We start from the raw sequence: 461,373 nt of genomic DNA, 5'->3' as shown, positions 1-461,373 counted from the left end.
GTTGATGGCAGCGTCGATAGCACTGCTGTACTTCTCTTGAAGCACCTCGATAACCTCCTGATCGCTAGACTTAGGGGAGATGACATCACGGAGGGGGCCATTGCTAAAGATGACAGCGAGCGACCCTGAGGGCTCGAGCTCTTTGTAAGCCTTTACGAAAGTTCCGACGAAGTCATTACTGCCCTCCTTAGCGGCCTTGTCTATAGCCTCGATGAAGGCTGGCGACTGGTTATGTCCTGAGAGGTTGCGCAGGAGATCACGTCCGTTGACCTTGAGGACGACGTTCATACCGCCCTTGAGGTCTAGTCCGAGGCCTATCTGCTGGTTGCGGGCTTTCTTGAGCGTGTAGCCAAACCACACCTTCTCGTTGGCCATTGAGTCGAGGTACGCTTTGCCATCCTCGCCCGCTGCGGTCATCGCCAGTGCCTTCTGATCATAGTGCCTTACCACAGGGGTAAAGGAGATGTAGAAAGCGCAGATGATCGTCAGTAGAGAGGCGAAGAGGATCACAAATCCTTTGTTCTGCATGAGTATATTTGATATATCGTTATTATTTCACGTAGTCTAGATTGCCACAAAGTTACGCTAAAATATACTATTGACAAACAGATACCCCTCCGATCGTCCAAAAAACTACTCGGCGCCACACTGCGAAAGCGCCCAAACGTGGCTATGGGATAACAAAAATAGGACGGCACCTAAGCACCGTCCTATTCATTACAGAGCGGAAAACGAGGCTCGAACTCGCGACCCTCAGCTTGGGAAGCTGATGCTCTACCAACTGAGCTATTTCCGCATATCACCCTCCTCGGATTGTGAAGGCAAAGGTACAATAATTTTTCAAACCAACGTCCGAGACGAATAACATTTGTAGGGACGCACGATCTGTGCGCCCCTACGGAGATCGGGGTTACAGCGTTTGATGAGTAGAATTGTCGTGCTGACGTAGCTTGCGTAGGGGCGGACCTGCGTGTCCGCCCGCAGAATAGACTGCGCTCAGGTGAGGACGGGCGGACACACAGGTCCGCCCCTACGGAGATCGGGGTTACAGCGTTTGATGAGTAGAATTGTCGTGCTGACGTAGCTTGTGTAGGGGCGGACCTGCGTGTCCGCCCGCAGAATAGACTGCGCTCAGGTGAGGACGGGCGGACACACAGGTCCGCCCCTACGGTGGGAGCTTCCACCCCGCCGAGCGGTTCACCCGAAGAGAAGTCGACCGAGCTTCCGAAACGAGAAAAAACTTCGCATTTTGCTTGCATTTGAACTTAGAAAGCAGCGGGTTACTCGGCTCGTGCGTCCCTACGTGGATATTCGTTTAGGAGTCGGCTCGTTGTGTCGACGGCAGCCCTTTGCGTTTTTAGGACTGACGGTAGCGCTATCGACGTGCGTACTGCGAGCGACCGAGCGAGTAGACGTCTCCTCCGAGACTGTCTACGGCTACGATGACGGGGAGCTCCTCGACACGTAGCTTGCGGATCGCTTCGGGTCCTAAGTCGTCGAAGGCGATCACCTCGGCCTCCTTGACGCACTTGCCCATCAGGGCGGCGGCTCCACCGATGGCGGCAAAGTAAACGCCTTTGTACTGCTTGATCGCATCAACGACCTCTGGGCTACGCAAGCCCTTGCCGATCATCACACGCAGGCCGTGGGCTATGAGCGTCGGCGAATAGGCATCCATACGTCCTCCCGTAGTGGGACCGACGGAGCCAATAGGCTGTCCAGGCTTAGCGGGGCAAGGACCCGCATAGTAAACGACTTGCCCAGCGAAGTCGAAGGGCATCTCCTCGCCTCGCTCTAGCATCTCGACAAGACGCAGATGCGCTGCGTCACGTGCTGTATAGATAGTCCCCGAGATGTAGCACATATCTCCCGCTCTGAGCGGAGTAATCATCTCTGTCGTAAAGGGGGCTCTGAGTATCTTCTTCTCTTCCATGTCTCTATATATTTATAGTACACCCTCTGCGTGACGTGTGGCGTGGCAACTGATATTGACCGCTACGGGTAGGCCTGCGATGTGTGTTGCACCCGTATTGATGGCGACGGCTAAGGCGGTGGTGTCTCCACCGAAGCCCGCTGGGCCGATGCCCATCTTATTGATCTCTTGGAGTAGCTCCTCCTCAATCTCAGCCACGGCGGGATCGGGATGACGCTCACCGATAGGACGTAGTAGGGCGCGCTTAGCTAGCTCCGCAGAGCGCTCCATCGTGCCACCGATACCGATGCCGACGATGATCGGTGGACAGGGGTTGCCCCCAGCGTGGGAGATGGTGTCGAGGATAAACTGCTTGATGCCGGCTACCCCTTGACTGGGGGTGAGCATCGAGAGTGCACTCTTATTTTCACTGCCGAAGCCCTTGGGAGCTACGGTGATGTGCATTTGGTCACCGGGCACGATGCGGTAGTGGATGACAGCGGGTGTGTTGTCTCCCGTATTGTGTCGATGTATCGGGTCACTCACGACGGACTTGCGCAGGTAGCCGTGGGTGTAGCCTCTGCGGACGCCCTCGTTGATGGCGTCTTCGATCAGATCACCCTCGACGTGCAGATCCTGTCCCATGTCGACGAAGATGACGGTCATACCCGTATCTTGACACATAGGGGCACGCTCACTGCGCGCGATGTGGACGTTTTCGATGATGGTACTAAGTACGTTTCGTGCTAGAGGCGAGCGATCTCGCTCTGCGCCCTGCTGCATGGCAGCCTCGATGTCGGGCGATAGATTGACACAAGCCTCTATGCAAAGTTTCTCCACCAAGTCTGTGATGGCTGTAGAGGATATTGTACGCATATATTAAGTGTGTAAGTAAACTGTCTTGTTAAGTAGTTATGGACGAATGAGTTTGCAGCTGTATCGCTCACCTGCTCCGGTAAGATGTACGATGTAAACGCCAGATTGCAGCGCATAGTCGGCAAGGGATAGTGATGAGTGTGCACTCGCTAGCGGAAGCGACAAGATGCGCTGCCCAGCAGCACTATAGAGCTCTACCTCTGCTGCGGCATTCCCAGCCAACCATGAGTCTGGCAGTAGGAGGTAGAGACGCTCTCCGATGAGCATCACACGTGGCTCGTCTGCAGACTCTAGGTCAGATGTACCGCCCGCCTTGAGCTTACCCAAGACGATGGGGTCTATCCAGTAGTGACCTAAGTAAGGTGCACGCCCAGCCTTTGCAGGCTCCCAGTTAGAGCCGACGAGGCGCCACGCATAGGGGGTGGCGTGTGGCTGCGCTTTGCTCATGAGCAGTGGTGCTGACAGGGGCTTGCCCTCACTCCCCTCTAGTGCTATGTAGTAGGAGCCTGCGGGGAGTGTCAGCGACTCACCATCTTTTGCGGGGAAGAAGGCTTGGAAGGCATCTGAGAGTGTTCGCATCTGTGGACTTTGTCCCGAGTCATTTAGCAGTAGATACGTAGGCTTCGGTAGCGTCTGCTCGTAGAGCTTCTCACCAGGCTTGCCCCCCTTGTCGCCATATATAGTGAGGGTCACGGGCGTCCACTCCTGTATGGCCCCCATGACCAGTACCGAGCCTAGGTACTGCACAGATGTGTCGATGTCGTAGCGCACCGCGATACCCTCGACAGTTGCATCAGGGGTGCTAATGGCCACACTGTCACGCATCAGACTGTAGAGCTGATGTGAGAGGCGTACGGGAGGCATCGTGGCAAAAGGATCTAGTCCCCCCCAAGGAAGTCTGATCACTCGTTGGTGCGAGGTGAGGCTTCAGACACTTATCATCAGGGTAGCCCGTGAAAACCTCGCTTAGAGCGTAGTAATAGTCATTGTACGGAGTAGAGCAGTAGGAGTTGCCACCCGAGAGAGCCCCGATGAGACGATGATCTCTGTCGAAGAGACCCGATCCTGAGGAGCCTCCGGCAGTTGTCCCGACATCCCACTCCTTGATATGTAGGTGCGAATTGACCCATCGTACAGGCACCGATGCTATATCGTAACTCTCTAGAGCGGGCTTATCGTTCGAGCGATTGTAGCGTCGTACGGAGGCCTTCGGATGATGGATGCCGATGACTGGCGCGGGGAAGTCACGCTCAGCATTCCACCCTGCCAGGTAGGGCTTGTAGCTGGGCGGTATAGCACATTGTCCCTGTGGTACATCTGGTCTGACGCCTGTGATACGAAGCAGGCACATGTCATGCTCCTCATTATAGGCGACCAGCTCGGCACCCGCTAGCGTTTGCTCCTCGATGCCATTGATGAGAGGATCGCCTGTGGGACTAAAGTAGTTGAAGTAAAAAACAGACTGCTCTGCACTCTGACGTACATAGTCGAGGTCTCTGTACTGATAGCTAGCATTGAGGCAGTGGGCTGCGGTCAAGACGAGAGCCTCTCCATCTTGGCGGCTGTTGTTGATCAACGTGCCTGACGAGAAGTAGCGTCCCCGCACCACTAACAGGAGTTCGCTACGAGCGATGCGCTCCACCTCTGGGTGCCGCACCGTCGCCTCAGCGCACTCAAGTCCCTTCACGACAAACCAGGGAGAACCTGGTCCTTGATGACCTCCGACTGCAGGTGGTAGCTCCTCCCCTACGGCAGTGAGCAGAGCGGTCGTAACGGTCGACAATCGCCACGGGAGATCTCTGCGCTTGCCACTGGCGGGATAGAAGTAGACTATGAGTCGCTCGCCATAAAGTGGAGCCGTGGTAAGGCTATGAGACGAGACATTGTTTGCCTCGGTAAAAGCGCCTCGCACATCGCCCTCTTCATTCGTTATAAGGAGCATATCGCCACGACTCAGTTGATACTGATCAAAGTAGAGTGTATTCCAGCCTGCCTCCTCAAGCTGCAGCACACCCTGCCAAGCACGCTCGCCCGAAGCGGTCGTGATCCAGTCGCCCCACAGCTGGCTCTCGGGCAGCTGACAGTACTCTATCGCCGGCAGCTCCAAGAGTCGTAGCCCCGAGGAAGTCGTCTCCTCTTGCTGTCGGAGTGTGCTAGTAGGCTGCGTGCGAGAGGTCGCTTGTAGCTGGTAAGCCTCTAGAGTATTGCGCAGTGTGGTATGACGCTCCCCTAGATCCGTCACTATGGTAGCGGGGAGAGGCGTCGAGAGCTGAGCCACCGCAGGCAAAGCCAGTAGGAGCGCGATGAGCGAGAGACACGCGCACCTGCCGTAGGAGAGCAAACCTGTGCAAGAGCGAGTCCTAAACCGACGCAAAGCTCCCGTCACTAGAGGCGTATCGAGTCTATTCATAGGGATAGTCCGAAAGATATTCTCTCAAAGGTACGAATAAACTCGAACAGCAGAAAAACAGTCCCCCGCATCTCCTACACAAAGACGCCCCCGCCACCACCTATCGTGATGATTGGAGCGTCTTGGATATCGGCAGCAACGTCTCTCTAGTAGACCTTCTTGTCTTTACAATAGCTGGGAAACGTCACGCCGAAGATCACATCGATGAGCTTGCGTATGGAGAAGGCTTTTAGACCGTTCGATTAGAAGCGATAGCCTAGGCCTACGTAGAAGTTCATATTGTTGACCTTTACCTCATCAAAAGCGGAGGTATTGAGTAGGCCATACTCGAAGCCTAGGTTGACCCCAAACTGACGATACTCAAAGGCTGCCTGCAGTCCGAGACCAAGGTCGAAGGGCTTGAGGACCTTAGGATCTGTCTTGTAGGGATTGTTTTCACCCTTGTTGACTGCATCATCAGCAGCCTTGGCCATCTCTCTAGCAGCATCAGCTATCTTACCTTCGCCAGTTACCGAGGTCTTCTGAGAGACCTTCCCTAGGAATCCGTAAGAGAACCAAGGACCAGCCTGGATAGAGACCGCCATATCGGGAGCGACAGCTACACGATATCCTACATGTACGGGGACCTCTACGTTGTGTAGCCATGTAGAGGAGACGACCTTCATAGCGTAGTCAGTCATCTTAGGCAGCTCGACCGTAGCCTTAGTACCACGGCTGAGGAAGTAGAGACCCGGATTGATGTAGAAGCCATCTGATATGGCGAACTCGACACCAGCACCGACACGATAGCCGGTGAGTATGTCTCCATCATTCGTTTCTCCATTCGCCTTGCCAGTCATGTTGGAGAAGTTAGCGCCAGCCTCCACCTTGATCGTGGGGCGCATCTGAGCTGTCGCGAGCGTAGTAGCTGCGAGCAGCGTGATGAGTGATAGAATTACCTTCTTCATAGTAAATAGGGTTTATGTGATACAGAAGGGCGACCTGCCCATAAGTGAGTAGGTCGCCCCATCAGCTTCGTTAGAGAAGTCGATTTAGGTCGCTCTGATTAGAAGCGATAGCCTAGACCTACGTAGAAGTTCATGTTGTTGACCTTCACGTTCTCGACATTAGAGGTGTTGAGTAGACCATACTCGAAGCCTAGGTTGACACCAAACTGACGATACTCGAAGGCAGCCTGCATACCGACACCTAGGTCAAAGGGCTTGAGGCTCTGCTTAACAGCTTTGCCATCCTTGTATGGGTTGTTGTCACCCTTGTTGAGCTCGTCAACGATCTTCTTTGCAGCATCAGCAGCGAGACCCTCTCCGGTTGCCTTGTAAACTCTCTTACCGAGGAATCCGTAAGAGAACCAAGGACCAGCCTGGATAGAGACCGCCATGTCGGGAGCGATACCTGCGCGATATCCTACGTGTACAGGGACCTCGACGTTGTGTAGCCAAAGAGTTGCATCAGCCTTAGCACCTAGCAGCTCTATACCCTCGCTCTTAGCACCACGGCTGAGGAAGTACAGACCTGGGTTAACGTAGAAGCCTTCAGCAAAGCCAAACTCAGCGCCAACACCTACACGGTAGCCGATCATCATCTTGCCATCGGTTGACTTGTCGTTGACCTTGGTCGTCTGGTTAGCGAAGTTAGCACCAGCCTCCACCTTGATCGTGGGGCGCATCTGAGCTGTAGCTAGCGTTGTAGCTGCGAGCAGCGTGACGAGTGATAGAATTACTTTCTTCATTGTTAGTTGATTATGAAATTGTTAATTAGATATGAGTCGGTCTAAAGGTACTCCCTCTTGCAGTCGCCTAAATACGCTTATTTAGCCGTGTGGAAGTGCCTTCCGATGGCAAATATACAGAAAAACGATTACAGCGCAAGTTACAGCCTAGATTCGTAGATCTCCCTCGGGGAGTATTTACTGTACTACGTCCCTAGCGGGAGCGTCGTACTAGAGTCCTCGGGGACGATAACACAATCTTACTTGACGACGAGTCGCTGTGATGCGCTCTCGGTGACTACGAGATAGGTCCCGTCGCTTAGAGCGGTGAGGTCTATCTGTAGGCTGCCTGAACGGTCAGCACGTAGGCGTGTGATCAGCTGTCCCTCTAGCGTGTAGAGTGCTACGGTAGCCTTAGGTACTAGACCTGCGACGATCGCATACTCCTTAGCTGGGTTAGGATAGACTGAGAGCGTAGCCGCGGTGGCTGCATCAAGCCCTGTGTGATCGACGAACTCAGCAACGACTGTCACATCCTCAGTGACCGTAAAGGTCATATCCTTGAGGATATCTTTACCGTTGGCTGTGAGCTTGGTGAGCTCGCACTTATCGTTAGCACCCTTAGCTACGACCGTGAGCTTAGTCCCCTCGGGTACAGCCTTGAGGTCTACCTTCTCCTGGATAGAGATGGTGCCGTGCTCGTTGCTTTGCAGCGTGACGACGTAGTTCTTCTGTAGCTTGGTAAAGGTTGCCTTGACCTCGGTATCTTCTTTCATCTCAAAGGACTTGGTAGCTAGGATGTCCTCGGATCCAGCCGTAAGCGCTGTGAGCTCGTAGCCGATCTCGGGTGTAGCCTCGATGGTTACGATCGTCCCTTGAGCCACATGCGTTAAGTCTGTGATCTCGGAGCCATCAGCTTTGGCAATGATTTTACCACCTTCTGAAGGGGTGAGTGTCAATTCGAAAGTCTTGGGCTCGGGGTTTAGATCCTTAAAGACCGCCTCTACTATGAGGTCCTCCTCGACTCTGCAACTATAGTCGAGTGGTCTGTCGGCGTTGAGTGGTAGCTCATCGCCATTGACGATCCACTTCTCCAGCTTATAGCCATCGCTGGGCTTGGCGGTTATGTAGAGCCCTGTGTACTCAACAATCTGCTCCCCAGATTGCAAGGTGACTAGCCGACTGTTTTCGTCAAAGTAGACGGCTGTTAGGGTGCCTCCCTCTGTAGGTGTGGCAAAGAAAGTTACCGTGTACATATCGCTTTCTACAGCTTGCTGCAGAGACCTCTGCTGACCGTAGAGCTGCGTCACGGCAAGAGCTAAGAGGCATAGCCAGATGGGTAGTAATCTTTTCATCGTATGGTAGATAGGTTTAGTTAGTATGTGCGACCATTGGGCGGTCAAGCGTCTTAATAAATAATCGGACTCCCTCAGCTCAAGGTCTGACGAACATCGGCTGAGGGAGTCCCTCCCTGTACATCAATCGTGCGCAGGTATGAGTGGCTGCTCAGTGCGCCTCACATATAGGCTAGCGCATTACCTTGGTTACCTCACCGCCTATGGTGAGTAGGTAGCTACCTGCGGGAAGCTCTGCAACTGATAGCTGCAGACTACCCATGAGGTCTGTACGTGCGCGCTGCAAGAGCATGCCGCCTGCTGTGTAGAGAGCGACCTCTGCATGAGGAGCTGCGTATATGATCTCGATGTAGTCTCTCGTGAGTTGTAGCTGGTAGCTCTTAGCCGTGGCGATGCGCTCATTGGCTAGTGGGTTCTTGCCACTGTTTTCATAGCCTTTGTAGTCATAGACGAGCCACGACTTATTGTTGGCAATCTTCACATCGGCACTGTTGACTTGGTTTTCCTCACCATTGTCCGCTGAATTGATCGCATAGAGCTCACCACGCTCCCCAGCACTTCTCGCGGGCAGGCTCTCGAAGAGTTGCTTCATAGCTTGTGCGTTGATCGCGTTCTTGTAGCAGAATATCTCTTTGAGTGCAGGGCAGGGGTTGAGGTCGAGAGCTGTCAGCAGATTCTCTCGGCAGTCGAGGGTCTCTAGGCGTGAAAGACCTTCGAGAGAGAGAGTCGTGAGTTGGTTCTCAGCGACATCTAGCTCAGTGATCTGAGTGCAGTCTGAGAGACCCTTGATCTCGGATAGGCTGTTGCGCTCTAGACTTACCTCCTTTAGTTTGGTTAGCCCTGTCAGGTCTACCGTCGTCATGTGATTGCCCGGGAGCCAAGCGGTCTCTAGCTCGGTACAATCAGAGAGGTCGAGTGCGGGGAGCTCACTACCGGCGCAATTGATGAAGGTGAGCTCGGAGCAGCCCTTGACATTGATAGAGGTCATCGTATTGTGCAGGGCAAACAGTCTGACGAGCTTAGGACTCTGAGAGGCATCGATGTCGTACACGCGACCGCCGTTTTCGGAGCTATCGATCGTATGTACGAGTCCGATGATGCGGATCATACCCCGCTTGGACTGGTACTTCTCAATAGATGGTACGCCACTTGGGATGACTTTCTCCAGGATGACGCCCTCATCGGTCTCTACCTTAACCTTGCTGTCTGAAGCAAAGCCTGCGAGTCCTAGGTAGACGTCCTTGTCCGGCTTGACTCTTATGGTGATACAAGGATCTGTAGTTTGGCTCTTTTGACCAGGGATATCTATCTTCCAGCCTTTATCGATAGCGATGTAGCCAGCAGCTGCCTCAGCACCAGCATTGCCAGAGACTTTGATAGTACCTTCGGCTGTCGGGAGGGCTGTATAGATCTTATTGAGCGCCTCGGCATCGAGCTGATTGCTCTGTAAGTATAGCGTCCTCAGAGCGGGCAGTGATCCTAGCGTGAGCGATGTGAGCTGATTGCCATCGAGCTCTAGGTCGTTGAGGAGCGGACACTCCCCAAGTGTGACCTGTGCGATCTGATTGTTGGGTACTCTCAGTCTTTTGAGCTTAGCCAGGGAGAGAGTTTCCTCACCGAGCGTGGTGAGCTTATTGCCCTTGGCATAAAACTCGGTGATAGATGCTGGGAGAGCGATCTGCTCTAAGGCACAATTGTCGGCTCGTATGGAGCTGAGACTAGTGAGTGTAGAGACCTCGAGCGAAGTCAGAGCGGGATTGTCTGAGACGATCAGCGTCCTAAGCGTATTTAAGCCAGATAGATCTAAGGTCGCTAACTGATTTAGCTTGACATTGAGTGTGGAGATAGAGGTGAGCCCATGCACATTGAGGCTAGTCAGATGGTTGTTTTGCAGATTGAGACTCTCTATCGCTGGAGTCTTAGAGAGATCTAGCGTGGTGAGCTCGTTGTCCGCTAGGGAGAGCATACCCATGGATGGTGCATCGATAGTGATCGCTGTGATCTTGGCTCCTGTCGCTAGGAAGGAGAGACAATCCCCATAAATCTTGATTTCCTCGCCAGCTTTTTGCCCCTTGACCATCGTGGCGGTGGGGGAGACCAGTGTGCCGTCACCCCAGTCTATCTGGATGGGCGTAGTGCCTCCGATGATTGTAAAGGAATAGTTCGTCCCGATCTCTCCTGATGTGGTGAGTCGTATCGTCGGCTCACTAGCATCTCTCAGGGTGCTGATAGGAGCCGGCTGTCTCTCGAGCGCATGGCTCATCGATGGACAGCAAAGGATCAAAAGTAGTAGGAGTAGAGGTGTAATTCTTTTTCTCATAGTAGATTGTGTTGGGATTAAAGAGATGTGATTTGTAGCACTGGGGTTATGAACGACTTTGTGTCTGATTTATGCGAGATCCTATCGTGGGAGCCGAAGATCTTCGTGAGAAATAATATCGGAGACTGTCGCACGCAACAATCTCCGATAGTTCTTTGTGGGGAGCCACGGGAGGAAGATCGAGGCTTCCTCCGTGGCTATCCGAAAGTAAGTTAACTATGATGTATACTCAGTCAGTATGACTCGTAAGAGAGATGACGAACTGACTATGCACGTAGTTTTACAGAGTCGTTAGTGCTTGATGACGAGTCGCTGTGATGCGCTCTCGGTGACTACGAGATAGGTGCCGTCGCTTAGAGCGGTCAGGTCTATCTGTAGGCTGCCTGAGCGGTCAGCACGTAGACGCGTGATCAGCTGTCCCTCGAGCGTGTAGAGTGCTACGGTAGCCTCAGGTGCTAGACCTGCGACGATCGCATACTCCTTAGCTGGGTTAGGATAGAGTGAGAGCGTAGCCGTGGTGGCTGCCTCAAGCCCTGTGTGATCGACGAACTCAGCAACGACTGTCATATCCTCAGTGACCGTAAAGGTCATATCCTTGAGGATATCTTTACCGTTGGCTGTGAGCTTGGTGAGCTCGCACTTATCGTTAGCACCCTTAGCTACGACCGTGAGCTTAGTACCCTCGGGTACAGCCTTGAGGTCTACCTTCTCCTGGATAGAGATGGTGCCGTGCTCGTTGCTTTGCAGCGTGACGACGTAGTTCTTCTGTAGCTTGGTAAAGGTTGCCTTGACCTCGGTAGCTCCCTTCATCTCAAAGGACTTGGTAGCTAGGATATCCTCGGATCCAGCCGTAAGCGCTGTGAGCTCGTAGCCGGTCTCGGGTGTAGCCTCGATGGTTACCTTAGTACCCTCGGTGACGTTGTCACCAGACTTTAGCTCCTTGTCACCAACCTTAGCTGCGAGGCTACCGCCCTTGGTAGCTGTGAGGGTGAGCGGATATACCTTCTTGAAGACTACCTTGAGGTCAAGGTCAGCCTTGAGCTGATGCTCGTATACCGTAGGATTGCTAGGTGTGACATCCTCATCGTTGGCTATCCAGCTTACGATCTTATAGCCATCGTTAGCCTTTGCTGTGAAGGTGAGATAGGTCTCATCACCAGTGAACTTGGCACCGGTTTCGAAGGGGACCTCCTCCTCCTTGTCATTGTCATAGTAAGTAGCCGTGACGGTACCACCCTCGGTAGGATCAGCTGCAAAGGTTACCGTGTGCTCCTCAACAGGAGTTGAACCCTTGAAGATGGCGACTACGTTGAGATCCCCAGTGAGCTCGGTAGCGTACTGCTCTGGGTTGGTAAAGTCCACGGGAGCGTCTAGACCATTGACGGTAAACTTCTCGAACTCATAGCCAGCGTATGCCTCAGCTTTGAAGGTTACATATTTGCCTTCAGGCACCTTGTTGCCAGAAACTATATCAACGTTACTGAAGCCTTCGGCGTAAGTTGCTGTGACGATACCGCACTCAAAAGGATCAGCTGCGAAGGTGACGGTGTAGCCGTCGTTGGTATCGTCAGCCTTCTTGAAGTATACCTGAACGTCAGAGTTCTTTTGGATGGCCATCGATAGCATATTGTCGTTGCCAGCGAAGGTATCCTCCTTGCCGTTGACAGTCCACTTCTCTACCGTGTATCCTGGATCAGCTTCTGCCTGGAAGAACAAGTTTGTAGCATAGTCTACCTCGTCCCCACTATTTACAGTGTAGGGATCTCCAGTTGCTGGATAAGCTAAGACGGATAGCTTACCACCTTCGGTAGCTACACCGTAGGTGAGTGTCACCTTGCTAGGTGCAGGCGTATTCTGCTTGAAGACAGCCTCTACCGTAAGGTCTGCATGGATGGTGTGAATATACTGATTAGGAGTGGAATCATCGAGAGGTTGCTCCTCGCCATCAACAATCCACTTTTCTAGCTCATAGCCTTCGTTAGCCTTTGCTGTGAAGGTGAGCCAGCTAGACTCTTTAACTCGATCACCAGAATTGAAGGGGACTAGTGTATACCCTTCTCCAAAGTAGGTAGCTGTCACGACACCACCCTCGTTAGGTGTGGCGAAGAAGGTGACTAAGTGTCCCTCAGTCGCTGCGCCCTCCTTGAAGTGTGCCTTGATATCGTTGGTACCCTCTACGACTGTGTACTCGATGGTCGTCTGCCCGGGGAAGAGCTCCTCACCATTGATCGTCCATCCAGATACAGAGTAACCCGTGCTAGGTGTAGCGACGAACTGAAGCGTATTGCCGATAGCAATCGAGTCACCACTGGCAATGGGTGTATTGTCTAGCTTGTCTGTACAAGCGAGTGCACCCTCGCCATCGTATGTAAAGGTGACGACAGCCTTAGGAGCTGTAGTCGATACGAAGTTGGCAACGATCGTGTTGGCCTTGTCTGGTCGGACATAGTAGGAGATATCTGTCTGACCAGCGAGTGTGTCTACACTGTTGATGGTCCAGTTAAGTAGCTTAGCACCAGCATCAGCCGTAGCGGTGAAGCGGAGTGAGGTGTCCTCCTGGATAGAGTCTCCAGAGTTTATCTGATCACCCCAATATCCTATCTTACCAGTTACGGAGCCAGCTCCAGTTGCAGAGAAGGTGACAGGTAGCACAGCTAGCTTCTTAAAGATAGCCTTGAAGGCGACATCCGCCGTTACTACGTAGTCGTAGATCTTACTCGTCTCATACGCAGTACTGCGTACGCCATCGATCTCCCAATAGTCAAAGGCGTAACCATCTTCCTTGTAAGCGTAGATTGAGATCTTGCTACCGTCGGGTACGATGCCCCCTGAGGTGACATTTTCCCAGTAGCTGTCCTTGACGTCTACTCTACCTCCCTCAGCAGGAGAGGCTTCAAACGTGACAACGCGAGGAGTAAACTGATTGAACTCAACATAGAGTGTGTCCTCTGAATAGAAGGAGTGTGAGAACTCTTTCTTACCATTGTAGAACTCATCGCTCTTACCATTGACACTCCAGCTCTTTACCATATAGAGGGAGTCAGGTACTGCTGTGAAGTCGATGCTTGAACCCTTTGCGATGGGGTAGCCATCCTTGACAGGAACTTGCGTATAGTAAGGACTGTACAAGCTCATTTTGCCTGTAACCTTACCGCCATCACTAGAGGAGAAGTGTACTGGAATAGTCTCTGTATCAGCTCCTGCGGCAAAGTGTGCGACGATGGTGTTGTCACCCTCTTTAACCTTATAGATGAGAGGACTCTCCTTGCCGATAGTGTCTCCTGCGAGCGTCCAGCCGACGAGATGATACCCCTCGCTAGGCTTAGCTAATAGGATCACTTGAGACTCTTCGTAGAGCTTTTCACCAGAAGCGACCTCTGCGAAGGTGGCATTGTAACTACTGCTTTCTTTCTTAAAGCCTACGACCTCTCCATTTGCCTCTGCGGAGAAGTTGATGGTCAGCTGGTCTTTCATGCGCGCAAAGAGCTTGACATGGGTCTTGTCCATGATCTTATACTCTATAGACGAGCCATTAGCACTTTGCGGATAGAGTGATCCGTTGATCTCCCAGTGGTCGAGCTTGTAAGCATCCTCAAAGCGAGGAGTAAAGGTAACAGCTGAGCCACGCTTGACAGAGTCCCCTGAGTTGATGGGACTCCAATTAAAGTACGCCTCTAGTGTTGCGCCTTCTGTAGCCTCGTAGGTGAGCTGGTCATAGACAGGATCAATGACCTCTACGCTCAGCGTAGTCTCGGCAATAACCGTGTAGACGACTTCCTTCTTGCCGTAGCTATCGTTGTCCTTTTTACCATTGATGGTCCAGTGACCTACGTCTTTGTCTCCCTTGGGCGACACCTCAAAGGAGACACGTGTACCTGCTGGCACCATGTCTCCATCCTTGACGTCTGTATTGCCCCACCCAGATGTGGCAAGGTAAGAGGCTTTTATACTTCCCTCTCCGACGACGGAGAAATGAACCGCATAGCCGTCAGCAGGGGCTGTCTTGAAGTGCGCAACTACATTGAGCGGCGCTTGTAGGTTCTCTGTAGGAAGGGTGTAGTCGGTGAGGTCGTTTCGCTCACCATTGACCTCCCAGTAGTCTAGCTGGTAGCCTTCATTGGCCTCTGCGTAGAAGTTGACATCTAGTCCGGCAGAGACATTTTGACCTGACGTGATGGTTTCCCACGGAGAGACAACGGTCGCTCTGATCGTGCCTCCCTCCATAGCGCTGAAGGTCACGGGGTAGGTCTTCTGACCGTAGACCCGTGGCACTGCAAACGCTAAGAAGCATAGCAGAATGGGTAATAGTCTTTTCATAGCTTGTACTAAGTTTAGTGTATAAATAAGTTTCTTGCGTAGTGTAGGCATCCTATCTTCGATTACTGCTACCGTCCTGCTGCATCTCACTACGCTACGACTGATCGCCTCGTAATCAAATGCAGGAGAATGCTTAAAGTGTCGCCGACAACCTGCCTTCACAAGGGCGAAATTAAGCAATCTTTTAATAAAAAACAAGCCCTCTCGACTTTGCTTCAAACTTTATGTCTGAAAAGGGGCAAAGTCGAGGGGGCTTACGACAGTCTGTCGCGATAACTAGAGGAGGAGTCTCTCGCACCAGTCTGCGCTGAGGAGTAGATAGACCCCTTGTGGCAGTAGGCTCGTGGGAATCTCTGCATATCCTGTGCCGTCGCTCTCGGCGCTGGCGACAGAGATGCCACTCATGGAGCATAGCTCTATATGAATGCCAGGGGCAAGCTCTGAGAGCTCGATGCCCTGCTCTGTGACGACGATATGTGGGCGGGGTGCGACACTACTATATGTAGGTGTCGTGCCGACATGGCTGCCAGCATAGGGATTGCGTCCTTCGTTTTCACCACCGAGCCAGTCGTAGATATCCCAAGCACGCTGATTGGCTAGCGCTACATCCTCTGGAGCGCACTTGTTTTGCTCTGTAGGGCTGGTGCTGTCTAGCAGATAGATACGAGCCTTGTTGGTGACTTGACGCTGTGGCAGTCGCTCGATGAGCTTGTGGATAGTCTCACTCGACAAGCGATTGTTGTAGAGATAGACACGGTTGATAAGTGCTGAGGTACCGCTTGGGAGCGTTACAGACTCTAGCGCATTGTCTGTCGCAGAGAGCATCAAGAGCTTCTCATTGCTACTGACATCTAGCTGGGTCAGCTGGTTAAAATCTAGTGAGAGCAGATTGAGACTACTCATCCCTGCGATGTCTAGCTCAGTGATCTGATTATGATGCGCATAGAGAGCAGCTAGGGCTTTGCTAGCAGCGGTCAGATCGAGTTTAGTCAACTTATTGCTGGAGAGATCTAGATAAGATATCTCCCCATGGATGGTAATCTGCTCTCTCGAGGAGATCGTAAAGGAGTTGTACCGATACTGAACGTACTCATAGCGCTCGCCTGGATCGCAGACTCCATTGTTATTGAGGTCTATCCATACGTTTTCGGCACCCGCGGGAGACTCGATCAGGACCTTTAGCTTATCGCCTACCGCAGCATCGGTGGCGATGACGATCTGAGCATTGCCAGCATACGGCGCAGTCTGCGTCTGCGCAGCTCCTGAGAGAGCTGAGCAGAGCAGAAAGGTGGATAATAAGAGAGGTAGTCGCTTCATATCCTTTAGTTGTCTCATCGGTTAATGCTTGACGACGAAGCGAGCAGCCCCACCTTGATGCTGTAGTAGGTAGCCACCCTCAGAATAAGTGGAGAGGTCTACAGAGACCGTGCCTTGGAGATCAGCCTCGATCGTTGCGAGGCGTACACCTGAGAGGGTGTAGATGGAGATCTGCTCCTGTGGCATCAGACCTGTGACGGTGAGTAGCTGATCAGCGACGGTCGGGAAGAGCTTGACCTGTGCGCTATCCTCTATCGGGTTGATGCTTAGGGGATCCTTGAAGAAGACCTCTACTAGAGTCTCCTCTCTGACTACGATGGTCATCTCATTGCCATCGACCTCTAGGAGCTCGTGGTTGCAGTAGACACGATCTACGACATAGCCCTCGTCGGGGGTCATCGTGAGCTTTAGCTCAGTACGCTCAGGGATTGCAGTCAGATCGTCAGCACCTGTGAGCTGAGCCTTACCATGCTTTGCTACCTCTAGCGTGACTGGATAAAGAGCAGCACCTGCATAGGGGGATACGGTCGATGTCGACTCACTATTGCCAAAGACCTCCCACCCCTTATCTGTTGCGATCTTAACATCCGAGACGAGACAGATGTTGCGCTCCTGAGCATTGTCCGTAGTGATCAGCTCGATCTTAGGAGCACGGAAGTAGGACGACTTCTTAGCCTCTGGGAGGGAGTTCATAAAGGCTGTCATAGCGGCACCCTTGATGAAGTTGTTGTAAAGCGTGACGGACTGCAGGTTCTTGCACTCAGGGAGGGTTATCTCCTGTAGCTTATTATTCCTCAGGTCGATGGTCTCTACAGAAGGATTGGATGCTGTAAAGGTTGAGAGCTGATTATTGCTCAAGATCAAGTAGGTGAGTGCCGTTGCCTCGGAAAGGTCTATCTGCTCTATGGCGCAGTTGCCAGCTTCGAGATTCCTTAGCGCTGTATTACCTGCGAGGGTTAGCTTGCGTAGGTTACTGTTTTGGTTACAGTTGACCTCTGTCAGATAGCTGAGCCCGGAGAGGTCTATCTCCTCTACGGAGGTGTTTGGAGCGATCAGCTCCTCGAGCTTGGTACAGCCGGAGAGGTCGAGTTTCTGAACTTTTGTAGAGCCACAAGTGAGGAACGTGAGCTCACTATTTGCTTTTAAGTCGATGGCAGTTATTGGGTTTGCGTTGCAGTCGAACTGATACAGCTCGGGGCAGTTACTCAGATCGATGCTCGTGATGTCGTTGTTGTAGCATATAAAGGTCTTCAGCTTGACCGACTTGCTCAGATCGATCTCGGTAAGGTAGTTACCCGGGCAGGTGAGCTCTTCGAGCGTAGGGCATCCTGTGACATCGAGAGAGTAGATACTGTCCTGTCCTATGGTACAGAGCGTGATGTTTGTACCAGTGATCGTTAGTTCAGGCTGCTTGACAGAGAGCTGGTAGTTGACAGATCCGTCCCACATGGGAGATCCTCCACTCTCCATGCCAGAGGCCCCCTCGACCTTGGGCGTGCCATCGCACTTGATAGAGATGTTAAAGCGATCCGTGGGCTTCATATGAGTCGTCAGCTTAATAACGCTCTCCTGACCATACATCGGGAGAGAAAAGAGTGCTAAGAGACATAGCAGAGTGGGTAGCAGTTTTTTCATAGTTTATGTTATACTGTTTATGAAGATGTAAAAGAGGGCTCCAGTGTGTGCCGCTAGAAACCGCCGAAAGGCGAAGTTAGCCAATTTGATGCTAAAAAGCAAATGTAAGTCTCTGTGCTAGACAAGGATTAGTAGGTGACGCCAGAAGTCCTAGGGACACTAGTAGCCCCAGGGCTGACACATTATATACAATGGACTCATCGACCTCTCTACTCCTCGCTTGTCGCTCATGTGCAGCGCCTGATAGAGCGATTATGATGCATCAGCCCTAGCGGGATAAATTCAACGCTGGTTCGCTACAATAATTTAGAGCTGGCTACATATCAAAACGGCACTGTGTCGGGGAAAAGTGATCTCCACGTGGATATTTCGAAATCTCCACGTGGAGATTTTTTCTTTCCCACGTGGGGAAGAAAAAATTCCTCGGAGGAATCAAATGAAACTTCGGAGGAAATGAATGACGCTCACGTGGAAAACAAAAAATATCCACGTGGAGATTTGAGATTTTCCACGTGGATATTCGAGAAAGGAGGGAATCGGACGAATTTCCCCGTAAAGATATGTAAACAGGGATTAGAGGTTAGAGATTAGAGATTAGGACGGACACATTATATATAGTACCCTCATCTAAGCCTAGCTTGTGGCTCATATCTAGCTCCTGAAAGAGCGATTATAAGGCGTCAGCCCTGCTAGTAGCCCCAGTCTCTCTAGTCACTAACCTCTTTTTTCGTACCTTTGGAGAGCATTAAGTAACTATGGTCGCTCCGAGACGACCTTTCCTTCACTCTATCTCATTCTATCTCATGACTAGAAGAAATTTATTTCGTAGCCTCGTGGCTCTCATTTTATCCACATTCGCTCTGCCTATGACTGCACAGCAAGGGTCCAAGCAAATGACCCCAGAGATGCTGCTCACGATGCCTCGTGTAGGGAGCTATGCGCTAGCCCCTGATGGTAAGCAGGTCATCTACAACGTATCTCAGCCCTCTATCAAGGACAACAACAGCCGCACCTCTATCTACCTCATCAATAGCGATGGCTCTGGTCGTACCGAGCTAACCGCTCCCTCGGCTGGTAGCGAGTACACACCACGCTGGAGCCGTGACGGCAAGCAGATATACTTCATGCGTGGCACGGACCAGGGCATGCAGCTCTTCGCACGCACCCTTAGCGATGGGGTAGAGCGTCAGCTCACGGCTATCGACGGGGGAATCGTCGACTATCTCTTCTCGCCAGATGAGACGACACTGCTCTATGTCCAGGATATCAAGGCACGACCCGTCGTCACGGACGTCTATCCTGATCTAGACAAGGCTGACGCACGTATCATCGAGGATCTCATGTACAAGCATTGGGACGAGTGGGTCTCGACGATGCCACACCCCTTCATCGCAAAGGTTACGGCACAGCCCATCACTAAGGGTCTAGACCTACTCGAGGGTGAACCGTATGAGGCTCCTATGCGTCCCTTCAACGGCATCGAGGATATAGCTTTCAGCCCCGATGGCAACCTCATCGCTTACGCTTGTCGCAAGAAGACGGGACTAGAGTACAGTCTCTCGACCAATAGTGATATATACCTATATAATGTATCTACTGGTGAGACGACCAACGTCAGTGAGGGCATCATGGGTTACGATACGCACCCTGTCTTCAGTCCCGATGGTCGCTCACTCATCTGGATCGGTATGGAGCACGACGGCTATGAGTCAGACCTACAGGTGATGTATCTCTACGACTTGGCAAAGAAGCAGTACCGTCCCCTCACGGCCGACTTTGAGTACAATATCGCCAACCCCACCTGGAGTGCCGACAGTAAGACCATCTACTTCATCACTTGCCGAGAGGCACTGACACACCTCTACAGCTATCAGCTAGCTAATGGCAAGATCAAGCAGATCACCGACGGACAGTACGACTACACAGGCTTTGATATGAATGCCGAGGGCGTCTGCGTCGCTTCTCGCCAGTCCATGACCTATCCTACGGAGCTCTATATGGTCAATCTGAAGAACGGCAAGGCTACCGCACTAACTGAGGAGGACAAGCCGATCATGAGTCAGCTAGGCGACCTAACTTGCGAAAAGCGCTGGATGCCTACGACCGACGGCGGTAAGATGCTCACATGGGTACTCTACCCACCACACTTTGATAAGAGCAAGCAGTACCCCTCCATCCTTTACTGTCAGGGAGGTCCGCAAAGCACCATAAGCCAGTTCTGGTCCTATCGCTGGAACCCCCGCATCATGGCTGAGCAGGGCTACATCGTCATCCTGCCCAACCGCCACGGCGTGCCAGGCTTTGGTAAGGCGTGGAACGAGCAGATCAGTGGCGACTATAGCGGTCAGAACATCCGCGACTACCTCACCGCCGCAGACCTGATGAAGCAAGAGCCCTTCATCGCACCAGATCGTATGGGCGCTGTGGGCGCTAGCTACGGTGGGTACTCCGTCTACTACCTAGCTGGTGTACACGAGGGTCGCTTCGCAGCCTTCATCGCACATGCGGGTATCTTCAACCTCGAGGCTCAGTATCTAGAGACCGAGGAGAAGTGGTTTGCCAATTGGGATATGGGCGGTGCTCCTTGGGAAAAGGACAACGCTACCGCTCAGCGCACCTTTGCCAATTCACCGCACAAGCTGGTCGACAAGTGGGATACGCCTATCCTGATCATTCACGGTGAGTATGACTTCCGCATACTTGCCTCGCAAGGTATGATGGCCTTTGACGCCGCTAAGATGCGTGGTATACCTACGAAGATGCTACTCTTCCCCGAGGAGACGCACTGGGTCCTCAAGCCTCAGAATGCACTCCTATGGCAGCGCACCTTTTTTGACTGGCTCGATCGTTGGCTCAAGAAGTAAGAGACCGTGATAGATACACTCGTATTTGATTTCGGAGGCGTCTTAGTGGATCTCCAACCGGAGGTGTCGCTAAGACGCTTTCGCGAGCTAGGCGTTCAGGACATCGACGAGATGCTCAATCCGTACCGACAGCTCGGCGTCTTTCACGACCTCGAGATGGGACTCGTGGGGCGCGAGGAGTTTGTCGCACGCCTTAATGAGCATGCCGGCACAGACCTAACCGATGAGCAGATCAATGAGGCGATCCTGCTCTTCCTCAAGGGGGTACCTCAGTACAAGTTTGACTGCCTAGAGCAGCTCCGTAAGAAGTACAAGATCTACATCTTGTCGAATACCAATCCCTACATCATGGCGTATGCCCATAGTCCACACTTCCTCCCCGCTACGGGGCGCACGCTGAGCGACTATGTGGACAAGGTTTATGCCTCCTGCGAGATGCAGACGATGAAGCCTGACCGAGCTATCTACGAGCAGATGATAGCCGACAGCGGCATGGTGCCCGAGCGTACGCTCTTCATCGATGACAGCACCGCCAACCTTGAGGCCGCTGCAGCACTGGGTCTGCAGACACTCCTAGCGGTCAATGCCACCGACTGGCGCCCCGCCCTAGCGGCTCGTCTGCAGCACGATTAGACCTCGCAGATGCTCGTCGCGCTCCCTCGGGTAGTCTGATTACTCCGCAGCCTCCGCTCTTTCTGCAGAGCTGATACGCTATAACTTGGTGCTACAGAATGATAGCCACGTAGGAAATCTTAAATTCCCACGTGGCTATTTTTTATTCTCCACGTAGGAGCGAATCATTTCCTCCGAAGTTTCATTTGATTCCTCCGAAGTTTTATTTCGTCCCTACGTAAGCATTTTTCATTTGCCACGTGGAGATTTGAGATTTTCCACGTGGATATTCGATAAAGGAGGGAATCGGAGGAATTGCCCCGTAAAGATATGTAAATAAAGAGTAGAGGTTAAAAGTTAGAGATTAGGGGGGAGAAGTTAGAAATTAGAGATTAAAGGGCAGGGTGGACACCTTATTATATATAGTGAGCTCAACCTCCCTCGGGAGACTGTTGCAAAAGTCAACAGTCTCATTAGACGAGTAACAATGTGTAGGGACGCTCGGCTAGTGTCTAGCGGGAGGGCGTCTGTTGTGGTCAAGCGATACGTATGGTCAATCTACGAAACCTAGAGATTGAGGTTGGACGACCGCTTGCGGTCGGACGCTTCGTAGCCCCCAGTCGGAGGGGCAAAGCCCCGAACGACTGCGGGGTCAGGAGTGCCACACGAAGCAAGCGACCTCCCCGGAGTGGGAGGTCGGACTGTGACTGTAAGCTTCGCCTAGTCCGACCCACAAGGGGTCGATCGTTTACCACGTTCGCCTGTCCATCGGTCGTTCGGGGCTGTGCCCCTCCGACCGACGGCTACGATGCGTCGGACCTCTAGCGAGGTCCTTTTCCGCAAGAAAGGTGTCGGAGAGATTAGAGGTCAGAGAGAATTGTGTGGCGAAATGTGCGGACGCACGAAAGTGTCTAGCGGGAGGGCGTCTGTCGTGGTCAAGCGATACGTATGGTCGATCTACGAAACCTAGAGATTGAGGTTGGACGACCGCTTGCGGTCGGACGCTTCGTAGCCCCCAGTCGGAGGGGCAAAGCCCCGAACGACTGCGGGGTCAGGAGTGCCACACGAAGCAAGCGACCTCCCCGGAGTGGGAGGTCGGACTGTGACTGTAAGCTTCGCCTAGTCCGACCCACAAGGGGTCGATCGTTTACCACGTTCGCCTGTCCATCGGTCGTTCGGGGCTGTGCCCCTCCGACCGACGGCTACGATGCGTCGGACCTCTTGCGAGGTCCTTTTTATCAGAGCTATCTGAGGTATCAGACGAGTAACCTTTGTAGGGACGCACGGTCCGTGCGTCCGTCCCCGTTAAAGCCCTGACACTATAACTCTTGACACAACGGACGCACGAGCCGTGCGTCCCTACACCGGTTACACGTGTCGCTGTGACACAACGGAGGTTGTCTCCTTTGACACAACGGACGCATGAGCCGTGCGTCCCTACAACTGTTACTCGTCTAACCTCTGATCTCTAACTTCTAATCTCTACGCTCGCTTGTCAGGTCAAAAAGTTTTTGTACCTTTGTCCCCGCTATGCCTACTATAGGTGATTGTGATGTGCGACATATCGTGATCTACAACATATTATGGCAGGGTAGCACGAGAATCATATTTGTAAATCAAGAATTAAGTAAACGAGAAGTTAATGCCTACTATCCAACAGTTAGTAAGAAAGGGACGAGAGACCTTTGAGGAAAAAGGTAAGTCTCCAGCCTTAGGTTCATGCCCACAGCGTCGTGGCGTCTGTGTCCGCGTTTACACAACCACTCCTAAGAAGCCTAACTCGGCTATGCGTAAAGTGGCTCGTGTACGTCTGACCAACGGCAAGGAGGTTAATGCCTACATCCCTGGAGAGGGTCACAACCTTCAGGAGCATAGTATCGTCTTGGTGCGTGGCGGTCGTGTCAAGGACCTGCCTGGTGTACGCTACCATATCGTGCGTGGCGCACTCGATACTGCTGGTGTCGACGGACGTCGCCAGCGTCGCTCTAAGTACGGAGCTAAGCGTCCTAAGGCGAAGTAAACTAGTCGCCTAGATTGAGATGCCGTGGCGAGGTGCTGGATGGCCTGCTGTCCCCCTCGACCTATTACTCCCCCTAGTGGGCGAGTATACTATATATAGGTACATCAGCGAGTACCTCTCCCCACAGAAAAATCTATCGACACTCCTCGTAGCAGTGTACCCGAGCTCCTTAAAGAGTCGCGCACATCTAGCACGGGAGTGCAATCTAAATCTAGTAACCACATTTGTTCCCGTGGTTCTATTTGGATAAGCTAATCCTTGACCCCAAGGATAGGTTGAGTAAATGCTCCAGAGGGAGCGTTGAAGACAACAAATCATGATGATGGCAACCCAAATAAGACGACGAGACAATAGTATAATATCACGAAATAATGAGAAAGGCTAAGCCTAAGAAGAGGCAGGTACTGCCCGATCCCGTATTTGGAGATCGTCAGGTCACAAAGTTTGTGAACCACCTCATGTATGATGGCAAGAAGAGTCTTGCATATAGCATCTTCTACAGAGCCCTTGATATCGTCAAGGATAAGATGTCGCAAGAGGAGAAGAGCGCCCTAGAGATCTGGAAGGCAGCTCTCGATAATGTAACCCCTCACGTAGAGGTCAAGTCTCGTCGTATCGGAGGAGCAACCTTCCAAGTGCCGACAGAGATACGTCCAGAGCGTAGGGAGTCTATCTCCATGAAGAATCTGATCATCTTCGCTCGTAAGCGTGGTGGTAAGACCATGGCTGACAAACTTGCAGCAGAGATCATGGATGCCTACAATAGTCAGGGTGGTGCGTTCAAGCGTAAGGAGGACGTACATCGTATGGCTGAGGCTAACCGTGCCTTCGCACACTTCCGCTTCTAACCTACACTAACCATAAAATCTATGTCTGCAATTCATTCTAAGCTCGAGCAAACTCGTAATATCGGCATCATGGCGCACATTGATGCTGGTAAGACGACGACCTCTGAGCGTATTCTCTTCTACACCGGACTAACACACAAGATCGGAGAGGTACACGATGGTGCCGCTACGATGGACTGGATGGCGCAGGAGCAGGAGCGTGGTATCACGATCACCTCTGCTGCTACCACGACCTTCTGGACCTATGGCGATAAGAAGTACAAGATCAACCTGATCGACACCCCAGGACACGTTGACTTTACGGTCGAGGTAGAGCGTTCGCTCCGTATCCTAGATGGTGCTGTGGCTACTTTTTGTGCCGTGGGCGGTGTACAGCCTCAGAGTGAGACTGTATGGCGTCAGGCGGATAAGTATAAGGTGCCACGCATCGCATACATTAACAAGATGGACCGCTCGGGCGCAAACTTCTACGAGGTACAGCGCCAGATGGTCGACATGCTCGGAGCTAAGGCTTGTCCTATCCAGATCCCAGTCGGGGAGGAAGACTCCTTCAAGGGAGTTATAGACTTGATAACCATGAAGGCTATCATCTGGCACGACGAGACCATGGGCGCCGAGTATGAGATCGATGAGATCCCAGACGATCTCCGCGCCGATGCTGAGGAGTGGAGAGATAAGCTCCTAGAGACGCTTGCTGAGACTGACGAGACTCTCATGGAGAAGTACTTTGATGATCCCTCTACGATCACAGAGGACGAGATCCGTACAGCTATCCGTACGGCTACACTAGCGATGGAGATCTTCCCAATGCTATGTGGCTCTTCATTTAAGAATAAGGGCGTACAGACACTCCTAGATGCCGTCTGTGCTTATCTGCCTAGTCCTGTAGATACACCAGAGGTGGTAGGTCATGCACTAGACTCTGACAAGGAAGAGGTGCGTGAGGTCGATCCCGATGCACCTATGAGTGCACTCGCCTTCAAGATCGCTACCGACCCCTTCGTAGGTCGTCTCTGCTTCTTCCGCGTGTACAGTGGTCACATTGACGCTGGTAGCTACGTCTTTAACTCACGCTCTGGCAAGAAGGAGCGTATCTCACGTCTCTTCCAGATGCACTCTAACCACCAGAACCCGATGGAGACTATCGGTACGGGTGATATCGGTGCAGGCGTAGGCTTTAAGGATATTCGTACGGGAGACACACTCTGTGATGAGAATGCACCACTCGTACTGGAGTCTATCGACTTCCCTGATCCTGTGATCGGTATCGCTGTGGAGCCTAAGACGCAGAAGGATATGGATCGTCTCGGTGTCGGACTGGCTAAGCTCGCTGAGGAGGATCCAACGTTTGTTGTCAAGACCAACGAGGAGACGGGTCAGACCGTCATCAGCGGTATGGGTGAGCTACACCTAGACATCATTATAGACCGTCTGAAGCGCGAGTTCAAGGTCGAGTGCAACCAGGGTCAGCCACAGGTGGCTTACAAGGAGGCTGTTACTCAGACTGTCGATCTGCGCGAGGTATACAAGAAGCAGTCAGGTGGTCGTGGTAAGTTCGCTGATATCATCATCAAGTTTGGACCCGCCGATGAGGACTTCGATGGCACCCTACAATTTGTTGATGAGGTCAAGGGCGGTAACATCCCGAAGGAGTTTATCCCCTCTGTCCAGAAGGGCTTTGAGAAGGCTATGAAGAGTGGTGTCCTCGCAGGCTATCCTCTAGATAGGCTCAAGGTGACACTGGTAGATGGTTCTTTCCACCCCGTAGACTCAGATCAGCTCTCTTTTGAGGTGGCAGCTATGATGGCCTTTAAGGAGGCTTCTGAAAAGGCTAGCCCCGTCCTCATGGAGCCTATCATGCAGCTTGAGGTGGTAACACCCGAGGAGAACATGGGTGACGTGATCGGCGACCTCAATAAGCGCCGTGGTCAGGTCGAGGGCTCAGAGGTCAACCGCTCAGGAGCTCAGGTTATCAAGGCTAAGGTGCCCCTAAGCGAGATGTTTGGCTACGTAACCGCCCTACGTACGATCACGAGTGGTCGTGCCTCAAGTACGATGAGCTTCTCACACTACGCAGAGGTCTCCTCGTCAATAGCTAAGAAGATCCTTGAGGAACTCAATGGTCGCGTTGATTTGATAAAGTAATAATCTCACAATATAGTAATGAGCCAAAAGATCAGAATCAAGCTGAGGTCATACGACCACATGCTCGTAGACAAGTCTGCCGAGAAGATCGTCACGGCCGTACAGAATACTAATGCGCTGGTCAGTGGTCCTATACCACTGCCCACGCATAAGCGTATCTTTACGGTGAACCGCTCCACCTTCGTCAATAAGAAGAGTCGTGAGCAGTTTGAGCTAAATGCTCACAAGCGTCTGATCGACATCTACAACGCCTCAGCACCTACGATTGATGCGCTGATGAAGCTGGAGATGCCCAGTGGCGTAGATATCGAAATTAAGTATTAACCAGAGTAATCAACTACAGAAATGCCAGGATTATTAGGAAAGAAAATCGGAATGACTTCCGTATTCAGTGCCGAGGGCGTCAACGTGCCATGCACTGTCATCGAAGTAGGTCCTTGTGTAGTGACTCAAGTAAAAACGGCTGACCGTGATGGGTATGAAGCGATCCAGCTGGGCTTTCAGGATGCTAAAGACAAGCATACGACACGCCCTCTGCAGGGACACTTCAAAGCAGCCGGAGTGACTAACAAGCGCCACTTGGCCGAGTTCATGGGCTTTGGATCGGATTACAAGCTCGGTGATGAGATCACCGTGGAGCTCTTCAACGATACCCACTATGTGGACGTACACGGGACGAGCAAGGGTAAAGGATTCCAAGGCGTAGTCAAGCGTCACGGATTCGGCGGTGTCGGTCAGTCGACACACGGTCAGGATGACCGTCTACGCGCTCCCGGTTCGGTCGGTGCCTGCTCTTACCCCGCAAAGGTCTTCAAGGGTACACGCATGGCTGGACAGCTAGGTAACAAGCGCGTCACGGTACAAAACCTCGAGGTGATCAAAGTAATGCCCGAGCACAACATCCTCGTACTCAAGGGTAGTGTGCCTGGAGCTAAGGGTTCAATCATAGCAATAGAGAAGTAATGGAACTATCAATCTACAATATACAAGGTGAAGATACGGGACGTAAGATAGCCTTGGAGAGCTCCGTCTTTGGTATAGAGCCCAATGATCACGCTATCTATCTAACCGTCAAGCAGTACCGCGCTAATCAGCGTCAGGGTACGCACAAAACCAAGGAGCGTAGCGAGATGAGTGGATCTACACGCAAGCTATTCCGCCAGAAAGGTACGGGTGGCGCTCGCCGTGGTGATATCAACTCTAACATCCTACGTGGTGGTGCTCGCGTCTTCGGACCTCGTCCACGTAGCTACAGCTTCAAGCTCAATAAGAAGCTCCGTCAGCTAGCACGTCGCAGTGCGCTCACCTACAAGGCTCAGGACAACCAGATCATGGTACTGGATCAGCTCTCCTTTGAGGCACCCAAGACCAAGTCTTTTGTGAGTATGGCAAAGGCACTCAACGTAGATGGACAGAAGACTCTCTACGTAGTCTCACAGATAGAGGATACCGTAGCACTCAGTGCTCGCAATATCCCTGGTGTCAGCATCGTACGTGCTCAAGATCTCAATACTTATTGTGTGCTGGATTGTCGCAAGATAGTCTTCACAGAGGATGCTCTAGCACAGGTCAATGAGATGTTTTAAGTCGAAACACACTAGTAGAGCATTGATATGGGAATCATAATCAAACCAATAATCTCAGAGAAGATGACAGCAATCACTGAGAGCAATCCGCAGCGCTACGCCTTTTTAGTAGCTCCTACTGCCAACAAGATTGAGATACGTAATGCTGTCGAGAAGATGTACAACGTCAAGGTCGATAGTGTCAACACCTGTCGCTACGATGGTAAGCGCTCTAGTCGCTATACCAAGTCAGGTGTCATCACGGGTCGTAAGCCAGCCTTCAAAAAGGCTTTCATAACGCTCCAGGGTGAGGATACAATCGATTTCTTTAGCAATATATAAGCAATGGGAATCCGTAAATTAAAGCCCGCAACGCCGGGGCAAAGACACAAAACTATTGGTGCATTTGACGCCATCACTGCCAGTGCACCAGAGAAGTCTCTTGTAGTTGGAGCTCGTAAATCGGGTGGCCGTAACAATACTGGTAAGATGACCATACGCAACGTAGGCGGTGGTCACAAACGTAAGTATCGTATCATCGACTTCAAGAGAACGAAGGATGGCATCCCCGCTACAGTCAAGAGTATCGAGTATGATCCAAACAGATCATCTCGCATCGCACTCCTATACTATGCCGATGGAGCTAAGAACTATATCATCGCTCCTAACGGACTGACTGTAGGCCAGCAAGTGATGTCAGGTGAAAATGCTACACCTGAGGTAGGTAACGCACTACCACTAGCTAAGGTACCTGTCGGTATGATCGTGCACAACATAGAGCTACGCCCTGGTCAGGGTGGTAAGCTGGTACGTAGTGCGGGTGCCTTCGCACAGCTGGTAGCTCGTGAAGATAATTATGTCGTACTACGTATGCCTAGTGGAGAGACTCGCCGTATCCTCGCTGCATGCAAAGCTACGATAGGTAGTGTCGGTAACTCCGATCACGCACTCGAGAGATCAGGCAAGGCTGGTCGTACGCGCTGGCTAGGTCGCAGACCTCGTGTACGTGGTGTCGCTATGAACCCTGTCGATCACCCAATGGGTGGTGGTGAGGGACGCGCCTCCGGAGGTCACCCACGCTCACGTACGGGTCTATACTCTAAGGGTCTTAAGACGAGAGCTCCTAAGAAGCACTCCTCTAAGTACATCATCGAGAGAGCCGCTAAGCGTAAGAAGTAATCATTGTATCATTTAAGCAAGAACTAAACACATGAGTCGTTCACTTAAGAAAGGGCCATTTATCAGCGTCAAGCTCGAAAAGAAAGTTTTGGCTATGAATGAAAGTGGCAAGAAATCAGTCATCAAGACTTGGTCTCGCGCCTCAATGATTTCTCCAGACTTCGTGGGACATACGATCGCCGTACACAATGGCAAGAGTTTTATACCTGTATTTATTACAGAGAATATGGTGGGTCACAAGCTCGGAGAGTTCGCTCCTACGCGTACCTTCCGTGGTCACTCTGGCAATCGCTAGTTAGCACCCTGTAATAAATCGAATCAAAGTAATTATCACACATGAGTGCCAATAATCAAGATACAATAGAGACGACCGCTCAGGAGACTGTGACACAGCCCGCCGTAGCTAAGCTACGCAACGTGCCCACATCTCCTCGTAAGATGCGTCTAGTCGTCGACAACATAAGAGGCATGGAGGTAGAGCGCGCGATGGCTACCTTGAGATTTAGCTCTCGCCGGGTAGCTGCTCAGCGTGTAGAGCAGCTCATACGTAGCGCCGTCTCTAACTGGGAGCAGCTCAACGGCCGCAAGGCTGACGAGGGTGAGCTCTACGTCTCCAAGATTTATGTAGACGAGGGAGTCACACTCAAGCGTCTACGCCCAGCTCCACAAGGCCGTGGCTACAGAATCCGCAAGCGTTCGAATCACATCACCGTGTGGGTCGATCAAATAGTTAATAACGTAGCTAAGTAACTGACATGGGACAGAAAATTAATCCAATAGCAAACAGACTCGGCTACATACGTGGTTGGGACTCTAACTGGTATGGTGGTCGTAACTATGGCGATACACTAGTAGAAGATGACCGTATCAGAAAGTACCTACACACAAGACTGTCAGGTGCCCTCGTGAGCCGAATCATCATAGAGCGAGCTCTCAAGGTCATCACCATAACGATATGCACGGCTCGTCCAGGTATGATCGTCGGAAAGGGCGGTCAAAACGTGGAGAACCTCAAAGCAGAGCTTAAGAAGGTCACTAAGGCTGACAACATACAGATCAACATCTACGAGGTGCGCAAGCCTGAGGTTGATGCCGTCATCGTGGCCAATGATATAGCACGCAAGCTAGAGGGCCGTATGTCATACCGACGTACCGTCAAGATGGCTATCGCAAACGCTATGCGCGCTGGTGCTGAGGGTATCAAGATACAGCTCTCTGGTCGTCTCAATAACGCTGAGATGGCTCGCTCCGAGCTATACAAGGAGGGACGTACTCCTCTACACACACTACGTGCTGACATCGACTATGCTCAGACTGGAGCTCTCACCAAGGTAGGTATGATAGGAGTCAAGGTCTGGATCATGAACGGCGAGGTATACGAGCGCCGCGATCTAGCTCCTGATCTCTCTCAGCCACGCCGTCAGGGCGGACGCCGAGGTGGTGACTCTCGTGGTGAGCGTCGTGGATTCCGTCGTGGAGGACGCAATAGATCTAATCGCTAATCAAAGACCACAGCTATGTTACAACCTAAGAAGACTAAATTTAGAAGGCAACAAAAGGGCCGCATGAAGGGCAATGCACAGCGTGGCAACCAGCTCGCATTTGGTTCTTTTGGTATCAAGAGCCTAGAGAGTAAGTGGATCACTGGCCGTCAGATAGAGGCCGCTCGTATCGCTGTAACGCGTTACATGCAGCGTCAAGGACAGGTCTGGTGCCGTATCTTCCCCGACAAGCCAATCACAGCAAAGCCTGCTGAGGTGCGAATGGGTAAAGGTAAAGGTAATCCCGAGGGATTCGTCGCTCCTGTGACTCCCGGTCGTATGCTCTTTGAAGTAGAGGGCGTACCCTACGAAGTCGCAAAGGAGGCTCTACGTCTGGCTGCTCAGAAGCTACCAGTCACGACGAAGTTTGTCGTACGTCGAGACTTCGACGCTGCTAACCCTAATGTTTAATCCGCTAGACCTTATACAGCTATGCAGATAAGCGAAATCAAAGAGCTCACAACGGAGGAGATCCGTGAGCGCATAGAGGCTGAGCAGGCTTCATACCAGCAGAAGAGAATAGACCACTATGTCTCTCCATCTGAGAATCCTGCAGCTTTTAAAGAGCAGCGTCGCACGATCGCTCGTCTCAAGACTGTCCTCGCTGAGCGAGAGACAAATAACTAACCCTGCAGAATAGACTTATATTCACATGGAAAGAAATCATAGAAAAGAGCGCATCGGGATCGTCACCAGCAACAAGATGGACAAGACCATCACCGTAGCCTCACGCTTCAAAGAGAAGCACCCTATATATGGTAAGTTCGTCAGCAAGACTAAAAAGTACTATGCACATGACGAGAAGAATGAAACAAACATCGGTGACCGTGTTCGCATCATGGAGACACGCCCTCTGAGCCGCACCAAGCGTTGGAGACTCACCGAGATTATAGAAAGAGCGAAGTAAACTATGATACAGCAAGAATCAAGACTCAATGTAGCAGACAATAGTGGTGCTCGCGAGGTACTCTGTATCCGTGTACTCGGTGGCACCCGCCGCCGCTATGCTTCGGTCGGAGATGTCATCGTGGTGACTGTCAAGAGTGTCATCCCCTCTAGCGATATGAAGAAGGGAACTGTCGCTAAGGCTCTCATCGTAAGAACAAAAAAGGAGATACGTCGTACAGACGGCTCCTACATCCGCTTTGATGACAACGCCTGCGTACTACTCACCCCCAATGGCGAGCTACGTGGTACACGTATCTTCGGCCCAGTAGCTCGTGAGCTACGTGCCGTCAATATGAAGGTCGTGTCTCTAGCTCCTGAGGTCCTTTAACTTATAGAGAGAATAGAGATGAGCAAGTTTCATATCAAGAAAGGCGACATCGTCATGGTAAATGCTGGCGACGACAAGGGCAAGACGGGACGTGTCCTCAAGGTACTTGTCAAGAAGCAGCGTGCGATCGTCGAGGGACTTAACATGGTATCTAAGCATACCAAGCCCAATGCACAGAACCCCCAGGGAGCTATTCTCAGCATGGAGGCTCCAATACATATATCTAACCTGAATGTGCTAGATCCTCAGTCTGGCAAGGGAACGCGTATAGGACGTCGCCGTGATGACAACGGTAAGCTAGTACGCTTCGCTAAGAAGTCAGGAGAAGTAATTAAGTAACTATGGCACTGACAGTAAATCTTAAGAAGCAATACAACGAGCAGATCGCTCCCGATCTGATGAAGCACTTTGCCTACAAGAGTAGCATGCAGGTGCCTCGCCTAGAGAAGATCGTCATCAATCAAGGCTTGGGCATGGCTACAGGTGACAAGAAGATCATCGACGTCGCAATCGATGAGCTCACACAGATCACCGGACAGAAGGCAGTAGCAACATACTCACGCAAGGATATATCCAACTTCAAGCTACGTAAGCAGATGCCTATCGGTGTCATGGTTACACTGCGTGGTGACCGTATGTACGAGTTCCTCGAGCGTCTCGTACGTGTCGCACTCCCACGTATCCGTGACTTCAAGGGTATCAACTCTAAGATGGATGGTCGTGGTAACTATACCCTAGGTATCTCAGAGCAGATCATCTTCCCTGAGATCAACCTCGATAGTATCACGAAAATACTAGGGATGAACATCACTTTTGTAACCTCAGCTCCTACCGATGAGGAGGGCTTCGAGCTACTCAAGCAATTTGGACTTCCCTTCCGTACTACTAATAAGTAAGATACATATAGGTTTATGGCAAAAGAATCAATGAAGGCCCGTGAGGCCAAGCGCCAGAAGCTCGTTCAGAAGTATGCGAAGCGTCGTGCTGAGCTCAAAGCTGCTGGAGACTACGAGTCCCTGCAGAAGCTACAGACACTCCCACGCAACTCTTCTTCTGTACGTCTGCACAACCGCTGCAAGATCACGGGACGTCCCAAGGGTTATATGAGACAGTTTGGCATCAGCCGTATCCAATTCCGCGAGATGGCTTCCGCCGGTCTTATCCCAGGGGTGAAGAAAGCCAGCTGGTAATAGATCTCTCGTCGACACCCACATACACGAGGACAAAAAATCTCATAGACAGATGCAAATCGTCTATAGAGAGTTCTAAGGCTCAGATATACTAAGCTGAGAGCGAGTTAGAGCGCTATTCACTGCCTATACGATAGCTGTGATATGCTCTCGACAGACTCCAAAAGTTTTCATAGTATCTAGACTATTTGTATCTTTGCCTAGAATTGTCCTCTCATATATCCCCTCTACACAGAGGGAGTGTATGAGTTGCTCGCACTCTTAAGAGTGAGAGCGTGGGGCGATGACTGATAGCGAATCAATTAAATATTGTCTGGGGTAGCCTGTCCCTTACAGCTCTCGACCTCGGTACGCGTGGCTCTTACTACACAATGATCACCACCCTTATACTCAAGGAGTGGAGGTCTTAAAGATAGAAGAGTGGACGATGCCTCAGGAAGGAGCTTTGAGCCAGTCAGGAACCCTCCAGATCAATTTAATCTTAATACACAATGACAGATCCAATAGCAGATTATCTCACCCGATTGCGCAATGCAATCAAAGCGGGTCACCGTGTGGTAGAAATCCCAGCTAGCAACATCAAGAAGGACATCACTAAGATCCTCTTTGACAAGGGCTACATCCTCAACTACATGTTTGAGGAGGAGGGATGCAAAGGAACCATCAAGGTCGCCCTCAAGTATGACCTCTCGAACAAGGTCAATGCAATCAAATGCCTCAAGCGTGTCTCACGCCCAGGCTTACGTAAGTATGTAGGCTACAAAGATATGCCTCGCGTACTCAATGGACTAGGTATCGCCATCCTATCTACATCTCACGGTGTCATGACAGACAAAGAGGCTCGTGAGCTCAAGATCGGTGGTGAGGTACTATGTTATGTATATTAATCCTCCTTATAGCAAAGCAATATGTCTAGAATAGGTAAACTACCCATAGCTATACCACAGGGCGTGACCGTCTCTCAGGAGGATCACTACGTAACAGTAAAGGGCCCCAAGGGTGAGCTCAAGCAATATATAGATCCTCGTATCGAGGTCTCAGTCGAGGACGGAGAGATCACACTCACACGTCACTCTGATGAGCGTCAGGAGCGCTCGCTACACGGTCTCTACCGTCAGCTAATCCACAACATGGTGATGGGTGTACACGAAGAGTTCACCCAGACGCTCGAATTAATAGGTGTCGGTTACCGCGCTACCAATCAGGGGCAGATCCTAGAGCTCTCACTAGGCTTCACGCACGCCATCTATCTCGTACTCCCAGACGAGATCAAGATCGAGACGCAGATGGTACGTAATCAGACCCCTAAGATCATCCTAAAGTCTTGCGACAAGCAGCTACTAGGACAGGTCTGTGCTAAGATTCGTTCATTCCGCAAGCCAGAGCCTTACAAGGGCAAGGGTGTTCGCTTCCTCGGTGAGGAGGTACGCCGCAAGTCTGGTAAGACGGCTGGTAAGTAAGTCGTATCCACTATCTAAGTAAAGAGTCATATGAACAAGAAAGCACAAAGAAGAAAGCACATCAAGACACGTGTGCGTGGCAAGATAAGTGGTACACCCCAGAGACCACGTCTGTCTGTGTTCAGAAGCAATAAGCAGATCTACGCACAGGTCATCGACGATATAGAAGGACGTACCCTAGCGAGTGCCTCCTCACTCAAGATGGAGACCTCTGGTACTAAGAAAGAGGTAGCCGCTCAGGTAGGACAGGAGATAGCTCGTGTAGCTCTTGCTGCCGGCATTGATACGGTAGTTTTCGATCGTAATGGATATCTCTATCATGGTCGCGTCAAGGAGCTAGCAGATGCAGCTCGTACAGGAGGTCTTAAATTCTAAATCATAGAGCACATCATGGCAATAGCAACAAATAGAGTCACAGCTACCAATGATCTAGATCTTAAGGATCGCCTAGTAGCTATCAATCGAGTAACTAAGGTCACGAAAGGTGGTCGCACCTTTACCTTTGCTGCGATTGTTGTCGTCGGTAACGAGGATGGCGTCGTAGGATATGGTATGGGGCGTGCCAGCGAAGTGCCTGCAGCCATCGCCAAGGGCGTAGAGGCTGCTAAGAAGAATCTTATACGCGTACCCATCCACAACGGGACCATACCTCATGAGCAGATCGGTCGCTTCGGAGGTGCTCGCATCTTGCTACGCCCCGCCTCTGCCGGTTCGGGCGTTATCGCAGGTGGTGCTATGCGTGCGGTACTAGACAGTGTAGGTGTTACAGACGTCTTGGCAAAGAGCCAGGGATCGACGAACCCCCACAACCTCGTCAAGGCTACCATCGCAGCACTTGCTGAGCTACGTAGCCCCTTGATGGTTGCTCAGAGCAGAGGCATCTCTGTAGAGCGCGTGTTTAAAGGATAATCACCTAGACAAGTAAAGAGTATTATGGCAAAAATCAAAATCGAGCAAGTCCGTAGTCGCATACGGTGCAACAAGTCTCAGAAGCGCACCCTCGACGGTCTAGGTCTTCGCAAGATGCACCAGGTTGTAGAGCATGAGGATACCCCTCAGATCAGGGGTATGGTGGCCAAAGTACACCACTTGGTTCAGGTCGTAGAGTAATAAAATATAGACAGATAATAGCAATGGACTTATCTACACTTAAGCCAGCCGAGGGCTCTGTCAAGTCTCGTCGTCGTATCGGTCGTGGTCAGGGTTCTGGCCGTGGTGGTACGTCTACACGTGGACACAAGGGAGCCAAGTCTCGCTCTGGATACAAGCATAAAGTTGGATTTGAGGGTGGTCAGATGCCTATACAGCGTCGTCTACCTAAGTTTGGCTTCAACAACATCAATAGGGTAGACTATCGTCCTGTGAACCTAGCAGCTCTCGAGCACTTGGCACAGGATACCACATTCTTCCCTAATCAAGCAGAGACAGCCGTCATCACCAAGGATATACTAGTCGCTGCTGGTCTAGCCTCTCGTAATGATTTAGTAAAGATCCTAGCACAGGGTGAGCTGACGCGACCCATACAGGTCGAGGCGGATGCTTACTCAGCTCGTGCCAAGGAGCTCATCGAGGCTCAGGGAGGATCGATACAATAAGATAAGCTGATATGCGGTTAGTAGATACAATTAAGAATATATGGAAGATCGAGGATCTGCGTAAGCGGATTCTCATCACGATCCTGTATGTGGTCATATACCGACTAGGTAGCTTCGTCGTATTGCCTGGAGTCAACCCCGATACGCTGACCAGTCTAGCCAGCCAGACCAGTGAAGGTCTGATGGCTTTGCTCAACATGTTTTCGGGAGGAGCCTTCTCCAATGCTTCGATATTTGCTCTAGGTATCATGCCTTACATCTCGGCAAGTATCGTCATGCAGCTGGCAGCGATCATCATCCCCTCTATGCAGAAGATGCAGCGAGAGGGTGAGAGCGGACGACGCAAGATCAATCAATGGACACGCTACCTGACGGTGCTGATCCTATTGATTCAGGCTCCTGCCTATCTGTTGAATCTAGACATGCAGCTACGCGCTGCTGGAGCGTCGCTACCTTCGGGCTTCATGTATCGTGTATTTGCTACCGTCATACTAGCTGCGGGCAGTATGTTTGTCCTTTGGCTCGGTGAGCGTATTACAGACAAGGGTGTAGGCAATGGTATCTCATTCATCATTCTTATCGGTATTATTGCTCGTCTGCCTCATGCCCTGATAGCGGAGTTTAACTATCGTCTCATCAGTTCATCGGGTGGTCTTGTAGCATTTCTTGCTGAGATCGTATTCCTACTGTTCGTTACAGCAGGGGCTATCCTACTGGTACAGGGTACACGCAAAGTCCCCGTGCAGTATGCCAAGCGTGTAGTGGGTAATAAGCAGTATGGTGGCGCACGTCAGTATATCCCTCTCAAGGTGAATGCAGCCAACGTGATGCCTATCATCTTCGCTCAGGCGATCATGTTTATACCTATCTCATTGGCTAGCTACTTCACAGGAGGTGATGGTACGCCTTCACGCTTTATCCAAGTATTGTCTGACAATACAAGCTTTTGGTATAACTTCATCTTTGCTACGTTGATCATCCTTTTCACCTATTTCTATACGGCGATAACGATCAACCCCACACAGATGGCCGATGACCTCAAGCGCAACAATGGATTTATCCCAGGCGTCAAGCCAGGGCGTAGCACGCGAGACTATCTCGATGGTATTATGGATCGTATCACACTGCCTGGAGCACTCTTCCTCGCACTTGTTGCTATCATGCCAGCCTTTGCTCAGATACTGGGTATCAGCTCGGCGTTTGCACAGTTCTTTGGAGGTACGTCACTGCTCATCCTCGTAGGTGTTGTCCTAGATACGCTACAGCAAGTCGAGAGTCACCTCTTGATGCGTCACTACGATGGTCTGCTCAAGAGTGGACGTATCAAGGGACGTACGGGTTCCGTATCAGCATATTGATATTTCACTGGTAGTGTTGGTTTCATTTGATTTAGTTAGATAGATGATTTACCTAAAGACATCTGAGGAGATAGAGCTGATGCGTGTGGCCAATCGACTCGTCGGAGAGACCTTGGGAGAGGTGGCAAAGCACATCGCTCCTGGGATTACCACAAAGCAGCTAGACACGATCGCCTATACGTTTATATGTGATCATGGAGCTACTCCTGCGTTCTTAGGTTATGGAGGTTTCCCAGCCAGCATCTGTACCTCGATCAATGATCACGTGGTGCATGGCATCCCTTCGGATCGAGAGATCCTGCATGAGGGAGACATCATCTCTGTAGATTGTGGTACGCATATCAACGGCTTTACAGGAGACAGTGCTTATACTTTTGCGGTAGGAGAGATCGATCCCGAGGTGGAGCGTCTGCTGACGGTCACTCGAGACTCTCTCTATCTAGGGATCAAGCAAGCTGTCGAAGGTCATTATGTCGGGCACATCGGAGCGGCAGTCCAGCGTCACTGTGAGGCACAGGGCTATGGTATCGTTCGTGAGCTCGTGGGACATGGTATCGGGCATGAGATGCACGAAGATCCCAACGTCCCCAACTACGGTCATCCAGGATTTGGTCCCAAGCTACGAGCAGGTATGTGTATCTGTATCGAGCCTATGGTGACGATGGGACGGCGCAAGATCGTCTTCGAGTCAGATGGATGGACTGTCCGCACACACGATGGCAAGCCCGCAGCGCACTTCGAGCACTGTATAGCTATCATGCCCGATGGGCAAGCTCCGCAGATCTTATCTACATACGAGTATATCAAAGAAGCTTTAGGCACACGAGAGTTTTAATATGGCTAAACAAACTGCTATTGAACAGGATGGAGTCGTCTTGGAGGCATTGAGCAATGCCATGTTCAAGGTGCAGCTCCAGAATGGGCATATCATCACGGCACACATATCGGGCAAGATGCGTATGCACTTCATCCGTATACTGCCAGGAGACAAAGTCAAGGTAGAGATGTCTCCATACGACCTCACACGTGGTCGTATCTCCTATAGATACAAGTAACCAAGTCATAGCGACAATCAGAATAAGAGCATACTATGAAAGTTAGAGCATCAATCAAAAAGCGATCAGAAGACTGCAAGATCGTCAGACGCAAAGGACGTCTGTACATCATCAATAAGAAGAATCCTAAGTTCAAGCAGCGTCAAGGATGAGCTTAGGGATGAAGCTCCGCACATCATCTAGAGTGACGGAGAGTCAGCTTATCACGCAACAAACATCACACAGTATATAGAGTATGGCAATAAGAATCGTCGGCGTCGATCTGCCGCAAAACAAGAGAGGTGAGATAGCCTTGACCTATATATATGGTATAGGTCGTAGCAGTGCTGCTCGCATCTTGGATGCTGCAGGAGTCGATCGCAACATCAAGGTCCAGGATTGGACAGATGACCAAGCTGCTGCTATTCGTGAGCAGATCTCCAGTGGCTACAAAGTCGAGGGTGATCTACGTAGCGAGACACAGCTCAACATCAAGCGTCTCATGGACATCGGCTGTTACCGAGGCATCAGGCATCGTTTAGGACTCCCCCTACGTGGACAGAGTACTAAGAATAATGCCCGTACACGTAAGGGTAAGCGCAAGACAGTCGCTGGTAAGAAGAAGGCAACTAAGTAATAGAACCACCTTATGGCAAAGAAAACCGTAACAAAAAAGAGAGCAGTCAAGGTCGATGCCCAGGGGCAGGCGCACATACACTCTTCTTTCAATAACATCATCATCACCCTCACCAATAGTGAAGGGCAGGTCATCAGTTGGTCCTCAGCTGGTAAGATGGGATTCCGTAGCTCTAAGAAGAACACCCCCTATGCCGCTCAGCTCGCAGCTCAAGACTGCGCTAAGACAGCATTTGATCTAGGGCTACGCAAGGTCAAGGCCTATGTCAAGGGACCCGGCAATGGTCGCGAGTCTGCTATCCGTACCATCCATGGTGCGGGTATCGAGGTGACAGAGATCGTCGACGTCACGCCACTGCCACACAACGGATGTCGTCCTCCTAAGAGACGTAAGGTCTAGTTGCTACAAGATAGAGATCACAGCTACCTATAGAGCGCTTGCACCCACCTTGTAGAGCTAGCGTAGAGAGTCCACATTAGGCTCTGCTCCTGCTTATCTACGGATAGACTGCACAGTCAGTCTTTGGTGCAGGTCGCACATAGCAAGCTTCACAGATAGGTCTTAGCTCAGACATAGACTCAAGATAGTGAATCTGTAAGTCGACAGACGTAGTGTGAGATTGATGCGGTTGCTCATTTACTTTCCCTCTTATTCTAATCGCATCGCGGCTGCTCTATATGCGCCGTCACTTCTAGACTTACTACTCGAGATATGATCCCAGCATCGACCACAACACAGCAAAGGGAGGCACTGCGTCCCTTGAGCATTCTGTAGAGCAGATATATGGTGTAGCATTAAAAATGAAATAGAACAATGGCAAGATATATTGGTCCTAAGTCCAAGATCGCACGAAAGTTTGGTGAGCCCATCTTTGGTGCAGACAAAGTCCTGAGCAAGAAGAGCTATCCCCCAGGTCAGCACGGCAATAGTCGTCGTCGCAAGCAGAGCGAGTATGCGCTCCAGCTCCGCGAGAAGCAGATGGCAAAGTACACCTATGGGGTCCTAGAGCGTCAGTTTCGCAATCTCTTTGAGAAGGCACAGCGCTCCTCAGGCATCACAGGTGAGGTGCTATTACAACTCCTCGAGTCTCGTCTAGACAATGTTGTATTCCGTCTAGGCATAGCTCCCACGCGTGCTGCTGCACGTCAGCTCGTCTCTCACCGTCACATCGTAGTTGATGGTGAGGTGGTCAACATCCCCTCCTACACGCTTAAGCCCGGACAGATCATCGGTGTACGTGAGCGTGACAAGTCCATGGAGGTCATCGCAGACTCTCTCGCTGGATATAATCATAGCAAGTATCCATGGCTAGAGTGGGATGGACGTACTTACAGTGGTAAGCTCCTCAACGTACCTACACGTGAAGAGATCCCCGAGCCCATCAAGGAGCAGCTTATCGTCGAATTGTATTCTAAGTAACCCTCTAACTCTATGGCAATATTAGCATTTCAACAACCTGACAGCGTTCTCATGCTGGACGCTTCGGATCACTACGCCAAGTTTGAATTTAAGCCTCTAGAGCCAGGCTATGCTATGACTATTGGCAACGCCTTGCGGCGCATCCTCCTCTCATCGCTAGAGGGGTATGCAATAGCTTCTATCCGTATCGAAGGTGTAGAGCATGAATTTGCTACTATTCCAGGGGTGTTGGAAGATGTAACCCATATCATACTCAACCTCAAGCAGATCAGATTCAAGGCTGCCGTAGAGGATCCTCAAGAGGAGACCATCACGCTCCATGTCACAGGTCGTAACACCTTTCAGGCTGGTGACCTCAATCAGGTCTTAACGAGCTACAAGGTGCAGAACCCCGACTTGGTCATTTGCAATCTTGCTGAGGACGCTGACTTCACTATAGAGCTACGCATCAATAAGGGACGTGGCTACGTCGTCTCCGAGGAGAACCGTCGTGAGGATGACCCCGTCAATACCCTCCCCATTGATGGTATCTACACCCCGATCCGTAAGGTCAATCAGACCACAGAGGCATATCGTGTAGATCAGCGTACAGACTACGAGAAGCTTGTCTTAGAGATTGAGACTGATGGCACGATCCACCCACGTGAGGCACTGCGTCAGGCTGCGACGATCTTGATCTCGCACTTCGCACTCTTCACGGACAAAGAGTTTGAGGTCGAGCTCCCCGAGGAGGAGCCTGATCAGCTCTTAGACAATCAGACGATGAAGGTTCGCACGCAATTGATGACAGACCTAGCGACGACAGATCTCTCTGTCCGTGCGCTCAACTGCCTCAAGGCTGCGGGCATCTCCACGATTGCAGACCTGCTGAGTAGAGATCGCGACGAGCTCTTGAAGATCAAGAACTTCGGCAAGAAGTCGCTCGTGGAGATCGAGCAATTCTTAGCAGATCAGGATCTAGACTTTGATATGGATCTCACACCCTATAGATTAGATAACGATTAATCCCTCTTATGAGACACAATAAGAAATTCAACCATCTAGGCCGCTCCAAGGCACATCGTGAGGCTATGCTTGCCAATATGGCTAGCTCGCTCATCATGCACAAGCGGATCAATACGACAGTGGCCAAGGCTAAGGAACTGCGTAAGTTTGTCGAGCCTATCATCACTGCGGCAAAAAACGACACCACCGCATCTCGTCGTCTAGCCTTCAGCTACCTGCGTGACAAGGAGGCCGTCAAGGAGCTCTATGGCGCCGTCGTCGTCAAGGTCGGCGATCGCCCTGGAGGTTATACACGCATTCTACGCACGGGTCTACGTCTTGGAGACAATGCCTCTATGTGCATTATCGAGCTTGTAGACTTCAACGACAATATAGCTAAGAGTGCCTCTGCTCCTAAGAGTGAGGGCAAGAAGCGTACACGTCGTTCACGTCGTGGTGGAGGCGCTGCTAAGGAAGCTGCCCAGCAGGAAGCTCCAGCTACAGAGGAGACAGCGCAAGAGTAGTAGCTCACGAGGAGCATTGACGAGACATGGCTTATATAGTCTGTCACTTTATGTGACAAGGGGCTATCTTAGCGCGTGAGTGAGGGCTGATAAAGTCTCTTCCTCTCGTCTTAGCTCAGAGTAATAATAAGAAAGGGAGTGTCGAGCATTGGCTCGACACTCCCTTTACTCTTTTCCCGACGTGCTACACTTAAGTCTTCTGCATGTCGTCACTTATCCCCTTACCTTCGCTAGATTTCGCGAATCAAGTAGAGACTGTTGCATAAAGGCGAATCGCTGTGTTGCTTTCGGGTTTCGGCTTCGGTCACATACGGAGGTATGCTCCTTTCAGACCTCACCCTCAGCGCCTTGCGCTTCATCCTTTCTGCAAAGTCTAGACAATCTTGCAAGCAAGATGGTGAGACTGTTGACTTTTGCAACAGTCTCAAGTAGCCTGAAGCAACGAGCGTCCTATACCGGGTCGCTCGTGAGATTTGCGAAATTGAGGTAGTTCTTAGCTTTGGGGTGATTGCATAGCCCTCTTTGAGATATGAAAAAGAGGGGGGAGATATGAACAAGAGAAGGCTCCACTGCTTACATAAGCAGTGGAGCCTTCTCTTGGTATGACGGGCATGTTATACATCTGTGGTGAAAGTCCACACGGGGCGCAGTTGCCAACGAACCCCATAGCGACTTGCAAGTTTCAAGGGGTGACCCTTGGGAGAGAAGAAGCAATAGCGAATTCGTGGCCTGACGAACAGAAACCTAATACTAAGGCGTATCAAGTGGACAAGCTGGCCAAGGACAGTGAAGTTCCAAAAGGCAACCGTAACCTTGATGCGTAAATTAGGCAGGTAAACGATGAAAGATGTATGACTTATCCCGCGAGGCCTCGGCAGTCCTATAGGATAGTAACAACGAATGTCGAGGAGTCAGCAGAGGTCGAAGTAGCCGTTCTCGCGCAGAACAAGGCGAAGGACCGAATAATTCGTAACGTCAATCAAGAATGTATGTTCCGATGTACATTGCTGACGAGTGGCAACGGTCAAAACGTCAATGCGATCGACCACATAGAGCTAAACAGGTATCCATCGGAAGCGGAAATTAAGAAAGACGGAAGATGAAGCTAATCAAACATGATTAGAAAGTCTTTGAAAACGAATTAAACCGCCGTATGCCGAACGGCACGTACGGTGGTGTGAGAGGGAAGGAAACGAAAGTAGGTCAGAAAACTTTCGTTTCCCGACCTACTCGATTTTTGCTGTCTTCTGACTGTGATCAGACAGCTCTATCAGATAGGCAGACTAGTCAGCGAATAGTCTTACTGACCTATCTTGTGTTGTGTAGAGCGGACTTAGATAGACTGACGTGGTGTCAAATGATAGAGCCCAAGCCGTATACTCTTCCTCTCCAGCGGTGCTAGACCAGAAGAAGCCGTTGTCCCCTTGCCAGTGAGGCTTGCCATAGGAGAATGATCCTGAGGCTGGCAATATACGGACTATGTCGGACTCCGTATTGCTCTCCCAGAACTCTGGCTTAGCTATATCCTCAATCCTTATATTGTTTTCTTTGCCATATAAGGGACGAGCCGTGATCTTGAGGACTCGTTTGTCGTTGAGAAGTGTCGATTCATACCGCCAAGCAGAGACATACTTAGTCCCCTTGAAGCGTAGCGCATGAGCCTTATTGCTACTTACGCTACCACCACGGTAGTCATTAGTTGAGCTGATGGTATCACCCTTGATTACAACTGTCTCGTACACATCATTGTGCCTAAAGGGTGCTGTAAACGATAGATAGTCGTCGCCACTCGCAGCTACGGGTAGTATTGCCATCCACTCCTCTTTGCTGGGGAGGTGGTACTTCTTGCCTGCTATGGTTATGTTAGTGAACTTCTTTACAGCGTCCTCATAGGAGAAGTAACCACTCACATCGAGGGCTTGTGTCGTGACGAAGTCTGTTCCCTCAGCATTGACGTTGTATTCAGTGAGGTATGCCAGAGGCAGCGTGACGGCTTGATTGACAGAGAGCGTGGTGAACTCGACCTTGGTGAGGGGACCCCACTCATTGTCACCATTCTTTGCCATGGCTAGGGCGTAATAAGTGGTGCCGGGCTTGAGCTTAGGCCAAGTCCATGTATAGGGCTCACTGTGGTAGGGTAAAGACATATTGTCGGGTGTCTCCTGTAGGTACTTGATCATATCAGCCTCGTTGTACAGAGATTTCTCGACGATTGTCTCACGATAGGAGGAGGTGTTTTCGTCAGGTGTGTTTACGACAGTCGCCTCCGTCTTGGTTATATCCTTGACTTCGATGCTCACATGCGCTGTTGCGGAGGTACCCTTCTTTTGGGTCGTCACGGTAAACTTCTGCACGTCAGAGTACTGTCCATCTTTATCGATGAGGACTACATAAACTGTATAGCTAGTTCCAGGCTTGAACTCCGTCATCACGCTCTCCTGAACGCCCTCGTGAGGCTTGTGGGTGTTAAAGTCTGCACCAAACTGCACGATGTAGTGCTTCAAGTCGGGGACGCGCATCATCTGCATCATCTGGTCTAGTGTGGGATCGTCTGTCTCAATATTGAGGAAGAAGTATCCAGAGACATCCCCATTAGGTGTGAGCGTTGCAGTGTAGCCGGTCTGTGTGATGTTTGAGAAGTCGACCTTGATCTGTGGATTTCCAGCGAGCTCGCCATTGGGGACGGTGAATTCGACGCGCTTGACGTTGCCAGCACAGCCGATCTCGTCGTATGGGAGGAAGAGCGCTGTATAGGTGTAGCCTCTCTGTAGGCCTGATAGGTCGTACTCCTTGTCACCCTCTACATCAAAGACTTGCACGCCCATACGAGCTGCCATCTCTGGAGTAAAGAGTCGTAGGCACTGCATATCGTCCATATTGGCGATCATAAAGCTCTCAGGGATGATCACCTGGATGCGTCGTACGTTGCTCCCTACGGAGCCCACCTTAAGCTTCATCCAGCCTGTTTGACCGTTTTCGTGTGGTGTGACGGTGGGGTTGAGCGTGAGGTCTACCTCGTCTGAGAGGAACTTGATGCTATCGATATGCTCTATGCGGTAGGGCAGTACCTCACCGCTCTTGGAGTAGATGAGCATGCGCTCGTTGCTTTGAGCCAAGGCGAGCGAGGGGAGAAGGGCTAGTAGCCCAGCTAAAACAATGTGTAGTAGTTGCTTCTTCATCGAATGGTTATTTTGAGTGTGTTGTGTACGTTTGTGGTAGCGATGTATAGTCCATGAGGCCATTGGGAGGCATCTAGGATACAGGTCGCAGATGTGATGGGGTACTGAGCTAGGAGCTGCCCCTCGGTGGTGTAGATGTAGAGCGTCTCATCGCTAGAGGTGAAGCCCTCGATGTGGATCTCTCGTCCTACCGTGTAGTAGCTCAGAGTTGCTGCTGGAGCTTGGAGTGGCGATACGATGTGGGTCGTGTTTTCCTTGCGATCCTGGGCAAAGAAGAGCTTGTTGATGTCGCTCATCGACACCATTTCGGGTGTGAAGTGCTGGTTAGCATCGTTGCGCTCTATCTTGATAGCGCCAGATGTGAAGGTAATCTTGCTGATCTTGGTCAGATCGTAGCATAGCTCGTTGCTCTCGTTGGTCTTGACTACCAGTGTCGTGGGGAGGGTCTGAGCGGCCACCACTTGGGGTAGTAACAAGAGCCAGAGCAAGGGCACGAGTGCGAGTCCTTTTAGTACTCTTTTCATAGATGATTGTGAATTGGGTTTATTGTATGTGCTTGGAGAGAGGATCACTTGAGTGATCACGCTTATGGCTCTCTTAGATTTGGCAAATATAGTGTTTTTTTAGAGATCTGGTGTCGCATCTCAATTCCGTAAAGCCCACAAGTAACCCTGTGCTAATTTTTATTTTGAGATGCTGGGAGGGAACCGCACTGATATGTGATAAACAGGATCTCTTAGGCTCCGATACGATTTCCCTTTAGAAGGGGTAGATATCCACGTGGAAATTCTCAAATCTCCACGTGGAGAAAAAAAAATCCCCACGTAGGCGAGAAATGAAACTTCGGAGGAATCAAATGAAACTTCGGAGGAATCGTTTCGTCCCCACGTGGAAAATAAAAAATATCCACGTGAGTATTAGAGATTTCTCACGTGGATATTTGTGCGTTAGGCTAACGAAAGCCTTACAGTATCGAAGCGCCTGTGGCGATCACCGTCTACTTAGCGTAGCGATTGGCAGCCGTATACGCTTTGTGTGTCTAGCTCCTCCTCGATACGTAGTAGCTGGTTGTACTTGGCGATGCGGTCGGTGCGGCTCAGCGAGCCTGTCTTGATCTGCCCTGCATTGGTGGCTACGGCGATGTCTGCGATGGTGGTATCCTCGGTCTCGCCTGAGCGGTGCGATACGACCGCTGTGAAGCCGTGACGATGTGCCATGTCGATGGCGTCGAGCGTCTCGGTGAGCGTACCGATCTGGTTGACCTTGATCAGGATGGAGTTAGCACAGTGCTCCTTGATACCTCGGCTGAGGTACGCTACATTGGTCACAAAGAGGTCGTCGCCGACGAGCTGCAGGCGGTTGCCTAGCTTCTCGGTGAGCAGACGCCAACCCTCCCAGTCGTTTTCGTCCATACCATCCTCGATGCTATCGATGGGGTACTTGCTGACGAGTGTCTCTAGATAAGCAACTTGCTCGGCTGGAGTGCGTTGCTGACCCTTCTCGCCCTCAAACTTGGCGTAGTTGTAGACGCCCTCGTGGTAGAACTCGCTGGCAGCACAGTCTAGAGCGATGGTTATGTCGCTGCCGGGCTTGTAACCGGCCTGATGGATCGCCTCGAGGATACTATTGAGCGCATCCTCTACGCCATCTAGCTTAGGAGCGAAGCCACCCTCGTCACCTACGGCAGTGCTGAGTCCACGGTCGTGGAGCACCTTCTTAAGTGCGTGAAATGTCTCGGCACCCATGCGTAGTGCCTCGCTAAAGCTCTTGGCACCGATGGGACGGATCATAAACTCCTGAAAGGCGATGGGAGCATCGCTATGTGCGCCACCGTTGATGATGTTCATCATCGGCACGGGAAGTGTGTGTGCGTTGACGCCACCGATGTAGCGGTAGAGTGGTATGGCTAGTTCGTCAGCAGCCGCCTTAGCGACAGCTAGCGAGACGCCTAGGATGGCATTAGCACCGAGTACACTCTTGGTCTCTGTGCCGTCTAGGTCTATCATCTTCTGGTCTATCTCACGCTGCTCGAGCGCGCTCATGCCGAAGAGAGCAGGAGCGATCACTTCGTTGACGTTTTCGACCGCTTTGCGGACGCCCTTACCGAGGTAACGGCTCTTGTCACCGTCACGTAGTTCGAGTGCTTCGTGTTCCCCTGTAGAGGCTCCACTGGGCACAGCGGCACGCCCCATGGCTCCGCTATCTAGGATGACCTCTACCTCCACTGTTGGATTGCCGCGCGAGTCTAGGACCTCGCGCCCTTTGATGTCTACTATCTGCATATGTGTAGATGCTTTTGTGTGATTCTTAATAACCTTCTTAATCGAAGCAAAGGTAGTAAATCTACCTGAGGTGACAAGCGATAGAGTCCTCGATGTGTAACGATGATACGTGTAACCATTTGTAGGGACGCACGGCTCGTGCGTCCGTCCCCGTTAATGGTTACAATGTTCCGATTACACGCCTCGCTGTACTACAACGGACGCTCAGACCGAGCGTCCCTACAGCGAGTTACTCGTCTCGTCCTTAGTGTATCTTTTTTCGTATCTTTGGGGCTACGAAATATTAACTTAATAGAACGAGATACATATGGAGATACCTTTTTCCGAGGCGTACCGCATTAAGATGGTTGAGCCGATACACAAGAGCACGCGCGAGCAGCGTGAGCAGTGGATTAAGCAAGCACACTACAACCTATTCAGTCTCAAGTCGTCACAAGTCTTTATCGATGTCCTGACGGACTCAGGTACGGGCGCTATGAGCGACCGTCAGTGGTCGGGCATGATGCTTGGTGATGAGAGCTATGCCGGGGCTTCCTCTTTCCAAAACCTCAAGGATGCTGTCGAGAAGATCTGCACCTTCCCACTCGTGATCCCGACGCACCAGGGTCGTGCTGCTGAGAATGTGCTTTACTCAGCTACACTCAAGGAGGGCGACATCGTACCGGGTAACTCGCACTTTGACACGACAAAGGGGCATATCGAGTTTCGCAAGGCTGTAGCCGTCGACTGCACGATCGATGCAGCGAGCAACACGGAGCTAGAGCTACCCTTCAAGGGTGAGATGGATCTGAACAAGCTGGAGGATTGCTTCAAGAAGTATCCCAAGGAGCAGATCCCTATGTGCGTCCTGACGGTGACCAACAACACGGCTGGCGGTCAGCCTGTCTCTATGAAGAATGTACGTGAGACGAGTGAGCTGTGCCACAAGTACGGCATACCGCTACAGATCGATGGTGCTCGCTTTGCTGAGAATGCTTACTTCATCAAGATGCGTGAGGAGGGCTATGCGGACAAGTCGATCAAGGAGATCGTCCGTGAGATGCTCAGCTACGCTGACATCATGACCATGTCTAGCAAGAAGGACGCTGTGGTCAACATGGGTGGCTTCCTCGCTATGCGTGACGAGGAGCTCTATCACAAGTGCTCTATGTACGCTGTGATGAATGAGGGCTTCCTGACCTACGGCGGTATGAACGGTCGTGATATGAACGCGCTCGCTATTGGTCTGGATGAGAACACGGAGTTTGACATGCTCGACACGCGTATCCGTCAGGTGGCTTACCTCGGTAGCAAGCTAGACGAGTACGGCGTACCCTATCAGCGTCCTGCTGGTGGACACGCTATCTTCCTCGATGCGAAGAAGATTCTGACGCACGTTCCCAAGGAGCAGTTTATCGCTCAGACGCTCGGCATCGAGCTGTACCTAGAGGCTGGCATCCGTGGTGTCGAGATCGGCTCTATCCTAGCAGACCGTGATCCTAAGACGGGCGAGAACCGCTATCCAAAGCTGGAGCTACTCCGCCTTGCTATACCACGTCGTACCTACACGAACAACCACATGGACGTCATCGCAGCTGCCTGCAAGAATGTCTATGACCGTCGTGAGTCGATCACCCGTGGCTACGTCATCACCCGTGAGCTGCCTGTGCTACGTCACTTCACGGTAGAGCTAGAGCCTGCCAAGTAAGCACGCTACGTAGCGGTACATATAATATATAGAGTCCCCTAGAGGTAAGAGCCGTGCTCAGAACCCTCTAGGGGACTCTATCGTGTGACGATATGTAAGGACGCACGAAAGTGTCGAGTCGGAGGGCGTCCGTCCCCGTCAAAACGAGACGAGTAACGATGATACGTGTAACCCTTTGTAGGGACGCACGGCTCGTGCGTCCGTTGTATCAAAGGTTACAGCGTTGTGATTTTAACGAGGACGGACGCACGAGCCGTGCGTCCCTACAAAGGGTTATTCGTCTCGATATCCTACAGTCGACAGGCTCCATTTTCGTATCTTTGTGGCAACCTACTAGACTATGAAAGATCAGTACCCCTCCCAATGGCTCGAGCGCGCCGTAGATCAGCTCTCCCTACTCCCTGGCATAGGGCGCAAGACTGCGATGCGGATGGCGCTGCACTTGCTTCGTCAGCCGCCCTCCTATGCGCAGCATCTCGGGGAGGCGATCATAGACCTTCGCCAGAAGATCTGCTACTGCGAGCGGTGCCACTGCATCAGCGACAGCCCGCTATGCGACATATGCTCCGATCCACAGCGGGATCAGAGCGTCGTCTGCGTCGTCGAGCAGGTGAAGGATGTCCTAACCATCGAGCAGACGCACCGCTACAAAGGACTGTACCACGTCTTGGGCGGAATCATCTCTCCGATAGACGGCATCACACCAAACGATCTAGAGATCGAGTCGCTCTACGAGCGTGTTCAGGAGGAGCCTATCCGTGAGGTGATCCTCGCTATACGCTCGACCCTAGAGGGCGACACGACCAACTACTATATATACAAGCGCCTGGAATCTACGGGCGTGCTGGTTTCGCTCATCGCACGAGGTATCTCGATCGGTGATGAGATCGAGTATGCTGACGAGGTGACGCTCGGGAGCGCTATCGCGAATCGTACCCCCTTTGACCAAGTGAAGTAACACCGCCTATGACACGCAACAATACAGAGCTAGAGATAGAGCAGCTGCGGACGACCATCGAGCAACACAACCGCGCTTACTACCTAGACAATGCTCCGACCATAAGCGATGCCGACTACGATGCGCTGATGCAGCGACTCCTGACGTTGGAGGCAGAGCACCCTGAGTTGGCTGACCCGACCTCACCATCCCTACGTGTGGGGCGGGATCGAAACGATGCTTTCGTTCAGGTGGCGCACGAGCGACCGATGCTTTCACTCTCAAACACCTACAACTACGACGAGATCGCTGAGATCTGCGAGCGTACCGACACGCTTCTAGCTACGGACGATGTGCCGTGGGTGGCGGAGATGAAGTATGACGGCTCCTCCATATCGCTGATCTACGAGGAGGGCGTGCTGGTGCGTGCCGTGACGCGAGGCGACGGGACGCTCGGAGATGACGTGACGGTCAATGTGCGGACGATTCAGTCGGTGCCGCTACGTCTGCGTCCAGTTGCGGGGCATCCCGACTACACGATGGGGCGCATCGAGGTGCGGGGCGAAGTGCTACTGCCCTTTAAGGAGTTCGAAAGGCTCAATGGGGAGCGTACGGCTGAGGGTGAAGCGCCATTTGCCAATCCGCGCAATGCGGCGGCGGGTACGCTTAAGACGCTCAATAGTCGTGTCGTAGCGCAGCGCCGTCTGCTCTGCATCTGCTACTACCTCTATGCGCTGGACGATGAGACTCGTCTGCCGGATAGTTACTATGAGCGCATGAAGCTCCTTGAGGAGATGGGCTTTAACACGGGCGTTGCGCCATTTAAGAGTAGCGACCTGTCGGCACTATACCATTACATAGATGAGTGGGACGTGCAGCGGGGCGATCTGCCCTACGCCACGGACGGTATCGTCCTCAAGGTGGACAGTCTCACACAGCAACGCACGCTCGGCAATACGGCAAAGTCGCCACGCTGGGCTTTTGCCTACAAGTATCAGCCGGAGAATGCGCGTGCAGAGCTTCTCTCGGTGGACTATCAAGTGGGGCGCTCAGGCGTCGTCACACCGGTGGCCAATGTGGAGCCGGTCCTCATCTCGGGGACCGTGGTGCGTCGCGCCACGCTGCACAACGAGGAGTTCATCAAGAGCCTCGACCTGCATTACCATGACTACGTATACATAGAGAAGGGTGGCGAGATCATCCCTAAGATCACCGCTGTGGAGACTAGTCTCAGACGACCCGAGTCGGAGCCTGTACGACTGCCTGAGCTCTGTCCCGCTTGTGGCGCCCCGCTCCAGCAGATCGATGGCTCGGTGGGCTACTACTGCGTCAACAGCTACGCCTGCCCGCCACAGATCATGGGGCGTATCGAGCACTACTGCACACGACGAGCTGCCGATATCAACGTGGGGCCTGAGACGATCGACTCGCTCTTTGACAGACATCTTATCGAAAACATCGACGACCTCTACAAGCTCACGGCTAGCGACTTGGCGCAGCTACCGAACTTTAAGGAGAAGTCGATCAACAACCTCCTCGCCAGTATCGAGCAGTCGAAGAGTCGACCCTTCGCGCGTCTGCTCTACGGCATCGGGATCCGCTATGTCGGCGAGGGGACGGCGAAGACGCTAGCACGACACTTCCAAAGCATCGACCGACTAGCTCAGGCGACCGACTACGAGCTGCAAGCCCTGCCCGATGTGGGACCGAAGATCGCCGAGCAGGTCGTTTACTTCTTCTCTCTGGAGCGTAATCAGCAGTTGATCGCAGAGCTACAGCGCTGTGGCGTAATCCTTGAGGAGCGTAGCGAGGAGACGACCGATGCGCCTCAGTCCAACCTCTTAGAAGGCGAGCGAATCGTTATCTCAGGGAGCTTCACCCAGCACAGCCGTGATGAGTACAAGCAGCTCATCGAGCAGCATGGCGGTGTCAACGTGGGGAGCATCTCAGGCCGTACGACCTTCGTCCTGATGGGCAGCGATATGGGACCCTCGAAGCGTGCCAAAGCGGAGCAGCTCGGCATCCCGCTCGTTACGGAGGAGGAGTTCTTAGCTCGTCTTAACTCTTAGTCGTTCGTCAAGTGCTGTTTGTGTGATATGAGCTGGAGTGCGTACTATCGGAGCTGTCGGGTGCATTACGGACCTTTGTTGCGGCTGGGGCTGCCCGTGATCATCGGACAGGTGGGGCTGATCCTCGTGGGCTTTGCGGACAATGTGATGGTGAGTCACCACAGTCTAGACGAGCTGGCGGCTGCTTCTTTTGTCAATAACTTTCTCAATCTATCGATCATCTTCGGGATGGGCTTCTCCTATGGTCTGACACCACTGGTGGCGACCAATAAGGAGTGGGGACGCTCGGATCAAGTGGCTCACTACCTAGGGCATAGCTTCCTGCTCAACCTCTTGATCGCCCTCCTAATCGGCGGGGGACTGCTGCTCCTCGAGGGGAGTCTAGATCTGTTCAATCTACCCGATGAGCTACACGCCTTAGCCTTACCTTACTATCGTATCCAGATCGTGGGCTTTATGGTGGTCATGCTCTTCAATACGTTCAAGCAGTACACCGAGGGGATGGGAGATACGCAGATCCCAATGTATATCACCCTAGCGGGGAATGTGCTAAACATCGGGCTCAACTACCTCCTCATCTATGGTAACGGGGGCTTCCCCGAATGGGGCTTGTATGGAGCTGGCATTGCAACGCTCATCAGCCGTATAGCGATGCTGCTAGCGATCGTTGCTGTGACCGCTCTGCTACCGCGCTACCGTGAGATCCTAGAGCGGTTGCGACGGCTGTGCTGGTCATGGCGTAAGGGACTGGTGCCCCTATTGCGACTCGGCACGCCCGTAGCGCTGCAGATGGGTATGGAGGCTGCGTCCTTTTCCGTAGCTGTCATCTTGGTAGCTCGGATCGGCACCTCAGCTTTGGCTGCGCATCAGATCATTGCGACGGTTAGTACGCTCGGCTTTATGGTCTACTACGGCATCGGCGCAGCTACAGCGATACGTAGTAGTACACTCCTAGCACAAGGAGAGCGACGAGAGACCCGTCGTGTGGCCAGTGCGGGCGTCTACCTCTGTCTCTTTGTGGCAGCTGTTATGATGCCGCTCTTGGTCCTATTTCGTGAACCCATCGTGCGCCTCTTCAATGCCGATCTCTCGGTCGCTGAGGCTACTTACCTGGCGCTCATCCCGCTCTGCCTCTACCAGATAGGGGATGCGCTACAGATCATCTATGCCAATGCGCTCAGAGGGATCAGTCGTGTGGCGATACTGGCCCCCGCGGCTGCACTGTGCCACTTGATTGTGGCGCCAGCTATGGCATGGCTCTTTGGTTTTAATATCGGGCTGCATGGGGCTCCATTGCAATTGATGGGTATCTGGTTTGCCTTCCCTGTTAGTCTGACGCTCTTGGGGCTCATCCTCAGGTACTCATTCCGAAGGGCCACTAGATAGCAGGCGACTTCGCAAGTAGCAATATATGACGAGAGGGGTAGACTCTGTACGGAGTCTACCCCTCTTTTGTGGTTGACACACATCGCGAGAGTGATAGCTCTCCCGAAGGCATCGATGTGAGTAGCTAGTGCTTACTTCTTCTTGTTGATGTCTAGAGCTGTGCTAGGCTTAAACTTGATAGACTTGCTAGCCTTGATCTGGATCGTTTTGCCTGACTGTGGGTTGATACCCTTGCGAGCAGCACGCTCAGAAACGTAGAATGAGCCAAAGCCTACAAGTGTGAGGCGCTCACCCTTCTTCATCTCCTCGTGGATGGTCTCTACCATAGCCTCATAGACAGCCTTTGTGTCCTTCTGAGTTAGCTGAGCCTTATCGGCAACCGTCTTGATGAAATCTGTTTTGTTCATAGGTAAACTTGTTTATGATTAGTTATAAGATTCTTCTCATGTGATCACTCCTAAGAGTCGTCTAAACAACTTACGGAGCGGTACTTGGCAATCAACCGATACCGTTCACGCTTCAAAGATAGTGGTTTTTTTGTTCTCTGCAACTATTTTGGGAAAAAATCGCTCAATAAGCTCTTGCTGAGAGCTATTTTGTGGCTTAATCGGGGGATATCGTTCGTTTTTGCTTGACTCAGATCGACACGCTCCACACCTCTTTTGAGTAGCCGATAGTACCTTCGTGGGGAGAAACTGGAAATTCTCACGTGGCAAATTAGAAATCCTCACGTGAGAAAAAAACTTTTCCTACCGAGGAAAGGAAAAATTCTTCGGACTTTTCATTTCATTCCTCCGAAGTTTCATTTCGTCTCTACGTGGAGAATATTTTTTTCTCACGTGGAGATTTGGGATTTGCCACGTGGAGATCGATCCGTACTCTAGATGCACGCCGTCAGATACATTAGTTCGTTCGTCTACCAAGTCTAGAACTTTTTGTACATTTGTAGCAGAACCAGCGCAGCTTAAGACCGTTCAGACCTAAGAAGCTACGACAGACTTATCAACATAAAATCAACCAATACAGCTATGGCAGACAATAAGAAACTTTATCGCTCTCGTGAAGCGTGGATAGGAGGCGTATGCGGTGGCATCGCTGACTACTTCGGATGGGATCCGACGATCGTACGACTCATCTATCTATTGATCACATTCACAACAGCGTTTGCGGGCATTCCTATCTATATCCTTTTGTGGATTTTCGTGCCGCTGAAGCCGTTCCGCAATAACTATTAAAGATCTTTGGCATATAGCACTATGAGTTACCCATTACTACATGAGCTACTCGACTTGGTCGAGAGGTACGAAGAGTTCCGTGGGAATGCTGAGCAGTCAATGAGCAACTTTTTGCGCTTTGCCGATCAGTCCCTTGAGCAGCAGACAAGCTCCGAGGAGTCAGAGAAGAGCATGCGTAGTCATGCCTTCCTCAATGCGATGATAGCCCGGGATATAAGCTTCGTCTACCGCTATATGCGTTGCCTCGTACGTAAAGCAATTAAAGGCACTCCTCTACAGACCATCGATGAGTACTCCTATCTCATCACACTTATGGCAAAAGGGGAGATGACCAAGACCGAGCTCAACAACTACAATGTAGTCGAAAAGACCTCTGGTAGTGAGATCATCCGTCGTCTACTCAAGGGAGGGTTGATCTCGCAGACACGCAATCTACAGGATAGGCGCAGCCTACTCCTCAACATCACACCCAAGGGTCGGGAGGTGGTCAAGGAGCTACTACCTCGCATGCAGCAGAGTAGTGATATACTCCTACGAGATCTCTCGTGGGATCAGAAGGTCTTCCTTCACTCGCTCCACGAGCAGCTATACCAGAGCAATCATCCACTCTTTATCGCAGAGCGAGATACGGATCTGCCTGGGCTCCTTGAGAAGCTCTCTATCGACCATCGCGCCCGCTAGCTACTAGGCTCTCCTTCTCTTCTCTAGCTTCTAAACTCTAACCTCTAAAGCCCTCTAACCTGACCATGAACCATATAAGTGATTTGCTCAAGCTCTTTGCTACCACTTATCGGCACAAGACCCTCCTACGCTATATGGATCGGACGCCCGAGGAGCAATGGCATGAGTGGAGTGGGGAGCAGCTAGATGAGCAGATTATGCTGGCGGCGCAAGCACTCGTACGGGCTGGTGTACAGCCTGGCGACCGAGTGGCACTCTACTCACAAAACATGATGGAGGGTATCATCACCGAGCTGGGCTTGATGGCGATACGTGCCGTATGCGTACCGCTCTATGCTACTTGCTCGCCTGAGCAGGTAGCCTACATCACGGAGCATGCAGGGGCCAAGCTGATCCTCGTAGGGGAGCAGTTTCAGTACAACAATGTCTACCCACTCCTAGCGACCCACCCCACGCTACGCCAGTTGGTCATCCTAGATGAGCGGGTGGTGCGTGATCCTGCGGACGACCGGAGTGAGTACTTTGAGACTTTCCTCTCGATGGGTGATGCGATGCCCTACGAGACAGAGGTGCGGGCGCAGCTAGGTGCTGGCACGCCCGACGAGACGGCCGTCATCATCTACACTTCAGGTACCACCGGCACACCCAAGGGGGTGCAGATCACCCATCGCATGATCCTGACACAGGTGGAGCGACACCAGCAACTCTTCCCGACACTAAACGATCACGACGTATCGGTCAACTTCCTCCCGCTGAGCCATGTCTTCGAGAAGCTCTGGGTCTACTTCTGCCTTGCCACAGCTATCAAAGTGGTCGTCGTGACCAATCCTAAGCGCATCATGGAGTTGATGCCACAGATACGTCCCACCGTGATGTGCAATGTGCCCCGATACTGGGAGAAAGTCTATCAAGGCGTACAAGAGCACATCGAGCGGTCGAAGCCTATGATGCAGCGCATCTATCAGAAGGCTCTACGTGTGGGACATAAGTACCATATCGACTACCGCATCCATGGTCGTAAAGCTCCTTTGGGGCTACGCCTATCCAATGCGGTCTACCGCTACACTGTATTCTACATCCTCAAGCGTGTCCTAGGACTGGAGCGAGGACGTTTCTTCCCGACCGCGGGAGCCCCGCTCTCGAATGAGATCAACGAGTTCTTGCAGTCGGCCGGCTTTAACATCGTCGTCGGCTATGGGCTCTCCGAGTCCTCAGCAACAGTCTCCTGCTATCTACCAGGGCGCTATGTCATAGGCTCCGTCGGGGAGGTACTCCCAGGTGTAGAGGTACGCATAGATCCCGAGACGCAAGAGATACAGCTACGTGGCGATACCATCACGCCTGGCTACTACCACAATGATGAGGCAAATGCAGCCGCCTTTACCGATGACGGGTGGTTCCGTACGGGAGATGCGGGACGGCTGGAGGAACGTACCCTCTACTTCACCGAGCGGATCAAAGAGCTATACAAGACGAGCAATGGTAAGTACATAGCTCCGCAGCAGATAGAGTCCCTCCTGAGCAGCAGTCCGCTCATCGAGCAGTGCGCTGTGGTGGCCGATGAGCGCAAGTTTGTCGCAGCGCTGATCTATCCTAACTACGAGCAGCTACGTCGTCGGCTCCGTGAGCGTGGGCAGGAGGCTCTGGCCGACCTCCCCACAGAGGCTCTGGCGCAGCGTAGCGAGGTGTGCGACTTGCTCCTGAGCCATATAGAGCCGCTGCAGGCTCACTTGGCAGGCTTTGAGAAGGTTAAGCGCATCGCACTACTTGCCGAGCCATTCTCCGTCGAGGCGGGTACACTCACTCCGACGCTCAAGCTGAAGCGCAAAGCGATCCTCGAGCAGTACGCCGAGCTGATCGAAAAGCTGTACCTTTGACCTCCCATTTCATACAATAAATCAAAGAGCGCACGCCACACCATCGTGGCGTACGCTCTCTAGATAACCAAATATATTATGATAACACAGGACCAACTAGCAGAGCTGTTGGAGCGCACGAAGGCGCTGGGGAGGTATCTTTGACATCGACCAGCGACGTGTCCAACTAGAAGAAGAGGAGCTCCGGACACAAGCTCCAGACTTTTGGGATGATGTGCCACGAGCCCAGCAGCAGATGCGGCGTGTGGGCGAGATACGCTCATGGATCGAGGCTTTTGAGGCTGTCGATGCCGCTACGCAGGAGGTGGCTCTAGCGTATGACTTTTACAAAGAGGAGGCCATCGAAGAGCAAGATGTGGACGATGCCTATGCACGTGCCATCAAGCTAGTCGAAGACCTCGAGCTACGCAACATGCTGAGCGCTGAGGAGGATCGCCTAGGGGCTGTCCTCAAGATCAATGCGGGTGCTGGTGGTACCGAGAGCCAGGACTGGGCCTCGATGCTGGTGCGTATGTACCAGCGCTGGGCAGAGCGGTCGGGCTACAAGGTGACCATCACCAACTGGCAGGACGGCGACGATGCCGGCATTAAGACGGTCACCATGCAGATCGAGGGCGAGCTGGCCTACGGCTTCCTCAAGAGTGAAAATGGCGTGCACAGACTCGTACGTGTTTCTCCCTATAATGCACAGGGTAAGCGAATGACTTCGTTTGCCTCGGTCTTCGTCGTACCTCTCGTGGACGACTCGATAGAGGTCGAGGTGAACCCCGGCTTGCTCTCGTGGGATACCTTCCGCTCGAGTGGGGCTGGTGGGCAAAATGTCAACAAGGTGGAGACGGGCGTACGCCTCCACTACCAGTATACCGACCCCGACACGGGCGAGACGGAGGAGATCGTAATCGAAAACACTGAGACGCGCTCCCAGATGGACAATCGTGAGAACGCCCTGCGCCTCTTGCGCTCGCAGCTCTACGACAAGGAGCTGGAGCGTCGTCGTGCTGCCCAGAGTGAGGTAGAGGCGAACAAGAAGAAGATCGAGTGGGGCTCTCAGATACGTAGTTACGTCTTTGATGATCGTCGTGTCAAGGATCACCGTACGGGTTATCAGACTTCTGATGTCAACGGGGTCATGGATGGCGATCTAGATGCTTTTATCAAGGCTTACCTGATGCAGACGGGAGCTGGTACGACTAATGAGTAAGTGACCCGCTATGATCGTCTGCATCGCTGAGAAACCATCCGTAGCGCGTGACATAGCTAAGATACTTGGAGCCACTGAGGCTCGCTCGGGCTATATCGAGGGCAATGGCTATGCGGTCACCTGGACCTATGGTCACCTCTGCACGCTCAAGGAGCCGGAGGACTACCAGACCAGCTGGCAGGGGTGGCGACTAGCTTCGCTGCCGATGATCCCAGAGCGCTTCGGCATCAAGCTGATTCACGAGGAGCACATCGAGCGGCAGTTTGCCATTATCCAAGGACTGGTCTCGCAAGCTGAGCGAGTCATCAACTGCGGTGATGCGGGCCAAGAGGGAGAGCTGATACAGCGCTGGGTACTCCAACTAGCGGGCTGCACCTGCCCGGTGGAGCGTCTATGGATCTCCTCGCTGACGGATCAGTCGATACGCGAGGGCTTTGCCAATTTGCGCCCCAGCAAAGAGCTAGACACGCTCTACTACGCCGGCTTAGCACGTGCCATCGGTGACTGGCTCCTAGGGATCAACGGGACACGTCTCTACACCCTCACAGATCGCTATGGCAGTCGGCAGCGAGGCGTGCGCTCGGTAGGTCGTGTGCAGACGCCGACACTAGCGCTGGTCGTCGATAGACAGGCGGAGATCGAGAGCTTCGTACCGGTCACTACCTACGAGATGCAGACCACTTACCGAGGGACGCTCTTTAAGGCAGATACAACGCAAGAGGTCGAGGTAACCTTTGCGGAGCGGCAGCAGGTCGAGGAGCTGATCGAGCGTATCGCAAAGGAGCCGCTTGTCGTGCAGACGGTCGAGCAGAAGAAGTCGACGGAGTATCCGCCACGACTCTTCGACCTTACCTCCCTACAGGTGGAGGCGAATAAAAAGTATGGCTACACGGCTGAGCAGACGCTCCGACTCATACAGTCTCTCTATGAGAAGAAGGTGACCACCTACCCACGTGTCGACACCACCTTCCTACCCGAAGATCAATACCCCAAGGTGGGGGAGACGCTCCAAGGCATCGCGCGACATGCGGCTCTAGGGGGCTTCATCGCACCGCTACTGAGTAGTGGTAAGCCGTTGAAGAAGAGCAAGAAGGTCTTTGACAATAAGAAGATCACGGACCACCATGCGATCATTCCGACAGGACAGCTGAGCAGTGGACTCACGCCCGATGAGGAGCAGATCTACCTCCTCGTAGCACTGCGCTACATAGCAGCCTTTTACCCAGATGCTAAGGTCTCGACGACTACCGTACGTGCTACCGTCGAGGAGTACCCGCTACGCGCCTCGGGCAAGACGATCCTCGTGGAGGGGTGGCGTGAAGTGCTCAAGCCAGACAGTGGTAAGGAAGGGGACGATACGACGGAGGGAGACAAGGAAAAGGAGCAGACACTACCCACCTTTAAGGAGGGCGAGTCGGGTCCTCACGAGCCGACGATCCGTGAGAGCACCTCTACGCCACCACGCTACTATACCGAGGCGACGCTCCTACGTGCTATGGAAACAGCGGGCAAGGGCGTCGAGGACGAGGAACTACGAGATGCGCTTAAGATGAACGGCATCGGTCGTCCCTCCACACGAGCAGCCATCATTGAGACGCTCTTCAAGCGGGGCTACATAGTCCGTGAGGGCAAATCGCTACGCGCCACACCTGCGGGTATACAGTTGATCGAGTCGATACAAGACCCGCTGCTCAAGAGTGCTGAGCTGACAGGTCGCTGGGAGCTCAAGCTGCGACAGATAGAGAGTCGGGAGTACGATCCGGGACAGTTTCTCAACGAACTCAAAGCGCAGGTCTCCACGCTCGTCACTGAGGTACGTGGCTTCTAGCTAAAGTCACTAGGGCTACGAGTGGCACTAGACTCCCGAGAGAAAATCTTCTAACCTCTAATCTCTAACTTCTAAAGTCTAATCTCTAACGAGGTATCTACTTATTCCGTATCTTTGTAGCAATGTCGTGAATATCGTATGAAACAACTCTCCAACTCCCTACTCACGCTGCTCCTCCTCGGCTCCTTAGCATGGACTCCGATGAGACTGTCGGCTCAAGAGACCTCTACGTCACGCTCTGCGAATGACTTTACCACTACTATGGCGGTGATGGGGAGCGTACTGAGCAATGTGCGCAACTTCTTTGTTGACACAGTCGACCTGACCACGCTCTACGACGGAGCGCTCACCTATATGCTGCAGCAGTTGGATCCCTACACGGTTTACTTCAACGAGGAGGAGACCAAAGCTTTTGAGGAGAGTACGACGGGACTATACGGCGGTATCGGTGCGATCCTACGACAGCATCAAGACTCAGTCGTCATCATTGGTTCGCTCATGCAGGGCAAAGCGGCCGACAAGGCGGGGCTACGCCCAGCAGACATCATATGGCGGATCAATGGCAAGGACTTCTCCCACACGAAGGTGGTCGATGTGCGCAATGAGCTACGTGGTGAGCCGGGTACGCCTATCACGCTTGTGGTGCGCCGTCCGGGCTATGCGCAGGACTCGCTGACGGTCACCTTCGATCGTGAGCGCATCGACCTGAACCCCATATCTTATGCGGAGCTCCTCGCTGATCGTGTGGGCTTTATCTCCGTAAATACCTTCTCCACGACTACTAGTCAAGAGTTTCTCAAAGCTTATGACCGCTTACAGAAGGAGGCTGGTGGCAAGCTGAACGGGCTAGTCATTGACCTCCGCGACAATGGTGGCGGACTGATGGAGCAAGCGATACAGCTGGTCAATCTATTTATTCCCAAGGGGCAACCGGTGGTCTCGCTCAAGGGACGCTATCCACAGCAGAGTAACAGCTACAAGACGACTAAAGATCCTCTCGACACAGAGCTCCCACTCGTCGTGCTGATCAACGAGGGCTCTGCCTCCGCCTCGGAGATCGTGGCGGGTGCTTTGCAGGACTATGATCGTGCAGTGATCGTGGGACGCAAGAGCTTTGGCAAGGGGTTGGTACAGGGGACGCTTGAGCTACCCGATGGCGGACTGCTCAAGCTGACGACTGCGCGCTACTACATACCTAGTGGACGATCGATACAGAAGCTCTCTTACAATCACCGTGGAGGCGCCAAGCAGGTCAATGAGACTGACTCGCTCGGTACACCCTACACGACTACGGGCGGACGTACCGTCTATGCCGCCGGAGGCATCATGCCTGACATTGTTTGCCCGTCAGACTCGATCCCTTCGTTGCTAGGCACCTTGCTCTTTGACGCGATCACCTATGACTTTGTTACCGACTACCTACTAACGCACAAAGCTCCCGAGCGGAGTACACTCAGGAGCTTCGATCTAGGAGATGAGGCTTATGCAGCCTATCAGAAGAAGGTGATAGATAGTGGATTTACCTTCAAGTCTATGGCTGACGAACTGGTCAAAAAGGTAGAAGAGGCGCTCAAAGGGGAGCAGCGCTACGATGAGGTATCGGGCGAGTTTGCCGCTTTTCAGAAATGTCTAAAGGCTGATACGCCTCGGCTGATGAAGACCTACGAGAGCTTCATTCGTGATTATCTCAATATGGAGATCCTCTCACGTTACTACTACGACGAGGGTCGACTTGAATACTATATGACGCGAGACAAAGTGGCACAGCGCGCCGTGTCGCTCCTCGGGGATTTGACTACTTATCACCAGTTACTCAAGGGTAAGTAGCATCCCCGCTGCACACTTTAGAAGCTTCTTGTGACGCACGCATCTTATTATACTACATACTCTCTACATCACATCAAGTAAAAAGCTTATTGTACAATGAATTGGTTTGAAAACTTATTTGTCGGCACGGGGATAGCGCACTCTGTCTTCCTGATAGCCCTAGTCATCGCCGTGGGGATGCTCCTAGGACGCATCAAGATCGGCAAGATCTCCCTAGGGGTTACGCTGGTGCTCTTCGTGGGGATCTTCTTTGGCGCTCTAGGGATGCAGATTGACCCAGGAGTCCTACACTTTATCAAGGAGTTTGGACTGATCCTCTTTATCTATGCCGTCGGTCTACAGGTAGGTCCAGGCTTCTTCCCTTCACTCAAGAAGGGTGGACTGAAGCTCAACCTACTAGCCGTCCTAGTCGTCATGCTCGGTGTGGGCGTAACCATCGTCATCAAGTACCTCTCGGATCTGCCCATGTCAACCATGGTGGGTATCCTCTCGGGAGCTGTGACGAATACGCCTGGTCTAGGTGCTGCTGAGCAGACTTACACAGACATCATGGGTACGTCCGACCCCTCCATAGCGATGGGTTATGCGGTTGCTTACCCACTGGGCGTGATCGGCATCATCCTCTCGATGATGGTCGTACGCGCCGTCTTACGGGTTAATATACGCAAGGAGGAGCAGGACTTCATCTCTCAAGATGATGCCTTGGAGCATACGGCTCGTTCAGCGTCCTTTGTCGTGGTAAACCCCGCTATCTTTGGCAAGTCCATCATGGAGCTACTATCGAGCTACTTCGAGCATGGCGATATTGTCGTCTCACGGCACTACAATCATGAGACACAAGAGATCACGGTAGCTACCGGTAGCACCATCCTACACGAGCATGACCGTGTCTTCGTCATCGGTCAGCCTCATGAGCTGGATCATACGGAGGCGATCTTCGGACAACGCATCGACATAGACCGTAAGAAGTGGATCCCCACCGGGTCAAACCTCATCAGCAACAAGTACACGATCACCAAGAAAACGCTCAATGGTAAGCGTCTCGGTGAGCTACAGCTACGTCAGATCTATGGTGTCAACGTAACCCGCGTGACCCGTGCTGGGGTGGATCTCGTAGCACATCCTAGTATGCGCCTACAGATGGGCGACCAGATACGTGTCGTAGGCTCAGACGCTTCTGTCAACAAGGTGCGTGAGCTGGTCGGTGACTCGCAGAAGCATCTCAACGAGCCGAACCTGATCGGTATCTTCATCGGTATCGCACTCGGTGTGCTCCTCGGCTCTATTCCCTTTATCTTCCCCGGCATTCCTCAGCCTGTCAAGCTAGGTCTAGCAGGCGGTCCACTCATCGTAGCGATCCTACTGAGCAACTTCGGACCTAAGTTTGGTATCGTGACTTATACGACACAAAGCGCCAACCTCATGATCCGCGAGATCGGTATTGCGCTGTTCCTCACTTGTGTCGGCATAGGTGCTGGCGATGGCTTCGTTGATACTATTGTAAATGGAGGCTATCACTGGGTCGGCTACGGCTTTATCATCACCATCATACCGATGCTGATCGTCGGAATCCTCGGCAAGAAGGTCTTTAAGGTCAACTATCTCACCCTCTCAGGAGTGATGGCCGGTAGTATGACCGATCCCCCTGCACTCGCTTACGCCAACGGACTCACCGAGGAGGATGCGCCCGCCGTGGGCTATGCAACGGTCTACCCACTGACGATGTTCCTCCGTGTCTTGACGGCGCAGATGCTCATCATATTTTTCGTAAGCTAAGAACCAAATAACCAATTAAATTATGGCAAGTCGTAAAAACCTAAAGCATGCAATACACTCAGAGGTCGAGGAGATGCTCTTTGATCTATCTATCCTTTACTCTGTAGCTCCCGAAGAGCGTGAGTACGCTATCGAGCAGATCATTATGAAGGTGATCGATGCCGAGAGAGACTTCATCGCACGCATCTCACACACCGATGGCAAGGGCGAGCGCAAGCTCGTACGCAACTACTACAACAAGCTCCGTGAGGAGTACATGCACTTTGTCAACGAGGTCGAGGGTGAGGTTAGCAAGCTCTGCGATGAACTTCTAGTCCCCGAGGCTTAGTCTACCGCATGAAGCTAGCACGTCTCATACTGCGTTGGTGTGGTTGGCAGCTCCTTGAGCCAGCCACTTATCCACGCCAGAGCGTCATCTGTGTAGCTCCCCATACAAGCAATATGGACTTCATATGGGGCAAGCTATACTACAAAGCGGTGGGACAGAGAGCGCACTTCTTGATGAAAAAAGAGCTCTTTGTCCCACCACTCGGGTGGATCTTTAAGGCAATGGGAGGCATCCCGATAGATCGTAGTCGCAAGGGCAATACGGTCGAGCAGGTCGTAGATCGCTTTCGAGCTAAGGACGACTTTGCGGTGGCGATCACGCCTGAGGGCTCGCGTAAAGCTCGGGATAGGTGGAAGACCGGCTTCTACCACATCGCCGAGGAGGCGGGTGTACCCATACAGCTGGCGGTCATAGACTACAAGCAGAAGCGGGTCGGTATCTTCGAGCAGTTTGTCCCGACGGGAGACCTCGACAAGGATATACGCTACATAAGGAGTAAGTACCACGCTGACCAGGCGAAGAAGCCACACCTCTTTGCCGAGTCATAAGGAGTCCCCAATATGGAGCACGAAGCATTACAAGTCCTCCTCGCACAGCGTCCCATCGTCTGGACAGATCCCGAGGCAAACCTTCGCCTCATGGCGGAGGACATACGCACGGCTGCTGAGAAGGGGGCGCACTTAGTCGTCTTCCCCGAGGTAATGCTCACGGGCTTCAACCTCAAGGTGACTCAGTCGGCTCGTCCCTGGCAGGGAACTGAACTGGAGCGTCTGCGTACCTTGGCACAGGAGCATCAGATAGCGATCGCCTCCTCAGCCTTCGTCTGGGACGACGAGACGCAGCCTACACGCTACTACAACCGCGCCTACATCATGCTCCCCGATGGAGCGCTCTATGCGCAGGACAAGCGGCACCTCTTCTCCATAGCTGGCGAAGACCGCCGACTCACGCCAGGCGACGGCTACGACATCATTACCTATCGTGGCTGGCGCATACGACTGATCACCTGCTACGACCTACGTTTCCCCGTCTGGTGTCGCAACCGCACCCATACAGACGGCTCGCTCGACTACGACCTGCTGCTCGTCGTCGCCAACTGGCCTCGTCCTCGCATCACCGCTTGGCGCGCACTCCTACAAGCTCGAGCCATCGAGAATGTCGCCTACGTCATCGGCGTCAACCGCATCGGCTCCGACCCCTTTGGCACCGACTACTCAGGCGAAAGCTTAGCCTACGACTACCTCGGACGACCGATCTGCGAGGTGGAGCCATACGCAGACCAACTCTTGCGCACCACGCTAGAGCGGGAGCCTCTGGAAGCTTTTCGGCAGAAGTTCCCCGTATGGAGAGACAGCGACCTCTTTACCATCCACTCCTAAGCTCCCTGTTCTTACTTATGAGCTCTCTTATAGTCTCCTCACGCAAACAGATCCTACGTCTCCTCCCGCTCCTACTCCTGCTCCCCCTCTTGGTCAGTTGTCACAAGGCAGGTCAGCAAGAGACCGCAGATCAAGCGCCACGCGTCGTCTCGCTTGTCCCCTCCGTAACCGATCAGCTCTACGACCTCGCGTGTGATTCGCTCCTCGTCGGCTGCACCTCTTACTGCACCGAAGCGATTGCCGACAGCGTCCCTGTCGTAGGCTCTGCCATACAGACCAACCTAGAGCTACTCATCGCGCAGCATCCGACGATCGTCTTTGCGTCGGACTTCACCGCTCCGCAGACCATCTCTTCACTGGAGAACGCCGGCATCGAGGTCGTTCAGTTCACTAACCCCGCCAGTTACGACGCCATACAGGAGCAGTATCGCCAGATTGCCAAGCTAGTCGGAGTGAGCGCTCGTGCCGAGTCTCAGCTCACAGAGATTAACCAGCGCGTCGACTGGCTCAAGCAGCTCAATGCGACACGCCCCTGGCATCCACGCGCCTTCATGCAGATAGCTTTTGACCCGCTCTTTGGTGCCTCCACCTCGACCTATATGAATGACCTAATCACCTTCAGCGGTTGTACGAACATCGTCACCGTGGCGGGCAATGGTCAGCTCAGTCTGGAGTATGTTGTAGAGCAAGACCCCGAGGTGCTCTTCCTGATCACCAATCATGGCAGCGAGAGCGGATCAGAAGAGTCGTGGCACAAGCTGCGCTCCGTCGCTGCTGTACAGCAAGGCAATTATTGCCCGCTTCCAGGAGAAGTCGTCAGCCAGCCCACGCCACAGCACTTTGTCGAGACACTGCAGCTGATGACCGACTACCTTAGTGAGTAAAAGCTGCTTCCCCATGCCTCACAGACCGACTCTCGCGAAGTCCTACTGGACGCTCCCATTGATGGTGCTGCTGCTCCTCGTCGTCGCCATCTTATCGCTACATGTCGGGGTGCATCCCATCTCTCTCTGGCAACTCTCGGAGATACTCTCTGACCCCACCTCGGTCGAGTATACCATCTTAATGCAGCTACGTCTGCCACGCATCATCAACGCCATCTCCATCGGTGGCGGGCTAAGCCTCTGCGGAGCTATCCTGCAGGGGCTTTTTCGCAATCCGCTCGTCGAGCCGTACACCCTCGGCATCTCAGGCGGTGCTTCGCTCGGTGTCACGCTCGCCATAGTCTTAGGCTTGTCCTCCGCCTTCCTGACGCTCCCCGCCTTCGGCTTCATCGGAGCCTTGGTTACCATCTTACTCGTCTATGCCAATAGCTACCAGCGCCACGGACTAAGCGTACAGCGCATGCTCCTCGTCGGTGTGATGGTCAGTTTCATGGCATCGTCAGGCGTCATGCTCCTCCTCTCTGTGGCGCGTGCCGAGCAACTCTCTCGCATCATCTTCTGGACGATGGGATCGCTACAAGAGAGCAAGCCGTTCATCGTCTGGGGCATGCTCCTCTTCACCCTGCTCCTCCTAGGAACGAGCTACCTCTTCGTGCAGTCGCTCAATGCGCTCCGTCTAGGCGAACTCAAAGCGCAGCAACTAGGCATCGACACCCGACGGGTCGTGCTGTGGCTCTTCGTACTCAGTTCGCTGCTAACCAGTGCCTGCGTCTCCGTGGCTGGCGTCATCGGCTTCGTCGGGCTAGTCATCCCACAGGCGACACGCATCCTCCTCGGCAATGACTACCGCGTCCTCCTCGTCGGCAGCTTTGTCAATGGTGGCATCTTCCTCATCCTCTGCGACATGTTGGCACGCACCATTCTTTCGCCTATCGAGCTGCCGATAGGCGTCATCACCGGCTTGATCGGCGGCGTCGCCTTCCTCCACCTCATTCACCGCACCAGACGCTCGCACCAGATATGACCAGTCAGACGATCTTACGTGCCGAGCAGCTCATCTGTGGCTATGGGCGCAAAGCGGTCATCGGGCCCCTCGACCTCACCATAGCTCGTGGCTCCCTGACCGCCATCATCGGGCCTAATGGGGCTGGCAAAAGCACCTGCTTCAAGACCCTCACAGGTGCCCTCCCCCCGCTCTCTGGAAAGGTAAGCCTGCTCGACAAGCCCCTTGCCCACTACTCCCTCCGTGAGCGTGCTCGCCTCGTCTCGATGGTCAATCAGCAGATCACCCCTCAGCCGCTAAGGGTCTACGACTACGTCCTTATGGGGCGACTGCCCTACTTCAAGCGCTTCCAGATCGGTTACAGCGAGGAGGACCACGCACGTTGCTCCCAATACATCGAGCGCACAGGCATCGCACGACTAGCCGACAAGCGTCTCGATGAACTTAGCGGTGGCGAACAGCAGATGGTCGCCATAGCACAAGCACTCACGCAGGAGCCGCAGCTCCTGCTCCTCGACGAGCCCATCTCGCACCTAGACATCGGCTACACGAGCGAGATCATGCAGCTCCTCGAGACGCTCCACACCGAGGGACTGACGATCCTAATGATCCTCCACGACATCAACGTAGCCTCCGAATACTGCGAGGAGCTCATCCTCTTCGGTCCCGAAGGTCTGCTGGCGCACGGCACACCCCAGATGGTTATCACCGCAGCGCACCTCCAGGCGGCCTACCACACCAGCGTCTTCGTGCAGCCTGCCCCTGACTCCGGCCGTCCCTACATCTACCCCCAGCGTCGCTAGCCAGACGCTCTCGCATCGTCCGTCTATAGCGACACCGCTAGCAAGCTCTCACCGATACGCTGTATCTCCTCTTGTATCTGCTCCATACGCTCTCTCGATGGCGTCTTGCGCCCACTGATATACTGCGCAAAGAGACTCTGCGAGATGCCTAGCCTGCGGGCTACGGCAGATGCGTTTAGCTCGGGGTTTGCCTGGAAGAATCGGTATAAGCTGGTGAACTCCCTCGTATCGAAGAAACCCTCAAAGCTTAAGTCCTCGTTAATGCTATCCCAGTGAATGCCCTCTGCGCTAACCTCGTATGCCTCCCGCTCTTCGGGCGTAGCATACCTTAGTCGGGGGTAGTCGGCAAAGTTTGCAGACCTCAGATTACCCTCCTTGTCCTCGACCCATATAGCGGTCGGAGTCGTCCATACTCGTTTAATTTCTCTCATATCGTCTGTCGCTATTGAAGTAAATGAGCCACTGCTCGATGATATGCGCCCTATTCTCCACAACAATCTGCTCCAATAGTCTCAACTCGTGAGCCTTGACACCACTACTAGACACTAGGACCACCGTGGGGAAGAGGTCAAACTTTGCTCTACTGTTACCCTTGATGGCGTGAACGTGTATCGGCTCGTGGTCGTTTGAGTAAAACATAAAGCGGTACCCATATAGCGTGAAGATTGTCGGCATTTCTTTGTCGTTTGCTACTGCAAAGATAGGTAATAGTTTTATTACCTGCAAGCGGTCAGAGCTGTGGCGGTGCGGCTGGCTATCATTTCATCCATCTTACATCGGCTAGGGGTGTGGGGTCGACCAGTCTCGTCTAGGCATAACCTCCAATACGCCTGAAATATTGGTGCCAATAGGGTGGAACTAGAGTGCTAACCCCTGTTGGTACTGCAGTTTCTTACCTAGGGAACTCTAGTTTCTCACCTATGAAACTACAGTTTCTTCCGTATGGCACTACAGTTCCTTTCGTAGGAAACTGTTGGCGGGTACGCTACGACAGAGTTAATCCCTTAGATTTCGGTATCTTTGTACGGCAACTTAGCAGAGGTAGATGTCACAATGATGGCTTGACACCTCACTATCAAGAGCAGAACAACACAATTTATCTATACAAATACCACTCTATGACACAAGAATCATTCATTCGCCTAGATGGCAAGACCACTGCGACTGAGATCAAGAAGGAGATCGCTCAAGAGGTCCAGCAGATGGTCGCTGCGGGGCAACGTCCGCCCAGTCTGGGTGCTATCATCGTGGGACATGATGGAGCCAGCGAAACCTACATAGCGAGCAAGATCAAGGCTTGCGAAGAGGTCGGCTTTATCTCTCTGACGAAGCGCTTTGACGAGTCCATCACGCAGGAGGAGCTCATCGCAGAGATCGAGCAGCTCAACAAAGATCCCGAGGTAGATGGCTTTATCGTCCAGCTGCCACTGCCGAAGCATATTGACGAGCAGGCGGTCATTCACGCAGTAGACTACCGCAAGGATGTGGACGGCTTCCACCCGATCAACGTGGGACTCCTCAGCCTTGGCGAGCCGTGCCTCGTGCCTGCCACGCCTAAGGGGGTCATCGAGCTGCTCAAGCACTACAACATTAGCACGGAGGGCAAGCATGTGGTGGTCCTCGGACGAAGCAACATCGTGGGCAAACCGATCGCTCAGCTCTTCCTCCAGAAGGGTGCGCAGGGCAATGCGACCGTAACGATCTGCCACAGCCGCACGAAAGACATTGCCTCCATCTGCCGTCAAGCTGACATCGTGGTCGCGGCTATTGGTATCCCGCTTTTTGTCAAGAAGGAGATGGTCAAGGAGGGTGCCATCGTCATCGACGTGGGCATCACACGTGTGCCCGACGCAACGAAGAAGAGCGGCTCTCGTATCGTGGGCGACGTCGACTTTGACGAGGTAGCTCCGCTCTGCTCCTACATCACGCCTGTGCCAGGCGGTGTAGGTCCTATGACGATCATCACGCTGATGCGCAATACGATCCTGGCTCGCCAGCTACGCCAGAAGTAATCTATCCCTATGTCCCTCCTCGATCTCTGGCACGATCACCCGCGTATCGTAGAGCTTCGCCAAGCCCTACAGCAGGATCATTGTGTAGAGCTCGAGGGGGTGACCGCTTCGGCGCCCGCCTTTATCCTCGCCACCTTGGCGCGTGAGCACCCTTATCTGGTGATTGCCGAGGATGCCGATAGTGCGGGCTATATGCTGGGCGACCTAGAGGCTCTAGGGGTCAAAGCTTACTACTACCCCTCAGCCTTCAATAGACACATTAAATATGGTCAGCGAGAGCCAGCGCAGGAGGTGCTGCGTGCCGAACTGCTCGCCAGCCTTGCTGCGGGCGATACACCGCTGATCGTCTCTTACCCCGAAGCTCTTGCCGAGGCGATACCCTCCCAGCAGGAGGTCGCCCAGAGCTGCTTCACGCTTAGCGTGGGTGATGTGATCTCTCGTGACACGCTGCGAGAGCGACTACTCGAGGAGGGCTTCGAAGAGGTGGACTACGTTTACAGCCCTGGACAAGTGGTCTACCGTGGTAGTCTCGTGGACATCTTCTCCTATGGTAGCACCTATCCTTATCGCATTGACTTCTTTGACGATGAGATCGATAGCATACGCCGCTTTGACATTGAGAGCCAGCTCTCTGTGGATCAGTGTGAGCGTGCTGAGATAGCCCCCGCACTACAGGTCAAAGGCGATGCCACTGGCAGAGAGACCTCGCTCTTGTCGCTTCTATCTCCTGACTACCAACTCTGGATCAGTCGCTACGAGTCGCTCGCTGAGCAGTGGAGAGCACTCTACGATGCGGAGCTAGCGGTGGAGTACGAAGGTGCTTTTGCCACGCAGGAGGAGATGCGAGCTCTACTACTTCCCCCTGACAAACTCTCGGCTGAGGTAAAGCAGCGCACGAAGATCCTAGCCACCCCGACGAAGGGGCTCTCTTTCGTTGACCAGCGGATTACCTTTGCTACCAAGCCACAGCTACTGATCCATCGACACTTTGACCTATTGGTTGAGGAGCTGCAAGTACGCAAGCGGGGCTTCTTCAAGAGCTTCTTCCTCTCCGAGTCGTCCGCACAGGCGCAACGTCTCAAGGAGATTCTCATCGAGCGCGAAGCCGAGGAGCTACTCCCCGAGTGGGTGCCACTAGTCGTCCACGAGGGTTTTGAGGATAAAGACTTGGACGTCTTGCTCCTGACCGATCATCAGGTCTTCGACCGCTACCACCACTACCAGCTCAAGAGTGACCGCATACGCAATGCCGATGCGGCTATCTCGCTCAAGGAGCTACACGCCATCTCGCCTGGCGACTACATCGTCCACAGCGACCATGGTGTAGGACAGTTTGACGGGCTCCTCACCACGGAGGTAGACGGCAAGCCACGTGAGGTGGTCAAGCTGGTCTACCAAAACAAAGATGTGCTCCTTGTGAGCATCCACAGCCTGCACAAGCTCTCGAAGTACCAAGCGCAAGAGGAGGGCGAGCCACAGCTCAGCAAACTAGGCACGGGTGCCTGGACAAAGCTCAAAGAGCGTGCAAAGACCAAGATCAAGTCAATCGCTCGTGACCTCATTGCGCTCTATGCAGCGCGCAAGGAGCAGCCGGGCTTTGCCTTTTCGCCCGATAGCTACCTGCAGCACGAGATGGAGGCTTCCTTTGCTTATGAGGAGACGCCCGACCAACTGAAAGCGATCGAGCAGATCAAGGCGGACATGGAGAGTAACCGTCCGATGGATCGATTGGTCTGCGGTGACGTGGGCTTTGGCAAGACGGAGGTGGCGGTACGAGCGGCCTTCAAGGCGGTCGCCGACAGCAAGCAGGTGGCGGTCTTGGTGCCGACGACGATCCTAGCTTACCAGCACTACCAGACCTTTAGCCAGCGACTCGAGGGATTGCCCTGCCGTATCGAGTACCTCTCAAGAGCTAAGAGCGACAAGCAGTCTAAAGCGATCCTAAAGGATCTAGCGGACGGACGAGTAGACATATTAATAGGTACGCACCGACTACTGGGCAAGGGGGTCACCTTCAAGTCGCTCGGACTGCTCATCATAGACGAGGAGCAGAAGTTTGGTGTCAAAGCTAAGGAGCAGCTTCGTAAGCTACAGGTCAACGTAGATACGCTCACGCTCTCGGCAACACCGATACCCCGCACCCTACAGTTCTCCCTAATGGGCGCTCGTGATCTCTCCAACATCAATACGCCTCCGCGCAATCGTCAGCCGGTCACGACACGACTCATTCGCTGGTCGCAAGAGACCATTGCCGATGCCATTGGTTACGAGTTAGCACGCCACGGACAGGTCTTCTTTGTGCACAACCGCATCGAGTCGATCCACGGCGTGGCGGGACAGATCGAGGAGTGCGTCCCCGGCATTCGCATTGCGATTGCTCACGGGCGCTTGACCCCGAGCGAGACGGAGCAGATACTCCTAGACTTTGCCGAGCGCAAGTACGACCTGCTCCTAGCCACGACGATCATCGAGAACGGCATCGACATGCCCAATGTCAATACGATCCTCATCAACTCCGCTCATCGCTACGGACTGAGCGACCTGCACCAGCTCCGTGGCCGTGTGGGGCGAGGTAGTCAGCGGGCTTACTGTTATCTGATCACTCCTCCCCTAGGCACCCTCACGGAGGCTGCCGCACGACGTGTTAAGGCGATCGAGAGCTTCTCCGACCTAGGTAGCGGTATGCGCATCGCTCTGCAGGATCTAGACATACGAGGTGCCGGCAACATATTAGGTACAGAGCAAAGTGGCTTCATCGCTGACCTAGGCTTCGAGACTTACCGCAAAGTCTTTGAGGAGGCAGTGCGGGAGGTCAAACAAGAGGACTTTGCGGCGCTCTTTGCCGCTCAGACGGAGCAGCAGGCTGAGCTAGGCAATGCGCTCACCGACACCACGATCGATACTGACCTCGACCTCTCCCTACCTCACGAATACATACCGCAAGACAGCGAGCGCATCTTGCTCTACCGTGAACTGGACGAGCTGGAGAGCGACCGCGAACTAAAAGATTTTGCCGATCGCCTGCGAGATCGCTTTGGCGCACTGCCACCGCAAACCAAAAGCCTGCTTATGGTACCGCGTCTGCGACGACTAGCCAGCCACCTCGGCATCGTCAAGGTGTCGCTGCGTCGTGAGCAGATGATCCTCTTCCTCCCGCCAAGTGGCTCGGCATACTATCAGAGCAAAGCCTTCGACATACTCCTCAAGAGCGTGGCTAGCTACGGCAAAGAGTGCGAAGTGCGCGAGTCCCGTGAGGGGCATCGCAGCGTCAAGTGGCATCATGTCACCTCCGTCTACCAAGCCGACAAAATCCTCTCGACGCTCTACAAAGCCCTCTTCGCCCGCCCCGACAAATAAATCAATAAGTCATGTATGTAGGTAACTACACAGCTCTGTATTATCACATTGTATTCTCAACGAAGGGGAGAAAGCCTTTACTCACCCCTAATGTCCAGCCGAGACTATACGCCTATCTACAACATTGCTCGAAGTCTAAGAGTCACTCCATAATCAAGGTAAATGGCATGAGCGATCATATCCACATACTATTGATTGCTTACTCAGGGGACTTTGTCATCTCCAACTTCGTAAGAGAGATAAAGAAGTCCACAAACAAGTTTCTCAATACTGCGATGGGTATGAATGGCTCTTTTGCTTGGCAAGATGGGTACTTTGTTAGTACGGTTAGCAAGCGAGATGTTGCAGCTATATGCAGGTACATTGAAATGCAGCAAGAACATCACCGCAAGTTTGATATTGCACAAGAACTAGAGCTCATCTTCAGACTAAATGAAGATGAGCTCTGATAGGCGTTAGCTTCCACGAGGGGAGGTCAGACTGGGGCTGTAGTCCTTCGCCTAGTCCGACCCACAAGGGGTCGATCTTCTAGCACGTCCGCCTTTCCATCGGTCGTTCGGGGCTGTGACCCCTCCGACCGACGGCTACGATGCGTCGGACCTCTCACGAGGTCCTTTTTTATAAGCGCAATCGAATGGATTAGGCGAGTAGCCTTTGTAGGGGCGCACAGATAGTGTCGAGTCGGAGGGCGTCCATTGTCGAACCAGCCGACGTATAACCGGTGTAGGAAACGCACGGAAGTGTCGAGTCGGAGGGCGTCCATTGTCGAACCAGCCGACGTATAACCAGTGTAGGAATGCACAGATAGTGTCGAGTCAGAGGGCGTCTGTTGTCGAACCAGCCGACGTATAACCAGTGTAGGAATGCACAGATAGTGTCGAGTCAGAGGGCGTCTGTTGTCGAACCAGCCGACGTATAACCAGTGTAGGAAACGCACGGAAGTGTCGAGTCGGAGGGCGTCTGTTGTCGAACCAGCCAACGTATAACCAGTGTAGGAACGCACAGATAGTGTCGAGTCAGAGGGCGTTCATTGTCGAACTAGCTGACGTATAACCGGTGTAGGAAACGCACGAAAGTGTCGAGTCGGAGGGCGTCCATTGTCAAACCAGCCGACGTATAACCAGTGTAGGAACGCACAGATAGTGTCGAGTCGGAGGGCGTCCATTGTCGAACCAGCCGACGTATAACCAGTGTAGGAACGCACAGATAGTGTCGAGTCGGAGGACGGTCGTGATGTCAAAGATTACAGCGTCCGTGATTTAACTGGGACGGACGCCCTCCCACTAGATACTCACCATGCGTTCCTACAATAGTTACTCGTCGGTGCATCCTAACAACAATTACACGTCCAGACCTCTTTACGGAGAGCTAACGACTGCTTGCGGTCGGACGTTTCGTAGCCGTCGGTCGGAGGGGCAAAAGCCCCGAACGACCGATGGTTAGGTGAACGTGCTAGAAGATCGACCCCTTGTGGGTCGGACTAGCCGAGTGGGTGTCAAGATATTTGTCGTTACTCGTCACGCCTCACCCGTCGAATCGTTACCGGTCAAAAGGTTACTCGAGACTTTTGCGGAAGCTCTGGGAGGGAGCTAGGAGAGGCGCTCGAGCCAGACGGGGAGGTCGGCGAGGTGGGTAGCGAGCGGGGAGGAGGAGACGGAGGAGAGGGGATTGTCGGCGAAGATACCGTAGAGTGCTGTCCCTGAGCCGGACATGGCGGCGTAGAGGGCTCCGTGGTGGTAGAGCGTGTCTCGCAGAGCGGCTAGCTCAGGATAGTGCGCGAAGACGACGGACTCGAAGTCGTTGATGATCAGCTCTCGCCACTGCGCTATCGGTTGCTCCAGTAGTGCTGCAAGCTTGCCCTCCGCCTCGGGGTGGCGTGTCACCTGTCGGTACGCTTCGGCGGTACTCATGCCGATGGAAGGCTTGACGACGAGGAGCCATTTGCCGAGGAGTGCGGACGGCATCGTGAGCGGCGTGAGTACCTCGCCACGACCTGTGACCAGCACGGAGCGGGACTGAATGAAGAAGGGGCAGTCGCTGCCGAGCTCTCCAGCCAACGTCTCTAGCTCTGCCGTGGAGAGCCCTAAGCGACACAGGTCGTTGATCGCTAGGAGCGTGTAGGCGGCATCGGCCGAGCCACCACCGAGACCAGCTTCTGTCGGGATCTGCTTCTCGAGCTTGAGCTGTAGCGGAGGTATCTCTGGGTGTTGCGCTCTGAGTAGCTGCACCGCTTTGTAGATCAGATTGCGCTCGATGGGCAGTTCTCCCGCTAGACCGGCGATTTCGTACGAGTCGTACGACTCCTTCGTAGCTTCTGCAGCTATCTCTACCGTGAGCTGGTCTGCCCAGCCAATGGGGAGCATACAGCTCTCGATGTCGTGGTAGCCGTCGGGGCGACGACGCAGGATGCGCAGCCCGAGGTTAATCTTAGCGTGTGGGTGTAGGATCATATCGTGGTCACTCATTCGATTACTTATTCTTATATAGGTGTACCCCGTCGGTGCGGTAGCGGTCGTCTGTCTCGAGGAGCTGCTGCAGGATCGGGAGCAAAGCTTTCTGCTTAATCCCGAGCCTCTTAGCCAAAGTCTGCAAGGTAAGCGAAGGCGCCTCCAATTGCTCTAGAAAAGTCTTGAGTCGCGTCTCTAGAGCCTCCTCACTACGCTGGGAGCGCGCCTTACGAGCTAGACAAAGGTCACAGCGTCCGCACGGCTCAGCCAGCTCCTCACCGAAGTAGTGCAGGAGCATCGCCTGTCGGCATCCCTGCTGACCATCTAGGTATGCGATCGTGGCGGCGAGCCGCTTGGTCATAGCCTCTTTGCGCAGCTCGTACACCTCTGGGGGGATGAGAAAGTGATGCTTGCGCTCCCGCCGTGTGTAGAAGAGGATACGGGGCAAACGCTTTCGCGGGATATAGTGAATGATCTCTCGCTGGCTCATCCTGACTAGGCTGTCGTAGACCTCTTCTCCCGTCAGGTGCGTCTGTATGGAGAGGGTACGCTCGTCGATGAAGACGTAATCGGCAAAGAGTCCCGAGTAGTTTCTCAAGACAGCTCGTAGCACTTTGTCATCTTGGGCGGACAAGCCTCGGATGTAGTATAGCTCCTCTCTAGAGACCTCTACGATCAGTCGTGAGCGTGCCTCATCGAGGAGCAGCTCCCAGGCACCCGCCAGCTCGAGGATATGCAAGGCACTCAAGCTACGTGTCGGGTGCAGATGCTCCGTGCGTACAAACGCCTCTAGATCTATCTCATAGCTGCGCTCCATGCCCTCGCCGAGACCTATCCCTAGGTAGCTGTAGAGGGTATCGTAGATGTCTCGAATGTATGCTTTGTCGGGAAATTCGTTTTGCACCCGCTGCTGGAGCATACCACGATCTCGGCGCTCATATAGCACCACGGCAAAAGCGCGCAGCCCGTCACGCCCCGCACGCCCCGCCTCTTGGAAGTATTCCTCTAGAGCTATGGGCATACTCCAGTGCACCACGAGACGCACATCGGGCTTGTCGATGCCCATGCCGAAAGCATTTGTGCAAACCATCACACGCACCTCTCCTGCCATCCAAGCGTTTTGCTTGATCTCTCGCTCGGCATGCGTCAGCCCCGCATGGTAGTAGTGTGCCGATACGCCCGTCTCCTGTAGCATCTCAGCCAGCTCTTGCGTCTTCTTGCGATTGCGACAGTAGACGATCGCGCTACCAGTCGTCGAGGAGAGGATATGGAGGAGCTCCGTCGCCTTGTCTGTCGTAGGACGTACGATATACTGCAGGTTGTCCCGTGCGAAAGAACTACTGATGACATGCGGCTCACGAAAGCTCAGACGAGCCATCACATCGGCGACCACCTCAGGCGTGGCGGTCGCTGTGAGTGCTAGCAGGGGCACAGTAGGGTAGTAGCGACGTATCTCTGCAATCTTCAGATAGCTAGGGCGGAAGTCGTAACCCCACTGCGAGATACAGTGACACTCGTCCACCACGATCAACTGTATCGGTAGTTCGGGTAGACAGGCGAGAAAGAGTGGTGAGCTCAGTCGCTCAGGGGAAAGGTAAAGAAATTTGCACCCACCATACAGACAATTGTCCAAGGCACGATGGATCTCCTTGTACTCCATGCCTGAGTGAATAGCCACGGCAGACATACCCCGCTTGTTGAGGCCATCTACCTGATCCTTCATGAGAGCAATGAGCGGCGTGACAACGAGCGTCAGCCCGTCGTGGAGCATCGTCGGTACCTGAAAGGTAATACTCTTACCCCCACCCGTAGGTAGCAGCCCGAGCGTGTCTCGCCCCGCCAAGACGCTGTCGATGATCTCCGCCTGCTTGAGACGAAAAGCGGGGTAGCCCCAATAGCGATGGAGTACCTCTAGCGGGGTCTGCTCGTCGTCCGCAGAGGCGGTCTGCGGCGTCTCTGGTCTGTCGGTCGCCTGCTGAGGGGGCTCCTCACCTAGTTGCTCACGCTCGGTCTCCGTTCTCGGATCGGTCGCAGCATCACTCCACAAGTCAGCCTGCTCCTCGAGGAGCAAGTCCCAGTCGACAGCTTCGCTACGCCCAGAGGAGTTGCCTGCTGCCTCATCGCTGGGAGGCAAAGAGGTCCTCTCCAGGTCGTTGTGGCTTGACATCCTTGATCAGTAACTGTAGGGAGACAATTCCGTTAAAGTGGTTCTCATCTATTTGGTAGACAAGGGCAAAGGGTGCAATTGCTCTTCCTGCCGAAGACTTCTTCATAAAGCGGAAGGCGGGTGCTTGGTTGAAGGCTATCCCTGGGCAATGCTTCTTGGATCCCAGTGTAGGTATAGCGTCTACCTTAAAGTGCTCGCTATTGCGTCCCACAGCTCTGCTAGCCCCTCCGTCATAGAGTTGCTGTGTCACAAAGAGCGGCGGGTAGTTGTCCGGTCCATACGGAGCAAAGCGCTGTATCGTCGTGTAGAGTCTCTGCGTCACCTCACGAAGCTCTATCTCGGCATCGATCTCTATCGGTGTGGACTGTGCTCGATCACTAGTTGTCACGGCATTGACTCCCTGTATGTAAGCGCGGAAGTCGGGTAGCTTGTCCGGCAAGAGTGTCAACCCAGCAGCATAGGTGTGCCCACCGAAGTTTAGGAGCAGATCTCTAGCCTCCTCGATGATGCTGTAGATGTCTATCCCGCCGACACTTCGCGCCGAGCCCACGATCCGGTCGCTCGTGCCAGTCAGCACGATCGTCGGTCTATTGGTATACTCCGCCACACGAGAGGCAACGATTCCTATGACCCCCTTGTGCCAGTCAGGCTGGTAGAGGACTACGATGGGCTGATGTGCCAGCTCAGGATTGACTTGTAGGAGCTGCATAGCCTCGTCGGTCGTAGAGCGGTCTAGCTCGCGACGACGCACGTTGTACTCATCGATCAGCTCGCTCATGCGGGCTGTCGTCTTAGCATCATTGCTCAGGAGCAGATCGACCGCCTCGCGGCCATTCATCATACGTCCCGAGGCGTTGATCCTCGGCCCGATCTTGTAGATGATGTCGGACATCGTGATCTTACGCCCTTCGAGACCACAAGTCTTGATGATCCCCTTGAGCCCCATCGAGGGATTGCGATTGAGCTGACGGAGTCCATAGTGCGCCAAGATTCTATTTTCATCCATCACAGAGACCAGATCAGCTGCAATACTCACAGCGACCAGGTCTAGGAGCTTAAAGAGCGAAGCCGAGGGGAACCCATTATTCATCCCAAAGGCCTGCATAAACTTAAACGCGACGCCACACCCACAGAGCTCCTCAAAGGGGTAGTGACAGTCTGGTCGCTTAGGGTCTAGGACGGCCGCGGCATCGGGCAGCTGGTCGTCAGGGTGGTGGTGATCGCAGATGATAAAGTCTATCCCCAACGTCTTAGCATAGGCTATCTCGTTGATAGCCTTGATGCCACAATCCACCACGATGATCAGCGTCGCGCCTATCTCATGGGCATGATCCACGCCCCGATAGGATACGCCGTAGCCCTCATCGTCCCGTCCTGGGATATAGTAGCTCAGCAGGTGCTCGCTGCACCCCGCCGAGCGGAGGTACTTATAGATTAGTGATACTGCTGTAGTGCCATCTACATCGTAGTCGCCGTATATCATGATATGCTCCTTGCGTCCTAGCGCCTTGTTGAGACGCTTGACCGCCAGATCCATATCTTGCATCAGAAAGGGGTCGTGCAGATCCTCTAGCGATGGGTGAAAGAATCGCTGTGCATCTGCTTCTGTACGTATACCGCGACGATAGAGTAGGCGTCCCGCCACAGCGGGTATTCTCAAGGCATGCGCCAGTTGAGAGCCACCCACCTCCTCCTCTCGGGTGAAGGGAGTGTATTGCCATTCGTTCGTCATTATATTGTTTTATTTTTTTTGTCATAGGGAGAGTGGGTAGGCTAGGAGCAGACCAAGGCTCCTGACCTGCTATGTGTGCGGTCTGGACAACCTGGGTAGAAAACGATTTACAGCTCATTACTAGCGCATTATATTGTAAGCACCTAGGGCGAAGCTTGCGACAAGGTCGCACCTCCGCATTTTAGGCTCTGTAAATGTACAAAATAATCTTGAGATAGAGTACGCCGTCGCCACACATTTCAGGAGAGTCGCATTAGATTGTTGAAGTCTTTACCACACCCTCGAAGACGAAAGAGAGTTTTTAGAACTTCAGCCCCCTGGGGAGGTCGTCATGCGGGGCGTACCCCTCATATTCCTCAGTCGTTCGGTCTGAACCATCCGACTAGGGGCTATGACCCGTCCGACCGCTTGCGGTCGTCCCTCGCCGTGATATCTGTTTGATACCGCAAGGCATCACAGACGTCTATCCTACAGCGATATTTTTTACTACCTTTGGTGGGCAATCGAGTTTAGAGCGATATATGTTTTACGAATTAATCAAAGAGGCCAGCGATGCGTGGTGGGCACAGCCCGACTGTCCTTGTCAGCCATTTCTACAGTACATCTTGGAGCGGGGCAAGCTACGTGATGCGCAGATAGAGGCTATACGCCACTACCTTTATCTCAAAGTGGTACATGACAGTAAGCCTCTATATCAGATATTTACCGAGCACACCTTCGGCACCCTCACCGACGAAGATATCAGTCAGAGTGGTTGCTACTCACTCTATAGAGAGGAAAATATCCCGCTACACAATCTCGCCTACTATGCCAAGGTGCTTAGCTCAAAGGAAGAAGCTCTCCCACAGCAGTTCAAACAGATCTTAGCAAAGCATCACCAAGAGATAGACGCCTCGCAGGCACTCCGCAACATCTTTTATGGTATTGACTACGCCGACTATCTCTTTAGTTTACCAATGGGAGCGGGCAAAACCTTCCTGATGGCCTGCTTTATCTACATAGACCTATACTTCTCGCATATAGAGCCAGAGAATGGAGCCTTCGCTCAGAACTTTCTCATCCTTATACCCTCTGGTCTCAAGTCCTCCATTATGCCTAGTCTCAAGAGCATACAGGAGTTTGACCCATCATGGATACTACCGCCTGAGGTAGCGCAGCAGATAGCACGAGAGGTCAAGTTTGAGGTGCTAGACGAGAGTCGCTCTGCAAGCAAAAGCAATCGCACTAAAAACCAAAACGCTCAGAAGATCAATGCCCACGCACCACTCAATACTCTCCGTGGACTCGTTGCTATCACCAATGCGGAGAAGCTTATCGACAGACTAGATAAGCTAGACAAGCTAGGAGAGAAAGACCCTAGTCTTTTGACTCCAGAAGATATTGCACAAATACGCAACGACAATGAGTTACGCCAGATCATCGCTCAGATACCACACCTATCACTCCTCATTGATGAGGTTCACCACGCCTCTGATAGCGAGATCAAGCTCCGACAGATCGTCACCCACTGGGCCGCCGAGGGGCAGATAACTACCGTTCTTGGGTTTTCGGGGACCCCCTATCTGAGTCGAGCCGAGGAGATCACCATCTATCAGTCTGAGTCTGTCAAGCTCAAGACGATCTCCAATATTGTCTACCACTTTCCCCTGATTGAGGGAGTAGGCAACTTCCTCAAGTCACCTCAGATCAAGTATGCCGACCAGGGAGGAGAGGAGATCATACGACAGGGGGTGCAAGAGTTTATAAAGCTGTACCGAGACACCACATATAGTGATGGTACCTCTGCCAAGCTAGCCATCTATTGTGGCAAGATCGATACGCTCGAAACCGAAGTATGCCCTCTCGTCTCTGAGCTGGTTACTGCCGCTGGTTGGAGTCCAGCAAAGACAATCCTCAAGTACCACAGAGGAAATAAGAACTATCCACAGCCCGATGATGCCGAGTATCAGTTTAGCTCCCTAGACACTCCTATGTCTTCATATAGGATCATACTCCTCGTACAGATCGGCAAGGAGGGATGGGACTGTCGCAGCCTCACCTCTGTCATCTTACCACATCGAGGAGCGTGTCCTCGCAATATGGTGCTACAGACCAGCTGTCGCTGTCTCCGAGAGGTAACCGATGCTACAATCGAGACTGCTCTCGTCTGGATGAATCGTGATAATGCTAAGACCCTTAACTCACAGCTCAAAGAGCAGCAACGCACCGACATAGACCAGCTCAACAAGCGACGCCCTAACTCTCGATTCATCGAACGTTATCGATACAGTCGTCTCAAGGAGACTCAGCTCACGGACCCTATCCGATACTATCAGCTACGCATCAAGTATCAGCTAGAGGTGATCTGTGAGGAGCTACACACTCAGGATCGACTAGAGTCTAATGAGATACAGATCCCGAGCGACAAGACACTCATCACCGTACAGAGTATCACGGGAGCGATCATAGACAAGGGCTCCACCCTCGCTTCGCTACAGACTGGTGAGACGACACTACCCATCACCTTCAGAGCTTGGATAGGGAAGATACAGAAGGAGAGCTTTGGCACCCTTACTTATAGCGATCTAATAGCGTATGAGGAGTCGCTGCGTAGTCTCTTTCACAAGATTACGATACAGCAAGAGGGCGAAGGCACTTATCTCTCGCCACGCTATGACCAGCAGGCGATAAGAAGCGAGGTGCGCAAAGCTTTTATTCCGCAGCGCACGCTCCAAAGCTCCGAAGAGGTGGTCCCCGAGACAGCACACCTACTACGTGTAGAGCATCTCTCTTCACCTATCACAGTACCTGATACAGCTAGGTACTACCCCACAGTCGAAGAGGTAGACTCCATCATCGCCTTCGACAGAGGAGAGCAACGTAAGACCCTCAGCAAAGGGGTGCGAGCTGCCATTGAGGCGCTCAAGGCAAACAAAGCGCCACAGAGCTTGATCGATAATCTTCAGAATAGCCCCGACAGCCTGGAGACACCACACAACCTAGGTGCTACCCATAGCTACCACTACCTGCCGTACCACTTTGACAGCCAACTAGAGGAAGACATATTCAAAGATACGCTCCTCCCGATGGCGCAGCGACATCAACTAGAGGTCTACTTCAATGGTGACGACCTACTGACCGAGTTTGCTATCAACTGCTACACCAAGCGCAGCACCACAGGAGAGCCGACGGGTGGTGCATGGCGGTACATCGGTCGCTACTACCCCGACTTTCTCATGATACAGCGTGACGAGGCAAAAGCAATCTGCAAGATCCTCATCATCGAGACCAAGGGTGCTGGCTTCGCGTCACTCTTTCAGGACAAGCAAGCATTTGTCACCGACTACTTCCTACAGCTCAACAACAAGGCGCTCAGCGATACAACAGACTCCTATGAGATGGACTTCCTATACCTTGAGGAGCAGAGAGACCGAGAGCAGATGGATATCCTCGTGGAGCAGAAGATAAAAGAGTTCTTCCGATCGTAGACCTCATGGGTACAGATAATTATATCTCGCTTTATTATCACCTCGTCTTCTCAACGAAGGAGCGGAAGCCGTCTATCCGCCCTGACATACAGGAGCGCCTATATGCCTACATACAGGCTTGTACCAAAGCTGGTTCCTACTCTGTTATAAATGTAAATGGGATGACGGATCATATCCACATCTTACTGGTTGCTTATTCAGGAGAGTTTGTTGTCTCACACTTTGTCCGAGAGATCAAGAAGTCGACCAATAAGTTCCTAAATACAAAGGTAAGCGCACGTGGATCTTTTGCTTGGCAAGAGGGGTACTTTGCGAGTACAGTAAGCCGTAGGGATGTTGTAGCTGTCAGCTCCTATATTGATAGGCAAAAAGAGCATCACGGCAAGCTTGGCTTTGAGAAGGAGTTAACAATGATATTTGGATTAGATGCAGCTCAAGACGAATCATACTCGTAAGTCCGACCTCCCACGAGGGGAGGTCGTTATGGGGGGCGTACCCATCGGTTCCCCCAGTCGTTCGGGCTATGCCCTCCGACTGGGGGCTAGGATCCGTCCGACCGCGCTGCGGTCGTTCCTCGCTAAGCCTAAGAGCGAAACGTCATTGTCATCTATTGTGACCTCCGCAGGAGATGACACGAAGGATCCATATTGCAGATACACGTCGTTTGTGACCTCCGCAGGAGGTCAGACGAATCCTAGCCCCCAGTCGGAGGGCGCAGCCCGAACGACTGGGGGTGCAAGACGTCGCCCATGGATCGACCCCTTGTGGGTCGGACTAAAAACAGAGTTTGAATACCTCACCATTTAATACCTTATCCCGACTATGGCTATCAAATATATACCTTACACTCCCAACGTACTAGAGGGACAAGCCGTCCTGGACAATTTCACCCGCACGCAGCGCATACTGCGTTATCGTGATAGCGACCTCATCTACGAGCGTACGCAGCGTGGTATGCCTCTCTACGATGTGATGCAGACAGAGCTGCTAGGCGAAGACCCGCATAGCGACAACCTTATCTTGCGTGGCGAGTGCGTCTCCGCCTGTGCTTACCTCAAGGATCAAGGCATCGAGGTAGATCTGGTCTACATCGATCCTCCCTTCGCCAGTGGTGCCGACTATGCCAAGAAGGTCTACCTGCGTCGCAACCCCAAGGTAGCAGAGGCTGTCGCCAAGGCTGAGAAAGAGCTAGACAATGAGGAGCTACGTGCCTTTGAGGAGACTATGTATGGTGACGTGTGGGACAAGGAGCTATACCTCAACTGGATGTACGAAAACCTCCTCGCCATCAAGAGTGTTATGAGTCCGACCGCCTCTATTTACGTACACCTCGACTGGCACATCGGACACTACGTCAAGATCCTTATGGACGAGATATTCGGAGAGGAGAACTTTCGCAATGAGATTATTTGGTGCTATAAAGAAAGAGAGTCATCCAAACGATATTATAACCGCAAACATGACTGCATATACTTCTATACAAGATCCGACGATTATGTCTTTAATTATCGTGCGATTTGGGAGGAGTATTCCCCTGTAACGCTTAAGAAGTTTAAGTTCCTTGATCAAAACGGTGAGCCTTATAGACTTCGATACAAAGATGGAAGAAACGATCCAACAGAGGAAAGCGAAAACACTTATCGCCAATATTTAAAAGACGCAGAAGGTACACTCCCTAGAGATTGGTTTGAACTAGCGATCGTAAATCAAGCTGCAACAGAAAGAGTTGAGTATGCAACACAAAAACCAGAAGCTTTACTAGATCGTTTCATCAAGGCTAGTAGTGATGAGGGGATGCTGGTGGCAGACTTCTTTGGGGGCAGTGGGGTCACGGCGGCTGTCGCGACCAAGCTGGGGCGACGATTTATACACTCCGATGTCGGGGTCAACAGCATACAGACCACTCGTGACAGACTGCGTAAGATACCCGGTGCCACGGCACAGATACTCGAGATACAAGATGGGGTGAGCCTATACCGCAACCCACAGCAGACGATGACCAAGCTTCGCGAGCTGATTCCAGGTCTTCGCAACGAAGATGCTCTAGACAAGATGTGGGAGGGTAGCATCCTCGACAGCAAGGAGGGTATGATCCCCGTCTACCTGCCCAACCTTATGGACTCCACGACACGACTCCTAGACATTCCCCTGATGAATCGTATCCTCAAGGAGGCTTTCCCCGATTTACCTGATACGGTCTCGAAGGTCATCATCTACTACATTGATATGATAGATCGAGAGGAGCTAGAGACATTCATCAAGAGTGAGAATACCTACCCCATAGCAGTAGAGCTACGTGATCTCAAGGTGGTTCTAGACAATGTCACCCTAGAGGATGAGATGGTCTGGCACATAGAGTGCAACAATGGCTCGTTGGTAGATCAGATTGTGATCGACAGCTTTCACAGTGATCGTGTAGAGCGGAAGATCACCGAATACAACGAGCGTCTCCTGCAGCAGCCGATCTATAGTAAGAGACGCCCCACGCCTATCACTCTGAGTGAAGAGGGGCTGGAGCAAATTGAGTACCTAAGCCTAGACTGCACCCATAGCGATGGACCGTGGCACAGCGACACCGAGCTCATCATTGACAAGTTGGGGCAGGTAACACTCGATGGCACAGATACCAGAGAGCTATGGGATGGCTCTATAGCTTACCCTAGTAGCGGTAAGCGCCCGCTACGCATCAAGGTGCGCAACATCTGTGGTGATGAGACGATCTTCGCCTTGTCACAAGAGTAACCACCTGAGCTCAATTCCCACGTAGGAATTTCCAAATAGCTCACTGAGAAACAAAAAATCTCCACGTGGGCGAGAAGTGAAACTTCGGAAGAATCAAACGATACGTCCGAGGAAATGATTCTCGCCTACGTGGAGATTTTTTGTTTCTTCCGTGGCCAATAAAAAATAGCCACGTGGGAATAGACTTCCTGTCGTGACTATCATAAAGAGACTGTTGCATAAAGGCGAATCGCTGTGTTGCTTTCTGGATTCGGCTTCGGTCACATACGGATGTATGCTCCCTTCAGACCTCACCCTCAGCGCCTTGCGCTTCATCCTTTCTGCAAAGTCTAGACAATCTTGCAAGCAAGATTGTGAGACTGTTGACTTTTGCAACAGTCTCATAAAAGGCTATCGGATGGAGCCACAGCCTCTAGAGATATAAGGACTTAGCCTCCGTGGCTCTGTATGGCTGAGTAGGCCTGCTGGAGTAGCTTGAGGGTGTCGCGTGCTGCCTCCTGCTGGGCGCGCTTCTTGCTACTGCCTGCGCCGCGCCCTACGGGCTTGCCATCGATCCAAACGCTGTAGATGAAGTGATCGTGCGGTGCCATCTCGTGCTCCTCGAGGCGGAACTCGTGAGAGAGGTGATGCTTCTGAACCCACTCAATCAGTTCGCTCTTATAGTTCTGAATGCTCGCCACCGTGTGAGCCTGCATGTCGCGATAGGTGGGGAGGATAAAGTCCCGGACGAACTCTTGCGTACGGGCGTAGCCCTGATCGAGGTAGATGGCGCCGATGAGTGCCTCTACGGTATTGCCGTAGATGTCTACCGAGTTGTCTAAGGCGCTTGGCACCATGATGATATAACGCTCCAGATGGAGGCGTCGCCCCACCTCGTTATTGACGGGACGGCTCACGAGCGAACTCTTGCACTTGCTTAGCTCGCCTTCGTCCCATGTGGGGTGGAGCTGATAAAGGTAGGTGCAGATAGAGGCTTCGAGGACTGCATCACCGAGGAACTCGAGCCGCTCATTATTGAGTTTCTCTCCTTCCTCTCCGACGATAGAGCAGGAGCGGTGACGCATAGCTAGGAGGTAGAGGTCTGTGCGGACCGGCACGATACCTATCCGATCGAAGAGGGTCGTCAGATTGGGTGTGCGCTGTGAGTTGTCTCCACGCAAGTTGCTCCACCAGTGCTGCCAGCGCTCGCTGAGCTCCTGGAGCCACATTCTGGTTCGAGAGAGTCTGATCAAACTCATAGCACTACCTCTCTAGGAGCCTCAAAAGAGCGACACCCCTTCACGCGTGTCTGCTCTAACGAGCGGATGCAGACAGGCGTGAGGAAGTGTCGCTGATAGATTGTCATAGGCTCTATGCGATGCGATCTACGTATAGTGAGTGCGCGCTTATCGAACCTTCTTGAAGATGACGCAAGCGTTGTGACCTCCGAAGCCGAAGGTATTGCTCATGGCTACGTTGACGGTGCGCTTTTGTGCCTTGTCAAAGGTGAAGTTGAGCTTGTAGTCTATCTGGTCGTCTTCATCTCCTGGCTCATGATTGATGGTCGGTGTGACGACATCTTCCTGGATGGACTTGACGATAGCCATAGCCTCTAGGGCTCCCGTAGCACCGAGCAGGTGTCCTGTCATAGACTTCGAGGAGCTGATGTTGAGGTCGTACGCTTTGTCGCCCCAGACGCTTTGGATCGCTTTGACCTCTGAGGCATCACCGACGGGTGTAGAGGTGCCGTGAACGTTGATATAGTCTACATCTTCGGGCTTCATACCAGCATCCTCTAAGGCACGGGTCATGACGAGCTTGGCTCCTAGTCCCTCGGGGTGGCTAGCGGTCAGGTGATAGGCATCGGCTGAGAGTCCGAAGCCGGCGAACTCTGCATAGATCTTAGCCCCACGAGCTACTGCATGCTCATACTCCTCAAGTATGAGGATCGCAGCTCCCTCGCCTAGTACAAAGCCGTCACGGCTCGCACTGAAGGGGCGAGAGGCGGTCTCGGGTGAGTCATTGCGTGTGGAGAGTGCATGCATTGCGTTGAAGCCGCCGATACCAGCGACCGTCACAGCAGCCTCGCTACCACCGGCGACCATCATCTTCGCCTTGCCTAGACGTATCATGATAGCGGCATCGATGATTGCATTGGTTGAGGAGGCACAAGCTGAGGCGACACTGTAGTTGGGTCCGTGGAAGCCGTACTCGATCGATACGAGTCCAGCAGCGATGTCGGAGATCATCTTCGGGATGAAGAAGGGGTTGAAGCGGGGCCCCCGCTCGGGATCATACTGCATGATCTCCTCCTGGAAGGTCTCTAGTCCTCCGATACCTGCGCTGATGATGACGCCGACCTCGTTCTTGTCGACATGCTCTAGGTCTACAGCAGAGTCTGCGATCGCCTCTTTTGTCGCTACCAGTGCGAGCTGTGTATATCGATCATAGCGGCGTACCTCCTTGCGGTCGAAGTGCTCTTCTGGATTAAAGCCTTTGACCTCACAGGCGAACTGGGTCTTGAACTTGGAGGCATCAAACTGTGTGATGGGAGCTGCTCCACTCTTACCGGCTAGCATGTTTTGCCAAGTGGTAGGAGCATCATTGCCAATGGGGGTGATGGCACCTAGGCCAGTCACGACTACTCTGTTAAATTGCATAGGCTATATCAAAGTCAAGCGTCAAGGATATGAGGAGTCTGCTGCTATGAGCAGCAGGTTCTAGCGGTGTAAACTGAATGTGGGGAAATGCACAAGGGCAAGCCCAGCACCCACGCTGGGAGATCTGAGACTTGCCCTCGGGCTCTGTATGTGCTACAGAGGATCTAGGTGGTCGCATAGCTATGCGACGAGACCTCTGTATCGTATGGTGAGGAGAGCACTCTGTCTACTCCTCGGGATGGCTTATGCTAGCTGCTTCTCGATGTAGTCGATAGCGTCGCCAACGGTCTTGATACCCTCAGCCTCCTCGTCGGGGATGGTCATATCAAACTCCTTCTCGAAGGCCATCATCAGCTCGACAGTGTCGAGTGAGTCAGCACCAAGATCGGTGGTGAAGTTTGCCTCACGAGTTACCTCTGAGAGCTCGACGTTGAGTTTGTCTGCTATTAGGTCTTTGACCTTGCTTTCTACTTCTGCGTTCATTGCTTAATAGGTTTATTTGATGAATAATTGATTAGTCATACTGGATCGGTAAGCCTCGGTGCAGACCGCTTGGCGCTGAGGCGTATCGTGTCCGCAGATTTAGCTGTACCTTTGTACACAAGAGACGTGAGAGCGTGCGAATGCCACTGCATTTTGCACACATGCGCCCCTTATGTGCAACAAATGTACGAATAAAAATGGAAACCATAGCTATCTTCGCCTCAGGCAATGGAACAAATGCGGAGGCTCTTGTTCACTACCTGGCTCATATCGACGACATTTCTGTCGCGCTTATAGCAACTGACAACCCCCACGCTGGAGTCCTCAAGCGTGCTGAGAGACTGGGCATACCGTCCCTCACCTTCCAGCGCAAGGAGATGCGAGACCCCGCTTTTGCTAAGCAACTTCGGGAGCAGTATCGGGTGACGGCTATTGTCCTGGCGGGCTTCCTGGGTTTGGTGCCAGAGAGCTTGCTGCGCACTTTCCCGCAGCGTATCCTCAACATTCACCCGGGGCTGCTGCCCGACTATGGAGGCAAGGGGATGTATGGCGATCGCGTCCATGAGCGTGTACTAGAGGATCATTGCTCCGTGAGCGGCATCACGATCCACCTCATCGACGACCAGTTCGATCGTGGCTCGACGCTCTGCGAGGTGCGTCTAGCGGTTCATCCCGATGACACGGTCGATACGCTCGCTGAGCGCATTCATCGTCTGGAGCATACTTACTACCCCGTGGTCGTCGCTGACTACCTCACACGTCCCGACCTCCCGCCACTCGTCTAGCGTAGCTAAATGAGACTGTTGACTTTTGCAATAGTCTCTTAATGATAGAGGGGACCCGATCGCACGGTAGCGGTCGAGTCCCCTCTCTATATATATGTCGTGTTCGATAGTTTAATCCTCTGAAGGCTGTTCGAGTGCGCGCTGCGCTTTGAGCTCCTTAAACTTCGCTTGCATGGTCGGATTCTTGTAGGTGAGCTTGCGAATGGTGAGCCCCTCCGCCTTGTCGTTGGCTAGGCGTAGGTTGTTTTCGCTACCGATGAGATGCTCCTTGATCTTCTGCAGATGCTTGATCGAACTGTCGATCTCTTCGATTGCCTTCTGAAACTTCTCACTCGCTAGGCGGAAGTTGCGTCCGAACTTGTCCTTGAACTCCTCTATATCCTCCTCAAAGTGTGTGATATCGATGGACTGTTGCTGCGCCTCGAAGAGCTGCTTGCGTATGTCGAGGCTCTTGCGTGAGGTGGAGACGAGGAGCGTGATCAGCGGTACGAAGAACTGGGGCCGGATCACATACATCTTCTCGTAGCGGTGTGACTTATCGACGATGCCACCATTGTAGAGCTCGTTGTCTGGCTCTAGGAGCGACACGAGGACGGCATACTCGCACCCTTTCTTGCGCCGATCCTCGTCGAGCTTCTTGAGAAAGTCTTCGTTGCGATGCTTCGTGGAGGTCGTGTCGGCTTCGTTTTTCATCTCAAACATGATGGAGATGTACTCTAGCTCATTACCCTCGGCATAGTCACGAAAGACAAAGTCTCCTTTGGTGCCACCGACCACATCGTTGTCCTTCTCAAAGTAAGCGTGGGGGTAGAAGGATCTCAGCTTCTGCTCAAACTCTAAGGCACAGTGCTGCTCGAGTGTCTCGCCGAGCATCTTGGTGGACATGCGGGTCTTGAGGTCTTTGTAGAAGTCTACCTCTCGCTCCAGCATCTTCTTCTCTAGCTCGTGCTGCTCTTGCAGTTGCTTGACTTCCAGCTGAGCCTCTTTGCTTTGTAGCGCCACCTGAGCTTGCAGAGCAGTGATCTCCTGCTCCTTGGCTTGTAGTGTCTTCTGGCTCTCGGCCTGCACCTTCAGGCGCTCATTATCTCGCAAGCTCTCCTGCTGCGCTAGCTGAGCGTGCAGCTCGGTGATCGTCTGCTCTTTGTTGGCCAGAGCCAGCTGCAGATCCGCTTGGCTCTTCTCGCCCATGGCGTCGAGCTTGCTCTGCAGCTGAACCAGCTGAGTGTCTCGCTGGGAGAGCTGCTCCTTGAGCGTCGCCTCGGCCTGCGCTACAGCTAGCTGCTGCGCCTGTCGGCTCTGCTCCTCTACAAGTGCCACGCGCTCTGCGAGTGCCTTGTCAAAGGCCTGACCACGCACCTGCTCTAGCAGCTGCGCATAGCCACGCTCATCAATACTAAACGGCTGATGGCAATTCGGACAAACCAATTCGTGCATAGGGGGAATTAGAGATTAGAGGTTAGAAGTTAGAGAGTAGAAGTTAGAGAGTCATCCGACCCGCCTCTCTCTACTTGAGACTGTTGCAAAAGTCAACAGTCTCACAATCTTGCTTGCAAGATTGTCTAGACTTTACAGAAAGGATGAAGCGCAAGGCGCTGAGGGTGAGGTCTGAAGGGAGCATACCTCCGTATGTGACCGAAGCCGAATCCCGAAAGCAACACAGCGATTCGCCTTTATGCAACAGTCTCCTACTTGCAAATATACATCTTCTCAGTCTAAGGCGGTGTAGAGAGCTTGGGCTAGTCAGCTCTTGACATACACTAATAAAACAAGATAAGCGTAGGAGCTGTGCGGCTCACTACGCTTATCTGTTCTTACTCTAAACCAATATCTGTATATATCGGAGAGCGGAAGACGGGACTCGAACCCGCGACCCCAACCTTGGCAAGGTTGTGCTCTACCAACTGAGCTACTTCCGCATTTCGGACACCCACTCTCTAATAATCCTCTCGTATATATTATGAGTACACAAACTCAAAACTTATAAGAGCCGTCGCTCTTCCTAACCACCGAGAGGTGCTAAAGGGCGCCCTGCCGATTTGTGAGTACAAAGGTACGAAAACTTTTTGAATCTGCAATAGCTTTGGAGGATTTATTTTTCGAATGTCCTCTTTCGGCTAATTTTTACCAGTACCTTCGGCTGGACGCGCTGCTTAGAACTTCGTCGTGTGACGGATGCCAAGGTCAGCGATGAGCTTACGATAACGCTCGATATCCTTCTTAGCGAGATAGTCTAGCAGACGACGACGCTTACCTACGAGCATCTTCAGGCTACGTGAGGTAGAGAAGTCCTTCTTGTTGTCCTTGAGGTGCTCCGTGAGGTGCTGAATACGATAAGTAAAGAGAGCTACCTGGCTCTCGACACTGCCTGTGTCCTGTGCTGAGGCTCCGTACTGTGCGAAGATCTCTTGCTTCTTGGTACTGTCTAGGTACATCTTGTTTATGAGGTTATTTGTGAGACATTCATATCATCCTCGCCACTCAATGCCCCACCTCAATGGGGCGACAATGAGTACGACGATGTATTTCGCCTGCAAAGGTACGAATAATATTTTATCTCGCAAGCCTACCCTACACAACAAAGGGTCACTCGATCACCACGATGAGCGTGGCGAGCGTGGGGCAGTTGTCATAAACAAACTTAGCGTGCGAACTGGCATTGCGGACGCACATGTGCGAGCGGGGCGTCGTGCCGAGCGATGGACTGTACTCAACGATCTTGCCCTTAGGATTGTTTACGGGGACACCATGTATATAGGCTCCGCAAGTGAAGCGACTAGCCCACGGCGCAAAGCCTGCGATGCGACTAGACCCGTCACTGGTGTAAAACATCTTCGGCTTCTTCTGCTGCAGGAGGAAGATGCCTAGAGGCGTCTCCTTAGCGTGGGGCGGCTTGTGACGCCCCGTCGTGGCGGGGTTGATGCTCCGCACGAGGTAGTGCGCTGGCGACTGACGCTCCAGCACGACGATGTGCTGGTTCTTGCGATCTACTACGACCACGTGAGAGAAGGTGACATCGGGCTTCAACAGCTGAACGTAGCGCCGTGGCACATACCACTCCGCCTCGGGAGACTCGACTCTGCCTTGCCAAAACTTGCTGCCCAAGGTGTCGGTCATCGCTATGAGCGTCCCATCGCGACCATAAAGCTCTGGCGTGAGGGTGTCCGAGGGGGCATAGAGTGGCACAGACTGATAGCGCTCCACACCGAGCGAGTCTGAGACTAGCTTGTAGCTATCGCGAGACCACGCTTTGGTCAGTGGCGCCTCGCCATTTGCGTTCTTATAGTTTTGCAGTACGCCCCACTGCTGTGGCTCTGCTTGTAGCTGCTCGATGCGTAGGAGCTGCGCTTGTATCTTATCCCACTGTATGGTGCGCGTCTTCTCCTTATATTCATAGGAGTCCTCGAGCGTATACTTATCAAAGGTTAGCTCCCGGTCGATGACAATCTGATCTGCCGTAAGCTCGGGCTGAGGCTCAGCCACGACCGTGTCTGCTATTGCGATCGTATCCGTAGGTGTCACCTCGGCACTGCTTTCAGTGGAGGGCTGGCAAGCCAGCAAGAGCGTGAGGGCGAGTGGTAGGAAGGTCATAATGTTTTTCATAAGAGATGTAAGTTACTTGGAGTTGCTGACTCCCTTGAGCTGTGGCAAGTGCCAGTGATAGTGCGCAGCGAGGATGCGGATCAGAATGATCAAGCCCGCTGACACAAGCTGTGCGTAGACTATATCTATAGGTATGAAGCGGAGCATCAGGGTGTATACGATGCCTCCGATGATACAGGCCAAAGCGTAGATATCTTGGCGACAGATGAGGGGCGTCTCGTTGAGGATAATGTCTCGCAGCAACCCTCCGAAGGAGCCGGTCACGGTACCCATGATGACCGCCACCCAACTGGGGAAGCCCATGGCGAGCGTCTTGTCGACGCCGACCACCACAAAGAGTCCCAGCCCGATAGCGTCAAAGACAAAGACCGTCGGAGCTGTGCGGATGACGATCTTTCGGAAGATATATACGTAGAGGAGCGCCACAAAGGTGATGATCATGTAGGAGGGTTGCAGCATCCAGAAGGGCGTCACTCCTAGGAATAGATCTCGTAGCGTACCTCCGCCTACAGCCGTCGTGACTCCCAGCACGTAAGCTCCAAACCAGTCCATCTGCTTGGTCGACGCTAGGCGTATGCCAGAGATAGCGAAGGCGAAGGTCCCGATGAAGTCTAGAATCCTCGTCACCGTAATCTCAGACCATACGAGAGCTGAGAGATCGAAGCCTAATATCTGATCCAACATCTGTCCGCTAAATATTCAACCTCTAATGCTTAGCTCTTGAGGTGAGGAGTGAGCGCACATTGTCTATTAAGAGACGCACGGCAACGGAGTTAAAGCCGCCCTCCGGGATGATCAGGTCGGCGTAGCGCCGTGAAGGCTCGACAAACTCCTGATGCATCGGCTTGACCGTCGTGAGGTACTGCTCGATGACCGAGTCCACACTGCGTCCTCGCTCCTTGACATCGCGCTGTATGCGACGCGCTAGGCGCACATCATCGTCTGTCTGAACGTAGATCTTGACATCCATCAGATCACGCAGCTCTTCATTCTCAAAGATCAAGATCCCGTCGATGATCAGTACACAAGGCGGATCGATGGTGACCGTCTCGGGGATGCGGTTGTGATTGACAAAAGAGTAGACAGGGCGCTCCACGCTGTGCCCCTCACAAAGCTGGCTAATCTGCTCGCACATCAGCTTCGTGTCGAAGGCATCGGGATGATCATAGTTGAGCTTAGCACGCTGCTCCAGAGGCAGCTCATCGTGCGCCTTGTAATAGTAGTCGTGACTGAGGACTACGACATCCTCATCGACAAAGGTCTCCTGCAGACGGCGCACCAGGGTGCTCTTGCCCGAGGCAGTGCCGCCCGCTACGCCTATGATGATCGGTTTGTGCTTCATAGCTTCAGCGAAATAGTCTTATGGGTTTACTATAAATAGGTATCTCCGCGCAGCGCAGCGCTCCATAGTCTCTAGTAGGGAGTCGTACGAAGCTTCCGCTAGCGACACTTCTAGTCGAGTCCCCAGGGGAAAAGCCTCTACATCTGCGCTTAGCTCGGCAAGCGTCAGCGATATGGTCTGCGGTGCGGGTAGCGTGGTATGCGAAGCTCTCTTTTTGCGACGACAAAGCGCTAAGCGACGCTGTAGATTGATGGCAGCAAGTACGAGTGGCGTGGTCACATGTCGACTCCACCAATTCTCCCCCTGATGCTTGAGATAGAAGAGGCGCATCGCTCCGTAGAAGTTCTCTTCGTAGCGCACCCTGTCGACCGCCTGCTCCGACTCGCCCTTGTAGTGGAGCACTGGTGTCGGGAGGTAGTAGTTGTGGTAACCCGCCTGCTCTATTGTGTAGCAGAGATCTATGTCCTCGCCATACATGAAGTAGCGCTCGTCTAGTCCGCCCACCGCTAGGTATAGTGACCGTCGCATCATCAGGAAAGCACCCGTCAGCACCGGCACCTGCTGCACCTCATCAGGCGAGAGATGCCCCTGGTAGTAACCATTGAGCCACGCAGAGTGAGGAGCCATGCGGTAGAGACGTGTGAAGCGGCAGAAGCTATGCCACAGCGTAGGCACGCCCCGCTTACACTCGGGGTGCATCACGCCAGACTGATTAATGAGTCGAGGACCCACGGCACCAGCATCGGGATGGGTCTGGAGAAAAGTCAAGCAGTAGGCGAGTGTCGACTCACCCACCAGCGTATCGGGGTTGAGTAGTAGGAGATAGTCGCCATGCGCCTCGGCGATCGCTTGGTTGTTGCCACGGGCAAAGCCTCCGTTCGTAGCACTCTCTAGTAGCTTGACCCTAGGCTCCGCACCAAAGGCTGTGCGGAGACGAGTCATCGAGTCATCGCCCGAGGCATTGTCCAGCACGATCACCTCTACCTCTCCGTCCAGCCGACGACAACTAGCCAGCACCGAGCGAACCGCCTCGATGGTCAGCTGCGGCACCTTGTAGTTGACTAGAACGACCGAGAGGAGCATAGGGCTTCCCTTTTTATGCTAGGCAGAGACCGTGATGAGGTAGTAGTTCTTCTTACCTCGCTGCACGATCAGATACTTGCCAGCGATCAGGTCATCGGTGGTGACCACACAATCTTGGTCAGCGACCTTCTCCTTGTTGAGGCTAATGCCGTTCGAAGCGATCAGCTTGCGCAGCTCGCCCTTGGACTTAAAGATCGGTGCATGCTCTACCAGTAGATCTAGCAGCTTCACACCGTCTGCCTGCTCTAGGAGCGTCCGGCCGACGTTGTAGTTTGGTACGCCTGCCATCACCTCCTTGAGTAGCTCCTCCGACATCTGACGTAGCTGGTCGTGCGTGTTATTGCCAAAGAGTATCTGCCCAGCCGACATGCTCTGCTCATAATCCTCACGTCCGTGAACCATGACCGTGAGCTGCTCGGCGAGCGTATGCTGGAGTAGGCGCTCATGCGGTGCCTGACGATGACGCTCTATGAGCGAGTCGATCTCCTCCAAGGGGATGCTGGTAAAGATCTTGACAAAGCGCTCGGCGTCCTCGTCGGAGACATTGAGCCAGAACTGACAGAAGGTGTAGGGTGACGTGTAGCGACGATCTAGCCAGACGTTGCCTTGCTCTGTCTTGCCAAACTTCGTGCCGTCAGCCTTCTTGATCAGTGGGCAGGTCACGCCAAAGGCTTCACCACCCTCGATGCGGCGTATCAGCTCCGTGCCAGTTGTGATATTACCCCACTGATCAGAGCCACCCATCTGCACACGGCAGCCGTACTCACGGTAGAGGTGCAGGTAGTCGTAGCCCTGGAGGAGCTGGTAGGAGAACTCGGTGAAGGAGAGTCCCGCCTCGGCATTCGCCTCAAGGCGTCGCTTGACGCTATCCTTCGCCATCATATAGTTCACCGTGATATGCTTACCGATGTCTCGGATGAAGTTGAGGAAGCTGTAGTCCTTCATCCAGTCGTAGTTGTTCAGTAGTAGTGCCTTATTGGGAGCGTCAGACTCAAAGTCGAGGAAGTGCCCCAGCTGTCGACCGATGCACTCCTGATTGTGTCGGAGCGTATCCATATCTAGTAGGTTGCGCTCTTGGGACTTCATCGAGGGGTCGCCGATCATACCGGTAGCACCACCCAGTAGAGCTATAGGTCTGTGTCCAGCACGCTGCAAGTGTCGTAGCATCATCACGCCGACGAGGTGACCGATGTGGAGCGAGTCAGCCGTCGGGTCAAAGCCCACGTAGGCCGTTGTCAGGTGCTCCGTGAGTTGCTCTTCGGTGCCTGGCATGATGTTATGAATCATCCCACGCGCCTTCAGTTCGCTAATCAGTGAGGAGTGGCTCATAGTTATTCATTTGTATTACTTAGGTTACAAAGGTACGAATTATTACTAGCTAATAGACGTTTCCTCCCTTGGAACTAAAAAGTTCCTCCGTTGGAACTAAAAAATTCCTCCGTTGGAATTAAAGAGTTCCTCCCTTGGAACTAAAAAGTTCCAAGAGGGAAACTTCTTTTGGAACTCGTATGTATAAGTAGTAGAGTATGATACGGCTAACGAGGAGGGCGACTCCTACTCAGCCACTCTCCCAAACTCTCTAGACGACAACGGGCGGACTCACTACATGGTGAGCCCGCCCGTACTATTGTGTTGTCGATGTTATATCGCTCGGTCTAGCACTATCGCTTTAGGCGTCGTGCCAGTGGAGCCGATGCTCTGTTGAAGTCCTCGATAGGACTGAAGCTGATATTTGTAATACCAGTCACAGCACCATCATCGATCTGCACCATCACACCCTCCTGCTCGTTGACATAAGTAGGTAGGAGTATGGTCCTCTTAGGATCATATACGAAGCCTCGACGCTCTAGGCGATCCACAATCATAGGTGAGTGTAGTGCTCTGAGGTCGGTACAGACAACGAGTGCAGCGCCATAGAGTGGGTCGGTGTCAGAGGGTAGCAAGATGATCGTCGGGAAGTACTTACAGCGTGTCTGTACTGCTGGGAAGGGCATATCGTCGGCCAGCATATCAACGACAGCTGCCGTGTAGTCCTGGTTAGCGTATTCCTTCATGACAGTCGCTAACGTGTCTCTATCGAAGCCAAAGAGAGGCATCGGGAAGTCCACCTCTTCATAAGGCATCTTGTCGTCAAGGTTCTCAACATAGTATTGAATCCCAGGGCGGAAGGTTGCCTTAGCCGTCTCGTCCTTAGGGATATTCATATCGATGTGAGCGACGAGCTTGAGCGCCTTGTCGTAGTAAAGAGAGTTGCCCTCCTTATCTTGTAGACCTGAAGGTCTAAAGCCTTGTGCCGTCAGGTAGGCATCGATCTGCTCAGGCGTGGGGCGATGAAGTGTGTCGCAAGAGACCTTGCTCTCCTCGAGGAAGTGGTTTGTCTCAAGATCAAGCCAGTAGGTGGTCTGTGTGTACACCTCGTGTCCCGTCTTGAACTTGTAGACGCCCTTGTCAGGCTTGCTCGCCTCTGCATCGTAAGTGTGACCCATACGAGCCTCAAAGAGCTGAACCATCTCTAGGGTAGCCCCGTAGGGTAGGAGAGGCATCCAGATACCGGTAGTCTGATCCTGAAGGGGATCGACACGTAGCCAGTTGGTCTTCTTGTTGTCGTTGCTAGCCCACCAGAAGATCGGCTCAGTCTGCTCACCATCCACGAGGACGACTGAGGAGACACGGCTACCGCGCGGTGCGCTGATGTAGATCTCTTCCGAAGCCTTGGCGGTGCGGAGGTCGCTCTTGACGAAGCCATTGTTGAGCAGATACTCCTGGATAAACTGCTTGGCACTCTCTTGCGAAGCAAACTGTACACGAGCTACCTGATAGTGACTGCTCTTGTCAAAGTAGTAAACGATCTCTCGTACTGCCGAGGTATCTTGAGGCGTAGCGGTCAGGGTCATCAGCTCGTCTGTGCGCTTGACCTTGTTACCGCGTCCCTCCTCGATCTGAGTCACCTCATCGAGGGTGATGCCGTAACGCTCTATGGGAAGTAGCCACTGTGAGATCTTTTCAGGCTCTCTTGGCGTGTCACCACCTGTGATCGGATTATCCCAGTCACAACTAGTGAGGGTGAGTGCTCCTGCTATGAGGAGCAGGAGGATTGATGTGATTCTTTTCATAGGGGAAATGGTTTATAGTTAAACTGTTTAGTGTATATGTTTGCTGAGCACGCATCATCTGCGTAGTGTGTTGATGGCAGCGATGAAGAGTATCTTACCCGTCTCGGGGTGTACGATAGAAGCAAAGAATGGCCTGTCGAAAGCGATGCTACGAGTCTCAAGCGGATCACCTATACCAGGCTCCACGACCCCTATAACCGTTGCAGCGGCTCCCTCGACGCCTTTCTCATCCCACTGGAGTGTCGCTTGGTGGTATAGGCGGTTCTGTCGACCCGACTGCTCGGCTAGAAACTTCGGGTCAAACATACGGCTGAGCTCTGTGAGAGGAACTCCTAGCGTCTTGCATAGTCCTAGCTCCATCAGCTCTGGCGTCAGGTCTAGCGTGGGGATCCCAGCGTTCAAGCGGGGCAGTCGTATGTCTAGTGCGTAGCGCTTGCCAGCGGTGGTGAATCTGCGTAGCTCTTCAGTTGTCGGTAGGCTCTGGGAGAGCGGTAGCGTACGATCTTTCGGTAAGATGAGCAGCATACGAAATGGTGTCTTACCATACTTTTGCAACTCCTCACTAGCTTGTAGACCAACCGAAAGCGCCTCAAAGCGATCATCGGCGAAGTAGTCGATGGAGGTGTCATTGTGGATAGACATCATCATAGCCGGCTCCTCCTCGCCAGCGCCATTGGTGAACTTACCCGCTTGGGTCTGCTCTTCGCTCGTCTCCCATTGCCACGCTGCTGCAAAGAATGCGGTATTGACTAGGAAGGCAAGCGGGTCTTGCTCCCCAGCATGACTGGGGTCTAGCATGCGTTGTATCTTGCCGTAGGTCTTGCGACTGATCCAAGCATTGACCGCCTCATAAGAGGCTGGATCGCTGAGGTCGAGTGTCGCTGTCGGAGCTCCAAAGAAGTCAAAGAGTTGCCGTGGATAGGACTTGATCAAGTGACTTTGATACTTTGAGGAGACCCAAAAGCTATTGGACGGGAAGTAGCAGGCGTACTCATCCGCACTACACATCACCGCGTTGAGCTGCTGATAATATCTTGCTACAGTGGCAAGGCTCTGTGTAGCGGGTAGCTTCAGTACCGATCTGTACTCATCGAAAGCTTCGTCCGACAGACCCACCGCATTCATCCCGAGGGCCGTCTCGATAGAGATCGGTGAGAGCACGAGGTTAGCACTGGAAGCCCGATTCTCCAGAAGAGCCCCAAAGAGCTTAAGGCTAAAGGCATTGCCAGCCTCTACCAGTGGCATGCTCTCTGCGGGCAGAGAGGCATGAGACATGTTAGGGGTCTTAGGCATAGGCGTACCGGCTACGGGAGCCTTGCCGCCAACTAAGAAAGTGATAGGACCCTCCTTGGGGTCTCGCAGCTCCTCGTCGCAAGCGCTCAGTGTGACAAGTGCCACCGCCAGCGTTAGGATTAAGCCAAAAGTCGAATTATACTTCATAGGTTATACTAGTTTACTTATTAGTTGTTGCGAACAAGCCCCCCAGCACTGTCGGGGGGGGGCTTGTCGCATTTATAGCGTTAGCAGCCTTACTTGGAGACTACCACCTTGAGCGTGAGGATGGCTCCGTCTGCGCTCTCGGCATGTACGAGGTAACTACCCACTGGTAGCTCAGGTAGCGCATAGTGCGTGCCACCACTGGTAGCGTGCAGGATCATCTCACCCTGTAGGCTGTAGAGCGTGATCTGTGCCAGAGGAGTCTCTGAGACGATCGCTCTCTGGTCAGCGTCGTAGTAGATGCTCGTAACCCCCACCGTCGTAGGTGCGAGGATAGCAGTCTCGTTCGTGACGATCCAGCCGTTGCTCTGTGCTGGTGTGATATCAGCCTCGGCGGTGCCTGGGTTGTCGCTGATGTTGAGCTGCTTAGCCCACTCGCGATTGTTGTCATGTACCTCCACCTCAGAGACGTTGGGGAGTGCCTTGATCAAACTATTGAGTGCTGTGGCAGGTAGCATATTGCTCTGCAAGAATAGTCCCTGTAGCCCAGCATAGTTGGAGATCTTAAGCTCGCTGATCTGGTTGTGATCGCAGTAAAGCATCTGCACCGACTTCTGAGCCGAGAGATCGAGCTGCGTGAGCTTGTTGCGGCTACACTTGAGCCAGACGACCGACGGATTGTGCGAGAGGTCTAGCTTGGTCAGCTCATTGCCTGAGCAGGTGAGCCAGAAGAGGTTCTTCTGATGCTGTACATCTAGCTCTGTGAGCTTGTTGTCGTCGATCAAGATGGTGTTCAGCAGAGGCGACTGTGAGAGGTCGATCGCAGGGATCTGATTGCCCGCACAGCGCAGGTTCATAAGACCCTTGAGTGGCGTGACGTCTAGGCTAGAGAGCTTATTCTCCGACAGGTTGAGCCACTTGACGAGCGGCGTCACCGTCAGGTCGATAGCTGTCAGCTCATTGTCCTGTAGGTATAGGCTCGTCAGCTGAGGCAGCGCTGCGAGGTCTATCGTAGCAAACTTATTGCTAAAGAGCGTCAGATCCGTGATGATCGTCTTCGGGTCGAAGGTGATCTTAGAGAGCTTGTTGCCTGGAGCGTAGACCTTCGAGAGGTTAGGCAGCTCGGTGAGTGTGAGCTCGGTGAGCTCGTTGTAGGCACAGTTTAGCTCAGCAAGATCGTTGATGCCCGTCAAGTCTAGTGTCGCGATGCGGTTGCTGTCGCAGTCGATCGTGTTGAGCGGAGCGGTCTTAGGCAGTAGTATCTCCGTGATCGCATTGTTAAAGCACTTGAAGCTCGAGAGACTGCTCATCTGTGAGAGGTCGAGCTGGCCAGGGATAGCGTTGCGACTGATGTCGAAGGCACGCATATTGGTGCACTGCGAGATGTTGAGCGGCTTGGAGATAAGGTTCTCCGAGCAGTAGACACCTGTGAGAGACTCATTGTGCGTCAGGTCTAGCTCAGAGAGCTTGTTGTTGCTACAAGAGAGCTTAGAGAGCTTAGACGCATGGGTCACATCGAGAGCCGTGAGCCCGATATTGTCCGCTAGGAGGATGAGGATATCATCACCATAGATCTTGATCGTGTTGTCAAGAGGCTTGTTGGAGACGTTTTTAGCGCCTTCGTACTCGACCTTGTTGCCATCGCCCCAGTCAATGAAGAACTTCGTCCCCTTAGGGCCACCCGTGCCTATCTTGATCTCCCGCTCCGTACTCTCCACGGTCATGACGATCGCAGCGGTCTCCTCAATAGGAGTCACAGCCTTGGCGATAGCCCCCGGATTGACAGAGAGCTCCTGTATGCGGGTGTCTCCATAGATGTCGATCGTGTTATTGTACTCAGAGGAGGTACCTGTACCGATGAGAGACGAAGTGGTCAGCAGGTGCCAGTCACTAGTGGCTAGCTCCTCAGCCTTAGTCGCATCTTTAGTATAGCCCGCAAAGGTTGTCGGCTTGACAAAGTGCTTGCTAGAAGTGTCTACTCCAGAGATAGAGTTGAGCGCCTTAGTGCCAGCAGGCAGCAGCAGGTCGGGAGTGGTCTCAGCAGCGTTATTGGCCACGCACTGAGCTATCGTGTTGTGGGCAAAGGTGCCGTCGGCCGTCATCACGACACCGCCACCCTTGAAGCCTGTACAGTTATAGATCAGGTTGCCTACGAGCGTGCTCGTGCCGAGCGTCCATACGGCACCCCCTCCACGATTTGCCATCGTAGGATCAGTATAGATAGGATCATCGGCAAAGCAATTATATAGGATATTGTTTTCGATCGTTGAGGCGCTAGCATAGATAGCACCGCCACGCATCGACTTACAGTCATATACCTTATTATATTGTAGCGTCGCATCCTCAGCGTAGATAGCACCACCCGAAGCGGCATAGCTATTGGTGATCTCGCAAGCTCTGACCGTAGAGCCAATAGCACTGATAGCTCCGCCCTGATCTAATGCGATACAACCATCGAAGGTGGAGTGCTCTACTGTACCCTGCTCGATATAGACACCAGCACCAGCGGCTACTCCGTTTGGCATAGAGATCATACTCTTGGAGAAAGCGCAATTCTTGACCAGCGCCTTACCATCACCCTTTAGTATCGCAACGGCACCGCCTAGGAAAGGCCATGTAGATGTCATGGTCTCTGCGCCAGTGTAAGCGTAATGCTCGGTGATGTTGCAGTTGAGTAGAGCTACATTGCCCGAGGCGTAGAGAGCTCCACCACAAGCCTTGACTTTCTGCTCATTAGCATTGGCACCCTTGAGCGTAAAGCCCTCGATCGTGGTGCGCTCGGCAAAGGGCGTAGCACTGTAAAGGACGTGGTTGTAGTTACCCTCATGGCCTGTGATCTCCCACTCCTGGCGTACCATAGAGCCAGCGCCCTCGATACGTGTCCAGACATCAGGGACATCATCATCGGCAGAGAGGATCGTCTCATTGGTGCTATAGCAGTTACCGATCATCTCAGTAGCAGTGCGGTCGTCACGACTAGTCTCGTCGCCCGCAAATCCACCATAGAGAGACACACCCTCCTTGAGTATAAACGCGTAAGAGCGATTTTTAGAAGTCTTGATGAGCTTGGTAGGGCGATAAGTCCCCTTAGCCACCCACACCTCGTCACCAGCGGAAGAAGCATCGATCATAGCTTGCAGATCGCTCGAGGCATTGCTCCAGGAGCTACCATCACCGCTACCAGTCGTAGAGACGTAGCGAATGGTCGCTTGCTGGGGCGTCGTGCCAGGCTCGGGATCACCGTTTCTGACGCAGTAGACCATCGCCTTCCAGCCTGGTGAGTTGGATCCGTTGAAGAGCGCTACCGACAGGCAGCCATCCGCAGCGGTGGAGGTGACCGTAAAGCGTGGATTGGCCGGAGTCCCCTTGACAGTCATGATCGGGTCTACATCCTTGGGCCAGTCGTAGTAATAGTATCCTTCTTCGTCGGGACCATTCCATAGGGTGATAGCTCCATTGTAGAAGCGCAATTCGTCAAACTCTCCTATCTCCATCTCCTCAAAGACGATGGTGATGTGAGAATTAGAGTTGACTGGCTTGAACTGTACGATAGTCATGGAGTAGTTGCCCCTCATGCCCTTCTCAGGGCCACCATCGTCGTAGTAGGGGCGTGGTAGACCAGCCTCGACGGTGTAGTCAAAGACTGGACCTTCGCTGCCAGAGTGGAAGATTTGCCCCCCTTGCTTCTCCTGAGCCGTCACCCCAAGGGTGGCTAGGAGGTAGAGGAAGAGAAGAGGTAGTAGTCGCTTCATAGGATAATTTGATTAGTGTTTGTCTGTGCCGAGCGACCAGCATCGAGCGTTCATGAGCGCTCTCGCTGCTGGTCTCTGGACAAATGTACTTATATTTTTCTTTATTGCGGCCCGATAAGAGTTTTTAGCGGAAGAAGAGCTTCTTGTTTCCCTTCAGCACTTCGAATAAAAATCCGTCGAGGTTGTTATTCTCGATTGAAGATGTCAAATTAAAGAACGAATTTGACAACAGCGATTCGAGTTTTTGCTCTACCTTTGCACCAGGATCTAGAGATATCTACTTATCTCAATGAAATCCCACACCACGTACACCGCAGAAATAACGACTAATTCAGTGAACCTAGCTCTTGTATATCCTATCTGAATCTGATACACACCCATACGCTTTATCTATCTTATGATGCATCATTACCATACCACACAGAGGGCGCTCCTAGCCCTCCTCACAGGTTTCCTACTACTCCTCCTGCCCGCTCAGGGAGAGGCGCAGAAGGTAGCTGGCAAAGTCAATCTCCTCTATGGAGCTACCACGGCACCCAATATTGCAGCCGAGTTTAGGCTTGGCAAGCAGTTCACACTAGAGGTAGGTGGCGGTGGAAGCCTGTGGTCATTCGATGAGGACACACGCTACAAGCATTGGCTGCTCCAGCCCGAGCTACGCTGGTGGGCTTGTGACGTCTTCAATGGGCACTTCCTAGGACTGCACCTCCATACGGGACAGTTTAATGTAGGGGGCATCAACATTCCCGTCGGGAGATTCAAGGCTTTCAATAACCATCGCTTCCAGGGATACTTCTACGGAGCTGGTCTATCCTATGGTTATCAGTGGATACTCAGCAAGCATTGGAACGTAGAGACCTCCATAGGAGGTGGCTATGCACGTATACATTATGAGAAGTTCCCTTGTGCTACTTGTGGCACCAAGGAGGCCGAGGGGACATACAACTATTGGGGTGTGACACGTGCCACGATGTCGCTCATATATCTCTTTTAAATTAGACGAACAGCTTGACTTATGAACAAGATCAAATACGCACTAGTGGCTATATCACTACTACTGACACTCCCAGCTGCTCTCAAGGCTCAGAGTCCTTATATCCATCAGATCTCTGTAGATCATCTAGAGGTGAGCAAAGCGACAGACATCGTGACTGTACAGATGGAGATCGTCCTCGATGGACTCAATCTCCGCTCCAACGATCTCTTACGTATTTCACCCGCCCTGCGTATGAAGGATAGTGGTGAGGTCGTGGAGCTACTACCCCCAGTACAGATCGAGGGACGTAAGCGTAGCATCGTACAGGAGCGCAAAGCTTCTACGGGTATCCGTGACGAGTGGGACACGGAGGCGCTACAGTCACTCCGCCGTAAGAATGGTACCGCACAGCGAGTCACCTATAGCTACACCATTCCCCGTAAGGAGTGGATGAGTCAGACCGATCTACTCCTCGTGGAGCGTGTCTATGGCTGCGCTGACTGCTTCAAGCTCGAGGAGACACAGGTACTCCGTACCCCTTTCCTCACAGATCCCTACCAGCCTAATTATCAGCTCTCTTATATTGTTCCTAAGGTAGAGCCTGTCAAGGCTCGTGCCGACAAGCATACTGCGGTACTTAACTTCCGCTGTGACAAGCATGACCTAGACCCCAACTACAAGAGCAATGGTCAGATACTCTCTGAGGTGCGTAAGGTGATGGATGAGATCACTGGAGACGAAAACATTAAGGTCACGCAACTCTCTATCGTCGGATACGCCTCTCCCGAGGGTAGCTTCAACCACAATAAGGCACTTGCAGAGCGTCGCTCGAACTCCTTCGCACAGTACCTAGCTCAGCGCTACCACTTGCCTACTAATCAGCTACATGTTTCAGGATATGGTGAGGACTGGGTCAAGACGCGTGAGGTCATTGAGGCATCCTCTATACAGGACAAGGATGAGATCCTTCGCATCATTGACGAGGTAGCCAATCCTGATGCTCGTGATGCGCATCTCAAGCGTCTCTCCCGTGGCGAGACTTATCAGATCATGCTGCGTGACTACTACCCGCAGATACGTCGTACGGAGTACACGGTCGCTTATGAGGTCAAGGCGTTTGACGTCGCCGAGGCACGTGAAGTCATCAAGGTCAATCCACGCCTGCTCAGCCTCAACGAGATGTATCTCGTCGCTAAGAGCTATCCAGCCAATTCGCCCGAGTTCAAGCAGGTCTTTGACATAGCCACGCGTATGTATCCCGATGAGCCTGTAGCTATCATCAATGCTAGCGCCTCTGACATCGAGGCGGGTAGCTATCAGGTCGCCATAGATCGTCTGAGCAAGCTACAGCACGATCCTAGTGCACTCAACAACATAGGTATTGCCTACAGTAAGCTAGGCAACTACGAGCAGGCTAAGAGTTACCTTGAGCAAGCCAAGGCTCAGGGAAGTCAAGAGGCTGCAGCTAATCTAGTCGAACTAGAGAAGCTACTACAAAGCTTGTAACCCCCTCCCATAATAGAAGACAAACTTCAATCCAAAGCACTTAAACAGTACTTCATAATAACAATTTAATCAACTAACAATGATGAAACTAAGAATGAGAACAGCGCTTCTTGCCTCTGCGGCACTCCTGCTTGGGCTAGCAAGCTGCAAGAGTGACAAGCAAGAGGCTGCACTCCAAAACGGTGAGTGCGACACCTACGTAGGTGTCTCTGTCCGCTTCCCAGCACCTGAGACTCGTGATCTCCCTGGAGACTACAACAAGCTAGATGGTGAGTGGCAGGGTCGTGACAAGATCGAGAAGATCAAGGTATACGTAGCCACTACCTCTGGTTCTAATACCACGATCAGCTCAGATCAATTCACGGAGACTGCTTTCAACGGCATCAACAACGGTATCCTCGCTCCTAACCTCGCTGTAGAGGCTAAGTCTGGTGACAAGGTAAAGATCTACGTCGTCATCAACGATAAGAACAACAAGGTCACGAACATCTTGGATGCTAAGGCTGCCGATGGAGCTACGTTTGACGCAGAGTTCAAGAAGGCTGTCGCTACCGTTGCTGCTATCGCTGATGTCGCTAAGTACGAGTCTGAGAAGGATATCGTCCTGATGACTAATGAGACCGCTCCTACGGACGTAACGATCGCACCAAACATCAGCAAGGAAGACGCTATCGGTGGTAAGGCTAACCGTGTCGAGGTACGTGTATCACGTGTTGTATCTCGTGCTATCGTCACTGTAGACGATGAGGCTGTCAAGACGATCGACGTCAAGCGTACTTTCACAGATGCTGAGGGGCACCCGACAGAGTCAAAGACCGCAACAGCTACCATCAAGGATGTTAAGTATCAGGTGACTGGTAGCGCACTTCAGTTCAACGTCCTAGAGGATCGCACGAACTGGAAGGTCGCAGCTCCTGTCTATGACTTTGTTCCAGCTACCACTGTTACTACTTGGGCTGCTCTAGGCACAGAAGCTGCTGGTAAGATCCTACCCTCAGATGCTGGTGGTTACCAAGATGCTCTCGTCAAGGAAAACAATGAGCTAGCTAATGTCAAGGCTGCTCTAGGTGCAGAGACGTTTAGCAAGTTTGTCCTCCCTGTCACACACGATGCCGCAAACTATCGCAAGGGTAACACGACTATGTTTGAGATCAAGGCTACCTTCACCGTAGACAAGATCGATGGTGCTACTCCTGCAGGCACGACTCCTACGACGGTATACCTAGGTCTATCTGATGGTAAGTTCTACTCTACCAAGGAGAGAGCTGAGGCTATGAATAATACTCTAGGCGCAGGCGCCTCGTACGAGAAGAAGCAGAGCACCACAGAGTACAAGAACGGTGAGATGTACTACTACATCTGGCTGAATCCAAACGTCGCTTACAACGATACAACCGAAAAGATCTCTATGTCACCTACGGTACGTAATCAGGTCTACCATGCACACATCACTGGCTTCGGTGAGATGGGTGTATCTGACAAGGATAAGATCAACCCCGGTGAGGAGCTCGAGACGAAGAAAACGCACCTCTCAGTACAGCTGCGCGTACTCCCCTGGACGATCCACAGCTATACGGTAAATCTTGTCAACCGTTACTAATCAATCGACCCAGCATCTATCCAAATAGAGGCTGAGTAGATCGCACAACGACTACAGGGGGCGCTAGGCTCCCTCTCACTGAGGCGTCGAGTCCCCCTGTAGTCTTTTTCTTATCACTTGTATCAAACATCAGAGCTATGAATAGGGTTCACCATATTATACTTCCCTTACTCACTCTCCTAGCACTCACCACCTCTTGTAGCAAGATCATCTATGAGGATCTAGAGGAGTGCCCCCAGGGTGTGTACATCAGTTTTTACAATCAGACTCCCTGTATGGAGGCACCAGAGACAGTGGGTGAGGTAAATGGGCTGTATGTCTTCGCCTTTGACCTAAACGATGTGCTAGTCACAGTCAAGAAGGTGACAGGATGGGTGGATCTGACTGAAGCTTACAAGGTCGAGCTACCACCTGTCGAGAAGGGACAGTACTCCTTCATCGCATGGGGAGGTGTAGCAGACCAATACTTCACTTTTGAAAACTTCGTAGAGGGCGTGACGACCAAAAAAGATGTCATGCTACGTCTACGTGCCGAGAATGATAAAGCCATCAGTCTCGGAGAGCATAAAGTGTGGCAAGGAGAGAGTCGCGTCGTCTCTCTACCAGACCGCAAGGAGTACGGTACCGTATTTGACGAGGTCGCTATCAATATGCTTGAGGTGACCAACCGTATCAATATCACGCTGAGACTCCACAAGAGCGTACAGGATCGCTACAACATCGACGACTTTGACATATTGGCCTACTCGGCCGACGGCACCTACCTCATCAATAGGCGGATGCCTCTAGACAATCCTACCCTCAACTATCCAGGCGTAGAGCTATACAGAGACAAGGTCGCTAGGACCCTCTCCTTTACACTTATGGAGCTCAAGACGGGCTACCACAACCTCTTACGCCTATACAATAAGAAAGAGAAGAAGGACTTCCTCGAGCAGGACCTCCTCGGTAAGGTCATACTAGAGAACCCCAACGTAAATCTAGAGTGTACCCACGACTTCGACATAGTCCTAGAGCTCGAAGATAAATGTAAGGATTGTCCAGGCAATAACTTGGTGATCAACATCTTCATCAACAACTATCAGATTCACTCCTTTGCAGTCAATCTGACCAATAGATACTAAGGGTATACCACTCCCCTCGAACTATCCATCACTTCCCTAACACAAATATAGCTCTCTGCTTATTATGTCTCGCAATACATTATACATCACACTTCTAGCTCTCATCTGTAGCATGCTACTATCCGTATCGTGCCAGCGGATGAATGGAGGAGCTGTGCCTGACGATGATCCTAGTCGGATTACCTGTCTGCGCTTTTCGATGGCTGGGATAGAACTCCCGAACGCTTCTCTGCGTGAGCAGGGCAACAATCCCTCCATACAGTCTGACCCTGAGGACTACGAAGACTATGTAGGCGAGCTAGCAGTTTTGATCTATAAGGTGGGCGCTGCAGATAATCAGAGTATGCTCGTCAAGAGCCACTTCACGACGGAGCAATCTTTCCTTATGGAGCTACAGCCCGAGGAGGGGGCTAAGTATCACTTTTGCTTTGTAGCAAACTACCCTGAGAGCTGGAAGAATACACTGGAGGGCTTGCAAACTTATGCCGCCCTGAAGACGACACTACAGCATCTAGAGAGTTTCAAAAGCCGTGACACAGGCACGCCACTCTACAATGGGGCTGTCATGAATGGTACAGAGAAGAGTCTCTTCCCCATGGCGCGTATCTATGAGAACCAAACCATCCCCATGGGTGGAAGCGTGACCGTACCCAAGCCCTTTACTCCGACAACGGTAGCTACAGATCCGCTCACTCCTGTCAGCAATTGGCCTGACGGTCACGAGACTGGCACGACACAGCAGACCGTTAACTTGGTTCGCTCCTCAGCAAAGGTCAGCCTCAACCTCACGGGTGATGGAGTCAGTAAGATCAAGAGCATCAAGATCTGCAATGTAGCTACGCAGCACTCATTTATGGAAAATAAAGCCTCAGGGGCAGCAACTGCAGAGCTAACAGATAAGCCCTTTAATGGTAGTGGCTCCATCACGGGCAATAGCTTCAAGACGAAGATATACGTCCCTGAGCGACTCCTCGGGAAGGCTTCCGCTACACTGGGATGGGATAAGGTTAACAACACACCCATAGGGAAGCCTTGCTATATAGAGATCACGATGCAGAGTGGAGTCGTACACAAGATTCCCGTCATCGCCAACACGACTCCAGGGTCCGAGTATACCTACCTAGATGTTGCTACGGGCAATGACCCAAGCAATCAAGCCGACTACACTATCATACGCAACCACCACTATCAGTACGATATCCGTGTGCCAGCTGATGGTAAGTATTTAGTCATAGACTTTAAGGTCAAGCCCTGGACGCTGATTGCGTCTGAGATGGAGTTCACGCACCCCAAGTATACGTGCACGCTCAAGCTCGTCGATACTTTAACCAATGAGGAAACACCCGTGACCGATATCTCTCAGGAGGTGCTGCTCCCAAGTAATAAGGTCGTTGAGGTAACCTTTAATATCACCAAGCCCGTAGGCGCTATCTGGTCAGCCTCCATCACGAACGGACTGAACTTCCTCTTTACGGGCACGACCTACGATCAGGTAGAGCCTGAGATCGTCAGTGGTTCCTCAAAGATCTACACCTTTAGGATCAAGCCCCGACAAGAGTTTACCACTGAGCCATTCTACACTCAGTTTTACATCACAGTCGACGGCAAAGAGCTGAACCTAGATCCTACTAGGGCTATAGATAGCTATATGAATGAAGGTGGCTCAGAGCGGTGGCGTATCAAACAAGTAATGTACTAAGAATCGCAATGACAATGTTTCGATATAATATCCAGACCCGTGTACGCATAGTCCTCTGTGCCGTGCTCGCCCTCGTGGGCATCAGTGTGGCATTCACCAGTTGCGTCAGCGAGCGAACCGATGATTTGCACATCTCTGAGGAGGATGGCAAGCTCCTCGAGCTCACGCTCATACCGCGTACTGAGCAGACGACCACGGCCACGCTCCGTAGCCACGTAGGCGAGGAGCCGGGCGACAAGGAGAATGGTCTCCACGGAGGCGCCCTGCTTAATGAGAACAAGATCGACAACATAGAGCTCTTTGTCTTTGACCCAGCGGCAGGTGATCAGCTCGTTGGGCGCTACACCCCATCCAAGCAGGAGGCACTCCCTGGGGGCGGGATCGGCAGTCGTGCTACCTTTATTATCCCGAAGGATGACCTTCCTAAGCTTGAAGGCAAGCAGCTAGACTATATCTCAGTGGTCAATGTCCGCGAGCCTATCACAGGTGTCACAACGAAGACAGCTCTCTACGAGTTAATGCAGGACGACCAGAACAAGCTCAACCCAGCTCCCGAAAGTGGCAAGATAGCCCCGCAGGATAAGTTCCTCATGGATGGAGTGCTCCGGGCGACTGTCAACTGGGGTAATGAAGTACCCAGTACCAATCTAGGGACGATTGATCTCTATCGTGCGGCTGCCAAGATCCGACTGAGGATTGACCATATCGATGTCAAGAATCGTCAGAACGGCATCGAGACACCGTTCGAGGTCAAGCCAGGCTCCAATCCCGAAGTTTGTCTGATACACTACACGGAGAAGACTAAAGTCGTACGAAGCGCCACCTCACCATATCAAACCAAGGCTAACGAGTGGCACAACTCCGCCTATCGTCCTATGGTTGAGACCGACTTCTCTGCTCTAGGATATACGAGTAGCAAGGGAGATGGCAAGTTTTACGGCACAGTGCCTTTTTACGCTTACGAGCATGATTGGCGTACCGTATCGACGAATGAGACCTATCTACGTCTCAAGCTCACGCTGCGTCCCCAAGGAGCCGCAGAGACAGACCCTTGGGTTGATTACTACTACCGTATACCCGTGAACTATCGCAAGGCTCTCGGCGAGGTCACCGACGATATGCTTCACAAGCTCGAGCGCAACCACCTCTATGACGTCCTCACCTCCATAGAGGTGCTAGGTAGTCTCAACGAAGACACCCCCGTAGACATAACTGCTGCTATAGCCATCAAGCCGTGGAATCTGATCGAGTCGGTCGATGGTGATCTCCTCGACGCTCAGTACCTAGAGGTGTATGACAAGAGCCCCATCATGGCCGCAACTGACAAAGTAAAGGTTCCCTATGCCTCCAGTCTGCCCGTAGAGATTAAGATAGATAGTGTTTGGTACGAGTATTACGATATGCGTGGCGTACACTATCGTCGTGAATTTAGCAAGACGGAATCCAATCTCTACAAGATCAACGGGTCTAAAACGTGGGTCTCTAAACAGACCAATGCTAAGCCTTGGGATGGTATCGTGATAACGCCCTCCGTGAATTACCTTTCCAATGGAGACATCACGATCCAGCACCCAGTACCAGTCAATTATATCCCGTATCACATCAAGTTTACAGTCAAGCAAAAAGGCGGTACCCTAAGCCAAGTAGTGCGCGTCTTGCAGTACCCCCATAGATATGTCTCGGGTACACGCTCTGGACGCTTTAGCAACGGCAAAGAGGCTTTGGTAGATGCGGATGGTCGTGTTATCCAGTCGCCCGTCTATGCAGACTTTAGATTCCAAACCTTATATGGATCCTTTAGTAGGTATCCAGGTGATACAAAATTATCACCTCAGATCAACGAGATAAACTTCAAGATCACGACTGTGGTCCCTCGAGATGGTGAGTTTATCGGCTCTCCTGTGGATCCTGCTACGGGCAAGACGAAGACCGATCCTGCTTCCAATAAGCTCATCTCTCCTCAGTTCATCATCGCCAGCCAGTTCGGTATGAGTACAACTACCTATCAACGTCCAAAAGATGTACCATCTGCGTCCACTACTCTTCCAAGAAAATTGTCATTTGCTTTTTCAGCTGGAGCGCCAGGTTATGGACCTTTGTCTACAAACTTTTGGGGAGCTCAAAGTCCTTATTTGAACGTATCTTACAATAGTTATCTATATCAGAATTCAGATGGTCTATGGGCTAAAAACCAGAATATAGCATGTAACTATTGGGATGCAGAGACTCGATGCAAGGAATACTTTGAAGGTGAATATGGTACTGATGGCACCTATGTAGAGTATTATGTAGACACAAATGACAATTGGGCTTCGCGTCGCATTCGCAAAACATTCAAGCATCAAGGCCGATGGCGTATTCCCACCTCTGCTGAGATGAAGATTATTGACCGTATGCAAGGAGATGCGAACACAGAGATTCGGGGCTTGCTCTTTGGCTCCTACTATTGGGTCGCAGAAGAGGGTATGGTCTATGGTTTCAAAGAGCATGCTGTCGTTACATTCGCAGAGGCACTCCAAGGACTCGCAGCTGAAGGAAAACCTCAGTCCATTGATGGTGCCCCTAATATATATGTTCGCCCCATCTTTGACACTTATATGTATGAAGAAGATAAGTAATCCACTCCTTATGAAGCGAAGAGTATATCTTTATTATATAGCCCTGCCACTGCTCCTGCTACTCGCAGGGTGCGTCCGAGAGCCTATGGGCGGTCTGCTCATACCCGAGGGCAAGGTGGGCGACTCGATCACACTGACCCTAGGGCTACATGCGGATGATTTGCGTGAACTAGCGCTCAGAAGTGATGCCATCAATGACAATGAGGTTGAGAAGATCACCTCGCTACGCATACTGGTCTTCAACGAGCATCAAGAGTTTCTCTACTCGACAGATGCTGTGCTAGGAGCTCCCGCCTCAGCTGATGCTTTAAGTGATGACGCCTTCCTACCTGATGGCAAGAAAGGGACCATAACTAAGATCAAGCACTTTACAGCGACCTTCATACAGAGTGACAAGCCCCGATACCTACACTTTATAGCTAATTACGACTGGTCAGGACAGAAGCAGGATTACTTCCTCGTGGGTAACTCGGCAGGAGCGATCATACCAAACTTGACGACTAGGATTGAGGTAGCCGATGGTAATAATCCGACCAAGGCTTTTGATCCTATGTGGGCTCAGGTGAGGTTGACTAAGTTAGACGGTCAGTCGCTACAAGGCAAGGTGATCAAGCTCCTACGCTGTCACGCCAAGGTCACGGTAACCAATGCAGCCCCAGAAAAGGATGGCTTCGAGCTAACAGGCTTTGCCGCTTGCAACGTGCATCGCAGTGGTACCGTAGCCCCCTTTGTGATGGACAACTATTCTTTCGTCTTTCCCTATGCACCGACCAAGGCGACGATACCTCCCGATGTAGAGACCATCTTAAATAACGACTCAACGCATATCGTCCCCGCAAATACGGAGTTCAAGATTTTCGAGCATCAAAACGATGGAGACAAGAGGGTTTTCCTCATTATCCGTGGTAAGAAGAAGCTCAAGAGTGGGTCCACTGAGACTCGCTACTACAAGGTCGACTTCGTTGCCAAGCGAACGGCAGACAATGCAGGGACGGATCGCGTCCTCCCGATCATACGCAACAATCACTACAAGGTGACTATCACGGCGGTCAATTCGGACGGCTATGCTACGATGGCTGAGGCGATAGCAGCTCCTGCACACAACAATATATTCTCTTCGATCGAGCTACAGGAGTTCACGCAGGTGTCCGATGAGATGTTTACGCTCAAGACCGATCCAGTCCAGATACTGATCGTACATCCTGGCACATACAACTTCAACACCCAGTTTGCCATCACCAATAGCGACTATCGCTTCAAGCCTTATGGGGGTGGTACGGGAGTAGGCTCTGGTGCCAAGTATCTCAGATATTACAAGCGGTGGAGTGATCATGACGCTTACATGGGAGCTCTGAAACAGCAAGAGATCACTGCTAGGAGTGGAGACAATGACCACTTTAGCGTAGAGGTGAAGAAGATCCCCTCCGATGCTATCGAGCACTACTCCATTGAGGTGGCAGCACTACGTACTTACGATCCTCTCCATAATCCTGGAGAGTCAGGATTTACCCCACAGTACACCTATCAGAAGACGGATGGTACGGAGCCCTCGGGAGCTACCACGCCTCTGATACGTAATGTGGAGATTACCATACGCAAGCCACTACTCTTCAATACGGATCTAGTGGATGATCCTAAGAGTAGCAATGTAGAAGATCGACTCTTGGAGTTTGATCTGTACAGCAATCTACCCACAAGCGTTTTCCCCTTTGAGGTACTCATCGAGGCGCCAGATCTCTCTCCAAGAAACAATGGATCGATGGAAAATATAACCATTGTCAAGCGAGGCTCCAAGATCTACTACCGCTATATAGTCAAGGCCGACTCTTACACGAGCCACAATGGGCGCGTCAGTATCCCTATGGTAGTCAATGACGCTTCTAAAGACTTTGAGCATACGATCACCCTCTCTGCGCCTTATTACGAGACGGAGAAGATCTATCCGAAAAGTTCGAAGGTTCTATCTAAGCTCCTCAACTTCTACTTTAAGGTGCCAGGCACCTCTAGTACCCGGAGAGTGATGCCCAGCACCAGTCAGTTCGTAGAGACGGGGAGTAAGATTCCCAGTGGCGTATACCGTATCGAGCCTACAGCCTCTGATGGACAGTTTAAACTGATCTATGATAAGACCAAGGCTCCAGCGAATCTAGATCAGAAGCTAACGCTAGAAAGTGTTTATCAGGTTTCGTCAGACTATGGCTATATCTCTTTCACCGTTAGAGCGACCAAGACTCTGAGACAGTGGGTTAATCAAGATCAGCATGACTTCACGGCCACGAGCGTAAAGATCAAAGGGGTGCTCCTCCACTACCGTAATGGTGTTTACTATCGGCGTCCTACTACCCCCTATAATCCATTTTGGAATATATACAACGAAGCAACAAGATCTTACGTCAATATATCTAACCTAGTAAATATCGACGCTACGCCTATCAACCAATCGGATATCCCTTACCCGTTCTATGTGGATATCCCAGAGAGTGTCTTCAAGCCGACGATGTCTTTCCTTACGGTTAACTATACTGGTTATTACAATACTTCCGTTCCCTATGACTGGGAGTCGCTGATGAACACAACCCGTATTGCGTGGTACGTTCCGTAGGAGTCATAACCCTAGTAAATTTCTAAAAACAGTCGGTCGGTACGCAGCAAAGTGTGCCGACCGACTGCGTTTGTAGCGATAGGAGACTGTTGCAAAAGTCAACAGTCTCATAGGGCATCCCTGCAGGTTGCTACACATCTCGCTTTGGCTGGAACGGACAAGTTGATACACGTCAGGGGGTGTCGGATCACTTCGTTTTTGGTACCTTTGTGGAGACGACCGAGGTGACAAAAATATAGCGAAGCGCTTCTGTCGGCAAAACTTTTATACTTACCTTTTTATCTACTGGACTGATTATGTCACAGAGTACACAAGATGAGTCGTACCTCTTTTTGGTACGCGCCTATGGCGTGCAGGAGCTCGCCGTCCGTTACTTCCCCGATGTCTTACCCGCTAGTGCTACGCGCCATCTGACCCGCTTGATATGTGGTGATGGCGAGCTACTAAACCAGCTCACACAGATAGGCTATAAGCGAGGCTGTCGTATCTACACCCCCGCTATGGTGCATCTGATCGTGCGTTACTTAGGTCTACCGCAGCACTATATTTTTGCGGAGGATTGACTTTGCGCGGAGCCCTACGCCCCTCCATATGAGCGTAGCGGCTCCGATTATAATGAGCAAGCCACCTATGAGCAAGCCGAGACACAGCCCATGGGCGATACGACCTGTGGGCTGACGCTCCGTCACGGTCTGTTGCTGCCGAAGGCTCTGCTGCTGCGTGGCACGCTCTAGTGCCCGACGTTGCTGCCCTACGCTATCTCGCTCCTGGACGACCCGTCGTCGAGCATGTAGGTAGCGTACTGCGGGACGCTCTGGCCACGTCATGCCCAGCAGCGAGTCGCCCGTGACGAGCTGGATGTCGCTCTGTGGTATGATCGTGTCTAGGAGGAGCAGTTCCCACTCCTCTAGTGAGCTATCACGTCTATGCTGCGTAGCCTCACGCACCGCCAGCTCGCTACGCTGCTGTGACTGCTCTTGCGACTCCGCATGGGTGCGTTGTCGCCGGCTACCACAGCTCAGTAGGAGACAGGCGGTGAGGATGAGTGCTGTGAGTCGTCTCTTACTGCTCCGCATGATACTTGTACTTATAGTCCAGCCCGAGGAGCGCCCCGGCGAAGGTCATCACCTCACCAAAGGCAACGAGCACGGAGCTGTCTATGACTCCCAGTGGAGGGACTGTAAAGCCCGCCACGAGGAGCCCGATGCCTGAGACCGTGAGGAGTATCGCTAGGCGAAGCTGCTTACGCCCTTGGGGTCTTATCGTTTGTGCCATAGGGATAGATACTCTTTGAATGCATCGAAACAGGGACACGCTTTTAACCATTCGTGCGGCTCTATGACGCCGTTGTGGTTTAGGTCGGGACTGAGGTCTCTATGTCCTACGATCTGTGCGTTAGGGTGTATAGCCACGAGTGTCTGTAGCAGCTTGAGCATGGCGGCCCGCTGCTCGGGAGTACGTGTGTCCCAGGGGGTGCCATCGGGTCTTAGACCTCCCTCGTAGCATACGCCTAGGCTGCATCGGTTGTATCCGATGGTGTGCGCTCCGGGCATGGAGGGCGGTCTCATCGATTCGATCACACCAGCGCGTGTGATGTAGAAGTGGTAGCCAGCCATGGCAAAGCCTCTGGCACGATGGTCTTGGTCTAGCTGCCAGGCACTGTAAGTCATATTGCTGCGTGTGGCGCTGCAATGGACGATGATATATTTGATGTCGTTTGGTTTCATAATAGGGATTAGAGATTAGAGGTTAGAGATTAGAGGCGACCGCTTGCGGTCGGACGCTTCGTAGCCCCCAGTCGGAGGGGCGACGCCCCGAACGACTGCGGGGGCAGAGGAGCCAGACGAAATGAGCGACCTCCCCTGTGTGGGAGGTCGGACTGAAGCTGTAGCCCTTGTCTAGTCCGACCCACAAGGGGTCGATCTTCTACCACGTTCGCCTATCCATCGGTCGTTCGGGGCTGTAGCCCCTCCGACCGACGGCTACGATGCGTCGGACCTCTCACGAGGTCCCTTTTTTATAAGCGCAGTCGGAGGGGGGGAGAGGTTAGAGGTTAGAGATTAGAAGTTAGAGGTTAGAGGTTAGATGTTAGAGGGGATCGGAGGTGCTAGTGGTACTAGTGATGCTAGTGGCTCTAGTGTCTCTAACCTCTAACTTCTAACATCTAATTTCTAATCTCTAACCTCTAAATTCTAGGAACTACACTCCGATATGCTCTTCGTCTTGGTTCGATCCGCCGCCGGTCTCTTTGCCTGGGGTCGGTTTGCTCGGATCCGCACCCTCGCCTGAGGGCTTGCTGGGCTTCTTCTCCGTCTCCGTGGCCAGGCTAGAGAGATCTGCCTTGAGGTAGCTCGCATTGCTCATCTTGTGACGTATCTGCGCGCCAGGGACAAATATGACCCTATTGCCATGGATCATCTCACGCTTGAACTCTTCGGGCTTGTCGCAAGACTTGCTGCGTAGCGTCGTTCTAAAGCGGCCTAGATCGCCTAGCTCTACGATACGTCCATTGGCTAGCTCTATGGAGAGCAGCATAGAGACCGTATTCATGACGCTGAGGACGTCACCGACAGAGATTGCCGAGATCTGTGAGACCATCTGAGCGATGTCTGCTTGCGAGGTGACCCCGTCATACTTAGCCTGGGCGTAGTACTTACTCTCCATAGAGCCCGGGGTTACACCTTTTCGATTGATTTGCTGGATAGCATACTTGATTGCCATAGTAGATTGATTTTTATTGAGTTGATAAAATTTGAATTGTCTTCCTGAGAGGCTGTCGTAGCTACGCTAGAGATCTCCTATATATAATAGGTGTCGTGGAGCCTGCCGGCGATAGCTCCGAGAGACGACGATTGGTGTCGTGATCCCTACTACTGATAGGAGCTGTAGAGCCTAAATTTTCTCTACCTGCTGGATCTCTATAACGAGCGTGCGGCTGTATCTCTGAGGAGACGATGCAAAGGTACGACACCGGGCGAGGGGTCCCTGCTGTCAAGATCGCCGAGCGTACCTCTCGGGGGCTAAGAGGATCGCAGACTCTCCGTAAGGTATCGAGCGAGGCGCTAATCACTAGAGCCATTAGACGCCCTAGTACTACTAGAGTCAATCCCTCCTCTCAGGTCCACTCCACCAGTCTCAGGATAAGCTATAGCTTGCTTGTAATGAGGTTTGCCGAGTCTACGGGTCACAAAGAGGTGTGCGTCCTGTGGTGAATTTTTGCTATCTTGGTCTCCCGTTAGGGCGTGTATGACCGCAGAATCGTGACTGATGCACGACATGACTCCCCTATACTTAAGCTATTAACTCAAACTAGATAAGCAGTGAGACGAAGATTACTACTCTGTGCTGTCGTCCTTGGGACGACCTTGATGATGCCTATGAAGGCGCAGCGCCTCACACCTCCTGTACCGTACTATAAGACGGGTTTTGAGGAGATGGAGGCGCAGACATTTGTGGATGATACGGTGGAGATCGAAGGGGTGCGCTGGCGCATCGTCAATGGTCGCATCGTCGATGACCCTAAGGCTAATATACCCTTTGGCAAGAAAGCGCTCGAGCTGACGGCGGGTTACGTAGGTGACGAGCCTGCGATGATCGAAGCGTTAGATCCGATCCGTGGGACGCAGGTCTCTGTCTCTTATATGCAGGGGTGGACGGACGCCTTGGTCTCCAATGCGGGCAAGAGTTGGTTCGCTCAGGAGTCTTTCGACGGGGGGAAGAACTGGATGGAGAAGGAGCTCATCTTTGACGCCACAACGATCTCGACAGATCTGTATGAGCGGATTGATCCTGATGCTGACTCCTTTCGCTTTAGGATCGTCTTTAAAGATCCAGACAAGACTAAGGGTGTGGGGTGGCGTATCATGCTGGACAATATAGCCTTCTACAATACGGGCGAGGGGGCTCCCATGCGCACGCCTTGGAGTGTCTACCCGGCAGACATCCGAAATGGCTTTGAGACGGCACAGAGTACGCTCTCTTACCATATCCTGACCTTCGGTGATGACTGGATCATGGGCGATCCCCAATCAGAGCCAGGCTTCTTCACCTCTTACATCGAGGCGCGTCTCGACGACCAGCCCGCTACGCAGCACTGGCGTCTCAACTCGGTCGACTCGCTGATTACTTATAGCGACTTGCAGCCTGGCGTGCATACCATAGGGCTACGCTTTATGGACATAGCTACGGGGCAGCCTTACCCAGAGCTAGAGGAGCATGTGACCTACTTCACCGTTCGGGAGTCTACGCCACTGCACTCGCTGAAGGAGCTACTACAAGCTCCCGTGGGAGGCTTTTACGAGGTAACCTTTGATAAGAAGACTCTGGTCAATATGGCGGTGCCTATGACGCCCGAGAAGTGGCTCTGGGACGGCGAGAAGGGGATTATGATGTTTGATCCTCGACTACATGACCCGATCTATGGTAATCCGCCCGAGAAGGCGCTCCTCGCTAAGCGTATCGTGGGGCAGCTGGTGGAGCGTGACCACAACCTATACTTTCAGGTAGATGCCCCTAGCACGCTGGAGGTGGTGGATCATCCCTTTACGTTTGACAATCGCACGACCAAGAGCATCCAGGATCTGCTAGACAATGCGGACTACAATATGTATGCCCCTGTCTCGATACAGAATGTGAGGATCAAGCCACGCACGGACTCGAAGGTGCCATTTCGCTTTGGAGCTCTAGATGATATCATCATCACAGACAGCACGGGGGTGTCGATGAAGATGCAAAACTTCTTCCCCTTCCTCTTCCTAGCCAATAAGGAGGTCGACCCCTCTGGAGACTTGACAGTCTTTGGTATGATGGCGAAACATCGTACTACGGGAGAGCCTGTGCTATGGCCACTCTTTGCGCTCAACTATCAGTCGACTGCCAATGAGCCTGTCCTCGCCTCTCCGAGCGACCTGCGCGTAGCTACCGAGGAGGGTGTGACCCGCTTTACAGCAGAGCAGCCGGTCAGCCTATACGTATGGGATATGTCTGGGACGCAGCTCTACGCCTCGACTGTTACCGCTACGGAGCATGTCGTCTCTGTCGAGGGGACTGTCCTAGTGGCTGCGACCTTTGAAGATGGTCGTGTGTGGATTCAGAAGCTGTACCTATAAATAAGTGGTGCTATGAAGAAGCTTCTCTACATATCTCTAGTCCTAGGCTGTTGTCTAGGACTACCCCTCAGCGTTATGGCGCAGGAGCGTCTCCAGAACGGGCAGGTGGATACGAGCTTTCGCCCCATACTAGACTCCAACCCGCAGGCGGTCATCCCCCTAGCGGACGGCAAGATCGTGGTCGCTGGCACCTTCGAGCATGTGGGCGGACGAGATGTGGCGGGTGTCATGCGGCTTAATGCGGACGGCTCGGCTGACGATACCTTCAACGTAGGCGGTACGGGTGTCGATGGCGTGGTGACAAATATTGCTCTGCAGTCTGACGGCAAGATCCTCGTCATCGGTGTTTTCACCACTTACAATGGTACTCCCGTGGGGCAGATCATACGTCTCAACGAGGACGGTTCGCTGGATACGACCTTTAAGAATGACAATACCCTCCAGCTAGATGCTTCTGCCTATGAGGGGAAGTACGAGTGGGATCTGCAGCCAAACAAACTACTGGTCTCGCCTGATGACTCCTTCTATGTCTTGGGCGGCTTCAACAGGGTCAATGAGCGGTTTGCCCCGCTGATAGCGCGCTTTACGGCTGCGGGCATGCATGACGAGAGCTACCTCCCGACGGCTCATGAGATCTACTTCAAGAGTGCGCCCTATGTGGACGCTGCACTGCTACTCCCCTCGGGTGATATTTACTTCGGAGGTATGATCAATGGGTATAACGGCTCTTCGCTCAATAAGAAGATCTTTCACATTGATGCTGATGGTCAGTATGACGAGAGCTTTGCGAGACCTAAGTTTGACTTTGGAGGGCCACGAGCCTTAGCTATGAAGGGAGCTGACACGCTTCTCGTGGCGGGCTCATTCTATGAGTCTTTCGGCCGGAGGACGCCTCTGATGATAGCGCTACATCTCGACGGGACTCCCATAGAGGGGTTTACGGCGTACGACTTTTCCACTCCCGATGCGGAGGATATGATCAATGGCTTGATCGTGACCGATCGCTACATCTTCATAGGTGGTGGAGATATCCAAATGCCTAAGCGGAGCTTTGTGTATGCTCTAGATAAGTCGGGAGCAGCGCTGACGACGGACTTTGACTTTGGCTCGGGTCCTAATCGGATTGTCTCAGGACTGACCTACGATCCTGCGGGGTGGCTCTACGTGAGTGGCTTCTTTACTGAGTTTGGTGGGGCTAGCACGAGGTACTTCGCACGCTGTAAGGTGGGTGGGAGCGACCTGCACGTCGAGACCCCAAGCTGCGCTATGCCAGCCGTGCGTGTAGCTGTCGGCGAGAGGAGCTTCTCGCTGCACAATCTGGAGGGGTCTGCGGAGGTATCGCTCTACAGTAGCGAAGGCGTCCTCTGTGCCTCTTACCCCAGTGTAGCTGAGGGGGAGTCGATCTCGTATGAGCTGCCCGAGGGTCTCTACCTGATGGTTGTCAAGCAGACTAGAGGGCGACAACAGCTCAAGGTGCAGCTGTAGCGACCAGCCCTAATGACACCACCGAGCCTCTGTATTGTGAAGGTAGCAGTTGCTATCCGAGACTGTTGCAAAAGTCAACAGTCTCTATCCACAAGACAGAGGCTCTGTGGCTATACGGCCTAAATGAGTACCTTTGCGGTGAAGATTGTCACGAGGGGTCGTAGCACCCTCCACATTAGCATACAAGACTATGACACAGTTCAAGACGACGCACCTCTATGCGCTGCTGACCTTTATCTTTCTGGCATTGGTTATCACGCTGCTCTCGCCACACGATGAGGAGACATTTCAGTATCAAGTGGTGGAGGGTAGGCCGTGGATGGGTGAGGAGCTCCTGGTGGCGCCTTTTACCTTCCCTATCTACAAGTCAGACGAGATGATACAGCGGGAGCGTGATAGTGTGCGCCAGACGATCCTGCCTTACTATCAGATCGATACGATCACCGGAAGTAAGATGCTACGTAAGTGGGACGATGACTGGAGCGCTAAGTGGAGCCGTGAGGTCACGGACGAAGCTTACTACTTCTACATGCACAACTACCTCAAGGAACTCTATCGTAACGGAATCATAGAGGAGGAGATAGCCTCTAAGCTCAGGCAGGAGGATGTGCTGGAGGTCAAGCTCCTAAGCGCTGATCAGGTGAGCCGTCTGACGCCAGCGACGCTCTTCTCGACACCCATGGAGGCGTATCAGCAAGCTACCGAGAGGGTGCCCCAGGGGATGAGTAAGTCGATCGTCCGAAAGTTTGACCCCAGCAAGTATATCGAGGTCAATGTCTATCCTAACGAGGCTAAGACGCAGCAGGTGATCGATGATGAGCTGCGTAATCTCTCTAAGTCTATGGGGGTGGTCCAAAAGGGGGAGCGCATCATCGGTAAGGGCGAGATCGTGAGTCCTCATCAGTACGACATCTTGCAGTCGCTGCGTCGCGTCACAGAGGAGCAGCGGGATAGTAACCTGCGACAGGTATTGCCGATGAGTGTGGGGACTTTCTTGATTATAGCTTCGCTGCTGGTGGGGTTGTGGTTCTTCCTCTTCTACTACCGGCCGAAGATTGTCAAGGAGTACAAGAACACGCTCTTCCTATCGCTGCTGATCCTCATCTATGCGATCTTGACGATCATCTTCGCGCGCATGGACCTGGGAGCATGGGTCTATGCGATCCCCTTTGTGTCGGTGGCGATACTGGTGCGTACCTTCTTCGAGTCTCGTACGGCGGTCTACGTCTTTCTCACGACGGTGCTGATCTGTGCGCTCTATGTGCCTTTTCCACTGGAGTTTGTCGTGATACAGTTTGTCGCTGGTATGGTGGCGGTCTTTAGCCTTCGATCGCTCTCCTCACGAGCACAGATCATCCGTGCCACCTTCCTCATCTTCGTCATATACAATGTGATGACCTGTAGCTACTCGCTGATGACGGGAGGGGCGCTGGGGAGTAATGACTTGAGCAATCTGCTCTACTTCTCGTTCAACCTGATCTTCAACATGTTTAGCTACCTGCTCATCTACCTCATCGAGAGAAGTTTCGGCTATGTCTCGAACATAACGCTCGTGGAGCTGAGCGACGTCAACCGACCTCTGCCACGGCAGCTCTCGGAGCAGGCTCCTGGCACCTTCCAGCACTCGATGCAGGTGGCACTCCTGGCGAGCGAGGCGGCTACCGCTATCGGTGCAGATGCTCGTCTCGTACGTGCTGGAGCCGTCTACCACGACATAGGCAAAATGCGCAATGCTGCATACTTTACGGAGAATCAGGGCGCGATCAATCCGCACGACCAACTCACCCCCACGGAAAGCGCTGCTGTCATCATCAAGCATGTGACCGACGGACTGGCTATGGCGCAAAAGCACAACCTCCCGCAGGCGATCCAAGACTTCATCCGTATGCACCATGGACGAGGCATGACGAAGTACTTCTACACCCAGTATTGCAACGAGCATCCTGACGAAACGGTCGATGTGGACAAGTTTACCTATCCAGGTCCTAACCCGAATACTAAGGAGACTGGTATCCTGATGCTGGCAGACGCTATCGAGGCAAGTAGCCGCAGCCTCAAGGATCTGAGCAAGGAAACCCTCATAGCACATGTCAATAAGATCATTGATTCGATCGTCGCTGATGGTCTGCTCAACGATACGCCTCTGACCTTTAGGGATATCCAGACGATCAAGGATGTTTTTGCTGAGAAGCTCGCCACGATCTATCACTCACGTATTGCCTACCCCGAGCTCAAGCGATGACACTCTACCTAGTAGGCTATATGAGTGCTGGCAAAAGCACTGTGGGGCGTATGCTGGCGGAGCTCCTCGGCTATGAGTTTGTAGATACTGACATTTACATCGAGAGTCGCTTCCGTCAGCGGGTGTCAGACCTCTTTCGGCTGCATGGCGAGGAGTACTTTCGCCAGAAAGAGCGGATGATCCTAGAGGAGATCGCCGGGCTCCCCGATGCGGTCATCGCCACAGGCGGTGGGCTGCCTGTATACCACGACAATATGGATATACTCCTAGAGAGTGGCACGGTGCTTTACCTGCGTTATAGCAGTGAGGTGCTAGCTCAGCGACTGGAGCTCACCAAGCGCACCCGTCCCTCTGTGGCACACCTCTCGGGCGATGAGCTGCGACAACATATCGAGGAGTCCATGCGTCTGCGTGATCCTATCTACAGCCGCGCGCATCGGATCATCGATATGGAGGCTCTCGCCAAGCAGGGTATCTCCTCAGAGACGAAGATAGCACACTGGATCGCCCAGCAATTAGCCGCTGCCGAGTGAGGCTCCTCGCCGACACTTGCGAAGAGCCTTCTCCCTAAGGGCTGCTTTTTGAGGTGCTGGAAGAAATTTAGACTGACGTATTCTAATCGACGGAGACTATAAAACAAAATATCCACGTGGAGATTTTCGATTCTCCACGTGGATATTTTTTATTCTCCACGCTTTCTAAGTTCATATGCAAGTAAAATGCGAAGTTTTTTCTCGTTTCGGAAGTTCGGTCGACTTCTCTTCGGGTGAACCGCTCGGGGGGGTGGAAGTTTCCACCGTAGGGGCGGACCTGTGTGTCCGCCCGTCCTCACCTGAGCGCAGTCTATTCTGCGGGCGGACACGCAGGTCCGCCCCTACACAAGCTACGTCAGCACGACAATTCCACTCATCAAACGCTGTAACCCCGATCTCCGTAGGAACGCACGGTCGTGCGTCCGTCGTAGCACGGCTAGACGAGTAGCGATCTGGGGGATCTAAGGCTAAACGAATAGTTTCTTACCTATGAAACTGGAGTTTCCTACCTATGAAACTGGAGTGCCATACGCATGAAACTGGAGTGCCAACAGGAGTTGGCACTAGAGTTTCACCTAGGTGGCACTGGGGTCTAACGGACTTTTAGCCCTTTGCTGCCGACACGCACCAGAGAAAACGAACGTAGGGACGAAACGATTCCTCCGAAGTTTCATTTGATTCCTCCGAAGTTTTATTTCGTTCCTCCGTAGGCATTTTTTATTATCCACGTGGAGATTTGAGAATTTCCACGTGGGGATTTTTCCTTTCTAAAGGGAAATCCTATCGGGCCTAAGAGATCCTGACGATCATAGGTCAGTGCGGTCCCCCTCCCGAGTACCTCAAAATAGGAATAAGCTTTTGAGCCGGGAAGTTCTCAAGGCAGGGTGAGATGTCGCTCATTTTAGTACCTTTGTACCTATGAATGTGGATCTACAGCAGGTGATGCAACGCTTTGGTATCGTGGGACGCAATCCGAGCTTCCTACGAGCTATCGAGACGGCCGTACAGGTCGCCCCGACAGATCTATCTGTGCTGGTGACTGGCGAGAGCGGTGTCGGCAAGGAGTTCTTCCCCAAGATCATACACGCCTACAGTCTCCGCAAGCATCAAGGCTATGTGGCGGTCAATTGTGGAGCTATCCCTGAGGGTACGATCGACTCTGAGCTCTTCGGGCACCGCAAGGGTTCCTTCACGGGTGCTATCTCTGACCGCAAGGGTTACTTTGAGGAGGCGGACGGTGGCACGATCTTCCTCGATGAGGTGGGGGAGCTACCGCTGGCTACGCAGGCTCGTCTGCTCCGTGTCTTGGAGTCGGGAGAGTTTATCCCTGTAGGTGCCAGCAAGCCTCTCAAGACCGATGTGCGGGTGGTCGCTGCGACCAATGTCAATATACAGGAGGCGATAGCTCGTGGCCGCTTTCGCGAAGACCTCTACTATCGTCTCAGCACGGTGCCGATCGTGGTGCCTCCGCTACGTAAGCGGCAGGAGGATATAGTCCTGCTCTTCAAGCTCTTTGCTTCGCTTAGCGCGGAGAAGAACCAGATCCCGATGCTCGAGATCACGCCCGAAGCTGAGGAGCTATTGCGACGCTACCCGTGGCCAGGCAACATACGCGAGCTGCGCAACGTGACAGACCGCATCAGCATCTTAGAGTATGACCGTCATCTGACGGCTGAAGACCTTCGCGGCTATCTGCCTGAGAGGAGCCCTGAGCTGAGCACCTCGCTGGTCCCCGTGGGACATCAGTCGGATGAGCGTAGCTTTGCCAATGAGCGGGAGATACTTTACCAGGTGCTTTTTGATATGAAGCGAGACATTACCTCGCTCAAGCAGACCATCGCCACCATGCGTCAGGAGCCTCACTATGAGCCGATCCATACGACGCTTGTGCCTACCGATATGGAGCCTATGCACACAGAGGCCGAGGAGGTGACCGAGCCAGATCCAGAGTCTTACCCAGAGTCTCACCCAGAGCCTTACAAGCAGCTTGCAGAGACCCCTGCAGAGCAGCCGCTCCTACCTGACAGACCGATGACTATCGATGAGGCTGAGCGCATACTGATCATGCGTGCCTTGGAGCGACATGGGGGCAATAAAACAGAAGCTGCTGAGGAGCTCAACATCTCTCCACGCACACTATATCGTAAACTGCGCAGCTATGGCGAGGAGTAGGTTACTATATATAATGAGACTGTTGCAAAAGTCAACAGTCTCACAATCTTGCTTGCAAGATTGTCTAGACTTTGCAGAAAGGATGAAGCGCAAGGCGCTGAGGGTGAGGTCTGAAGGGAGCATACCTCCGTATGTGACCGAAGCCGAATCCCGAAAGCAACACAGCGATTCGCCTTTATGCAACAGTCTCATAATAGGTGTCGTGATGCTCCTACTGATGGGGACGAGCTGCTCGATCAAGTATAAGTTCAATGGAGCCACCATCGACTACACGCGTATCAAGACGGTGACGATCGAAGACTTTCCCAATCAGGCTCCTCTGGTCTATCCGCCCCTGTCGCAGATGTTTTCGGAGCGCCTGCGGGAGCAGTTCCGACGCAATACGCGTCTCGAGTCCGTCGACGCCAATGGGGATCTGATCCTCGAGGGTGCTATCGTGGGGTATGAGCTCACTCCTATGGCGATGCAGGAGGATGCACTCTCAGCGATGACACGCTTTACGATCACGGTCCGCGTCTCTTACACCAATACGGTGGAGGAGAAAAAGAGCTTCTCGGGGCGCACTTTTACAGCCTCGCAAGAGTTTGACAGCAACAACCTCTTCTCAGACATTCAGGAGGGGCTAGCTAATGAGCTGATCGATGATCTGGTCAAGCAGATCTTTAACGCCACTGTAGAGGACTGGTAGTGAAGACGATGACGCTAGACGAGCTGAATAGGCTGACGGCTCACCCTGAGGAGCTTAATCGCCACACGCTCTCGCCACTGGCAGAGCTCGTGGAGACCTATCCCTATGCGCAGAGCATCGTGATGCTCTACCTACTCAATCTATCGATCCTCGGCGATCTGCGCTACGAAGCGGAGCTGCAGCGCTGGGCTCCTCACCTGCCTAGTCGCGAGAAGCTCTACCTGCTAGCTCGGCTGCACATGCCGCTAGCAGACTTGACACCGGTGCTGGCTCACGACCCGTCAGACTCCTTTGCCCTCGTGGATCAGTACTTGCGCAAGGTGGCTGAGCGTGAGGGACCGCTCTCGAACGATCTAGAGTACGATACGGCAGAGGCTCTCCCTACGGAGGAGCCTACGCCAGACTACTTCTCCCCAGCGGAGTATGATTCAGCCCCGTCGGCTATGTCGCTCTCGGGGCTACTGGGCACCCCCTTGCCCGAGACCTCATCAGCTCCTGACCCCGCACGACAGCCTACGGTAACGCCTGCCGATGATGAGGAGCCGAGCGATATGCTTTTCACCGAAACGCTAGCCTCCATCTACATCAAACAGGGGCATTACGAGCGAGCAAAACGAATTATTGAGGGGCTAAGCTTGAAATTCCCAGAAAAAATTAGTTACTTTGCAGTTCAATTGAACTTCCTCGAGAAGCTAATCGACAATGCTTCTCACTCATAAATACGCATTCATAGACTAGTAGACATGCAAATCTTTCTAACCATCCTGATCCTCATCGCAGCTATCCTGCTGATCCTTATCGTCATCGTCCAGAACTCTAAGGGCGGTGGTCTAGCAGCAGGCTTCGGCGAGAGCAATAAGTACATGGGGGTACGCAAGACGACAGACTTCCTCGAGAAGGCTACATGGACGCTCGCAGGAGCTATGGTCGTGCTCAGCATTGCCAGCTCTTTCTTCGTGAAGCCTCATGTACAAGCTAAGCAGAGCGAGAGCTTCATCGAGCAGTCTCAGCAGAGTGCACCTCTGCTACCTCAGCAACCAGAGGCTACACTGCCACTACCCACAGCTCCCGCAGCTGAGACGCCAGCTCCTGCTCCTGCTCCTGATGCGCAGCCTGAGGCTCCGCAGCCTGCTGAGTAACGCCTGAAGAGGGCTTAGCTAACTAGGTAGCTCGTCAGATATTGATGAGGGGAGGACTCACTCTTGTGTGGGTTCTTCCCTTGGTTGTGCCCATAAATGCAGAAGAAACTGTACCTTTGTAGCATAGCTTGTCGCTAAGCGTGACAAGCTCCTCACACGTAATAACTCAAAGAATAGGTAATGCTTACCATCAAACAAATATTGGATGACCCACAGGGAGTCATCGAGCGGCTCGCCGTCAAGCACTTTCCCGCAGAAGAGCCCATAGCAGCCATCATCGCTCAGGACAAGCTAAGACGCGATGCGCAGCATAAGAAGGACGATAGCCTGGCTCAGCAAAAAGTCCTCTCACGCTCTATCGGTGAGAAGATGAAAGCGGGGGCTCGCGAGGAGGCTGAACAGCTCAAAGCTGAGGTGCAAGCACTCAAAGAGATCTCTAAGGAGGCGGAGGAGACTATGCGACAGGCTGAGGAGACCATGCGACAGCTCCTACTCTCGGTGCCTAATCTGCCACACCCCGATGTGCCACACGGTACCTCCGCAGAGGACAACCTATGCGTAGCTACGGGTGGTAAGATGCCTCACCTAGAGAATACGGCCAAGCTGCCACACTGGGAGCTGGCCAAGCAGTACGACCTCATAGACTTCGAGCTGGGAGTCAAGATAACGGGTGCTGGTTTCCCTGTGTATAAGGGTAGAGGTGCAAGACTACAGCGCGCCTTGATCAACTTCTTCCTCGACAGAGCTACGGCGGCTGGCTTTCAAGAGGTGGAGCCTCCTATTATGGTCAATGAGGCTTCCGGTATCGGTACGGGGCAGCTCCCTGACAAGGAGGGGCAGATGTACCACGCCCAGCTGGACAACCTCTACCTCATACCGACGGCTGAGGTGCCTGTGACGAACATCTTCCGTGATGTCATCCTAGAGGCTGACCAGCTTCCTGTCTGCTGCACCGCCTACACGCCCTGCTTCCGTCGTGAGGCGGGTTCGTATGGCAAGGATGTACGCGGGCTCAACCGCCTGCATCAGTTTGACAAGGTAGAGATCGTCTCCATCGACCGCCCCGACCACTCGTGGCAGCAGCTCGACAAGATGATCGCACACGTCAAGAGCCTCGTCGAGGAGCTAGAGCTTCCTTACCGTATCCTCCGTCTCTGTGGGGGTGACCTGAGCTTTACGAGTGCGATGACTTACGACTTTGAGGTCTTCTCGGCTGCGCAGGAGCGTTGGCTCGAGGTGAGCTCGGTCTCTAACTTCGAGAGCTATCAGGCCAACCGCCTGATGTGTCGCTACCGTGACCCTGAGGAGGGGATCACCCTCTGTCACACGCTCAACGGTAGTGCTCTCGCGCTGCCTCGCATTGTCGCTGCCCTCCTAGAGAACAATCAGACGCCCGAGGGCATTATCATCCCTGAGGCTCTGAGACCCTACACGGGCTTTGACAAGATAGACTAAGCAATCGCCCCCAACCCACACCGCTATGGCTAAGAAAGGCAAGCAATCCGCCCGAGCAATCAACATACGCAACAAGCGCGCTACCTATGACTATGAGCTCCTCGACCAGTACACCGCAGGCATCGTACTGGTCGGTAGTGAGATCAAGTCGATACGTGCGGGCAAAGCGGCTCTCGTGGATAGCTACTGCTACTTCTCGCGTGGTGAGCTGTGGATCAAGAATATGTATATAGCGGAGTACAGCTACGCTTCCTACAACAATCATGTGGAGCGACGGGAGCGCAAGCTGCTACTCAACCGCAAGGAGCTACGCAAGCTCGAGGAGGAGATGAAGAACCCTGGACAGACGATCATCCCCGTGCGGCTCTTTATCAATGAGCGTGGGCTCGCTAAGCTGGTCGTCGCACTGGCCCGAGGTAAGAAGCAGTACGACAAGCGCGCCGCTATACGCGACCGCGAGGACAAGCGACGCCTAGAGCGTGCTATGCGCTTCTGACGAGCAAGTCCCCGAACAGCGATACGTGTAACCCGCTGTAGGGACGCACGGCTCGAGACGTGTAGCGAAATGTAGGGACGCACGGCTCGGACGCAGACCGTCGGTGCGTCCGTTGTATCAAAACGAAACCATATCCGTTGTCGAACAGCAATACGAATAACAATTTGTAGGGGCGGACCTATGTGTCCGTCCGTCTTCGCTGGAACGCAATATGCCTTGTGGGCGGACACGCAGGTCCGCCCCTACACGAACGACATCAACACGACAAGTTCGGCCAGCAGATGTTGTAGCACCAGAAGCATAATAGAGAGACGCACACAGAAGGACCTCGCAGAGGTCCGACGAATCATAGCCGTGGGTCGAAGGGGCAAAGCCCCGAACGACCCACGGACGCTAGACGGCTCCTGATTTATCGACCCCTTGTGGGTCGGACTAGACGAATCTACAGCTCCAGTCCGACCTCCCGCCAGGGGAGGTCGTCCCCCCTTATACGCACCTCTGTCCCCCAGTCGTTCGGAGCTTTGCTCCTTCGACTGGGGGCTAAGATTCGTCCGACCGCAAGCGGTCGCTTTCCTTCGTCACCTCGTCTTATTGTACAACAACGGAACGAGTAACCCTGTTGCATCAAAGCGAGACATGTAACCCTTTGTAGGGACGCCCTCCGACTAGACACTAGCCGAGCGTCCCTACAGATCGAGGTTACAGCGTTTGATGAATGGAATTGTCGTGCTGACGTAGCTTGTGTAGGGGCGGACCTACGTGTCCGCCCGCAGAATAGACTGCGCTCAGGTGAGGACGGGCGGACACACAGGTCCGCCCCTACGGTGGAAGCTTCCACCCCGCCGAGCGGTTCACCCGAAGAGAAGTCGACTGAGTTTCCGAAACGAGAAAAAACTTCGCATTTTACTTGCGTATGAACTTAGAAAGCAGGTCGCTACACGTTATGCGTTATCAGGGCTAGCCAACTTGCGAAGTGCTGGCTATGTCCTAGAGCTGGAGGCTTAGAACTGGAGCATCCGCTCGATAGAGCGCCACGCTCTCTGGCGTAGCTCCTCGTCGACATGCACCTCGTACTGCTCGTAGAGGAGTGCGTCACGGAGTCCCTCGAGGGTGATCATCTTCATATATTCGCAGACCTGATCGGGAAGGATCGGGATCAGCTCCTTGTCGGGATAGCGTCTCGTCATCTCGGCCAGCACCTCAGGCTCTGTGGCGATGATGTACTGCTTCAGGTCAGAGACCCCAGGACGATTGATGATCGTGGTGGTCGAGCCGATGATGCAGCGAGGATTGTCGACGATCGACTGATCGCTAGCAGCGACCGACTCAGGGTGTATCAGAATCTCCGCCTCAGGATACTGATCGAGCATCGTGTGAACCAGCTCAGAGGTGATGTCAGCATGCACGTAGCAGGCGCCCTGCCATAGATCCATCTCTCGTCCCGTCACATTCATGATGTACTGTCCGAGGTTCTTATCAGGACCAAAGAGGATTGGCTTGCCCGTGGGGATGGCGCGTACGATCTTCAACGCATTAGCACTGGTCACGCAGTAGTCGGTGACCGCCTTGACAGCCGCTGTCGTATTGACATAGCTGACCACAATGCCGTCGGGGTGCTTGACGCGCCAAGTGTTGATACCCTCAGCCGTAGCACCCTCAGCAAGGGTACAGCCAGCGTGTGGTACGGGGCAGAGAACTTTCTTATTGGGCGAAATGATCTTAGCGGTCTCACCCATGAAGCTAACTCCGCAGAAGACAATCATATCCGCCTCGGTCTCTCCAGCGATCTGTGAGAGCGCCAGTGAGTCGCCTAGGTGGTCTGCGATGCGCTGTATCTCGGGGCGAGCGTAGTAGTGGGCCAGGATGACCGCGTTTTTCTGCTCCTTGAGCGTGCGGATCTCTTTGTAGAGAGCCTCTATCTGTTGTTGTGTCATGTGTAAGTAGTCAGTTAGTGTGTTAGGTGTAAAAGAAGACAAGCCGCTCTATTGGATCGGCTTGATCTTCATGCTTATGTCGAAAGCACGTACCGAGTGGGTCAGTGCTCCTATGCTAATGTAGTCCACGCCGACAGCAGCCACGGCGGCTAGCCGCTCGACCGTCATATTGCCCGAAGCCTCCACCTTAGCTTGACCATTGATGAGCACGACGGCACGGCGCATCGTCTCTATGTCCATATTGTCCAGCATGATGATGTCGGCACCAGCGTCTAGAGCCTCCTGCACCTCCTCTAGTGTGGTGGTCTCCACCTCGATCAGTATAGAGATCGGCAGATTAGGACGCACCTCCTCCACGGCAGGCAAGATGCCACCCGCCATGGCGATGTGATTGTCCTTGAGCATCACCATATCAGAGAGCGAAGCTCGGTGGTTAGTGCCACCGCCGTCGCGTACCGCCATCTTGTCCGTGAGGCGATGTCCCGGAGCTGTCTTGCGGGTGTCTAGTATCTGTGTCTTGGTACCAGAGACGCACTGCACACATTGGTGGGTATAAGTAGCGATGCCACTCATACGCTGTAGGAAGTTGAGCATGATACGCTCAGCACGCAGCAAGTCGGCATAAGGTGCTTCGATAGTAGCCAGTATATCGCCCTTGCGCACCTCGTCGCCATCCTCATACTCTGATGTAAAGGTGATCTCCTCCTCGGGAGTGCACCGACAGAGGACCATATAAGCTACCTCTAGACCAGAGACGATGCCGTCGTCCTTAGCTATCAGCGTAGCGATGGCTCGGTCGCTCTCGCTCAGTATGTAGCGTGTCGACAAGTCTCCCGTGGGAGCATCCTCACGGTAGGCTAGCTCGATGAGCGTGGCAAACTCCTCGCTGTTGTATATATCAGTCATTTCTCTTGTGTGCTAATTGATCGGTTGATGTGTTATCTCTCCATCGAGCAGCCTCGTACGATAGGCTTCGCTCTCAGGCAATGTCTCTGTGTAGTCGCTCCGGTAGTGACCTCCACGGCTCTCCTCACGCAGCAGTGCCGCGTGCGCCATCATGTGTGCCACCTCTACACGTCTGCGAGTCATGTAGGCGTGTATGCTGTGCTGCGCATCCTCTGCAAGTGTGTCCGATAGATGCTGTAGTGCATGTAGCGCTTCGATCAGTCCCTCCTTAGAGCGTATGATCCCCACCCGGCTCATCAGTATGTCGCCCATCTGTCGACTGATCTTCGTCTGCTCCTCTAGCGCATAGATCTGCTCTTTGTCTAGGCTCCACGACAAGTCTGGCAGATTCGTCGGGACTGCTAGTGATGCGGTATCCGTAGGCGTGATCGGGTGTGCGATCGCATAGTCCGCGATGCGCTTGCCGAAGACGATACACTCGATGAGCGAATTAGAAGCCAAGCGGTTGGCACCCATCACTCCAGTTGAGGAGACCTCTCCGACAGCGTATAGTCCAGGCAGGCGGGTACAGCCGTTGAGATCTACGCCAATGCCCCCCACCGTGTAGTGCGCTGCGGGAGCTACAGGTATCTCGTCCGTAATGTCTAGACCCAGCTGGCGGCAGTGCTCCGAGATGGTCGGGAAGCGTTGTAACAGTCGCTTCGGGTCAATATGTCTCAGTCTCAGTCGTACATGGTCGGTCCCCTCCTCTTGCATCTTGAGGAAGATGCTGCGCGCCACCACATCTCTCGGAGCCAGCTCTGCCAGAGGGTGCAGTGCGGGCATAAAGCGCTCTCCGTGCTTGTCTACGAGGTAAGCACCCTCACCACGTACCGCCTCACTAATGAGAAAAGAGGCGTACCCAGGCAGATAAAGAGCTGTGGGGTGAAACTGTATAAACTCTAAGTCCATCAGTTCGGCACCCACCTCACTGGCTAACCACAAGCCATCGCCTAGAGCTGTGGGAGGATTGGTCGTAGGGTAGTAAAGCGCAGCGGCACCGCCAGTGGCTAGTACGACAGCCGATGCTAGGATCGTGTCGTAGTGGTGAGCGCGCTCGTCATAGGTCACCAGTCCCTGACAGTGTGACCCGTCGGCAGAGCGTAGTACCTGCACGGCACTATGATGGTCGAAGATCGTAATGTGCTGCGCCTTCCTGACCTGCTCGATCATAAAGGTGGTCACGAGTCGTCCCGTAGCATCTCCCCCAGCGTGGAGGATACGACGATGGTGATGTCCCCCCTCGAGACCGAGGGCTAGATGTCCATCTTCGCTGTCGAAGGTCATACCCATCTGGATCAACTCATTGATCCGTTCAGGTGCTTCGTCGGTCAGTATCTTGACCGCCTCGGGGATACAGAGTCCACGCCCCGCTACGATTGTGTCCTCGTAGTGATCTGTCGGCGAGTCTTCTTGGTCGGTGACGGCAGCCATACCCCCCTGCGCGTAGTAGGAGTTGCTCTCCTCGATGGTGCGTCGAGCGATGAGAGCTACCGATCCATGCTGCGCTAGAAAGTAAGCGCAGTAAAGCCCTGCTAGGCCACCACCTATGATGATGTAATCATATCGCTGAGGAGATTGCTGCAGTTTCATATACTATTGCCCGTTAACTAAGTCGTACCATGCCGAGTTCCGTAATTATAGCTCGCAGAGTACTGTTGCGCAGGCAAATGTAGTGAAATAATTCTTACGAACGAGTGACAACGGCCTTGGAAGCGCATATTCCGCAACTTAACAGCTTCGTTTTGCAAAGCGTGGTAGGCAATTGATGTTTAGTGTCGTTGAATCTGATAGTCGCGCAGAGCGTTTGTGTGGCGCACGATGCGAGTAGCGATGATACGTGTAACCCTTCGTAGGGGCGGACACACAGGTCCGCCCCTACGGTGGAAGCTTCCACCCCGCCGAGCGGTTCACCCGAAGAGAAGTCGACCGAGCTTCCGAAACGAGAAAAAACTTCGCTTTTTGCTTGCATTTGAACTTAGAAAGCAGATCGAGGTTACAGCGTTTGATGAATGGAATTGTCGTGCTGACGTGGTTTGTGTAGGGGCGGACCTACGTGTCCGCCCGCAGAATAGACTGCGCTCAGGTGAGGACGGGCGGACACACAGGTCCGCCCCTACGGTGGAAGCTTCCACCCCGCCGAGCGGTTCACCCGAAGAGAAGTCGACCGAGCTTCCGAAACGAGAAAAAACTTTGCATTTTACTTGCATATGAACTTAGAAAGCAGCGGGTTATACGTCAAGTTGTTACTCGTTATGCCACTTTTTGGGCTGATCGCTTATGATGCCAAGCAAGATAGCCTCCGATCAGAATGAAGGTGACGAGGATCGCGATCATCTCGCTGATATGCTCTAGCGGAGCGATCCATATCTCGTTAAAGAGGTTGTTGCGCCCCAAGATCTCGACAGGCGTCCAGAGGACGATGACGCCTGGGATAGCCATACGTATGTTGGCGCCCCACTGCTTGCGGGCGAGTTGCTTGCGAAAGATGAAGAAGAAGCCGATGAAGCAGCCCACCCCCACAGCGATCGTCACAGGATGGCTCTGCCCGAGGAAGCGTGGATCGTAGCAAAACATCAGCAGCAAGTAGCAGGTCCACAGCAGCATCATCGTCTCCATAAAGGTTACCATAGCTGGGTGTCGTGTCATGCCCGAGCGCACCACGAGATCACGCTTCTTGCCGAGGAGTACCCGCTGACACCAGAGCATAAAGTTGCACCCCGTACGTACATTAAATATATAGAGTAGCATGATCGATACCCAGAAGCCAAATGTCGCTGGCATCAGTAGGTACTCCGGTCTCGTCACGACAATATCCTTGATATCGTGCATGTGCTGTACGGGTACACCATCGATAGAGAGGACGGGATTCGCCGCTATCCCCTGCACGTAGGTCGTTGTGGTGGTTACGACCCCATTGACAATCTCTGGGTGGGCTCCAAAGCGCTGAGCGTAGTACATAAAGAGGAACTCGACCCATCCGGTCCATAGAAATAGTCCCCCGATGAGTCCACAGAGTGTCTGAGGGGTATCTCTCTTCGCAAAGACGCCCCACACAGCGATTATCAGTCCCAGTAGTCCCAGTCCGAAAGCACTGTATGGCAGTGCAGCCGGTGCTATGAGTAGCTCCATAAGGATCATAAAGGCGTGTCCTAGAGGCATCAAGCATAGGACGAGAAGGAAGGAAAGCAGCGACTGCCGCCAGGCGAGCTTAGGCTGCAAACTTGCTGATTGCGTAGATCTATCCATAAGGTTGTACGATGGTTTATTGTGAATAACGACGCAAATATACGAAATAGATCTGATATGAAACAAAACTGAACTAAAATGCCGCCTTCTTCGTACGAATTCATCTTTAGTTTCGAGCTCCCTTTAATAGCTACCAAGGAAATCTCAAATTCCTCGGTGGAGATTTGAGATTTTCCACGGAGGAAAGAAAAAATTCTTCGGACTTATCATTTGATTCCTCCGAAGTTTCATTTGATTCCTCCGAGGAAATTTCTCATTCCTCCGTGGAGAATTTTTATTTCCTCGGGAGCTATTGGGAAATTCCTCCGTGGAGAGCGGTGTCTCTTGGCAGAAATGACCACAAGCCTTACACTTTAACAGCCTTACCATGTAGCTGCTTTGCAACAAACAGCGCGTTAAGTCGTCTTTACAATAGAGTTAGGTTAATAAACAAATAGATTGCAAGCTATGAGTAGCAAGAACTACCTCCGTTTGTGGGGAGTGATAGCACTCCTCCTCATCACCTCAGGTGCACTGCGTGCACAGGCCATCACAATCCAGGGGCAAGTACTCGCCAGTAGCGACTCGACCGCACTCGTCGGGGCTAGCGTCGGGCTATTTGACGACAAGGGGCAGCTCACTACAGGGGTCTCGACAGAGAGCGAGGGGCAGTTTGTCCTACAGGCAGACCTGCAGGTGGCTAGAGAGCTGCGGATCAGCAGCGTAGGCTACACATCGATCACCATCCAGATAGCGGGCGATGCACAAGGAGTGATCGCTCTCGGCACGCTCTACATGTCTGAGGATAGTCAGTTACTAGACCAGGTGGTCGTGCAGGGAGCGCGAAGCCGTGTAGACAAGATGCTACTCTTCCCCAAGCAAGCAGAGCTGGCGCGTAGTCAGGACTTCCTCAGCTTGCTTCAGACCATGCATCTACGTGGTCTGACCATTGACCTGATGAACAAGCAGGCGACTATCCGTGGCGGGGCGGTGCAGTGGCAGATCGATGGCGTGCCCCGCACGATAGAGGATGTGCAGAGCATCGACCCTGAGCGTATCCTGCGCATTGAGTACTCTGACATGGTCTCAGCGCGCTACACCGATCGGGGCATCGGGGGCATCGTCAATGTGATCCTCAAGGAGCGGCTGCATGGAGGCTCCGTCTGGGCGCAGGTGGAGTCGGCGCTGACGACAGGCTTTGTCAATGGAGCTTTGGGGGCTCGCTACGATCGGGGGCATCACTCCTTTACGCTCGACTACAACAATGGCTTCCGAAACTATCGCAAGCGCTTTGCCTACCTAGAGACGAAGTACATAGCTCCGCACGAGGAGCTGACCCGCACGGAGATGCCTGAGGCTAGCCCCTTTGGCTATATGGTTCAGAATCTTAACCTCTCCTATTTATATAAGCCCAGCGAGCGACAGCAGTTTAGCGCTACGCTACGCAATGAGTTTGTTAATTACCACAACACTTCTCGCTCAGAGATTGCGCAGAGTGGTAGCGATCCTTTTCATAGGGAGTCTAGCGTCAAGGAGCGTAGCTACACACCAGCACTTGACCTGTACTATGCCAATATGCTGAGCAATGGAGGCAAGCTGGAGGTCAATCTCGTAGGCTCTTACAGCGGTGGGCATCGCAACTTCTTGCTACAAGATCAGATGCCCACGCAGCTACGTGAGGTGCAGAACTCTGTCGACGTGAGCCGCACGGCCCTCATCGGGGAGGTGGTCTACAACCATCCTTTCAGCAGTTACTTCACGCTCGCCACAGGCTTGCAGCATACGACCGCCTACTCGCTCAATAAGTATGTCGAGGTGACGGACAATCTACTGGAAAACAACAGCTACCTCTTTGCCAATGCGCAGGGACAACTCGGTAAGGTGCAGTACAGTATCGGTACGGGTGCCAAGCTCTTTGTCGTGCAGGATGCGACTGACCGGAAGAGCTTCGTGCGGAATCAGAGTACGCTCTCGCTCTTCTACAGCCCAGTCAACCATCTGACGCTCGTCCTCAAGTCTACCTATCTGCCGACGCTCCCCTCGCTGAGTATGCTCTCACGGGTGCGACAGCGTGTGGACGACCTGATGGTGACGAGTGGCAATCCGGATCTCAAGGCGGCTCAGTCGCTCTACAACCGCTTCGGTATATATTACCAAACGCAACTCTTCACGAGCAATCTAGACTTCTCTATAGATAATACGTGGTCGCCTATCCTCTGGGATGCCACTTATGATGCGACAAATGGATACTTCCTCATGCGTGCTACGAATGGGCGCTACAATCGCCAGTACAGTATCTCTTGGCAGGGAGGGCTAAACAACTTGTGGACCTTTCTAACGCTGCAAGGCACCGTGCGCTACGATATGTTTCGCACGCATACGGGTGTCGCTGCCTACAAGCTCAACAGCCTCTACTGGGATGCTAGCGTGATGATGAGCTACAAGGGGTGTACGCTCGGCTACTCCTACGTTCATCCGCAGTGGACGCTGTCGGGGCATACGAAGTCGCTGGGCGAAAACTCCTCCCGTCTGATGCTCCTCTACAAGTATCGCGACTGGAGCTTCTATGCGAGCTGCATCTTCCCCTTTACGCCACGTGGCTCCGAGTACCGTAGCGAGTCTCTCTCGCCCGTCATACCTAGCACGAGTCACGTTTACATCCTAGACAACCGCAATATGGTGACCGTCGGGGTCTCTTGGCGACTGAACTTCGGCAAGCAGCTCCAGCTCATCGACCGTACGCTCCAAAACAGAGACTCCAACGAGAGTGTCGTCAAGTGAAGTGAGAGCGGATGCATAATCCTATAAGTAGCTCTATGTAGGTGGAGCTTCCGTGCTGCCTACATAGGGCTACTTATGAAATTTACGAAATCGGAACCTAAGGGGTAGGGTATTGTGAGATCCAAAAAGAATGTGTACCTTTGCACCAGCAAACGTGGAGGGAGGTATCTCTCGGGAGTGGCGATATAGCTACTTCTAGTCCGATTGCTACGATGGTGATCATAGCTCAGCTGGTTAGAGCATCAGATTGTGGTTCTGAGGGTCGTGGGTTCGAATCCCACTGGTCACCCCAAGGTTCGCTAGTTCTTTCTTTACTCCATGTTCTAGCGGCATTTTATTTGATCAGTTTTGTTTATAACGTTTTTTTGAGGTTGCTAAGACGCTTGTTTTAGCAACCTTTTTTCTTGTGTGGGGAGGGGAGGAAGGAGTCTTTGTCTGGCACCACAATGTAGCACTGCGCAGTCGGGAATATGTCGTGGACAAGAAGATTTTTACTATCTTTGCACCGTATTGTTGTCTCATAGACTTATGAGAGGTTCAGGAGTCTAGCGAGTCTACTCTGCGCCTGCAGGCATACGCTACTAGAGGCGGTCAGTCTGGCAGGTCGTGTGAGACGACGATATCGAGGGTGACTATCACGGTGATGGCGGTCGCTCAGCTCAATCACTTACTTAATTACGAACAGAATACCAAATATAATTTCCCCCAAATGAAGAACAAGAAGAGAATCTACACCTTTGGCAATGGAAGTGCCGAGGGAAATGCTCAGATGAGAGATCTACTTGGTGGTAAGGGTGCTAACCTTGCGGAGATGAACCGTATAGGTGTGCCAGTGCCTCCTGGATTTACTATCTCGACTGAGGTATGTACAGAATATTATGAGCGTGGCCGTGAGGCGGTTGTCGCTGACCTCAAAGATGACTTGATGGCTGCCGTCAAGCATATCGAGAATATCATGGGCTTTAAGTTTGGCGATGTAGAGAATCCTCTTCTCGTCTCTGTCCGCTCTGGCAGTAGAGCCTCCATGCCAGGTATGATGGATACGATCCTCAACCTCGGCCTCAACGATACGGTCGTCGATGGCTTGGCTCGTAAGAGTGGCAACGAGCGCTTCGCTTGGGACTCTTACCGTCGCTTCGTGCAGATGTATGGTGATGTCGTACTGGGCATGAAGCCTGTCAACAAGGACGACATTGATCCCTTTGAGGCAATCATCGAGGAGGTCAAGAAGGAGGCCGGCGTCAAGCTTGATAACGAGCTTACTACAGACCATCTCAAGGATCTGGTCAAGCGGTTCAAGAAGGCCGTCATGAAGGCTACGGGCCACGACTTCCCCACCGATCCATACGAGCAGCTATGGGGCGCTATCATGGCGGTCTTTGGCTCGTGGATGAATGATCGTGCGATCCTCTACCGCAAGATGGAGGGCATACCCGATGATTGGGGTACAGCCGTAAACGTCCAGGCGATGGTTTTCGGCAATATGGGTGATACCTCCGCTACGGGTGTGGCTTTCACGCGTGATGCGGCTACAGGCGAAAACCTCTTTAATGGTGAGTACCTAGTCAATGCGCAGGGTGAGGATGTCGTCGCTGGTATCCGTACGCCTCAAGAAATTACAATAGAAGGCTCTCGTCGCTGGGCTGAGCGTGCTGGCATCGACGAAGCTACCCGTAAGGCTCAGTACCCCTCTATGGAGGAGACCTTCCCCGAGATTTATGCTGAGCTGAATGCTATACAGCATAAGCTGGAGCAGCACTACCACGATATGCAGGATCTAGAGTTTACCGTTCAGGAGGGCAAGCTATGGCTCCTTCAGACACGTAATGGTAAGCGTACAGGTCAAGCGATGGTCAAGATCGCAATGGATCAGCTTCGTGACAACCTAATCTCTGAGGAGGAGGCTCTACTGCGTGTGGAGCCTGCTAAGCTCGATGAACTGCTGCACCCTGTCTTTGACAAGAAAGCCTTAAAGTCTGCCAAGGTCCTGAGCAAGGGTCTACCCGCCTCTCCAGGCGCCGCTACGGGACAGATCGTTTTCTTTGCCGATGATGCTGCTAACTGGCATGAGCAGGGCAAGAACGTGATTATGGTCCGTATCGAGACCTCGCCTGAGGATCTGGCTGGTATGAGTGTAGCACAGGGTATCCTTACGGCACGTGGCGGTATGACCTCACACGCAGCTGTCGTGGCTCGCGGTATGGGTAAGTGCTGTATCACAGGTGCTGGCGGTATTATCGTTGATTACAAGGCTCGCACTGTAACCATCGACGATAAGGTACTCCACGAGGGAGACTTCATCTCAATCAATGGCTCTACGGGTGAGATCTACGAGGGTCAAGTAGAGACCAAGGCTGCAGAGATGGATGCTGACTTCCGCCAGTTGATGGAGCTAGCCAACAAGCACTCTAAGCTCTCTGTACGTACCAATGCTGATACACCTCACGATGCTGCTACGGCACGTACCTTTGGTGCTGTAGGTATCGGTCTCTGCCGTACGGAGCACATGTTCTTTGAGGACAATAAGATCAAGGCAATGCGTGAGATGATCCTCGCTACAGACACCGAGGGCCGTCGCAAGGCTTTGGCGAAGCTCCTGCCGATCCAGACTGAGGACTTCAAGGGCATCTTCCGTGCCATGGAAGGGCTGCCCGTCACCGTGCGTCTACTAGATCCACCGCTTCATGAGTTCGTTCCTCAGACGGAGTCTGGTCAGATAGAGCTGGCGAAGGCTATGGGCGTCGAGCCTAAGGTCGTACACGATCGTGTGGAGCAGCTCCACGAGCTGAACCCCATGCTCGGACACCGTGGCTGCCGTCTAGGTAATACCTATCCAGAGATCACCGAGATGCAGACTCGTGCTATCCTAGGTGCTTGCCTCGAGCTCAAGAAGGAGGGCGTCGAGACGCATCCTGAGATTATGGTGCCACTCGTTGGTGTCGTCGAGGAGTTTAAGCAGCAAGCAAGTGTAATCCGTGAGACCGCTGAGACTCTCTTTAAGGAGCAGGGTGATCGCATCGACTACCACGTAGGTACGATGATTGAGGTGCCACGTGCAGCACTAACAGCTGACGAGATCGCTAAGGAGGCTGACTTCTTCTCCTTTGGTACGAACGACCTCACGCAGATGACCTTCGGATACTCTCGTGACGATGTCAATACCTTCCTACCGATCTATCTAGACAAGAAGATCCTCAAGGTAGATCCTTTCCAGCAGTTGGATCAGAGGGGCGTAGGTCAGTTGGTACAAATGGGTGCCGAAAAGGGCCGCTCAGTGAAGCCAACGATCAAACTTGGCATCTGTGGCGAGCATGGTGGTGATCCCTCTTCAGTAGCCTTCTGCCACCGTGTAGGTCTGAACTACGTCAGCTGCTCACCCTTCCGTGTGCCTATCGCACGTCTAGCAGCAGCTCGTGCCGCAGTAGAGGATAAGAAGTAAGCCACAGGTGAGCTGCGCTCTCGTTGCAGAGCGCTCCGCTCACTAAGCTAACTACAATAATAAAGCAACTCTCTGGAGTCGCTCCCTAGCTGGAGTCTCTGGAGAGTTGCTTTCGTTTGATAGTTCTTGCTACGCCAGCCAGAGACCCCCAGAGCCCCTAGAAGTTTTTACTCTGGGTGGCGTTATTGCCAGTTTGCAAAATAGTTGTACCTTTGCGGTGCTGATTATTATCGAAACGAGATAACCAGTGCAAGCTTTTGACCTCATAAGAGTGTTGTGGTTGGTATCTGTGTCGGTGTATAAGGAGTGCGTCCACGCTCCATCGATAGCCTACCGACAGGTGAACGGATCCCTCACAATAGCCCTAGAGTGACAAGCTCTCATGTAGTAGAGATGTCATGATCGGGGAGCTCGAGGAGCCTGCGCCCAGGGAGATCTCCTTTTGTATTAATCCCAATCAAACTATTAGCGTGAACACATTAAGCTATAAAACACAATCCGCCACCAAGGAGTCTGCTCAGAAGGAGTGGCTCGTGGTAGATGCCGAGGGGCAGCGTCTCGGACGCCTCTGCTCTGTTGTTGCTAAGATACTGCGTGGTAAGTACAAGCCCTGCTTTACACCTCATGCAGACTGTGGTGACAACGTTATCATCATCAATGCCGACAAGATCGAACTTACAGGCAATAAGTGGGACACCCCTAGCTATCTGACCTTCTCAGGCTATCCTGGAGGACAGAGGACATTCTCACCAAGAGATTTCCAAAAAAAGAGCTCTCGCAAGCTCTTTGAGAAGGTACTCAAGGGTATGCTCCCTAAGAACAAGCTCGGTGCTGAGCTGCTGACGCACGTCCGGGTCTTCGATGGTCCCGACCACACTATGGAGGGTGTACAGCCCCGTAAGATCGATATCAATACACTTAAATAAATACGCGGTAAACGATGGAACAAATCAATGCTATAGGTAGACGTAAGGCTGCGGTAGCCCGCGTATATCTCACAGAGGGTTCGGGCAAGATAACGATCAATAAGAAGGATATTGCTAACTACTTCCCCTCATCAATACTTCAATACATTGTGAAGCAACCTCTCCTTAAGCTGGAGGTGGCTGACAAGTATGATGTGATGATCAATCTCGCCGGCGGAGGCTTCAAGGGACAGAGCGAAGCTGCTCGTCTCGGCATCGCTCGTGCACTGATCAAGATCAATCCTGAGGACAAGGCTACGCTACGTGCCGCAGGCTTCGTAACGCGTGATCCACGTGTCGTAGAGCGTAAGAAGCCAGGACGTCCTAAGGCTCGTAAGAAATTCCAATTCAGCAAGCGTTGATGGTGCTGGGGGTATGCTATCGCAGCATGAGCAAATCGTTATGGCGCTCTTGCTGTGGTACTGCACACCCCGCACGATCTCTCGCGTTTAGTATCTAAATTGCATCGATGGCTTACTAGAGATTAGACTTTAGAATTTAGAGATTAGACCTTAGTCGATTCTAGCTTCAGTCTATATAGTAGCCCTACCCTGCAATTGCTTATTTCACAAGAACGTAAACGAAAAAACAAAGACTACTATGTCACAAGTATCATTTGACCAGCTACTAGAGGCTGGAGCACACTTTGGCCACATGCCACGTAAGTGGAACCCCGCTATGGCTCCCTACATCTTTATGGAGCGCAACGGCATCCACATTATCGATCTGCACAAGACTGTCGCTAAGATCGACGAGTGTGCTGAGATTATCAAGAATATGGCCAGCTCGGGCAAGAAGATCCTCTTCGTCGGCACTAAGCGTCAGGCTAAGGATGCTGTCGCAGAGCTCGCTAAGAGCGTAGGGATGCCCTACGTTACAGAGCGTTGGCCGGGTGGTATGCTCACCAACTTCCCCACGATCCGCAAGGCTGTCAAGAAGATGGCTCAGATCGACAAGATGCGTGAGGACGGTACCTACAACAACCTCTCCAAGCGTGAGCGTCTACAGCTCGATCGCCAGCAGGCTAAGCTAGACAAGAACCTCGGCTCTATCCGAGACATGAACCGTCTGCCTAACGCACTCTTCGTTGTAGACGTTATGCGTGAGCACATCGCTGTACGCGAGGCTCAGCGTCTAGGCATCCCCGTATTTGCTATCGTCGATACGAATGCTAACCCCAAGGATATCGACTACGTTATCCCAGCTAATGATGACTCTACACAAGCTATCGAGCTGATCATCTCGGCTATGTGTCAGGCTATCAACGAGGGTCAGGTAGAGTACAAGGCTATCAAGGCTGAGAAGGAGGCTGAGGAGGCTGCTGAGCTAGCACCCTCAGGACGTCGTCAGCGCACAGGTGCTCGTCGTGAGCGCATCCGTCCCGCCAATGCAGAGGCAGAGCGTGAGGAGGACGCTGAGGAGGCAACCCCCGAGACTGTAGAGGCTGAAGAGACTGCTCCAGCTAATGAGGAAGCAGCTAACCAACAATAACACTATACACCATGAGCGTAACAATTGAAGATATCAAGAAACTTCGTAAGATGACCGGTGCTGGTCTCTCTGACTGCAAGAATGCACTCAACGAGACTGCCGGAGACTTTGAGAAGGCTATCGAGATCATACGTGCTAAGGGCAAGGCTGTGGCTGCTAAGCGTTCTGACCGTGAGGCTGCTGAGGGCTGCGTCCTAGCAGCACACAGCGAGGGCTTTGCTGCCATCGTATCACTCCAGTGCGAGACAGACTTCGTTGCTAAGAACGAGGGTCACATCGCACTCACACAGCAGATTCTAGACGTCGCTATGAAGGAGCAACCCGCCACTAAGGAGGATCTGCTCAAGCTACCTCTAGCTGATGGACGTGCAGTCGCTGAGCATATCACAGACCGCGTCGGTAGTACGGGTGAGAAGATGGAGCTGGGTAGCTATGAGTACCTCAAGGCGCCCTACACCACTTCCTATATCCACTTCGGTAACAAGCTGGCTGCTATCGTAGCTTTCAACGAGGCTATCAGTGATGAGATGGCTCGTGAGGTAGCTATGCAGGTAGCATCTATGAATCCAGTCGCAGTCTGCGAGAAGGACGTACCAGCTCATGTCCTAGAGGAGGAGCGCAAGGTAGCTATGGATCGTGCTCGTGAGAGTGGCAAGCCTGAGGCTATCTGTGAGCGCATCGTCGAGGGCTCGATACAGAAGTTCTACAAGGAGAGCACGCTGCTCCACCAGCCTTTCGTCCGTGACAGCAAGATGGATGTCCAGGGTTACCTGCACACCGCATCTAAGACGCTGACGGCTACAGGCTTCAAGCGTGTCAATCTAAACGAAGACTAATCAATACTGAGGATAAGTAGTCGCTTTCCGGCGGCTATGAAGCCTAATTGAGAAAGCCCTGTACACCTTCGTGGTGTGCAGGGCTTCGTTGTTAGATAGACTCTATAAATTAGAGGGGACTCTAATAGTTAGAGGGGAATCTATATATGTTTTACTTTCGCTTGCCTTCGCCATCTCGTAGATAGGCAAAGTGGGAGATGCCCGTGAGGTCGGACCCGGTGAGCGGGAGGAGTCCCGAGCGAAGGCGACCAGCGTCGTCTAGGGTAGGGGCATCTGCTGTGGAGAGGAGTGCTTTGGCTCGCTGTGCCGAGAGGATGCCAAAGCGGTATTGGTCGGGGCTGCCTTGAGGGATGCGCTCGCGGTAGAGGTCGAGGGCGTAGTGCCCCATCGTGTAGCGCAGATTGATCTCGACCCACGGGTGTAGGGCGATACGGCTGCTGACTCCATAGGGGCGGTAGGTGAGTAGGTCGATGCCGACGGCACCTTGGTAGTAAGGTGCCACCTCACGGGAGAGGTAAGCTCGGTGCTGCGCTAGAGCTTGGGTGAGCTCATTGGGATCGGAGAGGCTCTCGGTGATTTGCTGGAGCGTCTTCTCGGGGGCTTGGCAGAGACTATCTAGATAGCGTCCCTGGTCGTCCGTCTCGAAGGCGCATAGTCCGACGAACTGCACCTCGCCTGCTTCGTCTATATAGTACTCGGCGCCATAGTCCTGCAGCTTGTCTAGTAGAGGCTCCACAAGGAGGGTGCGGTGCCGTCGCAAGAGCTTGCAAAGTGTCTCCTCAAGCTGGCTGTCCAGCCGATTGATGCGCCAGAGCCCTCTCCCCGAACTGCTATACGGGAGCTTCACCAGACAGGCCCCTTGGGTCAAGAGCTTCGCTAGCTCCTCTATCTGCGTAATCATCGCTACACGACTGCGCCACGGCACGCTGCTGTACTTCTCGAAGAAGAGAGCACTCGCAGCTCTCGTCCAGCAAGGCTTCAGTTCCTGGGGAAGTTCACTGCACGTCTCTCCTCCGCTTAGCCCATATCGCTTCGCAAGGCTACGCGCCAAGCTTCGCTCGTACCCCCATAGTATGAGTTCCGAGTCCCCGACGTCCCCTTTCGCTATATGGCTCAGTTCATGCTCTGTCAGATAGGGCGAGAGACTTTCGCTAAAAGGGTGTACCCACCACGAGGCGCCATCTAACCACGCTGGGGATGCCCAGAGCGGGAGGCTCCAAAGGGCGGAGCGCATCTGTCGAATGAGCCGTGGCGGGGTGTAGTGTAGTGGGTCGCCAGCCTCTAGAGCGGCCTCGTGGCCGATGTTGCAGACGAGGAGTGGCGTGCGCATAGGGCTCAGTGACGACTCGGCTACTTACGACCGAAGTCTGCGGGGATCTCGCCCCAAGCGACCGTGTCCCACTTCAATAGTGGTACCCGAAAGGTGTGCGTCTTCAGCCAATGTGTGGCACGCCTTATCAGTTCGTAGGTCTTAGCACTACGTGGATCAGTCGAGTCGAGCCGCGTACGGCAACGTGCCTGAGCCACCCAGCCGAGTGCCACCTTGCTGTCGGAGTAGATAGGCAGAGGCGGGAGCTTGCCCTGCTCCATAAGAGCCAACGCATGAACGATGGCCAGGTACTCGCCAATGTTGTTGGTACCCCATGGGATCACCGCCCGAAAGAGCTCCGCATGGCTAAAAGTGTAGACACCGCGATACTCCGTCACGCCTGGGTTGGACGAGCAGGCTCCGTCGACCGCTATCGAGTGGTTGAGGAAACCTTTTGGCGCTACCTTGTCACCGATGAGTTGATCAGGTGCTTGTGCTACACTGTTCTGCACTTGTAGCTTATTGCTCTGTGGCTTGGCGACACGATGCTGCTGTCCCAGCTTGCGCCCCTCATCGTAGCCTAGTTCGAAGGCTTCTTGCGCCTGCTCTGCCGTGAGGTAAGACTTATACTTAGCCCCTTGAAAGCCCTCGATCTGCATCTTGCAGTCTTGCCAATCATCATAGACGCCTGGCCGATAACCCTCCCATACGACGTACCACTTGCGCTGCTTGGCTGACATAGAGTTCGTCTTTTCTAGTAAAAGCCACCAGCGTACAGATTGGCGAAGTTGACTTCACCCGTCTGCGTCTCAGCGCCCTCAGGAAGATCCGCCAGCAGTTGCTGCACGCCCTCATACTGCTCCGTGCGGTCGCACGCCTTATACAGTGAGGCGGCATACTCTAGGAGCGCACGGGTCGGCTGGGGAATCATATCCAGAGCCTGCTCCATCTCATCGGCAGCCGCCTCCTTGCCCCGCAGCTCCTCCACGAGATGCGTCAGATGCATGTAGCCCTCCACGTTGAAAGGATCCGTCTCCACCACCTGTCGGAAAGCCCGCTCAGCGCGCTCCTTGTCGCCCTCGTGGTAAGTGATCAAACCCTCGTAGAGGTAAGCACGCTCCTCCTCGGGAAACTTCTCCGCCGTCTCCAAAGCAACCGCCAAAGCCTCCTCCCAACGCTCCAGTGCTATCAGCACCTTCACCTTGATGAGCCAGTAAAGAGGCACTTCGTCCGTCAGCTGTAATGCTTGGTCGATGGTTGCGAGTGCTTGCTCAGACTCGCTTAGAGCCAGCTGCGCCTGCGCTTTCATACGGTGTAGCTCAGCTTGCTGTGCCGTCTCCAGCTCGGTCGCCAAGGCGCGCTCGGCGTAGGCAATCGTCTCGCTGTGCTGGTCTAGCCCGTTCGAGACTTTGGTCGCCTCGTAGAGTGCCACAGGATAGTCTGGGTACGCCTCCAGTATGGTGGTCAGCTCAGCCATCGAGCCAGCTAAGTCGGGCTTGCGCTGCAATGCTTGTGCTAGGTAAAGGCGACACTCAGGGTCGTCAATCTCCTCCAGCGAAGTGCGCAGAGCGCGTATCGCAAAGTCCACCTCGCCTATCTTGAGTGCTCGGAGCGCGTCAAACTTCAGCGTGTTCGCCTTGAGCGTATCTGCCTTGGATTCGGTCGCCTGTTCCGCTACCTGCCCTACCTCTTGTGTGGTGTCAGTGGTCTCCTGCTCGACCTCTTCGGTTGAGACAGGAGACTTTTTATTTGACTTCTTGAAGCGTGAGAATAGTCCCATAGCTCTTGTCCACTAGCGGCAAAGCTCCTCGATACGCTGTGCCACCGCCTCAGCGGTGAAGCCAAGCTTCTCGTCCAGCACCGTGTAAGGAGCGGAGAAGCCGAAGCTCTCCAACCCATGGATATGCTCCATATCACCGACCAGGCGGAGGAGCGTCACAGGCAGTCCAGCGGTCAGACCGAAGCGTGCACCCCCTGCGGGGATCACGCTCTCACGATACGCCTCAGGCTGATCGAAGAAGAGCCCTTCGCTCGGTACCGAGACGATGCGTAGCTTGTGCCCCTTGCCCTTAAGTAGCTCAGCAGCCTGCACCAGCGTGCTCACCTCACTACCCGAGGCGATGAGCGTCAGGTCGGGCGTCTCACCCGCAGGCGTCGTATCAGAGACCACGTAAGCGCCACGCTTCAGCTGGCAAGCACGCTCATAAGTGGGATTAGGTAAGTCTTGGATGTTTTGGCGAGAGAGGATGAGGGCTGTCGGCGTGTGGAGGTTTTCCATAGCCATCTGCCAGGCGACCGTAGCCTCATGCACATCGGCTGGACGTAGTGCCTGTAGGGCACGACGACCCGAGTGATTGTGCAGATGCTCGAGGAGACGTATCTGCGCCTCCTGCTCGACAGGCTCGTGCGTCGGTCCGTCCTCACCAACTCTAAAGGAGTCGTGCGACCAGATGAAGATAACGGGCTGCTCCATCAGCCCAGCCATACGAATGACAGGCTTCATATAGTCTGAGAAGACAAAGAAGGTACCGCACGCTGCACGCATACCGCCATGCAGGGTGATACCCACGCAGATTGCTGCCATCGTAAGCTCCGAGACACCCGCCTGGAGGAACTTACCTGAGAAGTCGCCCGCCTCCAGAGCCTTCGTACCCTTGAGATAGCCGTCCGTCTTGTCCGAGTTCGAGAGGTCGGCAGAGGCAACGATCAGGTTGTCCACCCGCTTAGCCAGCTCACCGAGCACCGTTGCCGAGGCGGCACGCGTTGCCTGATTAGCCTTCTGAGCTATCTCCAGCCAAGCCACATCGTAGGTAGGCTCTGCAGCAAACCAGCGGTCATAGAGCTTCGCCTGATCAGGGTGCTCCTTCTTGTATTTCTCCTGGATCTTGTACTGACCATCCCAGTAGGCGATCAGCTCCTCACGACGATCAGCGTAGAAGGCTGCTACATCCTCGTATATGGTGAAAGGATTGTCTGGGTCAGCACCCAGCGCCTCCATCGTCTTAGCATACGAAGCACCCGCCTTAGAGAGCGGTTGGCCGTGCGTTGCGATCAGATTAGCCAGCGGATTACCCTCCTCGTCGACCGCCTTGTAAGCCATATTGGTGTAGCCAATGATGAGCGTCGGGGCACCCGTCTCTTCGGAAGTCTCGATAGCGTCTTGTAGCACCTGACTCAGCGCTGCTGGGTCATTGCCTGGCACCTCAAAGACGTTCCAGCCCCACGCATCATACTTGGCCGCAACGTCCTCAGCCGTGATGTCCTCGACACGCGTCGAGAGTTGTATGTCGTTGCAGTCGTAGTACATGATCAGGTTGTCCAGTCCGAGGTCGCCCGCGATGCGCCCCGCACCCTGACTGATCTCCTCTTGGATACCGCCATCAGAGATAAAAGCGTAGATGCGCTGTGGCATCAGCGTGTCACCAAGACGGTGCTGGAGGAACTTCGCCGCAATGGCGGCACCCACAGCGTAGGTGTGTCCCTGTCCCAGCGGACCACTAGTGTTCTCGATCATACGGCTACGCGAGAGCTCTGGGTGTCCTGGCGTAGGACTGCCCCACGAGCGGAAGGCTGCCAGCTCGTCCATCGTAAAGAATCCCGCCAGCGCGAGCTGTGCGTAGAGCATTGGCGACATATGGCCAGGATCCATAAAGAAGCGATCCCGTGCGGGGTGCTCCGGGTGGCGTGGGTCATAGCGCAGTTGCTCGGAGAAGAGGACCTGGATAAAGTCCGCTCCGCCCATAGCACCACCTGGGTGGCCACTCTTAGCACGCTCGACCATCGAGATAGCGAGGGCGCGGATATTGTCGGCAGCACGCTCAGCGATGCTCATAGGCTGCTCTTGGGTTGATAAAGTCTGATCAGTCATTTCGTTGCTCATAATGCGATAGAGGTTCTTTACTTTAAAGGTGAGACCTTCGGCTCACGGGTAAAACTTACGACTTCAAAGGTACGAAAATTAGAGATTAGCTGTTGGCTGTTAGCTGTTGGCTGTTGGCTAGAGCCACTAGCCCCCCATCCCCTCTAATCTCTAACTTCTGACCTCTAACCACTTCGATCACTCTGTTAAGAAAGGACCTCGTAGAGGTCCGACGCATCGTAGCCGTCGGTCGGAGGGGCTACAGCCCCGAACGACCGATGGACAGGCGAACGTGGTAGAAGATCGACCCCTTGTGGGTCGGACTAGACGATTGGTGGGGGCAAGATGTTTGTGGTTAACCTGCCGATGCTTTATTGATAGACCTTGCCAAGGTAATACTCGACATCGATCTGTGCTATGCTTCTTGACTAATCGTTGGATAATTTCTCAAGGTATGAGTCGGACTACTTGTGCGAATAGTGTTATATTTGCCATTGAACAGGGTGGTTTGTGACAGCTCTCACTAGCTGTGTTTTTCTTCCCAATTACAAGCCTACCCTTTTCTCTTTACCCTGCAAAACGTTTAGGGCACTATTGGTATTCTGGTGTGTAATGAAGACGGCACTAAGAAATAATAGTTGGATAATGACCATAGCATTTGCTTTGATTGAACTTCCAATCATAATCTTTCTATCATACTTTTCGTTGGGTAGTAAAGAGGATGTTATGGAAATATATCATAGCGATCCTTTTGGCATCATTTTCATTAAGGGGGCTGTTTTGTTTGTTGTAACTTCATTTGTGACGTCTTTAGCAATGTTGCTCCTTGCAATCATCAAAAGAATACTATTGAACGTCAAGACTGCCAGGGAGAAGTTGTTTACTTCGTTGTTGCTCAATCTCATTGTTATAATTATTGAGATCATTGGAGTCTTGACACACAAATTGATGACAAGCGGATATATCTAATAGACAAATAGGAGGCTCTTCTTTCGCTGAAAAACTTTTACTGGACGGCTCTAGCTAAAGACAGATTGCTCAGAGCTGAATAGCAACTGTTTTCTCTCTCGTTAGAACTACGCATATAGCCCTACACTGGGATACACGTCTTTACGGAGAGCAGGCGAACGGCGGTCGGACTGAAGCTGTAGCCCTTGTTTAGTCCGACCCACAAGGGGTCGATAAACTGCTACCGTCTTGCCCCCATCGGTCGTTCGGGGCTGTAGCCCCTCCGACCGACGGCTACGATGCGTCGGACCTCTCACGAGGTCCCTTTTTGCGGGGAAGTTGTTGGAGGAGGAGGGGGAAGGAAGATTAGAGGTTAGAAGTTAGAGATTAGAGGGAAACGTCATCTTGTAGGAACGCACGGGACGATGGGTGAAGCGGGACGAACCCAGTAGGGACGCACGGGAGTGTCAAGTCGGAGGGCGTCCGTCCCCGTCAAGGCTACGATGCTGTTTCCGTTCGACAATGGACGCCCTCCCACTTGACACTCTCGTGCGTCCCTACACGGCGACGTCTTGCTTTTAATGGGGAGGGGCGCCCTCCTACTGGAGGTTGGATCGTTACAATAATTTAGAGTCGGACACGTATCGATACAGAGCTGTGTCGGGGAAAAGTGATTTCCACGTGGATATTTCGAAATCTCCACGTGGAGAATAAAAAATTCTTCGGAGGAATGAAATGAAACTTCGGAAGAATCAAATGAAACTTCGGAGGAAATGAATGACGCCCACGTGGAAAATAAAAAATATCCACGTGGAGATTTGAGATTTTCCACGTGGATATTCGAGAAAGGAGGGAATCGGACGAATTTCCTCGTAAAGATATGTTATTAGAGATTAGAGGTTAGAAGTTAGAGATCGGAGGATTCCCTCCCCACTGCGCCCTGTAGGGACGCACGGCTCGTGCGTCCGTTGTGTCCAAGCGAGACGTATAGCGAAATGTAGGGACGCACGGTTCGTGCGTCCGTCCCCGTTAAAACCACGATGCTGTAACCTTTGATACAACGAAGGTCTCCCGCTGGACACACCCGTGCGTCCCTACACAGGGTTACACGTTCCGTGTGCCTTTACGAAGAACAGACGACCGCTTGCGGTCGGACGCTTCGTAGCCCCCAGTCGGAGGGGCAACGCCCCGAACGACTGCGGGGTAGGGAAGCCACCTGAAACAAGCGACCTCCCCTTGTGGAAGGTCGGACTGGAGCTGTAGCCTTTGTCTGGTCCGACCCACAAGGGGTCGATAAACTGCTACCGTCTTGCCCCCATCGGTCGTTCGGGGCTGTAGCCCCTCCGACCGACGGCTACGATGCGTCGGACCTCTCACGAGGTCCCTTTTCGCGGGGAAGTTGTTGGAGGAGGAGGGGGAAGGAAGATTAGAGGTTAGAAGTTAGAGATTAGAGGGAAACGTCATCTTGTAGGAACGCACGGGACGATGGGTGAAGCGGGACGAACCCAGTAGGGACGCACGGGAGTGTCAAGTCGGAGGGCGTCCGTCCCCGTCAAGGCTACGATGCTGTTTCCGTCCGACAATGGACGCCCTCCCACTAGACACTTTCGTGCGTCCCTACACAGGGTTACACGTTCCGTGTGCCTTTACGAAGAACAGACGACCGCTTGCGGTCGGACGCTTCGTAGCCCCCAGTCGGAGGGGCAACGCCCCGAACGACTGCGGGGTAGGAAAGCCACCTGAAACAAGCGACCTCCCCTTGTGGGAGGTCGGACTGGAGCTGTAGCCCTTGTCTGGTCCGACCCACAAGGGGTCGATAAACCGTTACCATATTGCCACCATCGGTCGTTCGGGGCGTAGCCCCTCCGACCGACGGCTACGATGCGTCGGACCTCTCACGAGGTCCCCTTTTCGCAGAGTATAGATGTCGGATGGCGTCCGTCCCCGTTAAAGGTTACTGCGTCAAGCTGGTTCGACAACGGACGCACAGCTACATGGCGCCGTCTCGCTTTGATACAACGGACGCACAGACCGAGCGTCCCTACACAGGGTTACTCGTCCCGCTCTAACCTCTAATTTCTAACCTCTAACCTCTAATCTCTAAATTTCGTACCTTTGCGGGGTAGAGGCATGGGGCGGTCGCTTATATATAGTTATTGTATAGGTCTGCCGGTCATGCTCCTTAATTCACAGATCACGCAAACGTAATTAATCCCTAGAATCGTTATGGACGACTCCTTACCGCCGAGTAAGTCTCGGAGCCTCTCGTGTAGACCTCCTCTACTGCGGAGCCTACGCCCTAGCGTCTGCCTAGGGTCACCCAACGCCTAGATCTACTTGACTAGGTACCGCATAGGAGCAGGAGGTCTCTTAAGTTTCACCCCCTACCAATTACCCCTTAAGAGCCATAGATATTATGCGGAAGTTTTACCTACCCAAGCAGCAGTTTACTCAAGTCGACACCCTAGAGCCACACACGTGGGTCAAGGTGGTGCAGCCCACCTCGGAGGATATAGACTACCTCTGCGACGAACTGGGCATCCCCGACGGCTTCATCGGAGATACAGCGGATAGCGATGAGCGCCCTCGTACGGAGGAGGAGGATGGCTGGCGACTCACCATCATACGTATTCCGATCGAGACACCTGAGGGCACGACCCCTTACAACACGGTCCCCGTCGGTATCATATCGCATCTAGAGAAGCAGCTCATCGTCACTATCTGCTACCACCGCACGGACCTCATGCCAGACTTCATCCAGCACAATCAGCGCAAGGGGATCTCGGTTGACACGGATATAGACTTTATCCTCCGGCTCATCATGAGCTCGGCCGTATGGTTCCTCAAATACTTGAAGCAGATCAGCTTCCTCATCCTAGAGACCGAGGAGGCGCTGGAGAAAAGTATTCGCAACGAAGACCTCCTACAGATGATGCGTCTGCAGAAGTGCTTCGTCTACTTCAACACCTCCATCCGAGGCAATGAGTCGGTCATCGGACGCTTTAAGGTGAGCCACTATGAGCAGTACGACACCGACCTAGCGGAGGACGTAACGATCGAGCTCAACCAGGCGTACAACATGGTCAATGTGTACAGCGATGTAATGAACGGAACGATGGATGCCTTCGGGGGGATCATCAACAACAATATCAATACGATCATGCGCCGCATGACCAGTATCTCAATGATCCTGATGCTCCCTACGTTGGTCGCCTCACTGTATGGTATGAACGTCGATCTGCCATGGGCTGAGCACCCGTTGGCCTTTATAGGCATTATGGTGGTCTGCTTGATCTTCTCGGCGATCGCTTTCTGGCTCTTCAAGCGCATCCACTGGTTCTAGCTTTAGCCGCTCTAGACGCTTATGTTGCTAGATACGAGTAATACACAGGTCTTCTATGCCTTCCTGATTACCCTCTGGGCGGGTCTCTCTACCGGCATCGGGAGTGCTCTGATCTTCTTTACCAAGCGCACCAATCGTATCTTCCTATCGGTCTCGCTGGGCTTCTCAGCGGGCGTGATGGTTTATGTCTCTTTTGTGGAGCTCTTTCGCTCTGCGGAGACGACGATGACGCCGTTCTATGGAGAGCGACTGGCGACGCTCTATGCTACGCTCGCTTTCTTCGCGGGGGTGGCACTGATTGGCATCATTGACCGTCTGATCCCGGAGGCGGAAAACCCTCACGAGCTACCCGACCAGAGTGCGGTGCGAAACCTTCAGAACGAATCCGTCCAAACGACGACCGTGCACCAGCAGAGCTTGCTACGTACAGGTATGGTCACGGCGATAGTTCTCGCTATCCACAACTTCCCCGAGGGTATGGTTACCTTTATGTCCGCGCTGACGGATCTGTCTCTGGCACTACCGATCGCTATCGCTATTGCGCTGCACAACATCCCGGAGGGTATCTCGGTGGCTATCCCTATCTACCACGCCACGGGCAATAAGCGCAAAGCATTCTTTCTCTCGCTCGCCTCGGGTCTAGCCGAACCTATCGGCGGATTGCTGGGATTCTTGCTCTTACGTCCTTTCCTCACCCCGACGGTTTTGGGATGCTGCTTTGCGATAATTGCGGGCATTATGGTTTACATCTCCTTTGACGAGCTGCTCCCGGCTGCGGAGCGGTTTGGTCACCACCATACGGCTCTCTATGGGCTCATCGGGGGTATGGCATTTATGGCACTCAGCTTGCTGCTGCTCTAGCGATTGGAGATTGGCTGTTGGCTAGGGATACTAGTGCTACTAGGGACACTAGTGCTCCTAGAGTCTAATCTCTAACCTCTAATCTCTAACTTCTAATTCCTAATCTCTAACTTCTAGCTTCCACCCTCGATGTGCTTGTTTTTGTGTACTTTTGTGCTAGTAGAGGCTGGCACATAGCGTATCGGTCTCTGTGGTACAAGCTAAAAAAATAGATATAGAAATAGGTAGCATCAGATTATGTACAGAACGCATACGTGTGGAGCTCTGCGTGCCTCTGACGAGGGACAGCAGGTGACGCTCGCGGGTTGGGTCGCTAAGATTCGTCGCATGGGAGCTATGACCTTCCTCGACTTACGTGATAGATATGGCATTACGCAGATCTTCTTTGATGAGTCACATCAGGGGCTCCTCAGTGAGGTGGGACGTGAGTGGGTACTGGCGGTGACGGGTACCGTACGCCTGCGCAGCAGTGTCAATGAGAAGATCCCCACAGGACAGATCGAGATCCTAGCAGATCGTATGGAGGTACTGAATCGTGCCGACACGCCTCCCTTTACGATCGAGGATGTGAGCGACGGTGGCGATGATCTACGTATGAAGTACCGCTACCTGGATCTACGTCGTAGACCCGTGCTGAGCAATATAGAGCTGCGTCACCGGATGACGATGGAGACGAGACGCTATCTCGACGGGCTCCACTTTCTAGAGATCGAGACACCGATGCTGATCGGCTCGACGCCCGAGGGGGCACGAGACTTCGTCGTGCCTAGTCGTATGAACCCGGGACAGTTTTACGCACTGCCGCAATCGCCCCAGACCTTCAAGCAGCTGCTGATGGTAGCGGGCATGGATCGTTACTTCCAGATCGTGAAGTGCTTTAGAGATGAGGACCTACGTGCCGACCGTCAGCCGGAGTTTACGCAGATAGACTGCGAGATGAGCTTCGTGGAGCAGGACGACATCTTGAGCACCTTCGAGGGGCTAGCGAAGCATCTCTTTAAGGAGATCCGTGGCATTGACCTCCCCACGCCACTACGTCGTATGACTTGGTACGAGGCTATGGATCGCTATGGTAGCGACAAGCCCGATCTGCGCTTCGGCATGGAGATCGAGGAGGTGACGGAGACGATACAGGGTCATGGCTTTGGCGTGGTCGATAGTGCAGCCTATATCGGTGCTATCGTGGTCACGGGCAAGGCGGACTACACGCGTAAGCAGATCGATCAGCTGACCGACTTTGTCAAGCGTCCACAGGTGGGTGCCAAGGGGTTGCTTTGGCTACGCTATCAGCCTGATGGGACGATGAAGAGTAGCTTCGACAAGTTCCTCACGGCCGACCAACTGAAAGCACTTGCCGATAAGTTATCTATGCAGCCTGGCGATATAGCCTTCTTGATCTCAGGGGACAAGCGTCCGGCACAGAAGCAGCTGGGCACGCTACGTCTACACATCGCCTCTGAGCTGGGGCTGATGAAGCCAGGACAATACGAGTGTCTCTGGGTGGTCGACTTCCCGCTACTCGAGTGGGACGAGGAGACGCAGCGCTACTATGCGATGCACCACCCCTTTACGGCACCGAAGCCTGAGGACCAAGATCGTCTCGAGAGCGACCCCGGTAGCGTTCGCGCCGATGCTTACGACATGGTGATCAATGGTGTCGAGGTAGGCGGTGGCTCTATCCGTATTCACGATGCGGAGCTACAGGCCAGAGTCTTTGCGACACTAGGCTTTACGAAGGAGCGTGCCGAAGAGCAGTTTGGCTTCTTGATGAATGCCTTTAAGTATGGCGCACCTCCTCACGGTGGTATCGCCTTCGGACTGGATCGCTGGGTATCGCTCATGGCTGAACTGGACTCGATACGTGACTGTATCGCCTTCCCGAAGAACAATTCGGGCCGTGATGTGATGATCGATGCGCCCGCACGACTAGACCCAGAGCAGCTCGATGAGCTTCACCTGACGGTGCGGGAGACACTATAATATACCATAGGAGTCCTTATGGTCACGATAGGAGATGTAGTTCGTACGGTAGAGACGTGCTATCCGCTGAGCTATCAGGAGAGCTACGATAACTCGGGTCTTCAGGTGGGCGATGTGACGCAGCCGCTGCGTGGCATCATGCTGGCTGTGGAGACGACCGAGGCGGTACTCGAAGAGTGCTTGCAGCGTGGGTGCAACCTGCTCATATCGCACCATCCGATTCTCTTTCGAGGGCTTAAGCGGGTCACGTCCGCGACCTATCAGGAGCGTTGCGTAGCTTTTGCCCTGAGAAACAATATCGCTATCTACGCCTGTCACACTTCGGCAGACAATGAGACGACGCAGGGAGTGAATCACTATCTGGCCAACCTGATCGGTCTCAAGCGTGAGGGTAGGCGACCGATGATGCCTCAACGGGGACGCTTCTACAAGCTGCAGACTTTCATCCCGCACAGCCACGCTGATGCGCTACGCTCCGCTTATGAGGAGGCGGGCATTGGGTCTCTAGGCGGGTACACAGGCTGCAGTTATAGTTGCTCTGGGGTAGGGCGCTTCCGCCCAGGCTCAGAGACGCATCCGACCATTGGTACACATGGCGCCATGGAGGCGGTCGAGGAGGAGATGATCTCGGTGCTCGTGCCGCAGGAGCGACTATCGCAAGCAGTGACGACGCTCGTAGCTACGCACCCCTATGAGGTGCCAGCTTATGAGGTGATCCCGATCGTGATGGATCACCCGACGAGTGGGCTAGGGGTCATTGGCGAACTACCCAGTGCGCTGACACCGCAGGAGCTGCTAGAGCTTCTAGCTACGCTGCCAGCTGTGGAGCGTATTGCTTATTCGAATCCTCCCACGCAACCGATCCGTCGCATAGCACTCTGTGGTGGTAGTGGCGGTGGTCACGAGTTCATCGGTGAGGCTATGCGCTCAGGCGCAGAGGTCTATATAACAGGTGAGGCAAAGTACAACGACTATCTCGACGTGCAGGGTCGTCTCTGGCTGATCACGCTAGGACACTTCGAGAGTGAGCACTGCACCCGCACGATGCTCTATGATGCATTGTCGGATAAATATCGTAACTTTGTCATCCATATGTCAGATGCTGACACCAATCCTATTCACTATTTCTAAGCAATACCATCTATGAGTACTAATACAACGACCCACGAAGTAGCCGAGCGTAGTATCAGGGAGAAACTCATCGCCCTCAAGCGTCTACAGGAGACGCTCACCAGTATTGACAAAATCAAACTGCTACGAGGCGAGCTACCCCAAGCTATCGAAGATCTAGCGGACGAAATCGAGGGACTGAAGACACGCTTAGAGAAGTATAACGCTGCTGCCAAGAAACTCTCACAGTCGGTCAGTGGAGAGAATCAAAAGATCTCTACAGCAAACGATAAGCTCGAGACACTCAAGGAGCAGCTCAATGCGGTGAGCAACAACCGCGAGTATGAGCACCTGTCGCGCGAGATCGAGTTCCAAGAGCTTGAGATACAGCTAGCGCAGAAGCATATCCGTGAGTTCAATGCGGAGCTACAGGGTCGCAAGGATGATATCGCCAAGCTTCAAGAGCGTATCAAGGAGCGTGAGGAGGATCATCAGGCTAAGAGTGAGGAGCTGGAGCAGATCATTGCCGAGACTCGCATCGAGGAGGAGGAGCTCCGTGATCGTGCCAACGAGCTAGAGGCGCAGATCGATGAGCGCATCCTCAAGGCGTTTCAACGTCTGCGCAAGGGCGCTACCAATGGACTGGCTGTCGTGCCTGTAGAGCGTGAGGCATGCGGTGGGTGCTTTAACCATATCCCGCCACAGCGTCAGCTAGAGGTCAAGCTACACAACAAGGTCATCGTCTGCGAGTATTGCGGACGTGTACTCATCGATCCCGACATCGAGGAGGAGCCAGTAGAGCTCACGAATGAGCAGTCTGATACGAAGAAAGACGCTAAGAAGACGACTACAAAGAAGGCTGCATCTAAGAGTACTAAGAAGGCTACCACTAGCAAGGATCAAGCGGACAAGTAAATCTCCACTTCTGGCGAATAGGCTCTTCGGACGCTCTATCGCCTTCTTTCTCCCTTTACGACATTTATCTCTCGCACTGTGTCTCAGCGACGTACGCTACTCAATCATGCTTTGGTGCATCAGATGCGTCGCACGATCGAGCAGTATGATCTGCTAGACCGACAGAGCCAGCGGGTGGTCATCATAGCCCTCAGCGGAGGTGCCGACTCGACGGCACTTCTGTGGGGGCTTTTGCTTTTAGGGTACCGCTGTGTGGCGGCGCATTGCAACTTTCACCTGCGAGGGGAGGAGAGTGATCGTGACGAGATCTTTGTCACAGAGCTTTGTGACCAGCTGGGGGTGCCACTAGAGCGAGCCTCCTTTGACACTTACGGCTACGTCGCTGCGCACAAAGGGGTGAGCGTAGAGATGGCGGCGCGGAAGCTGAGGTACGACTTCTTCGATAAGCTATATGAGCGGTATGATGCGCAGAGTATTGCATTAGGGCATCACCTCGAGGACAATGTGGAGCAGCTCCTGATCAACCTATCCCAAGGAGCAGGGGTACGAGGACTGCGAGGTATGCTTCCTATCCGTGAGGAGGGTAAGTATATTCGTCCGCTCATAGACACACCGCCTCGACTTATCTATGACTTCTTACAAATCGCTGAGCAGCCGTTTGTGACGGACTCGACGAATGCGGACACATCCATAAGGCGCAACTTCGTCCGGCACACGTTGCGTCCGCTCTTTGACGAGCTTAACCCCTCCTTTGACCAGGCGGTCGCCTCGACGATCCATATCCTGCGTGACTTGGAGCAGCTGCAGGACCACTATATAAGGAGTACCCTCCCCGCAGATGCCAGTCAGCCGCTAGAGGTCGCATGGCTCCGTCAGCAGATAGCTCCGCTTGCACTCCTCTATAGTTACTTCGCAGCCATCGACTGCGATCGCCTAGTATTACAGCAACTCCTTATGGACTGCACAAAGTCTGAGCGTGACAATAGCTATGCTCGCTACGAGGGACGTGGGGGGATCATCGAGCGTTATCGTGGCTATCTGATAGGCACGACGAGTGACACCCTAGCGCGCCTAGAGCAGGCGGCCAACGTTTGCCTAGAGCTACCAACTATCGAGAGCTGGCAAGCGGGAGCTGTGCTGGATCACCCGCTAGGCTCGATAGAGATAGCGGTACACGACTCCTCGGAGACGCCACCGCCTGCGATTCGGACGCTCACGCCTTACAGCTATTTGGTTGACTACGACCAGCTTCGAGCAGCAATGCCTCAACTACAGTTCACCGCCTCTACCGATGGAGAGCAATGGGTCGTACCGCTTGGCATGAAAGGACGCAAACCGCTAGCGAAGCTCCTACGCGACGCTAAGGTGCTTCCCTCACGCAGAGCGGCTACGGCGCAACTCATCGACAACCATACGGGCGCCACGCTGTGGCTGGTCGGTGTGTGCCGCAGTGCTGACTACCAGATCACGCCACAGACTCGTCGCTGGGCGCAGATCACCTTCACACCTACATTATCAGATCCCCTTGCGAGACACATGGAGCCTCATACGGTAGCTCGTTAGCCGTTTATTTTGTACTTTTACAGCTAGAATCGACTTATAAAGCATGACGAAGACCTTTCCCATAATCGCCAAGACGCTCCCTGGGCTGGAGCCAGTATTGGAACAAGAACTGACAGCCCTCGGTGCAGACAATATACAGATAGGACGTCGCATGGTCTCTTACGAAGGAGATCTCAAGATGCTCTACAAGTCCAATCTGTACCTCCGCACAGCACTTAAGGTGCTGAGACCCATCTATGAGTTTGATGCGGAGGATATAGACATCCTCTACACGACGCTGCTAAACTTCGACTGGAGCCAATGGCTCACAGCGGATATGACCTTTGCGGTCGATGCCGTGGTTTACTCGTCGACCTTCAAGCATAGTCGCTACGTCGTCTATAAGACGAAAGACGCGATCGTCGATTACTTTAGAGAGCAAACGGGTGGCACCAAGCGACCCTCGGTCAAGCTCTCCAATCCGCAGCTGATCTTCCACCTACATATCGCCGAGCAGCATGTGACACTCTGTCTAGACTCTTCGGGCGAGAGCCTGCACAAGCGAGGCTATCGTATGGAGCAGGATCGTGCTCCTATCAATGAGGTGCTGGCAGCGGGTATCCTACTCAAGGCGGGCTGGCACGGACAGTGTGATCTGATGGATCCTTTCTGCGGGTCGGGCACCTTCCTCGTGGAGGCTGCCTTGATCGCTACGGGTACGCCTCCCGGCATCTACCGTGAGAGCTACCCCTTCGAGCGGTGGCCTGACTTCGACAGTGAGCTCTGCTGCGAGGTGTACAATGACGACTCGTCGGAGCGCTCCTTCGACTACCACATCTACGGCTCTGATCTCTCGCCTCAAGCCATTGCCAAGGCTAAGCGCAACGTCACCCGATCGGGTATGTCTCGCTACATAGATCTTTCTGTAGGCGACTTCGCAGATCAGCATCTGCCGCACCCCGAGGCGGAGACTGATCCTAAGTGTCTGCTGGTGATGAACCCACCCTACGGGGAGCGTCTCTCAGACTACGATCTCGAGCAGCTCTATAGTATGATCGGTCGTACGCTCAAGTTCCAGTTTGCCGGAGCTCAGGCGTGGATCATCGCTCATCAGGTAGAGCACTTTCATGCGATCGGACTCAAGCACGATCTGCGCGAAGAGCTCTACAATGGGTCGCTGCCTTGCGAGTTGCGTGGCTATACGCTCTTTGAGGGTAAGCACAAAGAGTACAAAGAGCAGATCGCTCAGCGTGAAGAAACTCCGCAGCGGAGAGAGCATGGCGAAGCGTTTCACCGCGGTAAAGAGCAAGAACCCCGCAGACCTCGAGCCGCCTATGACAAACCGGCTTACAGCAAGGGACGCGGCAATGGCAAGCCTTACGAAAAGCCTTATGGCAAGTCTGCGCATCGTGGTGCACAGCGCACGAAAGGACCACACCCCGCAGGCTCCTCTAGCTCTGGCTACAAGGCCAATATCCAAACCTTCGGCAGCGATGAGACATTCGTCCATGAGGCTGAAGCAAACGACAACGAATAAGTAACATCTATCACTCCATACTGATCCTATGACTAGCACACTGCGTCACTACGCCCTATGGCTCTTCGGAGCTCTTATGCTAACGCTCACATCGGTCCTGCAGGGACAAACGAAGCAGCCGTTAGATCTTGAGACTGTCACTTATGGAGGCAAGACCTTTCGGTCAGCCTTCTACCCGCAGCCCGTCTATGGACTCGCTTGGCTACAGAGTGGCTACACCTATACGGTAGATGGTGGTGACTACAGGAGCCTACGGGTCTATACCCCGACGAGAGAACAGGAGCAGACCGTCCTCACGCAGGACGAGCTTGTCCAGCTCCTCAAGCCTTACGACAATACTGATGAGCTTTATCCGCTGATCTCTTACGACTTTACCCCGCAGTGCCACTACCTAGAGGTGGAACTGTCCAAGGGACTATACCTAATAGATGTAGAGCAAAAACAGATCGTCGGATACTTCGCCACAGGTAAGATCGAAAAGCGTGCCTCGCTGCTCAGTCCCAACGAACGTAATCTAGCGGTCAAGAGCGAAGAGGGTACACTCCTGATCTACACCATACAGCCTGCTGGCAGTGCGCCTCAAGCTCCTATGCTGGTTGCTACGGACGAGGCTGAGGCTGCAGTCGTCTATGGCGAGTCTGTCCATCAGAATGAGTTCGGCATCGATGGGGGGCTCTTCTGGAGTCCCGACAGTCGTCAGCTAGCTTTCTACCGTATGGATCAGTCGATGGTCGCACCTTACCCCATCGTCGATATGACACCGCACAAGGCGGTCGTCCAGCCCGTTCGCTACCCGATGGCGGGTACGCCTTCGCACCATGTGACGCTAGGAGTCTTTCATGTGGAGAGTCAGCAGATCACTTATCTAGCTACAGGTGGCGACCCTGAGCATTACTTGACGAACGTAGCGTGGCACCCCAACAGCAAGAAGGTTTACATAGCCGAGCTGAATAGAGGGCAAGACCATCTCTTCCTCAACGGTTACGATGCTCAAACGGGAGCGCACGTTGAGACGCTCTTTGAGGAGACTGATGCGCACTATGTCGAGCCACAGCGCCCGATGATGTTTGTCCCAGGGAGCCGAGGCGAGCAGTTCGTCTGGGAGTCCCGTCGAGAGGGTTATCGCCAGCTCTACCTCTACAGTAGCACGGGCAAGCTAATTCGCAAGCTCACCGACATGGAGGGCGAAGTGACCGACATCTACGGCTTTGACCCCAAAGGCGAGCGTATATACTACCAAGCTGCCTATCCCTCACCGCTCGAGCGACACATTTTCGCGAGTGATCTCAAGCGAGGACGTACCATACAGCTGAGCAAGGTCGCAGGGACACACGATGCTATCTTTAGTCCTGACAAGCAGTACTACATAGACCAGCTGCAGAGTGCTACCATCGCACGCTCTGTCATGCTGCACGACAATAACGGGCTGCAGCTCCGCCAGATACATCAAGCGCCTGACCCATGGGTCAAGCTTGATATGCCCAACATCACCGTCGGCACGCTCCTAGCGGCTGATGGTAAGACAGAACTTTACTACCGTCTCATCACGCCGTCTAACTTTGACGAGATGAAGGAGTACCCCGCCATCGTCTACGTCTACGGTGGCCCACATGCTCAGCTAGTCACCAATACGCCGCAGTGGGGAGCCTCGGGCTGGGATCTTTACATGGCACAGCAAGGGTACATCATCTTTACGGTCGACAATCGTGGTAGTGCCCAGCGAGGTGCCGCCTTCGAGCAGGTCATCCACCGTCAGGTCGGTACAGCCGAGATGGCCGATCAGATGAAGGGTGTCGAGTATCTCCAGAGCCTTCCCTATGTAGATCGCAACCGTATCGGTGTGTACGGGTGGAGCTTTGGAGGCTTTATGACTACCAACCTGATGCTCACGCATCCCGAGACCTTTAAGGTGGGTGTCGCTGGCGGTCCCGTCATGGACTGGTCTCGCTACGAGATCATGTATGGCGAGCGGTACAACGACGCTCCTCAGGACAATGCCGAGGGTTATCAGCAAAACAATCTCATCGAGCGTGCCAAAGACCTCAAGGGGCGTCTCCTCCTCATCCACGGCACCTCCGACAATGTGGTCGTATGGCAGCATGCGCAAGCCTTTGTCAAGGCGTGTGTAGATGCTCAGACCTATCCTGACCTCTACTACTATCCAGGGCATAAGCACAACGTCATCGGCCCCGACCGCGTGCACCTCAACTATGTCATAACTCGTTACTTCCTAGAACACCTATGAGCCTTATCTATCCTAACACAAAGCAAGACAAGAAAAAGTCTACAGACGCTGAATTTATGAAGTACGCTAAGATCGAAATGGTCAAAGCTCCTCAGACCGTCCTCCTCCTCGGTAGCGGTGGGCGTGAGTGCGCCATGGCTGCTGCTATAGCTGAGAGCAAGCTACTCAAGAAGCTCTACATAGCTCCAGGCAATGCGGGTACTGCTGCTTACGGTACCAATGTGCCGGACCTCAACCCCGCCAAGCATGAGGCGGTGAGCCAGTTCATAGCCACACATGGTGTCACGCTTCTCGTTTGTGGCCCCGAGGCTCCCCTCGTTGATGGGCTCGTTGACTACCTGCAGGAAGATGCCCGCCATCCCGACCTGCTCATCGTCGGTCCCGACAAGGCGGGTGCTCATCTAGAGGGCAGCAAGGAGTACAGCAAGGAGTTCATGCGTCGTCACAGCATACCGACGGCCAGCTACGAGACCTTCGGACCTCAGGATATAGAGGAGGCGGAGGAGTTTCTCGATCAGCTCTCCGCACCCTTTGTGCTCAAGGCTGACGGCTTAGCAGCTGGCAAGGGCGTCCTCATCTGTCAAGATCGTGAGGAAGCGGAGCAGGGGCTAGGTCAACTCTTCAGCGGTCTGTATGGTAGTCGTGGTCAGCGCATTGTCATCGAGGAGTTTCTCGAGGGGATCGAGTGCTCCGTCTTTGTCGCTACCGATGGTACCGACTACTGCGTCCTACCCGTTGCCAAGGACTACAAGCGTGTCGGCGATGGAGACACAGGACCCAATACGGGCGGTATGGGTGCCGTTAGCCCTGTACCTTTTGCCGATGAAACCTTCATGCAGCGTGTCGAGGAGCGCATCATACGCCCTACGCTAGAGGGCTTGCAAGAGGAGGGCATACAGTATGTAGGCTTCCTCTTCATCGGGCTAATGAATGTGGCGGGCGATCCCTATGTCATCGAGTACAACTGCCGTCTAGGCGACCCCGAGACTGAGGTAGTACTGCCACGTATCGAGAGCGACTTCCTCGAGTTACTCATCGCTATGGCGACAGGTCAGGTAGCCCGCTACGATCTAAAGGTTTCTCCCGAGGTGGCTATGACACTCGTCCTCGTCTCCAAGGGGTATCCTGGACATTACGACAAGGGCTTCCCGATCCAGCTTCCCGATCCAGCAGAGGGTATACGTATCTATCACTCAGGCACTGCAACCAGTGAGGACGGGCATCTAGTAACTAATGGAGGTCGAGTCCTCGCCATCACGGCACGTGGCACTACCATCCAGGAGGCTCAAGAGGTATGCTATCGTACCGCCACGCAGATCCTCTACGAGGGTAAGAACTACCGCCACGACATAGGCAACGATCTCTTGTAGAACTGTAGACATAAGTTAATAACCTCAAGATAACAGGGGGGGGAGTAGGAGTTTAGTCCTGCTCCCCCCCTTCTTCTTTTGGGAAGTATTGCTGTCCGATAAAAGTCTCTTCATCGGACCGTAAAGCAATAAACAAGAGATTAGAGGCTAGAAGTTAGAGATTAGAAGTTAGAGCCTAGAGAGGCATTGTCTAGAACTTCTAGTGCTCCTAGTGCTCCTAGTGGCAGTAGTAACTCTAGCCAACAGCCAGTCGCTAAAAGCTAACAACACTCCGCAAAGCCTCCGTGGAAAATCGAAAATCTCCACGGAGGAAAAAAATATTCTCCACGTGGGCGTGAATCATTTCCTCCGAAGTTTCATTCGATTCCTCCGAAGTTTTATTTCACGTCCACGTGGAGAATTTTCATTTTCCACGTGGAGATTTGAGAATTGCCACGTGGAGATTTACTCCATCTAAGGCGAGACGAGTAACCCGCTGTAGGGACGCACGGCTCGTGCGTCCGTTGTGTCAAAGGATTATGTCGTCAATACATGTCTTGCTGTTCTACAACGGACGCACGAGCCGTGCGTCCCTACAGAGGGTTACTCGTCTTGCTGTGATACAAAACGTTATATGTCTTGCTGTTCTACAACGGACGCACGAGCCGTGCGTCCCTACAAAGGGTTACACGTATCGCTTTGATGCAATAGGGTTACACGTATCATCGCTACATGTCTTGCTGTGACAGAATGAACGCAGACCCTCAAAACACCTGTGTGTCTCGAGGGTCTGCGTGTTTAGTTGCTAGCGTTACGACGACCTTCTCAGTCGAGGGGGCGTCGTAGGCTGTCAGGGTGTGCTTACTTGATGATGAGCGGACGGAGGACGATCTCACCCTCTAGTGAGGTGATACGTACTAGGTAGCGCCCAGCGGGTAGCTGTGCGAGTGCTACCGTAGTCTCCTCGCCCTTGGCTTGCGTCGTGGAGAGCAGAGCCCCATCAGTAGCAAAGATCTCAATGGAGCTACCGACACGAGTCTTGACAGTGACGTAGTCACTGGCGGGGTTCGGGTAGAGGGTTGTCTGTACGTTGAGCGTAGGAGCCTCTACATCTGTTGTGCCATCCATGGTAACACGTATCTGGTCTACACCAATGCCACTCTCTCCGTTGACTACAGGGATTAGTGAGAGGAGTATGGTCTTGCCCTTGTAAGCTGAGAGATCTGCAGAGATGAGTTTCCAGTCACCACCTATTGGTGCTTGTGGAGCTAGTAGCTCTACAGGGGTGCCATTGAGCTCAGAGACCATCACCTTGAGTTCATCGCTCTTGTTAGCCTGGAAGAAGCTCGAAATGTAGCAAGAGAAGGTTGGCTTTGCAGCATCGGCTGGTATCACTAGAGGAGCCGAGAGTAGCTCGTTGTCGGGCTCGATAGTTGATCCAGAGAAGGAGACACCACCGTTTTTCCCTGGCTGAGTCTCTGTAGGAAAGAAGGTTCCCCAAGAGATCAAGTAGTCTGCACTGCTCTCAGCACCTGGCTTATAGTTGGGGTCATTGAACTTAAGTCCAAGGCGATCTAATAATCCCTTACCCATAAAGGAGTCAAAGCCAAAGCCATCACCATCATGGTCGATGGATCTCCAGCCCTTGTCGAGCTTATCCTTGACATCCATAGCACTGAAGAATGGATAGCTAGAGATAGGATCAGAAACGGTGACGGTCACCTTGCCAGTAGCGCTACCATTCTTGTTCGTGACTGTAGCCTCGATTTCATAGGTGCCGAGCTTGTTTGCGGTCACTTGATACTCCTCATCGCTCACCTTCTTGAGAGTTATGCCTTCGGGTGCTTTCCACTCGATTTTGGTGACGGGGGCAACGGTTGAGTAGGAAACTTTAAGCTTATGGGTCTCTCCTACGTAGAGATCTGTCACACCTGCGAAGGTGACTCCCTGAGGCTTGTCTTCCTCCTTCATAAAGAGCGCCAGAAGTCCTGTAAACTGCTTGAAGTCAGAATCCGATGTCTCTACCTCTCCACGGCACGCGATCCACTTATTGCCTGGTCCGACGAGGACTAGTGTGGGGAATCCGGTCACATCAATGCCCAGCGTAGAAGCCATCTTCGGATCAGAGAATAGGGGATAAGGTACTAGATTGCCTTTGCTGTCCTTGGTCCAGTCGCCCTGGGTTCCACCACCCTTGCCCTTGATTGCACTGATGGTGGACCTTGAATCGGCTCCGACCCAGAAGAGCTCGATTTGATTCGTTCCCTCAGGACCAAACTTAGAGTAGAGTCGCTCCAAGACTCCACTCGTGTGGAGCATCCAGCAGGGACCACACCATACAGCGGAGAAGTCGATCATGATCGCCTTGCCAGACTTGAGTATGGCATCGATATCGTGCTCCTTGCCATTGATGTCCTTAGCGACATACTTTGATGTCTTGAGATTGACGAGATCACCAGCTCGCCCTGCACGGAGCTGTGATGCCTCGCGAAGTGCGGGAGCCTCCACAAGCTGGAGGTCTGATGCTACGAGCTGCTTTTGTGCCGTAGCTTGAGTCGCTGGTAGGAGCATGCCTCCAGCGAGTGTGATGCTTAGTGCTAAGCGTGTAATTAGTTTGTTCATAAGTTATTCTGTTTGCTTGTTGTTGAGCTTTTGTTTTCTAGTTAGTTTGTTGAGTTGTTGCCCTTGAGAGGAGCCTTAGCGACCTCATAGACCTCGCCACTCTTGTGATCATAGAGGATGGCTACGACAGAGCACTGGTCGGGCTGTATGACTTCACGCTCGATGGTACTGGTCTGGTTGTAGCTCTTGCCTAGCTCATAAGCCTCCCCGTCGATGCCGTTGAGCGTCTGACGGAAGATGTGGTTGTGCTGATAGGCTTCGTCTAGTCCCTTCCTGAAGTGCTGAGGCGCTACGATGTCGTCCTCGATGAGCCATAACTGTAGGTAGAGCTCAGTGGCAACCCCTTGGACAGCAGGGGCTAGTGCCGTAGCGGTGCACTGGGTTGTTATCTTGCGATCACTCTCAGAGACCTGCAGGTCTATCTTGTAGAGCTGAGGTAGCTCGCGCACCGCCTGCATCTCGGCGGGCCACTGGGTATAGCTGTCGCTATAGGTCTTGCTCCCGCTGCTGGCGAGTGGACGACGATTGAAGGTCGCGATGGGTAGCGAGCCACCAGACTGAAGACGATCTAGATAGGTAGCTGCCTCGGGGCTGTATAGTCCCTTAGGGTCTTCTTTAGGCTGGGTGCCAATACCCGTGTTGCTCCCGTGGAGTGCCACGATGACCACCTTGTCACCATGAGGAGCTGCAGCCTCCGTGATTTTCTTTGCAGCTATGGGGCAGTTGACACAGCCCACGCCACTGTAGTCCTCGATGAGTACGGAGCGCCCTTTAGAGGTCTCCATCTCATTAGGGATGAGTCGCTCACTCTCAGGCATTGGCTTGCAAGAGACCATAAGGATCAGAGCTAGAGCTGAGAGTATCGTATAGCGTGTAGATAGTTTCATCTTGGTAGTATTGTCAAGTGTATGAATGAAGCGGCGGTGCATTAGAAGGAGCCGTTGTAGCTTAGGTAGATACCCTTCGTCTCGGGCATATAGCGGCATACACCTCCCGAGCAGTTGATACCAGCGCGTGTACGTCCGTAGCCTAGCTGTAAGCGGTGACTACCCGTGGCGTAAGCTAGAGAGCCCATATAGTAGTGCTCCTTGGTCATGTCTATATTGTACTGGTCAGAAAGTGTGATCACCCAGTTTGGAGCGATGGATAACTCGGCCAGCCCAAAGAGCCAGCTTCCCTCAGCCTGACGACTGTACAGATACTGTAGCTCGGTGCGTAGCGTATAGCGAGGTGCTAGTCTGAACTTGCCGTCGAGGACGAAGATGTTGCTATAGACGAGCGGGTTATTGATCGCATGTCCCTCGACCACCAACTGATTGTAGATCTGATGGTAGTACTCGAAGGTTAGAGAGACGGTCCGAGAGAACTTCTTGCTCAGCTCGAAGTTAAAGTCAGAGTAGTATAGCTCTCCCATGCCAAAGAAAGGATGCTCGTATCCGTCTGTACCGTAGAGCTTACTCTCAGGAGCCTCTAGGGGTAGCTGGTCGGTAGCGACACTCTTGAGCCCTCGTACATGCGCATAGTTGACCCGTAGTCCCGTACCATACTTGCCACCTAGGAGAGTACCTCTTGGGATCGTGTAGCGGAAGTCCCCCTGAAATGCCCACTCGCCATCAGGCTGCGTAGCGTAGGGGTAAAGAGCTGCAAGGGTGTAAGTATGATTAGCTGTAAAAGCTGGTAGGTGGTTGATATGTAGTGGGGTACCGACCGTAGAGCGCGCGGAGAGGAAGTTAAAGTTCTCGCTACGCTTAGCTTGTAGCAAGAGACTCATACCTCGCTGTGAGTAAGAGGTCGAGAGCATCGCTACGGAGCCTGGTGAGTAGATATAGTGGTTGGTCGCTGTGGGGTCGCTACTCTTGTAGGCGTACTCACCATTGAGTACCCACCCGCCGAGTGTAAACTTAGCGCGTCCCCCGAAAGCATGTACCTGACGGGGCAGGTTGAGGCGCATAGGACCTGTCATACCTGCGGGAGTCTCTACGGGGATGATCTCATCGTCTTCTACCTTATTGACATAGGAACCGCCCAGTGTGAGGGTCATCAGATTGTCTCTGAGAGCTGGTGCCCACTGGTGAATGGCTAGCTCGCCGTCAGCTCCTGAGATGAAGCCTCGATCCTTATTGAAGAGGCGGAAGGTGCGGTCGAAGTAGTTGCGCTGCTGACCCGTGAATCCCTTGAGTCGTACTCCATCATAGGGGGTGAGGGATACGTGGACTCCTCGGACGGCATTGTCGATGCCTAGTGTGCGCTCCTCATAGCTACGGAAGAGGATGCCGGAGCCAAACTGGTCGTAGAAGTCGCCTAGCGTGACCTCTCCATACTTGCCTATGAAGCCCTTGAGGTGCATATGCGGTATGCCTCGTCCCTGCTCAGGCTCATGCCCTGGCATCGGTCGGAGGAGCTCTTCGTATCGTAGTCCCAGCTCGAGGTAGTTATTGCGTAGGGAGCCTGTGATGTAGCTATTGCCCATCCAGGTTTTGTATCCGTTAGCTTGATCATCTAGGGAGAAGAGCATATCGCTCTGCACACTAAAGGAGGGTGTGAATTTGTTCCAAGGCTTCCACTCAGCATCACTTTGTGCTGTAAGAGCAGATAGTCCAGCAATACAAATAGAAGATAGGAGGCAAAGGTGCCGTACGAGATGTAGCGTCTGTCTCATGTAGTCAGTGTCTAGGTCTAAGACGGGAGAGGTGAAAATAGGGGAGTCCGATGGTCGGAACACTTGCGAGGAGAGAGTCTAGTATACCATGAGGCTGCTAGATCTCTCCTCTTTGTTATTACTCTTGAGGTTAGTTACTCTTCAGTGGTTTGTAGTAGCTCACGTACCTTGGCAATGAGCTCCTGCTCACCGCCCTCGGTGTAGCCACTATGTGCATAAGCGATGCGTCCCTTGCCGTCGATGACGAAGACGTGAGGAACCATATTGACATTCATAGCCCGCTTGAAGTCTCCATTGGGATCTAGCAGTACCTCGTACTCAAAGCCCAGGGCATCGACTAGAGGCTTGACGCGATCTGCGTTTTGACCCTCATCGATAGAGACAGCGATGAGCTTGACCCCTGTCTCCTCCTGCCAGTCGACATACTCCTCGTGTATCGCCTTGAGCTCACGCAGACAGGGCTTGCACCAAGTGGCAAAGAATGAGATGATAAAGGGCTTACCATCGTTACTTAGTTCGCTCGTGTTGACCACATTGTTTTGTAGATCTTTGAGCTCGACTTGAGGTAGCTGCGCTTGAGCTACGGTGACTACTATGAGAGATAGTAGGATAGTTAGTAAGTGCTTCATATCTGTGTCTGTTGTGTGTTACTTGACGGCTATAGCTAAGTTGACAGTCCACTGGAGTGTCTCGCTACCATCCTCAGGCTTGAGCTGGATGGTCATACGGTTCTTGTAGGTCTCACCAGCCGGTGTGGAGAGATCGAGGTGAGTTCCTAGAGAGGTCATATCACCCTTACCCTTGAGATCAGACTCTAGGTCGTCAGCGACTAAGGTTGCGTCGGTGGTGTAAGACTTACCAGAGAAGTTCTCGCACTGGGTCCCTATGCAGGCAGATCCTGATGTAGCTTTATCAAAAGTTAAGGTAACCTTGTACTTAGCTGTCTTGAGTACGCTAAAGAAGAGATCTAACGCATAAAAGCTTGCATCTTCCTTAGAAACAGAGGCGGCATAGTCGATGGTGCTCCCTGAGGGGTACTTCTTGCCATCGAGCTTGTTAAAGAGAGATACGTTTTTCTCTTCGACTTTTTTCTCTTCGACCGTGATGGTGCAGGTCGCAGTCTTGTCGCCAGCCTTAGCTGTGATAGTAGCTGTACCAGGTGCGATTGCCTTGACGATCCCCTTCTCACAGACGGTAGCGACGGCTGCGTTGTCGGTCGTGAAGGTTACCTTAGCATCTGCTGGGGTGACGCTGGCGGTGAGCTGTAGGGTCTCGCCAACTGACAGTTGGGCTGTTGTAGCACTGAGCGTGAGTGCCGTCACCTCGGGGGTCGGCTTGTTCGCATCAGGACCACAAGAGGTCAGTAGTGCTAGCGTCATAAGAGCTAGAGAAAGATATAGATAAGTTGCTTTCATTAGAGAGTTTGTTTAAATTGATAGATAGTACCGCCTCCAAAGGTAAGAAATCTATTGGAAATAATAGATCATCAATTCCCAAATCTTACGAGTAATCCTTTGTTGCAGTCTCATTTTTGCTACCTTTGCGGTAGTCATCGGCGCTAAGCCGTTAATCATCATAAGAACTTTATGAGTACGCAACAATTCAAACGCACTTTAGTCACTACGGCCCTACCTTATGCCAATGGGCCTGTACATATCGGACACCTCGCAGGAGTCTATGTTCCTGCCGACATATACGTTCGCTACAAGCGCATGAAGGGCGACGAGGTCCTCTTCATCGGCGGTAGCGATGAGCACGGCGTACCTATCGCTATCAAGGCAAAAGCGGAGGGCGTCTCCCCCCAAGAGGTGGTAGATCGCTACCACGCTTTGATCAAGGAGTCGTTCGCTCGCCTAGGCATCGACTTCGACATCTATTCGCGCACCACCTCCGAGACACACGAGAAGACGGCGACCGCATTCTTTACCAAGCTCTACGAGTCGGGCAAGCTGATCGAGCAGACCTCGGAGCAGTACTACGATCCCGAGGCTAAGCAATTTCTCGCAGACCGCTATATCACGGGCACCTGTCCGCACTGCCACAACGAGCGCGCCTATGGCGACCAATGCGAGGCGTGCGGCACCTCCCTCTCGGCGACCGATCTGATCGATCCTCATAGCGCTATCTCAGGAGCTAAGCCTGAGCTACGCGAGACGAAGCACTGGTACCTGCCGCTGGGCGACTACGAGAGCTTCCTCCGCGAGTGGATCCTTGAGGGGCACAAGGAGTGGAAGCCCAACGTCTACGGTCAGTGCAAGAGCTGGCTGGACCTAGGACTACAGCCACGTGCCGTGACGCGTGACCTAGACTGGGGTATCCCCGTACCGCTCCAAGGTGCTGAGGGCAAGGTGCTCTACGTCTGGTTTGACGCGCCTATCGGCTACATATCTAATACGAAGGAGCTCCTCCCCGACAGCTGGCGCACCTGGTGGTGCGACCCCGAGACCCGCCTGATCCACTTCATCGGCAAGGACAACATCGTCTTCCACTGCATCATCTTCCCCGCTATGCTAAAGGCTGAGGGGTCGTTTAACCTGCCAGACAACGTACCCGCCAACGAGTTCCTCAATCTCGAGGGCGACAAGATCTCGACCAGTCGCAACTGGGCGATCTGGCTTCATGAGTATCTCGACGAGATGCCTGGCAAGGAGGACGTACTGCGCTATGTCTTGACGGCCAATGCGCCTGAGACCAAGGACAATGACTTCACATGGCGTGACTACCAAGCACGTAATAATAATGAGTTGGTCGCTATCTACGGCAACTTCGTGAACCGCGCCTTGGTGCTGACGCACAAGTATTTCGACGGCAAGGTGCCTCCGCTGGGTAGTCTCACGGAGATCGATGAGGAGATGCTTCGAGAGGTGGCTGCCATACCAGCAGCGCTAGATGATCAGCTAGAGCACTTCCACTTTAGAGAGGCGCTCAAGACCGCTATGCAGCTGGCGCGCATCGGCAATAAGTACCTTGCGGACACAGAGCCCTGGAAGGTTATCAAGAGCGATCCCGACCGTGTTGCTACGATTCTGCACTTAGCTTTGCAGCTGGTGGGCAATCTGTCGATTGCTTTTGCGCCCTTTACCCCCTTCTCCACACGTCGACTCCTCGCTATGCTACAAGTTGAGGAGGGGGGCTTTGCTTTCTCTCGCTTTGGCGCTACAGACCTACTTCCCGAGGGACATCAGTTGGGCAAGCCCGAGCTGCTCTTTGAGAAGATTGAGGACGAGGTGATCCAGGCGCAGCTCGACAAGCTCGCTGCGATCAAGAAGCTCAACGAGGAGCAGAATCGTCATCCTGAGGCTCTACTGGAAGATGTGCCGTTTGATACATTTACAAAGAGCGATATGCGTGCGGGACGTATCCTAGCTTGCGAGAAGGTACCTAAGGCGGACAAGCTCCTGCGCTTCTCCATCGATGATGGCATGGGCGGGCGAACGATCGTCTCGGGCATCGCTCAGTACTACAAGCCAGAGGAGCTGGTCGGCAAGACCGTTGCTTTCGTTGCGAACCTTCCTGTGCGCAAGATACGTGGCGTCGAGTCGCAAGGTATGATCCTCTCAGTCGAGGACTACAAGACGGGACAGCTGCAGGTGGTCACACTGCCTGACACGATAGCTCCCGGTAGCAAACTGGTCTAGCCCCACAGCGACATGCGCATCCCTCTAGTCAACCTACCCGAAGAACATCTCTACTACCAAGCTGAGCTCGATAGGAGCATCGGGAGGGTTGTCGCCTCGGGCGGCTACATTGGCGGTGAGGAGGTGCGTGCCTTTGAGGCGGAGCTGGCGAATTATCTAGAGCTAGAACCGTGGAGTGTCATCAGCTGTGGCAACGGGAGCGATGCGCTCTTGCTGGCTCTGGCTGCACTAGAGCTGCCCCGGGGTGGCGAGGTAATCGTCGCCACGCACAACTATGTGGCGGCTGCCGAGGCGGTCTGTCATCTAGGACTCCGACCTGTTTGGGCTGACGTGATGCCCTCGCCGAGCAGCAAGGGGCGTGTCTCCTTTCAGATGAATGGTTCGCCAGACTATCTGGAGTCGCTTCTCACCCCTCGTACGGTGGCACTCATAGCGGTCAATATGTACGGTATGCCCTGCCCAGCGGTAGAGCTAGCGGACTTCTGCGAGCAACATCAGATTCCGTGGATTGAGGACAATGCACAGGGGATGGGTGGCTTAGGCGAGATGGCTTCGGGGTGCCTGTGGAGTTCTGTACCGCTAGGCACACGAGGTACGATCGGCACGACGAGCTTCTTTCCGACCAAGCCGCTAGGCTGTATGGGCGATGGGGGCGCAGCTTTCGTACCGCATGACCAGCAGCTGGCGGAGCGTTTGCGCCAACTGGCCAACCACGGTCAGCGCACACGCTACCAGTACGAGCGGTGTGGCTACAACAGTCGTCTCGATGCGCTCCAAGCAGCCGTGCTACGAGTTAAGCTAGGTCACCTGAACGAGGCAAACCGACGACGTAGCGCACTGGCCGACCTCTACGACGAATTGCTGGCCGACCTCCCGATGGTGAGACGTCCGTGGCGTAGTGGGGACCAGCCCGAAGCGCTCTACCTCTACACAATCTGCGTACCCTCTGACAAGCGAGACGGACTACTCAACGAACTACGCACTGCGGGTATCGATGCTCGAGTCTACTACCCGAAGATGCTTCACCAGATAGCGGCTTACAGTGACGGCTCGTCTGAGGCTTCCTGCCCCGTAGCGGAGGAGCTCCAGCAGACGATGCTCTCGCTGCCGATAGCCCCAACGACTACCTCCGAGCAGATTAGCGAGATCTGCGAGCGGATCAGACAATTTCTACTATAAAAGCCTTTCTTCCCCTCACTATGACAGCAAAGCACAACGACCTAGCGACCTCATCGCCTACGCCACTCCATAGCCCCCTTCGCTGGGTAGTCGTGGGGTGTGGACACATTGGCCGCCGACACATGGAGCATATCTCGAAGCATCCGCAGACGCAGTTGGCCGGAATGGTCGACGTGCTCCGCGCTTCGGAGTGTGGCGCTGCGCAGTTTGCCGAGGTTCCCTTTTATCCAAGCGTTGAGGAGCTCCTAGAGCGTGGGGGAGACACCTTCGATGTGGCATCGATCTGCGTTCCCAACGGACTGCACTACCCGATTGCTCTAGAGCTGATCAAGGCGGGCAAGTCGCTCCTCATCGAGAAGCCCGCTGTGCTACACCCCGACGAGGGCGAGGAGTTGATCGCCCTAGCGAAGGCTCACGGCTGTCACCTATATAGTGTCTTGCAAAACCGCTTCACGCCCGTTTCGGCGTGGCTCCACCAGGTGATCGAAAAGAAGCGTCTCGGCAAGCTTTACCAGATCGAGCTGCAGTGTCTCTGGAATCGTGACGAGCGTTACTACCTACCTCGTCGCTGGCATGGCGACCTCAAGCTAGATGGCGGGACGCTCTTCACGCAGTACTCACACTTCCTCGATCTACTGATCTGGTGCTTCGGCATGCCAGAGGTGCAGGGCGGGAGCTTCTACAATTACAATCACCAGACGATGGTAGACTTTGAGGACTCGGGCGTGGTGCAGCTCACCTTCCCGCAAGATACGACGGGACTGCTGACCTACTCGACAGCGGTCTACGGGACCAACTGCGGGGTGCGCCTCACCGTGCTAGGCGAGCGTGGGTGCATCGTCCTCGATGGTCCCTTTATGAACAAGCTAACGCACTGCGTCATAGACGGCTACGACCGCCCCGACCTAGGCGAGAGCGAGCCAGGCAACGCCTACGGAGCCTACAGTGGCTCGGCGCAAAACCATCACTTCGTTATCGACCACACGGCACGCGCTCTGCTGGGAGATCCGACCGCTCAGGCGGTGGAGATAGAGGATGCCCTGCGTGTCGTGCGCCTCATTCGCAGCATCTACCAGTACAACCCTTACCTCTCAGACAAGTAGTCCTAAGAAAGCCCCTCACGCTATGAACCAATTTCAGCATCGTACCCTACTTTATTGTCTCGCTGCGCTCCTCTTGCTGGGGAGCTTTGCTAGTTGCAAAAAGGCAGAGCGAGAGACTCACACAATTCGTATCCTACACACAACCGATGTACACGGCAACATACTGGGCTACGACTTTGTCCAGGACAGCTGTACGCCTAGCGGACTGGCGCGTGTCTCTACCTATGTGACTCAAGTGAGGAAAGAGTTCCCGACGAGTACATTGCTCTTCGACGGAGGTGATGTGCTACAAGGTAATGCGGCGGTCTACTACTCCAACTTTGTCGACACCGTGCGCACGCACTTCGTCTCCGATGCTATGACGCTGCTGGGCTACGATGCAGCCGTCGTGGGCAACCATGATCTAGAGGCTACGCCGAGCGTCTACCATCGCTGGCAACGCGATATGGCGACACCACTGCTGGCCGCCAACATCGTACACAGCGATGGTCCCCTCAAGGGCAAGCCTTACTACTCGCCCTACAGCGTACACACGGTCGACGGGGTCAAAGTTGCTGTTCTCGGGCTGATCACTCCATCCGTGCCAGAGTGGATCCCCCAATCCTCTTATGAGGGGATGACCTTTGCTAGTCCGATCGCTACTGCTCATGTGTGGATTCCTGCGATCCAAGAGCATGTCCATCCCGACCTGCTTATAGTCCTGATGCACTCGGGGCTAGGCGATGAGCAAGGAGGTGAGAACTTTGCCATGCAGTTGGCAAACAGAGTCTCCGGTATCGACCTCATCCTCTACGGACATGATCATCAGGCTAATCAGACGACCGTGCAGAGTCCAGCCGGCTCTACCGTCTTGCTGATCAATCCTGGGAGCCATGCGAGAAACGTGGCGGACGTGACGGTCTCCATTACCAAGCAGGGTGACAAAGTGATCGACAAAAAGCTCCAAGGAGAGATCGTCTCAATGGCTTCCGTACCAGTAGACTCCGCTTTCGTCAGTTATTTCTCAGGCTTTGCCGACACGGTACGAAGCTTTATCGCTGAGCCTATCACACAGCTCACCGAGCCATTAGTAGGGGTGGATGCGCTCTTCGGACCCTCCGCTTATATCTCTCTGCTTCATCAGCTACAGCTAGACTTGAGCGAGGCAGACATCTCCTTCTCCGCACCGCATCGTCTCTCCTTGTCACAGTCTGCTGACACGCTACGGGTACGAAACTTCTTCGACATCTATCCCTATGAGAACTATCTCTACAAGCTGCGCCTCTCAGGGCAAGAGATACAGGACTATCTAGAGTACTCTTACGGCTTATGGTGCGGTCCCGATGCTAGCTCTGGAGAGCATCTGCTCTATCTGAAGGATCAAGCTGATGAGCAACGCTTCCCGACGGTCAATCCGACCTTCAACTTCAGCGCAGCTGCTGGTATTGACTACACGGTTGATCTGCGCAAAGCTCAAGGCGAGCGGGTAACCATCGAGCGTCTGTCTGACGGACGCCCCTTCTCGACCGACAGCGTCTACACGGTAGCGGTCAACTCTTACCGAGCTATCGGTGGCGGAGGGCATCTGACGCAAGGAGCGAAGATTTCGCCCGAAGAGTTGCGCCAGCGCGTCGTTTGGGTTTCGCCTTATGACCTACGCTATCACCTCATCGAGTGGGCAAAAACGCACCAGCCACTCACACCGCCCCGCTACAACAACTGGGCCTTCATCCCTAAAGAGCAAGCTGCGCCAGCGATGGCACGAGATCGCCGCATCATTGAGGAGAGCCTTGATAAGTAAAGAGGGTGCGACCCAATGCCCCTGCCTAAACCTCAACTAGACTATGACTTGGGTTGACCTCCTGCTCCTATTGATCTTAGCTGGTGGCATCACCACCTTCGGTCGTAAGCGACTGCGCAAGCACAATCCCGTCTACAAAGGCGTAGAGCGTGACTTCGCTTCGCATTGTGCGCTCAGTATCGAGGAGTCACCGCTCCTGCAGCTTAGCACAGCACCCGAGGGTGACACGCCCCGCTACCTAGTGGTAGACACCGAGACCGTATGCTACCTGCACGACACGCTCGACGAGACACAGCTCTCCGCTATCGACACCCCACTCCTAGCGAGTCTCTCGTGGCTCCTCCTAGACGAAGAGCTACGCGTCGTACGGAGCGAAGACCATCTCCTGCTCAGTGGCATGCCGATCACCAGCGAAGCAACCGACTACCACCAGCTGACGACCGAGTTTGTCGCAGGGCATGGCGAGCCACCCCAAGCCGTATTAGAGCTATTCCTCAGAGATCTAGAGACTACGCAAATGATTGTGGGGCATAGCCTCGCCTTTCATCTAGCCGTCCTAGCGCACGACCTGCAGCACTACCAGTTGCCCAGTGAGAGCCTGCGGTCCAAGCGAAGCTTCTGCACTATGCGCCAAGGCATCAACTACCTCATCTTGCACTACCAAGCCGATCCTCTACAGACACGCATCAGTCTAGAGACGCTTTACAGCAAGCTCCTGTGGGGTCGCGAGGATCTAGAGATCATCTACCAGCTCAAGTCTCGTCACGACGTGGTCCTCGCCACGCACTGCTTCATCAAGCTCTACAAAGATCCGACCAGTGCCGCCGACTCGTGACCATGCAGCAGGTGAACGAGCGTGATCACAACGCCCATCACAATGAAAAGGAGCGAGACCCCTACATTGAGCCACTTGCGCCACCGCTGCATATCGCCAGCGAATCGCACTAAGCGACTCATCCCCATACGTATCAGCCCATAGACGGGATAAGCGACACTAGCCGTTAGGAGCGCAAAGAGTCCCAAATAGAGCAACCCCATAGCGCCCCCCGCCTGAGCCGTCATAGGCACCAGCATACCGAAGTAGATCAACCCCGTAGCGGGACAGAAGAAGAGAGCCGAGCTAAAGCCTAGCCAGAGAACTCGCCAGCTCCACGCCCCCTGCCGCTCTAGCGGTTGCTTGTGCTCATGATCATGCTCCTCCGCTTGATGCATCGGCTCCGCCTCGTGCTGATGTCCCTCATGATCGTGATGGTCGTGATGATCGTGACGACCGAACAGCCATAGCAGCACTCCCAATAGAATGATTAGCGGTCCCAGCCAATGCTCCAAGCCATACAGGATCTGCTCTTGTAGTTGGAGCGTCTGAATGCTCGTCCTCAAGAGCCAAGCCGAGAGCAACCCGAGCAAGAAGTAGAGCAGCGCACGCCCCAGTGCATAGAGCGTAGCGATCCACCACCCCTGCCGTCTACTCGTCTGTCGCCCCGTCAGAAAGAGCAGCGAGGAAACCACCGTCGCCAGTGGACACGGATTGATTGCCACGAGGAGAGCCATCACCACCACCGCCACAAAAGGCGTTGAACCTGAGACTAGAGCTAAGAGATCGGACTGCATAACGAAACAGATTACTTGGTTAGAGTCTCTTAGCGCACCACAATCTTGCCCGAAGTGTAGGCTGGTACCGAGTCACCCTGCGTCATCCGCAAGCGGTAGATGTAAAGCCCCGGCAGCAAGGTGCCACCCGTCTGTAGCTTAGGCTCCCAGCGTATCAGCGCCGGCGTGTCGTAGCCAGAGCGAGCCACCATCTGTGGCGAGAGCGCAACGAGTGCACCTCGATAGTCGTATAGTTCGATAGTCACATCGACCTCCACGCCTGGCGCATTGTTGTACACCTCCACAATCAGCGGATCATCAGCCGTCAAGACTCCAGGACGAGCACGACTCTCGACCACCGTCGGCGCTTGACCAGCACGCACACGGAAGGCAAAGCTCTGCTCCGTCACATTGTTGCACACGTCCCACACCGTAAAAGTCGCTGTATGATCGCCATCGGGCAGCTCAGGCAGTAGGTAAAGCACCCGTCCCACACCCGCCTCCATCTCAGAGGCGGTGTAGCTGCTGTTGAGGTTAAAAGTCAAGTCCTCACGACCATCCACTACCAGTGTCATGTTGTGCCCTACGCCCGTTCCCGAAAGGTTGATTCCTGAGGCGTCAGCCAGTGTGGCAACGAAGAGTGGCGTCGAGCCGATGGGGTTCTCCATCGAGAAGTTGGGATGACCTAGGTAGAGCTCTCGTATCTCCGGCGGTATCGTATCGACCACGCTGTGCTCTCCTGCTCCGGGCTTGACACAGATCGCATGGCTCACGCCCATCGCTTCGTAAGGCTCGCTACCCTTTGCATCACTGTAAGCATAGAGATTGATCTTGCCATTGCCCCCGCTATAAGGGAGGTCTTTAGGCACCACAAAAGAGAAGTCAAAGCGACCCTCTTTTACCTCAGCGATACCGGCGTAAAGCATCCCCGGGTAGTCCTCAAAGGAGGTAATCTTCTCAGGATCCTTGTCAGGCGCATTGTCAATGTGCGTCTTGACCTGAGCCTTAGCGTCAAAGACCGTCACAAAGAGCCGACCCGTGAAGTCACCCTGCACGACCCCCTGACTGTTCGCCACATAGCCCCGCACCTGGACACTATCCATGGCGTGGAGCGCCACCGCCTCCCCCTCCGAGAGCTCGTCGAGCGATACACCCGCTAGCTCCGTGATGACCGTTTCGTAGGCAGGCATACGAAGGCGCAGAGCCGGGTCACCGAGGAGGAAGAAGTTCAACTTATTCGTCGTATCGGAGCTTATCAGCTCGTTTTTCGCATCACGCATCACGATCCCCATAGGACGCAGGAAGCCATCCTCTTGAGGTGTGAAGAGACTCTCATGTAGCGCTCTATTCATACGCTCATTAGCCAAGTTCATCACTACACGCGTAGTCGTGTAGAGTGCGATAGCCCCACTAGTTGGATTGAGCATAGCCGACTCTCCAGCCGAGGTCTGCGGGTGGTCGTAGTTGGTAAAGTCACAAGTCGCCGTAATCCACACTGGCAAGTGCGGATAGTCAAAGCGCACAATATCCGCCTGCGTCAATATCTGCTCATCGCTCCACGCTGCGGGACCTCCGTGTCCCGTATAGTCTAGGAGGAGTAGCCCCTTCTGAAGCTCGTCCATCAGTTTGCGATGCGCCTCTGGCACTGAGGTACGTCCGCCTACATTCTTGTGCGCATAGGCATCCATATAGACTTTAGAGATCATCAGCTCAGGCTGTAGTCGCTCCATAAGCTGAGCGATACCGTCGGCCTCCGAGAGATGCGAGTATCCATCCATATTGTCCGCGACATAGCAAGCACGCGTACGCCACACGCCTGGCACCTGCTCGCTATCGTAGCGGATTATTTTATCCACTACTGCCTCAGCCTCAGCCAGATTCCGTACCGGCAGACGACCGATACCTACCGAGAGCGTTTGCGCCCCGATACCTACACCACGCTGCCCCTCCGAGAGGAGACCAAAGTAGTCATCCGTCGAGTAGCTGTAGACATTGGTCGAGTTCTCTCCTTGATAAGTCAGCAAGAACTCCGTCAGCTGAAAGTCCCGCGCTCTCCAGTCTTGCGACACCTTACGATTGTCATAAGCACCATCGCCCATTAGGAGCAGCAGCGGGTGATAGCTCCCCGCACCATGCTCCGCCTCGTAGCGCTGCTTATAGTCCCACAGCATCAAGCGATAAGCCGTTGCATCGGGCGTACCGCCATTGTATTCATCAAAAAGCTCTTGCTGCGTCACCACCTGCACCCGCAGCCCCGAGTGCTCTCTGTGGTAAGTGGCCAAGCGCTCCGCAGCGGGGCGCAAAGCCTCCGTCGTAATCATCAGATAGTCCGGCACCGTGTCTAGACGCACCCCTCCGTGAGGAAGCGCCACCACCTGCTCCACAGGGTAAGCATCCGTAAGGGCAAAGAGCGTGTACTCCACAGGACTCCCCGCCCCGTCAGTCACCGCTCCCGTAAAGGTCAAGGCACCTCCCTGCTCTGCTACGGGCAAGCTCGTCACCTGACCTTCGGCCGTACGTCCCCACAGCTGCAGCGCGCTGGCAGAACCTGTCATCCCGATGCGATGCTCTGCGACAGCTCCTGGTTTGGTGGAGAAGTTGCGAAAGGTCAGTTGCCCCTTCCCCCCATACTCTAAGGCAACGGGTGCTACCAGTGATACATAGTCGAGGTAGGCGGGTCGTCCTGCTGGCGAAACTTGTAGTCGTACATCCACGCTCTGACTTGACGCTGGGAGAGCTGTGGCAAAGCGCTTGGCGTGATAGATTCCTGCCAGATAGGTTCTACTTGACGAACCACCCTCACTTAGGTGGACAAAGTCCTTGAAGGTCTCGCTACCCAGTTGCACCGTCAGCTCGAGCGGTTGCTCCTCCGCTGGTAATCCCACGTAGGCCACCGTCAGCTGACCCGTGGCAGAAGGAGTGAGCGGAGCAGGAAGTGCGAGCGGGACTGAAAGTGGCTGTCCGCCGAGTGGTTCGCCAAAAAGTTTACGCCCCGAGGCACGTAGCGAGTGGCGATCCTCCTCATGCACTTCATGCGCCAAGAAGCTCGTCCGCACAGCCGTCTCCGTAGCCTGCTGCGCACCCTGAGACTCGATGCGATGCGCTGGTAGATCCGCACGATCAGTCGCTAGGTAGTACCCCTTATTGCTGTAGATGTTTTGCTGATGGCGGAAGGTCTGCTGCGACAGTTCAGGGATCCACTCAGTCATCCCCATAGCGTAAAAGTAAACCGCCTCATCAGCCACATAGATAGGTACAGGCATGAGCTGCAAACTATTATCCTCTAGCACCTCGCTGAGCATCGCTCCGCCACGCCCGAAGAGACGTACCTCGGCAGGGTTCGCAATGCCCGCCTCGCGCAGCGCCGCAAAGGTCACCTTATGCACGCCCGTACGCGTCACAGAGAGGCGCGCCCAGTGTCCCTCACGGAGCGGTGCATAGTCTGCGGACTGCGCCTCCAACCCCAGCAGCGCCGTAAGCAGCGTGACCAACAGCAGGCAGATGGGTCTGTATATATATAGGAGTCTATGTCTCATAAGTATTCTAATAACGTGGATCTAGCTACTTATAGTATATCCATAGCCGTGATCGATAGTGCAAATATACCACAATCTTCCCTTTGGTCTCGCCACCGCTGCCAAGGGAGATTACATTGAACTATGCGACCTCGCCACAGCGACGATGGATTTGGCATTTCCTACGTAGCTATTTTTGATTCTCCACGTGGAAAATGAAAAATCTCCACGTAGGCGCGAAATAAAACTTCGGAGGAATCAAATGAAACTTCGGAGGAAATGATTCACGCCCACGTGGAGAATAAAAAATAGCCACGTGGAGATTTGAAATTTTCCACGTGGAGGTCATGATATAGCGCCGTAGGACCATCATACGCCACCTCCAGAACTTTTCCAGCACCCTAAGGATTCTTTCCGAGCTATAAATCCTACAACAAAGTCTTTGCTTTTTCGTAAGTTTTGCAACTCAGTAGTAGTTTATTTGTCGTACTTTTGTCTCAGAAAGAGAAGTGACTCTCTTCACTTTTATCTAGACTTACTATGAAACAAACTACCGAATATCTCCCTATCGTTGGCATGCACTGCGCGGCTTGTGCAGCTGCCGTAACGAACAAACTGCAAGGTGTCACGGGCGTCCTAGAAGCTACGGCGCAGATCGACACCCACTCCTTATATATAGTGTACGATGCCGAGGAGATCACGCGCGAGCAGATCGCTGAGCAGGTTGCCTCGCTCGGCTTTTCGCTCATCCTCACGACAGATGAGACCGAGGCGATGAGCCAAGCACTAGAGCAGGAGCGTCGCTCAGCACGTCAGCTCGCGTGGCGTACAGCCATCGGAGCAGCTCTGACCATCGGTATGATGATCTGGATGTACCTGCTCGGAGGTGTGGGCGAGCGTTGGGTCGCTCCGCTAGTGGCGCTGGTGGCGTACCTCTATGTGTCGGGGCCTTTTCACTGGAGAGCCTTGAAGCAACTGAGACGAGGCGTCATGGGTATGGACACATTGGTCTCCCTCAGCACCACTTGCTCCGTCATCGGCTTGCTCCTCGCCTACGGCGCCGAGGGGCATCACCTGCACCTCTACCTAGATGCGCTGGTTATGATCCCCGCTTTCGTACTGATTGGTAAATGGCTCGAGCAGCGGGCTACTGCTTCGACCGCTAGTGCCTTGCGGGCGCTCCTTGACTTGACCCCTCGTGAGGCTTCGCTCGTTGTCGGTGAGGAGACACGCCGTGTACCATTGCAATTGGTTCAGCCTGGGATGACCGTACGGGTACGCCCTGGCGAGGCCATCCCTGTGGATGGGGTGATTACTTCGCAAAGTGTGACTCATATCAACGAGCAGACCATCACGGGTGAGGCAGAGGTCGTGGAGCGTGGCGAGGGTGACAAGGTTTTCGCAGGTACTATCTGCCTCTCCACCGCCATAGAGGTACGTGCCGAGAGCGTTGGTGCTGACACCGCTCTGGGACATATCGTTGCAACTGTGCGCAAGACTTTGGCGGACAAGCCACCACTACGTCTCTTGGCGGATCGGATTGCGCAGTACTTCGTTCCCGCTATACTCTTCCTCGGGGCGCTCACCTTTGCCCTATGGTACTGGGTCGTAGAGCCTGGGGCGCTGGACTTAGCAGCACGCTACGCTATCTCCGTCCTCGTAATCGCCTGCCCTTGTGCTTTGGGCTTAGCCACACCAACGGCACTGACCGTAGCGGTGGGCGAGTCGGCACGAAGGAACATACTCTTTGCAGAAGCCACGGCACTGGAGACGCTGCCTCGTGTCGATGCTTTTCTCATGGACAAGACCGGTACGCTTACCCTGGGAAGTCCCTCGGTCACGGAGCTGCAATGGTTTATCCCTGAGGAGGAGCGTGCCGCAATGCTCTCGCTCATCGTCTCTGCCGAGCAGCATAGTCTACATCCACTGGCGCAAGCAATCGTCGCGTATGGCGAAGCGCAGGGGGCGACGACCAGTGAACTGACCGTCACCGAGCAGCCAGGACAGGGCTTGCTCGTCACGACGCCTGATGGAGAGCTACGCATCGGACGTGCCTCTTGGATTGCCGAGGGTGGCGCTACGTCGATACCGCCTTGCGACCTCACAGGCTCGCTCGTCTATGTGGCTCTGGGAGCCCGTCTTATCGCTATCATAGCCCTCTCGGACACGCTCACACCGCACGCTGCCGAGACTATCGCACAGCTCAAGGCGCAAGGCAAAAAGCTTCTCATGCTTACGGGCGATCGCAAGCCCGAAGCACAGCGCATCGCTCAGCAAATAGGGATCGATACGCTACATGCCGAGCTCATGCCTCAAGACAAAGAGACAATACTCACCTCCCTACAAGATCAGGGCTTGATCGTAGCTATGGTAGGCGATGGCGTCAACGATGGTCAGGCGCTAGCACGTGCCGATGTGAGCATAGCACTCGCGGGAGGCAGCGACCTAGCCACCTCGATGGCGCAGCTGGTCATCTCCAAGCCCGACTTGTCGCTCCTCGTCGAGGCGACTGAGATAGCAAGACAGACAGTACGCACGATCCGCTTCAACTTCCTCTGGGCGCTCCTCTACAACGTGATCGCCATACCGATCGCTGCGGGGCTCTTCACACGGTGGGGCTTGACGATAACGCCCGCCATCGCCGCCGCTGCTATGGCACTCAGCTCCATCTGCGTCGTGGTCAATAGTCTCCTCCTGCAGCGTCGCATCGCTCACCACCGCTCTAAGTGAGGGGCGGGGACGCCTTCGTGTAGCTCGACGGGGGCATGCTCGACGTTGATCTCGTCGTAGAGACCCGCATCGAGGAAACGCTGCTGGACCTGTGCGCCTCCCTCAACGAGGAGCGACTCGATGCCCTGACTATGCAGGAGCGTGAGGAGGTCGCGCACTTCGCCAGTCGTAGCGAGACAGGAGACGTGTGGCGGGTATTGCCCATCTGTTACTTGCTCTAGGAGAGCCGGCGGGAGCAAGAGGATCGTTGGTGCGGAGGCATCTTGCAGCATACGTAGCTCGGGACGAGGCAGACGGCTATGACACCAGAGGAGACGGATCGGCTGACCGCCACTACCCGATCGATTGGTCAGCAGCGGGTCGTCCAGCTCGGCCGTGTGATGACCCACTAAGATAGCATCGTGGAGCGAACGCAGACGATGCACCGAGCGCTGGCGGAGTGGCGAACTAAAGGTATAAGGCGCCTCACTCGCATCGTGACGCAGACGATCGATGTAGTGGTCGGCACTCTCGGCCCACTTGAGCGTGACGTAGGGTCGCCCTAAGGTCTGCGCTACGAGGAAGTGGCGGTTGAGCGCTATCGCTTCTTGCTCCAAGCAACCGATCGAGACTTCGATGCCTGCTTCGCGAAGTCGTGCCACACCTCGTCCATCTACTTTGGCAAAGGGATCTAGCATAGCGATGACCACTCGTGCGGGTCGCAGCTTCGCAAGGAGTTCTGCACAGGGCGGTGTCTTACCGTAGTGAGCGCAAGGCTCCAAGCTTACGTACCAGGTCGCCTTGCCGATAACGCTACGCAGCTCCTCGGGGACGCTACGCCAAGCCATCACTTCGGCATGGGGCGCACCGGCGTAATGGTGGTAACCTTCGCCAATAATCTTATCTTTGTAGACAATTACCGAGCCTACCATCGGATTGGGACTGGTGCGTCCCTGCGCTAAGGCTGCAAGTTGCAAGCAGCGCTGCATATAGATCTGGTCTGATGGGGAGGTTGAGGGTGCTGTATGTTTCATCTAAGTCAAGGTCGCTACAATGAGTGAGGCTATGATAGTTGCTGGTATGACGCTGAGTGAGGCGGCTCTTGCGATAGCGGAGGCGCTGCCTGCTTACTATGCCGAGGCGCGGGAGCGTCGGGCTATGAGCGAGATGCTCCTACAGCATATCACACAGCTCAGTCAGACGAACTATCTGCTTGACCGCAAAGTTAGACAATTGTCCGACACTGAAGCCGTTTGGCTACGGCAGGCGCTCGAGCGACTGGCGCACGATGAGCCGATACAGTATATCTTAGGGGTGGCGCCCTTTGGCTCTTTTGACCTGACAGTCGGTAGGGGAGTGCTCATACCACGCCCCGAGACGGCCGAGCTGTGCGAACTGATCCTCACTCGTCACGCCGCCACGGAGGCTCCGTTGCGGCTCCTCGACGTGGGGTGTGGCTCCGCCTGCATACCTATTTATATAGGTAGTCACCGCCCCGACTGGCAGCTCTATGCGATGGATCAGTCGGAGCAAGCGCTATACTATGCCGCGCAAAACGTTCGTCAGACGGGTGTCGCTGTCCAGCTCTTGCGAGGTGACCTCTTCGATTGGAGCTTAGGAAAAAGCCTCCCCGCCACGCTCCCCCCGATAGATCTTCTGGTGAGCAATCCGCCGTACATTCCCGAATGCGACAAGGCGACGATGCGCCCCAACGTACTCGAGGGAGAGCCTCAGGAGGCGCTCTTCGTACCAGATGCCGATCCGCTCCGCTACTACCGTGCTCTTGCAGCGCTCGTGCCTCAGATCCGCTCGCCTCACGCACCACCCACACTCTACTGCGAGACGCATCACAAGCTGGCACACGAGATAGCAACACTTTGCGAGCGGGCAGGAGCCATTTCGTCAGAGGTGCTCACAGACTTGACCGGTCGAGAGCGCTTTGTACAAGCCACTTTTCAGTAAAAACGAACCACTATGGACACCGAGATACTCAACAAAGCTAAGTACTACTGCGCACGCGCCGAGCGGTCGCCACGCAATCTGCGCCTTTTCCTCATGCGTCGGGAGGTGCCCTCGGACGAGATCGATGAGTACCTTACGCTCCTTGAGGAGGGTCGCTACTACGACCCACAACGCTATGCCGAGAGCTACGCCCGCACACGCTATCGCGACATGAGTCAGGGTCCTCGCAAGATACGTCAAGCGCTGCGTATGCAGGAGGTGCCAACGGAGATCATCGATGCGGTACTACCTGAGATCATCGAAGAGGAGGAGCCCAACTACTCCCTCGCTGAGCTACTCGAGAGCAAGCTGCGTCGCACCTCTGCACGGACGCCTCGCGCCCTCTTTGACAAGATGATGCGCTACGGCGTGGGGCGTGGGTACCAACCGAGCGAAGTGTACGAAGCGCTGCAGGAGGTGCTCCAAGCGATGCGGGAGGAGGAAGAAGAGTCAGAGTCAGAGGAGGTGTAAAGCGTAAAAGCTCCCATACTCTTATGATCCGCAAACCAATGAAACGGCCCACCGCAGGACGCATTGCTCCGCCACCGTCACAGGGCTGGCGGGCAACGGCTTGCGAATCGCTTCTACAGCTTCTCTACCCTCGTTGGTGTCCCGTCTGTCACACGCTTCTCCCGCCGAATGCTCCACCGCTTTGCCTCACCTGCCAAGGTTCGCTGGGTCGCTATCACGAGCGTACGATCGGTGCGCTCGACCGCTTGCGTGGTGCACACCCGATGCCTCGCCGGATCCTGGCTCCCTATCTCTATGCTCGTGACGATGCAATGGCACTGATCGTTCACGATATAAAGTATCACGGCAATAAGCCGCTCGCTAGATACATGGGTCGTCTTATGGGCACGCTCCTACCGCTAGAGCGGGAGCAGATAGACTACATCATCCCTGTACCGCTAACGCCTGACCGTGCACTGGAGCGAGGCTACAATCAAGCGATCCTGCTGGCTGAGGGTATCTCCTCGGTCACAGGCATCCCTTATCTGCCTCGTGCTTTGGCGCGTATACGCTTTCAAGGTAGTCAGACGCACCGAGACCGCACGCATCGCCTAGAGGCTATGCTCGGGAGCTTCACTCTAGGTAGTGAAGTGATCCCCCCAGATAGCCATATCTTACTCCTAGACGACGTCCTCACGACCGGAGCTACTCTCACAGCTGCGCTCAATGCCCTAGCGAACACGCCTCTAGCTCAAGTCTCTGTCGGCGTCTTGGCAGTCGGCACGGCAACGGTTTAGTTGGCCTTTGGCTAGAACAATCAGAACGATCGGAGCTATCAGAGTGATCGGCCCCCTAATCGCTAGCTTCTAATCGCTAACTTCTAAGCTCTAACCTCTTTTTCGTATCTTTGTAAGCATAATACTTAGGACAAGAAATCATTATGGCATCACAAGAAGACCTCTTTAAGAAGATTGTATCCCACTGTAAGGAGTACGGATTTGTCTTCCCCTCATCTGATATTTACGACGGACTGAGCGCCGTCTATGACTACGGTCAGAACGGTGTAGAGCTCAAGAACAACATCAAGCGCTACTGGTGGGAGGCGATGACACGCCTGCACCCTAACGTGGTCGGCATCGATTCGTCTATCTTTATGCACCCAGACATCTGGCGGGCATCGGGACATATAGATGCTTTCAACGATCCTCTGATCGACAATAAAGACTCCAAGAAGCGCTATCGTGCGGACGTCCTCATCGAGGATCAGATCGCTAAGATCGAGGGTAAGGCGCAGAAGGAGATTGATAAGGCACGCAAGCGCTTTGGGGACTCCTTTGACGAGTCTCTCTACCGCACGACCAATCCTCGTGTCAAGGGGTACCTTGATCAGGCTGAGGCTCTGCGACAGCGTATGGCTAAGGCGCTCAACGATAACGACCTCACGGAGCTACGACAGATCATCGTCGACGAGAAGATCGTCTGTCCCATCAGTGGTACGACGAACTGGACGGAGGTGCGTCAGTTTAACCTGATGTTTGCTACCGAGGTTGGTTCGACGGCTGAGGGCGCTTCGACGATTTACCTACGTCCCGAGACGGCGCAGGGGATCTTTGTCAACTACCTCAACGTGCAGAAGACGGGACGCATGAAGCTCCCCTTCGGTATCGCGCAGATCGGTAAGGCTTTCCGCAATGAGATCGTGGCGCGTCAGTTTATCTTCCGTATGCGTGAGTTTGAGCAGATGGAGATGCAGTACTTCGTCCAGCCTGGCACTGAGCTAGAGTGGTTTGAGTACTGGAAGAAGCTGCGCCTGCACTGGCACTACGCTCTAGGCTTCCCACAGAGCGACTACCGCTACCACGATCACGACAAGCTAGCGCACTATGCCAATGCTGCGACCGATATTGAGTACCTCATGCCCTTTGGCTACAAGGAGGTCGAGGGGATTCATAGTCGTACAGACTTTGACCTATCACGCCACGAGGAGTTCTCAGGCAAGAAGCTCCGCTACTACGATCCCGACACGAAGGAGTCTTACGTCCCATACGTCGTGGAGACCAGTATCGGGGTGGATCGTATGTTCCTCTCCGTACTCTGTGGCTCCTACAAGGAGGAGCAGACAGAAAATGGAGAGACTCGTGTGGTCCTCTCACTACCGCCTGCACTAGCACCAGTCAAGCTAGCTGTCCTACCGCTTGTGCGCAAGGACGGGCTAGATGAGAAGGCTCATGAGGTGGTACGTCTCCTGCATCTCGACTTCACCTGCCAGTATGACGAGAAGGATAGCATCGGCAAGCGCTACCGCCGTCAGGATGCTATCGGTACGCCTTACTGTATCACCGTAGACCACCAGACGCTCGAAGACAATACGGTCACCCTACGTGATCGCGACACGATGCAGCAGGAGCGTATCGCTATCTCTGCGCTACACGATCTCATCGCCGAGCGCACCAGTATCAATACCTTACTTAAGAAGATCGAAGATGAAATATAATCTATCCCTGAGAGCCAGCCTTCTAGCGCTGCTCTCACTCCTCCTACTCACAGCTTGCGAAGACCCTATTGATGCCTCCACCCAGTGGCGGATCAATAATGAAAGTTCCTTCAATGAGTACGCCTCTAATGAGGAGTATACCAAAGCCTCCATCGAAGGTTCCTCAGCCTACGTCTATATGAAGTGGCTAGCCCATGGCGAAGGCAAGGAGTACCCCATCGAGACCTCACGCATCAAGTGCCACTACGAGATGCGCCTGCTCGTAGGGGACAAGGTGGTCGACGGTAACTACGGGTCGGAGCGTTCGGCCGAGTTTGCGATCAATCGTGGTCCTAAGAATCAGCTCGTCGAGGGAGCCCGCATAGGTCTCCAGCAGATGGTCGTAGGCGATGAGGCGGAGATCATCATCCCGTGGTACCTAGGCTATGGCGAGAGACGCTCTGGCGAGATCAACCCTTACTCGGCACTGAAGTTTCGTGTCAAGCTCGAGGAGATCATCCCCGAGAGCCAGCGCTCAGCGGTGGCTGAGGACTAAACTTGTCCTACTATAAACCTTAGATCTATACACTATGAAGATACTACTGACTAATGATGATGGCGTCCATGCGCAGGGGATCCGTGAGCTGGCGGAGACGCTTGCCCAGATAGCGACGGTGACGGTCGTCGCCCCCACGGAGCCCCGCTCGGGAGCCTCTTCGCAGATTACCTCCCGCACACCGCTACGGCTCACCTTTATGGAGGAGAGTGCGCAGCTTCCCTATCAGATATACAGTTGCTCGGGTACGCCCGTAGATTGTGTCAAGCTAGCGCTCAACACGCTCTTTGCCTCTGAGCTGCCAGACCTCGTGGTCTCTGGAATCAATCATGGGCGCAACGACGGCATCTGCGCTATCTACTCCGGCACCGTGGGAGCTGCCATAGAGGCCGCCATAGCTCGTATACCCGCAGTCGCTTTCTCGCTCGCTGACCACAGCGACAAGTGCGACTTTAGCGAGGTATGCGCCTTTGCCAAGCATTTCATCCCACAGGTGGTCGAGCATGGACTACCGCATACGACGATGCTCAATGTCAACTTCCCGAAGGCTCCCTCCAAGGGTGTCAAGTGGGCACCACAAGGTACAGGACGCTTCGTCAATGAGTATATGCGTGCCGAGACACCGCACGGCACTCCTGTCTACTGGATGCAGGGCGATCAGGTCGATCCCGATCAGCGTACGGGGACGGATCACTACTGGCTCATCGAGGGCTATGCTACGATCTCACCCCTGCAGATCGATATGACAGATCACCCCTTCCTAGAGCAGGTCGCCCAGCAGTGGCCGCTACATCTCTAGAGCAATACAGAGACAAGCTATGAAATACCTCCTCATAGCTGGCGAGGCCTCTGGCGACGAGCATGGTGCACGGCTCATCGCCTCACTCAAAGCGGTCGATGCGAAGGCCGCTTTTTCCTTTATTGGGGGGGACAAGATGGCGCAGCAGGCGGGTGTAGCCCCACTATACCACTACCGTGAGATAGCGGTCATGGGCTTCACGAGTGTGCTGCGCAGTATGCGCAAGATACGACTAGCTGCACGCCTACTACAAGAGGAGATGCGCTCGAATCTGCCTGATGTCGTCATCCCAATCGACTACGGAGGCTTTAACCTGCGCTACACGCTCCCGATGGCGCATCGTCACGGCGTGCCAGTGGTTTACTACATACCGCCTAAGGTGTGGGCCTCTCGTCGTAGGCGCATCAAGCGTCTCCAGAGCTACACAGATCTCTGCTTGACAATACTTCCCTTTGAGGCGGACTACCTCTCGCAGCGTGGCGTCACGGCCCGCTACGTGGGCAATCCGAGCATACAGAGCGTGGGCAAGCTGCTGGATAGTAATGCTAAGCTATGCGACACCGCACGACCCTATATAGCGCTCCTCCCAGGGAGCCGCGAAGCGGAGATAGCCCGTAACCTACCGATCATGTGCCAAGCGATCGACCTCCTCCCAGCCCCATGGCGCGCAGTCATCGCAGGAGCACCGAGCATCGATCCAGCGTACTACACTCCTTATATAAATGAGCGCATAGAGTTGGTCACCGATGAGACGCTCCCGCTCTTGGCTGGAGCGTCGGCTGCGTTGGTCACCTCCGGGACAGCCACGCTTGAGACAGCGCTCATAGGTACCCCGCAGGTGGTCGCCTACCGCCTCCCCATAGGGTGCTTGGCTCGTTGGGCATTCGACCATCTTCTTCCGATCCGATACTTTTCATTGGTCAACTTGATTGCCGAGTCTCCCGTCGTCGAGGAGCTGCTGGGCGATGCCGTGACAGCGCAGCGACTCGTTCAAGCGCTGAGCCCGCTGCTCGATCGTGAGAGCACAGCTTATCAGACGCAGCAAGCGCAATATCGTATGGTGCGTCAGCGCCTAGAGCCTTCACGCATAGCTTCGCAGGTAGCAGCCGAGAGGATCTACCACGAGTTGTCTACGCAGTGGGAGTCGGAAGAGTAGGGTGTGTCGTCTCGCCTACTCGAAGCAGAAGGTGAGCATGATCATACGTCCTGTGCCACGGCGTAGCGCATTGGTATAGCGCATGCTAGCCCCCTCGTCCAGGTCGGGCCGGTTGTGACGGATCAGGTCAGTAAAGCCAAAATCAAAGCGTAGCTCAGGCGAGAGCTTGAAGTAGCGCAGGTAAATGTCGCACCCTACGCCAAAGGTCCAGCCCGCTGAGAGCGGTGCGAACTGCAAGGGGGCACCCTTTTTCTGACCCATATTGAGCAAGCCGTAGACACCCCCCACGAGGTAGGGGCGGGTGTCGTTGAAGCGCACAGAGCTGTACTTGACCAGTAGTGGCAGCTCGATCTGACTGGTGCGCATCGGCATCGATTCAAAAGCCTCGTCGCCCGTCTCCTCCCAAGTCCTAAAGAGCAGTCGCTGCTCCCCAAAGTGTAGTGTCGGCAGGACCCGTATACTCCAGTCTATATGCGGATTGTAGTTTGCTATGACTCCCACGCTAAAGCCCGGGCTATAGCTAGGCACTGCCGCATAGAGCGTCTGCGCCTCCCCCTCCGTCGGGCCAAGGTTGTCGATGATCAGATCCTCCACATGCACCCCCACATGAAATCCCCAATTGAATCGCCTATGATCCGCATAGGGTCGTGTCATCGGTCTCGCTGTCTGTGCAGAGAGCGTGGTAGCCATCGGCATTATCAGCAGCAGGAGCAAGAGCCCTACCAGCCCATGGCGACGACCTAGTGAATAGGTATGATATGTGCTTACGGTTTGCTTCACAAAAGAGTAATTGACTACGTGTTTCAAACGTCTATCCGACAAAGATATTGTATATTTGCCTGATTTAAGCACCCAAACATAGTAAAGCTCATGCAGGTATACAATCTATCCGAGAGACCTTCACTCCTGACCCACTTCATCTCTGAGATACGAGACCGAGAGATCCAGAGAGATCCCCTACGCTTTAGAGCAAACATCGAGCGCATCGGCCATATTATGGCTTACGAACTGAGCAAGCAGCTCCACTACCAGACCCGTCCCGTGGAGACGCCTCTCGGTACTGCACCCACGGCCGTACTAGACGAGCAGCTCGTCGTGGCAACGATCCTCCGTGCTGGACTGCCCCTTCATCACGGCTTCCTAGACTTCTTCGATCGTGCCGAAAATGCTTTCATCTCCGCCTATCGCAAGGTCAAGGATGACGAAGACTTTGACATACATGTCGAGTATGTTGCTGCACCAGACTTGACCGATAAAGAGCTACTCCTCGTTGACCCGATGCTCGCCACCGGAGGCTCCATGCATCTCTCTTGGCAGGCGCTCCTCAAGAGCTGTGGCACACCGCGCCATACCCATATGGTCGCCATCGTAGCTAGCCAGCAAGCTATCGACTTCCTCCAGTCTCAGTTTGACGACAAGGCACCTGTCACACTGTGGGTGGCTGTCATCGATCCGGCGCTCAACGAGCACGCTTACATCGTCCCAGGACTGGGTGATGCGGGCGATTTAGCCTTCGGTAGTAAGCTCTAAAAGGGAGGCTCCATTGACTACACTACGCGACATAGAGCTATTGGCTCCAGCCTCCTCGCTCGAGGGCGGTCTGGCGGCACTCTCGGCGGGTGCCGATGCGGTCTATGTAGGTGCTCCTCAGTATGGTGCCAGGAGTGCTGTCGGGGTCTCGCTCGAGGATATACGGCAGCTCTGCGATGCAGCTCACAGCTATGCCGCACGAGTCTATGTAGCACTCAATACGATCCTCACCGATCGCCAGCTAGTGCATGCTGTCGAGATGGCGCGTCAGCTCTACGAGGCGGGGGCAGACGCACTCATCATACAGGATCTCGGACTGCTCACCCAGGAGCTGCCGCCTATCCCGCTACATGCCAGCACGCAGTGCCACAATCACTCGCTAGAGCAGCTGCAGATGCTCTCCGATCTAGGCTTCGAGCAGGCTGTCTTGCCGCGCGAGTGGAGCTGTCAGGACATTGCGGTGGTACGCGACAAGACCCCGCTACGACTGGAGGCGTTCGTCCATGGAGCGCTCTGCGTCTCTTACAGTGGTCGCTGCTTTATCTCCGAGGCGCTCTCACAGCGCAGTGCCAATAGAGGGCAATGCGCTCAGTACTGCCGCATGACTTATGATCTCGTTGATGCTCAGGGACAAAAGCTACGCCAAGGTGAGCATCTCCTCTCTCTGAAAGATCTCAACCGCTCTGAAATCATCGAGGAGATGATTGATGCGGGTGTCAGCTCCTTCAAGGTGGAGGGGCGGCTCAAGGCGATCCCTTACGTGCGCAACGTCATCGCCCACTACCGCCAGCTGCTAGACGAGATCTTGACCCGTCGTAGTGATGAGTTGCGACGACCCTCATGGGGAGCGGAGGAGTACACCTTCACGCCACAGCCGGAGGCAACCTTTGCCCGTCCCTTTACGACCTACAATACGCCCCTAGGTTCGCCTATACCTACCGACAGCATCACACCCTATAGCAGCAAAAGCCTCGGTCAGCCGATCGGCACGGTGACCCAGAGTCGAGGCAAAGAACTAGAGATAGCACTCCTGAGCGACGACATCACGCTCGCTAATGGCGATGGGGTAGTCGCTTACGCTATCGATAAGAAGCTCATCGGAGCGCAGATCAACCAAGTGACGCCCGCTAGGCGAGCGGGGCACTATCGTCTGCGTCTCTCCCAAGCGCTCGAGCTACCGCAGGGGACGACGCTCTGGCGCAATCTCAACCATCTCCTAGAGGCTCAGCTCCTACGCCCCGATGCCTCTACCCGCACCATACCTGTGTCGCTACATCTAGAGGCAACTCCCGACCAGCTCACGCTAGAGATGCAACTCACAGAGGAGCCCGATCTGTCGGTCACACGTAGCAGATCAGTCACGCTAGAGCCTGCACAGCGGGACAATACGGCTCACGTAGAGCGCACGCTCCGCAAACTCGGTGACACACCATACCGCGCTCAAGAGGTTACCATAAAACTAGACGGACTCTTCGTCCCGCCCTCACTTGTTGCGGAGCTGCGACGAGAACTCGCGGAGGAGCTACAGCGTCGATGCCTTGCTTTAGCACGACAGCGCAGAGATGCCATCGGTAAGCCTCTACAGCAGAAGCGCATCGACCTACTCCGCACGCCAGATCCTACGGTGCGTCAGCGATATGGTCTGCCCGACACGCTAGACTTTACCTACAATGTGGCGAATGAGTCGGCACGTCAGCTCTACCGCCAGCTAGGAGTCTCCGGAAGCATCGCTCCCGCCCTAGAGGTAGAGCGTCCCGAGGGTGCGATCCCCGTGATGTTTACCCGTCACTGCCTACTGCATCAGCTCGGCTACTGCACACGGACGGGTCGCAAGCCACCCTTTGCGCTACCGCTCTATCTAGTGCGTGGGCGAGATCGTCTGCGTGTCGCAAACGACTGTCGCCACTGCATGATGACCCTGTGGCTAGATCCCTCTCCTCAAACTAACCTCTAATCTCTAACCTCTAATTTCTAATCTCTAACATCTAATCTCTACACCGATATCTCCGTGGAAATTTCGAAATCTCCACGGGGATATTTTTTATTCTCCACGTAGGCGAGAAATAAAACTTCGGAGGAATCAAATAAAACTTCGGAGGAATCAAAACGTCTCCACGTGGAGAATTTTTTTTTCCTCCGTGGAGATTTTCGATTTTCCACGGAGCTATCGGGTTAGAAGTTAGAAAGTAGAAACCGATCGTCCCTGCAAGGGGCTACTCGTCTTGCTTTGATACAAAACAGGTGTTACAGCGTCTGATGGCGGGACTTGTCGTGTTGATGTGGTTCGTGTAGGGGCGGACCTACGTGTCCGCCCTCAAGGCAGATTGCACTCCAACGAGGACGGGCGGACACATAGGTCCGCCCCTACAGCGGGCTACTCGTTTCGCTCTAACTTCTAATCTCTAATCTCTAAATTCGTACCTTTGCGGTAGCACGGGTGTGATGTAATAATCGCAGTGGTGCCTGAACCGCATTTTATCACGAACAAAGTATACCTAACATGAAGATTACAAAAGATAGTTACGTAACCTGCGAGTACGAACTCTACACGGGTGAAGGAAAGGAAGACATCGTCGAGAAAGCTACTCCTGAGGCTCCCTTAGCTCTGATCATCGGGGCTGGATTTCTACTAGAGGCTTTTGAGAAGCAACTGATGGGGCTAGAGGCTGGCGACAAGTTTGACTTTACCCTCAAGCCCGAGGAGGCGTATGGAGAGGTCTCTGACGCTTACATACTGGAGCTAGAGAAGGATCTCTTCAAAAACGAAGAGGGCGAGTTCCACTCTGATGTTGTTTTCGAGGGCAACGCAGTCCCTATGCTCGACAACCAAGGCAATCAGCTGGTTGGCATCGTCGAGAAGATCACAGACGATACGGTGACGATGGACTTTAACCACCCGCTGGCTGGTCAGACGCTACACTTCATCGGCTCTGTCCTAGAGGCACGTCCTGCTACCGAGGAGGATCGTCAGAGACTGACGGCACAATTCTCTGGACATGCGGGCGGTTGCTGCGACGGCGACGACCACGAGGGTGGCTGCTCTTGCTGCAGCGGTTGCCACTAAGCAATCTCTATGAATAGCTTCGGACGGCATCTGCGACTGACCTCCTTTGGAGAGTCGCATGGAGCTGCCATGGGGGGAATCCTCGATGGTATGCCTGCGGGCTTCTGGATAGATCGAGAGGCTGTGCAGCACTTTGTCAACCTGCGTCGTCCAGGCTACTCACGATCTACGACAAAACGCCGAGAGCCAGACGAAGTGGTCTGGCTCTCAGGCTTGACTGACGAGGGACGGACGCTGGGAAGTCCGATAGCCTTCGTGATACAAAATAGGGATGCTCGCTCGCAAGACTACGCCACCGTCACGAGTGAGCTAGGCAAGCCCTTTAGAGCAAATCATGCCGACCTGACTTACTGGCTTAAGTATGGTCTCGAGCCACAGCCTGGTGGCGGACGGTCGAGTGGCCGTGAGACGGTCGCTCGCGTGGTGGCGGGGGCCATCGCTCAGCAGTGGTTAGAGCAGCTGCGAGGCGTCACGGTGCAGGCTTTCATACAGCAGGTGGGCACTCTGTCACTATCTGGCGACTACACGACCTACCCCCTAGAGCATACTTACGATCGTCTCTGCTACTGTCCCGATGAGACACTAGATGAGGAGATAGCAGCCTACCTAACTAAGGTCCAGGATGACCGAGACAGTGTGGGCGGTGTCGTAGGCTGTGTGGTGTGTGGTCTGCCCGCAGGCCTTGGAGACCCCGTCTTCGACCGTATACCAGCACTCCTGAGCTATGCCGTGATGAGCATACCGGGGAGTCGTGCTTTTGCCTTTGGCGATGGCTTTGACCTGGCGGGGCAGCGGGGGAGTGCTGTGCTAGACGAATTGCTCGCGATGAGCGATACGGACGAGGTAACCTTCGGAAGCAATCACAATGGCGGTGCACTCGGCGGCATCACGACGGGACAGGATCTAGTGATGGAGGTAGCATTCAAGCCGACCCCTACCATTGCTCGTCCGCAGCATACACTCACGACCGAAGGGGCGAGCGTGACACACACCTTCACGGGGCGTCACGACCCGTGCATAGCACTACGGGCGGTGCCGGTCGTGCAGTCGATGGTTGCTCTGACCCTCGCCGACCTACTGATCGCTGTCGGTGATTAGTTGCTGGGCAACCTGCGTCGCTTGTGTGATGCGGTGCGCCATACCGATACCGTCCCGACAGTTGCCCGCAATGATGAGTCCCGGGTAGCGATGCTCTACCTCCGCAATGGCTGCACAGCGTCTCTCGCTCTCGGCTCCGTACTGCGGGATCGCATGGCGGTGGCGCGAGATATGCACCATATTGGGCACTATGCGTGGGTCGATGTCGAGCACTTTGTAGAGATCTTTGAGTGCCAAAGCTTGCAGCTCTTTCTCTGCCATATCGATTAAGTCGGGGCGCCGTGTGCCTCCCATAAAGATGCTGTAAAGCACTCCTTCGGTAGTCGGTGTGCGGTCGGCAAAGCAGTCCGACGGGAAGAGAACTCCGAGGATGTCCACCGGCTCCGACGAAGGCATAAGCGCACCGAAGCCTCGGTAACTGGAGACTGTGCGGTCAAAGCCGACAGCCACCTCGACGATTGGCGCATAGTAGAGACTAGTAATGGAAGATAAGAGTTCGTCAGGTAGGGTCTCGCTGAGGAAACCCGCCAAGGCGTGTGCGCCTACGGTAGAAACTACGTGATCGGCTGAGACTTCGTGTAGCTCCCCGCCTTGCTGGTAGGTGACGAGCCAGTCGCCCGCTGCACCCTGTCTGACCGAGGTGACAGTAGCTCCCGTGCGAATGTGCTCTGTGCCGATCTGCTCGACCATCTCGTGGATCATCGTCTCCAGTCCGTGCCGTGCTGAGTAGACCTCTTTGGTGGCTAGGCGGTCACGGTCGTTCTTGGGCTCTTTGGCTTTTGCCATAGCTCCACGAATGAAGCTCCCATGCTCCTGCTCTAAGTTGTAGAGCTTGGGGAGTGCGTGACGAGTCTCCAGCTTCATCGGATCGCCAGCGTAGATGCCCCCGACGAAGGGGTCGACGGCATACTGCAGGAAGCTCTTGCCTAGACGTCGCTTCGCAAGAGAGCCGACAGACTCGTAGGGATCGTCACCTTTCTTGCGCCACGGCTCACCGAGCAGGCGGAACTTGTCACTCAGCGTGAAGAGCGGTGTCGTGAGTCCGCTCCAAGGGCCCGAGGGAAGCTGGTGCAGCCGTCCTTTCTTATAAATGTATCGGCAGTTGCCCGCTGGCGTGGCAGCTTCGTAGCCTGAGGGTAGGAGGGCAAAGAGCTCGGCAACTTCGGGGAAAGAGATCGACCCCGTGTTAGGACCCGTCTCGAAGGTGTAGCCCTCTTCCTGCAAAGTGCGGATTTGCCCACCAGCACGCTCCGCTCCCTCGAGGACGAGGACGGGCAGCCCTGCTCTCCGTAGGTAAAGTGCCGTGGTGAGCCCTGTGATACCGGCGCCAATGACTATCGTTTGTTTCATACTGCGTTACTTTTATCGTGATTGTCTCGTGACCATCTCCTGGACGACTGTGAGCAAGCCAGTGGTAAGCTGGGTGAGTTCGTCGGGCTGGATGATGTATGGGGGCATGATGTAGCAGAGCCGGCCGAAGGGGCGTACCCAGATGCCTAGCTCTACGAAGCGTCGCTGCATAAAGGCCATATCGACCGGCTCATCTAGCTCGATCACGCCTATAGTGCCGAGGACGCGCACCTCGGTGACCCCGGCGAAGGTGCTGGCAGGTGCTAGCTCACGCTTCAGTTGCGCCTCGATCTTGGCGACACGCTCTAGCGTTGGTTCACGCTGCAGGAGTTGCAGACTGGCGAGGGCTACGGAGCAAGCCAGAGGGTTGGCCATAAAGGTGGGCCCGTGCATGAAGCAGCCCGCCTCGCCACGGCAAACGGTCTCAGCGACGCGCTGCGTGGTGACAATGGCGGAGAGGGTCATATAGCCTCCCGTGAGTGCCTTGCCGAGGGTGACGATGTCGGGCAGGACGCCCGCATGCTCCATCGCAAACATACGCCCCGTACGTCCGAAGCCTGTGGCTATCTCGTCGAAGATGAGCAGCACGCCGTACTGATCGCACAGCTTGCGCGCCTCCACAAGGTAGTTGGGGTGGTAGAAGTACATACCACCGGCTCCCTGCACGATAGGCTCTAGGATGAGTGCCGCGATCTGCTCGCCGTGCTGAGCGAGCACTTGGCGGAGTGGCTCCATAGCGTCGTCACGCCACGGCTCGCCCCACTTGACCGCTGGCGGTGCGAGGAAGTGCTGCTGCGGTAGTGCCGTGCCGAAGATACTGTGCATTCCTGTGACGGGATCGCAGACGCTCATAGCGTGCCAGGTGTCGCCGTGGTAGCCTCGACGGATGGTGACGAAGTGGTCTCGCTGCGTCTCACCGAGGGACTGCTGATACTGGATCGCCATCTTGAGCGCTACCTCGACAGCCACCGAACCGCTGTCGGCGTAGAAGATCCAGTCGAAACCATCGGGAAGCATCTTCAGAAGCTCCTTACCGAGTGCTATGGCAGGCTGGTGCGTTAGCCCGCCAAACATGACGTGGCTCATCTTCCCTATCTGCGTCTCTACGGCAGCATTGAGCACAGGGTGGTTGTACCCGTGTACAGCGCACCACCAGGAGCTCATACCATCAATTAGCTCTGTGCCGTCGGCTAGGTAGATGCGCACTCCCTCGGCGTGCGAAACGGGGTAGACTGGTAGGGGATCTTCCGTTGAGGTGTAGGGATGCCACAGGTGCTTGCGATCCCACGCTAAGGCTTGCTGGATTGTTGGAACGTATTGCTGGACTGTTGGGTCGTATTGCTTCATAGCTTAAGCGGTTTCTTCGGTACGCCAATCTTTTTCGTTGGTATTGCGATAGCCCATCTCGGCGATGAGCTGCATATCTTCGCGAGCCTGCATGCCGCTGGTTGTCAGCATGTCGCCCGTGATGGCACTATTGATACCGATGTACATAGCTTGGCGCATCACCTCTGGCGAAAGCCTTAGCCGTCCTCCACTAAAGCGCAGGAAAGCCGTCGGATTGATCAGACGAAAGAGTGCTACCGTACGCAGGTACTCCTCGTCCGTCAGGCGTGGCTCCTCGGCTAGTGGCGTCCCAGCGATCGGCTGAAGTATATTAATAGGTATGGAGCGTATGGCGAGCGAACGGAGATAGCAGGCGAACTCGATGCGCTGTGCCATCGTCTCGCCCATGCCGATGATCCCTCCCGAGCAAACCTGCAGTCCTACCTCCCGAGCCCAACGAATGGTCTGCTCTTTCTCTGCCTGCGTGTGAGTCGTGCAGAGCTTGGGAAAGTGTGACGGAGCGCTCTCCAGATTGCAGTGATAGGTGGTGACACCCGCCTCGTGAAGACGTCGTAACTGCTCTTTCGTCAGCAGTCCCATAGAGGCGCACAGCTTGATGTCGCTCGCCTGGTGCATCGCCTCGTAGTGCTGCGCGATACGCTCTATCTCCCGATTGCTCTGTCCGCGTCCACTGGCCACGAGTGCGATGCGCCCGATGCCTGCCTGACGATTGGTCCGAGACTCAGCCACGCACGGCTCGACATCCAGCAGCGGATAGGCATCCGCTTGCGTATGGTAGTGAGCGCTCTGAGCACACCAATGACAATCCTCAGAGCAGTGTCCGCTCTTGACATTGATGATCGAGCAGGTGTCGAAGGCGTCTCCCATACAGTGCCGCGTGACACTATGCGCAGCCTCGTAGAGTGCCTCGCTAGTCGCTTCTTTGGCAAGCTGAAGCGCTTCTTCTTGGGTCACCTCCACGGGATCGGAAGAGCAGAGAGAGGTAACGATGTCTGATAAGGGTCTCATAAGCATTCTATAATAGATCTATAATTGAATGGACGCATCGCCCACCCCTCGCTTAGTAGAGGAGTCTGCGATACGTCCATCGTTATTGGTGGAGAATTGATACAGTCTTTTGTTGGAGACTGTTATCTCATAGGACAGCCTCTCTAGTCTGCCGTAGCGCGCTCGAGGCGCTTCATGACAGCAAATATAAAGGCGGCAGAGAGGAGACAGCAGATGATGAGCACGCCCCAGAACCAGCCCATAGGCATCTTCTCCCATAGAGAGCCCATCACACCGACGAGCAGGTTACCTATAGCGGTTGCTGCAAGCCATCCACCCTGCATGAGACCTGCATACTGTGGAGGAGCTACCTTAGAGACGAAGGAGAGACCCATCGGACTGAGGAAGAGCTCAGCAAGCGTCAGTACGAAGTATGTACCGATCAGCCAATTGGGCGATACGAGCGTATCACTGGTCCCATGAATATGAGCAGGAGCAGGCAGTGCGTATATGATCGTTGGAAGCAGTAGTACGCAGAATCCGATAGCTGCTAGGAGCATACCGATACCGATCTTGCGAGGAGCTGAGGGCTCCTTACCACGATTGGCTAGATAACCAAAGAGACCTACCGTAACAGGAGTTAGCAGGATGATGAAGAATGGATTGAACTGCTGGAAGATCTGAGGCGTAATGTTTCTCAGAGCATCGCCGATAGGCTTGATGTCTACAAAGTATCCACCGGCGAGACCAGCGATACCTAACACGACGAGGATTAAGCCTGTCTTGACATTCTTCTTACCGCCTAGTAGCCCGAAGGTAGAGAGGTAGATACCATACATGAAGCAGATGAAAGGGATCAGCATCAGTAGACTAAACGGCATATAGCCCGCAGCGTCTACACGTGATACGGTATAGTCTCGTGCGAAGAAGGTCATCGTCAAGCCGTTCTGGTGGAAAGCCATCCAGAAGAAGATCACAACGAAGAAGACCAGTCCTAGTGCGATGAGACGCTCCTTGACCTCAGCCTTAGACATCTCGACGACATGTGCTGAGCTGTCGCCCTGTGCTGCCATAGCCTTAGCTTGCTTGACGGTTACGTCTGCTGCCTTCCAGGTCTTACGACAGAGTACGAAGATCAAGATAGATATGACCAAGCTGATACAAGCTACAAAGAACGAGAGACTATAAGACTGTGACAAGGTCGTCGACACATAGTGCTCACCGAAGGCACGCTCGAAGCTTAACTCTTGAGCCGCTTCACCTCTGTCTGCACGCTCCGCATTGAGTTTATTGTTTAGATCAGCCGTCCACTCAGCTGGGATCTGCAGCATAGCCACGCGCTCATTGATAGCAAACTTGGCCGGCTCGTCCTTTGCATCGCGACTGATGAGGATCTCATGGTCGGCATCCGTGATCTGCAGTTGAGGATCACTCACTAGCCCAGCTTTAGTATACTGGCGGAGAGCTGCTATACGTAGGTCGTGAAGAACCTGAGCCTCGTCCTCGGGGAACATGACGCCAGCCTTCTTCTTAGCAGCTGAGACCTTTTGGCTCTGCTCCTCAGCCGTCAGCTGAGCATACTCAGGGTGCTTAGCTTGTAGCTCTGCGATAAAGGCATCGGCATCGACCGTCTCATCGTTGAGCTTGTTGTAGTTTGCAGGCACTGTAGCATCGTAGAAGTAGTTCTCCTTAGCTAGTACATTATTCGTAATCCAGTTACCCATGCTAGGCGCAAAGAAGGCACCGATATTGATGAACATGTAGAAGATAGAGAACGCCATGTCACGTCCCTTAGAGTAGCGAGGGTCGTCGTATATCTTACCCACAAGTGCCTGTAGGTTACCCTTAAAGAGTCCCGTACCAGCAGCGATGAGGAAGAGGGACAAGAGCATGATCGTGACGCCAGCAGCTCCAGAGCCAAAAGGTAACCCTAGGAGGAGGTAACCAGCGAACATGATCGTGACACCTGTAAAGATGGTCTTACCATATCCGAGCCATTTATCAGCTATGATACCACCGAAGATTGGGAGGAAGTAGACTAGTGCTAGGAAGGTACCATACAGCATACTAGTCGTTGCCGAGGAGAAGCCAAACTTCGCCTGTAGGTAGAGCGTCAATATGGCTAGCATCGTGTAGTAGCCGAAGCGCTCTCCCATGTTCGTTAGGGCTAATACGATAAGCCCCTTGGGGTGTTTATTTTCCATATGAATGGTTCGTTTATAGATTAGTATTTTTCAAGTTATTCATTGCTGCGGTAGCTCGATCAGCTCGATAGAGCCACTCGTGAGGTCGAAGTATATCGTGTAGGGCAGCTGTCCCAGCTTGTCCGCGCCTAGCTTGTGCTCCAGGAGTGCTGTGCGTCCCCACTGTGCCACCGAGAGCTCTAGCATGATCGCCTGGCTGCGCTCGGGAAGCTGTAGCGACACACGAGCTCGTCCTGGCTCGATGTAGCGGAGTGCCTTGCTCTTGGTCAACTTATGCAGCTCCGTATCGCTCTGCGGAGCGGAATGATCTAGAGATTCGATATTTATGTATACAGGAGCTCCCGAGAGATCCGCCTTGTCGACTAAGCCATACTGCGGAGCGAAGCGAGCTACCACCTGCTGCGAGACTGGCTCGTCAATGGGTACGTCCACGATCTCCTCGTAGTATCGCTTCGTGGTACGACCTGCGAAGAGCGCTTGCAGAGCTGCTATCTCCTTGTCCAGACCATCTAAGACCATCTTGAGCGCTGGACCATCGCACGGCATCGTCTCGACTTGACCCGAGAGTAGCTCCACACGTCGCTCTCGCAGCTCGAAGAGTCTACTGGACGCCACCTCAGCTTGTTTGGCACGTGAGGTCGCTAGGGCATACTCTTGAGGTAGTGCTTGACTAGCCTCCTGCTGGGTCACCCCCTTAGGATAGTCTGCTAGGTAGTCCGTCGTGGTAGGCTTGTACGCCTTGCCGTGGAGCGAGTAGAGAAGGCCTTCGGGTGTGAGAGAGACCAGCTGCTCGACAGAGGGCGTCGCTACCGACTCGATCAGATAGCTCTGCATCGTGTCGGGGACTCCATGAGCGTGCATTGCTACACGCTCTATTTGGTAGCGTGTCGTAGGCTGCGTCGCATAGCTCTCACCTAGATACCTAGAGGCGTAAGCGACTAGTGCGCCTGGCTCAAACTGCTCCTCCGAGAGGACAAAGTGTATGCGCAGTTGTGTCTTCGGTAGATAGTAAACGACTCCACTCGTAGACTGCTCGCCAGCCACGTATGGAGTCACAATCGCCTGATGACTAGCGCAGCTCGTGAGCCACACCACCGCCATCACAAGTACCCATCTAGTTAGTCGGGTAGGGGTCTTAGGTTTGTGCATAATCTACCAGTGAAAAATAGACTTGGGACAAAGATACGAAAAAGAGATTAGAGACTCCCCCCCTTTTTGCGTTGCGTCTCAATTTCGGGCTAATTCCTATTTTGAGGTGCTGGGGGAGAAGCCACACGCAAAAAACTAACTGAAGTGAATTGATTAACTTGCACCCCCAAATGAATGAGGAGAGCTTTTCGCCCTCCCCCTTACCACCTCAAATATGACTAAAGAACTAGATTGGATTGAGCTATTCGCTCCACAAGAAATTCTCCGAGACTTTAACTTCGAGAAGTTGGTTGAAGAAAACGGCATTTACCGCATCTTTATGGTAGAGAAAGATGACGCTGCCCATATCCCCGCAGAGTTGAAAAAAGAGGTCAACGGAGATCTTTCAAACATAGTCCTAGACGGCTATACGAACTACATTGAGTTGCAGACCTTCCCAGCTATGGGCAAGGAGGTCTTCCTCTACCTCAAGCGTCGTCGCTGGAAGGTAAAACAGGACCAGCGACAAGAGGAAAAGAGCTACTCCAACAGCTACTCATACAATGAAAAAGGCATGAAAGCGACCAAGGCTTTCGGCAATTTTTTAAAAGAAATTGATTGGGTCTAAGCCCACCAGTATCGGGCAAGTCGCCTACTGTATGGGGATGAGCTCGAAGAAACTCTTTCGCTGGTACAAAGATGTCTTGAGCGGATACAAAAGCCCAGGGCACCAACGCCATTTGCAGAAGACTGGAGCCTCACGATCTCTAGGGTCTTCTGCTAAAAGCCCTGTAAGTTCTGATCTAAAGATCCCCATTCTCAATGAGAAGAATATGGGATCCATCATCTGCATAGACGAAAAGAACATCAACGGGGATTGCTACACCATCGTGTCGAACCCAGAGACGAATAAAATCGTCCTGATGGTCAACACGCTCCGAGCCTCCCAGATCGTCTATCTAATGAGATCAAACATCTCCCAAGAAGCACTTTTCGCAGTCTCTTGCGTAACCCGTGATATGGCTCCAAACTACGACTGGGTGGCTCGTGAACTCTTCCCCAATGCCTATCAAGTTGCGGACAAATTTCACGTTGTCAAAAACATCATTGATCAAGTCCAGTCAGTAAGAATACGCTACCGCCAAGAGCTTCTACGCAAGCAACGGGAGCTGGAGGAGGCGAGTCGCAAACGGTCTAAACTGCAGCCCGCCCCCAAAATCCAGCAAGAGCTCAAAGAGTTCAAAAAAGAGCTGTCCAATGGAGATACCCAGCTACAGCTCCTCCAGCGCAGCAAAGGGTTACTACACAAGCTTCACAACGAGCAGACAGCCAGTCAAAAGCTACGCGCTCGGCTACTCTTTAGACTTTTCCCAGACATCAAAGAAGCGTACAAATTCTCCGTAGCGCTACGGAAGTGGTACCAACGTCCTATGCGAAATGGTACCTCCATAACACCCTCCCGACACCTGTTGGAGTGTAAGAAAAAAGCACTTCTAGAGATCATCACTAATCACCTCAGTAGTCCATGTGAAGAGGTCAAGAACATCGCTCACTTTATGGTCAAGCACATAGGAGAGATCTGCAACTACTTCCTCGGCTATAAGACCAACGCTTCAGCAGAAGCACTCAACCAGAACCTCCAACGCTTTATCGCCATCAACTATGGAACCCGAAATAGTGACTTCTTCCTCTACCGCATCGCCGTTCACTTCAGTTAGTTTTTTGCGTGTGGCTTTCTCCCCAGCACCTCAAAATAGGAATTAGCCCAATTTCGCAAGCCTCGGCTAGTAATTTAGGGGAAGCTGAGGGGGCTTCTTGATTTAAAGAGTTTTTTACTACCTTAGCCACTGGAAGTAGAGGTGGGGTGCACAGTTCACGAACTTAGGAGTCTCCCTCTACCTCCCTCTGGCACTCGGCAATTCATCTATAGACAATTTCAATCGTATGAAACAGTATTACCGTACGACTATCTGGCGTTTTGTGGCTGGACTGGTCATCACGCTATGCGGGGCTGCTACGATGAGCCTACGAGCTCAGGAGCAGCAAGTTATCACAATACAGACGAAATTCAACGTCGGCGACTCTGTTTATATGAAGGTCGTCTCTAAAGATGGCGCAGAGGTGCGAGCTACGGGACTATCCGCACCTATCCTCGAGCAGACCTGGAGGAAGTATGCGCTGACCGATCAGACTGTAACTATCACGGGGCCGGTCAAGTACTTAGCTACCTTTAAGAATGGAGTGACGGACATTACGTTTGACCACGCCAATTATCTAGACCGTATTGACTGCGAGGAGAATGAGCTTACCCATCTGGACTTTAGCAATGCCCCACAGCTGACGATGATCTTCTGCCACAAGAACCAACTGACCTCTCTAGACATCTCACAGTGCGACAAGCTCACTTGGGTTAATTGCTCAGAGAATAAGCTCTCCCAGATCGATCTAGCTAATAAACCAGCTCTCAGTCAGTTTGTCTGCTCCGAAAATCCTCTCACTGAGTTCAATGCCTCAGGAGCGACAGCCCTGAAGGCACTAGAGTGTACGCACTGTGGTCTGACTTCACTCGATCTATCGGCCAATAAGCAGCTGCAAGGGGTGGCCTGTGGCTACAACCAGCTCACGGAGTTGATTACGACCGGGTGCACCAAGCTCAATACTATTTATTGCGAGCGCAATAAGCTCCAGAGTCTAGATCTCTCCACCCTGACAGCTCTTCAGAGCCTCAACTGCTACCTCAATGAGATCACGACCCTAGACTTCTCCGCTTGCTCATCGGCTCACCAGCTTTACTTGGAGAATAATAAAATATCCCGAGAGCAGATGCTGGCTCTAGTCAAGTCTCTACCTATCACCAGTGCCAATGCTGAGAAGCCTGCTCAGATAGCCGTATACGATGAGTCCTATCCCCTAGAGGAGAATGTCTGCAGCAAGGAGGCGGTACAGATCGCTCGAGATAAAAACTGGGCTGTACTCTACTACACGAAAGATAAGAAGTACGCGCCCTATAACGGAGCAGACGACCAAAACATAGAGCGTCCGTGGCAGGCGACGAAACCTATCGTCTATCCTACGGTCACCTCTCAGAGTCTTCATCTGACCGATCCAAATGTGCCGAGTGTCACTTGCTATACGGTCACTGGAGAGCATCTCTTTACGATCTCAGATCCAGGTGATACGCTAGATGTATCGACCCTCCCCGAGGGGGCTTATATCTTACAGGCTGGCGACCTGGTGACACGCTTTGAGATACGTAGGTAGGGTAGTTGCAAGGAGCTGTCGAGACGACCTTTTTACGCTACTCTGTCAGACTGCAGCGCTTTTTTTTTCGGGCGGTGCGTGATAGCCCCGTGGAAAATTGCAAATCTCCACGTGGCTATTTTTTATTTTCCACGTGGAGACGTTTTGATTCCTCCGAAGTTTCATTTGATTCCTCCGAAGTTTCATTTGTCGCCCACGTGGAGAATTTTTTTTCTCCACGTGGAGATTTGAGAATTTCCACGTGGAGATCTGATGCTTTCCGTTCGGGGGCATAGTGAAAATTGGGCGAGAGTTACGATCTTAGTCCTATCCGCTGCAACATTTCGACGACTCACTCGTCTTAATGGTGTACGACGCTCTTTTGGATCGTTGATCCGAGCGTAGTTTTAGTTATACATTGAATAGTTTTTAGTTTACAGTGATTACAATGGATGGAGCCACTTTCATACAGACCTACGTCCCCCTACGGCCGACGATCCTACAGGTCTGTATGGCTCTTCTATCCAACGAGATGGAGGCTGAGGATGTGACCCAAGATGTGCTCATCAAGCTCTGGGAGCAGCGAGACCATCTGGAGGAGGTCGCCTCACCGAAAGCTTACGCCATCCGCATCGCTCGTAACAAATGCATCGACACGCTACGGGCCCCTGCGCAGCGTCTGCGCAATGCAGAAGAGCCCACAGAGCTGGAGATGCCTCTAGTCACTACAACACCCCAAGAGCAGCTCATAGCTAAGGAGCAGCTAGCACGCATTGACGACTGGGTCGCGACCCTCCCCGAGCAGCAGCAAGAGGTGTGGAGACTACGACAGGAGATGATGCTTACCAACGATGAGACTGCCCAGCGCATGGGTCTCAAAGAGGTGACCGTCCGATCGATGATATCACGACTGCGCAAGGAGGCGAGAGCACTCTTTGCCGATATGAAGCCGTGAGCCACATACCTCTTCATTTATATAGACTACATAAGCCACTATGATACATTCATCACACGATATAGAGCAGCTACTAGAGCGTTACTACGACGGTTTGTCTACGCCCGACGAGGAGTTTGTACTCTATCTAGCACTCCTTCAGGAGGAGCCTGGGTCTCCATACTATGCCGACCGCATGCTCCTAGAGGCTACATTGCAGCGTGCTGCCACACAGACGAAGAGCTCAGAGACAGAGCCATCCCTATCTTATCAGACCACTCCACGGTGGAAGGTGTGGGTGCGTAAGTACGCAGCCGTCGCCGCTGTACTGATCGTGGGCGGTGTAGGAGTCTCCGTCTTCCAGTGGGGGCGCAACAGCCGACAGGCGGAGCTATCCCTACGCAATGGTCAGCCCATACCACAGGAGGAGGTCAATGAGTATACGCTTGCCGCTTTGACCAAGCTAGGTGACTGCGTGCAGCTGTGCTCTGAGCAAAATGAGGAGATAGACCAACTTTTCGGCCGCCTGCAGGACTCTTACCAGAGTTCGATGGAGAAGATTCCCTTTGTCTCAGAGGGTGGATGGACCCTGACGGGCGATTGATCTCATCTATGACTGCAACAATCTCCCCTCTCAAACGACTTATATATAGAACCTCTGATACAGACACACAGATTATGAAATCATATACTACTCATCTCTCACGCCTGAGCATCATCGCACTATCGATGATCCTCCTCGTGGGACTCCCAGCATCAGCTCAGCGTAGCTCTACCCGTACACGTATCAATACATCCAAGCTTCTAGAGACTAAGAATATAGATGTCGTATATATCTCCCCCGCAATGCTACAGAGCGTCCCCAAAGCGAGTCTCAAGATAGACGGGGCTGACGCTATGTCGGGTATCATGGACGGCATCACATCGATACATATCTACACCTCCTCCGACCGCAAGGCCATACAGGAGCTACGTCGTACCTTCGCTCCAGTCATAGAGCTGCGTCACTCAGACCTTGAGCAGCTGATGTATGTCAAGGACGATAACGGGGTCGTCAACTTGATCGGACAGCTACAAGGAGACAATGCTACCGAACTATATATGATCGTCTCTGGCGATGACGAGTACACGGTGATCAACTTCTCGGGCAGCTTCTCCCGCCGAGAGCTCGAGAAAGCGGTCACTCAAGACAATCGCAAGCGCAAGAAGTAACTCTTGTCGCTTGTCCCCCCTAGACCCACTACTTAACCTTTCAATAAGAAGTACCTACAAACGGGCTACACGTTACTGTAGCATCTTGTGAAGCGTGACCATACGTGAGTACCGTACGCGCTCCATACACGGAGAGCCCGTGAGGCACCGTGTGGCAAGACTGTTTTGTGATTAGTTTTAGTTGTAAATTGAACAGAAGCGACGAGAGGGAGCCCCACCACGGGGACTCCCTCTCTTGCTATCTGTATCTGTTTGGTCTCTCGCTACTCCGTACGCTCCAGCAGCACGACATGCTCAACCCCTATGGTTATGGGGAACATATCCACGCTCGTAGATGGAAACATATCAAAGATTGGCTCTCGTTTGTAGGAACATATCGACTGTAATTATTTCCTTTTCAAGCCTTTATCGATAGCTTCCTGAATAATCTTATGACAACAAACTCCCAACGGATTGTTTTCTTTACAATTAGAATTTTTCATTGCCCCAGTGATGGCATTTACTTCTTTTACGGATTTCGCGCCATGCTTTACAACTGCTTCAATTACCTGATTTTCTGTGACTTCGCTACAATAACAAGCATACTTAGGATCTGCATCTTTCTTAAACCAGATAGGAACTCTAACTTGGTCTTTCAAGAATTTTATTTCATTATCTAAGTTATAGTAAACAACGTCGCAGTCCTCGTTCATGCAAATCTTATATTGATCTCCGTTAACAGCATTACGATAATCATCTACCACTAGATGTTCAACAGTTACTTTACTAACGGAAATCCCTTCATTATTACATACAGGACAATTGTCTTTAATTTGATCCGGCTTTTCTGTTTTGCATCCACAACAACATTCATTATTAATCTTCATCTTCCCCTATTTCTATATCTAAATGATGTTCTGTATTTAGTTTGGACAACAGAGCTACCGTCTCCACGTGATGCGTATGGGGAAACATATCGACAGCGCAAGCTCGCACCGCCCGGTACTGCCCCTCAGCCATGAGGAGTGCTAAGTCTCGTGCCTGGGTCGCTGGGTTGCAACTGACGTAGACGATGCGCTGTGGTGCCGCACGTAGGATCACATCGACGACAGGCGTATCCATACCTGCACGCGGCGGGTCGGTCACCAGAACATCAGGACGACCATGCGCTGCGACGAAGTCATCGGTCAGGATTGCTTTCATATCGCCCGCGTAGAAGGTAGCGTTCGTGATCCCATTCTGATCCCTATTGACAAAAGCATCCTCGACAGCCTCTGGCACATACTCGATCCCGATGACAGAGCGACAGCTTTGCGCCAAGTAGTTAGCAATCGTCCCAGCACCTGTGTAGAGGTCGTAGACCACTTCATCTCCCGTGAGCTGAGCATATTCACGTACCTTCTCGTAGAGCCGCTCCGCCTGCCGACTATTCGTCTGATAGAAGGACTTCGGTCCGATACGATAACGCAAGCCGTGCATATCCTCCTCGATGTATGGTGCTCCGCTGTAGAGCTGCGCCGGGAGATCGGCTAGGCTGTCGTTGAACTTCGTATTGACCATGTAGTAGAGCGACGTGATCTGGGGAAAGCGCATACGCAGTGCCTCCAAGAGCTGTATGCGCAGCTCCTCCGTACCCTCAGCAAAAGCTATCAAAACCATCAGCCCGCCCAGGGTCGTTGTGCGGATTAGCAGCGTTCGCATCACCCCCTCGTGCGCTCTTTGGTCGTAGTAAGGGTACTCCTCCCAGCGCGCTAGGCAGTAGTCGTTGAGGTAGTCTCGTATCTCCGAAGCTATCGGGTCGGCTATCTGACAAGTCACGCCGTGCAGGTCTAGTACCTTGTCAAACATACCAGCCTTGTGAAAACCCACCCCGCAAAGCTCCTGTTCGCTCGCCTCCTCGGGCAAGCTTTTGAGCTCCTCCTCGGTGAGCCAGCGCTTCTTGCTAAAGGTGAACTCGACCTTGTTGCGGTAGTGCCACGGATCCTCACAACCTACGATCGGCTCTGTCTCTTCGATTTCTATGTGTCCGATGCGGGTCATCGCGTCTGCGGCTTGCTGCGCCTTGCCACGGAGCTGCTCCTCGTAGGGTAGCTGCTGCCACTTGCACCCGCCACAAGCGCCGAAGACCTCACAGCGAGGCTCCACACGCAGTGGCGAAGGCTCTAGTAGCTCCTCGATGGTGCCTGTCATATAGCTCCGCTTGGAGCGACCGACGCGTATGCGACAGCGGTCACCGGGTGCTGCATAAGGGACGAAGAGCACCTTGTCCTCGACATGTGCTACACACTGCCCCTCGGCACCCATCCGCTCGATGAGTACATCGTCTAGATATCTAGGCTCTTTGCGACCTCTTGCCATAGGCTACTTGCTGGCTAGCTGCAGCTCGACGAGAGAGACGTACTGATCTGCTAGAGCCGATGCGGCCTCCTCGGTAGGAGCCTCCGTATAGACACGGACTATCGGCTCCGTATTGCTGGGACGTATCTGCACCCACGAGTCGTCGAAGTCGATCTTCAGACCATCTTCTGTCAAGGGCTTCAGCGAGACGACCTCACGCTCCAAGTTTGCAAAGAGCGCTCTCACGTCTGTCCCTGCAGGTAGCTCCACACGGCGCTTGCACATGGCGTAGTCGGGGTAGCGCTTACGTAGCTGGCTAACCGTCTCGCCGCTCTTTGCCAAGTGAGTGAGGAAGAGCGCGATGCCAACGAGCGCATCGCGTCCGGCATGCAGATGTGGATAGATGACACCGCCATTGCCCTCGCCACCGATGAGTGCGTCGGTCTCTCGCATACGCTTGACCACGTTGACCTCACCGACCGCTGCGGGGGTGTAGCTACCGCCATGCTGCTCGGTGATGTCGCGCAGAGCGCGTGTCGAACTCATATTGGAGACCGTGTTCCCGCCCTCATGATAGCCGAGGAGGTAGTCAGCGACAGAGACCAGTGTGTACTCCTCACCAAAGGGGTGCCCCGTCTCGTCAATGATCGCTAGGCGATCCACATCGGGGTCTACCGAAAAGCCCACATCGGCACGTGCTATGCGTACCAGCTCGCAGAGATCCACGAGGTGGCTAGGTAGTGGCTCTGGATTGTGCGCAAACTTACCATCGGGGGTGTCGTTGATCCCTCTCCACTGCTTGACGCCAAGCGCCTCAAAGAGCGGAGGCAGAGCGATAGCTCCGACCGAATTGATCGGATCGTAGGCGACCGTCAGCTCAGCCTTGCGGATAGCCTCCACATCCACCTCGGGGAGTGCGAGGATTGCATCGATATGCTTCTGCAGATAGGAGCTGGTAGAGATGACTTGTCCCAAATCTTCTACCGAAGCAAAGGGCACGGTGTGATCCTCTGAGAGACGCAGTACTTCGTTGCCTCGATCAGTATTGAGGAAGGTGCCGTCGCTCCCTAGGAACTTCAGTGCGTTCCACTGGATCGGGTTGTGCGAAGCGGTGATGATGATACCGCCATCGGCACGATGTCCTAGGACAGCCATCTCAGTGGTTGGTGTCGTAGCCAGTCCTATGTTGATTACATCGCAGCCCATACCGAGGAGCGTCCCGATGACCACTTGCTGCACCATCTCTCCCGATAGTCTGGCATCGCGTCCCACCACGATGGTTGGTCTGCTGATAGACTCGTAGAGCTTGATGTGCTGCGCATACCCCACGACAAAGTGTGCTATCGTCAGTGGGTTGAAACCGTCTGTCGGAGAGCCTCCGACCGTGCCTCGTATTCCAGAGATTGATTTGATGACCGTCATAGTATTGATTAAGTGTCTTGTTTCAAAAATGAGTAGCTAAGCGTAGCTGGCGTATCCCGCATCACGGGACAGCGTCAGAGATGCCCGTAGAAGGTTAGGACTCCTCGACAAACTGATACCAAACCTCCTCGCAATACATCGGTGCGCCCGCATTGTATGCCATGTTAGGCCCTAAGAGGAAGGGGATGAGGAGCCGTATCCTAGCACCATTGCCTACCATCGTGAGCGGATAGGCGATGCCCTCACACATCAGTGCGTCGATGGAGTGACCGTACTGCTCTTGGATCAGCTTGTAGTGGATAGAACCGGTGCGGTCGCGTGAGTTGATGTAGATAAACTCCGTGGACTGCTGATAACCCTTGGAGAGGTTGTCAAAGGCGTGGTTGTAGTCTGGTGCGATGAAGCGACCCTTCATACGTAGCATGACACGCGTACGCTCAGGCTTGGCCAGCTCGCCGCCTTTGTCGATGACCTGCATGTAGACTCCATTGGGGAACTTGTACCACACGTTGGGGTCAAACTCGCGCTGCTCCTCGACACCCTCCTGGACGTTCATCCCTTGCTCCTCAATGAAGTTGTCTATCATCTTCTTCTCGTCACGTAGCATCTCCGAGAGCGACTTGATATGCTGCTTGTCGCGACAGCTGGTCAAGGCGCCCTGCCCTAGTAGGAGCATCATGACAAGTGTCACGAGAGCGGTGATGGTATGGTTCGTTGCTTTCATATTTTTATTGTCTAATCTCTATTGTCTAATCTCTAACTTCTAACCTCTAATCTCTACCCCCCGGGTAATCCTGTACGAGCTGGCGCAGTCCCTGCCAGACGAGTGCTAGCGCGTCCGTCAGCGTGCCCTGATACTCAGCACCCGCAGCATTCAGATGCCCGCCCCCGTCAAAGAGTTTGCTCGCCACCTCATTGACCGGCAAGTTGCCCTGCGAGCGAAACGAGATCTTGACTGGTTCGTCTGGATCACGTTGCTCTCGGAGGAATGCGACGGCTCGTATACCCGCCACATCAAGGGGAACATTTACCAAGCCCTCTGTATCTCCAGGCTCTATGCCAAAGCGGTCGAAGTCCTCCTGCCTAAGCGTAAAGACCGCCACACCTAGATCGAGGTCGTAGGTCGTACGCTCATTGATGATATAGCCGAGGAGACGCTGGCGGTTTAGCTTGTCGCTCTTGAAGATCCGTAGCACGATCTCCTCATGTCTTGCACCGACCTCTAGGAGATGAGCGATCGTCCTAAAGAGCTTCGGGGTAATCGCACCATGTCGCAGGAGTCCTGTGTCGGTATAGGTAGCTGCCAGCAAGCAGGTCGCCATGTCGGCACCGCCATACAGCTCTAGCTCTCTCGACTCGCTACCACCGAGCAGCTCAGCTATGAGAAAGCCCGTAGCACACGCCGAGGTGTCGCTATATATCTCATCGACTAGTCCCATCTCAGGCTCTGGGTGGTGGTCTATCATCACGGAGCGCACCTCAGGCTTACCCACGATCTCAGCAACTAAGCCCTCAAGCGGGTTGCCGATACGCCCTAGATGGTTGAAGTCAACCAAGAGAAGTAGCCTAGCCTGAGCCAGTATTTGACGTATCGGCTCTAAGTCACTCTGAGGTGAGAGCTGATGTATCGTTTCAGCGCCAGGAAGCCAGAGAAGGTTGTCTGGCACACGTCCCACGACCATGATAGAGACCTCGTCAGCACCTCGTGCCAGCAGGTAGCTACGTAGAGCCAAGGCACTGCCTATGCAGTCCCCGTCGGGCGACTTGTGTCCTACGATGACGACACGACGCTCGCCCTCACTTCCTAGCGAGGTAAGCTCCAGCGTGTCTGATAAAGGTCTATTGCTAAGCTGCGACATAGAGATCGGGAAAGGTATACACCCGCAAAGATACGAAATTAGAGGTTAGAGATTAGAAGTTAGAGATTAGGGACCTTTTCTAGGCGTGCGTGGCTCTGGTGATCCTAGTGGCACTAGAGTCTCTAGCCTTTGGCTTTTACCCTTTAGCCGATCTTTAGCGGTAAAGGTAGGTGAGGAAGACGAGGAGACTGGCGAGCAGCGTGACGGCGATGACGATGCGGATGGTGCGTCGGAGTGTCTGTGCAGTGACGGCGTGGATTGGGGTGCCGATATAGGGTTTCTCGACGAGCATACCGTGGTAGATATTGGGCCCGCCAAACTGCACGCCAAGGATACCCGCCAGAGCCGACTCGGGATAGCCCGAATTGGGACTGGCATGCTTGCGTGCATCACGCCACACGGTGCGTACGGCTCGCCGACTCGGAGCCACGAGGAGCATCAGGAGCGCCGTGAGACGAGACGGGATATAGTTCGCAGCGTCATCGAGGATACGTGCAGCAAAGTAGCCGAAGTCTTTGTAGTGCTGGTCTTTGTATCCGATCATGGAGTCGAGCGTGTTGATCATTTTATAAGCCATCATGAGCGGCACTCCACCCAGAGCGTAGAAGCAGAGCGGAGCGATGACGCCGTCGGAGAGATTCTCCGCAAGTGTCTCTAGCACAGCGGTGCGGATCTGCGCAAAAGAGAGCTGCGAGGTGTCACGACCCACGATCCAAGAGAGACGCCTGCGAGCCCCCTCGAGGTCGTCAGCCGCCACATAACGCTCTACCGCCAAAGCTTCGCCGATCAAGCTCCGCGGACAGATCGCAAAGAAGAAAAAGATCGTTTGCCAAGCCAGTAGGGCATAGCGATAGTCCGCTAGGAGCCATTCGACAGCATAGAAGAAGCCCCACACGCCCAGCACGAGTATGAGGGAGAGTATTGTGCCTTTTGCCTTCTGGTGTGGCGGATGGTTGAGCCACCGCTCACCCCATGCGATGAGCTGACCAAAGAGTCGTATCGGGTGGAGCGCCCAGCGGGGATCACCGAGGAGCAGGTCGAGGAGGAGACCGAAGAGTAGCGGATACATACTACAAGTAGCTTGACAAACCTCGGAGTAACGCTTGACCAGCTTCTGGCGACTGCACTGAGAGGCGGAAGTGACGAGGCGAGAGGGAGCGGAAGTTGGCCGCATCACGGATCAAGACTCCATGCTGCGTGACGAGGTACTCCTTGAGCTGAGCTGCGGTGCCTCGTCCCTCATCTAGACAAGCGAGGAAGTAAGGTGTGGAACTGGGTATCAGCGAGACGCCGGCGATCTGCGCCACCTCGTGAGCGAGGTGCTGCGCCTCCCGCACTAAGCCTGTGGCATCTGGCAGTAACTGGTCATAATGCTGGCAGATGTAAGCGCCCGCCTCTAGGGCAAGAGCATTAACGCTCCAGGGCGAGCGGAGCGGTTCCAGGCGTGCCAGCAGCGAGGGGTGAGCAATGATGTAGCCGAGACGTATGCCTGGGAGCGCAAAGCTCTTGGTCAGCGAACGGACGATGATCAGATTGGGGTGATGCGCCACTTCGTCTAGGAGCGTCACCGCCTCGGCACAGAGCTCTGCGTAGGCTTCGTCCACGATCACGTAACTATCAGGATGCGCCGAGCAGTAATTGAGGAGGCCCGTACGGTGAGTGATGTCACCATCGGGATTGTTTGGCAGAGCACTCCAAAGAAGGTCAGCAGGGGCGCTTTGGTTGGCTATATCACTTGTCGGGATATAGGTAAGGTGATGCCGATAGAGCTGGCAGGCGTCTTCATACTCAGCAAAGGAGGGAACGGTGATGAGCGTCTTGCCTCCCGCAAAGAGATGCGCTAAGAGGTAGAAAGCCTCTGTCGATCCATTGGTCACCAGTAGCCAGTCGGGATCAAGGCGCCAGTGCTGAGCCAAGAGCTCTCGCAACTCTTTCGCCTGAGGGTCTGGATAGTGGGTCAAGCTCTCTAGTCGCCCTGAGAGATAGTCTATAATTTCGCCCGCATGGTTGCGATAAGGCACATTGCTAGAGAAGTCGTAGCGCACGAGCCCTCCGTAGCTGTATCGGTCGTCCCCGTGTCCTACTATCATACGTTACGTAGATTTTGTAGCATATACTCGATGTCTAGATGCTGACGCATATGCTCAGCAAGACGATCGTAAGCCGCTTCGCGCGTAGCAAAGGTGCGCTCTAGGTGGAAGGTTCGCTCCGGAGCTGCCTCGTGCAGAATCTGCTGCAGGATCGCCTCATTGTCCCAGATGCCGTGCATGTAGCTACCCCACAGGCGAGGAGAGACCCAGTAGCCGTCGGGCGTGTCACCAGCTCTCATGACTACAGGCGATTCGGGCGCATCGACGGGCTGCGTCACCCCGCAGTGTATCTCGTAGCCTTGACAATCGGGAGTACCCGTAGGGAGGTAGGTAAAAGTGGAGGTACGTACTGCCTTATTGCTCTGTAGTGTGGTCTCTGTGGGTAGCAGTCCCAGACCATCGACGGTGCGCGGCTCTCCCTCGACGCCATCGGTGTCGGTGATGCGCAAACCCATCATCTGATAACCTCCGCAGATGCCGTAGAGTGGTCGACCCGCCTTGTGATGAGCTAGGATGACCGCACCAAGTCCCTCAGCCTGTAGCCAGAGCAGGTCATCGATCGTGTTCTTACTCCCAGGGAGCATGATGATGTCCGCCTGGCGCAACGCCTCCGCATCGGAAGTGAAGTAGAGCGTGACGCCAGAGATGAAGCGTAGCGAGTCAAAGTCGGTGAAGTTGGAGATGTGCGGCAGTCGCACCACGGCCACATTGAGCGTGTCGGGTCGAGGCTGCGCAGCGTAGCTATCGATGGAGACTCCATCCTCGGCATCTATCTGCATATTGGGCAGGTAGGGGAGCAGCCCCACGACTGGCACTTTGGTCAACCGCTCAATGATTTCCCGCCCTGAGTCAAAGAGCGAGCTGTCGCCACGGAACTTATTGATGATGATCCCCTTGATTGCAGCGCGCTCTGCTGGGGGCAATAGCTCGATCGTCCCGTAGAGACTGCCGAAGATCCCCCCACGCTCGATGTCTGCCACGAGGTAAACGTCAGCTCCCGTACGCAGTGCCACCCGCATATTGACGATGTCCATCGGCCATAAGTTGACCTCCGAGATGCTCCCGGCACCCTCTATCACGATCGGGTTGTACTGGCTTGCTAGTCTGTCGAACGCTTTCATCGCCTCTACAAAGAGCGGCTTGCGCTGCTCCGCATTGAAGTATGAGCGTGCCGACTGATTGCCCACCGCCTTGCCGTTGAGGATCACTTGAGTCGTCTGATCGGCCGTCGGCTTAAGAAGGATCGGGTTCATATCGGTGTGACAAGGTATGCCGCATGCCTCCGCCTGCACCGCTTGCGCACGACCTATCTCACCCTCTTCGGGGGTGGGGTAGCTATTGAGCGACATGTTTTGCGCCTTAAAGGGAGCGGGCTTATACCCCTCCTGTAGCAAGATACGACAGATACCTGTCGCCACGATGGACTTCCCTACGTCGGAGCCAGTTCCGACGAGCATAATCGGCTTTAGCTTATTCATATTGATATATCTCTCCAAAGTTAACCTCTTGCGCCATCGCATCGCTAGGCGAAAGCTTGCCCAGCAAAATACGATAAGCACGAATTACCCCTGCGTGCGTCACAAGGAGTGTTTGAGCACTCGAGTCCCGCTCCGCCTCAAAGTCGGCTACCCGCGCCAGTAGGTCGTCGTGGCTCTCGCCGTCCGCTGTCTTAGCGTGCCAGTAGTCGGCAAACCACGCTCGTCCCGCCTCTTGCTCGTAGACCTCCTGCCAGGTGAGCCCTTCCCACGCGCCAAAGTTCAGTTCGCGCAGTCGCTCGTCCTGACGAATGGTCAGCCCCTTGGTCAGGGCTATCGCCTCAGCGAGGACAACACAGCGGAGTGATGGACTACTGTAGATCTTGTCTAGCCGAATTTCCCTCAGCTCTGCGATAATCTGCTGCGCATAGCGAGGGTACTCCTCCGAGAGTGGCACTTCGAGCCAGCCGTAGCAGATGCCTTTCGGTAGGGCAACAGGGGTATGACGCACGAGGTAGAGGCTCATACCCGTCAGGCGTAGATAGTTACCATAAGCGTGACCAGCAGTAGCGTGAGCTCGCCCAAGCAGACTATAGCTCCCAGCACATCGCCTGTGTATCCACCGACGCGCTTGTTGCTAATGCGCATGATCAGCAGCGTCTGTCCTATCATAAGTACAGGAGCCACAATGGCAGCCTGCCAAGGCAAGAGCAAGAGTGCTAGGATTGCCCAAAGAGCCGCAATGAGTAGCGTCTTCGTTGTGACAGCTTGTCGCAAATGGGTCGCCTTGCTCTCCTCGCCACTCTTACGAGCGTAGACCGAGAGACGCATCACGAGGATAGGCATCCAGCGTGCCACCACCGCCATAGCTACAATCGTCCCGATAGCGGTCTCGTAAGGTATGTAGCTTAGCAGGACGACACGGCTCATGAGGAGCATCACTAGACCCAGTATACCGTACACGCCCGTCGAGCTGTCCTTCATAATGCGTAGCGTCGTATCTCTATCGTGATACCCTCCGAAGGCATCGCAATAGTCCGACAAACCATCCTCGTGCATCCCGCCCGTGACAACTAAACCAACGATCACGCTCATCACAGCAGCAACAGCCTCTGGTAGGTAGTAGCCAGCCAACGCATAGATCCCCGCCATCACAACTCCTACGATCGCACCCAGCAGAGGAAAGTAGCGAAAGGACTCTCCCATACGCTCCTCATGATACTCTACATGTCCCACAGGTATACGAGTGTAGAAGAGCAGCGAGAGACGAAGCAGGTCCCACTCAGAGCGTATCGTGCGCCGCAGATCCCAAGCCATAGGTCAAGTCTCTCCTTACTTGTCTACACGATAGACTGCAGCGTCCGCAAAGCCTCGCATATTGCTCATAAAGGCAACGGCCGACTGAATAATCGGATAGGCAACGAGTGCTCCCGTACCCTCGCCGAGACGCATCCCCAGCGACAGGATCGCCTCTCCGCCGAGGTATTCGATCATCGCTTGGTGTCCTGGCTCTTCGGAGGTGTGAGCGAAAAGCACATTGTCCACAATGCGTGGCTCCATCTCGTGTGCCACCATAAAGGCTGAGGTAGCGATCACACCATCCGCAAGGATCAGCATACCTCTCTTGTATGCCTCTAGGACACCTCCACAGATAGCAGCGATCTCTAGTCCACCCATCTGCGACAGTAGCTCCATAGGACTTTGCGGATTATAGCGTGCAGACACCTCTTCGAGCACCTTGGCCTTATGTTCTAGCCCCGAGCCACGCAGTCCCGAGCCTGGACCAATGATCGAGGCAATAGAGCGTCCCGTGATCTTGTGTAGGATCAGCGTCGCTGGCGAAGTATTGCCGATACCCATCTCACCAAAGGCGATCACATTAGACCCACGCTCCGCCTCTTGCGCCACACATTGAGCGCCGATCAGCATCGCCTCAGCACACTCCTCTGTCGTCATAGCTGGCTCGTGAAGCATATTGCGGGTGCCGTGCATCACCTTAGCCGACTCAATACGACAAGCCTCAGGGAAGTCGTAGTCGACGCCCACATCTATGACACGCAGACGAAAGCCATTTTGCCGCGCCAAGACACTACAAGCCCCGCCCCCCGAAACGAAGTTGATGCATTGCTGCCAGGTGATCTCCTTAGGACATGGACTCACACCCTCCTCGACGATCCCATGATCTGCAGCCATCACTAGCAGCACAGGGTCGATCAACTGAGGCGTCACGCTATGCTGTATCATGCCCACCTTGTAGGCGATGCGCTCCAGCTGCCCCAGCGAACCCTTTGGCTTCGTGCGGCTGTCGATCCGCTCTTGTAGTTCCTCCTCAAAAGTCATATCTCTCTATATGTAAGTCTGAAATTAGTTCCGTCCGTAAAGCTCTGCCAGAGACCATTAAGTAGGCTTCGTCGGCTGTGGCAGAGATATATTGGTTGACCCACCCTTGTAGATCTACAAAAGCTCGTGAACTCGCATCGGAAGCGTGCAGGCTCATGCCGATCTCGTTACTCACCACGATCAGCGTATCCGCCTCGCAGTGATGTAGTAGCTGCTGCCACTCACGACGCGCCTCGCTGAGCGAAGCCTCAGCGTCAAACTCTAGATCGCTGTAGATATTCGTAAGCCATAGCGTCACACAGTCTATCAGTACGACACGCCCAGCTATCTGTGTCTGGCTCAGGTAGCGAGGCTCCTCGATAGTAGTCCACTCAGGCCCTCGATCCGCTTGGTGACGCGCTATGCGACGCTCGAAGTCCTCGTCCCAGTGACGCGCCGTGGCGAGGTAGATCGGTCGATCAGAGAGCGAGCGCGCCAGTCGCTGGGCGTAGCCACTCTTGCCACTGCGCTGCCCCCCAGATATGTAGACCACCTTCGGACGCTTGCAGAGCTTGCCCCCCTCGTATAGGCGGTAGTCCCCATTGGGTAGGAAGGTGATCTCCTCTACCTTAGCGAGCGGCCCTCCCTGTAGCAAGGCCTCTAGCACCCTCATAGTGAAGCCATGCCCCATGAGTAGCACCAGATCCTCCTCATTACTATGTCTCTGCCTTAAATCCTGTAAGAAACTCTGCAGACGCTCCGCAATAGCCTCGACCGTCTCGATCTCGTGCGACTCCTCGTCTAGCGATGGAATCTCGACAAAGGGACGTCCTTCCCACCGACCGAAGGAGCGCTCGCGCAGTCGTTCGTCCAGCACCAGAGGAGCCTTGCATCCACTCGATGACATCATCAGCTCAGCCGAGCGACGTGCCCGCAGCTGATCACTACTATATATATGTGTGATGGGACACCCCTTCAGCTTGTCCCCCAATTGTAGACATTGCGCCACCCCTCGTCGAGTTAGCGTGCCAGCTGTCTGCCCTTGACAGATAGAGCGCAAGTTCTCCTCTGTCTCTCCGTGACGTGCTATAAGCAATCGCATAGATCGGTCTCTAGATTAAAAAGGCTCCTTACAGAACCCTCTTGCAAAGATAGCGAATTTAGAGGTTAGAGATTAGACTTTAGAGGTTAGAAGTTAGAGATTAGACGGCTAATTTTTATTTTGAGGTGCTGGAGAGAAGGTGGATCCCCACGTGGGAATTCTCAAATCTCCACGTGAAGAATAAAAAATCTCCACGTGGATATGAAATGAAACTTCGGAGGAATCAAATGAAACTTCGGAGGAATCGTTTCGTACCTACGTGGAGAATCAAAAATATCCACGTGGAAAATCGAAAATCTCCACGTGGATATTCTGTTTTATGGTCTCAGTTGATTAGAATACGTCATCCTAAAGTTTTCCCAGCACCTCAAAATAGGAATTAGCCGAGATTAGGGGTTAGAGGCTCTTGTTGTGGGTGAATTGGGGAAGAGAGCCTCTAATACTTGCGTCATGGTGCGTCGTGTAGTGCCCCGATGACGCATGTCGTTGGCGAGGAGGGAGACGCAGTAGGTGTGCCCGTTGTAGCTAACGTAGCCCGCATAGTTTTGCACACCTCGTATGGAGCCGCTCTTGAAGTAAGCAGTGAGCTGCGACGCTGAGAGCAACTTGCGGACAGTGCCCTCGCGGCCCACTTGAGGCAAGGATAGGATGAATGGGTCTGAGAGCGGTAGCGGTAGGCGGTAAACTTGTCGCAAAGCAGCGGTCAGCGCATAAGGCGAGAGCTTGCTGCGGGGTGATAGCCCAGAGCCATCGTAGAGCTCTAGCTCATTAGCCGAGAGGCTGCAGGTCTCCCGCCAGTAGTTCATCTCTTGTCGTAGCGCTTCGCTTGTCGAGATACATCCGCCCTGCTGTACAGAGCCAAAACGATTGCCGATGCTACGGAGGAGAGCCTCTGCGTAGAGGTTGACGCTGTGATAGTTGCAGGTGCGTATTAACTCGCTCAGATGCGGGCTTAGATAGATGTCTAGTAGGGTGGTGAGCGCTGGAGCGGACTTGTCATAGTAGGCGACACTCTGGCAGTCGGTGAGCTCTATGCCACGCTGCTGTAGATGCTCTGCTAGCTGCAGAGCCAGTGCCATGGCGGGATTGCTCAGGTCGCAGGCGATGACCTGTCGCTTAGAGCTGCCACGTACTAGACGACCCGATAGCCGACGTGTGGTGCGGGAGTTGCGGTCTGCCGATATGGCTAATAGACGGCCCCGCTTGACTAGCTGTATGTCCATCTGCCACGCATGCCCTGGCGTGGAGGGGTGGAGAAAGGTGGGTGCCTTAGCTCCTTTTGCCACTTCCTGTGCAGAGATGCCGACCTGCATGATGTTGTCGCAGAGGTTGACTCCATAGACGGCTGGAGCGTAGCGCCTGCCCCAGTCCTCACGGGGCCATACATCGAGATAGCCCTCGTCGCAGTAGGCAGAGGCATCAACGATGATACGCCCTCGTATCTGGCGAATGCCCGCTTGTTGCAGTGCTAGGTAGACCTGCTCGTAGAAGATCCCCTTGCGGCGTGGGTAATGCTTCGACTCAAGTGAGGGGTCTCCATGTCCTACGATGATGAGATCGCCCTTTAGTACGCCATCGTTTGTGATGTCTCCACGATAACCGATCTCTGTAGGGAACTGATAGTCGGCACCTAGTGCTATGAGTGCCGTGGCAGAGGAGAAGATCTTGGTCACGGAGGCGGGTGTAAACCGCTCTCTGCTTCGGTAGTCAAGTAGGGGCTTGTCCTCATCAATGCGCCACACGGAGACTCCATAGCGAGCCTCTCCACGCTGCTCGGCTTGCTGCAGTATTTGCACAGCTTGCGTAGTGTCTATGTGATCTTCTTGCGCCCACCCTGACAATGGTAGGAGCAGCAATAAGAGTAAGGGGTAAAGCGTAGTGGATCGTAGTTGCATCAGTATGGACGGATCAAATGTGACGAGAGCAAAGTGTTCACGAAGATTCACCTTGCTCTCTTAATGTATTACATGTGTTATGTTTGTCTCTCTCTTTGAGGAGCGATGGGATACCCGCTTTTAGATTAAAACTCCTAGGAGAGATCTCAAACTGCGTGTGGCTAGTATTTCAGTGCTTGGCCTGGACGTAGTGTAGCCCGTGAGGACATATTGTTTGCCTTGCAGAGATGGCGTACGGATACGCCCGTCTTCTTAGCAATTTTTGAGAGTGTGTCTCCCTTCTTGACACGATATATACGAGGCGTGTGCGATACGCTGGGGCGGTTTTTCTTCGCTTTTGCCTTGTACTTAGTATCACCAGCCTTGCTCTGAGTATTTCCCTCCTCGTAAGCATAGGTCTTATACCCCCTAGGAGCGACAAAGGTGTAGTAGTCACTCTGAGGTGCTCCTACTCCAAAGTCGATGATCTTGGAGGGATTGATATCGATACCTAGGAAGCGTGTCTCGAAGTGCAGGTGTGGCCCTGTGCTACGCCCTGTGCTACCTCCCTTGCCGATGACCTCGCCAGCCTTGACGATCTGTCCTTCCTTGGCGATGCAGCGGCTCATGTGTCCATAGACGGTCTCGAGGCCGTTGGGATGTCGTATGACGATGTAGTTACCATAGCCACCACGCTCATAGCCTCGGATGCGTACCTTGCCATCGAAAGCAGCTCGTACGTCATCGCCTGTGCGGAGTGCTAGGTCAATGCCCTTGTGCTCGCGACGATAGCGAGCACGGTAGCCATAATTGGAGGTGACACGCATCGTACCCGCTAAAGGCATGACGAAGCCCGAGCAGTCGATGTTATATGTAGCGGGGATACGTGGGCTACTTTTACCTGCAAAGGGGTTTACCCAGTCAGTCCACGAGTCTTCGCCATATAGATCTATTGCGGGGTATTCGAGAGCCTCTCTCTCGAGTGCGCGCTCCATCTCAGCGCTGGATATGCGTGTCTCGGCATCTTTTGCCGTTACTATAGTGTACCCGTCTGCCAGCCAGTTCCTAGTTACTAGGGAGTCTGGTGACGCCACAATCCTTGTGGGGGACACTAGTTTCAGTGGAGGTCGTGTGGTCTTCTGTTGGGGTGATGGTGCTGCAGCCAGTTGGACACAGGCTACAAAGATGAGCCCCACGAAGGCGACAAAGCTCGTTCTCTTACTTGTCATAAAGTCTAGATTGATAAATAATGTGCTTCTGTCGATAGTTTGTGAATTAAAAGTCTGATATACAGTAGATAGATCCTCTTGCACCTGTCACTTACAGCAGAAGACTTCATCTACATACTCGCCAAAGGTCGGAATAAATTTCGAAACAGCCAAATTTTAGCCCGACGAATTTAACCCGTTTGACCCCTCAAGCTGGCAATAAGTGAACGATTTCGAGTCAGATTTATTGTTGCCCTAGGGCATATCAGACCCGTATGTCGGAGCTTACTGCGCAGGTCGATACTAAAAAAGAGTCCCCACATCGGTACCTAGGACTGGTGTGGGGACTCCTAATTATCTAGTGGAGACGATTACTTCAGACCGAGCTTCTTAGCGATAGCTGCGGGGATAGCGTCACGGTGTACGACGATATTCATCGTACGGCCTGCTACGTAGTTCTTAGATACGTACCAGATGCCCTTGTACTTACCGCTCTCACCCCATGAGTTCTTGATCATGTAGAAGGTGCGACCGTTCTGGTTCTGAGCCTTACCGATGATGACCATACCGTGGTCGTCGGTAAGGGTAAAGTTGTCAAAACCCTCCTGACGAAACTCCTGTGTAGGCTCGATCTCGGGGCAGTCTGCACTATTGATCATACGACGAACCTCAGCAGCCTTGTCGCTGTAGCTAAGACCGACCCAGCGTGCCTGGTCAGAGCCCTTCGTCTCGATAGCATCTACGTCAGCCAGTACGCCGATACCGTCACGTGTGAAGCCAACCTCGCTGACGTCAGCGCCCCAAGCGATGGGGTAGCCATTGAGGATAGCGTTGTCGATGACCTGCATGAGCTCATCGATGGGTAGATTCCACGAGCTAGACCAGCGCCAGTTGTCCTCGATCTCGAGGGGGAAGGCGGTGTAGAAGGGGTGGTGTGTGTAGCTCGTCAGTGAGACATAGTCAGAAGCCTTGATGCCGAGGCTCTCTGCAAAGCTCTTGGGCGTGTAGCGCTTACCATTGTAGGTAAACTCCTTAGGCAGCTCGCCTAGATAGGTGTCTACGACCTTGTCGTAAGCACTCTTCCATGCAGTGGAGAGACGACCGTTGTGGTTCTCAACGACAGCGTCGAGCATACCCTTGAGGACAGCCTCTAGCTCGCTGTGAGCGTTCTTTTTTGTACCGTAGTTGAGACCAGTCATGAACTCCTCGGGAACAGCTCCGTAGTGATCAAAGACGTAGAGAACATCGTAGAAAGAACCACCCTGAGCGAGGTTGCCCTTGCCATGTAGGCGCACATACTTCTCCGCCTTGTCGCGATAAGTGTGATTGACGACAAACATATCGGAAAGGTCGACCTCGGGACCTCCCTTACGAAGGATCTCAGACTCGAGGAAGCCAATTGTAGAGTAAGACCAGCAGGTACCACTGTTTGCCTGATCCTTGATAGAGGTGATGGGTAGTTGCTTGATAATAGTAAACTCGTTGCTCTCGCCTTCTGTCTTGGGAGCCTGAGCGACCATGACGAGGCTTGAGAGGAGTGCGATAAGGAGTAGAGAGAATTGTCTCATAGCTTATTCCTGTTTTATAGTTAGAAAATGAATTGTCAGTGAAGCGGTCGTTAAGACCGTCACAAAGATACGAATAAAAAACTATTGTCGTCCGACATCGGATCAAGCTGCTTCAATCGCAGAGGGGCTAGGGTGGAGCAGTCCGTCTGTGAGTGAGACTCGCCGTAGTTTACATGTTACGTGGAGGAAGAGTCTCTTTTCCCCTCACGTGGAAAATAAAAAAATAGCCACCGAGGTTTTCGATTTTCCTCACGTGGCTATCATTCTATAGATGGTTGATGATGCTCTGGCACTTCATTGTGAAATGAAAGTGGTATGCCCTCAACATCGTAGGGAGAGATGTGCATCTCTATTATTGTAGAGCTCCACCTCCTCAGAGAGACGTGCATCCCCGAGGAGGTGTGAGCCGGTTGCTTACTTAAATAGTCTGATGGTGAAGCCACAGGTCTTGGGGTTACTATTTCCAGAGTCGGCACAGTGGCTATAGTAGCCCATACGCCAGCCACGATCATTGTTTTCCTGATCGACGGCCCAGTAGTATCCACTGGTCTTCATGAGACGGATAGCGTCCTTGCCACTCTGCTCATCGTGACGCTTCCAGCCACAAGAGGGGAAGATGCGTACGATGTCCTCTGCGGTAGGCTCCCAAAATGCTGGCTGAGAGACCTCCTCGATGCTCGCCGTCCTTGATACGGGTCGGCATGTTATCTTCATCATCATGCTCGCTGGGCTATCATCATCGGGATTGACGATGTACTCATATCTCCATGCTGAGAGTAGGTCAGTACCCTTAAAGCGGATGGCGTAGGTGGCCTTTATCTTGCCGGTAGATGCGGAGTAGTAATCGTTCGTAGAGGTGATCTCTGTGCCATGGACCATAACGGTCTCCTCGACATCGCGGAAGTCGCAGTCGTGGTCAAACTCAACGAAGTTCGGCATACCTCTGTATCGAGGCACGATGGCCTGCCACTCAGCTATCGTGGGGAGGTGATACTGCTTGCCTGCGATCGTAATAGAGGCAAACTTCTCAACAGCCTCAGGGAATGTGAAGTAACCACTGGTGTTGTTGGCATGGGTGGTCACAAAGGCATCGCCAGCCGGATTGACATTGTACTCGGTTACATAGGCTAGCGGGAGCTGTAGCTGATTGGACTCACGATGTATGGTGATCAGCTGTGTGGAACTAGGGTGCGCTGTTACGACAGCCTCGAGTATGAAATCTACTTCATCGCTGCCCTCCTTTACGACGAAGCTCTTCTGTGCATTGTCGATGGTAATCTCAGAGGCGTCGCCCTCCTTGAGGCTGATGGTAAATTCGTCTGCCTTGAGTTGCCTCTGATTGATGGCCTCGCCATCGGAGCCGATCTGCTCGAGGATACCCTCTATATGACCTGCTCCACCCTTTCCAGGGAATGAGTTTGGGGTAGCTCTGAATGTGGCTCTGTATGTCTCACACTCCGTAGGGTTAGGCTCTGAAGATTTGCAAGAGACCATAAGAGCAATGCACATGAGTAAGGGAAGAATGCGTTTCATAGGATTGTAAATACGTTTGCGTGTAAGTGTAAAGCAAAGGTACAAAACGAATTAGATAAAAGCAAGAGACGCACCGCCCATCATCTGCTGACGGGGACGATGCGTCTCTTGCGTGTGCTGCTCCCTCTATATGTGAGGTTTAGCGGCGCTTTTTGTTTTTCTTCTGCTTCTTAGCTTGAGCACGACCTAGGCCACCGCTCTGCATCTTGCGCATGACCTTGCTGACCTGGTCAAACTGCTGTATGAGCCTATTGACCTCGGCAACAGAGGTGCCACTACCATCGGCGATGCGCTTGCGTCGCGAGCCATCGAGGAGACTAGGCTTGGCGCGCTCCTCGGGGGTCATGGAGTAGATGATCGCCTCGATGCCCTTGAAGGCGTCGTTGCTGATGTCTAGATCCTTGACCATCTTGCCGACTCCAGGGATCATGGAGACGAGGTCCTTTAGGTTACCCATCTTCTTGATCTGAGCGATCTGCGCGAGGAAGTCGTCGAAGTCAAATTGGTTCTTCGCGATTTTTGCCTCCAGACGCTTTGCCTCCTCCTCGTCGTACTGCTGCTGCGCACGCTCGACAAGTGAGACGATATCACCCATGCCGAGGATACGATCGGCCATACGTGAGGGGTGGAAGACCTGCAGCGCCTCCATCTTCTCGCCGGTACCGACGAACTTGATCGGCTTATTGACGACACTGCGTATAGAGAGTGCCGCACCACCACGTGAGTCACCATCGAGCTTGGTGAGGATCACACCGTCGAAGTCGAGTCGCTTGTCAAACTCGGCTGCCGTATTGACCGCATCCTGACCGGTCATGGAGTCAACGACGAAGAGGGTCTCATCGGGTCGGATCGCATCCTTGATGCTGCTGATCTCATTCATCATCTCCTCATCGACCGCCAGACGACCTGCGGTATCGATGATGACGGTGTCTAGTCCCTCCTGCTGTGCATGTGCGATCGCATTGCGAGCGATCTGTACGGGATCTTTGCTATCCGGCTCGCTGTAGACGGGTACACCGATCTGCTCGCCCAGTACGTGTAGCTGCTGGATAGCAGCGGGACGGTATACGTCACACGCTACGAGGAGCGGCTTGCGCTGCTCCTGCTTCTTGAGCATATTGGCGAGCTTGCCTGAGAAGGTGGTCTTACCAGAGCCCTGCAGTCCTGACATAAGGATGATGGCGGGACTCCCCTTGAGGTTGATAGCCACCGCCTCACTACCCATCAGTGTGGCTAGCTCGTCATGGACGAGCTTGACCATCATCTGCCCTGGATTGACCGACGTGAGGACGTCCTGTCCGAGAGCCTTCTCCTTGACTTGGTTGGTGAAGTCTCGAGCTACGTTGTAGTTAACGTCGGCATCGAGTAGGGCGCGGCGTACATCCTTGAGCGTTTCGGCGACATTTATTTCGGTAATACTCCCTTGTCCTTTGAGTATTTTGAATGAACGCTCTAGGCGTTCGCTGAGGTTTTCAAACATGTTGCTGAGATGATGAGTGGTTTATAGACGATTCGTGTCGCTATCGGGGAAGATGATCTTAGGCTGGAAGGTGCGAGCCTCATCGTAGTCCATAAGCGCATAAGACATGATGATGACGATGTCGTCAGGCTGTACGAGACGGGCTGCGGGACCATTGAGACAGATGACTCCGCTGTCGGGCTCGCCAGCGATGACGTAGGTGTCGAGGCGGTTGCCGTTGTTGCAGTCTACCACCTGCACGCGCTCTCCTGGTAGTATGCCGACGGCATCCATGAGGGTGCGGTCGATGGTGATGCTACCTACGTAGTTGAGGTTAGCTTGTGTGACCCGGACACGATGGATCTTAGATTTGAGTACCTGTATGTACATAGTTTATTGTGTAGATCGCAAGGGGGCTAGCGTAAGTCTACGACCTCAAGCGATTTGTATTCTTGCGGTGCAAAGGTAAAGGATTGTGACGTAATATGCTCCTTCGGCTGTATCTTGTGGATGGTGTAAGAGACCTGTTCGCCTAGGTCAAAGTACAGATCGACCCGCTTAGGAGCCTGACTCTGCTGGTCAAAAGTCACCTCATAGTACTTGACCCCTGCGAGTACGTTGGTATCCTGTGTGGGCACAAAGCGGTAGATGACCGTGCCGCGAGGACTCTTGCGCTCGGTGATACGGTAGCGCTGCGAGGTCTTCTGTATATAAGCAAGCGGATTCATCGCCGTGAGGTCTTGCTCGGAGGGCGTCATCAAGGTGTAGGTGCGCTCGCTCTGGTTGATGATACGCAGTGTCGAGCCGTCGAAGGCCACCTCCATGCCAGGCATGCTGAGCATAAAGCGACGTCCGTAGAGCCACGTGTAGCCCTCTTGAGGCTTTGATCCTTGCGAGGTTAGTGTAAAGGTGATAGCGACCCCCTTTTTGACCTGCTGCTCGAACTGTTGGAGCGCTTTGTTAAGGTCAAAAACCGCTTTGCGCTGTCCATGCAGAGGTGCTATGGCAAAGGTGCCACACAGAAACAATGCTAGGAGCGAACCTAAGAGATGCGTAGCAAAGCGTACACTGTATCGCTGGTATGGTAAGGAGTGATTAGGTCTCATAATGGTTACCGTTTAGAAAGTATCTAAGAGTTGATCGAGGGTTGTCTCATCCGCGATCAGCACTTGACGAGGTTTACTACCATCTTGTCCCGACACGATGCCGCACTCGTAGAGCTGATCCATAATGCGTCCAGCGCGGTTGTACCCGATGTTAAAGCGTCGCTGGATATTGCTGGTCGATCCCTGCTGCATCTGCACGACATGGCGAGCCACCTCCTCAAAGAGCGGGTCGCGCTCGGTCGCGCCTCCTCCTACACCAGCTGCCCCAGCAGCTCCCTCCGTGGCGGGCGGCTCAGGCAGCAGATAAGGCTCTGTCGGATAGGGCTGACGAGAGATGTGATCCACGATGCGCTCCGTCTCGGGCGTGTCAATGAAGGCACACTGGATACGTCGCATCTCCTTGCCGTCGTTGATAAGCATGTCGCCACGTCCGATGAGATCCTTGGCACTCTTGGTGTCGAGGATGGTACGAGAGTCCACTTGCGAGGAGACCTTGAAGGCGATACGTGCTGGGAAGTTTGCCTTGATCAAACCTGTGATCACGTCTGTACTAGGACGTTGAGTCGCTAGGACAATGTGAATACCCGCTGCGCGCGCTTTCTGTGCGAGGCGTGCGATAGGCTTCTCGATGGCTCGTCCCGTGGTCATGATGAGGTCGGCAAACTCATCGACGATGAGTACCAAGTAGGGGAGGAAGACGAAGCCATCCTCCTCACGTAGATGCCCCTGACGGAAGAGCTTGTTGTACTCGGCGATGTTGCGCACCTTAGCACGTGCGAGCAGTTCGTAGCGCCCGTCCATATCCACGCAGAGCGACTCTAGGACGGGGAGCGCCTTGGTTGTGTCGGTGATGATATACTTCTCCGCGTCCTCCAGCTTCGTCAGGAAGTGGCGACCGATGCTCTCGTAGATGCTAAACTCTAGCATCTTCGGGTCGATGAGGATCAGCTTAAGCTCCTCGGGGCGCTTATTGTATAGAAGTGAAGTGATGAGCGCATTGAGACCGACACTCTTACCCTGACCCGTAGCACCTGCGATCAGGAGGTGTGGCATCTTGGAGAGGTCAAAGAGGTAAACATCGTTCGTGATCGTACGCCCGATGGCTATCGGGAGCTTCATGTCCGTCGTGATAAACTTCTGCGAAGTGATCAGCGCCTTCATACCGACGGTCCGCGGGTTGCGGTTGGGAACCTCGATACCTATGGTGCCACGTCCTGGCATCGGAGCAATGATACGGATGCCGCCGATGCTCTCTACCTTCATCGCTATGTCGTCCTCAAGGCTGCGTATACGATTGACCTTGACCTTAGGATCTAGCTTAAACTCATAGAGCGTCACGGTCGGTCCGATGGTCACCTCGACCGGTTCTAGTCCGATGCCTAGATCGCTCAGCTTCTCGATGATGAGCTGCTCGATCTCCTTGATCTCCGTTCGATCGATCGTCTGCGAAGACTGATCGACATCGGCCAGTAGGTCAGGCGAAGGCATCTGATATCCTCCACGACGGGTGTCACTCTGAGGCATGACGGAGACAGCCTGCGAGTCGGCATCTCCCTGGGCTACGGTCACAGTGACGCTGCCCTCCAAGCTCTCCTCAGCCGGCGTAGAGACGGACTGGCGACGTGCTTGCGGAGCGTTTGCAGTGGCCTGTGATGTGGTATGTGATGCTGACTGTGCTGCCAAGACGCTTGATGCAGGAAGTGGAGCCTCCTCATCTTCATCTTTTGTAGTGTTTAGGTCGCCATCCTCATCGTCTGGGAGGATCTCTTCATTTGTATCCGTAGGCTCTCCACCTGTGGGCTCCGTCTCATCATCGATGCTCTCTAGGGAGCTGTCGGTCGTGTGACGACGATTAGGACGCTTGACCCAGCCTAGACCGATAGCTCGGCGCATCCACTGGAGGTACTCGTAGCGTATTACCACGATGAGGATAATGATTGTGACTAGCAGTGTCAGCGAGACGCCTAGCCACCCGATGGCTGGCAGCATCTTGCCTAGCCAAAGCGCACCATAGACACCTCCCCAGCGGAAGAATGTGGGCATCCCCAGGATGCTTTGCAGTGCTGAGAGCGCTAGTGCCGTCCACAGGCTTAGCAGGATAGTATAGACACATAGCTTGATGAGACTCCCTCGCTTGGTGATGCGCATCATACGCAGCGCACAGACGATGCCGAAGAGGAGCAAGAGCCAGCTGCCGAATCCGAGGAAGCCATCCATCAGCCAATGGGCTAGATAGGCTCCATGCACACGAGTTATATTCTGTATCTCCACGACGGAGCTGTCGATCCCCTCAGGGAGCGTCTGTGTCAGTGCCTCCCAAGGCGTTAGCTCCGTGACGATGCTTTGGTCACGAGAGCCCACCATAAGGTAGGAGCCACAAGCCACCAAGATGTATATGATGAAGGCTAGGAGGATCAGGCCTAAGATAAACGAGATCAGCTCGCCATATCGCTTGTTGACGATATTGTTTTGTAGCCCCTGCGCCCACGAGCGCATACGACTCCCCACCGAGCGAGAGGGTGTTGAGTCCTTTCTGCCAGGAGCGTTCGTACGCTTGCGAGTCTTTGTCGAGCGTTTCTTAGTTAGTTTATCTTTAGATGTAGCCATGAGGTAGTAATCAGGAAGTCTGTAGCGTGAGCATCGTACCATGCGTGGTGATCTCCTCACAAGAAAGCTTGATGCAAAGGTAACGATTTTTACGCCAATGGCGCACCACATCTCACGTTCGATTGCATTAGAGAGTGGCTCCGCCTGTCGCTGATTACCATTGCACATAGCGACATATAGGGCTCTTGGTTAGTCCCTAAGAGCCCTACTTCAATTCTTTACGGAAGGTATCGCAAGTGCTTTTGGATAGAACCCCCTTTCCTACTAGGAGGATTTTGCAAAGCTCTCACGTAAGACTCCCTTTCGCTTGGGAAGGTGTGCTACGCTTATCTTAGGCGATTGATGATTTCGTCCTGAGCCTTACGCCCCTCTGGAAAGAAGCGAAAGAGCGGATAGCAGTGGCACAGTCCCTCACCGATATGTATCTCATAGGGGACCCCATACTGCACGAATGCGCGCTTGTAGTAGGGGGCGCAAGCGTAGAGACACTCGTGAGACCCATAGTAGAGGTAGGTCTTGGGAAAGTGTGAGAAGTCGCCCACGCAGCTGTTGATCATATAGTCGGGCTGTCGCTTGCGTCGGTTTATTATCGAGGCGACGGTGCCGAAGTAATGGTAGTCGACGATTATGTCTTGCTCCGAGAGAGCCTTCAGAGAGGCGATGAAGTCTGCATCTTCGTCTGCCATGTCTTCATGACCCTCACAAAGCGAGAGGGGGATACCTCCAGGAGAGACCGCTATGATTTGTCTGGGGCTAGGTAGCTGCATACGCTGCTCATTATTATATTGTCCTATCCCGATAGCGAGACAAGCTCCTGAGGAGAAGCCTAAGATCGATATTTGCTCAGGAGCGTACTGCTCGAGCATGCGCCGATAGAGCTGATGCGTCTTCTCAAAGGTCACCTCGAGTGTTTGCTCCACAATAAGGGGGTAAAGGAAAAACCACACATCGCTCCCCGTCTGATCGACAATCCTCTTGGCTATCTTGAAGTCTCTCGCATCTGGTGGTGTGACATATCCTCCGCCATAAAGTAGCAGGACAGCTTTTGCAGCGGGCTTAGGAGTCGCCTGTAGCTTGACACACTTAAAGCCGTCGACCTCCTCTATGGAGCAGTGATAGCCCTTGAATTGATCTAGCCGAAGTCTGAACTTATTCGACTGCTTAGTCGCAAAGGCGAGGATCTCTGCCTCTGACTTTCTAAAGAGCTTCTTGATGTTTAGGAGTCTCACTATCGAGGCTGCCACTCTGTAGGTAATACTCATAGCTGTATGGTCTTTTGTTTGAGTCTATGGATGGGCTTAGATGCTCTATGGAGACAAAGATAATGCTTCATCTAGTATGCAGTACTAGTGATAGATACCTACTGTACGGTAGCAGGTGCCCGATCTGCTCTTTGTGTGAGTGACCATATAAGATAAGTCCCTCCGACTAGGCGTACCCAGTCGAAGGGACTTAACTGTCAGTGGGGTTGTGGAGCTGCGGGGAATTGAACCCCGGTCCAAACATGGTGGTAAAGCGCTTTCTACATGTTTAGCTGTACTTTGATTGTCGGGCCTCAACTCACGAGCACAGCGACCGAGCTAAAGCCTTATCCTCTAAAGTTTAAGACGATGTATGAGGCTACACCATCCGATCCCCGATATCCATGCACCACCGTATCAGAGCGCCTCGGAGCAACGGCCCCCTGGGTGATGTCTCGTCTCGGCATCTATGCCTGGGATGAAGCGTTAGTGTACTATACTTCGACTACGCAGCGAGAGCAAAGTTGTTTTCGCCATTTAGAAAGGTTCGCAGTAAGGTTTTAAGGTGCGTCACAGCAGGCACCACATGCTTACGGATCACTACAACACGCTGTCAAAGCCAATCAGCCCCAAGAGTGTATGTTGCATCTCCCAGACTAGCGTATCGCTATACCGCTCAGCTGGGGAGAGATCGCATCTGAGTCTAGCGGAGGGTCGCCTCAAGCGAGGACTCCTCCTACTCATCTAGTGCAAAGGTACAAAAAAACGAATAGGTGGTGCGATGCCGCTTGAGGAACGAAGTGGCAGAAAGGGGGCGAAGTCGAATAGCCACGTGGATATTTTCAAATCCCCACGTGGAAAATCTCAAATCCCCACGTGGAAAAAGAAAATTCTCCACGTGGGCGAGAAATAAAACTTCGGAGGAATCAAATGAAACTTCGGAGGAATCAAAACGTCTCCACGTGGAAAATGAAAAATAGCCACGTGGAGATTTGGGCTTTTCCACGTGGCTGTCGGATTAGAGATGTGTAGCGATATGTAGGGGCGGACCTTTGTGTCCGCCCGTCCTCGTTGGAGCGCTGTATACCCTGTGGGCGGACACGCAGGTCCGCCCCTACACGAACTACATCAATACGATAACTACATCAATAAAATGCTGTAGCACAAGTGTTTGTGTGGACGCTCAGACCGAGCGTCCCTACAGCGGGTTACACGTTATGGCGTCCCTACAAAGTCGTTACTCGTGAGATTGGCGGGGGGGTGAAACGTTTTTTTAGTACCTTTGCACCCAGTAAGGAAGATGTGCAGACGGCGTAGCACATCTCAATATGTGACGAGGCTTCTCTGATGTGGCTCTTCTAGACGATAGGGGGTGCTGTGTGGGAGTAAGTCCTCATTTGTTTTGTATCTATGAGGTGCCTTCGCTAGCCGACAGATGGCTCGCGTGGTGCGACTCATAGGATATGCACTAGACTGAATTAGATACCATTATCACCTAATCTATATCTATGGGATATTACTATATGACCCAAGAGGGGTACGATGCCCTCAACAATACGATCAAACAGCTGGAGGCTGAGGAGCGTCCTAAGGTCACACAGCAGATTGCTGAGGCTCGTGACAAGGGAGATCTATCGGAGAATGCTGAGTACGATGCCGCTAAGGAGGCGCAGGCTCATCTCGAGGACAAGATCGCTATGCTCAAGGCGCAGCTGGGTAATGCTCGTGTACTGGAGCCTTCGCAGATTAAGACCGATGAGGTGCAGATACTGAACCATGTGCGCCTACTCAATAAGAAAAAGGGCGAGGAGAAGAGCTACTACATCGTTTCTGATGCTGAGGCAAACTTTAAGGAAAATAAGATCTCGGTCAATACACCCATCGCTAAGGGTCTCCTCGGCAAGAAGGTGGGTGATATAGCGGAGATACAGGTGCCTGCGGGTACGCTGGTCTTTGAGATCCTAGAGATCACTCGATAGGCGGCTACGCTGCTTGAATACTTTTCCCCCAAAAAAAAACGAATGCTCTATGGCTACAATCTTTAGTCGCATCATAGCGGGTGAGATCCCCTCCTACCGCATTGCAGAGGATGAGGAGCACTACGCATTTCTAGACATCAATCCCTATCAGCTGGGACATACACTGGTGGTGCCGAAGCGTGAGGTCGACTACTATTACGATCTGACGGACGAGGAGCTGGCTCGGCTGATGGCTTTCTCTAAGCGGGTGGCACGCGCTATACAGGAGGCTACGCACTGCCGCAAGGTAGCTACGCTAGTCCTAGGTCTGGAGGTGCCGCATGCACACGTGCATCTGATCCCGATCAATAGTGAGGGTGATGTGGCGCACGGTCCTCTCGCTACGAAGCCTACCGACGAGGAGATGGCTCGCATCGCCTCCGAGATAGCATCCTGTATTAAATAAGGAGTATCGAAGCCTAGTGACAGAGAGACTATATATCCTAGAGGAGATAGATCCTGCAGTACTCTATGGTCCTAACCGTGAGTACCTGCTCTTGCTGCGCAATCTCTACCCTAAGCTACGGATCGTGGCTCATGATCGGATCATCAAGATACTGGGTGACACGACCGATATACAGCTCTTGACGGCACTCCTCGATAAGCTGGTACAGCACATCACGCGCTACAATCTCCTGACGGAGCAGACCATACGCAAGCTGGCTACGGGTGAAGAACTCCCCGAGGTTAAGGTGGCGCCCAATCATCTGCTCTATGGAGCGAGAGGGCGTAGTATAGGCTACCGAGGTGCTCACCAGCGTGAGATGGTGGAGGCCATAGCAGATCACGATATGCTCTTTGCGATCGGGCCTGCGGGTACTGGCAAGACCTACATAGCGATAGCACTAGCGGTCAAGGCTCTTAAGGAGAAGCAGGTACGTCGGATCATACTCTCGCGCCCCGCTGTCGAGGCGGGTGAGAAGCTGGGATTCTTACCGGGCGAACTGAAGGACAAGCTCGACCCTTACCTCCAGCCTCTCTACGATGCGCTCGAGGAGATGATCCCGACACAGCGCCTGCGTACCTATATGGAGAGTGACGTGATACAGATCGCGCCGCTAGCCTACATGCGTGGTCGCACGCTCAATGATGCGGTCGTCATACTAGACGAGGCGCAGAATACGACCCATCATCAGATGAAGATGTTTCTCACGCGTCTCGGACGCAATAGCAAGATGATCATCACGGGCGACCTCTCGCAGGTAGACCTGCCTCGGGGTGTCACCTCGGGTTTGCGCATTGCTGAGCGGATCCTGAGCGATGTGGAGCAGATACCTTTTGTTTACTTTGATGCGCAGGATATCGTGCGTCACCCGATCGTGCAGCTGGTTGTGGATGCTTATGACCGCAATGAGCATCAAGCACTGCAGTGCGGACGGCCTACACAAGAGACTCTCCAACAGCAGGATATAGACTTAGATAAGGATCAAAGTAAAGACTCATAGAAACTTTGTCCTCTCTCGGCTAGGCCGAGGAGAGGGCAATCGCCTTTTAGCAAATCAATTATTGATCATAATACAATGAATCAAGCACTAACACACACCGACCTATCTCTCCCAGGTATCCAATCTGTCTTTCATGGCAAGGTGAGAGATGTATACTTCCTTGAGGGCGATCTGATAGCGATGGTTGCTACGGATAGGATCTCAGCCTTTGACGTGGTACTCCCTGAGGGTATCCCCTACAAGGGGCAGGTGCTCAACCAGATAGCTGCTGAGCAGCTTGACGCTACGGCACACCTCGTACCTAACTGGAAGATAGCAACGCCCGACCCGATGGTTACGGTGGGGCATCGCTGCGAGCCTTTTAAGGTAGAGATGATCGTACGTGGCTACATAGCTGGTAGCGCATGGCGTGCTTACCAGGCTGGCGAGCGCACCATCTGCGGTATAGAGCTACCTGAGGGACTGAAGGAGAATGAGCGTCTCCCACACCCGATCATCACCCCTACGACCAAGGCTGATGAGGGTCACGACGAAAACATTAGCCGTGAGGAGATCATAGCCTCTGGTCTGATCTCAGAGGAGGACTACAAGGTTATCGAGCAGTACACGCGGACTCTCTTTGAGGAGGGGACACGCATCGCTCGTGAAAGAGGACTGATCCTCGTGGATACGAAGTATGAGTTTGGCAAGAAGGATGGCAAGGTGATCTTGATCGACGAGATCCACACGCCAGACTCCTCTCGCTACTTCTACCTTGAGGGCTACGAGGAGCGCCAAGCTAAGGGTGAGCCCCAGCGTCAGCTCTCGAAGGAGTTCGTCCGTCAGTGGCTCATTGAGCAAGGCTTCCAGGGTAAGGCTGGACAGAAGATGCCGACCATCACACCTGAGTATGCAGCCTCTGTGAGCGATCGCTACATAGAGCTCTACGAGCATATCACGGGCAAGACCTTCGTCAAGGAGCAGACCCAAAACCTGGCTAAGCGTATCGAGGACAATCTGCTAGCTTTCCTGAAGAAGTAAAAGACTCCATAGCTATACAAACGAACCAGCGACTGAGAGGGGCTGTCGTACAACCTCCCTAGTCGCTGGTTCTAATCTCTCTATTACTATGTCTGTATCTCTAGATGGTAAGTCTCGCTACGTGCGACAGATGTTTGACCGCATCGCTGGGCACTATGACTCGATGAATCGTCTCATGACGGGTGGTATGGATCTGGCTTGGCGCTGGCAGGTCATAGAGCATCTGGCGGACTATGCGCCTCGTCAGGTGGCTGACCTGGCCTGCGGTACGGGGGATATGATCCTGATGCTCTCTCGATACTTGCCGTCGGTGCGTGAGATCGTCGGTGTGGACCTCTCGGAGGGTATGCTGGCGGTGGCTGCTGAGCGTGTCAAGCGAGCTAAATATGCAGTGCCTGTGATGCTCTCGGCGGAGAATTGTCAGGAGCTCTCTCTAGCCTCGCAGTCGGTCGATGCGGTGACCTGCACTCTGGGGATTAGAAACTTTTCGGATCCGCTACAAGGCTTGCGAGAGATGCATCGTATCCTCAGACCTGGGGGAGCTCTCGCTATATTGGAGCTGAGCGAACCTCGTGAGGGACTATTGCGACAAGGCTATAATATCTACGCCAAGCGCTTGATACCATGGATCGGACAGCTATGCGCTCACGATCGCTCTGCTTACAGCTATCTCCCAGCGTCTATTACAGCCATGCCCCAGAGAGAGGAGATGACGGCACTGATCCGTAGAGCAGGCTTTAGTGAGGTACAATATAAAGAAATGCCCCTAGGGATCTGCGTCTTATATACCGCAGAAGCCTAGAGGCATAAATGAATAAGAGTATGCAACGTATTTACGCACTGATAGGTAAGCCCTTGGGACATTCGCTCTCGGCAGACTACTTCAACGATCTTTTTGTCTCGCAGGGGATCGATGCGCACTACATATTACAAGAGCTGGATGATCTCTCGGCACTGAGACCTTGGCTGGAGTCTACCCCCGCCATCGTGGGGCTTAATGTGACGAGCCCCTACAAGGTGGAGGTGTGCAACTATCTTGATGAGATAGACACTGAGGCTAAGTATGTGGGCGCTGTCAATACGATTGTCGTGGATCGCACGGGCGGGCGGATGCGTCTCTTGGGCTACAATACGGATGTGCAGGGCGTCGTGGAGAGTCTGCAACCGCTACTCACGCCCGAACAACAGCATGCGCTCGTCCTCGGTACGGGTGGCGCAGCTCATGCGGTGGCTCAGGCTCTCAAGCGTCTCGGTCGTGACTGTACGCTGGTCAGTAGAGATCCGCAAGCTCCGCATATATTGTCTTATGATGCGCTGACTCCTGAGATGATAGCAGACAAGTGGATCATCATCAACGCTACCCCCGTCGGCATGGAGCCTCTTATTATGGAGCGCCCGCAGATCCCCTACGAGGCGATCACGCCACAGCATGTCTGTATGGATCTGATATACAATCCTGAGGAGACACGCTTCCTCAAGTCTTGCCGTGAGCAAGGCGCGACGACGATCAATGGGCTGAAGATGCTCCTCGTGCAGGCTCGCTACGCTTGGCACATCTGGAACAAGTAGGCGTAGAGACTACGCCATACTATCTACCTCGTCAGAAGAGGAGGCTAGGGGACTCCCTTCGACTGGCGTGGTGTTCGCAACGACCGCTTCGGCAGCAACGACCTCTTCCTTAGCTTTGCTTTCGCTCTCTAGTTGCTGTCGGTACTCGTCCTGGCGGATCTGTCTTGTGATCGCTATGCAGACTCCGATGGCTATGGAGGTAGCGAGGAGCGAGGAGCCTCCACGACTGATGAGCGGTAGCGTCTGACCAGTATTGGGCGATATGCCTGTGACGACACACATGTGTATGATCGCCTGCGTGGTGTACATGATGCCTACACCGAGGAGGAAGATGCGCTGCCAGTTGCGCTGAGATCGTGTCGCCCAGCGAGAGAGCTTGAAGAAGAGAAGAATATAGAGTAGCGGCACCCAGATCATACCGATGAAGCCTGTCTCCTCGATGATGATCGCATAGATAAAGTCGGAGTAAGCCTCGGGGAGGATGTCTCGCTCCACACTATTGCCTGGGAATACGCCCGTACCATTGCTTCGGGCGATGGCGATGCGTGCGTGCTGCTCCTGAAAGTTGTCCTCATCGATGACAAACTTACTGGAGTCAGACTTAGAGGTAAAGTCTTCGATACGTCCTTTCCAGCGCGCTGTACTACTGTTTTTCATCACGATGCTATCGGGCAGTAAGAGGAGGCACGCTAGGAGTAGTACGATGAGACCAGCTCCTATGCCCCCGATGAGGAGGAGACTCTTGGAGAATCCCGTCTGTACGAGTCCTATGCCGAGGACAAATGTGATGATGATGATACCCATCGAGAGACTCTCCTTGGCAACGAAGATGAGTCCGATAGCGGTGATGCCGCAGAAGATATAGAAGCGCTGGTTGTTACTCAGTTCGCGTATAGAGAGGATGGCGGAAGCGAGAAAGATGACCCCCACCTTATAGAACTCTGAGGGCTGTATGCCCAGGAGCGTACGCTTCGCCTCATTGGTCTCTGTGCCGACGAAAAGGGTTAAGATGACGAGTATGAGAGATCCGATGAAAAAAAGGATTCCTCCGTAACGTGTCAAGGAGCGGTTCATCCGTGAGCAACCCCACGCTGCAATCACCGACAAGATGATATGCTTGAGATGACCTGTAAAGGGTGCGTACAAGCTCTCTCCTCGGTAAGCCAGTGTGCTGGTAGCACTATAGATGAAGAGCAGCGACGTGGCCAGGAAGGCAAAGTAGAGAAACCACAACGAGCGGTCGCCTGTAATGCGTGGCTTGCGTGGTTTCGGCTCGACCTCGGTAGCGTGCTGAGCACTTTCTTCGGATGGCTCTGCGCTCTCGTTATCGATAGGTTCTGTCTCCTCACGGGGAGAGAGGTCGAAAATGTCCGAATGCGTGGTGGTATCTTGGCTTGTATAGCGTTCGTCTTGTGGTATCATAGAGAGTCAGATAGGCTAGAGAGATCTGTCAGTATCACCTTGCTGCTGGGCGATGGCGAGCACCTCTGCTCTGAACTGGTCGCCACGATCTTCATAGCAGGTGAAGAGATCAAAGCTGGCACAGGCTGGCGACAGCAATACGGTATCTCCCGCCGTGGCCATCTGGCGTGCAGCAGCGATAGCGTCACGCATGGAGGTAACCTCTTCGTGGCGTGGTATGACACTGTCGAAGCTGCGGTGGAGCTTGGCGGAGTCGGTCGTCAGGTAGATCAGTCCGACGACCTTTTCCTTGACTAGCTCCATCAGATCGTTGTAGTCATTGCCTTTGTCAGTACCACCTAGTATGAGGATCGTCGGCTTGCGCATACTCTCGAGGGCATACCAAGTGCTGTTGATGTTGGTCGCCTTGGAGTCGTTGATGTAGTCTACGCCATCGATGCTCGCGATATACTCTAAGCGGTGGGGTACATTGGTAAAGGTCTCTAGAGAGGCTTGTATGATCTCAGGCTTGACGCCTAAGGCTTGCGCAGCGCAACCGACGGCTAGGGCGTTCTGGACGTTATGCTTCCCCGAAAGGGCTAGGTCAGTTTCTAGCAATTCAAAGACGGGCTCTTGAAGGGCAAAGCGCAGCTGTCCGTTGTGACTAGAAGCTACGACCGCATCGTCTGAAGATGCTTTTGTAGAGAAGAAGATCCGGCGTCCTGCTCCCATGCCAGGCTCCTTGAGTAGTCGCTGTGTCCAGTCGTCTTCGATCCAAGAGATGAAGTAGTCGGTGGGCTCTTGGTTTTGCGTGATACGCATCTTAGCCCGTGCATACAGCTCCATCTGGTGATCGTAGCGATCTAGGTGGTCGGGCGTGATATTGAGTAGGATCGCTATGTGTGCTCTAAACTGGTACATATGATCCAGCTGAAAGCTACTCAACTCGATCACATAGTAAGCGTGCGGAGCAAGCGCTACCTGACGAGCTAGGCTCGTCCCCACATTGCCCGCCATAGAGACGTCTAGTCCCGCATTGTGGAGCGTGTGGTAGAGCCAGTTGGTCGTAGTGGTCTTGCCGTTGCTCCCTGTGATAGCGATCATCACGCTATCGCCAGCGTAGCGATAGGCGAACTCGATCTCACTGATGATCGGTGTCTGTTGCTCCGCCAGCTGACGTATGAGAGGAGCGCTGTCGGGGATACCAGGGCTCTTGATCACCTCCTGGGCAGATAAGATACGTGAGAAGGTGTGCCCACCCTCCTCGTAGGGGATGCTGTACTGCTCTAGCTCTGCTTTGTATTGTGGCTTGATCTGTCCCGAGTCAGAGACGAAGACAGGGAGCCCTTGCTGCTGAGCGAGGATGGCAGCTCCGACGCCACTCTCTCCAGCTCCTAGGATGATATATTCGTTACGTTGCATATCTGTGAGATCGTTGTAAGTCTATTATTTATCGCATCTTAAGCGTGATGACCGTTAGGACAGCTAGTAGGATAGCTATAAGCCAAAAGCGGACGGTGATCTTCGCCTCTCGGATGGGTGCCAGAGGTCTCTGGATCAGGGCGTCGATACCGCTATTGCCCGCTTTCTGAAAGTGGTGGTGTAGGGGCGACATCTTGAAGATCCGTCGGCCCGTCCCCGTGCGTCGCTTAGTAATCTTAAAGTATGCTTGCTGTATCAGTGAGGATAGACCCTCGATGATAAAGAGGAAGCAGAGGATCGGTAGGAGTAGCTCCTTGCGAATGAGAATAGCCATCACGGCGATGATACTACCGATGGCGAGACTACCCGTATCGCCCATAAAGACCTGTGCAGGATAAGCGTTGTACCAAAGGAAGCCAAAAGTAGCTCCCACGAAAGCCGCCCCAAAGATCACCAGCTCCTCAGCTCCTGGGATAAACATGATGCTAAAGTAGCTAGCGAGTGCTATGTGTGAGGAGACATAGGCGAGTACCGCCAGAGCCACACCTGCGGGTGCGGCCGTCCCCGCCGCTAGTCCGTCCAGGCCATCCGTCAGGTTGACACAGTTAGAGATAAAGGTCACAATGAGGATGATGATGATCGAGAAGAGGATCCAGCCGACCAGTTCGCGATTTGGTGTAGAGGCAGGAACTAGCGATAGGTAGTCGAAGTTATTGTTCTTGACAAAGGGAATAGTCGTCTGCGTATTTTTCGACTCTTGACTGGCGAAGGTCACCTGCTCGATACGCCCGTTGTTGACCACCTCTTGATTCTCTCGAATGATAATGTCTGGACTCAAGTAGAAGGTGAGTGCCACGACAACGCCTAGGAGCACCTGTCCGATGATTTTGTAACGCCCGTGGAGCCCCGCCTTGTTTTTCTTAAAGACCTTGATATAGTCATCAATAAAGCCCAAGGCGCCCATTGTAATGGTCGTGAAGAGCATCAGTTGTATATAGACATTGTCTAGGCGAGCGAAGAGGAGCGTCGGGACAATGATCGCTATGATGATGATGATACCCCCCATCGTTGGGGTGCCTGTCTTCATAGCCTCGCCCTCCAGTCCTAGCGTACGCACCACTTCGCCTATCTGCATGCGATGTAGCCAGTGGATGATGCGCCGACCGATGATCGTGCTGAAGATCAGCGCTAAGATAAAGCTGACACCAGCCCGAAAGGTGACATACTGAGCTAGTCGCCAGCCGGGGACGTCGTTTGCTTGTAGCCAATCGTAGAGGTGATAAAGCATAGTGTGATGAGTAAGTTGATAAGATTATAGGGGAAGGACTAAGTGAAGAACAAAGGTACGTTATCTACGCATGCTCCTCTTCTGCAAAGATCTCTCGCACCACCTCTTTGTCGTCGAAGTGGTGTCTGACACCCTCTATCTCTTGATAGGTCTCATGTCCCTTGCCTGCGATGACTACCAGGTCGCCACGCTGCGCAGCTGCGCAAGCATCAGTGATCGCTTGGCGACGTGAGACGTTGGTGTAGACCTCGTCACGCTCCGCCTGAGGAATGCCCTCGAGCATTTGATCAATGATCGTCTGCGGATCCTCGGAGCGTGGATTGTCTGACGTAAGGTATAGATGGTCGCACATATTGTAGGCGATACGCCCCATCTCAGGACGCTTGCCCATGTCCCGATCGCCGCCAGCTCCGACCACGACGTAGACCTGTGAGGCGTTCAGCTCGGAGACCGTCTTGAGAAGATTCTCCAGAGCGTCAGGCGTGTGCGCATAGTCTACCACGACGTGGTAACCTCTTGGGGAGGCGAGCAGGTCAAAGCGTCCATTCACATGCTCCAGACTAGAGATACCACGTAGGATCAAGCTCTTGTCCAGATCAGGTAGGAGAAGACGAGCCACACCGTAGACGGCCGTCACGTTGTAAGCGTTGTAGCTTCCGACGAGCTTGATTTCCACCTCTTCGTTGTCCAGCAGTAGGGTAGAGCCGTCCACATACTGTCCCAGCAATTGAGCCATATAGTCCGCATGGCTACGCATCGCATAGGTGTGTAGGTGTGCAGCGCAGTTTTGTACCATGACGCTACCATTGCGGTCATCCGCATTGACTAGAGCGTAGGCATCTGGTGTGAGATGGTCAAAGAGCAGCTTCTTTGCGGCAATGTAGGCCTGCATCGTGCCGTGGTAGTCCAGGTGGTCACGCGTCAGATTGGTAAAGAGAGCGAGTGCAAAAGGCAACCCGTAGACCCGTTGCTGTACCAGAGCGTGCGAAGAAACCTCCATAAAGAGATAGCGACACCCCGCATCGACCATATCGCGCATCACACGATGCAGTTCGAGAGCATCGGGCGTCGTGTGGGTGGCGGGATACTCTTTGTCGCCGATACGTATGCAGACCGTGCTAAAGAGCGCAGCGCGCATGCCGAGCCAGCTCCACAGCTGATAGCATAGCGTAGCAGTGGTCGTCTTGCCATTGGTCCCCGTGACTCCTACGATCGTGAGCTGTCGCTCAGGACGATCATAGTAGACAGAGGCTAAGACAGCTATCGCCTTCGCCGTGTCAGTCACCGTGAGCCACACCACCTCGTCAGAGGCGCTCTCAGGCCGAGGGAGCTCTGTGACGATGATACGACAGCCCGCTGCAAGCGCTTTCGGGATGTAGTCGGCACCATCCACATGCACGCCACGTAGTGCTACGAAGATACACCCCTCCGACACACGACGTGAGTCCTGCTCGATAGAGGTCACCTGGCACTGCGCTATAGAGACATCTCCTGTGTATGCTTGGCTCAGGAGATGCTCCTCGGTGAGTGCTACTATATAATTATTGAGTGGTTTGAGATTCATATCTATAAGAAGATTCCGCTTTACTGTCTATGATTATTGCCTAGATGGAGGATCACCTTTTGTCCTGGATGAATAGGTGTACCGATAGGGATGCTCTGCGCTATGACCCGTCCATAGCCGACCAACTGCACCTCCAGTCCCAGCAGGCTAATCTGATAGACCGCCTCGCTGGGTGCTAAGCCTACAAGCCTTGGCATCACTCCCTTAGAGTAACGAGCTAGAGGATGTAGCTCCACTCCCTCATGTCCATACTGAGGTACGACCATTTGGTCAGAGCCCACCTTGCTAGAACTTTGGGATTTAATCTCAGGGATCTTGTAAGCATTGACAAAGCTCTCGACACGCTTCTTCTCACCGCCAGCTAGATCCAAATGCTTCAACCGCTCACTGGCAGGGTGCGGGGTGATCGTGTCTAGGAGGATAGGATTAGAAAGCGTGTAGATCTCCTCAGCGATACGCTTCACGCCACGACCCGCTACGATACCTCCTGAGGCACGACCTACGCCGTGCGGATTGACCACAAAGATGATGCAACTATACTTAGGATGATCTGAGGGGAAGTAGCCGCAAAACGAAGTCATATAGACCTCCCCACCAGCACGATAACCTCCGCTACCATGATTGCTCATCAGAGCCGTACCTGTCTTGCCACTGATAGAGATCAGCTCAGAGTGTACCGGTCCTTTAGCAGTGCCTCGTATGACTACATTGTCCAGCATGGAGCGTATCGAGTCGAGCGTAGCCGGCTTGCAGATATTCTCATGAAGTACTAGAGGGTGATACTCCTGAATCACCTTACCCTCAGCATCCTCTACGCGATCCACTAGATAGGGGCGCATGACACGTCCGCCGGTGGCGATAGCGTTGTAAAAGTTAAGTGTATTGATCGCTGGCACCGAGATACCATAGCCACGGCTGATGCCCGGGATCGTCGAGTTGCCGTAGCTCTTATCCTCAGGGCGTATGATCGTTGGAGTAGCGACTCCTTCTAGCCCTACATCCAGTCGCTCCAGCATCCCATAGTTGCTTAGATGCTGATAAAGCCCATCGGGGTGCTCTACATACCCTTTGATCGCAATCTTAGCTAGGACGATGTTACTCGAATACCATAGGCCCTGAGCTACCGAGATACGCCCATAACCACCGCGATTAGCATTGTGATCACGGATGTTGTAGCCTCCATACTTAAAGACTCCATTGCCCGTGTCGATCGTATCGGTAGGCGTACAGACCCCATCATCTAGGGCAGCCATCATAAAGGGCGTCTTCATCGTAGAGCCAGGCTCGTTGAGTGCACTGAGGGCATAGTTAGCCCCCTCGTAGTAAGACTGAGAGCCCTTCGTGAGGTTGGCTAGTGCCAGGATACGACCCGTCTCTACCTCCATCAGGATAGCCCCTCCGTAGTCCGCCTCAAACTGTGTCATCTGCTCATAGAGGGCGCGATGCACGATCTGCTGCAGATTCATATCCAGTGTGGTGTACACATTGTAGCCATCACGAGGAGGCTGTAGCGTGTTCTGTCGGTTCGATCCCGCTAAGTACTGTCTTACCGCTAGTCCAGGCTCGCCTCGCAGTAAGGTGTCAAAGCTCTGCTCTAGACCATACTCACCCTGCGTGAGATCTCCCTTGACCTCCTTGTAGACACTACCTATCGTACGTCTCGCCAGCTCGCCATAAGGCCTGTCACGTAGTGCGCGCTCCTCATGCGTCAGTCCATTTCTGAGCGGGCCACGGCGACGCACCATACGCCCCTTGCGCTCCACCGTCATCATCAGTGGATAAGTCTGCTTGAGTCGCTGGTACTCCACATGGCTCACTTCGTAGGGATATATAGATACGTAGCGATAGCCCGGCTGCTTATGCTGTGCCTTGCGATAGCCCTCACGAAGTCGCTTGCGTAGTGCCTGATAGGTGGCTTGCTCGCCCTTCTCCCAGAGACTCATCTGGTAGGCTAGCGAGTCTAGCTGCTTGTAGAGCGAGTCAGGCTCCATTTGCTGAATAGCTTCTGCACCGAAGTCTAGATAAAGCTTGTATGCAGGCTTGCTAATAGCGACGATGTGTCCGTCTGATGAAATAATATTGCCTCGTAGTGGTGAGATCGTCACCGTATCAGGGCGATGAAAGTTTTGAGCCATCTTACGCCACGTAGGGCCTTCGACGAAGATGATGCCGATCACCTTGACAAAGACCCATAGAGTCATCAAGATGGCTAGGAAGCCTAAAGCGCGGTAGCGAGCTATGATAGGACTATGCTTCGACATAGAGAGCGTGTTCGTTAGAGAGGAGAGTGATTATTTCTTAGCATCACGATAGAGGATGATCGACTGCTGCGAGGGTGCCTCAAGATCCGACCCCATCGCCTGGAGCTGCTGCTCGAAGTTACCTCCGATGCTGCGACGCGTTAGCTCGCTGACGCTCTCCATGTGCTTGTAGGTTAAGTCTTTGACCTGCGTCTCCAGCTTATCTATCTGGCGACGCTTGGAGATGATCTGATAGTTGCTTGTGACATGGATCAGTCCCATCAGGAGGATAGCGATAAAGGCGGGTATATACTTTCTAAAGGCGGGCTGCTCCAGCATATCACCGCCTAGCCAATACCACAGACCATACGAAGAGCGCTTGCGGGTAGACCGGGCAGGCTCCTCAGAGAGCCCTTCATCGGCATCATCTGCCTCTAGCTCTTCTAGAGCGCTTGGCTCTTCGAGAGGCGTAGACTCTGGCGTGGAGGGTGTGCTTGCCACTTCGCCTGCTACCTCATCGTCTGCCTGGTCTAGTGCAGCTACAGCGGGTGCGCTGTCGCTCGGAGTGTCCGTCTCAGCAATTTCAGAAGAACTATCTTCATCAAGGAGATCTCCTAGCAGAGGTCTCGGCTCAGGCTCAGTTACAGACTCATCATCAGTAGCCACGGGTGCTGGCTCCTGAAGCTGCTCCTCAAGGTTATCGTCAAAGTATGTATCGTCTATCTTAACCATCTTCTCTTCTCACTCAAATATTCTCACGACGCTCCGCAACACGCAGCTTAGCGCTACGAGCACGATTATTATCTGCTATCTCATCCGCAGAGGGTGTGATAGCTTTTTTTGTAACTACACGTAGAGGTGCCGGTGCCGACAGGGGCATACCTGCCAGAGCCTCACTCGGCTGCTCGAAGCACCCTAGACGGAAGAACTCCTTGACCATACGATCCTCCAGTGAGTGATAAGAGATGATCGCTATGCGCCCTCCAGGCTTGAGGAGACGCACCGAGTCGCTCAGCAGTTGACGTAGAGCGCCCAGCTCATCATTCACCTCGATGCGCAGTGCCTGGAAGATACGGCTCAGCTTATTGCGTAGCTGAGGGCCTCCCTTAGGTAGGACTGGCGTCAGCACCTCCATGAGAGCAGCGATCGTCGGGTAGCCCACGGCACGATGCGACACGAGCAGAGCCGCAATGCGACGAGCATCATGTAGCTCACCATAATAATATAGTATATCGGCCAGCTGCTCCTCGCTGTAGCTCAGCAGTATGTCACGAGCCGTGACGCCCGATCGACTATTCATACGCATATCGGGCATTGCCTCCTCATAGCGAAAGCTAAAGCCCCGCTCCTCACTGTCGAAGTGATGTGACGAGACCCCTAGGTCTGCCAAGATCCCATCCACCTGGCCTGTGAGTCCCCAGTAGTCGAGCCACTGCCCTAGGTAGCGAAAGTTTGTCGCCACAAAGTGATAGCGACTATCCGTAGGGGCATTGACGACCGCATCAGGGTCTTGATCGAGACCGATGCAGCGCCCCTCAGGAGCGAGTCGCTCGAGGAGCGCACGAGAGTGTCCCCCGCCACCCATCGTGACATCTACATAGAGACCCGTGGGTGTCGTGACCAATAAGTCGAGAGAGTCCTCACAGAGGACAGCCGTATGATAGAGCTTAGCGGACAAGGAGTGAAAAGGTGATAGTGTGATAAACGTCTGACAGAGAGCTCTGTGTGATTTCTGCAAAGATGATTCGATCGCATTACTCACAGAGCTACTGCAAAGGTAATCAAATTAGAGATTAGAGGTTAGAGATTAGAGGGGAGGAGCAGATTTACTCGTGTCACTAGGCTCTTCTCTCGGCTTAAATGTGTGATGTGGAGTAGTAAGATGTTTGATAGTAGTTAGTTAGCCACTACGCTCTTGCTCCCATAGAGGAGAGGTTCTTTCGCTAAGTCAGATTTTTGTTGTAACTTGCGACCCGAATCGTTTTAACCCATACTATACAAACCAAAATATGACAGTTCAACGCTTATCCCAAGTCAGTCGACTCCTCGCAGCAGCCTTCGTCCTGCTGTGTGGTGGTCTCGTGACCTTCGGACAACAATCTTTCGGAGGTAGACCCCTCATGATGCAGGAGGGTTCGCTACGCTCACTTACTGCCGTTCGCACCGTGAGTCTGGACTTTAATCCAGCGGACTACCTATCTCAAGAGTCTTGGACGGAGACTGTACAGACGAAGCCTCTCTCCGTGGGGCGCGTCATAGAGCATCAAGCCGACTTTGCTGAGGCTGCTCAGCTGGTAGGCACCGTCGAGGGACGAAACATCTATCGCCTAGAGATAGAGCTCGAGGGCACACCTGTAGGGACTAACCTCTACTACGAAGACTTCTACATCCCTGAGGGGGGTAAGCTCTATATCTACTCACCTGAGGGTAAGCAGGTACTAGGAGCCTACACCCACGCTACGCACCCCGAGCATGGAGCCTTCGCTACAGAGCCTATCAGAGGCAATACACTCATCCTCGACTATGAGGCTCCCATCACAGGTGAGATGCCTTCGATCAAGGTGCAGGGCGTAGGATACTTCTATCGCCCAGTGCTGATGGCTGATCCTGGTGTCAAGCACCATATGAATAGCGAGGATACTTCAGACCCTGGCTTTGCTAAATATTGTCAGATCAATGCAAACTGCCCAGAGGGAGACCCTTACCAAGATCAGAAGGCCAGTTCCGTGGCTATGCTGATGGTCGGTGGAAGAGGTATCGGCTTTTGCTCAGGTAACCTTGTGAACAATGTAGCTGGCGACTTCAAGCCATACGTCATGTCGGCAGCGCACTGTGCCAGCATAACCGATAAGTTTGAGGTCTCACCACTACAATTGAACCAGTGGATCTTCTCCTTCCACTATGAGAAGCCTCGCTGCTCTAGTGGTGACTATGCTACAATGCAAGAGGTGAGTATGGTAGGTGCCGAGATGAAGTCGTTCTTGCCGATGAAGGGCTATTCGGACGGACTCCTCCTCGAACTCAAAAAAGAGATACCTCTAGATTATCGTGTCTACTACTCAGGCTGGGATGCTGCTCCTACGGTTTGGCCTAGAGGGGCTAGCATACACCACCCATCAGGTGACGCTGCTAAGATCTCCCTCTTCGACGGTGGTGTCTCTATCACCACGTGGTCTCTCGGTGGTGGCGCTGATGATCACTTTGGATTCCGATTCACCAAGGGTAATACCGAGGGCGGATCGTCAGGCTCGCCTCTATTCAATGCTGAGGGTAATCAGATCGGTACACTAACAGGTGGAGCTGTGACTCCCTGCGCTATGGATGGAGTCTATGGACGTCTGAACTCGCACTTTGATAAGTATAAGTCTAAGGGTGAGACGTGGTACATGGCTAAGTGGCTCGACCCCAAGAGCACTGGCACCACAAAGGTTAAGGGTACCTGGAAACAGAACTATCAGCCCCTAGCCGTCGTACCTTCGATCATCGCAAAAGTTGAGCCTACAGACGCTTCAAAGATCAAGATCTCTTGGAAGCCAGTACCGCAGCACCCACAGGGCTACGAGGTTAAGTATAATCTATATCGTAATGGACGTCGCATAGCTAGCCAAGCAGAGACGACGCGTGAGGATCTAATCTCTGGTGATATGAAGCGCAAGGGACGTGTCTCTTACTCCGTCGAGGCTGTCTACACGATTGATGGCCAGGAGGTGACGACTCCTGCTGCTTACTACACCCTTTACACCGGACAGCTTGCCTCTAGAGCTCCGATGACTGTCTCTGAGGGCAAAACGGGTGCCAAGGTAAAGTGGCAGATGCCGTACAATACACAGATCGTATCCAAGATCAAGAACCGTGACAAGATAGCTCCTCTCAAAGCCTCCAATGGCGTGAATGATATCCTGAGATACTACAACATCTCTAAGAAGGACATCTATAGGATCTACATGTATGACAGCTATCGTCTAGGTCAGTCTCCACTCAACGGTCGAAAGCTCTATATACACCAGATTAACTTCATCCCCTCTCAGGACACCCCATACAAGCCCAACGGCTCTATCGATACTGAGAAAAACATCTCTTTCTTCATCCGACAGAAAGTCGATGCTCGTCCTATACAGTACTATGGTCTCATCGTGCCTCAGGGTACCGCTGATAAGAAGGAGTTCATCTCCTACCAACTCTCGAGACCTGTCGAGATTAGCGATGCTCACCTGCTAGATGTCGGCTTTGCCTTCGATGGATCCAACATTACGGGAGACATCTATATAGATGCCAACTCTACAGATGAAAACGTAAACTATGACGGCTGCAAGCTAGCTCTAGACCTCAAGGACGACTACAACATTCGCAAGTTTACTCTCTGGCCAGAGCCTTATAGCAAGAATCGTATGGCGTACCAAGCCCTAGAGCTGGTCATCTCTGACAATCCTAAGAAGCAGCCAGGCGTAACCAACGACTACTACACACGTGGTGAGCTGCCTGTACCTTTCCCCGAGATCAAGAGCTATGTCGTATACCGCAACGGACAGAAGGTCGCTGAGCTACCTTCAGACACATTCGTGTACGATGATGCTGAGGGTAAGACCTCTGATAACTACTACGTAGAGGTCGTCTATGACTATCCAGGTGAGCTACGTCCTAACGAGCCCATCCGTGTAGCTGCTTCAGAGGTGAACCTCTATCCGGCACACTTCACCACACAGCTACAGCTCACAGATGCTACTGACGTAGAGGCTGTCGAGCTATACAGCATGGAGGGCGTCCAGGTAGCAGCCTTTGCGGGAGCTCAGCTGATGTCGATGGATGTAGCCTCTCTGCCAGCTGGTCAGTATGTCGCTATGATCCGTACAGCTGACGGTGTGAAGACACAGAGACTAGTCAAGTAGCGTTTTATACTTTAGTCGCTAGTTTTACCTAGGCTAAAAAAGTTGCATAGCGGTAGTGCCGAGACTCCTCAGCACTACCGCTTGCTTATATAAGGACCTTGCAATGCCTACGAGTAGCGATCGGTAGAGACGTATGGGTGAGTGTCTAGTGCGAGTGCGACCCTACACATCACTACTCGTCTCTAACTTCTAACCTCTAACCTCTAATCCGATCCCCACGTGGAAATTCTCAAATCTCCACGTGGAGAATAAAAAATCTCCACGTGGATATGAAATGAAACTTCGGAGGAATCAAATGAAACTTCGGAGGAATCGTTTCGTCCCTACGTGGAGAATGAAAAATATCCACGTGGAAAATCGAAAATCTCCACGTGGATATTCTGTTTTATAGTCTCAGAGGATTAGAATACGTCATCCTAAAGTTTTCCCAGCACCTCAAAATAAGAATTCGTCGTTACTCGTGAGATTTGATGCCTCTAGGGGGCTCTCTAGATTTGCTTTCCACGCTTTTTTGTACTACCTTTGTTTCCGAAAGGTTAAGGTAGACTCCCTTCGATAATATTTAGGGCTCTGTGCAGGGTGGTGCCTGCATAGACTAAAGCCTCAGAAGGGTTTCTATTAGTTGCTATTAGGTTATGTCAGAGACACACCGCCATCGTTGCTAGCGTGACGTGGCGGGTGGATATGACTATTCAAACTATCAATGTATAACTAACGCTAAAGAAGAGTTTTATGAAAAGATTGGCTCTATTCTTTCTGATGCTAACGGCCAGCATAGGATGGGCTGTAGCGCAGAATAGGACCATCACAGGTACTGTAACCTCGGGAGAGGGTAAAGAGCCGGTGATGTTTGCGAACGTGGTTGTAGAGGGCAACACCTCTATCGGTACCACGACAGACGTAGATGGTAAGTTTACACTCAGTGTACCTGCCTCTGCTAAGAAGCTGACCTTCTCCTACGTAGGTCTTAAGACGATTACTGTACCCATCACTAAGGTGATGAACGTCGTCATGACGACCGACGATCAGACCCTAGACCAGGTCGTCGTAGTAGGTTACGGTTCAGGACAGAAGCTCAGCACGATCTCAGGCTCTATGGCTCGTGTATCTGGTGAGCAGATCGCTGAGAAGCCTGTAGCTAACGTGATGGACGCACTACAAGGTAAGGTCGCTGGTATGAGCGTCTTGACAACCTCTGGAGACCCCAATGCTGTGGCTAATGTACAGATCCACGGTCGCGGCTCTCTGACGGCTGGCTCTACTCCTCTCTACATCGTAGATGGTATGCAGACCGACCTAGCTACCGTTATGGCTATGAACTCCAACGATATCGAGAGCTTGACTACCCTTATGGACGCTTCGTCAACATCTATCTACGGTGCGCGAGCAGCTAATGGTGTTATCGTCATCACAACCAAGAAGGGTAAGCGCTCTGAGGAGGGCTTCGGACATATCACTGTCAATGCACAGTATGGTATCTCTCAGTTCATCAATAGAAAGCCTTACGAAGACATGATGACCGGTGATGAGCTACTAGACTATCAGGCTGATCATGGATACCTAAAGGCTAAGGACAAGAAAGACCTCCTCAAGAAGCTTAGCGAGAATGCTAAGGCCGAGAACGAAAAAGAGGCATGGCCATTCAACCCACTCTTTGATGTGGATGACTATAATCCTGCAGATTACAACTTCGACTGGCTTAAGTTCCTCATGGGACGCAAGGCTCCTACGTACAATGCAGACCTCTCTTTCAGCGGTGGTAGCAATCGTACACAGTACTACATCTCTATGGGTACACTCTCACAGGAGGGTCTGACTCGTGGCCGCAACAGCTTCACACGCTACAATGGTCGTGTAAGTGTTGATTCAAAGGTCAAGGACTGGCTCAAGGTCGGTGCTAACCTCTTCGGTGCTTATACGACACAGTATGTCTCTAGCTTCGAGGGCGAGTCTTATGTCAATGAGGGTCCGTTTGGAGCTCTCGTTCAGCCTCGCTACTTCACACCTTATGATGCAAACGGTGAGCTACGTCGCTATTGGTACCTAACTCAGGTTGGAAATGCGTCTGTCTTCCAGGATGTTAGAGATAAGTATCTCAACAGCTTCGCTAACGGCTATCAGGCAAATATCGCAGGTTATGCTGAGCTAACGCCTATCCAGGGTCTGATCATCAAGACGCAAGCTGGTCTTGACCTGACGCACAGCACCTCTTCTAGATATTTCTTGCCAGGTGCTTATTGGAGAACCGATCCGCGTGGTTGGAGAAGCGAGCGTCGTGGTCTCACAGGTCTCTTCACTTGGACCAACACAGCTGAGTACCGCACCTCTTTTGCTGACAAGCACAAGCTCACCTTCCTACTCGGTCAGGAGTGGGTACAGAACCGCTCAGACATGATCGCTGCTTACGCTAACGGTCTAGAGCACCCAGAGTTTATGCTCCTCGGTTCTGGTAGTACACAGCCTGAGGATCTGGAGCTACCTGATCAAGCTAAGGGTGGTTACAACTACCTCTCTTTCTTCGGTCGTGTCAACTACTCTTTTGACAACTACCTACACCTAGATCTATCACTACGTAGTGATGCTTCTTCACGATTCGGTACTGAGAATCAGACAGCACTCTTCTACTCAGTAGGTGCTACCTATGATATCTATCGTGCACATCTAGAGCACGTCAAGTGGCTCAACACGCTACGTCTACGTGCCAGCTGGGGTACGACGGGTAACTCTTCTATCCCTACGCTAGCATTCTACCCACACCTCGGTCGTGTGAACTATAGTGGTATCTTTGGTCTCTATGCAGCTTCGATTGGTAATCCTAACCTCGGTTGGGAGAAGCAGTCTAACCTCAACGTGGGTGTAGACTTCGATGCCTTCGATAATCGCCTGCACACGGTGACAAACGTTTATCACCGTATCACGGACGACATGCTTATGTCAGTACCTCTACCTTACATCTCTGGCTTTGCTTCTCGCTATGAGAACGTAGGCTCGATGACCAATACGGGTATTGACCTGACGGTTAGCTACGACATCGTTCGTACACGTGATTGGAACGTATACGCATCTGCCGTACTCAACTACAACCACGAGAAGATCACCAAGCTATTCTATGACCTAAAGGAGTACAAGATGCCGAGCTATGGACTGATCTATAAGACTGGTGAGGCTGAGCAGTTCCTCGTTGCTGAGTATGCTGGTGTCAACCCCGAGACTGGTAAGCAGCGCTGGTATGTACCCGATGAGAATGGTAACATCTCAGAGGATCGTGTCACAGAGAACTATGAGGAGGACAAGCTCCTTCGTGCTTCTGGCAAGAAGCTCCGTGCTCCATTCAATGGCGGTTTCTCTATGGGCGCCAGCTGGAAGGGTCTAGCACTCGATATCGACTGGGCATTTAACGTAGGTAAGTGGATTATGAATAATGACCGCTACTTCACAGAGAACGTGAGCCGCGACTTCCTAGACAATAACAAGAACCGCAAGGTCCTCGACGCTTGGACCCCAGAGAATACGAATACAGACGTTCCTAAGTTCGGTGAGCAGATCGCTTTCGACTCTCGCCTTCTGGAGAATGCTTCATTCCTTCGCTTGAAGAACGTACGTCTCTCTTACGCACTGCCTAGCGCATGGTTTGAGAAGATCGGTGTCATCTCAGGTGTTCGTGTCTATGTAACTGGACGTAACCTACTCACCTTTACTAAGTTTAGTGGATTTGACCCAGAGGCTGGTCTCAATATGGCTATGAATAGCTATCCTAACACCCGCCAGTATGTAGGAGGTCTTCAGATCACATTCTAAGCGAGGACTATTCAATCACCTTATAATAGAAAATATAGTATGAAACAACATATCAAGACCCTAGGTCTCTTGCTTGTATCGCTACTTGCTCTCGCTGCTTGTAAAGTAGAGTATATCCCCGAGGGCAATAAGGCCCAGGTCGAGTTCAAGACGATGCAAGATGTCAAGTGGACACGTGAGGCCATGTTTGAGACAGTCAGAGGATCTGAGGCTCCAGGAAATCTGGTCATCGGTGACTATCAGGCTGATCTCTACAATGTCGTCAACTTCCGTGACAATGGTGCCAATGGTAAGTTCTACGACTGGGACGAGCAGCTACTACGCAATGCTGATGAGGTCGCTGCTTACTACGGTTCTTACTGCTCACTCATCAAGGATGCCAACTACTTCATCATGCGTGCTGAAGAGTTTAAGGCAAACGAGGAGCTCACGAAGAATCTATCAGATCAAGATAAGCTAAACATCGAGATCTATATAGCAGAGGCTCGCACCTTCCGTGCGTTGGCTCACTATCGTCTGATGACCCGCTTCTCTAAGCGCTACAATGACGCCAACGATGGTGGCGATCTAGGTATCGTCATGATGAAGAAGTATGATCCTCTCTTTAAGGATACGCCTAAGGCGCGTTCGACTCAGAAGGAGGTCTACGAGTGGTGTCTTAATGAGCTAGCTGAGGCTGCTAAGGTGCTTCCTACCAAGGCTGCCTACAACGATCTGCTGATGGATGGCATCCCCTGCTATCTCGTTGATGACTATGCTTACGCTATACGCGCTCGCATATTCCTTGAGATGCACAAATATGCAGAGGCTATCGCAGAGGTTGAGAAGTTCATTGAGAACTACCCACTCTCTACACAGGGTGTCGCTCCTCAGGACAATCCTAAGGATAAGACAGCTCTTCAGAACCTCTGGAAGTACGAGACCTCTACGGAGATCATGATCAAGACTTACGCTAATAAGAAGGTAGGTCGTGTCGGTGGTGCCCTACATGGTATCCGCTTCCTCAAGGGAGCTCTTAGCGACGGTAGTGATGTAGAGCTAGCAGTACCTGTATGGCTACCATCTCAGTATCTACTAGATCTATACAACAAGCCTATTGATACAAATGTATCTCAGGAAGGTAAGGACTGGCGCTATACGAACTGGTTCGAGGGCTCTAGCAATTCAGGTCCTAACGGAGTTGCTGTGTTCGTTTACGATACCAAAGATCTTGCTGGTATAATTGTCTCTAAGTTCAGAGGCAATCCAGACCTGGATCAGGATCGTGCGAAGAAGCTCTTTAGCTATGCTCATACGACACACCTCTTTGATATAGCAGAGGCTTGGCTCATCAAGGCTGAGGCTGAGGCTTGGAGTGGTGATGTAGCTGGTGCTAAGGCTACCCTACAGGACTTCCGTATGGCTCGTGGTCTAGGTGATGAGCTCAAGGCTACGACACCAGATCAAATCAAGCAGGCTGTCATGAATGAGCGTACACGTGAGATGGTCGGTATGGGAACCCGTATGACCGATCTCAAGCGCTGGCAGGTAGACCTCGATCGTAAGGGCAAGCCCGCACAGCCAGCTCTAGCTGGTAAGCCTGGTGCTCTCCACGAGAAGAGCCTGGATATGCACAAGTCTCACACGGACAAGATGTTTATCTGGGAGTTCCCACTCCAGGATCGCTTCGCCAATAAGGAGCTTATCGCTAACTGGTAATCAATAGGAAGAAAACTCGGAGACACGCTGCCCATCGCTAGTCATAACTAGCAGACAGGACAGAGCGTCGCAAGAGATCCTAAACAATAAAGAGAGCCCTCGAGATAGATCCATGTGGATTATCTCGGGGGCTTCTTGTCTTTTCGTCGCAGCCACGGAGGAAATAGAGAATCCACACGTGGCTATTTTTTATTCTTCACGTGGGGGCGAAACGATTCCTCCGAAGTTTCATTTCTCGTCCACGTAGGGATTTTTCATTTCCTCGGTAGGCGATTCGGAAATAGCTACGTGAAGATTCGCTTCATGCGACGAAATAGAGCCTTCTGAGTAACGCTGTATCACAGCGATACGAGTAGCCCTTTGTAGGGGCGGACCTATGTGTCCGCCCGTTCTCGTCAGAGCGTTGTATGCCATATGGGCGGACACGCAGGTACGCCCCTACACAAACCACATCAAAACGAAAAGCTCAGCTATCAGACGCTGTAACACCAGTATTTGTAGGGAGGCACGGTCTCTGCGTCTGTTGTAGTCAAAGGTTACTGCATCAGGGATTTAACGGGAATTGACGCCCTCTCGCTAGATACTAGCCGAGCGTCCTTACAATATCGTTACTCGTCTAGTTGTATCAAACCGAGCCGTGTGCCCCTACATGTCACTACACGTCTCATCGGATTACCCGATTTGTAAAATCCAGTTCTACCTAAAATGAGCTAGTCCCAAATAAAATGAGTACTTTTGCACCAATTGTTGGATTCTAAAGAGAGATCGTCATGGCAAGAACGATAACTATCAAGCGGGGCTTGGATCTCAAACTACATGGGACTGCGCCCCGTACCCTCCTGACCACTCCTTCTGGCGGAGCATCGTCCACCTATGCATGGGTGCCCGATGATGTACCTGGGCTGACGCCCAAGATGAAGGTGCATGTGGGAGATCACGTAGAGGCTGGCGACCCGATTGTCTACGATAAGCAGTACCCAGAGATATGGGTCACAGCACCCGTCAGTGGTGAGCTGATCGCTATCAATCGAGGCGCTAAGCGCAAGATTATGAGCGTAGAGATACGCCCGGACGAGTGTCAGACACAGCGTGCCTTTGCCGTAGAGGGACTACTCGACGGTGAGGTGAGCAAGCTACAAGCTCTGCTACTAGAGTCAGGTCTATGGACGCTCATACGTCAGAGACCTTACGATCGTATTGCTAACCCTACGATTGCACCACGAGATATATTTGTCACAGCACATCTGACCGCTCCGCTAGCTCCTGAGGTCGACTATCTACTGGAGGGACGTGAGGAGGAACTGCGTATAGGACTACGAGCCTTAGCACGTCTGACTGAGGGCAAGGTTTTTGTCGGTGTCGCACAGAACAGTCCTCTGACGCTTCCCGCAGAGGTAGTGCGTGTAGAGGTACGTGGTCCGCATCCTGCTGGTAATGTAGGGGTGCTGATCAATCATACGGCTCCAGTTAATAAGGGGGAGACGGTTTGGACCCTTCGTGCTACTGATGTGGCACTCATCGGTCGTCTCCTGATGACGGGGCATGTGGACTACAGCCGTCGCATTGCCATCACCGGTAGTCACGCTACAGAGCACGGCTACATGGATCTACTGCCTGGCTGTCGTATAGAGAGCCTGGGTAAGTTGGCTCAGGAGGAATGCAAGACGCGTGTCATCGCGGGCGATGTGCTGACAGGTACACAGCTCACGGAGGAGCGTCCCTTCCTCCCGATGAGTTGCGACCAGATCACGGTGATCCCTGATGGGTCTGATCGTGATGAGCTGCTTGGGTGGGCTATGCCTCGTATTGGGGAGTTTAGCCAGAGTCGCACCTATCTGAGCTGGCTCATGCCTCGCAAGCGCTATACGCTGGATGCTCGTCTCAAGGGGGGCAAGCGTGCTATGATCATGAGTCATGAGTTGCAGAGTGTCTTCCCGCTGAATATCCATGCGGAGTATCTGCTGAAGGCGATTATAGCTTTTGACATTGACAAGATGGAGGAGCTAGGCATCTACGAGGTAGCTCCTGAGGACTTCGCTCTGTGCGAGTTCGTCGACACCTCCAAGATGGAGCTGCAGCACATCGTGCGCCAAGGTCTAGACCTACTATATAAGGAGATGAACTAAAAAAAGTAGCCTCACAGTGGGGAGCAAAGCTCCGTCATCGTAAGGCTATGGACTATGACTACTATATTATATGTCACTAAAAGATAGATTCAATAAGCAACGCCCGAAGTTTGAACCTGGGGGTAAGTTGCATGCGTTTCACTCGCTTTTTGACGGGTTTGAGACCTTCCTCTACGTGCCGCATACGACAGCGGCTCCACGAGGAGGCGTGCATGTACATGATGCGATAGATAGCAAGCGTGTCATGAGTACGGTGGTGCTAGCGCTAGTGCCTGCGCTGCTCTTTGGTATGTACAATGTGGGACTACAGCACTTCATTGCGATCGGTCAGACGGCAGGTTTCTGGTCGATGTTTTGGTTCGGTTTCCTAGCAGTACTGCCTAAGATTATAGTTGCTTATGTGGTAGGGTTGGGCATCGAGTTTACCGTAGCACAGTGGAAGCACGAAGAGATCCAAGAGGGTTATCTTGTGACAGGTATGCTGGTCCCGATGATAGTGCCTATTGGTACGCCACTCTGGATGATCGCTGTGGCTGTCGCTATGTCGGTGATCTTCGCCAAGGAGGTTTTCGGAGGTACGGGCTACAACGTCTTTAATGTGGCACTGGTCACCCGTGCGATCCTCTTCTTTGCCTATCCAGCAGCTATGACAGGCGATAAGGTATTCGTCCGCACGGAGCCTATCTTTGGCTTCGGGGGTGGTGGCGATATGGCTACGGCTGCTGTCGACGGCTTCTCAGGGGCTACTCCCTTGGGTCAGGTGGCTACGGCTGGCGATACGCTCCCCACGATTGTCAACACTTTGGGTGAGCCTTCCTCTCTATGGGACGCTTTCTGGGGCTTTATCCCAGGTAGTATCGGTGAGGTCTCGACCTTTGCGATCCTACTGGGTGCTATCCTGCTGATCTGGACAGGCGTAGCAAGCTACAAGATCATGCTGAGTGGTGTCGTGGGCGCAGCTCTGATGACGTTCCTCTTTAATGCTATAGGCACGACTGCTGCTATGCAGCTCGATGTGGCACATCATCTGCTCTATGGAGGCTTTGCCTTCGGCCTTGTCTTCATGGCGACAGACCCTGTTACCTCGGCACGTACCGAGACAGGCAAGTGGATCTACGGCCTCCTCGTGGGTGTCATGTGTGTCTTCATACGTGTCCTCAACCCTGGTTATCCTGAGGGTATGATGCTTGCTATCTTGCTGATGAACGTCTTCGCACCGCTCATCGACTATGTGGTAGTAAACAACAATGTCGCCAAGCGCAAGAAGCGCTGGGAGATGGCTTCTAAACATTGATCATTCTTACGACTATGAATAGAGATAGTAATACTTACACGATCCTCTACGCAGCCATTATGGTGGTCGTAGTCGCAATAGCTCTGGCGCTGACTGCAGTGGCTCTACGCAAGCCACAGCTAGAGAATGAGCGCATCGACAAGATGCAGCAGATACTACGTGCTGTACACTTAGAGCCTACCAAAGATCAAGTCATCCCGACCTATACGAAGGTGATCAAGCAAGAGCTACTGGTCAATGGCCAGGGCGAGGTGATCGCTACCTTTGAGGGTGATCAGATCGCTCAGAATGAGGCTTTCCAGATGAATACGGCCAATCAGTTTAAGCTTCGTCAGCAAGATCCTACACTCGGACTCCCCGTCTACGTGGCAGAGGTCGAGGGACAGCAGCTCTACATCTTCCCGATGGATGGTGCTGGTCTATGGGGTGCTATCTGGGGCTTCCTAGCTGTGCAGGCAGACGGATCGGCCGTCTACGGTGCTGACTTCTCACATGCTGGTGAGACTCCAGGACTAGGTGCCGAGATCGCTACGAAGCACTTCTCAAAGGAGTTCGTCGGCAAGCAGCTCTATCGTGACGGGCAGTTTAAGTCTATCGCTGTCGTCAAGCACGGTCGTTCGCTCGACGATCAAGACTACGTGGACGGTATTTCCGGCGGTACACTCACGAGCAATGGTGTCAACAATATGCTTTGGAGCTCTATACACGAGTATCTCCCTTACATAGAGCAGATACGTAGTGGTCAAGCAGTAGCAGTAGAATAATCAAGAGAGAGTAATCTAAGCTATGAGTAAGATAAGTAATAAAGAGGTATTCCTAGGACCTCTCAATAAGAATAACCCGGTCACCGTCCAGGTGCTCGGTATATGCTCGGCGCTGGCGGTCACCGCTCAGCTCAAGCCCGCTCTAGTGATGGCTCTGTCGGTGACGGTGGTCGTCGCCTTTGCCAACGTTATCATATCGCTGCTACGCAACACGATACCTAATCGTATCCGTATCATCGTACAGCTGGTGGTGGTTGCTGCGCTTGTGACGATCGTCAATGAGGTGCTCAAGGCTTATGTCTACGATGTCTCTAAGGAGCTGTCGGTCTACATTGGTCTGATCATCACAAACTGTATCTTGATGGGACGACTAGAGGCTTTTGCCTTGGCAAATGGTCCCAAGGCTTCCTTCCTCGATGGTATCGGTAACGGACTGGGCTATGGACTCGTCTTGGTGATCATCGGCTTCGTTCGTGAGCTACTCGGTAGAGGGTCGCTATTCGGGTATCAGATCATCCCGCAGTCCTTCTACGATATGGGCTATGTCAATCACGGCTTGATGATCATGCCCCCGATGGCGCTCATCGTCCTCGCTTGTATCGTATGGATACAGCGCAGTAAAAACAAGGATCTGCAGGAGCAGTAAGCTCTCCAATCCATATAATACATTGGTCACACACAGATTAAAGTCTAAGCAATGGATTATCTAAGTCTATTTTTCAAGTCGATCTTTGTCGACAATATGATCTTTGCCTACTACCTAGGTATGTGCTCTTACCTAGCTGTATCCAAAGATGTCAAGACCTCACTCGGATTGGGGCTGGCAGTAACCTTTATCCTCACCTGTACACTACCGATCAACTACCTCCTGGAGACCTATGTCTTTAAGGCGGGAGCGCTGAGCTGGCTCGGGGAGGAGTTTGCAACGGTCGATCTGAGCTTCCTATCGCTCATCGTCTTCATCGCCGTCATCGCTTCCTTTACGCAGCTGGTAGAGATGATCGTCGAGCGGTACAGTCCCTCGCTATACAACTCGCTCGGTATCTTCTTACCGCTCATCGCTGTGAACTGTGCGATCCTCGGAGGCTCTCTTTTCATGCAGCAGCGTGACTTCATCAATACGGGTATGGCAACTGTCTATGGTCTTGGATCTGGCATCGGTTGGATGCTTGCTATCGTCGGTCTAGCAGCTATCCGTGAGCGTCTAGCTTATAGTGATATACCGAAGCCGCTGCGCGGATTTGGCATCACGCTCATCGTCACTGGCCTGATGGGTATCGCATTCCTCAGCTTCTCAGGTGTCAAACTCTAATCGCCTACAGATATGGATCAAATGACCTTAATAATAGTCTCGAGTGTAGCGGTCTTCCTCCTGGTCGTGCTGCTCCTCGTCGTGGTACTCCTAGTAGCTAAGAGTAAGCTCATCCCCTCGGGCAATGTACATATCAATGTCAATGATGTCAAGGATCTAGAGGTGCCGATGGGAGGTACGCTCCTCACTACGCTACAGAACGAAGGTATCTTCCTCTCTAGCGCTTGTGGTGGTAGTGGTAGCTGCGGACAGTGTCGCTGTCGTGTCGTAGAGGGTGGGGGAGAGATCCTCGCCACAGAGAAGGGCTTCTTCTCTCGCAAAGAGCAGATGGCACACTGGCGTCTCGGCTGTCAGACCAAAGTCAAGGAAGATCTGAAGGTGATCGTCCCTGAGAGCGTCTTTGGCGTCAAGGAGTGGGAGTGCGAAGTCATTTCGAATAAGAACGTTGCTACCTTTATCAAGGAGTTTGTCGTCAAGCTCCCCGAGGGTGAGCACATGGACTTCAAGAGCGGTAGCTACGCTCAGATCAAGATCCCCAAGTACGAGGTGAAGTACAGCGACTACGAGGTCGAGGAGCAGTTCCGTGGCGACTGGGACAAGTTCAATATGTGGAGCCTCACGGCAAAGAACACCGAGGAGACCGTCCGTGCCTACTCTATGGCAAACTATCCTGCCGAGGGTAACATCATCACGCTCAACGTGCGTATCGCTACTCCTCCTATGGATCGTGTGACTCACACCTGGCAGAAGGTACCCGCTGGTATCGCCTCCTCTTATATCTTCAGCCTCAAGCCTGGTGACAAGGTGACTATGAGCGGTCCTTACGGAGACTTCCACATTCATGAAGACTCTGACGCTGAGATGCTCTACATCGGTGGTGGTGCTGGTATGGCTCCGCTACGTGCGCAGCTACTACATCTATTCCTCACGGAGCATACAACCCGCAAGGTCTCCTTCTGGTATGGTGCGCGCTCACGCAGTGAGATCTTCTACGAGGAGGACTTCCGCGCCATCGAGCGTGAGTTCCCGAACTTCTCTTTCCACATTGCTCTCTCGGCACCACTGCCTGAGGACAATTGGACAGGTCTGACGGGCTTCATCCACCAAGCCATCTATGACAACTACCTCAAGGATCATGAGGCTCCTGAGGATATCGAGTACTATATGTGCGGCCCTGGACCTATGTCGGCAGCAGCCATTAAGATGCTGGACAACCTAGGCGTGCCGCCCGAGCAGATCAACTACGATAACTTCGGCTAAAACATCTCTGAGTCGATAAGTCAATCGATAAGAGGAAAGAAAAAAGGCGACAGCGTACACCCCCGTTCATCGGGATAGTATGCTGTCGCCTTGCGTATGCAGACTTCTATACTTCTGAAGTCTTGCAGAGAACGTTAGAGATCGAAAGAATCAAAAGAAATACCGATTTTGTTAAGTCCTTTTACCAAAGAACGTAGCTTGTTTGAGCTGGATCTCGTAACTTTGTTCCGCAGAAACAGTTGAAATTGTTGCCAAACCATTTACTATGACACGAAAGATAGTGATTACAATCGCTCTCGTCCTAACTATCGGACTTGCAGCAACGGCACAGCGAGTTGCACTCAAGCACAACTTCGCTTATGATGCCATCCTTACGCCCAACCTCTCGCTCGAGTTTGCGCTGGGCAATAAGGTTACTCTAGACACTCAAGTCGGGTGGAACGCGTTTGTCTTCAACCTTGATGTGAGTAAGCCTAACTACAGTGAGACCAAGTGGGCACACTGGATGGCGCAGCCTGAACTTCGCTACTGGTTCTGCGATGTCTTCAATGGGTGGTTTCTAGGTCTACATGGACATGTGGGGCAGATGAACGTGGGAGGTGTAGACATCCCCTTCATCCTAGAAAATAAAAACGCTATAATGAAGGATCACCGCTACCAAGGGTGGTTCTATGGAGGTGGTCTCAGTGTAGGGTACCAATGGGTACTCTCGACACGCTCTTCCCTCGAGTTCTCTCTAGGTGCAGGCTATGCTCGTGTACTGTACGATAAGTTCCCCTGCCAGAGTTGCGGTACGAAGGTTGGAGAGGGTAATGCTAATTACGTAGGCCCTACCAAGGCGACTATCTCGTACGTCCTCTTCCTTAAGTAATCACTAGTCGCACATCTAATAACACAGACACCAAGATTATGAATATCAAGATATCCCGCTTACTCATACTCCTCTCGATGCTACTATTCGCTGTCGGAGGGTCGCTATGTGCTCAGCAAGACTCTCAGGCGGAGGAGACTCAGACGATTGCGCTGTCAGCAGAGCACTGTGTTGTAACACGTGACATAGAGCGTAACCAGCTTCGTATAGAACTAGATGTAGTCCCTTATGTTACTGTACGTGCACAGCAACTCGTTCGTATTACTCCAATATACATGTCCGCAGACAGAAGAGACTCGATACGCTTCAAGGACATCTACGTAGCTGGCAATGCTCGCTACAAGGTTCTCAAGCGCCAGCACGACCTTCGCAATGAAGATGCTCTAGTACGCGAGGTCTATTCCCGTCCCGAGGGAGCTGTCTATGCGCGTGGGGTCAGTGATCTACCACACATGGTCTACGAGAGCCCCTTCGAGAGCTGGATGGCTAGTGGCCATATGGAGCTAGAGATGGAGACTTACAGTTGTGGCAACTGTCCTAAGAGTTCTTTGTTGGCACTAGGAGCTCCACAGTCTATTACAGCATTCGGACCAAGCGACTATAAGTACGACTATGTAGAGCCTGCTGCTACAGCTTTCAAGGAGTATGCAGAAAGCTTTGATGCCAACGTCCAGTTCGTTGTCGCCAAGCACGACCTCCGCAAGGACTTCAAAAACAATGCGGCTGAGCTGGCACGTCTTGATGAGTTCGTAAGGAAAGCAACTAAGATTGAAGGAGCTGAGCTTCACACCGTCTATATCTATGGTTACGCATCTCCCGAGGCTTCCTTTGACTACAACCTAGCACTCTCTGATCGTCGTACCAAGACCCTCTATAACTACGTCAAGAGTACTCACTCAGCACTCTTCAACAAGGTCGAAGTAGTTGCCGAGGGCAAGGGTGAGGACTGGGATGGTCTACGCAAGCTCGTAGATGCCAGCAATATGCCAGAGCGTCAGACGATCCTAGACATCATTGATAAGTACGACACAGACACCCAGCGTGAGTCTGATATCAAGGCTCTCGATGGTGGTAAGGTCTATCGTAACCTCTTGGACAACTACTATCCTAAGCTTCGTCGCACTGCTTTCACGATGAGCTACCGGGTACGTCCCTTTGAGGTCTCTGAATTGGCCCACATCTACTCAACCAATCCTAAGTTGCTAAGTCTCAAGGAGCTTTATACTCTAGCTAACCAAAAGGTAGCAAGAGGTGAGAATCCTGTTGCTATCTACCGGACAGCTTATGAGCAGAATCCTAATGATGTTGTTGCTATGCTCAACTACGCTAATGCGCTCCTTGAGTATGACAAAGATGCTAAGGAAGCATACAGCATCCTCTCTACCATGCAGTCAGACAGTCGTGCTACGCTACCCACAGCTATCGCACTCGACATGATGGGCCGCAAGGCTGAGGCTGAGAAGCTCTACTTCAGGAAGTAATAGTTGACAGACGATACTAGTCACTGAGCAGATAGGATTACACAAATAAGGCGCCTCCGTCAGTACGACTTCGGTCATCTAGACGGGGGCTCTTCTTTTCTAGCCTACCTGAGATCCAGTGTGGCTCCTTGCTCGTATAGGGCATTAGAGGGTGGAATGTACGGCGTAATCTTAATCCCTTGGGGTATGGCACAGCTAATGCGAAAAGAGTATCTTTGCATTAGTAGAGACTATGGTCTCATAGATTTAATCAACATACTACGAAGATGACACAGATAGCAAGATGGTTTACAGCACTCACCCTGACGCTCTTACTAGCCGGGTGTGGCGTCGTGCCTATCACGGGACGACAGCAGCTCAATCTGGTGTCGGACGCTGAAATCTCGGCGGCCAGCGCACAGCAGTATAATCAGTTTATCCGCAGGGCGAACGTGGACAATCGCTCACCTCAAGGACAGCAAACGCTCCGTGTAGCGCAGCGCATAGCACAGGCTACGGATAACTATCTGCGCAACAACGGCTACGATCAGATAGCGCAGGCGACACGCTGGGAGTTTAACTTCGTCCGTGATCGTCAGGTCAACGCTTTCTGTATGCCTGGTGGCAAAATTGTCGTCTATAGTGGTTTGCTCCAGGCAACACGTCCTACTGACGATGAGCTGGCCGCGGTCATAGCACACGAGGTCTCTCACGCTGTAGCTAAGCATGCCAATGAGCGCATCAGTCGTGAGATGCTTACGCAGCTAGGCGGACAGGTCTTGACGGGGATGGTCGGCTCTCAGAGTGCTGCTCTCGGGGGCATCCTGCAGCAGGTTTATCCTATTGGCTCGCAGCTCTTGGTCTCGCTTCCTTATGGTCGCAAGCAGGAGTATGAGGCGGACAAGATTGGCATGGTCTTTATGGCTATGGCGGGCTACGATCCAGCAGCAGCTGTGACGCTCTGGCAGAAGATGGCACAGCAGGGACAGAAGTCTCCTGAGTTCCTCAGTACCCACCCGAGTGATCAGAACCGTATCCGAGCCATTCAGGAGTTCCTCCCTGAGGCGCGACAGTATTATCGTGGTCCTGGTGTTATGTCACAGGGTCCCAAGCTCCAGATCAAGTCGCTTGACAAGAGTATGCGCCAAGATCGTCGCCAAGTTTCTAGTCAATTGAGAGACAATGGAAGCACCTCTTCAGCTAAGAAGCAAGACGGAGGGGGCTTTCACTATGAGCCTGTCAGTCGCTAATGAGTATGTGGGAGCGAGGCTTTGTTCACTACTATTACGGTACGGGCAAAGGGAAGAGCACCGCAGCCATGGGGCTGGCAATACGCACGCTCGGTCATGGTGGACGGATCTATATCGGGCAGTTCATCAAGACGATGCGCTACGGTGATGTACTCTTTCTGGAGCAGCATACGAAGCCTGAGGAGTGTACGATCGAGCTGTATGGCTCGATGTATGGTGGTACGGGCTGCCTGATAGACCATAGTGCGAGTCTTAAAGATGTGCAGGCTGCCGAGCAGGGACTGGCACGAGCTGTCGAGCAGATGTGCTCAGGACTATATGATCTAGTCATTTGGGACGAGGTTTCGATGGCTGTCGGCTTGGGATTGCTCAGAGTAGAAGAACTCATAGATGCCATCAAGCGGCGCCCCGAGGCGTGCGAACTGATCCTCACGGGACGACAATACTGTGAGGAATTGCTCCCACATTGTCAGCTTGTCACTAACTTTGCAGAGGTCAAGCATTATTACCATGACGGAGTCTTATCTCGCACTGGAATCGAGCATTGACCCACTTACCTTTTAACTCTTATGACACGTATCACGCAATATATCTTACCACTACTCTTCGGCCTCTTGCTGCTCTCCTGCAGTAAGGGTAAGCAGAGTCAACAGACGGCTCAGGACGAGCAGCAGACACCCCGTGTAGCTACTCCCTTTGAGGCGGATAGTGCGTACAACTTTGTGGCCAAGCAGGTTGCTTTTGGACCTCGTATCCCAGGCTCCTCGGGACATACCGCTTGTCTCGCTTGGATGAAGGAGCGACTGACGCAGTATGGTGCGACGGTCGTGGAGCAGAGCTTTGAGGCGACAGCGCATGACGGCACGAAGCTTCCGCTGACCAATCTGATCGCTTCGTACAATCCCTCTGCCTCGCAGCGTATCCTCCTCATGGCGCACTGGGACACACGTCCCTGGGCGGACAAAGATCCTAACGCAGCCAACCATACGGAGCCGATCCTCGGAGCCGACGACGGGGGCAGTGGCGTAGGCGTCCTACTTGAGGTGGCTCGTCTACTAGGCAGTGTTGCATCGCCTCAGACGATTGGGGTGGACATCGTGCTTTTCGATGGAGAGGACTACGGCAGTTACTCCAACGAGGAGAGCTGGTGCCTAGGCTCTACCCACTGGAGCAAGAACCCTCACGTGGCTGACTACCAAGCGATGGGCGGTATCCTTCTAGATATGGTGGGCGGACGTGATGCGTCCTTCTACTGGGAGTATTTCTCTAAGAGCTACGCACCGCAGCTACTCACCAAGGTGTGGAGCAAAGCCGTCGACCTCGGCTACGGATCCTACTTTCACCAAGCTGACGGTGGGGGCTTGACCGACGACCATGTCCCCGTGATTCGCAATCTTGGTATCCCCTGCATAGACATTGTCAATTACGATCCACGGAGCGAAGAGGGTTTTGCCCCCTATTGGCACACACTGCAAGATAATATGAGCAACATCTCGGCAGAGACGCTAGGAGCTGTCGGGCATACCGTCGTGGCGGTGCTCAAAGAACTAGATGCTCACTGATTAGCTTGATCAACTTATGACTATAGACGAACGACAAGAGGAACTCATCTCACAGTTTGAACTCGTTGACGACTGGATGGATCGCTACCAAATGATCATCGACCTGGGCGACCAACTGGAGCCTGTCGATGATACGGAGCATACAAGCGAAAATCTCATCGACGGCTGTCAGAGCCGAGTGTGGATCATCATCTCTCCTCAGGACGATGGCACACTACACCTCAAGGCAGACAGCGATGCGCTTATCACCAAGGGCATTGCAGCCATGCTCCTTTACTGCTACAATGACCAGCCTGCACAGGCTATCGTGGAGACACCCCTCTACTTTATTGACCGACTGGGACTCCAGTCACACCTCTCTCCGACACGAAGCAACGGCCTTCAGTCGATGTATGAGACGATCAGACGACGTGTCCAAGAGTTTTTGAGCCACTAAGAGATAGAGATTATGACCCCTTTTCGACAGATTGATGTAGCCGACCGCTCCACAGTCTTTCCTTATATATATTATGCAGCAGAGCCGATCTGCGATATCTCCTTTGCCAATCTTTATGGCTGGGCGGTGCAGTACGAGACCTCGTGGGCTATCGGTGGCACGCAGACACTCGTGATCCGCTTTCGCTCCCCACGGCGAGACCACCCCGTCTACCTCTGTCCTTTCTGTCGTGACGACAACTCGTGGACGATGACCATCAAGGAGCTTATGGAGATCTCCGAGCGGGAAGCTTACCCTCTTGTCTTCATGGGGGTGACACCAGGCTGCAAAGAGCGACTGGAGAAGCTTTTTCCTGATGAATTCGTTCATATTCAGGACGACGACTACATTGACTACGTCTATCTCAGAGACAAGCTCGCACGGCTCAATGGCAAGAAGCTTCAGTCGAAGCGCAATCACATTAACCGCTTCGAAGCGACCTACCCTGACTACCGCTACCTCCCCATCACGACAGACGATCTAGAGCGCGTGGCACACTTTGCCGATGAGTGGCTGGCACATGCCGAGGAGACGGGCGAGCCTGATCCCAGCCTACGTATGGAGCGAAAGGTCATACAGCGCTTCCTCGACAACTACGAGGCACTAGAAATGCGTGGCGGTATGATCGAGATTGGTGGTGAGATCGTTGCTTTTACCCTTGGCTCGCCTATCACGGAGGATACCTTCGACGTACATATCGAGAAGGCACGCACCGACATCGACGGAGCCTATACGATCATCAATCGTGAGTTCGCCCGCAGCATTCCTGAGCAGTACACCTATGTCAATAGAGAGGAAGATCTCGGTCTGCCTGGCTTACGCCGTGCGAAAGAGTCTTACCATCCTGAGGTACGCCTCGTGAAGCACACTTGTGTATGGCGTCGCCCAGAGTGGGCTGGCGAGCTCGAGTCCTAAGCATGAGACTAAAGTCTGAGCAGCAACGACTCTACGAAGAGATCTGGAGCACCACCTTTGGGGATAGCGAAGACTTCATCGCGCTCTACAGTCGTACCACCTTTGACCCACATCGCACCCATCTACTGACCGCTCTAGACCAGAGCCGTGCGCTCAGTCATGTGCAGTACCTCCCTTATCTGATGCGTTACCGCGACCAGTGGTGGCGCGCTGGCTACATATCGGGAGCAGCTACCGAGAGCGACCAGCGAGGCAAAGGATTCGTACAGTACCTTATGCGAGCGAGCCACCAGCAGATGTGGCGGGAGGGTTGTCTTTGCGCCTTCCTCATACCAGCCGAGGAGTGGCTCTACCAGTTCTATCGCAAGATGGGCTATGCCACGCTCTATGGCAAGCGCCATACCCCTACATTGCAAGAAAAGCTCACCGACCTTCCATCTAGTGAGGCTTGGCAGCGCTACCGTCATTGGCAGGCTACACTCGCCGAGCAGTATCCTACGGTCGCACATAGCTACCATCAGTGGCGCACGCTCCGAGAGAGCTTAGCACTCGAGGGCGGTGGCATCGGCACGATCGGAGAAAGAACCTACTACTATTATAGAGATGCCGAGGGAAAGACGCAAAGTGTCCTCGCTATACCCTCTGCGGAGGAGCCAGCTGACGGCACCTTTGACTTATCCGCTCCCTTTGGCATGCTGCGTCCACTGCGTATCGCTGAGCTACTGATGTGGGCTGTCGAGCTAGGCTTGCTAGAAGAGGATCAGCTCCACCCCGCTGCGCTCTATCACGATGAGCAGCGCATCGTCTTTGACTTACTCGATGAGCAGATCTCAACGAATAGCGGACGTTATTGCGTCTTGCGCCAGCGTCGCCAGCTACTCTTCGCACCACGTCCTATCGACCGGCTCATCAAGCCTCTCACGCCCGATCAGCTCCTCGTAACATTGTCCCCCCTCCAGCATACGCTGGTCTACGCTATGATGGAGTGATCCCCTCATTTCCTAGGTAAAAACCTTTAGCGAGAGACCTTCTGAGAGCGATTTTGTAGCTGTCCAGCAGATTGTCGAGTCGTCGATGGATTGGTCTGGGTTGGATTGGTGCGGAGGGGCGAGCCACTCCCTGTGCCGAGCGGTTGCGTCTGGGGCTTACTCTGCTTGTTGTCTTGACCCTTCTCTTGCTCCTTGGGAGGAGCCCCGATTTCCATCTCTTCGCCACGCTCTCGCGCCAGTCGCTCCTCCTCACGAGAGGGGAGTCCCATGATTTTACGCTCGCGATCTGTCGGGTTCCAACGCTTGCCGTACCGCTCCCGCATACGCTGAGCGTACTCGACGTTGAGATCTCGCTTTTGTGTCTCCGGCTTAGCGCGATTACCATCTTCCTCCGCTTGCTTATCGCCTTCCAATTCTTTCGGGCGTTGCTCAGCTAGGGGCGTACCATCGTATGCCCACGTCTGCTCTGTGGCAAAGCGCGCTTGTACATTTACCGTCTGAGGTAGATAGCGCACAGGCTCAGGAGGAGTCGCTGGGTAGACGCCCCCATCCCACGTACCATTGCTATTAAGGTCCACATAAAGCTTGAGGAAGTATGCTCCAGGAGCCAGCTCCGTAAAGGTCACTAAGCCTGCACTGTCGGGCTGAGCAGTCGCCAGTATCTCCTCCTTACTACTGAGTAGGTAGACGTAGAGCGGACTATCCGTAGGGTGTCCCGTGAGCGTGACAGAGAGAGAGCCTAGCTCGGTCTCGGAGGCGATCTTGAGATCTTTCTGTGCTGGTGCACTGACACCGCCATAGAGTCCCGTTATGGCAGCGGTATCTACCATGAGTCGATAAGTAGTACCAGGCTCTTTGGCAAAGTCTACCAACCATCGGCAGCGTCGTATACTATCCGGTCGTAACTGGCAGGAGATCGGCTGTGGCACCGAATCGACCAACTTAGCAAGCTGTACCAGCGTCGTGTCAATGCCCAAGATAGGCATGTCATAGCTAATCCAAAGGGAGTCGCGGGTCGTCTCTTTATTGATATTATCGAGTGAAAGGATCGTGATAGCTTTTAGATCATTCTTCGGGTCTGCTAGAGCCGTGGAGTCACTCGTCAGAGTAAGGCTGTCGGTAGCCGTCTGAGGAGCTGCGATCTTCGGTCGCTTCTTTGGACTAGCTTTAGCCTTGGCTGCATGCACTCTAGGCGCTTGTAGCGTCATCGTGTCAAGCTTATTGATCGGACTACCGATCGAGTCGGTCGTAGGATAGGCAAAAGCCACCACGACAGAGTCTCTCGCTAGTGAGTCGTGAGGCGAGAGCCAGTAGACGAGACTCTTACGATCTGTCGAGAGATCAGGGTAGTAGCTCGTTGTACTCGTAAGGTAGCTTGGTGAGAGGATTGTAAGCTGGGGCAACGTATCAAGAGGCTCTGTAAAAGTCGCCATGAGCGACATCGAGTCCCGTCTCGTAAGTCTCTCGAGGCGGATAATATTCGTCTTCGGGCGTGTCAAGAGGAGCACCAGATCGTTGGGCAGATAAACGTAAGGCGAGACGCTGTCTGCTGACGTCGCAGTACTGTCTGTCGCTGTCGTAGGAGCTGCCTCCTTGGTGAGCAAACTATCTGCAGACGCTCCAAGCGAGTCGACTGCACTTTGCAGTGAGTCGGGAGCATTCCTAAGTGAGTCCACCTTTGTTTCCTTGGCGGGGATGAAAGCCGAACCGTGTACCACCTCAGTACGGAAGCTGTCGGTCGTGATCGCAAAGCTCTCGTTCGGAGCGTTGTAGCTATAGCTACGGTCCATATCAACGAGCGCGATAGCGTAGTAAGCACCATCTCGTACATTTTGTAGGGTAAAGTGCCCCTGGTCGTCCGTATAGGTCATGCGGGTCATTGGCCGGTCTAGCGTGTCCGCCGGAAGCGGCGTAGCGTAGATACCCGCCAGGATACGAGGCACCGGCTGTAGTGTGTAAGCATCAAGTACCAGCCCCGCTACTTGCATCGTGTCTAGGTAGTCGCCCGTACTAAAGGCATAGACATACTGCTCGATGTAGTTACCCTCGTTGTAGTCCTTGATCGCACGATTGAAGTTGATCGTGTAGGTCGTATTGGCGATGAGGCTATCTTGGTAAGTGATGACCAGCTGCTTCTGATTGACCAAAGCCTTCGGTGGAATGCGCTGTGGTGGCGAATAGATTATCTTATCCTCGCCTCGCTCCAGCTGTATGTACTCATCGAAGGTGATGCGCACACGATGTGATGTAACATTCGTACTACCCATCTCAGGCGTGCAACGCACTACCCGAGGCGGGGTCATATCGTAAGGACCACCCTCTGGCGAAGATTGCTTGGCACACCCCACAGCACCTAGGATTAGGAGCAGGAAGGCGACTAAGAGTGTAGGAAGCTGCTGGTGCGAATGAAACATATATGGTATTGCCTATAGAGCTTTAGATAGTACCCTCACGGAGCAGTTGTGGCGTCTCACCCGTGCAGTCGATGATCGCACCATGACCGCCAGGAGCCACGCCCCCATCGATGATCAGATCTACCTGATGTCCATAGTACTCCTCGATGAGCTCAGGATCAGTCAGGTAGTTCATGTCGTATCCCTCTGGCAAGTCTGGCAGAGAGCCCGTCAGGAGCGGAGCCTCCAGCTCCTCCAATATGATACGCGTCACGGGATGCTTGCATAGCTGCACCCCCACCTCCTTGCGTTGGCGAAAAGGTGTCGGCAGCGTCGTCGTCGGAGGCAATATATAGGTAGCTGGCTCGTACTTACCCGACTTCATCAGGGCAAAAGTCTCATTTCCCAGCTTAGCATACTGGGCCACCTCGCCAAGGTCTTGACACATGATCGCCAGTGTGTGACGCTTGCTGTCTACCCCTTTGATCTGGCAAACCTGCTCCACGGCACGCTTCTTCAGTGCCGAGCAACCAAGCGCATAGCCTACACCTGTAGGATAAATAATGACTCCGCCACTCTCCAGACATTGAACCACCTCACGCACCACTGCGTAGTCGGGGGTGTCTGCGTAGATCTTCGTTAGCATAGTATATTAGAGTGCATAGAGGTAAGCGATCTCCTCCGCCCAGAGCTCAGGCACAGGCGTCTCTAGGACGATCGGGATGTTGTCTAGATGTGGGTCGTCCATCAGCATTTTGAAAAGGTCCGTACCCATAAAGCCTTTACCAATAGACTCGTGTCGATCCACACGGGTCCCCAAGTCCTTCTTACTATCATTCAGATGGATAGCGCAGAGCTTGTCGTAACCGATGATGTCATCGAAGGCTTGCCACATAGCCGTATAGCCATCGGCCGTGCGTATCTCATATCCTGCCGCCAGCGTGTGTGCCGTATCAATGCAGACGCCCACACGGCTATCATCGTCAATGAGCGAAATGATGTAGGCGAGCTGCTCGAAAGTGTAGCCCACGTTCGTCCCTTGACCCGCCACATTCTCTAGGACCAGCTTGACCCCCTCCGACTCAGCCAGCACGGCATTCATCTCAGCAGCTATGTACTCCATACACTGCTCCTCAGAGATCTCCTTGAGGTGGCTCCCTGGGTGGAAGTTGAGCAGGCTCAGTCCCAGCTGCTCGCAGCGGTGCATCTCATCGATCATCGCACGGCGACTGCGCTGACGCTTGGTAGCATCCGCATTCCCTATATTATATAGGTAGCTTGCATGGGGGAGGATATGCTCTCGCTTGATGCCCACCTGGTCACAGTTGGCGACGAACGCATCAATTTGCTCCTCCGTGTATGGCTTAGCCTGCCACTGACGCTGATTTTTGAGGAAGAAAGCGAAAGCACGTGCGCCCAGTTCGCCAGCACGCAGCGGAGCCTCCTCCACGCCACCAGCAGCACTCACATGCGCTCCGATATATTTATTAGGATGTTTGGTATAGCTCATGGTGAAAACGGTTAGTTGTACAAGCCTAACTCTCGCAAAGATACAGAAAAAGCAGCGAGCTATCCTCCTCTCCCGATGGGGCAGCCTAGACTTCGTAAATCCCCAAAAGAAAAATAGCTCCCTGCATACTGCAAGAAGCTATTCAAAGTGATCTGTCACTTGTGACCTCGGAGGGGCTCGAACCCTCGACCCACTGATTAAGAGTCAGTTGCTCTACCAACTGAGCTACGAAGTCAATCCTCATTCAGGTGAGTCATCAGCGACTTCTCTCCTGAACTGCGATGCAAAGGTACAACTTTTTCTGAACAATGCAAGCGTTTGCGCCACTTTTTTTCGCCTCAATCTGAAATTTCTTCCGAGTCTTCTGCTCTCACACTTGAATCTGAAGCTTTATCTTACACAGAGATAGATCGTTAAGACAATCCGGGCCGTTTCGAGAATATTCTATCCAGTTTCACCGCAAAATGCATTTTAGTGTATGCAGCGCCCGTCTGTAGCTGGCAAACATCCCAACAATCCACAAAGAATAGCGTCACAGCGAGCCCTACGACCCCTCCCAGCAACTATGACAGGAGCCCTCCCATGAAGCTTGAGCTAGGACGCTAGTGCGACTAGAGCCACTAGAAACACTAGAGCCACTAGAAACTAGCCTCTAATCTCTAATCTCTAATCTCTAACTTCTACCCTCTACCCCCTAACCTCTGAAAGGATCTTTCGGTAGAATTGCAGTACCGAAGGGGCGGTGCGTAGGTTGTATGGCTTAAGTGGCTGTGTGAGCGTCAGACCCTCGAGCGTGCGACAGCGACTGAGTGCCACGTACCCTTGTCCTGGGGCGAAGAAGCGACTCGGGTCGACCACGATCTGGTCGCACGTTTGCCCCTGCGCTTTGTGTACCGTGATGGAGTAAGCGACGATGAGCGGTAGCTGCGTGTAGGAGCCGGTCTGTCGCTCGACGATCTCTCCCTTCTCCTCGTCGTAGTCGTAGTCCACCTGCGACCAGGTGTGTGGCGTGACAATGATAGTCTCGCCATCGGGCGTTTTCACCTTGGCATAAGGCTCCGTGATGTCACCGATAGTTCCGCCGACGAGCTTCGTGATGACGCCCGTCGTGCCATTGACCCACGCCCCGTCGGGGTGGTTGCTCACGAGCATCACCTGAGTCCCCACCTTGAGCGAAAACTCTTCGGGAACGGGCAGAGCAGAGGCGGGGATCTTGCCCTTGAGCTTGCCGCGGAAGGTTACTTCTTTGGCATCAAGCTGGGCGCAGCGAGACTGGTTGTACGCCTCCACATTGGCTCTGTGAGAGAAGAGTAGCACCGCATGCTGATCGCTCTGGAGCAGTTCCTTCTGCCACTGTGGGGAGACGCGGCTGTTGAGCAGGGCGACCGTATCATCGCTGACACGTCCTAGACGGATCTCCTCAAGTGCGGAGACAAAGTGCTGATCGCTCTGGCGATACATGCGACGTAGGACTATGGAGATGGGTGCCAGTGCAGCGTAGGCGTGCGCCTCAAAGAAGTAAAAGCCGTCACTCTCAGGGTAAGCGCGCTGCATCTCCTCCTGGTCGGAGGCTGTCGTGACTGGCGGTAGCTGAAAAGGGTCGCCCACCATGAGGAGTTGCACACCCCCAAAGGGCACCCGGCTGTGCCTCACACTGCGCAGGATACGATCCATCGCATCGAGCAGGTCACACCGCACCATCGATATCTCGTCGATGATGATCAGATCGAGCTGACGAATGAGCTCCCGCTTGTCCTTGCGGTAGCGGCGTGTGATGGCGGAGGTATGGTTGGGATCTGTCAGCGGTGCTAGTGGTAGCCGGAAGAAGCTGTGGATCGTCTGCCCATGGATGTTGAGCGCAGCTAGCCCCGTCGGAGCAAGCTTGACAAACTTCTTGTGAGTCACCTCGCAGTAGTGCTGCAGGAAGTAGGACTTGCCGGTTCCCGCACTACCCGTCAGGAAGAGACTCATAGAGGTCTGCTCGAGGCATTGCAGGGCAGACATCTGCTCCGCATTGTTCTGATCGAAAGCTTCTGGGATAACCAGCATACCGCCACTTACTCCTCGTAAAGCGTCGGATCCTCCAGTCCGTTTGCCACAAAAGCGTCGTGACGCTCCCGACAGGTGCCGCAGCGTCCGCAGTGCCGCTCGCCCCCTTGATAGCAACTGTACGTTTTGCCGTAGGGTACCCCAAGACGAGTGCCCCGAGCTACGATCTCAGCTTTCGTGAGGGCCGTGTAGGGTGCCACCAGCTTGACCCCATTGCTGGTGCCAGCCGTGATCGCCTCGCCCATAGGCTTGACAAAACTCTCACGACAGTCTGGGTAGATGGCGTGGTCGCCAAAGTGGTTGGCTATGAGTACCTGCTGCAAGTCTCGGCTCTCGGCCAACCCTGCGAGGACGCTCAGCATGATGCCATTGCGAAAGGGTACCACCGTCGAGCGCATATTCTCCTCCGAATAGTCCCCCAGCTGCATCTCGCCACCCGAGAGGAGGAGGTCACTGCGAAAGTACTCCTCGATGAAGGCGAGCGGGATGATCAGGTAGGGTATATCTAGCTCACGACAGATAGCCTTGGCAGCGGCCAGCTCACGAGCATTGTGCTTGGAGCCGTAGTCAAAGCCCACGGCACAAGCCACCTCCTCACGATACTCGTAGAGGAGCGTCGTGCTATCCACGCCGCCTGAGTGTGCGATCAGTGAATTGCGCATTACCATTGTCTTATGTCTTAGTAAGAGCGAGCGATGATGACCCTGCACTTAGAGGGGCGACCAGTCACCATACAGCGACCAGGCTCCGAGGGGATGTCACGAGGTATGCAGCGGATCGTTGCCTTGGTCTCCTCCTTGATACGTGCCTCCGTCTCGGCTGTGCCGTCCCAGTGGCAGAGGAAGAAGCCGCCGCCCTCGATGCGCTCCTTGAACTCATCGTAGCTGTCGCAGATGTAAGTGCGCTCCTTGAGCGACTGGAGTGAGCGGTTGTAGAGATTGCTCTGAATATCCTCGAGTAGCTGCTCAATATGTGCGGAGATGCCCTCTAGCGGCATGGTCTCCTTGGTGAGCGTGTCACGACGAGCCACCTCGACGGTGCCATGCTCCAGGTCGCGCATACCGAGAGCGAGCCGTACGGGGACACCCTTCATCTCATACTCAGCAAACTTCCACCCGGGCTTCTTATTGTCGTTGTCATCGATCTGAACCGATACGCCATGCTGGCGTAGCTCGCTGACGATCTTGTCGGCTGTCTCGTGGATACGCTGCAGCTCCTCCTCGCTCTTGTAGATCGGCACGATGACCACCTGGATAGGCGCAATGCGTGGCGGCAGAACCAGCCCGTTGTCATCGCTGTGCGCCATGATGAGCGCACCGACGAGACGTGTGGATACGCCCCATGAGGTAGCCCAGACGTAGTCACGATTGCCTTCCTTATCGAGAAAGGTAACGTCAAACGCCTTAGCGAAGTTTTGTCCTAGGAAGTGCGAAGTGCCAGACTGCAAAGCTTTGCCGTCCTGCATCATCGCCTCGATGGTGTAGGTGTCGATAGCGCCAGCGAAGCGCTCGGTCTCACTCTTGACTCCAACGATAACCGGCAGTGCCAGCATCTCACGGGCGAAGTCCTCATAGACACCGATCATCTTACGTGCCTCAGCGATTGCCTCCTCTTGGGTAGCATGTGCCGTGTGACCCTCTTGCCAGAGGAACTCAGCCGTGCGAAGGAAGAGACGCGTACGCATCTCCCAGCGCACTACGTTGGCCCACTGATTACAGAGTAGAGGCAGGTCACGGTAGCTCTGGATCCAGTTCTTGTAGGTACTCCAGATGATCGTCTCACTCGTCGGACGGACGATCAGCTCTTCCTCGAGCTTAGCGTTGGGGTCCACCTCTACGCCATCGCCCGCCTCGTTGGTACGCAGTCTGTAGTGCGTCACGACGGCACACTCCTTGGCAAAGCCCTCGACATGCTCGGCCTCGCGGCTGAGGTAGCTCTTCGGGATAAAAAGTGGGAAGTAAGCGTTGCTGTGTCCTGTCTCCTTAAATCGACGATCGAGGTCTTGCTGCATCTTCTCCCAGATGCCGTAGCCGTAGGGCTTGATGACCATACAGCCGCGCACGGAGGAGTTCTCTGCCAGCCCGGCCTTTACGACAATATCTTGATACCACTGTGAGTAGTTTTCGTCACGTGGTGTGAGTTCTTTGATCTCTTTCTTAGCCATGATGCTAGTCTGTCTAAATTATTTGCTAGCAAAGGTACCGCTTTTCGCTAGAATTCACAATCTGAGACGGTTGACTAGATGCCACAACTCTCACGAGTAACCCCGTGTAAGGATGCACGGAAGTATTTAGTGGGAGGGCGTCCGTTGTCGTACAGCTCTACGTGTAGCGACTTGCTTTCTAAGTTCATATGCAAGTAAAATGCGAAGTTTTTTCTCGTTTCGCGAGCTCGGTCGACTGCTCGGCGGGGAACCGCTCGGCGGGGTGGGGGCTCCCACCCCTTGCCGCGGAGGCGCTCCCCGAGCGAAGAGTTTCCTTCCCTTGGACTAGGCTCGAGCAGCTCTCTTCGTCTCGTGGTCTAGCTCGAAGTCACAGTCGTGCAGAACCAAAGAGAAGAGAATGTGTACGAGCTTGTTGTTGACATTGTTGAGGATAACCCCGTAGGGCTTGCCTTGGGCTTTCATGCGTAGGTAGTATTGTCTTAATGTTGGGTTATGCGTTATGGCACTTCGGGCTGCTTGGGTCAAGATTCCTTTTAGCCGTCGGTTACTGTAGCCTCCTGTGTTGGCTTTGTGAAAGACTGAGCTCCCAGAGCTCTCGTAGAAGGGCGCTATACCGCAGTAGCTAGCCATCTTCTTGGCACTCCAAGTCTTGAAGTTGTCGGTGTAGATGATCAGCATGACGGAGGTGACGAGACCCACTCCTTTGCAGGAAATGAGGTGCAGGTAGTTGCGGTACATCTCCTCGTCTGCCTTGATGATCTCAAGCATTCGGCGCTCGCACTCTTTGATGCTTTTGGTCAAGAGGTCGATAGCCTTTTGGGCATCTCGGTAGATGAAGCTGTCGGCTTTAGACTTGCTAGAGATGTGCCGTTTTTCCTTGGCACTAACTAGCTTAGCCTGCCTATCGGCAACTAGTGACTGCCGGTAGAGGAAAAGGTCGCGTAGGTTGCGCATGTTCCCGTCCAGAGGTTTATAGAGAGTGGCTTTGGAGCGGAAGCGTAAGGCGTAGTAAGCGATCATCTCCGAGTCAGCTTTATCGTCCTTGCCTTTGCGCAGACCCATGCTACGCTTGATCTGCAGGGCGCTCTCGCGCCAGATGTTTAGCCCGTTGCCATAGAGCCAGTCACAGAGTGCGCGATCGTATCCTCCTGTAGTCTCACAGCAGAAGAGCATGGCGTCGGTCTTGACTCCTCGACCTGCGTTCTTCTTGCTCCAAGAGACAAGGCTCTTGAATCCCTTAGGGTTGTTTTCTACAGTGGTGTAGGCGAGCTGTTGCTCGCTGTCTGATTCGGATTCGTAGTGAATCAGGGTGGCGTCCAATTTTTCTTTGGAAACGTCGATGCCAATAAAGTAGTATTTCATAACTTTGTACTTGAATCTTGATAAGGCAGCTAGGCTACATTAGGCTATTACTTTAATTAGGCTCTGAGCCTTCCTTTCTAATAAGTCTCGAGTAGCTGAACTCCAGAGGGTCTCTAACAAGTCTTAGGCTCGAAGCCTCGTAGGGACGATAGATTACCTTCTGGTTGCTGTCCTTACCTTACTACAACAAAGGTAAGAACAACCCGTTCAACTGACCTATTCTCGGGTCGATTCCTTTTCACTCTGCAAACTTAAAGTAGGGACGCACGGTCGTGCATCCGTCTCCAAACCAGCGAAAGGATGCTGTAACTTTCGTTCTACAACGGACGCCCTCCCACTAGACGCTCTCCGTGCGTCCCTACAAATCGAGGTTACAGCGTTTGATGAATGGAATTGTCGTGCTGACGTAGCTTGTGTAGGGGCGGACCTACGTGTCCGCCCGCAGAATAGGCTGTGCTCAGGTGAGGACGGGCGGACACACAGGTCCGCCCCTACGGTGGGAGCTTCCACCCCGCCGAGCGGTTCACCCGAAGAGAAGTCGACCGAGCTTGCGAAACGAGAAAAAACTTCGCTTTTTACTTGCGTATGAACTTAGAAAGCAAATCGTTACTCGTCTGTGGTACGTTCGTATCGTGCTGAACTTGATATAGATACGAGTTCCAGAAATTGTTCTCCTCTTGGAACTAAAAAGTTCCAAGAGAGGAACTCTTTAGTTCCAAGGGAAGAACTCTTTAGTTCCAGCGTGGGAACTTTTCGGTTCCAACGGAGGAACCGTTTAGCCGAACAGCTGAGAGACAAAAGAAGCCCCCCTCGTCTTGTGATGAGGGGGGCTTGGTATTTTGTAGGGCTTCGTTGCGAAGTTATCACGACTGCGAGATGAGTCGCTCTAGCTGGTCTACCCAGCGGGGCAGACTGTCGCCCTCTTGCTGTGGCGCATAGCGTGCTAGCTCGATCTCTGAGAGGAGGGAGAGCCACGCGTTGACCTCTGCGTCCGCTACGCCTTGCTGCTTGAGTGCACTCGCTAGCTGCTGCCGTGTGAGGCTGGAGGTGGCGAGTGCGTAGTGATCTTGCAGATAGTGCGTTATGGCAGCGTATAGTCGGGCCGTAGCCTCCGACTGCTGCCCCGCCTTGATCAGCTGACGTATCGCCTGGATCTGCTGCTCCGCCATAGGCGTGGAGCGCTTCTTATGATAAGCGACATGGTCGGCACGGAGACGCTGATCGCTACGTATGAGCCAATAAGCGACTCCGCCACCGATGAGCAGGAGCACGTAGAGGAGCCAGTAAGCCCATCCGGCACGACTCCAGGGGTGCCATACGATGGTCGGAGCGGGCGCATCGTAAGGGTAGGGCGTATATCGCTGTGAGCTGCTTGCCTCTCCAGCTTTGCCCACTTGTGGCACATCGTTAGAGCCTTGCGCTACCTTTATACGGATAGGTGCTGTGGTGGCGGTACGGTAGCTATTCGTAGCGGGGTCGAAGTAAGGGAGGCTGACGGCTGGCACCGTCTGCTGTCCCGTGGCGTGCGGTATGATGGTATATTCGTAGATGCGATGCACCTCCGTATTGCCATTTTGCACCTTTTGGTCGTCACGGATGAGTTGCGGCTCGTACACTTCAAATTTGTCGGACAAGCCTAGCTCTGGAGCTAAGAGTAGGGAGACATTGCCTCGACCTCTGATATCTAGTTGGTAGGTCATAGCGCGACCCGTCTCGTAGGTCGGGTCGGGCGCGGAGAGCGTGCCTTGGATCTGAAAAGAGCCGACCAACTGATCGAATCCTTCGGGAGCTCCCTCAGGGAGTGGTCGTACGGTCAACTTCAAGGGTTGCGAGTGCAACTTCTTATGAGCCGTTGCGACAGCTTTATTGGCAAAAAGATCCTCCTCGTTATCCACCTTTCGATTTACAGATACCTGGAAGTCATACTCAAAGGAGGGGATGACTAGCTCGCCACTACGCTGTGGGTAGGCAAGGATCTGCCAGATGAGCGCCTTGTACATGAGCCTGCCACCGACGCGCTCTGTGGTGAGGCTGGTGTGCTGTAGCGGGATCTCCTTGGTGACGAAGTCTGTCACCTCGGGCGGCTTGCGGTCTACGCCTGCGAGGTTGCCATAGCGGGAGTAGAGGTAGAGCGATACGAGGACGGGCTGCTGTGTGTAGACCGACTGCGAGGAGACGACGGCACGCATATACATATCTCGGTCTGCGATTCGTAGTGACTCGCCAGAGGCGATAGCCTGCTGCGTCAGCCCTTGCGCCTTGGCGACTTGTATGCGCTTGGATAGAGCCTTGAGGCTCTTCTGCCCGACCCGTAGCTGAGCAGCACTGATGGAGTAGCTACCCGCCTTGGTCGCTTGTAGCGTATAGGTGATGGTGGTGTACTCTTTTGAGACACCTCCGCTCATCTTGTGCAGTACGTTGAGTTGAGGACCGTAGAGCACTTTCAGCCCAGAGGCAATCTGAGGAGCGGTGAAAGCCCCTAGCTCGTGCGCTCCCGCAGCACGATAAACTAACTGGAAGGTCTCTCCCTCGGCAACCTGCGGGGGGACGATCACCGTGAGCTGTGCCAAGCCTGCAAAGGCGACGGTACAGAGCCAGATGACTGTCAGGAGAGTGCGTTGTATCGAAGTGCGTAGGCGTAGCATTACCAGTTCTTCTTGTTCTGATTCTTTTGCTGTGGCTGGCGCTGGTTGATGCGCTGGCGTGTGTGTTGCTCTTGCTGGCGGAGTGCGTCGAGGATGCGGTCAGCCTGTGACTTGTCGAGGTCCGGCTCCTTGCCTTGCGGCTGCTGGTCGGGCTGCTGGTCGGGAGGTGTCTGCGACGGATCGGACTGTGAGCCTCCACCACCGCCTCCGCCACCTTGCTGTGGGGGCTGCTTGTTGAGCTTGATCGCCAAGGCTAAGTTGTAGCGTGTCTCATCGTCGGTAGGGTTTCTGCGGAGCGACTCTTTGTAAGCTTCGATCGCTTTGTCATACTGCTGCGTGTCCATACAGCGGTTGCCCAGGTTGTGCCATGCTAAGGCCTGCAAGCGTGGATCAGCCTTGCTGTCGCTCGCTATACGCTGCCACATCTGCACGGCAGCGACCGTGTCGCCTGACATGTAGAGAGCGTCGCCCAGACCGAGTCGGGCGGGGGCGTAGGTCGAGTCACGAGCCACGGACGAGAGATAAGCGGCACGTGCTGACGAGTAGTTGCTCCGATTGTAGCTCTTATTACCCCGCCGTGCGTCTAGACGTACGGTCTGCCCGATGAGCGTCAGGCTAGAGAGCAAGAGTAAGACAATATATAGAAGCTTACGCATCATGATGACCAAAGATTTGAATACGACTGAACAAGCGACTCTTGCGGCGCATGATCCCATTGGCGAGCAGGAGCAAGAGGAGCGCAGCTAGCGTGGGGAGCGCATAGAGCTCCTCGATCTGCTCACCCTCGCCACTCAGGTTGGCTTGGGGTAAAGTGCGGAGCTGGTTAACCAGCTGGTTGCTAATGGCGCGGGGACTGCTACCGACGAAGCTCTGACCGCCCGTAGCGTTGGCTATTTCTGCCGTGATCTCGGGGTTAGGCTTCGAGAGTACAGGCACACCGAGTGAGTCTGTGAGGAGCGTTTCACCAAAGGGTATGTTGGCACCATCGGGGAGTCCGATGGTTACGACGTAAGCCTTGATCTCCTGCTTCTTGAGTCGCTCGATGCCCTCTTCGAGTCCGCCCTCGTGATCCTCGCCATCGGTCAGGATGATGACCGCTTTGCCGGCTCGTGAGGGTGCTGAGAGGGCCTGTGCGGAGCGCTCGAGTGCTTGTCCTAGATTGGTGCCTTGGTTGGAGACCATACCAGGCTGTATGTCTGCGAGGAAGGTGCGAGCCGTCGGCAAGTCGGGCGTCAGTGGCAGACGTATGTAAGCGCCTCCAGCGAAGACGACCATAGCTACCCGTGAGCCCGCCAACTCCTGCATCGTATGGGTCACAATCTGCTTGGCAAAGCCGATGCGGTCGGGCTTGACGTCACGTGCCGCCATCGAGTTGGAGACATCGATGCAGAAGGCTAGGTCGACACCGATCGTCTGCTGTGACGAGACGGGCGCATGGGTGTAGAGTTGTGGACGTGCGAGTGCCACGAAGAGCAGAGCGATGGCGATAAGCTTGAGCGAGGCGCGCCACCAGTCCCGCTTGGCAGAGCGGTCGGGCATGATCTGCCGTAGCATCTGAGGCGTGGCAAAGCGTCGCTGCTGCTTGCGTCGCCGTCTCTGACCGACAATCATAACGAGTAGCAGGAGCGGTACGAGTAGCAGGAGCCACAGCAGGAGGGGATAGGCAAACTGTATCATGGGTTAGCTCGCAGTAAGGTGGTTCGTAATAAGAAAGCAGCGCCAAGGAGCACGATAGCGAGCAGGGCAAAGAGCATATAGCGCTCTTCGTAGGCACTCACCGAGCGAGAGGTGAGACGAGACTTCTCGAGTGAGTCTATCTCCTTGTAGATCTCGTGCAGCTTCGTCTCGTCGGTCGCACGGTAGTACTTGCCGCCTGTCTGCTCGGCAATGTGTCGTAGCGTGCCTTCGTCAATCTGCACATCGGCCTCCACATACTCGGTGCCGAAGGCTGTCTGCACGGGGAACTTTGCGACCCCATTGGTTCCCGCTGCCACCGTGTAGATACGTATGCCGTACTGCTGTGCCAGCTCAGCGGCCATCGAGGGGGTTATGTCGCCCGCATTGTTTGACCCATCGGTCAGGAGGATGATCACTTTGCTCTTGTTGTCGCTACCGCGGAGCGTATTGATCGCCGTCGCTAGCCCTAGTCCTATGGCGGTGCCGTCCTCCAGTTGTCCTATCTCGGTGGTCTCGAGCATCTGCTGGATCACGTTGTGGTCTACCGTCAGCGGACAGAGCGTAAAGCTCTCCCCCGCGAAAACCACCAGACCTATATTATCATTCGGGCGTGCAGCGATCATCTCGCTCGCCACATCACGCGCTGCCTCAAAGCGGTTCGGCTTTAAGTCTAGTGCCTGCATACTGCCACTGAGGTCCATAGCGAGGACGAGGTCGATGCCTTGTATCGATCGCTCCTCCCAGTGGTTGGAGTCTTGCGGGCGAGCCAGTGCTAAGATCATCGCCGCCAGTGCCAGTAGTTCTAGGGCAAAAGGTAAAGCCCGCAGATAGCTCCGCCACCCGCTCCCCTTAGGCAAAAGACGGTATGCTGAGAGCGAAAGCTTTGCTTGGTGACGCTTGTTGTAGCGCATGTAGAGCAGCACCAGCAGCGGTAGGAGTAGGAGCGCCCAGAGCCACTCAGGGTGAACCCATATCATAGAGACTTACCCTCCTTTCTGCTAGCTAGTTGATGCACTACCTCGTAGATGGTCGTTGCGTCTTCGGCTTGCCACGCACGCTCCGCCCAGGTGTCGGCAAAGCGTACCCACTCTGAGTGGATCACCCATTGCGCTAGCGCACTCTGAGGCACTTCGTAGGGGGCCTTTTGGAGTAGCTGGGCTAGTTCGCGAGCGGTCAATTCATCTATCTCCAAGCCTAAGCCTTCGGTCAGATAGCTTCGCAAGGCGGTGATCAAGCCATCGTAGTAAGCTATCTGCTCCTCTTGCTGGTCAAAGGGTAGTGCACGTAGTGCTGCAAGCCTTTGGTCGAAAGTCTCTAAAGCGGTCAGTGGCACCACGACCACCTCGGGTTCGGGTCGTGTGCGCTTGTAGTGTCGGTACCACAAGATGAGGAGTACCACTATGATGATGCCCAGCACCACCCACGTTATGGGGTTCATGAGGACGAGGAGGAGATACTCCCACCAGCGTAGCGAGACCGAAACAGGTGCTTTGATCGGGTTGTACTTGAGCGGTTGCGTCGTGTCTACCTCGGGCATCGTCACCTTGAGGTAGAGCGGCTTGGAGAAGTAGCTCTCCCCGCCCACCGTCACGCCAAAAGCAGGTAGCTCCGCCATACCCTCGGCAAACGAAGTGATGGTCATCAGAGCATTCAGCTGCACCTCTGTCCCCTGGAGCGGTATCGTGTCGGTCACCTCAAAGGCAATCATCTCCGCCTGCCCCATCTGCCGCTCTTGGGGTATCACGAGGAGCGTATTGTCGAGGTCATTCGTGCGGATAGTCATCTTGATCTGTGCATACTCTCCGATCTGAATCGTCGAGGGCGTCAGCTCAGTCGTGATCACGATATCCTGTGCCGCTGCGAAGCTCCATAGACCTCCGCCGCCACAAATCAGTAGTATATATAATAGTAGACGATATCGCATAGATTAGCCTTAAGCATCTAGATTGGCAACCGCTGACTATGTGCCTCTAGACCATACAACGCCACAAAAGTACCGATAATTCACGAATAGGAGGTAAATACAGAGCTGACGTATTAGATACGATAAGCTCAACCACCTCTCTATTCCTCTCTTGAGACTATTGCAAAAGTCAATAGTCTCCTCTTTGACAGCTATCTTACACCCATCGTCCTCCAAAAACGTTTAGGACACTATTGAAAAATGGACAATTGTGGCTTGTTTAAGTGCGAACTAAGTTCGACTCAATTTAATTCTATCTTGTGCGATTTGACTATTTCGTATTCCTTGCTAATGATCAACATATAGGCATACCTACGCAGGCTCGTCGCCACAATAAAAGAGTAGTCAATTTGACATGTAAATCTTCTTTGAAGCTCGTATATCTCTGCTAGAAGTACTCCATCCATAAGGTAAGAGAAGAAAAGGCAGTACTTACTATTGCTTGACAACTTTCTGAAGTTACTATCAAGGATATCTGAATGAAAATCACCTCGGGAGAAGTTTTGCCTTTTTATCAGCATTTCCTTTTGTTCCTGGTTTTCAGCCACAGGGATATAGAAAAAGGAGTCTAGATCGTAAATAACGCTTGAAACGGCAATGCTTTCTCTATCCACATTTAGATCTCTTGAAATGTAATCAAGGACATTGTTATACAGAGCTATACTGTCATTCGCTTGGCCTTTTACATAACTAGAAAAAGAAAACAGCACGACAGTATATAGCAGGAGTCTTTTCATCATTTCGGAGTTTCAATTCTTATCTGTTTTTGAATCGTCAGGTGGATTACTGCATCTTTCAATATTCTCAAGAGAACTTGAGTCAACAAGGAATAAAACTGACGCATCCATCTTTAGTTGGAATAATACTTTTATGGCTTAGTCTTTGTCCAAGGCGATTATTGTTGTTATCGTTCAGTTCTTTTCCACGAACATTCATCTTATCAACTACATCTCCTGTGTCGGATAGATCTGCTGCATCCTTAAGACTACCACCCTGTCCGGCTACCAAGTATGGGCTGACATAGAGCGAGAAGCGTGCCGTACCAGTGTTGCCACCCGAGAACTCGGAGTTTACATAGATCGCTTCGTTCTCACCACTAGTCTTCACCGTGCGCTCACCATCGGCATCATACCAATAGTTGCTCACAAAACCATTCTCATCGACTGCCAGCAAGCGGTTCTCCTCGTCCCATATTAGCTTGCGCTCTCCGACTGTACTGTCTTTATGTCCGTCGAACATCATTAGCGATTGTTTCTTTCAATGGGATCTTTTTTAGAAGTATTGGAGTTCTTATCTGTAATCCAAAGATACCTAACAAGAAAAATAAGTGCAATTACAGCTGAAATATTAGGAATCATCTTTTCGATCAAGAATGTTGTAAAACTCACTGATGTCGACATAGAGAGCAAGTCAAAAATCGACATGAGCAGTATCATAAATACAGAATATGTTAGAATCAAGGTTATAACAACTTTAGTTAGTATAGGAAAATTCTTATATGTCATGCTATTTGTCTTTTAATACGGTCATATCTTGACTTATTCTAAAAGAACCTATCAAGATATGACCATGTCGTAGCCAATCTTGTTCACATAGTCGTAGCTGTAGGACTTGTAACCACGCACATGATCCACCAGTCCACCGAGGTTGTAAGAATGCAAATCATTTACCATGGCTTTATCTTTAGATATCCAAAAGACCTAGGGTACTTTTCTATAAAATAGCTGATATCGCATTTTCCTTGACTATCTATTCCTATTAAGAGATACCCTTTGACACTTGTTTTTTTTGATTGACTTAGAAGTGTAAGGGCTTTGAAAACAAACACGTCACCTTTTTCCCGTAATATTTCTAGTAAAATTTGTCCATGTTCTGAACCTGTTGAACAAGTGGAAAAATAATCTATGCTTAAGAAATGAGATAAGTCCTCTGCGTTATTTGAATCCAAAGACTGATTCAATAATCTTACATACGAATTATAATGCCCTGTTCTTACAAGCTCTTGTTTTAATTCTTGAGGTATTGCTATTCTTGGCTCTAATGTACAAGAATAGCAATGCCATAGAAATAGAAAGCAGAGGAGATATTTATTTTTCATCTATCTCGAACTTTTAGAACGCCAAACTTAATCTGCTTACCAGGGAAATACTTATGTAATCCACGATTGTCGGGGACTTTCTCCGTTTTTGTATGACTTATCATATTATGAATTATATGCCATTCCTGTTCCCTTTCCTCAGGGGATAGCGAGTTGTTTCTACAAACCGTAACACAGCCCCAGCTTACATTTCCAGGATGAAGATAGAGCCAGCTTCTTTCTTTGCCCGCAATCAGGTCATCACACAGAATCTCGGATGGACCAGTTTTTGAGCGAGACGAAAATCATCGGACAGTGATAGTTCAGTTTATTCTTAGGGGAATGTCGAATTTTCTAACAGAATCAATAAAAGACAAAGAATCCATTGGTCCTATTAACCCATTAGTAATAATAGGATAGGCAATGCCATTTATGTATAAAACAACAGAGTCCTGCTTATTGAGATGTATTGGCATTTCTTTGTCGATAATCCAATAATTGGTTAGACTTGAACTATTTTTCTTCTCCTGTAAATTGCGTGTTATGGAATATCCTTCGGTGTATGCCACAATCCATTTTGTATTGTATTTATATTTCGTCACTCCAAATGGAAGTACAAAATACTCCGTATTACCATCTCTATATAATAAACTTTTGTCTGATGTGATTATAAACCCACTCCCAAGTTCTTCAGATATACCCCAGTTCAGTGGGTGTATTATTATAAAATAGGATGCAATTCCAGCTCCTATTATTAGCAACATCTTCAATAATTGTTTCTTCATCGCACATCCCAGTGTCAAGTGCAACACAGTTACAAATGTAGGAAAAAACGGCGTAAAGGTCAGAATGGTTGGTGAAGTACCAGGGCTGACGCATTATATATAATGAGTTCACCTATTCCTCTCTGGTCACCATTGTGTAGCTCCTGACAGAGTGATTATGATGCGTCATTCCTAGCTGGGGAAATACAACGTTGGCGTGTTACAATAATTTAGAACCAACTACATATCAAAACGGCGTCATGTCGGGGAAAACTGATTTCCACGTGGATATTTCGAAATATCCAGGTGGAGAATTTTTATTTTCCACGTAGGGAAGAAAAAATTCTTCGGAGGAATCAAATGAAACTTCGGAGGAATTGTTTGACGCCCACGTGGAAAATAAAAAACATCCACGTGGAGATTTTAGATTCCCCACGTGGATATTCGAGAAAGGAGGGAATCAGACGAATTTCCCTGTAAAGATATGTAATTAGAGATTAGGGGTTAGAGATTAGAGGGCAGGGGTGACACATTATATTATAATGCGTCAGCCGGGGAGGTAAATAAGCGCTGAAAGCTTCACTGAGATGAGAGATCTTTGTTCGGGCAGTGTGCTAGATGTTTGTTTAGATCTAGTGATTGTATCTTGCTGATAGCTAACGCCTATCGTGTGATACGTGCGAGATGTGCCCCCTTGCAGATGATAGATGTCTGTATCATGAACAAGAGTGAAGGGAGTCTTTGGCCACTCTCGTTTAGTTAGATGCGCTTGCGGAAGAGCTGCGAGAGGACGGGGATGATGTCTTCGCCAGTCTCGGCGATGGCGTGGTCGATGCCCGACTCACGCATCAGACGCTCCCACTCGGCGGCAAAGGTCGTATAGTTGACCGCATACTGCTCACGAAGTCGCTCCGACGAGGTGTCTACGTAGCGACTCGCGCCCGTCTCCAAGTCATGCACGAGGGTCAGGCCCATAGCCGAGAGGTCGTAGTCACGTCTGTCCACGACTCGTATCGCCAGCAGGTCGTGTCGACGAGCCGTGCGCTGGATCAGGGCGCGCTCCGCATCGGTCGGTTGGTCGGTGATGAAGTCACTCACGATAAAGGCTGAGCAGCGCTTCTTGACTACTCGTGAAAGCATCTCTAAGCTAGAGGAGATCTGTGTAGAGTGACGCTCAGGGCGGTAAGTCAGGATCTCACGAATGAGCTGTAGCACATGCTTACGACCCTGACCTGCAGGGATGTAGCGCTCCACACGGTCGGTGTAAAGCATGAGCCCGACACGGTCGTTGTTGTGAATGCAGGCGAAAGCAATCGTCGCAGCGATCGTCGCTACCAGATCCCGCTTCGTCTCACTCGTAGAGCCGAAGTCTAGACTGTGAGAGACATCGACGAGGAGCATGATAGTTAGCTCGCGCTCCTCCTCAAAGACCTTGACATGCGGCTGCGCATAGCGTGCCGTCACGTTCCAGTCAATGTCACGCACGTCATCTCCTACGTAGTACTCCCGCACCTCGCTAAAAGCCATTCCTCGCCCCTTAAAGGCTGAGCGGTACTGCCCAGCCAAAATGTTTTGGCTGAGACCCCGAGCTTTGATTTCGATGCGTCTGACCTTACGTAAGAGATCCTGCATTTAGAGGTTAGAAATTAGAAGTTAGAGATTAGACTTTAGAGGTTAGAGTCTAGTGGTGCTAGGGTACCGGCACCACGTTGATGATCTCGTCGATTGCCTTGTCGGCACTCATACCAACGGCATCAGCCTCGTAGCTCATGCCGAGACGATGACGTAGCACGTCGTGGCACACGGCACGCACATCCTCTGGGATCACATAGGCTCTCTGAGCGATGAAGGCGTAGGCTCGTGCAGCTGCTGCCAGCGAGATCGACGCACGTGGCGAAGCGCCATAAGCTATCATCCCTTGTAGGGCGGGGATGCCCTCCGTCTGTCGTGTCGCCATCACCAGATCCACGATGTAGCGGAGGATCTTCTCATCGAGATAAACCTGCTGCACCGCTTTGCGAGCTGCTAAGATCTGCTGGGCTGTCGCCACAGGCTTTACCGTGGGTAGCTGACTAGCCAGATTCATCTCAATGATCTTCATCTCCTCCTCGTGCGAGGGGTAGTCCAGCACCACCTTGAGCAGGAAACGGTCTACCTGCGCCTCAGGCAGTCGATAGGTACCCTCCTGCTCGATAGGGTTTTGCGTTGCCATCACAAGGAAAGGCGAGGGGAGCGGATAAGTCTCTTCGCCAAGTGTCACCTGTCGCTCTTGCATCGCCTCGAGGAGTGCGCTCTGCACCTTGGCTGGAGCGCGGTTGATCTCATCAGCGAGAACAAAGTGAGCGAAGATAGGACCCTTCTTGACTGAAAAGGACTCACTGCGCTGACTATAGATCAGCGTACCGACGAGGTCGGCTGGAAGTAGGTCGGGGGTAAACTGTATGCGGCTGTAGTCTGCATCGATAAGCTTAGCGAGCGTCGTGATAGCGAGCGTCTTAGCAAGCCCTGGCACACCCTCGAGGAGGATATGTCCATCGGCTAGCAAACCGATCAAGAGCGACTCCACAAGATGCTCCTGCCCGATGATCGTGGTGTGCATGCCCTCCTGCAGCTGGCGTATGAAGCCACTCTGCTGGGTGATATATGCTTGACGATTCTCTAGATCTGATACCTGCGTCATAGTTTCTACTGATTAATGCTACAAAAGTAACGATAATCTCCGAATGAACGCCCACCCAGCGTCCCAACCTCCCGCAAATATCTCGTGTAGTGATATGTGGGGACGCTCTTGACGTGTAACGATGATACGTGCAACCCGTGACGTGTAACGATGATACGTGCAACCCGTGACGTGTAACGATGATACGTGCAACCCGTGACGTGTAACGATGATACGTGTAACCCTTTGTAGGGACGCACGGCTCGTGCGTCCGTTGTATCAAAGGTTATGGTATCGATACTCGTCACAATGTTCTACAACGGACGCACGAGCCGTGCGTCCCTACAGGAGTCGTCACGAGCCGAGCATTCCTACACGTTGTTACACGTTTTGTGCGATAGCCACGTGGAAAATCTCAAATCTCCACGTGGATATTTTTTATTTTCCACGTAGGCGAGAAAGAATTCCTCCGAAGTTTCATTTGATTCCTCCGAAGTTTCATTTCACGCCCACGTGGAGAATATAAATTGCCCACGTGGAGATTTTCGATTTCCTCGGTAGAGATTGCGCTTATCCCTACAGTTTGGCACAAAAAAGTGGAGGGCTCTACCGCGATTACTTAGCGATGGAGCCCTCCGTTACATTGCTTTCTGTCGGGTGAAAGTAGCTTCTAATCAGGAGCAAGCTTTTGATCCGACGAATTTGATATACCCGTGTCTACTTAACTTGCACTTTATAGTTCTCGTGAGAGGTGTGTAGTATATAGTATCCTGCGGGTAGTGGGATAAAAGTAGACTCACCCTCAGAGAGCTCTAGCTGAAGTAGTAAGTGCCCCGAGAGATTGTATAGTGAGACTGTCTCTGAAGCTGAGGCTGTGAGAAGCATACCACCCTCTCTTTGGTAAATTTTTAGAGAGCGTGGTGTGTCTTGTATAGGCTCTTCGAGGGCTGTCCTGTATGGGTTCTTTACAATCATAAGGTCTGATACTTCAGAAATATAGTTGAAGTAGAAGCGTGTGCGAAAAGCCTGTACACTATATGCAAAGTCCTCACCCTTCATTCCGTGCTCTACTGAGAGTGCGTTTTCTTCAGGAAAACTTGTCTTGTAGGGAGCATACAGAGTCTCACCCTTGCGGACGTTCTGTAGGATAGATACTTCGTCAATATAAAATGGCTTGCCTCTAGCGCTCATGAATCCAATGCGAATGTCCTTTCTAGCGTTAAGGTCTTTTGGAGCTGCGAACTTAACCGAAGAAGAGACTGCTCCTCCATTTTCAGGAAATGGGATACGCATATATTCATCCACCTTACGGTCTGTATAGTCCTTCATGATCATCACAAAGAGGGTGTCCTGAGGGACAGTGCTTATTGCCTGTACATCCACCTCAAAAGCACCTCCGTCAGCATCTAATGAGATAACAGGAGAAACGACCAAGCCTGCTGTAGAGCTATATGGTTGGGTCTCTTTGACTCCAGCCATCCCTTTGACATAAGCGGGTAACTGTAGCACCCAGTCACTCTGGGTGAGTTGCTCCTTGGCTAGCTGTACGACAGTTTCCTCTGGTGTGATAGGCTTGTCTATGCTACCCATAGTGATCTGATCAAAAGTCTCATACAGAACCGTCTGCTGAGGTTTCTCCTCTAGGTGCTTGAGTAGACGATAGCTGTTGAACTGATAGTAGGCTGCATTGTATAGTTTCTCCCAGTGTGCCTTGAAGCTTGTCTCGGTTACGTCTGTAGCCTCTTCTACCTGAGGGGTTACACCGATGAGTCCATCTACCCATGTAGGATAAGTCGCCTCAGAGAGAGTCTCCCCGTCCTTTGCCTGAACGTAGTAGAAATGCTCCTTAGAGGGATCGTACGAAGCAACATTGTATAGGGTGTCTTGGACCTCTTTATCCTGTATTATGTAGTAGGGAACAGGCTTACTCTCATACGTATAGGTGATATCATCAACGTAGAACGTAACTTCGTTTTTCTGTATTAGTTCCAAGCGTACCTGCTCGATGTCATAGGTCTTAAGCATCTCTGGGTCAAAAGTGTAGAAGTCTCCCTCCGGTTTCATCCAGGTATTGGGAAGATTGGCAATAGCTTGCCACTTACCATCAGAGTAGACAGATACTTCTAGTAGCGTGTAGTTCCAATCTTTTTCCGTTTCGACTTTTGAAGGTCTAACCCAAAAAGATAGAGCTGTAATAGGAGCAGACGTCTTAGGTGTAACGACATAGTCGCCAGGAGCATCGAAGACCAGAGCTTGTGGCGCTGAGTGGTAGAAGCCCTCCTCTTGAGTTATGTCCACACTTCCATTGGTTGATAGATCTATCTCCCACCCTTTGGGGTAGTTAGGACTTGTGGTGTCGATCTTCCCTTTGCCGCTTAGACGGATTTGGTCAAAGCCCTCTACCACTGTCGTAGGAGGTGTCACCTCTTTTGGCATATCTAGGTAGTAAATACTGCAGAGGTAAGAAGTCGCATCGGGAGATGGAGTCCATACGGCTTGGAACGAAGTGGACGAAGTGTTTATAGGGTTTAAAGCTCGAGGAGGAATTAGCACCGTCTTGCGTCTCTCTACGACAATGTCGTCAATGAGTGCGTCACAGTCTAGAGGCTGAAGCTGAAAAATGTTTTGCTCATTAAAGGTCGCTTGTGTAGATACCATCTCAAAGGTCTGCCACTCTGTAGTTAAGTCGACATCCTTATTGTCTACAGGTCCTGAGTTATTATCGCAAAGAGCTATCCAGAGCTGCCCCTTTTCTTGCTTTCCAGCTAAAATCTTGGCGCGAAAGGTGATCTTGACTTCACCATAGAGCGCCATCTCAGGAGTCTGAATGTGTCCCGCACGACCGTCATCGTTGAGCTTGAGGTAAGCACAGCCTCCTGCTTGATAGATATAGTTGCCCATCCATCCAGGTTGATGAGTGATAGTCTTATCAATCATAAACTGCCGCTCCTTACCTCCCTCCATCTCGTTGTGGGGGACTGTCTCGCTACCTTTAGTCCATAGGCTGAAGTCCTCAGAGACTACAGTTACAAATGGTGGAGAGGTCTCACCTCCCTTAGCATAAGTGAGTGAGAGGCTGACGATAATCAGCGATAGTAGTAATCTTTTCATACAATAGTTTAGTTGTTTGGTTAGTGTTCAAATGCAAAGAAACAAAAAAATGAAGAATGGGCTGCGTAAAAAAGACTTGCTCAAGAATATCGCTTTGGAACTCTTTGCTAGCACTCTCTTGAAGTCGACTCTTCCTAAAGCTGGCTGACCCTTCAGAGGGGGGGGTGTTGCGTTTAAGAAAGCGATAACCGGTATAATGACAGAGGGCTCTACCGCGATTACTTAGCGATGGAGCCCTCCGTTGTGGAGCTGTCTGTTGCTGTGTCAGACAGCTATAACTTTACTTAGTGAACTGTGCCTATGGGGCCACAATATCGGTCTATCGAACGATGCGGTAGCTCTGCTGCGAGCCGTCGTGGGCGATAAGCCGTACGAGGTAGACTCCGTGAGGCTGCTGAGTGAGGTCGATGACGTTGTCAGCGTGTGCCTGACGGCTGGTCGCTACGAGCAGGCCCTCGGCTGTGTAGACTTGCCACAGGGCGGGGTTTGCTCCGACGATCTCGTAGCACCCCTCGTGGTCTGTCGAGATGATCTGCCCCATAGCTGCAGGGGTGACCTCGGAGATGTGTGTCGTGAGCGGTGTCTCTCCATTGAGCACGACCCACCCCTTCTTGTTGGCAGCGGTGATGAAGGCGTCACTCTTGACATTGCCCTCGGGGAAGTCGCCATACTCGTTACTGTTGAGGAAGACGATGTAGCCGGCATTGTCCTGTAAGTCAGGATGAGTCGGCAGGCTCTCCACTAGAGGTAGTGGATCGGTAAAGCGGTTGTTGTTGATCTCTAGGATTGTGAGCTTAGGACAGTTTGCTAGGGAGATGCTCGCTAGCCTATTAGCAAAGACAGAGACGGCACCGAGATTGGGGCAGTCGGTGAGCGTCAGCTGAGAGAGCGTGTTAAAGGGAGCTGAGAGAGACTCAAGATGACCCATATCGACGAGAGCTAACTGGGATAACTGATTGTCTCCTATGCTGATCGTCTCAAGAGCTTTTGCCTCGCTGAGGTCTAGCTGAGAGAACTGGTTGGTAAAGGCGTAGAGCTCTGTGAGTGCCTTCTTGCCTTTGAGATCAAGGGTGGAGAGCTCATTGTTGCTACAGTTTATCTCTGTGAGATTGTTGAGCTTAGAGATGTCCAGTGTCTTGAGCTTGTTGTCTGCGCAGTATAGCTTCTCGAGCTGTGTCAGATCTGCTACGGGGAGCGTGGTGATCTTGTTTTTAGAGCAGTGTAGCTCTTTGAGCTGCGTGAGGTGTGCGATGTGCAGCTCTCTAAGCATGTTCACCTGACAGTCGAGGGCTTGGAGAGCTACGTTGTGAGTTAGGTCTAGCTCTGTAATCTGGTTCATCGCTACGCCTAGGTGCTTTAGTGCGGGGAGCTGCGACAAGTCCACCTTTGAGAGTAGGTTGGTCATGAGAACTAGCTCAGTAAGCTGTGGCTGCGCTCCTAGGAATACGCTCTTCAGCCGGTTAGAGTGCACATAGAGCAGGCGCAGGTCTGGTAGCGTGGGGAGCGTTAGCTGGGTGAGCTTATTATTATTGAGTATGAGAGCTTGTAGTAGGTTAGCCTCTCCGACGCGGCATGATGTGATCTCCTGTCCAGAAAGGTCGAGATAGATGAGGTCTCCAGAGATCGTTAGCTTATCATTGTGCTCTGAGGCGGGCAGAGAGACGAGTGTGCCGACACCTCCCATAAGCTGGTCGATGCGCTTGTCCACTGTAAAGGTGTGCTTAGCCCCAGAAGCGTCTGTGACTACGATCTCACCGCTCTTGCTGACGGCACGAATCATGAAGGGTGTCTTGGTGTCGAGATTGGTCTCAAGCTGCACGCCAGTTATCACTTGCGGAGCGGAGGGGACGATCTCCACTTTTGTGGCAGGCTGGACGCAACGGACGGAGTAGCCGTAGTTCTTGCTCTCAAACCATCTGTTTGCAATATCTTCATCCCAAAAGAAACGTCTGAAGAGTGCACTCTTCTCATAAATAGAGGAGGTCCAGAAGTATGCCTGGTACCCCTCAGCAGAGTAGTCCATATAGTTAGACTGCGATGTGCTACCCATAGGGCGTGCGTTGAAGCCTGTCAAGTTATTGCCCTGCTTAAGGACAGCGCCCTCGTCAGGTACGGGGGGGACCCTCCACCCCTCAGTACTCTTGAGCAGTAAGCCTGCGTGCTCGGATTCGCGATCTAGGAGATCTGGGTTGGGTTCAAAGCCCTTGGGGTCTACGTAGTGTATCATCGAGTGCCACGCATCGTCACTGGGTACAGTCCACCCCTCGGGAGCTAGTCCACGAGAATCAATTACAGCAAAGAAGTTGTAAAGAGCCCCGTGTGAAGCGAGTAGGTTGAGGTCGTTATTGTAGTAACAGACGGCAGCCTCTTCTGTACTCCACCACTGCGACTTGCTCAGTCCAGTCGTTATTTTCGACCCGTCACGCCAGCGCAGAGTTGCGAGATTTTCTCGCATCCATAGCTGTGCGCCGATCTTGACGATGCCATAGCTTGTGGTCTCGTCACCTCGCTGATCGGTGAGGAGCAGAGGCTGAAGTGTAGCGGTACGAGCGTTAGCAAGCTTAGCATAGCTAACGGTTAGGGTCTGGGAGATAAAGAGTCCCTCGTACTCCATATCTACATAAAGACGGTCACAGCTGTTTTGCTCTAGATCCCAGCTGTAGTGGGTTGCCTCCTTAAGGTCGTACCCGAAGGCGTAGTTGGTCGAGCCATCTTCATTAGCCAGGTAGAGGACGTCAGCGACGACACCCTCCTTAAGGTTGCTGTCGACAATATATTCACGACAGATAGTAGCTATGCGCAATCCGCCATCGTAGACGGCGAGTACGTTGCTCGTAGCAAAGTCCGCATCACTAGGCTTAGGCACTTGAACCTGCGCCCCCAGCGACTGCCAGAGTGCGGTAAGGAGGAGTAGTAATATGGTAGTTCTCTTCATAAGATAGGGGGTGGTGTAGTTAGAGAGAAAGAGAGCGGCACCAAGCTCCATAATGTGTAATGTCTGGGGTGTGGTGCCGCTATCGTGTGTGAGGAGATCGAAGGCTGTGACGCCGTCGTCTGCCTGTGTGAGGGCGCGCTTACTTGAGTGCAGCGATAGCCTTGTCGTAGTTAGGCTCCTGGGTGATCTCAGGAACTAGCTCCTCGTAGATGACCTTACCCTCAGCATCGATGACGATAACGCAGCGAGCCTGTAGCCCAGCGAGAGGTCCGTCCTGCATCATCAGTCCGTAGTTCTTGCAGAAAGCAGGCTCTGAAGAGGGTACCGTACAGCAGCGGAAGGTAGAGAGCGTCTCGACATTGTCCAGCCCCTCAGCACCGCAGAAGCGTGCCTGTGCGAAGGGTAGATCCTGAGAGATGCAGAGGACGACGGTATTGTCGAGCTTAGCAGCCTCAGCGTTGAAGCGACGTACGGATGCTGCGCAGACCCCTGTGTCGACGCTGGGGAAGATGTTGAGGACGACACGCTTGCCACGATAGTCAGAGAGCTTGGCTGTGGAGAGGTCCTTGCGAACTAGCTCGAAGTTGGGAGCCATGGTCCCTATCTTAGGTTGCTCACCAGCGAGGGTGACAGTGATCTTATCTTGAAATTTTACTGTAGACATAGTGTTTGTTTGGTTTATAGTTACTGTGTATTGAGTGTTTTACTGGTTATCGGTTTTGACCCCTATCTTGCCGAGGAGCCCCTCAATATGATCCATAGGGAGGTCTCCGAGACTCTGATAGGGTAGGTCATCAAGCGGTACGAAGAGTACCATCGGGATGCTCTGTACGCCAAAGAGTGCGGCCAGCTGTGGGTTCTCGTCCACATTGACCTTGTAGACAACGAGCTGATCAGCGTATTGGTCGGCTACCTTCTGTAGCTTGGGAGCTAGTTGGCGACAGGGACGACACCAATCGGCGTAAAAGTCGATGATGGCGGGCTTGTCACCCTTGTATACAAAGGTGTCGGGATGCGCCTCAAAGTCGTAGATATGCTCGCGCATATAGTTTGCATTGATGTGCAGTATCTCGGTTTTGGCGGTCTCTTGCTGCTCCTTGCTCTGAGCCGTGCAGGCGATGCTGAGCGTGAGTAGCGCAGCCACGAGCAGGAGAGACTTCTGTATGAATTGTATAGGCTTCATCTATTATACTCATTAAATCGACCTCTAAGATAGAGAAAAGTCCCGACATTGCCAAAAGTTCACGCTACGAGAATGGTCAGCAACGGCGTCGGATCGGGCCAAAACGACGAGATAAAAGCACGAAATGGGGACAACGTGACCCGATTTTGCGCAAATAGGTAGTCTTTATGTCCCGATAGAAAGTGAGCCAGCTCTCAGACGCTTATAGTCTGAGAGCTGGCTCTGTGTGTATATAAGGCTCTGTGTATAGTCTTATAGCTTTACAGTCGGAGTCTTGGTGTAGATCCCTATGGGGAGGGTCATAAAGGCGGGCTTTATAAAGCGTACATACTCAAAGTAGATACCTAGAGATGCATTGTAATACTGATAAAGGTGGAGCTGCCCTTGCTCGTTCTCAAGTATCTGATCGCCCTTGTAGGCAAAGCCGTTTTTCGTCATAAAGTCCTTGATGATGGCGTTATCTCCATCGATCTTAGCTTTTTCCCACTCGGGAGAGAAGTCATAAGAAATCTGCTCTATAGTCGAGCCACTCTTTGACTCGTAGGCGTAGCTTATCGTACGAGGCTTGTTGCGATCTGCGGGATCGAGCTTGAAGGAGAGAGGCATGCTTACCTTGATGGCATCGTGTTTATATCCAGCATCAGGATTGGCTGGCTTAAACTCTACCTCGCAGTCGGGGTGGATCTCTCGCTCACGATCGATGATGGGGCTCTCCTTGCTAATTTTCTGACCGAAGACATCTAGCAGCGGTAGGTAGAGTGCCTGGAAGGTGGGCTGACCGGGCTTCGGCCCTTTGTGATATAGGTCGGGAGCGTCCTCAAATGTGATGATGGCTCCAGGTCTCTTGTCGGAGAGACGAAGACGTACGGCTAGGTCTTTGTTGACAAACTTCTCGGCATAGTTTTGGAAAGCGCCCTCGTAGTTGAAGCCGTTGAGCTCAAAGTAAGAGCGTAGCTCAGGCTGCTTGTACATAGCCATTGTGAAGCGGTCGGTGCGTACTATAGGACCAGACTTGCCTTCGTCGTTGGGGTCAATGTCGTAGCGAACGTAGGTGAAGTTCACCTTGCTGGGATCGATCGCCTGATAGGTGACACTGGTCTTTGTCTTGCTGGTCTGCTTGCGTAGTCCGAGCTGCTTCTCGTAAGCTTCGATCTCTTCGAAGGTGTAAGCGCTCATCTTGGTCTCCTTCTTGAGATAGGGGAAGTCCTTGATCTGTAGGATGCCTGCTAGCTGGGCGGGATCGCCAGCGGACTTGTAGGCGATAGCCCATGAGCTGTCATTGATCTTAGAGAAGACGAGCAGGTAGGTGCCGTTGGAGTAAGCGATACCCTTAGCTTCAGGCACCTTCTGATAGCCGGCGTCGCTGAGGAGGATCTCCATATTATCATTGATGTCGTCTCCCTCAGCGACTAGATGCGCTGCAATCTGTATGGAAGAGGTCTCGAGGATTGCCTTAGCCGGATCGATGATGTAGAGTCGTATGGGCTGCTGTCCCTTGGGGTCGCCCGTCTTGTAGCGGAGGACCTTCTTGCCATTCTTATCTATTGTTCCATCGAGGGTAGCACCCTTGCTCTGCTCAAAGGCTTGGACAGCCTTCTCGCCTCCAAGCCAATCGACACAGGGGAAGGGGATGGCGGTGAGCTCGCCGTTGGCATCTAGCTCGAGGATGGACTGGAAGGGCTGTGGGTCTGGCTGCGGTGTCACGCCCGTTGTGTCGACGCCTGTCGTATCGGAACCGGGGTTGGGAGCTTGATTGGGGTGGCAACTACTCGTGGCAAGGATCACGCAGAGGATTGCCGTCAGTGTTGCCAAGAGACGCTGTAAGTTTGTCATAACAGTGAATCTAAAGTATGTGATGAAGGAAAAAATGCAAGCGAGTTGGGGATAAGCTGCGGACAACTAGTGAGAGACGAAGTAAGCGATCGTGGAGCTGTGCCACTTGCTCTTACTAAGCTCTCTTGCCGTCCACTTCTTAATCCCAACTCGCTCTATAGTCGGTTGTCAGACTGTCCTGTCTATCCGATGATAACGATGTCTGTACCCTCTAGGATAGAGTCTCCAGCCTTGACTTTGATCTCGGTGATGGTGCCGTCGCACTCAGCGTTGATGCCGTTCTCCATCTTCATGGCTTCGAGCACAGCGACTTGCTGACCGCGCTTGACCTGCTGACCGACCTGTACGTCTACTGATATGATGACGCCAGGTAGGGGAGCCTTGACCGCTTTGCCCTTGCCTGTGGCGGCTGGAGCTGCAGCGGGCGCAGGGGCTGCTGTGGCTGCAGGTGCTGCTGTAGGAGTGGGTTTGGAGACCTTAGGGGTATCCTTCTTCTCCTGTATGATCTCGACGTTGTATGGGGTGCCGTTGACCTCTAGCTGAGCTTGGTCACCCTCGATCTTGTCAATCTTGACGGCGTACTCTTTGCCATCGATCTTATACTTATATTCTTTCATAAGGGGTTTGATATGGGTGCTTAGCGGTCTAGCGCACTAGACTACTAAGGTACTGCCGTTTAGGGTTAGATGTAATACTGCTTCTGTGGTGTGACACGCATGTTCTGTAGCTTGAATGACCAAGGATCAAACTCTTTGTGCCGTATCGTGAGCTGATAGGACTCCTCATCGTGAGGGGTGCCTAGAGCCTGGGCTAAGGCGAGTGCTATAGCAACCTCTTCGGGAGAGGGTGCTGTAGCTGCCTTCTTGGCTCTCTTAGCGGGTGCCTTCTTACCCTTTTCTATCTTTTTGGTTGCCATCTGTAGAAGGGGTTAGAGCGGTACGTTGTCATGCTTCTTAGCGGGGAGCGTCTGACGCTTCGTGCGTAGCTGCTGTAGCGCACGGATGATGCGAAAACGGGTGTTCCTCGGCTCGATGACATCATCGATGTAACCGTAGGAAGCAGCATTGTACGGATTGGCAAAAGCCTCACGATACTCCTCTTCCTTCTCCAGAGCTGTCTTGGCGGGATCATCGCTCGCCTTGACCTCCTTAGCAAAGACTACCTCGACGGCTCCTGACGGACCCATGACGGCAATCTCTGCAGATGGCCAAGCGTAGTTGATGTCTGCACGGAGGTGCTTAGAGCCCATCACGATGTAGGCACCACCGTATGCCTTGCGTAGGACGACCGTGATCTTAGGTACGGTAGCCTCGCCGTAAGCGTAGAGAAGCTTAGCACCGTGCGTGATGACAGCGTTGTACTCCTGACCAGTACCTGGGAGGAAGCCTGGTACGTCGACGAGTGTGACGATGGGGATATTGAATGAATCGCAGAAGCGTACGAAGCGTGCTGCCTTGCGAGAGGAGTTGCAGTCAAGACTACCAGCCATTACCTTGGGTTGGTTAGCTACGATACCGACGCTCTGTCCGTTGAAGCGTGCGAAGCCGACGATGATGTTGCGTGCGTAGTCACGATGTACCTCGAGGAACTCACCATGGTCAACGATTGCTCCGATCACCTCGTACATGTCGTAAGCACGGTTTGGCGAGTCGGGGATGATCTCATTGAGTAGATCCTCGCAGCGGTCTGCGGGATCATCGCAAGCGACGAAGGGTGGCTCCTCCATGTTGTTTTGTGGCAGGAAGGAGAGCAGCTGACGGATGAGCTGAAGACCAGCCTCGTCGTTGTCTACGGCGAAGTGTGCCACACCACTCTTAGATGCGTGTACGTCGGCACCTCCTAGCTCCTCCTGAGTGACGTCCTCGCCGGTGACCGTCTTGACCACCTTAGGACCTGTGAGGAACATGTAGCTGGAGTTGCGTACCATAATGTTGAAGTCGGTCAGTGCGGGCGAATAGACAGCACCACCGGCGCATGGACCGAAGATACCAGAGATCTGAGGGATGACACCCGAAGCAAGGATGTTGCGCTCGAAGATCTCACCGTAGCCACAGAGTGCGTTGACCGCCTCTTGGATACGTGCACCACCAGAGTCGTTGAGACCGATACACGGTGCGCCCATAGTCATAGCTAGATCCATCACCTTGCAGATCTTGGCAGCGAGCATCTCGCCGAGTGCGCCACCTATGACGGTGAAGTCCTGAGCGAAGACGTAGACGAGACGTCCATCGATGGTACCGCTACCTACGACGACACCATCACCGAGGAACTTCTTCTTCTCCATACCAAAGTTCGTGCAGCGGTGCTGGACGAACATGTCGATCTCCTCAAAGGAACCCTCATCGAGGAGCATAGCTATACGCTCACGAGCTGTGTACTTGCCCTTGGCGTGTTGCTTCTCAATGCGTGCTTCGCCTCCTCCGAGACGAGCCTCCTCACGCTTGGCAAGGAGCTGCTTTATCTTCTCTTGTTGTACACTCATTATTCTATGTAGCGTTTGTTTGATTGGACGATATTACTTAGCGACATCCTTGCAGTCGCAGATCTCTAGAAGTATGCCGTGTGCACTCTTGGGGTGTACGAAGGCAATGTTGAGACCCTCGGCACCTTTGCGAGGCTTCTCATCGATGAGGCGTAAGCCCTTGCCCTTGAGCTCCTCGAGAGCTGGTGCTACATCGTCAGATGATAGTGCTAGGTGGTGAATGCCCTCGCCACGCTTCTCGATAAACTTGGCTATGGGGCTCTCATCGCTTGTGGGCTCTAGAAGCTCTAGCTTGACCTCGCCTATCTTGAGGAATGCGGTACGCACCTTCTGGTCAGCGACCTCCTCAATGTTGTAGCAGGTTAGTCCGAGGACTCCCTCGAAGAAGGGCAGTGCCTCCTCTATGCTCTTGACTGCTATCCCAAGATGCTCGATGTGTGACAGATTCATACGCTATATTGTTTTTGATTTGTGTGTCTACTTTAGTGGGGGGATGGACTGCGCCCTCCCTATGGTGATAATCTCTCTAGAAACTATCACCGACTGCAAATATAAGAATAATCGCTCACGTAGCGAAAGGGTTTGACGACCAAATAGCGATTTGCTCTCTATGGAGAGCTGGCTCAGGCGAACGTGAGTGCATGCACAGGCGGGCGACTGATCAGTTGTCCGTCACGATAAGCAACCTGTCCGTTGACCCAGGTAGCTACGATGCGATGCGAGAAGGTGTAACCCTCCAGTGGCGACCATCCACACTTGCTGTAGAGACTTTCCGTCGTGACCGTTGTCTCCTGATGAGGATCGACGAGGACTAGGTCTGCGTAGTAGCCTGTGCGGATATAGCCTCGCTCGCGAACACCAAAGAGCTGTGCAGGAGCGTGTGCCATCTTCTCAACGACTAGCTCAGGCGACCAAAGCCCCTCGTGAGCCAGCTCCAGCATCATCAAGAGACTGTGCTGTACAAGTGGCCCTCCAGAGGCTGCTGTGAGGGCATCGCCCTCTTTGTCGGCCAGTGCGTGAGGCGCGTGATCGGTAGCGACCACGTCGATGCGACCCTCGACGAGTGCTTGGCGCAGAGCCTCACGATCGCGAGCCGTCTTGACGGCGGGGTTCCACTTGATGCGATTGCCTAAGCGGCTGTAGTCCTCATCGGTAAACCATAAGTGGTGGACGCACACCTCTGCGGTGATGCGCTTCTCGGACGAAAGCGGAGCTGCCGAGAAGAGATCCATCTCCTCTGCTGTCGATAGGTGGAGTACGTGTAGTCTAGCACCGAGACGCTTGGCACGCTCTATGGCACTGCGTGAAGACTCGTAGCACGCCTCACGGGAGCGTATCAGCGGATGTGTCTCGATGGGTGGATGCCCGTCGTATCGCTGGCGGTAAAGCTCCTTATTGCGTGTGATGATCTCCTCGCTCTCGCAGTGCGTGGCGATGAGCTTGGGCGCATGGGCGAAGAAGTAGTCGAGCGCCTCCTCGCTGTCCACCAGCATATTGCCCGTGGAGGCTCCCAGGAAGAGCTTGTAACCAGGGATCAAGGCAGGGTCTATGGCACACGCTTCGGGGGCATTGTCATTAGTCCCGCCGAAGTAAAAGGCGTAGTTTGCCCAGCTTGTCTTCTGAGCACGTTGACGCTTGTCGAGGAGCGCCTCGAGAGTGACCGTCGGAGGCTTCACGTTCGGCATGTCCATATAGGAGGTGACACCACCGGCCACGGCGGCACGGCTCTCGTGTGCTATGTCTCCCTTGTGAGTTAGTCCAGGCTCTCTAAAGTGCACCTGATCGTCGATGCAGCCTGGTAGTAGCCAGAGCCCGTGCGCCTCCACGATCTCCGCTCCTTGGGCCAGTTCGTCAGGGAGGTCAGACACCTTGTCGACACCTATACATATAGACTCAATGCGCTCGTCGGAGAGGCATACGGAGCCGACGACCTGTCGACCTTCATTGATTATGGTCGCTCCGAGTATGATCTGTCGCATATTATTTAGCAGGATTATGGCGCTTGGGGAAGCCCTTGAAGAGCCGCCAGTAGCGTAGCTTGAGGACACCCGTGAAGGCTTCGCCAAAGATCGAGCCATTCATTTTCGAGCTTCCGAGCTTACGATTGACAAAGGTGATGGGTACCTCCTTGATCTTGAAGCCTAGGCAGTGAGCCGTGTACTTCATCTCAATTTGGAAGGCGTAGCCCTTGAAGTGTACCTCATCTAGTCTCATCGTCTCTAGCACCTCACGCCGGTAGCAGACGAAGCCGGCCGTGGTGTCTCGTACTGGTAGCCAAGTGATAATGCGCACGTAGACCGATGCGAGATAGCTCATGAGGATGCGGTTCAGGGGCCAGTCCTTGACCCCACCACCACGTACGTAGCGAGAGCCCACCGCCACATCGTAGCCCTCCTCCGAGACCGCACGTAGGAGGTGTGGTAGCGCTGAGAGCGGATGGCTAAAGTCGCAATCCATCTCGAAGATGTAGTCGTAGCCATGCTCCAGCGCCCACTCGAAGCCTGTAAGATAAGCGGTCCCTAGTCCCAGCTTACCTGGACGCACGATGAGATTCAGACGGTCCGTGTAGTCTGGCTCTTGTTGTAGTGTACGTACGATCTCAGCGGTACCGTCAGGCGAATTGTCATCAAGGATCAGCAGGTCGAAATCTTCGGGCAGTGCCAAGACGGCTCGAATCATCTCAGCGACATTCTCTCGCTCGTTGTAGGTGGGTATGATGACAAGGCTAGCGTGCATAGCGTGATGGGTCTCTGTGAGTGGTAATGCGCAGGGCAGGGGACGCTGTCAGATGCTCCCTACCACTGCACTACAAAGGTAGTAAAAAACTCTCTTCAGATATCATGCGTCCGCTCTCTGCGCTGTCTGAGATAACAGAGTCCTCTGTCAGTCCTACTTAGATCCGATAGGCAAATCCCGCAAAGGCGTAGATATTGTAAAGCGGGAAGGGCATCATCGTAAAGCTCCTGTCTAGAGCTGGCTCGAAGCTCATATTGAGCTGTGCGGTCACACCGAGACGCTGATGAAAGAAGTAGTCGAAGCCTACTCTGACACCCATATCTAGCTTGTTAAAGTGGTCTGACAGGTCGTAGTCGACGAGGTGTCCAGGAGATAGTGGCAGGTCATTGAGCGTGCCGTCACCATCGAGTGTTACCTTAAAGCTTTGCTGCATCAAGTAGGAGAGGTAGAAGCCCACCTGCATACGAAACTTGTCCTTGCTCGTGTGGTAAGCAACCAGCATGGGGATCGTGAGGTAGTAGTTGATAAACTCGGTGCTGTTATTGCCCGTGAAGAACCCCCACGCAGCCTCCTTGCCATCGCCCATATTGACTCTCAGGTTGGTAGCGTGGGTGCAGACGTACATACCCTTGCGCTCCATCTCTAGCCCCGTGTCTAGGTGCCACCCTTTGGTGTCTGGGAGCTGGTAGGAGAGCCACCCCTTGAGGGCTATGTTCATATGCGGATTCCACGTATAGATCTTGTCAATAGCTTTAGGCTTGGGCAGGGGCGTAGTGGCTCCAATGTTTAGTCCAGCCTTGATGCCAAACTCTAGATTATCATTGCTGCTCTGCCCCCATAGGAGTGGAGTCGTGATGAGTGCGAGCAAGAGCCCGAGAGCCCCTCTGTATAGTTGCTGTATAGTCATATCTGTAGCGGGTTACTTCTTGGTGGGTATACCTAGCGTCACGACTAGATCGTCAATGCGCAGGCGGCTGCCGATGGCTCCGATGAATTCATCACCACGAGCACTCGATGAGAAGATAAGTGCCATGTGGTACTTACTCTTCTGGAGGTCTATCTGCTTGTATGCAGCCTCGTTGATGATTTCTAGCTTTGTTTCGAAGGTCGTCCATGCCCCTTCCTTGGTAGGCTTGGGGTGTAGCTGCACTTTTGCTAGGATACGTGGATCGGTGTAGAGGTTGGTTCCGTTGAGCGGAGTGTCGTCGTCTGTCGTGTCGTAGAAGACGCAAGCGATCGTAGCCTCGTCCTGTCCCTCGATAGCCTTATTCCCCTTCGTTCCATTGACTAATTTCTCGCCTGGGAGCCACTGATAGTATCCCTTGATAGCGAGCGGTATGGCAAAGACGGGCTGACCAAACTTCGTGGACTCTAGAGGCTTCACCATCATACTGCCTGCATCTAGTGTGCCAGCGTAGAGAGCTCCAGCGATGATGCCCTTACCAAAGAGTGGTACCCCCTTGATGGTCATCACTTCGAGAGCTTGTCCAGTACGCCCCTTAACTAGTGGATGCACGGGGAAGTCTTCTATTTGACTCGTACCTCCGAAAGCTGCGCCTAAGTTGCTAGCGCAAGCCCAATAAGGATCACCCGCCAGGAGCTTAGGAAGTGCCTTCTCTACGGGAAGCATGAAGGCTGCCTTGTCATTAGGATGTGCCCAGTCGTCAAAAGTAAAGGAGATCTCTTGAGTCTCCATCTTGCCTAGTGGATTGGGATCTGGATCAGGTGTTGGAACTGTGTCAGGCTTATTGGGATCAGGCTTATTGGGATCTGGTTTGTTAGGATCTGGTTTGTAGGTCCCGTTTTCGATAGCGATACGCTTAGCCTTGATAGGGTCTTCACCACTACAACCTGTCGCTACGAGGAGAGATAGGGTGAGTAGGATAACGAGGGTCCAAGAGATTCGTTTCATACTGTACTATATTTTACACTAAGATGCGGCAAAGGTAACTATTTCCAATTATATAGCGAGGGTTACGTCTGACCAACTATCCGACCAACTTATAGAGGATGCCTTGTAACTGCTCAGCCCTAACAGAACGGCCACGTGGAAAATTTCAATTTCCCACGTGGCTATTTTTTATTCTCCACGTAGGGAAAAATCAATTCTTCGGACTTATCATTTGATTCCTCCGAAATTTCATTTCTCGCCTACGTGGAGAATTTTTATTCTCCACGTGGAGATTTCGAAATCCCTACGTGGGGAATATTGTTTTTCTCGAAAAAGAACGCTAGCTTTGCGATAACTATAACTCTTAATGATCCAAACGATATGACAAGAAAACTACTATCTCCGCTACTCTTACTCCTTGCTTTGAGCTACTCGCTCGGTGCACAGCAAGTGAGTTGCAAAGTCACGCAAGAGCCGAAGTCTCTACCCGCAGAGGCGTGTGACTTCTCTATCTATGGTACTAGCCCCAATGGCCGTTACATCTACGGAGGCAGTCCCAACTCGACAGCCTTCTGTTACGACACCGAGCGTGACACCACTTCGCTCTTCCTCTCTGAGACGGGTGCTGAGAAGTATATGATCTACGCAGTCTCTGATGATGGTGAGATCTTTGTCGCTCAGGATGAGGTAGGAGCTTTTGTCTGCAACATGGCTCAGAAGAAGCTACAAGAGATTAAAACTCCAGAGAGTGCGTGGCCTGACGTAAGGCCTGTCTATGTGACACCTGATGCCAAGCACCTCGTAGGCTATCTGATGGATCCTACTTATGCTCAGGAGAGTATGACGCTACCGATCTATGGTACACGTGGTGAGGACGGCTCCTGGACGATCAAGACGCTTCCGATGCTGGACAAAGACTACCTAGGCAACAAACCTAACTATACGCAAGCTTTCTTCTGCTCGCCTGACGGCAAGAAGATCCTAGGCCGACAAAACACCCGCAATGGTTCTGACAGACCACTATTCTGGCAGCTAAATGAGCAGGGACAGTACCAGTGCTCTACACCTTGTGACTCATTCCTCTACAATCTAGATGCGCCACTGCCTGGTCCTGAGCCTGACTGGGACGACTACGTGACGGCAGACTATGAGCAAGATCCTGATCTATATGCCCAGCAAGAAGCTGAGTACAACAAGGCTCACGAAGCTTGGCAAAAAGCCTACGATAAGGTAGTCAAGGGCGTCTCCCCTGATCTTGCGTGGCAGATGATGGCTCCAACGAGTGGCTACTGGATGATATCTATCCAAGAGGTCGTCGGTAAGGGTGACGACTACACGATCATCTCTTACCCTGGTGCGTTAAATGTAGCTGATGGTAGCATCGAGCGGATCAACATCCCAGAGGCTTATGGTCTCGGCGGTCTCGGACGTACTCATGATGGTGGCTGGCTCTGCTACCCCGATGGTAGCTTAGACCCCAATGATCGTACTACCTATGTAGTTTATCCTGATGGCAAGAAGCTTACGATGCTGGAGTACTTGAAGCAGCTCACGGGCAAAGACCTATCTCCGGCTTTCACCTACTCCTACACACCTTATGGTAAGACGGAGCAAAAGAGTATCACGGATATGGGTACCGTGCAGTTCTCTGCAGATGGCAAGACGTTGGTTTCTTGTGCGGTAGATATGACTGGTACCAGGTATTATCGCAATGCTTATCTACGTGTGGACAAGCACTTCCTTGCTCAGCCTCTAGGAGTCGCTCCTATTCAGGTCGAGCGTGGCGATCTCTCGATCCTCTGGCAGGGCGATGCGCTCTACTTCTCGGCGCCCGCTACGGGTACGCTCTATCTGTATGACACGACAGGTAGACTACTAGACAGCTACTCGCTGGCAGCAGCCTCCAGGCTCTCCCTGACAGAACTAGCGCAGGGGCTCTACATCGGTCAGCTCGTCACGGAGCGTGGCGTGAGCACCGTACGATTCATTCGCTAGTAGAGGCTTCTGACCTCAACTCTGCAAACTCTACGAGTAACGATTGGTAGGGACGTACGGCTCGGACGCAGACCGTCGGTGCGTCCGTTGTATCAAAATGTTGTGTCAAAGCGAGATGTCGACCTGTAGGGACGCACGGCTCAAGGAGCTACCTACGGCTCGGCAGCGACCCAAGCGACGCCGATCGTCTCTATGCCCGCTAGTGTGCCCTGCCCCGTTGCTTGCCTTAGCTCGATGGTGTAGAGCCCTGGGTGTGGAGGAGTCAGTGAGGCATTGACTTTATAGAGTTGCTGACGTAGCGCATAGCCCTCTCCAGACCATACGCCTGGCTCCTCCGTGAGGGGTAGTGCCAGCGTTGTCGTAGCACTCCACCCTAGAGTGGAGCGAAGCTCGACGGCGAGCGGTAGGGACGTGTATGCGTAGCGGCTGTTGTACCGCACATAGAGGTAGAGCGTGTAGGGTGCCCGAGACTGCTCGACGAAGCTGTCGAAGGTGATACGATCCTCCGCAGACCATACAGCTCGTGGTAGCTCTTTCGTCTGCATCCGCTCTTGATAAGTTGCATAGCGGCAAGAGCCAAGCGTCAGGACGGCCAGCAAAACTAGTCCCCCTACGATGCGACCTCTGCAGGCTCTGCTCATAGCTACAACTGATCTAGTCGTGGTGGATTACTCCTCCTGAGGCTTCCTACGTGGACGGCGACGACGGCCACCTTCCTGAGGCTTGCGTCTCGGCTTGCGAGTGGGCTGCGTAGCGCCCTCCTCGCGAGGGTCTGATCTGTCCTGAGGCTCTTCGACAGCGTTGGTAGGCTCCTCGGCACGGTCACTCATAGGGTTTTCGCTCTGGGCTACAGGAGCGTCGGTATTGCTGCGAGTTTTTTTTCGATTTGTCTTGCGACGCTTACGCTTCTTCGGCTGGTCAAAGCGGTTGATCGCATTGTCAAAGAGTATGTCCTTAGGCTTCTTCGGTGCCTCCTGCTGGTCAGAGAGCGTCTCGGGTGTCTCGCCACGCTGGTTCATCTCTATAATCTCCTTAGCCCGCTCTACGGATATGGTCTCAGGCTCTTCGAGGCTCTTAGGAGCTAGGCTGTAAGTGATCTCTCCTGCTAGGAGGTCGCACTTATTGAAGTAGTAGGTACCGCTCTCCGTCTCTAGGGGCGTACGACTCGAGGGGAAGGCTTTCTTTGCCTCCATATAGACGTCCACCTCGTAGTTTGTACAGCACTTGAGCTTGCCACACTGTCCGGTGAGCTTGAGCGAGTTCTGGGCTAAGTTCTGAAAGCGAGCCGCAGCCGTACTGACGGAGTTAAAGCGTGAGAGCCAGGTAGCGCAGCATAGAGCTCGTCCACAAGGGCCTATACCCCCGATACGCCCTGCCTCCTGTCTAGCACCTATCTGACGCATCTCCACGCGTATGTGGAAGGCGTCCGCTAGAAGCCGTATCAACTTGCGAAAGTCTACTCGCTGATCTGCTATGTAGTAGAATATGGCGCGCGTCCCGTCAGCCTGATACTCCACATCGCCGATCTTCATATCTAGTCCTAGCGAAGTGGCGATCTCGCGCGACTCGATCATCGTCGGGTGTTCCCGTAGCTTAGCCGCGTGATAATGATCCATATCGGCAGGACGTGCCTTGCGATAGATCGCTTTCGCACCATCCACATACTGCTCATCATGGTTAGCTCGTATCTTTGTGGAGACGAGTGTCCCCGTGAGAGCCACCATGCCGACATCGTAGCCTCCGCTATCAGCCTCGACGACTACATAGTCACCTCGCTTGAGGTCGAGGTGATCCACGTTGCGGTAGTAGTTCTTGCGAGTGTTCTTGAACTGTACCTCGACGATCTCCTGCTGCTGTACGCCGTCGGGCAGATCAGCTAGCCAGTCATAGGTCGAGAGCTTGCAACAGCGTGACCCTAGCCCTTTGCATCGAGGACAGTCTATCTTATTTAGTAGGTCTGGTTTGTATTCCATCAATTAGTTTCAAAAAAGGGGAGAGGAGGAGGATTACTTCTTCTTTCGTCCAGTTACTCGCTCGAGCGAGTCAAAGCCCTGCCCATATACGCCGTGCACCGTAGATTCGGAGATAAAAGCGTTCGGGTCTACCGAGTTAATCACTTGGTAGAGACCTCCACGCAGGTTCTTGCGGATGGTCACCAGCACCACGTGCATCGGTTGGTGACTATAGCCTCCCTCGCCGTGGAGTATGGTGCATCCATGCCCTAGGCGACGTGTTACAGCCTCGCTGAGCTGCTCGTACTTGGTACTGACGATGAGTAGCTGTACAGACTGCTTATTGGCATCCATAATGTAGTCCAGCATCTGCCCTACGATCGTGATCTCGATGAAGGAAAAGGCGAGCTTGCCTAGCGCTGTACCCCAACTGTACTGAGGTCCGAAGAAGTGGCTGACAACTGCACCCGTCGTGACGATGATCGCATCCATAAAGATCATGGCACGACCTAGAGAGAGCGTGCTGTACTTATTAATGATAGCAACGATAATGTCGGTGCCACCTGTACTACCATTGGCAGAGAAGACCAGGCCTAGTCCGGCACCACAGAGTCCAGCACCGACGATTAGAGCGACAAATGGCTCATCGGACGCCAAGAGTGGCCCGAAGTTAGGGAGTGTACTCGTCAGCCACGTGGGCAGATTGTTGTACACCTCTAGTCCTTGTCCCACCATGGGGGTAAAAAACGCTTGTCCTACGGGGATCGTGACGGCAAGCATTAGGACGGCTATGATCGTCTTCATCGAGAAGCGCCACCCTAGGATCCATATCGAGAGGAGTAGCAAGCCGACATTGATGATGTTGTAAGGTATACTGGCCGGGATATTTGTCGCCAGCTGAATGATAGTGGTCAGTCCTGCCAGTCCTCCCGAGGTGATGTTTTGAGAGAGGATGAAGGCTGTCCAACCGAATGTGTAGACGACTACACCAGCGAAGATGAGTAGGACATCCTTTAGAAAGCGCGCAGACTTGCGTGGATCGGGATAGCGTAAAGGTCTTTTCGTAGTCATGAGTGACAAGTTTATTATTTGGCGAAGAGGGAACACGTCCCACGACACCAAACTCAGAAGTTACACAAAGGTAGCAAAAAAGAAGACTGACACAAAAAAGAGGGTAGAGCTCTAGTCCCCGCAAATCTCATTACAAACAAGTCCAACATGCTGATGTGTAGCGACATGTAGGGACACATGATCTGTGCGTCCGCTGTGTCAAAGGTGACAGTGTCAGTACTTTGACTTAATACTCGTCTTGGGGCTCTACAACGGACGACCGCCCGCCCTCACATATCTGTGCATCGCCATCGATTGGGTCGTTTATCTACGCTCTTTGTATCGTGTTGAACCCGATATACATACGAGTTCCCAAAAACAAATCCCCTCTTGGAGCTTAAGGTCCAAGGGGGGAACTCTTTAGTTCCAACGTTGGAAAGCCCTGTCTTCGCCAATCTGTGCAAAGAAAAAAGGTGACAGCCGAACTACTTCGACTATCACCTTGAGTCGGGATGAGAAGACTCGAACTTCCGACCTCCACGTCCCGAACGTGGCGCGCTACCAACTGTGCTACATCCCGATAGTGACTACCGCCCTACGGCGACTAGTCCCTACTTGCGACTGCAAAGGTACTAAATAATGCGACACCACATACTGCTCAGCCGGATGCTAAGTTTGGCAGGGCTCATTATGAGACTGTTGCAAAAGTCAACAGTCTCACAATCTTGCTCGCAAGATTGTCCAGACTTTGCAGAAAGGATGAAGCGCAAGGCGCTGAGGGTGAGGTCTGAAGGGAGCATACCTCCGTATGTGACCGAAGCCGAATCCCGAAAGCAACACAGCGATTCGCCTTTATGCAACAGTCTCATTATGAAGTTGATTAAAATGCTGACTAGCAGCTCTACAAAAGACTAATCCTCTTGTGGAGGTACGGATTGTGTACCCCTAGTTGTCGCTACTCGTGAGAAGTACGAAGGTGAGGAGGTATGACGCATTATACTAAGCGGCTATACGCGATATGGTCACGAAGGAAATTGGCATTTCCCCCGTGACCATTGCTGATTGTTATGACCCTTAGTCGGGTAGTGCTTACCAGTTATCGGTCTAGTAAACAAGAGACGGGACGGTCAAGTGCCGTCATACCGCCTTGCAGGCCCCAATGTGAGGCTCTCTGGGGTCTTCTGTAAGACGCTTCTGAGGTTTCCTTCGGGACGAACTGAATATAGCAGCAGTTGAACATAAGGTCGATATACCCCATACAGATATCGCCCTGAGCGTTCTTAGCAAGAACTGTCTCCTTGATGATTTGGTAATCCTTGTCAAAACCAATGTTAGCAAGATAGCTCTTGAAGTCGTCAGAATAGAGATCGGAATATCCTTCTATTGCATTGGACTGCGAATTGATGAAAAGCTGGTCGCTAAAGAATGAAGTGCGGACATAGAGCACCCACTCCAGGTTGGTCTTATCGACACATTCGGGCTTGGTATTGAATCGCTGGTTGACACTACCTTCTTCACTTTCTTCTAGCACACGGAGACCCAGAGCGTTTTCAAACTCCTCAATCTTCTTACCATCTTTAGTGAGTAGCGTTTCGATAGAGGGCATATCCTTAGCATCTCGGAGGATCTTATGCTTCGTAGGGATCAGCTGGTGACGCTGAATCTCTATAGACATACTGGCATCAAAGTCGCCCTTGTGTGAGTAGTCTTGCTTAGCTATGAGAGAGATCTCTTTGTTTTGGTCATTACGTGAGCGAAATCCAGGGACGGTATTGCCATCGCTGTCGATTCTTACGTTGACCTTCTCAAACTTGGTGAAGCCTAGCTTACGAAGCATCTCTTGAGTCTTTGTAGCGTTCTCGACAGGCTCCTTGCTGTAGCATAGGATGATATCAGCGGTCTCTTCTATCTCTATACCATAAGCGACTGCAGGAATGACAGACAGATCTTTATTGACGAAGCCTGGGACAGTTACTTTGCTAGAGTATTTGATATCTTGAGGCTGACGACCTAACTTCTCTTCGTAGGCGAGGATCTCAGCATCGATGATTTTCTCAGAGTCGTCCTTCTTTGGATCAAACTTCAGGAGTGGCAATTCCTGTTCGGCTGAAATGGAGGCTCCCTTGACGGTCACCTTAGCAGTAGCCGATAGGTTCCCTACCGTGGCGGTAATCATGGCTTCGCCCTCAGCAACAGCCGTGACTAGTCCCTTGTTGTCGACGGTTGCCACCGTAGCTTTGTTGGAGCTATAGATTACAGAGAAGTTGTGATCCGTAGGCTCTACAACCGCCGTCAGTTGCTGGGTCTCACCTACACTGAGAGAGACCGTCGTGGGGCTGATGGTGATGCCCGTTGGGTTGACTGGTTGAGGCTGGGGAGCTGGATCAGGCTTGTTACAACTAGAGACTATTGCCAGTAGAGCAACACAAGAAAGTAAAACTGCAATTCGTTTCATAGAAATATTGCTTTGGTTAGTATGTATTCTTTGAAGTCTCAGATCAGTAGCGTGTATGCTGACCCTTCTTAAAAGCAAATGTACAGATAAATCAAGAAAAATGCAACAACTAGATGTAGAAATTAGTCTACAAAACAGGACTGATGCATTATAATTAGGAGCTACACATTAGCGACAAGTGAGGCATAGATGAGCTCATTATAATGTAATGTGTCAGCCCATGGATTCTCGCGATCCTCACCTCTTGTTGCTTTACATATATTTACGAGGGGACTCGTCCGATTCCCTCCTTTCTTGAAAATCCACGTAGAAAATCTCAAATCTCCACGTGGATATTTTTTATTTTCCACGTGGGCGTGATTCATTTCCTCCGAAGTTTCATTTGATTCCTCCGAAGAGTTTTTTCTTCCCCACGTGGGAAATAAAAATCCTCCACGTGGAAATTTCGAAATCTCCACGTGGAAATCAGTTTTCCCCAACACAGCTCCGTATCGATATGTAGTTGGTCATAAATTATTGTAACGAGCCAGCGCCTAATTTGCCCAGTCAGGGCTAACGCATCATAATCGCTCTTTCAGAAGCTACATATTAGCGACAAGCGAGAAATAAGGAGATAGATGAACTCACTGTATATAATGCGTCAGCCCTGGTCTACAAAAAAGGACGGATCTCTTTAACTTTTTGTACATTTTCGGTGTATCCCTGCAGGATTTGGGAAGGACTTGACGAGAAATCATTTATTTGTCACATAACATAAGTCATATGAAACAGAAAGCACTGCTTATCGCACTGATCGTCAGTCTTCTTAGTGTCTGTAGTCTACAGGCTCAGAGGACGGCTGGACGTCGTGAGTTTACTGGTACTCTCAGCCTCTCGGCTGTTGCCGTTGATGGAGGAATTGGTATCTTCAACGTACTGGTGAACCCCTCTATGGGTTGGTTTGTCAAGGACAACCTCTCCGTAGGAGCTACGATCCACTACGAGGGCACTGGTGAACTAGGAGGTCTCGGACTAGGGCCTCAGGTCACTTACTACTTCCCCTCCAAGAGTAATGTGAACTTCTTTTTGGATGCCTTCGGAGGTCTCCAGATGATTCACTTCTCGGGCTACAACTTCGTCGGAGGAGCCATCGGTGTCGGTGCCGGTGTCTCTTGCGCCATAACCTCACGTGTAGCATGGAGATCAGGCATTGACTACAAGATGGGCATCTACTCAGGTCCCAGCCTAATGCATCGTCTAGGCTTGGATATGGGCTTTTCGATCAACTTCTAGCACCCCAGAGAGGGCTCTATCTGACAAGAAGCTAAAAAAACGATACAACTAGGAGGCTCGATCGCACTATACAGCGGTTGAGCCTCCTAGTTGTATCCAGATCCACTATACGACCGCAGCTACACCACTAGTCGTTCGTCTGATCCGTAAGACGGACGGATTCTCTAGGATGCTTAGAAGTAGCGTCCGAGGGAAAAGGGAGAGGAGCTCTCGTTGATTTTTTCAGGCTCAAAGAGTGCTGTCATAGCTTGTGAGATAGCATCTCGGATCTTGTCAGACTCGGTCTCTCCATACCCTTCGGCAGTAGCTACTGCCACGAGCTTATTCATGTCGGCAGTAGTTAGCTGGATAGTAACTTCTAGAGCATAGCCGACCAATATATTTCTCTTGTCGCCCTCGCCGTAGCTTACGACAAGCGTCTTCTGTGCCTGTGCGGGATTGATCTCAGGAACGACTATAATGCCTCTCTTGAAGAGCTGCCCAGCGATAAAGTCTCTAGGATTGACAGAGTTAAGGTTGGCTTGTGAGTAGCCGCCAAATGATCCTAACACGCTGCCCGTTGGAGCAATGTAGGCGTACTCGTATTGAGATAGGGGGAGGTACGTTTTCACCTGAGGAGCATTCAGCCCACAGCCCGACAGGGTGAGCATAAACAGTATGGCTGCAACGACGCACCATAGCTTGGGTAAGTGAGTTTGTTTCATAACTGCGAGTCCTTTCTGCAAATATAGATAAAAAGGAAGTGCGCACCCATATCTTGAGACCGATTGAGAAACGTTGGCAGACGATAGATTCTTGTAGAAGCTCACTAGCATGCAGTAGGGCGCAGCTCCTTTTATTGCTTAGACTACCTTTGCACTCAGCTGCCGTGAACAAACTCTCATCTAGGGCTGGGCAGAGCCGTGGGGGAGTGCCTCCTGAAGGGCGATCTCCTCTGCGGGGAAGTATCCCCTGTGGTACTTAATCTCAAAGAGATCGCTCGCAGGGCAGTAGAGTGCCTCGACGACATCATAACGTACCGGTAGGTCGATGCGCATTCGCTGTGCATAGCGCATACCGCCGAGCATCATCTGATGAGCCTTCGCCACATTGATCGCATCTAGCGGACTCGTGGCGGTGTACTCCATACGGCTCTTCACCTCAACGATCAGTAGGTACCGCCCGTCAGACGCTATGATGTCTATCTCGCAGAGCGGATCACGCCAGTTGACCTCGAGGATGCGTATCCGTCGAGAGAGGAGGTAGCGCTGAGCTGCCTTTTCGCCAGCGGCACCGAGCTCATTAGCGAGAGCCATGAAGCTGAGCTCTTAGGACTTACGGGTGTTTTGGAAGGTGTTTATGTGACGTTCTTTCTTCTCTGGGATAATGTCCGCTATAGGGGTCAGTAGTCCTGTCTCCTCGACATCGCCAAACTCATCGTTGATCGCAGTGCCGAAGATGCGGATCGTCGGGGTGAGCGACATATAGGCATTAAAGAGCGGGGGAATGTTGATATTGTGCTTGCGCACCTCCGCCTTAAGCGTGCGGTAGTCGCTCTTGAGGTCGTTCTTGACAAAGAGACGATCTATCTCCTCGGGATCTATGTCCACCTCGACAGGATTCATCGGAACGACCAAGCGATCCTTGTCGCCGAAGTAGATCTCCATAAACTTGAGGATCAGGTTGCGGCAATACTTGTTGTAGGTCTTGTACATAGTGACCTTGCCAAAGAAGTACTTGATCTCAGGATAGATGACTGTCAAGGCTCCGAGCCCGTCCCACAAGTTGTCGAGCGTGTAGATGGAGGACATGAGCCCCGCCCGTGTCGTCTGAAACTCGTGGCTCACGAATGAGCGCCCTAGCTCGATCGTGTAGGGGAGGTAGTCGCGAACAAACTCCTCGCTGAAACTGAACATGTGCGATGTGGCTAGCGCATCCGTCTGCTCCTGATGGCGTAGCACCGCCTCACCGAGGATGTACCGGTAGCCACCCATGATCTTCTCTAGTTCAGGACTCCAGACGATGAGCTGTACATAGCCATCGTCCATCAGATCATACTTATCTACATCGCACTCAAGCCCCGTACCGCCACCGCCCGCACGAAAGCTCTCTTCGCGCAGACGTCCCACCTCACGCATCGTGTGTGGTGCTTGCGCAGCTCGAAAGGCGTAGATCTCGTTATTACTCTTATTGGTCTTACGGACGAAGAGCTCTGGTGTTAGCTCCTGTCTGATCAATTGCCGATCTATCGGCGCTATGATGGGTTGCTCTGTAGCACTCATTTGGGTAGTTGGTCTTTCAGTTGGTATACTTGCTGCCTGATGCGCTCTACCTGCTCAGGTAATTCACTAGGTCTTATACCTTCGAGCGTCTCGTAAGGGATAGGCTCCCCGACCACTATGGTAAAGGAGCTGCCCTGTGCGGCAAACATCTCGTGTGGCAGCAATGCGGTGCCTATGTTAAAGCGTATGCCGAGCGCCTTGCGTAGCTGCTCGATACGGTAAAACTTCATCGAGTTGCGCCCGTGGAAGTAGAGCGGTACGATGGGACGGTGATATTGTCTTGCCTGCTTGATAAAGCTAGGTCGCCAGAGGGGATCCTGTATCTGTCCCTTGATGAGGCGTGAGCAGAGTCCCGCGGGAAAGGTGATCACGGGCAGGTCGCTCTCAAGCGCTTCGTGCATTCTCTGAATAGAGGTGCGAGCCTGCGCTCCGTACTTGTTGACAGGAACGAAGATATTGGCGAGCGGCTTGAGATTGAGTAGGAGATCGTTGACGATGTAGCGAATGTCAGACTGATAGTGACTAGCTATGAGGTGTGTCAGACAGATCCCGTCCAGTCCTCCTAGCGGGTGATTGCTGATAAAGAGTGCACGAGGATCTGCTGGCAGATGCTCAGCACCGATGAGTGCTAAGTCAATGCGAAACTCTTGGACCAGGGCATCCATAAAGTCTACCCCCTCAAGGTGTCCGTAGCGACGTAGCACATCATTGATCTCACGCTGGTGGATCAGTCGAGCGACCCCATTGGTCACGAAAGCGGGCAATGGCTTCTTGCGTCGTCGATTGAGGATAGCTGCTATGTCGACCTGCTGTGGATGAAAGCTCTCTTCAGGCATAGATTGCATGTGATTTGTTGCAAATGTACGATTTATGGCGCACATAGCGATTACAACGACGTTACTATGCCGGGATAATTCACCGAAACTCGTTTTTACCGTGAGACTTGGGTCTAGAGAGGGTGGACGTGGCGTGGGGACGGGAATAAAAAAGAGAGAGACCTGTCTGCTCCCACGAGGGGTTTCAGAGAGGTCTCTCTACCGTTGTACGGTCGGTGGGACTCGAACCCACACACCTTGCGGCATTAGATCCTAAGTCTAACGCGTCTACCAATTCCGCCACGACCGCAGCGAGGTTTGCGTTTGCAAAGGTAAGAATAATCTTTGAATTAACAAGCAACTGTACGACCTAGATCTCGTAAATCTCACGGCAGAGAGACTCAACGCTCTGATGTGTAGTGATCTAGATAGTTTGGCTAGTCTACTTGTCTAGGAGATACTATCGCAGTGCGACTAGTAGCGTGTTGTCTTCGTAGACGAAGGTGAGCTTCTCCTCTTTGGCAAGCCAGCCGAGCGCTGCGTAGACATCCTTCTCGGTACGTATCTTAGTCGCTTTCTTGAGTTGCTTGATGTCCATTTTGCCTAGTTTGTCTAGTGCGTTCCAGACGAGACCTGCATTGGTGCCGATGTATTCGATCATGTTTTCTTCCATAGTGTTGTGGGTATTGGTTTTTCTATATGGCAAAGCTACGTAAAAAGATCGAGACGACCTTTGCGGCTAGGTTAAGCTATGCTGCATCTCTAGATAAGGTGTGCAGAGATCGTAGATGGCGATGCCTGTGGCGACGCTCACATTGAGCGAGTGCTTGGTGCCGTACTGTGGGATCTCCAGGCAGTAGTCAGCATACTGAATGACTTCGTCAGAGATGCCGTGTACCTCGTTGCCTACGATCAGCACCGCACCACGATCGTCCAGTGCTGGCTGGTTACCGAGCGGGATGCTTTGATGAGTCTGCTCGAGTGCGAGGATGGTGCGTCCGGCTGCTCGGCACTGCTCAAGAAACTCAATGGCGGAGTCTAGGTGTCGCCAGGGCACAGCCTCCTCGGCGCCGATGGCGGTCTTGTGAATGAGCGGGTGTGGCGGACAGCCTGTGATGCCAACGAGGAGAAGCTCCTCCAGGCGAAAGGCGTCTGCCGTGCGAAAGATCGAGCCGACATTGTGCATGCTACGTACATTGTCTAGGAGGATGGTGAGCGGCACCTTGGGAGCGGAGTGGTACTCCTCGGTGGTGAGACGATTCATCTCTAGGATAGAGGTTTTCTCTATGGGCATAGCGGAAGGCTTTACTTGGTGTCTTTGTAACCTTTGGACTGAAGGAGCTTGATGAGCTTCTCCTTATCGTTTTGCTGGAGCAGTATCTCGCCATCACGTGTGGATCCACCACAGCCGAGCGACTGCTTGAGCTGGCGGGCGAGGTCTGCTAGATCGCTGTCAGACCCGACGAAGCCCATGATGATGAGTGCCTCCTTGCCTCCTCTGCCAGCGCGGGAGTACTGTATGCGTAGTCGTTGCTGAGCGGGAGGGAGGGTCTCAGCCTCGCTACTCGCTTGTTGTGGTGACCAGTCGGGGTCGGTACTGTATACGATGCCTCCCGTAGCGGGGGCTTTGTTCTTCTTCTTGGACATAGCTGCGGGGTCAATAGTGAAATGAACTACCTCCGATGAATTCGCGCAGGAGCGAAGTGGAGGGGATCTCGTTAATCGGGGCTGGTCTGACGTGATCTAGGAAGCGTAGCAGTCGGCGCGCCTCGCTGTACTCCTTGACACAGGCGGGTACCTGGTAGAGGATCTGCTCGGCAAGGGTCTTGAGGACGGCGACCTCGTATAGGAGTGCACTATTGAAGAGTACGTTGGCTCTATTCTGGTAGGGGAAGATCCAACGCTTCTCGCCAGCTCGCACGCTGCGCCATCGGCTTATGGTGTCGATGGCTGAGTAGCCCCTATAGTTATGGTCTCGCACCATGCGTCTGAGGAGACGTATGTCGGTACTAGGGATGCGGTTGTGTGCATCTAGTCCGAGGGCGGTCAGGGCACTGATATATATATTGTAGGTCAGTGGCTGTAGATCCTCGGGGATGAGTCGTGGATTGAGCGCATGGATGCCCTCGATGAGGAGCAAGTCTCCCTCACCAAGCTGTAGGAGCTCCTTTTGGTACACTCTAGCTCCTTGGGTAAAGTCGAAGAGTGGCATATCGACCAATTCGCCCGCTAGGAGCCGACGCAGATCACTGGCGAAGAGCTCTAGATCTAGCGCCTCAATGTGCTCGAAGTCGTACTCTCCATTGTCATCGAGAGGGGTGAACTCACGGGCTACGAAGTAATTGTCGAGCGATATCTGGTGAGGGCGAAGGTAGTTAGCCATAAGCTGCAGGCGCAGCCGCTTGGTAAAGGTTGTCTTGCCTGAAGAGGAGGGCCCCGCAACGAGTACGATGCGCACACCCTTTTGGTTGTATGCCTCAGCGATCTCAGTAGCTATGGCGGCTATCTCCTTTTCCTGTGCAGCCTCGGCGACTTGTACGATCTCGGAGAAGTGTCCCGTGCTGATCGCTTTGTTGAGACTACCTACATAGCTTACGTCGAGGAGGGTGAGCAGACGAGACTGCTTGTCAAAGACCTCACGCATTGGCTGTTGTGGCTCGAATGGTGCGAGCTCCGTAGGCTGGACGATCGAAGGTACCCGTATCAGTACACCCCCGAGGTAAGGGACGAGGTCGTAGAGCTGAACTTGTCCCGTGGAGAGAAGCAGCGAGCCGTAGTAGTTGTCGGGGTACCCATCGAGATAGTGATAGGTGACGTAGGGCTGTCCGCTGGAGGTGATGAGATCCACCTTGTCCATCTCTCCCATAGCCGTAAAGATCTGCACCGCCTCTTCGGCCGGTACGGTGCGACGCTCGAAGGGCAGGTCCTCAGCAATGAGGTGGTCTATGCGTCGCTTGATGAGGGCTAGCTGCTCATCGGTGATGCCCTTGTCGCCACACCTGACGACGCTAAAGTATCCCCCCGAGAGAGAGTGTCGTACGCTCAGATGGTAGTGAGGTAGCTCATCGTGGAGCGCCTTAGCAAAGAGGAGGCAGAGGGAGCGCAGATAGGTGTGCCGACCGCTCTCCTCGGTGAGTCCGACGAACTCGACCTGACAGGACTCGCGGAGCCTCCAGTCGAGGGCGACGGTAAGATTGTTGACACGAGCGTTGACAGGCTCGAAGCCTAGAGCGTTGCGGTAGCTCTGGGCTACCTGGTAGAGTGTGGCTCCAGGTGGCACGCTGAGATGCTCGTCTAGGTTGGGGCAGTATATTGATAGATTCTCCATAGGGGGTGATGCTTAGATATCTTTTGTCAAATTGTTAGGTCGGTTAGTTAGGCTAAGCAGTCTAAAATCGTTACCTTTGCATGCGAAGTTACGAAATAGCTGTCACCAAAGGGCCATAATCAGTCGTATCAGGTGGCTCAGTCGCATGACAACCATTGTAAATTTGCGGCTCTGAGTCTAAGTAGCTGGTAGGTCTTGGGGGACTTTCACACGGTAATGACATACAAACAACGACATACTCATGGCATTTACTCTGTTTGACTTTATCTATCTGCTGGGCTCGCTAGGACTCTTCCTCTTTGGTATGAAGATCATGAGCGAGGGCATCCAAAAGGCAGCAGGCGATAGGATGCGTCAGATCCTATCAGCGATGACCTCCTGGCGAGTCTTAGGGCTACTCACTGGTGTCTTGGTGACCGCATTGGTGCAGTCCTCTAGTGCTACGACTCTGATGGTCGTCAGCTTCGTCAATGCGGGACTCCTCCAGCTAGGACAGGCGATATCGGTCATTATGGGTGCCAACATTGGTACGACCGTCACCGCTTGGATTATCACCCTCTTTGGCTTTAAGATAGATATATCGACCTTTGCCATACCGCTCTTCGCTGTATCCATACCGCTTATCTATATGAAGCGGGAGCAGCTCAACTCGCTGGGCGAGTTCCTCGTAGGCTTCTCACTGCTTTTCCTCGGATTGCAGTTTCTCAAGGATTCGATGCCAGATCTCCAGAGCCACCCCGAGGCTCTCGAATTCCTCCGTGGGTACACCGATATGGGCTTTGGATCTATCCTGATCTTCCTCCTAATAGGTACGGTTATGACGCTGCTGGTTCAGTCCTCCAGTGCGACGGTAGCAATCACACTTATCATGTGTTCAAAAGGGTGGATACCCTTTGAGATCGCCACGGCCATGATCCTGTGCGAAAACATCGGAACGACTATTACCGCCAATCTGGCAGCCCTCGGGGCTAATGTCAATGCTAAGCGGGCTGCGCTCTCTCACCTACTGTTCAACGTCTTCGGTGTGCTACTCGTCTTGATCTTCTTCTATCCCTTTACCAATATGATCGCCAACTGGATGATGAATATGGGGGTAGGTGATCCACGAGAGCTATACGAGTACACCTCTCGCCTCAGTCAGGTCTACGATCCCGCTAGTATGAGTGCCATCTCCTCGACAGAGACACTCACCGATCCCTCGTTAGCTGCGATACAAGCTCAGATAGTATCTCTAGCAGCAACCGTCTCTATCGGGCTATCACTCTTCCACACCACCTTCAACCTGCTGAACGCCTTTGTGATGATCTGGTTCGTACCTGTCTATGTCAAGATTTGCCAGCGAGCCATACCGATGAAGAAGTCTAAGAAGGGTGACACAGAGCAGACACACCTACGCTACATCCGTGCTGGTATCCTACCAACGGGTGAGATCGGTCTGCTACAAGTACAGCAAGAGCTGGCCGAGTACGCCAGTAGAGTCACGCAAATGATGTCTTACTGTGAGGGGATGCTCAAGACGGATAATGATGTCGAGCTCAAGAGGCTTTACAACAAATGCGAGCAGGAAGAGGATATATCCGATGCCGTAGAGGTCGAGATAGCTGACTACCTCAATAAGATCTCTCATACGGAGCTAGGCAAGGAGTCACAGAGCGACATACTCGTCTACTACCGCGTAGCGACCGAGATAGAGAGTGTTGCCGATGCTGCGGTGGGCATAGCGCGTGAGATCAATCGTTACCACCAGCTCGGCAAGAGCTACACCGAGATGGTGCGCAACAACCTCCTGCAGATCCATATGATTGCCACCGAGACAGCCCTCAAGATGGCCGAGCTACTGCGACGCAACAAGCTCTCCGAGTCTGACGCACGTGAGAGCTACACGCTAGAGAAGCAGCTCAACGACCTGCGTACCTTGCTGAAAGCTCAGAACATGGACAACGTCCGTACGCAGAAGTACGACTACCCCGAGTCCGTGAGCTATATGGACCTCGTCGGCTACTACGAGCAGCTGGGTGATTACGTGCTCAACGTCGTACAGGCCGCCACCAAAGGGTAGGCATACGCTTTGACTCGCTAGTAAAGACGCACTCCGAGTAGTCTTTCTAGTCAAATACCAAACCATAGAAAAAGGCGGATCGCTCTCTTAGCGACCCGCCTTTTTAGGATTCTATAGACCTCTAAAACTACTTCATCTGAGACTGTTGCAAAAGTCAACAGTCTCACAATCTTGCTTGCAAGATTGTCCTGACTTTGCAGAAAGGATGAAGCGCAAGGCGCTGAGGGTGAGGTCTGAAGGGAGCATACCTCTGTATGTGACCGAAGCCGAATCCCGAAAGCAACACAGCGATTCGCCTTTATGCAATAGTCTCCATCTGATAGAAGGAGATAGGATTGCCCTCTACCTCAAAGACGGGACCGTCAGAGACGGCACCTGTCTTAGGATCGTAGGAGTAAAATCCGCTACGCTCCTTGCCTGCCGAGCCGATCATGATCCGATCGTTGTACCGCCCGAGGGCGCATGCGTGAGGATTGGACACGGGGATACCCTCGATCTGCTGGATGGTACGCTGCTCTAGGTCGATGACCGTAGGAATACAGTAGAGAGCCGTGTAGGGGTTCTTGCTTGTGGGGTCGAGCGCATAGATGCCCATGATGGCGACCACCTTAGAGCCAGAGACGTAGTGCATCGATACGATGTAGTTGGCGGGTAGCTTGGTCGTCTGGGGTAGGATGCCCTTGACCTCTATGTTGATCTCCGAGAGATTCATAGACCATGAAGGGTCGATCTCGGTCTCACCCTTTTTGATGCGAACGATACCTCCAGGGAACTCAGGGTTGAAGCCAAAGCTCCCCATGCAGAGTATGTACAGATCGCCCTTGTCATCGAGGAAGATCGAGTTAGCTACGATCGGACGGGTAGCGACAGAGAGCCCCGAGGTGGAGGAGGAAATCTTCTTCTCCACCTTGTCCGTAGCGATGTCTATGAGCGCCAGCTCGACCTCCTTGTGTAGTGGCATCCACTTGGAGTCCAACTGGCAGAGCCCTACGTAGAGCTTGCCGTCGCGTACTGCCATAGCACCAGGCATCACATTGGTATCAGCGTGCTTGTACTGGTTGAGGTCTATCACGGCCGTCTTGGTCATCGTCTTGGGGTTAAACGCCCAGACCTGTCCGATGTTTTGGAAGCTGATGTAAGCCTTCTCCGGAGAGACCTCGACCACATTGCAGGCAGCGGCTCCACCCGGGAGCTCCATAGCGCCACGCTTGGTGAGCTGCAACTCCTTGCTTACGGTGTAGCAGACGAGCTCAGCCTTGCCCATCCCCATATAGTCGGGCAGGACGTAGAGATGATCTCCGCAGTAGATAGGCTCTGTGCCGAAGCCGACCGGCACGCCACGGCTGTTGTCGTACTTCTTCGCCTCGATAGAGCCGATAGCCTGCAGGTAACCATTGCCCGAGGCACCGTCTGCATTCATTATTGAGGTGGAGAAGAGAATTCGCTCATTACCCATCTGGGGTGTCGGTTTAGGCTCCTTGTCACAGCTGGTGAGCGCTAGTCCTAGTAGGAGGGCAGCAACAAGGGTGAGCCTGTTGGTTAGTTTGTTGAATCTGGTCATAGTGAAATCTGTTATTTGAATTGGTGAATATATAGTGAGACTGTTGCAAAGTCAACAGTCTCACAATCTTGCTTGCAAGATTGTCCTGACTTTGCAGAAAGGATGAAGCGCAAGGCGCTGAGGGTGAGGTCTGAAGGGAGCATACCTCCGTATGTGACCGAAGCCGAATTCCGAAAGCAACACAGCGATTCGCCTTTATGCAACAGTCTCATAGTTGTCATCTGAAGAGGTAGCGCAGCTTTACCGAGAAGTTAATGCCTGGTAACGGACGGTTTAGCTCCGACATCTGACGCTGGTTGGTCAGGTTCTTGACCTTGAAGGTGATCGTCCACTGATTATTGCGCAGGCTCTGCTCTAGTCCTAAGTCTAGGCGCAGTGCCGTCGGTATCTTGCGCTCTTGGTACTGGCTCACCTCGAAGTCGTAGTAGTACTGATGCACATAGGAGGCATCGAGCATCAGACGGCTGTTGTAGCCCTCCCCACCGAAGAGATTCTCCTTGTGTAGCTCCAAGCCCGCATTAGCTAGGAAGTAGGGGATGTTGGGCATACGCTTGAGGTACGTCGGGTTAGCGACATTTGTCGAGGGGATCAGTCGGCGCGTGTCTCTGAGGTCTTGGTAAGTTGCATTGCCATAGAGGTAGAGCCAGGGGAGGGCATCCCACTTCACCTCGCCCTCTACGCCCCACGTGCGGATGCTCCCGAAGTTCTGATAGCAGCTCATGGAGGGAATAATTCCTGGCATAAAGCGGATCATATCGGTGATGTAAGAGCCGAAAGCATTGATCTCAGCCTCGATCAACCGCATTGATGTGGGCGAGAGGTTGCGATAGACCAAGCCAATGTTACCTCCACGGCTATGCTCGGGGCGCAGGTCCGTCGAGGCGCTGATTGAGTAGCCATTGCCTAGTAGCTCCTCACTCGTAGGGATGCGCACCTCGTCCGCATAGGAAGCCTTGATCAGGAAGTCTGGCGTGAAGCGGTAGCGGATAGCTTCGCTCCAGCCGAAGAAGTGTCGGTTAGTCTCCACATCCTTGAGGTCGCCCATACTGATCGTTCCGATGACCTTAGAGCGGGAGCGGTAGTTGTAGTACTTTGCGGTGAAGGCATTTTGGAGCCGATCCTCAAAGAGCGTGAGGTCGTAGGAGGCTCCTGCCGTGAGGCTGTTCATACGGCTTTTGAAGTTCGCCTTATAGCCCAAAGCTCGATCCATAAGCGTGTCCGTGGGATTGCGATAAGCGTAAGTGTGGCACAGGTTGAGGTTGAAAGCCTGATGGCGGTCTAGCGTATAGTTTAGGTTGACCTTGTCCACCAAGTTGATCGTTCGATTGACCCCATCGGTAGGTATGCTCGATAGCTCGCCCCCATAAGAGGAGCCTGCGGGGTACTCCTTGCCATCCCAGTCGTAGCGATGCGCAGCCTTGTCGGTCAGTCCATTTTGCCCGAAGACCACCCCGACCGATGCGTCTAGATCGAGCCCTGGGAGGAAGAAGTCCGCACGCTTGAAGGTACTCTCCATAGCCAAGCCCTTGGAGAGGGTAAAAGCTTCTCGTACGTCCCACTCGAAGCCCTGTATCTCTCTGCGAATGTAGGTCCCAGCGCACTCTAGCTTGATCTCGTCAAACCACCACTTCGTCGCCTTGAGGCTACCGCCTAGGATCGCTTTCCGAAACTGATCGTGGTCGCGCCTCACGATCCGATCCTTGTAGTGTGGCAGCTCCATCTTGTAGTTGTTGTCCGAGTAGGCGAGCGTACCGCCAAGTCCTAGCTGCACGCCCGCATCCTCTAGTGTGCGCTTGAAGACTGTCGAGAGCATGTGCGAATTGTACGATCCCACCTCATACGAAGCGTCAAAGTACTTCGGCGGGTACTCCTTGAGTACCACATTCACCGCTCCGCCCATAGCCGAGCCGCCAAACTTGTAGGGTACGATCCCCTTGTAGACCTCCACCCGCTCGATCATATCGGTCGGGATGTCATTGATCGAGATGAAGTCGCTCATCTCGCCAAAGGGCGTCTCGTCAATGTAGATGCCCATCCGCTTGCCCTCTAGTCCACGTAGCGAGATGCGCGAGGCACTCCCTAGTCCGCCCGTATTGCGCAGCGTCACGCCAGTAGTGCGAGACAGCACCTCGTCTATCGAGGAGGCGGTGCCTTGTAGCTGTCGCATCGAGATGACCGAGATAGGCATAGCGGACTCACGCAGCGCGCGCTCCTGACGCTTGGCAACGACGACGACACTGCTTAGCGTCGTCTCGTCGACCTCTAGTCTCACGCTGATCGGCTTGCCATCTTGCCGTGGTGATGTGATGCGCTTGCTCTTGTAGCCCACATAGCTCACGACGAGTCTCTTGACCCGTTGCTTGGAGGTGAGCTCCCAGCGACCCTCGGCATCGGTGACGGCACCTGCCCCTTTTGGCTCGGCATAGACATTGGCTCCGATGAGGGGTTCGCCCGTAGCGTCATCGAGTACGTTGCCACGGTAGTGGTACTCCTGAGCTGCTACTGCGCTGAGGGAGAGTAGCATGATTAGTAATAGTAGTCTGTATCGTCTCATTGATTAGTTAGTTGATTTGCTTATTGGGAAGAGGGGGAACTGAACGTCTTTCGCTAAGTGTTCAAAAAAAGGGTCTAGTGAACTGTTTCACTAGCCCCCTAAGAGCTCTCGCCAACCTCCGAAGCTAAACTTCTCGTGGCACCGACAGAACCGTGCCAGCTCCTCTGGACTGGTGTCGGACCGCTGTAGTATAGTTTTGATGGTTGCCGTGATAAAGGCTGAGTAAATATCGATGAAGGAAGGATCGACCTCGGCTTTCCATTCGGGATGCAGCTCTCGATACCGCTCGAAGTAGCGGATGGTCGCCTCGTTGCTCAACTGATTGAGTCGATCCTCGTAGTGATCTAGATAGGAGCCCGCACTGGCGAAGAAGACCAGTCGCAGAGCCTCAGCATGGTCAATGATGTACTGGTAGAAGGGTGCCTTCGAGTAGCCCCTCCGCTTACGCTCCTCGGGGTCCAGCATATCCATCTCCATGTCCTGATCCTCAGGCGGTAAGGCGTAAAATGCCTCTAGCCCCTTGATCGCAGGCTCTACGAGCGAGCGAAAGAGTGCCTCCTTGTCCTCATAATAGTAGTAGATACTGCCCAGCGAGGCGTAAGCCTCCTTGGCAACCATACGCATCGAGGTGCCTATGTAGCCATGTCGAGAGAAGAGCCGTAAGGCACCCTCCTCGATACGCTGCTGTATATCTGGTGTCGGACTATTCATAGTTCGTTTGTTTACCTATCTTTGATTACTGAGCAGATGAGCATAGCGTGATACTGATGTACGGAGATACGCTCCCCAAAGAGGTCTCGAAGAAGTGCCACCGCCTCTGTCGCTGTGTAGTGTGGCGGGCAGTAGTACCCCTTGCGCTCCAATATATGGCGAGCTATCCAGTCGCCTACGCGGTGCTCCCCACGTACGTAAAAGCATCCACACAGTCTCCCTCCAGGCTTCAGCACACGGTGCATCTCACGAAGGGCTCGCTCCTTGTCGGGGAAAGCTTGTAAGCCACTCATCGTGAGCAGATAGTCAAACTCCCCATCGGCAAAGGGCATCGTCCCCACATCGCCCTGCACGAGCGATACATTGGTCACCCCCTCCGCCTCAAAGCGGTGAGCAGCTATCTCGAGCATCTTCTCGGAGTAGTCCAGTGCAGTGATCTGAGCCTTGGCAAGCTGCTTGTATTTGTCGCAGGTGAAGACCGCAGTCCCCACCGGCACATCTAGTAGCCGCCCCACAAAGTCATCGGGGATCATAGCCAAGACCTCTGCCGCCATCTGTAGCTGATCCACCTGCCAGAGCCCATTCATAAAGAGATGCCCCCACCAGGAGCGTCCCGTCATGAGTGCATCGTAGCGGTGCATCTGCTTGATATATGCGTTATGCTGAGCCTTGGTCATCAGTTTCTGCGGGAAATACAGCTTGTACATTGCATCGCAAAGTTATACCTCTTTGCCAAGGGATCACCTCTGCAAACCTACCCAGTAGTAGGTACTGCTCGCAAACCTACGGGGGAAGACGATGCCCACCCGCTTTGGGACGAAATGCTCCCTCCCTTGGGACGAAAAGTTTCCAAGGAAGGAAAACTTTTGGAACTCTCGCTCAAATGCGCAATAGCTACGTGGAGAATTTTGATTTCTCAGGTGGAAAATAAAAATTCTCCACGTGGGCGTAAAATGAAACTTCGGAAGAATCAAACGATAAGTCCGAAGAATTTTTTCTCGCCTACGTGGAGAATAAAAAATAGCCACGTGGAGATTTGAGATTTTCCACGTGGCTATCGGATTAATAGTTAGTAGATAGTTTCTAGTTGTACTAGTGCCACTAGTATCACTAGGAACACTAGAGCCTAATCTCTAACTTCTAACTTCTAATCTCTAATCTCTTATATTTCCCTATATTTGTCTGAGTAAAGAATAAAGCTTCCCGCACCTATGCTGTGCAGGAAGCCGCTAAACAGATGATATGATGGACAAACAACACGAACGACTCACACCTCACGTTACCAACGAAACAAACCAGCTCCGCAAGGTGGTCCTCGGGCTGCCCCATGCGCTCGGTATGCCACCGACCCTCGAGGAGACCTATGATGCGAAGAGCTACCAAGCGGTGTTGCGGGGAGACTACCCCACGGAGCAGGCTGTGGTGCGTGAGATGGAGGGCTTCCTCGCTATCCTACAGCGTTACGGCGTGGAGGTGTATCGTCCTGAGCCAATAGAGGGGTGCAATCAGATCTTCGCACGGGATGTCTCTTTCGTGATCGATGAGCACCTCTTTGTGGCACACATGATCCCCGATAGGAGACGAGAGGTCGATGCTTTCGCACCGATTTACGACCTCTTCGAGCCGAGTAGCATAGTGCATCTGCCCGCTGAGGTACGTGTCGAGGGGGGGGACGTGATCCTCTACGATGATATTCTCTTCGTGGGGTGCTGCGAGCCGGGTGCCTTTGGGCAGTTCAAAACTACGAGAACCAATGAGCGCGCGGTGGACTTCTTCCGTGAGTTCTTCCCGCACAAGCGTGTCGTCCCTGTACCACTATACAAGCATGATCAGGATCCTCTGCGTGGCGTGCTGCACTTAGACTGCGCCTTCCAACCGGTGGGGCGTGGCTTCGCCGTCTTTTATCCCGAGGGAGTCGCTTCGCGAGAGGCACGCGGGATCATTGGCGAGGTTTTTGGCAAGGACAAGCTGCTGACCATCACCGCTGAGGAGGCGGTCGAGATGCATACCAACTTTTTCTCCCTCTCTCCCGAAGTGGTCTGTGTCGAGGCGGGTGCCGAGCGTCTGCAACGCTACCTCCGTGAGGTGGCTGGCATGACCGTCGAGGAGGTGCCGTACTGTGAGATCTCCAAGCAGGGCGGCTTGCTGCGCTGCTCTACATGTCCTCTAGAGCGTGCATGATAGATGGCAAAGGTCAAGACTATATACAAGTGTAGTGCCTGTGGTGCTACCTACAGCCGCTGGCAAGGTCAGTGCAACGAGTGTCAGGAGTGGAATACGATCGAGGAGCAGCTAGCACAGCCTACGACACCCTCTGGGCGGACAACCCCAGCGCAGGAGATACAGCGTAAGCTCACGCAGATCCATGAGGGTGCTACGTGGGACGGACTGCACTCTGAGGAGGTGCGACCCATACAGCAGATTGAGGGAAGCGAGGAGAGTCGAGTAGATCTGCACGATGAGGAGCTCAACCGACTCCTCGGGGGCGGACTAGTGCCGGGTTCCTTTACCTTGCTGGGTGGCGAGCCGGGCATTGGTAAGTCTACGCTGATCTTTCAGACTGTCCTGCGCTGTCCAGAGCTCAAGACGCTCTACGTATCGGGCGAGGAGAGTGCTCAGCAGCTCAAGCTACGTGCCGACCGCATCGGCATACACTCGGAGCAGTGCCTCATCTACTGCGACACCGACCTGGACAACATACTCCTGAAGGCTCTACAGATAGCGCCTGATCTGCTGGTCATCGACAGTATTCAGACGGTCACGACCGCACGCTCCGAATCTTCACCAGGCTCCATCAGCCAGATTAAGGAGTGTGCCAACCTGCTCCTGCACTTTGCCAAGAGCAGTGGCATCCCTGTGATCGTCATTGGTCATATCAACAAAGAGGGCTCCATAGCGGGTCCGAAGATCTTGGAGCATACGGTAGACACGGTCTTGCAGTTTGAGGGCGACAAGCAGCATCTCTACCGCATCCTGCGCAGCCACAAGAACCGTTTCGGCTCTACCGACGACCTCGGCATCTACGAGATGAATAGCTCGGGACTGGTCGCCGTGAGCAATCCCTCGGAGCACCTTATCTCGGGCAATACGGAGGGTCTCAGTGGTGTCGTCGTCGCTTGTGCCGTGGAGGGTATTCGCCCGATCATGATCGAGACGCAAGCTTTGGTCAGTTCCGCTATCTACAACAACCCGCAGCGGTCCACCACGGGCTTTGATCTGAGGCGACTCAACATGTTGCTAGCGGTTTTGGAGAAGCGGGCCGGCTTTAAGCTGATCCAGAAGGATGTCTTCCTCAACATCACGGGTGGCATCAAGATCAACGACACCGCTGTGGATCTAGCCGTGCTCTGTGCCGTCCTCTCCTCCAATCTAGACATAGCCGTCCCCTCGAAGACCTGTATGACGGGCGAGGTGGGGCTGGCGGGCGAGATACGTGCCGTGAGCCGCATCGAGCGGCGCATAGCAGAGGCGCATCGCCTAGGCTTCACGAGGATCTTGATCCCCAAGGCGAATGCTAAGAGCCTGCAGCAACGCAGCTACGACATAGAGATCGTGCCGTGTGATCGGGTGGATCACGCCTTTAGGACGCTCTTTTCACAAAGACAATAGATACACTATATATAATAATGAGTAGGATGAACTGGGATCAGCTGATCTCTAACCGACGCTTTGGCGCTCCAGAGCCTGAGCGAGCTGGCGCACTCGGCGGGGGTATGGAGATGCGTACGGAGTTTGATCGGGACTACGATCGTTTGATCTTCTCGGCACCATTTCGCCGGCTGCAAAACAAAGCGCAGATCTTCCCGCTGCCTAAGAACATATTCGTGCACAACCGCTTGACGCACAGTCTGGAGGTGAGTTGCGTGGGGCGCAGTCTGGGCAACTACATAGCGCGCCGCCTGACGGACAATCAGGATACGCCTCATCGGGGCAGCATCGCCACGGTCGTCTCGGCGGCCTGTCTGGCACACGATATGGGTAATCCACCCTTCGGGCATAGTGGCGAGCGGGCAATACGTGCCTACTTCACCGAGGGCAATGGTCGCCAATGGTATGACGCCGTAGTAGGGGAGGGGCACCCGTGGGAGGACTTCGCCTACTTCGAGGGTAATGCCAACGGCTTTCGCCTGCTGACACATCAGTTTGAGGGACGCCGACCAGGAGGCTTTGCGCTTACCTATACCACGCTGGCAGCTATTGTCAAGTACCCCTGGTCATCGGCTAGGGCGCCTGAGAGCGGGAAGTTTGGCTACTTCCAGTCAGAGCGGGCTACCTATCTCGATGTGGCGAACTATCTGGGCATCCTACCGGTAGACCCCGCCTCGGGTCACTACGTGCGTCACCCGCTGGTCTATCTCGTGGAGGCGGCCGATGATATATGCTATCAGGTGATGGACGTGGAGGACGCGTACAAGCTGCGCATCCTGAGCTACGAGCGTACGGTGGATCTGCTCCTGCGTTACTTCCCCGCAGATGGTCACGACCATGTGCTTGCCACGATGCAGTCTATCGGGGATCGCAATGAGCGGATAGCTTACCTAAGAGCTAAGGCGATCAATATCCTCGTGGAGGCGTGTGCTGAGGTCTTCATAGAGCATGAGGAGGAGATACTGCATGGAACTTTCGCAGGGACGCTGGTCAGCCAGATGCCCGAAAGGCTTTATGAAGCTTACCGAGCCAATAGTGCGGTGGCGCAGAGCGAGATCTACACGGCACGGGCAGTGATCGACGTGGAGCTGGCGGGGCATCGGATCTTCTCAGAGCTGATCGACAAACTGATGCACTCGCTCCTACACCCAGACGATGCTTACAGTCGTACGCTCCTCTCGCTGGTGAGCAGCCAGTACAACCTGCACGAAGAGTCGATCTACGGCAAGCTCCAGTGCACACTCGACTATATCTCTGGCATGACTGACCCCTATGCGTTAGACCTTTACCGACGCATCACCGGCATGAGCCTGCCAGCGATCTAGAAGCTAGAGATTAGAGGTTAGAAGTTAGAGGGTAGAGCTGGGGAGGGCCCTGTGTCGAGGCACGGTCAGTGCTTAGCGAGAGTGCGTCCGTTGCGTCAAAGCGATATGAATAGTAGCCCTTTGTAAGGACGCTCTACTGTCTGTGCGTTCCTTACAAAGGGCTACTCGTGGTATTTGCGGGGCTAGGACTTTTTATAGCATCGTGTCCTGGTAGTAGTCGAGCGCCTCGGTGATGTCGAGGGGCTTGTTTTGTAGTTTGTGAACTTGACCTATGTCGGTGAGTGCGACGGTGGAGATGAGCTCTGCGTCGCTATTCTTCTTGTCGTGGAGCATCAGCTCCCTCAGCGCATCGTAGTCTCGGCAGGTGATGGCGAGCGGCCGGTATAGCTCCTGCACTATGGTGAGCAACTGGTGTAGCACCTTCTTGGGAAAGCCTAGCTTGACATGCGATAGGTAGAGCTCGGGAACTAGTCCCAGAGCGACCGCCTCGCCGTGTAGCAAAGGCTTGTCGCTGTGCTGATGGCTCCACGCCTCAAAGGCATGTCCGAAGGTGTGCCCTAGGTTGAGCTGGTGACGTAGGCCCTGATCTAGACGATCCTGAGCCACGATGTCGAGCTTGAACCGTACTGCCTCACGAATGAGCGGGGTGAGTTGCTCTAAAGAGAACGGTTGCTCGGGAAGTACCTGTAGCAATCGATGCCACAGGTCGGGACTAACGAGCAAACCATACTTAATCAGCTCGCCACAGCCTGAGCGTAGCTCTTCCTCCGGGAGGCTCTCCAGCCAAACTGTGTCGCAGAGCGTTAGCGTAGCAGATTCACTGGCAAAAGCTCCCAGCAGGTTCTTGACACCCGCAAAGTTAATGCCGCACTTACCGCCCACAGCCGCGTCTGCCATGGCGAGGAGCGTCGTGGGGAGTAGGACGAGGGAGACACCCCGCATATAAATCTGTGCGAGGAAGCCGACGGCGTCGCTCACGGCTCCACCACCCAGAGCTATGAGTGTAGCTCCACGATGGGCACCCTGCTCGAGGAGCCAGCGTGCCATCTCAGCGATACCCTCTAGGCTTTTGGCCCCCTCAGGATCGTTGATGAGATAGTGGGGTAGCTCCGTTAGCTCGGGATAGCTCTTCGCTATAAGCCCTTGGCTCAGATGCCACACCTTAGCATCTGCCAGTAGGTAGTAGCTCTCGTGCTTTCCTTGGCGGAGCAACTCCCGCAGGTAGTCGCCCATCAGGTTGCCCACGAGAACCCTCGACTGGGTGGAGATGAAGGCTAGGGGTGGCATCTGGTCTAAAACTTGCTAGATCAGCGAGACGATATGGTCGATGGCTGCTTGGAGCCCCTCGGGGTTGCGTCCACCAGCCGTCGCGAAGTGTGGCTGTCCACCACCGCCGCCCTTGATGAGCGAGGCGACCTCCTTGATCAGCTTGCTAGCGTTGAGCCCCTTGTCGACAAGGTCTGGCGAGAGGATCACCGTGAGAGTGCACTTACCCTCCTCGGCAGCACCGATGAGCGCTAGGTAAGAGCCCTGTAGTCGCTCACGGATCGTACCAGCGACATCCTTGGCGACGTCGCTACTCATTGGCTTATTAACGGTGACGATGGTAGTCTCGCCACGCTTCGTCTGATCGGCTAGAGCCTGCAGAGCTATTTGCTCAGCCTGAGCCTTGGTGTACTGCTCGATAGCCTTGCGCTGCTCGGCACCCTCGGCAATCAGTCGGTCTAGTGCCTTGAGCGGATCGGGAACATTATTTAGCCGCTCGTTGAAGAGCTGCAACTGCTCCTCCAGATGGTGTACATACTCCTCTGCCTTGGGACCCGTAACCGCCTCGATACGTCTGATACCAGCGGCAATAGAGCCTTCGCTGATGATCTTGAAAAAGCCTATCTGCCCCGTGCTAGCCACGTGGGTACCACCGCATAGCTCGACTGAGTCACCATACTTGATGACACGTACTTCGTCGCCATACTTCTCGCCAAAGAGTGCCATAGCACCCATCTCCTTAGCCTTGGCGATCGGCACATTGCGCTGCTCATCACGAGGTCTGTCGGCACGGATCTCTGCATTGACTAGACGCTCTACCTCAGCAATCTCCTCGGGTGTCACCTTCTTGAAGTGTGAGAAGTCAAAGCGTAGCAAGTCTGCCGACACGAGCGAACCCTTTTGCTCTACATGCGTGCCGAGTACTGCTCTCAGAGCGTGGTGCATCAGGTGCGTTGCCGTATGGTTTGCCTCCGTGAGATGACGCAGCTCATCTCCTACACGAGCGATGAAGGGCTGCTTAGGATTGGCGGGGAGAGTAGAGAGAATATGGACGGGAAGGTTGTTCTCCCGCTTGGTGTCTATGATCGGGTACTCGGTGCCGTCCTGAGCGATCAGCACCCCCTTGTCACCAATCTGACCACCCATCTCAGCGTAGAAGGGGGTCTCTGCGAGTACCACCTGATAGTAGCTGCGCTTCTTGTCAGCCACCTTGCGGTAGCGCAGGATATGTGTCTCTATCTGGAGCGTCTCGTAGCCTACGAAGGTGCTCTCGGTCGTCTCCTCGTCGAGGACTTCCCAGTCGGCAGCATCGATAGCAGCTGCCTGACGCGCACGGCTCTTCTGCTCCTGCATCAGTTTGTCAAAAGCTACCTGATCCAGTGTCATGCCACGCTCTGACAGGATCAACTCAGTGAGGTCTAGAGGGAAGCCGTAGGTGTCGTACAGAACAAAAGCATCGGCACCCGACAGAACTTTCGCGTCCTGGGGTAGCTCTTGTATTTTGCTTTCTAGTAGCTTAAGCCCCTGAGCGAGGGTGCGTAAGAAGCTTTCCTCCTCCTCTTTGATCACCGAAGCGATCAGTTCGCGCTGAGCCACGATCTCGGGATAAGCTTCGCCCATCACCTCATTGAGCGTGGGCAGGAGCGTGTAGAGCATGGGCTCATCGGCATGGAGGAAGGTGTAGGCGTAGCGTACGGCACGACGTAGGATACGACGGATCACGTAGCCCGCCTTGGCATTGCTCGGGAGCTGACCATCGGCAATGGCAAAAGCGATCGTACGGATATGGTCAGCGACGACACGCATCGCTATATCCACCTGCTCGTTCTGACCATACTGCTCCCCGCTGAGCGTCTCGATAGCACGTATCAGAGGGGTGAAGAGGTCGGTGTCGTAGTTGGACTTCTTACCCTGCATAGCCATACAGAGACGCTCGAAGCCCATGCCCGTATCGATCACCTTGTGAGGTAGTGGCTCTAGATGGCCGTCCACCTTACGGTCGTACTGCATGAAGACGAGGTTCCAGATCTCGATGACCAGCGGGTGGTCCTTATTGACTAGGTCACGTCCGCAGACCGCCTGACGCTCCTCCTCGCTACGCAGGTCTATGTGTATCTCGGAGCAGGGGCCACAGGGACCCGTGTCACCCATCTCCCAGAAGTTGTCCTTGCGAGAGCCGTCTATGATTCGATCCTCCGTGGTGTACTGCAGCCAGTAGCTCGCAGCCTCGTCGTCACGACTCAGCCCCTCCTCGGGACTGCCGCCGAAGACGGTCACGTAGAGCCGATCCTTGGGTAGCTGGAGACGCTCCGTCAGAAAGGTCCAGGCATACTTGATTGCTTCACGCTTGAAGTAATCGCCAAAGGACCAGTTGCCCAGCATCTCAAACATTGTGTGGTGGTAGGTGTCGCGTCCTACCTCCTCGAGGTCGTTGTGCTTACCGCTGACGCGAAGGCACTTTTGCGAGTCTGCCGCACGACGATACTGAGGCTCTTTGTTGCCTAGGATGATATCCTTAAATTGGTTCATCCCCGCATTGGTAAACATGAGCGTGGGGTCGTCCTTGATCACCATCGGTGCCGAGGGTACTATGCGGTGCCCGTGCTCTTCAAAGAAGTCGAGAAAGGCTTGTCGTATATCGTGTGCTGTCATCATAATCTATAGAGCAATCTATGCTAATACTTAATACCCTACAAAGGTACGAAATTAGAGGTTAGGGATTAAAAGTTAGAGGTTAGAGCCGTGCGTCCGTACAGATTGCTACTCGTAGCGTAGTAGGTAGTGGTGGTCGGCACTATCGTCTTCGATGAGGCGCCACGAGCCTGAGTAGTAGAGCGTGTGTGGTGGTTCGTCGTGATACCAAGGCGTTAGCTCGACGCCTCGCCCATGGTCGTGGTAGGTGAGTAGTACGGAGTGCAGGAGCTCATCTCGATAGCGCAGCTGTCGGAGTGCAATTCGATCGCCAGGGTGTAAGATGATCTGTCGTGCCATCGGTGTGATGCTTGTGCTTGCTACATAGGGACTATGAGTAAGATCCTAGCGAGCGATGATACGTAGCTCCTGTAGCCTAAAGTGTAGCGACTGCGCACCCAGGTAGTCTGACGGTAAGCTGTAGATAGAGATCGAGATGGTATCCCCTACAGAGAAGTGTGGGGGCGTGCGTACAGGCTCTTTGAGTGGTCGACTCGCGGGGAGGCTATTCGACATACTATCTGACATACTATCCATCAGACCATTTGCAATGCTATCTAGGGCCTTTGATAAGCTATCAGTTGAGCTTGTTGGCTCTGGGTCCTTCTTGGGCTCCGCAGTTCGCTCTGGGGTAGATGTCCCTAGGGTGAGTACGAAGGCTCCTCCGATGGGTAGTTGCGTCGATACACTCTCCATGGCTAAGGGTGGAGGCGTAGCATCAAGCTGCTTGGAGAGTGCTATGTAGGGCATTTGACTTTGCTCAGGTAGTCGCGTACCACTGACGAGTCCCTGTATCTCTATCTGATGTATGGTGTCTGGGAGGTTGGGAATATCAGCGAGAGCCACCTTCCAGAGATAGCTGCTTTGCTCCTTATTAATGCGGACAGGATAGGTGGAGAGTGGTGTGACACGGCAAGAGAGCGTGTCAGGTAGTGGTGAGTAGAAGTTACCCCCGTCACCCTCCAGTCCAATCTGAAAGAATCCAGCCGTACGCTCTAGTATTTCGACCTCACGCTGTATGCTGGCAGAGGACTGAGCAATGACCTTCTGAAGTAGCCTTGCTTTCGAGGCAGAGAGATAGTAGATTGTGCTGTCTAGATCCTCTTGAGATACGCCGTGAGACTTGAGTATGGAAGCGTAGATCGAGTCTTGCTGGTCAGAGGTGAGGTAGAGCGTCTGACCCACGCCACGAGCTGTGTATAGCTCCGTGAGTAGCTTCTCGAGCTTATCATTTGGTATGCGTTGCCACGAACGCTTCTTGCAGCCACTCCCGAGTAGGAGTAGCAGCAAGCTTAGTAGCCCAAACTTGAGCCAGGAGACCTTGACGCTGTAAGCACGCATAACTAGTAAGATCGCTTACTTAGCTCGCTGACTCGTAGGACGATGCTTGCCCCGGAGGTAGAGCCAGAGACGATCGAGAGCTCGTGTCGTGGTGCGTGGATAGCAAATGAGCAGAGCCAGCACGCCTACGGTGATGCAGCTATCGGCGATGTTGAAGATAGGACTGAAAAAGGTATACGCCGACCCACCACCTATCGGAAACCACTCAGGCAGTACTGTTGTGAAGAGGGGGAAGTAGAGCATGTCAACCACATGCCCCTCAAACCACGGGGCATACCCCACAGCTCCAGCTGTCGTAGGAACAAACTGCGCCACCTGCCCGATGGAGGAGGTGAAGAGCTGTCCATAGAGGATAGAGTCAATGAGGTTGCCAATGCCTCCCGCCAGCACCAGTCCGATGATGCAGCAGAAGCCCAGCGAGTAGTGTCGACACTGCCTGACGAAGCGTGTGAGCCATATAGCCAATCCGGTCATGGCTATGATGCGAAAGGCGGTCAGGAGGAGCTTGCTGCCTAGTTCCACGCCGTATGCCATGCCACGGTTCTCTACAAAGTAGATGCGAAACCAGTCGAAGATGTGGTACTCCTGACCGACGTACATGTGTGTCTTGATCCAGATCTTGACAACCTGATCTATGACGATGAGCAGGAGAATAAGCCCTGCGACAATCCAGTGGCGCTGGCTAGTGCGAGTCATAAGGGAAAGCGAATGACTTACTTATGCTTATCGCGATTTAGCTTGGCCTCGATGCTCTTGGTCGTATGAGGTACGGCACGAAGACGCTCCTTGGGGATGAGCTTGCCCGTGACGGAGCAGATGCCATAAGTACCGTTTTGGATACGTAGGAGAGCTGCCTCGAGCTTCTCGATGAAGTCCTGCAGGCGCTGTGCCTGCGCATCGTTCTCAAGACGAGCCTGAGTGATGGCGCCCTCATCTAGATCCTTGTAGGTAGGCGTCGTATCGCTGATGTCGTTGGCGTTTTCAGCACGGAGCATGTTGAGATCCTCACGAGCCTGAGCGATCTTCTTCTCAATAAGTATACGAAACTCTTCGAGCTCCTCGGGATTGTATCGTTTCTTGCTGCTATCTTCCATACTATTTGTGAATCTATTAGCGCACTATAGATGAAGTCTCTTTGATGATAAAGCCCTATCGTCTACAGACGCAGTAAATTGTGTTTATACTTTGCTGATTTGTACCGCTATCAAGGCACCATCTAGATCGATCTCCTCGGCATCGCTGAGGACCTCTGAGTAGTCGATCGTGTCGGCCTGTACTTGCGTCTGAATATACTCCTGATGGGTGCGTAGTGCCTGTACGACATCCTCGGGAGCCATCACGAGGAGCTCAATGTGATCGTTGACCTCATAGCCAGATTGCTTGCGGAGGTTCTGTATGCGGTTGACAAACTCACGAGCTGTACCCTCGGCAACGAGTTCGGGCGTGAGCGTGATGTCTAGAGCGACCGTATGACGACCCTCATTGGCGACCGTCCAGCCAGGTATATCCTGAGCAATGATCTGTACATCCTTGAGATCGACCACAATAGGCTGATCACCGACCGTTAGGGTGAGCTGCTCTGTCTGCTCTAGCTTATTGATCTGCTCTGGTGTGAGTGCATTGATTTGAGCTGCAAGAGCTTTCATATTCTTGCCCACCTTAGGCCCTAGAGCCTTGAAGTCCGGCTTGACCGTGCGTACCCAGATGGAGTCGGAGGGGTCGACAAAGCGGATCTCCTTCACATTGACCTCGCTGAGCAATAGGTCGTGTACCTGCTCCATGTGGGTCTTGTCGGCGGGGTTATTGACTGGTAGCATGATCGCGCTGAGCGGCTGACGCACTTTAATATTGACCTTGCGACGTAGTGAGAGGACTAGCGTCGAGTAGATCTGAGCCAGCTCCATGCTGCGCTCTAAGTCTAGGTCTATCTGAGCCTCGTCTGCTACGGGGTAGTCGGAGAGGTGTACCGATGCAGCCTCATCGTGCAGATCACGATAGAGTCTATCTGCGTAGAAAGGTGCAATCGGCGCCATCAGTTGAGCTACTACTGATAGACACTGGTAGAGCGTCTGATAGGCACTCAGCTTGTCATCGGTCATAGAGCCTGCCCAGAAGCGCTTGCGAGAGAGACGCACATACCAGTTGCTTAGGTGCTCTGTGACAAAGTTCTCGATGGCACGTCCTGCTGGTGTTGGGTCGTAGCTTGCTAGCTTGCCGTCTACCTCCTTGATGAGCGAGTTGAGACGCGAGAGGATCCAGCGGTCAATCTCAGGACGATCCGCATAGGGGATCTGGGCTACGGAAGGATCGAATCCGTCCAAGTTGCCATAGAGTGCGAAGAACTGGTAGGTGTTGTAGAGCGTGCCGAAGTATTTGCGGCTTACCTCTTCAACCCCCTTCGGGTCGAAGCGTATGTTTTCCCACGGATTAGCATTCGTGATCATGTACCAGCGTAGCGGATCTGAGCCGTACTGCTGAATGATACCAAAGGGATCGACCGCATTGCCTAGACGCTTGCTCATCTTGTTGCCATCCTTGTCGAGGACGAGTCCGTTGACGAGGACATTTCTAAAGGCTATGCTCCCCTGGGTCATCGTGGCGATAGCGTGGAGCGTGAAGAACCAACCGCGAGTCTGGTCTACGCCCTCAGCGATGAAGTCGGCGGGAAAGACCTTGCCACTCTCGACCTCCTCACGATGCTCGAAGGGATAGTGCACCTGCGCAAAAGGCATAGCACCCGAGTCAAACCATACATCGATTAGGTCGCTCTCACGATGCATCGGACGCTTGCCGTCCTGAGTCACAAGCGTGATCTCATCGACATAGGGACGGTGCAGGTCGATCTTATCGTAGTTCTCCTCGCTGTAGTCGCCGGGGGTAAAGCCTGCGAGCGGATTGGCCGACATGACACCAGCCTGTACAGCGCGCTCGCACTCCTTGTATAGCTCCTCGACCGATCCGATGCAGATCTCCTCATCGCCATCCTCGGTGCGCCAGATAGGTAGGGGAGTGCCCCAGTAGCGGCTACGGGAGAGGTTCCAGTCCTGGAGGTTCTCCAGCCACTTGCCGAAGCGTCCTACACCGATTGCGGCGGGATGCCAGTCGATCGTGTCATTGAGACGCATCATCTCCTCACGGCACGCGGTGGAGCGGATGAACCAGCTATCTAGCGGGTAGTAGAGTATCGGCTTGTCTGTACGCCAGCAGTGAGGGTAGTTGTGGGTATGCTTCTCAACCCGGAAGACGCGGTTCTCATGCTTGAGCATGACGCAGATCTCTACGTCTAGCGTCTCCTTGTCAGGAGTGTCTTTAGGGTCGTAGTCCTTCTTGACATAGCGTCCTGCGTAAGTGTCGTAGAGCGGTACGTTCACCGACTCCTTGAGGAACTGATGATCGAGTGCCTCGATCTTGTAAAAGCGTCCCTTCAGGTCGACCATCGGGCGCTGTTGCCCCTTATTGTCGATCATCAGAAGAGGAGGTATGCCAGCCGCCTTAGCGACACGCTCATCGTCGGCACCGAATGTCGGTGCAATGTGTACGATACCGGTACCATCCTCGGTGCTAACATAGTCTCCGGGGATGACACGGAAAGCGCCCTCACCAGGATTGACCCACGGTATGAGCTGCTCGTAGTGGATACCGACGAGGTCGCTACCCTTGCAAGTTGAGATGCGGTGCCAGGGAGCTTTCTTGTAGGTCTCCTTGTCCCACGTCTCAGGGAGCTCGCTCACCTCGCTCTCAGCATCGAAGTAGCTGTTTAGAAGCGTCGTGGCAAGTACCACCGTGATCGGCATAGCACTGTAGGGGTTAAACGTCTCTACGGCGCAGTACTCGATCGAGGGACCCACGCAGAGCGCTGTATTCGATGGAAGCGTCCACGGGGTGGTAGTCCAAGCTAGGAAGAAGCTCTCGCCACGTCCGCGGAGAGACTCGGGAGCATCGATGATGCGAAACTGTGCAGTACAGACCGTGTCCTTGACATCCCGATAGCAACCCGGTTGGTTCAGCTCGTGCGAGCTTAGTCCTGTACCGGCTGCTGGACTGTAAGGCTGTATGGATAGACCTTTGTATAGTAGCCCCTTCTTGTATAGCTCCTTGAGGAGATACCAGAGCGTCTCGATGTACTTATTCTTGTAGGTTACGTAGGGATGCTCCATATCGACCCAGTAACCCATCTTGTTCGTCAGCGACTCCCACTCGGCGGTGTACTTCATCACCTCCTTGCGACAAGTCTGGTTGTACTCAGCGACAGAGATCGTCTTCCCGATCGCATCCTTCGTGATGCCTAGCTTCTTCTCGACACCCAGCTCCACAGGCAGCCCGTGCGTATCCCAACCTGCGCGACGATCTACACGGTATCCGTGCATTGTCTTGTAGCGACAGATGATATCCTTGATAGAGCGTGCTATGACGTGGTGTATGCCAGGCATACCATTGGCTGAGGGAGGCCCCTCGTAGAAGGTAAATAGCGGAGCATCCTCACGCTGTTGTAGCGAGCGGTGGAAGAGCTGCTCCTTGTCCCACAGAGCGAGCATCTCCTGATTGATCTGTGCAAAGTCAGCAGACTGGTATTCCTTAAAGGGTTTCTTCATTGGAGCTTTCGTATAAGATATGTCCACAAAGGTACAGAATCTTGTTCAAATAGGACTAACAAAAAGAGAGACTGTCGCAATCGTAACAGTCTCTCTTTCTTTGAGTGCGAACCGTAGCCTGTACGGTCTATAGTTTAGTAGTCAATCTCATCGGGGCCATCGAAGGGTACGAAAGCCATGCCTGCTCCCTTCATGGTAAATCCGTTGACCTTGATATTGCTCCAAGTCTCAAAGGTGAACTTGTTTCCCTTCGCTTGATTGTCATATACCTGGCGACCATTTTCTCCCTTGCGAGAGGTGTATCCATCCTTCTTGACCATGTCGATGAAGTATTGGTAAGGATTGATAGCGTCTCCGCTTATTTGGTAGATGTAGTCGTTAGGGATTGCGATAGATGTAGCCTGGATGAGCTTTCCATCCCTAAGGTCATACAGGTGGATGAATAGCTCGGTAAACTCATCTGTATCCGTCTTCTTGAAGTATTGGAGGCGCTGGATCGCACCATTGCTTACGGTAGACTCTTTGGGGCCGGTAAAGCCTGCTTGAGTCTCAAAGGCTTTGATATCATCTGGAGCGGCTTGCCAGTTTAGCATCGGGTAGGGGACGCTGCTCAGTTCAGGCGCCTTCATTGCAAAGACTAGAGATGTGGGCATCGTGTTCCCCTCGCCTAGGTCTATAGGCTCCACTACGGAGTAGACGGTCGTTTGCTTGTACTTACTGGAAGTAAAGTACTGCATTGAGTTTTGAGGCTCACCTACAGGCTCAAAACCATTCTTCTTCATAAAGGCGTAGAAGCTAGGGCTGGTCAGCACCTTCGAGGACATATCCACCTGTGCGTACATACCGACGATGTATGAGATGGTGGGTTGTAGCTCGTTGCCCGTGCTATAGACGTAGAGGTCGAAAGAGGGATCGTAAGACTCCTGCTTGCTACCACGAGCAGATTCGAAGGCCTTGATCCCGTCACCACCGTCCCACCATCTGAGGAAGGGCAAGATGTAGGCACTGTCTGGTTGCTGGGGCTCAGGTGTTGGAGTGGGTTCTTGTGTAGGACTGTCTGACTGGCAGGCACTAAGTCCTAGGAGGAGTGCTACAATAGCTAGAGTCGAAAGGATCTTTTTCATAGCTGTAGGGTGTTAAGTGTGTTATGTGAGAAGTCTTAGGACGCAGATCGTCACTAACGAGACTTCCTTTGCTCCAAAGATAGCAAAAAACTATAAGCGGTCACTTTTTGTGCACCGCCTTACTTCGCAAATATCATCTGTGCGGTCGTTACTAAGCGAATGGTTAACTTTGCACCACACTAGAGACGTAGATGCGATGATACAGATAGAGGAGAAGCAGCGATGCTGTGGCTGCGAAGCGTGCCGACAGATCTGCCCCAAGGGGTGTATACGACTGGAGCGTGACGAGGAGGGCTTTGACTATCCGATCGTTGACACCGATCGTTGCATCGAGTGCCATAAGTGTGAGCGTGTCTGTCCCTTTATGAAGCTAGACGAACCGCGCAAGCCACAGGCGGTTTACGCAGCGTGTGCCACCGATGAAGAGCTCCGTAGGGAGAGTTCGTCGGGAGGACTCTTTACGCTACTTGCTGAGGATACGCTACGACGTGGGGGCGTGGTCTTTGGAGCTCGATTTGATGAGGCGTGGAGCGTCTGTCACGACTATACGGAGACGATAGAGGGGCTGGCACCCTTCAGAGGTAGTAAGTATCTGCAGAGTCGTATAGGAGATAGCTATCAGCAGGCGGAGCAGTTTCTCAAAGAGGGACGGTCCGTCCTCTTCACAGGAACTCCCTGTCAGATCAAAGGCTTGGTCAACTACCTCGGGCGTGCCTATGACAACTTGACGGCGGTCGATGTGGTCTGTCATGGTGTACCCTCACCGATGGTGTGGCAAAGGTACCTGGCGACACTTCGGGCGGAGCAGGGAGAGATCAAGGGGGTCTCCTTTCGGGACAAGTCGCTGTCGGGCTGGCGACGTTATAACTTTGTGGCACAGATGGCTACTCACTCTGGTGGGGGCGGCGTGCGACAGTTTTACGGAGACAATATCTATATGCGAGGCTTCCTACATGACCTCTACTTGCGTCCTAGTTGCTACGCCTGCATGGCCAAAGGGGGACGCAGTCATAGCGACCTGACGCTGGGCGACTATTGGGGGGTGGAGCGCACCTGCCCCGATCTAGATCGTGCGCTAGACGAGGACAAAGGGACTAGTGTCGTAATGATCCATAGCGAGCGAGGACGGAGTCTGCTCGAGGGGCTACCTTGTCACTATCAGGAGACCAACTATGCGAGTGCCTTAGCGGGCAATCCCGCTATCGAGCGCACGGTGCCAGAGCCTCCGAAGCGACAGCTCTTTTTCGAGCAGCTAGATGCAGAGCCGCTAGCGCAATTGATCGATCGTCTCACGACCATACCGCTCCACCAGCGTCTCTGGCGTCTCCTGCATCACGGAGCTCATCGGATTAAGATGCGCCTGCACCGACTCGTGTAGCGACTTGTAGGGGATTAATGCCTACTTTTGAGGAACAGGAGGAGAGCTAGGGGCATATTCTAATCAACTGAGACTATAAAACAGAATATCCACGTGGGGATTCTCAATTCTCCACGTGGATATTTTTTATTCTCCACGGAGGGACGAAACGATTCCTCCGAAGTTTCATTTGATTCCTCCGAAGTTTCATTTCATTCCTCCGTAGGCATTTTTTATTCTCCACGTGGAGATTTGAGAATTGCCACGTGGGGATCGTATTAGAAGTTAGATATTAGATATCAGAGGTTAGAAGATAGAGACGGATGACGATTTGCCGGGTCGCACGGCCGATACGCATATCGGCTGTAGGGACGCACGGATCGCTTTGACACAACGGACGCACGGATCGCGCTTACCCCATGAGCGGGTGACACGTCCGTGCGTCCTGACGGGTTGCCTCCTATATATAGTAAGGTTAGGAAGCTTTGATGTGCATGCTACATAAGCTTCTTACTTGACACAGACCTTTGCAGTGGTCGTGCCGATAGAGAGCAGGTAGATGCCAGCCTGTGGTGCGGTGAGCGTGCAGAGCTTGTCCGCTACGACACGCTGCTCGATGAGACGGCCTGAGTAGTCATAGAGGGCGACGGTGTCGAGCGCACTACCCGTATTGCTGGTCAGGGTAATCGTCTGCCCCTCTAGGGCAATGGCTACATCGGGCGTACCCGCTGCAGGTGCGTCGATGGCGTTGCCCTCTTCCACCTTAGCGTAGTAAGCTACGATGCGTAGATCCTTCGTTGCCTTGGTCGTGTACTCTAGCGAGCCATCGACTGGGTTGATGCGCTCCCTATTGACCATCCAGTAGTCTAGGCGGTAGCCCTTGTCAGGCTCGACGTAGACACGGATGTCCATATTCTCAGGCACTTTGCTCTTGAGAGCACTGCGTACGCCACCTACCTCTAGGTAGATAGGACCACCATTGCCCTCCTGAGATACATCGACCGTATAGTAGACCTTGTCACGCTCGAAGAGGACCTCGACGACGTAGTCCTTGCCAGAGATCACTTGCCACTGATTGTTTTCAGCAGGCTTGGGACTCTCCTGACCGTTGACGACCCACTTCTTGACGTGGTAGTGCTCCTCTGGGTGGGCTGTGAAGATGATCGTCTCAGACTCCCCGACAGCTGTCGTAGCTCCTGAGGCGAGTGGCTGCCCCTTGTAGGTCGCTGTGATCGTGCCTCCCACATTGTCTCGTACAGAGTAGGTGACCGTATAGGGACGATGAACGAACTCGACCGTTACCTCTGTGGCAGCTTCGATGTTGAGCGTATATGTCTGGCTGTTTTGCTCGCCAGCGGTCATCGGAGTTTCTGTACCATCGACCTTAAAGCTCTTGACGATGTAGTCAAGATCTGGGTCTGCGGTAAAGGTGATAGCCGTATGCTCCTCGACCTCTGTCTGCGAAGGTATTTCTACGCCGGTAGCCGTTTTGGCCGTTAGCGAGCCATGCTCTCCGATGACACGATAGGTGAGTAGATACTTCTTGACCTGAGGCTCTGTGCCTGGGATGGGGGCGATGTGGAAGCCCTTCCACACATTAGCCTCCTTGTAGGTCGCTTGTGCATCACTAGGTACGAAGAGATTGATGGAGCTGATGTCCGCAGGCTTGAGCCCGTTGAAGGCCTTGATGTGAGCCTTAGGAGGCTGCACCGCCTCGACAGTAATATCTGTCAGCGCCTTACACTGAGCAAATGCGCCATACATAACCTCAGTGGTCTTGGCTCCGAGATACACTTTTGCAAGTGCCTTACAGCTGGCGAAGCAGGTGCTAGGTACGACAGCAACATTGGGTAGACGCACCTCGGTGAGCCCAGAGCCTGAAAAGCTCTCAGTGTCTAGCGTCGTCAGTGTTTCAGACCAAGGAAAAGTGGTGAGTGCTGTACACTCTTTAAGAGCATATTTGCCAATAGTGGTGAGTGCAGGCATCGGGCTGATCTTGGTCAGACGGCTATTTTGCGTAAAGGCACTATCGCATATCTTAGTCACCTGACTGCCAAGGACTAGCTCCTCCAGCTGATACATCTGAGCTAGAGCCCTCTCGCCAACCACCTTGAGGGTGAGGGGAAGTGTCACCTTGCGAACGAGTGGCATATTATAAAAGGCAGCCTCGGGGAGCTGATCCTCATCAAAGGTCGCATCTGCGATGTTGATCTCGGTCAGATTGCCCATATTGTCCCGTATCGTCTTGCAGTCTTCAGAATTCATCGGACCAGACACCGTGATGGACTGGCACTTAAGGAGATCCATACCCTGCATAAGCTTAGCTAGAAAACCAGCCTCGGTGAGTTGTACGACTGGGTGTATCGGGTCGTAACTAGGCTGTGGTGTGCTGGCATTGCGGAAAGTGATACGCATCACGGCACGATCCATCTGCCCACGATCAGCGGTCTCACCGAGTACACCAACGAAGCCCTCGCTGATAGCCTTGTCTGTCGCTTTATTGATCGTGCGGACGGGCATCTCTTTGACATTCTTAGGATAGCTACAGAACTCTATATAGGATCTGCTATCGCTAGCGGGCTTGCTAGCCTTAGAGCGTACGGAGAGGAGGATAGATTGCCCCGTGTAGACAAAAGGCTTGTCGAGCTCTAGCTCTAGCGTGTGATAGTCTACGCCAGCCTGTGAGGTCTTGCGGTTACCATTGATGGTTAAGTCCATCAGATCAAGCGTGATCGTCTTCTGCATATAGAGATCCTGGTCTGCGTTGATAGGTAGCCAATAATACTTGCCCGATACTTGCTCAAAGTGGTCATCGGATACGTTGGTAAGGTAGATCTGAAGGTCATTGGTGTACTCGGTATTGTAGGACTCACCATCGGATAGATAAATTTGGAAAGCAAGCTTGGTAACTTCCTTTCCCTCTAGTCCCTGTAGCTCCGCAGCGGTGTAGATCTGCTGGGTGACGCTACTGAGGTAGTCGAAGTCAAAAGGCGCCGTCTGCCCGATGCTCTGGTTGAAGTGTGACGAGGGATCGGCAAAGTCTCCCAAGTCTATGGTCTGCGCCTGAAGCTGCCCGATGAGCGGTAGCAGGAGACATAAGAGTAATGTACTAAAACGTAGTCGTTTCTGTTGCATAGATAGATACTTAGTTGGTCGAATTGTGGGGTAATCGAGGAGCGTTGTAATTCTTTCGTGTGTGCTCCATTTATTTGTACAAAGTTACGGGCTATTCTCCCTGCCGAAAATACCTAACTATGCTGATTTGCTCTATGGTGAATACCAATATACGATTAGCTAGAGCCTACAAAGGCTCTAGAGGTGTGATAGTCTCTCTGGAGAACCTCGGTGGAGAGCCTTGAGTAAAGGATTTAGATGTTGGGAGGGAGTAAAATGTTTTTATACGGCTTATCTCATTGTCTCTCTTTATGTTGTGTGCTATCCTAGGTGCTGTTTGCTCGTTGTGCTGAAATATTTTTGCGGAAAAGGCTTGCAGGTTCCGAAAAATGTTGTACCTTTGCATCTGCAAACGGGGAGGAACGCCTCACACTTGTGAGCGTCCGACTGTTTCAGCTCCTTGTTTGTCGTTTTTTTAAGGGTTTAGTTTTCATCGGCCGCGTAGCTCAACTGAATAGAGCATTTGACTACGGATCAAAAGGTTGCAGGTTTGAATCCTGCCGCGGTCACAAAGAGAGCCTCCTGAGATGGGAGGCTCTTTTTGTGTTTATAGGTCTGGAGACTGTTGCATAAAGGCGAATCGCTGTGTTGCTTTCGGGATTCGGCTTCGGTCACATACGGAGGTATGCTCCCTTCAGACCTCACCCTCAGCGCCTTGCACTTCATCCTTTCTGCAAAGTCTGGACAATCTTGCAGGCAAGATTGTCCAGACTGTTGACTTTTGCAACAGTCTCGTCTGATGTGTGGGGTGTTACTTAGTTGCCGCGAGGAGTATCGTGATAGCACGCTCGATGAGCGCATCTTGCTGCTGCGCTGTCGCCTCGTCCGTCTGCTCCTGGATAATGTGTGGCTCGATGCCTGCCTCGATGCTGTGCTGCTGAGCATCGTACATACGAGAGGAGGAGTAGCGTAGCCACCAGCCATTGGGCAGTTCGCTACTACGAGGTAGACCTCCGCCACCACCTGTACGATCTCCCATGAAGAGGACGTGGCGGGTCGTCCCCTTGACATAAGCGACGAGCGAGTTAGCTGCGCTGTAAGTGCCACGATCCACGAGGATCACCGTAGGACGCTGCCAGCTGATGGGGGCACGAGAGAGCTTGATCTCTTTGAGCGGACCGAAGTCTTGATGTCCAGGTCCAGTCTTCGTACTCATATAGCCGACGACCGTATCGGAGGGGATCAAGACGCTAGCCAGACGATCCGCATTGGTCAGCAGTCCACCGCCATTGCTACGCATATCGATGATCAGACCACGACAATGCGCCAGCCTGGTGAAGACGGCGTGCAGATGAGTCAAGGAGATAGACGAGGAGAAAGAGGAAATCACCATATAGCCGATTGAGTCAGCTGCATGTCCATTGTAAGTGATCGGCGTATAATAGATCGAGCCAGCGCGGCGCACATGAGGCTGTAGATAAAGGTTACGTATGCGACTATCCAGACAGTATCTAGCTCCTTTGCGAAAATCCCATCCTCCTACATCAAAGGGAGCAAAAAGATTTACATGTCCATCCTTGAGGTGACACATTAGCTCTACCATGAGGTCGAAGAACTCATCCTCCGACTGGCATCGCTGTACTAGAGGCGTGTAGATCTCCTTGAGGTCGCTCCAGGTGGTATCGCCTGCAGCTGGGAGCTTATCGTCAAAGAAGCAGTACCCCTCGTCTAGTATGGTCCAGAGTGCGGTGAAGTTGGTCTGATAGTCTTTGGTGTATCCCTGCTCCTTCGGCTCTTGTGTGCAGGCAAGCAGGAGTGGCAGGAGTAGCAGGCCGACAAGCCCGCTCTGTAGTCTCATTAGATTCATAAGCTGATGGCAGTCGTGTGGTTTGCGTTATGTACCTCTTGGTATCCTCGGAAGGGCCGGAAGTAAGTGGCTAGGCCGACTCCTAGATAGTGTCCTGAGAATCCTCGATAGATGGAGTGAATGCGTCTTGCCGAGTTAGTGTAGTCGTAGGTCATGCGCAGGGTCATGATGCGCCATATAGGGATGTCGAGAGCCACTCCTATCTGGTAGTAGTGCCGCCGACCGAAGGTGTGCAGGGCAAAGTGGTTGATGATCTTGTCGTAGTAGTAAGCCTGTAGGTAAGACTCATTATAATAAGGTGCGAAGCCTAGACCGACCAGTGCCGAGGTCATCTGAAGGCGCAGATCAGCGACGAACCACCCGATGCGTAGACGATAGGCTGCCAAGGCTTGTGCCGTTAGGTCGCCGTTGAGCTGCTGATCGGCCGGGTTGTTTTGGTTGCGCCCGTTGTAAGAGGTAGCCCCCTCGACCATAACGCCAGGGCCTACGCCCACGACCATACCAAAGGGCAGACGCCATTGATGCACGAAGCTCCACTTCGTGTCGAAAGCGAGATGACTGGTAGCTCCAGTGCGTGCGGGGTTGAGTAGCTGCCCACCAGTGATCTGTGTGCTCTGCAAGAGGAGCCACTCAGGGTGAGCCTGTGTGATAGGAGCCTCCGAGGAGAGTCGGTAGCTCAGCGACTGCCCACGGTAGTAGAGAGGGGAGAGGTACTCATTATATAATGTGTTCCACCCGAAGCGAAACTCGTGCGATAGATAGAGCAGTCGGTAGGGCGTAGTGGCTGTCGTGGTAGTCGTATCTGCCTCCTGTGCAGAGAGTGAGCTGCTTGTACCCATCAGTGATAGCCCCAAGCAAAGCGCTAGAAGTAGGTGTCGTAATCTTTGTTTCATAGACCGTATTGCTTAGCTTATTCGTCGGTTAGCTCTTCTTCCTCTTCCTCCGTCTCGTCTGCTACGGACTCTACCTTCTCAAAGCTGTCGATAGGTAGCGCAGTGATCCGCTTGCCACGTGCGGAGATCTTCTTGAGTGGCTCGTACTCAGTCACAGAGATCTCGATCGTCGCCGCCTTCTTGCGTCCTTGCGGCTTCGTGATCAGAGTAAACTGCGCCTCAGCTTCATCGGTGAGAGCCAGGAGCTGCTCCTCGGGATCTATGATAGCCTGCGGTCGCTTGCTGTCGGGCATAGAGACACGCTTGATGTAGGTAACTCCCTCAGGTGTGGTGTAGATGACGCTCCAGACCTTGTCGGGGTCATACTTCTCGATGACCTTGGGCGACTCAGAGAAGTGGTTACTCTCGCCAAAGTCTGTCGTATAAGCCTGTTCCGAAGGTAGAATGACGAGGATGCGGTCGCTCGACTCAAACTCGCCTAGGTAGTTCCCCTGGTCATTGTAGTTGATGCGGTTCACATCTGGGTCAAACCAGACCTTGCGTCCTCCGAGGGTCGATCCACCCTGCTCCTTGAGTGTGATACGCTCGATCGGAGCGCGGGTCACGATGTTGCCCTTGGCAGAGCGTCCCTTGATAGCAATATCAGCAAAGTCCTTTTCAAAGACAAGGATACGTCGCGAAGTGGCACCTCGGAGTAACTTGACCATCACGCTCTCCGCCTCTCCATTCGGATTGGCTGAGAAGTAGAGCACCTTGCTCCCAGGAGTCCCCATAGTTAGGTTGTACCCACGATCACGTATGCTGGCCGACACGTGAAAGCGCTTGATAAACGAAGTCTTCGTCTTACCATCCAGATAGATCGCATTGTAGATAGTGCGCTTGTCGCCTCGCACATACTTATTAATATGTAGTACACGCTCCTTGCCGAGGAACTTCTTCTCTTCGATTTTGGTAATCAGATAGGTCCCGTCACGGAAGAAGACGATCATATCATCGATCTCGCTACAGTCGCACACGTACTCTCCGCCCTTGATGCCAGTCCCAGCGAAGCCCATCTTGCGATCTATGTAGAGTTTGAGATTCTCCTCGACCACCTTCGTAGCCTCGATCGTCCCGAAGTGTCCGATCTGAGTGCGCCGCTCCCAGCCAGCGCCATACTCCTCTAGGAGCGAGCTGTAGTAGTGTATCGTGTAGTCGGTGATATGGTCTAGGTGGTGCTGTATCTGCGCCATCTCCTCGGTGAGGCGTAGGATGAGCTGTTCGTTTTTCTCTAGGTTAAACTTCAGGATCCGCGCCATCTTGATCTCTAGGAGGCGTGCTAAGTCATCGTCCGTGATGGGCCTTAGCAGAGAGTCGCCCACAATAGGCTCTAGAGCCTTGCGGATTACGTCCAGAGCTGTCTGCTGATCAGGAGCCTCCTCAAAGGGACGTAACTTATAGATACGATGCTCGATGAAGAGCCGCTCTAGCGAAGCTCCCATATACTCCTCCTGACGGTCGTGTAACTGTAGGCGCAGGTCCTCCTGCAGCAATTCACGCGTATGCTTCACCGAGTGACGTAGCAGGTCGCTCACGCCGAGGAAGCGTGGCTTGTCGTCCTCGATGACACAAGCATTCGGCGAGATAGAGACCTCGCAATCGGTGAAAGCGTAGAGCCCGTCGATCGTCTTATCGGCCGAGACCCCTACGGGTAGGTAGATGCGTATGTCGGCCGTCTCGGCGGTCATATCATCGATGCGCTTGATCTTGATCAGACCCTTGTCGTTTGCCTTTAGGATCGAGTCAATGAGCGTCGAGGTGGTCTTGCCAAAGGGCAGATCACGCACACTCAGCACACGATCCTCGATACGCTCGATGCGTGCTCGGCTCTTGACCTGTCCGCCCCGCTTACCATCGTTGTAGCGATCCACATCGATGATGCCACCCGTGGGGAAGTCAGGGTAGAGGGTAAAGGGCTCTCCACGCAGGTAAGCACAGGCAGCCTCGATCAGCTCCTTAGGATTGTGCGGGAGGATCTTGCAGGAGAGACCCACGGCGATGCCCTCGGCACCTTGCGCTAGTAGTAGGGGAAAGCGGGCGGGCAGGTAAACAGGCTCACGAGACTTGCCGTCGTAGCTCTTCATCCAGGGGGTGATCTTGTCACCAAAGAGTATCTCGAGGGCAAAGTTAGAGAGCTTAGCCTCGATGTATCGACCAGCGGCCGCCTCGTCGCCCGTGAGTATGTTACCCCAGTTACCCTGCGTGTCGATGAGATAGCCCTTCTGACCGAGCTGTACCAAAGCATCATTGATCGAGGCATCACCGTGTGGGTGGTATGCCATCGTAGCACCCACGATCTTCGCAACCTTATGGAGGGTGCCGTTTTCCATCAGGTGCATCGTGTAGAGCACCCGTCGTTGCACCGGCTTGAGTCCGTCCTCAATGTGAGGCACGGCACGCTCGAGGATTACGTACGATGCGTAGTCGAGGAACCAGTGACGGTACATCCCGCCGAGGGTATGCAGGTGTCCCTCGCCCTCGTCCTCTTCGGGAGCCACGTAGCCCTCATCGCTCGGGTCGGCACTGGTCGATGCCGCTTCTATATCTGTCGGAGTGGTCTCCTCCATCTCCTGCTCTTGCTCTATGTCGTGATTGTCTTGATCCATATTAGTTCGGTATCCGTTCGGCTGGTGCCGTTACGAAGGTACAACATTTCTACAAAAGGCGATAGGTCTACCCGACTCCGCAAATCTTTGCGAGCTAGCTTAACAAGCTGATGTGTAGTGGCTTGTAGGGAAGACTGGCTTGAGTGTCTGTTCACGTTAAAAGGTTATAGAGTCAACATCTTGACGTCAAAACTAGTTTCGTCTTGACATAACGGATGTCCTCCCGCTAGACACTAACCGAGCGTTCCAACGGATCGTTACGCGTGAGATTTGTGAAATTTAGAGCCCGCAAAACGTGGAGCCGTGTGTTTCTATTTTGTACCTTTGCGACTAGATTATCTCAACCAATTTGGTATAGACATGAAGAAACTCTTACTGATATCCAACTCTGCATCACAGGGGCAGCCCTACCTAGGCTACGCCGCCGAGGAGATTGGCCGCTTCCTAGGTCCGGTGGCTCAGGATGTACTCTTTGTCCCTTATGCCGCTATCACCTATAGCTGGGATGAGTATGTAGCTAAGGTTAATAATGCTCTTGGTGGCGTTGGTGTCAATGTCACGGGTCTGCACACCTACGATAAGCCGCTACAAGCTATCGCCTCTGCACAGGCTATTATGGTGGGTGGTGGCAACACATGGGCTCTCCTCAAGCAACTACAAGATATGGGTGCTATGAAGCTGATCCGTGAGCGTGTCCTCGAGGACGGCATCCCCTATGTGGGCTGGAGCGCTGGCTCTAACCTAGCCTGCCCGACGATCATGACGACAAACGATATGCCTATCTGCAATCCTGATACAACGCAGGCGCTGGGGCTGATCTCCTTCCAGATCAATCCGCACTACCTCGATGCACATCCTGAGGGACATGGTGGCGAGACGCGCGAGCAGCGTATTAGAGAGTTTGTCAAGTACAACCCCAACTGTGATGTGCTCGGTCTGCGCGAGGGGAGTATGCTTCACATCACAGGTGACAAGATCACGCTGTGGGGTGAGCGTACGGCACGGCTCTTTAACTATCCTACCTTCTACGACAGTCCGCTAGAGATAGAGCCTGGAGTACTCGCATATAGCGAGAAAAAGTAACTTGCGTAGCCTAAAGTAATGAAGGATATCCCAAGCTTTACCATAGATCATGAGCGTCTCAAGCGTGGTGTCTATGTCTCTCGTCGTGACCTCGTCGGTGATCAGGTGGTGACCACCTTCGACATACGCATGAAGGCTCCCAATCGTGAGCCAGTCCTCGATCTGAGTGCTCTGCATACGATAGAGCATCTTGTAGCGACCTATCTGCGCAATGATCCCGAGTGGGGGAGCCGTATCATCTACTGGGGGCCGATGGGTTGCTTGACGGGCAACTACCTGATTATAGTCGGAGACCTTAACCCGCTAGATATAGCAGACCTGCTCCGCCGTGCCTTTGACTTTGTAGCGCACTATGAGGGCGCTGTGCCTGGCGTGGCTCCTCGTGACTGTGGCAACTACAAGCTGCACAACCTAGAGCTGGCACGAGAAGAGTCACGACGCTATCTCGAAGAGGTGCTAGAGCATCTGGACGACTCAAATACGCACTATCCTCAATAACGTAGAGGGGGGCGCACGTCGCTTATAGCGTGGCACCCCCTACACACACTTAACAACTAACGATCGAATGAAACCTACACTAGTCATTATGGCTGCTGGCATGGGCAGTCGCTATGGCGGACTCAAGCAGTTAGACAAGCTGGGGCCGGCTGGTGAGAGTATTATGGACTACTCAGTCTTTGATGCGATCCGAGCAGGCTTTGGCAAGGTGGTCTTTGTCATACGTCACGCCTTTGCTGAGCAATTTAAGGAACAGGTGCTACAGAAGTATCAAAAGGCAGTCGACACGGCGGTCGTCTATCAGGAGATAGACTCGCTGCCCGAGGGCTTTGCCGCTCCAGCCGAGCGCACCAAGCCATGGGGTACTAACCACGCCCTGATGATGGCGGCACCTGAGATCGATGGCCCTTTTGCAGTAATCAATGCTGACGACTTCTACGGTCGTGAGGCTTTTCAGACGATGAGTGACTACCTTTCTCAGCTCCCCGATGATAGTCGTGGTGCCTACTGTATGGTCGCTTACGACATCGAGAGCACGCTCACCGCTGAGGGTAGTGTGAGCCGTGGCGTATGCAAGGCTTCGCCCGAGGGCTACCTCATGCACATTACCGAGCATAAGAACATCCACGAGAATGAGAACCATGAGATAGTCAGCATGCACGACGGCAAGAAGCTCTCCATAGCTCGCGGTACACTCGTATCGATGAACCTCTGGGGCTTTACGCCTGACTACTTGGAGCACTCTGAGAGACTCTTTGCAGACTTCCTCAAGGATCATATCAACGAGCCTACGTCGGAGTTCTTTATCCCGACAGTTGTCGACACGCTGATCCGTCAGGGGCTCGCGCAGGTACAGGTCTTGAGCACAGATGCTCGCTGGTTTGGCGCGACATACGCCTCTGACCGTGATATGGTCATAGAGCATCTGGCGAAGCTGACTGAGGCGGGTGAGTATCCCTCACCTCTACTCTAGGTTAGGCTCTTCCTCTACTTATGAATCATTTTGAAATCGAACAATCGAATATGAACAATTGCAAACTACTAGTTGCTGCTCTATGCGCAGCATCTATTACGTTCTCTGCTTGTAACAAGAAGCAGGAGAATCAGACCAACGAGGAGATCGTCCCAGCTATCAATCTAGCTGATATGGACACCCTCGTGCGTCCACAGGATGACTTCTACCATTATGTCAATGGTGGCTGGATCAAGGCTAACCCACTGAAGCCGGCTTACAGTCGCTTCGGCACCTTCGACGTGCTACGTGATCGCTCACTCGAGCAGATCCACGGTATCGTTGATGAGCTCGCTAAGGGTAGCTACAAGGCTGGAACCAACGAGTATCGCGTCTCTGTACTATACAAGCAGGCTATCGACAGTGTCAAGCGCAACGAGCTAGGCGCTCAGCCGATCCTGGACGAACTAAAGGCTATCGAGGCTATCGACTCTAAGGAGGCACTCGTAGACTTCGCAGCTCAGCAGGACAACAAGGGGGATGCTACCTTCTTTGGCACCTACGTCATGGCCGATGCTGAGAATAGCGATATGAACATCTTCAACCTCAATCAGACAGGTCTGGCTCTGGGCAACAAGGAGTACTACACAGACCCAAAGAATGCGGAGATCATCAAGGCTTACAACCAGTACATCGAGCGCATCGCTCAGCTCGCTGGTTACTCTGCCGAGGATGCGCAGCGCATTGCGAAAAATAATATCGCTATCAGCAACGTACTAGCTGATATGTGCTACTCGCAGACACAGCTTCGTGATGTAGCTCGCAACTTCAACAAGGTTGAGGTTAAGAAGTTTGTCGCTGACAACCCTGGCTTCGACTGGGCACGCTACATCGAGGGGCGCAAGCTTCAGACTCTAGAGTCTTGGAATGCCGGTCAGCTAGACTTCTTCAAGAAGTTTAGCAAGTGGTTCCCCACGGCAGACCTACAGGCACTCAAGGACTATGTCCTAGCACAGACCATCGACGGTTATGCTAGCTATCTCTCGGATGACTTTGTACAGGCTAGCTTCGACTTCTACTCCACTACACTCTCAGGTGTCAAGGAGATGCACCCACGCTGGCGTCGTGCTGTCAACCTCCTCAATGGCACGCTCGGTGAGGCACTCGGCGAGGTCTATGTCAAGAAGTACTTCCCCGCAGAGGCTAAGGAGCGTATGGAGACGATGATCAGCAACCTACAGGCTGCGCTCAAGGATCGTATCTCTCAGCTCGGGTGGATGTCTGACGAAACGAAGCAGAAGGCTATCGAGAAGCTTTCTAAATTCACCGTCAAGATCGGCTATCCTGACAAGTGGAAGGACTACTCTAAGCTCAACATCTCAGAGGACAAGAGCTTTGTGGAGAACCTCCGCAGTGCTATCCAGTTCGAGCACGACTTCAACATGTCTGAGCTAGGTCAGCCAGTCGATCGCTCTCGTTGGCTCATGAATCCTCAGGATGTCAACGCTTACTACATGCCTTCGACGAATGAGATCTGCTTCCCAGCTGGTATCCTACAGCCTCCTTTCTTCAACATCAACGCTGATGACGCTGTCAACTATGGAGCTATCGGTGTGGTCATCGGTCATGAGATGACGCACGGATTTGACGATCAGGGTAGCGAGTTTGACGCTGTCGGCAATATGCACAACTGGTGGACTGAGGCTGACAAGAACAACTTCAAGAGCTCTACGGAGCGTCTCGCTCAGCAGTTCAGCCAGATCAAGATCAATGATAACCTCAACGCTGATGGTCACCTAACGCTCGGTGAGAATATCGCTGACCAGGGCGGTCTCCTTGTCTCTTACCTAGCACTCCAGAAGCAGCTCGAGGGCAAGACGGTCGAGAAGATCGACGGCTTCACACCAGCACAGCGCTTCTTCATCGGTTACGCTCGTGTATGGGGACAGAACATCACTCCCGAGGAGGAGATACGTCTGACCAAGATCGACCCACACAGCTTGGGCATCTATCGTGTCAATCAGGCACTGAAGAACATTGATGCCTTCTATGAGGCATTCAACATCCAGCCTGGCGACCCCATGTACATTGCTCCTGAGGAGCGTGTCGTGGTCTGGTAATCTAGACGAGACTATTGCAAAAGTCAATAGTCTCTAGACACCATATCAACGTAAAGCGACGCTCTCGTAGAGACAGTAGACTCTATGGGAGCGTCGCTTCCTTTTCTATTTGAGATGACCAGCTCCATCTTCCTAAACTTCCGTGGGTTCGTGCTATTCTTTTTGCTCTTAGGCAGTGGCTACTGCTTGGTAGCGCAGCAGAGGTTTACCATTGTCTCATACAATGTGGAGAACCTCTTTGACACCATCCCCAGCACCCGCTGGGATGATCGCGAGTACCTCCCCACGGCCCGCAAAGGGTGGACGGCAGAGCGTATGAAGCGCAAGTGCCATCAGCTAGCCGAGGTGATCTCTCATGCGACCGCCTGGGATATACCCGCTCTCATAGCACTACAAGAGGTCGAGAGCGTAGAGGCACTCGAGCAGCTGGCGCACCACACGCTCTTACGAGGGGGCAACTACAAGACCATCTGCGCCACAGGCTCCGACCGCCGTGGCTCTCACGTGGCACTGCTCTATGACGCAGACCGCTTTGCCGTAGAGCATACCGAGGAGTGGCCCCTCCGCATCACGCCCGACAGCATCTACCCGACACGCAACTTGCTCTTCGTCTCTGGTCGCCTCCCCTCCGCAGCACCACTCTCGCTCATCGTCTGCCACCTCCCCTCACGCCGAGGAGGTGCTACCGCCGAGGCTGCTCGTGCTGCGCTCATCGAGATGCTTCGCATACGTACCGATAGCCTCTTGAGGGCTAATCCAGAGCAAAGCATCGTCGTCGTGGGCGACTTCAACGCTACACCAGAAGATGGCTTGACCGACAGCTGGGCTGTCTCCTACCACGCCTACCTATCTCAAAGCGATTCGTTAGCGATGGTAGACCTCACACCACCATTCACCGACGAGCAACTCAAGACGATGCCCCCAGGGAGCTACTATTACCGAGGCTACTGGGAGCGCATCGACCGACTATTCGTCTCCCGCACGCTCCTTGCCGATACGCGCTATCCGCGTCTAGAGCTAGAGACGGTACGCATAGCCCTGCCCCCACAGAAGTACATGCACGAGAGCCCAGCCCCGTGGGGCCGTCCGCGACGAACGTACGGCGGCGACAGCTACCTCGCCGGTCCCAGCGACCACCTCCCGCTCGTCGCCACCCTCCTCTACTAAGTCAAATGTATAGTCAACACATCGCTCAGACTAGTCTAGGATAGGAATAAAAGAGTACATTTGTGCCATCGAAGTATCACCCCTGAGTACCATAATGAGTAAGCAAACGAAGAGTCAGCGGCTCAGTGTCATCGCCGACCTGCTGAGAACCCACGAAGTAACAGACCAAGCGATGCTCCTCGAGCTATTGCGAGGACGTAACATCTCCATCACACAGGGGACGCTCTCGACCTACCTCTCTGAGCTGGGCGCCACCAAAGGGGTGCGCCCTGGCTCCTTCAAGTCGTGCTATCAACTCCCCCTGATGCCGCAGGCTGACGCTGTCACGACGCAACCCACGGGACTGATCTCTCCGACGGTCGGCTTCCGCTCGTATGCGATCTCGGGGCAGATGCTGGTGATCCGCACAGAGCCCGGCTTTGCGCAGTCTATAGCGACCATCCTCGACAGCTCCTTGTCATCGCTCTCGCTCGGTAGCGTGGCTGGGTACGACACCATCATAGTAGCTCTTGCCGAGGAGGCGACCGATGGCGAGGTGATCGACTGGCTGCACCAAATTATCCCCGAGTCTATCTTAGCGATAGGGCGGTGACGGCGTGATTGACTTGACAAAATCGTTCTTTCTTATGACATATTCCACCAGTAGACCTCTTCTTTAGTGTAGAAACACTACATTTGTTGCAAATATCAGCTAGTGTCGATGAGTATGGATACAGAATCTACGGGTACAGCGCGCAAGGGGCACGGGGGACTTCGGTGGTTTTATGACCTTTATCGTGACGGGTTGCGGAGTCAAAGCCGCACGAGCCGTCTGCTGTGGATTATTGTAGCCATCAAGCTCTTTATCATGTTTGCCATCTTGCGTCCTATCTTCTTCCCGCGGGTTATTGCCGAGCAGGGAGACCGGGAGGCGCAGATAGAGTTCGTGCAGCATCAGCTTACGGCACCTGTCATCGACACGCTTCATCAAGACAATCACTAACTTAACTATATAGCATAATGAATGTAGACGCTTTACTCCTCTGGTCTAGATTGCAATTTGCTCTGACCGCATGCTATCACTGGCTCTTTGTGCCGCTCACGCTCGGACTGGGTGTGATCATGTCGATAGCCGAGACTAAGTACTATCGCACCAATCGCCCCGAGTGGAAGCGTTGGGCGATGTTTTGGCAGAAGCTCTTTGGTATCAACTTTGCCATCGGCGTCGCCACGGGACTGATCCTCGAGTTTGAGTTCGGTACCAACTGGTCCAACTACAGCTGGCTCGTGGGTGACATCTTTGGTGCTCCGCTTGCTATCGAGGGTATTCTAGCCTTCTTTATGGAGGCGACCTTCATCGCTGTCATGTTCTTCGGGTGGAACAAGGTGAGCCGTGGCTTCCACCTAGCATCTACGTGGCTGACCGTCATCGGTGCGACCATATCGGCTGTCTGGATTCTTGTCGCTAACGCCTGGATGCAAGACCCTGTCGGTATGGCCTTCAACCCCGCTACCGTACGTAGTGAGATGACCGACTTCTGGGCCGTAGCACTCTCTAGCTCAGCAGTCAATAAGTTCTGGCATACGACCATCTCCTCTTGGACGCTCGGCTCTATCTTTGCGCTGGGTATCTGCGCTATCTACATCCTTCGTGGCAAGCACAAGGAGTTCGCACTAGCCAATAGTCGTATCATAGCTCCTTTCGGACTGATTGCTGCCTTGCTCACCGCCTTCACGGGAGATACCTCTGGTTACAACGTGGCTCAGCGTCAACCTATGAAGCTCGCTGCTATGGAGGCGCTCTACGATGCTGGCGAAAGCACCCCCGACGGCAAGACTGCTGACGGCAAGGGACTAGGACTCAGCGCTATCGGTCTGCTCGACTGTAACAAACTCACGCCACTGGCTGAGGAAAATCAAGATCCATTCGTCTTCAACATCAAGATGCCCTCTATGCTCTCATGGCTGGGTACACGCTCTACCAGTGGCTACGTGCCAGGTATCAACAATATCCTAGAGGGTGGTTACTACGACCAGGACGGCAACCAAGCGCTCTCAGCTGATGAGCGTATGCGTCGTGGCAAGATAGCTATCGAGGCGCTCGCTGCTTATGGCGAAGCGCAGAAGGCAGGTGACGCTGCCGAGATGGATCGTCAGAATGCGATCATACAGGAGAACTTCGACCACTTTGGCTATGGTTATGTACAGGACAAGGCAGACTTGGTGCCCAATGTGCCACTCATGTACTATGCCTTCCGTATCATGGTCGGTTGCGGCTTCCTCTTTATTCTTGTCCTCCTCCTCGTGTGGATCCTGCAGCGCAAGAAGAGTGCTGAGGAGTTCGCACGCTATCGCTGGCTACACATCATCACGGTCATCTGCATCCCGTTAGCGTGGATCGCCAGTCAGGCTGGATGGATCGTTGCCGAGCTGGGTCGTCAGCCATGGGCTATCCAGGATATGCTTCCGCTGAACGCCGCTGTCTCTAAGCTTGCTCCCGCCAACGTGATGACCACGTTCTTCATCTTTGCTGTACTCTTTACGATCCTCCTCATTGCAGAGCTGAGCATCATGATCAAGGCGATCAAGCATGGTCCTGAGTCTCATCTGAATGATGTGGAGCAGCTCTTTAGCAAGCGTGAGAGTAAGTAATCACTAACCCCATAGACACACTATCATAATGGACTACGCATTTCTACAGCAATACTGGTGGTTCCTAGTCTCACTGCTGGGAGCCCTGCTTGTCTTCCTGCTCTTTGTGCAGGGCGGACAGACCTTTATCTTTGCAGCGCGTCGTGACGAGCCGCTGCAGCGCATGCTCGTCAATTCGACGGGTCGTAAGTGGGAGTTTACCCTCACGACGCTAGTCACCTTCGGAGGCGCCTTCTTTGCTTCCTTCCCGCTCTTCTACTCGACCAGCTTCGGCGGAGCTTACTGGGTGTGGATCTTGATCTGCTTGACCTTCGTCATACAGGCTGTCTCGTATGAGTATCAGTCTAAGCATGGCAACGTATGGGGCAAGAAGACCTTCCAGACCTTCCTCTTTATCAATGGTGTCTTGGCTCCGGTACTACTAGGAGCTGCGGTATCGACGCTCTTCACAGGCGGTAACTTCATCGTGGACAAGAGTGCTATCTACGACCTCGGTGCCTCTATGCAGACCATCTCTGTCTGGCAGCCAGACCCACTCACAGGGTTACAGCTACACGGACTGGAGGCGATCTTCAACCCCTGGAATGTGGTACTCGGTGTGACGCTCCTCTTCCTAGCACGCACTACGGCACTCCTATACTTCATCAACAATATCGAAGATGAGGTCGCCTACGAGCGTGCTCGCAAGAGCCTGCTACCCAATGCAGCGATCTTCGTCGTCCTCTTCGTCGCTTATGTGGTCTTCCTCATGGTGACCAAGGGATACGATGTCGACCCAAGCACGGGTGCCGTGAGCCTAGTACAGTATAAGTACCTGCACAACTTCCTCGCTATGCCCGTGATCCTCATCATCTTCCTTGTAGGCGTGGTGCTGGTCCTAGCTGGTGTGATCCTCACGCTGGTCAAGAAAGGCTTCCGCAAGGGTATCTGGCTCGAAGGTGTCGGTGTCGTCCTTGCTGTCCTGAGCTTGCTCCTCATCCTCGGGTACAACAACACGGCTTACTACCCCTCGATAGCAGATATCAATAGCTCGCTGACGATACGCAACAGTAGCTCTAGCCCCTACACGCTGAAGGCTATGAGCATCGTATCGCTGCTGATTCCGTTTGTCTTGGCGTACATTTTCTACGCTTGGCGTGCCATCGATCGCAAGAAGATCACCCGTCACGAGATGGGTCAAGACGAGGAGGTCAAGTACTAATAACGGTGGCTGCCCCGCTAAGTAGGGTCAGCAAATGAACCGCACACAAACAAAGGGGGGGCGGCACTTAGACCAAGGAGTCTAGGTGTCGCCCCCTCTCGTCGTTGTGTAAATCTTACGTTGTAGTACAGCGGGCTACTCGTTTCTAACTTCTAATCTCTAACACGATATCCACGTGGAAAATCTCAAATCTCCACGTGGATATTTTTTATTCTCCACGTAGGGAAGAAACGATTCCTCCGAAGTTTCATTTGATTCCTCCGAAGTTTCATTTCGTCTCCACGTGGAGAATTTTTATTTCCTCCCTAGGAATTTGAAAATATCCACGTGGAGATCTACCACTTCTAAAGGAAAGTCATATCGGGGCATAAGAGATCTTGTCTATAACATCTCAATGGGATCCGCTTCAAGCGCCTCAAAATAGGAATTAGTTCGTGAGAAACTGCGAACGGCTCCGAGCTAAGTGAGCTTAGGTGGTATATTTGTGGTAAATTTGTGGGCAAGAACGAACTTTCTCCCACATCTCCGTGAACTATATCCTCTGTCCTCACTGTACGAACAAGATCTCTGAAGAGACGATCCTCGCCAATGCTGACTGCCGAGGCAAGGTCGCTATGCTCTGCCCTGCATGCTCCGAGAGCCTACGCTTTCGCCTGAGGGGCGCTACGCTAGAGCATCTCAACGCACGCTACGCCGACCTCTCTCCCGAGGGGGAGCCGGTGCGAGCTTACTTGCAGTTGATCGCCAATGACTTTGCCTACGCTGCCTTGCTCCCGCTCTACGAGGGGTGCAACACGATAGGCAGCTACAACGGACGTGGCACCTCGGTTACCACCCCGATACATAGTAGCGACCCTAGCTTGGGGCGCAACCATTGCCAGATCACGATAGAGCCTGATGGACAGGCGATCATACAGGACTTGGATAGTATGACGGGTACTTTCGTCGCTGGCGTTGAGTACCTGCCAGATACTTTCTGCGAACTGCACTCTGGCGATGTGATCACGCTGGGGGCGACCTCTCTGATCTATGTGACACGTAGTGATTACGAAGCGACAAATCCTTAACTAGCATATCCCTCCTTACCTTATGAAGACGACCAATGGACTGACCCCTGCTTTACGCCAAGAGATCATCTCGCTCATCCACCAAGAGGTGGTGCCTGCCACGGGCTGTACGGAGCCTGTAGCTGTGTCGCTCTGCACTGCCTACGCTAGTGCTACGCTGGGCGACTTTACCGCGGAGCGTGTCACGGTCTTACTAAGCCCCAACGTGCTCAAGAATGCCCTCGGTGTCGGAATACCTGGAACGGGCATGATCGGACTACCGATAGCGATCGCTCTCGGCATCGTCATCGCTCAGCCTGACAAGGGGCTCACGCTCCTAGACAGCTTTACGCCTGAGCAACTGGCTGAGGCTAAGCGTCTGGTCGAGGCTAAGATAATCAACATCGGTACGAAGCCGGAACCTGTCGACAAGCTCTACGCCGAGGTGTCGATCCAGACGGCCAGTGGCGAGACTGCCACCGCGATCATCAGCGGCAAGCATGACCATCTGACCTTCCTGGCTAAGGGGGATCAAGTGCTGGAGGACCATCCGATAGGGCAGCAGGAGGATGAGGAGGACGAGGATGAGCTGGCACTCAACTTCTCGCTCGTCTATGACTTCGCTACGACGGCTCCACTAGAGGAGATCGAGTTTATTCTAGCTGATGCTGAGGTGAATGCGGAGGCCAGTCGCCTCTCGATGAAGTCTAACTACGGCCACGCTGTGGGGCGTATGGTGCAGAGTGACCTGGGTCGTAAGTATCTAGGCGACTCCTCACTGACGCAGATCATCGCGGCAACGAGTGCTGCCTGCGATGCCCGTATGGACGGAGCTCCTGTGACGGTGATGAGCAATTCGGGCAGTGGCAACCAGGGGATCACGGCGACGATGCCGGTGCTGACCTTTGCCAAGGAGCAAAAAAAAGGACACGAAGAGACCGTTCGTGCCCTGATGCTGAGTAATCTGATGGTGATCTATATCAAGCAGAAACTGGGGCGCCTCTCGGCGCTCTGCGGTTGTGTCGTCGCCTCGACAGGTGCTGCTTGTGGCTTGACCTATCTGCTCGGTGGTAATAAGCAGCAGGTGAGCTATGCTGTGAAGAATATGGTGGGCAACATCACGGGTCTACTCTGCGATGGAGCTAAACCGAGCTGCAGCCTGAAGGTGTCGAGTGGTGTGAGCACGGCTATGTTCTCCGCCTTGCTGGCGATGGAGCAGAAGGTGGTCACCGGTAGCGAGGGTATCGTGGACGATGATGTAGATCAGACGATAGACAACCTGACCAGCATAGGTCGTGTGGGTATGAATGAGACGGATCGTCTCGTGCTCAACATCATGACCTCCAAAAAGCATTAGTTCCGAAGGAACGTGACGAGTAGAGACCTGTAGGGACCTCCTCCCACTAGATACTATCCGCGAGTAGCCCTACAGAGGGTTACTCGCGGATAGTGCTATTTTGTCATGATCCTTTTGTCAAGAGGCTCCTTCTCTCTTTTGGCACATTATTTGCTTTAGTCTTAATGCGTGCTTCCCTCATAGATGGAGGGGACGCGGTAAGTGAGACTATAATATATAACTCAAGATAAACTATGACAATCAAACCATTAGCAGATCGCGTGCTGATCAAGCCCGCTACTGCAGAGGAGAAGACACAAGGTGGTATCATCATCCCAGACTCAGCAAAGGAGAAGCCCCTCAAGGGCGAGGTACTCGCTGTGGGCAAGGGTACGAAAGATGAGGAGATGGTCCTCAAGGTGGGGGATCAGGTGCTATACGGCAAGTATGCTGGTACGGAGATAGAGGTCGAGGGCGAGAAGCTCATGATCATGAAGCAGAGCGACGTACTCGCTACGCTCTAGTCCACTCCGTCTTATCCTAATCAAGAATCAAGTAAATAGACAGATACAATTATGGCAAAGGAAATTAAGTTTGATATAGAGGCTCGTGACCTCCTCAAGCGTGGCGTAGACCAGCTATCAGACGCTGTAAAGGTGACACTAGGCCCGAAGGGTCGCAACGTGATCATCTCTCGTAGCTATGGAGCTCCGCACATTACCAAGGATGGTGTGACGGTCGCTAAGGAGATCGAGCTAGAGAACGAGTTTGAGAATATGGGTGCTCAGCTCGTTCGTGAGGTGGCATCTAAGACCAATGAAGATGCTGGTGATGGTACGACTACCGCTACGGTACTCGCTCAGAGCATCATCAACGTAGGTCTCAAGAACATCACCTCTGGTGCTAACCCTATGGAGGTGAAGCGTGGTATCGACAAGGCTGTCAAGGCTGTCGTCGAGAGCATCCGCAAGCAAGCTAAGGAGGTGGGTGACGACCTGGAGCAGATCGCTCATGTGGCTACCATCTCGGCTAATGGCGACGAGGAGATCGGCCAACTGATCGCTCAGGCTATGGAGAAGGTCAAGAAGGAGGGGGTCATCACTGTCGAGGAGGCTAAGGGTATCGATACGACGGTAGACATTGTCGAGGGTATGCAGTTTGACAACGGCTATATCTCTCCTTACTTCGTCACTGACCCTGAGAAGATGGAGTGCCGTATGGAGAAGCCTTACATCCTCTTCTACGAGAAGAAGCTCTCTACTATCAAGGATCTCCTACCGCTACTAGAGAAGGTGCTCCAGCAGGGTCGCTCGCTGCTGATCATCGCAGAGGATATCGAGAGCGAGGCTCTTACGACGCTTGTCCTCAACAGACTACGTGCTGGCCTCAAGATCTGTGGTGTCAAGGCCCCAGGCTTTGGCGATCGCCGCAAGGAGATCATGCGTGATATGGCTATCCTCACGGGTGGTACCGTCATTAGCGAGGACACGGGCTTGACGCTAGAAAACACTTCACTAGATATGCTCGGTAGCGCAGAGACGGTCACGGTCGTCAAGAACAAGACCACTATCGTCAATGGCAACGGCTGCAAGGAGGATATAGCTGAGCGTGCTAACCAGATCCGTCATCAGATCGAGAATACGAAGAGCGACTACGATCGTGAGAAGCTCCAGGAGCGTCTCGCTAAGCTCTCAGGCGGTGTCGCTGTCCTCTACGTAGGAGCTGGCAGCGAGGTCGAGATGAAGGAGAAGAAGGATCGTGTCGAGGATGCGCTTAGCGCTACACGTGCAGCGATCGAGGAGGGTACCGTACCTGGTGGTGGTACAGCTTATATCCGTGCTATCTCTTCTGTCGAGAAGCTTAAGGGCGATACCGACGATGAGCGCACTGGTATCGAGATCGTCAAGCGTGCTATCGAGGAGCCACTCCGTCAGATCGTAGCTAACGCTGCTAAGGAGGGTGCTGTAGTCGTACAGCGTGTCCGTGACGGCAAGGGTGCCTTCGGATACAATGCACGTACCGACAGCTTTGAGGATCTGATGAAGAATGGTGTCATCGATCCTGCCAAGGTAACGCGTGTGGCTCTGGAGAATGCAGCTTCTATCGCTGGTATGTTCCTCACGACTGAGTGTGTCATCGCCGACATCAAGGAGGACAAGCCCGATCCCGCTGCTATGGCAGGAGGCGCTGGCATGGGTGGAATGATGTAATCCCCCGCGAGCCTACTCGCTAAGTCCTAGACACTGTGCGCTAACGCTCACGCTAGCTCCCGTCGTCTAGGAGCAACAAACAAAAGAAGAGCCCTACGTATCTGATACGTAGGGCTCTTCTCTTTGTTTGTGCGCTGAGAGATAAAAAGAAGGAGCTCCGCCGCAAATTATTTGCGATGGAGCTCCTTCATCTTCGGGGGGCTTTTGTTTTGCTACTTTCTGTCAGAGCGGTAGAGCTGACTGCGCTTGACATACTTTCTAGCGAACTCGCGCTGTACCTGCTGGTAGTTGACTAGCCCAAGTTTCACGGCAAAAATGAATTTCGGGACGTTTTGCCCCGAAACTTGAGGGGGCGAGAGTCGTAACTCGCTGAGTGTCAAAGGGGGCTTTTGGCGATCGGAGCTGATTCCGATTTGTAGGACACTTTTGGGTGAAATATTTGTTGTTACTTTGCGCCATGCACGCAAATGTTCAGACCCGTTTCAACCCTACAATCGGCGAGAAGGCTCCTTATTATCGACTGAAGGAGTCTTATCGTGATGTGCGGGGAAATGTCCATTCGCTGATCCTGCTCAACGTCGGCTTCGACCCCTCCATTGATGCTCTGCAGGCTAAGAAGATCGCTCGTGCACTGACGAATAGGTTTGAGAATCGTCACGCCACGACGCTCTTCTCCGAACGACTCAATGGGTTGACCGAACACGAACAAGCTAAGGCTGACGAATGGTGGAATAGGATGGTTCAGGAGGGCGGGATAGATCGCTTTGACAAGCGAGAGCAGGCTGCTCGCAAGGAGGCGGAGCACTACATCGACTTGGACTCCGCCAAGCACACCGATGCTCGCAATGTGGGAGCCGAGTGGCTCTGCAAGCAAACCATTGATAAGCTAGAGCTGGAGAGCTTTTTGAAGCGTCAAGGTTGGTCGGAGCAGGCCATCCACACGGCTCTCTCTGCACTGATCGTTCGCACCGTCTATGCCACCTCTGAGCACGCCTCCTACTTCACTATGCGTGACAATTCGGCGGCTACTGAACTCTACTCAGGTCGCCCCGATTGGCTCCCAGGTAGGAATGCGCTTTACACGATTACCGACCAGCTCTTTGCCCTCAAGGAGCAACTTGAGCATCATCTCTGCATGATGACCGACCACCTCTTTAACATAGACAATAAGCTGATGCTGTTTGACTTGACTAACTTCTACTTTGAGGGAAGCAAGCGCAATAGCCAGAAGAGCAAGTTTGGTCGATCCAAAGAAAAACGCTCCGACTGCAAACTCCTCGTCTTGGCACTGTGCATCAACAAAGAGGGGTTCATTCGCTACTCTTCGATCCTCGAGGGCAATACGGCAGACCCGAAGTCTTTGCCCGATATGATTGAGAGCTTGGCTCAGAAAAGCCCTGCCAGAAAGGAAAAGACGCTGATCGTTATGGATGCGGGCATTGCCACTGAGGAGAACCTAACGAAAATCAAAGCGAAGGGCTACAACTACCTCTGCGTCTCGCGTACGAGGCTGAAGGAGTACACCCTCCGAGAGAACCACAAGTGTATCGTCGTGCAGGACTCCAGCAAGCGAGAGATCAAGCTTCGTGAGGTGCACACGGCTCCCGATGAGGACTATTTTCTAGAGATTACCTCCCCCTCAAAAGCGATGACCGAAGCCTCTATGAACAGGCAATGGCGCAGTCGTTTTGAGGCTGAGTTGATCAAGATAAACGAGGCGATCAAGAAGAAGGGAGGCACGAAGAAGTACGAAAGGGTCGTGGAGCGAACAGGCAGAGCCATAGAGCGTTATCCGTCGATTGCACGCTACTACGAGATCAACTACATCCGCAGTGAGGAGAAGCCCCTAGAGATGCAAGAGGTGGCTTGGAAGATCAAAGACCTCTCCAAGGTAGAGGGCGGTCACGGCGGTTACTTCCTGCGCACCAACGTCCGTACACTAGACGAGCGCACCACCTGGGACTACTACAACTTGATCCGAGAGATAGAGTGCACGAATCGTCAGCTCAAGACGGATCTACACTTGCGCCCGCTCTTTCATCAGACGGATCAGCGCAGCGATGCCCATCTTTTCTTTGGCCTGCTCGCTTACTGGGTTGTCAATACCATACGCTGTGGACTCAAAGCGCAGGGCGAGAACTGCTACTGGCGGGAGATCGTCCGACGTATGTCTACACAGAAGTTAGTCACCACCGAAGGCGTCAATCCGCTGGGCGAAAAGGTCGAAATGCGACAATGTAGCAAGCCCTCGAAACAAGCCACCGAGATCTACCAAAAGCTAGGCTTACGAGAAGCCCCCTTTAGGAAAATCAAAATCTGTAGGACACAAAGTCCATAACACAAACGCTACCGCCCGCTCCCAGCAGCCGTTACACGTCCCCTCCCGTGAAACTTGGGCTAGCTTGCGCGCAGGGATCTGCTTGCGCAGCTCTGTCATGGTCTCTTCGTCTATCTCTGCTAGCTGAGACTTAAGTTGCTGCTCACGCTCGAGGCACTTGGCTGCCTGCGCCTCTGATAGAGCTTCACCCCTTGTTGCTTCGTACTGCTTACGTAGTTCACGCCATAGCGGTATGCGCTTCTGATCCGCCTGTCGCAAGGTGCGGTCTAGGTAGGTAGCTTCGTCAGCTGTCAGCTCTAGCTCCTGAGCGAAGAACTCCTTGCGTTGCCTGACCAGTTCCTCTCTTCTGCGACTATTTGTCTCACTGCGGGACTGCTGCGCTACGACTATGCTGGGGAGAAGTAGCAGAGGGAGTGCTACCAATAGAAAGTTGTAAAGATTACGTCGTGTCATCATATCGTCGTGTCCATGCATTGTGATCAATTATATCTCATCGCTCATATCCTCCTCAGAGAGAGTCTCGAGAGTCTCCCCGATGGCGTAGTTATCGGTGAGGATGTCTACACAGGTCTCGTATAGATAGTCTGCATACTCGGCATCTGTCAGCGGTGTGACGCTGAGATCATAGACAGAGCTAGCCACCTCATCGCTAGAGCGCAGAGACCCCTGCGTAGTGACTTGCCATACACCCCATAGGGCTACTACGGCGATCAGTGCTGCAGCGATAGCAGCCCACGGACGTAGTCTTACCCATAGCTTAGCTCTACGATGCGCCCTAGGTGCCACCACAGCGTCTGTCGCAGGAGCCGGCTCATCAAGCGGTATCTGCGATAGGATGCGGGTGGATAAGTCATCAAAGTACCCCTCAGGAACATGGTAATGCTCCAATCGCTCCGAGAGCAAGGGTATCTGACGGATCAAGTCTTCTGAAGGTGTAGGCATAAGAGGTGATTAAACGTGGAGTCTAGTGAGACCTTGAGGAGAGGTCTCTCCTTACACTTTATTGGATACAGATAAGCTTGGTAAGTTTAATTCAGATTAGAGATATACAGCTGAATCTTCTTGACAGCGTGGTGATAAGATGCTTTGAGGGCTCCCTCTGAGGTCTCTGTGATGGTCGCAATATCTCGGTAGGGCATCTCGTCGAAGTAGCGCATCTCAAAGACCTGTCGCTGCTTTGGCGGGAGCTTGTCGAGCGCTTGCTGTAAGATTAGCTCGCCCTTGTCTCCGTCGAAGTAAGGGTCGGCTACGGCACTCTCTAGGAGATAGCTGGTGTCTTCGTTGACAGCGTACTCGTTGTCTGCGATGCGCTTCTTCTTTTTGTTGTAGTTGATCGCCTCAAAGAGGGCGATGCGATAGATCCAAGTGTAGAACTTCGCCTCTCCTCTGAAAGTGTTTAAGTTTTGCCACGCCTTCAGAAAGGTCTCCTGTAGCACGTCATCTGCATCGTCATGCTGCCTGACGATACGACGGATCAACCAGTAGAGCTTCTCCTGATACATCTGCACTGCCTTTGTAAAGGCGACAGCGCGGGTGTCGGAATTCATAATCTGCTCTTGCAGTTCATCTTCGGTCATGCTACGTGGACACTATGGTGTGTGGCTACAGCTCTGATAGGAGGGGGAGGCTACGGTCGTTTTGTCGCACCTTTGACTAGATAGACATATACGGGGAAGTGGTCTGAGTAGCCCCCTTGCCACTGTCCACCGACGAAAGTGCGGAGCGTGTACCCCTTGTACTGACCACTCTGCTGGATCATAAAGGGTTGCTTGAAGATAAATGCCATATCGGTCGTCTCGGGATCGCGGTATAGCTGCCACGTGGTCGGATTGCTGCCGATGAGCTCTCCGTTGACAGCGATGATGTCAAAGAGATTCCACACGTCACGATAGGCGAGCGTCCCCATACCTTTATTATAAAGTTGTAGCATAGGGGTGTAGTAGTCAGCAGGCTTCGTTTGGTCAGGATGATTCTGCACACCGAGACCATCACGTACGCTAGGGCTGATGGGGTCATCGTTGAAGTCTCCCATCATGATCACTTTGCTCCCAGGGAAGAGCGTATAGAGCGAGTCTGCGACGCTGCGCATCGTCTTAGCGGCTGCCATACGACGATGCAGCGAGACCGCCTCCCCACCACTACGTGAGGGCCAGTGCCCCACGAGGACATGCACGATCTCACCATCGAGAAGTCCTGAAGCGTAGACTACATCTCTTGTTTTGATCCACGGCTCGTTAGGGATCTCTACAGCTCTAGCGCCTGATGCAAAGACCTTATAAACCTCTGGCTGGTAAAGTATAGCGCAGTCTATACCTCGACGGTCAGGAGAGTCGTAATGGACGATGTCGTAGTGCTTGTCTCGTAGTGACTCCTCAGCGATCAGATCCTCGAGGACACCGCGGTTCTCTATCTCAGCGACTCCGATGATTGCGGGGCCATCACCTCCGATGAGGGAGATCACGTGCGACATGTTGCGGAGCTTGTGCTGGTACCGTTCGAGGGTCCAGCGATTGGCACCTTCGGGGAGAAACTCCTCGTCGTTGTTTTCTTGATCGATGGTGTCAAATAGGTTCTCCAAGTTATAGAATGCGACCGTCACCCGCTGTGGTGTGGTACTCTGCTGTGCATATATGATCCCAAAGGAGAGAGAGAGCAGGGTGATCAACCAGCCCCATCTACTACAGTGTGTGCTATGTGTCATAAGTCAATCGTTTCTAGTTCTAGTATTAGACTATGCCTTCACAAAAGTACTGATAAATGTCGGATTACCCAACGTATCGCTTATAAAGCTTTCGTTAAGGCTGTTGCCGAAGGACCTGTCATACGGGTGGAGCGTCATGTCGCGTGGTAGCCATATCGGTCGAGAAGGATAAAAAAAGAGATCCCGCAATAGGCATTGCGAGATCTCGAATTGTTATTGAAGTGGTGCCACCAGGAATCGAACCGGGGACACAAGGATTTTCAGTCCTTTGCTCTACCATCTGAGCTATGGCACCATCCTTCTTGCGTTTTGGTGATGCAAAGGTACGACAACTTTTTGAATTGACCAAACGCTGGTGCAATCGATGTTATTTTGTATCTTTGCGAGTAGTAACATAGCACAAATAGCATGGTGGACTTGACATCACACTACGGAGGTATCGCCCTCCGCAATCCAATCATAGCTGGTAGCTCTGGTCTCACGGCCTCACTCCAGCAAGTTACGGCAATGGCACAGGCAGGCGCCGGGGCAGTCATCCTCAAGTCGCTCTTTGAGGAGCAGATAGAGGCGACGGCTCTGCAAGCGCAAGCAGAGGTGGCTACTTCTTATCCTGAGGGGCTCGACTATATGCTGCACTACACGCGCCAGCATGAAGTGGAGAAGTACCTAACCCTGATCCGTGAAGCTAAGGGCGCGGTCGACATCCCTGTCATAGCAAGCATTAACTGTTACCGAGGAGGCGAGTGGCAATCTTTTGCCAAGAGCATACAGGAAGCCGGCGCGGATGCGCTCGAGCTCAATGTGATGCGCATCGAGACAGATCCAGCACAGCGTGGTAGTGATCTAGAGAAGGAGCTGGTAGATCTAGCGATCTCGATCACCCGTACGGTGCAGATACCAGTCGTCTTCAAGATTTCAGATCGCTTTACCAACATCCTTTACCTAGCGCAGGAGCTGGTCAAGAGTGGTGTCAAGGGCTTGACCTGCTTTAACAAGAGCTGGCAGACAGACATTAATATAGATACCCTAGAGATCGTTCAGGGACCTGTTATATCAACGGGACAAGAGTTATACAACACGCTGAAGTACACAGGACTCCTCTCGGGCAAGCTACCCCAGCTCGCTATCTCCGCTTCGGGCGGCGTGATGGACTACGCAGGCATCGTCAAGAGCCTCCTCGTCGGAGCTAGCTCTGTACAGGTTGTCTCCACACTGTATCAGCATGGAGTACCTTACTTGACGAAGATGCTGGAGGAGCTCACACAGTGGATGACTCAGCATGGGTACCGATCCATAGAAGAGTTTAGAGGCAGTCTCAACGCCTCTAAGCAGTCTGACCAGGAGCTCTATATGCGCTCGCAGTTTATGCGTTACTTTAGCAATAAAGCGTAGCTAACACTCTGGAGAAATACACAATAACGACATATTTACTAACTCAAATATCACAGAAACTATGAACAGACTATCTATCACAGCGGGCATCGTGGCCGTGGCTCTATCCCTATCGGGTTGTGGCGCGATAAACGAGACACTACTTGGTGCTGGCGCTGGTACAGCCGTAGGCGCTGGCCTTGGCGCTGGTATCGGTAAGGTCGCAGGCAATACGGGTGCTGGCGCAGCTATTGGTGCCGTCGTAGGCGGTGCTGCTGGCGCACTCATCGGTCATCGTATGGAGAAGCAAAAGAAGGAGCTCGAGCAGCAGCTACCCGCGGGTACGCAGGTCGAGACAGTCAATGAGGGACAAGCTATCAAGGTCGTCTTCGACAGCGGTCTACTCTTCAACACCAGCTCGAGCACGCTGAGCTCTTCTTCTCGCAACGATCTACGCAAGTTCGCAGATAACCTAAACAAGAACGATGACACGGTCCTAGAGATCATCGGTCACACCGATAGTTCGGGCAATGATCGTATCAACGATCCACTCTCACTGAATCGTGCTAAGAGCGTCCGTGACTTCCTCGAGGGACAGGGTGTCTCTTCCGTACGTATGAAGTACGAGGGTCGTGGTAGCCACGAGCCCGTTGATACGAACGCAACGGCTGAGGGTAAGCGTAAGAACCGTCGTGTAGAGGTCTTCATCCTACCTAGCCAGAAGATGATCGAAGAGGCTAAGGCTGGTACGCTGAAGTAGTCTCACTCCCCAAACGCATCACGCACTGAACTACTCAGGGCGTGATGCGTTTCCTTTTTATCCTCCCAGTATCATTCACCGCAAGAGCTATATGTCTCACTTCCTACAACTAATCTCTACCACCATCCTGCTTACCTTGGCTCTTCTTTCATGCAGTGCTACTGGTAAGCAGCGCTCGCAGACACCCTCGTCTGTGGAGGCCTCCTTTGGGGTCGTGGATACGACTCACCTGAGCGAAGGTACAACAGCAGAACCCTATCCAATGGTAAAGATCCCAGAGAACATCCAGGAGCCTTTGCAGCGGGCGAAGTATGTACTAGAGCACTTCTTCGATCGTTGGCCCGCAGAGACTTTGGAGCAGCTTGTTGATCCAGCTGCTATGGAGCAGGGACTGGTAGACTATCTTGCTGTCTATAGCAGTATGCCTGCTGGGAGTGTCTCGCAGGAGGATCTACTGCGCCCGCTCAAGGTGATGCGCGGCAAAGCGCTGAGCGAGGCTCTACGTCTCTATACCAAGTATCTCTACGAGAGCGGCTCTCCTCTGAAGAACCACACGTACTATATCCAAGCCTTGCAGTGGGCCACTACATCCCCGCAGGTGGAGTATGTGGATCAAGTGGTTTACAAGGATATGCTTTCATTAGTGTCGCAAAATCAAGTTGGCAAGCCTGCCACAGACTTCGCCATAACCCTAGCACAGCCAGCAGCAGAGGGGTACACCTTTGCTGATACGACACTCTACGCACTGCGTGATAAGCCCAAGGTGGTCATCTTCTACACCCCTGGTTGTGATCGCTGTACACATCTGCTGGCAGAAGTGTCTCACGATCAGATCTTGCAGCGCGCTACCGAGGGAGGTAAGGCAGAGATCCTCTACGTCTCGCTCGTCTATGAGCGTAGCGAGTGGAAAAAAGGGCTTGCGGATCTACCACCCTTTGGTACGCCCGCTTTCAACGGGGATCTGCGTCTCCTCGAGGAGTCGCTCTATGACCTAGCTGTCACGCCAGTCATATACGTCATCTCGTCCGACGGGATCGTACTGCAGCGAGATACCTCACTCGCTGAGGTCAGGCGCTACGTTTCTACACTTTAACCTATTACTCTATGAAGGGTATCATACTAGCCGGTGGCACTGGCAGCAGACTCTACCCCCTGACCAAGTCTGTCAGCAAGCAACTACTGCCTGTCTATGACAAGCCGATGATCTACTATCCGCTCTCTACGCTCATGCTAGCCGGCATTCGCGAGATCATGATCATCAGCACGCCACAAGACCTGCCGAGCTTCGAGCGTCTCCTAGGCGATGGCTCCGCTTACGGCATTGAGCTGACTTACGCCGAGCAGCCTCGCCCCGAGGGCCTAGCGCAAGCCTTCATCATCGGACGGGAGTTCATTGGCTCAGACGACGTTTGTATGGTACTCGGTGACAACCTCTTTCACGGCTCTAGCTTTGCCACGCAGCTGGCGGCGGCTCGCGACAACGTCACCCAGCATCGCCTCGCCACTATCTTCGGCTATCCCGTCTCCGACCCGACACGCTATGGAGTCGTTTGCCTAGATGCTGCGGGCAAGCCTACATATATAGAGGAGAAGCCTAAGCACCCTAAGAGCAATCTAGCGGTCGTGGGCCTCTACTTCTACCCGAATGATGTGGTCCAAGTGGCGCAAAGCATCACTCCCTCGGAGCGTGGGGAGCTAGAGATCACAGCGGTCAATGATTACTACCTACAGCAGCAACAGCTCTCCGTCATCTCCCTCGGACGTGGCTTCGCATGGCTCGACACAGGCACTCATGAGGCGCTCATGGAGGCGACCAATTATGTCAGTGTCATCCAGAAGCGTCAGGGAATGGTGATCGCTTGCCTTGAGGAGATCGCTTTACGTCAGGGATGGATCACGATGGATCAGCTACAAGAGGCTGCCGAGCAGCAGCGAGGCAGCACTTACGGTCAGTACCTCGCCAGTATCAAAGCGTAGCGATAGCAAAAGAGCTTGTCTTAATCCTCTGCTTGTGCCGAGGAGAACCGAGTGAGGGGGCTGATGCCCCCTTTTTTCGTATCTTTGACTCGTCAATTAGACTACACGCCTAACAACTATGATGGACTCTATCAAGCAAATCTACAAGATCGGTCACGGACCGAGCAGTAGTCACACTATAGCTCCTATGCGAGCCTCTGAGATGTTTCTAACGCAGATCAAGGAGCTGCCTGTGGATCGTATCGAGGTGACTCTCTATGGGAGCCTCGCAGCCACCGGCAAGGGGCACATGACCGACCAAGCGATACTCTCGGTACTCAATCCCGTCCACCCAACGACCATCCTATGGGAACCTCGTGTGGAGCTCACATTCCACCCCAATGGGATGAAGTTTGCCGCCTTTGATAAGGAGGGAGAGGAGATCAAAGAATTCAAAGTCTACAGCATCGGCGGCGGTACGCTCGCCAACGAGACCTTCAATGAGCAGGTCACCACGCCTGTCTACGAGCTCTCGACGATGGCCGACATTATGGACTACCTAGACCAGCGCGGACTCTCTTACTGGGAGTACGTCGAGCGCTGCGAGGGTCCCGACATCTGGGACTACCTCGCCAAGGTCTGGGAAGTGATGAAGCAGAGTGTGCATGAAGGCTTGGCTGCTGAGGGTGTCCTCCCAGGAGGTCTGCGCCTGCGCCGCAAAGCGGCCGACACGCTGGTCAAGTCTCTGAGCTACAAGGATAGCGTCCGGACTCGTGGTATGGTCTACTCCTACGCCCTAGCCGTCAGTGAGCAAAACGCTGCCGGCGGACGTGTCGTCACGGCGCCTACCTGCGGTTCTTGTGGTGTGATGCCAGCGGTACTCCTCTACCTTCAGGAGACGCGCAGCTTCCGTGACGAGCGTATCCTACGTGCCTTAGCTACGGCGGGGCTCTTTGCCAATGTGGTACGTACGAACGCCTCTATCAGTGGCGCTGAGGTGGGTTGTCAGGGCGAGGTAGGTGTCGCTTGCGCTATGGCTGCTGCGGCTGCTAGTCAGCTCTTCGGCGGTACGCTGCACCAGATCGAGTATGCGGCCGAGATGGGCTTGGAGCATCACCTCGGGCTTACCTGCGATCCAGTCTGCGGACTGGTACAGATCCCCTGTATCGAGCGCAATGCCTTTGCGGCCAGTCGTGCGCTGGATGCGAATACTTATGCCAACTTCACCGATGGTCGTCACCGGGTCAGCTTTGACCAGGTGGTCGCAGCCATGCACCAGACGGGCAAGGATCTGCCGAGCCTCTACAAAGAGACGGCTGAGGGTGGACTAGCTATCCTCCACGAGAAGTATGGTGGCAAGATCCTCATCGAGGATTAAGACAGTTCACACCATGATCTTATGAATAAAGAGAAGCATACCGACCTGCGTACCCGTAGTATCTATCGGGTCACACTGGTGGGTGCTTTGATCAACGTAGCGCTCACACTCCTCAAGCTCATCGTGGGCTTCGTGGGGCATAGTGCTGCTTTGATTGCTGATGCTGTACACTCGCTCTCGGACTTCTGTACCGACATCATCGTGACGCTCTTTGTGGGCATCGCGGGCAAGCCTAGAGATACCAAGTATCGCTACGGATATGGCAAGTATGAGTCGATAGCTACGCTGATCATAGCCACCGTGCTGATGGGCATCGGCATCTCTATGTTGCTCAAGAGTGGAGAGACTATCTATCTCTTCTTTGCCTCTGGGGTTATCCCGCAGCGGCCTTCGCTCTGGGCGGCGATCATAGCTTTTATCTCTATCCTATCGAAGGAGTGGCTCTTTCGCTACACCAAGGGAGTCGCTGAGCGGGTGCATAGTAACACGGTGCTGGCGAATGCGTGGCACCATCGTACGGATGCTTACTCCTCTATCGCTGTCCTCGTGGGCGTCTTGGGGGCGGCCTTGCTGGGCAATCAGTGGGCGATCCTAGACCAAGTAGCCTGTGCAGGTGTCAGCCTTTTTATCGTCTGGGCCGGTGTGCAGCTTATCTCGACCCCTTGGCGTGAGCTCACCGAGCATAGCCTCTCTGAGGAGGAGCAGCAGACGATCCTAGAGATCATCGAGGCTGAGTACCCGGGGCACCATCCGCACAATCTCAATACTCGTAGCTTAGGCTCTGCCGTCGCTATCGAGGTGGACATCTACCTGCCTGACGATACGCCTGTTATCCTCGCTCACGAGCGGGCTACGCACATAGAGAACAAGCTCAAGGAGCACTACGGCGAGCGCACCCACGTAATAGTGCATGTGGAGCCGATGGCTATGATAAATACAGATCACGAATAGCCAAAAGGCTCCAACTAAAAGTCAATCCTCCCTTCTTATGAAAGCAACCATTCGAATCGTTAATGCGCACTTCTACTCCTATATAGGAGCTCTCCCTGAGGAGCAAGTGCTGGGCAATAGATACATCGTCAACCTCACCGCTACTTACGATGCGACCAAGGCGATCGCGAGCGATGATGTCGCTGATGCGGTGAGCTACGCTGATCTCTACGATGTGATAGCGGACAAGATAGGTCACTCACGGGACAACCTCCTGGAGTATGTCGCTGGGCAGATACTTACGGAGATCCTAGACAACTACAAGTTGGTCGACAGCTGCGAGATAACGATCCAAAAGGCGATCCCGCCTATCGCCGGTGTCATCGATGCCGCCAGTGTCACGCTCGCTGCTAGGCGTGATGATTAAGCGTAGCGGGCTACTTCTTTTGATCTTCTAGGCGACTCTGCAGTGCGTACATTTCGTCGCGTAGGCGTGCAGCCTCGACGAAGTTGAGCTCCTTGGCAGCAGCATACATCTGCTTGCGTACCTGCTCGATCAGGTCTGGGAGCTTGTCCTGAGTGAGGTACTCAGCGACAGGTGAGGCGACAGCTATCTCTTCCTCGACATAAGCTTCGGCTTGTGCCGAGGATTTTGTTGTTACGTAGCCCTCCTGCGAGAGCGCATTCGTTCGCTTGCTCACCACCTGCGTAGGGGTGATGTTATGCGCCTCGTTGTAGGCTATCTGCTTAGCACGGCGGCGGTTGGTCTCGTCGATGGTCGCCTGCATGCTGTCGGTGATGCTGTCTGCATAGAAGATAACCAGCCCATGCACGTTGCGGGCAGCACGTCCAGCCGTCTGGGTGAGCGATCGATGCGAGCGCAGGAAGCCCTCCTTGTCCGCATCAAGGATTGCTACGAGCGACACCTCAGGAAAGTCCAACCCCTCACGAAGCAGGTTGACACCGACCAAGACATCGTAAGCCCCCTCCCGCAGGCTGTCCATAATCTGGATGCGCTCTAGCGTGTCCACGTCGCTGTGTATGTAGGCGCACTTGATGCCCGCTCGTATGAGGTAGTCGCTCAGCTCCTCCGCCATGCGCTTCGTCAGGGTCGTGACGAGCGTCCGCTCGTTGCGCTCCGTGCGTATGACGATCTCCTCCATCAGATCGTCCACCTGATGCTCCGTGGGGCGGATCTCGATAGGCGGGTCTAGTAGTCCCGTAGGACGTATCACCTGCTCGACCACCACGCCCTCGCTCATGTTGAGCTCGTAGTCGGCTGGCGTGGCGCTGACGTAGATCACTTGGTTGGTCAGATTGACAAACTCCTCAAACTCCAGGGGCCTATTGTCCAAAGCCGCTGGCAGGCGAAAGCCATACTCCACCAAGGTGGTCTTGCGCGCCTTGTCTCCGCCATACATGGCGCGTATCTGCGGTATCGATACGTGGCTCTCGTCGATGACTAAGAGGTAGTCGTCGGGGAAGTAGTCCATCAAGCAGAAGGGTCGCTCGCCAGGCTTGCGACCATCGAAGTAGCGCGAGTAATTCTCAATGCCCGAGCAGTAGCCCACTGCCTTGATCATCTCCAGATCGTAGGAGACCCGCTCGTAGAGTCGCTTCGCCTCAAAGAGATGCCCCTCGCGCTCCAGCTCTGCCGTGCGGTCGGCCAGATCCTTTTTGATCTCCACGATAGCACGCTGCGTCTGCTCCTCCGTTGTCACAAAGAGGTTGGCGGGGTAGATGCGTAGACTATCCAGTGTCCCCTGGCTCTCAGCCGAGACCGGGTCGATGATGGTGATCCGATCAATCTCGTCATCCCACAGCTCGATGCGGTAAGCAACCCCCTCGAAGGACTCGATGGCGGGAAAGATGTCGATGGTATCTCCCTTGACCCGAAAGGAGCCACTCACGAAGTCCGCCTTGTTATTGACATAGTAAGACTCCGCCAGTCGTCGCATCAGTGCATCCCGCTCGATCTGCATGCCCACCTCCAGCTTGATGATCTTATTCTCAAAGTCATTCGGATTGGCCATACCGTAGATGCAGGAAACCGAGGCGACCACAATCACATCGCGACGACCCGAGAGGAGCGAGGCGGTAGCACGTAGTCGCAGCTTGTCCAGCTCCGCATTGATCGCCATGTCCTTCTCTATATAGGTATCCGTATTGATCAGATAAGCCTCGGGCTGGTAGTAGTCGTAGTAGGAGACGAAGTACTCTACCGCATTGTTGGGGAAGAACGCCTTGAACTCGCTGTACAGCTGAGCGGCCAACGTCTTGTTGTGGCTAATGACCAATGTCGGTCGCTCCACCTGCTGGATCACATTGGCGATCGTAAAGGTCTTGCCCGAGCCCGTCACACCGAGGAGCGTCTGATGAGGCAACCCATCACGCACTCCCTGCGAGAGCTGAGCAATAGCCTCCGGCTGGTCGCCCGTCGGCTTATACTTTGAGGTTAGTTGGAAGGACATGGCACCTGCTCCACTCTAATGCTGTCCGCGCTTCTGCTTGTTCTCTAGGTACTTACTATCGAGTGCCCAGGTGAGTCTAGGCTCTAGTGCGATAGCCTTGCGATACCACGTCTCAGCCTGCGTCTGCTCCCCGACACCTACGTAGCACTCGGCAATTTGGATCAGGAGACTTAAGTAAAGCCACGATCCCTTGCTCTTGCCCTGCGAAACCATCGCACGCTCAGCACGAAGAAAGTAGTCGATAGCTCCCCGCTTAGCATCACCCTTGAAGAAAGCTGGCGCAAAGTATTGTGCATTGCCTCGCTGGATCAGGCCGATAACGTTTTGCTGGTTCATCTTGATCGAGCGATTCATCAGACTAATGCTCTTATTGCCCACAAGCGGAGCACGTAGCCATGATATGCCGATGCGGTAAGTGTAGTAAGCCGATAGGTAGGCGGTCATCTCGGCGGTCTTGTAGTCACACTCTAGGAGGTAGTCTACGTGCGCTTTGTAACGCTTGAGGTACTGCTCCGCCTCATTGTTTCTGTCGCGTAGCATGCACTCAGCGATGTAGCCGTACTCATACTCGACCAGCTCGGCAATACGTGCATAGCTCTTGTTAGGCTCAGCGTGCATACGGTCTACGACCCGCTTCCAACTGTTGATGTCACGCTTTACATACGCCTCGTAGACCTGCTGCTGGTCTGCCGTCTGTGCCCAGCTACTTCTCACTCCCAAGAGGAGCACGAAGAGCAAAAGTCCCAATATCTGTCTCTGTCTCATACGATCTCTATTTGTCTAATTATCAACGAAAGCTATCCCACAGTGCGGAATAGCTGGAGAAAAGAACTCCCCGAAGAGCCGTCTCATCTCCTTCATATCTCCAAAGATACAAAACTCTAGCGAAGCCACAACGACCCACTAGACTCTTTAATCCCCGCAAATCTCACGTGTGGCGATGAGACGAGTAACGGCTGTACTACAACGGACGCACGACCGTGCGCTCGTTGTGCAAAGGTTACAGCGTCAAGTTATTATCCGTCACGGCAGGTTTGGGGACGGACGCCATCCGACTCGATACTATCCGAGCGTCCCTACACAGGGTTACTCGTCACGCTGTGATACACAGGGTTACTTGTCTCGTTGTTGTGCAATAAGACGAGTGCAGGTGACGGAGGAAGCGACCGCTTGCGGTCGGACGAATCATAGCCCCCAGTCGAAGGAGCAAAGCTCCGAACGACTGGGGGACATAGGTGCGTATAAGGGGGACGACCTCCCCTAGCGGGAGGTCGGACTGGAGCTGTAGATTCGTCTAGTCCGACCCACAAGGGGTCGATAAATCAGGTGAAGTCTAGCGTCCGTGGGTCGTTCGGAGCTTTGCCCCTCCGACCCACGGCTATGATTCGTCGGACCTCTTGCGAGGTCCTTCTGTGTGCGTCTGTCTATTATGCTGCTGGTATTACAGTATTTGATGGCTGGATTTGTCGTGTTGATGTGATTCGTGTAGGGGCGGACCTGCGTGTCCGCCCGCAGAATAGACTACGCTCAGGTGAGGACGGGCGGACACATAGGTCCGCCCCTACAAAGGGTTACACGTATCATCGCTATACGTCAAGTGCGTCCGTTGTCGACAAAGCAAGACGAGTAACCCGCTGTAGGGACGCTCGGTCTGAGCGTCCGTTGTATCAAAAGTTACAGCATCGTAGTTTTAACGACAACGGACGCACAGACCGTGCGTCCCTACAAAGGGTTACTCGTCTCATCGTTACTCGTTTCGCTTTGACTCAACGGACGCACAGACCGTGCGTCCCTACAAAGGGTTACTCGTCTCATCGTTACTCGTTTCGCTTTGACTCAATGGACGCACGACCATGAGTCCATACAAATACTGGTATTACAGCATTTGATGGCTGGATTTGTCGTGTTGATGTGATTCGTGTAGGGGCGGACCTGCGTGTCCGCCCGCAGAATAGACTACGCTCAGGTGAGGACGGGCGGACACATAGGTCCGCACCTACGGTGGAAGCCCCCACCCCGCTGAGCGGTTCACCCGAAGAGAAGTCGACCGAACTTCCGAAACGAGAAAAAACTTCGCATTTTACTTGCATATGAACTTAGAAAGCAAAGGGCTACACGTTTCCGATCCCCACGTGGAAATCTCCAAACCGCCACGTGGGGAAGAAACATTCTCCACGTGGAGACGAAACAAAACTTCGGAGGAATCAAATGAAACTTCGGAGGAAATGTTTCGCCCCCACGTAGGAAATAAAAAATAGCCACGTGGAGATTCGTGACTCTCCACGTGGCTATGCGATTGTGTCTGGGGTGCTTATTATTGGGGCTTCTTATAGCCTAGCTTCTCCTTGTACTGCTGTATGAGGGCTTTGTACTGTGGATTGTCTCGTAGGGCGGCGATGTCTGTGTCGTCCTCAATGTAGATGAGGTCTTTGTATCCCTTTTCGAGGGCGATGCGTAGGTTGTCCAGTGCTTGCTCCGTCTTACCCATTCGACCATAGACCCCTGAGATGCTGTAGTAGAGCTCGGCATTGTCGGGGGCCCCCTCGATACACTTAGCGATGGTTGCGAGGGCTTGCTCCTGCTCGCCTAGAGACTGGTAAGCATAAGCCATAGTCATGTCTGTCGCATCCTGCTCCTGTAGGATCTCGATCACCTTGCGATAGTCGGCCGTGGCGGCATCCTTGCGTCCCAGTGCTGTGTAGCGGTCTGCTCGCTTGATGTAAGCCCATAAGTAGGTGTCGCTTAGCTCGATGACCTTGGAGTAGTCATCGATGGCGCCCTGGAGGTCCTGGGACTTACTCTTGATCTGAGCACGCTGATAGTAACCATCAGGGTCATCAGGTACGAGCGAGAGATACTTATTCGACTCTGCGAGGGCTCTTCGTAGATTGTCATCCTCTGTGAGCATCTGCGCTTTGGTATAAATGTAGGTGTAGTCCGTAGGGTCTAGCGAGATAGCCTCATCGATATACTTGAGGGCAGAGCTGTAGTCGCCTATCCCCTGATAGGCAGTCGCTATAGAGCTGGCTACGACATCGTCTAGCTCTCTGCGCTCCGTAACCTTCTGGTAGTACTCCAGGGCACCCTTGTTGTCTCCGATATTTTGATGAGTCAAGCCTATGAGGAAGAGGTACTCTCCCGTTTTGTTCACGGACTCTACAGCCTTGAGCTTAGCTTCGAGAGTAGGCATCGCCTGATCTGCGATGACATTGAGTAGGGAATAGGTGTCTTGGTCTGCGAGGCTATTTGCAATGGTATAGATAATGTCATCCATCGCCTCATCGTAGTGCTCTAGCTTGACGTTGCTACCAGCTCTCAGATAGTAGAGAAAGCCTTCGTTAGGTTCGAGCTTGATAGCTTCATTTAGGTTCTGTATGGCATCCTCATACTTCTCTTGTAGTATCGCAAGCGTAGCCAATCCAGTATAGCCAGTTGCGTCTTTAGGAGCTAGCGAAATAAACTTACGCAGGTCCACCTCTGCGAGTTCGTACTGCTCCATATTCATATAGAGACCACCGCGCTTTAAGTATAGAGCAGGCGTGTCGGGAGCATCCTTGATAGCAGAGTGTAGGTCCATAAGCGCCTTGACAGCGTCCTCGAGGTCTGTATAGATATCTGAGCGTAGGCTGTAGACCATAGCTCTACGTGCGGGCTTCGCCCGTAGGAGGGTGATTGCCTTGGTGGCCGCCTCTAGCGCTTGCTCGGGCTTGCTCTGCATACGGTAGATGGTGGCGACGTAAGCCCAAGCGACACCATTGTTTGGCTCGCTCTGGAGTGCCTTCTGGACGTTCTCAAGGAATGCTGTCTGATTTTCAGGGCTAGGCATGATAGTCTCTAGGGCATCCTGGAGGTCGGGTGAGAATGTGTCAAAGGTTCGCTCCAAGGTGGGCATATCTTGCGTAGAGAGGTCTGTCGTGTCCTGTACCTGAGCGGACAGCGTAGTGGCTAAGCAGACGAGGCTTAGCAGTAGAGCCATGATTCGCTTCATCGTATTGAGTATGTTGTTATTTGTTGTCACAAATGTAGCTGTTTCTTTCGAAAGATGATCCTGTTGCTCTCTCCAAAAGGATCACAAGATGAGGTAGATGGCAACGGCAACGGGGAGGTGTCCCTCGATGGTGTAGCGGACACGGGAGTCATAGTCGTACCGCTTGTCGCCGCTGTAGATGCGAGGACCATCCCAGGTGGCTATGACTCGTGAGTCGTAGTCGTATCGCTTGTCGCCACTGTAGACGCGGGTGCCATCCCACGTGGCGATGACTCGTGAATTGTAGTCGTATCGCTTGTCCCCGCTGTAGAGGCGAGTGCCGTCCCAGGTGGCGATGACCTGTGAGTCGTAGTCGTACCGCTTGTCCCCGCTGTAGAGGCGGGTGCCGTCCCACGTGGCGATGACTCGTGAATTGTAGTCGTATCGCTTGTCCCCGCTGTAGAGGCGGGTGCCGTCCCACGTGGCGATGACCTGTGAGTCGTAGTCGTAGCGCTTATCTCCGCTATAGATATAGGTCTGAGCTGAGAGGGTGAGGAGGCTGCTGAGGAGTAGGGTGAGGAGTAAGAGGGTTCGTTTCATATTATTATGAAGTTAGTAATGTCTGAGTTCGTCTTTGTTAAAGCGAAAGACTGAGATCTGTATTGCCTCGTCTCCCTCGCTGAGTATAAACCACGGGTTATGCAGTGGGTTGGGATTGCGCACAAGGTGCTTCTCACGAGCGGGGGTATTGCCCTCGAGGCACATGATCGCCACTTTGCCAGATCTGCTCCGCGCTACATCGACTACCATAACGGCATGACCGTACTTGCGCCCTGGACGTGCCGGATAGACGAGCACATCGCCTGGCATCACATCTTGTATAGCACGGGGCTTGGTCTCCTGATAGAGCGAGAAGGTACTGCAAGCACCATAGACGCCTCGCATATAACGCTCGAAGGCACTACGAGACGCTCCGCCAGAGTAGCGCATCGTCTTGCCATGGACATTGCGAAAGCTGATCTCCTGGTAGCGTCCCTTCTGCCAAAGGTACTCAGCCCGCAGACGCATAGTCACATCGGCACACTGCTCATCGTTGCTGAGGATATCCTGGTCGATCACCGCTGTGGAGAGAAACTGCAAGCGCGCATCGCTCCCCGTGTATAGCTGCACCCTAGCACCGCGTGGCTTCAATGGTAGGGCGCGTAAATAAGCCGTGTAGCTCCCTGCGGGAGCCTCCACACGGCTGTAGCCTGCGGGTGTGGCTATGTCGCCAATAGTCTTAGCGCCCCACGGATTGCTCGTGCGCATAGAGCGCCATAGCCATACTCCGCAGAGCAGTATCACCAGAGCTGTAGCTCCGATGACCAATAGCGTTATCCTTTTTCGTCTCGTCATAAGGAGGGGCCTCTAATCGTTTTGTTTAGACTTTCGCTTATGGGAGGGTTTTTTGTCGGAGCGTTGCGTGGCGCGGTGTATCTGGTAGGCGTTGAGGAGGTTTTGCCAGATAGAGTAGGCGGCCATAGCGACGGAGGAGAGCGGGTTGAGGTAGCTCTGCGCTAGCCAGATGGCGATGGTTGAGTTTTTCTGTCCTAAGCTCTGTCCGAGGGTGATGCTCTCGCCGAGGACTCGCTTGCTGAGCCACTTGCCGAGGGCAAACTGAACGATGCAGGCGATCAGCCCCATGACGCCTAACAGGATCATCGTCGGGATCATCTCTCGTGGCTCCTCAGCAATGAAGTGTACCGTATTGGCCATAATGAGTGAGAGGCAGAGAAGCCAGACCCAGAAGCTGGCTGAGGGGATCTTAGTGAGTACCCGATAGACGGGCTTGACGCCGTAGCGGACGGCCCAAGCGACGAGTAGGGGCAGCGTGATGACGGGTAGCACGCGGTAGAAGATCTGTACAAAGGTGGCTCCGTAGTCCATTGCTCCACTGCCGAAGAAGCCTAGCAGGAGTGGTGCTAAGGCGATGACGCCCACGCTGGTGAGCAGGACGTAGGTGGTGCCTAGGGCGACATTGCCTCCGAGGAAGCCGATGACTACGGGCGATGCGGAGGCTGCGGGGCAGAAGAAGCAGATCATCAGTCCCTCAGCGAGAAGCGTACTCTCGGAGATGCCTGAGTAGCGCACCAGTAGGTAGCCGCCCACAGCTAGCACGATCTGTATGAGCTGTAGGAGGAAGTGGACGGGGCGTATGCGCAGGTCTCTAGGGGTGAGCTTGAGAAAGCTAAAGAAGAGCATCAGCATCAGCATATAGGGGATGGCGGGACTCAGCGTGGAGAGCGGGCGATAGCCCACGATGCCGATGAGTATGGAGAGGGGGAGACCATAGTCTTTTAGTCGGCGCATGAAGCGCCCTCGTAGGTCTGCTATGTTGTAGTGTCTTGTCATAGGGAAGTGGTATGATTGGCTAAGACCGCCTCGGCATTGCGTAGGAGGTCTTCGTAGGCGCATCGTCGCATCGAGGAGCCTATCGTTAAGGTTTCGTAGAGCTGTGGGGTAAAGCTGGCCAGCTGTTCATAAGTTAGCTGGGCAATGGCGGGGCGGATCATAAAGTCTTGCTCGTCGTGCGGTGCGCAGTGAGCATTGTGCGGACAAACAGCTTGGCAGACGTCACAGCCGAAGAGTCTATTGCCTAGACGCTCAGCGACACCCTCGGGCCACGCGCCCCGATGTTCGATCGTTAGGTAGCTTAGACAGCGATCAGCTAGAAAAGTGCCGTCTGCCTGCAAAGCTCCTCCGGGACAACTGTCGATACATCTCCGACAGCGACCACAGTAGCTACGATCTATCGCTGCACCGTACTCTAGCGGTAGGGATACGACGAGGAAGCCATAGATAAAGAATGTGCCTAGACGAGGTATGATCATCATCTTCGAGCGTCCCTGATAGGCTAGTCCGCTCTGCATGATCCAGTAACGCTCCAGTAGCGGAGCCGTGTCGCAGCAGACACGCCCCGTGGCTGTTTGATCGACCTCAGACTGAATGAATGCGAGGAGACGCTCGAGCTTTTTGCGCACCACCTTGTGGTAGTCGCGTCCGTAAGCGTAGTAAGCTACTTGGGGTGCTTCTAGTGGCTGCTTGACAGGCGGGTAATAGCTCTGCGCCACGACGATGATCGACTTAGCTTCGGGGAGTAACTTGCGTGGATCTGCGCGAACGTCATCGTAACGCTGTAGGTAGTCTAGCCCAGCGTAAGCATCTCCTGTGATGGTCTGCTGATAAGCCCGCCACACCTCTGGTGGAACCGCCTCGGCTGGGGCTAAGCCTACGGCACTCAAGCGTAGCTCATCGTGTGCATAGCGAACGATCAGCTCCGTAGGCGACAGCGACTGATGGGTCATCTCGCTCCAGAGGCATGTAGTGCCTCGGCACCCGCTTCAAGACGTTTGAGGTGGCAGACGAGGAGCTTGCCCTCATCGTCTCGTAGGTGCATACCATTGCCCAGACAGTACTTCCAGCTCTTGCAGTCGGCACAGGGACCAGTCTTAGCCCACGAGCGATCACGATAACTCTCGAAGCGCTCCTCCCACACCTGCCACAGGTCGTCGTGATGCACGTTGCCCTGCTTGTGGTCGAAGCGAATACTCGGGCAGGCGCTGATAGAGCCGTCGCATAGGATAGAGGCTATGTTTACGCCGGCACGACATTGGTAAAACTGCTGACGCGCACGCCCCTCGAAGGCTCCTAGATAGCCTTCACAGCCATACTGCGCCTCGATCTCTCCCGCTTCGTTCGTCTCGATGATAAACTGAATCATCTGGTAGTACTGACTGTCGGAGAGCTGGAGCTGCTTATTCTCCGCCGCACGCCCCACAGGGAAGATCGAGAAGAGTCGCCACCGCTTCACGCCTGCATCGATCAGTTGCTGACGAAAGGCGGGGAGCGTGTCAAAGTTCATCGGATTGACACAGGTCACCACGTCCCAGACCAAGTCTTCGGCCTGCGTGAGTAGCTGTATCGCCCGCCAAGCTCGTTCGTAGCTGAGCGGATGTCCTCGCAGAGCGTTGTGCGCCTCGGCAAAGCCATCTAGGCTCACCGTTGCTGTGTGTAGTCCGGCACGGCGCAAGCTATCCAAGCGCTGCGCATCGAGTAGCATCCCATTGGTCACGATGCCCCACGGGTAGCCACGACGGTAGAGGGCAAGCCCCGCCTCCTCGATGTCCTTCCGCACGAGCGCCTCGCCACCCGTGAAGATGACCAGTAGCTTGTTGGGATCGACGTGAGGTGTCAGCCCGTCAATGATCTGTATGAAGTCAGCGACCGACAGTTCGTCGACACCACTCTCCACGCGACAGTCGCTACCGCAGTGCCCGCAGTGCAGATTGCAGCGTAGCGTACACTCCCAGAAGAGTGTCGTCATCGGGTGTCGACGCACATTCTCCGCCTGCAAGATACGATGCAGATCGAGTGCGATGCGTTGCTTGAAGGCAGGACGTAGGAGCGTCTGCCCGATGGCTTTATGCTTGCTTAGTTTCATTGATGAGATCACAGTCTCTGACTTACTCCTGCTCCTTGGGCTCTACGATCTGCTTAGGCTCAAACATAGTGGTTGGCGTGCCATACATCACCATGCCCATGCCGTCTGGTCTAGGTCTAGGCTTGACGAGCGTAGTCGTATCGGGCTGCTCTGTCTTGTCGCCTTCGCTCGTCCTCTGCGTAGTGCGCGTCTTACAGCTGGAGAAGCCTAAGCAGCCAATCAGTGTAAGTAGCGTGCCAACGATGAGGTTGGAGAAGACGTTTGAGAGTGTTCGCTTCATAATATAATAAGAGTGACGGGTCAGTGATTTGTCCCGACTACTTACGCTTCACTTGGATCTCTATGTTCTTCTTTACCTTACCGTTGTTCCAGTGTCCAGAGCCTTTGCTGACGAAGTCGCTCTCCTTGACCTCTACGGTAACCTGCTTGTCTGTGACGACGCCATTCTTCTCACCATCGATGTCCTTGACCTCTAGGACTACCCCATGCTCCCCGCGGAAGCCCGTGTAGCTACCCTTTAGCTCAGCATTGCCCTGAGCATCGGTGAGCTCCTTCTTGTCTCCACGGCCATTGGGTAGGTCTACCTGAAGACCCTCGACAGGCTTAGCGTCCTGGTCCGTGACGCGTACCTTGAACTCATAATCAACTGTGGGCGTGCCGTACTCAGCCATTCCGCCTCCTAGGGACTCTGTGCAACTAGCGAATCCCAGCCAGCCCAGTAGGAGTGAGGCTCCTGCCGAGAGGAGCGAGCGTACGGATAGATAAACTCTTTTCATATTGTGGATAGCTTTGATACTACAGCAAATGTAATACAAAAAGATGAGACTGCCCCCAATTTTGCAAATTGTCACTCGTGCGATTTGCGGAGTCTGGGGCTGTCACGACTTCACTCGCACAGTAAGCAGTCCCCTTCACGAGGAGGGCTGGAGGCAATGGCATTAGCGACCATAAAAAAGGGGCTGTCAGTACGACAGCCCCTTCTCATTAACCTTAAAATCTAACACCATGAAAAACACAGTGCAAAGGTAAGACTTATTCTTCACATACGCAACACTCTATCGTAATCGAGATGAAACAATTTGAGACTGTTGCATAAAGGCGAATCGCTGTGTTGCTTTCGGGATTCGGCTTCGGTCACATACGGAGGTATGCTCCCTTCAGACCTCACCCTCAGCGCCTTGCGCTTCATCCTTTCTGCAAAGTCTAGACAATCTTGCTCGCAAGATTGTGAGACTGTTGACTTTGCAACAGTCTCAATTTTGTCATATCGGTCTGTGTAGAACTTGTCCAGTAGCAAAGTGAGAGCGAGTAACTCCGAGAGTTAGCCCCTCTAGAGTTACTCGCTCTCGCGGTTCGTATGCTGGCTACTTACAGAGTTGTGTCACTAGGTAAGACAGATCTCTGTAGAGCTGCTCGGGCTATTTACTTAGCACCCTCAGCGTGACGTATGATCACCTCGATGTGATGGTCTTGCTTGAGGAGATCCTGAGCGATCTTCTGGACGTCTGCAGGCGTGATAGCGTTGAGCGTCTTCTCGTAGTCAGTCTGGAAGTCACGACCATCGAAGAAGAAGTCGATCATGTGGCTGAGCCAGTAGCCGTTTTGCTTGAGATTCTCAGCATAGTCCTTCTTCATGTTGAGGATAGTTTTGTCAAACATCTCCTTGTCGGGACCATTCTTAGCCACCTTGTCGAGCTCTGCGTAGATGATCTTGTTGAGCTTGTCTACCTTCTCAGGATCTGTCTGGTAGAAGATCTGGAAGGTTGTCTCACCCTCAGGAGTGTCGCTGATAGATCCATCAGAGCTAACACCGTATGTACCACCCTCATCCTCACGAACGGTAGCCGTGTAGACCTGGTCCATGACAGCTCCGAGTACCTCCATAGCTAGCTCGTTGTGGAGCGTGTAGGGTAGCTTGCCAGTATAACTTGCTAAGACCATAGCCATAGGAGTAGCAAGCTCCTTCTTGAAGTCAATGCGTATAGATGCCTGACGTACTGCAGGTACGAGCTCCTTGCACATGTCGTGCTTACCGCCCTTGGTGGGTACAGAGGCTACATACTTCTCAAGGTAAGGAATCAGCTGCTCAGGAGTTACATTACCGATGAAGTATAGCTGTAGGTCACCGAGGTCAGCGATGCGCTCCTTCCAGATCTGCATCACACGGTCGTAGTTGACTGCCTCTATGTCAGCAACAGTAGCGCGTCGCATCTGAGGGTTGTTATCGTATAGCGCATAGATAAGAGAGTCCTGGAATGAAACCATAGGATTGGACTCCATATTCTTGATCTGCTCGATCGTATTGGTGCGCCAGTTGGCAAAGGCATCAGCATCCTGTCTAGGCTGTGTCATGCGGAGGTAGAGGAGCTGGAAGAAGGTCTCCATATCCTCAAGCGTAGAGATACCACTGAAGTAAGTCCTCGTGCCACCCATAGAGCCAGAAGCAGAGACGCTACGACCAGTGAGTGCCTTGGTGAGGGTAGGATTGTCAAACTTGCCTACACCACCTAGTGCGACGACGCTGCTGAGGTTCTTGAGGTTAGGTAGATCCTTAGCGTTCTTGAGATAAGCGTTTGTACCACCAGGAGCGACAGCTGTGAGTGAGATTTGATTCTTCTTGTAGTCAGTCGTCTTGAGGTAGACAACCATACCGTTGCTCAGGGTGAGGCGAGTCGTACCAAACTGTAGGTTGTCCTCACGCTTGGTGACCTTGCCAGCCTTGGGAGCCTTCTCCATCAGCTTCATATCAGAGACCGCGTCCTTGATAGGCTCTACGGGGAGCTTGCGGTACTCGTTGACCTTAGCCACTAGCTCAGCCTCGGTGGGTAGTACGAGTCCCTTCTTGTCGGGAGCCGTGAGCATAAGTACCATGTTCTTGTCCCCGATGAGAGACTGTACCATCTGGTTGACTACATCTAGAGGTATGTTTGCAGCAACCTGCTCCATCATGGCCTTCTCCATCTCGATGCCTGGGATGTATCCACCCGTGGTGAAGTAGTCCTTGTACTCGTTAGCGTAGGCGCTGTTCTTGCGTGTCTCACGCTCGTTATAGCTGTTTTCAAAAGCCTTGAGGAGGCCTGTGCGTGCACGCTCATACTCGCCCTGTGTAAAGCCGTACTGACGTACGCGCTCAACCTCAGCCATCAGAGCCTTGATCGCAATGTCTAGCTCGCCCTCACGTGCCGTAGCACTAAAGGTGAGAGCGTCCTTAGACTGAGCGAGGAAGTAGTTGCTCAGATAGCCGTTTGCGCTGATGAAAGCGGGGTTAGGCTTGTGCATGATGTCTGTAAAGCGCTCATCGAGGATGCGGTTTGTGATAGCGTATAGGTAGTTCTTCATGACACCAGCGATCGTGCGGGTCATCTCGACAGGCATAGCGTCTGTCTTGAACATAACCATAAACTCAGTGCTGGTAGCCTCCTTGTCCTTTTCGATAGCTACGAGAGGCTCATCATTGTCCTCTACGGGGAAGTAGACACGCTCCGCAGCATTGACTGGTGCGGGTATGTCGGCAAACATCTCTTTGATCTTCTTCTCCACATAGTCTACATCGACATCACCGACCACGATGATAGCCTGTAGGTCGGGGCGGTACCACTTGTGGTAGTAGTCACGTAGCTCGTTGTACTTAAAGCCGTTGACCACGCTCATCAGACCGATAGGCAAGCGGTGCCCGTAGCGGTTGTTGGGGTAGATCTTGGGGAGCGCCGTATTGAGCATACGCATCTGTGCATTGTCACGAGAGCGCCACTCCTCAGTGATGACGCCACGCTCCTTGTCTATCTCCTCATCAGCTAGTGTGACGAAGCCACTCCAGTCGTGTAGGATAAGTAGGCAGCTATCGATGAAGCCCTTGCGCTCTGTAGGAGCCTCCATAAGGGTGTAGACCGTCTCATCGATACCCGTGTAGGCGTTGAGGTTGTAGCCGAAGCGCATACCGTTTGACTCGAGGTAGCTGATAAGCGTCTTGTCGGGGAAGTTCTTCGTTCCGTTGAAGCACATGTGCTCTAGGAAGTGAGCCAGACCACGCTGATTCTCCTCCTCGAGGATAGAACCGACGCGCTGTGCGATGTAAAACTCAGCACGATCCTTCGGCTGCTCATTGTGACGGATGAAGTAGGTCAGCCCATTTTCGAGCTTGCCCGTACGGACTTGTGGGTCTATGGGTAGTGGTTGACTCATATCCTGAGCAAAGGCTACACGAGGTAGCATCAGGGTCAGGAGAACCACAGTCATAGACAGCATTCGCTTTAGATTCATATCTAGTTGTCTAAAAGTTATTGATGTATTACTAGTTGTCAGTTCAAAAAGCGTGAGTGTAGTACGATAAAGACGCACTGTCATATAGACGAGTAAGAACCCGCATATGTTGCAAGAGGTCATCACTTGGATCTAGCACATGCACCCAGATGCAAAGATACTCACTTTTTGCAAATACCATAGAGAAGAAAAGTCTCAGAGTACGATAGTCTTAAGAAAAAGAAGAGAGGACATCTATATCTAGATGCCCTCTCTATAGGAATTACGTAGTGTAAGAAGATGACTAGAAGCGGTAGCCCACGGATATAGCGGGGTAGACGTATACGTCTTCAGCTCCGTCACCCTTTACCAGATTGCGGCCTACACGCATACTGATCTCACCACTCCAATTGCTGCGAGAGACCAGCTTCCAGCCACCGCCGAAGCCGATGCCCCAAGAGACGCCTTGCTTCGTCTCTGTCATCTGCCCATTGCTGTAATCTTGGTAGTTGTTTCGAGTATACCGATGGTAGTTGATCGCTGTATTTGCCTCGATAAAGAAGCCTGAGTTAAGTCTTGTGGCAGCGAGTCTCTTGCCGCCAAAGTACCAGCGTGCGTAGGGCATCACACCAAAAGTGGGAAAAACCGAAGTCTCATAATCTCTCGTATGAGCAAAGGAGACATTGATGGTAGCTCCGAAGCCTAGATCTTTTACCTTCGTCGTGGAGCGCTCGTACTCGAGTGCGATAGCCTTGAAGGCTACGGGTGCTAAGAGGTTAAGGCGTACCTCGTTGAGCGTACGTGGTAGTGGAGCCTCTGGCTCACCTTGTACGACGACCACCTGTGCTGGCAAACTGTATCCAGCGGCGAGGATGAGGACGCAGAGTGTGAGTGCTTGTCTGAGTAGTTTGTTCATAATAAACACTGAATATGTGATAGGTTATACTTGCTTGTGAGGTCAAAGGTAGTAATTTGTTTTCAAATAGTCGCTCTCCTTCGATCGCTCCGATTGCGTCTAACTAGCGATTCCTACGTAGGAATTTTCAAATAGCCACGTGGAAAAGAAAAAATCCCCACGTAGGAACGAAATAAAACTTCGGAGGAATCAAATGAAACTTCGGAGGAATCGTTTCGTCTCCACGTGGAGAATAAAAAATCTCCACTGAGGAATTTAGAATTTTCCACGTGGAGATCGCGAATACTTTGCTGAGGACACCTTGCCCGCTCGAACTAAATCACAATACTGGTCACCATATTAGGACCTGAATTCGCTGTACTATTGTATCTTTGTATTGTAATGATTAACTCTATGATGCTATGAAACAACAAGACTCCACTACGGCAAAGCAAGGAGCTACTAAGAGCTACTCCTGGCTGATCTATCTGATCGCATGGCTGGTCATCGTGCTAATCCAGTCGGTACTGGTCGGGCAGAGCGTCACGACGGCGGCAAACTTTTGGGAGGCTCCCTCCTACTACCTCTCTACTTGGCTGCTCGACATCTTTCTGATCCTAATCTTCTACCTCAACTACTACTATGTAGCTGGTCACATGATGCGTCGTCGTCACTTCGGTGGCTATGTGGCCTTTGTGCTGATCGTGGCGGTGGTCGCACTCTTTATGCCGATCCTCTGCAAGGCACTCTTCGGGTGGCGTACGCCTACGCATGATCTGCCTTTTGTCACTATCTCCTGGTCGGGTGCTATCGGGGCGGTTACGGTCATCACGATCGGACTGGCGGTGCGTGCACTCCTAGAGTGGCTCAAGCTCAATAAGCTCTCCACCGAGCAGCGTGAGGAGCTGATCAAGCTACGCAATGAGGTGACCTCCCTCAAGATGCAAGCAAAGAGCGATACGGTCAAGCCAACCACCATGGCGACGCCTACAACGGCTGAACTACCCACCCAAGAGGCAAAGCCTATCGCTCCGGCTCAGCTTGACTAAGCTGACAGGATGCGAATGATCGTGAGCCCATCACGAAGCGGCAGGAGGAGCTGCTCTACGTTGCTGTCCTGAGCTACCAGTTCGTTGAAGTGCTGGATCCCCTCGAGCTGCAGGTCGTGGTGGTTTGTTGGGGCGGTTACTTTACCGTCCCAAAGGGTATTGTCCGCAAGGATAATCGCCCCGGGGCGTAGTTGCTTGCGCAGTAGCTGGTAGTAGTCAGGGTACTGACGTTTGTTCGCATCAATGTAGACGAGGTCGTACTGGTGCTGCGCTAGTAGTGCCGGCATCCGCTCTAGAGCTTGACCATGGTGTATGTGAATGCGCTCGGAACACCCGCTACGCGCTACAAAAGGGGTGAGGAAGTGGATCATCTCGGCATCGCACTCGATGGAGTCGATCTCACCACCTACAGGCTCGAGCGCCATCGCCATCGCTATCGTTGAGTAGCCACTATAAGCGCCCAGCTCTAGGACACGCTGGGCACCACTGAGCTTAATGAGCATCGAGAGTAGCCCTGCCTGTGTAGCACCACACACCATCCTCGGCTGTAAGAGCCGCACATAGGCGGTGCGGAGCAATTCGTCTAGTAAGGGGTGCCCGAAGGAGCTATGCTGCTGGGCATAAAGCTCTAGCTCTGCGTCCATACTCTATAATGTGTCAACGGCTCAGCTGAATGGCTGCCCGTACGGCTAAGTCGTAGCTAGCAACACCAAAGCCGGCGATGCTACCACGGCAGTAGGGTGCTATGAGTGAGGTGTGGCGGTAAGACTCACGAGCTACTGGCTGGGAGATGTGCACCTCGATGACTGGTAGTGCGATGGCGCGTATCGTGTCGGCTAGAGCTACGGAGGTGTGCGTGTAGCCCCCCGCATTGAGTATGACCGCCTGATAGCCTAGCTCCTGAGCCATGTAGAGGTACTCGATGAGTGCGCCCTCGTAGTGCGAGTAGCGGATGGCGATGGTTGCCTCGGTGGTGTCACGAGCGAGCTGCTCCAAGTAGGGGACTAGAGGTGTCGAACCGTAGATCTCAGCTTCGCGCTGCCCCACGTTGACTAGGTTAGGTCCATTGAGTATGAGTATGGCTGGCTGCGCTGGGGTCGGAGTAGAGAGGGGTTCGATCAAACTATTTGTAGACATAGTGAACTTGTCGGTTTAGATGCAAATGGCTAACTTCGTACGGCAAAGATAGTAAGAAACTCCCTTGCACAATGAGTCTAGAACCAAGACAGCAACTGATACTGCGCTATAAAACTTACTTGAGGCTGGAGCAGCACCTTTCGGACAATAGTATCGACTCCTACCTCTATGACGTGGACAAGCTCTACACCTACATAGAGGATATGGGGCTGAGTCTGCGGGAGGTGGAGCTGCAGCATCTCAATAACTTTGCGGCGCATCTACTGGACTTAGGCATCTCGATGCGCTCGCTGGCTCGTGTGCTGAGCGGTGTCAAGAGTTTCTTTCGCTTCCTAACGCTAGAGGAGGAGATAGAGCGTGACCCGACAGATATGCTGCAGACGCCACCGATACATAAGAAGCTCCCTGAGGTGCTCACGCTGGCAGAGATAGATAGCCTCCTCGGAGCTATCGACGAGGATCGTATCGAGGCCTCACGAGACACGGCGATCATAGAGGTGCTCTACAGCTGCGGGCTGCGCGTTTCGGAGCTTTGTGGGCTGACCTATTCCGATGTCTTCCTCGATGAGGGTTACCTGCATGTGTGGGGCAAGGGACGCAAAGAGCGACTGGTGCCGATGAGCCCCAAGGCGGTTGCTGATGTGCAGCGCTATCTCAATGATCCATACCGCTATAATGCGAAGCCGGAGTATGATCAGTACCTCTTCATCTCACGTCGTGGTCAACCCATCTCTCGTATCACGGTCTTCTGTCTGATCCGTACACTCGCTGAGCAGGCCGGCATACAGAAGGAGATCAGTCCGCATACGCTGCGACACAGCTTTGCTACGCATCTACTCGAGGGTGGAGCTGACCTGCACGCTATCCAGCTGATGATGGGACATGAGAGCATAGCGACGACGGAGGTCTACACGCATGTGGATCGCTCTGCACTTCGTGCTGACATCTTGCGCTATCACCCTCGCAATCAGCAGCACCCTACGTCGCACGACGAGTGCCCCCCTACACAGTTTTAAATGCAAAAGCAGGAGACAGCTCGTGAGCCGTCTCCTGCTTTGATTGTATTGTAGTGCTTCGCTAAGACTTAGAAGCGATAGGTAGCACCGAGTGTGAGGTAGGTTAGTCCATAACCAAACTCACCCATGATAGCCCAGCGGTCTGAGAAGTAATAGCGAGTACCGACGTGCGCGCCCCAAGCGAAGCTAGCTTCTGTGTCTCTGTCCTTAACTTTGACGTCAGCTACCTTTACTTTGTAGTCCCAGCTGATGATTTTTAGTCCGAGCATCAAGCTGAAGTAGGTGTCGAGCCTATCTACAAACTGATAGTGCAGAGATGCGCGCGGCCCGATGCGTGTCTGGCTCCATACGGAGTGATCATACTTCTTATTGCGATAGACCTCTGCACCTAGGTAACCACCGACACCGATAGACCCATTGCCATCAAAGAGCCCACTGGCTACACTGTGGTCGATACCTAGAGAGAGCGGAGGTAGGATGACATTGTAGTCACCACTGAAAAGGGTACCACCGATACCGAGCCCGAGGTTGGCGGTAGTCGTCCCTTTGCTAAAGGTGGACTGCGCCTGAACTGCAAAGCCAAGCGTTAGCATGGCGATGAGGAGTAGTGCGATTCTTTTCATAGTTAGTAGTGTTTATGAAGTGATTGAGTTGATTAGGCTTTGTTGGCGCGCTTGCGGTCTAGTTCGTTGAGGAGTATCTTGCGCAGACGCATAGACTTGGGCGTGACCTCTACATATTCGTCTGCCTTGATATACTCTAGCGCATCCTCTAGGCTAAAGATGACGGGAGGCGCGAGTGCTACCTTGTCATCACTACCAGCAGCACGCATATTGGTGAGCTTCTTACTTTTGCAGACGTTGACCGTCAGGTCGTTTTCTTTCGTATGCTCACCGATCACCTGACCTGCGTAGACCTCCTCTTGGGGAGCGATGAAGAAGCGTCCGCGGCTCTGGAGGTTGTTGAGTGCGTAGGCAAAGGCGGTACCACTCTCACCCGCTATGATGCTACCATTGTTGCGTCGCTCGATGTCGCCGCGCCATGGTCCGAACTCGAGGAAGCGGTGTGCCATAACGGCCTCACCCGCCGAAGCTGTCAAGACGCTGTTGTTGAGTCCGATGATGCCTCGCGAAGGAATGTTGAAGACTAGGTGCGTACGACCGTTCTTGCTCTCCATGGCGGTCATCTCGCCCTTGCGCTGTATGACCATATCGATGATGCGGCTACTGGTCTCGTCGGGGAGATTGATGGTGAGCTCTTCGATAGGCTCGCACTGTACGCCGTCTATCTCCTTGATGATTACCTGGGGCTGTCCGACCTGTAGCTCGTACCCCTCACGGCGCATCGTCTCGATCAGCACGGAGAGATGCAGGACACCACGTCCGAAGACGTTCCACGAGTCTGCTTGGTCAGTCGTCTCGACACGCAGAGCGAGGTTTTTGTCTAGCTCACGCATCAGACGCTCGTGGATATGGCGGGAGGTGACAAACTTACCTTCTCGTCCGTAGAAGGGAGAGTTATTGATCGTAAAGAGCATCGACATGGTCGGCTCATCGACGGAGATACTGTCTAGAGCCTCCGCATGCTCAGGGTCAGCGATCGTGTCGCCAATGTCAAAGTGGTCAAAGCCTACGATGGCGCAGATGTCGCCACTGGAGACGGAGTCCGCTTTTGCCTTGCCAATGCCCTCAAAGGTGTAGAGCTCCTTGACCTTCTCACGATGTGGCTCGCGATCCTTGTGGCAAAGGAGTACGGTGTCGCCGTTGTGTATGGTGCCACGATGCACACGCCCCACTGCGATACGTCCCACGTAGGAGCTGTAGTCTAGCGAGGTGATGAGCATCTGCAGAGGACCGTCCAGCTGTTGTGGAGCGGGTATCTCGGAGATGATCGCATCGAGTAGAGGGGTGATGTCTTCCGTAGGCTTCTCCACGTCACGGCTCATCCAGCCCTGCTTGGCACTACCGAAGAGGGTGACGAAGTCGAGCTGATCATCGGTAGCCTCTAGCGAAGCCATCAAGTCGAAGACCATATCCTGCACCTCCATGGGGCGGCAGTTGGGCTTGTCCACCTTATTGATGACGACGATCGGCTTGAGTCCTATGGCAAGTGCTTTCTGTAGTACGAAGCGCGTCTGAGGCATCGGACCCTCGAAGGCGTCTACTAGGAGCAGGCAGCCGTCGGCCATGTTGAGCACGCGCTCCACCTCACCGCCGAAGTCAGCGTGTCCTGGGGTGTCGATGACGTTGATCTTGACCCCTTTGTAAGTTATGCTGACATTCTTGGATACGATTGTGATCCCTCGCTCTCGCTCTAGGTCGTTGTTATCTAGAAAGGTATCGACCTCTGCAGCCTTGTCCTCTCGAAAGAGCTTAGCTGCGAGGAGCATTTTGTCAACGATGGTTGTCTTACCGTGGTCAACGTGGGCGATGATAGCGATATTTCGTATTTCCTGCATTTGTGTGTGGAGTCGTGTCCTTAATTACAAGTGCAAAGGTACGAAAAACGGCGGGAGAGATAAGGATTAGAGATTAGAGGTTAGGGATCAGAGTTTAGAAGTTAAAGATTAGAAGTTAGAGATTAGGACCGCAGTTTGCATCTCGTCCCTACCTTGGAACTCATATGTGCTACGGATACAGCGTGATACGAGCGAGGCTCCCTGTGCCCTGAAATGACAAAAGTCCCTAGCGCTAGAGATAGCACTAGGGACTTTGTCGTAATATAGGTCAGGGCGTTACCCTTGTATCGCAGCTCTGATGTCGATCATCTGGAGCGCAGCGATGGCGCACTCGGAGCCTTTGTTGCCTACGGCACCGCCAGAGCGGGCACGAGCCTGCTCGATGTTCTCGACGGTAACGAGTCCGAAGATGACGGGCGCCTTGCCACGCAGATTGAGCTCGGTAGCTCCCTCGGTGACGCTGTTGCAGATGAGGTCGTAGTGTGAGGTCTCGCCACGTATGACGCACCCGATGACGATGATAGCATCGTAGGGCTGAGTCGCCTCACTGAGTAGTGTCGCCGTATAGGTGAGCTCGAAAGCTCCTGGCACGGAGAAGGTCTCGACTTGCTGGCGCTCTAGACCGCACTCTAGGAGTGTCGTGACAGCTCCGTCACGGAGCGCGTGAGTGATCTCAGCGTTCCACTCCGAGTAGACGACAGCGATGCGGTGTACGTCCGCTGTGTGTCTGTGCTGGAGCGTGTAGTGAGCCGGTGTCTGCTGGCTGTGGAGTTGTGAAGACATGGATTTTAGAGGTTAGAGGTTAGAAGTTAGAGGTTAGACTTTAGAGGTTAGAAGTTAGAGATTAGACCCTAGAGCCACTAGTTATCTCTAATCTCTAACCTCTAACTTCTAATTTCTAAGAATCTACTTCTTAAGCTGAGCCTCTACACGGATGATCGAAGCCTCGATGCTCTCAGATTCAGGAGCTGTGTAGTACTTGTCCTGGATCTCTTTGTAAGCATTGAGTGCCTTGTCGTACTGACCTAGCTCCTCGTAGACATGGCCTGCCTTGATGAGACAGCTGGGCGAGACGACGGGGTTGTCGGCAGCCTTGGCAGCGTCCATAAAGCACTTGGCAGCCTTGTCGTACTGACCTAGCTCTACGTAGCAGTCTCCGATGAGACGGGTGATAGAGGGAGCGACCATCTTCTCCTTAGCTTTAAAGGTCTTGAGCTCGCGGATAGCCTCCTCGTACTTACCCTCGTCGTAGTAGATGATACCAGCATAGGCGTGAGCCAGCTTGCCGGCATCGGTGCTGCTATATTTGTCAGCGATCTCTAGGAGACCCATGGCTCCAGCTGCGGGGGCGTTGAGCGCTGCGCTATCAGCGCCTGCCATAAACTGCTCCTCAGCAAGGTATAGCTGTGCTGCTGCCTTGTCGCCACGGGGCTTGACCACCTTGTCTATGTAGAGCCAGATGCCCACACCTAGCACGATGACGCCCAGCACGCACCAGATGATGGTCTTGCTGTACTTCTCAATGAATTGCTCGCTACGAGACACGATCTCCTCAGAGTGGTGAGAGCCTTGTGACCCAGATTCTTTTAATGCCATACTATATCAATTCGTTTTATGTAGTTATCTATTCTATGTGAAATGAGCTATTGCCTGCAAAGTTAGCAGTTTCGGAGGAATAAATCACTCTTTTGCCTTTTTGACCTTAACAAAAGAGTCAATCGATGTAGCGACGGGTGATCTCTCCGTAGCTGTCTATGCGCCGATCACGCAGGTAAGGCCACCAGCGTCGGACTAGCTCGGTGCGCTCTAGATCGAGCTCCACGACAGCGCCCGCCTCCTCCGTTTGACTCAGATCACAGAGCATCTCGCCTTGCTGACCCGTGACGAAGCTGTGACCCCAAAACTGTATCCCCTCGGTGACGCCTGAGGGGTCCGGCTCGTAGCCGACACGATTTACCGCAATGACGGGGAGGTTGTTGGCGACAGCATGACCACGCTGCACCAGTTGCCACGCATCGATCTGTCGCTGCTGCTCTTCGGGCGTGTCGTAAGCAGCGGTGCCGATAGCGGTCGGGTAGATGAGTAGCTCGGCACCCTTGAGCGCCATAAGCCGTGCAGCCTCGGGGTACCACTGATCCCAGCAGATGAGGATGCCGAGACGACCCACGGAGGTATCGATCGGCTCGAAGCCTAGATCGCCAGGGGTGAAGTAAAACTTCTCGTAGTAGGCGGGGTCGTCCGGTATGTGCATTTTGCGGTAGCGACCCGCTATGGAGCCATCTCGCTCTAGCACTACGGCGGTGTTGTGGTAAAGACCTGTGGCGCGCTTCTCAAAGAGTGAGAGGACGATCACCACGCCCAGTTCACGCGCTAAGGCGCCGAAGCTTTCGGTCGAGGGACCAGGGATTGTCTCCGCTTGGTCAAAGAGTGCGACATCTTCGGTCTGGCAGAAGTACAGTCCGTTGTGCAGCTCCTGCAGTACGATCAGCTCGGCACCCTCGTGGGCTAGCTGACGGACGCGCTCTTGGAGGCGATGGACATTGTCCGTATGGTCAGCACCATTGTGCTGCTGTATGATACCTACTTTCATCTTGTTATGGTGTCTAGAAGTGAAGGGTTGAGGAAGCCTTGCGGTATCTGCATAGAGATGCAGTGCAGGCTGCCGTGCTGCTCGACCAGTATAGAGCAGTCGATCGGTACGACCTCGAGGTGAGGCAGTGCTTGCTGGAGTATGCGCTGTGCTTCGCTGTCGGTGCGGCGCCCGTAGATGGGGAGCAGGAGCGCCCCGTTGACGAGGAGGAAGTTCGCATAGGTGGCTGGTATAAGGCAGTCCGCCTCATAGCGTGAGGGGTAGTCGCCCACATCGGGCAAGGCGATCAGTCGCAAGTTGGGACGCTGACTGGCTAGCTCCTGTAGCTGACGCTCTAGCTCTGCCAAAGCGGCGAAGCTCTGCGCCGTAGGGTCACTGGGAGAGACATATATAATAGTGTCAGAATCTACGAAGCGTGCGATCGTGTCTATATGCCCATCGGTGTCATCGCCAGGCAGAGGAGACACCTCTAGTGAGCAGTAGTCGGTCAGCCCGAGACATTGTAGCAGAGCCTCATATATATAAGGTGTCTCGCAAAGATGCGGATTGCGGAGCGAGTCTTCTATGCAGGACTTGGTGGTCAAGAGGAAGCCCTCGCCATTGCACTCCAAAGCTCCCCCCTCGAAGGTTAAACTTGATGCCTCAAAGTAAGCGACATCCAGCGCAAAGAGATCCTTCATCATGAGGCGACGCACCACAAGGTTGTCAAGTGCTGAGACAAACTTACCGCCCCAAGCGTTGAAGGTGAAGTCAACGAGGATGCGTGCGCCATTGGGACTCTGGAGAGCCAGAGGACCATAGTCACGGCACCACGTATCATTGGTAGGGCAGGGGACAAGTAGGCAGCGCTTACGCAGCTCCAAAGGTAGGACGGCATACTCCGCTGGATCTTCCGGCACGAGTAGCACGACCGGCTCGAAGCGTGTCACCTGTGCGATGATGTCGCAGTAGGTGCGCTGCACCTCGTGTAGGATCGGAGCCCAGTCGCTCTGGCTGTGTGGCCAGGCGAGGAGGATAGCATCTTGTGGCACCCACTCGGGGAGCATCTGCATAGTCTCTTGTGTCATAAGTCTCTCACCGCATTAGTGTGTCACGATCTTAAGGTCTTGTCGCTGGGCCGCAGCCATACTACCCAGTATGCCTAGCCCGTCTTGGATATTGTTGTAGATGAGGATCGGCTCCGTGAGTCCCGTCTCACTCATACTGTTGTAGCGGTCTGAGGTGACCGTCTGCCAGTAGTGATAAAGGTCGCCCGTGATCGCATAAACGGTGACACGCAGAGCGACATAGTCCGAGACATCGCTCGTAGTCTGTGCCTCATCTGTGGAGCCATCGGCATTGCAGACCCGCGTGGCAAAGGAGAGCGTCGTCCTGAGCGTGTAGTCGCTTGTCGAGACGTTAGAGCCAGCCAGCAGATTCATCGGATAGGCATTGGCCGACTCGAAGATCAGGTCGCCACTGCTAAACTTTGCCAGGCTTGGATCCTGCATCTGCTCCTGATACCATCTATATCCCTCCGGTTGGATGCTCTCACCTCGCATCACTGCTTGCCGCTCTACGATGATACGGTAGTAGCTGTCCTTCGTGATGCCTTGGAGCGGGATGGATAGTTCGTAGTTTTGTAGCTCTAGGTATTGCCCTTTCTGCAGCCTTACGTTTGAAGCGTTGCTCACCCACGAGGTACGACGGCTCTTGTCTAGCGTCTTAACCTCTACAGCACCGAGCTTAGGCTGTGCGGGTACCGTGGTAACGGCTGAAGCTGCTTTGAGCCCCGACTTCTCTACTGAGATCGCTATGCGGTCACCCGTCTGTGGCTTGTATTGCGCCACCTCGCTGAGCGGTACGAGCTGGTCGTTGACCTTAAGCGTCATACGATAAGGGCAATCGGGGTGGTCGTAAGGGTAGTAAACATTCGTACTGGGCGAAGCAACTCCCGTCGGCTTGCTCTGGGAGAGCGAGATGTCGATGCCCTGCTGCTCCGTGGCGACCGCATTGATGACGATGCGAGGCGTGTTGTCGCCTAGGTCGAGGGGCACCGTCGTCCGACAGGCTGCAAGGAGCGTGATGAGTAGTGCGCTACTGGCCAACTGTATATATTGTATAGGTCTCATAGTGGTCTCGGGTTAGAAGGAATAGGTGTAGCTGATATTGGGCAGGATCGGGAAGATCGTCACCTGCTGCAGCACGGTGCGGTAAGCGTGATCGCCCGTCTTTTCGCTCACGGGAGTGACCAGGAAGGGGTTCATATTATTGTAGGCGTTGTAGACGCTGAGGTTCCACAAACTCTTGCCCCGCTTGTGATGCTTCGTATAGGTGACGCTGAGATCCAGTCGGTGGTAAGGCTTGAAGCGGTAATTGTTGCGCTCAGCCACATAGTTGAGCGTCCCCGATGCACCATACATCGATGGGGCTAGCGGATCTCTCATGCCATCGTACTCATGCGTTGCGATGGTGCCCGTCTGACCCGAGGCAAAGACCCAGGTGGCGGCAAAGTCCCAACTCTTGCCCAGCTGATACATCGCAGTGATCTTAAAGTCGTGAATGCGGTCATACTTAGCGGGGAAAGTGCGCCCGAAGTTGAGCTCCTCGCCCGGCTGGTCGAAGGTGCGCCACGTACGAGCCCAAGCGTAGCTCACCCAGCCCGTTAGCTTGCCCACCTTACGTTGCCAGAGCAGCTCTACGCCGTAAGCCGTGCCACGACCCATGGCGACCATCTGCTCCCAGTTTGTCGAGACCCCATAGAAGAACGAACCCTCCTTGTACTCCAGTACGTTGCTCAGAGGCTTGTAGTAGCCCTCCACCGAGAAGTCGCCCCACCGAGGCACATGGAGGAATAGCCCCGCCGTAAAGTGGTGCACATGCATCGGCTTGATGCGGTCCGTCGAGGGGACCCACAGATCCGTAGGCAGGCTCAGACTATTGTTCGTTAGGAGGTGCACATGCTGCGTCATCAGGGCGTAGCCCACCTTAGCCGTCAGAGTAGGCGTGATGCGCCAAGCAGCACTCACACGTGGCTCTATATTATGGTAGTCCTTGCCACGCACATAGTAGAAGCTGTAGCGTAGCCCCGCATTAAAGGTCCACTTATCCCCCAGCTTCATCTCATCCTCAGCATAGAGCGAAGCCTCGTGGGCGTAGATCTTAGGATTGCTCCCGAAGACATCGAAGTCCGTCCCACTAAAGTCGTTGAGGTCCTTGCCGTTAACCTTTACGGAAGTCATCTCAGGACGAAAGGTGTGGAAGGTGTAGTTGGCGCCAAAAAGCAACTGGTGCTGCTCGACTGGCGAGTAATGCAGTTCGCTCGTCAGGAGCCAGTCACGGATACCCGAGTCGTAGTTCATCGCCATGGGCGGCTGATCCTGGGTTTCTTGCATCTTCATGCGTAGCCTAGAGCGGTACTGCGTATAGGAGGCTGTGGTATTGAGAAAGAGCTGTCCGTTGATGACATGGTTCCACCGCAGCGAACCCATCGCATTACCCCACAGCCAAGACATCTGCTGCTTGTCATCTCCACTAGTATAGTGCGTCCAGACACGGTCGTTGCCGTAATAGCCGAAGAGGTACAGCTGGTCCCTATCTGAGAAGCGGTGCGTCACCTTCAGGTTCAGGTCGTGAAAGTTATATCCGCCCTTCACCTTCTCGCCATCCTCACCCTCCTGGCGATTACGTATCGCCAGGGCTATCGCAGCCAGTAGGTCTAGGTAGGTGCGCCGTGCCGAGAAGTTGAAAGTGGTGCGATCTTTGACGATCGGTCCCTCTACATTGACCTTCGAAGAGATCAGTCCCACGCTCACATTGCCGTGGTACTCCTGCATGTCGCCATCCTTGAGACGCACGTCCACGACCGACGAGAGGCGCCCCCCGTAACGAGCGGGGAAGGTGCCTTTGTACAGCGTCACCGACTTGACCGCGTCGGGGTTGAAGGTCGAGAAAGCCCCCAGCATGTGATTCGGATTGTAGAGCGAGATGCCGTCCATGAGAATCAAGTTTTGGTCGGGATCGCCACCACGCACGAAGAGTCCCGACGAACCCTCCGAACCGCTCTGCACACCGGGTAGTAGCTGCAGCGCCTTGATCACATCCTGCTCGCCAAAGAAAGCGGGTAGTCGCTTGATCTCGCTCGCCGATATGTGCTGCGCCCCGATTGTAGCTGTCTCGACGCCCGAGGGGTTCGGACTACCCACCACGACCACCTCGCCGAGTAGCTGCCCCTCGATGAGCGAAGCCGAGAGCGTCGTATCGGACGAGAGCTGTAGCCGTATCGTGTCGCTCTGATAGCCCACGTAGGAAAACTGCAGGAGCACCTCACCCGCTGGGAGTGTCAGCGAGTAGTGGCCGAACTCATTTGTCACGGTACCCGTGCGGCTATTCAGCTCCATCACATTGGCGGCGATCAGCGTCTCGCCACTCTGCGCATCATGCACGAAGCCATTGATCGTGAACTTGCTCTGCGCCTGTCGTGGCGCTTGCTTTTGTGCCTGCCCGCTCAGTGGCGTGGCGAGCATCATTAGTAGGAGAGCCAGTAGCCCCACGATAAAGTCATATCGACGTAAATAGGTCATAAGTAGTTTGCTATACGTTGCTAAGACGGGTGCTCAATGAGCATTTAACCGGCGATCCCCGAGCGTCAGTTCACGACCCACTCTCGCCGTTAGTCGCTGCAAAGGTACTGAATTAGAGATTAGAAGTTAGAGATTAGAGCTTTTGTATGACCCGACGAGAGTACTGGTTAACAAGGGTAAAGCACCCTCCCTGCGATAGAGACAATATTAGAGAGACCCCCCTCGGTCGGATCGTGTCCGGCTGAGGGGAGTCTCTTTTTCGTGTCGGGGAGAGGGCTAGTCCCACTAGTTGCTATCTCCGACCGTAGCTGATCTGGAAGGTCAATTCGTATGCGTCACCTTTCTTCTCGGTAAACATAACGCCTCTGAGAGGTACCTTCGGGTCAAACTTCGTATTGTAAGCCTCATAGGCACTATCTCCAGCGAGCTTTGTAAAGTGTGCATCCTCTGTGAAGCCATAGTGCTTCATAATCTCTAGTAGAGCCTCCTGTACATCTAGATCATCAGGATTTGTAAATGTATCCGGATCTGCCATATAGTCCTTAGGATAGTGCTTGTTGGGTATCAGCTTGATGTGTAGTGGGGCCCCTGGTATGGAGTGATTGTAAATGAGTGCGTCCATACAAAACTGTGCCTCCTCGGGGATCTCTTTTCCGTTGTCATCGAGCTTCCTAGGCGAAGCGAAGTAGTATAATAGTTTTTCCGCTTCAGGCTCTTGCTGCTGATAGATCCAGCCATAGGGGCTTACGGCAGACTTAAAGAAGTGGAGATTGTCTGGCACAAACTCTTCTTCCGTTGGAATGTATATCGGTGCAAAGTATTTCTGATCTTCGGCAGAAGCATCCAGTCCTAGATAGCGAGACTTGTCGATATCGTCAGGCTTCGTTACAGACACCTTACAGACTTTTGTTACGCCCCCTGCGGTCGCTTTAACCTCTGCTTGTCCCTCTGCGATAGCCTTCAAGATACCCTGCTCAGATACGGTGACTATCTGCGTATTGGTAGATTCGAAGGTGACTTTGAGGTCTTTTGGAGATACGTTTACCTCGAGTTTATAGGTGTCTCCGATTAGGAGATCGACTGTTTTAGTTATGCCGAGTTTTACTTCGACGGGTTGTTCATTGTCTTTTTCCTTACAAGCACCTAGCCCCATACAGCAGATGAGTAGGGTGAAGAGGGTGATGAGATTCTTTTGTGTCATAGACTATAGTGTGAAAATGATTTGATTGCAAAGCCATTCATCCTACAAAGTTATATCCTTTCTTGATGCGATGCAAGAGTACGCAAGCAGCTCTGTCGGAATTTGGATTTACCTACCTGGCGGTCATATCGGATTGCGAGCCTTTTGGCGGGAGTCGCGAAGGGGGGCTATTCGTTGCTGAGCTGCTCGCGGAGGAGCTGCTGGCGGCTTTTGCTACGGGTTACCATGAAGACACCGAGCAGGATGAGGATAGCGGAGGCGACTTTGGCGAGTGTGAGATGGTCTTGACCCATCATGACAGCCAGCATGGAGGCAATGACGGGGATGCCGTAGTTGTAGATGCTGACGACGGTAGGGCGCAAGCCTCTCTGTGCGAAGAGCAACAAGAGGTAGGCGACGAAGGTGGCGCCCACGACGACGAAGGCTAGCTGCCCGTAGAAGGTGGCGTCGAAGGTACTCCACTCGGTGCGTATCATGTCACGTACACCCATCGGAGCAGAGCCGTAGAGGGAGATGACAAAGAGCCACTTCATCAAGGTAACCGGGTGGTACTTTTGTATGAGTGTCTTGAAGGAAGTTAGGTAGATGGCGTAGGAGACGGTTGCTGTGGCGCAGATCAAGTCGCCTAGCGTAGAGCCAGCGGTAGAGGAGCCGTTGGTGGACACGAGGAGCAGGGCTCCTGAGGCGCCGATGAGTACACCGATCCCCTTGAGCCGTGTGATGGGCTCCTTGAGCACGACAGCTGCGAGGAGCATGGTGACGATGGGTCCTAGCGTGGCAACGAGCGACTGATTGACAGGTGAGGTCATCGACATGCCAATGGCAAAGAGCCCTTGGTTGAAGAAGATACCTGTCAGCGATGCTAAAGTCATTTTCCCCCAGTCCTTGCGGTCGATGCGCTCTCGAGGCACCCACAGCGAAGCGATCCAAAAGAGTATCGTAGCGCCTAGGAAGCGACAGAACATGTGCGTATATGGAGTGAGCCCCCCACCAAGGAGTGCCTTGGTGAAGGGCCCATTGATTCCAAAGATAATGGTGACGCATAGCATCACGAGGTGTAGTCTCCAGCGAGAACTCATTACGATAGTATAGTGCGTGTTAGAAGATCAACTTACCACACTGGCTACAGTGTGTCGGCTCTTTGCCTAGGAGACGATTGCGTACGATACTCTCGATGCGATCCCGTAGATCCTCTAGGGGCATGAGTGCGATGACGTCTCCAACGAAGGCTACGCTCAGCATGACCCGTGCTTCGTGCTCGGGGATACCACGTTGCATCATGTAGAAGAGAGCCTCCTCATCGAGGTGCCCTGTCGCCATACCGTGCGAGCATTGCACATCGTCAGCATAGATCTCTAGCTGTGGCTTGCTGTACATGCGTGCCTCGGACGAGAGGAGCATGTTGCGATTGCTCTGGTAAGCTTCGGTCTGCTGTGCCGACTGCGCTACGAAGATGCGCCCCGAGAAGGCTCCCGTGGATTGCTCCTCGAGGAGGTTCTTAAAGAGCTGCGTGCTATGACACTTTGGCTTGATATGCTCGACACGTGTGAAGGTGTCGACATGCTGTGTGCCATTGGTCACAGCAACCCCGCCCAGTGTCTGCTCAGCATGCTCGCCGAGGAAGCGTGTCCGGAAGCTATTGCGCGTTATCCCATTATTGAGCGTATAGGCGGCGAGGGTCACTTGGCTCTCTGCCCCCTGGCGTAGGAAGTAGGCGCAGGTGCGGTGCGTCTGGTGGCTATTCTCCTCCATGTCGAAGAGCTTGAGTTGAGCACCATCGCCGACGTAGATCTCGGCCACTTGGTTGACGAGGAAGTTGGTGCGATCTATCGTATGGTCGCAGACGAGGACAGAGGCTTTGGCACGATCACCGATGATGATGAGCCAGCGACGAATGCAGAGGAGTGGCTCCTGAGCGTGGAGTAGCTGGACGAGCTGCACGGGCTGCTCGAGTTCCATACCATCGGGTACGTAGAGGACGAAGGCGTCCTGCACGAAGAGCGTATTGAGTGCGATGGTACCGTCAGTGTCTACCTCGGCTATCTGCCCGTAGTAACGTTCCGCCAGGTCGGGGTACTCCTTGACAAACTCCTTGATAGAGCCTACGAAGACCCCTTCGGGGAGCTTGCGCTTCTGGTTGGCGTAGTGGGTGTAGAGGTAGTTGCTGTTGAGTGCACTCGCCTTGATGGTGAGCTCATTGACCGATAGGTCACAGCTATACTGCGGGAGCTGCTTATGTCCTGCGGGGGCTAGGTCTAGCTCCTGTAGGTTGATCCCGTAGTCGGGAGCGTAGAGAGCCTCGACATCCGTGCGCTGCCAGTCCTCCATGCCGAGCTGGGGTAGGGCGTACTCGTTCAGAGCTTCTAGAGCGAAGTCTCGCTGCGCTTGTAGCACAGGTAAACTGTGCTGCTCGATGTAGTCCTGCTGAGACTGGTAAAGGTCTAGATACTGCAGGTGTGCTGTGGGTGGTTGCTTACGTGGACTCATTGCTTCTCCTCTTTAGCTACCTCTTCTTTGATCCAGTCGTACCCCTCGTCCTCTAGTCTGAGAGCTAGCTCGGGCCCGCCTGATGTGACGATCCGACCCTTGTACAGAATGTGAACAAACTGCGGCTTGATATAGTCTAGCAGTCGCTGATAGTGGGTGATGACGACGCAAGCACTGTCGGGACGCTGGAGCGTGTTGACACCGTGTGCGACGGCACGCAGAGCGTCAATGTCTAGTCCGCTGTCGGTCTCATCGAGTATCGAGAGACGTGGCTCGAGGACTGCCATCTGGAAGATCTCGTTGCGCTTCTTCTCGCCACCAGAGAATCCCTCATTGACCGAACGCTTGAGGAGACGGTCATCGAGACCGACCACCTCACGCTTCTCTTTTAGCATCTTGAGAAATTCGCCAGCGGGCATTGGCTTCTCGCCCTGAGTCTTGCGACGCTCGTTGAGTGCTGAGCGCATGAAGTTGACCATGCTCACGCCCGGTATCTCTACGGGGTACTGGAAGCTGAGGAAGAGTCCAGCGTGTGCTCGCTCGACCGCATCCATAGCCAGCAAGTCCTGACCGAGATAAGTCACTTCGCCAGAGGTTACGGTAAAAGCAGGGTGCCCTACGAGGACAGACGAGAGGGTACTCTTGCCACTTCCGTTGGGTCCCATGATAGCATGTGTCTCACCCTCACGGATAGTGAGGTTGATCCCTTTAAGTATTTCTTTGTCGCCTATATTGGCGTGAAGATTCTTTATATCGAGTATTACGTTGCTCATAGTAGTGTGTAATCTGTATCTATATAATGTATAGCGGGGGGCTAGCCGACACTCCCCTCGAGGGTTACGGAGAGGAGCTTCTGCGCCTCCACGGCAAACTCCATCGGGAGCTTGCTCATCACCTCACGGGCGTAGCCGTTGACGATTAGACCGACTGCCTCCTCGGTAGTGATGCCACGCTGGTTGCAGTAGAAGAGCTGATCCTCATTAATCTTAGAGGTGGTCGCCTCATGCTCCACGACGGCAGAGTCATTACGAATGTCTGCGTAAGGATAGGTGTGCGCTCCGCAGTGGTCGCTTAGGAGAAGGCTGTCGCACTGCGAGTGGTTGCGTGCATTCTCTGCAGAGGCTGCTATGGAGACCAGTCCGCGGTAGCTGTTTTGGCTACTACCCGCTGAGATACCCTTGGAGACGATGGTGCTGCGGGTGTTGCGCCCGAGATGGATCATCTTCGTGCCAGTGTCCGCCTGCTGATAGTTGTTGGTCACAGCGACAGAGTAAAATTCTCCCACCGAGTCGTCACCCCGTAGGATGCAGCTGGGATACTTCCAGGTGATAGCCGAACCCGTCTCGACCTGTGTCCAGGAGATCTTGCTGCGGTCGCCACGACACAGTCCACGCTTGGTGACGAAGTTGTAGATACCGCCTCGCCCGTCCTTGTCGCCTGGGTACCAGTTCTGAACTGTCGAGTACTTGACCTCCGCGTCGGTCTCAGCGATGATCTCGACGATGGCAGCGTGTAGTTGGTTCTCGTCACGCATCGGAGCCGTGCAACCCTCTAGGTAACTCACGTAAGCTCCCTCGTCTGCCACGATAAGTGTACGCTCGAACTGTCCCGTATTGGCCGCATTGATGCGGAAGTAGGTCGACAGCTCCATCGGACAGCGCACGCCCTTGGGGATATAGACAAAAGAGCCATCACTAAAGACCGCTGAGTTCAGCGCTGCAAAGTAGTTGTCGTGCGACGAGACCACCTTGCCCAGGTACTTGCGCACGAGGTCTGGGTGCTCACGCACCGCTTCGTTGAAAGAGCAGAAGATGATACCCAGCTCCTTGAGCTTTGTGCGGAAGGTCGTTTTCACCGAGACGCTATCCATGACCGCATCGACCGCCATATTGCCCGAGAGCATAGCCCGCTCGTGGAGTGGTATGCCAAGCTTGTCAAAGGTCTTTTCGATCTCAGGATCTATGGTGCCGTCTCCAGGAGTCTTGTGACGAGGAGCCGCATAGTATATAATGTCTTGATAGTCTATCTCAGGGATTGATAGATGCGCCCAGTCGGGACGCTCGAGTGTGAGCCAGTGATGGTAAGCCTTGAGACGAAACTCTAGGAGCCACTCGGGTTCTTCTTTTTTTGCCGAGATGAGACGTACCACCTCCTCGTTGAGCCCCTTGGGGATGGTCTCCGTATGGACATCGGTCACGAAGCCATACTTGTAGTCCCCCTGGGTGATGTCGTCGAGGATATCCTCACCCGTCGGAGTCACCGCACGCACCTCTGTGTCAGTAGGCGTGGGGATCGGTTGCTTAGGATTATATTCGCTATTCACTTGATTGTTGCTTTAATTGTTTATCCTGCCAAGAGGTCAGGTCGCCCAGCGCAGCCCAAGAGATCAAGCCACGGACTGGGTCATATAGTCTAGACTTGTCACGCTGATCCCGTCGAGGCTCAGCTGGCTCGCCCTCTTTACTTGTGATGTCGGGTAGCTGTTCCAGCACCCCTCGAGGCAGTATGAAGTCGGTTAGATTAAATATAAGGCTAAAGAATATGATGACAAAGGCTCCCGCAAAGAGAGCTCCCATAAGTTTATTGACAACTGAGAGCGACGAACGCTTAATCGCTCTCACCGTAGGACGTGCTAGGAAGGCGATGCCCCAGCATGAGAGGGAGAAGGTCGCCACATAAGCGCCTACCACCGCCACCCCGTGGGGCAGTCCGAAGGTTTGTGAGATCCAGAGTGCTACGGGTACACCTATCCAGCGCACCACTATATAGCCGACAGTGATGCCCAGCACAGCGATTAGAGCCGACACGACACCCCGCTTGAATCCCTTGAAGAGTGCCCACGCTGTGCAGCCCATGACCATATAGTCAATCCAATTAAGCGTATCCCCTTCCATAGTCTTTGTCAGCTATTTCTGTCTCTCTCCTAGTAATGTGATGAAGCGCTCTAGTGTCTCTCTAGTACTACTTGGTGTGAAGCTCCTGAGCAGGTCGATCGCCTCTTGGTGAATGTGCTGTATCTGCCTCTCTGTGTAGTCGATGCCGCCCCGTTCGTTGGCTATGCGGAGGAGGTACTCGATCGAGTCAGATCCGATAGGTTGCTGTAGATACGAGATGATCTCGTCACGCTCCGTAGGAGTCGCATGGTTCAGGACATAGAGTAGAGGAAGAGAGACCTTGCCCTCGATAAGATCGTGACCCGTAGGCTTGCCCACATCTAGAGCTGTGTCATAGTCGAAGAGGTCATCCTGTAGCTGGAAGGCACGCCCCATCAATTGCCCTAGACGGGAACAGCGCTTCACCTGCTCCTCGGTAGCATCTACGCTCAGAGCTCCCAGCTTGGCACTTGCCTCAAAGAGTGCTCCCGTCTTACGATCTACCACGGCATAGTAGTCCTCCTCACGATAGGTGTGTGCCTTCGAGAGGGATAGCTGCATCAGCTCTCCGATAGAGAGATCGCGCCCAGCCTGAGCGACGACACGTAGCATCTCAGGGGTGTGCTCTCGCGAGACTAACTCTAGAAAGGCGGTCGAGAGTACATAGTCTCCCATCAAGACCGCCTGGTGATTGCTGTAGAGTGCATTGAGCGTAGGCTGTCCACGCCGTGTGTCCGACCAGTCGATGACGTCATCGTGGATTAGCGAAGCGGTGTGGAGTAGCTCTATGACCAGTGCCGCTGAGAGCGTCTGCTCATTGGTCTGTCCTGCGCAGAGCTGAGCGCATAGCCCCACGATGATCGGACGAATATGCTTGCCCGAGGAGAGCCGCAGATGCTCTAAGGCGTGCGATAGTACAGGCGCATCACTCTGTAGTGACTGCCTGAAGTCCTGCTCGAAGGCCTCGACAAAGTCCGTTATCGGCAATAAAAGCTGCGCACGCTCCTCTTGACTCATCATCTCACTTGTCTTTATACCTCTAGACTCTCCACCTCTTGGATCCACATACTACTCACCGCATCGCTCGGCATGCGCCACTCTCCACGTGAGGAGAGCGAGACGCTCTGCACCTTAGGCCCATCGGGCATCGCATTGCGCTTGAACTGCTGAGAGAAGAATCGCTTGAAGAAGACTCCCATCCAGTGCTTGATCTCTTGGGGCGTATAAGCTCCCTCGAAAGCAACCTTCGCCAGGTAAAAGATCTTCTTCGGCTCGAAGCCATCAAGTAGGAAGTGATAGATAAAGAAGTCGTGTAGTTCGTACGGCCCCACGAGATCCTGCGTCTGCTGCTCGCTGCCAGCCTTCGTGTCTTTGATCGGGAGTAGCTCGGGGCTAATCGGCGTAGCGACGATGTCTTGTAGCGTCGTGGCTAGTGGCGTGTCACCAGCCTGGTGCGTAGCATACCACCCGACGATCAGCTGTACGCTCGTCTTCGTGATACCACTATTCACCGCATACATAGACATGTGGTCCCCATTGAAGGTGCACCAGCCCAAGGCGATTTCAGACAGGTCTCCCGTCCCGATGACGGGCGCATGGTACATATTGGCCAGATCCATCAGTATCTGCGTCCGCTCACGTGCCTGAGCATTCTCAAAGGTCGCATCCTCCCGATTACCCTTATAGTCGATGGCTGAGAGATGCTGCTCCGTCGCCTCCTTGATATCTATCTCACGGATCGTCACACCCAGCTCCTGCATCATCGTGTAGCCGTTGCGATAGGTGCGCTCAGAGGTGCCAAAGCCCGGCATCGTCACTGCAATGATCTGCTTGCGATCCAAGCCCAAGAGGTCAAAAGCCTCTGCCGTCACCAGTAGAGCCAGTGCCGAGTCTAGTCCGCCCGAGATGCCGATCACGGCATGCTCCGCACGCATGTGCTTGAGGCGCTGTATGAGCCCGCACACCTGTATCTGAAACATTTCGTGACACCGCTCCTCTGGGTTCGCCCCCTCAGGCATAAAGGGATTGCGCTCGATGATACGATCCATAGGCTGTGACTCCTCCTCCGAGCGTAGCGTGAAGGGGATGCTTACCAGCTCCTCCTCGTCGGTAAAGTGATTGACCGCACTCTTGAAGCTACTATTGATCAGTCGCTCGCCATGGATACGAGACACGTCGATGTCGCTCACGATCATCCGCTCCTTGTACTCGAAGCGGCGCATCTCCTTAACGATCTTGCCCACCTCAGCGATAAACGCTTTGCCTGTGTAGACTAGATCGGTCGAACTCTCGCCATAGCCACTAGAGGCGTACACATAGCCACAGATAGACTGCGACGTGGCACCACTGATCAGCGAGCGGAGGTAGTCATGCTTGCCCGCATTCTCATTGCTCGCAGAGAGGTTGAAGATGATATGTGCTCCATAGAGGCTGAGGCGTGTGCCAGGGGTAAAGGGCGTCCACATATCCTCGCAGATCTCGATACCGATGCCCACCTGTCCACATTTGAAGATAATGTTGCGCCCGATAGGCACCGTGTGGGGGCCCATCTGCACCGTCTTATATTGTAGCGAATCACTGGGCGAGAACCAGCGCTTCTCCTGAAACTCTCGGTAGTTCGGCAGATAAGTCTTAGGGATCGCTCCTAGGATCTTACCATGCTGGAAGGCGACCGCCCCATTAAAGAGTTTCTCCTCCACTTTGACTGGCATACCGACGATGACCATCACGTCAGTCTCGGCCGTCTCCTCGACTAGCTGGCATAGCGCCTTCTGAGCCTGTTCCAATAGGAACGACTGATGAAAGAGATCCCCACAGGTATACCCCGTGATAGATAGCTCGGGAGTCGTAAGTATCTCTACTCCTAGCTCCTCCGCCTGAAAGATCATCTCCTTGATGCGGCTCGTATTGTAGTAGCAGTCAGCCACTCTGACATAGGGCACAGCGGCCGCTACCTTGACATATCCATAGTTCATACCTTCGACTGTAGTCTCTTATAGTGCATTACGCCACAAAGATACGAAATTAGAAGTTAGAAGTTAGAGATTAGAAATGAGAGAGCCGAGTTCCGATCATCCCGATGGCTCCGACAGCTCTGATTCACGCTGAGAACTCTAACCAACATCCGACCGTCGCCGCTTTCCTCCGTAGGAATTGCGAAATTCCCACGGAGCTATTTTTTATTTTCCACGTAGGCGAGGAAAAATTCTTCGGAGGAATCAAATGAAACTTCCGAGGAATCAAATGATAAGTCCGAGGAATTTTCTAATACCTCAGTGGAGAATAAAAAATCTCCACCGAGGAGTTTGGGGATTTCCTCAGTGGAGATTTGAAACGCTTGTCAGATGTGTAGCTCTTACATCGCTATTGCATCATCTGATAGGACCATATACTGCTTTCGCTTAGCGACGGTGCTGGAACTTGTAGTACCGGGCTCTCTGGGGCTGAGCTGACGTCGTCTTGTACTGCTCGAAGGCTAGACGACGCATCTGGCTAGCTGACTGCGATTGCTGCTTCTCAAAGATCTGGATGAATGTGACTCCTTCTTTGATGAAGATTTGACAGAAGATCTTGCTTGAGGCATCCCAACCGTACGCATAGCCCTTGTCGGCATGAGTCTCAAACTTATTGCCGTAGCCATTCGTCGTAAACCACTCCTTGAGCTTGGGATCAGCGAAGTCTTCCGGGCCCTTGATGACGTTGACAATGCTGTTGATAAACTTGGTCTTAGCACTAGATACATAGTAGACTAGCTGGAAGTTTGACTCAGGGATAGACTCCTGCTTCGTCTCGAAGAGCAAGTTCTTGGCGTCTTCATTGGACTTTTCGGCGTCAAAGTTGCGGAAGCCGAGGGTGCTCTCAAACTCCTTGATCTTGGCGACATCACCTGTTGCGAATGTCGCATAGTCGGGGAAGTCCTTAGCATTCGGGAGGATAGGATGCGCTGTGGGCAGCTCTCTCTTCTCTAGAAACTCGATGATGAGGGTAGACTGTAGCTCACTATTTGGTTCGTCATAGATCGTTACTTGGATACTGGAGTTGTCACTCTTGGTCCCAATCTTACAGGGAGTACCATTTTGGAACTTGCTCTGCTCTAGATGATCAAAGCCATAGTCTGCAAGCATAGCTTGTGTCCTAGGACACGCGGCTAGGCTCTCCTTGCTGAAAGCTATGATTACCTTTTCACCAGACTGAATGCTGAGCCCATAAACGGCGCCAGTGATGGTCAGAGCGGTATTGACAAATCCTGGAAAAGTAAGATCACCACCATCGGAACCCTTACCGATGGTGACAGGCTTCAGCGTGCGACCCACAGCCTGCTCATGCTTGAGGACATCGGCATCGACGGGGACTCCCTGAGCGTCTTGCTCTATGGCAAACTTGAGCAGAGGAAGCTCGGTCTGATCGGTGGTGCCACCTCCCTGATCTTCAGTCACCATGACGGCGACACTGGCAGACTGACCAGCAGCAGAGACAGCAATCGTCGCACTACCAGCCGCAACGCCCGTGACGAGGCCCTGCGCATCGACAGTTGCTATGTCGGGCTTGTCACTTGTGAAGGTGACGGGTGTGTCGGCAGGTGTGACTGTATAATTGATCCGAGCATTACCACCCTTTTTGATAGATAGGGCCGTGGTCTCGACTTCTAGCTTCACTGCGGGAGCCGTGTTAGATACAGTGACGACGCACTGCTGTGTGAGCTTGCCTACCTGAGCGGTGATGTGAGCCGTGCCCTCAGCGACCGCTGTGATGAGCCCTTTAGCGTCGACGGTAGCTACTTCAGGCTTGTCACTGGTGAAGGTCGCGGTAAAGATCTGGCCAGCTGGCTGAACGGTGACTGTGAGCTGCTGGGTCTTCCCGACCTGCAGCGTGATAGCCGTAGGGGATAGTGTCAAGCTGGTAGCCTCGGTGACTACGGGTGTAGGCTTGTCCCCGCGGCATGATGCGAGTCCTACGACTAGTAGGAGTGTGGATAGAATGACTGAAAGAGTTCTCATAGATGATACTGTATTGATCTGTTTCTCGTATGTGACTTGCAGGCGCATATTTCAGGGTCTAGTGCAAGGTCTAGTGCAAGGCACTCACAAATGTAGGCAAAAAACTTTATAAGGTGTTTGATAGCCGATCTTTTTAAAGACTTCGCACATTCCTGCGAGAGGAGTTTCACAAACATCGCTGAGGTTAGCGGGATCTAGCGAATCTTCAAGGTTGGGGTGGGGAGTAAGGCCCTGAGACGAATCGTTTCTGTATCTTTGCAGTGCAACAGATCGATAAGAAGATGGATACATTACGCTGTGTAAGATATTTGCTGAGCTGCTGGGTTCTCTCCCTGCTGCTGGTCTCGTGTGGCAAGGGGCACTCAGACGAGGGCTCTACGAGGAGTGCTGAGAGTGACACCACCTCCATGATACGCTATGCCGAGGGGCTACAGATAGAGCATGCCGGTGCGGTGACGCTGGTCACCATCTCAGACCCGACACATGACAGTAGCGAGGTGTATCGCTACGCATTAGTGCCTCGCGAACAAGCGCAGGAGCTAGCTGCTGAGGTGCCTGAGGGCTTTACCATGATAGAGACTCCAGTGCGTCGGGTCATCGTGATGACGACGCTACAGCTCTCTAACTTTATCAAGCTTGATGCGGTAGACCGTGTCGTGGGCATGCCGAGTACGCGCTTCCTCTTCAACGAGGAGATGCAGTCACGACTGGCTTCCGGTGCGGCTAAGCGTATTGGTATCGAGGGCAACTTCGACAGCGAGCTGATCATGACACTGCACCCAGACATTATATTAGTGAGCCCCTTCAAGCGGGGTGGTTATGATGTGATCAAGCAGCTGGACATACCGCTGATTACCTTCCTAGGCTACAAGGAGACTTCGCCACTAGGGCAGGCTGAGTGGATTAAGTTTACGGCACTACTGCTCGGTATGGAGGAGCGTGCGGAGACGCTTTTCAGCACCATTGAGGAGCGCTACCATGAGCTACAAGCATTGATCACGGATGACTTGATCCGCCCGAAGGTGCTTAGTGGCGAACTGCACGGCGGCAACTGGTATGTGGTCGGTGGTGCGAGCTACTTAGCTCACCTCTTTGAGGATGCGGGCGCTGACTACTTTATGGCAGACGATAAGGAGTCGGGAGGCTTCTACGTTGACTTTGAGACGGTCTATGCTAAGGCGGCCGATGCGGACTATTGGCGCATTGCGAATAGCTACGATGGAGCCTTCTCTTATGATGTGCTGGGCAAGACAGATGCACGCTATCGGGACTTCAAGGCTTATCGGGACAAGCAGGTGCTGTACTGCAATTTGCGAGAGAGACCTTTCTACGAGCTGTCACCCGTGGAGCCTGAGGTGGTCTTGGCGGACTTGATCCACGCCTTTCACCCACAGTTGCTTCCGGATCATGAGCCTGTCTTCTACTCCATATTAACCCAATAAGGCACGGAGAAGCTATGCGACGTCTTGTTATAGCCTTTACAGTTATAGGACTCCTTATACTGGTGCTTTTTGTCCTCAACTTATCGCTGGGGACGATCGCTATTCCCTTCGATGAGGTGGTGCGCATACTCTTCGGACGTGACGGTGAGGGGAGTGAGATATGGCGCAACATCATCTGGAAGAGTCGCTACCCGCAGACGATTACGGCGCTGGTCGCGGGTGCGGGGCTCTCGATCAGTGGTCTACAGATGCAGACGGTCTTTCGCAATCCGCTGGCGGGCCCCTCGGAGCTAGGTATTAGTTCGGGAGCTAGCCTAGGCGTAGCAACCTTTATTCTGCTCTCGGGGAGCATTAGCCAGAAAGCACTTGTGCGGATGGGCTTCGTGGGGGAGATGGCGGTCTCGGTGGCAGCACTCCTCGGTGCGCTCATCGTGATGTCGATCATCATGACGATGGCGCAGCGTGTCCGTGGCAATGTGGTGCTACTGATCATGGGTGTGATGATCGGCTACATAGCGAATGCGATCATCGGGGTGCTGAAGTTCTTTAGCAACGATGAGGATGTGCGGAGCTATGTCATCTGGGGCTTAGGAAGCTTTGCAAAGGTGAGTGGCGATCAAGTAACTACTTTTGTCCTCATCATGCTGGTGCTGATACCGCTCTCATTCTTGCTGATCAAGGTACTTAACTTGATGCTCCTTGGGGAGAACTACGCTCGCAGCCTCGGGCTGAACTACGGGCGGGCACGTCATCTTGTCATCTTCTCGGCTTGTCTGCTGACCGCTATCGTGACCGCTTACTGCGGTCCGATCGTTTTCATAGGGTTGGCGGTGCCGCATCTCTGTCGCACTATCTTTGCCTCCTCCAATCATCTGACTCTGATGCCTGCGGTGACACTCGTGGGTGCACTCCTAGCACTCTGCTGCAATCTAATCGCTCGTATGCCCGGGATGGAAGGTGCATTGCCGATCAACTCGGTGACGGCGCTCATCGGTGCTCCGATCGTGATCTGGGTACTATTTGACAAACGACGTAGAGAGGAACTGTAATCGTATGACTAGCCACGCAACGATAGAACTTTGTGACCTATCGATAGGGTATCACCAGATGAAGCGCACGCGCGTCGTAGCGAGTGAGCTCAATGCTACTATCTGGTCAGGACAGCTCACTTGCCTCATCGGGTCAAATGGTGTGGGCAAGTCGACGCTGCTCAGGACGATCGCAGCCTTTCAGCCGAAGCTCGGTGGTGCGCTACTGGTCGAAGGCAAGGAGATACAGCAGTATACCGCCAAAGAGCTGGCGCGACGTATCAGCGTCGTGCTAACGGAGCGACTCATCATGAGCAATACGACCGCCTACGAGATGATCGCCTTAGGACGGAGCCTCTACACGGGATTCTGGGGGCAGATGGATGAGAGCAACCGTCAGGCGGTCAACGAAGCGATAGAGCTGGTCGGCATACAACCTCTAGCCAAGCGAATGATCGACTCGCTCAGTGACGGCGAGCGTCAGAAGGTGATGATCGCCAAGGCACTAGCTCAGGAGACACCCATCATACTACTAGACGAACCGACCGCCTTCCTAGACTTCCCCTCGAAGGTGGAGATGCTGCAGCTCCTCCTTCGCTTGTCTCGTGAGGCGCACAAGACGATCTTCCTCTCCACGCACGACCTAGAGCTGGCTCTCCAGATAGCCGATCAGGTGTGGCTCCTCGATGATAATCACGTGCTACATATGGGTCCGCCGAGGGCACTTGCCAGTGACGGCACCTTGCCCAGCTACTTCGCAGCAAAGGGAATCGACTTCGACCCCGAGACACTTCACTTCTCTATTCACGCCTCAAAGGTATGATACTAATCATCGGAGGAACCACAGAGGGGCGCAAAGCGCTCGAAGTATGTGAGGAGGCGGGCAAGCCTTTTTACTACTCCACACGAGGAGCTTCGCAAGAGCTCTCGATGCACCACGGGATACGTCTAGAGGGAGGTATGAATGGTGAGGAGATGGCGCACTTCTGTACGGAGCGGGAGATCGCCCTCGTCGTAGATGCGGCGCACCCCTTCGCTATGGGCGTGCACCAGAGCGTGGCTGATTGCGTAGCTCGCCTGCAGCTCCCTGTGATCCGGTACGAGCGTACCTTCCCCGTCCTGCCCGCCTCGGTTGTAGTGCTAGACTCCTTTGACGCTGCGCTGACGTATCTCCTCAAGCACCAGCCCCAGCGACTACTAGCCCTGACAGGTGTTAACTCGATCGAGCGACTGAGAGCCTACTGGACCCAGCATGAGACCTATCTGCGGGTGATGCCGATCGCAGAGACCGAGGAGCGACTACGTCAGAGCGACTTCCCGCCAGAGCGGGTGGTCTACTATGATAAGGAGCAGTGTGATCGAGAAATCTTTGCCACACTCCAACCAGACATGATCCTGCTCAAGGAGAGTGGCGACACGAGTGGCTTCGCGGCAAAAGTGGAGGAAGCACTCGCACTCGGCATCACCGTGCTGGTCATCCGAAGACCACAGATCCCTTATCCTGCCACAGTTACCGTCGAGGGTCCCGTAGGACTTCGCCGCTCCATAGAGAGACTACTGGGGAGCGACTTCTTCCCTCAGCGCATCGGCTTAACGACTGGCACCACTGCCACGGCTGCTGCTACAGCTGCTCTGCTCACACTACTCAACGAGGAGTCTTACAGCGAGGTGACCGTGACCCTCCCTCAGGGCGAGCGAATCCCCTTTCCGATCCAGCAAACCGAGCTAACAGAGCAAGGTGCTCGGGCAGTCGCTATCAAGGATGCTGGCAGCGATCCCGACGTAACCGATGGCGCAGAGATCGTTGCTGACTTGTCACTTACGCAGGCACACAGCGGGGTTGCCTTCCTCCAAGGCGAAGGGGTAGGGCGCGTCACGCTCCCCGGCATCGGACTAGACATCGGAGAGCCTGCCGTCAACCCTGTACCGCGTCAGATGATGCGTCAAGCACTCGGCTCTTTGGTCGACCTATCCCAAGTAGGCATCGACCTAACCATCTCCGTCCCCAAGGGACGTAAGCTCGCTCAGAGCACCTTCAATCCACGGCTAGGCATCCTAGACGGCATCTCTATCCTCGGCACTACAGGGGTCGTGCGTCCCTATTCGAGCGAAGCCTTTGTTGAGTCGATACGTCGTGAGCTGGAGGTGAGCAAGTCGGTCTACGGCAAGCATCTCGTGCTCAACTCAGGCGGACGCAGCGAGCGGTACCTCAAGGGGCGCTTTCCCGACCTGCCCGCCAATGCTTTCGTTCAGTATGGCAACTTTATCGGGGAGACGCTCAGCCTCGCCAATGAACTGGGCTTCCCGCAGATCACCCTAGGCATCATGATCGGCAAGGCGGTCAAGCTGGCGGCTGGCGAACTAGACACACATAGCAAGAAGGTGGTGATGGACAAAGCCTTCATCACCGCCCTTGCCTCTGCTAGTGGTGCAACCGCTGAGCAAGAGCAGCAGATCAGCGAGATGACCCTAGCTCGCGAACTATGGCAGATCTTCCCCGATGGCACACATCCGCTCTACCAGAGCATTGTCGATCATTGCTATCAAGTCTGCAAACCCCTCGTTCCCTCAGCACAGCTCGAGGTACTTCTTATCCCTGACTCACAACTTTAGTCAATCACTTATGACATCTCTTCCCTCCCTCCTCATCGCAGCGCCCCTCTCTGAGAGTGGCAAAAGCACGCTCACCATGGGCCTTCTTCGTGCTTACACACGCCGTGGACTGGCCACTCAAGCCTTCAAGTGCGGCCCTGACTACGTAGATCCTAAGCTACACAGCGTGGCAACGGGTCGCCCGGCGGTCAATCTGGACCTCTTTATGTACGGAGCCGAGCGGGTGCAGGCACTCTACCACTACTATAGTCAGGATGCTCAGGCAGTCATCGTGGAGGGCGTGATGGGACTCTTTGATGGTTACGATCGGGACAAAGGTTCCGCGGCGGACATTGCTCGGCTCCTAGACCTACCGGTCGTGCTCGTCGTGACACCGCGCTCGATGGCTTACACGGTGGCTCCGCTACTCTACGGATTGCAGCACTTTGACCCAAGGGTTAAGATAGCGGGAGTCATCTTCAACAAAGTCTCCTCGGAGCGTCACTTGACCTATCTCACGCAGGCTGCCGCAGATGCGGGCGTGCCAGTGCTGGGGTCGCTGCCTCGTGTTGACGACATCGCCATCCCCAGTCGCTACTTAGGGCTGGACGTTGACGACTTGGCGCAGATAGATCGCTATGCCGATCAGGTGGCCGACCTCTTAGAGCAACATCTAGACATTGACCGACTCCTAGCCATCTCCTCAGAGCGAAAGGAGCAGTCTTACGAAGCACCCACTCTGCAAAAGCACTCTTCGTCAGCTCCTCGTCGCATAGCGGTGGCTCGTGACGACGCTTTCACCTTTCTCTATCAAGAGAATGTGCGCCAGCTAGAGCAGTGGGGCGAGATAACTTACTTCAGTCCACTCTCTGACAGAGCACTACTGCCGAGTGACTTTGTCTATCTGCCGGGTGGCTACCCCGAGCTACACTTGGAGCAATTATCAGCCAATAAGTCGATGCTGGACAGTCTCCGTGACTACATCCGTGAGGGCGGTGCCATGCTTGCCGAGGGCGGAGGTATGCTCCTCCTCTGCGAAGCGATCATCGATGAGAAAGGCACCCCCTATCCGCTCGTGGGGGCGCTACAGCAGACCGCCACGATGCAGCAGCGCGGGCTAGCTCTTGGCTACCGACAGCTCGAGATAGCAGGCGTGGCGGTGCGTGGACACGAGTTTCATTACTCCCGCATCCTCGATCCGCTACCCTCGACAGCACAGCAATACAATGCGTGGGGCGACCCCGTGGCGACCGCACTGTGGCATACAGGTCGCTGCTATGCCACCTATACGCATCTAGCCCTTACCGAGGAGCTCTTAGCCCAACTGCTGTAGCTATTGGCCGTTAGCTAGAGGCCCTAGAGCCACTAGGACTACTAGTGCCTGGCTCTAACCTCTAACCTCTAATTTCTAACCTTTACCTCCTCTCTTCTTAACTTTTCGTATCTTTGCGGACAACATCCTTGAGTGGTGGTGCATCAGCTCGTCGGTAGAGCGATGCAAGAGGGAAGTCCAGTGAGAATCTGGTACAGTGCCCGCTACTGTGATCCCCCTATTTCACAGAGCCTAGCACAAGATGAATACAAGCCACTGTCTGACGGAGGTCAGGTGGGAAGGCGGTGTTAGGCTGGGGTAAGTCAGGAGACCTGCCACTACTCGTAACTTAGTATATAACTGTGTACGCTCGGTGGCAAGTGTACCTTAGTGCTATGTCAATCGATCAGATGCATATCTCTCAGGAGGCACTGCGCTTGTGGGCGTGGGGCTACGGCTGTACTATGCCTCAAGTTATGCTGATGGACTTCTAGATTGGATCTGACCTAGCGGATAAAAACAACAACCGTATGACGCAACGATACCTCCGTATACTCCTATTATATATGACTGCACTACTAGGCGGGCTGTCGCTACAAGCGGGCAATAAGATCTTTGAGACTGACTCGCTCTTTGCGGCTATGGGACCGAATGACAAAGGGGCTATCCTCGTAGTTCACTTTGGCACAACGCACGACGACACCCGTCGGGTGACCCTCGATGCGATCAATGAGCGCATAGCTGCCGCCCATCCTGATCTAGAGGTTCGTCAAGCCTATAGCTCTCGTATCGTGCGCAAGCGTCTAGCAGCGCGGGGTATAGAGATCCCCACGCCTGGCGAAGCACTTAAGGAGTTAGCGCAAGAGGGCTTTACTCATCTGCTGGTGGTCTCGACGACGATCGTCGATGGCGTAGAGATGGAGTCGCTCTCCTACGAGGTGGCTCACTTGCAGCAACTCTTTAAGAAGATCCGGCTGGTGACCCCTTTACTCTTCTACGAAAGCGACTACAAGGACTTGGTTTCTATCATGACGGCTCATCTGGATCCTGAGGTGGCTTACCTATGGGTAGGGCACGGCACCTACGATAGTGCTACAGCTCAGTACGCTATGCTGGATCACTACTTGCAAAATCACGGCTATGATCAGGTGATCGTGGGCTGTGTGGAGGGCTACCCTTACTACGAGGAGGCTCTAGAGCGTCTGCGTGCTACAGGCCTTAAGCGAGTCTCTCTACAGCCACTGATGATCGTGGCAGGTGAACATGCCAAGGAGGATATGCTCCAAGAGTGGCAACCCCGTCTAGAGGCTCTCGGCTATCAGGTCGAGAGCGTGGTGCGTGGTCTGGGCGAGCTCCCTGAGGTGCAGGAGATGATCGTGAAGAAGGTCGACTTCTTCATGACACATCATCGTCTCTCGATTATGGACAAGAAAGCGATCTATGAGGAGACGGGCGAAAAGTTACACCAGTCTGACTCCATAGCTCAGTAAGCCGATGAGACGTAGCTGCTTTTACCTATTCCTGCTACTAGCTAGCTGTGTGCTCCCGCTCACTGCGCAGCGGGATACGCTCAGTCACCGTCGTGACACGATAGACTACAAGAGCCTCGGCGAGGTGATTGTCGTGGCGCCTACGCATAGACGTATCATGCAGCAGCAGGCGCTCTCGGCTATCAGCCTAGATGTCAAGCCTCTGATCGCCTCGATGGGTAGTCTCAACGAGTTGGTCGCTCAGAGTTCGGGGGTACGGCTCAGAGAGTCTGGTGGGGTAGGCTCTAGCAATGAGCTTTCGATCAATGGTATGTCGGGGCATGCTGTCCGCTACTTTATCAATGGAGTGCCGCTCTCCTCGATGGGCGAGGGGGCTTCGCTCGCTACGCTGCCGGTGAACCTCATCGATCGTGTCGAAATCTACAAGGGGGTCGTGCCCCCTGAGCTGGGTATGGATGCCCTCGGTGGAGCGGTCAACATCGTGACTAACAGCCGCGGGGAGAGCTATCTGGACTGTTCGCTACGGGGAGGCTCCTTTCACACCTATGCCTTAGATCTGACGGGGCAGTATAGAGAGCAGCGGAGTGGCTTTACGGTACGTCCTACGCTACGCTACCAGTACTCCAAAAATGACTACATCATGCGTGGTGTGGAGGTGTGGAATGCTGAGACGCAAGAGTACGAGCGGCGAGACTTCCGACGCTTTCACGATGGCTACAAGTCGCTCTTGGGACGACTACAACTGGGCGTGACCAAAAAGCCTTGGGCAGACGCCGCCCTGCTTGGGGTGGGCTATACAAAGAGCGTGAGTGAGATACAGACCGGTTTTCGCCAGACGCTAGTCATCGGCGAGGCGATGCGTGATCGTGACGACTTGAGCTTTTCAGCGCATTATGCCAAGCGCAATCTCTTTACCCCTGGGCTATCCGCTACGATAGATGCTTCCTTCGCTCGTAACCATATCATAATCACAGATACCGCCTATCGCAAGTATAGCTGGGACGGTACCTTCGTAGAGACACACTACAGTGAGGTGATGCGCCGCACTCGTATGATTCGCCACACGGTGCGTCCTACCTGGACGGCACGGGCTAACCTCGCCTACACGCTCCCCAAGGGCGGGCATCTTAATTTCAACTATCAGATGACCGCCATAGCCAATGAGCGGTACGACACTTACGATCCTAATTTTGAGGCTTCGAGAGATCGTATGGGAAGGCACATTATGGGGCTTTCGTATGGCACGACGCTTCTCAATGGACGTCTGCGTGGAACGGTCTTTGTCAAGGACTACCTCTATCACGTTGCCATCGAGCAGGCTGATATGTACTGGCTGACAGGATCGGACAAGGTGCCTGCGCAGCAGACGAAAAACCAAATGGGCTATGGTCTAGGCTTACGCTACACCATCGCTAACGAGCTAGCGATCAAAGGTTCCTTCGAGCGTGCCACTCGTCTGCCGACAGCTCGCGAATTGATGGGTAATGGCGCCAACATCTACCCTAACTTCAAGCTCCACCCCGAGCAGGCTTACAACCTGAACTTAACGCTCTACGGTCAGGCGCAATGGGGCGACCTGCACTTTCTCAACTACGAGGCGACAGCCTTCTATCGTGACATCTCCAACTACATTCACCGTGTGGTCATGGGTGATGTCGAGAGTCAGTACGATAATGTCGGCTCGTCACTCGTCATCGGAGGCGAGATGGAGGTCAAGTACAACTACGCCAACCTCCTGGACCTCACGCTCAACGGCACTTACACCGATGAGCGTGACCGCACGCGCATCAACATCTACGGTAAGCCGAACCCGACCTACGGCTATCGGATACCCAACGACCCCTTCCTCTATGGCAATCTACTCCTAGGGGCTAACTGGCGCAAGCCGTTTGGCATTCAAGCAAGTGCCATACACTTCAACGCTGGACTGGGCTATATCCACTGGTTCTACCTCACGTGGGCAGCTTTCGGCCGCAAGAACACTAAAGCGATCATTCCGACTAGCTACGACCTCTCAGCAGGGGTCACCTGGAGCTTTGCTCACGATCGCTACTCCATATCACTGCAGAGCAGCAATTTGCTAGACCGTCCGCTCTATGACAACTACATGCTACAGAAGCCTGGACGCGCCTTCTACTGCAAGCTCCGCATATTCCTGAACTAGAAAACATACTCATACTAACAATCCAAACAAAGATTATTATGACAAAAGCTTATCGCTTAGTGGCGACTCTCGTGGCCACCCTCGTCACACTCTCGTTTACAGCGTGTGACTCAGATGCACCAAGCCCTCAGGAGGAGGTGACCGTAGGCTATGACCTATGGGTGCCTATAGATGGAGCCACAGGTCAGTCAACCGCTAACACTGATCCGCACATCATCGCACGTGTCGCTGACCTGACCAAGGGTGTTTTCAGCATCAAGGGCGAAGGGGCAGAAACCTCAGCGTCTCCTCTGACTCCCTATGTAGTGTATCACAAGGGCTACTACTACAGTGTCTCTCGCGAGGGACGCTTCGGCAAGTTCCGCGTCTCCAACACAGGCATTGAGACAATCAAGGAGTTCCCTATGCCACAGATCCTCGACCGTCGCTTCTCACACGCTTGGCTAGACGACAACACACTCGTCATGGTCAGCTCAGTAGGTGACAAGCAGGAGATGTCGTGGGTCAAGGTCGATGTCAATAAGATGGTCATCACTGCTGAGGGCAAGCTTGACCTACCTAAGCCTGAGGAGGGTGAGATCTTTAACTCCAGTGGTCTGCTTGGCTACCGCAAGGCTGACAACACGCTCATCTACCCACACGTCTATATGGAGAAGTCTAAGAAGACCTCCATGGCACTACCTCCCAAGCGTAATGAGATCTACATCGCATTCATCGACGCTACTACGATGCAGGTCAAGAAGATCGACAAGGATACACGCTGTGAGCACCTGAGCTCTACCTCTTTTGGTGAGACCCGCTGCCAGAAGACTTTCTTCGACTCTAAGGGCAACTTCTACTTTGCTGCTGCTACTTGCAATATCCCCGAGAATGCTAAGAAGAAGAGCAGTACGAAGCAGCGTAGCTTCCTCTTCCGTGTCAACGCTGGCTCTATGGAGACGGACAAGAGCTTCGACGGCTATGCACAGCCTCGTGGCAAGATCATCACCGTCTTCCCGCTCAATGATGACGAGGTGCTCCTCTATATGCAGGATCCAGACTTCAAGGAGAAGGGCAATACCGACTGGAGCAGCAAGACGAACCGCTATATCTACTACTGGCTACGCTGCAACATCAAGACGCAGCAGGTCGAGCATATCAAGGATATACCCTTTAGCAATGGTAACTATGGCCAGCTAGCCGTTCGTAATGGCAATACGGTCAGCATCGGTGCCAATGTGGAGGGAGCTCCCACGACCATCTACCAGTACAATATCAATACTCGCAAGGTGACCAAGGGTGCTACGCTAGCTGATGGCTTCGAGATAGATCGCATCACGCCAGTCGTCAAAGAGTAAACTTCTAGTACGGCTACACTAGTGGCTGAGCTACTAATACGGATCTCTCTTTCGTGAGAGACTCACCACACGGTGCGGCTGCTGCGTTTGCTGGCGGTCGCACCGTTGCTTCTTATGGGAGACCTCACACCTTAGGAGACCTCTCTTATAAACAATGACAACCCTATAATCCTATTACATACAACTATGCGCTGGCTTCACAAAGTACTAGGCACTGTCTGTGCTCCGCTCTTCCTCTTATGGTTGATCTCTGGAGGGGTGATGATCTTTTGCTCCTTTCCTCGCTTAGGGGACAAGGACTTACCGCTGCAAGACACCCTCGCGGCCTCGGTGGCTCTACCGTCGGAGGCTACGCTACTGGCTAAGCTCCAGCCTGGCGAAGAGCTGACGGCACTCGCACTCACTACGCATTGTGGCAAGCCGGTGTGGCGTGTGGAGACGAGCGAGGGGGGGTATCTGTGGCATGCGGACTCGCTCCTCACGACAGCTACGGATTCGGTGCCAGAGGCTTGGTATGAGCAGTATGCGTCGCGCTTTAGCTCTGCGCCCATCGTGGCGGTTGATACGATACGACACATAGACACGTGGACGCCTTACCCGAGGGTCAAGAAGGATCTGCCCCTTTACCGATACCGCTTTGACGATTCTGAGGGAACTTACCTTTATCTCTCTAGTCAAACGGGCGATGCGGTACAGCTCTGCACTCGTTCGGAGCGCATTGGGGCATCGTGTGGTACGATCCCCCATATGTTTTACTACTGGTGGCTACGGCAAAACCGCACCGCTTGGCTCTGGGTCATCTCGATCTTTGCCTCGCTCGCTGTCATCGCTGCATTTACGGGGCTATACCTCGGGATACGTCTCTACGTCCGTATGTGGAGACGGACGAAGCGGTTGCGCAGTCCCTACAAGCGTCAGAAGACTTTGCTCTGGCATCTCGTCGGTGGTGTCATCTTTGGACTATCGTTGACGCTTTTCGCCCTCAGCGGGGTGATGTCGCTCTACGATCTGCCATCGTGGATCGTGCCTCAGCATGAGACTGAGACGAAGCGCAAGGAGGCGCAGGTCGCAGAGGCTCCACAGCTGGGCCGCTCGGACACTTATGACTACCGCTTGCTGCTCGGCCTAGTTGGCGTGCAGCAGATCACTTGGCGCAGCTATGGCGGACACCCTTACTACGAGGTGCAGCGCCACGGACAGCTAGAGAGTTGGGACGCGCTGGGTGAAGCTCCACAGCCGTTGCATCTGACCGAGGAGGATATCAAAGCTAAGCTCACGCCTGTATTGGGTACCTCCGACATGCAGATCGAGCTAATGGATCACTACGACAACTACTACGTCAGTCTAAACAACCTCTACGAGCTACCGATCTATCGCATCTCGGCACAGGACAAGGAATCGAGCCGTCTCTACATCAGTCCGACGACAGGGGAGACACGCTATTACAGTCTCAACGGGCGGGTCAAGAAGTGGCTCTACCCCTTCTGTCACAACCTCCGCATCGGCTTCTTTGCAGAGCATCCGACACTGCGCATCATCTGCATGTTGGTGCTGGTGCTAGGTGGTTTGGTCGTCTCGGTGAGTGGCGTAGTGCTCGGTTTTCGCTATCTTCGCAGAGTAATTCGTCGGGCAAAGTCTCGCCATAATAAATAGGAGGTGTGTCAAGCCCGTCCAACAATAGCAAAGAGAGACTATGAAAAAGATCTATATAGCCGGCATCGGTCCCGGCAGTCCTGAAGATATAACGCCCGCTGTGCATCAAGCCCTCAGAGAGGCTGATGTGGTGGTGGGGTATGCTTACTACTTTCAGTTTATCCAAGAGTACCTACACGAGGGTGCTGAGTGCATCGACACTGGTATGCGTCAAGAGCGTGAGCGAGCCAAGCTAGCTATCGAGCGAGCCGAGGCTGGGCAGACCGTTTGTGTCATTAGCTCTGGCGATGCGGGCATCTACGGGATGGCTCCGCTCCTCTATGAGATGTGCGATGAGCGAGGCAGTAATGTAGAACTAGAGGTCCTGCCTGGTATCTCCGCCTTTCAGAAAGCAGCAGCCCTCCTTGGGGCACCCATTGGTCATGATCTCTGCATCATCTCGCTGAGTGATCTGATGACTCCGTGGGCAATCATCGAGCGACGTGCCATAGCGGCTGCGGAGGCTGACTTCGTTACGGCACTCTACAACCCTAAGAGCATCAAGCGGTACTGGCAGCTGGAGCGTGTGCGGGAGCTATTCCTCAAGCATCGCTCACCCGATACGCCCGTAGGACTGGTGCAGCAGGCAGGTCGTCCCGATCAGCGTGTCTGGACGACGACTCTACGAGAGCTGGATACGCAAGAGGTGGATATGTTTACCGTCCTCATCATTGGCAATAGTCAGAGCTACCTTTCAAAGGGCAAGATCGTCACGCCACGAGGTTACTACCGTAACAAAGAAAGTGACGAGGAGAAGGTCGGACAGCGCATTATGAGCGAAAGCTTTCGCACGATCCTCTCGCTACTCAAGCAGCCCGAGAGCTATCCACTCGACCATCTATGGGCTATGCTACACGCTGTCCATACGACGGCCGACTTTGAGATGGAGGAGCTACTCTATAGCGACCCCAATGCGGTCTCTCGCATTTACCAAGGCTATGTCGATGGCAAGATACGCACCATCGTGACCGACGTGACGATGGTCGCCTCAGGCATCCGCAAAGGAGCCTTGGCACGCTACGGTATCGAGGTGCTCTGCTACTTGCATGACCCACGTGTGGCTGAGATGGCTGAGCGACTAGACATCACCCGCACACAAGCTGGTATACGGCTCGCTGTCGAGGAGCATCCCGATGCGCTCTACGCTTTTGGCAACGCTCCGACGGCACTCATGGAGCTGGCACACCTCATTCGCCAGGGCAAGGCTCACCCCGCTGGAATTGTCGCAGCACCCGTCGGCTTCGTCCATGTGTGCGAGTCAAAGCATATGGTCAAGCCCTTTCACGACATTCCTAAGCTCATCATCGAGGGACGAAAAGGGGGTAGCAATCTAGCGGCAACGCTAGTCAATGCGACCCTCAGCTATGGCGATGCCGAGACGCTCAAGCCTGGTCGTGACTTATGAAAATCATCCTCATAGGACTTAGCGACGACCGAGAGCAGCGGTGGAGCCCAGAGCTGCTGGAGCGGCTCGCTGGCGAGCGCGTCTTCTCAGGAGGGGCACGGCATCACGAGATCGTTCGAGAGATCTTGCCGACGGAGTATCACTGGATCGATATAACTCCACCGATAGACGATGTGATCGAGCAGTACAAAGCGTACGATACGGTCGTCGTCTTCGCTTCGTGCGACCCCATCTTCAACGGTATCGGGCAGCGCATCATGCAGCTTCTTCCCGAGGCTGAGATCGAGCTGCACCCTTACTTCCACTCCCTGCAGCTCCTCGCTCATGCGGCCCTGCTACCTTACCAAGATATGCACGTCGTGTCGCTCACGGGGAGACCGTGGCAAGCTTTTGATGCAGCACTGATCTCAGGCGAGCGCATGATCGGCATCCTGACCGACCGCAAGGAGCACACCCCTCAGCGCATAGCCCAGCGCATGCTCGACTACGGCTATGACAACTACAAAGTCATCGTCGGGGAGCATCTAGGCAATAGGGAGCTACAGCAGCTCTCCCGCCTCTCCATTGCGGAAATGGCTGAGCGCACCTTCGCCTATCCCAATAACTTAATCCTCATTCAGACCAAGCCCTTGCTCCGCCCCTTTGGCATCCCCGATGCGGACTTCATCCCACTCAATGGACGTGAGCGGATGATCACCAAGCGGGCGATACGTCTTGAGACGCTCTCCCAGCTAGACCTGCACCAAGCGCACGTCCTGTGGGATATCGGCTCCTGCACAGGCTCCGTCTCCATCGAGGCTCGCCTACAGCAGCCGAGCCTGCAGGTGGTTGCCTTCGAGATACGTCCCGAGGGCGCAGAGCTCCTCGATGCCAATGCGCGTCGTCACCACACCCCGGGCATCACCTTCTGTGGGGGCGACTTCCTCTGCGCCGACCTAAACCCACTGCCTCAACCTGATACTGTCTTCATCGGAGGGCATGGCGGGCATCTGCAGGAGATCGTCGAGGAGGCGTGGCATCGTCTCGCCATAGGTGGACGGATCGTCTTCAACTCCGTCTCGAGCGAGAGCGAGGAGACCTTCAGACGAGCCATTGCATCCGTCGGTGGCTCCATCGCCTCCACAACCCGTATGCAGATCGATGACTACAACCCGATAGCTGTCTTACAAGCGACCAAAAGCACACACTAATTAGTATGAACTCAAAACCACGCATAGCGATCCTTGCCATCTCTCCCGATGGTCAAAAGATCGCACTACAGATAGCGAGCCAACTGCCCGACGTAAAGCTCTATACGACACACAGTGAGGAGCCTAGCGAGGCATTCACTCTGCTGCCCAGCCTTGCCGAGGGGGCTAAGAGTCTCTTTGCCGAGAGCGATGTCTTACTCTTTGTCTCCGCCATGGGGATCTGCGTTCGCACCATTGCCCCACTGCTCAGAGACAAGCATCATGATCCTGCGGTCCTCTGCGTAGACACCACGGGGAGGTACGTCATCTCCGTTGCTTCGGGACACATCGGCGGTGCCAACGAGTGGACCGAACGCATCGCACACATACTAGGTGCCGAGCCAGTCATCACCACGCAGAGCGACCGTCAGGGGCTGTGGGCGTTAGACACTTTGGGCGCTGAGAGCGGGTGGAGCAGCGAGACCGCCGGCTGTAGTATGAACGCTGCCATCACCACCTTTGTCAATAAGCGCCCCGTCGCTCTGCTCCTTGAGATGCGCTCCGAGGGTACCGCCTATCTAGAGCGCACCCACCCAGAGCATGTGGACCTTTACTACCGCTACGAGGATATTGACCAAAGCCGCTACGACCTCCTCATAGCGGTGAGCTTCCGCTTGTTGGAGGACTTGACGATCCCTTGTCTCTACTTCCGCCCGCCACTCCTGCACCTCGGTGTGGGTTGTCGTCATCAGGCAAGTCCCGAGGGTGTCGTGGCGCATATCCTCTCCGATATTCGTGCCCAGGGGTACGCCCCTAGTGCCATCGCCACGATCAATAGCATCGAGCTCAAGCGAGGCGAACCGATCCTCGAGGAGCTCTCCAAGCACTTAGGTAAGCCTTGCCACTTCTACAGTAGCGACGAGCTAGCCGCCATCGAGGTACCCAACCCCTCAGAGCGTGTCGCCACCGCCACGGGTTCGACGAGCGTCAGCGAAGCCTCCGCACTCGCAGCCAGTCAGGGCGGACTCCTGATTATAGAAAAGCAAAAGGGCTGTCTCTCCCCGCAGAGCGACTTTACCTATAGTCTTGCCGTAGCTCCCGAGGGGTTGCCCCACGGACATATAGAGATCGTTGGGGCGGGACCGGGAGACCCAGAGCTAATATCCGTGCGTGGTAAGCACTTCCTCGAGCGAGCCGACCTGATCCTCTATGCTGGTAGCTTAGTCCCTATCGAGCTAACCTACTATGCTAAGGAGGGTGCCACCGTGAGAAGCTCTGCCGATATGAACCTCGAGGAGCAGTTCGCCTTGATGAAGGAGTTTTACGACAAGCACGCTCTCATCGTGCGGCTACACACGGGAGACCCCGCCATCTTTGGCGCTATCCAGGAGCAGATGGCACTCTTTGACGAGGCAGGTATGAGTTACCACATCACGCCCGGCATCTCCTCCTTCCTAGCCGCCGCAGCAGAGCTTAGGTCTCAGTTTACCATCCCCGAGCGTGTGCAGACCATCATCCTAACTCGAGGCGGCGGTCGCACGCCAATGCCTGAGCGAGAGCAACTGCACAAGCTCGCTGCCTCGCAGAGCACGATGTGCATCTACCTCAGTGCCACCCTTGCCGAGGAGGTGCAGCGGGAGCTGCTCGTTCACTACCCACCCACGACACCCGTGGCGGTCTGCTACAAGCTCACTTGGCCTGAGCAGCGCATCTATCGTGGCCCACTCTCCGAGCTAGCGCAGATCGTTCGCGAGCACCACCTCACGCTCACCACACTGATGGTCGTCGGGGATGCTATCGACAATCGTGCGGGGCTCTCCAAGCTCTACAATGACAACTTCAAGCACCTCTTCCGCCGATGAAAGCGCCATACCCGATAGCAATCGTCTCCCTCGGCAGCGCCACGCCTGAGGATATCTCCATGCGTGCCTATGGCAAGCTCCAGGCGGCAGACGAGATCTATTGCCTAGGCGAGGCAGCTCACCGCATTGTTGCTGCGCTACCCGAAGGTACTGTCCTCGCTCAGCGCTGTCAGATCCTAGAGATCCCGATGAGCAGTGACCGAACAGAGGCGATCCGCTACTACGAGCAGCTTGCTACTCGACTGCTAGATCAGCAGGGTAGGGGACTTGCTTGTAGCGTCGTCACCATCGGCGATGCCGGCACCTACGCTACGGTGCAGTATCTCGTTGACCTCCTACGTCAGGCTGGTGCTGCGATGGAGGTTGTGCCGGGGATACCCTATTACATAGCTGCGGCGGCAGCTGTCGGCGAGGGGCTGGTGCGCCAAGATGAGTCGCTCCTTGTGCTGAGTAAAGTCGCCAGTGAGTCACAGCTTCGCGAAGCACTAGTGCAGGGACATACGGTGGTAGTGATGAAGCTCTCGCGCTGTGCCGACATCGTTCGTGAGGTGATAGCAGAGGACAACAACGACTTCATCTATGCCGAGCATCTTGGCAATCCCGCTCTAGAGCTACTCACCAGTGATCGGGAGACGCTTCTCACTCGTCAGTCCATCCCTTACTTCTCGCTCATCATCGTACGTCCCAGCCGAAGCATTCCCCAATAAGTTGCTTTCGTACCGCAGGAACGTGTAACGATTTGCTTTCTAAGTTCATATGCAAGTAAAAAGCGAAGTTTTTTCTCGTTTCGCAAGCTCGGTCGACTTCTCTTCGGGTGAACCGCTCGGCGGGGTGGAAGCTCCCACCGTAGGGGCGGACCTGTGTGTCCGCCCGTCCTCACCTGAGCGCAGTCTATTCTGCGGGCGGACACGCAGGTCCGCCCCTACACAAGCTACGTCAGCACGACAATTCTACTCATCAAATGCTGTAACCCCGATCTCCGTAGGAGCGGACCTGTGTGTCCGCCCGTCCTCACCTGAGTGCAGTCTATTCTGCGGGCGGACACGCAGGTCCGCCCCTACACAAGCTACGTCAGCACGACTATTCTACTCATCAAACGCTGTAACCCCGATCTCCGTAGGAACGGACCTGTGTGTCCGCCCGTCCTCACCTGAGTGCAGTCTATTCTGCGGGCGGACACGCAGGTCCGCCCCTACACGAATCACACCAACACGACGAATCATAGCCGTGGGTCGGAGGGGCAAAGCTCCGAACGACCCACGGATGCTGGACAGCGCCAGGTCTATCGCCCCCTTGAGGGTCTGACTAAACGAATCTACAGCTCTATCTAATCACTAATCCGATAGCCACGTGGAAAATCTAAAATCTCCACGTGGCTATTTTTTATTTTCCACGTGGAGGCGAAACGATTCCTCCGAAGTTTCATTTGATTCCTCCGAAGTTTCATTTCGTCTCCACGTGGAGAATTTTTATTTCCTCCCTAGGTATTTGAAAATATCCACGTGGAGATTAGAGATTAGAGGTTAGAAGTTAGAGATTAGAGGGGGTGGCGGAGCGATCGTTACTTGTGAGATTTTTCTCAGATCTAGAAAGTGCGATCAGTTGCTCGGCAACGCTTTTTTTACTACCTTTGTGGCGTATAAAAGCTCCTTTAACCAAGATCGTTACTTTTGTGGTTGGGATGCCTGCTTCTATTGATTTTCCCTACTGGTGTATGAATAGATATCCTGCAATCGTTGTACAGCTCTTAGCTCTGCTACTGCCAGCTACGCTGATAGCGCAGACCAGCGCATCGACACCGACCGACACGCTTGCTTGGGCAGCGGTAGACTCGCTCTCGGTCCTTAATCTAGATGAGGTGGTCGTGACGGGTACTGGTACGAACTACCTCCTCAAGAATGCACCCGTGCAGACCGAGATCATCAATGCGAAGACGCTAGAGAGCTACGGATCAGCGACACTTACGGAAATTCTCTCGGGCCTAATTCCATCGATAGACTTTAGCCATAGTGATATGGGTACCGCTATGCAGATGGGTGGTTTGGGTAGCCAGTACATCCTCATTCTCGTCGATGGCAAGAGACTCATGAGCGACCTGGGGGGGCAGACGAACCTAGATATGGTTGACCCGACCCGCATCGAGCGCATCGAAGTGGTCAAGGGAGCTGCCTCCGCACTCTATGGTAGTGATGCTATCGCAGGTGTCATCAATATCATCACCAAGAAGAGCCGTGACAACCTATCCATAGACAATAGTACGCGCATCGCCTCTTATGGCGTGGTCAACCAGTCCAACGCTTTTCAGTATAAGGTGGGTGACTGGACGACGCTGACCGACTTTAATCTCAAGCACTCGGACGGCTGGCAAAACACAACCTGCGAGGATCCAAATCGATACGAATATCCCATAACGAACTCGGTCAATAACACCTCCAACCCCTACCTAGACTGGCAGATAGGACAGCATCTCTACTGGCGACAGGGCAAGCCTCTCTCTGCCTATGTAGAGGGCAACTACTATCGTAAGGATATTCATCGCCCTACGGGTATACCTGACTACAAGACCTACGACTTCCGCTATCATAACACCTCGGTAGGTGCTGGTATGCGCTGGCAGACGCCACAGGGAGCGGTCTTGACGGCTCAGATGCAGTACTATATGCATGCTTACTACTATGTCTACACGGGTGAGACCTGGGCGAAGGAGTTCCTGCCTGGGGGTAAGGAGCTGAGCTTCCCCTACTTCCCTGGAGATGTGGGGCTACAGAGCAATCAGCAGCGCATCACGACACAACTCAAGGGGGTCTTCGCACTGCCCTTCGACCAGAGACTCAGTGCTGGTGTAGACCTGCATCACAACTGGCTCATAGCACCGCACCGACTAGATGAGGATCGTGTGGATGACTTCCGTGCGGGACTCTACCTACAGGATGAGTGGACACCTACGCGCAGCTTTAACCTAACAGCAGGGGCTAGACTAACTTATCACCCAGCTTTTGGCGCTAAGTTTACGCCTAAGGTCTCTCTCCTCTACAAGCTAGGTCCTGTCAATCTGCGAGCTACTTACTCCGAGGGCTTTAAGACCCCAACGATCAAGGAGCTCCACTATCGATACATTCGCCAGATGGCGATGATCGTACTTCATCTAGGCAACCCACACCTGAAGGCACAGACCAGTCGTTACATCTCGGGTAGTGTCGAGTACCATAATCCTATTGTCAATGTGAGTGTCACGGGGTATGCCAACTTCCTCAACAATATGATCACCCTCGTGACGATCCCACGCTCGGAGGCACCTAGTGATCTCCTTGTCTCGTACAATCCTAACCGCATTCGCCAATACAAGAATATGGACAGTGCCAAGACTTATGGTGCTGATGTTACTGCCAAGTGGCGCATCTACAAGCAGTGGACGCTGATGACTAGCTATAGCTACCTCAATACGGATGCACTCCTCTACGATGACGAGAAGGGCGAGATGCGTCAGGTCACGATCGATGGTATGGCGCATCACCGCGCTACCGTGGGACTATCGTGGAGCGAAGCCTTCCTCCATCAGCGGTACAAGCTCGCCGTGGGTCTCTACGGACGTATGCAGAGTACCCGCTACTATCAGGATGATGGCAATGGTAAGCCCTACCATCTATGGCGTCTCAACACGCAGCAGACGATCATACCTAATGAGAACTGGTCTCTCGACCTCAACATTGGCGTGGACAACTTGCTCAACTACTACGAGACTACACCACACGGTCTGCATTACGGTACCTCGACACCGGGACGTACGCTCTACATGACGATGAGCGTACACTTCGGGCGAGCTAAACAGATCACACCGACTAAGCGCTCCTCTCGTCATGCGCAGTCTCAAGAGGATGAAGAGGACTAGACAAATCATCGTTTTCCCCCCTAACGCACTACACTTTATCAAGCCAACACACACACAAATATAAAATAACTTATAACCCCTATCAACAATGAAGAAGCTATTGACAATCTTATCACTCTGCGCTCTAGGACTGACACTCCTGACCTGCGTAGGCTGCCAGGAGGACAACAACCTAGCTCTCTCAAATCACGACAAGAAGCTGCAGGCTGTAACCAAGGAGGTGCAGGCAAAGAAGACCACAGACAAGGCTCTACTCCTTGTCTCTTTCGGTAGTACCTGGGATAAGCCTCAGGAGACCTTTAAGAAGATACAGGCTCGCTTTAAGGAGCAGTTCCCAGACAGAGACCTCTACTTCTCCTTTACCTCAGAGATCTGTATGACACGCTGCGCTCAGAAGGGATGGAACTACTATTCCCCCAACTTCTATCTAGAGGCTCTCGGAGCTGCTGGATACAAGGACATAGCAGTGCAGTCACTACACATCGTACCTGGTGAGGAGTTCCTACGTGTCAAGAACTACATCAAGGACTTCCGTAACAACGGTGAGCACCCTGAGTTTGCCAAGACGACCGTGTACCTCGCTGGTCCGCTACTAGAGACTGAAGAGGACTGCAAGATAGTCGCTGGTGAGCTACACAAGATCTATGGCAAGGAGGTTGCTGCTGGCAAGCTCGTTAGCTTCATGGGACACGGTAACCCCGAGGACATGAACTACGGTAATGGTAACTCTCGCTATCCTATGATCGAGAAGGAGCTACAGAAGCTCAGCCCCAACTACTTCGTCGCTACCGTCGATATGGAGGGCAACCTTGTAGACGACCTGATCGCTCGCGCTAAGAAGGCTGGCAAGACCTCTGGCGCGATGCTCCTACACCCGCTCATGTCTATCGCTGGTGATCACGCCAACAATGACCTCAAGGGCGGTGTCGATCCTCAGAATCCTGAGGAGGGAAGCTGGCGCTATGAGATGAACAAGGCTGGCTTCAAGTGTACGCTAGATGGCTGCACGATGAATGGACTAGCTGACTATCCCGCTATCGTCAATGTCTGGGTAAGCCACATGACGAAGGCTCTTGCCAACGAACCTCTCTACACGCCTGAAGAGGACTAATCCTAAGCCAAGCGCCTAGTGACTGTGGCATCGCGCCTCAGTCGTACGGTGGCATCATGCAATCAGTCCCCCATATACACGGATCGTATATGGGGGACTGTGCTACTTATGGGATATATCTTCACAACCTCCTATGATATCTACAGCTCTAGAAGAGACCTCTGCACTGCTCACACAGCTGGAGCTGCGTCGTGAGCCTGAGTATGCCGACTTTATGGCACGACGCACCAAAGTCTCCTCACGACCCGAGAGCGTCCTCGGCATTCGTATGAAGTGGCTCCGACAAGCCATAAGGCAGCTCAGTGCTTTGCTCACGCTCGACGAAGCCTTCGAGCTACTCCACGAGAGAGCCGTCGTATGGTATGAGTACAAAATCATCTTCGGTGGCGTCATCGGTCGTCTAGCCTCGGCTGCTGAAGGACTTCCTCTCCTCTATCCCCTCTGTGATGGCTGGGCGGTGCCTGACTACTACAAGGAGGTACTAGCAGGCTGGGCGAGGAGAGACGACGCGGAGCGACAGATAGTCCTTCGCTCGATGGCTGAGTATGCTCACGACGCCAATCCCTACGCACGTCGTCTCACCATCGTTGCGTGGCTCGACCTCATACGTCACGGCTTAGCCACGCCTAGGACGGCACTAGATCATGTCGTACCACTGCAGCATGACGAGACGTACTATGTCCGGATGGCGATAGCGTGGCTTCTTGGCGAGATAACGCTCACGGACGACGCCTCCCTCGTCGAAGCCATCCGCACAGAGATCACGGACGACACGGTGCTACGTATGTACCAGCAGAAGCTTCGCGACTCCCGCCGTAGGGCGCGCTAGTACCTATCAAGTGTATTATAATTCCTCCAGTCGAAGGAGCAGCGCTCCGAACGACTGGAGGAATAATTGAAAAAGTGCGTAGCACGCTAGCGAAGGACGACCTTGCGGACGAGCGTTGTGTCACGCCCCTGGATGACTACCATAAGGGTCTCGCCAGTCGTACCGATCACACGTAGGGTATTGCTACCAGAGCTGCGTAGTGTACCTGTGAGGTCGTAGATAGAGATGACACCCTCGGCGGTGACGTTGAGCACCCCGTCAGCAGTCGCGATCTGGACGGTCGGGGCGAGAGGTCGCTGACAGCTGGTAGGTAGAGGAGCCTCTTCGAGAGGCTTGATCTGGGCAAACGCCTCTGCGTAGGCTGGTATCGCCTTATATGCCTCGATGCTCTCCTTGGGTACGTAGAGTGTAGCGTTGTCAGGAAGCTGATCGAAAGTGCCCTCTGTGCGGTACCCTCCAGCAGAGCCTCGTGGAGTAGCCTCAGGAGGAGTGGTGGCACGTATGATCACTGTGGCGAGTGCGTTGTTGCCCTTGAGGGCATTATTCTTCAACGTCTTGACTGTAGCAGGCAGGTCTAAGTAGATCAAGCTAAAGCACTGTGAGAAGGCACTGACACCAATCTCCTCAAAGCCCTCGTCGAGGATAAGTTCCTCGACACAGATGTCGTTATAGACAGCTCTATCGGAGACCGCTCTGATACCACTGGGGAGGTGTATGGTTCGTCCACCTTGTCGTCCATTAGGCATGAAGAGGAGCGAGTTACTGGCCTTTTCGATGAGGAGATTGTCTCGTACCTCATAGGTGGGGTTATCTTCACTAAGGGTGATGGTCTGTAGATAGAATGCGTTGTAGATAGCGCACGGAGCAAATGAGCGTAGCGATGCGGGTAGAGCAAGCTGCGTGATCTTAGCGCCGCTAATGCTGGCCTCCTTCATCACCTCGATCTGGTCACCGAGCTTTAGATCCCGTAGTTCAGTCGCCCATATAGCTGCTTCGCCGAGCTCTTTGATCCCGTCCGCCAGGATCAAGGTCTGTAGTGTGACGTTTGATAGCTTATCCGCTTTAATAGCTTCGTCAGCTATGTACTCAGTCTTAGAGAGTATGGGGTCTTTTGTCATATCCAGCTCTGGCATAGTGCCTATGAAGCTCAGAAGCGTATTGCTAGCCCCGTCATAGATGTAGCTCATACGTGAGACGCCTGTCTCCTGAGGCATCGGGAGGATTTGCTTGAAGAGCTTCCAGCCATCAGCCGTCTTGTACTGCTCGATAGCATCTTCGGGTACATAGAGCTTGCACTGCTCGACATTGACCCCCTGGAGCGCATCGGTGCCGATCACTTCGGGTGGAAAGCTGCGGTAGGAGTAGATCTCCTCTAGTCCTGTACAGTTGAAGAATGCGTTGGTGTTGAAGCGAGACATATCCTGAGGAATGTAAAGTCGCTTGATCGACTTACAGTTGTCAAAAGCACGAGCCGCTGTCCCTAATACGGTAAAGGGGATCACAAACTCTTCGTCTGTCTTGGCCCGTGGGTATTGCTCTAGGTACCAGCTCCCTAAGAGATCGCTGTAGAGTACGCCACTCACGGCAAAGTAGGTCTCACACCCCTTCTCGACATCAAAGTGGGCGAGCTGGCGGCAGTTGTAAAAAGCATACTCGCCCAGTGCCTCTAGTGTCTTCGGTAGCGTGACGCGCTTGAGCTTAGCACAGCCACTGAAGGCGGAGCCGCCTATACTGGTCACCTTCTTGAAGTCTACAGACTGCAGATTCTTACAGGCTAGGAAGCTCTCCTCACCGATCGACTCGAGATGATCGCTCCAAGAGATCTTCTGTAACATGTTGCAGTCAGCAAACGCTTCTCCCTGAATCTCTCGGCAGGAGTTAGGTAGCACAACCTCTCTCAAGTCGCGACGAGCTCTAAAAGCGCCGTCGCCGATGATCTCTACAGCGGCAAAGGCTGTGTCCTTAGTGAGGTCTATCGTCTCCTCATCTCCAGACCACTCGGTCAGAGTCTTCTTGTCTTCACTCAGCTTGTAGGAACTCACGGGATAGGTCTGAGCCGAGAGCCCCCACGCCAGTGTGCAGAGGATTAGTGATAGCAGGGTAATCTTTCTTTGCATAGCTATTATGTGGTTAGATAAATTGGATAGATCTAGTGTGGTGTGTGCTAAAGCACTAAGCGAATGTACTAAATCTTTTTCAAGTGGCAAGATCCATTAGCAAGAGCTTGGCTCAAAAACAAAAGGACTCAACCGCTTTTGCTCAGCGATTGAGTCCTTTCGTTGTGGGCGCCTGTTGGATAGCCGTTGGGGCTAACCCCTTTTATGAAGGAGCTAGAGGGTGGCGCCGAGCTGCTTGAGCTGCTGCTGTACCTCGTCGATGCGTAGCAGGGCATCGCTCTCTTTCTTGCGCTCGAGGGCGACAACTTCGGGCTTGGCATTGGCGACAAACTTCTCGTTGGAGAGCTTCTTGCGAACTCCTGCGAGGAACTTCTCCTGATGCGCTAGCTCGCCACGCAGACGCTCTACGGTCTTCTCGACATCGATGGCACCCGCCAGCTCGACGGAGTAGGGGACTGTGCCGATGATGAAGTGCTCGGCCGTATGCTCTTCCGACTGATGCGCCTCCGCCTTCGTGAGGGCAGAGAGGTTGGCCAGCTTGATGACTAGCTCGCTCATACGCTCGGGATGCTCGCCACTGGTGGTGAGCGCAAGCGACTGCTTGGTCGCTATCTGATGTGCACTGCGTATGCTACGTATCTTGGTGATCAGATCGACGGCATGCTCCATGTCGGCGAGTAGCTGCTTATCCGCCTGTAGCGTATCGTCTAGATGAGCGTACATGATGGACTCACCCTCCTGGCGAGGTGCTACGTCCTGCCAAAGCTCCTCCGTGATGAACGGCATGAAGGGGTGCAGCAAGATGAAGATCTGCTCGAAGTAGTGGATCGTTCGTTCGTAAACCTTACGGCTCATGCTGGTGCCGTAGGCTGGCTTGATAGCCTCTAGGTAAAGACCGGAGAAGTCGTCTCGGACGAGCTTGTAGAGGAGCGTGACGGCGTCGCTGATGCGATACTTGTCGAAGAGGTCGTCTAGCTCGCTCATCGTCGAGGCGAGTAGAGACTCAAACCACTCCATAGCTATTAGGCTAGCTGCGTCTGGCTTGACTTCGTCGGAGACACTCTGCGTCTTGAGGAAGCGGTAGCTATTCCAGATCTTATTGCAGAAGTTGCGTCCCTGCTCCACAAGGCTCTCGTCGTAGAGGAGGTCATTGCCGGCAGAGGTGGCCATCATAAGTCCTAGGCGCACGCCATCGGCTCCGTACTTGTCCATCAGGTCAATGGGGTCTGGCGAGTTGCCGAGCGACTTAGACATCTTGCGTCCTTTGTCGTCACGGACGATACCAGTTAGGTAGACCTTGTCAAAGGGACGATCTCCCATAAAGTGATACCCCGCCATGATCATACGGGCTACCCAGAAGAAGAGGATGTCAGGTCCTGTGACTAGGACGGAGGTGGGGTAGAAGTATTTGAGATCTTCCGTTGGCTCAGAGCCATCGATCTTGCCAAAGAGGCTGATAGGCCATAGCCAGGAGGAGAACCACGTGTCGAGACAGTCAGACTCTTGGCTGAGCTGTTCGATCGTTAGGCTGTTGTCGCCTGTCTCTTGCTTTGCTTTTGCCAAAGCCTCCTCAGCTGTAGCCGCTACGACGAACTGTCCGTTGGGCAGGTAGTAAGCTGGTATGCGATGTCCCCACCAAAGCTGACGGCTGATGCACCAGTCCTTGATGTTCTCCAGCCAGTAGCGATAGGTGTTGACAAACTTCTTGGGTACAAGCTGTACGGTATCCTCAAGGACTGCCTGTAAAGCGGGCTTGGCTAGCTCGGACATCTTGAGGAACCACTGCATCGACAGCTTTGGCTCGATCGCTACATCGGTGCGCTCGCTGTAGCCGACGCGGTTGTTGTAGTCCTCTTCGTGGTCGAGCAAGCCAGCCTCTTTGAGGTCTACGACGATCTCCTTGCGGACTGCGAAGCGATCTTTGCCCGCGTACTTGCCACCGTGCTCATTGAGCGTGCCGTCGTTGTTGAAGATGTCGATTGTCTCCAGCTGATGCGTGATGCCGAGCTGGTAGTCGTTGATGTCGTGGGCTGGAGTGACCTTGAGACAGCCCGTACCGAACTCTAGATCTACGTATTCATCCTCGATGATCGGGACGGAGCGACCTACGAGTGGGACGATGACTCGCTTACCACGCAGATGGTGGTAGCGAGGATCTGTCGGATTGATACAGACGGCCGTGTCGCCCATGATCGTCTCGGGGCGTGTCGTCGCTACGATGATGTAATCCTCAGTACCCTCGATGAAGTAGCGAAGGTAGTAGAGCTTGCCCTGATGCTCCTTGAAGATAACCTCCTCGTCCGAGAGTGCCGTCTGTGCCTTGGGGTCCCAGTTGACCACGCGTACCCCACGGTAGATGAGTCCCTCCTCGTAGAGCTTGCAGAAAACATTGATGACCGACTCTGAGCGCTCCTCATCTAGGGTAAAAGCTGTACGACTCCAGTCGCACGATACACCTAATCTGCGCAACTGGCTGAGGATGATGCCGCCATACTTGTCGGTCCACTCCCAAGCATGCTTGAGGAAGTCCTCTCGTGTGAGCTGATTCTTCTGAATGCCTTGCTTAGCAAGCTGCTCTACCACCTTAGCCTCCGTCGCGATCGAGGCGTGGTCGGTGCCAGGCACCCAGCAAGCGTTGTAACCCGATATGCGAGCACGACGGATGAGTATGTCCTGGATCGTGTTATTGAGCATATGCCCCATGTGCAGTACGCCCGTCACGTTGGGCGGGGGCATGATGATCGTGTAGGGCTTCTTGCTGTGATCCACGTGTGCCTCAAAGAGCTTGTGGTCTAGCCAGTACTGGTACCACTTAGTCTCGACACCCGCAGGATCGTAGACACTAGTTATCTGAGAAGTGATAGAATCGTCTTGCATTGCTTATAGTCTGTCGTGATATTTGCGTACAAAGGTACTGAAATATCACTCCTTGATACCCAAACGCTCTAGGAATCTTTGACGAGATACGATAAAACGCTCATGTGTAGCCTGAGCCACAACGCCCGCTTGATCGGTTGCCTCAATAGCAAAGGTGAGTTTGCGTCCCTCTATCGAGGAGAGTTGTGCTGTGACCGTGATCGTCTCTCCGATGGGTGTCGCATGCTGGTGGTCGGTCGTGATCATCGTGCCGACGGTCGTCGAGCCCTCCTCGGTATAGTTGCGGGCGAGAAGCATAGCTGCGTTTTCCATAAAGGCGATCAGTGCCGGTGTGGCGAGGACGGGCATGTCGCCAGATCCCATCTCAGCAGCACTGTGCTTAGGCTCGATGAGGTATTGCTTGGTTAGGGTGGTTGCTTTTCTTTCCATATTCATATATCGATTACTGGTTGTCACAAGTTATAGTGTTGCTGTCGGGGCTTAGGTGGTAGGTGCGCTGCTCCTCCGCTACATAGCAGGAGGAGCCCTCAGAGAAGTCTAGCTTGTGTCCCTCTTGGCTTACCCAGCCAATTTGGCGAGCTGGGTTGCCCACGACCAGGGCGTAGGGCGCCACATCACGGATCACGACCGTACCTGCGCCAATCATAGCGTAAGCACCAATCTTAACCCCGCAAAGGATCGTCGCATTGGCCCCGATAGAGGCTCCTCGGCCTATATGTGTGGGGCGAAACTCGTGCTTTCGTGAGACCGCCGCACGCGGATTGATCACATTGGTGAAAACGCACGAAGGTCCTAGGAAAACCTCCTCTTCGCAATGAACTCCTGTGAAGAGCGTGACATTATTCAGGACACGGCAGCGGTCGCCTAGACGAACTTCTGGCTGGACGACAACGTTTTGTCCTAGATGACACTGCGCCCCGATGACAGCATCGTGCATGATATGGCAGAAGTGCCAGATAGTCGTACCCGCACCAATGTGCGCCCCCTCGTCAATGATCGTCGTGGGGTCTATGTATCCTGTCTTGGTAGCACGGGGTGGGTGTGGCATAGGGGAGGAGCTTTGGAGACTACTTGATCAGCGACTCGATAGCGGTGAGGTCTGAACGGTAAGCCGTGGAGACCTCTGCTTGATCCTCTACTACCTTGCAGCTGTGTAGCACAGTGGCGTGCGAGCGGCCACCGAGCAGTTCGCCGATAGCACTGAGCGATTGATCCGTATAGCGCTTCGCAAAGTACATAATCATCTGCCTCGCCTGAGCCACGTCAGCCTTTCTCGAGCGACTGCGCACCAGCTCTATCGGCACATGATAGTATTCGCACACCGTCTTCTCAATCATAGAGACCGTGATCTCTTTCTTCTCTTGCTTGACCGTCTGGCTGACGATCTTCTTGACAAAAGAGGAGGTAACGTCGCAACCCTCCACCGCAGCACGGGTGATAAGCGAAAAGAAGACTCCCTGCAGGCCACGGATGCTGCTGGTCACTGTGCGGGCTATGTAGTCGATCATCTCTTGGGGTAGTATGCTCCCGCTCTCCTCGCTCTTGTGGCGGAGGTACTCTCTGCGGAGGTCGTAGTCAGGACGCTCTACCTCTATCGTCAGGCTACCCGCTATACGTGAGATAAGTCGCTCCTCAAGTCCCGCCAGGTTGACTGGTGCCGTATCGCTCGTCAGGACGATCTGCTTGCCCAGCATGTAGAGGTGGTTGAAGACTTGGAAGAAGGTGAGTTGTGTCTTCTTCTTGGCGATCAGCCCCTGTATGTCGTCGATGAGGAGTACATCAACCTGCTGGTAGAAGTTGATAAAGTCGTTGGTCGTATTGGCTCTTGTGGCGGCGACGTACTGCATCTCAAACATATGAGAGGAGACGTAGAGCACCTTTAGCTCAGGGTACAGCTCTCTGATCCGTAGTCCGATCGCATGGCACAGGTGTGTCTTACCGACACCTGAAGGGCCATAGATAAAGCACGGGTTGAGGGCCCCTTGTCCAGGCTTCTCAGCAATAGAGCGAGCGATGGAGCTGGCGGTGCGATTGGACTCCCCCTGATAGTAGGTGTCAAAGCTCAGCTGAGGCTTGAGCTGCGAGTCAAAGTCTGGCAGCTGACGTGGCTCTGTCTTCAGTGCGGCGGCAGCTCCGTTGGCATTGATCGTATAGGCACCAGCAGCACCGTAAGCATTGCTCGCATAGCTCTGCGTGGGCAGCGTTACGGACGAGTTCTTGCGGTGAGAGGCTGCGCTGTCTACAAGCGCCTTGTACTTGAGGACTACGTTAGGACCGACGATACGCTGGAGTACCTGCTTGAGCTCGTTGATGAAGTGTGTCTCGATGTACTCACAGAAGAACTGACTAGGCACACCGAGCGTCATCTCCACTCCGATGAGTGAGACTGGCTTGATGTGTGGAAACCAAGCGTTGTAGACCTCTGGTTGGATCATCGCTTGAAGGAGGACTGTACACTCAGACCACGCCCGCAGGGCAGCTTCTCTGTCAGTCATAATTAAGTAGTCAAGTATATGATAGTAGTCGATGTAAAGTGAGACTGTTATCTTCGCAACAGTAGGATAGTCAAGTGACCCAAGAGGAAGATCCTTTGTGAAGGATCACTTTTCACTTGCAAAGATCCTAACTTTGACGATGCCATGCAACAGGACAAAACGACAAAAACACTTCTCCGCCCGTCTATCTGTATTGTTGTCAAAGGGTTAGGATATAGAGTTGTTGACAACCAATACGTTTGATCTAATTGCTTATGGGTTAGACTATTATAATGATATAACTGAGCTATAAGTCTAGTAATAGACAATCAAGAATAAGAGCTATCTAGAGGATTACGAAT

At 53.3% G+C, this 461,373-nt stretch carries 369 protein-coding genes, 8 tRNA genes, 1 other RNA gene, 2 pseudogenes and 1 riboswitch (1 of these 381 only partly in view); of the genes and pseudogenes, 186 read left to right on the top strand and 194 right to left on the bottom strand.

Annotation, left to right across the window (positions count from 1 at the left end; all coding sequences use genetic code 11):
* The 13 genes from secDF to PORAS_RS01850 all read right to left on the bottom strand — a co-directional run.
* Positions 1–528: the beginning of a protein translocase subunit SecDF gene (gene secDF, locus PORAS_RS01905; RefSeq protein ID WP_013759963.1), read on the bottom strand. 2,403 nt of this gene lie to the left of the window's left edge; 528 of the gene's 2,931 nt are visible here — the first part of the coding sequence; it begins with the start codon at positions 526–528; its stop codon lies off the left edge, out of view.
* Between the two features lie 195 nt (positions 529–723).
* Positions 724–796, bottom strand: a tRNA-Gly gene (locus tag PORAS_RS01900).
* Positions 797–1,375: 579 nt separating this feature from the next.
* Complete coding sequence (locus PORAS_RS01895) at positions 1,376–1,933, bottom strand: Fe-S-containing hydro-lyase (RefSeq protein WP_004331532.1); 558 nt, start codon at positions 1,931–1,933, stop codon at positions 1,376–1,378.
* Between the two features lie 12 nt (positions 1,934–1,945).
* On the bottom strand, positions 1,946–2,788 hold the full coding sequence (locus PORAS_RS01890; RefSeq protein WP_004331535.1) for a fumarate hydratase: 843 nt from the start codon (positions 2,786–2,788) through the stop codon (positions 1,946–1,948).
* Positions 2,789–2,824: 36 nt separating this feature from the next.
* Entirely contained in the window at positions 2,825–3,652 is an 828-nt protein-coding gene (locus PORAS_RS09060; protein WP_013759962.1) for a T9SS type A sorting domain-containing protein, read from the bottom strand.
* Positions 3,606–5,198 carry a trypsin-like serine peptidase gene (locus PORAS_RS01885; RefSeq protein WP_013759961.1) on the bottom strand — a complete coding sequence of 531 codons (1,593 nt, stop codon included), beginning with the start codon at positions 5,196–5,198 and terminating at the stop codon, positions 3,606–3,608. Before PORAS_RS01885 ends, PORAS_RS09060 begins: the two co-directional genes overlap by 47 nt.
* Positions 5,199–5,440: 242 nt before the next feature.
* Complete coding sequence (locus PORAS_RS01880; RefSeq protein ID WP_013759960.1) at positions 5,441–6,145, bottom strand: porin family protein; 705 nt, start codon at positions 6,143–6,145, stop codon at positions 5,441–5,443.
* A 98-nt stretch (positions 6,146–6,243) separates the two neighbouring features.
* Positions 6,244–6,927 carry a porin family protein gene (locus tag PORAS_RS01875; RefSeq protein ID WP_013759959.1) on the bottom strand — a complete coding sequence of 228 codons (684 nt, stop codon included), beginning with the start codon at positions 6,925–6,927 and terminating at the stop codon, positions 6,244–6,246.
* A 239-nt stretch (positions 6,928–7,166) separates the two neighbouring features.
* Positions 7,167–8,261 carry an InlB B-repeat-containing protein gene (locus PORAS_RS01870; RefSeq protein WP_013759958.1) on the bottom strand — a complete coding sequence of 365 codons (1,095 nt, stop codon included), beginning with the start codon at positions 8,259–8,261 and terminating at the stop codon, positions 7,167–7,169.
* Positions 8,262–8,433: 172 nt separating this feature from the next.
* Complete coding sequence (locus PORAS_RS01865; RefSeq protein ID WP_013759957.1) at positions 8,434–10,581, bottom strand: leucine-rich repeat domain-containing protein; 2,148 nt, start codon at positions 10,579–10,581, stop codon at positions 8,434–8,436.
* Between the two features lie 291 nt (positions 10,582–10,872).
* Positions 10,873–14,898 carry an InlB B-repeat-containing protein gene (locus PORAS_RS01860; RefSeq protein WP_013759956.1) on the bottom strand — a complete coding sequence of 1,342 codons (4,026 nt, stop codon included), beginning with the start codon at positions 14,896–14,898 and terminating at the stop codon, positions 10,873–10,875.
* Positions 14,899–15,174: 276 nt separating this feature from the next.
* On the bottom strand, positions 15,175–16,233 hold the full coding sequence (locus PORAS_RS01855) for a leucine-rich repeat domain-containing protein (protein ID WP_044211177.1): 1,059 nt from the start codon (positions 16,231–16,233) through the stop codon (positions 15,175–15,177).
* A 3-nt stretch (positions 16,234–16,236) separates the two neighbouring features.
* Positions 16,237–17,850, bottom strand: a complete 1,614-nt coding sequence (locus tag PORAS_RS01850) for a leucine-rich repeat domain-containing protein (protein WP_013759954.1) — start codon at positions 17,848–17,850, stop codon at positions 16,237–16,239.
* An 866-nt stretch (positions 17,851–18,716) separates the two neighbouring features.
* On the opposite strand from PORAS_RS01850, the gene dpp5 reads away from it, so the two are divergent.
* From dpp5 to rplQ, 35 genes are all read left to right on the top strand, one after another.
* Entirely contained in the window at positions 18,717–20,714 is a 1,998-nt protein-coding gene (gene dpp5 / locus PORAS_RS01845; RefSeq protein ID WP_013759953.1) for a dipeptidyl-peptidase Dpp5, read from the top strand.
* 6 nt (positions 20,715–20,720) lie between these two features.
* Positions 20,721–21,347 (top strand): HAD family hydrolase, encoded by a 627-nt coding sequence (locus PORAS_RS01840; RefSeq protein WP_004331526.1) that lies wholly within the window; start codon positions 20,721–20,723, stop codon positions 21,345–21,347.
* A 1,621-nt stretch (positions 21,348–22,968) separates the two neighbouring features.
* Positions 22,969–23,346 carry a 30S ribosomal protein S12 gene (gene rpsL / locus PORAS_RS01835; RefSeq protein WP_004331537.1) on the top strand — a complete coding sequence of 126 codons (378 nt, stop codon included), beginning with the start codon at positions 22,969–22,971 and terminating at the stop codon, positions 23,344–23,346.
* Positions 23,347–23,717: 371 nt separating this feature from the next.
* Positions 23,718–24,194, top strand: a complete 477-nt coding sequence (gene rpsG, locus PORAS_RS01830; protein WP_004331548.1) for a 30S ribosomal protein S7 — start codon at positions 23,718–23,720, stop codon at positions 24,192–24,194.
* A gap of 21 nt (positions 24,195–24,215) precedes the next feature.
* Positions 24,216–26,339 carry an elongation factor G gene (gene fusA, locus PORAS_RS01825; protein WP_013759951.1) on the top strand — a complete coding sequence of 708 codons (2,124 nt, stop codon included), beginning with the start codon at positions 24,216–24,218 and terminating at the stop codon, positions 26,337–26,339.
* An 18-nt stretch (positions 26,340–26,357) separates the two neighbouring features.
* Positions 26,358–26,663, top strand: coding sequence for a 30S ribosomal protein S10 (gene rpsJ, locus PORAS_RS01820; RefSeq protein WP_004331517.1), 306 nt, complete (start codon positions 26,358–26,360; stop codon positions 26,661–26,663).
* Between the two features lie 21 nt (positions 26,664–26,684).
* Positions 26,685–27,302 (top strand): 50S ribosomal protein L3, encoded by a 618-nt coding sequence (rplC, locus tag PORAS_RS01815; protein ID WP_004331549.1) that lies wholly within the window; start codon positions 26,685–26,687, stop codon positions 27,300–27,302.
* Positions 27,302–27,925, top strand: a complete 624-nt coding sequence (gene rplD / locus PORAS_RS01810; protein ID WP_013759950.1) for a 50S ribosomal protein L4 — start codon at positions 27,302–27,304, stop codon at positions 27,923–27,925. Before rplC ends, rplD begins: the two co-directional genes overlap by 1 nt.
* A gap of 27 nt (positions 27,926–27,952) precedes the next feature.
* The gene (rplW, locus tag PORAS_RS01805) at positions 27,953–28,246 is read left to right on the top strand and encodes a 50S ribosomal protein L23 (RefSeq protein WP_004331538.1); all 294 of its coding nucleotides are present in this window, start codon (positions 27,953–27,955) and stop codon (positions 28,244–28,246) included.
* 3 nt (positions 28,247–28,249) lie between these two features.
* On the top strand, positions 28,250–29,083 hold the full coding sequence (gene rplB, locus PORAS_RS01800) for a 50S ribosomal protein L2 (RefSeq protein WP_013759949.1): 834 nt from the start codon (positions 28,250–28,252) through the stop codon (positions 29,081–29,083).
* 31 nt (positions 29,084–29,114) lie between these two features.
* Positions 29,115–29,378 carry a 30S ribosomal protein S19 gene (gene rpsS / locus PORAS_RS01795; protein ID WP_004331550.1) on the top strand — a complete coding sequence of 88 codons (264 nt, stop codon included), beginning with the start codon at positions 29,115–29,117 and terminating at the stop codon, positions 29,376–29,378.
* A gap of 41 nt (positions 29,379–29,419) precedes the next feature.
* Positions 29,420–29,833 carry a 50S ribosomal protein L22 gene (rplV, locus tag PORAS_RS01790; RefSeq protein WP_004331543.1) on the top strand — a complete coding sequence of 138 codons (414 nt, stop codon included), beginning with the start codon at positions 29,420–29,422 and terminating at the stop codon, positions 29,831–29,833.
* Between the two features lie 5 nt (positions 29,834–29,838).
* Complete coding sequence (gene rpsC / locus PORAS_RS01785) at positions 29,839–30,585, top strand: 30S ribosomal protein S3 (protein ID WP_004331552.1); 747 nt, start codon at positions 29,839–29,841, stop codon at positions 30,583–30,585.
* 15 nt (positions 30,586–30,600) lie between these two features.
* Complete coding sequence (gene rplP / locus PORAS_RS01780) at positions 30,601–31,035, top strand: 50S ribosomal protein L16 (RefSeq protein ID WP_004331541.1); 435 nt, start codon at positions 30,601–30,603, stop codon at positions 31,033–31,035.
* Between the two features lie 21 nt (positions 31,036–31,056).
* A complete protein-coding gene (rpmC, locus tag PORAS_RS01775; protein ID WP_004331529.1) occupies positions 31,057–31,251 on the top strand; it encodes a 50S ribosomal protein L29 in 195 nt (64 codons plus the stop codon).
* Positions 31,252–31,276: 25 nt separating this feature from the next.
* Positions 31,277–31,531 carry a 30S ribosomal protein S17 gene (gene rpsQ, locus PORAS_RS01770; protein WP_004331520.1) on the top strand — a complete coding sequence of 85 codons (255 nt, stop codon included), beginning with the start codon at positions 31,277–31,279 and terminating at the stop codon, positions 31,529–31,531.
* Between the two features lie 3 nt (positions 31,532–31,534).
* Positions 31,535–31,900 (top strand): 50S ribosomal protein L14, encoded by a 366-nt coding sequence (gene rplN, locus PORAS_RS01765; RefSeq protein ID WP_004331555.1) that lies wholly within the window; start codon positions 31,535–31,537, stop codon positions 31,898–31,900.
* A gap of 18 nt (positions 31,901–31,918) precedes the next feature.
* Positions 31,919–32,239, top strand: a complete 321-nt coding sequence (rplX, locus tag PORAS_RS01760) for a 50S ribosomal protein L24 (protein ID WP_004331525.1) — start codon at positions 31,919–31,921, stop codon at positions 32,237–32,239.
* 2 nt (positions 32,240–32,241) lie between these two features.
* Complete coding sequence (rplE, locus tag PORAS_RS01755) at positions 32,242–32,796, top strand: 50S ribosomal protein L5 (RefSeq protein WP_004331531.1); 555 nt, start codon at positions 32,242–32,244, stop codon at positions 32,794–32,796.
* Between the two features lie 15 nt (positions 32,797–32,811).
* Positions 32,812–33,090: a 30S ribosomal protein S14 gene (gene rpsN / locus PORAS_RS01750; RefSeq protein ID WP_004331558.1), complete on the top strand. Its 279-nt coding sequence runs from the start codon at positions 32,812–32,814 to the stop codon at positions 33,088–33,090.
* Between the two features lie 491 nt (positions 33,091–33,581).
* Entirely contained in the window at positions 33,582–33,977 is a 396-nt protein-coding gene (gene rpsH / locus PORAS_RS01745; RefSeq protein WP_004331545.1) for a 30S ribosomal protein S8, read from the top strand.
* 21 nt (positions 33,978–33,998) lie between these two features.
* Positions 33,999–34,550 (top strand): 50S ribosomal protein L6, encoded by a 552-nt coding sequence (rplF, locus tag PORAS_RS01740; RefSeq protein WP_004331518.1) that lies wholly within the window; start codon positions 33,999–34,001, stop codon positions 34,548–34,550.
* A 30-nt stretch (positions 34,551–34,580) separates the two neighbouring features.
* Complete coding sequence (gene rplR, locus PORAS_RS01735; protein ID WP_004331528.1) at positions 34,581–34,925, top strand: 50S ribosomal protein L18; 345 nt, start codon at positions 34,581–34,583, stop codon at positions 34,923–34,925.
* A 15-nt stretch (positions 34,926–34,940) separates the two neighbouring features.
* On the top strand, positions 34,941–35,459 hold the full coding sequence (gene rpsE / locus PORAS_RS01730) for a 30S ribosomal protein S5 (RefSeq protein WP_004331511.1): 519 nt from the start codon (positions 34,941–34,943) through the stop codon (positions 35,457–35,459).
* Positions 35,460–35,483: 24 nt separating this feature from the next.
* A complete protein-coding gene (gene rpmD, locus PORAS_RS01725; protein WP_004331515.1) occupies positions 35,484–35,660 on the top strand; it encodes a 50S ribosomal protein L30 in 177 nt (58 codons plus the stop codon).
* A gap of 23 nt (positions 35,661–35,683) precedes the next feature.
* Positions 35,684–36,145 carry a 50S ribosomal protein L15 gene (rplO, locus tag PORAS_RS01720; RefSeq protein WP_004331553.1) on the top strand — a complete coding sequence of 154 codons (462 nt, stop codon included), beginning with the start codon at positions 35,684–35,686 and terminating at the stop codon, positions 36,143–36,145.
* Positions 36,146–36,156: 11 nt separating this feature from the next.
* A complete protein-coding gene (secY, locus tag PORAS_RS01715; protein WP_004331547.1) occupies positions 36,157–37,503 on the top strand; it encodes a preprotein translocase subunit SecY in 1,347 nt (448 codons plus the stop codon).
* Positions 37,504–37,546: 43 nt separating this feature from the next.
* On the top strand, positions 37,547–38,338 hold the full coding sequence (map, locus tag PORAS_RS01710; RefSeq protein ID WP_013759947.1) for a type I methionyl aminopeptidase: 792 nt from the start codon (positions 37,547–37,549) through the stop codon (positions 38,336–38,338).
* A gap of 1 nt (position 38,339) precedes the next feature.
* A complete protein-coding gene (gene infA / locus PORAS_RS01705) occupies positions 38,340–38,558 on the top strand; it encodes a translation initiation factor IF-1 (protein ID WP_004331513.1) in 219 nt (72 codons plus the stop codon).
* 35 nt (positions 38,559–38,593) lie between these two features.
* A complete protein-coding gene (gene ykgO, locus PORAS_RS01700) occupies positions 38,594–38,710 on the top strand; it encodes a type B 50S ribosomal protein L36 (protein ID WP_004331524.1) in 117 nt (38 codons plus the stop codon).
* An 83-nt stretch (positions 38,711–38,793) separates the two neighbouring features.
* Complete coding sequence (gene rpsM, locus PORAS_RS01695) at positions 38,794–39,174, top strand: 30S ribosomal protein S13 (RefSeq protein ID WP_004331530.1); 381 nt, start codon at positions 38,794–38,796, stop codon at positions 39,172–39,174.
* Positions 39,175–39,186: 12 nt separating this feature from the next.
* Positions 39,187–39,573: a 30S ribosomal protein S11 gene (rpsK, locus tag PORAS_RS01690; protein WP_004331557.1), complete on the top strand. Its 387-nt coding sequence runs from the start codon at positions 39,187–39,189 to the stop codon at positions 39,571–39,573.
* A gap of 414 nt (positions 39,574–39,987) precedes the next feature.
* Positions 39,988–40,593 carry a 30S ribosomal protein S4 gene (gene rpsD, locus PORAS_RS01685; protein WP_004331508.1) on the top strand — a complete coding sequence of 202 codons (606 nt, stop codon included), beginning with the start codon at positions 39,988–39,990 and terminating at the stop codon, positions 40,591–40,593.
* Between the two features lie 12 nt (positions 40,594–40,605).
* Positions 40,606–41,598: a DNA-directed RNA polymerase subunit alpha gene (locus PORAS_RS01680; RefSeq protein WP_013759946.1), complete on the top strand. Its 993-nt coding sequence runs from the start codon at positions 40,606–40,608 to the stop codon at positions 41,596–41,598.
* Positions 41,599–41,606: 8 nt separating this feature from the next.
* Entirely contained in the window at positions 41,607–42,101 is a 495-nt protein-coding gene (gene rplQ, locus PORAS_RS01675) for a 50S ribosomal protein L17 (protein ID WP_004331512.1), read from the top strand.
* A 1,283-nt stretch (positions 42,102–43,384) separates the two neighbouring features.
* Here the strand turns inward: rplQ and PORAS_RS01660 are convergent.
* From PORAS_RS01660 to eno, 3 genes are all read right to left on the bottom strand, one after another.
* Positions 43,385–45,280, bottom strand: coding sequence for a fibrobacter succinogenes major paralogous domain-containing protein (locus tag PORAS_RS01660; protein ID WP_013759943.1), 1,896 nt, complete (start codon positions 45,278–45,280; stop codon positions 43,385–43,387).
* Positions 45,277–45,804, bottom strand: coding sequence for a hypothetical protein (locus PORAS_RS01655; RefSeq protein WP_013759942.1), 528 nt, complete (start codon positions 45,802–45,804; stop codon positions 45,277–45,279). Before PORAS_RS01655 ends, PORAS_RS01660 begins: the two co-directional genes overlap by 4 nt.
* A gap of 477 nt (positions 45,805–46,281) precedes the next feature.
* Entirely contained in the window at positions 46,282–47,562 is a 1,281-nt protein-coding gene (gene eno / locus PORAS_RS01650) for a phosphopyruvate hydratase (protein ID WP_013759941.1), read from the bottom strand.
* Between the two features lie 307 nt (positions 47,563–47,869).
* On the opposite strand from eno, the gene tnaA reads away from it, so the two are divergent.
* The 4 genes from tnaA to PORAS_RS01630 all read left to right on the top strand — a co-directional run bounded on the left by tnaA (position 47,870) and on the right by PORAS_RS01630 (position 53,641).
* On the top strand, positions 47,870–49,249 hold the full coding sequence (gene tnaA / locus PORAS_RS01645; RefSeq protein ID WP_004331105.1) for a tryptophanase TnaA: 1,380 nt from the start codon (positions 47,870–47,872) through the stop codon (positions 49,247–49,249).
* 340 nt (positions 49,250–49,589) lie between these two features.
* Positions 49,590–50,207 (top strand): recombination mediator RecR, encoded by a 618-nt coding sequence (recR, locus tag PORAS_RS01640; protein WP_004331107.1) that lies wholly within the window; start codon positions 49,590–49,592, stop codon positions 50,205–50,207.
* 8 nt (positions 50,208–50,215) lie between these two features.
* Positions 50,216–52,255, top strand: a complete 2,040-nt coding sequence (gene ligA / locus PORAS_RS01635) for an NAD-dependent DNA ligase LigA (RefSeq protein ID WP_013759940.1) — start codon at positions 50,216–50,218, stop codon at positions 52,253–52,255.
* A gap of 27 nt (positions 52,256–52,282) precedes the next feature.
* A complete protein-coding gene (locus PORAS_RS01630; RefSeq protein WP_013759939.1) occupies positions 52,283–53,641 on the top strand; it encodes an MATE family efflux transporter in 1,359 nt (452 codons plus the stop codon).
* A 131-nt stretch (positions 53,642–53,772) separates the two neighbouring features.
* Here the strand turns inward: PORAS_RS01630 and PORAS_RS01625 are convergent, their stop codons facing one another.
* Positions 53,773–54,048 carry an HU family DNA-binding protein gene (locus tag PORAS_RS01625; RefSeq protein ID WP_004331112.1) on the bottom strand — a complete coding sequence of 92 codons (276 nt, stop codon included), beginning with the start codon at positions 54,046–54,048 and terminating at the stop codon, positions 53,773–53,775.
* A 621-nt stretch (positions 54,049–54,669) separates the two neighbouring features.
* On the opposite strand from PORAS_RS01625, the gene PORAS_RS01620 reads away from it, so the two are divergent.
* The 13 genes from PORAS_RS01620 (at position 54,670) to PORAS_RS01560 (ending at position 68,463) form a co-directional block, all read left to right on the top strand.
* Positions 54,670–54,876, top strand: a complete 207-nt coding sequence (locus PORAS_RS01620) for a PspC domain-containing protein (RefSeq protein ID WP_004331103.1) — start codon at positions 54,670–54,672, stop codon at positions 54,874–54,876.
* Positions 54,877–54,897: 21 nt separating this feature from the next.
* On the top strand, positions 54,898–55,557 hold the full coding sequence (locus tag PORAS_RS01615) for a MarR family winged helix-turn-helix transcriptional regulator (protein WP_004331113.1): 660 nt from the start codon (positions 54,898–54,900) through the stop codon (positions 55,555–55,557).
* 65 nt (positions 55,558–55,622) lie between these two features.
* Positions 55,623–57,434, top strand: coding sequence for an AMP-dependent synthetase/ligase (locus PORAS_RS01610; protein ID WP_013759938.1), 1,812 nt, complete (start codon positions 55,623–55,625; stop codon positions 57,432–57,434).
* Positions 57,435–57,512: 78 nt separating this feature from the next.
* A protein-coding gene (gene prfB / locus PORAS_RS01605; protein WP_013759937.1) for a peptide chain release factor 2 occupies positions 57,513–58,635 on the top strand; the annotation gives its coding sequence in 2 pieces (ribosomal slippage) (positions 57,513–57,575 and positions 57,577–58,635; 1,122 coding nt in all).
* Between the two features lie 10 nt (positions 58,636–58,645).
* Complete coding sequence (locus tag PORAS_RS01600; protein ID WP_004331116.1) at positions 58,646–60,463, top strand: DNA topoisomerase 3; 1,818 nt, start codon at positions 58,646–58,648, stop codon at positions 60,461–60,463.
* A 138-nt stretch (positions 60,464–60,601) separates the two neighbouring features.
* The gene (locus PORAS_RS01595; protein ID WP_013759936.1) at positions 60,602–62,290 is read left to right on the top strand and encodes a S41 family peptidase; all 1,689 of its coding nucleotides are present in this window, start codon (positions 60,602–60,604) and stop codon (positions 62,288–62,290) included.
* A gap of 96 nt (positions 62,291–62,386) precedes the next feature.
* Positions 62,387–64,066 carry a putative transporter gene (locus PORAS_RS01590; protein ID WP_013759935.1) on the top strand — a complete coding sequence of 560 codons (1,680 nt, stop codon included), beginning with the start codon at positions 62,387–62,389 and terminating at the stop codon, positions 64,064–64,066.
* A 22-nt stretch (positions 64,067–64,088) separates the two neighbouring features.
* A complete protein-coding gene (locus PORAS_RS01585; RefSeq protein WP_013759934.1) occupies positions 64,089–64,394 on the top strand; it encodes a hypothetical protein in 306 nt (101 codons plus the stop codon).
* 8 nt (positions 64,395–64,402) lie between these two features.
* Positions 64,403–64,942: a lysophospholipid acyltransferase family protein gene (locus PORAS_RS01580; RefSeq protein WP_013759933.1), complete on the top strand. Its 540-nt coding sequence runs from the start codon at positions 64,403–64,405 to the stop codon at positions 64,940–64,942.
* Positions 64,943–64,954: 12 nt separating this feature from the next.
* Positions 64,955–65,773 (top strand): nitrilase-related carbon-nitrogen hydrolase, encoded by an 819-nt coding sequence (locus tag PORAS_RS01575; protein WP_013759932.1) that lies wholly within the window; start codon positions 64,955–64,957, stop codon positions 65,771–65,773.
* A gap of 17 nt (positions 65,774–65,790) precedes the next feature.
* Positions 65,791–66,657: an ABC transporter substrate-binding protein gene (locus PORAS_RS01570; protein ID WP_004331117.1), complete on the top strand. Its 867-nt coding sequence runs from the start codon at positions 65,791–65,793 to the stop codon at positions 66,655–66,657.
* A 13-nt stretch (positions 66,658–66,670) separates the two neighbouring features.
* The gene (locus PORAS_RS01565) at positions 66,671–67,681 is read left to right on the top strand and encodes a FecCD family ABC transporter permease (protein ID WP_044211162.1); all 1,011 of its coding nucleotides are present in this window, start codon (positions 66,671–66,673) and stop codon (positions 67,679–67,681) included.
* Positions 67,678–68,463, top strand: coding sequence for an ABC transporter ATP-binding protein (locus PORAS_RS01560; protein WP_013759930.1), 786 nt, complete (start codon positions 67,678–67,680; stop codon positions 68,461–68,463). Before PORAS_RS01565 ends, PORAS_RS01560 begins: the two co-directional genes overlap by 4 nt.
* A gap of 23 nt (positions 68,464–68,486) precedes the next feature.
* Here PORAS_RS01560 and PORAS_RS01555 read toward each other — a convergent pair whose 3' ends face one another.
* Together PORAS_RS01555 and PORAS_RS01550 are read right to left on the bottom strand one after the other, a co-directional pair.
* On the bottom strand, positions 68,487–68,894 hold the full coding sequence (locus tag PORAS_RS01555; RefSeq protein WP_013759929.1) for a DUF2442 domain-containing protein: 408 nt from the start codon (positions 68,892–68,894) through the stop codon (positions 68,487–68,489).
* Entirely contained in the window at positions 68,881–69,138 is a 258-nt protein-coding gene (locus PORAS_RS01550) for a DUF4160 domain-containing protein (protein ID WP_013759928.1), read from the bottom strand. Before PORAS_RS01550 ends, PORAS_RS01555 begins: the two co-directional genes overlap by 14 nt.
* Positions 69,139–69,581: 443 nt before the next feature.
* On the opposite strand from PORAS_RS01550, the gene folD reads away from it, so the two are divergent.
* Genes folD through tnpA (PORAS_RS01535) form a run of 3 tightly spaced genes read left to right on the top strand, consistent with a single transcriptional unit; the run spans position 69,582 to position 74,281 of the window.
* Entirely contained in the window at positions 69,582–70,475 is an 894-nt protein-coding gene (gene folD / locus PORAS_RS01545) for a bifunctional methylenetetrahydrofolate dehydrogenase/methenyltetrahydrofolate cyclohydrolase FolD (protein WP_044211159.1), read from the top strand.
* A 9-nt stretch (positions 70,476–70,484) separates the two neighbouring features.
* Complete coding sequence (mfd, locus tag PORAS_RS01540) at positions 70,485–73,832, top strand: transcription-repair coupling factor (protein WP_013759926.1); 3,348 nt, start codon at positions 70,485–70,487, stop codon at positions 73,830–73,832.
* A gap of 11 nt (positions 73,833–73,843) precedes the next feature.
* Complete coding sequence (gene tnpA, locus PORAS_RS01535) at positions 73,844–74,281, top strand: IS200/IS605 family transposase (protein ID WP_013759925.1); 438 nt, start codon at positions 73,844–73,846, stop codon at positions 74,279–74,281.
* A 1,140-nt stretch (positions 74,282–75,421) separates the two neighbouring features.
* On the opposite strand, the gene ispE is transcribed toward tnpA (PORAS_RS01535), so the two are convergent.
* Genes ispE through recJ form a run of 3 tightly spaced genes read right to left on the bottom strand, consistent with a single transcriptional unit; the run spans position 75,422 to position 80,178 of the window.
* Positions 75,422–76,282 carry a 4-(cytidine 5'-diphospho)-2-C-methyl-D-erythritol kinase gene (ispE, locus tag PORAS_RS01530; RefSeq protein ID WP_013759924.1) on the bottom strand — a complete coding sequence of 287 codons (861 nt, stop codon included), beginning with the start codon at positions 76,280–76,282 and terminating at the stop codon, positions 75,422–75,424.
* A gap of 19 nt (positions 76,283–76,301) precedes the next feature.
* Positions 76,302–78,413: a RecQ family ATP-dependent DNA helicase gene (locus tag PORAS_RS01525; protein WP_245528038.1), complete on the bottom strand. Its 2,112-nt coding sequence runs from the start codon at positions 78,411–78,413 to the stop codon at positions 76,302–76,304.
* On the bottom strand, positions 78,397–80,178 hold the full coding sequence (recJ, locus tag PORAS_RS01520) for a single-stranded-DNA-specific exonuclease RecJ (protein WP_013759922.1): 1,782 nt from the start codon (positions 80,176–80,178) through the stop codon (positions 78,397–78,399). The genes PORAS_RS01525 and recJ overlap by 17 nt, the downstream gene beginning before the upstream one ends.
* A 521-nt stretch (positions 80,179–80,699) precedes the next feature.
* Between recJ and PORAS_RS01515 the strand changes: the two genes are divergently transcribed.
* The 3 genes from PORAS_RS01515 to PORAS_RS01505 all read left to right on the top strand — a co-directional run bounded on the left by PORAS_RS01515 (position 80,700) and on the right by PORAS_RS01505 (position 86,387).
* Positions 80,700–83,645 carry a DEAD/DEAH box helicase family protein gene (locus tag PORAS_RS01515; protein ID WP_013759921.1) on the top strand — a complete coding sequence of 982 codons (2,946 nt, stop codon included), beginning with the start codon at positions 80,700–80,702 and terminating at the stop codon, positions 83,643–83,645.
* A gap of 5 nt (positions 83,646–83,650) precedes the next feature.
* A complete protein-coding gene (tnpA, locus tag PORAS_RS01510) occupies positions 83,651–84,100 on the top strand; it encodes an IS200/IS605 family transposase (protein ID WP_013759920.1) in 450 nt (149 codons plus the stop codon).
* A gap of 367 nt (positions 84,101–84,467) precedes the next feature.
* Positions 84,468–86,387 carry a DNA-methyltransferase gene (locus tag PORAS_RS01505; RefSeq protein ID WP_013759918.1) on the top strand — a complete coding sequence of 640 codons (1,920 nt, stop codon included), beginning with the start codon at positions 84,468–84,470 and terminating at the stop codon, positions 86,385–86,387.
* A gap of 428 nt (positions 86,388–86,815) precedes the next feature.
* On the opposite strand, the gene rnc is transcribed toward PORAS_RS01505, so the two are convergent.
* The 3 genes from rnc to PORAS_RS01490 form a co-directional block, all read right to left on the bottom strand.
* Positions 86,816–87,625, bottom strand: coding sequence for a ribonuclease III (gene rnc / locus PORAS_RS01500; RefSeq protein WP_245528037.1), 810 nt, complete (start codon positions 87,623–87,625; stop codon positions 86,816–86,818).
* A 147-nt stretch (positions 87,626–87,772) separates the two neighbouring features.
* A complete protein-coding gene (fabF, locus tag PORAS_RS01495) occupies positions 87,773–89,026 on the bottom strand; it encodes a beta-ketoacyl-ACP synthase II (protein ID WP_004331309.1) in 1,254 nt (417 codons plus the stop codon).
* Between the two features lie 243 nt (positions 89,027–89,269).
* The gene (locus PORAS_RS01490; protein ID WP_004331282.1) at positions 89,270–89,509 is read right to left on the bottom strand and encodes an acyl carrier protein; all 240 of its coding nucleotides are present in this window, start codon (positions 89,507–89,509) and stop codon (positions 89,270–89,272) included.
* A gap of 197 nt (positions 89,510–89,706) precedes the next feature.
* On the opposite strand from PORAS_RS01490, the gene purN reads away from it, so the two are divergent.
* The gene (gene purN, locus PORAS_RS01485; RefSeq protein ID WP_013759914.1) at positions 89,707–90,294 is read left to right on the top strand and encodes a phosphoribosylglycinamide formyltransferase; all 588 of its coding nucleotides are present in this window, start codon (positions 89,707–89,709) and stop codon (positions 90,292–90,294) included.
* Between the two features lie 111 nt (positions 90,295–90,405).
* Here purN and PORAS_RS01480 read toward each other — a convergent pair whose 3' ends face one another.
* The 11 genes from PORAS_RS01480 to PORAS_RS01430 all read right to left on the bottom strand — a co-directional run bounded on the left by PORAS_RS01480 (position 90,406) and on the right by PORAS_RS01430 (position 104,621).
* Positions 90,406–91,728 carry a DUF2130 domain-containing protein gene (locus PORAS_RS01480; RefSeq protein ID WP_004331312.1) on the bottom strand — a complete coding sequence of 441 codons (1,323 nt, stop codon included), beginning with the start codon at positions 91,726–91,728 and terminating at the stop codon, positions 90,406–90,408.
* Between the two features lie 409 nt (positions 91,729–92,137).
* Positions 92,138–92,210, bottom strand: a tRNA-Gly gene (locus tag PORAS_RS01475).
* A gap of 234 nt (positions 92,211–92,444) precedes the next feature.
* A complete protein-coding gene (gene rpsO / locus PORAS_RS01470; RefSeq protein WP_004331294.1) occupies positions 92,445–92,726 on the bottom strand; it encodes a 30S ribosomal protein S15 in 282 nt (93 codons plus the stop codon).
* A gap of 151 nt (positions 92,727–92,877) precedes the next feature.
* Positions 92,878–93,894: a L,D-transpeptidase gene (locus PORAS_RS01465; protein ID WP_013759913.1), complete on the bottom strand. Its 1,017-nt coding sequence runs from the start codon at positions 93,892–93,894 to the stop codon at positions 92,878–92,880.
* A gap of 12 nt (positions 93,895–93,906) precedes the next feature.
* Complete coding sequence (locus PORAS_RS01460) at positions 93,907–94,578, bottom strand: trimeric intracellular cation channel family protein (protein WP_013759912.1); 672 nt, start codon at positions 94,576–94,578, stop codon at positions 93,907–93,909.
* A gap of 22 nt (positions 94,579–94,600) precedes the next feature.
* Complete coding sequence (udk, locus tag PORAS_RS01455; protein ID WP_013759911.1) at positions 94,601–95,236, bottom strand: uridine kinase; 636 nt, start codon at positions 95,234–95,236, stop codon at positions 94,601–94,603.
* An 18-nt stretch (positions 95,237–95,254) separates the two neighbouring features.
* Complete coding sequence (locus tag PORAS_RS01450) at positions 95,255–96,319, bottom strand: glycosyltransferase family 2 protein (RefSeq protein ID WP_013759910.1); 1,065 nt, start codon at positions 96,317–96,319, stop codon at positions 95,255–95,257.
* A gap of 18 nt (positions 96,320–96,337) precedes the next feature.
* Positions 96,338–97,648: a tyrosine--tRNA ligase gene (gene tyrS, locus PORAS_RS01445; RefSeq protein WP_013759909.1), complete on the bottom strand. Its 1,311-nt coding sequence runs from the start codon at positions 97,646–97,648 to the stop codon at positions 96,338–96,340.
* Between the two features lie 332 nt (positions 97,649–97,980).
* The gene (locus PORAS_RS01440; protein ID WP_013759908.1) at positions 97,981–99,432 is read right to left on the bottom strand and encodes a hypothetical protein; all 1,452 of its coding nucleotides are present in this window, start codon (positions 99,430–99,432) and stop codon (positions 97,981–97,983) included.
* Between the two features lie 54 nt (positions 99,433–99,486).
* Positions 99,487–100,872, bottom strand: a complete 1,386-nt coding sequence (locus PORAS_RS01435; RefSeq protein ID WP_013759907.1) for a serpin family protein — start codon at positions 100,870–100,872, stop codon at positions 99,487–99,489.
* Between the two features lie 89 nt (positions 100,873–100,961).
* Complete coding sequence (locus PORAS_RS01430; RefSeq protein WP_013759906.1) at positions 100,962–104,621, bottom strand: right-handed parallel beta-helix repeat-containing protein; 3,660 nt, start codon at positions 104,619–104,621, stop codon at positions 100,962–100,964.
* Between the two features lie 397 nt (positions 104,622–105,018).
* On the opposite strand from PORAS_RS01430, the gene PORAS_RS01425 reads away from it, so the two are divergent.
* From PORAS_RS01425 to PORAS_RS01390, 8 genes are all read left to right on the top strand, one after another.
* Positions 105,019–105,615 (top strand): DUF3575 domain-containing protein, encoded by a 597-nt coding sequence (locus PORAS_RS01425; RefSeq protein ID WP_004331283.1) that lies wholly within the window; start codon positions 105,019–105,021, stop codon positions 105,613–105,615.
* A gap of 21 nt (positions 105,616–105,636) precedes the next feature.
* Complete coding sequence (locus PORAS_RS01420) at positions 105,637–107,103, top strand: DUF3868 domain-containing protein (RefSeq protein ID WP_004331308.1); 1,467 nt, start codon at positions 105,637–105,639, stop codon at positions 107,101–107,103.
* 79 nt (positions 107,104–107,182) lie between these two features.
* The gene (locus PORAS_RS01415; protein ID WP_013759905.1) at positions 107,183–108,703 is read left to right on the top strand and encodes an Mfa1 family fimbria major subunit; all 1,521 of its coding nucleotides are present in this window, start codon (positions 107,183–107,185) and stop codon (positions 108,701–108,703) included.
* Positions 108,704–108,840: 137 nt separating this feature from the next.
* A complete protein-coding gene (locus PORAS_RS01410) occupies positions 108,841–109,827 on the top strand; it encodes a FimB/Mfa2 family fimbrial subunit (protein ID WP_004331313.1) in 987 nt (328 codons plus the stop codon).
* Between the two features lie 64 nt (positions 109,828–109,891).
* Positions 109,892–111,526, top strand: coding sequence for a FimB/Mfa2 family fimbrial subunit (locus PORAS_RS01405; RefSeq protein ID WP_013759904.1), 1,635 nt, complete (start codon positions 109,892–109,894; stop codon positions 111,524–111,526).
* Between the two features lie 14 nt (positions 111,527–111,540).
* A complete protein-coding gene (fimD, locus tag PORAS_RS01400) occupies positions 111,541–114,144 on the top strand; it encodes a fimbrial tip adhesin FimD (protein WP_013759903.1) in 2,604 nt (867 codons plus the stop codon).
* Between the two features lie 10 nt (positions 114,145–114,154).
* On the top strand, positions 114,155–116,746 hold the full coding sequence (locus PORAS_RS01395) for a hypothetical protein (protein WP_245528034.1): 2,592 nt from the start codon (positions 114,155–114,157) through the stop codon (positions 116,744–116,746).
* 296 nt (positions 116,747–117,042) lie between these two features.
* On the top strand, positions 117,043–117,309 hold the full coding sequence (locus PORAS_RS01390) for a DUF4248 domain-containing protein (protein ID WP_004331317.1): 267 nt from the start codon (positions 117,043–117,045) through the stop codon (positions 117,307–117,309).
* Here the strand turns inward: PORAS_RS01390 and PORAS_RS01385 are convergent.
* The 4 genes from PORAS_RS01385 to PORAS_RS01370 all read right to left on the bottom strand — a co-directional run bounded on the left by PORAS_RS01385 (position 117,277) and on the right by PORAS_RS01370 (position 119,467).
* Positions 117,277–117,822, bottom strand: coding sequence for a hypothetical protein (locus PORAS_RS01385; RefSeq protein ID WP_013759901.1), 546 nt, complete (start codon positions 117,820–117,822; stop codon positions 117,277–117,279). The genes PORAS_RS01390 and PORAS_RS01385 overlap by 33 nt on opposite strands.
* Positions 117,809–118,021 (bottom strand): hypothetical protein, encoded by a 213-nt coding sequence (locus PORAS_RS01380; protein ID WP_013759900.1) that lies wholly within the window; start codon positions 118,019–118,021, stop codon positions 117,809–117,811. The genes PORAS_RS01385 and PORAS_RS01380 overlap by 14 nt, the downstream gene beginning before the upstream one ends.
* Positions 118,006–118,473 carry an N-acetylmuramoyl-L-alanine amidase gene (locus tag PORAS_RS01375; protein WP_004331289.1) on the bottom strand — a complete coding sequence of 156 codons (468 nt, stop codon included), beginning with the start codon at positions 118,471–118,473 and terminating at the stop codon, positions 118,006–118,008. The genes PORAS_RS01380 and PORAS_RS01375 overlap by 16 nt, the downstream gene beginning before the upstream one ends.
* A gap of 472 nt (positions 118,474–118,945) precedes the next feature.
* Positions 118,946–119,467: an HU family DNA-binding protein gene (locus PORAS_RS01370; protein ID WP_013759899.1), complete on the bottom strand. Its 522-nt coding sequence runs from the start codon at positions 119,465–119,467 to the stop codon at positions 118,946–118,948.
* A 599-nt stretch (positions 119,468–120,066) separates the two neighbouring features.
* Here PORAS_RS01370 and PORAS_RS01365 point away from each other — a divergent pair.
* The 10 genes from PORAS_RS01365 (at position 120,067) to smpB (ending at position 132,064) form a co-directional block, all read left to right on the top strand.
* Complete coding sequence (locus tag PORAS_RS01365) at positions 120,067–121,854, top strand: hypothetical protein (RefSeq protein ID WP_155811453.1); 1,788 nt, start codon at positions 120,067–120,069, stop codon at positions 121,852–121,854.
* Between the two features lie 12 nt (positions 121,855–121,866).
* Positions 121,867–123,339 (top strand): delta-60 repeat domain-containing protein, encoded by a 1,473-nt coding sequence (locus tag PORAS_RS01360; protein ID WP_013759897.1) that lies wholly within the window; start codon positions 121,867–121,869, stop codon positions 123,337–123,339.
* A gap of 190 nt (positions 123,340–123,529) precedes the next feature.
* Entirely contained in the window at positions 123,530–125,581 is a 2,052-nt protein-coding gene (locus PORAS_RS01355) for an HD family phosphohydrolase (protein ID WP_004331284.1), read from the top strand.
* A complete protein-coding gene (locus PORAS_RS01350; protein WP_013759896.1) occupies positions 125,578–126,114 on the top strand; it encodes a shikimate kinase in 537 nt (178 codons plus the stop codon). Before PORAS_RS01355 ends, PORAS_RS01350 begins: the two co-directional genes overlap by 4 nt.
* Positions 126,115–127,032: 918 nt before the next feature.
* Positions 127,033–128,286 (top strand): sigma-54 interaction domain-containing protein, encoded by a 1,254-nt coding sequence (locus tag PORAS_RS01345; protein WP_013759895.1) that lies wholly within the window; start codon positions 127,033–127,035, stop codon positions 128,284–128,286.
* A gap of 205 nt (positions 128,287–128,491) precedes the next feature.
* Positions 128,492–128,974 (top strand): LptE family protein, encoded by a 483-nt coding sequence (locus tag PORAS_RS01340; protein WP_044211152.1) that lies wholly within the window; start codon positions 128,492–128,494, stop codon positions 128,972–128,974.
* A gap of 8 nt (positions 128,975–128,982) precedes the next feature.
* Positions 128,983–129,693: a hypothetical protein gene (locus tag PORAS_RS01335; protein WP_013759893.1), complete on the top strand. Its 711-nt coding sequence runs from the start codon at positions 128,983–128,985 to the stop codon at positions 129,691–129,693.
* 24 nt (positions 129,694–129,717) lie between these two features.
* Positions 129,718–130,113: a preprotein translocase subunit SecG gene (secG, locus tag PORAS_RS01330; RefSeq protein ID WP_013759892.1), complete on the top strand. Its 396-nt coding sequence runs from the start codon at positions 129,718–129,720 to the stop codon at positions 130,111–130,113.
* Between the two features lie 180 nt (positions 130,114–130,293).
* The gene (gene serS, locus PORAS_RS01325; RefSeq protein ID WP_004331301.1) at positions 130,294–131,568 is read left to right on the top strand and encodes a serine--tRNA ligase; all 1,275 of its coding nucleotides are present in this window, start codon (positions 130,294–130,296) and stop codon (positions 131,566–131,568) included.
* Positions 131,569–131,593: 25 nt separating this feature from the next.
* A complete protein-coding gene (smpB, locus tag PORAS_RS01320; RefSeq protein ID WP_004331305.1) occupies positions 131,594–132,064 on the top strand; it encodes an SsrA-binding protein SmpB in 471 nt (156 codons plus the stop codon).
* A 1,001-nt stretch (positions 132,065–133,065) separates the two neighbouring features.
* On the opposite strand, the gene nadA is transcribed toward smpB, so the two are convergent.
* The 4 genes from nadA to PORAS_RS01300 all read right to left on the bottom strand — a co-directional run bounded on the left by nadA (position 133,066) and on the right by PORAS_RS01300 (position 138,192).
* Entirely contained in the window at positions 133,066–133,998 is a 933-nt protein-coding gene (nadA, locus tag PORAS_RS01315) for a quinolinate synthase NadA (RefSeq protein WP_013759890.1), read from the bottom strand.
* Positions 133,999–134,046: 48 nt separating this feature from the next.
* A complete protein-coding gene (gene nadC, locus PORAS_RS01310; RefSeq protein ID WP_013759889.1) occupies positions 134,047–134,904 on the bottom strand; it encodes a carboxylating nicotinate-nucleotide diphosphorylase in 858 nt (285 codons plus the stop codon).
* A gap of 12 nt (positions 134,905–134,916) precedes the next feature.
* Positions 134,917–136,536 (bottom strand): L-aspartate oxidase, encoded by a 1,620-nt coding sequence (nadB, locus tag PORAS_RS01305; protein WP_004330468.1) that lies wholly within the window; start codon positions 136,534–136,536, stop codon positions 134,917–134,919.
* Between the two features lie 660 nt (positions 136,537–137,196).
* Entirely contained in the window at positions 137,197–138,192 is a 996-nt protein-coding gene (locus PORAS_RS01300; protein ID WP_013759888.1) for a hypothetical protein, read from the bottom strand.
* 447 nt (positions 138,193–138,639) lie between these two features.
* On the opposite strand from PORAS_RS01300, the gene PORAS_RS01295 reads away from it, so the two are divergent.
* From PORAS_RS01295 to tsf, 7 genes are all read left to right on the top strand, one after another.
* Entirely contained in the window at positions 138,640–140,952 is a 2,313-nt protein-coding gene (locus PORAS_RS01295) for a carboxypeptidase-like regulatory domain-containing protein (RefSeq protein WP_013759887.1), read from the top strand.
* 215 nt (positions 140,953–141,167) lie between these two features.
* Positions 141,168–141,244: transfer RNA gene (locus tag PORAS_RS01290), tRNA-His, on the top strand.
* 417 nt (positions 141,245–141,661) lie between these two features.
* Positions 141,662–144,391, top strand: a complete 2,730-nt coding sequence (ppdK, locus tag PORAS_RS01285) for a pyruvate, phosphate dikinase (protein ID WP_044211148.1) — start codon at positions 141,662–141,664, stop codon at positions 144,389–144,391.
* A gap of 470 nt (positions 144,392–144,861) precedes the next feature.
* Entirely contained in the window at positions 144,862–145,317 is a 456-nt protein-coding gene (gene rplM, locus PORAS_RS01280; RefSeq protein WP_044211490.1) for a 50S ribosomal protein L13, read from the top strand.
* 14 nt (positions 145,318–145,331) lie between these two features.
* Entirely contained in the window at positions 145,332–145,718 is a 387-nt protein-coding gene (gene rpsI, locus PORAS_RS01275; protein WP_004330535.1) for a 30S ribosomal protein S9, read from the top strand.
* Positions 145,719–145,956: 238 nt separating this feature from the next.
* On the top strand, positions 145,957–146,847 hold the full coding sequence (gene rpsB, locus PORAS_RS01270) for a 30S ribosomal protein S2 (protein WP_004330515.1): 891 nt from the start codon (positions 145,957–145,959) through the stop codon (positions 146,845–146,847).
* Between the two features lie 11 nt (positions 146,848–146,858).
* Complete coding sequence (gene tsf, locus PORAS_RS01265; RefSeq protein ID WP_004330453.1) at positions 146,859–147,683, top strand: translation elongation factor Ts; 825 nt, start codon at positions 146,859–146,861, stop codon at positions 147,681–147,683.
* A gap of 151 nt (positions 147,684–147,834) precedes the next feature.
* On the opposite strand, the gene PORAS_RS01260 is transcribed toward tsf, so the two are convergent.
* From PORAS_RS01260 to PORAS_RS01245, 4 genes are read right to left on the bottom strand one after another with little or no spacing between them, the layout of a single operon-like run.
* Positions 147,835–149,013 (bottom strand): hypothetical protein, encoded by a 1,179-nt coding sequence (locus PORAS_RS01260; protein WP_013759885.1) that lies wholly within the window; start codon positions 149,011–149,013, stop codon positions 147,835–147,837.
* A gap of 20 nt (positions 149,014–149,033) precedes the next feature.
* Positions 149,034–149,732, bottom strand: coding sequence for a ribonuclease H1 domain-containing protein (locus PORAS_RS01255; RefSeq protein ID WP_013759884.1), 699 nt, complete (start codon positions 149,730–149,732; stop codon positions 149,034–149,036).
* 14 nt (positions 149,733–149,746) lie between these two features.
* Positions 149,747–150,772 (bottom strand): tetratricopeptide repeat protein, encoded by a 1,026-nt coding sequence (locus PORAS_RS01250; RefSeq protein ID WP_004330471.1) that lies wholly within the window; start codon positions 150,770–150,772, stop codon positions 149,747–149,749.
* Positions 150,773–150,784: 12 nt separating this feature from the next.
* Positions 150,785–152,872, bottom strand: coding sequence for a transketolase family protein (locus PORAS_RS01245; protein WP_013759883.1), 2,088 nt, complete (start codon positions 152,870–152,872; stop codon positions 150,785–150,787).
* Between the two features lie 3,343 nt (positions 152,873–156,215).
* On the opposite strand from PORAS_RS01245, the gene PORAS_RS01235 reads away from it, so the two are divergent.
* The 9 genes from PORAS_RS01235 (at position 156,216) to purD (ending at position 168,702) form a co-directional block, all read left to right on the top strand.
* Positions 156,216–157,142 (top strand): magnesium transporter CorA family protein, encoded by a 927-nt coding sequence (locus PORAS_RS01235; protein ID WP_013759880.1) that lies wholly within the window; start codon positions 156,216–156,218, stop codon positions 157,140–157,142.
* A gap of 21 nt (positions 157,143–157,163) precedes the next feature.
* Positions 157,164–158,003 carry a zinc transporter ZupT gene (gene zupT / locus PORAS_RS01230; RefSeq protein ID WP_004330451.1) on the top strand — a complete coding sequence of 280 codons (840 nt, stop codon included), beginning with the start codon at positions 157,164–157,166 and terminating at the stop codon, positions 158,001–158,003.
* Between the two features lie 237 nt (positions 158,004–158,240).
* Positions 158,241–159,983, top strand: coding sequence for an aspartate--tRNA ligase (aspS, locus tag PORAS_RS01225; RefSeq protein WP_013759879.1), 1,743 nt, complete (start codon positions 158,241–158,243; stop codon positions 159,981–159,983).
* Between the two features lie 18 nt (positions 159,984–160,001).
* Positions 160,002–161,114, top strand: a complete 1,113-nt coding sequence (locus PORAS_RS01220) for a Nif3-like dinuclear metal center hexameric protein (protein WP_013759878.1) — start codon at positions 160,002–160,004, stop codon at positions 161,112–161,114.
* A gap of 12 nt (positions 161,115–161,126) precedes the next feature.
* The gene (locus tag PORAS_RS01215; protein ID WP_004330500.1) at positions 161,127–162,008 is read left to right on the top strand and encodes a zinc ribbon domain-containing protein; all 882 of its coding nucleotides are present in this window, start codon (positions 161,127–161,129) and stop codon (positions 162,006–162,008) included.
* 78 nt (positions 162,009–162,086) lie between these two features.
* On the top strand, positions 162,087–163,571 hold the full coding sequence (gene tilS / locus PORAS_RS08595; protein ID WP_052306458.1) for a tRNA lysidine(34) synthetase TilS: 1,485 nt from the start codon (positions 162,087–162,089) through the stop codon (positions 163,569–163,571).
* Between the two features lie 43 nt (positions 163,572–163,614).
* Positions 163,615–165,087, top strand: coding sequence for a THUMP domain-containing class I SAM-dependent RNA methyltransferase (locus tag PORAS_RS01205; protein WP_013759876.1), 1,473 nt, complete (start codon positions 163,615–163,617; stop codon positions 165,085–165,087).
* A 28-nt stretch (positions 165,088–165,115) separates the two neighbouring features.
* On the top strand, positions 165,116–167,332 hold the full coding sequence (locus PORAS_RS01200) for a S9 family peptidase (protein WP_013759875.1): 2,217 nt from the start codon (positions 165,116–165,118) through the stop codon (positions 167,330–167,332).
* Positions 167,329–168,702: a phosphoribosylamine--glycine ligase gene (gene purD, locus PORAS_RS01195; protein WP_004330477.1), complete on the top strand. Its 1,374-nt coding sequence runs from the start codon at positions 167,329–167,331 to the stop codon at positions 168,700–168,702. Before PORAS_RS01200 ends, purD begins: the two co-directional genes overlap by 4 nt.
* An 840-nt stretch (positions 168,703–169,542) precedes the next feature.
* Here purD and PORAS_RS01190 read toward each other — a convergent pair.
* The 5 genes from PORAS_RS01190 to PORAS_RS01170 form a co-directional block, all read right to left on the bottom strand.
* Positions 169,543–171,303, bottom strand: coding sequence for a T9SS type A sorting domain-containing protein (locus PORAS_RS01190; protein ID WP_004330560.1), 1,761 nt, complete (start codon positions 171,301–171,303; stop codon positions 169,543–169,545).
* A 41-nt stretch (positions 171,304–171,344) separates the two neighbouring features.
* Entirely contained in the window at positions 171,345–172,190 is an 846-nt protein-coding gene (locus tag PORAS_RS01185; RefSeq protein ID WP_004330501.1) for an Omp28 family outer membrane lipoprotein, read from the bottom strand.
* A gap of 41 nt (positions 172,191–172,231) precedes the next feature.
* Entirely contained in the window at positions 172,232–173,962 is a 1,731-nt protein-coding gene (locus PORAS_RS01180) for a DUF6029 family protein (protein WP_044211140.1), read from the bottom strand.
* Positions 173,963–174,096: 134 nt separating this feature from the next.
* Entirely contained in the window at positions 174,097–174,591 is a 495-nt protein-coding gene (locus PORAS_RS01175; protein ID WP_004330511.1) for a TlpA family protein disulfide reductase, read from the bottom strand.
* A gap of 18 nt (positions 174,592–174,609) precedes the next feature.
* Complete coding sequence (locus tag PORAS_RS01170; protein WP_013759872.1) at positions 174,610–175,341, bottom strand: Ig-like domain-containing protein; 732 nt, start codon at positions 175,339–175,341, stop codon at positions 174,610–174,612.
* A gap of 207 nt (positions 175,342–175,548) precedes the next feature.
* Between PORAS_RS01170 and metG the strand changes: the two genes are divergently transcribed.
* Genes metG through PORAS_RS01145 form a run of 5 tightly spaced genes read left to right on the top strand, consistent with a single transcriptional unit; the run spans position 175,549 to position 182,497 of the window.
* Positions 175,549–177,600, top strand: a complete 2,052-nt coding sequence (metG, locus tag PORAS_RS01165; protein WP_013759871.1) for a methionine--tRNA ligase — start codon at positions 175,549–175,551, stop codon at positions 177,598–177,600.
* Positions 177,601–177,612: 12 nt separating this feature from the next.
* Complete coding sequence (locus tag PORAS_RS01160; protein WP_013759870.1) at positions 177,613–178,779, top strand: DegT/DnrJ/EryC1/StrS family aminotransferase; 1,167 nt, start codon at positions 177,613–177,615, stop codon at positions 178,777–178,779.
* A gap of 20 nt (positions 178,780–178,799) precedes the next feature.
* A complete protein-coding gene (locus PORAS_RS01155; protein WP_013759869.1) occupies positions 178,800–179,882 on the top strand; it encodes a Gfo/Idh/MocA family protein in 1,083 nt (360 codons plus the stop codon).
* A 22-nt stretch (positions 179,883–179,904) separates the two neighbouring features.
* Complete coding sequence (locus tag PORAS_RS01150) at positions 179,905–181,662, top strand: bifunctional metallophosphatase/5'-nucleotidase (protein ID WP_013759868.1); 1,758 nt, start codon at positions 179,905–179,907, stop codon at positions 181,660–181,662.
* A 43-nt stretch (positions 181,663–181,705) separates the two neighbouring features.
* Entirely contained in the window at positions 181,706–182,497 is a 792-nt protein-coding gene (locus PORAS_RS01145; RefSeq protein ID WP_013759867.1) for a 3'-5' exonuclease, read from the top strand.
* Here PORAS_RS01145 and PORAS_RS01140 read toward each other — a convergent pair.
* Positions 182,464–183,273: an urease accessory protein UreH domain-containing protein gene (locus PORAS_RS01140; protein ID WP_013759866.1), complete on the bottom strand. Its 810-nt coding sequence runs from the start codon at positions 183,271–183,273 to the stop codon at positions 182,464–182,466. The two genes, PORAS_RS01145 and PORAS_RS01140, sit on opposite strands and share 34 nt — an antisense overlap.
* Positions 183,274–183,302: 29 nt before the next feature.
* Positions 183,303–186,788 (bottom strand): type IX secretion system sortase PorU, encoded by a 3,486-nt coding sequence (porU, locus tag PORAS_RS01135; RefSeq protein WP_013759865.1) that lies wholly within the window; start codon positions 186,786–186,788, stop codon positions 183,303–183,305.
* A gap of 519 nt (positions 186,789–187,307) precedes the next feature.
* Between porU and PORAS_RS01130 the strand changes: the two genes are divergently transcribed.
* On the top strand, positions 187,308–189,497 hold the full coding sequence (locus PORAS_RS01130; protein ID WP_013759863.1) for a heavy metal translocating P-type ATPase: 2,190 nt from the start codon (positions 187,308–187,310) through the stop codon (positions 189,495–189,497).
* Here the strand turns inward: PORAS_RS01130 and ribD are convergent.
* Positions 189,479–190,510, bottom strand: coding sequence for a bifunctional diaminohydroxyphosphoribosylaminopyrimidine deaminase/5-amino-6-(5-phosphoribosylamino)uracil reductase RibD (gene ribD / locus PORAS_RS01125; protein ID WP_013759862.1), 1,032 nt, complete (start codon positions 190,508–190,510; stop codon positions 189,479–189,481). The two genes, PORAS_RS01130 and ribD, sit on opposite strands and share 19 nt — an antisense overlap.
* Before the next feature lie 19 nt (positions 190,511–190,529).
* Here ribD and PORAS_RS01120 point away from each other — a divergent pair, with 19 nt between their 5' ends.
* From PORAS_RS01120 to lpxB, 7 genes are all read left to right on the top strand, one after another.
* Positions 190,530–191,438: a N5-glutamine methyltransferase family protein gene (locus PORAS_RS01120; protein ID WP_013759861.1), complete on the top strand. Its 909-nt coding sequence runs from the start codon at positions 190,530–190,532 to the stop codon at positions 191,436–191,438.
* 12 nt (positions 191,439–191,450) lie between these two features.
* On the top strand, positions 191,451–191,948 hold the full coding sequence (locus PORAS_RS01115) for a regulatory protein RecX (protein WP_013759860.1): 498 nt from the start codon (positions 191,451–191,453) through the stop codon (positions 191,946–191,948).
* A 38-nt stretch (positions 191,949–191,986) separates the two neighbouring features.
* A complete protein-coding gene (locus PORAS_RS01110; protein WP_013759859.1) occupies positions 191,987–192,724 on the top strand; it encodes a ComF family protein in 738 nt (245 codons plus the stop codon).
* Between the two features lie 143 nt (positions 192,725–192,867).
* Positions 192,868–194,421, top strand: a complete 1,554-nt coding sequence (locus PORAS_RS01105) for a glycine--tRNA ligase (protein WP_013759858.1) — start codon at positions 192,868–192,870, stop codon at positions 194,419–194,421.
* Positions 194,411–194,956 carry an FKBP-type peptidyl-prolyl cis-trans isomerase gene (locus PORAS_RS01100; RefSeq protein WP_004330510.1) on the top strand — a complete coding sequence of 182 codons (546 nt, stop codon included), beginning with the start codon at positions 194,411–194,413 and terminating at the stop codon, positions 194,954–194,956. Before PORAS_RS01105 ends, PORAS_RS01100 begins: the two co-directional genes overlap by 11 nt.
* A 34-nt stretch (positions 194,957–194,990) precedes the next feature.
* Positions 194,991–195,755, top strand: coding sequence for a 5'/3'-nucleotidase SurE (gene surE, locus PORAS_RS01095; protein ID WP_004330565.1), 765 nt, complete (start codon positions 194,991–194,993; stop codon positions 195,753–195,755).
* A gap of 19 nt (positions 195,756–195,774) precedes the next feature.
* A complete protein-coding gene (lpxB, locus tag PORAS_RS01090) occupies positions 195,775–196,911 on the top strand; it encodes a lipid-A-disaccharide synthase (protein WP_013759857.1) in 1,137 nt (378 codons plus the stop codon).
* 15 nt (positions 196,912–196,926) lie between these two features.
* Here lpxB and porT read toward each other — a convergent pair whose 3' ends face one another.
* A complete protein-coding gene (gene porT / locus PORAS_RS01085) occupies positions 196,927–197,691 on the bottom strand; it encodes a type IX secretion/gliding motility protein PorT/SprT (protein WP_155811452.1) in 765 nt (254 codons plus the stop codon).
* A gap of 90 nt (positions 197,692–197,781) precedes the next feature.
* Here porT and upp point away from each other — a divergent pair, with 90 nt between their 5' ends.
* The 4 genes from upp (at position 197,782) to aroC (ending at position 202,603) form a co-directional block, all read left to right on the top strand.
* Positions 197,782–198,441: a uracil phosphoribosyltransferase gene (gene upp / locus PORAS_RS01080; RefSeq protein WP_013759855.1), complete on the top strand. Its 660-nt coding sequence runs from the start codon at positions 197,782–197,784 to the stop codon at positions 198,439–198,441.
* Between the two features lie 13 nt (positions 198,442–198,454).
* Positions 198,455–200,395, top strand: coding sequence for a peptidase U32 family protein (locus PORAS_RS01075; protein WP_013759854.1), 1,941 nt, complete (start codon positions 198,455–198,457; stop codon positions 200,393–200,395).
* 546 nt (positions 200,396–200,941) lie between these two features.
* Positions 200,942–201,505, top strand: a complete 564-nt coding sequence (locus PORAS_RS01070) for an FKBP-type peptidyl-prolyl cis-trans isomerase (RefSeq protein WP_004330479.1) — start codon at positions 200,942–200,944, stop codon at positions 201,503–201,505.
* A 9-nt stretch (positions 201,506–201,514) separates the two neighbouring features.
* Entirely contained in the window at positions 201,515–202,603 is a 1,089-nt protein-coding gene (aroC, locus tag PORAS_RS01065; RefSeq protein ID WP_013759853.1) for a chorismate synthase, read from the top strand.
* Here the strand turns inward: aroC and hemG are convergent.
* From hemG to PORAS_RS01040, 5 genes are all read right to left on the bottom strand, one after another.
* On the bottom strand, positions 202,580–203,953 hold the full coding sequence (gene hemG / locus PORAS_RS01060; RefSeq protein ID WP_013759852.1) for a protoporphyrinogen oxidase: 1,374 nt from the start codon (positions 203,951–203,953) through the stop codon (positions 202,580–202,582). The two genes, aroC and hemG, sit on opposite strands and share 24 nt — an antisense overlap.
* Positions 203,954–203,965: 12 nt before the next feature.
* Positions 203,966–205,300 (bottom strand): adenosylmethionine--8-amino-7-oxononanoate transaminase, encoded by a 1,335-nt coding sequence (bioA, locus tag PORAS_RS01055; RefSeq protein WP_013759851.1) that lies wholly within the window; start codon positions 205,298–205,300, stop codon positions 203,966–203,968.
* A gap of 3 nt (positions 205,301–205,303) precedes the next feature.
* Positions 205,304–206,308, bottom strand: coding sequence for a biotin synthase BioB (bioB, locus tag PORAS_RS01050; protein ID WP_004330551.1), 1,005 nt, complete (start codon positions 206,306–206,308; stop codon positions 205,304–205,306).
* 143 nt (positions 206,309–206,451) lie between these two features.
* Entirely contained in the window at positions 206,452–208,491 is a 2,040-nt protein-coding gene (locus PORAS_RS01045) for a peptide MFS transporter (RefSeq protein ID WP_013759850.1), read from the bottom strand.
* 39 nt (positions 208,492–208,530) lie between these two features.
* Positions 208,531–209,640: a DUF4831 family protein gene (locus tag PORAS_RS01040; RefSeq protein WP_013759849.1), complete on the bottom strand. Its 1,110-nt coding sequence runs from the start codon at positions 209,638–209,640 to the stop codon at positions 208,531–208,533.
* 214 nt (positions 209,641–209,854) lie between these two features.
* Here PORAS_RS01040 and PORAS_RS01035 point away from each other — a divergent pair, with 214 nt between their 5' ends.
* The 6 genes from PORAS_RS01035 (at position 209,855) to PORAS_RS01010 (ending at position 215,005) form a co-directional block, all read left to right on the top strand.
* Entirely contained in the window at positions 209,855–210,247 is a 393-nt protein-coding gene (locus PORAS_RS01035) for an ISAon1 family transposase N-terminal region protein (protein ID WP_013759848.1), read from the top strand.
* Positions 210,248–210,284: 37 nt separating this feature from the next.
* On the top strand, positions 210,285–211,337 hold the full coding sequence (locus PORAS_RS01030; RefSeq protein WP_245528033.1) for a transposase: 1,053 nt from the start codon (positions 210,285–210,287) through the stop codon (positions 211,335–211,337).
* A 226-nt stretch (positions 211,338–211,563) separates the two neighbouring features.
* Positions 211,564–212,880 (top strand): leucine-rich repeat domain-containing protein, encoded by a 1,317-nt coding sequence (locus PORAS_RS01025; protein WP_004330536.1) that lies wholly within the window; start codon positions 211,564–211,566, stop codon positions 212,878–212,880.
* Positions 212,881–213,307: 427 nt separating this feature from the next.
* Entirely contained in the window at positions 213,308–213,814 is a 507-nt protein-coding gene (locus tag PORAS_RS01020) for an RNA polymerase sigma factor (protein ID WP_004330472.1), read from the top strand.
* Between the two features lie 40 nt (positions 213,815–213,854).
* Entirely contained in the window at positions 213,855–214,397 is a 543-nt protein-coding gene (locus PORAS_RS01015) for a hypothetical protein (protein ID WP_013759845.1), read from the top strand.
* Between the two features lie 74 nt (positions 214,398–214,471).
* Positions 214,472–215,005 (top strand): DUF4252 domain-containing protein, encoded by a 534-nt coding sequence (locus PORAS_RS01010; RefSeq protein ID WP_004330496.1) that lies wholly within the window; start codon positions 214,472–214,474, stop codon positions 215,003–215,005.
* Positions 215,006–215,391: 386 nt separating this feature from the next.
* Here the strand turns inward: PORAS_RS01010 and PORAS_RS01005 are convergent, their stop codons facing one another.
* The 23 genes and pseudogenes from PORAS_RS01005 to ssrA form a co-directional block, all read right to left on the bottom strand.
* The gene (locus PORAS_RS01005) at positions 215,392–215,871 is read right to left on the bottom strand and encodes a Csac_0668 family 2Fe-2S cluster-binding (seleno)protein (RefSeq protein WP_013759844.1); all 480 of its coding nucleotides are present in this window, start codon (positions 215,869–215,871) and stop codon (positions 215,392–215,394) included.
* A complete protein-coding gene (rlmD, locus tag PORAS_RS01000; RefSeq protein WP_013759843.1) occupies positions 215,861–217,342 on the bottom strand; it encodes a 23S rRNA (uracil(1939)-C(5))-methyltransferase RlmD in 1,482 nt (493 codons plus the stop codon). Before rlmD ends, PORAS_RS01005 begins: the two co-directional genes overlap by 11 nt.
* Before the next feature lie 3 nt (positions 217,343–217,345).
* Positions 217,346–218,743 carry a phosphoglucosamine mutase gene (gene glmM, locus PORAS_RS00995; protein ID WP_013759842.1) on the bottom strand — a complete coding sequence of 466 codons (1,398 nt, stop codon included), beginning with the start codon at positions 218,741–218,743 and terminating at the stop codon, positions 217,346–217,348.
* A gap of 94 nt (positions 218,744–218,837) precedes the next feature.
* Complete coding sequence (locus tag PORAS_RS00990) at positions 218,838–219,467, bottom strand: DUF4827 domain-containing protein (protein ID WP_013759841.1); 630 nt, start codon at positions 219,465–219,467, stop codon at positions 218,838–218,840.
* A 46-nt stretch (positions 219,468–219,513) separates the two neighbouring features.
* Entirely contained in the window at positions 219,514–220,602 is a 1,089-nt protein-coding gene (locus PORAS_RS00985) for a DHH family phosphoesterase (protein ID WP_013759840.1), read from the bottom strand.
* Between the two features lie 154 nt (positions 220,603–220,756).
* Complete coding sequence (cbiB, locus tag PORAS_RS00980; RefSeq protein WP_013759839.1) at positions 220,757–221,671, bottom strand: adenosylcobinamide-phosphate synthase CbiB; 915 nt, start codon at positions 221,669–221,671, stop codon at positions 220,757–220,759.
* 1 nt (position 221,672) lies between these two features.
* Positions 221,673–222,692: a pyridoxal phosphate-dependent aminotransferase gene (locus tag PORAS_RS00975; protein ID WP_013759838.1), complete on the bottom strand. Its 1,020-nt coding sequence runs from the start codon at positions 222,690–222,692 to the stop codon at positions 221,673–221,675.
* Complete coding sequence (locus PORAS_RS00970; protein WP_013759837.1) at positions 222,689–224,170, bottom strand: cobyric acid synthase; 1,482 nt, start codon at positions 224,168–224,170, stop codon at positions 222,689–222,691. The genes PORAS_RS00975 and PORAS_RS00970 overlap by 4 nt, the downstream gene beginning before the upstream one ends.
* Positions 224,163–224,693 carry a histidine phosphatase family protein gene (locus PORAS_RS00965; RefSeq protein ID WP_013759836.1) on the bottom strand — a complete coding sequence of 177 codons (531 nt, stop codon included), beginning with the start codon at positions 224,691–224,693 and terminating at the stop codon, positions 224,163–224,165. The genes PORAS_RS00970 and PORAS_RS00965 overlap by 8 nt, the downstream gene beginning before the upstream one ends.
* 5 nt (positions 224,694–224,698) lie before the next feature.
* A complete protein-coding gene (gene cobS, locus PORAS_RS00960; RefSeq protein WP_013759835.1) occupies positions 224,699–225,484 on the bottom strand; it encodes an adenosylcobinamide-GDP ribazoletransferase in 786 nt (261 codons plus the stop codon).
* A 15-nt stretch (positions 225,485–225,499) separates the two neighbouring features.
* Complete coding sequence (gene cobT / locus PORAS_RS00955; RefSeq protein WP_013759834.1) at positions 225,500–226,507, bottom strand: nicotinate-nucleotide--dimethylbenzimidazole phosphoribosyltransferase; 1,008 nt, start codon at positions 226,505–226,507, stop codon at positions 225,500–225,502.
* Positions 226,497–227,039, bottom strand: a complete 543-nt coding sequence (locus PORAS_RS09055; protein ID WP_245528061.1) for a bifunctional adenosylcobinamide kinase/adenosylcobinamide-phosphate guanylyltransferase — start codon at positions 227,037–227,039, stop codon at positions 226,497–226,499. Before PORAS_RS09055 ends, cobT begins: the two co-directional genes overlap by 11 nt.
* 57 nt (positions 227,040–227,096) lie before the next feature.
* Positions 227,097–227,588: pseudogene (locus tag PORAS_RS09050) on the bottom strand (histidine phosphatase family protein); the annotation flags it as partial.
* Between the two features lie 389 nt (positions 227,589–227,977).
* On the bottom strand, positions 227,978–229,483 hold the full coding sequence (gene dacB, locus PORAS_RS00945) for a D-alanyl-D-alanine carboxypeptidase/D-alanyl-D-alanine endopeptidase (protein ID WP_013759832.1): 1,506 nt from the start codon (positions 229,481–229,483) through the stop codon (positions 227,978–227,980).
* 161 nt (positions 229,484–229,644) lie between these two features.
* Positions 229,645–230,691 (bottom strand): peptidoglycan DD-metalloendopeptidase family protein, encoded by a 1,047-nt coding sequence (locus PORAS_RS00940; RefSeq protein WP_013759831.1) that lies wholly within the window; start codon positions 230,689–230,691, stop codon positions 229,645–229,647.
* A 350-nt stretch (positions 230,692–231,041) separates the two neighbouring features.
* Complete coding sequence (locus PORAS_RS00935; RefSeq protein WP_004330520.1) at positions 231,042–232,238, bottom strand: C1 family peptidase; 1,197 nt, start codon at positions 232,236–232,238, stop codon at positions 231,042–231,044.
* Between the two features lie 414 nt (positions 232,239–232,652).
* On the bottom strand, positions 232,653–233,771 hold the full coding sequence (locus PORAS_RS00930; protein WP_013759830.1) for a hypothetical protein: 1,119 nt from the start codon (positions 233,769–233,771) through the stop codon (positions 232,653–232,655).
* 139 nt (positions 233,772–233,910) lie between these two features.
* Entirely contained in the window at positions 233,911–235,251 is a 1,341-nt protein-coding gene (ffh, locus tag PORAS_RS00925; RefSeq protein WP_013759829.1) for a signal recognition particle protein, read from the bottom strand.
* Between the two features lie 21 nt (positions 235,252–235,272).
* Positions 235,273–235,620: an aspartate 1-decarboxylase gene (gene panD / locus PORAS_RS00920; protein WP_004330552.1), complete on the bottom strand. Its 348-nt coding sequence runs from the start codon at positions 235,618–235,620 to the stop codon at positions 235,273–235,275.
* A 26-nt stretch (positions 235,621–235,646) separates the two neighbouring features.
* A complete protein-coding gene (locus PORAS_RS00915; protein WP_013759828.1) occupies positions 235,647–236,336 on the bottom strand; it encodes a LolA family protein in 690 nt (229 codons plus the stop codon).
* A 12-nt stretch (positions 236,337–236,348) separates the two neighbouring features.
* Entirely contained in the window at positions 236,349–239,111 is a 2,763-nt protein-coding gene (locus tag PORAS_RS00910; protein ID WP_013759827.1) for an FtsK/SpoIIIE family DNA translocase, read from the bottom strand.
* 158 nt (positions 239,112–239,269) lie between these two features.
* Positions 239,270–240,205, bottom strand: a complete 936-nt coding sequence (locus PORAS_RS00905; RefSeq protein ID WP_013759826.1) for an alpha/beta hydrolase — start codon at positions 240,203–240,205, stop codon at positions 239,270–239,272.
* 206 nt (positions 240,206–240,411) lie between these two features.
* Positions 240,412–240,815: a transfer-messenger RNA gene (ssrA, locus tag PORAS_RS08640) on the bottom strand.
* An 877-nt stretch (positions 240,816–241,692) separates the two neighbouring features.
* Between ssrA and greA the strand changes: the two genes are divergently transcribed.
* The 6 genes from greA to PORAS_RS00875 all read left to right on the top strand — a co-directional run bounded on the left by greA (position 241,693) and on the right by PORAS_RS00875 (position 246,236).
* On the top strand, positions 241,693–242,163 hold the full coding sequence (gene greA, locus PORAS_RS00900) for a transcription elongation factor GreA (protein ID WP_004330537.1): 471 nt from the start codon (positions 241,693–241,695) through the stop codon (positions 242,161–242,163).
* Positions 242,164–242,212: 49 nt separating this feature from the next.
* Positions 242,213–242,608, top strand: coding sequence for an HIT family protein (locus tag PORAS_RS00895; protein WP_004330549.1), 396 nt, complete (start codon positions 242,213–242,215; stop codon positions 242,606–242,608).
* Between the two features lie 16 nt (positions 242,609–242,624).
* Positions 242,625–243,647 (top strand): PhoH family protein, encoded by a 1,023-nt coding sequence (locus PORAS_RS00890; protein WP_013759825.1) that lies wholly within the window; start codon positions 242,625–242,627, stop codon positions 243,645–243,647.
* A 75-nt stretch (positions 243,648–243,722) separates the two neighbouring features.
* A complete protein-coding gene (locus PORAS_RS00885) occupies positions 243,723–244,667 on the top strand; it encodes a phosphoribosylaminoimidazolesuccinocarboxamide synthase (protein WP_004330443.1) in 945 nt (314 codons plus the stop codon).
* An 88-nt stretch (positions 244,668–244,755) separates the two neighbouring features.
* The gene (gene ubiE, locus PORAS_RS00880; protein WP_013759824.1) at positions 244,756–245,469 is read left to right on the top strand and encodes a bifunctional demethylmenaquinone methyltransferase/2-methoxy-6-polyprenyl-1,4-benzoquinol methylase UbiE; all 714 of its coding nucleotides are present in this window, start codon (positions 244,756–244,758) and stop codon (positions 245,467–245,469) included.
* Between the two features lie 20 nt (positions 245,470–245,489).
* Positions 245,490–246,236, top strand: a complete 747-nt coding sequence (locus PORAS_RS00875; protein ID WP_245528032.1) for a shikimate dehydrogenase family protein — start codon at positions 245,490–245,492, stop codon at positions 246,234–246,236.
* A gap of 9 nt (positions 246,237–246,245) precedes the next feature.
* On the opposite strand, the gene PORAS_RS00870 is transcribed toward PORAS_RS00875, so the two are convergent.
* From PORAS_RS00870 to rsmH, 7 genes are all read right to left on the bottom strand, one after another.
* The gene (locus PORAS_RS00870; protein ID WP_004330561.1) at positions 246,246–247,658 is read right to left on the bottom strand and encodes an FtsW/RodA/SpoVE family cell cycle protein; all 1,413 of its coding nucleotides are present in this window, start codon (positions 247,656–247,658) and stop codon (positions 246,246–246,248) included.
* A 15-nt stretch (positions 247,659–247,673) separates the two neighbouring features.
* Complete coding sequence (gene murD, locus PORAS_RS00865; protein ID WP_013759823.1) at positions 247,674–249,059, bottom strand: UDP-N-acetylmuramoyl-L-alanine--D-glutamate ligase; 1,386 nt, start codon at positions 249,057–249,059, stop codon at positions 247,674–247,676.
* 28 nt (positions 249,060–249,087) lie between these two features.
* Positions 249,088–250,347, bottom strand: a complete 1,260-nt coding sequence (mraY, locus tag PORAS_RS00860; RefSeq protein WP_013759822.1) for a phospho-N-acetylmuramoyl-pentapeptide-transferase — start codon at positions 250,345–250,347, stop codon at positions 249,088–249,090.
* Positions 250,348–250,411: 64 nt separating this feature from the next.
* Entirely contained in the window at positions 250,412–251,911 is a 1,500-nt protein-coding gene (locus PORAS_RS00855) for a UDP-N-acetylmuramoyl-L-alanyl-D-glutamate--2,6-diaminopimelate ligase (RefSeq protein ID WP_013759821.1), read from the bottom strand.
* A 20-nt stretch (positions 251,912–251,931) separates the two neighbouring features.
* On the bottom strand, positions 251,932–254,172 hold the full coding sequence (locus tag PORAS_RS00850; protein WP_013759820.1) for a penicillin-binding protein: 2,241 nt from the start codon (positions 254,170–254,172) through the stop codon (positions 251,932–251,934).
* A 30-nt stretch (positions 254,173–254,202) separates the two neighbouring features.
* Positions 254,203–254,883, bottom strand: coding sequence for an FtsL-like putative cell division protein (locus PORAS_RS00845; RefSeq protein WP_013759819.1), 681 nt, complete (start codon positions 254,881–254,883; stop codon positions 254,203–254,205).
* A gap of 13 nt (positions 254,884–254,896) precedes the next feature.
* Positions 254,897–255,829 (bottom strand): 16S rRNA (cytosine(1402)-N(4))-methyltransferase RsmH, encoded by a 933-nt coding sequence (rsmH, locus tag PORAS_RS00840; protein WP_004330557.1) that lies wholly within the window; start codon positions 255,827–255,829, stop codon positions 254,897–254,899.
* Between the two features lie 331 nt (positions 255,830–256,160).
* On the opposite strand from rsmH, the gene PORAS_RS00835 reads away from it, so the two are divergent.
* The 17 genes from PORAS_RS00835 to PORAS_RS00755 all read left to right on the top strand — a co-directional run bounded on the left by PORAS_RS00835 (position 256,161) and on the right by PORAS_RS00755 (position 278,811).
* Positions 256,161–259,037 (top strand): T9SS type A sorting domain-containing protein, encoded by a 2,877-nt coding sequence (locus PORAS_RS00835; RefSeq protein WP_013759817.1) that lies wholly within the window; start codon positions 256,161–256,163, stop codon positions 259,035–259,037.
* Positions 259,038–259,769: 732 nt separating this feature from the next.
* Positions 259,770–262,835, top strand: coding sequence for a SusC/RagA family TonB-linked outer membrane protein (locus tag PORAS_RS00830; RefSeq protein WP_013759816.1), 3,066 nt, complete (start codon positions 259,770–259,772; stop codon positions 262,833–262,835).
* Positions 262,836–262,874: 39 nt separating this feature from the next.
* On the top strand, positions 262,875–264,533 hold the full coding sequence (locus tag PORAS_RS00825) for a RagB/SusD family nutrient uptake outer membrane protein (protein WP_013759815.1): 1,659 nt from the start codon (positions 262,875–262,877) through the stop codon (positions 264,531–264,533).
* 770 nt (positions 264,534–265,303) lie between these two features.
* A complete protein-coding gene (locus PORAS_RS00820) occupies positions 265,304–266,659 on the top strand; it encodes a Na(+)-translocating NADH-quinone reductase subunit A (RefSeq protein ID WP_013759814.1) in 1,356 nt (451 codons plus the stop codon).
* A gap of 70 nt (positions 266,660–266,729) precedes the next feature.
* Positions 266,730–267,953, top strand: coding sequence for an NADH:ubiquinone reductase (Na(+)-transporting) subunit B (locus PORAS_RS00815; RefSeq protein ID WP_013759813.1), 1,224 nt, complete (start codon positions 266,730–266,732; stop codon positions 267,951–267,953).
* A gap of 14 nt (positions 267,954–267,967) precedes the next feature.
* Positions 267,968–268,717: an NADH:ubiquinone reductase (Na(+)-transporting) subunit C gene (gene nqrC, locus PORAS_RS00810; RefSeq protein ID WP_004330521.1), complete on the top strand. Its 750-nt coding sequence runs from the start codon at positions 267,968–267,970 to the stop codon at positions 268,715–268,717.
* A gap of 22 nt (positions 268,718–268,739) precedes the next feature.
* Complete coding sequence (locus tag PORAS_RS00805; RefSeq protein ID WP_004330564.1) at positions 268,740–269,363, top strand: NADH:ubiquinone reductase (Na(+)-transporting) subunit D; 624 nt, start codon at positions 268,740–268,742, stop codon at positions 269,361–269,363.
* Between the two features lie 51 nt (positions 269,364–269,414).
* Positions 269,415–270,029 (top strand): NADH:ubiquinone reductase (Na(+)-transporting) subunit E, encoded by a 615-nt coding sequence (nqrE, locus tag PORAS_RS00800; protein ID WP_004330518.1) that lies wholly within the window; start codon positions 269,415–269,417, stop codon positions 270,027–270,029.
* A 21-nt stretch (positions 270,030–270,050) separates the two neighbouring features.
* Complete coding sequence (gene nqrF / locus PORAS_RS00795; RefSeq protein ID WP_004330519.1) at positions 270,051–271,289, top strand: NADH:ubiquinone reductase (Na(+)-transporting) subunit F; 1,239 nt, start codon at positions 270,051–270,053, stop codon at positions 271,287–271,289.
* A gap of 265 nt (positions 271,290–271,554) precedes the next feature.
* Complete coding sequence (locus PORAS_RS00790) at positions 271,555–272,160, top strand: DUF3575 domain-containing protein (protein WP_013759811.1); 606 nt, start codon at positions 271,555–271,557, stop codon at positions 272,158–272,160.
* A gap of 38 nt (positions 272,161–272,198) precedes the next feature.
* Positions 272,199–273,641: a DUF3868 domain-containing protein gene (locus PORAS_RS00785; RefSeq protein WP_013759810.1), complete on the top strand. Its 1,443-nt coding sequence runs from the start codon at positions 272,199–272,201 to the stop codon at positions 273,639–273,641.
* A gap of 266 nt (positions 273,642–273,907) precedes the next feature.
* Positions 273,908–274,870 (top strand): M48 family metallopeptidase, encoded by a 963-nt coding sequence (locus PORAS_RS00780; RefSeq protein ID WP_013759809.1) that lies wholly within the window; start codon positions 273,908–273,910, stop codon positions 274,868–274,870.
* Positions 274,870–275,418 carry a cob(I)yrinic acid a,c-diamide adenosyltransferase gene (locus PORAS_RS00775; protein WP_013759808.1) on the top strand — a complete coding sequence of 183 codons (549 nt, stop codon included), beginning with the start codon at positions 274,870–274,872 and terminating at the stop codon, positions 275,416–275,418. The genes PORAS_RS00780 and PORAS_RS00775 overlap by 1 nt, the downstream gene beginning before the upstream one ends.
* Before the next feature lie 21 nt (positions 275,419–275,439).
* Entirely contained in the window at positions 275,440–276,432 is a 993-nt protein-coding gene (locus PORAS_RS00770) for a M28 family peptidase (protein WP_013759807.1), read from the top strand.
* Between the two features lie 16 nt (positions 276,433–276,448).
* On the top strand, positions 276,449–276,868 hold the full coding sequence (locus PORAS_RS00765; RefSeq protein WP_013759806.1) for a SufE family protein: 420 nt from the start codon (positions 276,449–276,451) through the stop codon (positions 276,866–276,868).
* A 12-nt stretch (positions 276,869–276,880) separates the two neighbouring features.
* Positions 276,881–277,822, top strand: a complete 942-nt coding sequence (locus PORAS_RS00760) for a DUF2156 domain-containing protein (protein WP_013759805.1) — start codon at positions 276,881–276,883, stop codon at positions 277,820–277,822.
* 2 nt (positions 277,823–277,824) lie between these two features.
* Complete coding sequence (locus tag PORAS_RS00755) at positions 277,825–278,811, top strand: GNAT family N-acetyltransferase (protein WP_044211124.1); 987 nt, start codon at positions 277,825–277,827, stop codon at positions 278,809–278,811.
* Positions 278,812–278,837: 26 nt separating this feature from the next.
* On the opposite strand, the gene PORAS_RS00750 is transcribed toward PORAS_RS00755, so the two are convergent.
* From PORAS_RS00750 to PORAS_RS00595, 31 genes and pseudogenes are all read right to left on the bottom strand, one after another.
* Positions 278,838–281,225 (bottom strand): Ig-like domain-containing domain, encoded by a 2,388-nt coding sequence (locus PORAS_RS00750; RefSeq protein WP_013759803.1) that lies wholly within the window; start codon positions 281,223–281,225, stop codon positions 278,838–278,840.
* A gap of 22 nt (positions 281,226–281,247) precedes the next feature.
* A complete protein-coding gene (locus PORAS_RS00745; protein WP_004330483.1) occupies positions 281,248–281,850 on the bottom strand; it encodes an L-threonylcarbamoyladenylate synthase in 603 nt (200 codons plus the stop codon).
* A gap of 6 nt (positions 281,851–281,856) precedes the next feature.
* The gene (nfo, locus tag PORAS_RS00740; RefSeq protein WP_013759802.1) at positions 281,857–282,714 is read right to left on the bottom strand and encodes a deoxyribonuclease IV; all 858 of its coding nucleotides are present in this window, start codon (positions 282,712–282,714) and stop codon (positions 281,857–281,859) included.
* Between the two features lie 162 nt (positions 282,715–282,876).
* Positions 282,877–282,949: transfer RNA gene (locus PORAS_RS00735), tRNA-Lys, on the bottom strand.
* A 452-nt stretch (positions 282,950–283,401) separates the two neighbouring features.
* Positions 283,402–284,763 (bottom strand): ATP-dependent DNA helicase, encoded by a 1,362-nt coding sequence (locus tag PORAS_RS00730; RefSeq protein WP_004330433.1) that lies wholly within the window; start codon positions 284,761–284,763, stop codon positions 283,402–283,404.
* Positions 284,764–284,771: 8 nt separating this feature from the next.
* Complete coding sequence (gene queC, locus PORAS_RS00725; RefSeq protein ID WP_013759801.1) at positions 284,772–285,425, bottom strand: 7-cyano-7-deazaguanine synthase QueC; 654 nt, start codon at positions 285,423–285,425, stop codon at positions 284,772–284,774.
* A 17-nt stretch (positions 285,426–285,442) separates the two neighbouring features.
* The gene (gene proS, locus PORAS_RS00720; RefSeq protein WP_013759800.1) at positions 285,443–286,927 is read right to left on the bottom strand and encodes a proline--tRNA ligase; all 1,485 of its coding nucleotides are present in this window, start codon (positions 286,925–286,927) and stop codon (positions 285,443–285,445) included.
* Between the two features lie 324 nt (positions 286,928–287,251).
* A complete protein-coding gene (locus PORAS_RS00715; RefSeq protein ID WP_013759799.1) occupies positions 287,252–288,289 on the bottom strand; it encodes an IS110 family RNA-guided transposase in 1,038 nt (345 codons plus the stop codon).
* An 863-nt stretch (positions 288,290–289,152) separates the two neighbouring features.
* Positions 289,153–290,934, bottom strand: coding sequence for a BatD family protein (locus PORAS_RS00710; RefSeq protein ID WP_013759798.1), 1,782 nt, complete (start codon positions 290,932–290,934; stop codon positions 289,153–289,155).
* Positions 290,934–291,593 (bottom strand): tetratricopeptide repeat protein, encoded by a 660-nt coding sequence (locus tag PORAS_RS00705; RefSeq protein ID WP_044211121.1) that lies wholly within the window; start codon positions 291,591–291,593, stop codon positions 290,934–290,936. Before PORAS_RS00705 ends, PORAS_RS00710 begins: the two co-directional genes overlap by 1 nt.
* Entirely contained in the window at positions 291,583–292,611 is a 1,029-nt protein-coding gene (locus PORAS_RS00700) for a VWA domain-containing protein (RefSeq protein ID WP_013759796.1), read from the bottom strand. Before PORAS_RS00700 ends, PORAS_RS00705 begins: the two co-directional genes overlap by 11 nt.
* Complete coding sequence (locus tag PORAS_RS00695) at positions 292,608–293,588, bottom strand: vWA domain-containing protein (protein WP_013759795.1); 981 nt, start codon at positions 293,586–293,588, stop codon at positions 292,608–292,610. Before PORAS_RS00695 ends, PORAS_RS00700 begins: the two co-directional genes overlap by 4 nt.
* Entirely contained in the window at positions 293,585–294,535 is a 951-nt protein-coding gene (locus PORAS_RS00690; protein ID WP_013759794.1) for a hypothetical protein, read from the bottom strand. The genes PORAS_RS00695 and PORAS_RS00690 overlap by 4 nt, the downstream gene beginning before the upstream one ends.
* Before the next feature lie 1,026 nt (positions 294,536–295,561).
* A pseudogene (locus PORAS_RS09130) lies at positions 295,562–295,774 on the bottom strand (hypothetical protein); the annotation flags it as partial.
* A gap of 466 nt (positions 295,775–296,240) precedes the next feature.
* Entirely contained in the window at positions 296,241–296,672 is a 432-nt protein-coding gene (locus PORAS_RS08980; RefSeq protein ID WP_139044637.1) for a hypothetical protein, read from the bottom strand.
* Positions 296,673–296,974: 302 nt separating this feature from the next.
* A complete protein-coding gene (locus PORAS_RS00670) occupies positions 296,975–297,436 on the bottom strand; it encodes a hypothetical protein (protein ID WP_013759791.1) in 462 nt (153 codons plus the stop codon).
* Between the two features lie 738 nt (positions 297,437–298,174).
* Entirely contained in the window at positions 298,175–299,047 is an 873-nt protein-coding gene (locus PORAS_RS00665) for a DUF58 domain-containing protein (protein ID WP_004330484.1), read from the bottom strand.
* A 58-nt stretch (positions 299,048–299,105) separates the two neighbouring features.
* Complete coding sequence (locus PORAS_RS00660; RefSeq protein ID WP_013759790.1) at positions 299,106–300,095, bottom strand: AAA family ATPase; 990 nt, start codon at positions 300,093–300,095, stop codon at positions 299,106–299,108.
* Positions 300,096–300,791: 696 nt separating this feature from the next.
* Entirely contained in the window at positions 300,792–303,185 is a 2,394-nt protein-coding gene (locus PORAS_RS00655) for a T9SS type A sorting domain-containing protein (protein WP_013759789.1), read from the bottom strand.
* A 319-nt stretch (positions 303,186–303,504) separates the two neighbouring features.
* Positions 303,505–306,120, bottom strand: coding sequence for an FISUMP domain-containing protein (locus PORAS_RS00650; protein WP_044211478.1), 2,616 nt, complete (start codon positions 306,118–306,120; stop codon positions 303,505–303,507).
* Positions 306,121–306,259: 139 nt separating this feature from the next.
* A complete protein-coding gene (gene tpx / locus PORAS_RS00645; protein WP_013759786.1) occupies positions 306,260–306,784 on the bottom strand; it encodes a thiol peroxidase in 525 nt (174 codons plus the stop codon).
* Between the two features lie 39 nt (positions 306,785–306,823).
* Positions 306,824–307,303: a thioredoxin family protein gene (locus tag PORAS_RS00640; protein WP_013759785.1), complete on the bottom strand. Its 480-nt coding sequence runs from the start codon at positions 307,301–307,303 to the stop codon at positions 306,824–306,826.
* Between the two features lie 252 nt (positions 307,304–307,555).
* On the bottom strand, positions 307,556–309,136 hold the full coding sequence (locus PORAS_RS00635) for a hypothetical protein (RefSeq protein ID WP_013759784.1): 1,581 nt from the start codon (positions 309,134–309,136) through the stop codon (positions 307,556–307,558).
* 182 nt (positions 309,137–309,318) lie between these two features.
* On the bottom strand, positions 309,319–309,753 hold the full coding sequence (locus PORAS_RS00630) for an acyl-CoA carboxylase biotin carboxyl carrier protein subunit (protein WP_013759783.1): 435 nt from the start codon (positions 309,751–309,753) through the stop codon (positions 309,319–309,321).
* A gap of 65 nt (positions 309,754–309,818) precedes the next feature.
* Complete coding sequence (locus PORAS_RS00625) at positions 309,819–310,052, bottom strand: hypothetical protein (protein ID WP_004330449.1); 234 nt, start codon at positions 310,050–310,052, stop codon at positions 309,819–309,821.
* A gap of 12 nt (positions 310,053–310,064) precedes the next feature.
* Entirely contained in the window at positions 310,065–311,618 is a 1,554-nt protein-coding gene (locus PORAS_RS00620) for an acyl-CoA carboxylase subunit beta (RefSeq protein WP_004330447.1), read from the bottom strand.
* 33 nt (positions 311,619–311,651) lie between these two features.
* Complete coding sequence (mce, locus tag PORAS_RS00615; RefSeq protein WP_004330525.1) at positions 311,652–312,068, bottom strand: methylmalonyl-CoA epimerase; 417 nt, start codon at positions 312,066–312,068, stop codon at positions 311,652–311,654.
* A 173-nt stretch (positions 312,069–312,241) separates the two neighbouring features.
* Entirely contained in the window at positions 312,242–313,597 is a 1,356-nt protein-coding gene (locus PORAS_RS00610) for a dihydroorotase (protein WP_013759782.1), read from the bottom strand.
* A 1-nt stretch (position 313,598) separates the two neighbouring features.
* Positions 313,599–314,354: a polyprenol monophosphomannose synthase gene (locus PORAS_RS00605; protein WP_004330527.1), complete on the bottom strand. Its 756-nt coding sequence runs from the start codon at positions 314,352–314,354 to the stop codon at positions 313,599–313,601.
* Between the two features lie 157 nt (positions 314,355–314,511).
* Positions 314,512–315,261, bottom strand: coding sequence for a porin family protein (locus PORAS_RS00600; RefSeq protein WP_004330474.1), 750 nt, complete (start codon positions 315,259–315,261; stop codon positions 314,512–314,514).
* A gap of 12 nt (positions 315,262–315,273) precedes the next feature.
* A complete protein-coding gene (locus PORAS_RS00595) occupies positions 315,274–316,266 on the bottom strand; it encodes a PCMD domain-containing protein (RefSeq protein ID WP_013759781.1) in 993 nt (330 codons plus the stop codon).
* 360 nt (positions 316,267–316,626) lie between these two features.
* Here PORAS_RS00595 and PORAS_RS00590 point away from each other — a divergent pair, with 360 nt between their 5' ends.
* The gene (locus PORAS_RS00590) at positions 316,627–318,240 is read left to right on the top strand and encodes a T9SS type A sorting domain-containing protein (protein WP_013759780.1); all 1,614 of its coding nucleotides are present in this window, start codon (positions 316,627–316,629) and stop codon (positions 318,238–318,240) included.
* Between the two features lie 152 nt (positions 318,241–318,392).
* Here PORAS_RS00590 and PORAS_RS00585 read toward each other — a convergent pair whose 3' ends face one another.
* The 5 genes from PORAS_RS00585 to PORAS_RS00565 form a co-directional block, all read right to left on the bottom strand.
* The gene (locus tag PORAS_RS00585) at positions 318,393–318,881 is read right to left on the bottom strand and encodes a gliding motility lipoprotein GldH (protein WP_013759779.1); all 489 of its coding nucleotides are present in this window, start codon (positions 318,879–318,881) and stop codon (positions 318,393–318,395) included.
* 27 nt (positions 318,882–318,908) lie between these two features.
* On the bottom strand, positions 318,909–320,213 hold the full coding sequence (locus PORAS_RS00580) for a PSP1 domain-containing protein (RefSeq protein ID WP_013759778.1): 1,305 nt from the start codon (positions 320,211–320,213) through the stop codon (positions 318,909–318,911).
* Between the two features lie 33 nt (positions 320,214–320,246).
* Complete coding sequence (locus PORAS_RS00575) at positions 320,247–321,263, bottom strand: YitT family protein (RefSeq protein WP_004331744.1); 1,017 nt, start codon at positions 321,261–321,263, stop codon at positions 320,247–320,249.
* Between the two features lie 486 nt (positions 321,264–321,749).
* Positions 321,750–321,822: transfer RNA gene (locus tag PORAS_RS00570), tRNA-Pro, on the bottom strand.
* Between the two features lie 516 nt (positions 321,823–322,338).
* Complete coding sequence (locus PORAS_RS00565; RefSeq protein ID WP_013759777.1) at positions 322,339–323,697, bottom strand: Ig-like domain-containing protein; 1,359 nt, start codon at positions 323,695–323,697, stop codon at positions 322,339–322,341.
* A 762-nt stretch (positions 323,698–324,459) separates the two neighbouring features.
* Between PORAS_RS00565 and PORAS_RS00560 the strand changes: the two genes are divergently transcribed.
* Positions 324,460–324,969, top strand: a complete 510-nt coding sequence (locus PORAS_RS00560; protein ID WP_013759775.1) for a hypothetical protein — start codon at positions 324,460–324,462, stop codon at positions 324,967–324,969.
* 173 nt (positions 324,970–325,142) lie between these two features.
* Here the strand turns inward: PORAS_RS00560 and PORAS_RS00555 are convergent, their stop codons facing one another.
* The 9 genes from PORAS_RS00555 to PORAS_RS00515 form a co-directional block, all read right to left on the bottom strand.
* On the bottom strand, positions 325,143–325,673 hold the full coding sequence (locus PORAS_RS00555) for a hypothetical protein (protein WP_013759774.1): 531 nt from the start codon (positions 325,671–325,673) through the stop codon (positions 325,143–325,145).
* Positions 325,674–325,853: 180 nt separating this feature from the next.
* Positions 325,854–326,264, bottom strand: a complete 411-nt coding sequence (locus tag PORAS_RS00550) for a YraN family protein (protein ID WP_004331748.1) — start codon at positions 326,262–326,264, stop codon at positions 325,854–325,856.
* Positions 326,265–326,276: 12 nt separating this feature from the next.
* A complete protein-coding gene (gene glsB / locus PORAS_RS00545) occupies positions 326,277–327,230 on the bottom strand; it encodes a glycine N(alpha)-acyltransferase GlsB (protein WP_004331818.1) in 954 nt (317 codons plus the stop codon).
* Complete coding sequence (gene glsA, locus PORAS_RS00540) at positions 327,227–328,066, bottom strand: 1-acyl-sn-glycerol-3-phosphate acyltransferase (RefSeq protein ID WP_013759773.1); 840 nt, start codon at positions 328,064–328,066, stop codon at positions 327,227–327,229. The genes glsB and glsA overlap by 4 nt, the downstream gene beginning before the upstream one ends.
* A gap of 207 nt (positions 328,067–328,273) precedes the next feature.
* Positions 328,274–328,355, bottom strand: a tRNA-Leu gene (locus PORAS_RS00535).
* 150 nt (positions 328,356–328,505) lie between these two features.
* A complete protein-coding gene (locus PORAS_RS00530; RefSeq protein WP_044211477.1) occupies positions 328,506–328,706 on the bottom strand; it encodes a winged helix-turn-helix domain-containing protein in 201 nt (66 codons plus the stop codon).
* A gap of 78 nt (positions 328,707–328,784) precedes the next feature.
* Positions 328,785–329,339, bottom strand: a complete 555-nt coding sequence (locus PORAS_RS00525) for an RNA methyltransferase (RefSeq protein WP_013759771.1) — start codon at positions 329,337–329,339, stop codon at positions 328,785–328,787.
* An 11-nt stretch (positions 329,340–329,350) separates the two neighbouring features.
* Positions 329,351–329,692, bottom strand: a complete 342-nt coding sequence (locus PORAS_RS00520) for a translation initiation factor (RefSeq protein WP_013759770.1) — start codon at positions 329,690–329,692, stop codon at positions 329,351–329,353.
* 10 nt (positions 329,693–329,702) lie between these two features.
* A complete protein-coding gene (locus PORAS_RS00515) occupies positions 329,703–331,373 on the bottom strand; it encodes a nucleoside kinase (protein ID WP_013759769.1) in 1,671 nt (556 codons plus the stop codon).
* 241 nt (positions 331,374–331,614) lie between these two features.
* On the opposite strand from PORAS_RS00515, the gene PORAS_RS00510 reads away from it, so the two are divergent.
* Positions 331,615–333,432 (top strand): Na/Pi cotransporter family protein, encoded by a 1,818-nt coding sequence (locus tag PORAS_RS00510; protein WP_013759768.1) that lies wholly within the window; start codon positions 331,615–331,617, stop codon positions 333,430–333,432.
* A 298-nt stretch (positions 333,433–333,730) separates the two neighbouring features.
* On the opposite strand, the gene PORAS_RS00505 is transcribed toward PORAS_RS00510, so the two are convergent.
* The 4 genes from PORAS_RS00505 to PORAS_RS00490 form a co-directional block, all read right to left on the bottom strand.
* On the bottom strand, positions 333,731–334,993 hold the full coding sequence (locus tag PORAS_RS00505; protein WP_013759767.1) for a hypothetical protein: 1,263 nt from the start codon (positions 334,991–334,993) through the stop codon (positions 333,731–333,733).
* A gap of 217 nt (positions 334,994–335,210) precedes the next feature.
* Positions 335,211–337,547 (bottom strand): TonB-dependent receptor, encoded by a 2,337-nt coding sequence (locus PORAS_RS00500; protein ID WP_013759766.1) that lies wholly within the window; start codon positions 337,545–337,547, stop codon positions 335,211–335,213.
* A gap of 90 nt (positions 337,548–337,637) precedes the next feature.
* Positions 337,638–338,258, bottom strand: coding sequence for a TetR/AcrR family transcriptional regulator (locus PORAS_RS00495; protein ID WP_013759765.1), 621 nt, complete (start codon positions 338,256–338,258; stop codon positions 337,638–337,640).
* An 11-nt stretch (positions 338,259–338,269) separates the two neighbouring features.
* Positions 338,270–338,965, bottom strand: a complete 696-nt coding sequence (locus PORAS_RS00490) for a class I SAM-dependent methyltransferase (protein ID WP_013759764.1) — start codon at positions 338,963–338,965, stop codon at positions 338,270–338,272.
* A 535-nt stretch (positions 338,966–339,500) separates the two neighbouring features.
* Between PORAS_RS00490 and PORAS_RS00485 the strand changes: the two genes are divergently transcribed.
* Genes PORAS_RS00485 through dgt form a run of 3 tightly spaced genes read left to right on the top strand, consistent with a single transcriptional unit; the run spans position 339,501 to position 343,231 of the window.
* Positions 339,501–340,439, top strand: a complete 939-nt coding sequence (locus tag PORAS_RS00485; protein WP_013759763.1) for a dimethylarginine dimethylaminohydrolase family protein — start codon at positions 339,501–339,503, stop codon at positions 340,437–340,439.
* Positions 340,440–340,442: 3 nt separating this feature from the next.
* Positions 340,443–341,867, top strand: coding sequence for a DNA repair protein RadA (gene radA / locus PORAS_RS00480; RefSeq protein WP_013759762.1), 1,425 nt, complete (start codon positions 340,443–340,445; stop codon positions 341,865–341,867).
* Positions 341,868–341,893: 26 nt separating this feature from the next.
* A complete protein-coding gene (gene dgt, locus PORAS_RS00475) occupies positions 341,894–343,231 on the top strand; it encodes a dGTP triphosphohydrolase (RefSeq protein ID WP_004331822.1) in 1,338 nt (445 codons plus the stop codon).
* Between the two features lie 192 nt (positions 343,232–343,423).
* Here the strand turns inward: dgt and PORAS_RS00470 are convergent, their stop codons facing one another.
* The 8 genes from PORAS_RS00470 to PORAS_RS00435 form a co-directional block, all read right to left on the bottom strand.
* A complete protein-coding gene (locus PORAS_RS00470; RefSeq protein WP_013759761.1) occupies positions 343,424–344,518 on the bottom strand; it encodes a 3-dehydroquinate synthase in 1,095 nt (364 codons plus the stop codon).
* 15 nt (positions 344,519–344,533) lie between these two features.
* On the bottom strand, positions 344,534–347,152 hold the full coding sequence (gene alaS, locus PORAS_RS00465; RefSeq protein WP_013759760.1) for an alanine--tRNA ligase: 2,619 nt from the start codon (positions 347,150–347,152) through the stop codon (positions 344,534–344,536).
* Between the two features lie 105 nt (positions 347,153–347,257).
* Positions 347,258–347,488 carry a hypothetical protein gene (locus tag PORAS_RS00460; RefSeq protein WP_013759759.1) on the bottom strand — a complete coding sequence of 77 codons (231 nt, stop codon included), beginning with the start codon at positions 347,486–347,488 and terminating at the stop codon, positions 347,258–347,260.
* A gap of 45 nt (positions 347,489–347,533) precedes the next feature.
* Positions 347,534–348,529: a DUF4296 domain-containing protein gene (locus PORAS_RS00455; RefSeq protein WP_013759758.1), complete on the bottom strand. Its 996-nt coding sequence runs from the start codon at positions 348,527–348,529 to the stop codon at positions 347,534–347,536.
* Between the two features lie 15 nt (positions 348,530–348,544).
* Positions 348,545–349,225 (bottom strand): lipoprotein signal peptidase, encoded by a 681-nt coding sequence (locus tag PORAS_RS00450; protein ID WP_004331735.1) that lies wholly within the window; start codon positions 349,223–349,225, stop codon positions 348,545–348,547.
* A gap of 17 nt (positions 349,226–349,242) precedes the next feature.
* Positions 349,243–349,623 (bottom strand): TraR/DksA family transcriptional regulator, encoded by a 381-nt coding sequence (locus PORAS_RS00445; protein ID WP_004331779.1) that lies wholly within the window; start codon positions 349,621–349,623, stop codon positions 349,243–349,245.
* Positions 349,624–349,707: 84 nt separating this feature from the next.
* Entirely contained in the window at positions 349,708–353,121 is a 3,414-nt protein-coding gene (gene ileS, locus PORAS_RS00440) for an isoleucine--tRNA ligase (protein WP_013759757.1), read from the bottom strand.
* Positions 353,122–353,255: 134 nt separating this feature from the next.
* The gene (locus PORAS_RS00435) at positions 353,256–354,245 is read right to left on the bottom strand and encodes an LptM family lipoprotein (RefSeq protein WP_013759756.1); all 990 of its coding nucleotides are present in this window, start codon (positions 354,243–354,245) and stop codon (positions 353,256–353,258) included.
* A 169-nt stretch (positions 354,246–354,414) separates the two neighbouring features.
* Here PORAS_RS00435 and PORAS_RS00430 point away from each other — a divergent pair, with 169 nt between their 5' ends.
* Positions 354,415–355,623 (top strand): Coenzyme F420 hydrogenase/dehydrogenase, beta subunit C-terminal domain, encoded by a 1,209-nt coding sequence (locus PORAS_RS00430; RefSeq protein ID WP_245528031.1) that lies wholly within the window; start codon positions 354,415–354,417, stop codon positions 355,621–355,623.
* 489 nt (positions 355,624–356,112) lie between these two features.
* Here PORAS_RS00430 and PORAS_RS00425 read toward each other — a convergent pair whose 3' ends face one another.
* The gene (locus PORAS_RS00425) at positions 356,113–358,737 is read right to left on the bottom strand and encodes a leucine-rich repeat domain-containing protein (protein WP_013759754.1); all 2,625 of its coding nucleotides are present in this window, start codon (positions 358,735–358,737) and stop codon (positions 356,113–356,115) included.
* A gap of 474 nt (positions 358,738–359,211) precedes the next feature.
* Between PORAS_RS00425 and PORAS_RS00420 the strand changes: the two genes are divergently transcribed.
* Positions 359,212–359,285 (top strand) — tRNA-Arg (locus tag PORAS_RS00420).
* Between the two features lie 242 nt (positions 359,286–359,527).
* On the opposite strand, the gene PORAS_RS00415 is transcribed toward PORAS_RS00420, so the two are convergent.
* From PORAS_RS00415 to PORAS_RS00405, 3 genes are read right to left on the bottom strand one after another with little or no spacing between them, the layout of a single operon-like run.
* The gene (locus PORAS_RS00415; RefSeq protein ID WP_013759753.1) at positions 359,528–360,583 is read right to left on the bottom strand and encodes a S41 family peptidase; all 1,056 of its coding nucleotides are present in this window, start codon (positions 360,581–360,583) and stop codon (positions 359,528–359,530) included.
* On the bottom strand, positions 360,580–361,476 hold the full coding sequence (locus PORAS_RS00410; protein ID WP_013759752.1) for a DUF3316 domain-containing protein: 897 nt from the start codon (positions 361,474–361,476) through the stop codon (positions 360,580–360,582). The genes PORAS_RS00415 and PORAS_RS00410 overlap by 4 nt, the downstream gene beginning before the upstream one ends.
* 17 nt (positions 361,477–361,493) lie before the next feature.
* Positions 361,494–364,121 carry a DNA gyrase/topoisomerase IV subunit A gene (locus PORAS_RS00405; RefSeq protein WP_004331752.1) on the bottom strand — a complete coding sequence of 876 codons (2,628 nt, stop codon included), beginning with the start codon at positions 364,119–364,121 and terminating at the stop codon, positions 361,494–361,496.
* A 360-nt stretch (positions 364,122–364,481) separates the two neighbouring features.
* On the opposite strand from PORAS_RS00405, the gene pepE reads away from it, so the two are divergent.
* The 14 genes from pepE to PORAS_RS00335 all read left to right on the top strand — a co-directional run bounded on the left by pepE (position 364,482) and on the right by PORAS_RS00335 (position 380,703).
* Complete coding sequence (gene pepE / locus PORAS_RS00400) at positions 364,482–365,204, top strand: dipeptidase PepE (RefSeq protein WP_013759751.1); 723 nt, start codon at positions 364,482–364,484, stop codon at positions 365,202–365,204.
* A gap of 18 nt (positions 365,205–365,222) precedes the next feature.
* Positions 365,223–365,702 (top strand): S-ribosylhomocysteine lyase, encoded by a 480-nt coding sequence (locus tag PORAS_RS00395; RefSeq protein WP_004331765.1) that lies wholly within the window; start codon positions 365,223–365,225, stop codon positions 365,700–365,702.
* A 67-nt stretch (positions 365,703–365,769) separates the two neighbouring features.
* Positions 365,770–366,675 (top strand): sugar phosphate nucleotidyltransferase, encoded by a 906-nt coding sequence (locus PORAS_RS00390; RefSeq protein ID WP_004331784.1) that lies wholly within the window; start codon positions 365,770–365,772, stop codon positions 366,673–366,675.
* 50 nt (positions 366,676–366,725) lie between these two features.
* A complete protein-coding gene (locus tag PORAS_RS00385) occupies positions 366,726–368,774 on the top strand; it encodes a M13 family metallopeptidase (RefSeq protein WP_013759750.1) in 2,049 nt (682 codons plus the stop codon).
* 114 nt (positions 368,775–368,888) lie between these two features.
* Positions 368,889–369,941, top strand: a complete 1,053-nt coding sequence (locus PORAS_RS00380; protein ID WP_245528030.1) for an endonuclease/exonuclease/phosphatase family protein — start codon at positions 368,889–368,891, stop codon at positions 369,939–369,941.
* 94 nt (positions 369,942–370,035) lie between these two features.
* The gene (locus tag PORAS_RS00375; protein ID WP_013759748.1) at positions 370,036–370,533 is read left to right on the top strand and encodes an arginine repressor; all 498 of its coding nucleotides are present in this window, start codon (positions 370,036–370,038) and stop codon (positions 370,531–370,533) included.
* A 114-nt stretch (positions 370,534–370,647) separates the two neighbouring features.
* Positions 370,648–370,923: a DUF4492 domain-containing protein gene (locus PORAS_RS00370; protein ID WP_245528029.1), complete on the top strand. Its 276-nt coding sequence runs from the start codon at positions 370,648–370,650 to the stop codon at positions 370,921–370,923.
* A 17-nt stretch (positions 370,924–370,940) separates the two neighbouring features.
* Complete coding sequence (locus PORAS_RS00365; RefSeq protein WP_004331762.1) at positions 370,941–372,572, top strand: cytochrome ubiquinol oxidase subunit I; 1,632 nt, start codon at positions 370,941–370,943, stop codon at positions 372,570–372,572.
* A 28-nt stretch (positions 372,573–372,600) separates the two neighbouring features.
* A complete protein-coding gene (locus tag PORAS_RS00360; protein ID WP_013759747.1) occupies positions 372,601–373,773 on the top strand; it encodes a cytochrome d ubiquinol oxidase subunit II in 1,173 nt (390 codons plus the stop codon).
* A 527-nt stretch (positions 373,774–374,300) separates the two neighbouring features.
* A complete protein-coding gene (locus PORAS_RS00355; protein WP_004331798.1) occupies positions 374,301–374,840 on the top strand; it encodes an FHA domain-containing protein in 540 nt (179 codons plus the stop codon).
* A 40-nt stretch (positions 374,841–374,880) separates the two neighbouring features.
* Complete coding sequence (locus PORAS_RS00350; RefSeq protein ID WP_174258530.1) at positions 374,881–376,176, top strand: L-cysteine desulfidase family protein; 1,296 nt, start codon at positions 374,881–374,883, stop codon at positions 376,174–376,176.
* A 233-nt stretch (positions 376,177–376,409) separates the two neighbouring features.
* Positions 376,410–376,679, top strand: coding sequence for a co-chaperone GroES (locus tag PORAS_RS00345; RefSeq protein WP_004331816.1), 270 nt, complete (start codon positions 376,410–376,412; stop codon positions 376,677–376,679).
* Positions 376,680–376,730: 51 nt separating this feature from the next.
* Positions 376,731–378,365, top strand: coding sequence for a chaperonin GroEL (gene groL / locus PORAS_RS00340; RefSeq protein ID WP_004331780.1), 1,635 nt, complete (start codon positions 376,731–376,733; stop codon positions 378,363–378,365).
* A gap of 457 nt (positions 378,366–378,822) precedes the next feature.
* On the top strand, positions 378,823–380,703 hold the full coding sequence (locus PORAS_RS00335; protein WP_013759745.1) for an IS1634 family transposase: 1,881 nt from the start codon (positions 378,823–378,825) through the stop codon (positions 380,701–380,703).
* Here the strand turns inward: PORAS_RS00335 and PORAS_RS00330 are convergent.
* From PORAS_RS00330 to PORAS_RS00310, 5 genes are all read right to left on the bottom strand, one after another.
* Positions 380,650–381,159, bottom strand: coding sequence for a hypothetical protein (locus tag PORAS_RS00330; protein ID WP_013759744.1), 510 nt, complete (start codon positions 381,157–381,159; stop codon positions 380,650–380,652). The two genes, PORAS_RS00335 and PORAS_RS00330, sit on opposite strands and share 54 nt — an antisense overlap.
* 27 nt (positions 381,160–381,186) lie before the next feature.
* Entirely contained in the window at positions 381,187–381,645 is a 459-nt protein-coding gene (locus PORAS_RS00325) for a hypothetical protein (RefSeq protein WP_013759743.1), read from the bottom strand.
* A gap of 86 nt (positions 381,646–381,731) precedes the next feature.
* A complete protein-coding gene (locus PORAS_RS00320) occupies positions 381,732–382,280 on the bottom strand; it encodes an RNA polymerase sigma factor (protein WP_004331730.1) in 549 nt (182 codons plus the stop codon).
* A 50-nt stretch (positions 382,281–382,330) separates the two neighbouring features.
* On the bottom strand, positions 382,331–383,404 hold the full coding sequence (locus tag PORAS_RS00315) for an endonuclease/exonuclease/phosphatase family protein (RefSeq protein ID WP_013759742.1): 1,074 nt from the start codon (positions 383,402–383,404) through the stop codon (positions 382,331–382,333).
* 222 nt (positions 383,405–383,626) lie between these two features.
* A tRNA-Phe gene (locus tag PORAS_RS00310) sits at positions 383,627–383,699 on the bottom strand.
* A 113-nt stretch (positions 383,700–383,812) separates the two neighbouring features.
* Here PORAS_RS00310 and PORAS_RS00305 point away from each other — a divergent pair.
* The 7 genes from PORAS_RS00305 (at position 383,813) to folB (ending at position 390,226) form a co-directional block, all read left to right on the top strand.
* Entirely contained in the window at positions 383,813–384,796 is a 984-nt protein-coding gene (locus PORAS_RS00305) for a dihydroorotate dehydrogenase-like protein (protein WP_004331759.1), read from the top strand.
* A gap of 61 nt (positions 384,797–384,857) precedes the next feature.
* Positions 384,858–385,535 carry a YiaD family glycine zipper/OmpA-like lipoprotein gene (locus PORAS_RS00300; protein ID WP_004331812.1) on the top strand — a complete coding sequence of 226 codons (678 nt, stop codon included), beginning with the start codon at positions 384,858–384,860 and terminating at the stop codon, positions 385,533–385,535.
* A gap of 91 nt (positions 385,536–385,626) precedes the next feature.
* The gene (locus PORAS_RS00295; RefSeq protein WP_013759740.1) at positions 385,627–386,628 is read left to right on the top strand and encodes a DUF5106 domain-containing protein; all 1,002 of its coding nucleotides are present in this window, start codon (positions 385,627–385,629) and stop codon (positions 386,626–386,628) included.
* 11 nt (positions 386,629–386,639) lie between these two features.
* Positions 386,640–387,512 (top strand): glucose-1-phosphate thymidylyltransferase RfbA, encoded by an 873-nt coding sequence (rfbA, locus tag PORAS_RS00290; RefSeq protein ID WP_013759739.1) that lies wholly within the window; start codon positions 386,640–386,642, stop codon positions 387,510–387,512.
* Positions 387,513–387,633: 121 nt separating this feature from the next.
* Positions 387,634–388,869 carry an L-serine ammonia-lyase gene (locus PORAS_RS00285; protein WP_004331805.1) on the top strand — a complete coding sequence of 412 codons (1,236 nt, stop codon included), beginning with the start codon at positions 387,634–387,636 and terminating at the stop codon, positions 388,867–388,869.
* 21 nt (positions 388,870–388,890) lie between these two features.
* Positions 388,891–389,820 carry a cation diffusion facilitator family transporter gene (locus PORAS_RS00280; RefSeq protein WP_013759737.1) on the top strand — a complete coding sequence of 310 codons (930 nt, stop codon included), beginning with the start codon at positions 388,891–388,893 and terminating at the stop codon, positions 389,818–389,820.
* 37 nt (positions 389,821–389,857) lie between these two features.
* Positions 389,858–390,226, top strand: a complete 369-nt coding sequence (gene folB, locus PORAS_RS00275; protein WP_013759736.1) for a dihydroneopterin aldolase — start codon at positions 389,858–389,860, stop codon at positions 390,224–390,226.
* 10 nt (positions 390,227–390,236) lie between these two features.
* On the opposite strand, the gene uvrB is transcribed toward folB, so the two are convergent.
* From uvrB to PORAS_RS00215, 12 genes are all read right to left on the bottom strand, one after another.
* The gene (gene uvrB, locus PORAS_RS00270; RefSeq protein ID WP_013759735.1) at positions 390,237–392,270 is read right to left on the bottom strand and encodes an excinuclease ABC subunit UvrB; all 2,034 of its coding nucleotides are present in this window, start codon (positions 392,268–392,270) and stop codon (positions 390,237–390,239) included.
* Positions 392,271–392,285: 15 nt separating this feature from the next.
* Entirely contained in the window at positions 392,286–393,035 is a 750-nt protein-coding gene (locus PORAS_RS00265) for a hypothetical protein (protein ID WP_013759734.1), read from the bottom strand.
* A 1,549-nt stretch (positions 393,036–394,584) separates the two neighbouring features.
* Entirely contained in the window at positions 394,585–396,288 is a 1,704-nt protein-coding gene (locus PORAS_RS00260; protein WP_155811450.1) for a tetratricopeptide repeat protein, read from the bottom strand.
* A gap of 51 nt (positions 396,289–396,339) precedes the next feature.
* Positions 396,340–396,837, bottom strand: a complete 498-nt coding sequence (locus tag PORAS_RS00255) for a hypothetical protein (RefSeq protein WP_004331792.1) — start codon at positions 396,835–396,837, stop codon at positions 396,340–396,342.
* 12 nt (positions 396,838–396,849) lie between these two features.
* On the bottom strand, positions 396,850–397,632 hold the full coding sequence (locus tag PORAS_RS00250; RefSeq protein ID WP_013759732.1) for a DUF4846 domain-containing protein: 783 nt from the start codon (positions 397,630–397,632) through the stop codon (positions 396,850–396,852).
* 12 nt (positions 397,633–397,644) lie between these two features.
* The gene (locus tag PORAS_RS00245; RefSeq protein WP_013759731.1) at positions 397,645–398,628 is read right to left on the bottom strand and encodes a bile acid:sodium symporter family protein; all 984 of its coding nucleotides are present in this window, start codon (positions 398,626–398,628) and stop codon (positions 397,645–397,647) included.
* Positions 398,625–399,581, bottom strand: a complete 957-nt coding sequence (gene queG, locus PORAS_RS00240) for a tRNA epoxyqueuosine(34) reductase QueG (RefSeq protein WP_013759730.1) — start codon at positions 399,579–399,581, stop codon at positions 398,625–398,627. Before queG ends, PORAS_RS00245 begins: the two co-directional genes overlap by 4 nt.
* On the bottom strand, positions 399,578–400,717 hold the full coding sequence (locus tag PORAS_RS00235) for a TIGR04133 family radical SAM/SPASM protein (RefSeq protein WP_013759729.1): 1,140 nt from the start codon (positions 400,715–400,717) through the stop codon (positions 399,578–399,580). Before PORAS_RS00235 ends, queG begins: the two co-directional genes overlap by 4 nt.
* A 22-nt stretch (positions 400,718–400,739) precedes the next feature.
* Positions 400,740–400,997: a hypothetical protein gene (locus PORAS_RS00230; RefSeq protein WP_013759728.1), complete on the bottom strand. Its 258-nt coding sequence runs from the start codon at positions 400,995–400,997 to the stop codon at positions 400,740–400,742.
* A 37-nt stretch (positions 400,998–401,034) separates the two neighbouring features.
* The gene (locus PORAS_RS00225; RefSeq protein ID WP_004331796.1) at positions 401,035–401,493 is read right to left on the bottom strand and encodes a radical SAM-associated putative lipoprotein; all 459 of its coding nucleotides are present in this window, start codon (positions 401,491–401,493) and stop codon (positions 401,035–401,037) included.
* A 646-nt stretch (positions 401,494–402,139) separates the two neighbouring features.
* Positions 402,140–404,977, bottom strand: coding sequence for a M16 family metallopeptidase (locus PORAS_RS00220; protein WP_013759727.1), 2,838 nt, complete (start codon positions 404,975–404,977; stop codon positions 402,140–402,142).
* Between the two features lie 283 nt (positions 404,978–405,260).
* Positions 405,261–405,872 carry a hypothetical protein gene (locus PORAS_RS00215; RefSeq protein ID WP_013759726.1) on the bottom strand — a complete coding sequence of 204 codons (612 nt, stop codon included), beginning with the start codon at positions 405,870–405,872 and terminating at the stop codon, positions 405,261–405,263.
* 401 nt (positions 405,873–406,273) lie between these two features.
* Here PORAS_RS00215 and PORAS_RS00210 point away from each other — a divergent pair, with 401 nt between their 5' ends.
* Positions 406,274–406,900, top strand: a complete 627-nt coding sequence (locus PORAS_RS00210) for a hypothetical protein (protein ID WP_013759725.1) — start codon at positions 406,274–406,276, stop codon at positions 406,898–406,900.
* Here PORAS_RS00210 and PORAS_RS00205 read toward each other — a convergent pair.
* Together PORAS_RS00205 and PORAS_RS00200 are read right to left on the bottom strand one after the other, a co-directional pair.
* A complete protein-coding gene (locus PORAS_RS00205; protein ID WP_013759724.1) occupies positions 406,897–407,544 on the bottom strand; it encodes an O-methyltransferase in 648 nt (215 codons plus the stop codon). The genes PORAS_RS00210 and PORAS_RS00205 overlap by 4 nt on opposite strands.
* A gap of 13 nt (positions 407,545–407,557) precedes the next feature.
* Positions 407,558–408,037 carry a type II 3-dehydroquinate dehydratase gene (locus PORAS_RS00200; RefSeq protein WP_013759723.1) on the bottom strand — a complete coding sequence of 160 codons (480 nt, stop codon included), beginning with the start codon at positions 408,035–408,037 and terminating at the stop codon, positions 407,558–407,560.
* A gap of 71 nt (positions 408,038–408,108) precedes the next feature.
* Here PORAS_RS00200 and xerA point away from each other — a divergent pair, with 71 nt between their 5' ends.
* On the top strand, positions 408,109–409,053 hold the full coding sequence (gene xerA, locus PORAS_RS00195) for a site-specific tyrosine recombinase/integron integrase (RefSeq protein ID WP_004331764.1): 945 nt from the start codon (positions 408,109–408,111) through the stop codon (positions 409,051–409,053).
* 68 nt (positions 409,054–409,121) lie between these two features.
* Here xerA and PORAS_RS00190 read toward each other — a convergent pair whose 3' ends face one another.
* The 17 genes from PORAS_RS00190 to PORAS_RS00110 form a co-directional block, all read right to left on the bottom strand.
* Positions 409,122–409,676, bottom strand: a complete 555-nt coding sequence (locus PORAS_RS00190) for an outer membrane beta-barrel protein (protein ID WP_013759722.1) — start codon at positions 409,674–409,676, stop codon at positions 409,122–409,124.
* A 32-nt stretch (positions 409,677–409,708) separates the two neighbouring features.
* A complete protein-coding gene (gene typA / locus PORAS_RS00185) occupies positions 409,709–411,511 on the bottom strand; it encodes a translational GTPase TypA (RefSeq protein ID WP_004331776.1) in 1,803 nt (600 codons plus the stop codon).
* 276 nt (positions 411,512–411,787) lie between these two features.
* Positions 411,788–412,294 (bottom strand): 6,7-dimethyl-8-ribityllumazine synthase, encoded by a 507-nt coding sequence (gene ribH, locus PORAS_RS00180; protein WP_013759721.1) that lies wholly within the window; start codon positions 412,292–412,294, stop codon positions 411,788–411,790.
* 123 nt (positions 412,295–412,417) lie between these two features.
* On the bottom strand, positions 412,418–413,107 hold the full coding sequence (locus tag PORAS_RS00175) for a tetratricopeptide repeat protein (protein WP_004331787.1): 690 nt from the start codon (positions 413,105–413,107) through the stop codon (positions 412,418–412,420).
* 118 nt (positions 413,108–413,225) lie between these two features.
* The gene (locus PORAS_RS00170; RefSeq protein WP_013759720.1) at positions 413,226–414,101 is read right to left on the bottom strand and encodes a carbon-nitrogen hydrolase; all 876 of its coding nucleotides are present in this window, start codon (positions 414,099–414,101) and stop codon (positions 413,226–413,228) included.
* Positions 414,098–415,168 carry an agmatine deiminase family protein gene (locus PORAS_RS00165; protein ID WP_013759719.1) on the bottom strand — a complete coding sequence of 357 codons (1,071 nt, stop codon included), beginning with the start codon at positions 415,166–415,168 and terminating at the stop codon, positions 414,098–414,100. Before PORAS_RS00165 ends, PORAS_RS00170 begins: the two co-directional genes overlap by 4 nt.
* 15 nt (positions 415,169–415,183) lie before the next feature.
* Positions 415,184–416,212: a DUF4249 domain-containing protein gene (locus PORAS_RS00160; RefSeq protein ID WP_013759718.1), complete on the bottom strand. Its 1,029-nt coding sequence runs from the start codon at positions 416,210–416,212 to the stop codon at positions 415,184–415,186.
* 12 nt (positions 416,213–416,224) lie between these two features.
* Complete coding sequence (locus PORAS_RS00155; RefSeq protein ID WP_013759717.1) at positions 416,225–418,663, bottom strand: TonB-dependent receptor; 2,439 nt, start codon at positions 418,661–418,663, stop codon at positions 416,225–416,227.
* Positions 418,664–418,955: 292 nt separating this feature from the next.
* Positions 418,956–419,864, bottom strand: coding sequence for an Ig-like domain-containing protein (locus PORAS_RS00150; RefSeq protein WP_004331734.1), 909 nt, complete (start codon positions 419,862–419,864; stop codon positions 418,956–418,958).
* 167 nt (positions 419,865–420,031) lie between these two features.
* Positions 420,032–420,943 carry a DMT family transporter gene (locus tag PORAS_RS00145; protein ID WP_004331756.1) on the bottom strand — a complete coding sequence of 304 codons (912 nt, stop codon included), beginning with the start codon at positions 420,941–420,943 and terminating at the stop codon, positions 420,032–420,034.
* Positions 420,944–420,962: 19 nt separating this feature from the next.
* Positions 420,963–422,351, bottom strand: coding sequence for a Fe-S cluster assembly protein SufD (gene sufD, locus PORAS_RS00140; protein ID WP_004331726.1), 1,389 nt, complete (start codon positions 422,349–422,351; stop codon positions 420,963–420,965).
* A complete protein-coding gene (gene sufC, locus PORAS_RS00135; protein ID WP_027451393.1) occupies positions 422,348–423,112 on the bottom strand; it encodes a Fe-S cluster assembly ATPase SufC in 765 nt (254 codons plus the stop codon). The genes sufD and sufC overlap by 4 nt, the downstream gene beginning before the upstream one ends.
* A gap of 53 nt (positions 423,113–423,165) precedes the next feature.
* Positions 423,166–424,620, bottom strand: coding sequence for a Fe-S cluster assembly protein SufB (gene sufB / locus PORAS_RS00130; protein WP_044211472.1), 1,455 nt, complete (start codon positions 424,618–424,620; stop codon positions 423,166–423,168).
* A gap of 46 nt (positions 424,621–424,666) precedes the next feature.
* Positions 424,667–425,245 carry a CvpA family protein gene (locus tag PORAS_RS00125; protein ID WP_013759715.1) on the bottom strand — a complete coding sequence of 193 codons (579 nt, stop codon included), beginning with the start codon at positions 425,243–425,245 and terminating at the stop codon, positions 424,667–424,669.
* A 12-nt stretch (positions 425,246–425,257) separates the two neighbouring features.
* Positions 425,258–426,244 (bottom strand): polyprenyl synthetase family protein, encoded by a 987-nt coding sequence (locus PORAS_RS00120; protein ID WP_052306456.1) that lies wholly within the window; start codon positions 426,242–426,244, stop codon positions 425,258–425,260.
* A gap of 11 nt (positions 426,245–426,255) precedes the next feature.
* Positions 426,256–428,199 carry an NAD(+) synthase gene (locus PORAS_RS00115; protein WP_013759713.1) on the bottom strand — a complete coding sequence of 648 codons (1,944 nt, stop codon included), beginning with the start codon at positions 428,197–428,199 and terminating at the stop codon, positions 426,256–426,258.
* 426 nt (positions 428,200–428,625) lie between these two features.
* Complete coding sequence (locus PORAS_RS00110) at positions 428,626–430,221, bottom strand: Ig-like domain-containing protein (RefSeq protein WP_044211096.1); 1,596 nt, start codon at positions 430,219–430,221, stop codon at positions 428,626–428,628.
* Positions 430,222–430,502: 281 nt separating this feature from the next.
* On the opposite strand from PORAS_RS00110, the gene PORAS_RS00105 reads away from it, so the two are divergent.
* The 16 genes from PORAS_RS00105 (at position 430,503) to PORAS_RS00030 (ending at position 453,543) form a co-directional block, all read left to right on the top strand.
* Positions 430,503–431,663, top strand: a complete 1,161-nt coding sequence (locus PORAS_RS00105) for an ABC transporter substrate-binding protein (RefSeq protein ID WP_013759710.1) — start codon at positions 430,503–430,505, stop codon at positions 431,661–431,663.
* A gap of 14 nt (positions 431,664–431,677) precedes the next feature.
* Entirely contained in the window at positions 431,678–432,712 is a 1,035-nt protein-coding gene (locus PORAS_RS00100) for an iron ABC transporter permease (protein ID WP_004331757.1), read from the top strand.
* A 58-nt stretch (positions 432,713–432,770) separates the two neighbouring features.
* Complete coding sequence (locus tag PORAS_RS00095; RefSeq protein WP_342626106.1) at positions 432,771–433,514, top strand: ABC transporter ATP-binding protein; 744 nt, start codon at positions 432,771–432,773, stop codon at positions 433,512–433,514.
* Positions 433,511–435,304 (top strand): cobalt-precorrin-5B (C(1))-methyltransferase CbiD, encoded by a 1,794-nt coding sequence (gene cbiD / locus PORAS_RS00090; RefSeq protein WP_013759708.1) that lies wholly within the window; start codon positions 433,511–433,513, stop codon positions 435,302–435,304. The genes PORAS_RS00095 and cbiD overlap by 4 nt, the downstream gene beginning before the upstream one ends.
* A gap of 10 nt (positions 435,305–435,314) precedes the next feature.
* Complete coding sequence (locus PORAS_RS00085) at positions 435,315–436,616, top strand: cobyrinic acid a,c-diamide synthase CobB (RefSeq protein ID WP_013759707.1); 1,302 nt, start codon at positions 435,315–435,317, stop codon at positions 436,614–436,616.
* Between the two features lie 119 nt (positions 436,617–436,735).
* Positions 436,736–436,949, top strand: a riboswitch (cobalamin riboswitch).
* Between the two features lie 212 nt (positions 436,950–437,161).
* Positions 437,162–438,085, top strand: a complete 924-nt coding sequence (locus PORAS_RS00080) for a sirohydrochlorin cobaltochelatase (RefSeq protein ID WP_245528028.1) — start codon at positions 437,162–437,164, stop codon at positions 438,083–438,085.
* Between the two features lie 4 nt (positions 438,086–438,089).
* Entirely contained in the window at positions 438,090–440,249 is a 2,160-nt protein-coding gene (locus tag PORAS_RS00075; protein ID WP_013759705.1) for a TonB-dependent receptor plug domain-containing protein, read from the top strand.
* A 38-nt stretch (positions 440,250–440,287) separates the two neighbouring features.
* Positions 440,288–441,586, top strand: coding sequence for a hypothetical protein (locus tag PORAS_RS00070; protein WP_004331722.1), 1,299 nt, complete (start codon positions 440,288–440,290; stop codon positions 441,584–441,586).
* Positions 441,587–441,772: 186 nt separating this feature from the next.
* Positions 441,773–443,239, top strand: a complete 1,467-nt coding sequence (locus PORAS_RS00065; RefSeq protein WP_013759704.1) for a PepSY domain-containing protein — start codon at positions 441,773–441,775, stop codon at positions 443,237–443,239.
* Between the two features lie 40 nt (positions 443,240–443,279).
* The gene (gene cobJ / locus PORAS_RS00060; RefSeq protein ID WP_004331774.1) at positions 443,280–444,683 is read left to right on the top strand and encodes a precorrin-3B C(17)-methyltransferase; all 1,404 of its coding nucleotides are present in this window, start codon (positions 443,280–443,282) and stop codon (positions 444,681–444,683) included.
* On the top strand, positions 444,680–445,873 hold the full coding sequence (locus PORAS_RS00055; protein WP_013759703.1) for a bifunctional cobalt-precorrin-7 (C(5))-methyltransferase/cobalt-precorrin-6B (C(15))-methyltransferase: 1,194 nt from the start codon (positions 444,680–444,682) through the stop codon (positions 445,871–445,873). Before cobJ ends, PORAS_RS00055 begins: the two co-directional genes overlap by 4 nt.
* A gap of 5 nt (positions 445,874–445,878) precedes the next feature.
* The gene (gene cobM / locus PORAS_RS00050; RefSeq protein WP_013759702.1) at positions 445,879–447,714 is read left to right on the top strand and encodes a precorrin-4 C(11)-methyltransferase; all 1,836 of its coding nucleotides are present in this window, start codon (positions 445,879–445,881) and stop codon (positions 447,712–447,714) included.
* Positions 447,711–448,421, top strand: coding sequence for a precorrin-2 C(20)-methyltransferase (locus PORAS_RS00045; protein WP_013759701.1), 711 nt, complete (start codon positions 447,711–447,713; stop codon positions 448,419–448,421). Before cobM ends, PORAS_RS00045 begins: the two co-directional genes overlap by 4 nt.
* A gap of 1,007 nt (positions 448,422–449,428) precedes the next feature.
* Positions 449,429–451,603 carry a TonB-dependent receptor plug domain-containing protein gene (locus PORAS_RS00040; protein ID WP_052306455.1) on the top strand — a complete coding sequence of 725 codons (2,175 nt, stop codon included), beginning with the start codon at positions 449,429–449,431 and terminating at the stop codon, positions 451,601–451,603.
* 88 nt (positions 451,604–451,691) lie between these two features.
* Positions 451,692–452,714 (top strand): sirohydrochlorin cobaltochelatase, encoded by a 1,023-nt coding sequence (locus PORAS_RS00035; protein WP_004331086.1) that lies wholly within the window; start codon positions 451,692–451,694, stop codon positions 452,712–452,714.
* A 133-nt stretch (positions 452,715–452,847) separates the two neighbouring features.
* On the top strand, positions 452,848–453,543 hold the full coding sequence (locus PORAS_RS00030) for a DNA alkylation repair protein (RefSeq protein WP_013759698.1): 696 nt from the start codon (positions 452,848–452,850) through the stop codon (positions 453,541–453,543).
* A gap of 86 nt (positions 453,544–453,629) precedes the next feature.
* Here PORAS_RS00030 and PORAS_RS00025 read toward each other — a convergent pair whose 3' ends face one another.
* The 5 genes from PORAS_RS00025 to dnaA form a co-directional block, all read right to left on the bottom strand.
* Entirely contained in the window at positions 453,630–455,660 is a 2,031-nt protein-coding gene (locus PORAS_RS00025) for a leucine-rich repeat domain-containing protein (protein ID WP_013759697.1), read from the bottom strand.
* Between the two features lie 213 nt (positions 455,661–455,873).
* A complete protein-coding gene (locus PORAS_RS00020; protein ID WP_013759696.1) occupies positions 455,874–458,537 on the bottom strand; it encodes a valine--tRNA ligase in 2,664 nt (887 codons plus the stop codon).
* Positions 458,538–458,582: 45 nt separating this feature from the next.
* A complete protein-coding gene (locus PORAS_RS00015; RefSeq protein WP_245528027.1) occupies positions 458,583–458,966 on the bottom strand; it encodes a thioesterase family protein in 384 nt (127 codons plus the stop codon).
* A gap of 13 nt (positions 458,967–458,979) precedes the next feature.
* Positions 458,980–459,585, bottom strand: a complete 606-nt coding sequence (locus PORAS_RS00010) for an acyltransferase (RefSeq protein WP_013759694.1) — start codon at positions 459,583–459,585, stop codon at positions 458,980–458,982.
* 19 nt (positions 459,586–459,604) lie between these two features.
* On the bottom strand, positions 459,605–461,032 hold the full coding sequence (gene dnaA, locus PORAS_RS00005) for a chromosomal replication initiator protein DnaA (protein ID WP_013759693.1): 1,428 nt from the start codon (positions 461,030–461,032) through the stop codon (positions 459,605–459,607).
* Positions 461,033–461,373: the final 341 nt, after the last annotated feature.

Origin of the sequence: Porphyromonas asaccharolytica DSM 20707 (genome assembly GCF_000212375.1) — a bacterium.
In the GTDB taxonomy this organism is placed as follows: Bacteria; Bacteroidota; Bacteroidia; order Bacteroidales; family Porphyromonadaceae; genus Porphyromonas; species Porphyromonas asaccharolytica.
This window is presented reverse-complemented; position numbering and strand designations above follow the sequence as displayed.

What these genes read in the sequence shown, in the direction of transcription:
- zupT (WP_004330451.1), top strand. Translation starts at nt 157,164, where the DNA reads ATGTTGCTAGATACGAGTAATACACAGGTCTTCTATGCCTTCCTGATT.
- PORAS_RS00200 (WP_013759723.1), bottom strand. Translation starts at nt 408,037, where the DNA reads ATGTCTACAAATAGTTTGATCGAACCCCTCTCTACTCCGACCCCAGCG.
- PORAS_RS00380 (WP_245528030.1), top strand. Translation starts at nt 368,889, where the DNA reads ATGACCAGCTCCATCTTCCTAAACTTCCGTGGGTTCGTGCTATTCTTT.
- PORAS_RS00625 (WP_004330449.1), bottom strand. Translation starts at nt 310,052, where the DNA reads ATGGCAACCAAAAAGATAGAAAAGGGTAAGAAGGCACCCGCTAAGAGA.
- PORAS_RS00385 (WP_013759750.1), top strand. Translation starts at nt 366,726, where the DNA reads ATGAACAATTGCAAACTACTAGTTGCTGCTCTATGCGCAGCATCTATT.
- PORAS_RS00510 (WP_013759768.1), top strand. Translation starts at nt 331,615, where the DNA reads ATGGCATTTACTCTGTTTGACTTTATCTATCTGCTGGGCTCGCTAGGA.
- dacB (WP_013759832.1), bottom strand. Translation starts at nt 229,483, where the DNA reads ATGCAACTACGATCCACTACGCTTTACCCCTTACTCTTATTGCTGCTC.
- rplP (WP_004331541.1), top strand. Translation starts at nt 30,601, where the DNA reads ATGTTACAACCTAAGAAGACTAAATTTAGAAGGCAACAAAAGGGCCGC.
- PORAS_RS00595 (WP_013759781.1), bottom strand. Translation starts at nt 316,266, where the DNA reads ATGAAACGAATCTCTTGGACCCTCGTTATCCTACTCACCCTATCTCTC.
- PORAS_RS01385 (WP_013759901.1), bottom strand. Translation starts at nt 117,822, where the DNA reads ATGCGGAGCAGTAAGAGACGACTCACAGCACTCATCCTCACCGCCTGT.
- rlmD (WP_013759843.1), bottom strand. Translation starts at nt 217,342, where the DNA reads ATGGCAAGAGGTCGCAAAGAGCCTAGATATCTAGACGATGTACTCATC.
- PORAS_RS01435 (WP_013759907.1), bottom strand. Translation starts at nt 100,872, where the DNA reads ATGAAGTATAATTCGACTTTTGGCTTAATCCTAACGCTGGCGGTGGCA.
- secY (WP_004331547.1), top strand. Translation starts at nt 36,157, where the DNA reads ATGCGGTTAGTAGATACAATTAAGAATATATGGAAGATCGAGGATCTG.
- PORAS_RS00710 (WP_013759798.1), bottom strand. Translation starts at nt 290,934, where the DNA reads ATGCTACGCCTACGCACTTCGATACAACGCACTCTCCTGACAGTCATC.
- cobJ (WP_004331774.1), top strand. Translation starts at nt 443,280, where the DNA reads ATGAAAAAGATCTATATAGCCGGCATCGGTCCCGGCAGTCCTGAAGAT.
- PORAS_RS01490 (WP_004331282.1), bottom strand. Translation starts at nt 89,509, where the DNA reads ATGAACGCAGAAGTAGAAAGCAAGGTCAAAGACCTAATAGCAGACAAA.
- PORAS_RS00315 (WP_013759742.1), bottom strand. Translation starts at nt 383,404, where the DNA reads ATGACACATAGCACACACTGTAGTAGATGGGGCTGGTTGATCACCCTG.
- PORAS_RS00550 (WP_004331748.1), bottom strand. Translation starts at nt 326,264, where the DNA reads ATGGCTCTCGCTAATGAGCTCGGTGCCGCTGGCGAAAAGGCAGCTCAG.
- PORAS_RS01850 (WP_013759954.1), bottom strand. Translation starts at nt 17,850, where the DNA reads ATGAAAAAACTGCTACCCACTCTGCTATGTCTCTTAGCACTCTTTTCT.
- PORAS_RS00915 (WP_013759828.1), bottom strand. Translation starts at nt 236,336, where the DNA reads ATGAGACCTAATCACTCCTTACCATACCAGCGATACAGTGTACGCTTT.
- PORAS_RS00300 (WP_004331812.1), top strand. Translation starts at nt 384,858, where the DNA reads ATGAACAGACTATCTATCACAGCGGGCATCGTGGCCGTGGCTCTATCC.
- PORAS_RS00030 (WP_013759698.1), top strand. Translation starts at nt 452,848, where the DNA reads ATGATATCTACAGCTCTAGAAGAGACCTCTGCACTGCTCACACAGCTG.
- PORAS_RS01255 (WP_013759884.1), bottom strand. Translation starts at nt 149,732, where the DNA reads ATGTCAGCCAAGCAGCGCAAGTGGTACGTCGTATGGGAGGGTTATCGG.
- PORAS_RS00220 (WP_013759727.1), bottom strand. Translation starts at nt 404,977, where the DNA reads ATGAATCTAAAGCGAATGCTGTCTATGACTGTGGTTCTCCTGACCCTG.
- PORAS_RS00175 (WP_004331787.1), bottom strand. Translation starts at nt 413,107, where the DNA reads ATGGCATTAAAAGAATCTGGGTCACAAGGCTCTCACCACTCTGAGGAG.
- PORAS_RS01570 (WP_004331117.1), top strand. Translation starts at nt 65,791, where the DNA reads ATGAGCTCTCTTATAGTCTCCTCACGCAAACAGATCCTACGTCTCCTC.
- infA (WP_004331513.1), top strand. Translation starts at nt 38,340, where the DNA reads ATGGCTAAACAAACTGCTATTGAACAGGATGGAGTCGTCTTGGAGGCA.
- sufD (WP_004331726.1), bottom strand. Translation starts at nt 422,351, where the DNA reads ATGAGTCCACGTAAGCAACCACCCACAGCACACCTGCAGTATCTAGAC.
- PORAS_RS01580 (WP_013759933.1), top strand. Translation starts at nt 64,403, where the DNA reads ATGAAGCTAGCACGTCTCATACTGCGTTGGTGTGGTTGGCAGCTCCTT.
- PORAS_RS00320 (WP_004331730.1), bottom strand. Translation starts at nt 382,280, where the DNA reads ATGACCGAAGATGAACTGCAAGAGCAGATTATGAATTCCGACACCCGC.
- PORAS_RS00585 (WP_013759779.1), bottom strand. Translation starts at nt 318,881, where the DNA reads ATGAGCAGAGCCTGCAGAGGTCGCATCGTAGGGGGACTAGTTTTGCTG.
- PORAS_RS01045 (WP_013759850.1), bottom strand. Translation starts at nt 208,491, where the DNA reads ATGGAAAATAAACACCCCAAGGGGCTTATCGTATTAGCCCTAACGAAC.
- PORAS_RS01610 (WP_013759938.1), top strand. Translation starts at nt 55,623, where the DNA reads ATGAACCATATAAGTGATTTGCTCAAGCTCTTTGCTACCACTTATCGG.
- PORAS_RS00940 (WP_013759831.1), bottom strand. Translation starts at nt 230,691, where the DNA reads ATGACAAGTAAGAGAACGAGCTTTGTCGCCTTCGTGGGGCTCATCTTT.
- PORAS_RS00230 (WP_013759728.1), bottom strand. Translation starts at nt 400,997, where the DNA reads ATGAAGCGAACACTCTCAAACGTCTTCTCCAACCTCATCGTTGGCACG.
- PORAS_RS01390 (WP_004331317.1), top strand. Translation starts at nt 117,043, where the DNA reads ATGTCACAGAGTACACAAGATGAGTCGTACCTCTTTTTGGTACGCGCC.
- tsf (WP_004330453.1), top strand. Translation starts at nt 146,859, where the DNA reads ATGAGCGTAACAATTGAAGATATCAAGAAACTTCGTAAGATGACCGGT.
- PORAS_RS00575 (WP_004331744.1), bottom strand. Translation starts at nt 321,263, where the DNA reads ATGACTACGAAAAGACCTTTACGCTATCCCGATCCACGCAAGTCTGCG.
- PORAS_RS00035 (WP_004331086.1), top strand. Translation starts at nt 451,692, where the DNA reads ATGAAGAAGCTATTGACAATCTTATCACTCTGCGCTCTAGGACTGACA.
- rplD (WP_013759950.1), top strand. Translation starts at nt 27,302, where the DNA reads ATGGAACTATCAATCTACAATATACAAGGTGAAGATACGGGACGTAAG.
- PORAS_RS00015 (WP_245528027.1), bottom strand. Translation starts at nt 458,966, where the DNA reads ATGGAAAGAAAAGCAACCACCCTAACCAAGCAATACCTCATCGAGCCT.
- bioB (WP_004330551.1), bottom strand. Translation starts at nt 206,308, where the DNA reads ATGAGACCCTTATCAGACATCGTTACCTCTCTCTGCTCTTCCGATCCC.
- PORAS_RS01515 (WP_013759921.1), top strand. Translation starts at nt 80,700, where the DNA reads ATGTTTTACGAATTAATCAAAGAGGCCAGCGATGCGTGGTGGGCACAG.
- PORAS_RS00650 (WP_044211478.1), bottom strand. Translation starts at nt 306,120, where the DNA reads ATGAAGAGAACTACCATATTACTACTCCTCCTTACCGCACTCTGGCAG.
- PORAS_RS00825 (WP_013759815.1), top strand. Translation starts at nt 262,875, where the DNA reads ATGAAACAACATATCAAGACCCTAGGTCTCTTGCTTGTATCGCTACTT.
- PORAS_RS00255 (WP_004331792.1), bottom strand. Translation starts at nt 396,837, where the DNA reads ATGAAACGAACCCTCTTACTCCTCACCCTACTCCTCAGCAGCCTCCTC.
- rplB (WP_013759949.1), top strand. Translation starts at nt 28,250, where the DNA reads ATGGGAATCCGTAAATTAAAGCCCGCAACGCCGGGGCAAAGACACAAA.
- PORAS_RS01170 (WP_013759872.1), bottom strand. Translation starts at nt 175,341, where the DNA reads ATGACGCTAGCACTACTGACCTCTTGTGGTCCTGATGCGAACAAGCCG.
- metG (WP_013759871.1), top strand. Translation starts at nt 175,549, where the DNA reads ATGAGTACGCAACAATTCAAACGCACTTTAGTCACTACGGCCCTACCT.
- mce (WP_004330525.1), bottom strand. Translation starts at nt 312,068, where the DNA reads ATGAATCTGTCACACATCGAGCATCTTGGGATAGCAGTCAAGAGCATA.
- PORAS_RS01615 (WP_004331113.1), top strand. Translation starts at nt 54,898, where the DNA reads ATGAGTTACCCATTACTACATGAGCTACTCGACTTGGTCGAGAGGTAC.
- PORAS_RS00655 (WP_013759789.1), bottom strand. Translation starts at nt 303,185, where the DNA reads ATGAAAAGATTACTACTATCGCTGATTATCGTCAGCCTCTCACTCACT.
- PORAS_RS00930 (WP_013759830.1), bottom strand. Translation starts at nt 233,771, where the DNA reads ATGAAACGCATTCTTCCCTTACTCATGTGCATTGCTCTTATGGTCTCT.
- PORAS_RS00935 (WP_004330520.1), bottom strand. Translation starts at nt 232,238, where the DNA reads ATGAGACAATTCTCTCTACTCCTTATCGCACTCCTCTCAAGCCTCGTC.
- rpsC (WP_004331552.1), top strand. Translation starts at nt 29,839, where the DNA reads ATGGGACAGAAAATTAATCCAATAGCAAACAGACTCGGCTACATACGT.
- PORAS_RS01630 (WP_013759939.1), top strand. Translation starts at nt 52,283, where the DNA reads ATGAGCTGGAGTGCGTACTATCGGAGCTGTCGGGTGCATTACGGACCT.
- PORAS_RS00120 (WP_052306456.1), bottom strand. Translation starts at nt 426,244, where the DNA reads ATGATGAGTCAAGAGGAGCGTGCGCAGCTTTTATTGCCGATAACGGAC.
- PORAS_RS01460 (WP_013759912.1), bottom strand. Translation starts at nt 94,578, where the DNA reads ATGTTGGATCAGATATTAGGCTTCGATCTCTCAGCTCTCGTATGGTCT.
- PORAS_RS00870 (WP_004330561.1), bottom strand. Translation starts at nt 247,658, where the DNA reads ATGATACCACAAGACGAACGCTATACAAGCCAAGATACCACCACGCAT.
- PORAS_RS01105 (WP_013759858.1), top strand. Translation starts at nt 192,868, where the DNA reads ATGGCATCACAAGAAGACCTCTTTAAGAAGATTGTATCCCACTGTAAG.
- PORAS_RS01655 (WP_013759942.1), bottom strand. Translation starts at nt 45,804, where the DNA reads ATGAAAAGAGTACTAAAAGGACTCGCACTCGTGCCCTTGCTCTGGCTC.
- PORAS_RS00560 (WP_013759775.1), top strand. Translation starts at nt 324,460, where the DNA reads ATGAAACAGAAAGCACTGCTTATCGCACTGATCGTCAGTCTTCTTAGT.
- PORAS_RS00965 (WP_013759836.1), bottom strand. Translation starts at nt 224,693, where the DNA reads ATGAGCCTCTACCTCGTGCGTCATACCCCTGTTGCCCTACCGAAAGGC.
- PORAS_RS00070 (WP_004331722.1), top strand. Translation starts at nt 440,288, where the DNA reads ATGACAAAAGCTTATCGCTTAGTGGCGACTCTCGTGGCCACCCTCGTC.
- PORAS_RS00075 (WP_013759705.1), top strand. Translation starts at nt 438,090, where the DNA reads ATGAGACGTAGCTGCTTTTACCTATTCCTGCTACTAGCTAGCTGTGTG.
- rpsG (WP_004331548.1), top strand. Translation starts at nt 23,718, where the DNA reads ATGAGAAAGGCTAAGCCTAAGAAGAGGCAGGTACTGCCCGATCCCGTA.
- PORAS_RS01200 (WP_013759875.1), top strand. Translation starts at nt 165,116, where the DNA reads ATGACTAGCACACTGCGTCACTACGCCCTATGGCTCTTCGGAGCTCTT.
- PORAS_RS01620 (WP_004331103.1), top strand. Translation starts at nt 54,670, where the DNA reads ATGGCAGACAATAAGAAACTTTATCGCTCTCGTGAAGCGTGGATAGGA.
- PORAS_RS01590 (WP_013759935.1), top strand. Translation starts at nt 62,387, where the DNA reads ATGAATTGGTTTGAAAACTTATTTGTCGGCACGGGGATAGCGCACTCT.
- PORAS_RS08980 (WP_139044637.1), bottom strand. Translation starts at nt 296,672, where the DNA reads ATGAAAAATAAATATCTCCTCTGCTTTCTATTTCTATGGCATTGCTAT.
- PORAS_RS00410 (WP_013759752.1), bottom strand. Translation starts at nt 361,476, where the DNA reads ATGAAACAAAGATTACGACACCTACTTCTAGCGCTTTGCTTGGGGCTA.
- PORAS_RS00610 (WP_013759782.1), bottom strand. Translation starts at nt 313,597, where the DNA reads ATGCGACAGATCATACTCGGAGCGACCATAATCAATGAAGGTCGACAG.
- nadB (WP_004330468.1), bottom strand. Translation starts at nt 136,536, where the DNA reads ATGAAACTGCAGCAATCTCCTCAGCGATATGATTACATCATCATAGGT.
- PORAS_RS01865 (WP_013759957.1), bottom strand. Translation starts at nt 10,581, where the DNA reads ATGAGAAAAAGAATTACACCTCTACTCCTACTACTTTTGATCCTTTGC.
- typA (WP_004331776.1), bottom strand. Translation starts at nt 411,511, where the DNA reads ATGCAGGAAATACGAAATATCGCTATCATCGCCCACGTTGACCACGGT.
- PORAS_RS00665 (WP_004330484.1), bottom strand. Translation starts at nt 299,047, where the DNA reads ATGCAGGATCTCTTACGTAAGGTCAGACGCATCGAAATCAAAGCTCGG.
- cobM (WP_013759702.1), top strand. Translation starts at nt 445,879, where the DNA reads ATGAACTCAAAACCACGCATAGCGATCCTTGCCATCTCTCCCGATGGT.
- PORAS_RS00525 (WP_013759771.1), bottom strand. Translation starts at nt 329,339, where the DNA reads ATGCCCATAGAGAAAACCTCTATCCTAGAGATGAATCGTCTCACCACC.
- PORAS_RS01260 (WP_013759885.1), bottom strand. Translation starts at nt 149,013, where the DNA reads ATGCGCACGCCACTCCTCGTCTGCAACATCGGCCACGAGGCCGCTCTA.
- PORAS_RS00770 (WP_013759807.1), top strand. Translation starts at nt 275,440, where the DNA reads ATGACACGTATCACGCAATATATCTTACCACTACTCTTCGGCCTCTTG.
- PORAS_RS01890 (WP_004331535.1), bottom strand. Translation starts at nt 2,788, where the DNA reads ATGCGTACAATATCCTCTACAGCCATCACAGACTTGGTGGAGAAACTT.
- PORAS_RS00835 (WP_013759817.1), top strand. Translation starts at nt 256,161, where the DNA reads ATGACAGTTCAACGCTTATCCCAAGTCAGTCGACTCCTCGCAGCAGCC.
- rpsM (WP_004331530.1), top strand. Translation starts at nt 38,794, where the DNA reads ATGGCAATAAGAATCGTCGGCGTCGATCTGCCGCAAAACAAGAGAGGT.
- PORAS_RS00815 (WP_013759813.1), top strand. Translation starts at nt 266,730, where the DNA reads ATGTCACTAAAAGATAGATTCAATAAGCAACGCCCGAAGTTTGAACCT.
- rpsE (WP_004331511.1), top strand. Translation starts at nt 34,941, where the DNA reads ATGGCAATAGCAACAAATAGAGTCACAGCTACCAATGATCTAGATCTT.
- PORAS_RS00330 (WP_013759744.1), bottom strand. Translation starts at nt 381,159, where the DNA reads ATGATGACACGACGTAATCTTTACAACTTTCTATTGGTAGCACTCCCT.
- PORAS_RS00520 (WP_013759770.1), bottom strand. Translation starts at nt 329,692, where the DNA reads ATGTCCAAGAAGAAGAACAAAGCCCCCGCTACGGGAGGCATCGTATAC.
- tnaA (WP_004331105.1), top strand. Translation starts at nt 47,870, where the DNA reads ATGGAGATACCTTTTTCCGAGGCGTACCGCATTAAGATGGTTGAGCCG.
- PORAS_RS00455 (WP_013759758.1), bottom strand. Translation starts at nt 348,529, where the DNA reads ATGCGTGCTTACAGCGTCAAGGTCTCCTGGCTCAAGTTTGGGCTACTA.
- rpsK (WP_004331557.1), top strand. Translation starts at nt 39,187, where the DNA reads ATGGCAAAGAAAACCGTAACAAAAAAGAGAGCAGTCAAGGTCGATGCC.
- PORAS_RS01215 (WP_004330500.1), top strand. Translation starts at nt 161,127, where the DNA reads ATGAGTACTAATACAACGACCCACGAAGTAGCCGAGCGTAGTATCAGG.
- PORAS_RS00820 (WP_013759814.1), top strand. Translation starts at nt 265,304, where the DNA reads ATGGCAAGAACGATAACTATCAAGCGGGGCTTGGATCTCAAACTACAT.
- PORAS_RS01025 (WP_004330536.1), top strand. Translation starts at nt 211,564, where the DNA reads ATGAAACAGTATTACCGTACGACTATCTGGCGTTTTGTGGCTGGACTG.
- eno (WP_013759941.1), bottom strand. Translation starts at nt 47,562, where the DNA reads ATGCAGATAGTAGACATCAAAGGGCGCGAGGTCCTAGACTCGCGCGGC.
- recR (WP_004331107.1), top strand. Translation starts at nt 49,590, where the DNA reads ATGAAAGATCAGTACCCCTCCCAATGGCTCGAGCGCGCCGTAGATCAG.
- PORAS_RS00390 (WP_004331784.1), top strand. Translation starts at nt 365,770, where the DNA reads ATGAAACCTACACTAGTCATTATGGCTGCTGGCATGGGCAGTCGCTAT.
- PORAS_RS00705 (WP_044211121.1), bottom strand. Translation starts at nt 291,593, where the DNA reads ATGATGCGTAAGCTTCTATATATTGTCTTACTCTTGCTCTCTAGCCTG.
- nfo (WP_013759802.1), bottom strand. Translation starts at nt 282,714, where the DNA reads ATGAGCTATACCAAACATCCTAATAAATATATCGGAGCGCATGTGAGT.
- PORAS_RS00100 (WP_004331757.1), top strand. Translation starts at nt 431,678, where the DNA reads ATGCGACGTCTTGTTATAGCCTTTACAGTTATAGGACTCCTTATACTG.
- folD (WP_044211159.1), top strand. Translation starts at nt 69,582, where the DNA reads ATGACACAAGAATCATTCATTCGCCTAGATGGCAAGACCACTGCGACT.
- PORAS_RS00065 (WP_013759704.1), top strand. Translation starts at nt 441,773, where the DNA reads ATGCGCTGGCTTCACAAAGTACTAGGCACTGTCTGTGCTCCGCTCTTC.
- PORAS_RS01395 (WP_245528034.1), top strand. Translation starts at nt 114,155, where the DNA reads ATGAAGCGAAGAGTATATCTTTATTATATAGCCCTGCCACTGCTCCTG.
- PORAS_RS01505 (WP_013759918.1), top strand. Translation starts at nt 84,468, where the DNA reads ATGGCTATCAAATATATACCTTACACTCCCAACGTACTAGAGGGACAA.
- PORAS_RS00080 (WP_245528028.1), top strand. Translation starts at nt 437,162, where the DNA reads ATGACTGCACTACTAGGCGGGCTGTCGCTACAAGCGGGCAATAAGATC.
- PORAS_RS01680 (WP_013759946.1), top strand. Translation starts at nt 40,606, where the DNA reads ATGGCAATATTAGCATTTCAACAACCTGACAGCGTTCTCATGCTGGAC.
- PORAS_RS00700 (WP_013759796.1), bottom strand. Translation starts at nt 292,611, where the DNA reads ATGATACAGTTTGCCTATCCCCTCCTGCTGTGGCTCCTGCTACTCGTA.
- PORAS_RS01375 (WP_004331289.1), bottom strand. Translation starts at nt 118,473, where the DNA reads ATGAAACCAAACGACATCAAATATATCATCGTCCATTGCAGCGCCACA.
- nqrF (WP_004330519.1), top strand. Translation starts at nt 270,051, where the DNA reads ATGACCTTAATAATAGTCTCGAGTGTAGCGGTCTTCCTCCTGGTCGTG.
- queG (WP_013759730.1), bottom strand. Translation starts at nt 399,581, where the DNA reads ATGACCCATCAGTCGCTGTCGCCTACGGAGCTGATCGTTCGCTATGCA.
- PORAS_RS00760 (WP_013759805.1), top strand. Translation starts at nt 276,881, where the DNA reads ATGACCCCTTTTCGACAGATTGATGTAGCCGACCGCTCCACAGTCTTT.
- PORAS_RS01190 (WP_004330560.1), bottom strand. Translation starts at nt 171,303, where the DNA reads ATGAACAAACTAATTACACGCTTAGCACTAAGCATCACACTCGCTGGA.
- fimD (WP_013759903.1), top strand. Translation starts at nt 111,541, where the DNA reads ATGTTTCGATATAATATCCAGACCCGTGTACGCATAGTCCTCTGTGCC.
- PORAS_RS01115 (WP_013759860.1), top strand. Translation starts at nt 191,451, where the DNA reads ATGGACACCGAGATACTCAACAAAGCTAAGTACTACTGCGCACGCGCC.
- PORAS_RS00580 (WP_013759778.1), bottom strand. Translation starts at nt 320,213, where the DNA reads ATGGAATACAAACCAGACCTACTAAATAAGATAGACTGTCCTCGATGC.
- PORAS_RS01885 (WP_013759961.1), bottom strand. Translation starts at nt 5,198, where the DNA reads ATGAATAGACTCGATACGCCTCTAGTGACGGGAGCTTTGCGTCGGTTT.
- PORAS_RS00910 (WP_013759827.1), bottom strand. Translation starts at nt 239,111, where the DNA reads ATGTGCAATGGTAATCAGCGACAGGCGGAGCCACTCTCTAATGCAATC.
- dnaA (WP_013759693.1), bottom strand. Translation starts at nt 461,032, where the DNA reads ATGACTGACAGAGAAGCTGCCCTGCGGGCGTGGTCTGAGTGTACAGTC.
- rplC (WP_004331549.1), top strand. Translation starts at nt 26,685, where the DNA reads ATGCCAGGATTATTAGGAAAGAAAATCGGAATGACTTCCGTATTCAGT.
- PORAS_RS00690 (WP_013759794.1), bottom strand. Translation starts at nt 294,535, where the DNA reads ATGCGATATCGTCTACTATTATATATACTACTGATTTGTGGCGGCGGA.
- PORAS_RS00905 (WP_013759826.1), bottom strand. Translation starts at nt 240,205, where the DNA reads ATGAGTATTACCTACAGAGTGGCAGCCTCGATAGTGAGACTCCTAAAC.
- rpmD (WP_004331515.1), top strand. Translation starts at nt 35,484, where the DNA reads ATGGCAAAAATCAAAATCGAGCAAGTCCGTAGTCGCATACGGTGCAAC.
- PORAS_RS00225 (WP_004331796.1), bottom strand. Translation starts at nt 401,493, where the DNA reads ATGAAAAGAGTTTATCTATCCGTACGCTCGCTCCTCTCGGCAGGAGCC.
- PORAS_RS01030 (WP_245528033.1), top strand. Translation starts at nt 210,285, where the DNA reads ATGAGCTCGAAGAAACTCTTTCGCTGGTACAAAGATGTCTTGAGCGGA.
- PORAS_RS00435 (WP_013759756.1), bottom strand. Translation starts at nt 354,245, where the DNA reads ATGAAAAAGATCCTTTCGACTCTAGCTATTGTAGCACTCCTCCTAGGA.
- nqrC (WP_004330521.1), top strand. Translation starts at nt 267,968, where the DNA reads ATGAATAGAGATAGTAATACTTACACGATCCTCTACGCAGCCATTATG.
- PORAS_RS00245 (WP_013759731.1), bottom strand. Translation starts at nt 398,628, where the DNA reads ATGACAAGACACTACAACATAGCAGACCTACGAGGGCGCTTCATGCGC.
- ykgO (WP_004331524.1), top strand. Translation starts at nt 38,594, where the DNA reads ATGAAAGTTAGAGCATCAATCAAAAAGCGATCAGAAGACTGCAAGATC.
- PORAS_RS00490 (WP_013759764.1), bottom strand. Translation starts at nt 338,965, where the DNA reads ATGTACAAGCTGTATTTCCCGCAGAAACTGATGACCAAGGCTCAGCAT.
- PORAS_RS00785 (WP_013759810.1), top strand. Translation starts at nt 272,199, where the DNA reads ATGAATATCAAGATATCCCGCTTACTCATACTCCTCTCGATGCTACTA.
- PORAS_RS01555 (WP_013759929.1), bottom strand. Translation starts at nt 68,894, where the DNA reads ATGAGAGAAATTAAACGAGTATGGACGACTCCGACCGCTATATGGGTC.
- PORAS_RS01145 (WP_013759867.1), top strand. Translation starts at nt 181,706, where the DNA reads ATGACTTGGGTTGACCTCCTGCTCCTATTGATCTTAGCTGGTGGCATC.
- glsB (WP_004331818.1), bottom strand. Translation starts at nt 327,230, where the DNA reads ATGAGTGCTACAGAGCAACCCATCATAGCGCCGATAGATCGGCAATTG.
- PORAS_RS01565 (WP_044211162.1), top strand. Translation starts at nt 66,671, where the DNA reads ATGCCTCACAGACCGACTCTCGCGAAGTCCTACTGGACGCTCCCATTG.
- mfd (WP_013759926.1), top strand. Translation starts at nt 70,485, where the DNA reads ATGTCCCTCCTCGATCTCTGGCACGATCACCCGCGTATCGTAGAGCTT.
- PORAS_RS01410 (WP_004331313.1), top strand. Translation starts at nt 108,841, where the DNA reads ATGAATAGGGTTCACCATATTATACTTCCCTTACTCACTCTCCTAGCA.
- dpp5 (WP_013759953.1), top strand. Translation starts at nt 18,717, where the DNA reads ATGACTGCACAGCAAGGGTCCAAGCAAATGACCCCAGAGATGCTGCTC.
- rplR (WP_004331528.1), top strand. Translation starts at nt 34,581, where the DNA reads ATGAACAAGAAAGCACAAAGAAGAAAGCACATCAAGACACGTGTGCGT.
- PORAS_RS01450 (WP_013759910.1), bottom strand. Translation starts at nt 96,319, where the DNA reads ATGCTCCTCTCGGTCGTTCTAGTCAACTACAAGGTGCCGCAGCTGACC.
- panD (WP_004330552.1), bottom strand. Translation starts at nt 235,620, where the DNA reads ATGTACATACAGGTACTCAAATCTAAGATCCATCGTGTCCGGGTCACA.
- ribH (WP_013759721.1), bottom strand. Translation starts at nt 412,294, where the DNA reads ATGTCTTCACAACTCCACAGCCAGCAGACACCGGCTCACTACACGCTC.
- udk (WP_013759911.1), bottom strand. Translation starts at nt 95,236, where the DNA reads ATGAAGCACAAACCGATCATCATAGGCGTAGCGGGCGGCACTGCCTCG.
- cobS (WP_013759835.1), bottom strand. Translation starts at nt 225,484, where the DNA reads ATGGCTTGGGATCTGCGGCGCACGATACGCTCTGAGTGGGACCTGCTT.
- PORAS_RS00370 (WP_245528029.1), top strand. Translation starts at nt 370,648, where the DNA reads ATGGATACAGAATCTACGGGTACAGCGCGCAAGGGGCACGGGGGACTT.
- tyrS (WP_013759909.1), bottom strand. Translation starts at nt 97,648, where the DNA reads ATGAGCCACTCCTCACTGATTAGCGAACTGAAGGCGCGTGGGATGATT.
- PORAS_RS00095 (WP_342626106.1), top strand. Translation starts at nt 432,771, where the DNA reads ATGAAGCGCACGCGCGTCGTAGCGAGTGAGCTCAATGCTACTATCTGG.
- PORAS_RS00885 (WP_004330443.1), top strand. Translation starts at nt 243,723, where the DNA reads ATGAATCAAGCACTAACACACACCGACCTATCTCTCCCAGGTATCCAA.
- PORAS_RS00110 (WP_044211096.1), bottom strand. Translation starts at nt 430,221, where the DNA reads ATGAGAACTCTTTCAGTCATTCTATCCACACTCCTACTAGTCGTAGGA.
- pepE (WP_013759751.1), top strand. Translation starts at nt 364,482, where the DNA reads ATGAAGAAACTCTTACTGATATCCAACTCTGCATCACAGGGGCAGCCC.
- PORAS_RS01335 (WP_013759893.1), top strand. Translation starts at nt 128,983, where the DNA reads ATGACGCTAGACGAGCTGAATAGGCTGACGGCTCACCCTGAGGAGCTT.
- PORAS_RS00305 (WP_004331759.1), top strand. Translation starts at nt 383,813, where the DNA reads ATGGTGGACTTGACATCACACTACGGAGGTATCGCCCTCCGCAATCCA.
- PORAS_RS00055 (WP_013759703.1), top strand. Translation starts at nt 444,680, where the DNA reads ATGAAAATCATCCTCATAGGACTTAGCGACGACCGAGAGCAGCGGTGG.
- PORAS_RS00160 (WP_013759718.1), bottom strand. Translation starts at nt 416,212, where the DNA reads ATGAGACCTATACAATATATACAGTTGGCCAGTAGCGCACTACTCATC.
- PORAS_RS01250 (WP_004330471.1), bottom strand. Translation starts at nt 150,772, where the DNA reads ATGGGACTATTCTCACGCTTCAAGAAGTCAAATAAAAAGTCTCCTGTC.
- PORAS_RS09060 (WP_013759962.1), bottom strand. Translation starts at nt 3,652, where the DNA reads ATGCCTCCCGTACGCCTCTCACATCAGCTCTACAGTCTGATGCGTGAC.
- ppdK (WP_044211148.1), top strand. Translation starts at nt 141,662, where the DNA reads ATGAAGAACAAGAAGAGAATCTACACCTTTGGCAATGGAAGTGCCGAG.
- PORAS_RS01110 (WP_013759859.1), top strand. Translation starts at nt 191,987, where the DNA reads ATGAAACGGCCCACCGCAGGACGCATTGCTCCGCCACCGTCACAGGGC.
- PORAS_RS00750 (WP_013759803.1), bottom strand. Translation starts at nt 281,225, where the DNA reads ATGTTTCATTCGCACCAGCAGCTTCCTACACTCTTAGTCGCCTTCCTG.
- rplQ (WP_004331512.1), top strand. Translation starts at nt 41,607, where the DNA reads ATGAGACACAATAAGAAATTCAACCATCTAGGCCGCTCCAAGGCACAT.
- PORAS_RS00425 (WP_013759754.1), bottom strand. Translation starts at nt 358,737, where the DNA reads ATGCAACAGAAACGACTACGTTTTAGTACATTACTCTTATGTCTCCTG.
- rplO (WP_004331553.1), top strand. Translation starts at nt 35,684, where the DNA reads ATGGACTTATCTACACTTAAGCCAGCCGAGGGCTCTGTCAAGTCTCGT.
- rplW (WP_004331538.1), top strand. Translation starts at nt 27,953, where the DNA reads ATGGGAATCATAATCAAACCAATAATCTCAGAGAAGATGACAGCAATC.
- PORAS_RS00845 (WP_013759819.1), bottom strand. Translation starts at nt 254,883, where the DNA reads ATGGTTAAGATAGACGATACATACTTTGACGATAACCTTGAGGAGCAG.
- tnpA (WP_013759920.1), top strand. Translation starts at nt 83,651, where the DNA reads ATGGGTACAGATAATTATATCTCGCTTTATTATCACCTCGTCTTCTCA.
- bioA (WP_013759851.1), bottom strand. Translation starts at nt 205,300, where the DNA reads ATGAAGCAATACGACCCAACAGTCCAGCAATACGTTCCAACAATCCAG.
- PORAS_RS00375 (WP_013759748.1), top strand. Translation starts at nt 370,036, where the DNA reads ATGAGTAAGCAAACGAAGAGTCAGCGGCTCAGTGTCATCGCCGACCTG.
- PORAS_RS01355 (WP_004331284.1), top strand. Translation starts at nt 123,530, where the DNA reads ATGACACAGTTCAAGACGACGCACCTCTATGCGCTGCTGACCTTTATC.
- PORAS_RS00975 (WP_013759838.1), bottom strand. Translation starts at nt 222,692, where the DNA reads ATGATAGTAGGACACGGGGACGACCGATACAGCTACGGAGGGCTCGTG.
- PORAS_RS01405 (WP_013759904.1), top strand. Translation starts at nt 109,892, where the DNA reads ATGTCTCGCAATACATTATACATCACACTTCTAGCTCTCATCTGTAGC.
- PORAS_RS01175 (WP_004330511.1), bottom strand. Translation starts at nt 174,591, where the DNA reads ATGAAGCACTTACTAACTATCCTACTATCTCTCATAGTAGTCACCGTA.
- PORAS_RS01870 (WP_013759958.1), bottom strand. Translation starts at nt 8,261, where the DNA reads ATGAAAAGATTACTACCCATCTGGCTATGCCTCTTAGCTCTTGCCGTG.
- rplN (WP_004331555.1), top strand. Translation starts at nt 31,535, where the DNA reads ATGATACAGCAAGAATCAAGACTCAATGTAGCAGACAATAGTGGTGCT.
- serS (WP_004331301.1), top strand. Translation starts at nt 130,294, where the DNA reads ATGCTTACCATCAAACAAATATTGGATGACCCACAGGGAGTCATCGAG.
- PORAS_RS00010 (WP_013759694.1), bottom strand. Translation starts at nt 459,585, where the DNA reads ATGCCACACCCACCCCGTGCTACCAAGACAGGATACATAGACCCCACG.
- PORAS_RS01035 (WP_013759848.1), top strand. Translation starts at nt 209,855, where the DNA reads ATGACTAAAGAACTAGATTGGATTGAGCTATTCGCTCCACAAGAAATT.
- PORAS_RS00505 (WP_013759767.1), bottom strand. Translation starts at nt 334,993, where the DNA reads ATGACCAGATTCAACAAACTAACCAACAGGCTCACCCTTGTTGCTGCC.
- PORAS_RS00280 (WP_013759737.1), top strand. Translation starts at nt 388,891, where the DNA reads ATGAATAAAGAGAAGCATACCGACCTGCGTACCCGTAGTATCTATCGG.
- PORAS_RS01855 (WP_044211177.1), bottom strand. Translation starts at nt 16,233, where the DNA reads ATGAGACAACTAAAGGATATGAAGCGACTACCTCTCTTATTATCCACC.
- PORAS_RS01380 (WP_013759900.1), bottom strand. Translation starts at nt 118,021, where the DNA reads ATGGCACAAACGATAAGACCCCAAGGGCGTAAGCAGCTTCGCCTAGCG.
- PORAS_RS00020 (WP_013759696.1), bottom strand. Translation starts at nt 458,537, where the DNA reads ATGCAAGACGATTCTATCACTTCTCAGATAACTAGTGTCTACGATCCT.
- PORAS_RS01150 (WP_013759868.1), top strand. Translation starts at nt 179,905, where the DNA reads ATGAACCAATTTCAGCATCGTACCCTACTTTATTGTCTCGCTGCGCTC.
- PORAS_RS00170 (WP_013759720.1), bottom strand. Translation starts at nt 414,101, where the DNA reads ATGAAAGTAGGTATCATACAGCAGCACAATGGTGCTGACCATACGGAC.
- PORAS_RS00515 (WP_013759769.1), bottom strand. Translation starts at nt 331,373, where the DNA reads ATGGAGAATCTATCAATATACTGCCCCAACCTAGACGAGCATCTCAGC.
- PORAS_RS00855 (WP_013759821.1), bottom strand. Translation starts at nt 251,911, where the DNA reads ATGAATCTCAAACCACTCAATAATTATATAGTAGCACTCACCGAGGAG.
- PORAS_RS00790 (WP_013759811.1), top strand. Translation starts at nt 271,555, where the DNA reads ATGACACGAAAGATAGTGATTACAATCGCTCTCGTCCTAACTATCGGA.
- PORAS_RS01100 (WP_004330510.1), top strand. Translation starts at nt 194,411, where the DNA reads ATGAAATATAATCTATCCCTGAGAGCCAGCCTTCTAGCGCTGCTCTCA.
- aroC (WP_013759853.1), top strand. Translation starts at nt 201,515, where the DNA reads ATGAATAGCTTCGGACGGCATCTGCGACTGACCTCCTTTGGAGAGTCG.
- PORAS_RS01550 (WP_013759928.1), bottom strand. Translation starts at nt 69,138, where the DNA reads ATGCCGACAATCTTCACGCTATATGGGTACCGCTTTATGTTTTACTCA.
- queC (WP_013759801.1), bottom strand. Translation starts at nt 285,425, where the DNA reads ATGCGCAATTCACTGATCGCACACTCAGGCGGCGTGGATAGCACGACG.
- hemG (WP_013759852.1), bottom strand. Translation starts at nt 203,953, where the DNA reads ATGAAACAAACGATAGTCATTGGCGCCGGTATCACAGGGCTCACCACG.
- PORAS_RS00605 (WP_004330527.1), bottom strand. Translation starts at nt 314,354, where the DNA reads ATGCACGCTAGCCTTGTCATCATACCCACCTACAACGAGCGAGAGAAT.
- PORAS_RS01040 (WP_013759849.1), bottom strand. Translation starts at nt 209,640, where the DNA reads ATGCACAAACCTAAGACCCCTACCCGACTAACTAGATGGGTACTTGTG.
- PORAS_RS00635 (WP_013759784.1), bottom strand. Translation starts at nt 309,136, where the DNA reads ATGACAAACTTACAGCGTCTCTTGGCAACACTGACGGCAATCCTCTGC.
- rpsB (WP_004330515.1), top strand. Translation starts at nt 145,957, where the DNA reads ATGTCACAAGTATCATTTGACCAGCTACTAGAGGCTGGAGCACACTTT.
- PORAS_RS01595 (WP_013759936.1), top strand. Translation starts at nt 60,602, where the DNA reads ATGAAACAACTCTCCAACTCCCTACTCACGCTGCTCCTCCTCGGCTCC.
- purD (WP_004330477.1), top strand. Translation starts at nt 167,329, where the DNA reads ATGAGCCTTATCTATCCTAACACAAAGCAAGACAAGAAAAAGTCTACA.
- aspS (WP_013759879.1), top strand. Translation starts at nt 158,241, where the DNA reads ATGTACAGAACGCATACGTGTGGAGCTCTGCGTGCCTCTGACGAGGGA.
- PORAS_RS00555 (WP_013759774.1), bottom strand. Translation starts at nt 325,673, where the DNA reads ATGAAACAAACTCACTTACCCAAGCTATGGTGCGTCGTTGCAGCCATA.
- rplX (WP_004331525.1), top strand. Translation starts at nt 31,919, where the DNA reads ATGAGCAAGTTTCATATCAAGAAAGGCGACATCGTCATGGTAAATGCT.
- PORAS_RS00780 (WP_013759809.1), top strand. Translation starts at nt 273,908, where the DNA reads ATGACACAGATAGCAAGATGGTTTACAGCACTCACCCTGACGCTCTTA.
- mraY (WP_013759822.1), bottom strand. Translation starts at nt 250,347, where the DNA reads ATGCTTTATCACCTCTACGATTGGCTACAAGCAAACGACGTCCCCGGC.
- PORAS_RS00565 (WP_013759777.1), bottom strand. Translation starts at nt 323,697, where the DNA reads ATGAAACGAATTGCAGTTTTACTTTCTTGTGTTGCTCTACTGGCAATA.
- PORAS_RS01020 (WP_004330472.1), top strand. Translation starts at nt 213,308, where the DNA reads ATGGATGGAGCCACTTTCATACAGACCTACGTCCCCCTACGGCCGACG.
- map (WP_013759947.1), top strand. Translation starts at nt 37,547, where the DNA reads ATGATTTACCTAAAGACATCTGAGGAGATAGAGCTGATGCGTGTGGCC.
- surE (WP_004330565.1), top strand. Translation starts at nt 194,991, where the DNA reads ATGAAGATACTACTGACTAATGATGATGGCGTCCATGCGCAGGGGATC.
- PORAS_RS01070 (WP_004330479.1), top strand. Translation starts at nt 200,942, where the DNA reads ATGAAGATTACAAAAGATAGTTACGTAACCTGCGAGTACGAACTCTAC.
- ligA (WP_013759940.1), top strand. Translation starts at nt 50,216, where the DNA reads ATGACACGCAACAATACAGAGCTAGAGATAGAGCAGCTGCGGACGACC.
- PORAS_RS01575 (WP_013759932.1), top strand. Translation starts at nt 64,955, where the DNA reads ATGGAGCACGAAGCATTACAAGTCCTCCTCGCACAGCGTCCCATCGTC.
- PORAS_RS00715 (WP_013759799.1), bottom strand. Translation starts at nt 288,289, where the DNA reads ATGAAATACTACTTTATTGGCATCGACGTTTCCAAAGAAAAATTGGAC.
- PORAS_RS00500 (WP_013759766.1), bottom strand. Translation starts at nt 337,547, where the DNA reads ATGAGACGATACAGACTACTATTACTAATCATGCTACTCTCCCTCAGC.
- PORAS_RS01360 (WP_013759897.1), top strand. Translation starts at nt 121,867, where the DNA reads ATGAAGAAGCTTCTCTACATATCTCTAGTCCTAGGCTGTTGTCTAGGA.
- PORAS_RS01600 (WP_004331116.1), top strand. Translation starts at nt 58,646, where the DNA reads ATGATCGTCTGCATCGCTGAGAAACCATCCGTAGCGCGTGACATAGCT.
- PORAS_RS01235 (WP_013759880.1), top strand. Translation starts at nt 156,216, where the DNA reads ATGCGGAAGTTTTACCTACCCAAGCAGCAGTTTACTCAAGTCGACACC.
- PORAS_RS01205 (WP_013759876.1), top strand. Translation starts at nt 163,615, where the DNA reads ATGACGAAGACCTTTCCCATAATCGCCAAGACGCTCCCTGGGCTGGAG.
- upp (WP_013759855.1), top strand. Translation starts at nt 197,782, where the DNA reads ATGCAGGTATACAATCTATCCGAGAGACCTTCACTCCTGACCCACTTC.
- PORAS_RS01295 (WP_013759887.1), top strand. Translation starts at nt 138,640, where the DNA reads ATGAGTAGCAAGAACTACCTCCGTTTGTGGGGAGTGATAGCACTCCTC.
- nadC (WP_013759889.1), bottom strand. Translation starts at nt 134,904, where the DNA reads ATGACTGATATATACAACAGCGAGGAGTTTGCCACGCTCATCGAGCTA.
- PORAS_RS00345 (WP_004331816.1), top strand. Translation starts at nt 376,410, where the DNA reads ATGACAATCAAACCATTAGCAGATCGCGTGCTGATCAAGCCCGCTACT.
- PORAS_RS00775 (WP_013759808.1), top strand. Translation starts at nt 274,870, where the DNA reads ATGAGTATGTGGGAGCGAGGCTTTGTTCACTACTATTACGGTACGGGC.
- rplV (WP_004331543.1), top strand. Translation starts at nt 29,420, where the DNA reads ATGAGTGCCAATAATCAAGATACAATAGAGACGACCGCTCAGGAGACT.
- PORAS_RS01880 (WP_013759960.1), bottom strand. Translation starts at nt 6,145, where the DNA reads ATGAAGAAGGTAATTCTATCACTCATCACGCTGCTCGCAGCTACTACG.
- PORAS_RS00755 (WP_044211124.1), top strand. Translation starts at nt 277,825, where the DNA reads ATGAGACTAAAGTCTGAGCAGCAACGACTCTACGAAGAGATCTGGAGC.
- PORAS_RS00250 (WP_013759732.1), bottom strand. Translation starts at nt 397,632, where the DNA reads ATGACGAGACGAAAAAGGATAACGCTATTGGTCATCGGAGCTACAGCT.
- PORAS_RS00155 (WP_013759717.1), bottom strand. Translation starts at nt 418,663, where the DNA reads ATGACCTATTTACGTCGATATGACTTTATCGTGGGGCTACTGGCTCTC.
- PORAS_RS00145 (WP_004331756.1), bottom strand. Translation starts at nt 420,943, where the DNA reads ATGAGTTCTCGCTGGAGACTACACCTCGTGATGCTATGCGTCACCATT.
- PORAS_RS00765 (WP_013759806.1), top strand. Translation starts at nt 276,449, where the DNA reads ATGACTATAGACGAACGACAAGAGGAACTCATCTCACAGTTTGAACTC.
- PORAS_RS00190 (WP_013759722.1), bottom strand. Translation starts at nt 409,676, where the DNA reads ATGAAAAGAATCGCACTACTCCTCATCGCCATGCTAACGCTTGGCTTT.
- PORAS_RS00125 (WP_013759715.1), bottom strand. Translation starts at nt 425,245, where the DNA reads ATGGAAGGGGATACGCTTAATTGGATTGACTATATGGTCATGGGCTGC.
- rplE (WP_004331531.1), top strand. Translation starts at nt 32,242, where the DNA reads ATGGCACTGACAGTAAATCTTAAGAAGCAATACAACGAGCAGATCGCT.
- secG (WP_013759892.1), top strand. Translation starts at nt 129,718, where the DNA reads ATGCAAATCTTTCTAACCATCCTGATCCTCATCGCAGCTATCCTGCTG.
- proS (WP_013759800.1), bottom strand. Translation starts at nt 286,927, where the DNA reads ATGGCTAAGAAAGAGATCAAAGAACTCACACCACGTGACGAAAACTAC.
- PORAS_RS00235 (WP_013759729.1), bottom strand. Translation starts at nt 400,717, where the DNA reads ATGAAACTAAGCAAGCATAAAGCCATCGGGCAGACGCTCCTACGTCCT.
- PORAS_RS00450 (WP_004331735.1), bottom strand. Translation starts at nt 349,225, where the DNA reads ATGACTCGCACTAGCCAGCGCCACTGGATTGTCGCAGGGCTTATTCTC.
- PORAS_RS00405 (WP_004331752.1), bottom strand. Translation starts at nt 364,121, where the DNA reads ATGGATCAAGACAATCACGACATAGAGCAAGAGCAGGAGATGGAGGAG.
- PORAS_RS00895 (WP_004330549.1), top strand. Translation starts at nt 242,213, where the DNA reads ATGGCTACAATCTTTAGTCGCATCATAGCGGGTGAGATCCCCTCCTAC.
- PORAS_RS00165 (WP_013759719.1), bottom strand. Translation starts at nt 415,168, where the DNA reads ATGACACAAGAGACTATGCAGATGCTCCCCGAGTGGGTGCCACAAGAT.
- PORAS_RS00295 (WP_013759740.1), top strand. Translation starts at nt 385,627, where the DNA reads ATGTCTCACTTCCTACAACTAATCTCTACCACCATCCTGCTTACCTTG.
- PORAS_RS00590 (WP_013759780.1), top strand. Translation starts at nt 316,627, where the DNA reads ATGACAAGAAAACTACTATCTCCGCTACTCTTACTCCTTGCTTTGAGC.
- PORAS_RS00415 (WP_013759753.1), bottom strand. Translation starts at nt 360,583, where the DNA reads ATGAATCTAATGAGACTACAGAGCGGGCTTGTCGGCCTGCTACTCCTG.
- PORAS_RS01875 (WP_013759959.1), bottom strand. Translation starts at nt 6,927, where the DNA reads ATGAAGAAAGTAATTCTATCACTCGTCACGCTGCTCGCAGCTACAACG.
- PORAS_RS01370 (WP_013759899.1), bottom strand. Translation starts at nt 119,467, where the DNA reads ATGGCAATCAAGTATGCTATCCAGCAAATCAATCGAAAAGGTGTAACC.
- PORAS_RS00730 (WP_004330433.1), bottom strand. Translation starts at nt 284,763, where the DNA reads ATGCTGGTTATCCCAGAAGCTTTCGATCAGAACAATGCGGAGCAGATG.
- PORAS_RS00530 (WP_044211477.1), bottom strand. Translation starts at nt 328,706, where the DNA reads ATGATCGAATACATCGGCACCAATGCAGGTCTCGTCTGGAACGCACTA.
- PORAS_RS01625 (WP_004331112.1), bottom strand. Translation starts at nt 54,048, where the DNA reads ATGAACAAAACAGATTTCATCAAGACGGTTGCCGATAAGGCTCAGCTA.
- smpB (WP_004331305.1), top strand. Translation starts at nt 131,594, where the DNA reads ATGGCTAAGAAAGGCAAGCAATCCGCCCGAGCAATCAACATACGCAAC.
- PORAS_RS00045 (WP_013759701.1), top strand. Translation starts at nt 447,711, where the DNA reads ATGAAAGCGCCATACCCGATAGCAATCGTCTCCCTCGGCAGCGCCACG.
- PORAS_RS00660 (WP_013759790.1), bottom strand. Translation starts at nt 300,095, where the DNA reads ATGACGCAGGTATCAGATCTAGAGAATCGTCAAGCATATATCACCCAG.
- PORAS_RS00640 (WP_013759785.1), bottom strand. Translation starts at nt 307,303, where the DNA reads ATGAAGCCTATACAATTCATACAGAAGTCTCTCCTGCTCGTGGCTGCG.
- rnc (WP_245528037.1), bottom strand. Translation starts at nt 87,625, where the DNA reads ATGAGTTTGATCAGACTCTCTCGAACCAGAATGTGGCTCCAGGAGCTC.
- porU (WP_013759865.1), bottom strand. Translation starts at nt 186,788, where the DNA reads ATGAGACATAGACTCCTATATATATACAGACCCATCTGCCTGCTGTTG.
- recJ (WP_013759922.1), bottom strand. Translation starts at nt 80,178, where the DNA reads ATGACGAACGAATGGCAATACACTCCCTTCACCCGAGAGGAGGAGGTG.
- rpsO (WP_004331294.1), bottom strand. Translation starts at nt 92,726, where the DNA reads ATGTACCTAGACAGTACCAAGAAGCAAGAGATCTTCGCACAGTACGGA.
- ispE (WP_013759924.1), bottom strand. Translation starts at nt 76,282, where the DNA reads ATGATCCTACACCCACACGCTAAGATTAACCTCGGGCTGCGCATCCTG.
- PORAS_RS01340 (WP_044211152.1), top strand. Translation starts at nt 128,492, where the DNA reads ATGCTCCTACTGATGGGGACGAGCTGCTCGATCAAGTATAAGTTCAAT.
- PORAS_RS00670 (WP_013759791.1), bottom strand. Translation starts at nt 297,436, where the DNA reads ATGAAGAAACAATTATTGAAGATGTTGCTAATAATAGGAGCTGGAATT.
- alaS (WP_013759760.1), bottom strand. Translation starts at nt 347,152, where the DNA reads ATGATGACAGCACACGATATACGACAAGCCTTTCTCGACTTCTTTGAA.
- PORAS_RS00205 (WP_013759724.1), bottom strand. Translation starts at nt 407,544, where the DNA reads ATGGACGCAGAGCTAGAGCTTTATGCCCAGCAGCATAGCTCCTTCGGG.
- PORAS_RS00485 (WP_013759763.1), top strand. Translation starts at nt 339,501, where the DNA reads ATGATGGACAAACAACACGAACGACTCACACCTCACGTTACCAACGAA.
- PORAS_RS01860 (WP_013759956.1), bottom strand. Translation starts at nt 14,898, where the DNA reads ATGAAAAGACTATTACCCATTCTGCTATGCTTCTTAGCGTTTGCAGTG.
- nadA (WP_013759890.1), bottom strand. Translation starts at nt 133,998, where the DNA reads ATGACACAACAACAGATAGAGGCTCTCTACAAAGAGATCCGCACGCTC.
- xerA (WP_004331764.1), top strand. Translation starts at nt 408,109, where the DNA reads ATGAGTCTAGAACCAAGACAGCAACTGATACTGCGCTATAAAACTTAC.
- ffh (WP_013759829.1), bottom strand. Translation starts at nt 235,251, where the DNA reads ATGTTTGAAAACCTCAGCGAACGCCTAGAGCGTTCATTCAAAATACTC.
- PORAS_RS01160 (WP_013759870.1), top strand. Translation starts at nt 177,613, where the DNA reads ATGCGCATCCCTCTAGTCAACCTACCCGAAGAACATCTCTACTACCAA.
- rfbA (WP_013759739.1), top strand. Translation starts at nt 386,640, where the DNA reads ATGAAGGGTATCATACTAGCCGGTGGCACTGGCAGCAGACTCTACCCC.
- PORAS_RS01005 (WP_013759844.1), bottom strand. Translation starts at nt 215,871, where the DNA reads ATGAAGATTAATAATGAATGTTGTTGTGGATGCAAAACAGAAAAGCCG.
- PORAS_RS01010 (WP_004330496.1), top strand. Translation starts at nt 214,472, where the DNA reads ATGAAATCATATACTACTCATCTCTCACGCCTGAGCATCATCGCACTA.
- ileS (WP_013759757.1), bottom strand. Translation starts at nt 353,121, where the DNA reads ATGAAGAAACCCTTTAAGGAATACCAGTCTGCTGACTTTGCACAGATC.
- PORAS_RS01345 (WP_013759895.1), top strand. Translation starts at nt 127,033, where the DNA reads ATGAATGTGGATCTACAGCAGGTGATGCAACGCTTTGGTATCGTGGGA.
- PORAS_RS01415 (WP_013759905.1), top strand. Translation starts at nt 107,183, where the DNA reads ATGATGAAACTAAGAATGAGAACAGCGCTTCTTGCCTCTGCGGCACTC.
- PORAS_RS00105 (WP_013759710.1), top strand. Translation starts at nt 430,503, where the DNA reads ATGGATACATTACGCTGTGTAAGATATTTGCTGAGCTGCTGGGTTCTC.
- fabF (WP_004331309.1), bottom strand. Translation starts at nt 89,026, where the DNA reads ATGCAATTTAACAGAGTAGTCGTGACTGGCCTAGGTGCCATCACCCCC.
- PORAS_RS01245 (WP_013759883.1), bottom strand. Translation starts at nt 152,872, where the DNA reads ATGAGCAACGAAATGACTGATCAGACTTTATCAACCCAAGAGCAGCCT.
- PORAS_RS00040 (WP_052306455.1), top strand. Translation starts at nt 449,429, where the DNA reads ATGAATAGATATCCTGCAATCGTTGTACAGCTCTTAGCTCTGCTACTG.
- ribD (WP_013759862.1), bottom strand. Translation starts at nt 190,510, where the DNA reads ATGAAACATACAGCACCCTCAACCTCCCCATCAGACCAGATCTATATG.
- PORAS_RS01180 (WP_044211140.1), bottom strand. Translation starts at nt 173,962, where the DNA reads ATGAGACAGACGCTACATCTCGTACGGCACCTTTGCCTCCTATCTTCT.
- PORAS_RS00805 (WP_004330564.1), top strand. Translation starts at nt 268,740, where the DNA reads ATGAGTAAGATAAGTAATAAAGAGGTATTCCTAGGACCTCTCAATAAG.
- glmM (WP_013759842.1), bottom strand. Translation starts at nt 218,743, where the DNA reads ATGACGGTCATCAAATCAATCTCTGGAATACGAGGCACGGTCGGAGGC.
- PORAS_RS01440 (WP_013759908.1), bottom strand. Translation starts at nt 99,432, where the DNA reads ATGAAAAGAATCACATCAATCCTCCTGCTCCTCATAGCAGGAGCACTC.
- rpsD (WP_004331508.1), top strand. Translation starts at nt 39,988, where the DNA reads ATGGCAAGATATATTGGTCCTAAGTCCAAGATCGCACGAAAGTTTGGT.
- PORAS_RS01130 (WP_013759863.1), top strand. Translation starts at nt 187,308, where the DNA reads ATGAAACAAACTACCGAATATCTCCCTATCGTTGGCATGCACTGCGCG.
- glsA (WP_013759773.1), bottom strand. Translation starts at nt 328,066, where the DNA reads ATGCCTGAAGAGAGCTTTCATCCACAGCAGGTCGACATAGCAGCTATC.
- uvrB (WP_013759735.1), bottom strand. Translation starts at nt 392,270, where the DNA reads ATGTCCTTCCAACTAACCTCAAAGTATAAGCCGACGGGCGACCAGCCG.
- PORAS_RS01425 (WP_004331283.1), top strand. Translation starts at nt 105,019, where the DNA reads ATGATGCATCATTACCATACCACACAGAGGGCGCTCCTAGCCCTCCTC.
- PORAS_RS01155 (WP_013759869.1), top strand. Translation starts at nt 178,800, where the DNA reads ATGACAGCAAAGCACAACGACCTAGCGACCTCATCGCCTACGCCACTC.
- PORAS_RS01300 (WP_013759888.1), bottom strand. Translation starts at nt 138,192, where the DNA reads ATGGATAGATCTACGCAATCAGCAAGTTTGCAGCCTAAGCTCGCCTGG.
- folB (WP_013759736.1), top strand. Translation starts at nt 389,858, where the DNA reads ATGAAAGCAACCATTCGAATCGTTAATGCGCACTTCTACTCCTATATA.
- radA (WP_013759762.1), top strand. Translation starts at nt 340,443, where the DNA reads ATGGCAAAGGTCAAGACTATATACAAGTGTAGTGCCTGTGGTGCTACC.
- rplF (WP_004331518.1), top strand. Translation starts at nt 33,999, where the DNA reads ATGTCTAGAATAGGTAAACTACCCATAGCTATACCACAGGGCGTGACC.
- PORAS_RS00215 (WP_013759726.1), bottom strand. Translation starts at nt 405,872, where the DNA reads ATGAACAAACTACTCAGACAAGCACTCACACTCTGCGTCCTCATCCTC.
- PORAS_RS00830 (WP_013759816.1), top strand. Translation starts at nt 259,770, where the DNA reads ATGAAAAGATTGGCTCTATTCTTTCTGATGCTAACGGCCAGCATAGGA.
- rpsJ (WP_004331517.1), top strand. Translation starts at nt 26,358, where the DNA reads ATGAGCCAAAAGATCAGAATCAAGCTGAGGTCATACGACCACATGCTC.
- PORAS_RS01185 (WP_004330501.1), bottom strand. Translation starts at nt 172,190, where the DNA reads ATGAAACTATCTACACGCTATACGATACTCTCAGCTCTAGCTCTGATC.
- PORAS_RS01660 (WP_013759943.1), bottom strand. Translation starts at nt 45,280, where the DNA reads ATGAAGAAGCAACTACTACACATTGTTTTAGCTGGGCTACTAGCCCTT.
- rpmC (WP_004331529.1), top strand. Translation starts at nt 31,057, where the DNA reads ATGCAGATAAGCGAAATCAAAGAGCTCACAACGGAGGAGATCCGTGAG.
- PORAS_RS00470 (WP_013759761.1), bottom strand. Translation starts at nt 344,518, where the DNA reads ATGCCACCCCTAGCCTTCATCTCCACCCAGTCGAGGGTTCTCGTGGGC.
- PORAS_RS00335 (WP_013759745.1), top strand. Translation starts at nt 378,823, where the DNA reads ATGCACGCAAATGTTCAGACCCGTTTCAACCCTACAATCGGCGAGAAG.
- PORAS_RS00085 (WP_013759707.1), top strand. Translation starts at nt 435,315, where the DNA reads ATGACATCTCTTCCCTCCCTCCTCATCGCAGCGCCCCTCTCTGAGAGT.
- PORAS_RS01420 (WP_004331308.1), top strand. Translation starts at nt 105,637, where the DNA reads ATGAACAAGATCAAATACGCACTAGTGGCTATATCACTACTACTGACA.
- PORAS_RS00970 (WP_013759837.1), bottom strand. Translation starts at nt 224,170, where the DNA reads ATGAATAAGCTAAAGCCGATTATGCTCGTCGGAACTGGCTCCGACGTA.
- PORAS_RS00325 (WP_013759743.1), bottom strand. Translation starts at nt 381,645, where the DNA reads ATGCCTACACCTTCAGAAGACTTGATCCGTCAGATACCCTTGCTCTCG.
- PORAS_RS01015 (WP_013759845.1), top strand. Translation starts at nt 213,855, where the DNA reads ATGATACATTCATCACACGATATAGAGCAGCTACTAGAGCGTTACTAC.
- PORAS_RS00025 (WP_013759697.1), bottom strand. Translation starts at nt 455,660, where the DNA reads ATGCAAAGAAAGATTACCCTGCTATCACTAATCCTCTGCACACTGGCG.
- PORAS_RS00395 (WP_004331765.1), top strand. Translation starts at nt 365,223, where the DNA reads ATGAAGGATATCCCAAGCTTTACCATAGATCATGAGCGTCTCAAGCGT.
- PORAS_RS00460 (WP_013759759.1), bottom strand. Translation starts at nt 347,488, where the DNA reads ATGGCACGACAGATCATCTTACACCCTGGCGATCGAATTGCACTCCGA.
- murD (WP_013759823.1), bottom strand. Translation starts at nt 249,059, where the DNA reads ATGCAACGTAACGAATATATCATCCTAGGAGCTGGAGAGAGTGGCGTC.
- cbiD (WP_013759708.1), top strand. Translation starts at nt 433,511, where the DNA reads ATGATACTAATCATCGGAGGAACCACAGAGGGGCGCAAAGCGCTCGAA.
- tpx (WP_013759786.1), bottom strand. Translation starts at nt 306,784, where the DNA reads ATGTCTACAGTAAAATTTCAAGATAAGATCACTGTCACCCTCGCTGGT.
- PORAS_RS00265 (WP_013759734.1), bottom strand. Translation starts at nt 393,035, where the DNA reads ATGAGACAGAGACAGATATTGGGACTTTTGCTCTTCGTGCTCCTCTTG.
- tnpA (WP_013759925.1), top strand. Translation starts at nt 73,844, where the DNA reads ATGTATGTAGGTAACTACACAGCTCTGTATTATCACATTGTATTCTCA.
- rpsH (WP_004331545.1), top strand. Translation starts at nt 33,582, where the DNA reads ATGACAGATCCAATAGCAGATTATCTCACCCGATTGCGCAATGCAATC.
- PORAS_RS00985 (WP_013759840.1), bottom strand. Translation starts at nt 220,602, where the DNA reads ATGTCGCAGCTTAGCAATAGACCTTTATCAGACACGCTGGAGCTTACC.
- PORAS_RS00150 (WP_004331734.1), bottom strand. Translation starts at nt 419,864, where the DNA reads ATGACACAAAAGAATCTCATCACCCTCTTCACCCTACTCATCTGCTGT.
- purN (WP_013759914.1), top strand. Translation starts at nt 89,707, where the DNA reads ATGGAAACCATAGCTATCTTCGCCTCAGGCAATGGAACAAATGCGGAG.
- PORAS_RS00445 (WP_004331779.1), bottom strand. Translation starts at nt 349,623, where the DNA reads ATGGAAGATAGCAGCAAGAAACGATACAATCCCGAGGAGCTCGAAGAG.
- rpsI (WP_004330535.1), top strand. Translation starts at nt 145,332, where the DNA reads ATGGAACAAATCAATGCTATAGGTAGACGTAAGGCTGCGGTAGCCCGC.
- PORAS_RS00745 (WP_004330483.1), bottom strand. Translation starts at nt 281,850, where the DNA reads ATGCTAACGAAGATCTACGCAGACACCCCCGACTACGCAGTGGTGCGT.
- rpsL (WP_004331537.1), top strand. Translation starts at nt 22,969, where the DNA reads ATGCCTACTATCCAACAGTTAGTAAGAAAGGGACGAGAGACCTTTGAG.
- PORAS_RS01220 (WP_013759878.1), top strand. Translation starts at nt 160,002, where the DNA reads ATGGTCACGATAGGAGATGTAGTTCGTACGGTAGAGACGTGCTATCCG.
- dgt (WP_004331822.1), top strand. Translation starts at nt 341,894, where the DNA reads ATGAACTGGGATCAGCTGATCTCTAACCGACGCTTTGGCGCTCCAGAG.
- PORAS_RS01895 (WP_004331532.1), bottom strand. Translation starts at nt 1,933, where the DNA reads ATGGAAGAGAAGAAGATACTCAGAGCCCCCTTTACGACAGAGATGATT.
- PORAS_RS00495 (WP_013759765.1), bottom strand. Translation starts at nt 338,258, where the DNA reads ATGAATAGTCCGACACCAGATATACAGCAGCGTATCGAGGAGGGTGCC.
- ubiE (WP_013759824.1), top strand. Translation starts at nt 244,756, where the DNA reads ATGTCTGTATCTCTAGATGGTAAGTCTCGCTACGTGCGACAGATGTTT.
- PORAS_RS00365 (WP_004331762.1), top strand. Translation starts at nt 370,941, where the DNA reads ATGAATGTAGACGCTTTACTCCTCTGGTCTAGATTGCAATTTGCTCTG.
- cbiB (WP_013759839.1), bottom strand. Translation starts at nt 221,671, where the DNA reads ATGTATCCGCTACTCTTCGGTCTCCTCCTCGACCTGCTCCTCGGTGAT.
- PORAS_RS01480 (WP_004331312.1), bottom strand. Translation starts at nt 91,728, where the DNA reads ATGCACGAATTGGTTTGTCCGAATTGCCATCAGCCGTTTAGTATTGAT.
- lpxB (WP_013759857.1), top strand. Translation starts at nt 195,775, where the DNA reads ATGAAATACCTCCTCATAGCTGGCGAGGCCTCTGGCGACGAGCATGGT.
- PORAS_RS00285 (WP_004331805.1), top strand. Translation starts at nt 387,634, where the DNA reads ATGGACTCTATCAAGCAAATCTACAAGATCGGTCACGGACCGAGCAGT.
- PORAS_RS00695 (WP_013759795.1), bottom strand. Translation starts at nt 293,588, where the DNA reads ATGATATGGGTTCACCCTGAGTGGCTCTGGGCGCTCCTACTCCTACCG.
- PORAS_RS00850 (WP_013759820.1), bottom strand. Translation starts at nt 254,172, where the DNA reads ATGTCGAAGCATAGTCCTATCATAGCTCGCTACCGCGCTTTAGGCTTC.
- rpsN (WP_004331558.1), top strand. Translation starts at nt 32,812, where the DNA reads ATGGCAAAAGAATCAATGAAGGCCCGTGAGGCCAAGCGCCAGAAGCTC.
- PORAS_RS01560 (WP_013759930.1), top strand. Translation starts at nt 67,678, where the DNA reads ATGACCAGTCAGACGATCTTACGTGCCGAGCAGCTCATCTGTGGCTAT.
- fusA (WP_013759951.1), top strand. Translation starts at nt 24,216, where the DNA reads ATGTCTGCAATTCATTCTAAGCTCGAGCAAACTCGTAATATCGGCATC.
- greA (WP_004330537.1), top strand. Translation starts at nt 241,693, where the DNA reads ATGGGATATTACTATATGACCCAAGAGGGGTACGATGCCCTCAACAAT.
- PORAS_RS00360 (WP_013759747.1), top strand. Translation starts at nt 372,601, where the DNA reads ATGGACTACGCATTTCTACAGCAATACTGGTGGTTCCTAGTCTCACTG.
- PORAS_RS01120 (WP_013759861.1), top strand. Translation starts at nt 190,530, where the DNA reads ATGAGTGAGGCTATGATAGTTGCTGGTATGACGCTGAGTGAGGCGGCT.
- PORAS_RS01350 (WP_013759896.1), top strand. Translation starts at nt 125,578, where the DNA reads ATGACACTCTACCTAGTAGGCTATATGAGTGCTGGCAAAAGCACTGTG.
- rpsS (WP_004331550.1), top strand. Translation starts at nt 29,115, where the DNA reads ATGAGTCGTTCACTTAAGAAAGGGCCATTTATCAGCGTCAAGCTCGAA.
- PORAS_RS00990 (WP_013759841.1), bottom strand. Translation starts at nt 219,467, where the DNA reads ATGAAAGCAACGAACCATACCATCACCGCTCTCGTGACACTTGTCATG.
- PORAS_RS00630 (WP_013759783.1), bottom strand. Translation starts at nt 309,753, where the DNA reads ATGAAAGAATATAAGTATAAGATCGATGGCAAAGAGTACGCCGTCAAG.
- PORAS_RS01430 (WP_013759906.1), bottom strand. Translation starts at nt 104,621, where the DNA reads ATGAAGCGACTACTACCTCTTCTCTTCCTCTACCTCCTAGCCACCCTT.
- rpsQ (WP_004331520.1), top strand. Translation starts at nt 31,277, where the DNA reads ATGGAAAGAAATCATAGAAAAGAGCGCATCGGGATCGTCACCAGCAAC.
- PORAS_RS01140 (WP_013759866.1), bottom strand. Translation starts at nt 183,273, where the DNA reads ATGCAGTCCGATCTCTTAGCTCTAGTCTCAGGTTCAACGCCTTTTGTG.
- groL (WP_004331780.1), top strand. Translation starts at nt 376,731, where the DNA reads ATGGCAAAGGAAATTAAGTTTGATATAGAGGCTCGTGACCTCCTCAAG.
- PORAS_RS01465 (WP_013759913.1), bottom strand. Translation starts at nt 93,894, where the DNA reads ATGAAAAACATTATGACCTTCCTACCACTCGCCCTCACGCTCTTGCTG.
- PORAS_RS01585 (WP_013759934.1), top strand. Translation starts at nt 64,089, where the DNA reads ATGGCAAGTCGTAAAAACCTAAAGCATGCAATACACTCAGAGGTCGAG.
- PORAS_RS00115 (WP_013759713.1), bottom strand. Translation starts at nt 428,199, where the DNA reads ATGAACTATGGATATGTCAAGGTAGCGGCCGCTGTGCCCTATGTCAGA.
- PORAS_RS00600 (WP_004330474.1), bottom strand. Translation starts at nt 315,261, where the DNA reads ATGACTATACAGCAACTATACAGAGGGGCTCTCGGGCTCTTGCTCGCA.
- PORAS_RS00875 (WP_245528032.1), top strand. Translation starts at nt 245,490, where the DNA reads ATGCAACGTATTTACGCACTGATAGGTAAGCCCTTGGGACATTCGCTC.
- PORAS_RS00210 (WP_013759725.1), top strand. Translation starts at nt 406,274, where the DNA reads ATGAAACAACAAGACTCCACTACGGCAAAGCAAGGAGCTACTAAGAGC.
- PORAS_RS00620 (WP_004330447.1), bottom strand. Translation starts at nt 311,618, where the DNA reads ATGAGTGTACAACAAGAGAAGATAAAGCAGCTCCTTGCCAAGCGTGAG.
- cobT (WP_013759834.1), bottom strand. Translation starts at nt 226,507, where the DNA reads ATGACTTTTGAGGAGGAACTACAAGAGCGGATCGACAGCCGCACGAAG.
- nqrE (WP_004330518.1), top strand. Translation starts at nt 269,415, where the DNA reads ATGGATTATCTAAGTCTATTTTTCAAGTCGATCTTTGTCGACAATATG.